The organism is Paenibacillus sp. HWE-109 (assembly GCF_022163125.1).
Taxonomy (GTDB): Bacteria; Bacillota; Bacilli; order Paenibacillales; family NBRC-103111; genus Paenibacillus_E.
Genome location: NZ_CP091881.1, coordinates 3,171,929 through 3,633,301, shown reverse-complemented (window position 1 = coordinate 3,633,301; position 461,373 = coordinate 3,171,929). Strand labels below are relative to the sequence as shown.

Below are 461,373 nucleotides of genomic sequence, written 5' to 3'. Positions count from 1 at the left end.
GTTGGATCGGCGAGAATCGCGCGGGCGATGGTGAGCAATTGTTTTTGACCATGCGATAGATTGGACGCTTCCTCATTAAGGATTGTGCTGTAGCCGTCCGGCAAGGTACGGATGAAATGATCGGCATAAGCGGCGCGAGCTGCTTGAACAATGTCCTCCTCGGTCGCACCATCGCGCCCGTAAGCAATATTTTCACGTATCGTACCGTTGAATAACCAGGTGTCCTGAAGTACCATGCCGAAAAGTCCGCGTAAATGGCTGCGAGACATCTCGCGTGAATTGATCCCGTCAATGGAAATAGTGCCACTATTCAATTCATAGAAACGCATAAGCAGATTGACGATGGTCGTCTTGCCTGCTCCGGTTGGTCCGACAATCGCGACAGTTTGACCAGGCTCAACATGGATGTTCATATTTTCGATAAGCGGTGTATCCGCTTTGTAAGAAAAGGCAACCTGGTCGAACTGAACGTGTCCGCGAACATTTGAAACCTTTTGGACATGATTGTTCTCTGCCACTTCCTCAGGCTCATCCAATAATTCGAAAATACGCTCTGCCGCGGCAATCGTAGATTGAATCACATTGGCAATATTGGCGACTTGGGTGATGGGCATCCCGAATTGGCCGGAATACTGGATGAAGGCTAAGATATCACCAATTTTAATGGCGCCATTGGTCACCATGATGCCACCGATTACACTGACCAGCACATAGCCGATATTTCCGATAAATGACATCAGGGGAAAAATCATGCCGGAGATGAACTGCGCTTTCCAGCCCGAATGATACAGGCGGTCGTTGATTTCATTGAATTGCTCCACCGATTTCTTCTCACGGCCAAAAGCTTTGACAATGGTATGTCCGGTGTACATCTCTTCTACATGACCGTTGAGTTGGCCTAGCGTTTGTTGCTGCCCTTTGAAATACTTTTGTGATCGGGAGGCGATCATCTTCGTTCCCATAATGCTCAAAGGCAACGTGACAATTGTAGCTAACGTCAGCAATGGGCTTATGGTTAACATCATAATGATGATCCCAAGCAGAGTTACGATTGACGTAATTAGTTGCGTTAAGCTTTGCTGCATCGTTGAACTGATGGTGTCCACATCATTGGTGGCACGACTCATTGTGTCTCCGTGGCTGCGTGCATCAAAGAAGGAGAGAGGTACCCGAGACAGCTTGTCGCTAATCGCTTCACGCAGATTAAAAACAATTTTCTGGGTCACGCCGACCATAATCCACTGCTGAATATAGGTGAGAACTGCGCTTAACACATAGAGCGCTGCGAGAATGAGCACGATGCGAAGGATCGCATCGAAGTCGATATGAGCTCCGGCGACACCTTTTAACTTGGCCATGGAGCCTTCATAAAGCGTAGTTGTTGCGTTGCCCATCAGTTTAGGACTAATAATGCTGAACATCGTGCTGAGCACGGAAGCGATAACTACAAGGCCGATCGGCAGCCGAAAGGGCTTCATAAAGCTGGCGAGCCGCCGTAGTGTCCCTTTGAAATCTTTGGCCTTCTGCACAGGCCGGCCCATCGCACCCATTCCGCCACGACCGAAATGAGCAGGGTTGGCTGCCGGAGGGGAAGAGGGTTGATCTTTTGGTTTCTCACTCATGCAATTTCCTCCTCTGACAGCTGTGAAGCGACAATTTCTTGATAAATGGCACAGGTTTTCATCAATTCAGCATGCGTTCCGATGCCGGCAATTCTGCCTTCATCCAGGACGATGATGCGGTTTGCATCCATGATCGTACTCACCCGTTGAGCGACGATAATCTTCGTCGCTTCCGCAGTTTCGGTTTTGAGCGCAGCACGAAGCTTGGCGTCCGTTTTGAAATCAAGCGCAGAGAAGCTGTCATCGAACACATAGATGTGCGGCTTGCGGGCCAGTGCGCGGGCAATCGCGAGTCGCTGCTTCTGACCGCCTGACAAGTTCGTTCCGCCTTGAGCGAGAACCGCTTGGTAGCCATCTTTCATCTCCGCGATAAAATCTGCCGCTTGCGCAGTAGTTGCGGCCTGATGAATTTCTTCATCTGTTGCGTTTTCACGTCCGAAACGAATGTTATCGGCAATCGTGCCTGAGAAAAGCGCCGCTTTTTGTGGAACATAGCCGATCTGCTGTCTTAAACTTTCGATTTTTAGTTTTGGCAAAGAACTGCCAGCCACAGCGATATTGCCGGAATCTACATCATAGAAGCGCAGCAACAGGTTGATGAGCGTCGTTTTGCCGGATCCTGTGCCTCCAATAATGGCAGTGACTTCACCTGACTCTGCTCGAAAAGAAATGTCGTGGATGGCGGCCTGCTCAGCACCAGGGTAACTGAAAGTTACGTGCTGAAATTCAATGGCAGCTTGGTTGGTATTTAATTCTTTCGCTTCATGACTACTATGTATGTTCGATTCTAGGGCTAGAACTTCATTGATTCGCACTGCCGAGGCTGATGCACGGGGGATCATCATGAAAATCATCGTCATCATAAACATGGAGAACATGATTTGCATCGCATATTGGATGAAAGCCATAAGATCGCCAATTTGCATTTGATTGCCGTCAATTCGAATACCGCCATACCAAAGGATGACGACGATGCCTAGATTGAAAACCAGCATCATAATGGGCATCATGGTTGCCATCAAGGTGTTGACTTTCACGGCTGTAACCGTATAGTCATGATTCGCTTTCTCGAATTTGCGTTTTTCGTGCTCTCCACGATTAAAGGCGCGAATGACGCGGATTCCGGTTAAATTTTCCCGCAGCACGAGATTAATGCCGTCAATTTTGACCTGCAGCAGTTTAAATAAAGGAAGTCCTTTGCGCATGATTACGATAATAGCCAATACAAGAATCGGAATGACTGAGATTAAGACAATAGCCAGATGTGAATCTTTGTAGGTTGCCATAATTACGCCGCCGATCAGCATGGTAGGCGCTCCGATAAACATGCGCATCATAACGATGACTTGCTGTACCTGTGCGATATCATTCGTGGTTCGTGTAATGAGGGAGGAGGTTCCGAGTTTGTCGAATTCATGCAAGGAGAAACTCTCCACATGAGTGAAAAGTATGCGGCGCAAATCTCTGCCGAACCCAGTGGCTGTCTTAGCAAGCAAGTAGCTGGCAATAATGACACACACCATAGCTCCCATGGCAACGAGCAGCATATATGCTCCGTAACGGAGAATATAGCCGATGTCTCCTTTGACTACCCCAATATCGACGATGTCGGATAGAAGCGTAGGCAGATACAGCTGTGCCAGTGACTGCAAGAGCATTAAAATAATGACAGCTGCAACTAAAAATTTGTACGGTTTCAAAAGTCGAAACAATTTGAACATAGTTTCCTCCTTGGCCGGATTGAATCGTAATTAATATGTAAATTATAACACATGCGCAAGCGCTTGCTCAAAGAGAGTTTGATAAAGGATCTTGACTTATCATGTCGAAAATGGCATAATTCTATTAATTACATAGGTACCTTTAAAAACAGTCCAGAGAGGCTGGCAAGGTAAAACGATAAGAAAAGACGGGAATGCAGCGTCGCGTACGCTGTGTTAACAAGCATCGGATGTGCGCATCCTCATGCCCCGCTCTGTATCTTTATGCACTCGTAACTCCTTGCCATGAATTGGGCAAGGAGTTTTTTGGTTTTCCGGTGGAAAACGGTGCAGTTCTTGCTAAACAAGCTTTCCGATGGAAAACAAAGCCTAATCTTGCGTTATCCGTTTTGCTGAAGCAAAACGATCAGGAGGCGAAGAGATGAACGAAGCAGCCGAACATACCCTCATTGATGAAATGGGAATTCGAAGAGCGCTGACGCGGATTGCACACGAGATACTTGAAAAGAATAAAGGGGTAGAAGATTGTACCTTGATTGGGATTCGGACCCGCGGCATTTATTTGGCCAAGCGAGTGGCAGAGCGGATTATGGAAATTGAAGGTGTTCCGATTCCGGTGGGCGAGATCGATGTCACTTCTTACCGCGATGATCGCGTAAAGGTGAAATCGGTGGAGGACGCGCGGGAAGGCGGCAAGCTCCAAATCCAGGACCGTAAAATCATCCTCTTCGATGATGTCCTCTTCACAGGGAGGACCGTAAGAGCAGCGATGGATGCCTTGATAGATTTGGGCAGACCGCAAATGATTCAACTGGCAGTCTTGGTAGACAGAGGACATCGCGAGCTGCCTATTCGCCCGGATTATGTTGGCAAGAACGTACCTACCTCCAAAAGTGAAAGCATCGAAGTGCTGTTAACGGAAATCGATGATAAAGATGGGGTCATCATACATGGGCAGAGGGGGAAACAGGAGTGAGTATAATGAGTACACAAACAAAGCATTTTTTAGGATTGAAAGGTGTTACGGCGGGGGAAATAACAAGTATTTTGGATCGGGCAGCTTACTGGGAACAATCTTCCCCTAAGGTATCGAATCAGTTGCAAGGCAAGTTCGTTTCCAACTTATTTTTTGAAAATAGTACAAGAACGCGTTTCTCTTTCGAACTGGCCCAAAAGCGATTAGGGGCTGATGTGCTGAACTTCTCCGCAGCGGAATCAAGCGTGCAAAAAGGTGAATCCATTTACGACACGGTTCGCACGCTGGAGTCCATGGGGATCGATGCCGGTGTCATTCGCTTGAAGCCAAACGGCGTGCTGCAGGAATTGGCCGAGAAAATTAAAATTCCGCTGATCAATGCGGGCGACGGCAATAATGAGCATCCAACACAAGCGCTTCTGGACTTCTACACGATGCGCAAGCAATTCGGCAGCTTCAAGGGTCTGACAGTCTCCATCGTCGGTGACATTCTGCATAGCCGAGTGGCACGCTCCAACTTGTGGGGACTTATCGCGCTGGGCGCCAAAGTTCAGTTCTGCGCGCCAGACAGCATGCAGGCTCCTGAACTCGCTGAGTTCGCTCCATATATCACTTTCGAAGAAGCGCTCAAAGCCGATGTTGTCATGATGCTGCGCGTGCAGCTGGAACGCCACGACAAGGGGATTATCCGCTCGGCTGAAGAATACCGCGAGCAGTATGGTTTGACGGCAGAACGTGCCAGCCGAATGGCGCCGCATGCGATAATCATGCATCCCGCTCCGGTGAATCGCAACGTCGAATTGGATGACGAACTGGTTGAACACGAGAAATCCAAAATTTTCACACAAATTGCTCATGGTGTGCCGATTCGTATGGCGGTCATTGAACGAGCTTTATCATAGAACAGGGGGACTTCAGCACAATGGGTATTTGGATCTTAAACGGACTTACGGTTGATGCGAATAATGCACAAGCAAAGAAGCACATTTTTATCGAGAATGACAAGATCGCACAAGTTCTGGATGCTTCGGAAAGCTCAGCTCCGCAAACAGAAGGTCATGAAGTTATCGATGCAGCAGGCAAGCTCGTAACACCTGGCTTCATTGATATGCATGTGCACTTGCGGGAACCGGGATTTGAACATAAAGAAAATATTGCGACAGGTACACGCTCCGCGGCTCGCGGCGGTTTCACAACGATTGCATGCATGCCAAACACGAGGCCGGTTATCGATACAGTCGATACGGTGAAATACATATTGGACAAAGCTGCAACAGAAGGCGTAATTCGGGTGCTTCCCTACGGAACAATTACCAAAAATCAATTAGGCCGTGAGTTAACGGATTTCGCTGCGCTGAAAGAAGCCGGCGTTATCGGTTACACCGATGACGGTGTTGGCGTACAGAGCGCGCAGATGATGAAGGATGCAATGGCTTTGGCCGCATCCATGGACATGCCAATCATCGCACACTGTGAGGATGACACGCTTGTCGTTGGAGCGCCGGTAAGTGAAGGCTCGTTCGCGAAGAAGCACGGCCTGAAAGGGATCCCGAACGAATCCGAGGCGATTCATGTAGGGCGCGATATCCTGTTGTCCGAAGCGACAGGCGTTCACTACCACGTGTGCCATGTGAGCACGGAGCAATCAGTTCGCTTGATCCGACATGCGAAGCAGTTCGGTATCAAAGTGACCGCAGAGGTATGTCCGCATCACCTCGTGCTGTCTGATGAAGACATTCCAGGGCTGGACGCCAACTGGAAGATGAACCCGCCGCTGCGCACGCCGCGCGATGTGCAGGCTGTTATCGAAGGTTTGGAAGACGGCACGATCGATATCATCGTGACGGACCACGCACCGCACACAGAAGAAGAGAAGGCCAAAGGCATGATGCTGGCGCCATTCGGTATCCTGGGATTCGAAACAGCATTCTCGCTGCTGTATACGAAATTCGTTCTAACTGGACAATGGACGCTTGGTTTCCTAGTCGATCGAATGACGCAAAAACCGGCTGATGTATTCGGTCTTCCCTACGGAACGCTGAATGTGGGCAGTGTAGCGGATATCACGATCGTAGATTTGGAAACAGAGCGTGAAGTTCTGAAAGAAGAGATCGTGTCGCGCAGCAAAAACACACCGTTCATCGGTTGGAAGCTGCAAGGTTGGCCGGTTGTGACCATCGCATCCGGTAAAGTGGTCTGGTCGTAAAATCCGCATAACACGCTGTACGAGACACGTAAAATCGTGTATATTTATACAGAAAGATCATTTTTTATGCAAGTCTATGCATTTCTTAGGAAGTTGTAGGCATGACATCTGCGGTTCGTGAGAATCGTTTGACAATAGCGAAGGAGTTGAAAGAACATGCAGGCAAGATTGTTGCTGGAAGACGGCACTCTTTTTACAGGAAAATCGTTCGGTAGTGAAGGTGAATCCGTCGGCGAGGTTGTATTCAATACAGGGATTACAGGTTATCAGGAGGTGCTTTCCGATCCTTCCTACTGCGGTCAAATCGTGACGATGACGTATCCATTGGTGGGGAACTACGGGGTGATCAGGGATGATTTTGAATCCGTACGTCCTTTCATTCATGGTTTCGTCGTGCGTGAGCACGAAGAGATTCCAAGCAACTGGAGAGCGCAGTACACACTTGGCAGCTTGCTCAAAGAATACGGCATCGTTGGCATCAGCGGCATCGACACTCGTATGTTGACTCGTAAAATTCGTCATCACGGCGTTATGAAAAGCTTATTGACAACATCCAATAAATCCGTTGCGGAATTGACTGAGATCTTGCGCGGTACTTCCCTGATGACGGACCAAGTTTCTCGTGTCTCCACCAAAAGCGTATACGGTGCACCTGGACACAAAGAGCGCATCGTGCTCGTTGATTTCGGTGCCAAAAGCGGGATCATCCGCGATCTGAGCAAACGTGACTGCGACGTTGTCGTTGTGCCTCAAGATGCAACTGCTGAACAAATTCGCCGCCTTGCGCCGGACGGTGTCTTGCTGTCCAACGGCCCTGGGGATCCGAAAGATGTTCCGCACGCGGTTGAAATGATCAAAGGATTGCTCGGCGATATTCCTTTGTTCGGAATCTGCCTTGGTCACCAACTGTTTGCACTTGCTTGCGGCGCGGACACTGATAAATTGAAATTCGGTCACCGCGGCGGCAACCATCCCGTGAAAGATTTGGCTTCCGGTCGCTGCTACATTACATCGCAAAATCATGGCTATACGGTCAAGGAAGATTCCGTGAACGGAACGGACCTTGAAGTAACGCACATTAACAATAATGACCGTACAATCGAAGGTTTGAAACACAAGAAATACCCTGCATTCTCGGTGCAATATCACCCAGAGGCAGCACCGGGGCCATTCGACTCCAGCTACTTGTTTGATGATTTCATCTCGCTGATCCGTCAGCATAAGCTTGATAACCCACAGCAGCCGCGCCAAGCGCAAATGCTTGCTCAGTGGAAAGCTTCCACGGCATCGACATCTGTGAAGGAGGAACTGCAATATGCCAAAAAATAATACACTCAAAAAGATCCTCGTTATCGGTTCCGGTCCAATCGTTATCGGTCAGGCAGCGGAATTTGACTATGCGGGCACGCAAGCTTGTCAAGCACTTAAAGAAGAAGGCATGGAAGTTATCCTGATCAACAGCAACCCGGCTACGATCATGACGGATACAAACATGGCGGATAAAGTATATATCGAGCCGATTACACTTGAATTTGTTACACAAATCATTCGTCAAGAACGTCCTGACGGCTTGCTTCCAACACTTGGAGGTCAAACAGGTTTGAACATGGCGGTTGAACTGGCTCGCGCCGGTGTACTGGAAAGCGAGAACGTGAAGCTTCTCGGAACGCAGCTGACGGCGATTGAGAAAGCGGAAGATCGCGATCTTTTCAGAGACTTGATGAGAGAATTAGAGCAGCCGGTACCGGATAGCGTTATCGTAACGACAGTTGCTCAAGCGGTTGATTTTGCTAATGAAATCGGCTTCCCGATCATCATTCGTCCAGCGTACACATTAGGTGGAACTGGTGGCGGTATCTGTAATACGATGGAAGAACTGACGGAAATCGTAGCTTCCGGAATTCGCTACAGCCCAATCGGCCAATGTCTGGTTGAGCGCAGTATTGCAGGTATGAAAGAAGTCGAGTATGAGGTAATGCGTGACGCAAATGATAACTGTATCGTTGTGTGTAACATGGAGAATTTCGATCCAGTAGGTGTACATACCGGAGATAGTATCGTTGTCGCACCAAGCCAAACACTTTCGGATCGCGAGTATCAAATGCTGCGTTCCGCATCGCTCAAAATTATTCGCGCCTTGAACATTGAAGGCGGATGTAACGTACAGTACGCCTTAGATCCACATAGCTTCCAATATTATGTCATCGAAGTTAACCCGCGTGTAAGCCGCTCCTCAGCGCTTGCGTCCAAAGCGACTGGTTACCCGATCGCCAAAATGGCAGCGAAAATTGCGATTGGCTACACGCTCGATGAGCTTGTCAATCCAGTAACAGGCCAAACCTATGCTTGCTTCGAGCCGGCACTGGATTATATCGTTTCCAAAATCCCGCGTTGGCCGTTCGATAAATTCACAGCTGCCAACCGTAAATTAGGTACACAAATGAAGGCGACTGGCGAAGTTATGGCGATCGGCCGTACGTTCGAAGAGTCCATTCACAAAGCAGTACGTTCCCTAGAGATCGGTGTACATCGCCTATTCCTTAAAGAAACGGATTTGCTTGATACAGAAACATTGGAGTTACGCTTGCAAAAACCGGACGATGAGCGCCTATTCTTATTGGCAGAAGCTTACCGCAGAGGCTACACGGTGGAGCAATTGCAGAATTTGACGAACATTGACTGGTGGTTCTTGAACAAGCTTGATGGTCTGATCAAATACGAGAAAGAAATCGCGGCAAGTGAACTGACGAATGAACTGCTTTTCGAAACGAAGCGCAAAGGCTTCACAGATCGTGCTATTGCCGAGATTCGCACATTAGCTGGATGCTCGACATTCACCAAAGAAGCTGAAATCAGAACACACCGTCTGAAACAAAACATCAAGCCTGTGTACAAAATGGTTGATACTTGCGCAGCTGAATTCGAAGCTTCAACGCCTTATTACTACTCTACTTATGAGCAAGAAGACGAAGTTACAGAAACAACCAAAGAGAAAGTCGTTGTATTAGGCTCCGGTCCGATTCGTATCGGTCAAGGGATTGAGTTCGACTACTCCACCGTTCATGCGGTATGGGCAATTCAAGCAGCTGGTTATGAAGCGGTTATCATCAATAACAACCCAGAAACGGTTTCCACGGACTTTAACACGTCGGACCGCTTGTACTTCGAGCCTTTATTCTTCGAGGATGTTATGAACGTCATCGAGCGTGAGAATCCAATCGGAGTTATCGTTCAGTTCGGTGGACAAACCGCGATTAACTTGGCAGCACCGTTGCACAAAGCAGGCGTACGCATCCTAGGATCTGATCTGGAAAGCATTGATACGGCCGAAGATCGCAAGAAATTCGAAGCTTTGTTGAGCAAGCTTTCGATTGCTCAACCTCCAGGCGGTACTGTAACATCTGTTGACCAAGCCGTAGGAACAGCAGCGAAATTCGGTTATCCGGTTATCGTTCGTCCTTCTTATGTCTTAGGCGGCCGTGCAATGGAAATCGTCTACTCCGATGAAGAATTGCTTAGCTACATGGAATATGCCGTGAAGATTAACCCTGAGCATCCGGTTCTGATTGACCGCTATATGCTTGGCAAAGAAGTTGAAGTTGACGCGATCTGTGATAGAGAAACGGTTCTGATCCCAGGTATTATGGAACATGTTGAGCGCGCAGGGGTTCACTCCGGTGACTCGATCGCCGTGTATCCACCGCAATCGCTCTCCGATGAGATCAAGCAACAAATTATTGAAATTACGACGAAAATCGGCCTGGAATTGAACGTGGTTGGTCTAGTCAACATCCAGTTCGTCATTCACAACGATCAAGTGTATGTTATCGAGGTTAACCCGCGTTCTTCCAGAACGGTGCCGTTTTTAAGTAAAGTAACGAACATTCCAATGGCGAATGTGGCGACGCGCGTAATTATGGGGCAAAAACTGACGGATATGGGATACCAAAGCGGACTATGGCCAGAAGATAAGTACGTTTCTGTTAAAGTGCCGGTATTCTCCTTCGCGAAACTGCGCCGTGTAGACACAACACTCGGACCTGAGATGAAATCAACAGGCGAGGTTATGGGACGCGATATTAACTTTGCAAAAGCTCTATACAAAGGCCTGATCGGTGCAGGCATGAAAATTCCTGCTGCTGGCTCCGTTGTTGTAACGGTTGCTGACAAAGATAAGGAAGAAGCGATCGAAATTTTGAAAGGCTTCTACCGTCTTGGTTATAAAATCATTGCAACTGGCGGTACGGCTACGGCAATTCAAGAGGCTGGACTTCCTGTAACGACCGTTCATAAGCTGAGCGAAGGTTCACCGAACATTCTGGATCTGATCCGTGGCGGCGAAGCACAGTTTGTTGTAAACACGCTGACCAAAGGGAAAGAGCCTGAGCGTGATGGTTTCCGCATCCGTCGTGAAGCCGTTGAGAATGGTGTCGTGTGCATGACTTCACTAGATACAGTCAGAGCGCTTGTGAATATGCTTGAAGCGATTAACTTCTCCTCACGTGCAATGCCCATTCATGCTTAAGGGAGAGTGAAGAATGTGTCCGTTTTAACACGTACTGAGATTGCTGGACGTATTATGGTTGCTTTGGATTATCCGAACGCGGAGAGTGCTGAAGGGCTGCTTAAGCAGCTTGAAGGCATTCCCTGCTTCGTGAAGGTAGGCATGCAGCTGTTCTATGCGGCAGGTCCCAGCTTCGTAGAGAGTCTCAAAACGCGCGGTTACAAGGTTTTCCTTGATGTGAAGATGCATGATATTCCGAACACGGTCAAAGGTGGCGCGGAGAGTGTGACGCGCCTTGGGGTTGATGTGTTTAATGTGCATGCAGCCGGAGGCAAGCAGATGATGGAAGCCGCCTTGGAAGGTGTCGACAAGGGGCTTGCAAGCGGCAGTACACGCCCGATCGTGATCGGCGTGACGCAGTTGACCAGCACGAGCCAGTCGGTGCTGAATGACGAGATTGGCCTAGCCGGTACGACCGAACAGGCCGTCATTCGCTATGCCCGCTTGGCACATGCCGCGGGGCTGCAAGGCGTTGTCGCGTCACCGCTTGAGGTGACGGCGATCAAGGCAGCATGCGGCGACGGGTTCGTCACGGTGACGCCGGGTATTCGCCCTGCGGGAGCTGATGTGGGCGACCAATCACGCATCATGACGCCGGCTGAGGCGTTCGCGCAGAAGACGGACTACGTCGTGATCGGCAGGCCGATCACTGGCGCCGCCGATCCGCGAGCGGCGATCGAAGCCATTATTGATTCAATCGTGTAAGACGAGTAGACAGGCGGGTTTGAGCCTTACAATGGAAGGGAACGGTGGAAGTATCATGAGTCAACTCGAAACCATTGCGCAGCATATCGCTGCGTCATTATTAGAGATCGAGGCGGTTGCGCTTCGACCACAGCAGCCATTCACATGGACATCGGGTCTGAAATCGCCGATTTATTGTGACAATCGTTTGACGATGTCGCATCCAGCGATTCGTGAAGCGATCGCTGACGGCTTTGTCAGCCTGATTCAAGAGAAGTTCCCTGATGCTGAAGTTGTGGCAGGTACAGCTACCGCTGGTATCCCTCATGCTGCATGGGTTGCTCAAAAGCTAGGTCTGCCAATGATCTACATTCGCGACAAAGCCAAAGGGCACGGCAAAGAGAACCTGATTGAGGGTTCCGTCAAGCCAGGTCAGAAAGTGATCGTCATTGAGGACTTGATCTCGACGGGAGGCAGCTCTTTGAAAGCTGCGATCGCCGTGAAAGAGGCTGGAGCTACAGCACTTGGCGTACTGGCGATTTTCTCCTATCAGCTGGATAAGGCAACGGAAGCTTTTGAAGCTGCAGGGATGCCGCTGCACACCCTTTCCAACTATTCTGCGCTGCTTGAAGTCGCGTTAGAGAAGGGCAAGATTCAAGCTTCCGATATGGAATTGCTTCGTTCATGGAGAGCTAATCCTGCTGCCTTTGGCGTGTAATGATAATAATGAAGAAGCTCCATCTTTGCGAAAAGATGAGCTTCTTTTTTTTGCGATTTAGATTTGATCTGTCAACAAATGGATGAACGATTGGAGCGGCTGCGACATCCACTTTTTGGGGTGCAGCAGCAGTTGGAGATCCATATGAAGATCAGCATGCGAGAAAGGCAGCTGGGCTAGTTTGCCAACTTCTACTTCACTTTGAACCGTGATTTGCGGCAGCAGGGCCACACCTAATCCATTCATAACGCAATGTTTGATTGTTTCCAGATTGCCAAGCTCGAATCCGATATGCAGCGGGATGTCGTGATCTTTTAACAGTTTCTCAAACATGCCGCGGTAGATGCAGCCATCCTCCGTCACGATAAATTCGGTTTGGTGAAGGTCTGCGAGTTCAACCTTAGTTTGTTGAGTGAGTGAATGGTTAGGCGGAGCCACCAAGACTAAGGGTTCTTCACGAACGCGAGTGCAGTCAAGGAAACTGTCAGCAGGAAATCGGTCAAGCAAGAGACCAATATCATAGTCGCCATCTTTCACTTTGCTTATCAAAGAGGACTCGCTATCCGGAAAAAGGTGGATATTCAGGGCAGGGTAGAGCTGCTTCATCCGATGTAAATAGGGCGGTAAGTAGTACGCAGCAAGGGAATTAATCGTGCCGATGGTGAGTGTTCCACTTACTTGACTGGCTATCATTTCTTTGGATTGATCGTAGAGGTCAAGCATCTGAACGACCAATTTCAACAAGCTCTCGCCAGGTGCTGTCAAACGCAGTTGACGTCCATATCGTTCAAAGAGCGGGACACCATATTCTCTTTCCAGTTTCTGAATTTGCATCGTGATACTGGATTGTGCATAACCTAATTCTTCCGCGGCTTTGGTGAAGCTTTTTCTCCGGGCGACCTCCCGAAATGTGCGAAAATACGTTAAATCCATGGGAGCCCCCTCGATTCTTTATCAAAAATTTTGATGAGTCCTATCATTTATTATAGCTAACTGTGATAGTAAGATCCATGCTAAAGTGAATGTACATCAAATAGAGACAGGGAGATGCGTCGAATGTTAAAAGCTCAGGAACTGCAAGGTGTTTATGTGCCAATCGTTACACCCTTTGATGAAGACTTTGAAGTGGATGCGGCTTCTTTTTATAATCAGGCTTATCAATTGTTTCAAGATGACATTCATGGACTTATTGTTAATGGGACTACAGGAGAATCGCCTACGATTACGCAGGAAGAACTGGGAATTTTATTTGCGACAGCGCAAGCTGCGAAAGAAGCGGCTAACTCACAAGCTTCCCTTGTGATTGGGTCAGGAACGAATGATACGCGATCGACGATTAAGAAAACGGAGGCAGCTGGAAACTTAGGCGCTGATGCAGCTTTGGTGGTTGTTCCTTATTATAATAAACCGAGTCAACAAGGCATTATTGCTCATTTTCGCCAAGCAGCCAGCGTTGGGGTGCCGATTATTTTATATGAAGTTCCACACCGCACGGGTGTGACCCTTGAACTCGAGACGGTTCGTGCGATCTTGGATATCGATGGTGTTATTGGCATGAAAGACAGTACGCCGAATACGAAGCTGGTCTCCGAGTTGACACGTCTGGGCTCCAAACCTGTTCTCTGCGGGGAAGATACCTTGTTGTTTGATGCTCTCCAAGCAGGAGCCAAAGGCGTTATGAGCGCATCTGCCAATGTAGAAACAGAGCGCTTTGTAGCCTTTTATCGGCATTTCCTGGCTGGGAATATGGAGGAGAGCAAGACGCTGTACGAAGGGCTCCTTCCGCTGATAAGGCTGCTGTTCACAGAGCCAAATCCTGCGCCTCTCAAATGGCTGCTGGAACAGCAAGGGGTTATTGCTTCAGGGGCACTGCGTTTGCCGCTTCTGTCGGTTACAGAAGGTTTGCAAGAACGATTAACAGCGTATATATAGCAAAAGGAGTGCGTGCATAATGAGTCGAACCCGCGTATTCACAGGATCACCTTGGGAGCCGCTCGTTGGTTATTGTCGAGCAATCCGGGTAGGCGACCGGATTGAAGTTGCTGGTACTACCGCCATGCAGAATGGAGAGGTAGTGGGCGTAGGAAATGCATACGAGCAGGCGAGATTCGTCCTTGCGACCATTGAGCAAGCTTTGCAGGAGCTGGGTGCTAGCCTGTCGGATGTCATTCGAACGCGCATGTATGTGACGGATATTTCTCAGTGGGAAGCGTTCGGACGCGCACATGGTGAGTTTTTTGGAACCGTGCAGCCTGTAGCGACAATGGTTGAAGTGAAGGCTTTAATCGATCCGCTTTTGATGATTGAGATAGAGGTTGAAGCGGTTGTTGTTCGCGTAAATGAATAAAGAATAAGCGCATTTCTCTCTTGGGCTAGCGTACTAGTCGTAAGAAAGCGGAGTGCGCTTTTTTTTGAAAAAGCATAAGTTTTGGGGTGGATTTAAGGGATTCACCCTTTTTAGTTTATTGGTACATTTAGAATATGAAACAGGACATCCTACACCGACTTTTCTTCGATGCACTGATCTTAAGGTGGGGCCCTATCGGTGCAAAGGGCGTTTGTGCACGACATGCTCATGCGGAGTAATGGTAGAGTGGAGTCCAGGTCTTGTCAGAGGACGTGTTTCTTGTCAACGATCGACAGGTCATCTTACAAACGAGGAAGGTGTAAGAGGTGAGTGAGGCTTGACCAAAATTTAAATGTTGGAGATTGACTCCAGTTGTCAGGCTTGGGTTGTAGGCACCCCATCCCGATGGAGTGGTTTGATGCGATGAGAACGTCACTCCTCGTTTATAGCAAGATGTGCCAGGATAGCGAGTTTGAGGGAAGTACAGTGCGCTATAATTCTGAAAAACCGCCATATTCCACGTCAGTGGGAACTACGGTCCGCTATTCCGCCATTTCTCGCTCAGAATCATCAGGTTCCGCTTAAATAGCGGATCTCAGTTCCCTTTCATGCTACGTTTCCCCCAGTTCCCGACATATAGTGGATCATAGTTCCTTTTCACACGACGCTCTCTGTCATTGCACAGTCCAAAAGGAACTAGGAACCGCTATATTGTTGAAAACCTTATGAAGACGCTCATCTCTCAGGGAGGCAAAGCCGCCTTTCTTAAATGGCAAGTGTAAGTTGGCTTTAGTCGATCCGTTTGCCGAGAATAAGAAGATCACGTTCGATGCCATCCAATTCGGCAATACCGGGTAAATGCGCCCACTTCTCGAAGCCGAATTTGTGAAAGAGATTCAAGCTTGGATCGTTATGGCCAAAGATGAAACCGAGCAAGGTTTTTAGACCCAAAGAAGGTCCTGCTTCAATGGCTTTTTCCATTAGATATCGTCCAATGCCGTAGCCGCGATAAGATTCATCCACATAGATGCTGATTTCAGCGGTTCCGTTGTAGGCCGGACGGCCATAGAAGGACTGGAAGCTGAGCCAGCCGCAGATGGCTTGATCTTTTTCCACGACCCACAGAGGACGGAAGTCATCTGAGTGCTCATGAAACCAAGCTTCACGGCTTGCTATTGTAACGGGTTCTGTATCCGCTGTAACCATACGTCCAGCAACAGTCGTATTATAGATGCGCACGATTTCTGGCAGATCTTCCAGATGAGCGTCGCGGATTTGCAAATGTTCTGTGTTCATGTTGTTGCTTCAGTCCTTTCAAGCTTTCTCGCTTCGTGCTGCTAGTTTTAACCAGAAACGACTAATCGTCTCCGTGCCTTTGCCCCAATTGATCAAATGGAAATGCTCATTCGGTGCATGGAGGTTTTCCCCGGGCAAGCCAAACCCCAGTAGAACGACAGGAGCCTTCAGCACTCGTCCAAGCACCTCTACGATAGGGATGGACCCACCGCTTCGGGTGTAGACAGGCCACACGCCGTAAGTATCTTCATAAGCTTCCGCCGCTGCCACCATAGCAGGTTCATCTATGAGGGTAATAAATGGATTGCCGCGCAGTTGACGGTCCATGGTTACTTTGACACCGGGCAGCTTCTGCGCCTGAATATGGGATTCAATCGCATCCATGATCTCTTCCGGCACTTGCGCCGCGACGAGGCGGCAGGCGATTTTGGCTGAAGCTCGGTTCGGGATAATCGGTTTAATCCCCTCCCCTTGAAAACCGCCGCTTACCGATGTGATTTCCAAGGTAGGTCTGGAAGTTGTTTGCTCATAAAAAGAAAACCCATCTTCACCATAAAGCGCGTCCACTTGCAAATCGGTACGGATCTTGTTCTCGTCAGGCTGAACTTGCTTGAATGATTCACGTTCTTTGTCCGAGAGTTGGATCACGCGATCATAGAAGCCTTGGACCGCTACTTGGCCTTGCTCATCATGAAAGGAACTGAGAAGCTTGGATAAAGCATGAATCGGATTCTGTACGGCGCCGCCAAATAACCCGGAGTGCAGATCGCTGTTCGCGCCATCCACGGTAATTTCGAAACCTGCTAGGCCGCGCAATCCATACATAAGCGCAGGTTTGCCAGGTCCATGCATCTGTGTATCCGATAGGGTAATAGCGTCTGCTTGCAATTTCTCTTTGTACGTCTCAACAAATGCAGGCAAATGTTTGCTGGCAATTTCTTCTTCGCCTTCGATGCAGAATTTCACATTCACTGGAAGACTGCCCTGTGTCCTCAGAAAAGCTTCCACGGTTTTCACATAAAGCAGCAATTGTCCTTTGTCGTCTGTGCTGCCTCGGCCAAATAGTTTGCCATCCCGGATGACGGGTTCAAAGGGCGGTGTCTGCCAAAGTTCTAAAGGTTCGGCGGGCTGTACATCATAATGCCCATAAATGAGGACAGTAGGCCTGCCAGGTGCATGCAGCCAGTCGGCATAGACTACCGGATGTCCTCCGGTTGGCATGATTTCAATATTTTCCAAACCTGCCTGCTTCAGCGATTGAGCCGTCCATTCCGCGCAGCGAATCATATCGGGTTGATGTTCGGCAACAGCACTGATACTTGGAATCCGCAGAAACTGCATTAATTCCTCTATGTGTTGATCTCTTTGCTCATCCAAATAGGTTTTGATGGTTTCAATCATGGGTGATTTCTCCTTCTTTGAAAGCACTAGTTAATGGTTCATTCTTTTAACTTCCCCAATTAGCGGTAAATTCCTGCAAATGGATGTGTCTGTTTCGCAATTTTGCAGGCGGATCGAATTTTAATTCTGAAAATAGGTCATTTGGTGCATGGATGAAACTTCCATTTAATAGTATCTTTTAATAGATTACATGAATGGGTTTAAATGTAAAAAAATTTTCAGGAAATTTTCAGTTTCATGAAACTTTTTCAAAAGCTGTATCGTCTACTTTAGCATACAGACAGTTTATCAAGGAAAGGGAGTCCCCTGAAATGGCGAGATGGTTTCGCAAAAAAAACGCATCAGAGGTCATGGTGCTAGAGGAAGAGAAGGCGTTTGACAATCACGCTACCCCCTTGAGGCAGTTGAAATCTCCCCTTTTGACTGTACATGGTGTACAGCGTTCTTTTCATGTTGGAGGGCAGAAATTAGAAGTGCTGAAAGGGATTGAGATGGAACTGATTCCGCTGCAGTTGGTCATGCTCAAAGGTCGCTCCGGCTCGGGTAAAACGACGCTGCTCAATTTAATTGGCGGGCTTGATCAACCGAACGAAGGGGAGATTTGGTTTCAGGAGCATGCTTTCCATCTCGGTTCAGATGATGAGCGGACGCTGGTTCGACGCAAAGAAATCGGATTTATTTTTCAATCCTTTGCCCTTATGCCCTTGTTGTCTGCTTGGGAGAATGTGGAACTGGCGTTGCGGATGGCTGGTATTCCGCGTTCGGAGTGGAAAGAGCGTGTGGCGCATTGTTTGGAACTGGTTGGACTGGGCAAACGCATGCATCATCGGCCTTTTGAACTTTCGGGCGGTGAACAGCAGCGTGTGGCAATAGCCAAAGCTATCGCCCACCGGCCATCGCTTATATTGGCGGATGAGCCTACTGCTGAACTGGATTCCCAGATGGGGGCGCAGATAATGTCCGTATTTCGCAGCATCATTGCGACGGAACAGATTACGATTTGTATGACCACTCATGACCCTACAATTTTGGAGGTTGCCGATCATGTTTACGAAATGGTGGACGGGAAATTCATCTCCTAACTGGACGATGAAGCCCATTGCAGCAATTTTATTAAGTTCAACCCTGATCTTGGCTTCGGGCTGTTCGCTTTTGCCCAAAGAGCAAGAGGAGGAAGCGATCCCATCGATTAATCCACCAAAGCTGTCGAAGAAGCCGGAATATGCGGTGAAAACAGAAACACTGGAGACGAAAGTTAGAGGAAGCGGACGTTTAATGGCTTTGCAGGAGGAGAAGCTGTTTTTCTCTGAAGATATGACCGGCAAGCGAATTAGCGCCATTCTTGTGAAGAATGGGGATGCCGTGGAACAAGGTCAGCCTATTGCAGAGCTTGATGTTTCTGACATGGAAAGCGATTTGAAGCGCAAAAAGCTGCAAACGCGCAAAGATGAGCTGACTATGATTGAAACGATGCGCAAGGCTGATGAGATGACACCGGAGCAAGTTGAACAGGCCAAGATTGATTTTGAATTGAAGCGTGAGGAATTGACGAAGCTTGAAACCCAAGTGAGCAAAGCGAAGCTGGTTGCGCCTTTCAGCGGAACAATCGTGACGGTTGTTTCCAAAAAAGGAGATACGGTAAAGTCTGGAGAGTCGGTTGCCACTTTGGCTGATTTGAATGAGCTTACCGTTGCGGCAAGCATCAGCGCGGACGATGCGAAGAAAGTGGCTATTGGCATGGAAGTACAGGTAGATATTAATTCTGCTGGTACGCACAAAGGCAAAGTAAAACAGCTTCCCCTTCCGCAAGCAGGCAATAACAATGGTGGCGGCTTTCCCGGCGATGGACAGGGCGGCGGGCAAGATTCGATTGACAAATATTTAGTTGTACAGCTGGATGAGTTTCCCAAAGGTTTAAACCGTGGAACACCGCTTAGCGTGAGCATCATTACGCAGCGCAAGGAAAACGCCACAACGATTCCGCTAGCAGCGCTTCGTTCCTATTCCGGCAGAAATTATGTGCAGGTGATTGACAATCAAGGGAACAAGAAGGAAGTCGATGTAGAAATCGGTCAACAGACGTCAACGGATGTGGAGATTGTCAAAGGTCTTACCGCCGGACAGAAAGTAGTGGGTCGCTAATGTCCATCCCGATGCTGCGTTTTTTATTTCGGAAAATGTGGAATACCCGCTGGCTGACATTAAGCACACTGCTTGGGCTGGTCATGGCTGTGGCTTTCACCACGAGTATTCCGATGTATGCAGACGGATCGCTGAAGCGAGTCGTTGCCAAGTCGTTGGAAGAGAAGAGCAGTGGTCTCCCGGCAGGTTCATTACTTATGCGATATCAGGCTGTTGGAACTGAACGTGCAGGACTAGACGAGCTCAAAGACGTCAATCTATACATACAGGATCAAATTCCCAAAGATCTAGCTTTTCCTGTTTCTTCATTTGCGCGTACCTATACGATTAAAGGCGCGCCTATAACGCCAGTTGATCCAACGAAGATTGACCCCAGCAAACGTCGTCAAATGACACTAACATCGTTAAGCAGCTTGAACGATCAGGTGGATTGGTCCTTAGGACAAATGGCCTCTAATCAGTTGCAAAGCGGTGTTGTCGAAGCCGTGGTACTGGAGGAAGCTTTATTTCGAAATGATCTTCATATCGGAGATGTTTTCAATTATTCCGTTTCTGGTGCGGGCGGCAGTCAACTGTTGAAAGTGAAGATTGTTGGTGCCTTTAAACCCAAGAATGAGGCTGATTCCTACTGGTTTCAAGGTTTGGAAGGTTTAGTGAATGCCCTTATTATTCCTGAAGATTTGTTCGTACAAACGCTGCTGACGGATAAAAAAATCCCGCTGCAACTTGCAAACTGGTACTATGCGTTCGATTTGCGAAATATCCAGACAAGTCAACTATCTCCGCTGGATAATCGCTTGGAGCGGCTCGATATCAACTTGTTTCAGAAACTCAAGAACACCAAAGTAGATGTCTCCTTCAAGCCGATTTTAGCTGAATTCAAAGCGCAAAGTCTGCAGATGCAAATTTTATTATTTACGTTGGCAGCACCGATGATTGCGATGGTTTTCTATTACATCGTCATGAATGCCAGGCAATCGCTGGATCGCCAGCGTGGGGTTATTGCCATTCTGCGAAGCCGTGGAGGCAGCACCAATCAAATTGTTGGCATTTACTTTCTGGAGGGACTGCTGCTCGGAATCATTGCCCTGCTGATAGGACCGTTCATAGGTTGGTTCATGGCTAAAAGCATTGGTTCTTCCAGCGGTTTTCTAACATTCGTGGATCGCAAATCGATTCCGGTCAGCTTTACACCGGAAGCGATGTTATACGGTGGAATAGCCGTCCTAATCGCGATACTTGCCAGTGTTATTCCTGCGGTTATGTTCGCTAGATCTTCCATAGTGAACTATAAACAGCAGATGGCCCGTTCGGATCGTTCGCCACTGTGGCAGCGATGGTTTCTCGACATCGTGCTGCTTGGTCTAGTAGGTTACGGATTCTATCTATTTGACCAACGTCAAATCTTATCCGTCCAAACGGGACTGACCACGGATCAGCTGCAGGTGCATCCACTGTTGTTCTTTGTACCTGCGTTATCGATATTTGCGCTGGGATTGTTCTTTCTGCGCATCTTCCCGTGGCTGTTGCGGTTCTTCGGCTGGCTGGGACGCAGATTCCTGCCCGTACCGCTTTATTTAACACTTGTCCAGCTGTCCCGATCTGCCAAAGCCTATTATCCGCTTATGCTGCTGCTGATTCTTACACTCGGGCTTGGCGTATACAATTCGTCAGCGGCACGAACAATTGATTTGAACTCGACGGAAAGAACCTTGTACCAATACGGGACTGATGTGGTCATGCAGACCGTTTGGGAAGGCTTTTCTGATGATCTCCCTAAGGATCCCAACGCTGGCAACAAAGGTGGATCGCAAGGTGGCGGGTCATCAGGTGGCGGGAACAACGGTGGCAATGGTTCTAACGGAAACGGCGGTTCTGGCGGTGGGCAAGGCGGCCAGGGCGGCCAGGGTGGGCAGAAGCCAGGTGAGGAAGTACCCACCAAAATTCGCTATGTCGAGCCGCCTTTTCAAGTATTCCGTGATCTGGAAGGTGTCAAAGCGGCTGCGAGAGTGCTCCAATCCAAAGGGAATGTCGTGATTTCCGGTAAATCTACTGGCCAAGGAATGATCATGGGTATCGATAACGTCGATTTCGCGAAAGTCGCATGGTTCCGACCCGATCTATTTCCTGCTCCACCGCATGAATATTTGAATTTACTAGGCACATATGAGCAAGCCGTCATTATTCCTTCGAATTATGCCAGTAAATATGCGCTGAAAGCGGGGGACTTGCTCTCCATTACGATTGGACAGCAGCCTGTGGAATTCGTCATTGTTGGCATTCTGCCTTATTGGCCAAGTCAATATCCGGATCAGACACCATTTTTCATTGCGAATCTGGATTACATTTATGATCAAGCCCCTTTGATTCCTTATGAAGTGTGGCTCAAAATGAATCCGGATGCCAAAGTTGCGCCTCTCGTAACAGCACTCCAAGCCAAAGGCATTGAGATTGCCTCTGTGAAAGATGTGCGCAACGAACTGATTATCCAGAAGAAACTTCCTGCCAGAGGCGGCGTTTTCGGTATTCTCAGCCTAGGTTTCCTGGTTTCCGTCACGGTATCATTGATCGGCTACATGTTGTACTGGTTCTTCAATCTATCCAGTCGTGTTGTGCAGTTCGGTGTTCTTCGCGCGATGGGACTTTCACGCAAGCAATTAACGGGCATGCTCCTGCTTGAACAAGGATTTACAGCTGGATTATCGATTGCTTTGGGAATAGGCATAGGCAAGCTAACGAGCTATTTCTTCCTGCCATTCCTGCAAACCTCGCAAAATGTGAAGACGCAAGTCCCGCCTTTCCGTGTTGTTTTTGATTCGAAGGACACGTACCAGCTGTATTTCGTAGTTGCCTTCATGATGGTAACAGGAGCGCTGCTGTTGTTCTTGCACATTCGAAGGCTGCGTGTTCATCAAGCAGTGAAGCTCGGGGAGGAGAAATAGGATGATCACTTGCGAAGGCTTAGTCAAAATTTATAAAACAGATGAGATCGAAGTTGTAGCTTTGCAAGGGCTGAACATTCAAATCGACGCCGGTGAGCTGATGGCGATCATCGGAAACAGCGGTAGCGGCAAGTCCACCTTGCTGAACATTCTGGGAGGACTTGATCGCCCTTCTGCCGGACAGGTGAAGGTCGGAGATTGGGATTTATTAAAGATTACGGACAAACAGTTAGTCGACTACAAACGACATACGGTTGGCTTTATCTGGCAAAATAATGCGCGCAATTTAGTTTCTTATTTAACGGCCCTAGAAAATGTGGAAATGCCAATGATGCTAAGCGGCAACTATGATCCAGTCTATGCGAAGCAGTTGCTGGAATGGGTCGGTTTAAGCCACCGCATGAACAACAAGCTGCAAGAATTGTCTGGCGGTGAGCAGCAGCGTGTAGCCATTGCGATATCGCTTGCGAATCGCCCGCGCTTGCTTCTCGCTGATGAGCCAACGGGTTCCGTAGATACGAAGACAGCGGATATGATTTTAGCTATTTTTCAGCGTCTGAATAAGGAACTTGGCGTGACGATTGTAATTGTCACCCATGATTTATCTATGGCAGGGAAAGTTGGCAGAGTCGTTGCCATTCGTGATGGGATGACAAGCTCGGAATTTATTGCGAGGAATTCTGCGATGACGACCGATGATGGTTCAGGAACAGGGCTTGCCGGTGATGATCATGAAGAGTATGTGGTCCTCGACCGGGCAGGAAGACTTCAGGTTCCCAAGGCTTACTTAACGGCTCTGCAAATCGATGGCAAAGCCTCGATGGAATTTGATGGCGAGAAAATAATGATTAAAGCACCCAAAGTGATAACTGCGAGTGAGGGAACAGCACCCAATTCACATACTGTTGGAGGGAAAACGAAATGAAACAGATCAACCGTAAAATGCTAGCTACAACCTTGACACTGGCTCTGGTAGTTCCATTAGCTGTAGCGTGTACAAAAGGAGATAAATCAGACGATAAGCAGGAACGTGTACTTCGTATCGCGAATTCCATGGGTTATGGCGGCGATGATGAATATTTCAGACAGCAGTTCACAGAGATTTTTGAATTTGCTAATCCGAATATCAAAATTGAATTGATCCCGACCATGGATGAAAAGTACCGGTATGGCAACATACAGCCTGGCGAGAAAATGCCCGATCCCATGGAGAAGCTGAAAGAAGTTATGCAGAGTGATAATCCGCCGGATGTGGTGATGGTTGGCTATGAGCAATTGCCAGACATGATCGAAAGTAATTTGTTGACACAGCTCGATCCACAAATAACGAAGGATAAATTCGATACGTCCGGTATCGTGCCTGCTGTCATTGATGGTATCAAAAATGCTGGCGGCGGGAAGCTTTTTGCGTTGGCGCCGACATTTACCTCATCCGCTCTCATTTATAATAAGAAGATGTTTACGGATGCGGGAACGGATTTTCCTAAGGATGGAATGACCTGGGATGAGATCTTTGACCTCTCCAAACGATTAGTGAAAGGCGAAGGCGAGAACCGTATTAATGGTTTCTCATTCTCCACGCAATCACAGGGCGATAATTTGTTCTATGGCATGCAAATGTACACGGCTCCGCTGCAACTCAAAATGTTCGACGATGCCGGGGAGAAAATGACGGTGGACACGGACCAGTGGGAAAAGGTTTGGGCGAAAATGGCTCAATTGCAAAAAGACAATGTCTTCCCTGAACTCATGGATCCGAACAAACCGATGAACCGTAAATTCGATCAGGACAATCCATTTTCTTATGACGATTTCATGTCCAACCGATTGGCTATGGGGATCATTAATTACGGGCAGCTGCAGCAAATTACGAATGCCAACAAGAGTGCGGCTAACTATAAAGGCTACACGCCAATCGATTGGGATGTCGTAACGATACCTTCCCATCCAGAAGCCAAGGGAGTCGGCGGCTCTATTTATATGAACGGGATTATGGGAATCAACGCCAAAGCGCAGAATCCAGAAGATGCATGGAAGTTCATTAAATTCATTAATGGCGAAGACTGGGCTAAGTTAAAATCACACAGTTCCTACAATCTGGTGGCTCGCTCCAAGTATTTGAAACCCAAGGACGGTTTAGAGTTTCACATGGAAGCCTTCTATAATGTCATTCCAGCACCAATGGAAAATAACATGAAAATCTATCGTGAGAATCCAAACATTTATCAAGTCCAAGAAATTGGTCGCCAACAGTTCTCAAGTGTTCTGCAAGGAAAAATAACAGCAAGAGAAGGCCTCAAGCAATGGCAAACACAAGGCGATGCGATGCTCAAGCAGATGAAGGAAAATCCGGGGCAACCCATTCCACCCACGATGATGCAAGCCGTACCTGCCGGTTAAAGCAGGTCATCTTGGCTGAGGATTAGTCAGATCGACTTTGAAGGAGGACATTTAACATCATGAAGATCAAGTTTCATCATATCCGCTTGGCGACGATTGCACTGTCAGCCACTTTATTATTAAGTGCTGTAACACCTGTTTGGGCGGATAGTGCCCCAACTGCTATCTCCGCTTCTATAGGCAAAGTGACGATTACTGGAAGCAGCTACTTCGAGTTGAAGCAGATTCATCTTTTGCCGGATCAGAATGGGAAACTGGCGACATTTACGATCAGTATTCATAATGAAGGCAACAGCGAGCTGCAGTTTATTGATTACTGGGCACGACTGAAAAGCAAATCAGGCAATCAATTTTCTGCGCGGCTATTGCCAGCTGATAAAGATAAGAACCGGGTTGCACCTGGCGCAACAACGGATTTAACGTTCTATGCGACTGTGAATGCAACTACGAACTTGCAGGATCTCGTTGTGCAATTTATTAAATGGGATTTCAGCCAATCTAATTTTGAACGTGTGCTTGGAGAAGTTGCTGTGCCTAACGATTTTACGGACGTGACGCCAACAGATTCTGCGGCTTCGATCATGGTCGGGGGAACTCAAGTCCAAGCATCGATCAAAAAATTCGTCAGCAATAAAAATGAGAAATATCACGTTCCAACGGTGTACCTTAAGTTAGAAAATGCAGGCAGTCACACGGTGACAGTTCCTTCCTACATTTTCTCCATTCGCACAGCGGAAGGACTTCTCTATCCTTTGGAAGCCAAAGGGATAAAAGATCTGAAGATCAATCCTAAGGAAAGCAAAGAGATTCAATTATCCGGCTCTATTCCAGTCGGTGTTGCGGCAGATGCGTGGCAATTGACCGTGGCAGAGACGATTGCAGATTTGAAACTCAATGTGGGCGTAGCTAATTTCCAATTGCCCCCGGTTTCCACGCAAGTAGGAGGCTCGATCGGTAAAGAGTACTCTTTCACGAGTAAATCCGGTGTCTACACCACGCAGCTCAATGGTTTGCATCGCTTGCCTTGGGAAGATCAAGATTTGCTTACCGCAGATTTAACGTTGATCAATAAGGGGCAGGAATCCCTTCCGCTTCCCAAATTATCCGGATACTTTCTGCTTGATGGAGCAGTCAAAATTGATGCTAAATTGATTCAAACAGCAAAAGTAATCGGGCTCGGCGCAGGCGCTAATGTGAATTTGCAAATTGCCGGTAAAGTACCGTATACGTACGAGTTTTCAGATGTCAAATTAGTTTTGCAGGAAAATGAGACAGGGGAACCCCCTGCGGGAACTGAGAAAGGCACTACAACAGCGACTGACGTTCTGGAGTTTTCTACCCAATCTGAGCTTCAAGCGATTCCCTTCATAAATGCTGGACAATCCTACACATCGAATGATGCGGGGCGTAAGTCCAAATATGCGATTCGGAATGTATCGACTTATGAGGACAAGACGAATATTATGTTCTCGGCGATGGTTGAAGTTACGAATCTGGAGAAGCGGTTCACTAATGTGTCCAAACTAGTTGCTAATTTCCGCGCACCAGACGGCACGGTGTTCGCCGCATCCGTTGCGGAAGTAAAGAACAAAATTAGCCCTTCTGGCAAAGGCCTATTGAATGTTTGGGCATCTGTACCCAAAGGGTACGGGACTGCAAACATGAACCTGCTTTTAGGGGAAGCCGTCACAGATGGCAAACTGTCTGAGGGTGAGAAAGCAGTTGCGGACTCCTATGTTAATCCAGTAGCTTATTGGCTGCCTGATGAAAGAAAAGAGGTTGCCAAAACGCTGAAAAATGTTGATTTGTTCCCTTACAACATCAGTATCAACAAGATTGGCACAACGATTGAAAACGGCAATTTTAACTTAAAATTCAATTACGAGTTAACGAAGGAAAAGCTAACCGAAATTAATACCGAAGGCCATAATTTATTGCTTGTTTTTGAAGATGGCGGCGGCGTGAAACGATTTGAGAAGAAGTTTGATTTCAAGGACTTTGATGTATTCAACGGCGAGTCTACAGCGGATCAAGATACTAAGATTCGACTGGGCAAAAGAGAAAACTTCTTGATTTCCATTACAGATCCAGGACTTATTTTTAATACCAAATTCCTTCAGAAGTATACGTTAAGCGTGTATGATGAATTCCAAGGGCAAAGAAAGCTGCTTGCCTCACAACAAGCGGACTGGTTTATTACAACGGACTAATATTTTGTATGGAAGCGAGGGCGCTCAGCCTTCGCTTTTTTCTTATTCAGTCATATCGAGTCATATGGCAGAGAAGATTCATATGACCATTTTATGACTGGGATATGACTTCCCTCACCTGTAATTATGGAAATGAAGAGATATAATGAATCCAGATCGTGAAAAAAACATAAAGTTTTCAACATTAGTTTATCTTTTGTTAAGAATTGCCAAGTATGATGAGAAAGTAGGCAGTAAAGGAGTACCGTATTAAAGCTGGTGATAGGGGAGAAGTGAGAATGTCCAAGTTAACTAATTTTTCAATGAAAAACATAGCAGCGGTTTTTATCATTATGCTGTTATTGGTTGTAGGAGGAACGTTTTCTACAACCACACTTAAGGTAGAAAGTATGCCTGATATTACGTTTCCTGTAGTTATTATTAGTACGACATACGTAGCACCTCCTAAGGATGTGCTGGACGAAATTACGAAACCGCTTGAGAAAGCGGTAGCTGGTTTGGACGGATTGAAAAATTTAACGTCCAGTTCACAAGATAATTACTCGCAGATAGTACTAGAGTTAGAGCAGAGCAAGAAGCCGGAAGACGTCAAGAAAGACGTCGAGAGTTTGGTCGCTAATGTAAAGATGCCGCAAGGCGCTGAGAAGCCCAAAGTATTAACAGCCGGGTTTGCATCAGACCCCGTATACTATTTGGCTGTATACGGCGGAGAGGGCATTAACCAAACCGAGTTGGATAAGAATTACAAAGATACGATTCTTCCTGGCTTTACTGGATTAAAGGGGATCGACCACGTTGACTCCGTCGGTAATCAAGATGCCGTATTGACTATCAAGTTAGAGGCGCCAGCCATCAATAACTATGGATTAACGCCTTCGGAGGTTGCGGAATTAATTAAAGCATCGCTTGTTTCCAGTCCAGCGGGTACCGTTGATTTTAACGGCAACTCCCAGATGGTTCGGGTAAAAAGTGAATTCGATACGATCTATAATTTGGATAATTTGAAAATTACAACGAAAACCGGCGACACGCTTCTGCTCAAGCAGCTTGCCAAAGTAGAGGCCATCAGCGAATCCAAGTTTATCGCCAGATTAGATGATAAACCGGCTATCGGTGTTCTGCTCTATAAAACGAAAGCAGCCAATGCCGTTGAGTTTGCGGATAGTGCTGATAAGCTCATTAAGGGATGGGAGCAATCGCTGCCTGGTGTGAAATTTCATTCTATTTACAATTCAGCCAACGACATCAAACAGTCTATTCACGGGATGGTGCAAGAAGGCGGATTGGGTGCGATACTCGCCTCTTTAATGATCTTGCTCTTCCTGCGTAATATTCGTATGACATTCATTGTACTCGTCTCTATCCCATTATCCATCCTTGTTACCTTGTTAGTCATGGGTCCTTTGGGAATTTCCTTGAACATTATGACTCTTGGAGGCATGGCGATCGCAGTCGGCCGGGTTGTGGACGATAGTATTGTTGTTATCGAGAACATTTACAGTCAACTGGAAAAAGCACAGGAACGAAATGAATCTGTGATTAAGTTGGCGACCAAGCAGGTGTCCAGTGCGATTACTTCTTCAACCATTACAACGGTTGGCGTGTTCGGGCCAATTGGGTTCGTCAGCGGAGTTGTTGGCGAAGTGTTCCGTCCATTTGCCATTACACTTGTTGTCGCTTTAATGTCTTCATTAATCGTTGCATTAACGGTTATCCCAATGCTGGCAAAGCTCATGGTACTTAAAAGCAAGAAGGTTTCGACGCATGACGAAACGCACATAGGTCCAATGGGACGGAAATATAAAAATGCCATCATTTGGTCGCTAAATAACCGCATCAAAACATTGCTCATTGCAGGGGTCGTGTTCGTTATTTCGATTATCGGCACTGTGCCTAATTTAGCGGTTTCCTTTATGCCCGCTAGCGAAACGGTTAAACAAGGGGCTATTGATATCAAAATGCCGAGGGATACCTCCATCGACATGATGAGTGAGAAAACGAAAGAAATAGAAGCGCATCTGAAGTCATTTAAGGATAAGACTGGTGAGACTTCATTTAAGTACATTGAATCGCTTATTGGCTATAACGGAACCAGCGACAGATATGCCTATAGAACAACGATGTTCTTTGAGTACAGCAAAGGGACAGATTCCGATGCAGCTACTAAAACGTATAAAGAAGAAATGTTGAAACTTTTGCCAAAAGGATCAGATGTCAATATTCAATTGTTTACTGGAGGCCCGCCGACATCAACTGGAGGAGATCTTTCATACGCACTTAAAGGCGACGATCAGCTTTATCTCAAAGTTGCAGCAGAAATGGTCAAAGAAAAAATGAAGGAGTTCCCTGAGCTTAACGATATTAAAGACAGCTTGAGTGATTCCAAAACCGAGGTCGAAATTACAGTTGATCAAAACAAAGCCAGAAGTTACGGGCTTTCTACAGCGCAAATTTTGCAAACGGTCAACAGTTGGATTGCAGAAGAGAAACTTGGCGATTTGAAATTCAATAACGTTACGTATGAGACAAAAGTTTTGCTGAATCCAGTATATAAAAATTCAGTGGATAAATTGGAAGCATTCCTGATTAAGGCGCCTACTGGCCAGACCGTTCAATTGAATGAGATAGCCAAAGTAAAACAAATTGACTCGCCGAACAGCATCAGCCGCGCAAATCAAGAGCAAATCATAAGTGTTAATGCTAAGATCTTAAGTGAGGATAAAGGAGGCGTCAGCAAAAAAGTTGTCGCTGAACTTGCGAAACTGGAACTGCCCTCAGGTGTTACCCAGGAAGTGAAAGGGGTAACAGACGATATCAACAAAAGCTTTATGGAAATGTTCATGGCTATCATTGCTTCCATATTCATCGTTTATATGGTAATGGTCATCGCCTTCGGCAATGCCAGAGCACCGCTCGCCATTCTGTTTTCTCTGCCGCTAGCGGCAATTGGAGGGCTCGTTGGGCTTCTAGTCACTCGTGAATCGGTGAACGTTACTTCTTTGATCGGGTTCTTAATGTTAATCGGTATCGTTGTAACCAACGCTATCGTACTCGTAGATCGCGTACAACAACTTAGAGAACAAAATTATGAAATCCGTGATGCGCTTATAGAAGCTGGAATAACGCGTCTTAGACCTATCATTATGACTGCTGGGGCTACGATCATGGCACTCATGCCACTCGCGCTTGGATTATCCGAGGGAACGATCATCTCCAAAGGATTGGCCGTCGTTGTTATTGGCGGGTTGACGACGTCAACGATATTGACTCTAGTGATTGTCCCTATCATTTATGAGATGCTGTTTAAGAAAAGAGATCGTCGTTGGTTCAAACGCAAAGGTAAAACATCCAGTCTACCATCCGAGCAAGCTACATCTGCTCTCCAATAATGCGAATAGGTGAAAAGGAGAAAACGAATATGAAACGTCAGTTGTTTACGATCAAACAGAGTGCCAAATTATTCGGAATCGTCGTGTTAAGCGCGGCGATTGTCGCAGGCTGTTCCGCTTCACCGGCAGCTAGCCCTGCCGCGACGACGGCAGCCGCTGAACAAGGGGTGAAAGTTGTTAAAACCGCCAAAATCGCCAAGCAAAAAATTGGGGAGCCCATTGAGCAAGTTGGAGATGTTCTGTCGTCCGTTCAATTGGATATTGTTCCTAAATCCGGCGGCGAAGTTATTGAAATTGTGAAGAAACGCGGGGATAAAGTGGAGAAGGGGGAAGTGATTTTCCGCTTGGATCCAACCGATGCACTTATACAGAAGGAATTGAATGACGTTAGCATTAAAGGCGCACAAGCTGGACTTTCAGAAGGTAAACAAAAAACGTCCAATGGCATTGCAGATGCCAAAGACGGCGTATCCAAGCTGGAGACAGCGGTGAACGATCTGGAGAAAGCCTACAATAAAGCGCACAATGATTATGATCTGGGTACAGCAACGAAAACTCAGCTGGAGCAAGCGGAAACAGCCTTAACGAACATGAAGAAGGATTTGGAAAGCGCGCGTCGTTCCTTGAAAACTTTGCAGCAGACGAACTCGCTTGCCCAAGCTGAGCAAAGTCTGGAAGCCGCTCAGGTATCTGCGCGCAGCATCGAGAGGTCATTGAACAATTTGGAAGTGAAAGCACCTGCATCTGGGATTCTTACTGATCTTAACATCACCGTTGGGCAAACCTTAACACCCGGAGGCCGCGTTGGCGAAGTGCAGCAAACGAACCCAATCAAAATTAAATCCCAGTTAACGGAAGTATCAGCGAACCTGGTACGAGGTAAAGGTGAGCTGATCTTCTATATTCCGGATGTGACAGCCAAAGCAAGTGCAAAGGTGATTTATTTATCCGATATCATTAATGGTCAAACGAAATCATATGATCTTGAACTTGAAGTTCCCAATCCAGATGGTAAGCTGAAACCCGGCTCCAAAGCGCAAATTGAACTTACCAAGGATGACGAACAGGTAGTGCCTGTTGTGCCGAGCTTGAGTATCGTTCGTGAAGGCGGAGACAACTTCGTCTACATCCTCAATGGTGAAACGGTGCAGAAACGCAAAGTGGAACTGGGTCGTTTGAATGAAACGAATCAAGAAATTATATCTGGTGTTAAAGAAGGCGAAGTGCTCGTTACTTCCGGTCAACATCAATTGAAAGATCAGGATAAAGTAAAAGTAAGCAATTAACCCACATTTTGAGGAGGAGAAGTAAGTGAAGAAGACGATGAAAAGATCGCTAGCTACCATTATTCTATCAACTGCACTTTTAACGACAGCTTCTTTGCCGGCATGGGCAGCTGAAGGATCTAGTACGACTGTAATTGCAGCATCGAATGTCATTACGAGTTATACTCTGACAGATAAAATTGAAGTGGAAATTAAAAGTATCCTGAATGAACATCAATCGGATTCCACGAAACTCGGGGCTGTCATCCGGATTAAAAATACAAGCGGTAAAGTAACGCGCGTTCCCGACTTTGAACTGCGCGTGCATACGGCAGAAGGGATCGATTACACACTTCAGCCAAGTGCCAAAAACGCCAAATCAGTTCAACCTAAGAGTCAACAGGAACTCAGCTATATGACCGTGGTGGACGGTGGAGAAGACGTTGCCCTTACGTTACTTAACTTCATCGATGTCGATTTGGAAGTATATCCGAAGAAAGAAACGACGTTACTTGCCGTAACTGTGGATGAAAACAATGTATGGAATGGCAGCGATAGCAACATAACCAAAACGTCAGCGATACTTAAATGGGGAGAAGCATTCACACTGCCTTCTCTGCGCTCGCCACTTGGTTTCATACCTGTGGATATTCATAAGGAAATCACGGCCAAAGGCGTATCTACGGTGGTTCAGATTCAAGTTGTGAATCCAACCAAGGAACGTCAAACCGTGCCTAACTTTGGCATCGACGGCAAGACAGAAGGAAGTGTCTACTCCGGCAGTCGCGCGGAATCTTCGGTGTCACTCGATCCAGGTGAGAAAAAATACATTCACGTGGTTATTCCAACCGATTTGGATACGGAGTTCACAAGCTTGAATGTCGTCACGCCTGAAGTGTTTTCTGTGGCGCTAGGTGAGGGGAAGTTCCTTGATGATTCCTACCGGGTAGGGCGCATTAATATCCTGCTGCCAACCGGAGCTGTTACGCAAGGTGTGATTCCTGCTCCTGACTATACTTTAGGTACTCCAGTTAAATTGGATACTACGAATAAATTCGTACCTGCTAATGTGGATGTATCATTAGTAGAATTGCACGTGACCAGCAACGAAGACGATGGCTTCAACACCGCTGTTGCCAAATTTAAATTGACCAACAACAGCGATCGTCCGATTCCCATTCCAGCAATTCAAACAGAATTAGTCAGCAAAGACGGATACGCCTATGGGGGGAGAAGACAGGCGCAAACAGCGCTTAGTGTCGTTCCAAAGGCTTCCTATGTCGTTAGCTACTCTTATGCGCTTCCTGCCTCTGAGACAGGCGAAGGATTGAAGATGAATCTGTACAGCCAGCAATCAAGCGGAGAAACCTCTTACAGATCACTTCTGGCAACAGCCAAAGTTCCTGTTCAGAAGAATGATTTTAAAGCAAAAGCCCTGAACGTCTATCCCTACGAAATTACGATTAAAGATTGGTCGATTACAGCTATTTTCCAAGCTACGATGATGTACGATTACAAATTGAAGCTGGATTTGGATATTAAACCAGACAAACAGGTGACAGTTGATAAATATAACAGCAGCCTTTCCTTCGAACTATTTGATAATGTTGGAAACCCGGTAGGAAAAGCGGTTCAAGCTTTGTCAGGCGAAGGCCGTTTGTACAATGGCACGAATACAATTGATTTGAATGCAAGATCCAACCAACTCGACTTTCCGATTCAAGTTAAGGTGTATGAAACCTTCGCGAATGAATACGGAGAAATCGTGAAACGTCTATTGACGACGTTCAAACAGTAAGCGGATAATAGGAAAGCTGCTTGGGCTTTGTTTGCAAAAAGCTCCCAGGTGGCTTTCTTTTTTGATATGTCATAGTCGGATGGATCATGTGGATGCTCATAAGTCAATCTAATATTGGATAAGATAGGAGTATTGATTTGAACATAACGGAGTGATGGCGATGAATTGGATATATTGGGCTAAATTATATGATTCCAAGTTTCAAGCAGGCTGCTTGGCGAAGAGAATGGAAGAAGATTGGTGGATTTATGGGTACGAATGCCCGCAGGAAGTTGAAGTGTACAAGTCCAAAAAGGGAAGATTTGGCGTTCGGTACAACACCTGATACGGAAAAATGCTCCTAAAAATTAACGCTTGACTTAGCACTCGCGCTTAGTGTATATTTATTTTTGTCGCTGTTGAGCGACTGCTAATGACGCGGGGTGGAGCAGCCCGGTAGCTCGTCGGGCTCATAACCCGAAGGCCGCAGGTTCAAATCCTGCCCCCGCAACCAATTATTCAGAAGGGCCTATAGCTCAGTTGGTTAGAGCGGTCGGCTCATAACCGATTGGTCGGGGGTTCGAGTCCCTCTGGGCCCATAGTAAGTAAACCCTTAGTTTAAGGGTTTTTGTTATTTCTGGACATAATCATGCCTTTAAGAAAGGAATATCTTATGTGCCGAAACATTAAGCCGTTGTTTAATTTTGAACCCGTGGTAACAGATGATGAAATACGCGCGGCATCGTTGCAATTTGTGCGTAAAATTTCAGGGTTTACCGAGCCTTCCAAAGCAAATGAAGAGGCTTTCCAACGTGCCGTAGAGGAAGTCGCGCTTGTAGCGCGGAAACTGATGGATTCACTGGTGACAAATGCGGAACCGCGGAATCGTGAAGTCGAGTTGGAACGTGCCCGGATCAAGAACGCCAAAAGGTTCGGTACAAAAGAATCATAATGAAGGGGCTCTTTCCATGTGGAAAGAGCCTTTTTTGTTGTAAGTAGGAGCAGAGTTCCTGCAATAAGTAGCGAGTACAGTTCTACGAGCATACAATGTATGAAACTAGTAGAAATTAGGTGATTGAAAGTGACCAAAGGTTTTGATTGTTCAACACCTTTAACGGTATCAACTGCCGCTGCTTTCGTCAAGGATGGCTACTTGTTCGTAGCTAGATATCTGGTCCCTAGTGGTTTTAAAGCGTTGACGAAGAGTGAAGCTGATGTCATCAGCAAAGCTGGGTTACAGATAGTTTCGGTCTTCGAAACAACTGCAAATCGCGCTCTAGGCGGCCGTAGCGCTGGACTGGCAGACGGCGCCACGGCTGTACAAGTTGCCAAACAGGTCGGTCAACCTGAAGGTACCTGTATTTACTTTGCCGTCGATTTTGACGTGAGCAGTGCGCAAATGGCCACGGTTATTGCTTATATCAAGGCAGCAAGCGAGGCAACGCCAGCATTTACAACAGGTGTATATGGTTCGTATTCAGTAATGGAGGCTGTGAAACAAGCCGCTGCGTGTTCCCGTTATTGGCAAACCTACGCTTGGAGCGGAGGCAAGAAATCTTCGTTTATTCAAATCTATCAATATTTGAATGATGTGATTGAGCACGGTATTGGTATTGATCATGATGAATCTTACGGAAATGAAGGCTGGTGGAACACGATATCACCTCCTGATCCTGAACCTAGCTATCCCCTGAGCCCAGAGGATGCAAATGCCATAATTCCTTTTCTTTCTGCTGGTTATGAGGCTACCATTTCGCTAGCGGCGAGAGATGAATTTCATCGTTTAGCCAATGAATTACGCAAAGCTTCAGGTCAGACTGAACAATAATTACGGAAAAAGTAAACCGAATCCTCCTTTGCTCCGTTTACTCTAAAGAGTAGATTGACAACTATAAGGAGGATTTTATTATGAAAAAAAGTTTGTTTGCGGCCGTACTGGGTATTGGATTGCTAGTAACGGGAATATTGCCAGTTTCTGCGCAGGAGCATGGGATGCGTATGGCAGCGGATATGAACATGCAATCTGATGCCCCTCAGCTGGTGAAGTCCGATATGAAGCTGATGCTGAATGGGAAACCCCTACAGGTTGATGAAGCTTATTTGGTCGATAATGCGTTGTTCGTCCCATATCGCGCATTTGCAGAAGGGATTGGTCTAAAGGTAGGCTATGAGGCAGCTACCCAAACCGTAACGGTAAGTAAAGAAGGCAAAGAAGTTAAATTGACAATCGGTTCCAGTGAAGCCCATGTCGATGGTACCCCGCATACGATGGTTGGACCAGCGCAGCTTATCAATAGCACTACATTCGTGCATTCACGCTTCCTGGCCGAAGTGTTCGGAGTAAGAGTCGCTTACGATGAGGCAACTCGGACAGTTAATCTTGTGTCTGGCGAAGCCACAGCCAAGACGTATTATGTGAACATCGAAGGCTTTGCATTTAAAGAAGGGGATCTGACGGTTGAAGCGGGATCAACCATTGTTTTCACCAATAAGGATAAAGTGAAGCATAACGCTGTTGCCGATAATGGCAGCTTCAAAACGAATCTGCTCGGCGCTGGGGAATCCGAAAGTATCACGTTGACAACCCCCGGGGAGTATACGTACTTCTGTGAACCGCATAAGAATTTTATGAAGGGTAAAATAACCGTTAAATAAACCAAAGCCCGGTCCCTCGTCTAGCGCAGAGGGACCGGGCTTTGGTTATTGCATGACCGTGCTGCGGATATACCAGCGCGCATCCAGCGAGGCTCTTTCGAGGCGAAAGAGCACGCGTCTGTTCACGACCGCGGAGGCGCGTTCCGGCGTAGCCGTCACGCTGACCGCGGTCTCGAGCTGCAGGAGCTGGCTTACGTCCAGCTCCGGGAACTTGGACAGGCGGCGCATGCTGCGCACGTGCACCGCCTGTTCTTGCCCTGTGGTGACCTGCAGCAGCTGCAGGTCACCTTGGTTCGCTGCGCTGATCCATACGTCGATCAGCGCCCAGGGCGAGAGCTTGCTGACGTAAGGGATCAGCAAGCCGGCTGCCCGGTGCACCATGACTTGGTGCGCCGGGTCCATAGAGCGGGAACCATGCGTCACGCTCCCGAGGAAGTGAATGCAGAAATGACCGTCGAAGTCATTTCCGGGAATACCATCTCCGCCATGCGGCATGCCATGCATGGAGCCAGCCAACGTGCGGCCGTTCAGCTTCACGAGGACCGCTCGGCGGTCCCAGCTCCAGGTGCCGCCGTAGATGGTTTTGAGCGTCGCAGAGTCTTCTTTGGTCAGCGGCTGAACATCCGCGTGATGGGAACCAGCACGACGCTGTCCTTCAAAGCTAAGACCGCTTTCCACATCGACAATCGTGAATTTACTATATTTCGGGAGAATTAAACTGGCTTCCTCCCAAGGCAGCAATTCGCCGTAATGTTTGGCTCTAAGATCTTGAACTTGTGCACGCAGAACTTCTTGTACATGGGCTGACAGTTCCAAAAAGGAACCAGCTGTGGGGTCCACTACTTCTCCATTCAGAGTGACGCCAAAACTTTGCGTCTGACCTTTATTGTCATAGGTAAGCGTCGTATCCAGCAGTAAGGAGTCAGAGAATGCTACCCCTAATCTGCGATCGTCAAGCTCTTTTTTTAATTTTTTATCCGTAAACATGACTTCGGTTTGATAAGCTGCACTTGCTGAAGATTTGACAATCAACCGAAAGTTGTTAGTGTCTGCTGCACTTTGATCTGTTGGCTCCATGCCCTTCACATAGGGTCTGCCAATCATAAAATTGGAAATGAACAAAATGAACAACAGCATGCAGATTACTTTGGAAAGCAAGCTGTTTGCTCGGTTGTGATACATAGGTTAACGTCCTCCTGCGTGGATTTATTTGAGCGCTGTAGTCAGTTTTTACTAAATCCTTAGAAATTATAATCATTAATCTGGTTTAGGCTGCTTTAGAATAATTGTGTTAAACTAGCAATAGCTAAGGTTGTTTTGAACAAATATGGAAAGTGAGGAAGACAGATGGGAAGCAGAGCAGGTCAATCATTCGAAATCCAACTTGAGCAGGATCGCATAGTGCGGGGGGATTGGTATACAGCGGAATCACAACCCTCGAAAGGTACCCTGATCATTTGTCATGGCTATAAAGGCTTTAAAGATTGGGGCATGTTTCCGTATTCAGCGCAATCCTTGGCAAAGGATGTCGATGTTGTCGCTATCAATTTTTCGCACAACGGAGTCGGAGCAGATTTGCTAACATTCTCAGAACTTGAGAAGTTTGCGAAAGCTACTTATTCGCGCGATCTAGAAGATTTGGAAGCCGTAGTAAATTATATTTACCAAAGAGATAAAATCGCGTCAAAGCAGCCAATTCTTCTGTTGGGACACAGCAGGGGGGCTGCGGTTTGTCTGATTTATGCCTTAGATCATCCAGCTCAAATTGCGGGTGTAATTAGTTGGAATGGCATTGCTAATGTCGATCTGTTCACCGAGGAAAATAAAGCGGAAATGCGCGAAACGGGACGCGCGTATACGTTGAATGGACGAACTAAGCAAAATATGCCGCTAGATTTGGAAATACTAGTGGATATGGAACGAAATCAGGAGCGATTGGATATCATTAGCAGAATTAGCGGTATTGCTTGCCCTGTCTCACTGGTCCAAGGCACAGAAGATGGGGAGCGAGGCATTAAGGGGTCCACTCAGTTAGTGCAGCAAAATCCTGCTATTAAGTGGCTTCGCATTCCTGCTGGAAATCATACCTTCGGATCCGTTCATCCCTTCCAAGGTGAGACGGCGCCAATGAAAGAAGCTATTCGCGTTACGCTTGAGAGCATTCGCGAAATGCTTGGATAGCTGTTTTTGTTGAATGAACTAATTAAATCGAGGAGGCGGATGTCCATGTCCCAAACTTTTTTCATATCCGACCACCATTTTGGTCATAAATTGATTATTGATTTTGAAAATCGCCCTTTCGTCGATACCGAGGAAATGAATGCAAGCATGATTGCCAAATGGAATCAAGTTGTGAACAAAGAGGACACGGTATTCCATCTGGGGGATTTCTCCTTTCTCAACAAAGAGAAGACCCAAGCAATCGTTTCGCAACTCAACGGCTACAAAATCCTCATCCTAGGCAACCATGACCGGGGAAGGTCCAGGACGTGGTGGCTCGATGCCGGTTTTGATGAAGTGAGCGATTATCCGATCATTTATAAAAACTTTTTTTTCCTGTCTCACGAACCCATGTACATGAACAAACAGATGCCATACGTCAATGTCCATGGCCACATTCACGGGCAGAAATACGAGGGACTTCATTATTATAATGTGAGTGTGGAACAACTGGATTACACACCGGTTTCTTTTGAGCAGATTCGTGATGCGGTTGTGGTGAATGAGGAGCAATAAGGAGATAGAGCAAACTGTGGCCGAATTGGCCACGTTTTTTTTGTTTGTTGAACAAAAAAACGTTAATTCACAAGGGTTTTCTAAAGCAAGATGACTGTTTTGGGATTGTCATATAGCCTAAGCTGAAGCTACTCTTTTACAGTAAGTTTTTAAGTAACTGCTACTTTAGAACTAGACATAATTAACCAATTCATGTAGACTGAAATTTAATGTTAAGCAGTTAGTGCTCGACAAGGCAAACCTATTGAAAAGTAGGGACGCAAAACTAAAGGGGCTTAGTGCAAAAGCACTGTGCTAGCCAGTTATCGAAAGCGGAGGCGACAATTTTGGCGACTAAAATCAAATATATTGCTGTGGTAGAATATAATGATCGTTTAACGAAAACTTTTAAAGAGATACCTTTTTTTTGTGATGTAGACAAAAATCCAAGCATCGGTGATTTCGTTAAATTATTTCAGGATGAGGGACTTGAAATGGAAATCGTGGATTTTGCTGATATGATTTTTCAACCAATTGATAAAGCTTCAACTAAAATTGCATTTGCAAAAATCAATAGGACATTTAAAGACTATACCCACAATGATATAAAGCGAAGAAGAAATTAAAATAAAATTCTAATATTTATGTATCTCGGACTTGTTGAAATGTAGCGCCAAAAATCTCTTTTTATTGTTTAGGAACACTTTGAATGTTTTGTAGTTATTTTTCAAATTGATCAGTGAGAAAAACCTTGAAGAAGACTTCAAGGTTTTCTTTATTATGACCTCTAATAAAAAGATATAGACCTTACATACCGACTAGTATACCAAAGGAGACTGCTGTTAATTTCGGAAAACTGCTTTTCAGTAATGAATCGAGTTAAATTTATTGCCATGTTTATAGGTCGGTTCTTGCTAGGTATTTTATAATTAAAACTAACAAAGCTAGGGAGTTGAGAAGATGGAAAATATGCAGCTTAATCGAATTGAGGAAATGTTGGGTACATTAATTAAGATGGTTGGGGAAAACAATGGCAGTTTGAAATCATTAGAGGATAAATCAGATAACGTTGAGAAAAATATTAAGGAAACCAAGGATAACGTAAAGGGACTTATTGAAGGGCAAGAAAGACAAGATCGCATTCTTGAAATGCTTTCAGTTAAATCCATTGAAACGGACTCATACATAAGAGATTTTAAACGGAAATTGCAGTGAAGCTCACTCAGCAAATTGGAGTGGGCTTTATTTATTTGCAAAGCAAAAGAAATGTGAAAACCGCTATTGATCAGAAAAATGCATTCTTGACCAAATATTGACCACGGAACCGAATTTGGCACTCATTCATGGATCAATAGTTCTCTAAACATGAAATAAACCCTTACAACGTAAGGGTTTCTCTGGATGACCTGTAGTGGGCTCGAACCACTGACCCCTACCCTGTCAACTTACGGATGGACTTCATTTGGCTCAACGCTTGTCCATTCAGTAGTCCAAACGTCAGTCCGAACACTACTAAATCAACGTATGTTGAAACGGGTGGTCAACATAACTCATCACGATCTCTTATTCGATTACTACTATTATAACCGTAGGAGCGGAATCTAACAATGTTTTTGACCCGTACCCTGCGTTAAATAGTTTCCCATTTAAGCGCGCGATTCGTTATTAACGAGTTGTCGCGCTTAATTTTTTGCGTTTTTGTGCGAGATTAATCGGAGTATTCGTACAATGCAGTATAGAAACGAAAATAAATCTTTCCCCAAAACTGTACGACATTCGATCAGCGTACATAGAGGAAGTATAAGTGGAAAACGAAGGAGGTAACGGTAACATGTCGAAGGCGGGCGTTAGTAAACGAAGTAGTAGCGTCGGGGCAATCGTTGAGGTAAAAAAGCGACGGAAACACGTTGAGTTGACTAAGTTGCTTATGTATAGAATCGCGGATAGGCAGGCGGAGGAAGTTGACGCGAAGGAGTGTACGAAGTGCTTCGTTGTGAAGGTGTTGGTGGAGTATCACGTAGCTTCACGGAATCCCACAGGGAGAAAACCTCATTGTAAGGAGTGTATCAAGGAAATAAGTCAACTTAGGTACGGCCAACGAAGGGAACAAATTCAAGAAATTAATCGTCGTTGGAGAGAGGGGAATCAAGATCGTATGAGAAAAGCACGCAAAAAATGGCGTGTAGAAAACGCGCTCTATCAGAGAGAATTATCCAATAACTGGAGGCTTAATAATTTAGAGCGATGTTCTCTCAATAAACAAAGTTGGGAGAGGCGGAACCGATTCAAATGTGCAGTGCAAAGATTGAAGTACAGAACATTAAAGAAATGTTTGACACTACAGTGGTCAGATGAAATACGCAGAGACATGAAAGATATGTTTGGTACTTTGTGCGCACTTACACAAAGAATATCTCGATTAGACGACGATCATTTTATCGCCATCGCAACCGGTCACGGGGGTACCTACTTAGGAAATATCATCCCGCTGTCGCAAAGTGTAAATTGCTCCAAAAACGACGCTAACCCCTTCGAATGGATACGCACGCGCACCGATATCGACGCCAATCGATTCGCAGACGTAGTCGCGTATCTCGCGGACTTAAACGGACTCACCTTCGATGAATATAGGCAGTTTGTCGACTGGTGTTACGCTAATTCACGCACAATTGACGAAATCAAACGCGATAATGAACGCTATGGTTACGTTGTCTCATCGCTTGAACTTTGGCGCGAATCAACGGGAATCGCGTTCCCAATTCGTATTGACTTCGGTAATCACGAACGAAAGGAGGCCGCCTCATGAGCGCTAAAGTACTCGATTTCGCCGCGTGTCCACCACGCATATTCCTCGAACTCGCCGAGCTATCACGTGGTAACGAACGCGTCCGCCGCGTTTGGCTGCGTCGATATCTGAGTTTCACCGTTTAACTTAAAGGCCGTTTACAGCGTTCAAATAACGTAAATACGCTTCATTGTACGTAATATCGTATACTTGAATGCCGTTTTAGGCGTCTCGGATGACGCTAAAAAACATATCTTATTTTGCTACTGTAGTCATACGATCCTGCTACGCACTCAATCGATTAACGCAAGCAATTCGAAAAATACCGCTATTACGTTTCGCCTTCGTTTTACCGTCAAATTAGCGCGTTTAACATTACGGATGATAAAATGTTCCAACTCGCTACCAAAACGCCTAATTTCGCGCAAATTCCACGGTAAAGTCACGGCGGGGATTCGGTGGCTACGGTAGGACTTGCGAAACTGGTGGCCCGTGCTGTCCGTTTGGTTGGGTTTTCTTACGAAACCCTTTGCGCGATAAGGTCTATGTTTAATTGATTCGCTACGGAACGGGTTTATCCGTGGCGAAACGATATGAACGTAGTGAATATCGTTAGATCTTAAGTACTTAGATCTTTATATATCTTTAAAGATCTTTATATACGCTCTTATAACGTTATTAACGTTCTCTATACGTTAACCCAACGTTAAGATCCCGCCAGCTTCCCGTGAAACCTACTCAATTTGGCTGCGGTTGATTGCGAACAAACATGTCCTATTTTGCTACTGTAATCACACAATCCTGCTGCGGCAGAAAACGAGGAGGCCCGCTATATGAAAACGTGGGAAATGTTACGCGATATTCGAGAAGGGGAAACGTACGAGGTCGCGAGTGGGCCGTTTGAAGGAAGCGCGGTTACTTTTACGGCGTACGCTAACTACGCGTCTAAAGCGTTAGTGTGGAATGATCCGCGTTTCTTCCAGGATGTTGAAACGTTCGTACCTACTACGGACATTCTCGCTAGTTACGAATGGCGCAAACGCCAGCAGCTCGTAGACTTCGCGACTGCATTCGCAGCGTACGAAAAGGGCGCGTGGATTAAATCGGAAGTAACCGGGGACCGCGGACTAAAGAAGGACGGCTGGCGAATAATATTTCGCGAAGATGAGATCCGCGGTAAATGGATAATTGAGGAGGCGCGAGCATGAGTCGGATTAAACTTTTTACACATACGGACTTAGACGGAGTAGGCTGCGCTATCGTTGCGCTCCACACATTCGGTGACCGCATAGACATTGAGTATTGCGATTATCATGACGTAAATCAGAAGATCGCGGATTTCCTGTCCGCAGGGATTACGGACAACTACGAATTTATCTACATCACGGACATAAGCGTTAACGAAGAAGTCGCGGATCGGTTATCGGAGTTTTCCGGAAAAGTGATGCTGTTAGACCACCATCCTACCGCGCTGTGGCTAAACAGATATAGCTGGGCTTTTGTTGAAACGGATTCTCCACACGGAGGCAAGCGTTCCGGTACGGAGATGTTCTTCTTCGAAACGCTTCGGTACCCATCGGAAAGGTTCGACCTCGCTTCATTTACAGAGACGGTTCGACGCTACGATACGTGGGAATGGTCCACGGTGTATAACGATGACAGCGCGAGAGAACTGAACGACCTCCTTTATATCATTGGACGCGATCGGTTTGTGCGGCGTTTTACCGATAGTTTATCGATTGAGTTTACGGACACCGAGCGTTTGCTGCTACAGTTAGATTCAGAAAAGGCTCGCGAGTATACGGAATCTAAAAAACGCGAACTCATTATACGAAAAATTGGCGGCCATTTCATCGGAATCGTATTCGCTGAGCGTTATTATAGCGAACTCAGCAATCGCCTACCGTTTGAATATCCGAACGTAGATTTTATCGCGATAATAAATCCGTCAAGGTCCGTTAGCTATCGCGGGCTCGACAAAGTGGACGTCGGATTATTCGCGAAACAGTACGAAGGAGGCGGTCATAAGAACGCTGCTGGCTCTCCGATAACCCCTGCCATGCGAGACGATATTATTGACGCAATATTTAAGGAGGCGCAATATGACGCAAACTAACGCAAACAAATCGATTGTTCTAACGCCAGACTTCCGCCTAACAACGGATGGCGATCGCAACTTTATCCTCGAACGCCGCCACACGGTTAAGCCGCCCGTTAATCCAGCGGAGGGTTACGTCTATGTTCCTCGCGATGAGTGGCGGCAGGCGGCATTCTACGGATTTACACTGGCGGGCCTTGAAGCGGTTATTCAAACGGTGGCGGTGCGGTCAGCGTGGGGTGAGTCAGAGGAGATGGCGGGCTATATTTACGCGATCATGGAAGAACGGCGGGCACTTACGGAATTGACGGCAGGGATAAGGGAAATAGTTGCATAATTATTTTTCGTAGGACTGGTGTGGGATTTTGAAGTGTTTAGCGAACGTTTGTACGTATTTATACCGAAATAAGGGTTTATATGCATTGCGGTAGGTTTATAGCGTGAATTTCTCGCGAAGACGGGCTATTAGAGACAATTTTGCGGTTTGCACAAATATAAAGGAGGACGTAAGATGAGCGACATAAAGCGCGTGACATTGCCGAATGAGGTTGCGGATGCGATCGAGACTTTCCGCGCCGGTAGTCTAAATAACGCTCAAATCATCGAACTAGCGGTTCGTGGCGGTATGGGACCGTCCGCGCTGACGCTGCGTCGTTATGTCACAGAAGAAGGCGGCACTAATTTCGATACTCTAATTTCAGCGCTAATCAACGATTATGATCGCGATCTCACGGCAGAACAACGGGTTCATGCGGAGATTAGAAGAATGTACACGGATAAATGCTATACCGCAGAACATGGGCTATTGACTGCGCAGAGAGAGTTCGATCGCGGATTTGTTGCCGGAGCGAGATTCGTCATCGACACGCTCGGTATAAAAATCGAAGGGGTGAACGCGTAATGGCGGCTAATAAAACGATTAGGAAAGCGGTATGTGACAAATGCGGACATACGACGAATAGCTGGAACGCTCGGCGTAAGCACGGCTATTACGAGGGGGATTGCGGTGGAACCTTCATCGCGACCGACGTTCCGAAGGAAGTCATTATGGGCGAATTCGTATTCGAGCGGTCCTCTGGCAATCGCGTATATTTGAAACACGTCGAGAGCGGACGTAGCGTGAATATATTTACCGTTGACTTACTAAAGGTGCTTGCAGGCCGTCCAATTGGAGCGCTAGTCCTCACGGAATCTAAACGCGGAGATCAAACGTGCTGGAAGGCGCAGGAGGTTAACGGTGAGTGACGTATATAAATTTATTTACATTTGTACGATATAAAAGTAATAATATTATTTACAAATGTAACAATTTAAATTAGCGTTTGTAAATATTGTTAAGGAGTGATATGCTAATTATGAAAAATATACCAAACTTAACCGATCGTGACCTAACCGCTGACCTGGCGATATGTGACGCGGCGACGGCGGGACCTTGGGTACATTACACTGGTCAGGATTGCCCGATATGTACGGAGGACCTGCGGACGGACGTAGTTCGTGCTGAAGGCGATGATATGTCATATTTGGATGTAAAAGAATACGACGCACGTTTTATTACCGAAGCACGCACCGGTTGGCCGCACGCAATTAAACGGGCTGTAGACGCTGAAGCGGAAGTCGACCGGTTACGAGAGGTACTTTCGGACGTATACCAAAGGGCGCGCAATGACGTAAATAGGTGGGACGGTGGACAGTGCGTAGGGACTGCCGCATTCTCCGATCGAATGTTTGCGCGTAGACTTGTGCGCGAACTAGACTTGTGCTAAATCCGCACATCGCGTCTATAGCATTGTGACAGCAAGTTATGCGAGAATTAACGTAAGATTACGATTTAGCTTGAATAAGAGAGTTAACGTCTGGATGTACTTTTGAGATGCTTTTCTGATATAAAATACTAAATAGACCTACGGATAAGTAGAGTAAATAAAGTACCTTGATGGTACTAATTAGGGTATTAATAAGGGTATGCAGAAGGGTTCACCAATAAAAGCGTAATCAGCGGATTTGGCTGTTTTTGCGGTTTCCCTAAACTTTACTAATATCGTATCGTATAAGTGTGCAGAGGAGGTGAGCGATATGCCACGTAAACAAGCAGCGCCGAAACAACCGAAGCCACCGAAAGTTAACACGTCCGACTGGCGTAATCTTCCGCACGATAAGTGGAACGTCCGCACAGTCTCTGCATATTTCGCCGACCAAAATCGCGAGCTCTACAGTGTCGAGCAATATGTACCAATGAGGAATTGGTCGTTTGAGCAGGCGGTGATCAAACGTAATTTAACGCAGTACGGCGGAGAAGTTCTGCGCGAGGTATTTGACGAGGCATTCCGCGAGTATAAGCCGACACGTGACTATCCGCAGCTAACGGCCGGCTTCGTATTATCGTACGTGGCAAGTCGGTTGTTGCCGAGGATTCTTGCGGAGAAAGAGGCGCGAGAAAGGCGTGCGGCTGCGGAGGTAAGCGGTCCGAGTGCGGGCGAAGTGGCTGCGTGGTTGTAAAAGTATTTATATATCTATTCCCAGTCTAAGTAACAGTTTTTGTAACCCTTTTTCCGAATAAGAAACATTAAACTCTCGCATTACCCAAGCGCCTATCATATCTAAGTTGTAATGTGTCGCGAGAAAACTAATATCATTCAAGTTCTTTATTAGTAATGCTGTTTGTTTTTTAGATAAAAATGAAGGCCGCCCAGATTTTAAATGTTTCTTCTCTTTAAATGATGTATCTATTTTATAATCTGAGATGTACTTATTGACTGTAACCTTTGATAGAGAGGTTATTTCTGTAATATCCGTCTGCTTAAACTTCATTAACCAAAGTAGGCATACTTGTACTCTCAGTAGAAATAAACCGTCTCTTTTATTATCCCTTATTATTTGTTTTAATCGCACTTTTTCTTTAGAGACCCATTCTATAGAGTTTAGCTGAGAAGAACTAATCATCTTAACTTTACCTCCTTAGAATTAGTTGATTTTAAAAGCCAACGTAGGAAAATTTAGGTGTAGAATTAGTATTTAATAAATTATACCAAAACGCTTGGCTTATAGTAAATGCATGAGTTAATAATAAATAGCGCCAAAGGATGGTGATCAAACGTTGTCCCATAACCACGCTAGTAAATGCATTCTACGCGAACAATGTACGTACGCCAATACGGACAAATGTAGCGCGCAATGCGGTCCTTACGTAGCTAATCACGGTTTCTCCGGCAAGGGAGGGCGCGCAGCAGCGGCTAACCTTCCGTCAGATTACCGGTTGCTAACGCTCAAGAATGCGCCGAGTCGTGATTCCATCGTTCGTATAGGCAGCGACGCGATGGCACTCGGAACATTCATCGGTTCTTATGCGGAAACATTTACTCGACAATTTGATGACGGCGCCAAACGCATCAAATCGTTGTATCTATATTCCGCGGAACCAGGCACCGGTAAGACGACGACGGCTGCCGCTCTCCTTAACGAATATCTCATCGTTAATTACATTGGATCTCTCAGGCGCAATAGGCAAGCGTCAGACAGGCCCGCATATTTTCTCGATGTGAACGAGTGGCAGACGGATTTCAACGCGTTCAATAGACCGCGCGTACCTGAAGACGTAGCAGCGCCTGCCGCCGCACGTTACTACGAGAAGCAGATTATCAGTGCACGCGTACCCTTTCTCGTTATGGATGACGTAGGTGTGCGTGATGCCAGCGAAGCTTTTCGCGCAGATCTACACGTAATAATTAACGCAAGGACTACGGACGGGCTTCCGACTATTTATACGTCGAATCTACCGATGGCGGAACTTATGCGGTTGTATGACGCGCGCCTGGCTGATCGAGTGCGTGATATGTGCGTGGAGATATCGTTCCAGGGGACGAGTAATAGGGGAATGAGAAAGTGAGCAAAACGGAGAAAATAAGAGTTTAGGCAGTATACCTCCGACGAATCCATAACTAGCGTTTGTATACAGAAAGTATGCGGTGAGTGCGTTTTTGTTTACTTTATGGGAGGTAGAGACCAGTTTTTGTATACATCGATGACTTATAAAGATGAGTTAACTCGTGTTTACAGATTGTCTCTAATAACGTATGTTCTCAAGCTATGGCTTGATGTAAACGAAGCTAGAGATATTCTGATAAAAAGTATACGTTTTGTATACATGTATACGCGTGTATACAAGATTTCCTTAAAATGAAAAATCACCGTTTTTGACAGTTTTCTGAGTTTTACGTAATGGACACGCCCAATATATAATCGGAGGTGTAAAGCACGCATGGCAAATTATGGCGAACAGTTAATATCGAAAATCGTCGACGATAACGATATAGGCGCGCTCATTCGTTACTCAATAACCGAATCGGATTTCGCAACGGACGTTGAAAAACGCGGGGTCCGTTTCGTACTACAACACGCGGATGCGAATAAAGGACAAGCGCCCTCATACGCGACTCTTGTCGGCGAGATCGACGGTTTCACGTATATTCCGGCCGTGACGGACTCATACGAATTCCTCGCGAAACGGCTGAAAGACGCGTCCGGCAAGCGGTTATTCGCGGAATGGTTCGAGTCCGGTGAGATATCGCAAAAGTTTACGGAAAAATCCGCTGAGGACTTCGGAAATTACTTGCGTGAGGTATCCGATCGTATTACAATGGGAACACAGGTCCGTGTGTTGAACTTCAAAACACTCGATACGCTCCGTCATGAGTTCCGCGCGGAGTACGAGAAGCGCAAAGACGGCCGCTCGTTCAAACTGTGGAAAACGCCGTTCGAATCGCTGAACGCGGAAATTGGCGGCCTCTATTCCGGTGACATTTACGGAGTCATGGCGGAGTCTGGCCGAGGCAAGTCGTATCTTATCGCGTGTTTGGTCGACGAGCTGCTGCGCCAAGGGGCGAAGGTTCTCGTTAAGTCTTACGAGCTCAAAGCGTATCTGTGGTTATCGCGTTTACTCTCTATAATAACGGCTCGCGAAGGTGCGCTCGACCACGATGAACTAGCGCAGAAAGTCGGTATCCCCAATAAGGCGATACTCAGCGGTCAGCTTGACGGTGAAATAGAAACGTATTTTCTTAGCGTTGTTGACGCGCTCAACGAATATTATCCTGGCGCGCTATATCTTCAAGCGAAGGGCGACCGTGATCTAACGCGAACACTGGCGGACTTAGACCGCGAGCTCCAGCAAAATCCGGAAATTGACGTATGTGTAATCGATCCTTTTTACGGACTCAGCGATATCTACGGTTCTAACGTGAATAAGACGGCGGGTGGTGCGGCCGAACAAGCTGCGCGCAAATTCGAACAGATTATCGGAGCGAACGACGTCGTCGGCATATTCGCGATACAAGCGTCATCAACGGAAAAGTCCGATGCGGACGACGAGGGGAGGCGCGAATTAAAGCTGCCGAGGCGCGATCAAGTGAAAACGACGAAGGCTGTATTAGAAATCGCGACGAACTTATTCGCGTTCGATGCTGTAGATGGTAACGGAAGAATCGGCGTTGAAAAGGGCCGTAATGGTGGCGAGGGATTCGCGATCGACTTGCTGGCGCTGATGGATTACGGCGTTTTGCGGGAGTTACCGAAAGGTACGGAGGCGGCTGCGCAATTTGTGAGTAATTTTTGAATATTAATATACAACGAAATTACGTTATTTTAAGTAACGTAAAAATGTTATTTACAACTTGGGTCTTTGGTGATAAGATTTCCACATGATGTAAATAACAATTTCGGAGGTAAAAGATCATGGAAAGCAATAACAACACAAAATCATATATCAAAGCACTTGTTAAAGAAGCAGCAATCTCTAATCAACCTCAGGATAAATTCACTATCTCGTTAGACTACGGCGATGGCAGATTATTAGAGGCTTTTGCGAAAGTTTTTGGATTGAAGAAAACAGTCTTTGCTCGCGAACTTCTATTTACAGCGTTGAAAGATGTTAATGACGAATTGCTTCCAGAAATCAGTCTATCAGCAATTAAGTTTTATGAATTTATAAACAGCACTGAGTCAATGGATAAGTTCAATCCTGAAGATTACTTCATTATAAACAATGAAGGAGTCCATCCAAAAGAAGTAATATGATAGGAATACGGAGGTGACCGCACTTGTCCGCCACACTAACGCTAAACGGACGCCGAGTCTCCGTCGACATCGAACGTGAACTCCGCGAATATGATTGGACTCGCGCGATATGGCAGGCGGACAAGTTGCTCGCTGTAAGTCCGTTCCGATACGATAAGACACCGTCCTTCTACGTTTACCTCGAGGACACGCTAACCGCGAAGGCTGGCTACTGGCAGGACAGCGGATCGGGCGAACGCGGCGGCTTCGTAAAGTTGCTCGCATTCTTACGCGGAGAGGATGAGTATTCGACCGCGGAATATTTACTCGCGGAGTACGCTTCCGAGCTCGCCGATCCGTACGCGGAGGATTACGAGTTAGAAGTGCCGAACCTAACGATAGCCGAGCGCCGCCGGCCGCTAGATAAGCGTATACTCGACGCGTACCAATTCCGCCATCCGTACCTTGAATCGCGTATGATCCCGGATGAGATTCAGGTTTTATACGGAGTAGGCTACGATAGGAAGCGCCACGCGGTCACCATGCCTTGGTACAATCCGGACGGAACGCTCGCAAACGTAAAGTACCGACGCGTTGATTCAAAAGTGTTCTGGTACGAGAAAGGCGCGCGCCCTATACGTGAGTGTGTCTATGGAATCCATATCGCGTATGAGCGTCGAATAAAACGTGCGGCACTCGTGGAAGCGGAAGTTGATGCGCAGACACTCGCAGCGGCCGGCATATTCGGAGTCGCAACGGGCGGCAGCGCGTTTAATGAAACGAAGCGCGATATCATACTGCGTTCGCCTATCGAGGAGCTCGTTATTATGGCGGACCATGACGCGGCGGGCCAAAAGCTGAAGCGCCAAATTATCGAGGCATTCCGCGGTAAATTAACGGTTAAAGTCGCCGGCTACCCGAAGCGTTGGAAAGATCCGAATGAGTTAGCGGCAAATAGCGGGCTCACCGCGGTTAGGGAATACGTAGAGGGCGCGCGAGAAGTGCGGAGTAAAATTCCGAAATTATTATAGAAGAAGATGGTGCAGGCCGATGGCGGATTCGTTATTAAATGTGTTTTTCGGCACCTTAGACTCGCTCGCGACATTAGTACTCATATATAAAATTTTCCGTTGGCCGTTTTGGCGTAGTTTCAACAAGCTAATCGTAATAGCCGTTGTCATCTCGCTTGTATCGTTCATTAACCGCACCGTCCTCGGCTTAGCGGAATTCGATACCGCGATTCAATTCGTACTTTACATAGTCGCATTACGCTTCATCATACGTGTTAGTACAGATTATGCCTTTTCGTTAACTGCGATCGGCTACGTTACGTTCTTATTGATCCAGTTTATTGTATATCCTACGCTACTTGCGTCAGGTATCGTAACAATGGATGATGCGGAAGCAATTAACGGACTCGGAACGTACATAATCCAGATAGCAACGGAACTTGTGTGCTACGCGGTCGCATTCGTCCTTTACCGATTCGGACTCGGCTTCACGTACGTTGACATCCCGCCACATGATGAATACGGAACTCAGCGGAGATCTAAGTTAGACTTATTCGCGAATATACTCGGGTCGGTCGCCGTCGCAACGTTTATGTATTGGATACTCAATTATCAAACGCATATCCTCATTATCATACCGCTGCTCGCCGTTTCGCTGGCGCTGCTATTATACATTTCAAGCCGGAAGGAGTACGGTCGCCATTGATTACGATGAAGTTATCGCATAATTTCGCGGATTTTACGTTAAAGTGGAATACTGACGAAAAGCGCAGCCGCGAATCACTCGTCACACAATATGCGGTATCAATCAACTTCATATCTATCGCGATGCTGACGGTATTGGCGGGACTCATTACCGGTAAGTTGGCGGAAACATTAATCGCCGGCCAAGCGTTCATGGCGCTCCGAATGGTGAGCGGTGGATTCCATTTGAAATCGCTCGATTTATGCGCCGTCATTACTGCAACTATCTACGCGATAATTCCGTTTATTTCCATAAGTCCTGTGGCGATTTCGTGGATAAACGCGGCCGCGTTAGTAATCGTGATATTGCTCGCGCCGACAAACTTGCGCAATACGTTTTGGACGAGCAGTAAGCGTGCGAAAGCGGTGTTCAAAACGGTAGCGATCGTAATAACGGCATCAGGCTTCGTATTTGATTCCGGGATCGTTACGCTGGGATTCGCGACACAAGCGTTGCTCTTGATTCCGCGAAGGGAGGTGGATAACTGATGAAAAACCTAGCTAAATTTATGTCCGTTGCATCGTTTACTATTGCGTTCATATTCTTTATCGTAGCGAAAGGCGGTATCGGCGATATCGACGCACCAAAAAACTTCCTGAAAAAGTGAGAACCCAACTATGCAGAACAAAATAACGCTATCATGTAGCAGAATAGTTGACGGAAAGATAATCAAAACTCACGAAAAAATACCCCTAGGTCAGATTATCCTTATTGATGCTATTGAAATATCGAAGAATGACCGCCGACTTAGAGTGCGAGCAATTGGCGGAGATTATATTTTCAACCTTAACGGAGCACTGAGCGTCTTAGAGGAAATGCTAGACAGCTTCGGATTCTGGCGCGCTGATAATTCGAATTTGATCAACATGGAAAACGTGGATAAAGTGGTAGATTCGATGTTCAAGCCGGAGGTAGTTTTCGCAAATTCGAGTATACGCGGGGAGATCGCGGGTATTAAAGTGCGAGTTCTGCGGAAATTGTTCCCGAATGTACTTATAGTAAAAGGGTAATGCATATAAGTGTTTGACTGTCAATAGCAGTGTTTACCCCCAAACACATGCATTCCAACAAGGTGGAAAACATGGTAAACTTTAGTAGAAGGTAAGATGTTTTACAAGCGAAGGGTATGCGGAAAGGGCGGCGCAGTAAGTGATAATCCACAATCGTGGATCGATCAACGGTGAGGGTCCGGATTTAACCGAACGCTCACACGCCGCCTATTCCTCCTTAACCTGAAGCCCTTCGTATAAATCGCGGGCCTCAACGCCAAGAGAGTCCGCAATTATTACCGCTGTAACTAACGGCATTTTCTTACGGGTATTCGTACAGTATGAGGAAATAGTGCTTTCGCTAATTCCCGTACGCTCTGCGAGATACTTCTGATCCCATCCTCGCGCGTTAAGGAATTCCGGAATACGGCAGCGTCCGATAGTGACTTTGCGGTCCACTGACGCTTGCCTCCGTATTTTGGGCGTATGTTACTAAGTAATAATACCAGAGATGCGCTTTAGAAAGAAGTTCCAAAAATAATTCGCGAAAAGTTGTATGACATTCTAACTACTGTACATAAGTAGAGTGTAAGCGAAAAATAAGAAACGAAGGTGATTGTTGAGTGACAAAAGAACAATTAAATAGCTTGGTAATCTCGTACAAGTTGAGACCAACAGAAGATAGTTTCCGCGCTATATACGACGAGTACGAGCCTAAGTGGTCGCGAAGTGTGTATGGGGACGCCAAACGAACATGCACCGATCAGAGTACGATGTTTGCCCTTTATGATGATGCGCTTATGAAGGCGATCGATAAATGGGACAGCAGTCTAGGAGATTTCGCCAATTACCTGGCTCGCTGGATCAACCGCGCCAGATCGAATCTACAGCGGACAAGTTTACGCAGACTGAAGCGTGAACAATCGATTATCGAACGTAAAAGCGACGAAGAAGATACGCCAATATCTGAACTCGATCGCATTGATAACGGATACCGAGTTGAAGATCACGTATATGAACGAATGCACACAAAGAAAGAAGCCGAAAAGCTTTCGCTCCTCGACTCCATTCTCGAACCGACTAAAGTTCAAAATGACTCAGCGATGACAGTAATCATCAAAGAGTTTCCGCGTTATAAGACTGTCAATGCGCTCGCCAAAGCGCTCGGTCTTCAACGCAATACTGTTGACCGCAAGTTACGCTCGCTTTCTCGCCAATTCGACGCCAATCGTTTCGGGGATATTGAGGATTACTTAGCAGTCTAATAAGAAAAACCGCAGTCCGGCGTTTAAGCATTACGTCGGATTACCGCTTCTTAATTCTAATTATAACATATTGCGCAAAGCTGTCAGTAACATTATATACAACTTGACGCTATTTTATACTTGTAAATTATGTCAACAAGTTCGTTTACAATTACGATTTTACTTAAAAAAGTCGCGATTGTCAACGTTTATTCGGTCATGCTTACATTAAGTTTACGCAAAGATACGGAGGATAACGTAATGATTAACGCAAATATACGCAAAACACATAAATCGCCCGCTAAACGCCGCCCATCCACTAAGGATAACGCCTTTCTCCAATATAACGGAAGCTGTCGCGACTACGAAGATCTCGCCGACTACTTGCCGCGTATGTCTCTGAAAGGCGCGGTGATCGCATGACGCTAATGTTAGACCCGCGTACCGGTACGCATTTTACCGGTAAGATATTTGTAACGCCGCACGCTTTAGAACGCGCAGTCGAGTATTTCGGAGTTGACCGGTCGAAAGCGCCAATGCACGTCATGGACTTATTACGTAAGTCATCGCTAATTGACGCCAATGTGATCGGGGAGGACGGCAACAGCGCGCGCCTATTCGCTTATAAGCGGACAGCCTTCGTTGTCGCGTTACATGAAGATACTGTGATTACGATGTATCCACGGGAGGATTCGCCAGTATCAGTACGCGAAAGTGTTGCGAAAGCATTGACCGGTATATTGCGCGCAGCCCAACGTAAGGAAACACGCGAATTAAAACGCCTGGAATTGCGGAAAGCAGAATTGACCGTCGAACGCGCCGAGTGCAGTTTGCGCAGATTGAAGACCGCGAGTATTAACGTTGCGAGCCAAATGGACGCCCGTATCGCGGAAATCGACGGAGAAATCAATATGATTAACGCGGAGATATTCGATGTGCGCCGCGAGAAAACAACGCTGGCAAAAGGAATCGCTGCTTACGTGTAAAAAAGTTTTCGCGAAAGTGTACGACATTCAATCGACCGTACATTAACGTAGTATAAGGCCGCGAGAGTCAAACGGTTCTTGCGTCGGCTATCGGATATTACCGAGCGAAACGCGGAAGGCATTTGACCGGACCGCAGCCGTTAACGCGGTCAGTAAGGCGTTAATATCCGATAGCGGACGCAAGAGTAAGTCCGGCGTAGCGTCGACGCTTAATGACGTAATTAAACGAAAAGGAACGTGATCGAATGAGTTTATTCACGAAAAAGGGTAACGATGCTTTAAATTCCGCAACGGCTAACGATGGTGCCGCAAAGGAAAGTCCGATTGTATCGCTTAAGACTGGCACGTCATACAAAGTCGGCATCAAATCGATTGAGGACGTAGCGGAATATTACGGTTACTCGATCTACAAAAAAGTGAACACGTTCGTGCCGAAGAATCCCGCTGATCGCAACGCGAAAGGGTTTATCACCGCTAATCCGACTGTATGGGATCGCGCAGCCGAACTGCTTTACGGAGAAGCGAACGCGGCCAAAGAAGGTGGCGCCAGTGATGCAGACGTTAAGCCGCTGACTGACGAGGCGTATCTGTACCGTGGCAAGCCGAAATTCCTACGCGCATTCTTCGATCTCGATACTGGCAAGGATATCGTTATCGACTTCTCGCCGAAACAAGAGAAAACGATTAAGGCCGTCATCCAGAAGTACGCCAATAAACTCGGCAAAATAGCGTTCGAACTTTCGAAGTCCGGCGAGTCTACAAACGCAGTCGTTGCGTTATCTCCGATTATCGATATGGACGAGGATCTGACGGATAAGCAGCGCGAGAATTACGCGAAACTTGGCGCGGCTCCGTTCGATATGGAATCGCTCGAAACGTGCCTGTACGTAGCGGACGAAGCGGAGCAGATTAAGAACCTCGTCATCGCGGGCTTTGATATCGGTCGCTTGGGCTTAACGTATGGTGGCGATACAGCAGCGGCTGCCGCAAGCGCACCGAAACAGCCGGAAGCTGACGGTGAATCAATTAAGCCGATCGATCCGAATGCGCCTGCGCCAAATCTTAACTTTTAACCGCGGTGATCGCGTTAATTAAACGAAAAGGGAGCGGATAAAAACATGTCCAAATTTACTGGTCGTATTAACCGTCTACAACGCGCAAGTGAGCGTGTAATCACAAAATTTACCGCAACGCAACGTAAGTTAGCGCAGCATAACGAAAAACTTAGCGCGGAGATTTCAACGTTAACGGATGAGCTCCTTGTCATCGAAGAGTTGCGCCAGGCAGCGATTAAGCAGCGTGCTCAAAACGCGGGCATTGCGTCGCGTATCGATCAACTAGTAAACGGTTAAGGAGCGTGCTTGTATGCGTGAGAAACTCGGCATCACATTATTTATCGCAATTATAGCGTTGCTCGTTATCGGATTTCTCGCGATTCTTGCGCTGGGCGTCACGGCCATCGTTGGATTTGCAGGCGGAAGCATTCCGTTTGGATTCGCGTTCCTGGTAGCAGCAGCGTTGATAATTGCGTTCGTAATGGTCGGCGTAAATGAATCGGAGGTTGGCGTAAAATGAACGCATTATTAGAACGTCCGGTATCAGCATCCGCAGGAGGTAACGGCAATAAACCGCCAGTTCGCGTATTAATCGCGGCCGGCGAGTGTGAAAGGGGGCGCTAACAAATCGCACATATAACGGAAGCAGTCGGCAAGCACTCGGAATTAATCGCAAGAACCGCGTTATTAGCGAACGGATTCATCGTCGCGAAGCCGGAAACGGACGAATCGTTCGACGTCGTCATGCGAGATCCCGCCAACCAAACGTGGTATACGGCGCAGATTAAAACGATCCGCCAACGTATAGACCGCGGCGGCGACCTCGTAGTCTACGCGAAGAAAGGGAATGGCGAGCCTTATACGCTATCCGAAGCTGATTACATTATTGGCGTCATGGGAGCGGAAGGTGAGAAGCCGCGCGTCTACATGTTCGAAAACCGCGGGCTTGGCGAGTACTGGGCTACGGAGGCGCGGGCGGCTGAACGGTGGTTTGAGTTGCCCATCGAAATGAATCGGGGAAGTTATGTATGTCCCGCGGATTAGATCGCTTTGAGGAACCCGCCGAGCCGATCACCGTCGCACACTGCGCATGGTGTGGGCGCGAGATTTACGTAGGAACGGAAGTAAAGCGTTTAGATGACGGAGGCGGCTTCGTACACGGCGAAGAATGCGCCAAAGATTACGCGTTTGAACGGGTATACGACGCGGAAGGCACGATTACGGCGCAATGTGACGTAGAGTAACGCTGAATAAAAATATACGCGGCATCGACCGCTAAAGGAGCAATTTATTAATGGCGAAATTAAACGGTGTAACAGCGGTATCCGAGCAAATCTCTTACAACGGTGTAAACTACGCGAAATCCTACGAGGATGCGGTTGTTGGCGATATCGTCCGCATGGATAAGGACGGCTTCTCGTTCTTACCGCAAGGGGCATTTTACGAAGTCATTACGGATTCCGACGGCGATGCATCAATTATCGATGAGGACGGCGACCCGATCACTCCGGCTGGAGAATTTACCGTATTCAAGCGCATCGAAACTACGCAAGAACCCGCTGAAGACGTAATCGTTCACGAAGGCGTGAAGTATCGCAAGGTGGCGCGCCAGGCTAACGTAGGTGATCTAGCTATCTTAGTTTCGCGAGTTGGGTCTCCGACTCACTACTTCTTAAACGTACCCGTTGTTGTGAATGTTAAGTACGTAAGCAGTTCAGACGGTGATATTGAAGCTGAAGGAATTTGCGAACGAGGTGACGTTATTACACAAACGGTATCTTCGGTAGATTACCGCGTACTTGAAGCGTTAACGGAATCGGATATCATTACGTATGAAGGTGCGCAGTATCGTAAAGTGGCACGGGCTGCGGTCGAGGGCGATCTGATTGTCGCGATTAAGCCGGATCATAATTGCGATGATTACCAAATCGGATACGTTACGAAATTGTACATTGAGGATGACGTTCTATGGTTTAAAGATTCCGCTAAAGACCGACGTCGTTTCAACGGGCATGGCAATTCGAGCAATTTCGCGGTACTCGAACCGGTTGTTCCCACACCTACGCCTCAACCGAACACACTCCCGTCATCTTACGTCATCCACGACGGCAAAGTGTACGTTAAGGAAACGCGGAAGGCTGACGTTGGGGAGACGATCATTTTAACGCAAGGCTATTTCGAATACAATAACGGCGACGTAACGAAGGTGAGCGGACTATGCGGAAGCGATATGATTTACGGAGAGAAGCGTGGACGAGATACTGTTATGCTCCCGGAACGTTATAACGTACTCGTTCCGACCGATACCGTTACGATCGGTGACACGGAGTATACGTTGGAGAAGCGTAAGGCTGCGGAAGGAGATACGGTTTTAATTGTCAAAGCTGCGGCATCTGGCGGAAGATACGGCAATGGCACGATCGGATATGACGTAAAAGTTGACGCATGGAGCGATCCGGAAATTAACGGTTCGGTTACGATTTCTTCCGAATATCTCGTTCTCGTCCCGAAAGTAGAAGCGCAACCGGCAGCCGAACCTACTTCCACATCGGACATTAAGGCAAACGTTGGTGACCGCATCCGCATTACTGGAGCGTTTGGTACAGAGGGGAAATACGCAGACGGCGACGAATTCGTAGTTAAATCCGTACGCAGAGACGGCCGTGTTTACGTAGCGGAACATGATCGCCCAATCGCGCAGAGTGAATATGAAATCATTACTCAACCGCAGTATACGGAGGTCAAACGTAAAGCCAACGTAGGTGAGCGTATTCGTATTGTTGAAGCGCGATTTACTTCCGGTCGATACTCGAACGGTGATGTGGTTACGGTAAATCGCGTAACAAGTAGTGGCGGTGCGGAGTTTACAACGCAAAAAGGCGAGGATGCCTACGCTTACCTGAGTGAATACGTCGTACTCGAGTCGACCGCAGCTAAATACGAACCGCAGCCTGGCGATAAGGTGCGCGGCAAAAGCTCAGGTAGAATTCTAACGTTAACAGAACGTAAACAAAGTTGCGACGGATATGGGAGAGGTAAGGCATGGAGATACGCTGAGAATGCATCCGATTGGATCGGCGAAAAGCAATTCGACGTTATCGAACGCGCAGCAGACGTCAAGAAACCGGAAGGTACGCGTTTGAAAGTCGGCGAGTATGCGAAGGTTCTCAATAAAGATGGCAGCGCGTGCCTAACCGGTTATGACATCGGTTCGATAGCGGAAGTAATCGAATACCGCGTCGGCCACCTGCGACCGTATCATCTGAAAAGCGTTAAAGGAACGACTGGATTCGCTGAGCAGCGTAATGTTATCCGCGCCACTGAGGCGGAGGTTTCGGAAGCTCAACGTAAAGCAGCTAAAGCGCAATTCTCCGTCGGTGATATCGTTAAACTTACGAGTGGCGGTGGCGATTGGCCGCTATGCGGGTTTAACAACGGTGAAACTTACGTAATCCACGACTTGAATCCGCGACATAGTAAATCAGGCGCCTTTAGAATCCGCGAGATCGGTAAATCAAGCGGAGGTGGCTATGCGACGCCGGAACAACTTGTTAACGTGACAAATCCTGCCGATGCTAAGACGGAGTTCTCCGTCGGCGACTTTGCGCGAGTAGTCGGAAATGAACGCGGTCACGGTGCGAATATCGGTGACATCGTTAAAATCATCCGCGATGATAACTCCGGTCTACCGTTTAAATGCACGCATGCTGACGGAAAAGAGATTTACGGCGGCGAGTGGTTCATGCCAAGTGAGCTCGTTAAACTAACGCCAGCCGAAGCGGAGCAAGAACGCAAGGCAGCGGAAGGAAAAGCGCAACAGGCTGCGCTAGAAGCCAAATGGGCCGCGATCGGACGCAAGGTAGGCGAGTTTAAGGTGGGCGACTTAGTACGTGTTCTAGATACGTTAAGTAGCAGTATGGAAATCGGCGAAATTACAACCGTCGTGAATCCAGACGGGACGAATTCTCCTGAAGTTCGTCATAAAGACGGAGACACACGCTATGCAACGGTCGAACTCATCGCGCCAGTCGAATCGCTATTCAACGCGGCGAAGTAATGCAGACACCGAAGCTGGCGTTAGCAGCATCCGTTAAACCAACGGTCGATGCCGTCAAGCAAGCAGCCGCCAAGAAGGCCGCAGCAGTACCCGAAACGGCCGCCGAAGCGTTCGACCGAATAGGCGCGATGTCATTATCGGATAAAGAACGCGCACAGTTTAACGCAGCAAAACAAGCGCATAGGAACGGGCAAATAGGCAATGTCCGTTCTGATAGCGGTAAATGGACGAAAGGTGACGTTCTATCAGCGGGTTCCCTTCTCTTGCGCCAACAGGCGGAGGGGCTCCGCGAAGAACGTATCCGCGAAGTATTAGCGTCAAAGCCCGCAAATTACCACATTCTAACGGATGACGGCGAGCTCCCCGCGTTCGTTGAACGTTTGCGCGAAGAATGCCGCTGCCAAATGACGGAGTGGCCGGATCGCTTCCGCATCCTAAGCGTTGATACGATGACTGCGGGCGACTTCGAGGGAACCGGCGTTGATACATATATCGACTTATCGATCGGATTCAGCGTTTGGCTGCCGCTTTTAGACGAAGGCTATTATCTACCGTACGGACACGTTAGCGGATTCGACGTTCCATACGCGTTCAAAGACGGCGATCCGCAGTTGACGCGTTCCAAAGTAATCGCGGCAATCTCACCGTATCTGATGCGGCCGAATCACGGTAAAACGTTCCATATGGGTTCATCGCGTTATGATCTCCACGTTGCGTATAAGGACGGCTATGAAATCGGCGGTTGCGTTTGGGATACGTTAGATGCGATGCGCCATCTAAACGAGCATGAGGCGGCATACGGTTTGAAACCATTAGTCGCGAAGTACGGACCGATGTTCGGTATCAATGGCACCGTATACACATTCGAGGATATGTTCGGAAATCGCTCGCCAGCCCCGTTCAATACTGAAATCGTCGGCATTTACGCGATTAAGGACGTTTTATACGGATGGAAACTGTTCGAATGGCAGTATGAGGCGATGGCGAACGCACCTGGCCGCCTACTCGAATGTTACGCGCAGATTGACTCGAAGCTGCCGGAAACCGACGTATTTATGACGCGATGCGGATTTGAAATCGATATTGACGGACTCAAAGCGTTAGAGGACGAGTTTACGCCGCTGCTTGATAAGGCACGTGCCGACGTTGTTAAATCGTACGGAATCAATGACGAGTTTGTCCGGAAGATGGACCGCCACATTAACGCGAAAGCAGTCGCGGAATGGATTGATAAGCAGCGTAGGAAAATCGCCAAGCATACGGAAGCCATCGCCAAACAGCGCGCCATTATTGCGGAATGTGAGGCTGCCGGCAAAACGAAGCTGAAACGTTATACGGAGGCTGTCGAAAAATTAACGCAACTTGAAGCGGAAGTATTAACGGAACCGATCGAAGCTAACGCGCCGCTTACGATAACGGAATTTACGATTACTAACGGTAACCACCTCGCGTATCTCATTTACGACGTACTCGGTATCGAAGACGTAACGGGACGATTTAAGCGCGGTAATACGCGGTCGACGGCGGCCGATGTGCTCGACGTTTATTACGAGGAAGAGCCGGCGCTCGAACCGCTGGCGACCGTGGCGGCATACGAGAAATTGCTGAATACGTACGTTACGAAGATACCGCAGGCGCTCGAAGGTGATGGACGGTTACACAGCGATATGAAGGCGGGCGGTACGGCGACGGGGCGTTATAGCAGCGCAGGGTACAACGGTAGGCCGATCGATATATTATGCGAATTCGAAACGGAGGGATAGCGTATGAAGATTACAGAAACTACACCGAAGGTTGAACGGGTGTTTACGCTAGAAATGTCAGAGATAGAGCTACGTTCTATTGTTATAGCGATGGGAATTACATGCGATGCAGATAGAGCTTTTGATGCAAGACAGAGAGGCGTCCTCATTTTGAATTCAACACCTTTTTACGATCTATACAGTAGCATTGGACGGACGTTAGATGCTCCAAGTAAATGACGCCAATTATCACGCAATCGTACGTAAACTTATCGCCGACGAGCGCAAAGTCCCGAAGGGGACGAACCTCCAGAATATGCCGTCAAAAGGCGCAGGCACTCGCGTCCGTAATTGCTTCGTTCCAAAGCGCGGATTCACGTTCGTCGGCGCGGATCTCGGACAAATCGAACCGCGTGTAATGAGCGCGATCATGTGGGACCGCTACGGCGATAACTCGCTCCGACAGATTTTCCTCGATGGCGTTGACCTCTATACGACAATGGCGATGATGACGTTTAATATCGCGGAGGAATTCTGCGTCGACAAGGCGTACGATCCGACAGGCACGTTCAAACCGCGCTCCATGATGAAGACTGGCGTACTCGCGGTCTCATACGATCAGTCGCCGCGTGCCTTCGCGAAGAAAATGAACGTTACAGACGAAGTGGCCGCGTACTTCTTCGAAAACTTTGACCGTACGTTTCCGTCGTTTAAAACGATGGTCGCCGATATTCGCGGATTCATGGCGCGGTATGGCTACGTTGAGACGCTATACGGACGGAAACGGCGGTTTCTGGATTACGCTTCAGTTGCGGCAGCGGCAGCTAAGAACGAGCAACGTTTGATTCGGTTTTACACCGAGCGTAAGCAGCTCCGCAATAAGGAAGCGCCGACTCAACGTGATATGCAGCGGTTGGTCGCGGTCCAGGACGAAATCGACGTTCTAGCGGAAAAGCGCGGTCTCATCGGCTATTGGGAACGCGCGGCATTTAACGCGGTGATACAAGGGACGGGCGCCGACATTCTGAAGATGATCGGTAACCGGAACGCGCAGGTATGTAAGGAACGTGGTTGGGAATTCAATGCGTCGATCCACGATGAGATTAAGGATTCGATTCCGAACGAGCAGCTTACGGAAGAAACGATCGCGCTAATTAACGATATCATGACGCAAACTGCGACGCTTAGCGTACCGCTCGTGACGGATATCGTAATCGAACCGCGTTGGATGCAGGAATTCAAACCGTCCGAATGGGACTTCGTAAACTGTCGTCCGAAAGCGGAGTTTGCAAATAAATATGTGTCGGAGGATGCGGAGTATGGGCGAAGAGATGCGCAAGTATAGCGATATCGCACGTTTAGGACACAAGTTGACGGCCGGCGTTGTTCGCGAAGGTGATTACGTTACGGTTTACGAAAAGCTTGACGGTGCTAATGCGTCCTTTAAGCGTGAGGGTAACGAAGTAATCGCATTCTCGCGGAATACGCAGCTTTCGCCGGAAAATAATTTACGCGGGTTTTACGAATGGACTCGCGGCATTGATCCGGAACGGCTGATGGAAGACGTAATCTACTACGGCGAGTGGCTCGTACGTCACAAAGTTGATTATGGCGCTAATGCCGGCGGGTTTTACCTTTTCGATATCTACGAGGGATCGATTGAGGATTCATACGCGCCGACCGACTTTGTTATAGCGGAAGCAGCACGCCTCGGACTTATGATCGCGCCAATTCTCTATGCAGGTCCGTACCGATCGTACGAACACCTGGCGTCATTAGTTGGAAGGTCAGCGTTGGCAACTTCCGCAAATAGCGGAGAGGGCATCGTCGTTAAAAACGTAAGTTTTCGCGACCAATACGGCAAACAGTTATTCGTCAAACTCGTATCTGACGGATTCCGAGAGATGCAGCCGCAGAAGGCTCCACGTGATCCGAACGCTCAAAGTGCGGAGTCGGCGTTCGTTAAAACGTTCCTGACGAGAGCCCGCGTAGAGAAATTACTGTATAAACTCGTTGACGAAGGTGTAATTCCGGAAAGCTTCGGACTCGAAGATATGGGCGATATCCTGCGTGAACTTGGAAGCCGCGTCTATGACGATCTTATCAAAGAAGAGGCGGACTCATTACCTCAAGATTACGAAGTAAAGGCGCTGCGTCAGTCAATTGGGAAGACGCTGCCGTACGAAGTTAAGTCGATTATTTTAGAAAAGGAGGCGATTGTATGAAAGTAGTTGAAACGCATGATATCGGATCAGGTTATGACGAGTATAGCGGTAAGGGCTCCGTTGAGATCTCGCTATATGACGCAGAGGGTAAGGGGATTGGCGGCGTAACAATCTGCGCCGGCGAGCCGGAGGATGCCGTGTTTTATCGCGACTTAGACGGCGCGTTATGTATCGAGCCGTTGTTGCGAGCAGCTTACGAAGCCGGCAAACGTGGAGAAACGTACGAATACGAGTTTATCGATGAAAATGCGGAAGAGGAGGCGGGCGAGTATGAACGTTAAACTTACGCAGAAACAACTGATTGAACTTCGGCGCTATGAGGAACTCGAATTGCCGGACGGAAAGCTAACGGTTGTTGAGGAAGGCGAATGGGACGGAGCCGGCGAGAAGTATCAGACGCTAGAATTAATTTTCACGGACGGCGAGCGCTTCTTCCGCGGCACGATTACGCGTTCAGGATCGTACTTCTCCGATTGGAGTTACGATGACTACGGCGGCGCAGATATTACGTAAGTACGTAAGGTAACGAAAACTATCGTTCGCGAAGTATGGGAGGCGGTCTAAATTAGCGTATTCACACGAATCGGCTCCGCAGCAGTAGCGGACAAGAGCCCGCAAGCCATCGCCGACCAAATCGCCGCCGAGTTCCAACAGTTCCTTGACGCGTGGCATTCCGCAGATGAAGTCTACGATAATCCGCTCGATGCGCAAATTCACGAATGGTACACGAATGCTTTGCGCGGCAAGCCGTTATTCCCTCCGCGTGACATGCCGTACTTCTCGCCGTCATCCGCGAACAGTTGTAAACGGGAACTCTACGAAAAGGTACGCGGCTCAAAGAAAGACAAGACGCCAAGGCCACCGCACCAAGGACGCTGGACCCGGATCGGAACGGCGATTGGCGACGTCATCCAACGCGATATCCTGTTCGCTGAGCGCCATTTCGAAAAGGCGACCGGTCAAGCACCGCGATTTACGTTTGAGCGTACGGATGAGGGGCGCCCAATGTTCGAGGATTTCGCGAAGAAATCCCACGTAATCGAGCGCGGCGACAAGAAGTTCGCGTTATACGGCACCTGTGATGGCATTATGCGCTACATATCGGTAGATGGCGAAGTTATCCGCGTCGGGCTCGAAGTGAAATCAAAGCAAACAACGTCGGCTCAGACCTCCGATTATTCTACGCGAAATGGTCCGAAGGAGGACCACGTTAAGCAATGCGTTTGCTACTCGATTATGTACGGGACTGCCGGCAAGCCGATCGATTATTACATTATTCTCTACGTTAACGCGTCGAAAAAATCGTGGGAAATGGACGCAGCGGATTACGCCAAGAATCCGGATACAAAAGCGTTCGGAATCGCGATTAATGACGCGGATCGAGCCGCCGTGCTCGATTACTTTGCGGATGTCTTAGAATCGGTGGCAATAGGCAAGGCACCGAGATTGGACATCGAAAAGTTTACGTTCAATAACTTCAAACGGACCTGCGCGTTATCGTTAACGGATGAGGAATACGCGGAAATCGGCCGCTATGTTAAGCGTCTGGCTTCGTCAAATCTTCCGGACTTTAAGAAGCGTGGTCCGATCGAAGCTTACGAATTGATTTCGCGAATTAGAGCGGAGGTGGTTGCGGTTGGATAACGATAAGTTACGTAAGTTTACGCTATTTGCCGCGATGAGTCTGCTATTGCAGGAGGTTACTTCGGAGTCTGAGGCTCGAGCGTTAGTGGTAGACAGCGAGCTCGGCCGTGTTGAGGAAATTGCAGAGTTACTGAGCGTTGGCGACGATATGCCGCCGGAGTTTATCCCACTAGTTAAGCAAATGTTCCGCGAAACACTCGAGAATCTTTTAGAGAAAGGAGCTAATGCTTAATGAACCCAATACTTTTGCGAAACTGGGAGACAGTAGAAAGCCTTTACGAAGATTTTGAATGCACTCGCTGGGGCACTAATGCTGCACAATTTATCGAGGGAAAAGATGATATCGAGATTATTCTCGGCTATTACTCTTACCAAGACTACTCCGGAGAGGCGTTCGTTCTCTTACGCCGTAAATCTAACGGGATTCTATACGAAGTTAACGGGAGTCACTGCTCTTGCTACGGACTTGAGGGGCAGTGGTCACCGGAAGAGGCGGACGTCGAGGTATTGCGCCACCGGTTGGTAAACGGAAGGCTCGGACGTAGTTACGACGGTTGGAACAAATATGCCGATGAATTGTCCGCGATTCTTGACTCGTTGGGGGTGCCGACGCCGTGATCTACGTTATCGAGTCTATCCGCCAGAAAGACGGAACGCCGCATGAACGTGAGGCACGCCGTATATGCCGACGCGTTGAAATCGTGAATTGCCGCGTTGGCGAATCGATGATTTGCGTTTACATTGACAACGGGGGCGCGGTTTTACATACGTCGATGGTCATTGACGTATTGACTGGCGAAGGCACGCTCGTTGTTTGGACGCAGAATACGGAGTATACGTTTGTTAAGGAGGTGATCGCTTCTGCCGCCGAATAAAACGCCCGCTCTACGTTATCTCGGACTCGACCTCTCGTTGTCACCGGGCGCCGCCGTCATCGAAGTTAGGGATCGCATCCCAACGTTAATCGCCGCCTCATCCGTTGCGACATCGACCGCCGATAACGACGCCGTCCGTTCGGTCACCGTTGAGTCCTTTATCGCGCAAATGGTCTACGCTCACCGTCCGTTCTATGCCGTAGTCCGTGAAGATTTTACTTCCGGCCGTAATAAGCGCGCGACTCAAACGATATTCAATTCGTGGGTGGCCGCCGACCGTGCGCTCCATACGTTTGGCTACGAAGTCCTCGATTTAAAGCCGCCATTATCGCCGACGTCCGTTAAGAAAATCGTAACCGGCAACGGTAAAGCGGAGAAGCCGGAAGTGGCGGCCGCCGTGCGCAATATCCTACGGTTGGGCGACGATTACAAATTCGCGACTGGTTACGATGATAGCGATGCCTGTGCGGTGGCTCTGGCGTATCTGATTTCGAAGGGTCTCATTGACGTATGAGCGCGTATCTTCAGCGTCTCCGTGATTGGTACGTATACAATTTAGCCGGCATAACGGATACGCTCGCCAGGCGGACGGAACAAGTCGAACGCTTGACCGCGCAGAAGGCAGAGTGTGAACGGAAATTAGCGGAAATTGACCAGGAGATTATCCAAATACGAGAGGACGATGCGCAATTAAAACGCAATTAAACGTAATTGATACGGAACTATTAACGGAAGAGTTTCTCGAAAAGTACCCCGATACACCGGATGAATTGAACGCGCTCGGCCAATTCGTATACCTGCGAACATACTCACGGTGGCTTCCGTCAAAAGGGCGCCGTGAAAACTGGAAGGAAACTGTCCGACGCGCAGCGGAATATAACGTTCAGCTTGCAGTTAAGCATTTGACGCACATTGGCTATCCGGTCGATTATGTGTGGCATCGTAGAGAAGCGGAGCTCCTATTCGATAATATGTTTCATTTGCGCCAGTTCCTTAGCGGTCGAACACTGTGGGTTGGCGGCGCTGAGAATGGCGTAGCTGATAAATATCCTCTCGCGAATTTCAACTGCTCATTTATTAATGTTGCGTCATGGGACGATCTCGGCGATCTCTTTTACCTGTTAATGGTCGGAACAGGCGTCGGTTTCAAAAGCACGAAAGCACTCGCTGCGGGCCTCGCGCCAATTCGCACAAATACTACGCTTATCCATTCGGAATACGATCCTGTCCCGAAGGCTGCACGCTACGAATCGACGGTGCTTCGCGATATGGATAACGGATACGCGAAGATTTATATCGGAGACTCGAAGGAAGGCTGGGTCGAAAGCCTGCGTACTTACCTCCGCATCTTAACGGAGCCGCAGTATGAACATATCCATACGGTGAAGATTTCGTATAATAGCGTACGTCCGAAAGGTGAGCGTTTGAATACGTTTGGCGGCACGGCTTCAGGTCCCGAACCTCTACGTGAAATGTTCGAAGGCATTGATCACGTGTTAAAGAACGAGATTGATCCGTCGTTAGCTCCGCTAGAGCACGTTAAGGCATACCGAGAGAAATTGGACGTTACTGTAGAGACGGCATACGCAAAAGTCCGCCCGATCCACATTCTCGACATCGGTAATCTTATCGGAGCAAACGTTGTTGTCGGCGGCGTGCGAAGAACAGCGGAAATCTTCCTGATGGACGCGGACGATTACGAGTGCATCTTCGCTAAGTACGGACTCAACGGTATTTGGGACGCGGATAAGCACGCTAAAGTGGTCGAGAAAACTCGCGCACTCGGACTCGAAAAGGAAGCGCGATTCCTCGAAGGGCTGACGCTGCATGATCCGAATGTACGACCGCTCCATCACCGCAGAATGTCGAACAATTCAATCGCGTTTGAAACGAAGCCTTCACGCGAATTCCTTAACCTCGTATTCGAGATGATGCAAGCGGAGGGTGAGCCTGGCTTCGTTAACCTCGAAGAAGCGCGCAGAAGACGTCCGAACGCGGAGGGACTGAATCCTTGTGCGGAAATATTACTCGATAGTTACGGAGTCTGCAATCTGACGACTGTTAACATGACGTCATTTACGCGTTCAATCGGCAGAGACGGTACAGTGTTCGTTTTTCAAGCGCTAGAAGAAGCACAGAGGCTATCGGCGCGTTGCGGTCTCCGCATGACGCTCGCTGAGTTAGAAATTCCGCACTGGAATGCGGTACAACAACGCGATAGGCTGCTCGGTACGTCACTAACCGGCGTAAAGGACGCGTTTGCAACAAGCGTAGGGAACTCCGATAGTGAGTCGGAAATTCTCGGTTGGCTCGGTAAAATGGCGCGCAATGAGGCGGATGACTATGCGAAACAACTTCGCGTATCCTCGCCGCTACTCGTAACAACCGTTAAGCCTGAAGGCACAATCTCGCAGGTGGCGGGCGGCGTATCGAGCGGTCTCCACTGGTCGCACTCGCCGTACTATATCCGCCGCATCCGCATTAACGCCGCCGATCCGTTGGCTCGCGCTGTGATCGACCTCGGCTGGACGGTAAATCCCGAAGTCGGAACGCCAGGCGAAACGGAAGCCGAACGTATGGCAAACGCGAGGACTTATGTTATCGATTTTCCCGTTAAATCATCCGCGACCGAAACGAAGGACGACGTCAGTGCAGCGCGCCAACTCGATACTTACTTCGCTTTTCAGCGCTATTATACCGAGCACAATTCGTCGAATACGATCACGGTCCGCCCGCATGAATGGAGCGAAGTCGAAGCGATTGTCTACGATAAATGGGACGAGTTCACGGCGGTGTCATTTTTAGCGTTAGACGGCGGTTCTTATGCGTTGGCTCCGTATGAGGCGATCGATCAAGCGACGTATGAGCGCATGGCTGCGGATATGAAGCCGTTCGATCCTGCGCTGCTGACGCGCTATGAAACGACAGGGGAGAGCGATTTAGATGGTGCAGATAGCTGTGAGGGCGGCTTTTGTCCGATACGTTAACCCGCGAAATATCCGATTGCATCCGTTATTATGTCGCGCTAGTAATATTGCGCTGATAACGGATGTGGAATCGTTATGGTTAAGTAAAAAGTTTACGGAAAGATGTGCGAAATAGAAAAACGCGGATATAGTCTCGTATAAGCTGTACGAAAACGCATCGACCGTACATTAACAGACTGTACGGAAATTAAACGGAGGTGGCGCAGGTTGAACGGTTATAAGTGTCAGAAATGCGAATGCGTGCGGTCAGCGTCAGAGTGGGACCGCGCTACAGTTTCTGTTTACGGTGATGACATTTTAACAATTGAAGATGTCTCGGCAGATGGTGCAACGTTCATTTGTCCAGTATGTCACGAAGAGATAGACGGAAAGCATATCGAGCAGGTTTCGAATGATAAGCTCACGCAGATATTCACGATGCAAAAAACACTTGACGGCCGCATCACTTCAGAGCGCGGTATCAAAAAGAGTCTCGACGAGTGGGTAATCGGTATCACTCTCGCGATGGAGTCGGAAATTGACGAAATCAGGCGTGAAGTCAATTGGAAGTGGTGGAAGAATCCGAAGCCGATCGATAGGGACGCGCTACGGGGTGAGGTCATCGACATGTGGCATTTCCTCGTCAGCCTTTCGGATAAGGTCGGACTGAGCGCGGAAGATGTTCATCGAATCTACGTTGAAAAGAACGCAGAGAATCACGCAAGGCAGGACGGAACTAGCGCGAAGGAGGGGTACGCAGTATGAGCGATATCTACGTTATCTTAATCGACGGTCGTCCGTATCTCAAAGAAAACGCGATTCGAACGTATAAAACGAGGGAGCGCGCCAATAAAGAAGCGCTAAAGCTAGTTGACTATACGAAAAAGTATAGTTCGTGGCACGGAAAACACATCACCACTGCGGTTTTTGATTTCATAATTGAAGAGGAGGCCGCCAATTGAACGTTAAGCTAATCGCGCACACTACTCTGGCGGATGTATACGTATTAGAGTTACCGCCGCAAGCTGTTCCCGCAAGTACTAACGAACGTGCGGCCGTCGCCCTAACCGCTATCCGAACGTGCTATTCACCGAACGCACCGGCCGAAATCCTTCCGCTCGAAGGCGCTAAATACTTCGGCCAATCCGCGTCAGACGGCGAAGCTGGCACGGAAGCCGACCGCTTGTTCCGCCACATTACGCGTTCCGGCCATACATCAACGCTCGAGCACATCACGTACACATTCGCCATTGAAGGCGTTTCGCGCTCGCTTCTCGCACAGTTAACGCGTCATCGCCAGTTTTCATTCAGCGTCCAATCGCAGCGCTACGTTAAATTCGGTTCTTCCGATAAATCAGGCGGATTCGATTACGTGATCCCCGAAAGCATCTCTGACGATAAATTCACGGAACGCGGAGATAATCCATACTATCGTAAAACAGCCGCAGGTACGTTTATTGAGGCGATGGAAACGTTGCAGAAAGCCTACGATGCTCTACGTGCTTGCGGAGTTCCTGCCGAAGATGCCCGCTATGTCCTACCGAACGCCGCCGCCTGCAATCTCGTCATGACCGCCAACCTACGCGCCATCCTCGAATTCTACGGAAAGCGTAACGCCAGTACGCACGCTCAGTGGGAAATCGCTGACCTGGCGGAAGCCGTCCGCAGCGAAATCGAAAAAGTGGACGCGTGGGTCGACCCGTACTTCAGCGAACGAAGCGCGTCCGTATAGGACTGTTGGTAGCGTTAATGATTGCGCTAATGACGACGGGGCGCGAACTACCGCCAGAACCAACGCAATCTGACGTAAAGTACGAAGTCACAGCGTATACTAACTCGTTTCAGTCGACGGGCAAGCGTCCAGGTGATCGAGGCTACGGTATCACGGCAAGCGGTAAGAAGACGGAGGAAGGCGTTACGGCTGCGTGTGGTCCGGATTTAGCGTTCGGAACCCGCGTTGAAATACCGGAACTTGGGCGGACTTATACGTGCCAAGATCGTGGCGGCGCAATAAAGGACGGCCACATTGACGTTTATATGACGTCAGAAAAGCGCGCCAAACAGTTCGGAAGGCAGACGTTGAGCGTTAAAATAATCCCGCCGTCGAGCGGAAAAGGAGCGTCTAAATGAGCGGACAAATTACAGTAATTGACGGGGTAAAGTATCGCGAAGTAAGTCGGAAGGCAGACGTTGGGGAGCGGATTAAAGTTACGGGAGATGGCAGCGGCTATTATAAAATCGGGGATCTAGCGGAAGTCATACGCGAAAGCTCGGTGGATGTTTACGCGAATTTACGGAGAAGTGAGACATTTCACGGAGACGGTTACTGGTATGTTAGGCACGAACACTATGTCGTCCTCGAGCCGCTAACCTGCACAGAGCCATCCGCCGATATCCGCGCTCAAATCGACGGCCTCACTCAAACAGTCGCCAGCCTTACGTTGAGAGTTACGGAGCTTGAGCGTAAGCAGTCCGCTAAATTCTCCGTATTAGCGAAGCAACTTGACGACGCTATGCGTGCTCCATTTAAGACGCGCGATGGGATCGTCGAGCAAGCGAAGAAGGACGTTGCGGAGCTGGAGCGAAGTAGCCGCGATGTCAGCGGAAAGACTATCTCCTTCTGGCCCAAAGTTATAGACGGCATAATGGACTGGATTCCGATGCAGCGCGTCGAGTACGTAATTAACCGTGAAAAACGTACAGTGGTAGCGTTGATTAAATATCTACCGAATTTCAATGATGGCGAAATATATGCACGCGGCAAAGCCCGTTGCGCACCGGACGATTGCTTCAACGCCCATATCGGTAAAGCGATCGCGCTGCGCCGTGCGCTTGGCTTAACGGTGCCGGACGAGTACATAAACGTTCCGCAGCCGGAAAGTGTATGTGTTGGGGATATCGTCGATACCTATGATGGTGACCGCGAGTTTCACATGAGGATTACCGTGAGGGGCGTAGAAACCGATTCTGACGGCGAAATCCAGTTGGATCACGCTGGCTGCGACGGAAAGGGTTACACGTATACTTCGTTTGACGTTGAGTACGGCGACCGCATTATCGACGACTCACGTGAGGAGGTGAGCGCATGATCAACGTTTACGTAATAGTCCGTAAATCCTCCAGTGAACTCGCGCATAGCCGTGCGCTGTATACGAGCGTAGGGACCGCCAAGTCCGCACTACGTCAGCAATTCGGTATTTGGTCGCACAACTACGCCGTCGCTCGTATAAGCAGCGAACCGACGGTAGTTGCTACCGCCAATGAGGACGGGACCTGGACGGCGGTGTCCGAATGAACATCGCGCTAACCGGTCGCCTGCGCAGCGGTAAGGACTCGGTCGCAGTGTACTTGGCGGAGAAGTACGGATACCAACGGTTCGCGTTCGGCGATGAGCTCAAACGTTACTATCACGAATTGTTCGGTAACTCCACCACGAAACCACGCGAAGGGTACCAGTGGTTCGGTCAGACGATGAGACAGCGCGATCCTGACGTATGGGTGTACAAGTGTTTCGATCAAATACGGGGTATGCGACAGCAGGCTGCGAAGTACCCCGTCGCAATAACGGACCTCCGCCAACCTAACGAATACGAGCGTTGCCGCGCAGAAGGTTACGTAATCATCCGCGTTAACGCTCCGGAAGGCGAACGTTTTAATCGTGCAGTAGCTTCCGCTGATACGTTTAATTACGTAGACTTACGACATGAAACGGAATCACACGTTGATACGTTCGCGGTCGATTACGAGTTTGAGAATTCGGGTTCATTGGCGGAATTACACGTGAAGATTGACGCAATTTTAACGGGGGTGAGTGGCTATGGGCGGGTATAGCTGGAGCATGCGTGTAGACGCGGTTATTGTTACGGTGTTGGTTGTGGCGGCCCTGTCGTTCGTTGCTGGACTCGTTCTGGGAGCGTGGGTATTTTGACCGAACGACTTTCCGCACTCGAAGCGTACCGCGCAGGCTATGCGGCCGGCTACTTTCGCGGAAGGGTCGCGGAAATGAACGGCGAGGTATACGATGGGCGGACGCCGATGGAACGTGAGGGCAGCGCTGAGAAAACGTACGGCGATCCGTGGGAAGACGCAGAAAAAGACGCGTAACATAAGCAATTACGCGTCCGATTCGTTCTTAATTCGTTCCTCTTCCGTCCGGCGCTGCGTGTCCCTCGCGTTTAAATACGAGCCAACCGTCAACTTTACCGTCAAATACGTACTTTATCGCTTCGAGCGGTAGTTGGTGCTTCGTCATGAACGCTCTAATATTCGCGTAATGGCGGCCTTTGTCAAAGGTTACGGTGTTTGCGTCAGACGGCTTTACAACGTCAGGCTTGCCGAGAGCGATCCGCTTGTTAGCTGCGTCAAATCCGACGAATAGCTTAATCGCGCTGTCCTTACACGATAACATAGCGACGAGGCCCGCCGACATGCGGACGCGACCGAATTTATCCGATGTGAGGAACGCTTCGCCATTGCGGCCGCCTGCGTTTGCCCATACGTCGATTACGATTTTAGGTGATGGCATACGAGTACCTCCGTTAGTGTACGAGTTTTATAACGTTATTATAAGCGTAATTTGACGCAAATTCAACGTGGAAAAGGGAGCGGATTAAATGTCAACGGGATCAATCGATATTGAAGCGAAGTCACGCAAATATACGCAATCATACGCACTCAATACCGCAAAAGGAGTCGCTGCTCTTTTACGGGATCGCCATCGTATTGCTGAGCGCCGTTATCGCGGCGATACGGCAGCCTCCGACATTATCATCGATCTCCATAGCGCGATTGAGAGCGCCGGATTAACTGAGCGCCAAGCGGAATCCATTGCGTGGGTTTATGGACGCGATTTAACGCAGGAGATGACTGCGCAAATAATCGGAGTGACACGCCAAGCGGTAAAACAGTCAGTCGATTCCGCAATTGAGCGAATCTCAGCGATCTTTCAGCGGTGGGATTACGGTGAGGTAACGGTCGAAGTGACCGCAACAGAATCGGAAGATGAAACGATTGTTATCGCGTAACCACACTACGAGGGGGAATACCGAATGAACAAGACAGAATTTACAGCCGCAGTAGACGCGTTAATCGCACGCAACATCGCCGACCGTACCGAGCGTATCGCGGCGATAGATGCACTTACGGAGTGTTGCGGTGATGAAAGGCCGGACTCTTCGCAATTAGAACGTTTAGCCGACCATATCCTGCGCGAGGAGCTGACGGATACGGACTTGTATAAAGTTCAGCGCAATGAGTACCCGTTTCTTAGTGAGCGTCAATTCACTACGCGCCATAATACCGAAGTTGGTATGAAAGTAGCGGAGGACTACGGTACGGATGGCCGTAATTATACCGTGCCGAAGCGCCGCCACCGCAATAACTACGAGAATCAATTCGTAGATTCGCGCGCCAAATCACGCAATAAAGCCCGCGCGGCTCAGTATCGCAAGGATACGGCGGCGGGCGAATTGGTTGCGTACAATCTACGCGATACAGGCGGCGAATTAGCACCGGAATTTACAGCGAGCGCAGGACTAGCGCAAAGGTGGCGCGATTCACTCAGCGCCGTCTACGAGTGTCAGTAGGCCCGTAGGTGTAACGTTGAGAAACCGTATTAACTCGTTTCTGTCAGAGTGAGAATATCCGTAATTCCTACGTTCAGCTTCTCGCAAATGATCGCAAGATTATCGAGGGGCAAACGCTGAGTTTTATTTTCGCACATTTCGTTTATAGACGGATGGCGTATGCCAGTTAGACGGCTTAGTTCGCGTTGAGACATTCCGCGTTCTGCGAGAATCTCAGCGAGTTTTATTCGCACAGTTAACGTACTCATTTGTTATCAACCTCCGCAGATAGTATATCACGATATTTGTTACGTTAAAAGTTACAAAAATCTGTTGACACGTTTTGCGTAACATGATATATTCTAAATGTGGATGTTACGTTAAACGTAACAGAAACGGAGCGGAGGTGATTCGGTGGACAAGTGGATAATGCTAATAACGGCTTTAACAAATCTAACGGTAGCGACGATTAACCTGTACCTAATCGTTAGAAAAGAAAAAGATGCTAACCGCGGCAACGGCGAGCATCCGGAGAACTAAATCAAGCGTAAAAGCGTTGGGGCGCAAGCCCCTCGCTACTACGATTATAATATACGCTCAAATAGATCGCAATATGAACGAGGAGGTTAACGTATGTTAATCGTAATCACGATCGTAATTACAGCCGCAACGCTTGCAGTCACGGGCGCATCAATCGTTATTTTGCGTAAAGGCCGGCGTTAAAAATCTGATTGAACGGGGAGCGTGCGTGAGATGATTTGCTGTAAAAAGGGCTTTCGTTTGGAACACGGAGATACAAGGAAGATGAATGGCGTTCTATTTTACTGGTGCATCTATAAGCAAGCGTGGTTACTTGAAGATACAAAATGAATAGCTAGTGTTCATCGTTTGTTATCTCTAAAATATCCCCAATTGAACAGTTGAAATATACGCAAAGCTTAGTTAGTAAATCGCGTGGGTAGCGTTCCATAGTGTTGTTGTACATGTCCTGAACCGCGCCTAGTCGGTACTCTATATCTCTTGCAACTTTTCTGACGGAAACATTTTTAGTGTCAATCAATGTTTTTAGGTTTGAATTAATACGCATGAACATCTACTCCTTTTCTCAATAATATAACTGATATGTTAAGTGTGTCAAATTATTGTTGACTCGTTAAACGTATCGTGGTAGATTAATGTTATGTGATACGTTAAACGAATCAATTTGAAGGAGCGATTAAACATGTTAAATCCAAATGGGTATACTTTTTCGGATGTGAAAAATCACTATATCGATCGGTTAATTGAAAGTGGCTATGCGGTTACTAAGAAGCAAGCCGAACAGTTACTTATTGACGCTATGTGCCGTAAAGTATCTGTCGCCAATATTTTAGAGACATGTGATTCGGTAATGCAAGAAACGGATGATAGTCTTTCGTAAGATAAGTATTCGTAAATAGAGAAGGAGTGGAGAGCCATAGAGGTTGTGCAGCCGATTAGAAGTGTAGAGAAGTTGGAGAGAATGAAGACGGTACTAAAGGGCTACTCAGATAGAGATTGGTTTCTTCTGGTGATGGGCATTAACGTGGGGCTGCGGATCGGTGACTTGCTCAAGCTGCATGTCCGAGACGTGCGGAATAAATCGCACTTACGCATAATCGAGGGAAAAACCCAGAAAAGAAAGAAATTCCCGATCAACTCTGAGCTTCGTGAAATCATCAACAATTACACCAAAGGCATGCGCGATAGCGATCCATTGTTTAAAAGCTACCGAACTAAACAGAACATCGGCCGGGTACAGGCTTACCGGATATTGAACAAAGCAGCGGCGGAAGTCGGGCTGGTCGAGATCGGAACCCACACGCTAAGGAAGACGTTTGGATACCACTTTTATAAGCGTTATAAGGATGTGGCGCTGTTACAGGAGATTTTCAACCACAGCGCACCGAGCATCACACTTAGATATATAGGAATTAATCAGGACATTATCGATGAGGCCATAGGTGGATTTCACTTATAGGTTATGAACATTCGCTGAATACTAAAGGACATGGGGTGCTGAAATGATCAAGGTCAAAGGGGATGAACCTCTAATAAAGCAGGTTGTTTTGCCTAACGGCGATGCTGCTGTTGCGGACATACTAGCAGCTTTTGAAATGGGCAACAGGAAGTACATTGTTTGTTGGTTCCCTCTAGCACAGGAAGCCGAGAGCAAGGCTGTGCCATTCCGTTTTGAGGAGGTAAATGGATTTATCAGGCTATTCGAAATCGAGTCCGAAACTGAATTTTTTGCAGTGCATGAACGCTTTGAGAATATGAACACCGTTTGAATATTATGTTGTATAACACATTCCGAGCCCGTATCCGGAGTGTGTTTTTCTTTTCCGTAAAATTCCGCTTGCATAAGCGATACGTCCTCGGTGTATAATAAACACAAACAAACGTTCTCATTTACGAGGTGATTTTATTGACGAAGGAACGGACGATATTCCTCTCGGACTGCCAATCGTTCTATGCAAGCGTCGAAAAGGCCACGCATCCTGGTCTCGATAATCTTCCGGTTGTTGTGGCCGCTCACTGTTGATAAGATGTACGGTGTTGGCTCGCGCATGACACGCCACTTCGTCGCGCTCGGCATGACTACGATCGGCCACGTCGCACAAACGCCGCTGCCCTTACTAAAGCAAAAATTCCGTGCGCGATTCGGCAAGCAATCGGATATTCAGGCGGAGGTTATGTGGCGGACGGCTAACGGTTTAGACGACAGTCCTGTTACGCCAGGCACGCTAAATGCCGCGCCAAAATCGATCGGTCACGGAATGACGTTGCCTCGCGATTATACGACGGCTGAAGAAGTTGATATCGTGCTCTTGGAGCTAACGGAAGAAGTGTGCCGCGATGCTAGAACGAAGGGGTTTACGAGTGGAACGGTCCACGTATTCTGTATGTGCTCACCGTACGACGCGCCGACCGGGTTTAGTCAGCAACGTAAAATGCCGCTAGTGACGAACAATACGCTTAAAATTTACGGGTCGGTCCGCGAGATTTTTCACCGCAATTGGAACGGTCATCCGGTGCGCAAGGTTGGCGTCACACTTGGTACACTCGCGGAAGAAGACGTCACGCAATTGGACCTTTTCGAAGATGTAACGAAAATTCGCGAACTTGACCGCGTCGTAGATCGCATTAAAGACCGTTTCGGCAATACGGCGCTCATTCGCGCGTCTAGTCTGATGAAGGCCGGTCTTGCAGCGGATCGAGCCGGCAAAATTGGCGGTCATTACCGATAATCCCACTACTTACCGCCTCTATGCGCCATGCCTTTACGGTATAATTGCGCTAGAGGTGTTTCTATGTCTACGTTTATATCTCCGATGCTGCTCGAAACCGCGCCGGAAGCCTTCGATTCTGACGATTACATCTTCGAGCCGAAAGTCGACGGTCACCGCCTTATCTATTCGCAAACAAACGGCGCCACACGCTTATTTACGCGCCATAACAACGATTGCACGCGCCAATATCCGGAACTATTAGCGTTCCCTTTTGCGGATGATATCGTGCTAGACGGCGAGGTCGCGTGCGTAGACCCGGCAACCGGCGCGATATGCTTCGAATCCGTTATGGAGCGTTTTTCCGCGAAGAAAGCCGATAAAGTCCGCAGGCTGTCCGAACAGTTGCCGGCTAATTTCGTCGTTTTCGATATTCTACGGTATAAAGGCGAAGATCTCCGCAGCTTACCGCTTGAAAAGCGCAAAGAAATACTCGCGTCAGTTTCGTTTCCACCAAACGTCCATATCGCGAAAATTCCGTACTTTACAGGCGCCGGCATTCCGCTGTTTACGAGCATAGCTGCGCAAGGTATGGAAGGAGTCGTCGCGAAACGCAGAAATAGTACTTACGTAAGCAGCCGCTCGAGTGCGTGGCTTAAGATCATTAACTGGACGTTTGTTGACGTTTATATAACGGGCTACTCAAAGGGTGACTTCGGCTGGCTCGCGTCTGTTCCTGCGGAAAATGGGCGCATGAAATCCGTCGGCGTCATTGAACTCGGTGTAACTCCGAAACAGAGAGCCGCATTTTACAGCGTTAAAGACGCACTATTTGCCGCTGAGGACGACGCTTATGTCTATTTAAGGCCACAGCTTAAAGCGCGCGTTAAGATACGTAATTGGACGCGAAAAGGGCTACTACGGTCGCCTGCGTTCGTTGATTTCATAATTTAGCGAGGAGGGTACGCTATGGAATATCACGTAATAAGTAAGGAAACTGGTGTATTAAAGACGCTGTCCCACACGGAAGTCAACGATATGGATTACGATGATGATGGACGCGTTATCGTGTATGGGACGGATCAGGTAGCGTACTATTTGATCGCGGATGAGGATTAATGTCGTACAATTTAGCGGAGTTATCCAAAATTATCGGTTTCCACCGAAAGCACCAACGCGTTCCCTCGATAAACGAAGTAGAGCGCGCGTACCAGACGGCAATTAGCGGGGATTTTGACGGGGCTTTGTGCGGTAATGGCGCGCGTTTTCGAGTGTTGCTGCGAGTTAATGAAATAACGCCAGAGTAACGGAGTGATCTCGTCAGCCTGGCGTTATTTTTACGTTAAAACGCGAAACTCGTAAAGGCTGCGCGCAAACCACGTGTTAGCAATCCTAACGTAATTCTCGCAAAATCCACGTATGATGCCAGCGTCTTCGCGTTTCCCGTCCGTACTAACAACTACACAAGCTTGCGATAAGGCGGCCGCGAATAGTTCGATATCGGTTTTTAACATTGTTTACCTCCGGAGGTTGTCGTATTTTAACCGGTGCTTCCGGATTTATCCGAATTTTACCATATACTGAGCGCCTTCGGACGTTTTTTTTTTTTCGTTATCTACCTGTTTTTTACGCGCTAGTACAGTATTACGTTATGTGGACGCCTCCTTGGCGTCTTTTTTGCGTTGTCTTTTATCCCAAACTTACGTAGAGGAGATCGATTAAATGACGTTAGAACGCGGCATCAATCCGGAAACAGGCGAGGTAGGTACATTCGTGCCTGATAACGCAGGCTACAGTATTCAATCTCAAGCTCAACGCGATTCAAATCGAAAGTATTTTGACAGTTTGCGCAATCCGACCGCAGGAGGGAAAAACGTAGACTTCACTTTTATCGCGATGGCGGTAATGGATGAGATTATTAATGCGCTAACTACTGCTCAATGCGGCTACTTGTTGCTATTACAGTGTTACGTAGGGTATGACGATGGCACGCTTACTAACGCTGATAAAACGCCGATGAAAACCGCGGACATGCTTAACGCGCTACAGCTCGGCCGCAAGCGCCAGACATTTTATGACTTCCTGCGCAAGTGCTTGGAGCACGGTATTATCGCGGAAAATGAGGCCGGCAACTATGCGGTTAACCCGCGCTACCATTTCCGCGGAGTGACTCGTAATCGCGCTGTAATTCGCTCATATACGGCGAAGGTTAAACAGGTGTATCGCGAAGTTAAAGCGGCAGATCTCGGGCTCATTTACCGTATGCTGCCGTTTGTGCACTACGGAACGAACGCACTATGCGATAATCCACTCGAGCAGAATCCGAAGGGAATACGGTGGTTTAACGGGGCAGAGTTGGCGGCTGCGATCGGAATTGATAACCGCGAACTATACAAACGACTCCCGCGCATGAAGTTCGGCGATGAGTTCGTAGTCGCGAAACTATCCGTAGGCGGAGATGATCCGCGATTTATTTTCAATCCAAACGTATTCTACCGTAAGAATTCACGGCCTGACGATACGCTAATCGCTATGTTTAACGTGAATAACAAGCCTGCGCGCCGTAGGAGACGGTAGTAAAATGTGTGCTTATTCGTACAAAACACCGCAAAAATGTGTGCTTATTCGTACAACTAAAAACGCTGAGATCACACGTGGGACTAAGTGAGTCGGCGTTTTAGGTGCGAAATTTATTCTTAGTATTACAGGATTGCATGATACGGGCGCTAAGCGGTAATTTAACGCGGCTACTTGCTTTTTACGCTCTAGTACAGTATTACGTTATGCAGAAAGAACGCGGAAATAGATAGTCGCTAGGAACGCTAGTGACGAAGCGAGCGGAGCGCTTTTCTCCGCTATTCTTTTATTACGGAGGTGAACGTTAATATGGCGAAGATACTAACCGCTGAACAAACGATAGCTATCGAATGGTTAGCGAAGCCGAAAAAAGGCGGCAAGACGTTTGAAGAGATCGCGGAAATTTGCGGCGTCCATCCGAATACGATCGGTAATTGGCGTAAGGACAAGACGTTTGATGCGGAATTAAAGCGCACTATTGTACGTGAGAACTCCGATAAGTTGCCGGAATTAGTCGCGTCATTGACGGATCTAGCTATACGCGGAGATGGGAACGCAGCTTTTGCGAAATTAGCGCTTCAAGTTAACGGAATGTTGACGGACAAACTCGAAGTGGAAACGAATGGTAACGGAGATACGGATATTGACGCGTTGAGAGCGAAATTGGCTGCGTATAAAGAGCGGAATAAGGAAGCGTAGGGAGAGCGTTATGGGTACGGACTCACAATCCGCTAGTTTTCTACGCGTATATATGAAGGGATGCGTATGAGGGCGTATGTGGAACGTTGTGATTAGCGCTATTTTACCGGGAAGAGGCGCTTTTTAGGCGCCCTAACCGGAATTTTTCGCGTATAAAAATAGCGCTTGACAACGTTGGGATTACGTGAACTACTACGCTCGCACCTACGAAATGTGACATTGCATAAATCGTGTATAAAATAAACGCTTGACACCGTATCATGTATGTGTATATGCGCTTATTTGTGCGTTATCGCGTATATTCATATGTATGCATAACGAATGTATAAAGAATAGGCGGTATAAAACGCTGAAATAGCCCGATATTACGCGATTTCGTAGGAGTGACGCGGTGTTGGACTACTGTATAAAACACGTATTTTAAACGCATGTATGACGGTCGGAATTGCATAAACGTTGCATAAAAATAGTTGTTGACAACGTGAGTGCGTTATGATTCGTGCCTATATCGCGTATAAATTAACGCTTGACAACGTAGTGAACGTATGATTCACGCAAATAAGCGTAAATATATCGCTTGACATCGGCTAAACGGTGTGAGACGGTGACCCCCAAGGCGGGTGCGTCATATCTGCGAATCAGGTGCGGAGAAAATCCGCGTATCAAAATTAACGTTTGACTTTTCATACGTGATTTTAACGTAGTATTAACGCTGAATTAGCGCTTTTAAGCGTAAAGTGATACGAATACACTATCGCTGCTTAATCGCGCTAATTCAGCGCTTAAAATCGCTCGGAAGGAGGACGCCGCCATAGCGTGGATAAGCAGTCGTTGGCACACACGTAAGGAACGCGATGAATTAATCGCTAGTTACCGCGATCTTATCGACGCAATGGTCGCGCAGCCTTCTCTTACTGCCGCGGAATTAACGGAATTTGACGAATTTCTAACGGAGAAAGAGCGCTTAGAACGCATTAATCGCGCGGAAGACGATCTACTCTACTTCGCGTACGAGTATTTTGGCGAAGTTTACAACGTGGATAATAGCGGTAACTGGATACCGGTGCCAATCGAAGAAGCGCCGGCCTTCCACGCGGAAATATGCGACATCATGAACGTTGTTTCAACGAAGGAAGTTAACGCAAAGGTGGCCGTTGCCGCACCGCGTTCTCACGCTAAGTCATCGTTTCTATCGAAGGCGTTTCCGATACATGAGCTCGTTTTTCGTAAACGTAAATACGTAATTATTATCTCCGAGACTCCGCAAGTATCGACGGGCAATATGGAGTGGCTCTCGCTTCAGCTTAAATCTAACGAGAAGCTTCGCGCCGACTTCGGTCCGCTACTCTCCGTTAAACAGCAGGAAAATCCGAAGGATAACTCGTCGGAATTTATCGCGTGGGAGCCCCGTAAAGATGGCAGCCAGCGGTTACTTTGTCGCGTAGAAGCAGCCTCAACGGGCCAGGCGCTCCGTGGACGTAACTGGAACGGTACGCGGCCGGATCTTATTATCTGCGATGATCTGGAAGGTAAAAAGAACACGAATACGGACCAGCTACGAACGGAAATGCGCGACTGGTTTACGCAAGTCGTAATACCACTCGGTGATCCGGCCGGTAAAAAGACCGCGTTTGTTTACATGGGAACGATGGTACACCACGATTCGTTGCTCCGTTACGTAATGGAAAAACGGTCGGACTTCAAAACGAAGCTATTCCGTGCGGTTATCGAATGGCCTGAGCGGATGGACTTGTGGGAAGCGTGCCGACTCGTTTATAACGATCGCGATAATCCGAAGCGCGCTGAAGAAGCGGAAGCATTATACGAAATGAATCGCGCAGAAATGGAACGGGGATCGACGGTTTTATGGCCGGATGTGCAGCCGTTATGGAAACTATTCCGTTGGAAATGGGATAACGGAAGTAAAGCGTTTAACACGGAATATATGAATAACCCGGTCGACGAAGAGAATATGGTGTTTAATCCCGAAAAGTTTACGTACTATGACGGACTTCGCGACGAGTTCCCTGTGGCCGAGTTTGACGTTTTTATGGGCGTCGATTTTGCGATGGGGAAAACGCGAGGAGATTATAGCGCTATTGTTGCGGTTGCAAAACACCGTAGCACTGGCGCTATTTTTGTTATCGATGCGTGGGGCGAGCGCGTTCATCCGGATGTGTTTTTGCGCGTCATCGTAGACAAAGTCATCCGTTATCAGCCGTCAGGAATTGCGGCGGAAGCGCAGGCGGCGCAAGAATTCTTCGTACACAAGCTGAAGGAAGCGCTAAGAATGGCGGGCTATCCGGCAAATAGTCGCGTTAAAGAGATCCATCAGCGGGCTCGTAAGGAGCTACGGATTGAAGCGATGGCGCCGGACATTGAAAACGGAACGCTCCGGTTCACGCGAAAGCACGCGTTGTTGCTCGAACAATTCGAATTGTACGGAAGCGGAACGCACGATGATTTACCGGATGCAATGGAAATGGCGGTAAGTATCGCTAAGAACGGACGAAAACGAGTTACAGACAAGCCAGCGTGGCTATAACGAAAGGAGGCGGCTAGTATCGCGCCGATAAACTGGAATCCGTTTCAGCGTAAAAATTATTCGGTCGAATCGTCAGGCAACGTAAGTGAGATCTACCAAAGCGGCGGCCTTTTCTATACCGGCGGAGTGTTTCCGCCACCTTACGATATTGAACGTTTATCAAAATATTATCGCGGAAGAAAGATATTTGACGGAAAACAATACGAAATCGTATCGCGTATGAGCGACCTCCTGAAAGATACGCCACATGCGTCGCAACTTGATAAATTATATATGGCCGTAAATATTATGGACGTGCTGCTCGCAAAACCTGCGGATATGCTCGTCGGAGAACCACCAACGTATGATTCCGGTAAGGGGCCGGATAGCGTCGAGCAGAAAGCCGTAGACAGCATCGTAGAGGAAAACGATTTAAACCAGTTGATTTACGAAGCTACGGTTGGCGCGGGTATTCGCGGGGATTCGTTCATCAAGGGTTACTACGGATATCGTCAGGACTTTACGGAGGTTCCTGGCGGCGTACCAGAAGGCACGGAAAAAGAACCGATAATCGAAGCGGTCAATCCCGTTTATGTATTTCCGGAACTCTCGCATCATTCCGCTAAGAAATTCAAAGCGGTCAATATTGCGACGGTTGAGTGGGAGTATTCGCGAGCAGACGGAGAGATTCCGTACCTTAACGTTGAGCGCCACGTCCCTGGCTACATTTTTTACGAGCGTTACAGGCTGAGCGCAAACGGCGTCGATAATTCGTTCGGTGCGCCAATACTTATGTTTATTATCGGTGATCGCGTAGAAACAGGACGCGACGAGGACACAGTAGAGACGGGCGTTCCGCAGATTCTCGTACACCACATTCCGTACAAATCAGTTGACGATAATTGGACGGGCATTTCCGGTATTGAGAAGATCGAATCTATTTTAGCGGCGATAAACGATACGCTCGTGCAGCTTGATTACATTTTACATAAGCATTCCGATCCTACCGCGTATGGTCCGGCATTAGACGGAACTGAGGTAAGGATTGGCGGAAAATACATACCGGTTGAGAAAACGGACGTCACGCCTGGTTATATGACGTTTATCTCATCGCAGCAGCTTGACGGTATCTTTAAGGAGCTCGATCTTCTTATCGGACTCGTTTTCCAAATGTCCGAAACGCCGCAATGGTTATTCGGAACGCAAATCTCCGCAGGCTCAGACGGTGGGACCGGCACATCACACTCGGACGGCGGCGCAATCAAAGCGCGTTTCATGCCGGTACTGACGAAGGTTAAGCGTATCCGATCGCATGTTGATCGCGCGGTTAGAGATGCGCTATACAATGCGCAGCTTCTCGAAAACTTCGCGAATGATGGCGTAGAGGGATTCGTAGAGTACAAGCCGGTTTACCCGAAGATCATGTGGAAAGACGGTATCCCACGTGATGAAAAAGCGGAAGCTGAGACGATGCAGATTCGGACGGGCGGTCTCGCCACAATTGACGTTAAGACAGCGATTAAGCGCATGGATTCGATTGATGAAGCGCAAGCCGACGAAATTATGACGCGAATTGATGAAGATGGAAAAGCGGCTGCCTTCGTTGATGGGACGGTATTTAACGATTCGGGCGGCGGTAAGAAATGAGCGATCCAACTTACGAAAGTGAAATCGCAGAAATAACGGCAGCCTTCCGCTCAGCTACACAAGAGATACGCGACGAACTTTCGCGAGTAGACATCGTAGATCTTTCGTACCCAAAGGCGCGGCCGCATTTAGTGCGGATCTCTACGATACTAGCGGATTTATTCGCGAAGGTGTCCGACATGGTGGCGCGTCTATTCTCGAAAGCGGCGTCTGACGGAATACAACGTGCGATGGACGCACTTGGTACGCCAGGCAAGCCTAGTATCAGCCGCATTAATTCGAACATGCTCGTAGCTGTTACGGAGGATACTCAGGCGGATTTGCTTGCGGTCACTCAAAATATTGATCGGCGTACGAAAGTAGCGGTCAGGCGTGCGGTCGCGGAATCGATGCGCGGCAATATGACGGCAGGGATTAACGGTAGAAAAACGATTAGTCGCGACATCCTTGCTCGGATTAAGAAAACGTTAGCTGAACCGACAAGTAACGGTATTGTCGACGCAGCCGGCCGCCGATGGAAACCGGAAGTTTACGCGGAAGTTGTGACACGGACAAAAGCGATGTACGCGCATATGGAAACGACCACAAACGAAGCGCTCGAACGCGGTGTCTTATATGGGCGCATATCACGACATGGGGCGACGGATGGCTGCGCTAAGTACGAAGGTAAAATCGTTAAGTTGACGCCGGACGCTCCGGGTGATTATCCGTACGTGGGCGATTTACGCGCTTCAGGTGCGATCTTTCATCCGAATTGCAGACACGTCATAACTCCGGTTAGGAATCCGGATAAGGCGGTGGGCGGTGGATAAGAGCATCGTAATCGAACCTATAAAGAACGCAATCAGCGTAGAATTGACGAAAAATAGCGTAATTACGACGCTAGTTAAGATCGAATCTATCTACGGCTTCGTCGCGCCGATCCAAGCAATAATTGAACGAAAAGAGGTGGGCTAATGGCGGCCTCCTTAAGCATAAAGCGGTATGATACGCGAACGGCCGTTAAAGCAACGTTAAAGAGTCCGAGCGGTGCTTCCGTTGATTTAACCGATGCTACCGTTAAATTCTCGATGGTTAAATACAGCACGACGATAGTTAATCGCGAGGCAGACATTATTGACGCACTTACTGGTAAAGTAGCGTTCGTGTTCGATAGAGAGGAACTTGCGGAAACTGGCACAATGAAAGCGGAGTTTCAAGTTGCATATCCGGACGGAAGCGTCGAAACGTTTCCCAATTCGGGGTATATCACGATAAATATCGAAGCAAATCTGACGTAAAGGAGGCGAAGAAGTGACGTTCGACAGCAGTAAACCGTTAAAAAGAGCGGGCGCGTATCCGGTTCCGCAATATTGGAACGATGAAACGGGAGATTGGGAAGTTGTAAAGGGATCAGCGGGCGCTTACCGTCTACAGACCACGGAAAAAGTCGCACGGGAGCCGTTCTCGGGAAATTCTACGCTGACCAAAGAGTTCTCTCAGACAATGACGGGATTTACGATTAGCAACGACGGTAACGCGGACCTAACGTTTACGATTCTCAACGGAGATGGCGCTGGAGATACGTACAGAGTATATGCAGGCGCAGTATTTGGCGAAGACATGCCGGCATTTACGCGAATTCTTATTACAACGACAGTCCCGTTCCAAGCGTACGGTAAAGTTTCGTCAGGAACGGCCAATGTCGCACCAAACCCCGTTGATACGACGGCCCCGGATAACGTAACGAATCTCGTTAGTTCCGGCATTACGCAAACATCTTTAACGCTAGGTTGGGCGGCTTCCGCTTCGTCTGATTGCGTTGGGTACGAAGTTTATCGCGGATCTACTCTCCTAGCTACCGTAAATGGAACGGCATATAACGTAACAGGATTGACGCAGGCAACGCAGTATACTTTCACAGTTAAAGCTAAAGATGCCGCAAATAACATCGCGTCGGGAACTTCCGTTACAGCGACGACGGCAACACAAGTAATCACGGATACAACACCGCCGACGATAACGGTGAGTCCCGCAGCCGGAACGTTTACGACTACGCAATCAGTAACGTTATCAGCGAATGAAACAGCGACGATCTACTATACGCTAGATGGATCAACGCCGACAACTAGCAACGCGGTTTATTCGGCACCGATCGTAATTAACGCTACAACAACGTTGAAATTTTTCGGTAGAGATAGCGCAGGCAACTTATCAACGGTGCAGACCGCTCTGTATACGATTAATCTCGCGGATACGACGCCACCTGCTGCCGTAACAAATCTCGTAGTAGGAACGCCAACCTCTAGCGCGATTCCGGTATCGTGGACGGCTTCGATTTCTACGGATACAGCGAAGTATGAAATCGCGTATTCAATGGATGGGACGAACTACACGGTGGCAAACGCAAATGTTACGGCCATGTCGTACTCAGTGGCGGGGCTTAACGCGAGCACGCAATATACAATCCGCGTTGTGGCGATTGACACGTCTGGCAATCGGTCGACTACGAATCTAACCGTTCAAGCAACGACGACAAGCGGTGGATATATCGTAGCAAGTGACACATTTAATCGCGCTGACGGTGCTCTGGGTAATTCTGAAACAGGCGGCTCTTGGAATGTTAGCTCAGGTAACGTAGCGACAATTATTAATAATCAGGCGGGATTTCTTGCAAGCTCCTCGACATATCCGAATCTGACTATCACGCAATCAGATAATGTTGACATCGAAATTGACATGGTTATGCCAACACTAGTGACAGGTAACATTTCAGGCGTTAGCTCCCGTGTTAACTCTACCAATAATCAAGGACTTATCTTCGGCGCTTTGGTTGCGGGAACTAAAGTAGGATTCCTTACTACTTTAGCAGGGGCGGCAACAGTCCCAGCTACAGCAAATTTTAGCTTCGTTGCTGGTCAGACTTATCGCATCAAGCTGGAGGTAAGGGGGAATGTGTATAAGGGTTATATCGACGGCGTACTAATCCAAACGTACACGGATTCTAATAATATCGGATTATCGAATACAAAGCATGGGTTTGTTTTCTACAGTACAGCCGTGCCGAGGGGAGATAATTTCAGAATCACGGCATATTAGAGGGGAGTCTTTGAATGTGGCAAAGGAAGCCAACTAGTAACCCAAGCGGGACGACCAGTGTACAACCAAGTTCAACAAACGGGAAAATAAAGGTTAATGGTGCGGATATTATTGTTTACGATGATACTCAAGTAAGAAACTTAATCACATCAAATAACGCTGATCCTTCTTATATGAAATATAGCGGCAAGAGGGTGTTTTGCTTTGGGGATAGCATTACTCAAAGCGTTGGGGCTGCTAATAACTACCCTACTCATCTATCTACAAAACTAAACGCAAACGTAACGAACTTCGGAAGTTCAGGTGGGGATCATAATCGTTTTAGGTGTATTGTTTGCGGCGGCACATCAAATGGGGGCTTAACATTTACTGCGCCTGACTTCACAATTGCCGATGTTGTCACATTAACGATAGGCCATAATGGCGGCGTCGGCAGTTCAACGATGAATGATATTTCAGGAATCAATGACTTTAACCTTTACCCTGATACTTACTACGGTAATTTTTGCCGAAGTATCGAATACATCCTTAATCAAAATCAGAACGTTAAGATATACCTGATGACACCAATCCAATCGCTTAACGCTTCATACATCACCAATACAGCGGCATCAACAACTGCAATCAAAATTATAGGAGCAAAATACGCGTTACCCGTGATTGATTTACAGAATACAAGCGGGTTAAATTTTAGAAATTTAAGTCTCTTTACTGGAGATGGAACACATCCCAATCCAACAGGTGCCTTAAAAATTGCAGAAGTAGTATATAGACAAATGTTGAGTTACTGAATTCTACTAAATTCGACTTAACGTTGTCCTACGTTATGACGTTAAACTGACGGTTTTGAAAACGATAGTCGACGGACTTTAAACGGAGGTAACGCAATGAAACGTAAATTCCCGTTAAGTCTCGATATACAAATGTTCTCGCAAGATCCGCCCGCTGATCCACCGCAGGACCCGCCTGCCGATCCGCCTGCTCCTCCGAAAAAGTTGGAGATGACGCAGGAGGAATTCGACGCAAAAATCGCGGAACGACTCGCACGCGAACGTAAGAAATTTGCGGATTACGACGATATCAAAACGAAGCTTTCCGATCATGAAAAGGCGGAAGAAGCCCGCAAGCTAGCGGATATGTCCGATAAGGAACGCCTGGAAGCGGAGAAAAAAGACGCGTTAGATAAGGCGCAGGCTGCCGAAGAAGCGCGCGATAGAGCACTGACAGCCGCTGACCAACGCCTCATTAAATCGGAATTCCGTGCAATCGCGCGTGAATCCGGTATTCGTGCTGACGCGCTCGACGACGCATATAAACTCGCTGACACTTCCGCGGTAAGTGTTGACGACGAAGGAAATGTGGTCGGCGTAAAGGACGTAATTGAGGCGCTTGTTAAAGATAAACCGTATCTAGCGGAGCAAGCGAAGAGAGAATCGAAGACGATCGGTAACCCATCGAATCCTAACGTTGATAATACGACGAAGACGGCGGACCAGTTGCTGAAAGAAGCCGACGAAAAGGCGCGTAGGACTGGTCGCATTGACGATCGCGTCGCTTACGCAAGGTTAAAACGAGAGTTAGGTAAATAACGCGATTCACTGAGGACGGCCTTTAACGAGGTCGTCTTTTTTATTTCCAAAATTAAAAAACCACACATTCTAGGAGGAATTATTCCATGGCAAAAGCCCCTATTTATGACGCTTCACTAATTGGTAAGAAATTTTCGATCGTAGACGAAATTATCCAGCTCAATCCACACCAAACACCGCTTCTGAATCTACTCGGATTCTCCGAAGCAGTAACGCAAACGAGCCACCAATGGTTCGAGGACGAAATCTATGCGGACGAATCGAAAGTTAACGGCGCAGTTACGAACGTTGCAACTTCCATCGTTGTCGTAGACGATTCTCCTTTCCGCGCTGGTCACGTTGTTAAAATCGGCGACGAGTTGATCCTCGTAACCGCTGTGAACTCCGGCACTAAAACGCTGACTGTTACGCGTGGATACGCTAGTACAATAGGTGCGGCAATCGCTGACCAAGCGAAGATCGAGGTGCAATTCGTAGAAGGTTCCGAAGGTGCTGACGCTCGTACAGCGCGTTACAAACCGCGTACTTCCGTTTCGAACTACACGCAAATTTTTGATGATTCCATTGAGATCTCCGGTTCCGCCGAGGCTGTAACGCAATATGGAATCAGCGATCTTTACGAGTACGAGAAGCAAAAGAAACAAGTTGAGCTAGCGCTGTCCCTTGAAAAAGCGCTAATTAACGGCCTTGGCTTCCAAAACGGTCAAATTCGCCAAATGAAAGGCGTTCGCGCGTTTATTCAATCGAACGTAACGGATGCAGCAGCGGCGGCGGTTAGTGCTACGGTCGTTAACGATAGCCTACAAGCCATTTACGAGAAAGGCGGATTTGCTTCTGGCGGTAACTATAAAATCATGGTTCCTGCAAAACAAAAACGCGCAATCTCCGCGATTGATGCTAACAAAATTCTGATCTCTCAATCCGAGAACAGCCGCGGCCAGGTCGTAGATCACTTCACGTCTGACTTCGGTCAGTTCGAAATCGTATTGAATAACAACCTTGACGCGAAAGAATTGCTGATTGTCGATACGAACCGTCTCGCTATCCGTCCGCTTGTTGGTCGCGAATTCTTCCACAAGTTCCTCGGAGACAAAGGAGATTACACAACCGGTATGCTTGTCGGTGAATATACGCTGCAATTCGAGCAAGAGAAAGCGCACGCTCGTATCAAAAACTTAGCGTAATTAAACGCAAATAAACGAGCCTGTAGCGTAATGGTTACGGGCTCTTATTTTTCGGAGGTTAACGATGACAAAGTATACGTCACGTTACGCGGAACTTTCGTTCTACGTTAACGGAGAATTACGGAAATTTTACGCAGGTGAGTATCGCACGGATATCGCTGAAGAGATTGCGGCCTTAGATACGCTATCTGACGCGGTAAAAGACTCGGAGGAAACAACGCCAAAAGCGCCATCAACGCGTAAAGCCTCCGTTAAATAATCGGGGGTGGGCTAATGGCCGCAAATGTAGGGAACGCGGATGAGTATATCGCGCAGAACTGTATCGATGTTGAGGATTGGACGGACAGTGACGAAGCTAAAAAATTACGGATTGTAAACGTAGCTAATCGGACGCTGACCACAAAATATCCGAAATACACGATACCGGACGCAGCCGTATATGAATTCGCTAACGTACTAGCAACGGTGTTTAACGATACAAATCGTTTGCAACAGCAAGGAGTTACGCAGTTCTCGCTATCTGGAGTCGCTTCGTTTCAGTTTAAGGATGCGTCAGTTAATTCGGCCGGTAGCGACGTCGCGAAGTTTATCCCGCAGGCAGCGCTCGACCTAATTGGCGCGGAAAATGGCGTTAAGCTTTCGAAACGCAGCGTAGCTTGGACGGTGGTGTGACGTGGCGTTAATCCCACTGAAGCAAAGGATTACGGTTGACCGCGCAGGCTCACTCGACTCATGGGGCGTACCAGTGACGGGCGAAACCGTTGAAATAAAGGCACGCGTTACGGAGATGACAAAAACGGTCGTTAACCGCTACGGCGAAGAGGCAACAACGACGCTTGTGATTTACGTTGATAAGTACGCGGATTTCAGCTACGACGACACGATTACGTACACGAACGAATACGGTGTGACGGTCGCGCGGAAGCCGCTGAAAATCGATGTAAAACGCATGTTATCGGGCAAGCCGGTACTAACGGAGGTGTACGTCTGATATGGCGAGTAATCGTATCGATATCGATTTAAACCGTCCAGGCTCGTTTGTACAAAACCTGATTGGAACGTTTTTCCGTGGGTATGGGCGAAGGCTTGCGGACGCTGCCGGCAACGGAGCGCGAACTGGACTGGAAGACGTAATGGACGAGTGGAAGGCGCAATCAACGGATCTCGCACCGCTCAAACACGGTACTTTAAGGCGCGGCATCCATTCGGTAGTCGACGTGGAATCCGGTAAATTAACCGGTGAGATTTCGGTTACGGCGATCGAGAGCGGCCACGGCGGTACGTTTGACTATGCGGAGTATATTCACGACGTATTTCCGCAGGTCCACGGTAAATCGTTTAAGAATCCGACGACGTCCGGCACGATTCCGGAGTTTCTCGATAAGCCTATGGAAGACAACGGAGAACGTTGGAAGCGTGAGTTAGAGGCCGCTATTCGTGACGGTATAAGGCGGAGGGGATTCTAGCGTGACGCTAATTAACGATATTACTTCGATTGATGCATTCATCGCGCAGAAATTCCCGTCGGCTCATATGTTTAAACAGACGGCGCCGCTCAAGCCCGATGCAAACACGTTCGTTACGCAGCTTCAAAATGATCGTAGAACAACGGAGACTAACGTAAGTTGGCGAACTGAGCGCGAATATCAAATCGTATACTTCGGTGCTTCAGCGCAGGACGTGCTCGCGAAGATGGACGAACTCAGTAGCGCTATTTATTCCGTGAAGGTCATCGACAAAATCTACGCAGACTCATTCGCGTATGGAATGCCGTTTAAGTCGGCGGAAGGCGTCTACGCCAGTGTCGGTATCTTGACGGCCATTACACGCGAAATGAAATCGATGGCTGCATACGAGAACGCAGATAAAATTATGCACGTAAATATACGGATTTAAGGAGGCCACAAAATGGCGGGTGGAACATGGGACCCTACGTCCCTGCCGGTTAGGCCGGGCTTATACATTAATTTCAAAAGTGCCGCAGTAGCGCAGATTAAGGGCGGAACGCGCGGTACGGTAGCGATTCCGTTGAAAGCAATCACGGGCGGAACCGCGTCAGTTAAAACGTTCTACACCGTGGAGAACGAGACGGATGCAACGGCGCTGTTCGGCGCTTCTAACATTGCGTCGATTAAATACGCGTTACAAGGCGGTGCGAGAGAGGTGCTCGTTTATACGTTGCCGGCAAGTGCGACCGCTACCGATTACCTTGACGCGCGCACAGCTTTCGACACGCGCCCATTTAACGTTCACGTTTTTGATGGCGAGGTAACAGCGCCTATTCAGGATTCCACGCTAACGTGGGTTACCGCGAATCGTGCGGCAGGCAAGCATTTCCTAGCGGTATTCGGAGCGGTAGCTGCCGCAGACGATCAAACGCCAGCAACAGGCAATGCGCGCTCAGTACGGTTACTTGATGATTACGCGGTTAACGTGACAGTAGGTACGGTAATTAACGGATCAGCGGTTTCGTCCGGAGTCTACGCGCCTTATGTCGCAGGACTTATCGCAGGCACTCCGATTAACCGTTCGATCACGTACAAAGTCGCGCCGGTGGCTGACGTGAACAAGCGTTATACAAACTCGGAAGTCGTGGCGGCATTGGCAGCGGGTTCGCTCGTGCTTACGAATGATGGCGAAAAGGTAAAGGTCGAACAGGGACTTGTAACGTCCGTTAAGAAAATCCGATCGATGCGCGCGCGACAAGCGATCAGCAACGATATTACGAAGACGGCGGCGGATTCCTATATCGGACAAATCAATAACGACGCGGACGGTCAGGCGGCGCTTATTTCTGCTGTAAAGGCGTACCTCGAAACGTTGGAGGATGCGGGCGTATTGCGCGCGATTTCCGTCGGACTTGATCCGCAATTCCAAAGCGTAGGTGATCGCGTTTATTTGCTGATTAGCTACGTCGAGATCGATAGTATGGAACGGATCTTCTTAACGATTTCCGTATAAACAACGAAGGGACGGTGTAACGATGCCAGTATTAGATCCAACGCGTTCCATTCAGGGACATTTCGGTGAAATCTGGAGAGATGGCGTTTGGCTGACGAATTTTTATAAAGCGGAAGCCAGCGTCGATATTTCCTACGAAAAAATTAAACGTAGTGGTACTCGGCGTGTGGGCAACAAGCTCGGCGCGATCGAGATGTCCGGCAGTATCGGCGGCTATAAGGTGACGACGGAGTTTGCCGAGCAAATCGCGCAAGCTATGGACGATAAACGAGGCGCTTTCGTATGTGAGCTCATCCTCGCGCTGAAAGATCCGGAAGCTTACGGCTATGAGCGCGTACGGCTTAAGGGCGTGCAGTTTACGAAAATTGACGTTATGAAATTCGAAAGTGGCTCGATCGTTGAGCAGGAATGGCCCTTCGTCTATGACGACTGGGAGTATCTCGATAAAATTTCGGCATCTTAGAGTTACGTAAGTTAACGCAGTCTGACGCTATTTAAGCGCTAGGCTGCGTTTTTAATTTCGAAAATTAACCTTAACGGAGGAATACATACATGGACGCATTACAAGCGCTATTATCCGCAAATTTAGAAATCGAACAGGACGTTTACATTAAGCGCCTCGGCGTTAATTTCCGCATTAAAGCGATTAGTACGAAGGATCTCGAAAAAGCGCGTGAGCAATGTACGCAAGTAAGTGGCAAGGGATCGCGTAAGGAATCGGTCATTGATACGGATCGCCTTAACGCTGTTCTCGCAGTGAAATTCTGCGTGAGCCCGGACTTCGGTGATAAGGCGCTGTTAGCGAAATATAACGCAGCTAATGCAGTTGAATGCGTAGGCAAAGCGTTGTTGCCAGGTGAGTTGGCGAAGATTAACGCTGCGGGTACGGAATTATCCGGTTTCGGCGATGACGAAGAGGCGGAAGAAGACGTAAAAAACTAATTTTGGCGGGCGGATATCCGTATCTCGTACACCGGATATTCCAACGCCACAACATACCGCCAGACGAATTTTACGCGAAGGATATCCGAGTTAGGCGATTCATGATCGTGTCAGAAGCGATCGAGTTGGACGAGGAAATCGCGCGAAGAAAGGAGAGATGACGTATCGCGTTCGATTTAATTGCTAGGCTACGGTTAATTGACAATATGACTGCGCCGGCCATGCGTGCGATGAATTCGATGGGCGCAATGGCTGCGAAAATTACTGGTGTGTCTGCGGCCGTCGGGCTCTTAACGAGCGGATTAGGTGTGGCAGCTATCGCGACCAAGTCGTTCAGCAAGGCGCTCGATTTTGAAGCGGAGTTGTCGACAATTAAAGCGTTAACTGGCGCAACCGCTGACGAAATGAAGCAGATGGAAGACCTCGCGCTATCAATGGGCGCTAAGACGAAGTACTCAGCACTCGAAGCTGCGTCCGGTATCGAGGAACTTCTGAAAGCGGGCCTATCGCCTGCGACCGTTAAGGCCGGCGGACTAGAGGCTGCGCTAAACCTCGCAACAGCGGGCGGGCTTGGACTAGCCGAAGCTGCGGAAACAATGAGTACGGCGCTGAACGCGTTTAAGAAAGACGGAATGACAGCGGCCCGTGCTTCGGATCTTCTCGCAGGTACAGCTAACGCCTCCGCAACAGGTGTACAGGACCTCCGCCAATCATTAGCTGCGGTTTCTTCCGTTGCGGCAGGAATTGGTATGAACTTTGAGGATACAAATATTGCGATGGGACTTTTCGCAAATAACGGGATTAAAGGTTCAGACGCAGGGACATCACTGAAAACGATGTTGCAGAACTTGCAGCCAGGAACAAAGGAACAAATCGCGCTATTCAACAAACTCGGCATAACAACGAACGGCACCGGCAATAAGTTTTTCACAGCGAGCGGTAAAATCGAATCACTAGCAAATGTGGCGGATACTTTGCGTAAGTCACTCGGAAGTATGAATGATATGCAGCGCCAAGCGGCGTTGGAAGCGATGTTCGGTACAGATGCGATTCGAGCCGGTAACATCCTTTACGAAGAAGGCGCGGATGGCGTTAGGAAGTTCTATGACGAAATGAGTAACGTAACGGCGTATAGGGTCGCAAAGGAGAAAATGGACAACGGAAGAGGAGCTATTGAGCAGTTTAAAGGCGCGATAGAGACGTTGCAGATACAGGCGGTCAAGCCGTTACTCCCCGCGATCAAGGCGACATTTAACGCGCTTGGTGATTACGTAAACGCTAAGACACCGCAGATTACAGCGGCGATGGAGCGTATGGCTGACGGGGCTAAACGTTACCTAAAGGAGCACTTTATCGATAATCAGTCGTTTCGCGATCTGGGTACGTTTCAGCAAAAGTTTGAATTCGTCATTAGCGACTTAAAAAAGACATTTGATTTCTGGTACAACAATGGCGGATCAAAACAAATCGAGAATGCAACAAGCGCACTAATCGGGTTCGTTAGCACAGCGCTATCTAACTCTAGTGAGAAGCTCGGAGCGGTTGGTGTAAACTTAGGTAAATCACTTGCGAGCGGGATGCTATCAGGACTTGAGCAATTCGCAAATGAGAATCCGAAAATGGCTGCGTTAATGACGTATATTGCAACGCCTGGTGGTCCAGCGGTAAAAGCCGCGGCTGCAATAGCGATCGGTTCTGGAAGCATCGGCGCAGTTAGACAAATTTCGAACGATATTCAATCGGATGCGGCGGTGTTTAAGGAAAAAGGCGCGTCTGCCGGAATCGAAAACTTCCTCGCTCCGCTTAATAGACTGCTCCATCCAGAAGTCATTCGCGATGAGAACGGTAAAGTGCTCGGAGGTAAAGCACTACTCGATTATAAGAAAGCAAATCCTACGCAAGGTCCGCAAGTCCCTAACGGACACGCTGGCGGATTATCGCGCGTACCTTACAACGGTTACACTGCGCGTTTACATGTAGACGAGGAAGTATTGACGAAAACTGACGCAGATAAGCGTCGAATGGGTAACGGATCGGGTAGCAGTGTCCTCGTTACAGGGAACACGTTTAATGTTCGTTCCGACAACGATATCGACGCTATTGCGAAAGCACTCGCGACTCAAGCGTGGGAAGCGAGAGGGGCGGTAGCGCGATGATAAACGAACTCCAATTTTGGCTGACGTACAATAACGGTGCTGAAATGCTACGCCTTCCGGTCAATCCCGAATCTGTCCGCATTGCTAAAACACACGGATATGATGACGTAATGACGACGCAATTAGGCGAGTTGACCGTAATCGGATCGGATCGGCTACGGGAATATTCGTTTTCTTCGTTTTTTCCGCGTGATTATAACTCGTCTTATTGCGAGTATTCCGATATTCCGAGTCCGCAAGACGCCGTTAACTTAATTGAAAGTTGGATCGAGACGCGGCGTCCTATTCGATTGACGATAACGGGTTCCGTAAACATACCAGTAACGGTGCGCTCCTTTACGTATGAGGCTCGCGCCGGCCACGTCGGAGACATATTCTACAGTATTTCGCTCAAAGCGTACCGTTTTACTGAGCTTAAGTCGGTTACGGAGAAAGCGGCGGATGGCGTTTTAATGGCCTCCGCATATGTTTCCGGACAAGAAACGCGCGTCGGAGTGGCGGTCCCATTAGTATCGTCTTATACGGTAAAGGAAGGCGACAATCTTACGAAAATCGCGCACATAGTCTATGTCGACGGAGACCGTTGGCCTGAGATTTATGACGCGAATAAAGTGACTATCGGTCGGAATCCGAATTTGATATACGCTGGGCAGGTGTTATCGATACCGTGACAATTTCCGTAATCTACGAAGATACGATTATTGACCCGCTAGTCACATCCGTTAACTGGTCCGGCGATATTACGCAAGCCTACCGTAAACTTGATATCGCGATTAAGAACACGATAGACGGAAACAGCCAAGCGTTAACGGTCGAACTCGGTAAGCAATTGCTACTTCTTTCTGATAACGTAGAGATATTCCGCGGAGTCATTTTCTCCCATTCCGTTAATGCGGGCGGCTCTATGCAGATTACAGCGTATGATGAGGCGGTCTATTTAACGAAGTCAATCGATACGCGTAAGTTCACGAATATGAAGGCTTCCGCTATTGTGCGGGAACTGTGCGATGACTTCGGCATTGATATCGGAGACATTACAGACACCGGATACGTAATTCCGAAGCTTGTTCTCCGTGATATGTCGTTGTGGGATATGATAACGACCGCATTAACTGAGACGCGGAAACAAACGGGGCGTCGGTTTTGGGTACAGTCTGCAAACGGACTCCTTAACGTTATAGAACGCGGTGAAAAAGTCGTCGGATTCATACTTGACGATTCTACGAATATACTCGACGCTTCTTACGCGTTATCTATCGAGGATATGCGCAATCAAATCAGGGTTATGGGCGGCGACGAAGAAAAAAAACCGATCGAGTTTACGGTTAAGGATGAAGCGGTCATTAAGAAATTCGGCATTATGCAGCATCTCGAACGCGCAGATTCCGATTTAACACGGTCGCAACTTGAACAATTAGCGAAGACGCTGCTCGAAGCAAAGTCCGTTATTAATGATGACGCGAATGTAACCGCGCTCGGTGACGCCAGTGTTACGTCAGGAGTGGCGGTCTATGTGCGGGAAGCACTAACGAATATCGTCGGCGCATTCTATGTTGTGACCGATTCCCATTCGTGGGAAGGCGATACTTATAAGATGACGCTAGGTATATCGGGTGACGAAGAGCTTCCGCAGCTACAGTATGAGCCGCCGGTTGTTAAAGCGAAATCATCGGACGCATACAAGTTCACGGGTGCGCTCGCGTTCTTGAATTAGGAGTTGAACGTATGGAAAATGACACGCTTCAAGGAACGGGAATCAGCCGCCTTGTCCAAGCGATAAGAGAGATCGGCCGTAACGATTATGACCGGATCGAACTCGCTACAGTAACAGTGGCGCTTCCTGCAATTGCGATTAAGATCGATAATATGGCGCTTACACTTGACGCAGGCGATATCGTTATCGCGGAGCATCTAACAGAACACACGCGCCAGGTAACGATAAACGGCGGTTCTGTAGCAGAGATGACCGTTAAATCACCGCTTGAGGCCGGTGATCGCGTCATTGTCGTAAGCATGAACGGCGGCCAATCATACGTAGTTCTGGATAAGGCGGTGGTCCTATAAATGGCACTTAGTCCGCTAAAGCCTGTAACCGACCGCGCTACCGAAGTGGCGACGGTTATTTTGCCGTCCAAAACGTACGCGATCGATTTCGACGGCGAGGAAGTATCATCCGCTAGAATTGACGGGATTGACGCGATAAAACAGTTTGTACGAAAAGCGATATTGACGGCGCGTTATCGATTCCAAGCGTACACGAATCAATACGGATGTGAGCTCGAAGATATCGTCGGCCAAGACGTTCCACAGGCGCTACTTAACGCTGAGATTCCGCGAGTTATTACGGACGCTCTGATATATGATGCGCGAATTAAGTCCGTTCATAGCTTCGGTATCAACCGCTCAATTGACGGACTTTACATTTCATTCACGGTCGACTCCATCTACGGATCGGCCACGCAGGAGGTGACGCTATAAATGTACGAAACTCAGACGAAAGCCGCCGTCCTACAACGTATGCTAGGCGCGAGCGACCAAACGCTTGATTTGCGCGAAGGCTCGGCGACGTTCGATTTACTTTCGCCGGCAGCTATCGAAATGGCACGCGCATATATGGAGTTAGATAACGTGCTGAAATTCGGATTTGCCGATACGACATACGGACCATACCTCGATATGGAAACGAGTACGCGCGGAATCTATCGTAAACTCGCGGTTAAGGCTGCCGGCTCCGTCAGATTCGGAGGGACCGACGGAACAGTTATTGCAGCGGGTACGGTGCTCTCAACTGGCGGAAACAGTCCTATTCTATTCGTGACTAAGGCTGCCGGCACTATCGCGTCGGGTTCCGTTACGGTTGCGGCTGAAGCGCAGGTTGGCGGAATTTCCGGTAACGTGGCGGCCGGTGCTATTGCGTTAGTATTCGGTAATTTGAGTGGTGTCGCTTCGGTAACGAACAGCGCCTCATTTGCCGGCGGTGTCAACGAAGAAACAGACGCGGAACTCTTAGCGCGCTTTCTGGAAGACGTCCGCAAGCCAGCAACGTCCGGCAACGCGAATCAATACCGAAAATGGGCGCTAGAAGTGAGCGGAATATCTGACGCGAAGGTGTATCCGATATGGGCCGGAGCCGGGACGGTCAAAGTCGTGCTACTCGACGGAAATAAACGGGCTCCGACGACGGGGAAAGTGACCGAAGCTACTACGTATATCGCGTCACAGCAACCGATCGGCGCAACTGCTACCGTCGTCGGCGCAACAGAGGTCGCGATTAACGTAGTCGGTACTTATACGTTAAAAAGCGGTTCAACACTCGCCGAGGCACGCGCGCAAATAGCGGCAGCACTTACAGCGTACTTGGCATCGTTGGCTTTCGTGGATTCCACCGTGCGCTATACGCAGATTGCGAATATCGTTCTCGGCGTCGATGCGGTCATCGATTACTCAAGCTTAACGGTAAATGGCGGAACATCGAATATTACAGTCGCGGATGGTAGCGTTGCGATTGCAGGGACGGTGACGTAATGGTAGCGCCATTAAATCCGCTGCGCCTATACGGTGAGATCCGCCAGTCAATGAGCGGCTATCTTCCGAATTACTACGAAGGATCGCGCATCGTTGGAAACCTGTTAAACGTTGAGGGCGCGGAAGTTGCATCATTGAACGCTAATGTCGCGGATGTTCTCGCGCAGTTCTACGTCGATACGGCAACGTGGGGGCTCGCGAATTGGGAACGTATTTGCGGCTTGCCTACGGACGGTCTTAAACCGATCGAACAGCGGCGTTCCGTTATCAAATCGAAGTTGCGCGGAGTTGGTACGGTTAATGCTGCGATGATCAAGAATGTAGCGGAGGCTTACGATAACGGCGAAGTCAGAGTAACAGAGGACAACGCGCATTATACGGTGAGCATCACGTTTATAAGCAATCACGGCGTACCGGCAAATTTGGCGGATATTCAAGCGGCGTTACGCGAGATTGTGCCGGCGCATTTAGCGATAAACTTCGCGTTTACGTATATGACATGGAGCGCGCTTGATGCTCACGCGTTTACCTGGGGGACGCTGTCGGCGAACAACTATACGTGGGCACAATTCGAATCATTAACATAACGGAGGGGAACGGATGGCAACAACTACGCCAAAACTCGGATTACCGAGGCCGGTAGCTTCGGACGCTGTTACACTCGTAAATCAGCAAGCGTTAATTGACGCAATTGAATCGGGAGTGTCTACATTCGTTCAGACAGCTACGAAGAATATAGGCGCGAGTAATGCGGACGTCGTCAAGAACAAAGCGGCATGGCTCGATAAAGATACGCGAACAACCGTAATGACATACACGTCCGGAAAGTTAACGAAGATTGAAGAGAAAGACGGAACAACCGTTATTAAAACCACGTCAATGACTTATGACGGAAGCGACCGCTTGTCTACCGTAGCGGAAGTGGCAGGCGGCGAGACAGTCACGAGTACGATATCATACGATGGCAGCGGCAATATTTCAACGATTACAAAGGCGGTGTCTTAATGACGATTGATCCGGTAACTTTATCTCAAATAGTTGACGTTAAAAGTAGAATCGGCACAAATGCGGATGCTTCAGGGACAAATACATTATTCGCGAGGCTTGCGCAAATCGCAGCATACGTGGACCAGGTCGAAGGATATACGGACACGCTCGAAACATTGCTCGGATTAACGGGCGATGCAGCAAGCGGGACGGGTTCAGTCATGGCACGATTGGCTCAGTTAAATTCCGTTCTTGGAACGGTTAACACTAACGCTAGTTCGGCCAACACTACGATAGGAACGGTAAACACGAACGTCAATACAGCGAATACTAATATCAGTTCGACAAATACGCGGATTGGTGCTAATACTGATGCAGCGGGAACATCCACTATATTTGCTAGATTGGCTCAGATTTACTCCAGTATTTCGGGTATTTCAGGAAACTATGCGATTGGCGCAAGTAATACGGCTCAAGAAAGCTATTTGCCGTTACAGACATTGGTACCGGCATCGAGTACACAAGCAACGTTGATTGCGAAGCTAGTACCAAAAGGTAAAGGTGACTTGGTAGTAGAAGCAGAAGTGAAAGCACCATCAGGGGGGAATATTATTTTAGGTGTTTTTCAAGGAATAGGGTCAAATTTGGAATTGAGCGCGAGTGGATCACTAGATTGGTCTTTACCAATTGGGACTATTCTTAACTCTGTTCCTGGGGGTCTCAACTATACGCCTAGCAGTTCCGCTTCGTTCGTAGTGGTTTCAAAGAATGTAAGGATCATCGAAAAAATGCCGATTTATGTATACGCTTGGTCTGGTACTGGTAATGCAGGCGGACAAGTTCAAAATATTAAACTGAAATATGATGTAGTGGGGTGATATTGATGTACGTTTTATTTTTAACGGATGACAATCTAATCAGGGGTTACAAGGAAACGACACAGGAAGAAACAGAGACATTTAAACTTAAATTCATTCTAGTAGACGAGCTTCCTGCGGTAATCAGAAATCAAAAACAAAACACCCTATTGAGGTGGGTGGATGGTCAAGTTATTGAGGTAAACTCACCTTCCGCAGTGTCTCCGCAAGACGCAAAACTCGCGGAACTCAACGTTGCCTGTAACGCCGCCATTCTCGCAGGCTTCACGTCAAACGCGCTTGGCTCACCACACACGTACGATTTCGACTATGATGCTCAGATTAATCTCGGCGGTATGCTCAACGCGATCACGGCCGGCATTGTAACGGGAGCTATCGTTTGGAAAGCGTCTGGCCTTCCGGAATCCCATACGGTCGCGCAATTTAAGACGGTATTCGCGGATGGACTTGCGCATAAGAACGCATTAATCGGACACTTCTGGACGCTCAAAGCCGCTGTACTAGCTGCCCAATCAACGGAAGAAATAGACGCGATTGTATGGTGAAATTCGAAGCTTGCGATGTGATTTTCGTTAAGAAACGGAAACGACCGTCCTTATTCGGATGGCTAGTTCGTTGGGTTACGAAATCACCGTACTCACACGTTGCTTACTATATTGACGGCAATGTTATCTTTGAAGCAAACGCGAATAGGACGGCAGGATTAGCGGACCTTTCGGAACTTTCGGACTATGATATTAAGCGGCTCGACCTTCCGCTAGAAACAAGGCGCGCGATACTTAAACGAATATTGGCGACTGAGGGCGCAGGCTACGGGTGGGGCGAAATTGCCGCGCTTTTTTTGCGCCTAAAATTCGGTATAAACGTGTTCTATGACGATAAGCGGCGCTTTATCTGCTCAGAGGAAATCGTAGCCGCAACGTTAGCGGAAACGGGCCTTAACATCGTTAACCAAACGACAGGTGACGTCAGTCCAGCGGACTTATGGCTGTCACCTTATTTAATTAAAGCGGTTGGTGCCGCAGAGGAGCGATCTATTAATGAAGCAAACGTTATTTAACACGGCAGCCGGCCTATTCGGTGCGTTTATCAGCTATGCATATGGGGGGTGGACGGATTTGCTCGGCTTTTTCTTACTAGCGATGGCGATCGATTACGTAACGGGGGTCGCCGCATCCATTCGCGAAGGGACCGGTTTGAAATCCGAGGTCGGCTACTGGGGCCTCTTCCGTAAAATCCTCGCGTTACTTGCGATCTTACTCGCGCATAGACTTGACGTTGTCGTCGGAACGGATCTCATTATGACTGGCGCTATTTACGCATTCCTCGCGAACGAACTACTGTCGATTACGGAAAACTACGGCCGACTCGGCTTGCCGCTGCCGCCAGTCATCACGAATGCGATCGCGGTGCTTAAAAATCGGACGGGCAGCGGAGGCGACTCGAAATGACAACGCGTAGGTATGCGTTAAAACGTGATCCAGAAGATTCGCGCGATCTCTTATTCGTAAGTAGAGCGGCGGTCCTTCCGGAGTCCGTCGATTTACGTCCGAGAGACGCGGCGGCCATATTCGAGCAAGGCGCGCTAGGTTCGTGTACGGCTAACGCAATTTGTGCGTTCCTGTCATACCTCGATAAAAACTTCGGATACCAATCCGGATTGCATTTCGAGTATTCGCGCTTGTACCTTTACTGGCACGAACGCAATCTCGAAGGCACAGTCGATTACGATTCTGGCGCGTTTCTTCGCGATGGCTTTAAGATCCTTCAGCAACGCGGTTGTGCCGGGGAAGGCGAGTTCCCCTACGTTGAATCTACGTTTAGAAATACACCTTCAGCCGAAGCGGAAGAAGCCGCAGCCTGTCACAAAATCGCATCGTACCGCAGGCTTAATGCTAACAATCCGCAGCAACTAAAAGAGTCGCTCGCGGAAGGATATCCGGTCGTTATCGGCATCGAAATCTACGAAAGTTTTGAGAGTTTGGAGGTAGCGCGGACGGGCATCGTCCCAATCCCGGATCGCACGAAGGAATATGCGCTAGGCGGTCACGCGGTCCTGGCGATGGGATATACGCAAATTAACGGAATTGAATACATTATTTGCCGCAATTCATGGGGCGCGGATTGGGGCGACGGTGGTTACTTTTATCTACCGATGGCCTACGTTGGCCGCATGATTAGCGACATGTGGACGGGGAGGGTGGCGTAATGAACCGCGCAGAATTCATCGGTATAATCGCGCCAGTCGCAACCAAACTTCGCGCTGAAGGATCGCCGATATTTCCGTCAATCCGTATCGCGCAGGCTTTGCTCGAAACTGGCGGCGCAATCAACGCGTGGAATAACCTCGTAGGCTTCAAAGTTGGCGGCGGTCAGACTAACGCATATTGGCGCGGTCGCAGCGTAAGTACGAAAACGTGGGAAGTTTATGATGGCGTTCGCTACGATAACGTCACTGCGAATTGGCGCGCGTATGATTCCGTCGAGGATTGCTTCCGCGATCAGGACTTGCTATTCGGGACTGCACGCTATGAGCGAGTAAGAAACGCGAAGAGTCCGTCGGAACAAGCGGTGGCGCTCTATGCGTCTGGATACGCGACCGATCCGTTTTATGCGGGCAAGATCGTAGCACTCGCGTCACAGTACGCGGATTACGATAAGGAGGTGGGCGGCTTGAAACTGGACCCAGGCGTTGCGCAAACGGTAATAAATACGTGGATTTCACCGGCTTGGCACGCGACCGATGACGCGAAGCAGCGAACATACCTAAATTGGCTCGCGAATGAATTACGTAAAGCGGCGGAATTACCAACGGAGTAGCGCAGCTTACAGGAATAAACGCAAACTAAAACATATAATAAAGGGGAAATCATCCAATGAAAAATATCGCGAAATTTATGTCCGTAGCTTCTTTTTCCGTAGCATTCGTATTCTTCGTAATCATGAAGGGCGGAATCGGTGACGTTGAAATGCCGGCCGACTTCCGAAAGTAATACGTAAACAACGAGCGCCATCTTCCGTTTAATCGCGGAGGGTGGCGCTTTTTTGCGTTTACAGGAAGCTCAATGTAACTTTCGGACTAGGCACAGCGTACAAAACGTTATACAATAACGGTAACATATGGAAAAGGGATGGACATCTAATGAGACTTAAAGGGGTATTGTTTTGCCTAATAGTAGTTGCCATAATTGCTTTAACAGGATGTAATCAAAATCAACCTATTACATCGCCAAGTGGCGGAGGCTTTACCGCATTTAAAAAAGAATTCGATAAGCGTACAAGTGTGCAACAAACTGAATATTTCAGTACGCTGAAAGGTACTGAAGTTACTTGGTCAGGTACGGTCCAAAATGCCTTCGTAGCTGAGTCTGAGAATAAAGCTCGACACGTCGTCATTCATGTCGGTAGTGCTGCGGATTACGCTTCATTCACACTTAGTGCCTCCGATAAAACAGACATTACTAAGTTGAATAAAGGTGATGCAATCACAATCAAAGGAACTTTGGTTGAACAAGGCGGCATCGTAACATCCTGGCTTTTAAATGATGCTACTGTAGTAAAATAAAATAAAGCGTTCAGTTAGCGGAATTTACCTCCGTTGGCTGAACGCTTTTTCTATTTTACGTACATACAACTTTAATCGTGTGCTAATCTCCGCTCTAGCTATCTCCCGCATAATTCCGAAGTTCTCTTCGTAGCCGCGAACAACGAACCGATAATATCTCGCGTTTACTTCGCGGGATCTTTTGTCGTCCTCCCATACGCGGATATCCTGTTCTTTTAGCGTTTTCTTAATCGCGCGTATGTCCGCCTCGATATCATCATGTAGCGCTTGGGTCGCCGCAAGATAGAGGCGGTTAAGCAGCGCATCCTTACCTTTACCGTTTTCCAATTCGGTTATATTGCGCGCAATGATCGGTAACAAGAACGGGAGTATAACAGATTCGCGTATAAGCGTCATTTCTTCGTTTGTTGCAGACATTTTGTAAAACCTCCGTATACGAACGTATATTCGTAATTATAACGCGCGGAGGGAACGGAAGCAAGACTCTCTTATAATAGAAGGAATATGTTAAAGCCTATTGATTTTTCGCTCACGGTTAAGTTTTCCGACAATATCGTTCATTGGTGAATACTGATCATGCTGGCGCTTGATTGACGAATCTGAAAGGTGGGTATAGCGCGTAACAATACGCAGATCTTTATGATTCAGTATCTTAGCGAGATGACGTATGTCGCCGCCATTCTCTAAAAACATTGTTGCGCCAGAGTGTCGGAAAAGGTGCGGATGCACGCGAATATCTAAGCGAGCTTTTTTAACGTGATCCTGTAACCGATGGCGAAAGTGGTTGTCTGTAAGGGGCTCACCGTAATTTGCCAAGAACAGATACTCAGAATCCATATCCTCGTTCTCTTTAATTAATGCTTTGATGAGCCGCTGTGTATTCGGCGTGATAGGGACGGAATTATCTCGCTTGCCTTTAGTATTTGGCGCTGGAAAGAATATCATTCCTAACGAAAAATCTACCTGTGACGTTTTTATCGCGAGCGTTTCTGATATGCGTGCAAAAGTATCTATCAATACGTTCATTAATACAAAATCACGAAAGCCGGCATAAGTCCGTTGATCAGGCGCATTAAGAAGCGCGCGAATTTGTTCAACGTTCATAATATCGATTTTCTTCTCTTCCTCCGTAGCGCGCTTAACGTTCTCAGTCGGGTCGATTTCGATAATACCCTCGCTCTTTAGAAATCGGAACATCGTGCGCAGTGGCTTCAGACGGATATTAACCGTTGTTGCGGAAAGCCCGGCCGTCTTAGAGCTTTCGGGCGCAAACTTACCGCACTCTTCGAAACGTATCTTATCCCGCAACATGTAGGACATATAATCGCGCAGAACATCGGGAGTGACGTTACGGATATCGCGGTATATTTTCCGTATGTCCAAAAAGCGGCAAAAGAACGCATAATTATCGCGGTAGCTTTTTAACGTTTTAATAGCTAAACCTTCGGAACTCTTGGCGTGGTAGAAGCGCTCAAACATCGCATCTAGATCATAAGCGGGGAGAAGAGCAGTCCTAACGTTCTTTACTTTACGTTTGGCTCGCGGATCAGTTACTGTAGACAAAACAAAAACGCCTCCTATCGATTGTTATCGAATAAGAGACGTATTTTTAGGCGCTACCCAAGGTACGGGTCGACCGCTACCCTGTGTATTGTCAACGTTAGTCCAATGAACAGTCAAACGTTGATATAGCGCGCTTTCGTAACGAGGATGACCTGTAGTGGGCTCGAACCACTGACCCCTACCCTGTCAAGATAGTGCTCTCCCAGCTGAGCTAACAAGTCGTTTTTTGAAGACAATTAGTAATATACCAAGGAATTGACTAATTGTCAATACAGGGGGCACATTTAAGTTTGCCAAAAATGGAATAATTTTTGCAGCAAATGTTGTGATTTGCGTTTCTTTTTTGACCTAGGCAAGTAAGGAGAATTCGTTTGTGTGCCTTGTATGCCTACATCATTTTTGGCAAGCAGGAGGGACATTTCTTCTTCCGATAGGCCTTGTGTAGTCATGTCGATGACAACCTTTCTTTAACGAGCATGACATTAATGTACCATAATTAGGTACTACTTTAATAGTGGGGCTTTCATCTTGGCGTGATTTATGGTAACTTGATGTCAATAGAGCTTGGGAGGATCAGGGAAATGACGAAACAACAACATCGATGGAATCTACGTTTGAAAAGCAGCAATGTATATTTGGGCACGGTATATCTGGGTGATCCATTGCCGGAAGTGGAAGATGTTATTATGATCGGTGAAAAGAAGTATACGATCCTTGAGCTTGGCAGCAACCGTGATGCTAGTGACGTGTTCGTTGAAGAAGTTAAAAAGAAATAACCCAAATAGCGAAGCACGTCATGATGGATCATGACGTGCTTTTTTTTGCGGTTATGTATAAGGCTTATTTGATCTGATAAAGCGAAGCCAGACAATCAACGAACATCTTGTTGTATTCCTCACGGGAGTAATCTTGGTTGCTGGTAATATCTCTGCCGAGAAATTGGAACCAGGTTATTTCTGTGGGCACTTTTTTGTAGACAAACTTTTCATGCTGGATCAGAAACGTCTCATTCTCAAAGTAGGGAACATGGTCAAATCGAAGCTCTTTTTCTCCTTTCTGTTCACTCACAAGGGTAGCTAAAAGAATGAGCATGCGATAAGGGTCTCGAAAAATTTCATATTGTTCGGTCATGAGTAACACTCCTTTTGGTGATAGCGGATAAGGCCATCATACTAGAGGTGCGGCGTGAAAAGAATAGGATTGGGCAAATTGGTGAGGAATTTGAAGGAAGATAGGATGATTTCGAAGAAAAAAGAAAAAGACTGAAGTCACTCTAAGGAGGATCGAGTGAATCAGTCTTTTTTGAGCTTGCTCCTACATCAAAGGATTAGCGTTTGAAGCTGGAAAGTTGTTGCTCAGCTATTTGCACTAACCGTTTCGTGATGTTGCCGCCAATTGCACCAGCATCACGTGTTGCCAAATTGCCGTTGTAGCCATTAGGGGAGAGAGGGACACCAATTTCCTGAGCGACTTCGTACTTCAGTTGATCCAATGCTGCCTTTGCTTGTTGTACGACTAAAGTGTTGTTTCTAGCCATTCATATCATCTCCTTTTTTTTGGTACACCAGTATTATTTGAATGTTCAGAATATTTATGCATACAGGTTTAAAATTTTTTTTATAAACGCAATAAACCCCCAACCCGGAGGGCTGAGGGGGATTTTATTTTAAAATAAAAGGATTATTCCTCTTGGGATTCTTCATTTTCTTCAGCAGCTGCAACTTCTTCAAGGGCTTCTGCTACTTCTTCCGCCGCGTCTTCGCTCACCACTTCTTCGGTGGACTCTTCGGCAATTTCTTCTTCATTTTGGGATACAACTTCTTCCTCTTGGCTCATGTATTGTCACCTCCTCTGATACGTATAGTATCATTCTAACACGTCTAAAAGACGTTACAAGTAGGTTGGAGGCGGATTTACTAGATTTAATATAATCTTAATCTGTTTGTCATTCTATGTAAGAAAGCGTTATCATCTAAAGTCGGTTTATGTGAGAAAACAGCTTGTTTTCGCCTGGATTTGGCGGGATGCATGTTTTATTTTTCTATGAATATACATGAGGCGAAACAGTTTTAATCGTTCAGTTGCAAAGCGGATGGAGGAATCCAAATGAATCGGTCAGATGTGATTTTAGAATTACAACTTGTTCCTGAATTACTAAGACAGGCAGAAGCCATATATGTGGATGCAGTATCTGAATTGTCATGGGCGAAGCACCGGCTTTTGGCGAAAGAATGTGAGGTTATTGGCGAAGGATTGGTTACAGGCAAGAATGAACTTCAGCGACAAGCGGAAATCTGGCCGCATACCAAAGATTTACAGCAGCAAGTGCTGCGAATGGAGGACGCGGTCGAGCATACGAAGGTGGAGTTTCACTTTTATAAGCGAAAATTAGAAAATTTGCAAACGATCGCGAAGCTGATGACTATTTTGTAAATAGGTGCGAAGGTCTGGAAGTCTGTAATCCGTGGATTACAGGCTTTTTTGTTATACGGGATTTAATAATGAAAATTTTTGTACATAGATATGGTTACTGAATTAGCCAGTTGTGCATCCTAAGGGTAGATTATGTAAAAAGAAAAGTTCTCGGGAGGATCTGCTAAAATGAAATCAGGCAAAATATTAATGACGGCTAGTCTAGGGGTGTTTGTAATTTCCGGTTGCCAGAGTGTTCAGCGTGTTTCTTCAAATGAAGCGGCTTCGCCACCATCCAGCTTGGAATTTTCTATGATGGGAGCAAATGGCCAATCTGTGGGGACTGCTAAGTTAAGTGCTGTTCAGGAAGGCGTTTATATTGATCTTCAAGTGAGCGGATTGACGCCAGGCGAGCATGGATTTCATATCCATGAAAAGGCAAGTTGCGAAGCTCCGACTTTCGATTCGGCAGGCGCCCATTTTAATCCGCAGCACAAGGAACATGGTATTTTGAATCCAAAAGGAGCACATGCAGGAGATCTGCCTAATTTGATTGTGGATGAAAAGGGGAACGGAAAGTTGTCCGTGATTGCCAAAGCGGTTGTGCTCCAGGCAGACAAGCCTAATTCACTGTTTAAGCCTGGAGGTACAAGCCTAGTCATTCACGAGAAGCCAGATGATCTGAAGACAGATCCTTCGGGGAATTCAGGTAAGCGAATTGCTTGCGGTGCTGTGAAATAAAGAAAGGGCGGTATTGACAACATGATCAAAACACAGGATCTCAAGCTGCAAATGGATGAATTAACGAAACAGAATGATATGGTGCTTATTGAGCTGGAGCAAGTGAAGAAGATGTTGATCAATGGCTCCCAAAACTCACAAGGTACTCAGGCACAGCAGCCATCTGCATCAGATGGTCAACAAGATCAGGATCAGACACAAGGCCAAAGACAGGGTCAAGGTCAGGGTCAAGATCAGCAATCTGCAAGTCAAGGTCAAGAGCAGAATTCAAATCAAGATTCAAATCAATCGCAACCTCAGGGACAAAGTCAATCAGGTCAATCAGGTCAATCTCAAGGTCAAGATCAAAGTCAATCCCAAGGCAAAACAAATGGTTCAAATTCACAGCAAGTCACAGATCTGGCAAATGAATTACTTAAGATTAAGGATTTGGTCGAAAAGTTAGAACAAAAAACATCCCAATATGTCAGCAGTCAATCCAATGGTACTTTAACTGAGAAAGATGCTGTTAATTTGATTTTGACGTTAATGAATGGAATGGTGGATTGGGCTAGTGAGTTTGTTTCATCTAAAGCTTCTTCCAATGGCCAATTACAATAAAAGATTTGTCATAAAAAAGACAAAAGAGCTGAACTGGCGGCCCTTTTGTCTTTTTTTGTCGAATTACCAGCGTTCAGATTAATATTTCTTTATGAATTATTGATTGATTTTTTAGGTGATTCGACAATATGTCCATATTTACAGATGTGAGTTTGACCGATAAAGTAAAGAGAGACAAAGCGAATAAGACAAACCATGGAGGGGGGGTAGGTGTTATGAGAGAGATCGATATTCTTATGGTTATGCGTCAATTAGGAATAGAACCGAGCCGTGTACATAATTGGCTTTCTGCACAAGGGCTTATTGATGAGATCGCCTGTGCTTCGTTAGAAGGTCAATCAGCAGATAAAGCTATCTCCGAGCATTTCCCGGAAACGGCAGCACAAAACCCAATTACTTAATGACCCCTATACCTTCCAGTTTCATTTTGATATTCACCTGAAACTCAAGCTCTGGATAAAGAGCTTGCCACGCTTGCCATTCCTCCTCCACTTTTCCAAAATGATGTGCGCGATAGTCCAATCCAAAACCCATGGGGTCTAAATTTTCATCTTGTAATTTTTTGAGTAATTTTACCATTAACTCCGCATGTGATTTCTCAACTGCTTCCTCGTAAGCAGGCAGCTGCTCCGCATGAAGACGACCATAGGATTCTTCAATAACTCCGCGCATTTTAACATCAATTTTGGCATAAGGCCGTTGATTAGCTGGTGTATAAACGCGGAAGTTGGAGTGAAGATCATCTACAGATACATAGAACTGGAAATCCTCGAAGGGAGCTTCAATCTCGACTTTATTGAGGTTGCCCTTCATGATGTTAATCGATCTTGTTTCGTTCATGTTCAAGGCTAATTTGGATTTTTCTTTATCGAACACAAGGGATGTATTAATTGTATAGTGTTTTTTGGCTGCTTGGATAACAGGAAGAATAGGGTCCAGTCCCCATTCTTTTTTTTTGCGGTAAAAATCGAATAAATACTCAGAAATAATATAACCCGACTCGACGCCGGTTTTACCGAAACTGAGGAGGAGGGCATCGCCAGGGAGTCTTTCATGTGCCAGTTCTGTACTTAGGACGGCCTCTGCAGAAGGTTTGCCAGCGGCTAGCCAAGCGACAAGTTGAATGTCTCTGCGGCGATTTAACCAATCGGAAGAATCATCTATATTTTCTTTTAATAGCGATTGTCCGAAAATAACGATTTTGGCATGACCGAAATCGAGTTCTTTATCTAATTTAGATTTTAGAAGACGAACACACTCAGTCATGGAATTGGCATCTTGCGAAATTAATTCGAATTTGGCAGTCCCCATATCGACATTATTGCCTGGAACAGCTAATTTGAGGGTAAGTCGATATTTCATATCTTTTTTTTCGGATTTATCAATACCTATCGCGACAACGAAGAAACGACGATCAATATCTTTGAATCCACATCCACAGCATAGGCAAATAAGGAGTAAAATGATCAGCAGCTTTTTCATCTTTTGATCCTCCTGGCTATCATGAAGACTACGAAGACTAGGAGCATTTCGGAGGCCAACCGTATATTTAGAAATAACACCCCAGTTTTGTATAAGGATTCATCGTTAAACAGGTAACTTAGTAAATAAGTGATCAAACCCATAATGCCGATAACGGCCCATGAGAAATAGCTTTTTTCTTTTTTACGTGGCATCAATGATTTAATTAATTCCAAACAGACATGCCAATGGATGAAAGAGCCGGCCAAGCTAATATTGGTGTACAAATAAATGAAAATAAATAAGACCCTCTCGACTAAGCCGAATTCTACGCGCATGGAATCTGAAGTGGATATCCATGGATACATATAGCTGTTTACGTTGATTGTTCCATGAAATCCTATGGGAATCAGAAAACTGGTTGCTAACACGCAGCTGCCAACAATAGGTATTGTCCAGAGAAATGGCATTTTCTTGGTAGTGCCCATTAACCGATTGAAGATGGCTAAATTCGTGTATCCTGTGAATATGTAAGTTCCTGCAGCAAGGCTGTCCCAGGTTGGCATGTTCCATATGTGCGTAGCGATTTCCATACAAGCATCATAATTCATAGATGGGTTGGTTACTGCTTTGTACAGCACCCAAATAATGAAGGGGACATTCATGACGATCAAGATCTCTGTGCTAAATAAAACGGTCTCCGAACGTAAACGAGCAATAAAGCCGACTAGAATGATAAAGGCAAGTACGATAATCATGGAAGAAATATCTGGGTTAATGAATTTTTTGGTAATTTCGCTAAAAGAAATTAAAGTGATCACCCCGGCAAAAAACCAGATGGTGATAAAAAAGAGCAAGGCCGGAATTCGAAACCAATTCGGTGTATGGTTTTTGAGGATTTCGGGCAAACCTAGCCCGGTAAATTTGCGGATGGATGTTACGAATACATATAAGAGGGTGAAGCCAAGCGGGATTGAGAGAACCACCGCCATCATGCTCCCCTCAAATCGATGCGAAATTAGAATTCGAGGTGCGAAGAGAATGATGTTCGCTAGCATATTCAGAAATACTAAGTAGTAAAAGTAACGATACATCGATTGATTCCCCCATTCAGGCTAGCTATGTCTCCTCTATTTCCGATAGAAGAAGATACGCAAATAAGGCACACCAAAGCTTCTTAAATTCGTTAAGTAAGAAATCATCCCGATAAGCCCAAGGACGAGACCCGTAATTCCTAGCATGGAGGCAAGCAGCACAAGCGGATATTTCATGATTCTCATCGCAAAGCTCATTGAATTAACAGGTACAACAAAGTTCGAGATGGCGACCGTTGAAACGATAATAATCATGATATTGCTAATTAATCCAGCCGATGTTGCAGCTTGTCCGAGGATAAGTCCGCCTACTGTTGTTGCTGTGGAACCAACGGATTTCGGAAGACGGATACTCGCTTCCAGCAGAAGCTCCATCAGACCCAACATTAGCAGCACTTCTACATAGGCGGGATAGGGCACTGAAGCACGACTGCCGGCAATGGAAAGCGCCAATTGAACGCGGAAGATTTCTGGGTTATAAGCGGTAAGAGCTACATAAGCCGCAGGCAGGACAAGGCTAAGGAACAAGGCGACGTAACGTAGGCATTGTAGAAAATAGCCAACTAAGGATAGTTGATAATTATCATCCATCGCAGAGTAGAAATCAAAAAAAACGGCGGGCAGGATGAGGACGAATGGCGTACCTTCCAACATGATGATGATTTTGCCCTGTGATATATTTAGAATCGCTCTATCGGGGCGTTCCGTATTGATGAATGTAGGGAAGAGTGTATATTTTTGCTTTGTCAGTAATTGATGGAGTTCAGTGACAGATTGCAGATTATCTACTTTGATATGATCCAGTTTCTTCTTTAATTGATCCAAAACTTCATGATCAACATTCATGTCATCATACAAAAGGCAGAGCTTGGAGCGGGAGAGACGGCCTATTTCACGCGATTCAACGCGTAAGGAGCTGTTTTTGTAACGAAATCGGATTAGATTCAGATTCGTGTCGATATGCTCACTGAAGGCTGTTTGGGGGCCTTGAATGGTCGCTTCAACTTGAGCATCGCTTAACGCGGCTGCTTTGATTTGTGCGGCTTGGAAAAGCAGAATATGATCTTGGAACAAGATAGCGACGAAGCCGGACATGATCTTATTGAGGGAATCAACATTCGAAGCGGGCCTGTCACAACCCGGAAAGGATAATAAATAATTTTCGAAATCAATTTCGTTATGCATTTGGAAAAAGGGTTGGATAATCTCTTCTCGGATCACCACGCTATCGCAAATGTTCGTAATAAAGAGGAGCTCAAGCGACATATGAGGAGACTTCATCGTGCGGTGTTCCAAATCATCGGAAGGGCCCAACTTATCAAGTAGCCACTGCTTATTCTGGCTGGTGAGATCCAAGGATATCCTTCCTTTCCAAGAAAAGTTTTCCTCTTAGTCTTCCTTTTAGCATCAGGATCTATCCATCTCCTTTGAAATCGTGGTTTATTACGACAAGGATGAGGGTATGCTTGAAAGGAGGAAATGGATAAGCTTGGAAATGATTAAAAGGGAGAGCTTCTTATCGATGAAAACACTCGCCATTATCCCAGCCTTCAATGAAGAAAAAAGTATCGCAAGTGTTATCCATGCCATCAAGCGAGCTCAGCCTGATATGGACATTCTCATTATTAACGATGGGTCCAAGGACAGAACGTCAGAAGTTGCGCGAGCAACTAAGCATGCTGTGGTGATTGATCTCCCAGTGAATTTGGGCATCGGAGGCGCCATGCAGACAGGATATCTCTATGCGGCAAGGCATAACTTCGAGATTGCTGTTCAAATCGATGCAGATGGCCAACATGATCCGGAAGCATTGACACAACTCATCGCACCTCTGTTAAGCGGTCAACTTGATTGTTGTATCGGCTCGCGATTTCTGATGAAAACCTCGTATAGGTCAGCATGGAACCGAAGAGTGGGCATTCTTTTTTTCACCTGGATGATTCAGTGGATGATTGGGAAGACGTTTACGGATCCTACATCAGGTTTCAGAGCCGTGAATCGGCCCATTATTGAACTCTTCGCCAATTATTATCCGGAGGATTATCCTGAGGTAGAAGCGGTGGTTTTACTGGAGAGGCAGAAATTTAGGGTGAAAGAAGTATCTGTTCTCATGCACGCGAGGAAAGCGGGGCGATCGTCCATTACGCCGCTGAAATCACTTTATTATATGGTTAAAGTTTCGTTAGCCGTGTTCATAACAAGAATCCGTAATGTGAGTTGATCCTAGTTGAATGTATATGTATTGGCTATAATCTTTTGTTTGGTGTTTATATTCATTGCTGTCGAATTGATTCGCCGGCAGAAGTTGCAGGAGCAGTATGCAATACTTTGGCTCATTCTGGGATTCGTGATGGCATTGCTCAGCTTGTTTCCCGGTCTGCTTGACCCAATATCCCATAGTCTGCATATTTACTACGCGCCATCCTTGCTTTTCCTGCTAGGTTTGTTATTTTCGCTTGCTTTTATTATGCATTTGACACTTGTGATTTCCAAACTCCACCGGAAGTTGACTAGATTAATTCAAGAAGTTGCACTGCTTCAAGAACAATTGCGTGGAAAGGAATCGAACTCATGACAATGGCGCCGCTTCTGATTGTTCTCTTGAATGTTTGTTTATTGGTTGGTGGTCAAATTGTCTGGAAAATAGCCCTGAATCGAACTCCTTTGAACGGGATAAGCGATCTCGGGCTTGTTCTGATGCAGCCGTATATTTTAATTGGGTGCCTGCTTTATGGGGTGGCTACGTTGATCTGGTTTTATGCCCTTAGCCGATTTGATCTTAGCCGCGTGTACCCTTTGCAGTCTATCGCATACGTTTTCGGGGCTTTATTCGGTTTGGTAGTGTTAAAAGAGACATTCACATCGTCACAATGGATGGGCCTGCTTCTGTTAGTGGGGGGAGCCTTTCTATTGGCAAAATAGGTCAGGAGAGAAGATCATTGAAACGTAGTATTCATTTCGGGTTGCTGCTGCTTATGGCCGCAGCTTTATTGGTACGTCTCCATTATGTACTTGAAGCTGAGTATCCACCTCTGGAATGGGATCAATTGGAATATACGAAAACAGCGGTTCAGCTTTTGGAAAAAGGGATCTATGCGTACCGGGATTCCGTGCCTAACGCATTGGTGACGCCCGGTTTTCCTTTGATCTTGGCGGCAATATTTAAGGTAACAGGACATGAATCGTTAGAATCGGCTTTAATGGCTGTCCGGCTATTGAATTGCTTTGTTTCTCTTGGCGCTATTCTTTTCATTTTTCTCATCGGAAAGCGACTCTTTCATCCGTTGACAGGGCTTATAGCGGCAGGGTTTGCAGCCGTATATCCTTCCTATGTGTGGTCAACTTCGCTTATTTTGACCGAAGTTCCATTCCTCACGGTGTTTATGGCTCTGCTCTACGTCCAAGTCCGTATGATTCAGGAGAATAAGTGGAAGGATCATGTTTGGATGGGGGCTTTGCTTGGCATCTGCGTGCTTATTCGACCCAATGTTCTTCCATTAGCCCTGCTTCCCTATGTGTTCATTTGGATAAGATCCAGACAAGTAGAAACACGGTATGCTTTCCTCGGACTAGCTTCGTTCGTCTGTGTGATGCTGCCATGGTGGATTCGCAATGGCCTGGTCTTTCATTCTTTTGTCTTCATTGCCAAAGGGGAAGCGGGAAATCCGTTCCTTGGCGGAACGGACCCTTACTTCCAGAATACGATTGATTGGGATCACATCGATAAAGATCGTCAATTTGCTGAGGGGGTGCAGCGAATTAAGGAAGGCATGATGACGGATCCGGTTCTCTGGATCAAATGGATGACAATAGGGAAATTGGCTGTCTTTTTCAAAACGATGTGGGTAGGGCCTTATCCGTTTTCCGTGCCTGCTTGGTACACGAATATCCTGACGCATCTGCATAGCTTCCTGATCGCCATTGGCAGCGTAACCATGCTCGTGATTGGCTCGCGCAAGTGGGAACTAGCATATTTAGCAGCAGCATTTCTAACGTTCTTGGGTATACATATGCTGTTCATTCCAGTTGATCGATATCTGTATGGGATGCTGCCATTTCTCATGCTGGCAAGTGCTTATGCGATTACGCAAGCCATCTTTCTGCTGCGGTATGCATGGTCTACATCTCTCCAGCAGTGGAAGGGGCTCTGAACATTTGCTTGGCGCAGTAATCGATGATTTCGCTTCTGCGCACGATCCCAATGAACTTATCCGAGTCATCAACAACGGGGACGAAGTTTTGAACTTTAGCCAAGTCTATGAGATCAACCATTTCCGCATGAATATGCACGGGTTTATTTTGAACACGAAGGGGAACCTCAGATAAGGTGTGTCGATGGGAGTGATCGAAGTCAATCCCATTGGAGTTTTTGAGAAACCACAGCAGGTCACCCTCTGTAACGGTTCCTACATAATGTCCTTGATCCGAGAGGATTGGCACAGCCGTATAACGGTGATACTCCATCCGTTCTAATGTTTGGCGCAGGGTAGCTTGCAGCGTTGTCGTAATAACTTCTGATTTGGGCAATAGGAAAAAAGCGATATTCATTTATGAACACTCCTTAGAGTTTTCCCTGGGAAAACTTTGTTCGTCGATAAGTATGATGCATGGCAGAGCAACTTCTCTATTGTATCAAAAAATGCGAATAGAATCTAAACCTGTGATGGATGCTATGCAAGAGGTGAGACAAATGAATCGAGCTTTAACGACAGCTATGATCGGAATTGGGACTGCACAGGCGATGAAAATGCCATTAACCTATGTGCAGACAGGGAAATGGGATTGGTCGCAAGTGATTCAAACAGGGGGAATGCCGAGTTCGCATTCTTCAGGTGTCAGCGCACTAGCTACTTACATAGCGATGAAGAGAGGCCTATCTGCGATTGATTTTGCTGTAAGTTCTGTATTTGGAGCCGTTGTCATGTACGACGCTATGGGCATTAGACGAGCAGCGGGGGAGATTGCGGTTGAAGTCAATGATTTGGACGAACAGGTAGAACGCTTGGCGAAGCATCACCCCGGTATTTATCATGCCCGCAGACGTAAAGCATTGAAAGAGCGATTAGGTCATCTCCCTAGAGAAGTTGCAGGGGGCGCACTTTTGGGGATTGCAGTTGGTGCACTGAGTTATTTTTTGGAGAAGAAATAGGTGGCTTAAGATCATGTGGACAACTTTTCTGGAATGAGATAAGATCAAGGGATGTTCTTAGAAAGGAAGAAGTCCACATGGAAATGATTCGCGTTACAACACAAGATCAACTTAAAAGCTGTTTCGATGTGCGTTTCAAAGTGTTTGTTGACGAACAACAAGTGCCAGCTCATTTGGAAATGGATGAGAAGGATGAATCCCCGGAGTCGTGTCATCATTTTTTGCTACTAGACGGAGAGCGTCCAGTGGCCGCAGCTCGGTGGTACGAATATCAGCCGCAAACAGCCAAATTACAGCGAGTCGCTGTATTGAAGGAATATAGAGGGCGCTCCCTTGGTAAACAGTTGATTCTCGCTATGGAAGAACAGGCTCAAGAATTGAATTGTGCGTCATCTATCCTGGATGCGCAGTGTCAAGCAGAGGGCTTTTACAGTCAGTTAGGGTATAAAGTCATTTCTGAGGAACCGTTTTATGATGCCGGCATCCTCCATGTCAGAATGAAAAAGCCGCTCAAATAAAAGCGGCTTTTTCTAATTGTACATCGTTCCCTGCAAGCGGGAACGTAAGGATGAAGCGCGTGCCGTTCCCAGGGGAACTCTCTACTTCAATCGTACCGCGGTGATCTTGAACGATTTTGTAGCAAATCGACAATCCAAGACCCGTGCCCTCTGCTTTCGTTGTATAAAAAGGATGGAAGATTTTCTCTAATTGATCACTGGGAATTCCTGGACCGCTATCTTGAATGATTATCGTAGTCAACTCAGGATTCGGAATTAATTCTACGCGAACAAGGCCATTTTCTTCCATAGCTTCACAAGCATTTTTAATGATGTTTAAAAGGACTTGGGTGATCTTATCCTGGTCCATCCATAGAAGTACAGGGTCCAAGGATTCTTTGTAGTGAATTTGATGTCCGAAACGCGTTGCCTCCGATTCCATTAAGGCGATGACTTTAAGGATACATTCATGCAAGGAATGGATTCGGAAGTCAACGCTATGAGGCTTTGAGAATTGTAGGAATTCCCCCGTTAAATCGCTCATTCGATCAATTTCATCCATAATGAGACCATACCAATTTTCAATATTGTAACCGTTTGCTTTTGAGATTTGCAGGAAGCCTTTGACCGTTGTCAATGGGTTGCGTATCTCATGAGCCATTCCTGAAGCTAGTTCGCCGATGACACGCAGCTTATCTGAGCGCAGCATGTGCTCTTCGCGCTTTAACCACGATTCACGCTTCTTAATAAATAAATTATGCTCGGCAAGTAAAATTAGATCATCTTTCGTTATACATTCGAGTGGATAGGAAGCCATTCCGTATGTAATCTGAATGCCAGTTAACTTAGGAAGCTCAGAGTCAAGTTTGAGCTTGAAGGATTCAGATGCGAGCTGATCGGATAGGAGTGGCATGACAACAGCAAATTCATCACCGCCATATCTGGAAATAAAGAAAGCTTCCTTGAACAGGATTTGAAGCAGGTCTGCCAGTTGTTTCAAAATAAAATTGCCAGCTTGAAAACCACGAGTGGTATTCATAGCTTTTAAATCGGTGCAGTCAATGAGAATCAGGACGAGCTCTTGTTTCTGAGAAATGAGTTGTTCCAATCTTCGGTGAGCTTCTTCATAATTAAACAATCCCGTCAGCGAATCCTGCTGAGCATACAGATAACGCTCCTTAGTTAATCGCTCGTTTTTCTGGATGGTTGAATAGGTTGCGCGTGTCAGGACGGCGACAGTTGTAAAATATAGTGTACATTCTAGATAGTAAATCCACAGAAAATTGTGGAAGCCCTTAATGAAATAAACATTTAGAATAAAAACAAGGATATAGGCTATCGTAAGCTGCCAAGAATTTTTGCGGTTGCCTTCTGCATATATGTCACGAATTAGCGTTAGTATGTAGAGAGGCAAACAAAGGCTTAGGTGTCCAAAGTAGTGAATGAGTCCTAGGAACAATAATCGCAGCCATGGGATGGCGACATGCTTCTTCTGAATCCTTAGACTGATGACATACAAGATAACTAGTAGTAATAATAGAGGTATATGAAGTGTTGTATGTAAAATCATCGTATATATGACGTATACTACTGCATAGGCCAAAAGAATCCAATTAATAACCACCGCATCATCTCCTGAATGTAAGTATTCACTCATTTTACACCCATCTGACATGTTCTCTGTCTATTTACCAATTCCTGCTGATGCGTAAAAAGATTAGCAAAAAAACAATTATTTTCACGAAAAAGAACCTATGGGCTGCTATCCCTAGGTTCGAGAGAAGGATTTTACTGCGGAAGTACGAGAACATCGTGCTGTTTGATGAAGGTCATTTTTCCCGTTTTACCCATATAGTTCACCATCTCGTCCCCATAGTGCATGAGATGGATTTTTTGCTGGATCTCCTCAGGCAGGGTTAGCAGTTCAGCTAAGGTTGCATGAATCGCTCCGTGCCCACCCAACTGGCAATCATGCAAAATCGTATGGCAATTTCGTTTGTTTATCACTTCGTGTATTAGTAAATCTTCATTAAATTTGGTGTCCGCGCTATAGAAAGTTTGCTCATTGATGAATAAAGAATAACTAGGCTTATGAGGAATATGGAGTGTAGAGATGAGCTCGATCGTAAAACCCGGAACAATTTCTGTGGGCTTACTTTCTTCCAACAAAACGATATCAAAATAATCTTCGATGCCATTAAAGCCATCCGAAGGGTTGTACATACCGCCTTTAAGTGTATTCTCCCACAGAATTGCGGCGATTGCTGGTGTCATGAAAAGTTTGGTTTTCTTCTGGTTAAATTCATATAATAGACGAAAGGCCATTTCTTCTAATCCGCCAATATGATCAGCATGGATATGTGAAATGATAATGCCCTCAATTTGATCTGGTTGAACCTGAATATCATCAAGCGATTTAGGGGTTGTATGACCACAATCGATTAGTATATTTTTGTTGTTAGAACGAACTAATGCGCTTGTATTATAAAGAGTTTTGGCAAACGCGCTGCCGGTTCCCAACATTTGAATTTGCAAACTCATTCAGACGCCTCCCAGAATTCGACAAAAACCATCTTTTTCTAATGTAGCATGGGAGGTTGCAGCATTTCAACCATTATCTGTTTCACAGGGGATCGGATTAATTTGTTTTCGTGCAAATGTCACAGTTTAACGACTTCGCTTCTATTTCATTTAAAAGGTGTGGATGATTCCCGTGGTGTGGTTCCTTAGTAGTTTGGCGGTAGTAATGCTGGTAGGGTTTGTGCTTGTAGGTATATCGACCTATGTGGGTTGGCAGCTCACACATCCTAAGCGCAAGCCGGTAGATGAGTCGCCAGAGACATTCGGTTTAGATGAACAAGTTGTCCAGTTCAAAAGTTTGGATGGCGGCGTTAGGCTGGACGGATGGTTTTTCAGATCGAATGCTGCTAATAGACAAGAACCGCTAACGGTTATTATGTCGCATGGTTATGCAGGGACACGATTGGAGAAAGGAGTTCCTGCCTTAGCATTAGCCAAATCCATTGTGGCTGCCGGATATCATGTGCTGATGTTTGATTTTCGGAATTCAGGTCAATCGGAAGGCCGGTTGACGACGGTAGGTTATTTGGAGAAGCAGGATGTACTTGGCGCTATCCAGTGGGTGCAGACGCATATTGGCGGTAAAATTAGCTTATTAGGTTTCTCGATGGGAGGGACGACATCCCTGTTGGCTGCAGCAGATGAACCATCCGTTCGAGGTGTCATTACGGACAGTGCCTTCAGTCAACTGCATCCTTATTTGCAAGATAATTTGCCTGTATGGTCAAAGCTTCCCAGGCTGCCGTTCACACCTTTGATTTTGACGATTCTGCCCAAACTAATTGGCATCAAACCGCGCCGTGTAGATGCTTTGGCAGCAGTTGATCGCATATATCCCAGACCGATTCTATTTATCCATAGTCAAAGCGATAACGCGATACCATGGTCCAATAGCGAAGCGATGTGGCGCAAGCATCCGGATGTTTTTGAGCTTTGGATTACCGAACAAGGGCTGCATGTGGGCTCCTATCAAAAGCAGCCTGAAGCCTATACGGAGCGTGTTCTTGCTTTTTTATCAAAATTATAAATTCATCGCAACTCTTCCAAAACTTCGGAGTATAAAGAAGCAGACACAAAGATTACTAACGAGAGCTGGAGGTAAAAAGATGAAAGTTCAGCGGATATTTGCGTTGATGCTGGTGTTTTTTGTTCTAAGCACGGCTGCAGTGGTGGCCTCATCGATATGGGGGGATTTTAAGGGATATAACATTGCGCGGTTGGTCGTGAATAACACGACATCGGAGTTTGGGGATTCAGAAGTTCCACCATTGATTGTTGAAGGCAAGACAGTTCTCCCGTTGCGCGCTGTCAGTGATGCGCTGCAAGCATTGGTGAAATGGGATAATTCGAACAAAACGGCGTACTTGTACAAACCTAACGTACACTTGTTTTTCACAACTGAGGTGCGCAAAGATTCTGCGATCGTACCATTTGGTGTTGTCGAGCGCGGCAAATCAGCCGATTTTATTGTTTTTGCACAAGTGGATAATTTGAAAACCAGCATCAGTTCTGTGCAAGTTTCGATCTACTCCCCAAGCGGCAAAAGCGTTGTGACGCCGGTTGTGAAATCAATCTCGGAGTCCAAAGAAGCATTTTGGCTGAAGGTTCCTTTGTATGGCGTCTCCTTTGATGAAGCGGGTACCTACGTCGTGAAATTTGCGATGAAGCAAGAGGGGGCCAGCGATTACTCCGTTGTTTCCGAGAAGCAGATCCAATCGGAGTAGGATAGGCCGCACAGAAAGTGGTTTGACCTCTTATTATGAAAATGTTAGGATAATGACGTAACTTATTATTCAACGAAAAGAGGTTCTGCCTGTGAGCGATGAGAAGCATGATCATGTACACGGCCCGGACTGTGACCACGATCACGAGCAAGGGGAAGATGTTTTTATCGTAACGGACGAGAACGGTGAAGAGCATGAGATGGTGATGGTCTATACCTTCCAATCTCAAGAGCAAGCGTATGCAGTATTGCTTGACCGCAATGATCCTGAAGCTGACGGTGTTATTTTCCGTGTGGAAGAAGAAGACGACGAAGCCTTCCTTGTCAACATTGAAGATGAGCAAGAATGGGAACGTGTTGTCACTATTTACAACGAAATCGTGGCTCAAGAAGGCGAAGAATAAGAGCTATACATAAGAACCCCCTAGCAGAGGACTCTGTTAGGGGGTTTCTGTTTGTCAGCTATCATTTTCTAGGATTGAAATACATGATTCTGCCGTTGAATAAATGAAGTTCGGCCTTCAGCAGCTTGCCGAGATATTTGCAGAATTCATTGCCTTTGCTCTTGTCGCCATGCGTGGCGTCATCAGGCAATACGACTTGGACATAATGGTGATCTTCCTCTTGCTTCTGCTCATTGCCGACACCAATCACTATGTATTTGTATAAGGGATTGATACCTTTGAGATAGAACCATTTGCCTTCGCCTTCCGGCTTCGTCTCAATGGTGTAGGGAAAACCGGCCTCATCGTACTCCCAGCCAAGCTGCTTGGCCGTCAAGGCGAGTTGTTCACGGTAGTGAAGCAGCCTTTCCTTGAGTTCATCCAAGGTGAGCGCGGCTACAGTGGAACCTGTTACGAATTTAATATAAGCGCTTTGAGCCATTCCTTGATCACCTCATTCGCTAAACATCAACAACATCATAGCATCATGTAAACGGTTTTACAATATCTACCTGATCCAAGGAAACGCTAGAAAATCGCTTGTGTTTCCACGATGACTTTGACATTCTGCACACTGCGATCCTCAGGCCCCTTGACAGGCAGCCCAACTTCTACATGCTCGACAATGTAGTCTATCAACTCTTGTGTGATGACTTCACCTGGCAGCAGAATAGGAATACCTGGCGGATAGACATAAATGAATTCCGCAATAATGCGGTCAGCAGAGTCTTTGAATGGCAGGATTTCCGTTTCGCCATAGAAGGCATCCCTTGGTGTCAACGTAAGTTGAGGAATAGCAGGGACTTTAATGACAACTTCTTTGACCTCAACAACGTCATCATTGATATGGGAGAGTTCGCGCAGAGCTGTTAACAGAGTTTCAATGTTCTCTGGAGTATCCCCTGGTGTAATGAGACACAATATGTTATACATATCGCTCATCTCGACTTCGATATTGTAGTGATCACGCAGCCAATTTTCAACTTCGAAGCCAGTGATGCCGAGCTTGCGGACATGCACGCATATTTTCGTAGGGTCATAGTTGAAAGTGGCTTCTTCTCCCAAAATCTCCTCGCCGAAACAGTAGAGGTTGGGAATTTCATTGATTTGTCTACGCGTATATTGTGCCAATTCAATGGTGCTTTCAGCCATACTACGTCCATTTAGGGCCAAATGTCTACGCGCAGTATCCAATGAAGCTAATAAAATATAAGAGGTTGATGTCGTTGTCAGCATCGAGATGATCGTTTGGATACGCTTCGGATTAACGCGATTTCCTTTGATGTTAAGTACGGAACTTTGCGTCATCGAACCGCCCAGTTTGTGAACACTGGTTGCCGCCATATCAGCACCGGCTTCCATAGCGGACATAGGCAGCTTGTCATGGAAATGAATCAGCACACCGTGTGCTTCATCGACCAGAACCGGCATGTTGAAGCTATGAACAAGATCAACAATTTCTTTGAGATTGGTACAAACGCCATAGTAAGTTGGATTAATGACTAATACGGCTTTGGCATCGGGATGCTTCTCCAGAGCTCTGCGCACGGAACGCGTTGGGATGCCGTGATCGATACCGAGATTCTTATCACGAGCAGGTTGAATAAATACCGGCTTAGCGCCGACGAAAATTATTGCGGCAAGCACGGACTTGTGAACATTGCGCGGAACGATAATTTTATCACCCTCGGAACATACGGTCATAATCATCGTCATGATGGCACCGCTTGTACCTTGTACGGAGAAGAAGGTATGGTCAGCGCCGTAGGCGTCCGCAGCAAGCCTCTGGGCTTCCTCGATCACGCCCATTGGTTGATGTAGGTCATCCAGGGGTGCTATATTGATGAGGTCGATGGACAGGGCATTGTCCCCAATGAAGGAACGAAATTCCGGGTCCATGCCAACTCCTTTTTTGTGGCCAGGAATATGGAACTGAATTGGATTTTTGTCCGCGTGAGCGAGTAGTGCAGTGAACAGGGGGGTACGGGTATGATCCACCTGATTATCGCTTCCCTTCTATAGTGGATTGCTTGCTGCATATTGCAACAAACAAAATGAGTATATCAAAATAGAGATATCATGCAAGTTAATTTTTAAAAAATAGTTTGTGCAGATTTAGGTAAAACTAACAGTAAGGTGTTAAAATTCGCCAAAACAAGGAGAAATCTTATGCTTTTCATGGAAAAATGGGGGAAAAATCGCTTGTTTTCCCCATTTGTGATGGAATTGTTAATTATTATGTTTGTCGTCGAATTTGTGAAGGGCGCGTTGCTTTTAACGATATTGCCGGTTTATATGAAGACATCACTCGGAGCCTCTGCGTTCATCATTGGCTGGACGCTTGCAGCACAGTATATTGGGGATAATGTTCTCCGGACACCTGTCGGCTGGATTATTGATAAATTAGGCTACCGAACAACGATGCTCACTGGGGTGTTAATGACTTTTGTTGCAGTTATTTTGATTGCGACAACTGCGCAGATCAGCTGGATGATTCTCGGCTGCGCGCTGCTTGGATTGGGAACAGCGCCATTATGGCCCTGTGTTATTACAGGCACTACGGAAGTGGCAGGCGATGACGGAAAAGCTACAATCATGAGCGTTGTTTATATGGCTTGGCTGTCGGGTGTGGGCTTGGGTCCAGTCGCGATTAATTTTATTGTGGGCGAGAATCACTACAGTTCTGCTTTTCGTCTATTAATCGGCTGCATGACGGTTGTCGTGCTTGTTGCGCTTATGCTGCCGAGAAGAGAAGCGGGATTACAGGGAAAATCAGTCACTAAGGCGGAAATTAAAAGTGTTTCTCGCACTTCTTTTTGGCAGCGTGTTTCGGTCTATTTAAGTGAAGTTCGACGTTCGATGAATGTGAGTCCCTTGTTGTTTCCCGCCATGTTCGCCCAAACTTTTGCATTAGGCATTCTGACACCCATACTTACACTGTATGCCAAGGAAGTGCTGAAACTCTCCTCTTTTCAATACAGTATGTTTTTGATTGCAGGGGGCGCTGTGACGGTTATTTGCTTAGTTCCGATGGGGAAAATAGTGGATCGAATCGGGATTCGCCCGTTTCTTGTCATTGGTTTCAGTTTGAGCGCTGCCGTGCTGCTGTGCTTCACTTTCGCTAAATCGATGTTGCTGCTATATGTGTTGGTAGCTGTCTTGGGAATTGGTTATGCCTTCATCATTCCATCTTGGAATGCGCTGATTGCTTCGGCTATTCCTCCGGAAAAAAGAGGCGCTGTATGGGGCTTTTTTCTTACTATTGAAGGCTTAGGGATGATTGTTGGGCCAATCGTTTCAGGGAAGCTGTGGGATGTGTATGGTTATCATGCTCCATTCTTGATGAGCGGTTTTGTCCTAGTTCTTCTGCTTGTTCTTCAAATGTTCATTTCCATCCCCAAAAAAGGTATGGTACGATAAGGGAAAATGACTGATTTGGAGGCCTAAAAGCAACATGAATAAACAGATTGGAATCATCATGCTGTTGTTGATGACGATATTCGTTGGTTTTGGCATTATTATCCCGATTCTTCCTGAAGTCGTGAAGGGTGCTGGATCGGAATATCATAACGCGTTGCTGTTGTCGGTGTATTCCGCGGCTTCCTTCCTAATGTCCCCTATTTGGGGGGCGCTTTCGGATCGAATTGGCCGTCGCCCGATTATCCTGATCGGGTTGTTGGGTTTTAGTGTAAGCTTTCTTATTTTTGGATTTGCTAACGACCATCTATGGATTATGTATGTATCCCGGATTATGGGCGGCTTATTCTCTGGTGCGGCTACAGCTTGCGCTGTCGCTTACGTGGCGGATATCACAACAGCTGAGAATCGGACCAAAGGCATGGGGATGGTTGGGATGTCGATCGGCCTAGGCTTCATTTTTGGGCCCGCACTTGGCGGTATATTTAGCAAGTGGGGGACGTATGTGCCGTTCTTCGTCGCATCCGCCTTGTCATTGGCTTCCTTTATTCTAGCCTTTGCGATCTTGAAGGAATCATTGACACCGGACAAGCGTACATCGGTCAAAGAGAAAGCGCCCTCCCGTTGGACGGCTTTCTCAGGAGCGTCAAAGTATCTCTACGTGCTATCCTTTTTTGTTTCTTTCACCTTGGCTGGTCTGGAAGCTACGCTTCAGTACTACCAGATGGACAAGATTGGCGCTACGCCATTCGACATCGGCATGATGTTCTTAGCGAGCGGTATCGTTGGCGCCTTAATTCAAGGCGGCGTTGTTCGCCGCTTGGTGAAGCAGGGAGCCGAGCAAGTCGTCATCGGCATCGGGCTCTTCCTGTCGGCAGCCGGCTTCTTCCTGCTGCTGTACTCAAGCAGCGTAGTAACCGCTGCAATCTATTTGTCCGTATTCGGCGCAGGTAATGCGCTCATACGCCCTTGTGTGACTTCGCTGATTACGCAGCGGACCAAAGTTGGACAAGGCGTCGCGACGGGTCTGAGCTCCTCTATGGACAGTCTGGGCCGTATTGCCGGACCACTCCTCGGAGGCGCCGTGTTCGCCATCGCGCATTCCCTGCCGTTCATCATTGGCGGCGTGCTTTGCCTAGCCGCGATACTGCTGTTGCAGCGTTTTGTGCTTGTGGATCGTCAAACCCGATCACGACAAGCTGCATAATCCCCAAAAAGAGGCTGTGCCCAAGGTTGATAACCTGGGCCAGCCTCTTTTTGATTGTTGTCTTTGGGATAAATGCTCGCATTCTTGCGCCTACATTCAATCATCCTTATTGCTAGTGAACTGCATGATGCTTATTGACCCTCAAAACGCTGCTTTGAAAATCCAATGAACTGAGTGAGCGTTAATGTGCAGCTTATAGGCGGAAAGGTGATCATTTACTTGAAATAACGTATAAGGAATTCGTTAGATTTTTTAAATGCACCATTTTGATCAAATAAAGGGTATTGGGTTCGTAAGGGGGCTTGACTCAAGTTGATTGGCTTTGGCGCTAGGCCTTCCTCAAAGTCAGCCCATTCATAATAAATTGAATGGTATGCTCAATTTCCACTTCCTCATCCCAATCGGCGTTGGGCGCTAGCAGAAACCGGGTAATCAAGAAACCCACAATGGTCGAAATAATTAATCGCATCGTTGTTGAGGCAGGCAATTCAATGATTTGACCCTCAGCCTGGAAGTGCCGAATTGCTTTATAAGCTTTTTCCAATACTAATTTGGAGAAAGTTTCCTGAAATTGTTCTCTCAGCTCGGTATGAAAGGGAATTTCATGCAGAAATATTTTCAATACGGCAAAATGTTTTCTGGCGAATTCCATCCGATTCACAATAATTGCGCGCAGGTATGGTTCCATGCTTGGATACTCAGCGTCGAGCACTTTGGTGAAATCCTTCACTGCAAAAGGTGCAATGAGCTTCGTCATAATGGGGGCCACAATGGAGAGCAGCAATTCTTTTTTGGTTTTATAGTGACGGAAAATGGTGCCTTCCGCTACGCCTGCCTTTTGCGCAATTTCACTGGTAGAAGAGCCTGCAAATCCTTTTTGGGAGAAAATTTCTACAGCCGCTTGAACAATTTTGATCTGTTTTTCGGTCATTTTCTCTTCTTCGTCATTAAGACGCAGCAGTTCTTGTAACCAGGGTTCGACTTGGGACAAGGCACTCACCTCCTGTATACCTAGCTTGTTTTCACATTTTTATATTATATCTTACGATGCTTCCTCAGTGCCAGTATATTTAGCATCATGAAGCCAACAGTGAATCCTGCCAGCACCACGACATCAATCCAAATCGTCTCCCAGCCCGCGCCGCGAATCATAATGTTTCGCAAGGCCTCTGCGCCGTATTTCAGCGGCATGATGGTGCTAATCCAGCGAAGATAGATGGACATCGTGTCCAAGCTAAATAAACCCGAGAAAAAGACCTGTGGTACGATGATAATCGGAATGAACTGAATCATTTGGAACTCGTTATTGGCAAAAGCGGAAATGAGTGTGCCCAAAGACAAAGCGGTCAAGGCGAGCAAAAGGGTGATCAGGAGGACATACCAGAATGAGCCGACGAGCATCAGACCGAGAACACTGGTTGCGAACCAAGCGATGAGCGTGGCCTGCAGTGTGGTGAAGATCCCAAAACCGAGGATATACCCGACGACGATTTCCCAACGTCTAAGCGGGGAGGCCAGAAGCCGCTCCAGGGTGCCGCCGGTTCGTTCTCTCAGGAAGGATACCCCGGAGAGCAGGAAGACGAAGAAAAAAACGAAAAATCCGATGAGGACAGGACCCAGGTTGTCAAATGCAGCCATATTAGCGGAACCGTGCAGATAGGTGATGGTTGGCACTTGTGTTCCAGCGCTTGGCAGTGCTGCGTTTTGCAGCGCTTTTTGCAGCAGGAAGAGGACCGCTTTGTTCTTGGCCGGATCACTCCCTTCCAAGGTCACCTGAGGGACGGCTCCCTGCATCACAATATAAGCATCTAAATGGCTGCCTGCTAGCTTAGATTGGGCTTCCTCGATTGTATAGGGATTCACTTCTGCGCCTAACGCAATCAGCTTCTGAATGAAAGGAGCAGGGGCATCGACCGTCCCTAATTTAGGTGCATACGTACTCCCGTTGAAAACAAGTGACATTAGGAAGAGGATGAGCATAGGCGCTACGAGCATCATCATTAATGTGCGTTTATCATGAAAAAACTGACGCAAAATACGTACAATGATAGCGCGAATTCGCATTATTTTGCACCTCCATAGTATAAAAATGCTTCTTCAATCGTGGAGGATGATGTAGCCAGCTTCAATTCCTCAGGCGTTCCGACCGCTGTAAGGTTGCCATCACGAATCATCCCTAACCGGTGGCATTTATCAGCTTCATCCATGACATGCGTTGTGACTATTATCGTTGTTCCGCGAGCGCTGAGCTTCGTGAGTTCTTCCCAAATTGATTTTCTCAAAACGGGATCGATGCCGACTGTGGGTTCATCCAGAATGAGTACTTCTGGCTCATGCAGCAAAGAGACCGCCAAGGATAATCGACGCTTCATGCCGCCCGAGTAATTCGACACTTGCTTCTTCAAATGTGCACTCAGATCGACAAGTTCCATCACTTCTTGTATCCGATTTTTGCTTTTGGTGCCTGCCAATCCGAATAAAGCCGCAAAAAAAGCTAAATTCTCTTGCGCCGTCAACTCGGCATAGAGCGCATCCGATTGCGCCATGTAACCGATACGCGATAACATGGCTAACTGAGGCATCTTCTCGTTCAACACATGCACGGTGCCGGAAGAGGGGGCGTCGATACCGGCAATCAGGCGGACGAGTGTTGTTTTACCTGACCCGGAGGGACCTAATAGTCCAAAAATCTGTGCTTTGGGAACATCTAAAGTAATGTCCTGCAAAACCGTTTTGTCTCCGAATTGTTTGGAGACATGCTGCACTTGAATCGAATATGTGTTAGCCATGCGTCAACACCTCGTTTTGTAGTGAGTAATCACTCATTATTATGATTTCATCGTACTCGATATTCCTTCTTTTGTGAAGTGAGTAATCACTCATTTTTGCGATGTGGTTTTTATTAAGTTAGCACTCAAAAAAAATACAAGGCTTCGCCCCTCTGAGAAATGAACCTCTTACAAGCGATAATCTGTTAAGGGAACTCAGAGACGCTATTTGGGCAAATAGCAGGGATGTGAGGGTCATACGGAACTACAAGGTCTCATTTCCATGAAAAAAGCCTGGATCTCCCGCCAAACAGCAAAATAGCGCCCTGTAGTTCCCTAACTTCGCTATATGGAGACTTTTGGTTGGAATAGCGCTCTGTAGTTCCTCAAGCTCGCATAAGGGTGCTTTAAAAACCTAGCCTGCGGCTAGGTTGCCGAGTCAATGTACCTTGAGACAAGCTCCTTGCGAACTCAATAACCTTTATTCGCCTAAAATCGCTCATTCTGAAAATCTAATGAATGTCAGATGCTCTATTTCAAGCAAATGATCACCATTCGGCCAAATAAGTGCCAGGTAACGCCAACGCTGTTCATTACATCTCCAAAGCAACCATTTTCCGGTCTATAAGCATCCTGCAGTTCATTAGATGCCCTTTGAGACCGAAAACCGCCGCAGCAAAGATGCCAGCGGTGGACGTCAATATGCGGTAGACGTCAAATAATAAGGGGGAAGCTTCGCTCACCCCCAACCCAAATGCATTTAAATCCTGTGTTAAAAAAGGCATCCCCAAGGGATGCCTTTTGACAATCTGCTCAAGCTTATTTTTCTTTCGCTTCTTTCTTGTGGTCAACCCACTTCTCAATGGAAGGGGTTAACTGCTCCTTGATGGACGCGACAAGCTTGTCTTTGGAGACGCCTTTGGCTTGCGCAATTTCAGCCAGCGACTTCCCCGCATGCAGCTGTGTGCGCAGCTCATCCTTGCTCAGACCAAGAGACTTCGCAAGCTTCTCGGTATCCGGCTTGAGGCCGAACTTATGCCACTTGCCATGTCCGGCATGGCTGCTGAGCAGGTTCTTCTCGTTCAGGATAAATTTGAGATGTTCGCCAAGCTTTTGCTTCATATGCTCGCCTTGCTCGGCTGTCAGCTTGCCGTCTTTCACAGCAACTTCGATTTTGCTTGTCCTAAGCTGCTGTAGTTTGGCGGTCAAGTCAGCTTCATTCATCCCTTTGTCTGCGGCTGCTTCCACAATGCTTTTGCCGCTCTTCAGAGATTTAACGAGAATATCTTTGTCGATCCCGATTACGGAAGCTGAATCTTCGATAATCGGCCATTTTCGGCTGTGGCGGCCTTGTGCTTTCTCGTCATTTTGCAGCATAGCAGCGCTATCCTCTTGGATATCGGATGGGGCTTTCGCTGCGGCTGATAGGGTAGGAAGCGCTGCGCTTCCTAGCATCAATGAGAGGGCTAGCGAGCTTACAACGAGCTTTTTCAAATAGGGCTGATTCACGTTCATTGATACCTCCTTTTCCTGTGAATTCGGAATTACAGCACTTAGTCTGTGCAGGAGGCGATCATTTTAGTTTAAAAGAACCTTAGTTTCACATAAATTTTCCGTGAAAGGGAATTACTTCACGTCAACCGCTGTTTGATATAGGGGGATTAGTTTTTCAAAGGTTTCCTTGATTAGCTTTTCCAGTTCAGCTGGGTTGACCAACACGGGATCCTGGAAGTGCAGGTTGCGGCCGATCAGAAGTTCGGCTTTTTTGACATCTCGAAAGCGTACCAAGGCTTCTTTCCAGCTGTTCGTATCCAATTGGGAGACGGGTGTCACATCTTTTTTCATATGATCAAAAGAAATAACGAAATCGGCTGGAATCTCCTTTTTCAACCGCGGGATATCTTTCAGGAAAGATTCAGCAATCTGACCCTTGGTCGGCAGTTCATAGATCAAGGCCAGCCAGATAAACAATCGGTCATCGAAGAGACCTACCTGAAAATGCGGAACCTGCTTATAGCCGCGTTTGTTTGGGCAAATGGCCATCCAGGTATCTACAGGAGGGTTGACTTTACGTCTTAAATGCTTGGCAATATGCAGGAACATTTCGGTGCCGGACAACAGCGACAAATCTTCGACTAACGAATCCCCGAGTACTTTAAATTTGGGTTGGATCCGTTCGCGAATCGCTTCCATGCGCCCGTCAAGGCCTTCTATAGCAAATGTATCGAATTCATGTTGGGCGAATCCAGTGAAACTCATGATTGTTCCTCTTTTCAAAGATGTTTTCAACTATTTTAAAGCAAATCAGGTGATCCCGCAATTGTTTGCGAGTTTCATAGGGGCAGTCATAGGAAATAGGACCTATTTTGTAGAAATAAGGAGGTAAAGCGAGGTTCTTGCCGAATATTGTTTGCAAAGCATCATAATGGATAGATAGGAGAATTCAACCTTATGCGTATGACGAAGTGGACTAAAGTTGCAGTGCTGGGCACGGTTATGGGAACTTGTTTTACAGCAGGCGTGTATGCGCAAGATGTGCTGCAGCGTGTAGACGCCTATTTGCGGAGTGATTTTAATGTGGTTGTAGACGGGCGGAAGGTGCAGCTGGCGAACCCCCCGTTAATTTATAATAATGCTAGTTACTTGCCAGTGAAAGAGCTGGGGGGCTTCCTGGGAGCTAATGTGAATTGGCAGGATAGCACGAAAACGATCTATATCAATCCACGTATTAATCAACAGCAGCCGACAGAGGGCAATGAGACGAATTACACAGAGATTGTGCTGCAGAGCCCGTATCCGCAATATTTGGACTATTTGGGAGGGACGTATCCTGTTTTAACAATTATGTCTGATCAAATTTACTATCGATTAAAGGATATAGAGCAAATGGGCGTCCCTACAGCTGGACTAAGGAAAGCCAAGGAAAAGTACACACAGGAAATCTATGTTAGTGATGAAGAGATGAAAAAGAGTTGGAAAGAAGTGCCCCCACCTTCTTATCAGTACAATGACCCTATTGTGATTACAGGGGAGAAGGATCCATTAAAGCTCAAGACCCTAAGGGAATATGTTCAAAGCTTTAGGTACTATGAAGTTAACAAAGTATCTTATTATTCCACTCCCATTATCATCGATGCTTTACCTGAATTAAATACATACAGCTACTTGCTCAACGAGAATAGGCATTTTTACCGCACAACCCTTAAGCTTACACAAACAAATGGCAATAATAATGACCCCTTTTATGTAGTCGGCAGTTATTCCAAAGAAGATATCGAAGTAACTAAAGTTAAGAATTAACGATTCGCGCCTGATTGTTGTTTCAAATAAAAAATAGCAATTTGTGTTCGATCACGGAGATTCAGCTTGCTAAGTATTTCCGTAATATAATTTTTTACCGTACCTTCGCTCAGGAATAGCTCCTGGGCGATTTCTTTATTTGAAAGGCCCTCGGAAATTTTCACGACAACCGTTTGTTCACTAGCGGTTAAGCCGAACGCGCTAAGTGCTTTAGGTACAGGTACGGATGGCATCGTGTTCGGGCTGATGAAAGTGGTCAATTTTTTGGCGATATCCGCATGAATAAGCAGATTGCCTTGCTCCACGGTTTTGATTCCTTGAATGATACGATCGGGCGAAATGTTTTTGAGCAGATACCCGCTGGCCCCGTTGCGTAAAGCTTGAACGATAAATTCATCATCGTCAAACGTTGTCAGGATTAGAACAACCACGTTCGGATAAGCTTGCTTGATCTTCAAGGTGCCCTGTACGCCGTCACAGATCGGCATCCGAATATCCATAAGGACAACGTCAACTTGGCTGCCGCTTTGGATAAAAGCCAATGCCTCGTCCCCATTCGTACAAGTGCCAACGACCTCGATATCTTCGTCTAGGCCAATGATTAATTTTAAGCTTTCCCGGATAAAAGGGTCATCATCTGTAATAAGTAAATGAATCATGCATATACAATCCTCTCTATAATCAATTCCTTTTTAGCGATAGGTAGGCAACACCGTTGTTACGGAATAATAATCCTGCAAAGTGACGAAAAGTTGGCCGCCGATGAGCTTGCTGCGTTCTTCCATGCCTTTCATCCCAATGCCTTTGGCGGAGGACGCAGCAGGTAGATGGCCATTGTTGGACACACACATGGTAATTTGCTTGGGATCATAGCTTAACTGAATATCGACCTTGCTTGCACTTCCGTGACGAATGGCATTCGTGATCGCTTCTTGCGCATTGCGGTAAAGAATGAAAGCCAGGCTGGGATACAATACATAAGGCATTCCTGTGATTTGAACTTCAATTGCAATGCCATTCTCCTTCGTCAAGTCTTCAATGAGTCTATCGAGGGAGTAGGTTTGCAAGGAATCTTCATCAGGCTTTAACCGCCGAACGGTGGTGCGAAGCATCTCCATGCTTTCGGTTAATTGGTCTTTGACAGAGGTTAGCATCTCCATACCTTTGCTTTGTTGGGTCGGAAGGATACGCAAAGAAGCTTCCATCATCATTTTGAGACGAATCAGTTTATGCCCGAGATCATCATGAATGTCCCGCGAGATACGGTTGCGTTCATCTGTTTGCGTAATGTTCTCAACCTGTTTGGCATAATCCATAAGCTGCAGACGTGCTTCATCTAGCTCATAGTGCTGTCTGCGCAGCTGATCATAAAGAAGCTCTACTTCTTCTCTATTTTGCTCAATTTGTCTCATATGAAGCAGAAGCATGGACTGAGCGATGAAAATAAGATTTGCCATGACGTAATAACTGGCAGGCTGCCCATGCAGAGAAAGATTTAATAAGAGCAACTGGATGGCGATGAAGTAGTAACAGAGATGCTTATTTACGTTATGTACATAAGACAAAAGGGTAGAGTAGAAGAGCATGAACAAGATGCCGTGATATTGGGAGCTTAGCCAAGCTCCGAAGCCAATTTCAAGCAAAAGCATCCAAGCTGATTTCAAGCGAGTGATTCTGCGTAGTTCTGCCATCCAAACCAACAAAAGAATAAAAAATACATATGTGCCATAGGCCGAATATTTCTCTAGATACATGGAAGCAATCGCTGGGACGAGTATAAGAGCATAACGGGATATCGGAAGTAATGGTGTCAAACGGTTCCCATCCTTTTAGGCAAGTAGTAAGCAAAGTATAGCATACCTCCCAAGTGGGTTTACACGCCTTTTGCAGAGATTATGACTTTTGTCACTTTGATGAATGACTAAATCTACCTGTTCGTGTGCAGAAAGCAAAGTACAATGAGTATATCAAGTTGAATGAGATAAGGGAGCGGATGATATGAGCTTTGTTCAATTAAAAAATGTTGTGAAAAAATATAACAATCAGATCTCTGTGGATCATCTTAATTTATCTATTCACGAAGGTGAAGTATTTGGACTTTTGGGACCCAATGGTGCGGGCAAAAGTACGACGATTAAAATGTTGAGCGGACTGCTGAAAATCGATCAGGGTGAAATGGTTGTGGACGGATTATCGGTTGCCAAAGATACACTGGAAGTTAAACGCAGGATTGGCCTTGTTCCCCAAGAACTGGCGATTTTCGAAAATTTGACGGCGCGTGAGAATGTCACTTTTTTTGCTAGATTATACGGTTTATCCGGCAAGCTCTTGAAGGATCGCGTGGAGGAGGCTTTAGAATTCGTAGGACTATCTGATCGTGCTCGCGATAAACCGAGTTCCTTCTCAGGCGGAATGAAACGCCGTTTGAATATTGCCTGCGCGATTATGCATCATCCCAAGCTAATCATTATGGATGAGCCAACAGTAGGCATCGATCCACAGTCTCGCAATCATATCCTCGAGTCGGTAAGAACACTTAATCGCATGGGGTCAACCATTATCTATACATCTCATTACATGGAAGAAGTCTCCGCCATCTCTTCGCGGGTCGGGATTATGGATCATGGTCATCTGATTGCCTGCGGCACGCAAGAGGAGCTTCGAAGCAAGGTAGCGCAGGATAATAAAGTGATTCTCCAAGTTGCTCATTTAAAAGAAGAAGCCATCACTGAACTCAGAGAACACCCAAGAGTTAAACAAGTGACAGCGCAAGAACAGCAGCTCGAATTGTTGGTAGGAACGTCCCATGCGTATCTTCAGGACATCTTGTTCATTTTAGCTAAACATGACGTGAAAATTCAATCGCTCACACAGGTGGAGCCGGATCTTGAAGCCTTATTCCTGTCGTTGACCGGAAGAACGTTGCGGGACTAGGAGGAGGTCAAGATGCAAATATGGACGATTGCTAGGTATGAAATACTGCGATTATTGCGTATGCGATACGTGTTTGTCATTCAGTTTTTGATGCCGCTGTTATTGATCTTCATCTTGGGCTCTGCGCTTTCCGGTGCGTTCAAAGTGGAAGATCATGCGATAAAAATGGTTAAAGTAGATCTGGTTCAGGCAGATATCGGCCCGATCAGCAAGGAGTTCACCAATTTTCTCAGTGCACCTGAGATACAACAAATGATACAACCTACACTTATTCCAACACGAGAAGAAGCGGTCGAGAGGCTTAAAATGGGAACCACGGAATTTGCTCTCATTATTCCAAGTGATTTCAGCAACCAGGTGTTAGCTGGGAAAGAAGCCCGTTGGGAAATGATACTAGGAAATGATTATGGGCAAAATTTGAGCGCACAGATGGTTCTTCGCTCCTTTTTGGATCAAGTGAATCACAGGCAAGCGGTAATGATCTCAGGAGGTTCGGATGCGGCTGTAAGGTTGCAAGACCAAGCTTCCCAAGTTTCTTCCCAAGCTGTGGCTTCCTCTCATGTGCAAGTAGGCAAGCTGACAACTTCTAATACTCAGTATACAGCCATGCAATACTACGCGGCGTCTATGTTGGTTATGTTTTTACTTTACTCCGGCATGTCGACAGCCCTGAGTTTACAGAATGAGAAAGAGAAGCACACATTAGCTAGATTAAATGCGATGCCTATGCAGGAATACAAAATTTTATTGGGAAAAGTGGTCGGAAATACGTTCATTTCCATTACGCAAGCAGCTGTCATAATAACAGCGACCATTGTTTTCTATGGCGTTGATTGGGGGCATTCGTACTCCATGCTTTTCCTGGTATGCTTCGGGATCATAGTAGCTTCCATGAGCCTAGCGGTGTTGGTCACCTTATTGACCAAGACATCGAAAGCGATCAGTACGTCTTTTCAAATGATTATTTTGGTTATGTCATTCCTAAGCGGGGGATTCACGCCATTACCCGATGGTTTACTGCAACGTTTGGGGGCATATACGCTTAATTATTGGGGAATGCAGAGCATGCTGCGAATTATGCTGGGCAGCGATTTGCGAGTTATTGGGCATCATCTCTTGGTTTTGGGCTGCTTTGGCGGGGGCTTGCTGCTTGTGTCCTTTATCGTATACCGAAAGGCGGGGTATCATGAATAGTTTATATATTGCGCTTAATATGCTGCGTCGGACGTTATTCCAGAAAAAGGGCTTCCTGATGTATTTGCTCATTCCGATTGCCGCGGTTTCACTAATTATTGGCGTATTAGGAAAGCAAACAGATCATCGTGTTGATATTGTCTATTTGAATTTGGATAAGGGAACGCTGGGAACTCATCTGCTTCGTGAGTTGTCTTCCTACCCGGATTACCGTTTGCAGGAACAAACGTCGGAGGCGGCTTTAAAGGAAGAAGTAGTTAAGCAAAAAGCGAGCGGTGCTTTTGTGATTCCTGACAATTTCAGCGAGACGCTGATGCAGGGATTACCGCCTCAAGTTGATATGTATCAACTAAACCTTAGCGAAGCCTCGATAACGCTCAAAATGACTTTGGACAGTGTGTTGACCAGGTATCAAAGCACCGCTGCTTTGACCAACATGCCGAATCTTTCGAAGGAAACTCATCTTGAAGCGATTGAGAAGACGCTGACACAAAGCGAGAAGCGTCAAGTTACATCGCAGATGACAGATTTGGGCTTGTATGTGAATCCGAATATGCATGTTGTCATTGGCTTTATGCTGATGTTCATGATGGGTGTCATTAGTAATACCGTCTCGGTTGTGATGGAGGATCGCAGAATGCGAACTTTAGCGAGAACCTTCACAGCCCCGGTTCGTTCCGTTGAAATTATGCTTGGCAACTTCCTAGGCAGTTTTTTGGTCGGAACTTTGCAGGTTGTCGTTATTTTAATTGTCACGCGGTATGTCATGCATTATGACTATGGACTTCCTTTCTTTTCGCAATTCACAATTCTCGAGTTTTTCTTGTTGGCCAGTATGGGGATTGCAAGCGCTATAGCCGGAATGGTTAAAAATGCTCAGAACATAAGCATCATTAACTCCATCATCATCACTCCAACTTGCATGCTTGGCGGCTGCTTCTGGCCGATTACGTTGATGCCCGACTGGATGCAGAAGCTCGCTAACTTCGTTCCGCAAAAGTGGGTGATCGATGCTATACAGCGCATGGCATCAGGCCAGAGTTTGTCCCAGATGTGGATGCATATGGGCGTGTTAACCTTGTTTGCCTTGATTCTGCTCGGCATTGGATCGGTGATTCTTCGTCCTGGCGACGCGGAGGCGGCCTAGCAAACCCAAAGGGCTACCTGCTTGATGCAGGGAAGCCCTTTTGTATTTGAAGGAAATCTAGATAACGAAAGCGCTAGACGATGATTTCATGAAAATATGATACAATAGGAAAATGTCATGATCCGCCTAACGATAGGCTTTGGTGACAGGTGAACAAAAGGGAGAGAAGAAGAATGTCTGTAACGGCGAATGAAGTTGCGGAGTGGATGCTGGAGGAGTTGAAATCCGCGGGCATTTTACACCAGAAAGCAGCTGTTGATCATATCCTGCGTCAATATGGGGAATCTTTTATTTATGTGAATGAAAACGGCAATCAAGCTATTTCCAAGGAAGTGAAGAAAATATTCAAAAAATTGCACGGCGGGAAAGCCGCTTGGGAACGAGATGGTTTTTTCTGGGGATGGCATTAAATCGATAAAATGCGAAGGGAATTTGCTTGTTTTTCCATATCGATTTAGGCTGGAGCCCTGATGAACGGGCTTCAGTTTTTTTTGTACGTATTTCCTTAAAAAAATGTCAATAATCCAAGTTGCTAAAACATAGAATTCATAATAAGATAAGATTAAGAACACAAGTTGTCTGAATATTTAAACAACACCAAAAGCACCATTTATGGAGGGGATTGCCGTGAGTAAGAGTCATGAAGTGGAATATTGCAACCTAGAGTTACGATTTGATCGCCGGCTAATCCGGAACTTCATTAAAGCGCTCATTCAAGAAGGATATTCGCTGTATTGGAACGAAAGCGATGTACAGTTCATCATTTCCATTCGCACAGGACGCAAGCTTATTAAGCTGAAATTCGAACGGATTGGAGAAAAGTATAAGATCGTAGGCAACTATTCCTTCAAGGATGAGAAGCTGGCTGAAATGATGGAGAAGCTGATTGGCGACACCCGCGGTCATGCTGTAGTGAAAAGATTCAAGGATCGGCAAATTCTCATTGAGAATATTATGTTCGGTGAAATTATTCGCATGGTAGAAATTAGCGGAATCGAGCATAAAGTGCTGTATCAGAAGGAGCCTGCCGTGACAGTAGAAGAAGTCATGCAAGCGCTGCGATCCAAGCGGACCGATGACCGAATTCCAATTCTTCGCATGGAGCTGGATTACGAGCTCGCTACTTTACATGATGCGATGGCCTCAGGCGATGTCAAAGCCGTTGTGGAGAGCAAGACGAAGTTAGTGGAACTAAGACAAGAAATGCTCTTATTGGAGATGTGAAAATGAATAGTGGATTTAAATAAAGAGAGAGCCTGTATCTAACCATACGGACTCTCTTTTGTGTTTACAATTGGCTTGTGCATACTAAATTTTTCGTTTATAATTAATTTATGAAAGTTAAAGCGCTTAAACTTTTGCGTGACACAGGAGATGTATGTGATGAAAGTAAGTATTTTTGATGTTGCTAAGAAGTGCGGACTCTCAGTAGTCACCGTTTCACGCGTAATTAATCAAGCAGGGACCGTGCGTGAGAGCAATCGACAGCGCGTGCTGCAGGCGATGCAAGAGCTGAACTATCATCCCAATGCTGCGGCTCGAAGTTTGGCCCGCGGGAAAACCGGGGTAATCGGGCTTGCCATTGCGACATTGAACGATTCCTTTTTCGATGCTGTGGTGAAATCAGTGAATGAGCGTCTCGCGGCCAAAGGGTATTTTTTGGCCTTATCCATATCTAACGACGTGTTTTCTTCGTTTGAAAAATCGTTATTTCAAGAAGATCGCGTTGACGGTTTGATGATGCTGTCTCCGACGAATGAAGAAGCCTATGTGAAGGAATTGCAGAAAAAGAAGATGCCCTTTGTGCTGCTGGATAATCAGCATATCGATGAGCATATCTCATCTGTCATTGTAGATAATTTCAAAGGCGGTTACGAAGCGACGAAGCATTTGATTGAGCTCGGACATACGGAAATCGCTCATATTCGCGGTTCGGAACCGTTTCTGAGCAGCAGCGAAAGGGAACGCGGTTACCGACATGCGATGCAGGAAGCGGGCTTGACGAAGCTTTGGATCGAGCAGGGGCAATTTTCCATTTCATCCGGATATGACATTGCCCAGAGATGGATTCAGGACGGCCAGCGGCCAAGTGCGGTTTTTGCTGCTGATGATTATATCGCTTTCGGGTTAATGAATGCCTTGAATCATGCAGGTCTTCAGGTTCCTCAGGATATGTCGGTCATAGGTTTTGATGATCAAATCTTCGCTGCGGAGTTCCGGCCCCAATTAACAACCGTTCGTCAGCCGGCCGATAAGCTGGGTCAAGCTGCCGTTGAGGAATTGCTGCGCCATATCGATGGTCAGGCGGAGAAGCATCTGACACTGAAGTTAGACCCTGTTATTGTAATTCGAGAAACTACGGCCAGACATGAAGCTGGAAGCTAACGCATGAAGTCATAAGGGAGTTGAAGCTATGAAGTATTATTTGGGCGTAGATGCAGGTGGAAGCAAGACTTATACCTTAGTGTCAGATGAGAATGGGAATATCATTGGGAAAGGTCATAGTGGGAATGGCAATCATCAGATCAGTGTGGATATTGCACGGGCTAACATTACAAGTTCAGTAAATATGGCCTTGGCACAAGCGCAATTAACACGGGAAGACATTACGTTTGCTTTTTTTGGTCTTGCTGGGGCGGATCGTCCTATTGATTATGAAGTGCTGAGACCGCTGATCCATAAGCTCGGATTTCCCAATTATGAGATCGACTGCGATACGATGATTGCTTTGCGGGCAGGAACGATGCAGCCTTATGGCGTTGTACTGATTTGCGGAAGCGGGACGAACAGCGCTGGGAAGAACAGGCAGGGTGACTTCTTCCAATGTGGAGGATTCACCTACAAGTTCGGTGACTTCGGTGGTGGAGGCACGCTCGCGATTGAAGCCTTCAGAGCCGTTATCCGTGCCTGGGATGGCAGAGAGCAGCCGACGCTGCTGACTGAGCTCCTGCTGCAAGAATATGGCTATAGCAAAGTGGAGGAGATGTTTGGGGACTTCTGGGATCATGAGAAGCCTGTACCGCTTTCTACTGTTCTCTTGCTGTTCAAAGCGGCCAAGCTTGGCGATGAGGTTGCCCTCCGTATTCTCCGGGTTCAAGGCGAAGAACTGGGTAAGTCTGCGACAGCTGTTATTAGACGACTTGGTATGGAACGGGAAAGCTTTGACATTGTACTGGCTGGAAGTGTTGTAACCAGAGGAGAGGGGCCTTTTATCCTGGATTATTTGGAAAAGAGTGTACATCAAGTTGCTCCGAATGCGTCAATTGTCAAATTGAAGGTAGAGCCAGTTATAGGCGCACTGTGGTTGGCAATGGAAGCTGGTGGACAGCCTCTTAGTCAGGAAGTCTATGACAAGCTTAGAACGGTATCCGATTATAAAGCAATCCCACTATAAGATCAGACAAGGATGTGAGTGCAATGAGAGAAGCTTTGAAAATAGCAATCATTGGCGGAGGTTCTTCGTACACACCAGAGATTGTTGAAGGATTCATTCTGAGTTACGATCAGTTGCCCGTAAAAGAGCTTTGGCTCGTGGACGTGGAAGCAGGTAAGCATAAGCTGGAAATCGTTGGGAATTTAGCGAAAAGAATGATAGCTAAGTCTGGTCTGCCTATAGAAGTCCACTTAACGCTGAACCGCAGGGAAGCTATTGCCAATGCAGACTTTATCAGCACGCAGATGCGTGTAGGTTTGCTTGAAGCTCGCAAATGGGATGAGCATATCCCCAATCAACACGGAATTATCGGTCAGGAAACGACTGGCCCTGGCGGGATGATGAAGGCTTTGCGCACGATCCCTGTTTTGCTGGATATCTGTAAGGATATCGAAGAGCTTAGCCCGAACGCTTGGCTTCTTAACTTTACGAACCCTGCGGGTATGGTGACAGAAGCAATTCACAAATACTCCAAGGTGAAAAGTATTGGTTTATGCAATGCGCCTATAGGTTTGCACAAATGGTTGATGAAGAAATATGAGGCGACGGCTGAGCAAATTTATACGGAATTTGTGGGCTTGAATCATCTGCACTGGGTCACGCGCGCAGAAATTAACGGCGAAGACAAATTGCATGAACTGCTTGACCGCCGAGAAGAATACAGCGGCAAAAACGTGCCAGCCAGTGAATGGGATGCCGATTTCTTGCGTTCACTAGAAGCGTTGCCATCATATTATTTAAAATATTTTTATATGACCGATGTCATGTTGGAGGAACAACTGGCTTCACTCAAGGAAAACGGTACGCGCGCTGAGGTTGTGAAACGAGTGGAAGACGAATTGTTCGAACTCTATCAGGATCCTGATTTGCAAGAGAAGCCTAAACAGCTTGAGAAACGCGGCGGCGCCTACTATTCGGAAGCGGCTGTAAATCTGATGGTATCGCTCTATAACGACAGACGAGATATCCAAACACTGAACGTTATGAACGATAACATCATCGATTTCCTTCCCAAGGATGCTTGTATCGAAGTGAACTGTTTGGTAACCGGGCAAGGCCCGATTCCTATCGGATTAACCAAAGTGCCTGAACATGTGAAGGGGCTTATGCACGCTGTCAAAACGTATGAGCGGCTTACCATCGAAGCGGCAGTTACTGGCAGCCGTGATTTGGTCCTTCAGGCGCTTGTGCATCACCCGTTGGTGCCATCCGTGAATGCCGCCAAGCAATTGATGGATGAAATGCTGGAAAAGAATAAACCGTATTTGCCTGCGTTTTTTGCATAAATTAATGGAAAGTGAAACTCCCTGAAAGGGGAGTTTTTTTGTTGCAAAAAGACTATTGTTAACGTGTGCATAAGTATGATATGCTTCTGTTAGAGGTGAATGTATGAGCGTAACCATTAAGGATATTGCCAAGCTAGCCGGTGTTTCTCATACGACGGTTTCCAGAGCGCTGAACAACAGCCCGCTTATCCAAGAGGAAACCAAAGAGCGTATTCGGGTCATCGCCGAGCAGTTGGATTACACACCTAATTACAATGCCAAGAGTCTTGTGCTGGATCGGTCATATAACTTGGGGCTGTTTTTTACAACTCTGAGCAAGGGGACTTCCGCTGGCTTCTTCTATGAAGCTATCCGCGGTGTTAACTCGGTGATTCAGGATCGCTACCAGCTCATTGTCAAAGGGATTGATGATTATACGAGCTTTCATTCGATTACGCGGAAAAGTTTCGATGGCATCATCGTTGTCAGTCAGAGTGATGACGATCAGGCGATTATCGATCATATTGCAGGCAAGGGCATCCCACTCGTCGTATTGAATCGTCCAGTGACGACAGCTGGAGTTCTTAATGTCCTCTCAGACGAAGAACAAGGGGCGTTCCTGGCAGGCAGCTACTTGATTGAACAGGGACATTCGCGCATTGCGTTGATTGAAGGCCGACAAGGTTTTAAATCCGCTCAGAATCGGAAGGATGGCTTCGAGAGAGCGATGACGCATTATCAGATTCGTGTGCCGGAAGCTTACCGAATTCCGGGATTATACGATTTGGAGAGCGGTCACAAAGCGATGCAGCAATTTTTGCTGCTGAAGGAAAGACCGACAGCCGTGTTTTGCTGTAACGATGAAATGGCACTAGGCGCTATGAAAGCGATCTCCGAAGCAGGGATGCAGGTACCAGGCGATATATCCGTTGTTGGCTTTGACGATACGGTGTTTGCCGCGTATGTCACGCCGGCGCTGACAACGGTTCGCAGACCCATCGAACAAATTAGTACAGAAGGCGCGATTCGCCTTCTTGGGAATATAGAGAATAAACAGCACGAGACGGAGCAGCTGCTCTTGAAAACAGAATTGATCGTAAGGGAATCCGTACGTTCACTGTCATCATAAAGAAAGAAGGGATCACCCGTGAGCATTCTAAGAGAATTATTAAAGGACATTCCGATTCCGCAAATGGTGAAGATTCGGCAGAAGTTTGATCGCACGATTCTGGAACATCCCGAGCTCGAACTTGTGAACAAGCTGGCAAGCAGCGGGGTCATGAACAGCATTCATCCTGGGCAGCAGGTTGCGGTTGCGGTCGGCAGCCGAGGTATCGCCAATATTGCCGGCTTTACCAAGACAACGATTGATGCGATTAAAGACAGAGGAGCGTTCCCTTTCATCGTTCCTTGCATGGGCAGCCACGGGGGAGCCACAGCAGATGGTCAAACAGAGGTTTTACAGCATTTTGGCATAACGGAAGCGACGATGGGCGCTCCGATCCGCTCTTCGATGGAAGTTGTACAGATCGACCAGCTGCCTAATGGCTTGCCTGTCTATGTGGATCGTATCGCTTCTGAAGCGGATGCGATCGTCGTGATTAACCGCGTGAAGCCGCATACAGCGTTCCGCGGACGGATTGAGAGCGGCATTATGAAAATGATCGCGATCGGTCTTGGCAAGCAAAAAGGTGCGGAAGCGTGTCACCAGCTGGGCTTCAAATATATGGCCGAGAACGTGCCGGCTATGGCGAATTTGATGATCCAGAAGCTGCCGATTGTGTTCGGTGTTGCACTTGTCGAGAATGCGTATGATGAGACCTGTCAGGTTGAAGTGCTGCCGGCAGCTGAGATTGAAGCGCGTGAAGAACTGCTTCTCATCGAAGCGAAATCGCGTCTGCCTAAGATTTTGTTTGACGAAATCGATGTTCTTGTCATTGACTACATCGGTAAAAATATTAGCGGCGACGGCATGGATCCGAACGTAACAGGACGTTACCCGACACCTTATGCGCACGGAGGGCCCGATGTTGCCAAGATGGTCGTGCTGGACTTGACCCATGAGACCAAAGGGAACGCGAATGGGGTCGGAACGGCCGATTTTACAACGCAAAGACTGGTGGACAAAACGAATTTGGAGTTTACTTATGCCAATGGCTTAACTTCAACCGTCTGTGCCCCAACGAAAATAGCGACAACTTTGGAAAATGATTTGTATGCGATCAAGGCAGCAGTGAAAACGTGTAACATCCTAGATTATACGACCTGCAAATTGGTTCGAATTCAAGACACGCTTCATCTCGGCGAGATTGAAATCTCAATTAATCTATTAGATGCGGCACGCCAGCATCCGGATATTGAAATTTTAACTGAGCCTTATGAACTTTCATTTGATGCAGAGGGGAATATTAGCAAATGACCGACCAATCAACGACCCCTTCTGGGCGTGGGACATCTGTTGAAACAGGTGCCAGCAGGCCTTACATCATCGCGGCTGACATTGGCACAACAAGCACGAAGACACTGATTATTTCTCGTGAAGGTCAAGTTTTGGCTTCACATTCCATTGAGTACCCGCTTTTCACGCCAACAGCGGATCGCGCTGAACAGGATCCCGATCAGATTTTTGAAGCTGTTGTAGAGGGGATAGGGGCTGTCGTTCGCAAACTTAGCGTTACACCTGATCAAGTGCTCTGTGTCTCCTTCAGTTCCGCTATGCATAGTTTGATCGCTGTGGATGAGAATACGAAGCCGCTAACAGCCTGTATCACTTGGGCTGACAACCGAAGTGCCAGCTATGCCGAGAAATTGAAGCGCAGCGGTCTTGGTCAGCAGATTTACTCGCGGACGGGCACACCGATTCATCCGATGTCTCCGCTTCTCAAGTTGATGTGGTTCAGGGACAACGAGCCGGAATTGATGAGAGATGCCTACAAATTTATCGGAATTAAGGAGTATGTCTTCGCGAAGCTATTTGGCCGCTATCTGATTGACCATTCGTTAGCTAGTGCTACAGGGTTATTCAACTTGGAGAATCTTGTCTGGGACGAAGATGCGCTTAATCACGCCGGCGTGAAGGAGGAGCAGCTCTCCGAGCTTGTGCCTACGACATACCGTGTTGAAGGGCTCTCAGGAGCCTACGCTGCGGCCATGGGCTTGGACGTTAACACACCTTTCGTAATCGGCGCATCTGATGGAGTGCTCGCCAATCTTGGCGTCGGCGCTTTTGAGCCGGGCGTTATCGCCGTCACGATCGGCACCAGCGGCGCGGTGCGCAGCGTGGTCAATAAACCGCAAACCGACCCCGAAGGCAAGCTGTTCTGCTATGCGCTCACCGAAAACTTCTGGGTCGTGGGTGGACCGATCAACAACGGCGGCATTGTTTTCCGGTGGGTGAGAGATCAGATCGCGACGGCCGAAGCCGAGGAAGCGCGACGTCAAGGCATCGATCCTTATGACTATTTGACGGAGCTTGCGTCACAAGTAGGCGCAGGGTCGGACGGTCTGCTTTTCCTGCCTCTGCTTTCGGGAGAACGTGCCCCTTACTGGAACGCAAACGCGCGAGGTGTGTACTTCGGTCTTTCGCTTAGCCATCAGAAGAAGCATATGATTCGCGCAGCGCTCGAAGGTGTTATGTTCTCGATCCAAGCAGTAGCAACATCGCTGGAACGCATGATGGGGCCGGCTGCTGTGATTCGGGCATCAGGCGGTTTTGCGAGATCAACCTTCTGGCGTCAAATGATGACGGATATGCTCGGTACGTCCGTTACAGTTCCGGACTCTATTGAAAGTTCCGGAATCGGGGCAGCTTTGCTCGGTTTGCTCGCGATGGGAGAGATTGATGATCTCTCTTATGCCCATCAATGGATACAGGTAGGAATGGCTCACGAGGTGAATGAAAGCGATTATCGCATTTATCAACAATTGACATCTATTTATACAAGCGTATATCATCAGTTAAAAGATCAATTCGATGCGATTACCGCCTTTCAAGGGCAGCACCTACGGAGTCCTCAAACATAAATAAGCTTAGGCTGCTTTCTACGGGATTAGCCAAGCAAACATGCAGAGGGGATGAAGACGATGAATTTATTCGATCTTACAGGGAAAACAGCAGTAGTTATTGGCGGTAACAGTACATTAGGTGGCTCGATGGCCCTTGCTTTAGCCGGTCATGGCGCGAAAGTTGCCATCGTGGGGCGCAATCAAGAGAAAAGCGATCAAGTTCGTCAAAGTATTGAAGCGATTGGCGGGGAAGCGAATACGTTCCAAGCGGATGCGACGAAACGCGAGGATTTGGAACTGGTTCTCAAAGAAGTTTTGGCCTGGTCAGGCTCTGCAGACATTCTGATGAATTGTCCCGGCAAAAATAGTGCTACGCCTTTCTTTGACATTTCCATGGAAGAATGGGATTCTATTATGGAGGTTAATTTGAAAAGCGTCGTGTTAGCCTGCCAAGTGTTTGGGAAATACATGGTTGATCGGAACGAAGGCGGAAGCATTATTAATATTTCATCCGTGTCGTCAGATCCTCCGCTTTCTCGCGTGTTCACTTATTCCGCTTCCAAAGCAGCTGTCAATAATATCACACAGAACCTTGCTCGCGAATTCGCTCCAAGTCGTGTGCGTGTGAACGCGATTATTCCTGGGTTTTTCCCGGCGGAACAGAATCGCAAGATTTTGTCTCCGGAACGGATTGAATCCATCATGCGCCATACGCCTATGAATCGATTCGGGGAAGCGTCTGAGCTCCAAGGGGCTGCTGTGTTCCTTGCATCTGAACAAGCTTCTAGTTTTGTCACAGGGTCTGTCTTAAGAGTGGATGGCGGTTTTGGCGCGATGACGATTTAAAACTTATATTTTTTTCGGAAGGGTGTATGAGAGACGTGTCTAAACAACAAATTGGTGTAGTCGGTCTAGCGGTAATGGGTAAAAACTTGGCTTTGAACATTGAGAGCAGAGGATTCACTGTATCCGTATTTAATCGTTCTGCCGAAAAAACAAAAGAGCTTCTGGAAGAAGCCCAAGGTAAACAATTAGTAGGTACATACACTGTGGAAGAATTCGTGCAATCCCTTGAAGTTCCGCGCAAAATTTTGATCATGGTCAAAGCTGGCGGTCCTACGGATGACACGATCAACCAATTGCTGCCGCATCTGGACAAAGGCGATATCCTCATTGACGGAGGCAACGCATTCTTCCCGGATACACAACGTCGTAACAAAGATTTGGAAGCACATGGCATTCGTTTCGTTGGAACAGGCGTTTCCGGCGGTGAAGAGGGCGCATTGAAAGGCCCGTCGATTATGCCAGGCGGGCAAGAAGATGCCTACAAATTGGTAGAGCCGATTCTGACGGCAATTTCCGCTAAAGTTGGCGACGACGCTTGCTGCACGTATATCGGACCTGACGGTGCCGGACACTACGTCAAAATGGTGCATAACGGGATTGAGTATGGCGACATGCAGTTGATTTGCGAAGCTTACCAATTGCTCAAAGATGTGCTGAATGTCAGCGTAGAAGAGCTTCATGAGATTTTCACGGAGTGGAATAACGGTGAGCTTGACAGCTACTTGATCGAAATTACGCGTGATATTTTCACCAAATATGATGCTGAAACAGGTAAACCAATGGTTGACGTGATTCTGGATTCCGCAGGTCAAAAGGGAACAGGAAAATGGACCAGCCAAAGTGCTCTGGACCTAGGCGTACCGCTTTCCATCATCACGGAATCCGTGTTCTCCCGTTTCATCTCCGCGATGAAAGAAGAGCGCGTCGCAGCAAGCAAAGTACTTAAAGGACCTGCTGCTCCAGCTTTCACAGGCGATCGCAAAGCGTTTATTGAGGCTGTTCGCCAAGCGCTTTACGCAAGTAAAATTTGCTCTTATGCACAAGGCTTTGCCCAAATGAGAGCTGCTTCCGAGGAATATAACTGGAATCTGAAATATGGTAGCATTGCGATGATCTTCCGCGGCGGATGTATCATTCGTGCGAGATTCCTTCAAAATATTAAGGATGCGTATGATCGCGATCCAGAATTGAAAAACTTGCTGCTGGACAACTACTTCAATGGTGTTGTTGACAACTATCAACAATCATGGAGACAAGTTATCGCAGAAGCGGTAACTCGCGGTATCGCAGTTCCATCTTTCGCATCCGCACTTGCTTACTATGACAGCTACCGGACTGAAAGACTTCCTGCTAACTTGCTGCAAGCACAGCGCGATTACTTCGGAGCTCATACGTTTCAACGTGTGGACAAAGAAGGTTCCTTCCACTTCAACTGGATGGAAAACTAAGAGAAACAGGGATTAAGCTTCGTCCTGTAAGCCGTATGCTGCCTCGCGCAGCCACATTTTCAAGCGATCGGCCTCTTGATCAAAGCCGTTCCGCCGGTGAATGAGCATTAACGAGACTTCGGCAAAATAACGGAAATTTTGTAATAATCGTGGTTGAGCAAGGCCTTGCATACGCGGGTCTTCTTCAGCCACTTTTTTCTTAATAAACTCCAAAATCCAGACAACATCATCTTTGCAAAGGATGTAACTCGGGTGTAAGATTTGCTCCAGTTTGCCTTGCGTGCGGTTGGTGTAGGCAACAATTGGGTTCAAAGCTTCATCTCTCCTTGTCAACATAAGGTCTCTCTTAAAATCTTAACGGTTGATCTGGAATTTATTCACTCTACTATATGATTTTTTGATGGATTGTATTCATGGTATGTCGGCTATGGTATGATGTTGGGAAAGTTTGTATGATCAGCATATGAGAAAAGGGGATTCATGTGACAGCAAGAAATATTGTACTTGTAGGTTTTATGGGGACTGGTAAATCTACGGTTGGGAGCCTGTTGGCGGAGCGTCTGAACTGGGAGTTCCGTGATTCTGATGCCGTTCTGGAAGAGGAGCAGCAGTCGCGTATTGCAGATTTATTTCAACAGCATGGCGAAGCTTATTTCCGTACATTGGAGAGTAAGACGCTTGCGCATATTCTGGAAGGTGAGAGGCAGGTAGTGGCGACAGGCGGGGGAGCGGTGTTGGCAGAAAGCAATAGGACCTGCATGCTGCAAAACGGCCTTGTAGTGGCGCTGACAGCTTCTGCTGAGACGATCATTGCGCGAGTGAGCAGCGATACGAACCGGCCTTTGCTGCAAGGCAATGTGGAAGAGCGCGTGAACACGTTGTTGGAACAACGGAAGTCATCCTATGATTTCGCGCACACAGTGATTGATACAACTGAGCTGTCAACGAATGAGATCGTAGAGTTTATTCTGGCGCAAGTCGTGAAATGAAAAAAGGGGACAAGCGATTAAGCTTAGTCCTCCCATTCCAGCATGCCGCCTGTCATATTTTTGAGGCCTTGGTAGCCTTGTGATTCCAGAAAGCCAAGTGCGCGTCCACTGCGTGCTCCGCTGCGGCAGACAAGAATGACTTCCTCAGTTTTAGGGATTTCTGCGAGCCGTTCAGGCAGTTGACCTAGCGGAATATGTATGGCGCTTGGAATCATGCCAGCAGCTACTTCTTCATCTTCGCGTACGTCAATGATTGTAAGCTTGTCACCGCTGCGAAGTCTTTCTTTGATTTCAGATGGTAAAATGGTATCCATATTAGAACCTCCAAGCTTTCGTATATAGGGGAATCCCCTAACAAGTAATGATAGAAATAATAAGCGGAGATGTCAAACGCATGGATAGCAAACGCAGTTACAGCACTATGCTCTATATTGGTTTAGCAGGCATATTGGGCGCGCTTGCGCGCTTCGGGTTCTCAACGATCTGGAATCCAAGCACGGAGGTCGTTTTTCCATGGGGAACTTTTTTTTGCAATTTAGCGGGCTGTTTACTGCTTGGGTTTCTTGTGTTTACAGATAAGCTGCGGATACCAGCCAAACTGCAAATGGCCATAACAACTGGCTTTATAGGCTCATTTACTACATTCTCTACTTTTAGCTATGAAACAGTTAATATGCTAAGGCAGGGTCATATGATCTTAGCTTTACTCTATGTCCTTGGGAGTTTATGGGGAGGACTTCTCATAACATGGCTGGGTATTCGCCTAGCTAAGTCCATTCAAGGGGGGAATCTCTCTTGACATTTATGTGGATATGGGCGATGTGTTTGGTGAGTTTTGGTGGATTTTTCGGTGCGATATGCCGTTTTCAACTAGGGAGTTACCTGAGCAGAAGGTTCCCAAGTTCTATTCCGTATGGTACACTGACAATAAATCTTTTGGGCAGTTTTCTGATTGGAATCCTCATGAAATACCATGCTTATGACAATTGGAAACTTTTGATCGGCACAGGTTTTATGGGCGCTTTCACGACATTTTCAACGATGAATCTAGAATGTATGAAATTGCTGCTAGCAGGTCAATGGAAGGTTTTGATGCTGTATACCTTGCTCAGTTATACCGGTGGAATTCTACTTACCTTCATCGGATATTACATATAAACACTTACGAAGGAGTTATCAACGACATGAAAGCCATCGTCAAACCAACTTCCCAGCTTCAAGGGGAAATCAATGCATTATCCTCGAAAAACTACACGACCCGTTATTTGTTAATCGGAGCACTCGCAGATGGGACAAGCACCATTTATTATCCGGCTCATAGTGAAGATAGTGATGCAATGAGACGTTGTGTCCGTGATTTAGGTGCCATTATTGAAGAAGATGATGAGAAAATCGTTATCACAGGCTTCGGCAAACATCCTAAGCATGTTTCTGAGTTAAATGTGGGAAATGCCGGCGCTGTTCTGCGGTTTTTGATGTCTACAGCTGCTTTTTGTCCGGATTTGACCTTCGTTAATACGTACCCGGAATCGCTGGGTAAACGTCCACATGATGATTTAATTGATACTTTGCAGCAAATGGGTGTGGAAGTGCAACATTCTAACGGTCGTCTGCCGATAACTATTAAAGGGGGACAACCACGCGGCGGCAAATTAACCGTTTCTGGCAATGTCAGCTCCCAATTCCTAAGTTCTCTTTTATTCATGACACCGTTGCTTGAAGAAGACAGCGAGATTGAAGTCTTGCATGACTTGAAGTCCAAAATCATTGTTGGCCAAACGCTGGAAGTTTTAGCGCAGGCGGGTATTGTCGTTCATGCAAGTGAAGACCTAATGCATTACCGCATACCGGGCAGACAGTCCTATCAAGCTAAGGAATATGTCATTCAAGGGGATTACCCTGGGTCTGCTGCCATTTTGGCCGCTGCTGCTGTGACGAATTCAGATGTCCGTGTACTTCGTCTTGAGGAGAACAGCAAACAAGGTGAGAAAGCTTGTGTGGACGTCTTGCGCGCGATGGGCGTGAACTTAACGCATGAAGAAGGTGTTGTGCATGTTCGCGGCAATCAGAAGCTGATTGCAGGGGAATTTGACGGTGATCACTTCACGGATGCGGTGCTGGCTATGGTAGCCGCAGCAGTGTTCGCGGAAGGGACTTCCCGGTTCTATAACGTCGAAAATTTAAGATATAAAGAGTGCGACCGAATTACCGATTATTTGAACGAACTGCGTAAAGCCGGTGCTGATGTGGAAGAACGCCAAAGCGAGATTATTGTGCACGGCAAACCACAAGGCGTACCAGGCGGTGTCGAAATTAATGCCCATTTCGATCATCGTGTGATTATGGCTTTAACTGTCGTTGGTCTTCGTTCCGAGCAAGGTTTGATTATTCATGATGCCCATCATGTAGCCAAATCTTACCCGCAATATTTTGACCATTTGCGTTCGATTGGTGCTCAGGTTGAACTTGTGAGTGAGTAAGAGATTCTCAATACAACGAACGGGTGAGATCAGCATGAAGATTATTTGGCAGGGATTGAAGGTGACGTTTGGCTTTTTCCTCGTTGGGGGGCTCGTGTTTGCCAGCAGTGTGTTCGCTGTTTTGCTATATGCCAAAGCGACGGGCAAGGAGCCGGCTATTTTTGCTTCCAGTCCCACCGCAATAATCGCCACACCAACAGCAGCAGTCAAAGCCGCCCAAACGGCTGCGCCGACACCAGTTGCCGAGATCAAGAAATCCGCAATGATTGATGCGCCAGTGTTTGCTCAACTCCCTGAACTTCCGGCGGGTTGTGAGATTACAAGCTTGACGATGCTGCTGAATTACGCAGGCATTGCCAAAAATAAAATGGACCTCGCGGCCGAGATGCCCAAAGACGAGACGCCGGCGACCTTGAACGCAGATGGTTCAATTGCCTCATGGGGCAATCCGAACACAGGATTTGTCGGAGATGTGACCCGGAAGACGAGAGGTTTTGGCATCTATCACTCGGGACTTTTTCCCTTGCTGAAGCACTATATGCCGCAAGCTATCGATATTACAGGTGAATCTTTTGACATGTACGAGCAGCAGATTGCCAGGGATATACCGGTTATTGCTTGGACGACCATTGATTTCAACATTCCATACAAATGGGTAACCTGGGAGACGCCAACAGGTCCGCTCAAAACAACATATGCCGAACATGCTGTATTATTGGTGGGGTATGATGAGAATAATGTATACTTAAATGATCCGCTAAGCGGCAAAAAACAGGTGCAGGTTAATAAAGCCCAGTTTATTGAGAGCTGGACCGCTATGGGGAAACAAGGTTTGACATATTTGAAAAAATAGGAGGGAAGCATATGTCTTTCGAAAATCCGTCCAGAGAGCATATCAAAGAAATATTGGCAAGCGCCGGCAATATCGCGGTCGTTGGTTTGTCTGATAAAGCGGATCGCACGTCGTATATGGTTTCCGCGGCTATGCAGAGCAGAGGATACCGGATTATTCCTGTGAATCCGAATGCCACAGAAATTCTGGGCGAGAAGTGCTATGCCACTTTATCCGACATTCCCGAGCCTGTCGACATCGTCAATGTCTTCCGCCGTGCCGATCAAGTTGTACCTGTCGCGGAAGAAGCGGTGAAGATCAAAGCCAAGGTTTTTTGGCTTCAACTGGAGATCGTGAATGAAGAGGCAGCTCGTATTGCTTCTGAAGGTGGGCTTGAAGTCATCATGGACCGCTGCATTAAAGTGGAAGATGCTATTTTGAATCCCAGAAATAACTAATGTGCGCTGTTATGGCAAAATGAAAACCGCTTTTCTTTTACCCAATCGGGTAAGAGAGAAGCGGTTTTTTATATAACAGTTTATATGTTTTGGATTGAACGTGGTTACTCCGGCTGCCTCGCGCGAAGATAAGGGAACTACGGTCCGCTAATCTAGCAAAAAGTGGCATTATCGCGGGGGTGAGGGAACTGCAGTCCGCTATTTTGCTGTTTGATTGGAAATTCAGCGCTTTTCGCGGATCTAAGACCCTGTAGTTCCGCTATGCCCCTCGCATCGCTGTTATTTGTCTAGATAGCGTACTTGAGTTCCCCTTACTGGGGTTTCCTCTAATAAGAGGTTGAATTCTCAAGAGGCAAAACGGCTTTTTAGTAATAAAGATTAGGATTTTAGTACATCATGATCTACATAGCGGGCACCATTGAGCTCACTTATCACATTAATAGCAACTTTAGCGCCGTCACCAGCAGTAATGATCGTATGCATGCTCACACCAGCAATCGTTCCTGCTGCCCAGACGCCTTTGAGGCTGCTTTGACCTTGGGCATCAGCATCAATAACCGTTTTGATACGTGGTTCTGTGCCAGGTTTCGTTTGGATACCTGCTGCTTCAGCAAGCTCGGTGGAAAGCCCTGTTGCCAGAATAATATGTGTACCTTCGTATGTACCATTATCGGTCGTTATTTGATACCCTGCATCCGTTGAGGTTAGGGTTGTAGCTTTGCCTTGTACGAATTCTGTTCCGAATTTCGTGGCTTGCTTCTTACCGATTTCCACCAAATTGGGTCCTGTGATCTCTTCAACACCGTAATGATTTTCAATCCATGCTCGTTTGGTAACGCTCTGATCATTGTCAATAACAAGTGTTTTTTTGCCTGCTTTGGATGTGAATAAGGCTGCACTAGCCCCCGCGGGACCTGCGCCAATAATAATTACATCATATGCCATTGGGGTCATTCCTCCTCGAAAAGAATACGTACAATTGGATTATGTCACACCCCAGATACATAGTCAATTTATGTGTATAGAAAGTATGTAATCCATGGACGACAATATCCCATAGGCTTCCATTAATAAAAAATCAACAACCGGAGAGAATAAAAAAGGCTCCAAAAAGAGGCGCCCAAATAATGATTTCTGAGGAGGATTTTACACATGTATAACAATAACAATAACTTTAACAGTTACGGTGCTTCATCTTATGGGAATGCTTCTCAAGGCATTCAAGGTTCCCAAGGCACACAGGGGTATCAAGCCTCGACTTCGCAATATCAAGGCAACAATACGCAGTATCAAGGTTATCAAAAACAGTTCCAACCTTCAGGTTTTGTGCAATCTTTCTACAGCCAGCAAAACCCAATCCAGCAATCAACGCAATCTTACAGCCAAGCACCATCGCCGGATGCTTTCCACACAGCTAATTATCGTGGGAATCAACCAGGTCATGATGCTTATTTGCGCAGTGACTCCTCAACACCTTCTCAACAACAACAAACGAGTTACCAAGTTGGCGGCTATGCTTCCACAAGCGGTATGAATAGCTCTTATAATTCACAGCCGACTCAACAATACGGATATGCTGCGACACAACATTCTTACGCGCCAACGCAATATGGCAATTCGATGCAATCCAACCAAACATATGGGCAAGCAAGTGTTTCTCCGAATGCTTACCATACGGCGAACTATCGCGGCAATCAACCAGGTCATGATGCTTACCTGAGAAGCGATTCGTCGACGCCATCGCAACAGTCCTTCCAATCTGGGTATGGTGCTCAACAAGCAGCGCCTCAGCAAAGCTACCAGCAACAACAAGGGATTCAATCTTTCTCTCCAACATTTAACAATTCAGGAATTGGGCAGCAATACGGATATAATTCCTCTTACTAATCGCACTTGCGATTCGTAGTTGTCCATAAGCAGGTCGATCTTCGACCTGCTTATTTTGTTTTGACAAACAAGCGAACAAGCTTTACGATTTGATATGAGAAGCTTTGGTTTACGATGTCAGTTTTGCTAAAGCAAAACGTTTAGGAGGTAGCATACGTTTGAACTGGATGGGGAACTTACAACAGCTTGGCCGCTCTTTAATGCTGCCCACCATTGCGCTTCCTATTGCTGCTGTGCTGCTTCGCCTAGGGGATTTGCCTTGGGATGTCATTCATGCATCCGGCTTCGGGGATATGCTGCTGCTAGCTGGGAATACAGTCTTTGATTATATACCGATTATATTCGCTGTTGGTGTGGCGCTTGGCCTGACGGAAAGCGCAGGGATTGCTGGACTTTCAGCCATGCTTGGCTATTTCATGTTCACGAGGCTTATCGAGCATGCGCTAGGCTCGCAATTTCAATTGGGTGTGTCAGGCGGAATACTAATTGGGTTACTAGCTGCCATTATTTATCATCGCTGCAAGGAAATTAAGCTCCCGGAGTACATACAATTTTTTGGCGGACCCCGCATGGTGCCTCTCATTATGGGACTTTCTACGTTAGTGGTTTCCTATATCATGATCGCTATAGGTCCTTACTTGGAATTGGCTATGGGGAAGCTATCCAGCTGGTTGCTTGGATTTGGCGGCTTTGGCGCTTTTGTTTATGGGATTGCTCATCGCCTGCTGGTTCCCTCAGGCTTGCATCATATTCTGAACAATTTCTTCTGGTTTCAGGTTGGTGCCTACGAGACCCCGACCGGTCATATGGCCTATGGTGATTTGCCGCGTTATTTTGCGGGAGACCCAACGGCTGGTACGTATATGGCGGGCTTATATCCAATCATGATGTTTGCGCTTCCTGCCATCGCGTTTGCCATAATTGGCGAAGCGCGGGAGGATCTCAAACCTAAGATTAAAGCCACTTTTCTGACAGCCGCACTTGCTTCTTTTTTGACGGGTGTGACGGAGCCCATTGAATTTGCCTTTCTTTTTGTCGCACCTTATTTATTTGTGATTCATGCTATTTTATCAGGTGCGGCGATGTGGTTAGCTTATGAACTGCATATTCAGCATGGTTTTTCTTATTCCGCGGGTGCCATTGACTACATCATTAATTTGCATTTATCACACAATGGCTTGCTTTTGATACCGATTGGCTTAGTCTATGGGTTACTCTATTATTTCTTGTTTCGATGGGCGATCCGGCGGTTTCAAATTCCTACACCAGGCAGGGAAGAAGGTTCTTCATTAGAAGAATGGGCGGGTGATATTCCTTATCGATCCCCCCTTATTTTGCAAGCACTCGGCGGGAAAGACAATATTAAGAAGATTGAGGCCTGCATTACCAGATTGCGACTTACACTTGTCAATGATCGTTTGATGGACATCACGGCATTACGACACTTAGGAGCAGCAGGCGTCATTCGACTTGGAGGAGGCAATGTTCAGGTCGTGTTCGGAACATTCTCAGAGTTGATTCGTGAAGAAATCATGAAAGTATTGCGCAAAGACATCCATGTTGTGCTGTTCACTTCCCCTATGCAAGGTCGCATGATCCCCATCGAGGAAGTGCCTGACCGCATTTTTGCCTCGCGCTTGGTCGGTAATGGTGTTGCTTTCATTCCTGAAAAAGGAGAGTTGGTTTCTCCTGTGGCTGGCACCATAATGCACATCTATCCGACTATGCATGCGCTCGGTATTTTGACGGAGGAAGGCCTTGAAGTCTTACTGCATATCGGGATTGATACATCCAGTTTGCCAGGCAAATGCTTCAATGCCGTTGTGAAAGAAGGGGACAAGGTAGAGGCAGGACAGCTCTTGATTAAGTTTAATTATAATAAGGTGAAGAAATTTGCCTCATCCTTGGCGACACCGATGATTGTCACGAATCCGGATCTGGTGAAGTCCTGGAGCTTTGCTCCGTTCAAAACTGTCAAAAAAGGCCAAGGTTCTGTCATGTCCGTTGTCTTAAAGCCTACTAAATCTACGGGGGGGACGAACGGATGATCAGAGGAATAGGCGCGTCATCAGGGATTGCGATGGGTCAGGCTTTTGTCATTCCTACCTGGGAGTGGGATTTTCCTGAGAAAATGATCGATGTTACCGATTTGGCTTACGAATTTGAGCGGTTATATGATGGGATTCGCTCGTCCAAAGATGAGCTTGAGCTGATCAAGCAGGAGATCAAAGAAGTCGTCGGACAGGATCAAGCGTATATATTTGATGCTCATTTAGCGATCCTGGAAGATCCTATCTTTATGAATGAGATTCAAGGCATTATAGAATTGCAGTACAAGGCGGCTGAAGTTGCTGTCAAGGAAGTCATCGACAAGTTTGTCAGTATGTTTAATATGATTGATGATGAATACATGAAAGAACGGGCGCTGGATATCAAGGATGTCGGCAACAGGCTGCTCAAGCATTTGCTAGGGGATACAAGCACAACCGTGCCTCCGATTGATCATCCTTACATATTAGTGGCCAAAGAACTTACACCATCGCAACTAGCGCATCTGGATCCAACGAAAGTACTGGGACTGCTAACGATTCTCGGTGGCACGCATTCGCATGTTTCTATTATGGCAAGAGCGATGTCCGTCCCTTATGTGCTTGGGTTGGAAGGAAAGCTGCTGAGACCCATTCAAAATGGCGATTTCTTGATCATCGATGGTCAAGAAGGTACACTTTATATTAATCCGGACAAGACGACAATTGAGCGTTATCAAGCTCGCAAAAGGAATTGGCTGGAGTTCAAGGAGAGCTTGCAGGAAATCGCCGATGTGGCGCCTGTAACCATGGACAACAGCTATGTGAATTTGCACGCCAATATTAATTCGGTTATGGAGATTGATCAGGTTTTGCGCAATGGAGCATCCGGTGTAGGTCTGTTTCGGACGGAATACTTATACATGGATCGCGACTCCCTGCCTGGCGAGGAGGAACAGTTCGAAGTGTATCGTCATGCGGCCAAGCAGCTCAAAGGCCGCCCCATCGTCATTCGTACGCTTGATATTGGCGGGGATAAGAAGCTCGATTATATGCCGCTGCCCAAAGAGGATAATCCTTTTCTAGGGTATCGTGCTATTCGAATTTCATTGGATCGCAAGGAGTTATTCGTGATCCAGCTCAAAGCAATTCTGCGGGCGAGCCATTACGGGAATGTGAAAATCATGTACCCCATGGTTACCTCCTTGGATGAGGTCCGTGAAGCCAAAGCAATTCTGGAGAAAGCCAAATCAGAATTAAGCGCGCAAGGCATTCCTTTCAATGCGAATATTGAAGTGGGATTAACGATTGAGGTGCCGGCCGCGGCGCTGATCGCCGATGTCCTGGCCAGTGAAGTGAATTTCATGAGTATTGGTACGAATGATCTTGTTCAATATGTCTTGGCGGTTGATCGAATGAATGAGAACATTGCGCATTTATACAATCCGTATCATCCAGCAGTCATCAGGCTTCTCAAACACGTCATTGATGCCGCCAAAAGTGTAGGTATTCCTGTAGGCGTGTGCGGCGAAATGGCGGGGGATATCCGCGCCTTGCCGATATGGCTGGGGTTAGGGATTGAGGAGTTGAGCATCTCTGTCCAAACGCTTCTGCAAGTCAAACACCGCCTTCTAAGCAGCGATGCCAAGAAGTGCAAACAATTGGTTAATCAAATTCTAGTATGCAAAACAAGCGATGAAATTATAGAGTTGCTTGCTCAAACCGAACAAACTGAATCGATCGTAGGAGGTAATTAGCATGGCGTTAACGGGAACGAAAGTGCTGGCTTTTGTTGATGAAGAGTTTGAAGACTTAGAAATGTGGTATCCTGTGCTGCGCTTGCGTGAATCCGGGGTTGCCGTTGACATTGTGGGGCCTAAGGCCAAAACGGTTTATCATGGCAAATATGGTGTGCCGATTACGACGGATTATGCCTTCGACGAAGTCAAATCTTCGGATTACATTGGTCTATATGTGCCAGGCGGATGGGCGCCAGACAAGCTGCGTCGCTATGCAGACGTGATTCGTCTTACACAAGAGTTTCATGCCGATGTGAAACCTATTGCTCAAATCTGCCATGCCGGTTGGGTGTTGATCTCAGCCAAAATTGTGAACGGGTATACGATGACTTCAACGCCAGGCATTCGAGACGATCTCGAAAATGCAGGTGCAACGTGGCTGGATGAAGAGGTTGTCGTCGATCGGAACATTATTTCAGGGCGCAGACCGCCAGATCTTCCTGCATTTTCCAAGCGTTTTGTGGATGAGCTTATCCAATATAACAAGGGACAGGCAAAGTAACATTTCACTTCCAGAGGTGGCAAAAACTACTACTCATAAGTCGGAAGGAAATCGACCGATATAGTAGAATATCATAGTACAAGCAACTCATGTACATGCCGCCTGCCAGTGAAGGAGTGTTAGAATGCAAAAGTATTGCAAGTGCGGACGCACGATGAACCTTCGTCTGCGTACGGTTATTTATCAAAATAAAGTCGACATTGAGAATGTACCGATTTATTCCTGTGAAGCATGTGGTCGAAGCGAGGTTGTTCCTCATGTCAAACCAGAGCTTACAAGTTTGATTGGGAAGCTGGGGAGCAAGCCTGAGAAACAGCAGCTTTTTTTCCATGAAATTTCGGAAGTCGCGTTTCTATTGCTGAAAGTGACAGAGAAAGAGCATATGAATGACTCCATGGAAAAAATAGTGGAAGAACGCATTAACGAGCTGTTGGACATTTTATTGCTGGCCCAATCACTGGGTGACGAACCATGGACCGAAGAAATTCGCAAGCGGTTGTCTCAAATCACACAGAGTGCAATTTCGACATAAGCAGCACCGGCCAATCCCATTGGGGGTTGGCTTTTATACATAATATGTCATCGTTTTGAAAACAAATTGAAATTATTTTCAAAGCATTTTCAATTTACATTGCAAGATGGATTAATTTGTCGTATCATAACTTTAATATACTAGGATCGCAGAATACTTTTGAAAATGGAGAGAGTAACCGTGACCGTAACCATTTATGATGTAGCTAGAGAAGCTGGAGTTTCCATGGCAACCGTTTCTAGGGTTGTTAATAACAATCCGAACGTGAAGCCCCAAACACGCAAGAAGGTTTTTGAAGCCATTGAACGTCTCGGTTACCGCCCTAATGCGGTGGCAAGAGGATTGGCCAGCAAGAAGACGACAACGGTTGGCGTTGTTATTCCCGATATTTCCAACTCGATCTTTGCTGAAGTAGCGCGTGGAATTGAAGATATTGCGAATATGTATCATTACAATATCATTTTGTGTAATGCCGATAAGAAAAAAGAAAAAGAGATCCGCGTTATTAACACGCTGCTCGAGAAGCAAGTCGATGGCCTGCTGTTCATGGGTGGTGTAGTCACCGAGGATCATGCGCAAGCATTCCGCACTTCCTCAGTTCCTGTAGTCCTTTGCGGGACGAAGGATGAGAACCAAGCGATGGCCTCCGTCGACATCGATCATGAGAAAGCGGCTTTCGATGCTGTGAATGTTCTAATTGCTGCGGGTCACCGTGATATCGCAATGATCTCTGGTACTTTGCAAGATCCCGCTAATGGATTTGCCCGTTATCAAGGGTACAAGAGAGCTTTGGATGAAGCTGGGATTGAGCTTCGCGATGAGTACGTTCGTATTGGGAACTACCGTTATGAATCCAGTGTGGATGCAGTAGAGTATTTCTTGGGACTTTCACCTAGACCGACTGCTATCTTCTCCGCTACAGATGAAATGGCGATTGGTGCCATTCATACGATTCAAGACAACGGGCTAAGAGTCCCGCAAGATATCGCAGTTATCAGTGTTGACAACATTCGTATGGCGTCTATGGTTAGACCGACATTAACGACTGTCGCTCAACCGATGTATGATATTGGAGCGGTGTCGATGCGTTTGCTCACGAAGTTGATGAACAAAGAGTCGACAGACAACATGCAGGTTATTTTGCCTCATGAAGTGATCTACCGGAATTCGGTTACAGAACCATCTTAATCTAACAAACCTCTAATCGTGGTCAACCCTAGGGCTGACTGCGGTGGAGGTTTTCTCATGTAAACACTAAGAAAAGAGGAATAGGGAATGACATGGACGAAGATTGCGCTCATCGGCGCTATGAATGAAGAGATTGAACGATTGGTATCCCATATGAGTGATGTGCAGGAAACTGTGAAAGCGGGCATTACGTTCCGTGAAGGCACTTATCTAGGGAAGCAGGTTGTTGTTTGCCGGACAGGAGTAGGCAAGGTTAATGCAGCTGTAACGACTCAGATTCTGATTGATACCTTCGGTATTGAAGCAATTATTTTTACAGGTGTAGCCGGTGCACTAGACCCTGAATTGAACATTGGGGATCTGGTGATTTCCAGCGAATGCATGCAGCACGATATGGATGTGACAGCGCTTGGTTTTCCGCGTGGCATCATTCCTTACGAGGCCAACTCTGTGTTCCAAGCTGATCCCGCATTAGTGGAGCTAGCAGTTGCTGCTGGCGAAAGGCTGTTTGCTGGTAAAGTCAAAAAGGGCCGGGTACTGTCCGGTGATCAGTTTATTGCCAGCAGAGAGGCTGTTGCTAATCTTCGTCAAGAGCTAGACGGCGTGTGTGTCGAAATGGAAGGAGCTTCCGTTGCGCAAGTTTGCTCGATGAATGCCGTTCCTTATGTGGTGCTGCGCTCTATGTCCGATAAAGCGGATGGCTCTGCACATGTGAATTTCGCTGAATTCACAGTCCTGGCTTCCGAGAATTCGTACAAAATGGTCGAGGAAATTGTGAAGCAGCTATAGAAATAGAAATAGCAAACTTAACAGCTTGGCAATGCTGTATATAGATCAAAAGCTCAGAACTCGCCTTATTGGCTGGTTCTGAGCTTTTGACTTTCACGCGCCTATTATTTCAAATACATCATGGCTAACTCTTTGGTATGCCGGTTCTTCTCGGCGATCGCTTCGCGCCTTGGAATCGGCGCCCAGTCCTCAACAGGGTCCAGCCATGTCGAAGGCAGCTGGACAGGACTCTTGTTCTGCCAGGCGTCCAGCCACGTCTGAGGGAGCGCCAGCTGCGGCTCCGCCTCCAGCTGGTCTAAGTGAGCCTGCTCGCTCATGACGAGCCAGAGCAGGCTCCAGGCCCGCGGTACGACGCGCCAGATGTCGTACCCGCCGCCTCCGAGCGCGACCCACCGCCCTGCGCACCATTGGTGCGCAAGGGAGTGGATCAGCTCGGGCATAGCCTTGTACACGCGCATGGAGCAGTGGACATGCGCGAGAGGGTCCAGCGCATGGGCGTCGCAGCCATGCTGCGAAATTATGATGTCCGGCTGGAAGCGGGCAATGGTCTCGGTGAGAACCTCGCTGAAGCACTCCAGCCAGGAGTCGTCCTCGGTGTATGGCTCCACCGGGATGTTGATGTTCGTGCCGAACGCGTCGCCTTCACCGCGTTCGTTCACGGCTCCTGTGCCGGGGAATAGAAATTTCCCCGTCTCATGAATGGACAGCGTGCATACCTGGGGATCGGCGTAGAAGGCCCACTGCACGCCATCCCCATGATGCACATCCGTGTCGACGTACAGCACCTTCGCGCCGTACGTCTTTTGAGCGTGCGCAATGGCCGCTGAGGCGTCATTGTACACGCAGAAGCCAGCGCCCTTGCTTTGCAGGGCGTGGTGCAAGCCGCCGCCCAGGTGGAGGGCGTGTGGGACCGCACCGGACATCACCAAGTCGACGGCGGTGATGGAACCTCCAACAACCTCAGCCGTAATGTCATGCATCCCGGCAAAATAGGGCGTGTCGTCGGTATCTAGTCCAAAGCGCGACGCTGACTGGACGAAGCGTTCCTCCGGCACGGGAGAGCTAAGTCCTTTCACAGCATCGATATAGGCTTGTGAATGAACCCGCAATAGCTCGTTGTCCGTGGCGGGACGAGGCTTCCGAATAGCGCTGTCCGGCAGAGCGCCTGCCTTGCGCAGCAGATCAACCGTCATCGTCAAACGATCTTGATTGAACGGATGGTCTTCATTGAATTTATAAGCAATTTCTTCCTCATCATAAATAAAGACTGGACTGGATGCCTTCTTGTTCATATCCCAAATTCCCCCGAATTGGCTAACAATCTCGCTTGAAGCCCTACATATCCCTTGATTGGTCAGAAACGAATATCAAAAACAAACTAATACATGAATCGTTGTTGGAAACGAATGCGATCGAATTGCTCTTGCGAAGAAATCGGCACGTGCTTGCCAATTCGCACCATCAGGCAGTTGGCCGGATGCGAGCAGATTTCAGGATCGTCTGTTGCGAACCAAATCATGTCGACGCTTTTCATTAATTTTTCCATCATCTGACGATATTCCCAGACGGTTAGCTTGCTTGTCTCCAAATCCCAATGCCAATAGTACTCGGTTGTAAAACAGATGATATTCTCCATTTGATCTCCCGCAAAGGCAAGGCGAATCATCTTTTTACCCAAGCCAACAGCTCGATAGTCATCAGCAACTTCAATAGCGCCTAATTCTATCAAATCCTGCATATGACCTTGCGACCAGCGCTCAATCTCATCCGGATAATGAAAGGTGACATAACCCACGATAGTGGAGGCATCCCTTGCAATTATTATACGTCCTTCTGGCAATTGTGCGATTTCGATTAAGGCCTCTAGCTGCTCTTTGGGTCGGCGAAAAGCGTCCAATTTGTTGTGCATGGAGAGATCCTGCAAGCGATCTGCCGAAACAGGTCCTTCAATGATGATCTCTGGTTGATCAGGAGCGGCTTGCAAGCTGTGTGAGTGGTAGATTTTGATATGCTGCATAACTTTAGCTCTCCTTTTGAAAAACAGCATGATGGATGTTTCCTTTTCCCTTAGGTCATAGTAAACTTATACCAAATTTTATGGGGGATTTAAAGTCGAATTTTTACGTATGCGAAAAATACCCAGTATGATATAATAGAATATGTCAAAAATCGATCACATTTTGCTCAAATACATCAGTAAAATGAAAGCGGTTTATCACGTGAGGAGGGTTTTTCGTACATGGAGCAAATGAAAGTAGAACTCATTGAAGCTGTATCCCCTAACCCAAACATGGAAAATTACGAACAAACACATGCATCATTTGACTGGAAAGACATCGAGAAAAGTTTTTCATGGTATGAAACTGGCAAAGTAAACATGGCTTACGAAGCAATTGACCGCCATGCGGAGTCATCCAAAAAGGATAAAGTCGCACTTTACTACAGTGATAATACGAGGGAAGAAGCCGTTACGTTTGGTCAAATGAAAGCCAAATCCAATCAATTTGGCAATGTGCTTCGCGGACTTGGCGTTGCCAAAGGCGAGCGCGTCTTCATTTTCATGCCTCGTACACCGGAACTTTATTACGCTTTACTCGGAACGTTGAAGATCGGGGCCGTCGTCGGTCCATTGTTTGAAGCTTTCATGGAAACAGCGGTAAGAGATCGTCTGGAAGATAGTGAAGCTGTCGCGATTATTACGACACCAAGCTTGCTTTCACGTGTTCCTTACAACGATCTTCCTCATTTGAAACATGTCATTGTGGTCGGCGAAGACGTTGAACTGGCGGAAGGTCAAGTTGACTTTCACAAAGAGATGGCTAATGCTTCAACGGAGTTGGACATCGAATGGTTGGATCGCGAAGATGGCTTGATCATTCATTATACGTCAGGATCAACAGGGAAACCCAAAGGCGTTTTCCACGTTCAGAATGCGATGCTTCAACATTATTATACAGGTCAAATTGTATTGGATCTTAAAGAAGACGATATTTACTGGTGTACAGCGGATCCAGGCTGGGTAACAGGAACCTCTTACGGGATCTTTGCCCCATGGCTGAATGGCGCCACGAACGTCATTCGGGGCGGACGCTTCAGTCCGCAAGACTGGTACACGACGCTTCAGAAATATAAAGTTACTGTTTGGTATAGTGCACCGACAGCCTTCCGGATGCTGATGGGGGCAGGCGATGATGTTGTTGCTGGTTACGATCTTTCTTCGCTTCGCCATGTGCTCAGCGTAGGGGAGCCGTTGAATCCAGAGGTGGTTCGTTGGGGCTTGAAAGTATACAACCAACGCATTCATGATACATGGTGGATGACCGAAACAGGGGGGCAGTTAATTTGTAACTACCCTGCTATGACGATTAAGCCTGGTTCCATGGGCCGTCCAATTCCAGGTGTTGAAGCCGCTATTATCGATGATGCTGGCAATGTACTGCCTCCTAATCGGATGGGGAATCTGGCGATCAAAACACCTTGGCCGTCCATGATGCGCAAAATCTGGAATAACCCTTCTAAATATGAAGAGTATTTCCGTTTGACGGGCTGGTACGTATCGGGTGACTCCGCTTATCAGGATGAAGAAGGTTACTTCTGGTTCCAAGGCCGCGTAGATGACGTGATTAACACAGCAGGAGAGCGTGTAGGTCCTTTTGAGGTGGAAAGCAAGCTGGTGGAGCATCCTGCAGTTGCTGAAGCAGGTGTTATTGGTAAGCCTGACCCTATGCGTGGAGAAATTATCAAAGCGTTTATCGCGCTTCGCGAAGGCTTCTCGCCGTCCGATGAGCTGAAAGCGGATATCTCCAAGTTTGTCAAAGAGGGGCTGTCTGCTCACGCGGCGCCTCGCGAAATTGAATTCAAAGACAAGCTGCCAAAAACACGCAGTGGTAAAATTATGCGCCGTGTGCTTAAAGCTTGGGAGCTCAATCTTCCGACAGGCGATCTATCGACAATTGAAGATTAAGTTAATGACATAGGAAAGCCTCCTTGCACCAGTACTTGGTGTGTGGAGGCTTTTGTCGTTTCAGAGTGATATGCCGACAGCTGGCAGTGTTTAAACCTCTATCAAACCCAATCCCAACCCCATAAACACGTATCAAAAAAAGAAGATCCAGCAACCGGATCTTCTTCCTGATTTTAATTATTAAAAGCGATGGCTGCTGATGGTTTCGATTCGCCTGCATCACTCACAGCGCTAACTTTGTAATATCCATTGTAAGCGGCCGCGTAGTAGTGAAACTCTGTTGCGTTATCGACAGAACCAAGCTTCGTGAAGGTGCCTTTTTCTTTGTCGCTAAAATAAACGTTATACTTTTTTACTTTATCCTTGGTTGGATTGGCTTTCCAGCTTAGAACAATGCCGGCGCCGTCAACTTTGGCTTTAAGACCCGATGGCGCAGTAGGAGCTTCTTTGGCTGGAGGACTTGGGCTGCTGCTGTTTCCATTTTCGTTCCCAGGACCAGTTCCTGTTCCCGTACCCGCGCCGTTTCCGGTGTTAGTTTCACCTGTACCACCGTTTGGCGGGTTGGTGCTGCCTGGAATCTCATTTCCGTCCGCAGGCGGTACGAACAAGGAGTCCAAGGAACTTCCGTCTGTATAGGAGGAACGGCTCGCTGGCGACTCTTTGCCGACGACATCGACGGCAGTAATGTAATAGCCCATTAAGCTGGAAGCTGGGATATGATCCGTAAACTTCGCTTCTTCACCAGCCATGACGACTTTGCCGCCAATGAGTTGGAACTTGCCACGATTATCGGAGCGATAGATCCGGTAGCCAACCAGATCCGCATTGGCACTTGGTGTGAAGGTGATCGTCGCGGTATCTCCAGACTTCGTCACAGCCACATTCGTTGGTGCGGTTGGCTCTTTGCCGTCGTCAACCCGTGGATCGACTTCAGATGGCGCATCGTCATCGTAATCCGTTGGCTTGTAATTATCAATGGGCTTTCTGCTCTTCTCAGGCAGTTTGCTCATTGCATCTTGGATTTCTTTCAGCAACTGACTGATTGATTTTTGGCGTTTGATGACCGTTTTTTCTTGAACGAAATCGGCTGGCGTTGCGTCTTGCGCCATGTAATTCAAACTATTATAGGAGCTGATCTTCATTTTGACCATCACATTGTCAACTTCCGTTGGGACGAACTTCTTGTTGAAAATATCGGTAACTTGATGGTCCGAACCGGATGTTAACTCGCTTGGCAGTTTCCCCGATAAGCTGGAGACGGTTGCCGAGACGATACCTTCAGGTTTGGCAAATGTTTTGTTTGGGAAGAGCTCTGGTTTTTGCTCAATTGTCCTGTTCATAATCAGCGCCCATATGTCTTTGGCGTGATACGTTTGATGCGCTTGCGTTGATTTCGTCGACGATGACAATTTATTAATGGGTTGATCGTAACCAATCCACACACCAACTGTGATGTCTGGGGTGAATCCCATGAACCAAGCATCGGCATCGTCTTGTGTAGAACCTGTTTTGCCGGAAATTTCAATTTTGCCATAGGATTTATAATTTTTCATTAGGTCAGTCGCCGTACCTTGGCTAATGACCGTTTTCATCATATCCGTAATCAGATAAGCGCTTTGTGGTGAGTAGACTTGTGCAGGCTTCTGATCATGGCTATAAATGATCTTCCCATTGGAATCTTTAATCTCACGAATCATAAAGGTTTCATTATAAACGCCTTTATTCGGAATGGATGCATAAGCGCCGGTTAATTCTTTGACCGAGGTACCGCGGCTTAAACCTCCAATTACGCCCGTTTGTGCATAGTAATCTTCTTTTTGAATCGATGTAATCCCCAGCTTTTTGGCGAAATCCCAAGCATTATTGATGCCGACTTTGTTCAGGAAGATGTCAATGGCAGGGATGTTATAAGACTGGTTCAAGGCTTTCCGAGCGGTCATAAGACCGTGGAATTTGTGATCCCAGTTCTCTGGGAGATGGAAGCCTTTGACACCATCCTTGAGAATAATTGGGATATCATCCACGATGCTTGCTGGTTGAATGACGCCTTTTTCTAAAGCAGGGATATAAGCGGCGATAGGCTTCATCGTTGATCCCGGTTGTCTATACGCCTGTGTGGCGTGATTGAGCTGTTCATCAAAGAAGTTGCGGCCTTCAATCATGCCTTTGATGGCTCCGGTTTTGGAATCAATCATAATGGCGCCTACTTGCTCGATCCCGCCTTTTTTCTCATCGGTAGGGGCAAAATTCTTCTCGTTGCTCGAAATCTCGTGCATAGAATCATAGATTGTCTTGTCGATGGTGGTATAAATTTGATAACCGCCGCGCAAGAGCTGCGTATGTATACCTTTTAATGCTTCATTATAAGCTGCTTGGTTGGTCTTGGGATCGAGCTCAGGCTTCTGGATTTTAAGCAGAATTTCCGCTGCTTCCTGCTCGGTCTCAATCATGAGATAAGGATAGGTTGTATAAGCTTTCTGAGCTGCAGGGGCCATCGAAGTTTTGAGATCGAATTTCAATGCCTCTTGGTATTGTTCATTTGTAATTTTCTTTTCTTCCAGCATTCGTTTGAGGACTAATTGTTCACGTATAACGGCTTTTTTGTAACCCTCATCATCGAATGCAGGTTTGCTGGTAAAGGCGGAGTACTGGGATGGTGACTGTGGTAGTCCAGCCAGATAAGCGGCTTGAGCGACATTCAGTTTGTCTAAGTCGTCGATGTTGAATAAGCCCTTGGCGGCGGCTTTGATGCCGTACAGATTGTATCCTGTAGCTCCGTTGCCGTATGGAATTTTGTTCAAATAGGCAAGTAGAATTTCGTCCTTGGACATCAAACGTTCCATTCGTAAGGCAAGCAGCAATTCCCTTGCTTTACGACCATCATCGCGGTCTAATGTTAGAAATACCCGTCTAGCGAGCTGCTGCGTGATGGTACTACCCCCGGTTTGCACTTCTTCATTCAGAAGCTTCTGGGTAACAGCGCGATAAAGTCCGCGGAAATCGATTCCGTGATGCGTTTTGAAGTCTTTGTCCTCAATGGACAAGACTGCATCCAAAACAACTTGCGGGATATCATTGAGCTGAGCGAGACGTCGATCTTCTTCCGTACGCAATTGGCCAATCACTGTGTCGTCATTGAAATAGGCGAAGCCTGTAACGGCATTTTCCTGAATTTGCTGACGAATGGATTCTTCGCTGCGGACAGGGTCTTTCTTGACCAACGCGCTAACATATCCGAATGCAGCGGATCCGCCTAATAGGCCTGCCAAAAAGGCGCTAATCAGGGTCCATTTTAAAGTAATCCAAGTGACTTTGAATGTGGTTCTCACCCAAGGTCGATTCCATTTCGCGAAAAAATTGCGCATAAGTTCCAATATTCCTCCTTACATGAACCCATACAGTATACCATAATTGCAGCTTTTGCGGTAATACTGGAGGGAAGAAACGATGATAGACGGTTTGACAACAATGGAAGAGTTGTGTTATAAATTGAACAAATGCATGGATGGATCAGCAGTAGGTAGCTTGTGGATGCTTTCAGAGAGCCGGTGGATGGTGCGAACCGGTACCTGCAGGTTAGTGAATTACGGTCTTGAGCAGTAGATGGGAACCTGCCGCCAATTGGGCTGCACCAGTAGTATCTGCCGATTAAACCCCGTTATAGGTTCTTGAGTGAAAACAGTCAGCTGTACACGGAACTTATCGTTATAGATGTACGTAACTGCTGTTTTAATTAGGGTGGTACCGCGAGTCAAGTCTTCTCGTCCCTTTGTGGATGAGAAGGCTTTTTTTGTATTTTTTTATGAAGAAGGAGATGGATGAACATGACAATTTTAAAAGATCTGGAGTTTCGTGGACTGCTTCACCAAATAACGGACCGCGAGGGCTTGGACAAAAAGCTAAGCGAAGAGCGAGTGGTGCTTTATTGCGGCTTCGATCCAACAGCGGATAGTTTGCACATTGGGAGTTTATTGCCGATTCTAACGCTTAGACGCTTTCAGCAGGCCGGACATATCCCGCTTGCGCTCGTTGGCGGCGGCACAGGTCTAATTGGTGATCCGAGTGGTAAAGCCAATGAGAGAACGCTGAATGGACCGGAAACCGTTGTCGCATGGTCACAAAGCATCAAAGAGCAGCTTTCCCGCTTTCTTAATTTCTCAACTGATATCGAGAATAGCGCTGAGCTAGTTAACAACTATGACTGGTTGGGTTCGTTGAACGTCATTGAATTTTTGCGGGATGTAGGCAAAAACTTTACAGTCAACTACATGCTGGCCAAAGATTCCGTGGATTCCCGGATTACGAAGGGGATTTCGTTCACCGAATTCAGCTATATGATCCTGCAATCGTACGATTTCTTGAAATTAAATGAGACCAAGAATTGTTCACTGCAGATCGGAGGCAGCGATCAATGGGGCAACATTACAGCTGGACTTGAACTTATTGGCAAAACAACAGATCAACGCGCTTACGGTGTGACCTTGCCGCTTGTAACTAAGAGTGATGGCCAAAAGTTCGGCAAAACCGAAGGCGGTGCGATTTGGCTGGATGCAAGCAAAACGTCACCGTACCAGTTCTATCAGTTCTGGCTGGGTACGGCAGATAATGATGTTATTCGTTTTCTCAAATACTTCACTTTCATATCGCATGAGGAAATCGAACGTTTGGAAGAAGAAGTGAAGTCGCAGCCTGAGAAGCGAGAGGCGCAGAAACTGCTTGCTCGTGAAGTCACGCAGTTAGTACATGGGGGAGAAGCACTGGAAAGTGCTTTAAACATCACCGCAGCTTTATTCAGCGGCAACATTCAAGATCTTTCCCGCGTGGAGATTGAAGAGGCATTTAAGGATGTTCCTTCCACAACGCTGGAGCAAGACGACATCGCGCTTGTTGACTTGCTAATCGCCGTAGGTGCTGCGCCATCCAAGCGCCAAGCACGCCAGGATATTGAAAGTGGCGCTGTGACGGTTAACGGTGTCAAGGTGACATCCCTTGAAGCGGTGGCCAAGGACCTTGGCAAACTGGGAGAAGCTTACCTTGTCGTTCGCCGCGGCAAAAAGAATTACTACCTAGTGCAGTTTGCTTAGGTACAAATGGAGAGGAGTCCTTAGGGGTTACTACTTACCTTCTTCCAAACGCGGAAAACGAAACTCCCCACGAAAAGTAACAATAAGCGTCGAGAGTACAGGTAAATTTTGTTTACGAAGGGTTGAAATGAAGCCGCGCGCGCGGGCGAACTGATGAGCCCCGTCCCAGGTACGGAATAAGCCGGAGACTTTGGCTTTGACCTTGGCCATCCGCAAGTCTCGTTCGGCGACATTGTTGTCAAAAGGAACACGGACATCTTGAATAAACCGGAGAATCGGTTCCTTGTGACGACGGAAACGTTCACCCAGATTGGCCGATTTACTTTTGCTTTGCCTGCCTTGCGGTCCGGTTTTGGCTTTGGTACGCCCTTGATTCCATTCCAGCTCGCCCTGCTGCAGGATGTCATCGTACCAATTCTCTAGCCATTTAACCGTACTCGGAGCTAAGCAGCACAAGACTTTACGGGCGGCTAGCGTGAGACGCCAGGCTACTTGTAGCAAGCGTTTCATCTGCACGGCCCACTGGTGATGATCATAATCGGCGATTCCTTGGCATTCCCGCAGTAAGTGCGCATTGCATAAGGCATGCTGGAACGTGTATTTTTCTTTAAAATACGGCCCGTTGCAGTCATGCACTAGAATGCCCGAGTAAGCCGGCAGCAGACCGATGGCATCAAAAGCGAGGGTGCCCCGGTTTTCGTGAACCGCCTGGAACGTCCAGTCCACATTAGAGAGGGTGTGCAGCCATCGCTGTTTGCCATCGACGTGAATGCCGGTTTCATCAGCGTGCAAAACATCGGCATTCAGCAGGTTTTGGCGAATTTGTTCCTCATAGGGACCTAGCTGCTTGTGCGATTTCTTCAAATGGGCGATGACCGTAGCCTCGCTCAGCGAATGCCCGGTCAGGTCCGCAAACATCTCGCTCACCCTTTTCAGTGGAATCATATGGTACGCACTCACATACACGATCCAGCCCGTAACACCAGCTCCATATTGGACAGAGGCGCTGACATGCGACGGAAAAGCAGCCTGATGAACCCCGCTACACTGCGGGCAGCAGCTCGTATGAGCGCGAAACTCGGTTGTCTGGATGCGTGGTTCAGGCAGATCGATCTGCTGACGCCGGTCGTAGCCTATACAGTTCTCCTGGTCCATTGGAGCATGACACGCAGGGCAGGTAGTTAGGCAAAAGTCGAGGATGGCATCCGGATCATCCACCATACTAAGTGTGTGTCCTTCATGACCTAGGGGTGCTCCCTTTTTGCCACCAGCGATGCGGGAGTTTGCGGGCTTACGAAACCCGTCACTTGAAGGCGGCTTGCTACTATTCTTGCTGTTAAGCCCTAGCTGGCGCTCCAACTCGGCTACTCTGTTTTCCAGTTCAGTGATCCGTTCTAGCAGTTTCGTAATGACCTTCTCGATTTGATCTGGACTACTGTGGCTAATTTGTTTGATTTCTTCGAGGCTCATTTTCATCCTGATCCCTCTTCTCCATTAAATTCGTTAAGTATTCTTAACCAATTTTTAGGGGTTTGAATAAGGGGACCTAAGTAGTAACCCTTAGGGACTCTTATTTCATGCGAGTAACCCCTTGTAACGCAAATAGAAGCTCTCAATGCAATTAGACTTAACAGTGGACACAACGAATTAGGAAAGGCTCTTATTCCTTTGAGAAGCTGCTATTTCTTGCTATTTACAACAGATAGGAGTCCCGTGGGACTCTTATTTTGCGTGGAACCCCACTTTTATCGCAAATAGAAGCTCCTAAAGACTCTTATGCCATTGTGAAACTGGGCAAAGCTGAGGGAGCCATGAAAAAAGAGGACTGTCTCCAAGTAGACGAATCTACTTGAGGACAGCCCTCGTCTTTATTTACGGCTGTAGAACTCGTTGGCGACAAAAATACCCGTTACATAAGGGCTTGCGGGTGTTGCCCAATCAATTAGCCCCAATTGTAGCCCCACTTGACCCGAAGGTCAGACTTCCACTGAATGCAGATACTGCCTTTAACTCATGAGAAGGGCTGTTGCCTGAAGTATATTTGACCAACAAATGGTTGTATAAACAATTAACTGGCGAGGAGTATTTCCAGCATAAAGCGATGAAGAAATTCCAAATCGGTGACGAACATTCTTGAATATGGAAATACATGCCGTATTAAATAAAAAAAGTTGACTCGACATGAGTCAACAAAAAAATATTAGCGTATATTTCCAATGGAATTCTTAGTTGTATCATGACGTGAAGCAGTTTCTGCAGAAGCAATGCCAGAAATTAGTGAGATGGAAATTGTGAGTAAAAATGTTATCAGAAAAGTTTTTCTAATCATTAGCGATCTCACCTCCTAATAACATGATATCACAGCTTTGTTGAAATTTCTGTGAGTTGCACCACAAATTATGAGACTTTGCTTCGAGAAATAGACATCGTCTGAATACGGAAATACATGGGGGGGCAGGCTTTGAGTAGTACTGTTATCAAAGATAAGTTTTATACAGCGCGTATAATGCACGGATGCGATGGCTGTCCAAGAAAAATCTTTCCAAGGAAAAAATATAGAAGGTTATTCGGGTCGGCCTACAGCTTCGAGAAGAAGCACGAACTCAAACTATGCTCCGAATGCACTGATATAAAAGAGGACGGGCATACAGCACTGATTCTGAACACCGGCTGAATATTGAGGAACATGAGAAATGCAAATGAAACTAATTTCGCGTACAGGTGATAAAGAAAAGATGTCGTTCACAAATGAACGACATCTCATAATAATATTAGTTAATTGCTAGTTGATAGTTATAAGGGCTAACGTTTGAACTTAGAGAATAAACGGATACTTTGTATTTAATATTAGGGTTGTAATTAATTGTATATTGTGTGAGTTGCTCAGTATCCGTGACTCTTGTTTTCTCGATATATCCACCGTTCTCATCAACTATTGTAACTCCATATTGAGGTCCACCGTAAGGAGAAACTAATGAGATCGTTGCAGTGGCACCAGGGTAAGAAGTATTTTGAGGGAAAGTTAGTAAATACCAATCAATATCATTTGGATTGCTTAGTGAGCCCACTTTATTGTATCCAAAAGGGTTGGTGGTCCCTGCTGGTGCCCCTGCTAGAAAAGCTTCTGGGGTATTAAAACTATTGTTCTGTACATCGAACTGTTCATTAATATTTGTGTTTGCAAAAGCACTTTGGGCTCCAAATGCTAATGCGGATACTGCTGCTAAAACTAGAGTGATTTTCTTGAACTTCATTTGCGTGTTTCCTCCTAAAATTTACTATATTCTCCTACGAGAGTTATAGTATAATGAATTCCAAATTAATACAACAAATAATTGTAAATGTAATTTTATTGAAATAAATGGTAATATAGTTTATCTAATTTTTACTAAATAGTAACAAAAAATTCAAATTAACGACATGAGGTATTGAAATGATCATAGTCATGGGGAAGAAACCTCTACTTCCTAACGGGCGATATTGTAGAAATCTAACATTGAACATCATAAGGAGGAATTATCAATGAAACCTATTAATGAATTAGTCTATGGCGCACATGACAATGCAGTAGCTAAAGGCTGGTGGATGGAAGATCGCTCGTTTGGTGAAATTATTGCTTTGATGCATTCCTAGCTGTCAGAAGCTTTAGAGGATTTTAGGAATGGTGATCTTCCAATCGACATCTGGTACGAGAAGAAGGTTGACGGGGAGTTGCAAGTAGAAACAACCCAGATCGATGAGGACTGGAAGCCGTGTGGCATACCATCCGAGCTTGCTGATGTTGTAATCAGGGTATTTGATGCTTGTGGTCGATATGGGATTGATCTTGAGAAAGCGATAGCTGAAAAGATGGCGTACAACGCGACAAGGCCACAACGGCATGGCGGAAAGAAATTGTAACTTTAATACTGAGGACCTTAAAGGTCTCCTTCACGGTGACGGAGAGTCTACAGTAAGCATACGGCCGCAGGCCCCGTTCGAAAGCAATACCTAGACGTCAGACGGCAGCCGTATAGCATTTTAATTATTGAGGAGTGAGTACCTATGAAGGAAGAACAGATACGCCTGCTCGAGTTCGGAGCGATGGGGACGAAGAAAAAGCTAATTGATCACATCCGAACACTACAACAGCAAAATAAGCGATTAGAACAGGAATTTGCTGATGAATGTGCATCAAATAATGAACATGTGAAAGAACTATTGGAAGCAGAGCAAAAGATACAGCAGCAGGCCGAGAAGATATTCGATCTTAATACTCGATGAAGCGGAGGTGAAAAAGGTCTCGGTCCTGTAAGTGAGAGGATAAACTCCGAAAAGGTCGCGTTTAGTACAGCATAATACTTTTTCTTGCAGCATTTATTTGACCTTCTGTTAGTGTCGGGTTTTTTATCGGAACAATTTTGTTCATTAGGTTTCCGGGGATTGAATTATCAATTAATCCTGCTTTGTTGTTGGAGTTTAATCCAGTTACATAAAGTGCATGACCTATTTCATGTGCAAGAATATAAGGATCTGATCCAATAATTGCGTCTCTTGAAAGATAAATAATAACTCCGAATTTATTTTTGTTTCCGAATGTCTGTGTACATCCTAAAGTAGGACTTGGAAAGCTTACATCTTTACCCGCTACAATAACTGTAACTACGCGGTGACCATCCGCGAAACCACCATTAAATATTAGATCTGTCAATTGGGCCATTCTCGCATTTCCAGGGCAAGATAGAGATTCTAGACAATAGGTTCCTCTCTCAGTACATCTATAGGAAGTAGAGCCGTTTCTATCTATGTTAATTCCATAGGCAGCCCAGTATGACTTGGTGAAATTGAACAACCTACCAAATGGATTTGCTATATCGTTAGTTCTTTCTTGGGCGCCGATTAGATAGTTAACACTAATGTCTAACCGATTTGAAGTAGCTGCTCGTACCTTCTTGTTTAAAAGCGGTTGGCTTCTTTTTAAAATTTGATTAGAGCTTAAATTAGCTTTTATACTTTTGAATTTCATTCAAATCTACCTCCTGCAATATAATAGTTTATTAAATGCAAAATAGATCTGCGTTGGTACAGACAAATAAACGAAATGAAGCAATTAAATTATCAAATCATCAACTGTAATGGTGGGGATGAAATGGTCTTAGTACAATCTACATTTTCACCAGGGAAGGATGAAGTGGAATGAGCATAGATAACTCACAGAAATTCAGTTCATTTGCTACGTTGAAAGCTTTTTCTGAACTATTAAATCAAGAGCAACCTACAGTTGATCAAGTAAAGGATGCCATAGAGGCACTATGTCGGTTTTATGGCGCGGAGAATGAGGAGGAACTATTAAGTAAAGCAGACGAAGAATTAAAGAAAATTTACTTAGGTGTTAAAAATGAAATCTTGAAGACTGTCAAATCAACAGAGGGTGATCATATTGAGCAACAAGAATTTAAGAACCAATAACAATTCAATGGTCGATGAATCGGAAGATAACAAGAAGATTATCCAGGTAACATTTTTTGATGAAATAACCGAAGAAGATATTCGAAAAACAAAATGGCTGCTTGGTAAATATGTTGACATGATAGACATCATCAAGAACTATGAGTTCGCACTCAAAGAGATGGAGAACGGCCTATCTGCCTATGATTTGTTATCTGCAGAAGGTAGCGCTGCAAAGCGTATTACTGGACAAGAGGTAACAGCGGATGTAACCGGTAACTCCGTTGTTCTAAAAGATAGCAGACATGCAAACTACAAATTCTATTTAGCAATTACCAATATCATAAAGAGTGTGATAAACAACATCAGAAAACCGCATGAGAAGCAAGCAGCTAAACTCTTATTCATAGATGGTATGGAGTATTTAAAAGCGCAGGGGTACATGGAGAAGGGCTATAAAAAAGAGATAGACCCGATTTCAGCCACAACTTTTGCAGAGAAAAGACGAAAAGCGATTGCTGGAATAGCAAGTAGCCTTAAAATAAACCGAACATTGGATTTTGTAGTCATCGATTACGGGCGTGGCAGAAACACTGAAGGAGAGATCGGATTAAGGCTACCGAATCAATGACGTAGATCTGCAGTGAATAAACATCATTTCAACAGAGATTACTTAATACAATGTAACTGTACCTCTATTGAGGAAGGACAATGATGGGTAATAGCCCTAGTCCGATTAAACTCTATTCCGGAGATAGCGCATTAGCGATAGGCACATCTAATAAATTACCGCTATCCATCATGGTATTAGCGAGAGGGTTACATTTTTAGACTTTGCTGACTCCCTCTTCAAAAGGAAAAGAACAAAGTTTGGTTCGCCATTAACCACATAACCGCCTGGGCGACTCGCTTTTGATCGACTGGGTAAATGGGTTGGGTAAATGGCAATTCTCACGGTGATACCATAATCAACATATAAGAAGTATAGATGGTCACACATTAGGTGTGGCCTTTTTCATTCAATGAACATTTTTTTCCTTACCTGAAGTATTCAAGAATTCGCAAACTCCCTCCTTTTAAGGTGATCTAGATCATTAAAATAAGAGATCAGAAGCGTGATCCAGCCACATACTCAAAATCTAGGGTCATTTGCAAAGGTATCTTACATAATTCTAACGAATTATATAATTTAACTTAATATGCATTGTGAGGAGAGATATGTTTGAAAAAGAAAAATGACATTTGGATTTTATGTGTTTTTTTACTAATTGTTTTTGCTTTATGGGTTTATACATGGCTTTCACTAAAAGGAGTAAATCAGGAAGAAAGAGGGATTTTTGGAGATATGTTCGGAGGAGCAAATGCATTATTTTCCGGTATGGCTTTTGCAGGGATACTTTATACAATATATCTCCAAAGGAAAGATTTAGCAATACAACATGATAACTTGGTACTCCAACAAGAAGCCCAGAAAACCCAACTAGAGGATCTAAGAATTCAATCAGAAGCATTGAAAAAGTCAGCATTCCAACTTGAAAAACAGCAACAATTAATGGATTACCAAGTAGCTCAAGAGACGGTGATAACTCTTATCTCTATTAAGGAAAAGTATGTTGAAGGATTCTGTGTCCCCGTCATCGTACCTGAGACAGGCGAAGAAGAAAAGAGGTATGGAAAAGCTGCTCTAAGTGTTATGTACCAAGCAAACAACAGAAATATTGATCCCAACCAATATGATATGACACCTGAAAACTCTGATTTCAAAAGATACTACGATATTATTTTCTATATATTAAATTTCATTCATGATTCCAATTTAAGTAAAAATCAAAAAAAGATTTTAGCGGATATTCTAAACATACAGATATCTGACAGTGAGTTGATACTAATTTGTAAAAATCATGATAGAAGTGTTGAAAAGTTGCTTTTATTACAGGTGTATGGTTTTGAAGAAAGACATGAGGATATATTTAAACAGAAAAAAGTTAGTAGAAGTCACACTTAAGAGCTTCCATTTCAAGCAGCAGTACTATAACCTTGAATTTCATTACCTTGCGTTTCCTGTTTTACCGTATAACGTTTTTCACACATTCATAGAAATAACTCATAAAATAGGGAGGTAAGACTAACGTCTTATCTCCCTATTTCATTAAAGGAAGCTTAAGTTGGTACAAGAAGGAGTTCCCTCTTACTTCGTCGAACTGGGAAGTATTGGGAGGCGAGGGAGTATGAAAGAAATAGATTTCACCAAATGTAGGAGTGCTAGTAAATATCTTAGAAAGCGAAATGAATTGGGATTAATAGGACATGGCGGAATTGACTTAGGAAAGTTATACGAGATGAAAAATGATCTTGTAATAAACCACGACATTAAACAAATGAGAAGTATTAAGTTAGGTATTAACGCTCAACTCGAAGTTTATAAACAGATCAATATCATAATACCGATATTCATTTTTATTTTAACGATGGTGTTCACGCTATCAAACACTTTTACTGGTTTTGCTTTTAAAGCTATCGACTTCGTCCCAAGAAGTGATGATAATTATCTTGAAATCATGAATGCATATAAAAATGCAGTTAAAAGTTCCTTTGATAGCAACTCAGTTTCATTGTCTTACATCGCAGCGTTTTTAATTATAGTCTTTATCTTTTACATAATGCGTTTCAGATGGATAATATTTTTAAATAACGCGGTAAACGAAGCGGTCATAGAAAAAGAAGAGTATTTGAAAGAAGAACAAAGAATAAATGAATCGAAGATCTCCAGGAATAAGGCAACCGAAGAGAAACTTAAAAATCGTTTATATAAATTTAAGGGTTAAGACACTTGTTGTCTTAGCTCTTTTTTGTTTAAATGGGACAACGTTAATGTGTTTCGGATGTTCAGGAAAATTTTCCTTAACGTAAAAAACAGGTGGTGAACAATATAATGTGTAGATAAAGAGATCAAATAGTGAGTTCTTGCACTTCTGTAACGTTACAAAACGATACAGGTTAAACCATTGTTGTAAAAGGAGTTTCAAGCAAAGATAATATGTAAGCTTGTAACGTTACAAGTGCCATGACAAGCGTTACAAAAGAGGGGTGTAACGTTACAATGGGAAAACCATCTAAAATAGATACATTTGGTTGCCAAGACATCGTATGGGCAGGCGTTAGAAACGGAAGGTCTGTTCGTGATATAGCAAAGGATTGTTCTGAATGGGCAAACGAAAGTATTTCTCATACGGCCGTGGCTAAATTTATTAAAGACAGAGAAAGCGCTGAACAAGCAACTAAAAAAGATGCCATCCTAGCAGATCGTAGAAGAGTATTAAAAACTGTTCATCAAGAACTTGATATCATCCAAACTAATCTGGATGCGACAAAAAGACTAATTGAACGTTTTGAAATGATAGATGATTTACCCAAAATGTATAAAACCGAAATGGAAGAATTGATTAGTAAATTAGTTGATCACGGAGAAGAGTGGAATTACGTCTCATACATCGAGAATTGGCAGTCGAGGTTTGAATTTGAATTGCGAAGGAAAGTTGGTGAGATATCCGTTCTAAATCGTGAAGTCCGCGAGAACATGAAGTTCGTTGTCTCACTTCGTGAAAAGGCATTTCAATTCGAGCTGGTCCAGGAATACATTCGCTTGTTTATGGAAATTTTCGAGGAAGAATCTAAGGACGGGTCTTATGATAGGTCGGTTGTACGCATTGCTGCGAATCCTAGAATGAGACAACTTGTAGAACAGCAAAAGCTATATATGGGTGGCGGTGAATGATGTGCTTTCCAAAATACATGACCAAATTAAGAAGGTAGCAGAATCAATTTCAAAGACACATAACTTTAAATTGAAACATGTCATACTTGCAGAAGAATTGGTTAATAAGATTTATATAGAGCTCGGAGAATATCCTGAAAAGATGGCTGAATTAAAGCTATCTATGGATGACTTCGAGCTTTTTTGTAAGGACAATCTTAAGATTAAGACAAAGAAAGGCGTAATGGTTCCCTTGACCTTAAACAAGGCTCAAAGGAAGCTAGCCGAAACAGTATTTGATCAAATTGAAAAAGGCAAGCCTGTACGAATTATCATCCTCAAGGCACGTCAGATGGGTTTTTCGACAACCACTGAGGCACTTATTTATTACTTATCCTCGCTGCAAGCTGCAAAAAACTCATTCATTGTTGCTCAAGACTCTGCTGCATCGGAAAACTTATACGATATGTTCCGTCTTTATTATGAAGAAGCTCCAGATCTTATCAAACCAATGCGGAAGAGAAATAACAGCAGGAGGCTAACGTTTGAAAATCCAAGCATCAAGGAAACGGAACGCAGGAAAGAGCCTGGTCTTAAATCTAAGATTACTGTGCAATCTGCTGAGAACAAAGTACTAGCTCGATCAGAGACAATCCATTACCTTCATATATCAGAGTTGGCTTTCTGGCCAGAGAGTAAAAAGAAGAAGCACCTCACATCATTGTTCGCGGCCTTCTCCAAAGAGCCGGGTACTGTTGGCATTATTGAATCTACAGCTAACGGGATTGAGATATACAAGGAATTATGGGATAGTGCTGTCTCAGGTAAGAGTGACTATATTCCACTATTCTTCCCTTGGTTTGATATGCCTGATTATAGAATGCCAGTTCCCGATGGATACATGCTTACATCAGAAGAAATTGAAATGAAAGAAAAGTTCAATGTCGATGATGAGCAGCTTGAATGGCGCCGGTATACGATCCGAAATGACTTCGACGGTGACGAAAAGGTATTCCGTCAAGAGTATCCTTCAACCCCAGAAGAAGCATTCCTCGTAACGGGACGTACGGTATTTAACCAGGACAAGCTTGCTGCAATGACTCACTATACAATTAAAGGAACTAAATACTCAGTCGTTATTCCTCCATCATTAGAAGGAGTAGGTTATGATTGGACATCAGTTAAGTTCATTGAGGACGAGCGAGGCGAGTTTGAAATATTCAGAGACTTCGATCCAGACAAAGAATACTGCATCGGAGTTGACGTAGCTGAAGGATTGGAGGGCGGCGATGGATCGGCAGCATATATCATTGATGCAGAAACAGGAGAAGATGTAGCAGTTCTCTATGGGCAAATGGATCTCGATGTCTACGCTAAACAATTGGATTACATTGGGAGGATGTACGGCGAAGCGCTGCTTGGTGTAGAAACGAACAATGTGGGACACAGTGTTATTAATAAAATTTATATCACCATGACTCTTATAACGCCGAGGCTGGTTCGAATGAAACTAAGCCAGGGTGGCCAACAACACTTGTTACTCGTCCTATTTTGGTTGATGCACTTATCGAAGGTATTCGAGAAGGTGTATGGCGAATCAACGATGCCAACTTAATCAGCGAAATGAAGACGTTTGTAAGGAATAGAACTGGTAAGCCACAGGCTATGGGAAAAGGAACATTAGGCGGGTGCAAGGATGATAGGGTGTTAGGGTACGGAATAGCTCAACAAATGAGATTACGGAGACCACCAAGCACAAAGCATATTATGTTACCTTCTATTGGAAGCTTAGCGATAAAAAGATTGTGATGTTGTAAAAATAAGGGAAAACTAGGAAATTGTCGAACTGTCAGTGAATAACTATTGACGAGGTGATTTTAGTGGGTGTTGCAGTAATAGGAAAAATAGGAAGGAATGATTCCTGTCCATGTGGAAGTGGTGAAAAATACAAAAAGTGTTGTTCAATCAAAGATGAAAAGCACCCTTTATTAGCAATTAATTACCGGGGAGAGGAAGTGAGGTTTGATCAAGAAAAGCTTAATGAATTAACGAAGCAAGTCGACCTATTCCCCTTTAAAAAGATGTTAAAAGATGTAGATCAATTCTCGAATTTGACTAGGAAAGATATCGAAAATATTGCAAGTGATAGTGTGAAAATGATTTCAATGGAAGATGGCATAGAATTGCTAGAAGAATTATACGAGTTATATAACGAATCTATAAAAGAATTAGATGGAAAAACATCTTGCCAAAAAGGATGTTCGGCTTGCTGTAACCTCTATGTTGATGTCAGCCCTATTGAAGCAGAACATATACGTAAACATGTACTCGAAAACTTTTCAGTTGAAGAAATTGAGAGGATATCTACTAAAGTTAAAATTAATAGCAGGAATTCGCCTACGCCAGAAATGATTGCAAAGGACAAGGCGCTAATCGGAGAGTATGCCCTCAAAAAAAGTCCTTGTGCTTTTTTGGGTGACTCCGGAGAATGTGAAATTTATCAAGTTAGACCATTTAACTGTCGGAAGTTTAAGGTTACGAGTAATCCATTACATTGCAGTGAACCCAATTCGAATAATGCTTTACGAATTAGTCTACAAATTGATGCTCCAGCTGATATGTCAATCAAAAAAATTAACATTGGTGTATTTGGGGATTACTTCTTAGTAAAACGCGGATTTGAAAAAGTCTTTTTCTATAAGCATCTTTCACAATGGTTTACAGACAATTTTGAACAAATCGGTTGAATGTGGTCATGAATAATTTAAAATGGAGGTAGAAATTATGAAAATACAAGGATATGAAAGGGAGACGAAACCATGAAGTATGGCCTTTTTGAAAATGGAGTGGACTCTTTTAAAGCAGCGTTTAATTCTATAAAAAAGATTAAAGCGGATCCTGAATATCATCATTATAAAGATGCAATATTATCGATTAATCACGCTAATGAGGTTTTATTTAAATACATACTTAAAGAAAAATTAGAACTTCTTATCTTTAGTGACATCAATTCTTATATAAAAGCTAAAGGTAAGCTAAAGAACTCAGGCAAAAGGAACGTCCTTGAGGTAGATAATACATTAAAAACTGTTAACATAATTGATGCAATCAATCGCTTAAAGGATCTTTGTGATGTTGAAGTGAATGAAGCGTTTCATAATTCAGTACTTTATCTCAATAATCTCAGAAATAAAATAATGCATTATGAAATTGATTTGACAGAAGAAGAAGTTAGTAAGATGCATCATAACTTACTAATTTGTTATGAATTAAGCATTGGATTCCTAAAAGAGCATATCGAAGGAATTGAAGATTCATTGGAGAACGCAAGGTACGAATTGACCGATGAGGAAATTAAAGATATGTTCTTGGATGATTTGGATTTTGAAGTTGAGGAATGGGAGACAGAAAGCTTGGAAATTGAGGATCCGCAGTAAAGAGTTGGTTCACATCGCCGCGTATATCCGTAGTTACACCGTATAACTATATTTAAATAATACTAAAAAAGCGTTGATATCTTTCAAGGATAGGCTAACGCTTTTTCCATTTTATACTGAGATTACTCAATGAAACCTGATGCACATATTTTGTTACCTTCTATTAATGGCGTAAATTTTAAGAGATGAAGTTTTGTTTTCAACAGTATTAGATAATATGTTTTAATTTAAACTATCATAAAATTTATTGGTATTTTGGATTTATTTGGATTATTATATATTGAGAAGTTATAGGAGGTATTATATGCCTAGTGAACCTAAGGTTAGTTTAAGAAGCAATAAAAAACCTGGAAATTTTAAACCCAGTGGTATTACTAAAATTTCACTTTTCGGGTATAAATCATTTTTTGAGGAGTGCAGTATAGATATACTACCCCTTACTATACTATCCGGTACTAATAGTTCTGGTAAATCAAGTATTATGCAACCGTTATTATTGATGAAACAGACTCTAGAAGAAAGTTATGATCCTGGAACATTGTTGTTGAACGGACCAAACGTGAGATTCACAGCAACTGATCAGATGCTTAGTGTTAAAGACGATAAAATCATGCAAAACTACTTTACAATTGCGATTGAAGCAAACAACCAGACTGCAAAAATAACTTTTGAAAAGCAAAAAAATAAACCTGGATTTCAACTCAATAAAATGACCGTATTGAGTAATGGATACCTTGATGAGTTTAGTCCTTCTATGAGTTTTGAAGAAATTAAAAAAAAGGCGCCTTATTCTTTTAAGAAATTAGAGAAGGAGCCTCTATACTCATCTTTTTCGAAAACGTTTGATGAGTCGACATTTAAAATTTTTAAAGAAAGATTTTTATTAAGGTTTGGAATACAAACTGAAAATTTTAGAATCGTTATGGATAATATTTCATATTTTGAATCTCATTTATTTGAAATGTTACATCTACCTGGTCTAAGAGGTAACCCAGAAAGAAATTATCCAAATACAGCAGCCACGGAGTCCGAGGTAGAGTCTAAATTGCCTGGGACATTCGAAAAGTATGTGGCTAGTATCATAACTCAATGGCAAGAAAGCAAAAGTAAAAGTAATAACAATAAATTGAAAAAATTAGTAGACGCGTTGAACACCCTTAAACTTACAAATGGAATAAAAACTAAACAGATTAACGATACTGAAGTTGGTATTTTTGTAGCAAGGTCAAATAATAGCTCAAAAGAAGATTTTGTTAGTATAGCGGACGTAGGTCTCGGAGTTTCTCAAACCCTGCCTATTCTAGTTGCCCTAATCTATGCCAAACCTGGACAAATTGTATTTATTGAACAACCTGAAATACATTTACATCCAAGAGCCCAACATAGTTTGGCGATTGTGCTTGCAGAGGCAGCAAATAGAGGAGTTAAGGTAGTGGTCGAAACACATAGTTCATTATTAATACGAGGCATTCAAACTCAAATTGCAAAAGAACAAATATCACATAATCTAGTTGCGCTTAATTGGTTTTCTAGAGACTCTGAAAGCGGATCTACTAAAGTGAGTAGGGCTATACTTGATGAATTCGGTACTTTTGGTGACTGGCCTGAGGATTTTGATGATGTTGCTCTAAATGCTGATATGGAGTACCTTGATGCAGTTGAAAAGAGGAGTTATAAAGGTGAGGCTTAAACCTAGATCTTTTGTTGTTGATGCCTGTATTGCTCGATCATCAGGTCATAATGAAAAACCAGTATCAACAAACTGCCGAGTTTTATTAGAAGTACTGTTAGATTCTCATAATATTGTTTGTTTTAATAAAGAATTATCCATGGAATGGAATACTCATCAATCTAGTTTTGCTAGAAAATGGAGAACATCGATGGTTGCACGCAGAAAAATTAAATTCATTGACAATTGTGAGAATATCCAATTGCGCGAATTATTAATCAATTATGTGACTTCAGAAAAAAATCGTCTAGCAGCAATGAAGGACATTCATTTGGTTGAAATTGCACTAATATCTGACAAAGTTGTTCTATCTAATGATGATACTGTTAGAACAATATTTTGGGATTCTATGAAAAACGTCTCTATGCTTAAAGAAATAATATGGTTCAATCCGGTTGATCAATTCAGTTTTGTTATAGAATGGATAAAAGATGGAGCGAAGATATCAAAAGAATTATTTTTTATGAATCAAGGAATTGATTTTATTAATGAAGCTGCGACTGGCAAAAGCAATTGATGTTAGACTTATTATCTTAAGGGAATGAGATTATCCGTAGTAAACCAGTAATATTCCAATGTTATTCTATAGATAGAAAAGAATGAGCGCTGACAAATGAGTCGGCGCTTTTTGTATTGATCGGGGGTGAAACATTGAAATGGTATCATAAAGCCTTATATCGCTTGGCAATGTCAGTGATACCCGTTGAGATTAGGCGGCAGATGAGTGGCGGTGGTGGGCGGATTACAGTATCCAAGAACGCGATCTCATGGAACTGGTTCAGTTGGTTGCCCGAGAAGTATCAACAGGCTCACAACATTGATCTTACTAAGTTACAGAATCGTACTGCCGAGGAATTACTTGAATACTCATATCCGTCCATCCTGACGTGTCTCATGCCATCTACACGTATCTCAGGATGGGTGATACAGAACTAAGTCTTACAGCCAAGAAGTCCACAGGTAGCGATGACAAGAGCGGACAACGGATGCTTGATGAAATTAAATCAATGCTGAATACGCCATTGCCTTCACCGGGTTATCAGCATGGCAGATCGTTAGATAAGATTGACACCGTACAACGTCTTATGGTTATGGTGCGCGGCGCATGTGCTGGTGAAGTGGTCCTGAATGAGCAGTGCAATGACGTGGTTGATGTTGTGCCAGTCGATCCAGCGTTGATTTGGTTTCGAAGAGAACCAGATACAAATCGTCTGACGCCATGGCAATACGTAAAGAATCCGCGTATGCATCAAGGCGAAGAATGGTTCGGTCAATATAAGAAGATAGATACGCCAACCTTCATTTATGAAGAACTAGATCCAATGGTCGATGATCCTTACGGACGGACACCTATTCTGCCCGTTCTGCAAGTCGTGTTCTTTCATCTTCAAGTGTTGCAGGATCTCAAGGCGGTTGTCCATAATCAAGGTTATCCGCGAATGGACATATCGATGTTGGAAGAGGTCATGATTAAAAGCATGCCGACAAACATTAAAGCGGATCCTAATAAGCTGAAAGAGTATTTGGAAGCTCGAATGAAAGAAGCACAAGGACATTTCGAGTCACTAAATCCAGACGATTCCTTATTCCATTGGGATAGCGTCAAAGTTGAATACCTTAAAGGATCGACAGGCCCGATGATTGATATCAAGAAACTTATCGACATCATCGATACTCAAATGGCTACATCGTTAAAGACGTTCATGACCATCTTATCGCGGCATCAAGGTTCTACAGAGACTTACAGCTCTGTAGACACGCAATTATATATCAAGATGGTAGAGTCCGGCAGAAGCGTAACCAAACGCTTTTGGAAACGGGCTTTTTCTATGTCTGCACGAGTCAAAGGTGTTCAGACGAATGTAGTAGTCGATTACATCCCTATTGATTTACGTTCAGAGAATGAGGTTGAGAAGGATCGAAAAGCGAAAATCAGCAATTTTGTAACTGCTGAGAGTAACTTTTACATCACACCTCAAGAAGCAGCTCAAGAGGTACGTTGGACACTCGGACTCAATTCAAAGATTCCTGTTGAGTTGATTCCGAAGCTTGAGAAGAACCATGAACCAGACCCGAACGAACAGATTCCACCGAGAGGAGGTGAATAATCACTATGGCAGCACCGACAACGGAACAACTCACAAAGATTAATCGATTAACTCTAGTACCATTAACAAATGAATAAACTTATGTTTTCGAAGCGAAAATCATTGGAACGAAGAGGATCGAGAAGTACAGGATGAAAATAACTCCTAACTTTCTTCGGAAGATGGCTGATCAAGTAAAAGAAGGTATTGCCTTGTTAGTTGACCATCCATGGATGAAGTGGGAAGCCTTATCTTTTCCGTATGGTCGCACGTTGACAGTCGCATTGTAGAAGAGAATGGTGAGCTTGAGCTATACGGCGATCATTATATGGCAAAAGGTCAAGAAATTGATGGAATTTCTACCGACCAGTTAGCAAGCGGAATCGATTCTGGAACCATATTTGACACATCAGCTGGGTTTATATCGACCAAGCATATCTGTAATATTTGTGGGAGCGATTATTATAGGTCTGGCGACTGCTCGCACGTTCGAGGACAGACATATGAAAACAAAGAATGTTTAGTCCTTGCGGATGATGGGTACATCATGGAAAACTCGGAAAACTCAATTGTATTCGATGGTGGGTATGAAGGGGCGGGCATCACGCGAAGCTCACTTTCAATAAAATCTCAAAATGCACAAAATCAAGAACCAATTGAATATGTGCTACTTTCTTTAGATGCTAAATCACTTTATGGTGATGAACGCATCTTTTATTTTTTCAGCAACAAAGGTGGAATGGCAGCTTTTGTAGCCAAACAACAAACAAATGATGAGGTCAAAACATTGGCCGAAGGAGATGGAAACATGTCAGATGCACAAAAACAAGCAGAGCTAGCTTTACAACAAGCACAATCTGCACTTGGTATTTCGAACGGCATTCTAAGTCAGATCAGAACGATTATCGGCTTATCCTCGGATGACGGCATTATCGCCAAAAATCACCGCGCTGACCGTTCAGGCGAAAGACGGTGAGACTTACAAAACGAAATTGACGGAAGAGGCATGCGGTGCCGGCGTTAGGGCAATGGGGGATGCTTTCAATGTAGAAGCTATGAAGCTTTCGCTTTCCAATCTGCCGGTTTCTGAGATCGAGAAGATTGGCTCTTCTTACGAAGCACAGGCAAAGGCTGTATTGGGTGGTGGCGGTCGACATACGCAAGACGCTGATGTGAATCTTCCTGCTAATGTGCTAGGCGGAGGCGCTCCTGATAACCCTAACACTTTATGAATGGATCAACTTATAACGGAATGCCTGGTCAAGGTGCAACAACATCGCAATATTTCAAAGAAGTTCTCGCTTCCACAGATCTACAAGCGAAGCTACCTGGAGGAGTGCTGCTTGCGTCTGGTCAAGGTGTCCTTGCGAAAGGTACAGTTCTTGGTAAAGTAACAGCAACAAGAAAATTCAAAGCCTACGCAACTGGTGCTAGTGATGGTTCGCAAACCTCTGTTTGTATCTTAGATAACGACGCAGATACAACTAGCTCTGATATTGGCGCTTCTGCATGGATTGCCGGCATTTTTGATTCAACAGCTTTAACAGGACTTGATTCAGGGGCAAAGACAGCATTAAAGCTTTGCTACTTCGTTTAGGGGGTTTTACAATTGGCTAACGTACTTGATCCGTATTTTCTTACAGAGATTGTTCAAAACTCCGCACTGATATTAATTCTTTCCGAGGTGCGCAGCTCCTTACAGGTGGCGTAGACATGAAAACAAAGAATCATTGAGATAATCTACATTGACCGTCGCGGCAAGGTATCCCAAAGGAAGATTCATGTTCGGTCTGTGAAGGAAAAATCGATTTCGGCTATGTGCATGAAGACGAACTCATTACGGACATTCTTAATCGATAACATACTCGCTGTACAGCAGATAAGGACGGTGGACAATGGCAAAGAAGCTTGAGGACAACGGATTGTGGGAATAGTCGCGGATGATATTGAATCAACATAAGGAAGCTATTATTGTTCATAGATTTTCTCAGAATCGAATCCCAAATAGAAACTTGGATGAACAGGAGATCGAGAATATTAATATGGCACTTTTGCAATCACAGGTGTACAAGAAAAGTGTTCAGTTAACAATCTATGATGAATTTAATCCGCGATCTATAAATGGTCTGTCACGACACGACAAAGAGATAAGTTTAAGTTTTTGATGGTTGATCCATTTAGTGGGGATGAGGATTACGAGTGGATTGACTTTAATAAAGTTATGAAAGCAGAGTTAAGTAAGGAATGAACAGAGGAAGAAATGATCGATCCTTGACGACACTATTAAAGCTTAATATCCCATTTCCGAAAAACGAGTGTTCGCAAAGGCCGGCTCGTAGTGAAAATCCGCGACCATCGCGCTGGTGAGGCGCTATGTTTCGTCCGCGCCGCGGCGGACTCGTCAGGCGGTTTTATTTTCACAAGCGCTTGGAAATACAAGAGCGTCTACCCGCATTATTTTTTAGCCTCAAACTAAGTCCCATTTAGCCCCAAATGGGTGTATTATTGTGCATGAATTTGCATTGTTGATTTAATAAAAAAAGCCCGAAACCGCCTATATACAAGGGGTTTCGGGCTTTTTTTCACATCAACTTGCGTCTCAGCTCTCTTAACGGCTGTAGAACTCGACGATTTGTTTCTCGTCAATTTCTTGTGGAAGCTCGGAACGTTCTGGTAAACGGATGTACTTGCCTTCTACGCTTGCGTCGTTGAACTCAAGGTATGTTGGCAGGTAGTTACGGTTAGCAAGAGCTTCTTTCACTGCGGAGAGACCTTTGCTTCTTTCGCGAAGCGCGATTACGTCACCAGTAGAAACGATGTAAGAAGCGATGTCTACTTTTTTGCCGTTCACAGTTACGTGACCGTGAGCAACTAATTGACGTGCGCCTGCACGGGAGTTGGAAAGACCAAGACGGTAAACCAAGTTGTCCAAACGGCTTTCAAGCAAGATCATGAAGTTCTCACCAGAAATACCTTTCAATTTGGAAGCTTTGTCGAACAAGTTGCGGAATTGCTTCTCGTTCAAGCCGTACATGTGACGAAGTTTTTGTTTTTCATTTAATTGAACGCCGTAACCGCTCATTTTTTTACGTTGCCCTGGGCCGTGTTGACCTGGAGGGAATGGGCGTTTCATGTCTTTTCCGTTACCGCTCAAGGAAATACCAACGCGGCGGCTTAGTTTGAATTTAGGTCCTGTATAACGTGACATTTAGGAAAAACTCCTTCTTTTTAACAAATAGTTTAGTAGATAGCAGCTAAATGTTAGGGTGAAGACAAGTGCCTGGTTTTGCTTACGAATCATAATGTGATTCCCTGACAAGAGTAGTTCAGCCGCTGTCTTGGCAGGAGCAAAAGCAGTGAGGGTGATCACAAATGGCATTCACCGAAATCATGTTGTTACTCGACTTCTAATTTTATTAAAAACAACGGCAAGTGTCAAGTGTCAATCCTGCGTGACGATTCGAAAAATTCGTGCAATCAGGAAAGAAAAATAGTATGATATATGAGGTAACATTTAGCCTGAATCAATAGGACTATAGTTTGTTAGTGAAGGAGAGCCTATGAGTGAATCGCTTCGTAGTATGAAACAACATAGTCGCGCAGAGCACTTCGAAGAGTTTCTTCGGCAAGGACTTGTTCTTTCTAGCAACTTTTCCTATGGAGAAGCCAGTTCAGGGCAGCTCTTGTTTGATGCTTCTGATTATTGGATTTTTCAATTTGGACAAGCGATGCTGCCCCGTCACACTGCCCTTTTATGGGTAAATGCTGAGCTTTCTGTTATGAATGCTTGCTCGCATGAGACAACTTTTTCTGAAAGCGTTTTGTCCCCTAATGTTTCGTGGAGCTATGCGATTCAGAACGACAATCCATTTGCACGCTGTGCAGTGAATCCCATGCTTCAAGTCATGTCAGGTAATGACATGCAAATGATTGAATTGAAATCAACGCATGCTGCTGCCGTCCCTGTCTATAATTCCCAAGGCAATCTCATTGCCTATATGGGACTATTGTCTCAGACCTATTTATCGACGGAAGAATTAATGCAATTGTTGTATACAGTGGCAATTTCTTATCAAAGCTGTGTTCAAACGGTTGATGATCGCCGCAAGTATGAGCAGTTATTTATGCAGCATCAGCAAAGAGAAATTGAATTTAAGAAGCATGATATTTTATTTGAAGCTTCGAAGAAACTGCACGCTAAGATTGATGTCGACTCTGTGTTGACAGAAGTCATTGATTGTATATATCGTTTTTATCCGAACATTCACGTCGATTTACTCTTATCTCAGGATAATGATTCTAATAACCTATATGTGAAGCCTTTGAATTTCCAAAATGCAGAAGATGATATCCGTACGCGTGCTTTTATGGAAGGGCATGTGATATTCGAGCCTACATCGGAACGCTCAGGGGCGAGTACAGGCAATGTCGCCGCGCCACTATCAGGGAAACAAGGTGTTTACGGGGTGCTGTATATGAAGTCAGAGCATGATTTGATTCATGCTTCTGATCTGCAATTCATCTCTTTGCTCGCAGATACGGCAGGGTCGGCTTTTGAAAATGCCAAACTATACGAGCAATCGAATTTGATGATTAATGAATTGCGACTTATCAATGAGATTACGAAGCAGTTGAATCAAAGTTTGCGGCTTAATGAGATTTTCAATTCGGCTTCAAGTGAGATTTTGAGCATATTCGGTGCTGATTACAGCTGTATTCTTCAGACTGACAAGGATAGTGAGAAGCTAATTGTACAAGCGACCAATCTGCCTGCCATGTTTCATGAGGCGATTTCGCTGAATCAAGGTTTTTCTGGATTGATTTATAATACCAAAGAGCCCATTATTATTTCGGACTATATGATTAATAATAAGATCAGTTCCAAACTTATGCAGTTGACCGATTCACGGTCACTCATTGGCTCGCCCATTCTGGTGAATGGACAAGTCGAAGGGGTTATTTTGGTTGTTCATAGCGATCCTAACTTCTTCTCTTATGATAATTATAAGCTGCTGCAGGTGTTATCAGGTCATATTGGTCTTGCCATGACGAATGCTTCGCTGCACGCTGAAGTTAAGCGAATGGTCATCACGGATAACCTGACTGGACTTTACGTGCGTCATTACTTGGATGAGCAGGCTAATTTGCTGCAGAAGAAGGATTTTTGCGGTTCATTAATCGTCGTTGACATTGATAATTTCAAGCGGGTGAATGATACGCATGGCCATCAAGTTGGGGACAAAATCTTGATTCAAGTGAGCCAAATCATCAAGACCAGCATTCGGGATTCGGATATCGCGGCTAGATGGGGCGGAGAAGAGTTGGCCGTCTATCTGCCGCAAGTTGCGAAGGATCAGACAATTCGTATCGCTGAACGTATTCGTTCACGCGTAATGGACGAGACGAATCCACAAGTAACGGTTTCTTGCGGTGTTTCGGATTGGAATTGGGAGGAAGACAAGATCAGTGTGGAATCGCTGTTCTATCGGGCAGATATGGCGCTCTATCAAGCTAAAAATAACGGTCGCAACCAAATTCAAATCGGTTAGCCATTATATGCAAGCACCTGTCGAAAGAAGTTGGAAACAACCTCTGGAGACAGGTGTTTTTGTTAGAATCGGCACTGGGAAGCCTGTAAAAACAAGTATGGCAAAAAGATACGCCCCGCAGTGCTGAAAGAAATCCAAAAATCTCGAGATTGTGGAAACACGAATTAAGGGTTTAAGTTGTTCGCACGTGATTGGTTCCACGATCTTAAGGTGGTGTCCTATCGGTGCAAGGGGCGTTTCTGCACGATATATTCATATGGAGAAACGGAAGAGTGGAGACGGGGCTTGTCAGGCTTGGGTTGTAGGCCATCCCAGCACGATGGAATGGTTCGATGCGGCGAGATGAGTTGAGAAGAGATGGAATGAGAAGAGAAGAGAAGAAAAGAGAAGAGAAGAGAAGAGAAGAGAAGAGAAGAGATGTAACGGATGAGATGAGAACAAGGTAGCTGTGAACGCGCTTATGTGTTCGACTGGCTGCTGGTTTGGAGGTATAAAAGCTATTTGACAGAATGAGATCCGCTAGCTTAGCTATCGCGCGGAAATAAGGAAACGTCAAGCCGCGATACTAGCAAAATGTGTCAGGATAGCGAGTTTGAGGGAACTACAGTACGCTATAGTTCTGAAAACCGCCATATTCCGCTTCAAAGGGAACTACGGTCCGCTATTCCACCATTTCTAGCTCAGAATCAGCAGGTTCCGCTTAAATAGCGGATCTCAGTTCCCTTTCATGCCACGTTTACCCCAGTTTCCGCCAGTTAGAGGATCATAGTTCCTTTTCGCACGACGCTCTCTGCCCTTGCAAAGCCCGAAGGGAACTAGGATCCGCTAGTTTGTTGAAAAGCGTTATGAAGACGCTCATCTCTTAGGGCGGCAAAGCCGCTTTTCTTATTGACATAAAACAGCTCTAACTGGGAAAACTGTTAATGAATATGCAAAAAATATCTGGATATTTCTCTTCCTTGCCCTACGCTAACATGTTACAATAGTTTGGTCTAAGGGAAGGGATGGTCGAATTTTGTCGGTATTAAATAGAAAGCGCATACTACCAATTTTACTCCTAATCGTTGTGCTCTGTGGCTTGATCTATTTTTTCTTCTATAACCCTATAGGCGTCAAGCTTACACACAGCAACATGCGGCAGCTTTCTGGGCATTTAAGGGATTTGGGTTGGCCTGGTAAAATGATTGGAATGAGCTTGGTTTTTTTTCAAACCTTTTTTCCGTTCATTCCGTTTGTTGTCGTAGCAGGGACGAATGTCGCTATTTTTGGAATCAAGGTAGGATTCCTCGTCAATTATGTGATGTCCTGCTTAGGCGCAATCGCGTCCTTTTATTTCGCCCGTTATTATGGACATGCTTGGGTAGAGAAGAAGTTGGAACGCTTTCCACTTGTCCAGCAGTTTAGCTTGCGGATGGAAAAGCGGGGTTTCTTGTATGTTTTACTAGGGAGATTAATACCGATCTTGCCTTCTTCGGCTATTAATTTCGCTGCGGGCCTTACAAGAATTAAATTTACTCATTTCTTAGCTGGCACTTTACTGGGCAAGCTGCCCATCGTTTTTCTAGAATCGATGATCGCTCATGATTTATTTCATTTTCAAAAATACAAGGGCAGATTGCTCTTGTTGCTAGGAATTCTTGTCGTTTTGATTCTCATTGGAAATGGCGTGAAGAAAGCACTTACAGCGAAGATGAAGTAATGCTTTCTTCTTGGAGAATGCAGGAAATTTTCTAGTTGCGCTTAGTCACCCTTCCAAGTTATCATATAGAAAGCAAGGCGACCAACTCATACGAAATTAATGGAGGAATGCAATATGCCAAGTGCTAATAACGCCGCAATTGTTGAAATTTCACAAACCGCTAATAAATTTAGATCCTCAATTGTTCTTCAATACGATAATAAGTATATCGATGTGAAAAGTATTCTAGGCTTGTTTACGACTTTGCTTAGCTCAAGCAAATACGATTTGCATGTTCACGGACCTGATGAAGCAGAAGCGAAGATCGCTATGGCTGAAGTATTTGCTAAGCATGATCTAGGCGTAAACGTAGTAGCAGATTAAAATGTTGCACAAAGAAGGTACTCTCAGAATCTCTGAGGGTACCTTCTCTTGTATATTGGAGCATTTTCGCTTAATATAGATCATATAAGGACGGATGACTATGCGTATAGGGGGAAGTGGGAATGTCTTCATCTGATCTATTGCTGGACATGAATCAAAAGGCGCTTAATCTTCTTCAAGAAGATGCAGATAAAATCGAGAAGCTGATCGAAGTACAAATGGAGAATTTGACGACTCGTCAATGCCCACTGTATGAGGAAGTTTTAGATACGCAAATGTACGGACTTTCTAGAGAAATTGATTTTGCTATTCGAGCGGGACTTATTTCCGAATTGCCTGGCAAACAAATTCTGAACAAACTAGAACGTAACCTTGCAGAGCTTTATGAAGCGCTAAATAATAAAAAGTAACCCTCTATGGGTTACTTTTTTTATAAGCTTCTTATTTATACAAGGAAGAAAACGACGCCTAGAATAATGTAGACTACGAGAAGCAAGAGTCCTTCATACCAGTTCGTTGAGCCGTCTTGGGTGATCGACTTGGTTATGAAGACGGCGACTCCGATTGCAGCCAGCTCGTAGGTGGTGAAGACGATGTTCATGGGAGTCCCGCCCATAAAGAAGCTGGCAATGATAAGGACCGGGGCAACGAACAGGGCGATCTGCAAAGAACTTCCGATAGCGATTTCTACGGCAGCTCCCATTTTGTTCTTCATTGCCATCATGACAGCGGCGCTATGTTCAGCTGCGTTACCAATGATAGCGATTAAGAAAGCACCTACGAACAGCTCGGATAATCCGAATTTGTGAGTCACTTCTTCCAGTGTTCCGACCAACCATTCACTTGTGAATGCGACCATCACTGTGGCTAGAACGAGAAACATAATAGACATGGATTTGGACCAAGGCGCTTCACCATGTTCAATGGCTTCTTCTGAAAGGATCTCTTTGTGAGTGACCATCGAGAATAAGAGCCAGAGCAAGTATGCCGCTACAAGCAATACAGCCACGATGATACTCATCGATGACGTTTCTTTCGTCGTCAAGCCACCTGCGAAGATAGCCGGGATGAACAACGCGATGACGCCGAGTATCATCAGGGAGGAGTTATGTGAAGCAAGCTTCACGTTAAACGATTGCTCCTTGAACTTTAGTCCGCCTGCGAAAATACTGAGCCCGAGAACGAGAAGCAGGTTTCCGATGATAGAACCGGTTAAACTGGCTTTCACGACCTCAAACATCCCGTCTTTGACCAAAAAGATGGCAATGATTAATTCAGCAGCATTCCCGAAGGTCGCATTCAGAAATCCGCCCATGCGTTCACCTGCATAATGCGCAACACTCTCCGTTGCTTTGCCGAGGAACCCGGCTACGAAGATGATCGCGATCGCTGAAATGACGAATTGCAAGGTTGCGTTTAGATGCATGTAATGAGCAACAGCACTCAGGACGAAAGTGAGAATTAAACCTACATAGAACAATTTTCCTTTCAAAGTGAACCCTCCGACTTTTTCTTTGTATTGGTACTTTTTGACTTCTTTTAATATACCTACTTTGGCTTGCAATGTAAATTCGATTTCTAGAAGAGAGCAGTTCTTGCTTTCATGTTTTGAACTTATTACAATAGATTCATACCAAGATTAGGGAGTGATCCGTATGTCCGAAGACAATCAAACCGGTTTAATTCGTATTTCTGATGATGTAGTATCGACGATCGCAGGCCTTGCGGCTCTGGAGACGGCTGGCATAGCGGGCATGTCTGGGGGCATCTCAGAGGGCCTGGCGAAGCGTTTGAGCGGTAAGAATGTACAAAGAGGCGTCTCTGTAGAGGTAGGGCAAGTAGAGGCAGCCATCGATCTACGTGTTATCGTCAATTACGGTTCCCGAATTCAGGATGTATGCAGGGATCTCCAGGAAAACGTGCGAGAAGCTGTTGAGAACATGACGGGTTTAACCGTCGTGGAAGTCAACGTGAAGGTGGAAGGCGTTGCGTTTAAGGAAGAAGAAGTGGACGACCCTCATCGCGTCAAATAAAAAAAAGACCCAATCGAATGTTTTGGCATCGATTAGGGTCTTTTTTTGGTTGGAGCCGTTTCTTTATGCGTATGTTCACGCGAGATACTAAGTAATATCCCCATGCTAATGAGTGAGACCATCATGGACGAACCCCCAGCGGATATGAAAGGCAAAGTGACACCGGTAAGTGGTATGGCATTCGTGACGCCGCCAATATTAATAAAGCTTTGGAAAGCGAACATAACCATGATACCGACGCCTGTCAGCATGCCGAACATATCGGGACTGCGAACCGCGACAAGAATTCCTCGCCAAATAAAGATAATAAAAACTAGAATAAATAGAGAGCTGCCTATAAAACCCAATTCTTCGCCGATAACGGCAAAAATAAAATCGTTATGAGCTTCAGGTAAATAGTGTAGTTTCTGGATGCCTTGCCCGAATCCTGCCCCCCACAATCCGCCGTGTCCAAAGGCATATAACGATTGAACCACTTGATGTCCGGCACCTTGCGGATCTGAGAAGGGATCCATGTAAGACGTTAAACGGCTGATCCGGTAGTTATCGGTTGCGTTCGCGCCGCCTTTGAGCAAGTAAAGCAACACGCCGATCGTGCCGATAACCGCAAAGCTCGTCCCAAGCAGGAAGATATGCTTCAAATTGGAGCCTCCCACCATGATGACGATGGCAGAGCAAACGAATAATATCATACAGGAACCAAAATCAGGCTGCAGCATAATCAGGAAACAGACGAACCCGACAACGATCAAAGCAGGGAGCAATCCTTTTTTGAAGTTGCGGAACTTCTCATCTTTGTTGCTGATCATGGAAGCCAAGTACATGATGACAATCAGTTTGGCAAACTCCGTGGGCTGGATACCGAATTTACCGAGCGTGTACCAACTGCTGGCGCCATTGGCTTTGGAAGTAAAAATAACGAAGATCAAGGCAAGTACGACAAAGAAAAAAGCAGGGATAACCAGTTTCTTGAGCTTGGAATAGTGGATATTCATGCAGAACAGCATGCCCACGGTACCAATCCCCACTGCAATCAACTGCTTTTTCGTAAAGGCCCATGGATCTCCATAATAGGCACTTGTCATAGAGCTTGCGCTGAACACCATAGCTAATCCGAAACTAACGAGTACAAAGGTTAAAAAGAGCAGCAGAAAATCCGGCGTTCCTCTTCGAGGGGGATTCATGCTGTATCCTCGCCTAGTCTGCCAATAATTGTTGCAGTTGCGCTAGTTTTTGATTGGAGATTTTGAGCACGGAATCAGGCACAGGAGAGTTGTAGTCCAAACCATGCGGGAATGTTTCTCTGCCTATGTAAGCTTCTTCTAAGTAAAGAATCGCATAGGGGGATTCCAATTTTCCGCTTTCTACACGTGCATTCACACGCAAGAAATAGACGGCTTTCGATGCTTTATCTTCCATTTTAAAATCATAAGTAGCACGTGTGTATTCCCACTGCCAACGCACAAAACCTAGTTTAGTCGTTACTTCATCCAGATGAGCCAAGTCGCTTTTTAAGCCTTTTAAGCCAGTTGCTTCAATAATCACTTTTAACGCCTCCATATTGTACGTATGCATTCTTTATTCATGATAGTATGTTTCCCATGGTTCTGCAAGTCGAGAAGTGCTGCTAATTTCTAATATTTGATGGCACTATACAGATGAAACCAGATCTTTAATTTGGTAGAATAGGTGAAAGTGCAAAGCAAATGTGCAAAGCGATAGAAACAAAGGATGGGCGGAGGATTTTCCTTATGAACGATTTTCAAGATGGCTTACAAGCGATTTATGAAGAAATGGTTGCCTGGAGGCGCTACTTGCATCAAAACCCGGAACTTTCGTTCCATGAATATCGGACGGCCGAATTTGTTCAGAACCATTTGCTTAGTTGGAATATTGAAGTGCGCAAAGGCGTTGGCGGCAACGGTGTCGTCGGCTTGTTGCGCGGAAGCGGTGAGGGTCCGACCGTAGCGTTGCGCGCGGATATGGACGCTCTGCCTATTCAAGACGAGAAGAATTGTGCGTATTCTTCCCTTACAAGCGGTGTCATGCATGCCTGTGGACATGATGCTCACACCTCAACTTTGCTTGGTATTGCCAAGATCGCCAGCCAGCATCGGGAGCAACTCAAAGGCAATCTGGTGTTCTTATTCCAGCATGCCGAAGAAATCACGCCTGGAGGCGCTGATTCCATGATCAAAGACGGTGCTCTGGAAGGCGTAGATGCTGTATTTGGTGTTCATCTCTGGACGCCATTCCCCGTTGGTCATATTTACAGTAAGGCAGGTCCTTTGATGGCAGCCCCGGACGAATTCACGATCCAGATCCAAGGGAAGGGCGGTCATGGAGGATTGCCGCATCAAACGATCGACAGCATCTATGTAGCTTCCCAATTGGTTGTGAATCTGCAATCGATTGTCAGCCGTCAAGTCGATCCGATTGAGCCGTGCGTCGTCAGCATTGGTTCCTTCCATGGCGGGTCTAGCTTTAATGTGATTGCAGAAACAAGCACGCTAAGCGGCACGGTTCGTACCTTTAATGCTGAACTTAGGCAAGATGTAAAGCAGCGTTTTGAAAGAATGGTAGCAAGTACATGTGAGATGTACCAAGCGACATATAAACTCGATTATAAATTAGGGTATCCAACCGTAGTGAATGATGATAAGGAGGCTGAACGTTTCTTCAAAGTGGGTCAAGCTCTGTTTGGTGCAGATGCTGTGCATGCGTCCCCCCTTATTATGGCCGGCGAAGACTTCTCCTATTATTTGCACCACCGGCCGGGATGCTATATGTTCGTAGGGGCTGGGAACGAAGCGGCGGGAATCATTCACCCACACCACCATCCCAAATTCGATATTGATGAAAGATCCATGCTGCACGCTGCAAATCTTTTGCTGGGCATGGCCTTGGATTATATGGCATGAATGACGTCTTTTCTTTGGAGAATGCTATGTCTGTACGTTTACTCCAAGGAGGGATTGTGTAATGGCGGCAGGCCGAACAGTGAAAGACATTATGAGTAAAGATTGCGTGACGGTAACACTCCAAGATAATGTATACGAAATTGCGGTTAAAATGAAGCAGCACGATATCGGTTTTGTAGCTGTCGTAGAAGGAAAGAAACTGATTGGTGTTGTCACAGACCGTGACCTTGTTGTGCGGGGTTATGCGGAGAAGAAGTCAGGCTCTACAGCTGTGGAAGAGGTCATTACGACCAATATTGCGACGATTGATCCAAGCATGACCATCGAAGAAGCAGCGAAAATCATGGCGAAGGATCAGATCCGCCGTCTGCCAGTTGTGGAAAATGGCGAACTTGTTGGCGTCGTGGCGATTGGCGACTTAGCCGTACGAGGAAGTTTCGAGGATGAAGCGGGCGAAGCGCTTAGCCGGATTTCATCAGACAAAACATTGGTCGGCAGCAGCAAGTAATCGTTATTTTTTATCTTAGTAAGAGCAGCTCTTTTCTATTTGGAAAGGGCTGTTTTTTTTTTTAGAGGAGGCTGGTGTCGTTGATGATATGTGTGGATGATAGCAGGAAGAAGTTCATTTTGAAGAATACATAAGAAAGATCAACCAATGGTTGACGGTAAGCGCGTACCTTTGCGATGGCCTAACCGCAAGTGTTAGCTTATCGGCTGCATGATTTGCTGGTTGTTATTCAATTGCCGGCAGCCATGTAAGGGGAAAGCATTTTGAACTGATAGAGAGTCCATTTCTGCCATAAGCCCTATGTAACTGTCAAAGTTCGCAATAAGGTAGTCAATCTGCGACAAGATGCAGTCCTGTAAATATGCTACATTGGTAACGTGTTCAATGATTGCGAATCTGACAAGAAAAAGGTGAAGTACAAGATGGACAAAGTAAGAATTGGTATTATTGGTCTGGGCAACATGGGAACTGGACATGCCAAATACTTAGTAAACAATGAAGTAAAAGGCGCTAAGTTAACAGCCATTTGTGAGTTTAGAGCGGACCGTTTGGAATGGGCGAAAGAGAATCTAGGCGAAGACGTCCAATTATTTGACAATCTGGATACTTTTCTTGCTTCGGGAACGATTGATGGTGTCCTTATCGCAACTCCGCATTATGATCACCCGGAAGTGGCTGCCAAAGCATTTCAAGCTGGCCTTCATGTGTTGTGTGAAAAACCGGCAGGTGTTTACACGAAACAGGTTCGCCAAATGAATGAAGCTGCGCAAGCTTCTGGTAAAGTTTTCAGTATGATGTACAATCAACGGACCAATCCCTTATATAAAAAGTTGAAAGACCTGGTTTCCTCGGGAGAACTCGGAGAAATTCGCAGAACCAACTGGATCATTACCAACTGGTACAGATCCCAGAGTTATTACGATTCAGGCGGCTGGCGTGCAACTTGGGCAGGTGAAGGCGGCGGTGTTCTGATCAATCAGGATCCACACCAACTTGACTTGTGGCAATGGACGATCGATATGATGCCTAAGCGTGTTCGTGCGTTCTGCTATTTCGGAAAGCATCGCAATATCGAAGTGGAAGACGATGTAACCGCATTCGTTGAATATGAAAATGGCGCTACTGGCCTATTCGTGACTACAACGGGTGAAGCTCCAGGAACCAATCGTTTCGAATTATCCGGTGATCGCGGTAAAATTGTCATTGAAGACGGGAAATTGACGTTCTGGCGTTTGCGTGTATCCGAGAGAGAGTTCAACGAGACGTTCAAGGGCGGATTTGGTCAACCCGAAGTCTGGAAATGCGAGATTCCGGTTGAAGGCCAAGAAACAGGGCACAAAGGCATTACACAAAACTGGGTAGATGCGATTCTGCACGGCACACCGCTTGTTGCTCCAGGGGAAGAAGGCATTAAAGGTTTGATGCTTTCCAATGCGATGCTGCTATCGACATGGACGGACAACTGGGTTGATCTGCCTATCGACGAAGAACTGTTCGAGCAGCATTTGCAAGATAAAATCAAAAATTCCAAAGTTAATAAAGAAGCTGGATTCAAAACGTTTGACGTATAAGTGGAGGGGTTCGGACATGCAAAAAAGCGATGGAATGAATTACGCACCAAAAGGTAAGCCGAATATTGTCGTACAAAAAGGCGAGTTCGTCTTCGCGGCAATAGCCTTGGATCATGGACATATCTACGGGATGTGCAATGGTTTGCAGGAAGCAGGCGCAGAACTGAAATGGGTGTATGACCGAGATCCAGCTAAAGTACAAGCTTTCGTTGAGAAATATCCACACGTCAAAGTAGCAACATCTGAACAGGAAATCTTCGATGATGCAGAAGTCAAGCTGGTCGCTTCAGCTGCTGTCCCTTCAGAACGGGGAGCGCTTGGCATTCGAGCTATGGAACATGGCAAGGATTATTTTACAGATAAAGCACCGTTCACTACGCTGGATCAGCTTGCTGCCGCCAAAGCGAAGGTCGCAGAAACAGGCCGTAAATTCGCTGTTTATTTCAGTGAGCGTCTACATGTGGAGAGTGCCGTATTTGCGGGTCAGTTGATTGAAGAGGGTGCCATCGGCCGCGTTGTGCAAGTGATTGGTCTTGGACCTCATCGATTGGGTGCAGCAGGTCGTCCGGATTGGTTTTTCAAAAAGGAAAACTACGGCGGTATTCTTTGTGACATCGGTAGTCACCAAATTGAACAGTTCCTGTACTATGCAGGGTGTAAGGATGCTACGATTGCCAGCAGCAAGGTGGCGAACTACCATGCTAAGGATTACCCGGAGCTGGAGGATTTTGGCGACGCGACGTTGATTGGGGACAACGGGGCAACGAATTACTTCCGTGTGGACTGGTTGACACCGAGCGGTTTGGGAACTTGGGGCGACGGTCGTACGGTGATTCTTGGAACCGAAGGGTACATCGAGCTTCGCAAGTATATCGACATCGCTCGCGATCCGCAAGGTGATCAGTTGTACCTTGTCAACCAACAAGGGGAAAAGCACTACAGCCTGCACGGGCAAGTTGGCTTTCCATTCTTTGGCCAGTTGATCTTGGATTGTCTGCATGGGACAGAGCATGCCATGACTCAGGCGCATACCTTTAAAGCAGCAGAGCTTTGTTTGCTTGCTCAAGAGAAAGCGGTTCGTGTGGAGTAGATTAGCACAATTGTGCTTGCAGTTTGGGATTTGGGCAGTTTAGCGGTACGATCGCTAGCTGCCCATTTTGTGTTTTCGGCAGCCTTCACCAACGATTCCTTTTCCGGCGTTCAGTTAATTCATTCATCTATGTTTAAATCAAGTGCTTTCCTTTCATACTAAGGGTAAAAAGGAGGTGGCACGCGATTGTCATGGGATCCTAACCTTCCTCTGATCGTACAGAGTGATTTGTCGATTTTATTGGAAACGCATCACCCTGATTTCGAAGCCGTTAGAGGCGAACTGTCCCGTTTCGCGGATTTGATCAAAAGCCCAGAGCATCTCAACATGTATCGAATCACGCCCTTATCTCTATGGAATGCAGCGGCTGCGGGTATGCCAGTCGATCAAATATCGGCCTGCTTGCAGAAGTATGCGAAGTTTGGCGTTCCGACATCTGTGCTTAGCAGTATCCGCAAATATGCCCAAAGATATGGCCTGCTGCGCATGGAGGATGTCGGAAATGAGCTCTATCTGGTCAGTGATGACACGGTAGTTCTTAAAGAAATATGTGCGTATGAATCTTTGAAAAAATATGTAGAAGATACCCGCGGTGAGCGGGCTATTGCTATTTCTCCTGTTTCCCGGGGGATTCTGAAACAGGAGCTAACGAGACTCGGGTACCCTGTTGAGGATCTGGCCGCCTATCGTCAAGGCGAGTTTCTGCCGATTGCGCTTAGAGATGATGATGAGGCTGAAACCTCTTTTCAGCTGCGGGATTATCAGAAGCAGGCGGTCGATGCGTTTCATCGTATAGATGTCGAAGGAAGCGGTGTGTTGGTATTGCCTTGCGGTGCCGGGAAAACCGTGGTGGGGATAGCGGCCATGGCGAGGTGTAAGTGCGCTACATTAATTCTTACATCCAATGTGACATCTGTGAAGCAGTGGAAACGGGAGATTCTAAGCAAAACAGGACTGGACCAGGATCAGGTTGGGGAATACTCCGGTTCGTCCAAAGAAGTAAAGCCGATTACGATCGCTACGTATCAAATTTTGACTCATCGAGGCAAGAAGGAAGACGAATTTTCACATATGGGGCTGTTCAGTCAGCGAGAATGGGGGCTCATTATTTATGATGAGGTTCATTTGCTGCCTGCTCCGGTATTCCGTGCTACTGCTGAAATTCAGGCAACGCGCAGACTCGGATTAACGGCTACCTTAATTAGGGAAGACGGCCGGGAGGAGGATGTTTTCTCACTCGTGGGTCCTAAGAAATATGACATGGCTTGGAAAGAACTTGAGTCGATGGGCTGGATTGCCAAGGTGACTTGTCAGGAAGTGCGCGTACCGCTTTCAGGCATGGATCGGGATCATTATGGTGCTTCTGGAGCTAGACAGCAGTTCAGGATTGCCGGGGAAAATACGGCCAAGTTGGATGTCATCTCTCATTTGCTCATCCGGCACGCCAATGAACCAACGCTCATTATCGGTCAATATCTCGATCAGTTAGCGCATATTGCTGCTCACACGGGAGCGCCTATGATCAGCGGCAGCATGCCCTATGATAGCAGGGAGGAGCTGTATGAGCAGTTTAAAAAGGGACAATTGCCCCTGCTTATTGTGTCCAAGGTCGCCAATTTTGCCGTGGACCTGCCTGATGCTGCGGTAGCCATTCAAGTATCGGGCAGCTATGGTTCGCGCCAAGAGGAGGCGCAGCGACTTGGTAGGATCCTCCGCCCCAAAAAGGAAGGTGCGGCGAATACGGCTGTCTTCTACTCGTTAATCAGCGAAGACACGAAGGAACAGGATTTTGCCTTGAAGCGGCAGCTTTTTTTGGTCGAGCAAGGGTACGAATACGCGATTACCTATTGGGGTCAAGGAACGAAAGGTCAGGAAGGGATACATACATATCATGAGATATGAACAAATAGAGTTGAAAATGCCCCCAGCCCTAAGGGAACTTATTATGTCTCAGCCATGGTGCGCCTCGTTCAACAGCCAAGACATTGCACTGCCCGAGCTGCTAACGGGCGCAACTTATTTGAACACGTTGGCAGAGCACTTATCTTCGGATGAAAGGCGAACGCTTAGACTGATTATCTCCACATTTGGCTGTGAGCCGTTTACCCGCGAAGCGCTTGAGAAGCAAGCTATTGTTCGGATGGCTGGCGCCCAAGTAGCAGTAGGATTGATTGGTCTGCGCAGGCTTGGTGTAGTTGCCGCTTTTCGCAAAGCGTGGGGGGAGCAGCTTTTTGTGCTCCCGGAAGATGCCTTTGCCGCTTGGCAGCAGTTGCTGTTTCCGGCAGTTCAGCTGCGTGCAAACAGCGAGACGGAGCCTCAAATGGACATTCTTGGGCCTGGTGCAGAACTGGAACAAACGGAACTTGAGGCTCACCCGAGAGGTTTATCGCAGCAGTTGTTTCACTTCTTGGCGGCTTGCAGCCAGCAGGCTGCTCTCCCATTGACGAATAAGGGAACTTTACACAAAAAACAGTTGTTAAAGCTCACGCAGTATGTGAAACTACCGCCGGACATTCTCCGCTCGGCTGGACTGTCTTATGCGTTCAGGGAGATTTATGACGATCGGGCGGCTCTCATGCTGGAGTTGGCTATCCAACTAGGCTGTCTAGCCTCCGATGGAAATCACTATCTATTTCAAAAGGATGCGACTCTCTCCTGGCTGCAAGGTCCCTACGAGCATCAGCAGAAGCGGCTCTATCTGATTTGGCGTCAGTTAATGACGCCTGCTCCGGTTTGGCTGCAGCATACGCTGGCTTTGATGGAAAGAGCCGATTTAAAGCAGTGGTGCGAGATCGATGCGCTTATTCAAGGCGTTAGATCGATTTGTACGCAAAGCGCTCAGATCAAGGATTCGAGTTCACTTCGTGAAGCGATCTTCTCCTTGTGGCTGAATCCGCTTCGCTTGTTTGGTTTTGTTGAGATTGGCTCCGATCAGGATGATGAACTGTGGTTTCGATGGCTGTTGCCGCCGGGCGCAGAAGCTGCCCGGGAAGGCAGCGGCGAAGAGGTTCCACTTAATGGGAGAACGACTGATAAGGTGCCATCGATGTATGTGCAGCCTGATTTTGAGCTGCTGCTTCCGCCGGATGTGCCGCTGCGCACCGAATGGACGATTGCGGCTTTGGCCGAACTTCGCACGACAGAGTTGGTTCGCACGTATCATTTAACGAAGGAAAGTGTGTTCAGAGCCTGGGAATTGGGGATGGATGGCGAAGAGATCGTGCGGATTTTGGAGACATACGCTTATCATGAGGTGCCTGCTCCTATTTCTGTAACTTTGCGGCAATGGGCAGATCAAGTCGGGAAACTGTATCTGGAAGAAGTTACGCTGCTTCGTTGTCGCTCGAGCGACGTAGCTGATGCTCTTATGCGCAACGAGAAATGCGCTTCTTTCCTAGGGCAGAGAATCGGCGAATCTGATTTTATTATAGTCGCTAAGCATTTGCCGCTGCTAACTAAATGCCTGGAGCAAATGGGCTTTACTCCTAAGAGCAGCAGAAAAGATGCCTCGTCTGATGCATCCTTGTCTGAGTCAATTTCCGATTTGCGAACGAACGGTTTGTGTTATTCCAAAGATGTGATTCTGCTGTATGACATGGATGCTCACATTCCTCAGCAAGGTGATGTGTATCCGGACATGCAGGGGATCCCCGCAAGCTGGTTGCAAGAGTTCGGGGCTTATCACAGCTCTACACGCAAGGATATGATTCGCAAAGCGATCGAATGGAAGAGTGTTATTCAGCTTCGCAAAGAAGGGCAGAGCCGCGTTATTATTCCGCGTCATCTGCGGGAAGAACGCACAGGCTGGATCATGGAAGGTCTTGAGGAATATCAGGAGATCGCGCTTACAGGGGAAGATTGGGAAGAAATGAAATTAATTTTACCAGGCATCAACGATGAAGGCGTATACAGATAAACATCGTTCAGGAACGTTGGAGATGGACAAGGGAATTTGATGCAGAGAGAAAAGGAAGAAACTCTTGGGGAACTGTGGTATAGTAGAGTGGTTAGTTACTCTTTGAGAGGAAGGATTTGATGGCAAGTATGTTACAAACAATGGAAGCAGATACGATAGATATGTCGGCCGTTCTTATGCAGGCTTACGACATGGGTGACATGATTAATTCCTCTGCAGAAGTGGCAGATTATTTATATTGGAAGAACGCGGTTGAAAGCAGTGAAGAAGTAAAGGGACTTAAGGCTATTTTTGCCAGAAAGAAAGACGCCTTCGAAGAGTGTGAGCGGTTTGGGCATTACCACCCAAGCTATCACCAAGCTTTGGCAGCTGTGAACGAGATTCAGGACAAGCTTCAAGAAGTTGAAGCTGTTCGCAAATTCAAGGAAGCCGAGGATCGCCTGGACGATTTATTGTTTACGGTATCCACGACGATTGCTCACGCTGTTTCGGATACGATTAAAGTGCCCAGCAATAATCCGCTGCCAACCGGCAAAGGCTGCAGTTCCGGTGGGAGCTGCAGCGGCAATTGCGGTTAAGTTTTAAAGCTTGAAATCAGGGCGGATGATACCGACCTCGGTACCTTGCCAGTTATGAACGGTTGGGGTATGAAAGAAACGAAGTTCGCTGACTTCCGATTCCGAGAGCAGGCTTAGCTGCTTTAAGGCTTCAACGACAGCCGGATATAAGGCGCGTTGATTGCCGTCCTCGATTTTCAGGACGAAGCCTAAGCCCTTCTCCGGGATCGTTAGCGCGAATATGCCTTCGGCTCCCATTTTACCGATGATTCGGCCTTTGGTAACCTCGATTAATCGCGTATCGAAGCGATCGCTTCCCGCGAGGAATTGAGGATATTTTCGCACCGCGGCGACAATTCTTTGGCAAGCGTTTGCACGTGCTTCAGCTAGCGCATCAGGGCTCCCTAGCCTTGCAAAAGCTAGAGCCAGATGCTGAATCGGCATGCCGAATACCGGCACTCCGCAGCCATCAACGCCTAGCTGCATTTGTGCTTTGGGCATCTCGGACATCGCACACACGGCTTCCAGCATGAGCTGTTGGACGGGATGCTCCAAGCTCATGTACGTATCCGGCGAAGCATCCAGATGGGCGCAAAGCGTTAGCATGCCCGAATGTTTGCCTGAGCAATTGTTGTGCAAGGTGGTAGGGGCTTCGCCCCGCTCGCGCATCGCTTGCGCGGTAGGCGCGTGGAAAGGCTCATGCGCACCGCACTGCAGGTGCGTATGCAGGAACCCGAGCTTGCCCAGTATGCCTTGGGCCGTGCTCACATGCTCAGCTTCCCCGTTGTGGGAAGCGCAGCACAAGGCAATTTCGGCTTCATCCAAGCCGAAATGATCAGCCGCGCCGGATTCAATGACCGGCAGCGCTTGAATGAGCTTCGCCGTGGAACGGGCGAAGGTGAGGAACTGAGGATCGCCAGCTTCATGCAGCAGCGTTCCTTGGGCGTTCACGACCGCGAGATGGACGCGGTGAATACTTTCTGTTATACTTCCGCGATATACGCGGACGATGGTGTTAGAAGGCTTCATGCTGAGGGATCACTCCATATTAGGATTATTGAAAAGAGGTAGCAATCATGATGATTGAGCGCAGCGGACTTATCATTTGGGTGAACGATATTAAAGCCGCCAGAAATTTGGAACGGTTCGGTTCGCTTCACTACATTTCAAAGAAAATGAATTATGCAGTTCTTTATATACATGCGAGTAAAGTAGATGAGACGACACGGAACCTTTTGAAGCTTCCTTACGTCAAAAAGGTAGAGAAGTCTTACCGCAATGAAATAAAAACCGAATACAGTAGTGATGTGCCGGACAAAACTAGATTTTACACCCTTTGAGGCTGCAGTGCAAAACGAAAAGCTTCGAAAGAAGCTTTTTTTATTTTTTGAATTTTTAGAAAATAAGCATTTTTTCATGATTTCACAAATAGTTATTAATAATTTTATATATTCTTACATGGAAAAATTAGTTATAATCAAGTAAAGTATAACTTACATGCCGCTATGGAATAGGTACACGGTCTCATTTTAGTAGGAAAGGGGTTGTGATCATGAAAGACAAGGTGATGGGAAGATGGAGTACTTATGAACCATTTTTCGTGCAGCTGGGGGATAAGAAAGTGGCGGATGTCGTGATCACGAATCATGCGAAGCTGAGATGGACAGATCGTGTTTCAAGTAGCAACAATTCACTTGAGGAAATTTGTGCTTTTCTCTGGGAAAAGCTTAAAAACGATAGCATTGTCCCTTATTATCGAAATGAAGAAGATGTCTATCTCATTGATGATGATCTTGTTGTCGTTGCGGAGTTCTCTCATTTGGAACATGAAACGGATCTGGTGGGCAACCCGCTTCACAAAATGATCATTGTGACATTTCTGGGAAAGATGTCAGAAACGATGGAGCTTCGCGATTTGAAGTCTTACTACTCTTGGCTGCGCCATTCTCGTCGGATGACGTTGATCAAGAACAGCCGCAAACGTCGATAATCACATAGCTGGATGCCCAAGAGTATGTCGTTGCCGACATGCTCTTTTGTGCCTTGTTGGACGATAGACGTTCTATTTCATATAATGAATACAAAGAGAGGCGGGTAGTTATGGCACTTAATTTTCATCAATTACATATTTTTTATACGGTGGCGGAGAAAGGCAGTTTCTCGCATGCCGCCGGAGCTTTACATATGACACAGCCTGCTGTGACCATGCAGGTGCAATCGCTAGAGGACTATTTTGGCGTGAAGCTTTTCCACCGCAGCACGAAGAAAATTGAGCTGTCCGAAGCGGGACGAGCTCTGATTCCTTTTGCCAAGAACAGTATCGAGCTTATTCGTGAAACCGATGTTGCGATGTCCAAATTTACGAAGATGATTGAAGGGCGGTTGCAGCTTGGCGCCAGCTTAACCATGGGGGAATATATCCTGCCGAGGCTGCTGGGACCATTCAGCAAAGATTATCCGAACATCTCGGTTTCGATGAAAGTGATGAACACGACGCAGATTTTGGATGAGGTGCTCGGTCATCAACTTAATTTCGGACTTGTTGAAGCGCCGATTCATCATCCGGATGTCCATACGGAGGCTATTCTCAGCGATGAGCTCAAGCTGATTGTGCCAGCGGATCATCCGTTAGCCGACATGGAAGTCGTTACGCTGGAAGAGTTGTTGAAATATCCGTTCGTGCTGCGTGAGCAGGGATCTGGGACGAGAAGGGTGATGGAAGAGGAGTTCGCACGCTGTCAGATGGACTGCTCCTCGATGAAGATCGTTATGGAACTTGGCAGCACCGGAGCTATCAAATCAGCGGTGGAAGCCGGCCTAGGCATTTCGATTCTCTCGCAATCATCGGTGAAGCATGAAGTGACTTTGGGCCTTTTTAAAGTGAAATCGATTGAAAATATTACTTTTGAGCGCAGTTTCTATGCGATTTATTTGAACTCTACCCTGCTGCCGATATCGGCAGTCAGCTTCATGACCTTCCTGCGTCAAGAAGATTTAAGCCGTTTTCTTTAATGTTTTACACAAATAGGCAGCTCGCTTAATGCTCTGTTTATAGATGGGAATTAGGATGTAGAGAGGGGTAAACAATGTCAACGAGACTAGAAGCAGATTTACATACACATACAACCGCATCAGATGGGACGCAGCGTCCTGCGGTGAACGTTCAGATGGCTTTTGACGCAGGATTAGGCGCAATAGCTATCACGGATCATGATACCGTATCGGGCGTGGCTGAAGCGCTGGAGGAAGGGCGGAGATTGGGCATTGAAGTCGTTCCCGGTGTTGAGATTTCAACCGTGGCGGGCGGGCAGGACATTCATGTGCTTGGCTACTATATTCAAATTGAGGATGCTCTGTTTCTGCAAAGGTTATCGTCGCTGCGAGACACCCGTGATATCCGCAATCAGATGATCATCGATCGTTTGCAGCAGCTGGGTTTTGCGATTACCATGGGCGAAGTATTGAAGGAAGTTGAACATATTAAAAGCAAGGGTGATACGGTCGGCAGACCTCATATTGCGGCTGTTCTGCTGAACAAAGGCTATGTGTCTTCCATCAGCGAAGCTTTTGACAAATATCTGGGTACAGGAGCTGCGGCATACGCCAATCCGCCAAGGATTGAGCCTGCGACGGCCATTGCCTGGATTCATGAGGCCGGAGGGAAGGCGGTTCTTGCGCACCCAGGTATTTATCACAATGATGACCTCGTTGAGGCTATAACCCAGCAGGGTCTGGATGGTATTGAAGTCTACCACTCCGATCATACTGCGGAAGATGAGGCGAAATATCTTCTTCTTGCTGAGCGCTGCGGCCTTCTTATTACAGCGGGTTCAGATTTTCACGGGGAACGGGGCGGTGTCGTGTTTCATGCGCCGATTGGCTCGAAACGAATAGGCATCGAGATCCTCTCCAGCCTACAACCCGAGAAGGAGCAGCATTCATGAAAAAGATTCGCAAAGCCATCATTCCGGCAGCTGGTTTAGGGACACGGTTCTTGCCAGCGACCAAAGCGCAGCCCAAAGAAATGCTGCCTATCGTCGATAAACCAGCGATTCAATATATCGTGGAAGAAGCCATTGAATCAGGCATTGAAGATATTATCATTGTGACAGGGCGCAACAAGCGGGCGATTGAGGATCATTTTGACAAATCCGTTGAACTCGAGATGATGCTTGCAGAAAAGGGCAATACCAAGCTGCTGGAAATTGTACAGTCCGTCTCCAATCTGGCAGATGTACATTATATTCGTCAAAAGCAGCCCCTTGGACTCGGTCATGCGATCCTTTGCGCGCGCAAATTCATCGGTGACGAACCGTTTGCCGTACTCCTCGGGGATGATATTCTGCAATCCTCGCCCCCTGGCCTGAAACAAATGATGAATATTTATGAGCAAACGGAATCGTCCGTCATTGCGGTGCAGGAAGTCCCTTGGGCTGATGTGAGTAAATACGGTATCGTCTCACCGGCGGCAGCCCGGGAAAACTATCAGTTGATCGCAGATCTGGTGGAGAAGCCGGAACGAGATCAGGCGCCTTCGAACTTAGCTGTCATTGGCCGTTATATCATCATGCCAGAAATTTTCGGCATCTTGGAGCGCCAAGAGCCTGGCCGCGGCGGCGAAATTCAATTGACGGACGCATTGCGCGTGCTGAACAGAGAACAGCAGATGGCCGCTTATCTCATGCAGGCGGAGCGTTACGATGTCGGGGACAAGATGGGATACATCGAAGCCACGATCGAGCTCGCCTTGCAGCGTCCGGATTTACAGGACCAAGTGAAATCTTATTTATTATCCCTGATGAAACGTTGGGATTCCGAATAGACTTGAATTAAACTTGGGAGGTTGCATAGATGGGAGAGGCAGCGCGGATTACGGTGATTGGAACGGGTTATGTAGGTTTGGTATCAGGAGCTTGTTTGGCGGAAATGGGACATCAAGTGATTTGCGCCGATCAAGCGGAATGGAAAGTTGCTCGTTTGCAGCAAGGTGAAATACCGATCTATGAGCCTGGACTCAAGGAACTGGTCGCATCCAATGTTTCTGCCAATCGACTATCGTTTACCTCGCATATCGGTAGGGCTGTCCGCAGCTCTGATATTATTATCATTGCTGTTGGAACCCCCACACAGGACAATGGCGACGTGGATATGTCCCAAGTGAACAACGTGCTTACCTGTATTGCCGCCAATGCTGTAACCTCCAAGACCATTGTCATGAAAAGCACCGTCCCTGTGGGGTCCGGCAGCCTGGCTGAACAACATCTCCGATTGCTGGCAGCCTCCCACATTCACTTGCCCGTTGTTTCCAACCCTGAATTTCTGCGAGAAGGTTCGGCGATTTGGGATACCTTTCATCCGGATCGTATAGTGATAGGGGCCAAGGATCCAGAAGCGGGAATTCGCATTGCGCGACTGCATGCTTCTTTGCGTGCTGAAGTACTCCATACTGACCGCGAAAGTGCTGAACTTATTAAATATGCGTCCAATGCCTTCCTGGCGACGAAGATTTCATTCATTAATGAAATGGCCAATGTCTGTGAAAAAGTGGGCGCCAACATTAGTCTTGTTGCCAAAGGCATGGGATTAGACCGCCGAATCGGTCCGCATTTCTTGCAGGCGGGTGTTGGGTACGGAGGTTCCTGCTTCCCCAAAGACACGAAGGCGCAGCTCAAGCTTGCGCAGAATGTGGATTATGACTTCCAAATCCTGCGCGCTGTTATTGATGTGAATCGCTTGCAGCGGGAACGTTTTGTAACCAAAATCGAGCGGGAAGTCGGTTGTTTAAGCGGCAAACGCATTGCCGTTCTGGGCCTTGCCTTTAAGCCGAATACAGACGATTTGCGGGATGCGCCGGCGCTCGATATTATCGCCGCCTTGCAGCAGCAGGGTGCTCTCATTCAGGCCTATGACCCTGCGGCAGCGGAACTAATCACGGAGAGGATGCCGGATTTGCCCGTCTTCACCGATCCTTATGAGGCGCTTGACGAGGCAGATGCGATCGTGATAACGACGGAATGGGAGGCCATTCGCAGCTTGAATTGGCGACTCGTTCGCAGCTTGGTGAAGGTGCCGCTCATTGTGGATGGACGCAACATGTTCGAACCACTGGAGATGAGTCAACTTGGCTTTACCTATGTGTCCGTCGGCCGCGAGACGGCTGTGTTGGCGGAGCTGGTTGTTTAAACGTATTGGGCATAAATACAGAGAGCCTAGCCGCGGCCGCGGGCTAGGTCTTTTTTTTAGGATGTCGGTATGCTTGCTTGCAGCTGCGTGCTGTTAGCTCAAGAGGAATAAGAGTCTTTGTGAGCTTCTATTTGCGATAAAAGGGAGTTTTGGTGTGGGATATGAGCCTTTGGAGACTCTTATGTGTGGCAGATAGGTGAGAAAAAGCAGCTACTCAAAGGAATAAGAGCCTTTGTGAGCTGCTATTTACGATAAAAGGGAGTTTTGGTGTGGAATAAGAGCCTTTGGAGGTTACTATGCATTTAGACTTAACAGTGGACACAACGAATTGGGAAATTAGATAATAGACATATCTAAATGACGAGGTGTCCGAGATGAATGAATTCCGCCAACGGTACAATCAAAAGTTCAAAGAAGAAACGGTTAAGTACATTCAACAACATAGTAAATCGATTCCGGATATTGCAAACGAACTGAACATTCCAGCGAAAACATTGAGCAGTTGGGTCAGTAAATATCGCCAATTTCCAGATGAGCCCTTCGTAGGAAGTGGCAATCTACGTAGCCATGACCGGATCATGAAAGACTTGGAACAACGCAACAAAGACCTAGAGGAAGAACTAGCTATCTTAAAAAAGGCGCTGCACATCTTCAGCAAAGACCCGAAGTGAGATTCAAGTTCATTGATGACCACCGTTCAACATTTCGAGTTGAGAAGATGTGCAGCGTACTAGGTGTATCCAAGAGCGGCTATTATAAATGGCGAACCACACCCCCAAGTGAGCGGAAAAAGCACCGCGAAGCGTTGGCTAAAGAGGTGGAAAAGGAGTACTTGGAATCGGATCGGAATTACGGGAGTCCGAAAATCACAAAGGAACTGAGAAAAAAAGGTTTCAAAGTCGCTGTCAAAACGGTTGGACGCATCATGAAAAAGAAGGGCTTACGCTCACAAGCTATAGGGAAATTCAAGGTACAAACAACGGATTCCAATCACAGCCACCCGATTGCGCCAAATTGGTTAAATCAGCATTTTGATGTGTGTACAAGACCGAATCAAGTATGGGTTACCGACATCACGTACATCCATACACGTCAAGGAAACCTTTATTTAGCAAGCGTTCTTGACTTGTTTACCCGCAAAATCGTTGGCTGGCAGCTGGGCAATCGCATGACCGTGGAACTGACGCTAGACGCCTTAAATCAAGCATACGAAGCCAAAAGGCCGCCTAAAGGCCTTATCCATCATTCAGACCGGGGATCGCAGTATGCATCTAATGAGTACCGTAAACAACTGAAAGAATACCATATGATTCGTAGTATGAGCCGTAAAGGCAATTGCTACGATAACGCTTGTATAGAGGCTTTTCACAGCATTCTCAAGCGGGAATTGGTGTACAGATATAAATTTCAAAGCCGCCAAGAAGCACACCAACGAATCTACTGGTACATTGAGTTTTTCTACAACAGGAAACGTACGCACAGCAAGCTTGGCTATTTGTCTCCAGACAAGTTTGAATCCCAATACTACAAGCAAATAAAACTAACTTCTTAGCTCTTTTTTTGTGTCCACTCTATTGACTTAGATACACTACTTACCTTCTTCCAAACGCGGAAAACGAAACTCCCCACGAAAAGTAACAATAAGCGTCGAGAGTACAGGTAAATTTTGTTTACGAAGGGTTGAAATGAAGCCGCGCGCGCGGGCGAACTGATGAGCCCCGTCCCAGGTACGGAATAAGCCGGAGACTTTGGCTTTGACCTTGGCCATCCGCAAGTCTCGTTCGGCGACATTGTTGTCAAAAGGAACACGGACATCTTGAATAAACCGGAGAATCGGTTCCTTGTGACGACGGAAACGTTCACCCAGATTGGCCGATTTACTTTTGCTTTGCCTGCCTTGCGGTCCGGTTTTGGCTTTGGTACGCCCTTGATTCCATTCCAGCTCGCCCTGCTGCAGGATGTCATCGTACCAATTCTCTAGCCATTTAACCGTACTCGGAGCTAAGCAGCACAAGACTTTACGGGCGGCTAGCGTGAGACGCCAGGCTACTTGTAGCAAGCGTTTCATCTGCACGGCCCACTGGTGATGATCATAATCGGCGATTCCTTGGCATTCCCGCAGTAAGTGCGCATTGCATAAGGCATGCTGGAACGTGTATTTTTCTTTAAAATACGGCCCGTTGCAGTCATGCACTAGAATGCCCGAGTAAGCCGGCAGCAGACCGATGGCATCAAAAGCGAGGGTGCCCCGGTTTTCGTGAACCGCCTGGAACGTCCAGTCCACATTAGAGAGGGTGTGCAGCCATCGCTGTTTGCCATCGACGTGAATGCCGGTTTCATCAGCGTGCAAAACATCGGCATTCAGCAGGTTTTGGCGAATTTGTTCCTCATAGGGACCTAGCTGCTTGTGCGATTTCTTCAAATGGGCGATGACCGTAGCCTCGCTCAGCGAATGCCCGGTCAGGTCCGCAAACATCTCGCTCACCCTTTTCAGTGGAATCATATGGTACGCACTCACATACACGATCCAGCCCGTAACACCAGCTCCATATTGGACAGAGGCGCTGACATGCGACGGAAAAGCAGCCTGATGAACCCCGCTACACTGCGGGCAGCAGCTCGTATGAGCGCGAAACTCGGTTGTCTGGATGCGTGGTTCAGGCAGATCGATCTGCTGACGCCGGTCGTAGCCTATACAGTTCTCCTGGTCCATTGGAGCATGACACGCAGGGCAGGTAGTTAGGCAAAAGTCGAGGATGGCATCCGGATCATCCACCATACTAAGTGTGTGTCCTTCATGACCTAGGGGTGCTCCCTTTTTGCCACCAGCGATGCGGGAGTTTGCGGGCTTACGAAACCCGTCACTTGAAGGCGGCTTGCTACTATTCTTGCTGTTAAGCCCTAGCTGGCGCTCCAACTCGGCTACTCTGTTTTCCAGTTCAGTGATCCGTTCTAGCAGTTTCGTAATGACCTTCTCGATTTGATCTGGACTACTGTGGCTAATTTGTTTGATTTCTTCGAGGCTCATTTTCATCCTGATCCCTCTTCTCCATTAAATTCGTTAAGTATTCTTAACCAATTTTTAGGGGTTTGAATAAGGGGACCTAAGTAGTAACCTTTGGAGACTCTTATGTGTGGCAGATAGGTGAGAAAAAGCAGCTACTCAAAGGAATAAGAGCCTTTGTGAGCTGCTATTTACGATAAAAGGGAGTTTTGGTGTGGAATAAGAGCCTTTGGAGACTCTTATGTGTGGCAGCTCTCATGTGTTCGTTATTTGATGGTGACTTTCATTTGTTTAATCTGATTTTCATCGGGTGTCACGAACAGCGTTTTTTGATTGACGTAGATGACGAATCCGGGCTTGGAACCGTTTGGTTTATGAACATGTTTGATGACCGTATAGTCAACTGGGACTTGGCTGGAATGTTTGGCTTGACTGAAATATGCGGCCAATTGCGCGGCTTCTGTCAGTGTGGCTTCGGAGAAACTGTCACCTCGTATGACAACGTGAGAGCCGGGAATATCTTTGGTATGCAGCCAGGTATCCATGGAAGAAGCCAATCGATTCGTTAAATACTCATTCTGGGTATTATTTTTACCTACATATATCGGAATGCCCTCACTGGATAAATAGCTGGCCAATGCAGGTTTATCTTTTTTCTTCTTTTTACGCTGCTTTTTGTTGCGGTCTCTTACGTAACCTTGCTCCATAAGTTCATCGCGGATTTCTTCGATATCGCTTAGGGAGGCAACGCTTAGCTGCTGCAACAGAGAGCCGAGGTAGGCGATCTCCTGGTGGGTATGTTCAATTTGTTCCTCGACAATCGCTGTGCTGTTTTTCATTTTGGTATATTTTTTAAAATAACGTTGAGCGTTCTCGGATGGCTGGAGGAGCGGGTCCAGCGTTATTTTGATCAAGGCTTGATCTTCATCGTAATAGTTGACCGTTTCAACCTCTTTATCTCCTCGTTTGATCATGTGCAGCGATGCAGTAAGCAATTCACCAAGAATCCGATATTTATCGGCATCTTTGGAATCTTCCACGGTTTCCTGAAGTTTTTCCAGTTTCTTTACATTTTTATTGGATTCATTGTGTAAAAAACGCAGCAGATCCGCGACACGCTGTTTGACGGTATCCCGCTCCGCTTTATCGCCATAAAAATGCTCTAAACACGCACTAGGCGTTGGATAGGTTGTAGAAAGACCTGCAATATGGGTAAGCGGCGTCATCGCAAAAAATAATTTGCCTGAGTTTTCTTGCTCTACGATCACAGGCTCATAGTGATGATTGCGTACAGCCGTCATGATTTTTTCGAACGCCTGCCATAGGGAGGCCGTATCTGTTTCTTCCTGATTGCCCGCGCTTTGTTTGCTGCGGAAGACGATCTCCTTGGCAATTAAAGGGCTCAACCCGCTGAAGGCTGCGACAAGCCGCTGTTCAGGCTTCTTTTGATCTGGCGCAGCATCCTCGGCCAGTTCCTGCTCCATCGCTTCGCGGAACGCGGCAGCATCGGTGTCGAGCGGATTTTGTTTATCCTGCGCCGGGGGTGTGACATAGGTGCTTCCGGGCATGACAATCCGATAAGAACTGATTGCCGGGGTTACATGGTGAATACCGTCCAGGATCGCTCCGGTTGCTGGATCCAAAAGAATAATATTGCTGTGTCGTCCCATGATTTCCACAAGGATATGTTTGACGCTCATATCGCCTAATTCATCGCGATGGCGGATTTGGAAGCGAATAACCCGCTCCATGCCAATTTGTTCCACCGTTTCAATTATACCGTTCTCACAGTGTTTGCGAAGGAGCATACAGAACATGGGAGCATCCATAGGATTGATCTGTGATTGTTCCGTAAGCTGTACCCTTGGGTAGGTGGGGTTGGCTGATAGCAGCAGCTTGAGATTCTGCCCTTGGGCGCGAATGTGCATGAGGATATCATTCTCGCTGGGTTGATGAATTTTATTAATGCGGCCTCCTACGCACGCCTGCAGTTCGTGAACGATTGCATGAAGGACTAGTCCGTCTAAAGCCATGATACTTACAACTCCATTCTAGGGAGCTAATGGCGATATGCGATGACATCCCCATTAGCTCCGTGGTTGAAAACTTTTGCTAACCTCTATGATGCCATACTTTTCACAAAAAATTAAGTGCTGGCCAGCGGGAAAGATGATTTCAGGGATATTTTCCGGCTTGTCTGAATACATTTACGTATGAGTGATTGGCTTGAACAAGTGGGAAGTGGGAGGGAGAAGGGCGGATGAGTCAGAATAAGTGGTACCAGTTGACGTCGGAGGAAGTCCTGCAGTCGCAGCAGGTGAATGCGCAGCAAGGATTGCCCTGGGAAGAAGCTTGGAAGCGGCAGGCGGAGGTAGGTCGTAATGAACTATCGGAAGGACATCGCATTTCTCCGATTACGCTGCTTTTAAATCAATTCAAAGATTTCATGGTGCTGGTCCTATTGGGGGCAACCCTGATTTCAGGTTTGCTAGGCGAATATCTAGATGCAATTACTATTGTTGTCATCATTGTTATGAATGCTGTTCTGGGATTTACCCAAGAATTTCGTGCAGAACGCTCTCTACGTGCACTCAAAGAACTCTCAGCCCCGAATGCCAATGTATGGAGGGAAGGGGCGGTTCATCAAATACCTGCTCGTGATCTGGTGCCGGGCGACATCATTCTACTAGAAAGCGGCGACCGTGTGCCGGCGGATGTTCGCTTCTTGGAATCGAACGGTGTGTACATCGAAGAGTCGGCGCTTACCGGGGAATCAGTCGCTGTCGGTAAAGTAACTTCAGCCATTCCTCATGAGGAGGTTCCTTTGGGGGATCAACGTAATCTGGGTTTCATGGGTACCATGGTCTCGCGAGGAACGGCGAAAGCAGTCGTTGTTCGAATCGGGATGAGCACGGAAATGGGCAAAATTGCTGATTTGATTCAAAATACGGAATCGATGGAAACACCGCTGCAGCACCGTTTGGAGCAGCTGGGGAAAATTCTGATCATCGTAGCGATCGCGCTAACGATTCTCGTTGTTGTAGCAGGCATTATGCATGGACAGCCGCCTTATGCGATGTTTCTTGCAGGCGTCAGCTTAGCCGTTGCAGCGATTCCGGAAGGACTCCCGGCGATTGTAACGATCGCACTTGCTCTTGGCGTTCAGCGGATGATCAAACGCAAAGCGATTGTCAGGAAGCTGCCTTCCGTAGAAACGCTTGGATGCGCTTCGGTGATTTGCTCTGATAAGACGGGCACCTTGACGCAAAACAAAATGACCGTTACCCATTTATGGGTAGGCGGCGATGTGATGGAAGTGACGGGGGATGGCTACACACCGGTCGGAAGCATTCAATTTGGCGGTCAAAATGCAGATGTTGCGAAGCATGTTTCACTAAGCAAATTGCTGCAAGTGTCCGTGCTGTGCAACAATGCGACGCTGGTGGAAGAGAAGCAGGAGCAGAAGCGGAAGAAAGGGAAAGACGAAGATGCCGCTTCCGTTTGGAATATCAAAGGGGACCCGACAGAAGGAGCCTTGGTCGTGTTAAGCGCCAAAAGCGGCATCACGCAGCAGTCGCTCAGCGAAACGTACAAGCGTATCGCCGAATTCCCATTCGACTCTGATCGCAAGCGGATGTCCGTGCTTGTAAGCTCTGATCATGGACGGATGGCTTGTACGAAAGGGGCGCCAGATGTTCTGCTGCAGCACTGCAGCTACATTCTGTGGGAGGGGAAAGTCATTCCGTTCACTCCGACACTCAAGCAAAAAGTGATTGCAGCCAATGAAGGCATGGCCAAATCAGCGCTGCGGGTGCTGGGGATTGCCTACAAAGAGTTGAAAAGCAGCGATCGCTATGAGGATCATGAGGACGTGGAGAACAGTCTGATCTTTGTCGGGCTCACCGGTATGATCGATCCTCCGCGCAAAGAAGTGCGTGAAGCCATTTCCAAATGCCGCAAGGCAGGTATCAAAACGGTGATGATCACAGGCGATCATCAGACCACGGCAGAAGCTATCGCGAAGCAGCTTGGGATGATTCCAGCAAACGGGGTTAGCATGAGCGGGCAGCAGATTGCCCTGCTGTCGGAAGATGAGCTGGATGCCAAAGTTAATGATACTTATGTGTATGCAAGGGTATCGCCGGAACATAAGCTGCGGATCGTCAAAGCTTTGCAGCGTAATGGACATGTCGTCGCGATGACGGGCGATGGGGTGAATGATGCACCTGCGATCAAAGCGGCGGATATCGGTATCGCTATGGGCATTACGGGCACGGATGTATCGAAGGAAGCCTCTTCCTTAATTCTGAGTGATGACAACTTCTCTACCATTGTGGCAGCGATTGAAGAAGGACGAGGTATTTACGAAAATATCCGCAAATTCATTCGTTACCTGCTCGCTTCCAATGTGGGGGAGATTATGACAATGTTTATCGCCATGATGGCGGGACTTCCGCTGCCGCTTGTCCCGATCCAAATTCTGTGGGTGAATTTGGTGACCGATGGACTTCCGGCTATGGCCCTTGGCGTTGATCAGGCGGAGAAAGATTTGATGCAGCATAAGCCGCGCTCCGCGAAGGAAAACATTTTCGCCAGACGCTTGGGCTGGAAAATTATTTCCCGGGGTCTGCTCATCGGCGTTTGTACGCTAGGCGCTTTCTGGCTCGTACTGCGCGTAAATCCGACGGATGCCGAAACGTTGTTGAAGGCGCAAAGCGTCGCTTTTGCCACACTCGTTATGGCGCAGCTGATTCACGTGTTCGACTGCCGCAGCTCCCGCTCCATTTTTCACCGTAATCCCTTGCAAAATCGTTATCTGGTTCTGGCCGTCTTATCATCGCTCGTGCTGATGCTGGCCGTGATGTATGTGGAGGCTCTGCAACCGATCTTCAAAACCGTTCCACTCGGCTGGAAAGATTGGATTCTCGTACTGATTGCGGCCGGCATTCCAACTTTCTTGATGGGGCTGGGCAGCGTGCTGTCGCCCAAACGCAACAAAGGCTCACGGGCTGTTCCTTATAAAACTTCGAAACCGAGTTTTCGATAATCGTTTGAAAGCCGCCGATTGGCGGCTTTTTTGTCAGTGCAGGCTTCTTTGTTACGGCGGTTTTCAGTCTCAAAGGGATCCTAATGAACTGTGTGATGCTTATAGGTGGGAAAATGGCTGCTTCGGCGATTTAATGAACTGAGTTGGCGTTATCGAGCATTTTATCGGCGAAATGTTGATCATTTGCTTGCAATAGCGCATCAGGAATTCGTTAGATTTTCAGAGGGAGCAATTTGGATCGAATAAAGGGTATGGAGTTCGTAAGGCCCAGGAGGAGGAAGGTTACCGCGACAAACAGGGGAAAGGGCTATGCATTTGCTTGTTTTTACGCTATGATAATGGCTAAAACACACGCTTGGAGTGCTGAAAACAATGAATTTCTCTAAATTGCATGGACTAGGCAATGATTTTATCGTAATCGCCGGTCATCACGAATTGCCGACAGATGTGGATCAGCTTGCGATCCGCCTTTGCAATCGTTTTTTCGGCATTGGCGCTGACGGTTTAGTGTATATACTTCCTTCTGAACAAGCTGATTTCAAAATGCGCATTATTAACTCGGACGGCACAGAAGCCGAACAATGCGGCAACGCGATTCGGTGCGTGTCTAAATATGTATATGATCACGGGCTGATCGACCGTACGGAGATTACCGTGGAGACCCTTGGTGCAGGTGTGCAGCAGGTGCAGCTTAATTTGAAAGACGGGAAAGTGTCAACGGTTCGCGTCGATATGGGGCAGCCTATTTTGAACGGTCTGCAGGTTCCGACAACCGTTGATGAAGCTCAGGTTGTTCATCATCCGATTGAAGTGGATGGTCGAGAGTTCCATTTTACAGCGGTTTCTATGGGCAATCCGCACTGTGTCATTTATGTCGAAGATGCAGTGAATTTCGATTTGGCCGCCTGGGGGCCTAAGCTGGAAGTTCACCCGATGTTCCCGCGCAAAGTCAATGTTGAGTTTGTGACAGTCAGAGATCGTGCCTACACGGATATGCGTGTCTGGGAAAGAGGCGCTGGGCCGACGCTGGCTTGTGGAACAGGTGCTTGCGCAACCCTTGTTTCCTCTGTGTTGAATGGCTTGACGGACCGCGAGGCGACCGTATCGTTAAAAGGCGGGGATCTGTTTATTGAATGGAATGAGGCTGACAATCACGTCTATATGACAGGACCGGCTGAAGAAGTCTACACGGGTACGATTGTGAAATAAGTTGACAAGCATCATAAGGGTTCTTACGTATCAGAATTATTGATAAACGTTTTTCTTAATATCTCCCTTATTTTGTGATACAGTATAACTACATTTTTTAGTAAATGGGGAGATTATCATGAAATTGGATCTTCGCACGGCGCTGCAGCAGGAAATATTGACTGGTGACGGCGCTATGGGGACTTATTTATATCAGATGGGGTTTCCGGTCGGCATTTCTTATGAAGAATTGAATTTGCTCAGACCGGAAACGGTTGCTGACGTGCACCGCCGTTATTTCGAGGCAGGTGCTCGTCTTATTGAAACGAATACGTTTTCGGCGAACCGCGAGAAATTATCCAAATACGGACTTGAAGGCGATGTAGAAGCTATCAATCGTGCTGGTGTCGAATTAGCCAGAAAAGCTGTCGGGAATGACGCTTATGTCGTAGGGGCAATCGGTTCTATACGTGCAGGGAAACGCAAAAATGTCCGCACCGTTGATGTCGAAGATTCGCTTCGTGAGCAAATTAGCGTTCTGCTGGATTCGCCAGTCGATGGTTTGCTGCTGGAAACTTTCTATGACCTAGAGGAGCTTCAGCTTGCGCTGCGCATTATCCGCAGCATGAGCAGTTTGCCTGTTATTTGCCAATTCGCGAATGAAGGTACAGGCAGCACACAGGATGGCGTGCCGCTGCATGAAGCGTTCCTGCGGCTGCAGGACGATGGCGCCGATGTCATCGGCTTTAACTGCCGCGTGGGCCCGAACGGGATTCTCCGCTCTCTGGAGAAGCTGGCTCCGATCGCGGGCGTGCCGTTCTCCGCGTTCCCGAACGCGGGGCTGCCCGACTATGTCGACGGGCAGTATACGTATGCGGCGACGCCGCAGTACTTCGCCGAAAGCGCACTGCGCTTCGCCGACCTTGGCGCGCGCATCATCGGCGGGTGCTGCGGCACCACGCCGGAGCACATCGCCGCTGTCGCGAAGGCGCTGCAAGGCTACGTGCCGGCAGCGCCCGGCACGACCGTCCCCGCGCAGGGCGTGCGCGTGATCGAGCCTGCGCCGGCGATGCCTGCGCCGCCGGCCAGCAAACCATCGCTGCTGGAAATCGTCAAGCAGCGCAAAACTGTCATTGTCGAGCTGGATCCCCCGCGGGATCTCGACATCGAGAAATTTATGCAGGGCTCGAAGGCCCTGCAGGATGCCCATGTCGACGCCATCACGATGGCCGACAATTCACTGGCCGTGACGCGCATGAGCAACCTGGCCCTCGGCTACCTCGTGCAGGATAAACTGGGTGCGCGTCCGCTCATCCACATCGCGTGCCGCGACCGCAACATGATTGGGACGCAGTCCCATCTGATGGGTCTTCACGCGCTTGGCATTGACCACGTGCTGGCCGTGACCGGCGATCCCGCCAAATTCGGCGATCTCCCCGGCTCCAGCTCGGTGTACGATCTGACCTCATTCGAGATCATTCGGATGATCAAGCAGTTGAATGAAGGCATCGCTTTCTCCGGGAAGCCGCTCAAACAGAAAGCTAATTTCGTTGTTGGCGCTGCGTTTAACCCGAATGTGAAGCATCTGGATAAAGCGGTTCAGCGTTTGGAACGCAAAATCGAAGCGGGTGCCGACTACATCATGACACAGCCGGTTTACGATGCTAAGCTGATTGAACAAATTTATGAAGCGACCCAGCACTTGAATGTTCCCATTTTTATTGGGATTGCACCGCTTGCCAGCGGAGGGAACGCTGAATATTTGCATAATGAAGTTCCGGGTATCCGGTTATCGGACGAAGTCAGAGCGCGCATGGATGGTCTGAAGGGTCCTGAAGGGCGGGCAATTGGTGTTGAGATTGCCAAAGAGCTGCTGGATGCGGCTATGCCTTACTTCAACGGGATCTACTTGATGACACCTTTTCTGGCCTATGAGATGTGCGTAGATCTGACGAAATACGTATGGGAAAAGTCGAATCGTCATGATTCCCACTTGTACCCACTTTCAAAATGAATTAAAATAGGGTAATGGATGTGATTAGAATGATTTGCAGTATGACCGGATTCGGACAAGCGAATCGTTCTTTTGCGGGATACAACGTGTTTATCGATGTGAAATCGGTCAATCATAGGTATAGTGAAGTGTCGATTCGATTACCCAAAGAATGGGCTGTCTTCGAAGACGCTTTGAAGAAAACGGTGCTGCAAGCTGTGAAGAGAGGGCGTGTCGACGTCTTCGTTACGGCGGAACGTGAGGCGGCGTCCCAGAAAAGCGTAACGGTTGACTTTGCATTGGCAGATGCCTATTTGCAAGCTGCGGCTCAGTTGAAGGAACGCTATGGGTATGTCGAGCAGGTCGGACTCAAAGAGTTATTGAGGCTGCCGGATCTCATTCTGATGAAGGAGTCGCGGAAGGAACCTGATAAGGAGATTGAACAGGAATTGTGCGCCTGCTTGCAGGAGGCCGTTTCCAGGTTATCCGATATGCGGCTTCGTGAGGGAGCATTTCTGGAGCAGGATATTCGTGAACGTTTAGCAGAGCTCAAGCGGATTCATGGGGAATTGGAAGTCTTGGCGCCTCAAGTGGTTGAGGATTATGCCGCTAAGATGACTAGCAGACTCCAGTCTCTGCTGCAGGATCAAACCCCTGTAGATGAGCAGCGCTTAGCGATGGAAATCGCGATATTCGCAGATCGTTCGAATGTGGATGAAGAATTGACGAGGCTTAAAAGCCATTTTGGGCAATGTGATCAATTGCTCACAGAACAAGAGCCTGTTGGACGCAAATTGGATTTCTTGATTCAGGAGATGAACCGGGAAGTCAATACAATTGGCTCCAAATCGAATCACTCCGAGCCCACGGCCAGGGTCATTACGATGAAAGCAGAGCTTGAGAAAATGCGGGAACAAATACAGAATATCGAGTGAAGCGTGAGTGTTGCTTCACGAGGAGGAAGCTCTAATGGCTATCAAATTAATTAATATCGGTTTCGGCAACATTGTATCGGCGAACCGTATTATCTCGATCGTGAGTCCGGAATCGGCTCCGATTAAGCGGATCATTCAAGAAGCGCGTGATCGTCACATGCTGATTGACGCTACATATGGTAGAAGAACCCGTGCCGTCATTATTACAGACAGTGATCATGTCATTCTGTCGGCCGTACAACCAGAGACGGTAGCACATAGACTTTCTAACAAGGACGATGATCATGACGAGTAATACGAACACCCTTGAGCGTGAGAGAGGCATTCTGATTGTACTGTCTGGACCTTCCGGCGTTGGTAAAGGTACGGTATGTGCAGCTTTGCGCAAGATTTCTCCTGACATTGTTTACTCGGTATCAGCAACGACCCGTTCGCCTAGGCAAGGAGAAGTGGACGGTGTCAATTATTTCTTCAAAACGAAAGAGCAGTTCCAACAGCTCATCGATACGGATGAAGTGTTGGAATGGGCGGAATATGTAGATAATTTCTACGGCACGCCTAGACGGTTTGTCGAAGATACACTTCGCTCTGGCCAAGATGTGATTCTGGAGATTGAAGTGCAGGGGGCATTGCAAGTCAAACAAAAGTTTGATGAAGGTGTTTTCATCTTCTTATTGCCGCCTTCTCTCGATGAGCTTGAGAACCGCATCGTGACACGTGGGACCGAAACCGATGAAGTGATTCGCAGCCGCATGTCGGTCGCGATTGACGAGATCCGTTTAATGGAACACTATGATTATGCCATTGTGAATGATCATGTAGAAACAGCTTGTGCCAAAATACAAGCGATTCTGGCGGCAGAACATTGCAGAAAAGAACGGATGTATCCAAAAATCGTACAATGGATGGATGAGGTGAATTGAATGTTATATCCTTCAATTGATAAACTGCTTGATATCGTGGATAGCAAGTATTCGCTAGTGGTTGCTGCTTCCAAAAGAGCAAGATCGCTGCGCGACGGAGCAAAATCAGATTTGAAAAATCAAAAGGCTCACAAGCATGTTGGTGTTGCGTTGGAAGAACTTTATGGACACTACATTGGCTATGAGAAAATCGAGACAACAGAGACAGAGAAGTATCAGAAGAAATAGTTGCTTCACCCAACAACCCTCGTGGTTGTTATTTTTTTCTCATATGACGCTAAGGAAGGGGATATCCATGAGTGTACTGCAGGGTAAAACGATTGTGCTCGGCGTGTGCGGAGGCATTGCCGCTTATAAGGCCGCTGCTTTAACAAGTAAATTGACGCAGGCCGGAGCCACGGTTCGTGTGATTATGACCGCATCCGCTGTTCAATTCGTAGCGCCGTTAACGTTCCAAACGTTGTCGCGTCATCATGTCTTTGTGGATACCTTCGATGAAAAGGATCCATCCGTCGTTTCGCACATTAACTTGGCGGATAGTGCTGATTTGGTGCTGATTGCGCCTGCTACGGCCAATACGATCGGTAAACTGGCGTTGGGTCTAGGCGATGATATGCTGAGCACCACGCTTCTTGCAACGACTGCGCCTATTTGGGTCGCACCGGCCATGAATGTGCATATGTATGCGAATCCGGCTGTGCAGCAGAATATGCAGACGCTGCTAAGCCGCGGCGTGCGATTTATTGAACCTGGCGAAGGGCAGCTTGCCTGCGGATATGTGGGGAAAGGACGGCTTGCGGAGCCTGAAGAAATTATGGCAGCCGTGGAGCGTCATTTTCAGGGAGAGCCTGGTCGATTGAAAGCTCAACGTGTCCTTGTGACAGCCGGAGGCACCTTGGAACGGATTGATCCAGTCCGTTATATCACGAACGATTCATCGGGTAAAATGGGCTATGCCATCGCTGAGGAAGCCGTTCGCATGGGGGCTGCCGTTACTTTGGTGTCAGGACCATCGGCGCTGCCTGCTCCTAACGGGGTAGAACTGGTTCGCGTTCAATCCGCACTGGACATGCGGGAGGCTGTTTTGTCGCGATTGGATGCCAGTGATCTGGTTATTAAAGCGGCGGCTGTCGCTGATTACCGTCCTGCTGTTGTAGCTGAGCAAAAGATAAAAAAGAAAGCTGATTCCCTCACCTTGGAGTTAATTAAAAACCCCGATATTCTGCAAGAAATCGGTGCTCTTAAAAAGCATCAGTTTGTCATCGGGTTTGCTGCCGAAACAGAGCGTCTGGACGAGCATGCCTTGGACAAGCTGAATCGTAAAAATTGCGATCTGATTGTTGGCAATAACGTGTCCCAAGCGGGGGCAGGTTTTAGTGGCGACACGAATGTGGTGAGCATCTATGATCGTAACGGGCTGGTCGAAGCCCTGCCTATACAGAGCAAGAAAGATGTGGCGCGAAAGCTGCTTGAATTGGCAGCGGATCGTATGCCAACCATAGCGGGGAATTCGGATGTACGCTAAGGTCATTGTAGATGTTCCTGCCAAGCAAACGAATCGTGCTTTTGATTATGAAGTGCCTGCATCTTTGACCAAATGGGTGGAAGTCGGCAGTCGGGTTGGCGTGCCTTTCGGTCCCCGGGTGCTGCAGGGCTTTGTTGTTGAATTGCATGAGGAGACGCAGGTGGATGTTAAACGCATCAAACCGATCATCAATGTCCTTGATTTGGTGCCACCTCTGACAGGTGAGCTGGTCCTGCTGGGCAGATGGATCAGCCGCATGTATTTGTGTCATGAAGTGACGGCGCTTCAAGCCATGCTGCCTGCTGCTCTGAAAGCGAAGTATGAGCGATCCATTGCGGTTGGCGAGGAATCTGCCGAGCATTCGCTGCTGGACATGTCTGATCTTCAAGAAATTGTTGATTTTGTGAAAGCCAAAGGATCCGTTTCGATGGACGTTTTGATGGAGCGTTTCGCCAGCGACGGCCCGCTAATTAAACAATTGCTGAGTACAGGCATCCTTACCGAAGAACAGAAAGTCAAGGATCGCATGAACACCAAGAAGGCGTTAACCGTATTTCCCCCGGCAGGGGGAACCGGCTTGGAAGAGGCGTTGGCGGAGCTTCCAGCCAGGGCGAATAAACAGCAGGATGTGCTGCGCTATTTGATCGAGCACCCGCATGCGATTCGGCTCACAGCCTTGATGGAAACGAGCGAAGTCGGGGCCAGCACGGTCAAAAGTTTGGCAGACCGCGGCTGGATTGAACTGCGCGAAGTTGAGGTTATGCGCGATCCTTATGCGGGTCGTGCTTTTGCGCGGACGAAGCCGCTTCCGTTAACGGAAGAGCAGAGCAGTGTCTTTACCGAAATTCGCGATGCTGTCGCCGCTGAAAGAAACGAAGTATTCCTGCTTCATGGTGTTACGGGAAGCGGGAAAACGGAAGTCTATCTGCAATCGATTCAGCAATGTTTGGATATGGGCAAAGAAGCCATCGTGCTCGTGCCCGAGATTTCGCTGACTCCCCAAATGGTAGAGCGCTTCAAAGGGCGCTTCGGGGATTTGGTCGCTGTGCTGCACAGCCGTCTGTCGGGTGGCGAACGTTATGACGAATGGCGTAAAATAACGCGGAAACAAGTGAAAGTGGTCATCGGCGCTCGCTCCGCGATATTTGCTCCTTTTACCCAAATTGGACTTATTATCATTGATGAAGAACATGAGTCCTCCTATAAGCAGGAGGAAAGCCCCAAATATCATACCCGTGACGTCGCGGTGCAAAGAGCGAAGCAGCAAAATGCGGTTGTCGTGCTGGGTTCTGCAACGCCTTCGCTGGAGAGTATTGAGCTGACAAGACGCCGACGAGATCGGGAGAAACCGCCATTCCGGCTGTTGACGATGCGGGAGCGCGTAGCCAGCAGGCCGATGCCGCCGGTCGCAATTGTCGATATGCGCGAGGAACTAAAGAACGGCAATCGCTCGATGTTTAGCAGGTCCTTGTATAAAGCGATCGAAGATCGGTTACAAAAGAAGGAACAGACGGTTTTGCTCCTGAATCGCCGCGGCTATGCGACATTCGTGATGTGTCGTACGTGCGGCTTCGTCTCGACATGCCCGCACTGTGATATTTCGCTGACGTATCATCAAAGCTCGCGGATGCTGCGCTGTCATTACTGCGGCTACGCAGAGCGCGAGGTTACGCAGTGTCCCAGCTGCCAATCGGAGCATATCCGCCATTTTGGAACGGGAACACAGCGTGTGGAAGAGGAATTAAGTAAAATATTTCCCGGTATTCGTGTTATTCGGATGGATGTGGACACGACAACGGAAAAGGGATCCCATGAGAAATGGCTGACGATGTTTCGAGATAAGCAGGCTGACGTTCTTCTGGGTACGCAGATGGTGGCCAAAGGCCTCGATTTCCCTGATGTCACCTTGGTTGGTGTCATCGCAGCGGATACGGTGCTGAATATACCGGATTTCCGCTCTGCTGAGCGGACTTTTCAACTGTTGACGCAAGTAGCTGGTCGAGCCGGCCGTCATGAGAAGCAAGGGGAAGTGTTCGTTCAGACGTACACACCCGAACATTACAGCGTGCAATATGCCAGTGAGCATGATTATATTGCTTTTGCGAATCATGAGTTGGATATTCGGGCGAATTTGGGCTACCCGCCTTATCAGCGGTTGATTTTGGTCACTTTTTCGCATGAGCAGGTCCCCCTGCTGGTACGTTCGGCGGAAGCCTTCGTGACGCGGTTGAAAGAGATTGCCCTGGAGTATTCAACGAAACAGGTGGATTTATTTACAAGCACCGACATGACGGATCAATCGTTCCACATGGACGTGCTGGGACCCGTGGCGTCGCCTATTTCCCGAATCAAGGATAGATATCGATTCCAATGCGTGGTAAAATATCGGGGGGAAGATCAGGCTGCAGACATCGTTGGACGAACGGTAGCGTGGTTTGAAGAGCGCTCAGCCAAGGAAAAGCTGCAGATTAGCGTGGATGTTGATCCGCAATATTTGATGTAAGGAACCCCAAATAGCGAAGACTTTTAAAGGTAGGTGCACATTATGGCTATTCGTATTATTGTCAAAGATCCAGATCCTGTGCTGCGCGAGAAAGCGATCACAGTTACGAAATTTAATTCCAACTTGCACAAATTGCTCGATGACATGGCAGATACGATGTATGAAGCGGAAGGCGTAGGTCTGGCTGCTCCCCAAATCGGTATTCTCAAACGTGTTATTGTGATGGATTGCGGTGAAGAACACGGCGGGCTTATTGAAATGGTCAATCCCGAAGTTGTGACTTCCAGTGGCGAGCAAATGGGTGCAGAAGGCTGTTTAAGCATACCTGGCCTTCGTGGTGACGTTACCAGAGCGCTGAATGTGACGGCTAAAGGGCAGGATCGCAATGGGAATCCGATTGAAGTAACGGGTACAGAGCTTCTGGCACGCTGTATTTTTCATGAAATCGACCATTTGAACGGTATTCTGTTTACGGATCTTGCTACGAAAACCTATACCAGCGATGAAGAGGAAGATTCTGAGTGAACATTATTTTTATGGGTACCCCGGATTTCGCTGTTCCTTCCCTGCAAGCGCTCCTTGAGGAAGGTTATAACGTTACGACGGTTGTTACGCAGCCGGATCGGCCGAAGGGACGCAAACGCGTCCTGACGCCGACACCGGTGAAGGTTGAAGCGGCTAAGCATGGCATTCCCGTGCTTCAGCCCGTGAAGCTGCGTCAAGCGGATTCCGTTGAACTCCTGCGGGAATTAAAGCCGGATTTAATTGTAACAGCGGCTTATGGACAGATTCTGCCCAAAGCGGTGCTCGATTTGCCACAATATGGCTGTATTAACATCCATGCCTCCTTGCTGCCCAAATATCGTGGCGGTGCGCCGATTCATCATGCCGTTTTGCGGGGCGAGTTTGTTACTGGCGTAACGATTATGTACATGGCGGTCGGTTTGGATACAGGCGATATGATTTCCAAAGTTGAGCTTCCGATTGAAGATACGGATACGACGGGGTCGTTGTTCGAGAAGCTAAGTATCGCTGGCGCTGATTTGCTTAAGCGGACATTGCCTGATTTATTGGCAGGGCGTATACAGGCTGTTGCACAGAATGAAGCAGACGCGATCTATTCGCCGAATATCCGCAGGGAGGACGAGCTGATCAATTGGTCTCGTTCTGCCGTGGAGTTATGGAATCAAGTTCGCGGCTTACATCCTGCTCCCGGCGCGTATACACTGTGGAATGGCGAAGTGATGAAGGTATGGGCCAGCGCGAATCCTAAGAGTGCTTCGGAACCGAAAAGCCGGAATTTTGCGGCAGGCGCCGATAACCCGGTACCAGGGACTGTCCTGGGCAGCAGCCAGCTTGGTATTGAAGTTATGACAGGCGAAGGCACACTCTGGCTGACGGAAATTCAACCTGCCGGCAAGAAAGCGATGCCTGTTTCCGAATTTATTCGGGGCGTTCAAATCGCTGCGGGTACGGTATTGGGCGGCGGCAACGAATAGCTGCAAGGACTTAAATTCATTATTACTTAACAAAAAATGAGGTAGTTGATTTGTCAACGGAAAAACCAACACGTCCGAAACAAGGACATCAGAAATCGCCGGGGGCTGGCAAGCCCTCTGCATCACAATCATCCTCAGGCGCTGCGAAGAGCAGCGCTGTTAAGCATTCCGCCCGAGAGGCGGCGCTGGATGTGCTGATCCGGGTTGAAGAGAATCACTCGTACAGCAATTTACTTCTGAATCAAATTTTGCAGAAGCATGCGCTGGAACGAGCCGATGCAGGCTTGGCGACGGAACTGGTTTATGGGACGATCGGACGGAGAAATACGATTGATTTCTTTTTGGAGCGTTTTGTGAGCAAAGGGCTGGCGAAGCTGGAGCCCTGGGTTAGATGCTTGCTGCGGCTGAGTTTCTATCAGCTGCATTATTTGGACCGCATTCCCGACCATGCGGTCGTGAGCGAAGCGGTCAATATCGCGAAGCGCCGAGGCCATCAAGGCATCTCGGGCATGGTCAATGGCGTGCTGCGCGCGATCATTCGCAGCAAAGCTGAACTCACATTGCCGGCTGCGCTCGGCGATGTGAAGCGCATAGCGCTGGGCCACTCCCATCCGGAGTGGCTCGTGCGCCGCTGGATTCGTCAGCTCGGCGCTGAGCTGACGGAACAGATCTGTGCGGCGAACAATGAGCCGCCGCATGTGAGCATTCGCGCGAACGCGAGGCGCCGCAGCCGCCTGGAGCTGCTGGAACAGCTCCAGGGCAGCGGCCTCAGCGCGGAAGCGTCAGAGCTGGCCCCGGCCGGCATCCTTGTGCAGGGGGCCGGGAACATGGCTCTGTCCCCCGGCTTCCAGCAAGGGGACTTCTCGATTCAAGACGAGAGCTCGATGCTCGTCGCCGAGGCTCTGGATCCGCGTCCAGGCATGATGGTGCTGGACTGCTGCGCCGCCCCTGGCGGCAAGACCGCGCACATCGCCGAGAAGATGGACGATGTGGGCAAGATCTGGGCTTGTGATCTGCATGAGCACAAGCAGAAGCTGATCGCCGATCAGGCGGAGCGACTGGGGCTGTCGTCTATTCAGACGCTGGTGATGGATGCGGCGAAGCTGGATGAGCACTTTGCGGCGGAGTCATTCGACCGCATCCTGCTGGATGCACCCTGTTCAGGACTCGGGGTCATTCGCCGCAAGCCGGATCTCAAGTGGGCGAAGCAGGAAGCGGAGATCGATGCGATCAGTGAGCTGCAGCACGGTATCTTAAGTCGCGTGCACCGGCTGCTGAAGCCGGGCGGTGTGCTGGTTTACAGCACGTGCACCATCGAGCACGCCGAAAACGCAGGCATGGTCGAGCGATTCCTCGCCGAGCATAGCGAATTCGAACTCGATCCGCTTCCTGCGGATCGTTTCGCGAGCATAGATCCGGCGGCTGCCGCAACCGGCATGGTGCAGATTTTGCCGCAGCAGTTCCACTCGGATGGTTTTTTCATCGCCCGGCTGCGTAAGCGAGCTTAGCCGGGGGAGTTCATTTCCAGCGGAACCACAGACAGGCGGGACAGACGAATTAGGCTGCCAAAGGCATCTCCGGCAGATGAGGATGTGTGTTCGTGCCCGCTTTGTGATAAAATACATGAGATTAGTAAAAAAATAGTCCAAATAACAACAGGTTGTGATAAATATGATTAGTAAAGCAAGTGAGAATGCGAAACCGTTTGTGTATGATTTGAATTGGGATGAGTGGCAGGTTTGGGTGAAGGAGAATGGGGAATCCGCGTTTCGGGCGGGTCAAATTTTTGATTGGCTGTATATCAAACGGGTATTCAGCTTTGATGAGATGTCTAATTTGCCGAAAACGCTGCGCGACAAGCTTAAGGATCAGTTTGAATTCGTTACGCTGACCGAGATTGCCAAATATCAATCCCAAGATGGTACGGTTAAGTTTTTATTTGAGTTGGAAGACAAGAATGCGATTGAAACGGTTGTCATGAAGCACAACTACGGCAACAGTATCTGCGTTACTACGCAGGTGGGTTGTCGTGTAGGCTGCACATTTTGCGCCTCCACGCTGGGTGGTCTCAAAAGGGATCTGAAGCCCGGAGAGATCGTCGCTCAAGTAGTCAAAGCGCAGAAACTGCTGGACGAGACGCAGGAGCGGATTTCTTCCATCGTTATTATGGGGATTGGCGAGCCTTTTGAGAATTATGAAGCTACGATGAATTTCTTGCGCGTCATGATTCACCCTAAGGGATTGAACATTGGACAGCGTCATATTACGGTATCGACAAGCGGGATTGTGCCGAATATTTACAAATTTGCTGATGAAAACTTGCAAGTAAATTTGGCGATTTCGATTCATGCGCCGAACGATAAGCTTCGTTCCAAGCTGATGCCAGTCAACCGTAGATTTCCGTTCGTCGATTTGATCGAGGCTTGTAAGTATTACATTGCCAAAACAGGCAGACGGATTACGTTTGAATATGCCCTCATGGGGGAAGTGAATGACCAACCTGAACATGCTGAGGAGCTTGCGCTGGTATTGAAGGATATGCCGCTTAGCCACGTAAACCTGATTCCGGTGAATTTCGTAGCTGAACGGGATTTCAAACGTACGCCCAGGGATGATATTTTCACCTTCCAGCGTATTCTTGAGAAGGGCAAAATTAATGCCACCATACGCCGCGAACAAGGCAGTGATATTGCAGCTGCTTGCGGACAATTGCGCGCGAAGCATATGGAGAGCAAGTAATGAGGTGAAATCCGGATGAAGATGGTAAGCCGTACGGATATCGGTAAAGTCCGTTTAGTGAATGAGGATCGCGCTACGATACAACATGAGCTCAGTGGCCTTTCTTTGGCTATTGTTGCCGATGGTATGGGGGGACATCAAGCTGGCGATATCGCTAGCCAAATGGCTATCGATATGATTCAAGCTCAGCTGCAGTCGATCCATTGGGGAATGCCCGTTGAAGCTTGCAAGCAGGTGCTAAAGGAAGCCATCGAGCATGCAAATGAGAAGATTTACGAATTTGCCTCGGGGCAAGAAAATTATCACGGGATGGGAACGACAGTCGTTGCTGTTATTGCTTCGCAGGAGCTTATTATTATCGGGCACATCGGCGACAGCCGAGCTTACAAAATAACGGATGACGCGATCACGCAGCTGACGGAAGATCATTCTTTGGTGTATGAGCTTGTGAAGAACGGGCAGATTACGATGGAAGAGGCGGACCATCATCCTAGGCGGAATTGGATTACCCGAGCACTGGGTACAGAACCCGGTGTGGAGGTAGATCTCTATGAATACGCCTGGCGGCCGGGAGAAACTATTCTGATTTGCAGCGATGGTCTGAGCGGTTTGGTCGATGCCAATGAGATTCAGCGAATCGTCAAATCTCATGCCAACTTGGAAGAGGCGGCAGAACATTTGATTCAAAGTGCATTGGATGAAGGCGGAGACGACAATGTAACGGTTGTTTTACTTGCGCATGATCAAGATTCGGACGAAAAAAGGGGTGATGAGAATTGATCGGTAGAAAGCTTGGAGGCCGCTATGAGATCTTGGAGCGCATCGGCGGAGGCGGCATGGCTTTGGTCTACAAAGGGCATGATTTGCTATTAAATCGCAAAGTGGCTGTGAAGGTGCTGCGCCAGCAGTATGTGCATGACGAAGAGTTTATTCGTCGTTTTCGCAGAGAAGCTCAAGCAGCCGCTTCCCTTTCTCATCCTAATGTCGTCAGTATTTATGATGTGGGACAAGAAGAAGACGTGCATTACATTGTGATGGAATACATAGAAGGCAAAACTTTAAATGATTTAATTAAGGAAAAAGCTCCGCTTCAGGTGGAAGACGCTGTTCATTTCGCGAGTCAAATCGCAGATGCGCTTGACCACGCCCACCATAATGAAATCATTCACCGGGATATTAAGCCGCACAATATTCTGATCGGCAAAAACGGCCGCGTGAAGGTGACTGACTTCGGTATCGCCCGCGCTGCTACATCTTCCACCATTACACAAACTGGATCGGTTGTCGGTTCTGTGCATTATTTCTCGCCGGAGCATGCCAAAGGGACGAATACGGGGGAGAAATCCGACTTGTATTCGCTCGGGATTGTGATGTATCAAATGTTGACGGCCAAGCTGCCTTTTCTCGGGGAAAGTCCGATATCGGTAGCGCTCAAGCATTTGCAAGAAGATGTGGAAGAGCCGCGCAAGGTGAACCCGCTCATCCCGCAAAGCGTCGAGAACATTATTCTCAAGGCGATGCGCAAAAAGCCCGAAGAACGCTACCGATCCGCGAAACTCATGATGGAGGATCTGGATACCTGTTTGAATCCGGATCGCCGCAATGAGGCGAAGGTCGCTTTCTGGGATGCCTATGGGATGGACGAAGAGCGCACGCTGGTGATGCCGGCTATTCGCGCCGATCAGTTGGTCCAGTCGTTCGATGATGATGAACCGGAGAAGCCGGAGAAGCCATCCTGGCGTGAAGAGCCAGTTCCTGCCAAAGGCAAAGGCTGGGTTAAGCCGTTAATTTGGATCGTCGTCCTGCTCATGGTGCTTGGCGCGATGTGGTACATGGTAGGGTATGTCAAAGGAATGTTCGCGGTAGAAACCGTCGAAGTGCCGAACGTGATTAACAAACCGCTGATTCAGGCGCAGGCGGAACTAACGGCGGTCAGGCTTGGTTCCACTGTTGAGTATGACACTGACAGCAAACTCGCCAAAGATATTGTGATTCGTCAAGAGCCTAGCGGCATGAAAATGAACGTAGGCACGAAGGTAACCCTCTACGTCAGCAAAGGCGTTCCCAAAATCAAGATGGAGAACTACGCCGGGCAGCCGCTCAAGGATGCTAAGTTGAAACTGAAGGCTCTGGGGATCAATGATGATCAGATTACGATCACCCAAGAGACGACCGAGGATGCTCCAGGTACAATTTTGAAACAAACGCCGCTTGTCGGGGAAGAATTTGAACTGGAGAAAGCAGCCATTACATTTGTCGTCAGCAAAGCCAAGGAAACGTTCAAGATGCCTGATCTTATCGGCATGACGGAAGCGGAAGCGAAGGCGCAGATTGCGAAGCTGAATCTTAAGCTCCCTGTGAATGGCATTACGCGCGAGAAAAGCTATAAAGTCGCCAAAGGCAAGGTCATTCAACAGTTTCCTTTTACCAAAAATCAGGATGTCTCTGTCGGTGCCGAAATTTCTCTGGTGATCAGCGATGGTTTGCCGGAAGATGCCGGTCAATTAACAGTTAGCATTCCTGTGAAGCCGACGACAGAAGGCAAGGATTCCGAGTTCAAAATTGTCGTCAGTGACGCTCAGTATGAGAATTTCGAATACAAAACAGAAAAAGTGTCCAAAGCGCAAAATCTGGACGTGAAAGTCATTGTTTCTCCAGATAAGAAAGCCGTTATCTTGATCAAAGAAGGCGATAGTCTGGTGAACTCTATCACGCGCACATATCAAGATTATTTGGATCAAAAGAGTGGGAAAACGGCATCGCCGAGCCCTACGGTATCGCCTTCCGCCTCGCCCAAACAAAATAATAGCGGGCCGGCAATCCCGGTTGGCAACAATGGAAATGGGCAAGGTCAAGCAGGCGGTACTGCCTCTAAACCACCTACTGGAGGCACAAATTAATGCCGCAAGGAACGATTACCAAAGCTTTGAGCGGTTACTACTATGTTCTGCCCGAAGGGGCGGAACTGGTAGCAGCCAATACGATTACTTGCCGCGGCCGAGGCGTTTTCAAGAACCGAAACATCACTCCGCTTGTAGGAGATCGCGTGTCGTATGAAGAGACAGAGAATGGGGAAGGCACCGTTACGGAAATCCATCCCCGTACTTCGGAATTGATTCGTCCTCCGATTGCCAATGTGAATCTGGTTGTGCTCGTTTTTTCGGTGACAGAGCCCGTCCTGAATTTGCAATTGCTGGACAAGTTTCTTGTTCACATTGAGAATACGGGGATTGACGTGTTGTTGTGTTTTACCAAAAGCGATCTATTGACTGCGGATCCCGACGCTTCCGGCGCCAAGGAGATGACGGTTGCGGAATTAGAACGGATTACCACGCTGTATGAGGGAATTGGCTACACGGTACAAAAGACGAGTTCGAAGCTGCAAGAGGGCGTGGAATCGATTCTGCAGCATCTCGATGGCGCGGTCAGCGTGTTTGCCGGTCAGTCGGGTGTTGGCAAGTCTTCGTTGTTAAATGAGATGATCAGCGGCCTGAATTTGGAGACGAATGCGATTTCTCAGCGATTGGGTCGAGGCAAGCATACAACAAGGCATGTGGAACTGCTCCCTTTAACCAATGGAGGCCTTGTCGCGGATACGCCGGGATTCAGCCAACTGGATTTCATGGAAGTGGAAGCGGATGGCCTGGGGGATTGCTTCAGAGAATTCGCCGCAATCGCCGAAGGCTGCAGATTTAGAGGCTGCATGCATCTGCATGAGCCGGATTGCAAGGTTCGTGATGCGGTAGCCGAAGGAACGATTGCTGCTTCTCGTTATGATCATTACTTATTATTTTTAACAGAAATTAAGGATCGGAAGAGGAGGTATTAGGACGAATGGTTTATGTAGCACCTTCTATTTTATCAGCTGATTTCGCTAAGCTCGGGGCCGAGATTCAAGATGCGGAGCGGGGCGGGGCTGATTGGATTCATGTCGATGTCATGGATGGCCATTTTGTACCGAATATTACGATTGGTCCATTGGTTGTCGATGCGATACGTCCGATTACGAAGCTGCCGCTTGACGTGCATTTGATGATCGAGCAGCCGGATCGCTATATTCCGGATTTCGTTAAAGCGGGTGCCGATTTGATCTCGGTTCATGTGGAAGCTTGCACGCATCTGCACCGGACTCTTCATCTCATCAAGCAAAGCGGCGTGAAGGCTGGAGTTGTATTGAATCCGGCTACGCCGATTTCGCTGATTGAACACGTGCTTGATGAAGAGTTGGATCTGGTTCTGATTATGACGGTGAATCCAGGTTTCGGGGGACAAGCGTTCATCCCGGGGATGCTGAATAAAATTCGTGCGTTGCGAGAACAAGCGAATGCTAAGGGGCTGCACAAGCTTCATATCGAAGTGGACGGCGGGATTAATGAAGTAACAGCCCGCCAGGTGACGGAGGCTGGAGCGGATGTGCTGGTCGCTGGCAATGCGGTGTTCGGGCAAACAGATCGTGCCGATGCTATCCGGCGAATTCGCGGGTAGAGGGGAGCGGAGACGATGAGATTTCTCTGGTTAGTCATGTACAGCGTACTTTGCGCTATTCTGTTGACTTGTTTTTCGAATATCCAATCGGTCACGAAGTATATCTTCTCGCTCGGTACCTTGTATGTGGGGATACGTTTTTTTCGCCAGTTTGAACAAATAGGATTTCGGATCTGGTTTATCGTTCTGACGATACTTTTATATTTTATTTTCAGTTTATGTGTTGCCCTTTACACACAGCTGGGCATAACGCCATCTTAGATGCATACATATAGTTACAAGAGTGAAGCACTCTTGTAGCTTTTTTTGCTTTCTGGAAGCGAATTTAAGGGAGAAAGTAAATTAGAGGGTACTTTTTTACGACCCTGGCATATACTGTTGTAACGATGCTAAGGAGCAGTCATGCAAACAGTGTAGCTTACAAGGCAAGATTTTTCCGAAAAGCGCTAGATCCATGCTCACGAAGTCAGTTTTCTGACGAAAACGCTTAGCCAATGCTCACCATGTCAGTTTTCTGACGAAAACTCTAAGGAGGGGTAGAGAATGAAGTTCTACACAATCAAGCTACCAAGATTTTTGGGTGGATTCGTGAAGGCCGTACTAAATACGTTCAGTAAAAATTAGCAGCCCATACTTAGGTATTCCCCCAGAAAAGCAAAAAAAGCACCGATAAGGTGCTTTTTGTCTTTGTCGAAAGTGTAAGTATCAGAAGCTTGCAATTAAACGCGAGCGACTTTACCGGATTTCAACGCACGAGTACTTACGTAAACTCGTTTTGGTTTACCATCAACGAGGATGCGAACCTTTTGAACGTTAACTCCCCAAGTACGCTTGTTTTTATTGTTAGCGTGGGACACGTGATTACCTGAACCTGGACTTTTACCTGTAATGAAACATTTGCGGGACATGTTTGACACCTCCTTCGGCAGTATACAAAGCAGCCTGGGTGGCAAGCCTAAGCTTGACATGACAGCTTTCCTCAAATTTAGACTTTGCTTCTTGTAATTCATGTTATAATCAGCAAAAACACACTTAGATATAATAGCATAGCAAAAGGAGGCTAGTCAACGAATTACCTGCTTTTTTGCCGTTTATTTATTAAGTATGTTATAGTACAATGAAGATTAGTCCACATTCCTTATACATAGTTGAGGCAGATTTGTTCGTGCAAGGCGGGAATGGGAGTTACAAAAGTTAATCTTGCTTAATGGGAAATTTGAAGGAGTTGTTTAGATGATGCCAATTGAACTCACAACCGAGTATGGAAAAGTGTACATTACCAATGAAGTGATTTCAACCCTGGCGGGTTCCGCTGCGCTAGACTGTTATGGACTTGTAGGCATGGCAACTAGAAAGCAATTGAAAGACGGGATAGCCGAGCTGCTGGGCCGGGACAATTTAAGCCGCGGTGTCGAAGTTCGTCGTGATAATGGACGACTTGAGATTGACCTTTATATTATTGTCAGCTATGGAACCAAAATATCCGTAGTTGCAGGTAACGTCCAAACGAAAGTTAAATATATTTTGAATGAAGTCGTAGGGCTTCATGTGGACGATGTGAATATTTTTGTTCAAGGCGTTCGAGTAGCTAAATAAAAGCCCGTAACCAGGAAGGGGAATCACTTTGAGTAAGCGCTTTATTTCAATAAATGGAAATGACTTCACTGCCATGGTCTTGGCGGGTGCAGATAACCTGCGCAGAAATGTAGACAAGGTTAATGGACTGAACGTTTTCCCTGTACCCGATGGAGATACCGGCACCAACATGAACTTAACCCTCACGGCAGGTTGTGAGGAACTGAAAAAGAAGCCATCCTCTCATATTGGGAAAGCAGCTGATGCATTGTCCAAAGGGTTACTGATGGGCGCCAGAGGCAACTCGGGGGTTATTCTATCACAGTTGTTTCGCGGATTTGCGAAGCACGTGCATGATCTTGAGCATGTAAATGTACAGCAATTTGCAGCCGCGCTGCAGCAAGGTGTAGAAACAGCCTACAAAGCGGTTGTCAAACCGGTAGAAGGCACGATTTTGACCGTATCCAAAGAAGCAGCTAAGCACGCTGTGCTGTATCGCCGCGGAGGCGATATTCTGGATCTTATGCAAGAGGTTCTGAGCAAAGCGAAGGAAGCACTTGCCAGAACGCCTGAGCAGCTTGCTGTGCTCAAACAAGTGGGTGTGGTAGATGCAGGCGGTCAGGGACTTGTATGCGTCTATGAAGGCTTTGTGGCGTCGCTGAGCGGCGGTCTGGTTCAGGTAGAGGATGACTATGCAACGATGGATACACGATTGGACGCTGTTTCCCTCGTTCCAGGCATGAATTTGGCCAAGGAAGTGCATGCGCATCTTCCTGCGCAAGCTCATTTGGCTACGGAAGATATCGAATTCGGCTATTGTACGGAATTCATGCTGACGATTACGCCAGGCAAGGTCAAAGGGATGACCTTCCATGAAGGGACTTTCCGCGATCAACTGAGCAAGCTGGGAGATTCGCTGCTCGTTGTTGCCGATGATGAGTTGGTGAAGGTGCATATTCACGCCGAATATCCAGGTGAAGTCATGAACCAAGCGATGAATTACGGCGCTCTGAGCCGTATCAAAATTGAAAATATGCGCGATCAGCATTCACATATATTGGAAGATTTAGCAGACGGGTACGAGGCGCCGCCTTCGGTGGCTGTCGAAACGCTAGGAGCGTCTACGCCAAGAAAAGCGTATGGCTTCGTTGCGGTAGCTCTGGGGGACGGGATTACGGATATTCTGTCCAGCGTTGGTGTCGATGTGGTGTTGTCCGGCGGGCAAACCATGAATCCGAGTACAGAGGATATTGTGAATGCCGTGAACAGCATTGATGCAGAAACCATCTATGTGCTGCCGAACAATTCGAATATTATATTGGCGGCGCAGCAGGCTGTGGAGTTGGTGGACAACAAGACACTGGTTGTGATCCCGTCCAAATCGATTCCGCAAGGTTTGGCCGCGATTCTGGCTTTCCAAGAGAAGGCGGACGCCCATACGAATACGGCAGCAATGAACGATTCACTCAGACGTGTCAAATCGGGCCAAGTTACGTATGCCGTGCGGGATACGAACATGGATGGCATTGAGATTAAGCAGGGGCATTTTATCGGCATCCAAGATGGCCGGATTGTGTCGTCCCAGCCGAGTCTGATGGACGCTTGCAAAAAGCTGTTGGAAGAAATGATTGAAGAAGGCAGCGAAATTGTTACTATCCTCACGGGAGAAGATGCCAAGGAGGAAGAAACCGAGGAACTTGAAGCGTTCATCCAGGCCATGTACCCAGATATCGAAGTTGAGCTTCATCCAGGTGGACAGCCTTTGTACGCGTACCTGTTCTCCGTTGAGTAACGATTGCATAGGCAGTGGACCAAATGCGAGAAATGGAGTGAGCCCGGTTGACTAACATTCGTATCGTAACGGACAGTACAGCGGACATCCCTTCGGCACTGAGGCAGGAGCTTCAGATTGCGATGGTGCCGCTTAAGATTCATTTTGGCGATGAGCAATATTTGGATACGGTGACGCTGCAGTCGGAGGAATTTTATCCTAAGCTGGTTTCGTCGCCTCATTTTCCTCGAACATCACAGCCCTCCCCGGCCGAGTTTCTGACTGTTTATCAAAGCTTGCTGGAGGAGCCGGATACGGAGATTATCTCGATCCATCTGGCTTCGGTCCTGAGTGGAACGTACCAGTCCGCTTTGCTGGCCTCCACGATGCTGGAGGATACACCTGGCAAGGTGCATGTGGTGGATTCCCGTTCTGCTTCCTATGGAATCGGTGCGCTGGTCGTAGCTGCTGCAAGGGCGGCTAGAGAAGGGAAAAGTGCAGCGGAAATTTTGGCGCTTGTCCAAACGATGAGAGAGAACTTTTACATTTATTTTCTTGTGGATACGCTGGAATTTCTGCAAAAAGGCGGCCGAATCGGCAAAGCCTCTGCACTGTTCGGTTCCTTATTAAATATTAAGCCGATCCTTTCCTTGGATCGCGAGGGTGAAGTAGCGGCCATTGATAAGGTGCGCGGTCACAAAAAAGCAATTGCACGCATTCTGGAGCTGCTGGCTGCTGATATTCCGAGCCGCAGCATTCGCAGCATGCACATTGCTCATGCCAACAATAGGGAAGGCGCGGAGCTGCTGCGAGAAGCGATTATGCAGCAATTCGCTGTGGAGCATGTGGACTATATTACTTTAGGTCCGGTGATTGGCGCACATGCAGGTCCAGGCACTATCGCAGCCTTCGTCAGTACGGTGTAAGCCTATGGATTTAAATCAAATTGCAGTACGCGAAGTCCATGGTGTTGGCGCTCAGAAGGCACTTGAGCTAAACGCCATGGGCGTTTTTACGGTTATGGATTTATTGGAATATGTGCCGTTCCGGTATGAGGATTACACGGTCCGTGATTTGGCGAGCGTGAAGGACGGCGACCGCGTCACCGTGAAGGGGTATATCATCGGCGAGCCGGTGCTGCAGCGTTACAGCGGCAAGTCCCGATTATCCTGCAAGGTGATGGTGGATGAGTTCCTGCTGACGGCGGTGTGGTTCAACCGCCACTTCTTGAAGGACCGCTTGCGGCCGCAGCAGGAGATTATCCTCACTGGCAAGTGGGACGGCAAGCGCAGGCAAATGAGCGTGTCCGATTCAGAGTTTCCCGGACAAGGGGATTCGAATACCGGCACGATCCAGCCGGTTTATTCGGTTGCGGGCTCGATTACACAGAAGTGGATGCGCAAGGTCATTGCGCAGGCGCTGACACAGTACAGCGCCATGATCAGTGAAGTGCTGCCGGAGAGCCTGACCGGCAGGTACGGCTTCATGCCGCGCAGCAAGGCGCTGGCGGTCATCCACACGCCGAGTGGCGTGGAGGAAGGCAAGCAGGCGCGCAGGCGCATGGTCTATGAGGAGCTGTTCCTGTTCCAGCTCAAACTGCAGGCTTACCGCGCCGTGACGCGCAACCGGGCGGACGGGCTTAAGCAGCAGGTGGACTTGCCTGCTGTCCGCGCGTTCGTGCGCGCGCTGCCCTTCCAGCTGACGGAGTCGCAGAAGAAGGTCGTCGCTGAGCTCCTGCACGACATGCAGGAGCCTTACAGCATGAACCGACTGCTGCAGGGCGATGTCGGTGCGGGCAAGACGATCGTTGCGGCCATAGGCCTCTACGCGACGGTGAAGGCTGGCTACCAAGGCGCGCTGATGGTGCCGACGGAGATCCTGGCCGAGCAGCACAATCGCTCGCTGACCAGCTTGTTCGAGCCCTACGGGCTTCAGGTGGCGCTGCTGACCGGCAGCTCGACCGATCGCCAGCGGCGGGATCTGCTGGCTTCCTTGCAGATGGGCCTGATCGACGTGCTCGTCGGCACGCACGCGCTCATCCAAGAGGATGTCCTCTTCCGCCAGCTGGGACTGGTTGTGACGGATGAACAGCATCGCTTCGGGGTGAACCAACGCAGCATTCTGCGGCGCAAGGGGATGCAGCCCGATGTGCTGACGATGACGGCGACGCCGATTCCGCGCACGCTGGCGATTACCGCCTTTGGCGACATGGATGTGTCGACGCTGCGCGAGCTGCCGAAGGGGCGCAAGCCGATCAAGACGTACGCGGTTCAGCATGCGATGCTGGAACGCGTGCTCGGCTTCATTCAGCGCGAGGTGGCCGCAGGCCGGCAGGCGTATGTGATTTGTCCGCTCATTGAAGAGTCGGACAAGCTCGACGTGCAGAATGCGATCGACGTCCACATTCAGCTGCAGCAGCACTTCCCGCAGATGCGGATCGGCCTGCTGCACGGGCGGATGAGCGCGCAGGAGAAGGAAGCGATCATGCGCGCGTTCAAGGAAGGGACCGTGGAGGCGCTCGTCTCCACCACGGTCATCGAGGTTGGCGTGGACGTGCCGAACGCCACGCTGATGGTTATCTACGACGCCGACCGCTTCGGCCTGTCGCAGCTGCACCAGCTGCGCGGGCGGGTTGGCCGCGGCGAGCACCAGTCCTTCTGCGTGCTCATCGCCGACCCGAAGACGGAGGTCGGCAAGGAGCGCATGAAGGCGATGACGGAGACGACGGACGGCTTCGAGATAGCCCGCCGCGATCTGGAGCTGCGCGGGCCGGGGGACTTCTTCGGCACGAAGCAAAGCGGGCTGCCGGAGTTCCGTATCGCCGACATGATGGCGGATTTCGAAGTTATGGAAGAGGCGCGCGATGATGCGGCGGAGCTGGTGGGCGACTCGTCCTTCTGGACCGGGGCGTCTTTCCTGGGGCTGAGAGCCTACTTGGAGCGTTCGCATATTTTTGATAGCGAAGTGCTGGATTAGCAGCGAGGGTTTTGCAGCGTTTTGCGGGTAGTCATTGCCGGTCCTGATTTTTGCGTGTTAGCCGTAGATATTGACCGCATGCGCGTTCGCTTTTAAGATAGATAGTAGAATCTACTATTTTTTGAAATGAAGGTGTCCCGCATTTGACTTATTTTCTTGTTTATTTATTGCTGATGAATATCATTACGTTTATAGAAATGGGACATGACAAAGGACAGGCCAAAAAAGGCGGTCGCCGCGTGCCGGAGAAACGGCTGTTTACCTTGGCTGCGCTCGGTGGCGGAATCGGCGGTTGGCTGGGGATGCGCGTATGGCGTCATAAAACCAAACATACCTCGTTTGTGATTGGTATTCCGTTGCTCGTTGTACTCAATTGTATCTGTGTTATTCTTATTGCCATTTATATGTAAAATGTGAGAGGTTGTCTCCAAAGGTGAAAAAACCGGCGAGCAGCCTCTTGTTTTTTGGATAGAGATTCCCTGTCTGCTGCTGCATCGACCAAGATTAGCTGCTTACCCTGTATCAATGCTGGCCTAGGAAGGCTATCTGTGTCTATCTTGGAGATATTCGCTTCCTACACTGGATTTATCCAATGGATTTCACCATTTGCGATGAAAATGTCAAGTTCCATTGGACAAATCCAGTGGAAATCTCAGAAATAGCCTGGATTGGGCGATTCCAAGGCAATCGATTGGATATATCCAACGGATCGACCATGCAACCTCGCTAAAACTGATTTTGATTGGATAAAATCCATTCTTTCGAAGGTTTCTGATTCGAGTCAAGTTCGCCTCGCTGCATTCATATGCTAGTAGCAGGACAGCTGATCGGAGGTGGGAACATGAGCTATCAACAGTATGGCATCGATCCCGCGCTCGTGGAGCGTGTGAAGTTCAAAATGAAGAACCCAGAGATCAAGGAACGTATCAAAATGCTGCTGCAGGGCGTCACCAAGGCTGATTTGCAAAACCATGCGAAAGTTACACGCTTAATCGGGCTTGCTGCCAATATCTTAGGCGAGAAGCTGAACGGCAACCAGACGACGCAAGTCTTGGAGTTTATTATTGCGCAAAAGATTGATCCTTCCAACACCTTTCACTTAATCCGACTGTGGGCGATGTTTCGTTAAGCGAAGCAGCATGCACGATGTACATGAACTATGCGCCATGCCCCTTGCACTACGCACTGTACACCATGTATCCGAGCTGAGTCGCTCTGGTGCATGGTGTATTTAATGAGAGGTTGAGAATGGCAGAGAAAGGGTGATTCCAATAGATAAGGAAATTTGTAAGGCAGTGGAAACGGGTGTTAATGATCCAATTTCTTGGTCCTACCCAGACACACTTCACAGTGATCTGCTTGCCGCCAAGAGATTGGTCTATAACTTGTGCGGATATGAGTGTTCTCAACCACTCTCCGAAGCCCAAAATGCTGAATATGGAGCCTATTTGTTCAAAGCAAACTCACACTTTATCCGATTTCGTGTTGCTAAAATTACTCCCACGAAAGTCGGACAATTTGTAACGCTATGGCAAAGAATAGGGGCTGGAAAGCCACAACCGTATGATGTATCAGAACCAGTGGAATTTTTCGTTATCAGCACACGGGATGGCAATAAATTTGGTCAATTTGTGTTTCCCAAAAATGTTCTGTTACATCGCAATATCATATCCAATAAAGGTGAAGGTGGGAAACGTGGCATGCGTGTCTACCCGTCTTGGGACAAGCCTACAAGCCTTCAGGCTCAAAAAACTCAGACATGGCAGTTAGCATATTTTCTTGAAATACCAGCAAACGAACCGATAAATTGTGTTCATGCTAGAATGCTTTACAGCCAAAACAAATAAGCTCAACTCTAATGCCGCGTATATCGCGGTTTTTTTGTTTTATGGGATATATTCGCTCAGATGTTGAATTCCAGCCCCTTCGCTAATGATTACCCTGACTCGCTGAGGATTACTTCACTCATTTCTCCCTAACTCGCTCGGTAATGATTGTAGACGGTTATTGGCAGGAGGGGCTAAGCTCAAGCTAATCAGTCGCAACCACCCATTGCGACCGGATGATAGCAGCACAATATGTCATAGGAGGAAGCGCGCTATGAGCTTCGATAAATACGAGGATTCAATCCGAGCTAAACGTCAATTTGAGGGAGATCGCGATAACCGCTACTCGCCCTACTGCGACCTGATTTATTATCCTTCTTCTAGAGATCCGCAGCTTAGGTTGGCAATGCGAGTCTTAAAACCGCATAAGCCTTCGCGCATTCTAGTGACGACTCATGGTTGGCACATGAGTATACCGCCATTCGAATATAAGAATACGGCTTACAATGTCGGGTATCTTACGATTGAAGTGGATATGCGGGGGAGGGCTTTCTCAGATGGCAATCCAGACTGTAATGGTTGGGAGCTGCTGGATGTCATCGATGCCGTGAATTATGTGCGCAAACATTATCAGGACTGCATTATAGATCCCGATGTGGTGTATTTTGAGGGCGGAAGCGGCGGGGGCGGAAACGCCTATGCGATTGTCGGCAAGTTTCCAGATTTTTTTGCAGCGGCTACGGCGATGTGCGGAATTACGGATTACGCCGTTTGGTATGACAATGATGCCATTGGAGAATTCCAAGATGAATTGGATGTATGGATAGGCTTTCCCCCGCAGGCTGATCCAGAAGCCTACAGGTCTCGGAGCGGCATAACGCTGGCGGAGAATCTGCGCACGCCATTATTTATCGCTCATGGCGAAACGGATATTCGAGTTCCGGTAGAACACGCGAGAATGTATATGAATCGTGTCCGACAGCTGGCATTTAACGAACGAGTAAGCTATCTGGAGCTAGAGGGGGTAGGGACGCGGGAGCATTGGGGGAATGCGTCTGAAGAGCAGATGGGACGGATGATGGAACTAAGCGAAAGGAATCGGCTTCGCAACGCCAGTCCCATTGATATTCCTGATCAAGGTTCCTTTATTGTGGCAGGCTATCTCATCACGAAGAAATTCGCCGTTGTGCTTGATTCTTTGGATAAAGTAGCTAGCGTGCACTATGATCTGAACAAAAATGAATTTATCGTGACCGGAGATCGCGTCGGAGGCTATTCGATTCATCGATGGGAATGATCGTCGGTGAAAGCTAAAACAGCCAGGCGAGCTTCGAGCCGTCAAAGATAACACTGGAGGATAAACCCATGGAAATAACTGCTTATACGATGCTTGTCTGTGAGCCTATTACCCAAAAGATCGCTGGGCTGGAAGAGAATCCTTCCATAAGAGAGTCCGCATGAGGGGGATGGCGATGAAGATTGTTCTCCGCGACCGCTGGCTGTATCTCATGCTCTTGCCGGGCATTGTGTATTTCTTGCTGTTTAAATATTTGCCGATGTGGGGTGTATTGATCGCTTTCCAGAATTACCAGCCTTTTCTTGGCTTTTGGCATAGTGATTGGGTGGGAATGAAGCATTTTATCCGGTTTTTTAATGAGCCAACGTTCTGGATGCTGTTTCGCAATACAGTTATGCTGGCGCTGTATAACCTGATTTTTTTCTTTCCGCTGCCGATTGCAATCGCTTTGATGCTCAATGAGGTTCGCAAGGAATTTCTGAAACGATTCGTTCAGACGATGATTTATATCCCGCATTTCTTCTCGTGGGTCGTTGTTGTCGGTATTTTCTATCTGCTCTTTACAGTGGAAGGAGGTGTGGTGAACGAGGCGATTGTAAGGTTGGGCGGGGAAAAGGCGAACTTCCTCATCAGTGCGGATTGGTTCCGAACGTTAATTATGACCGAGGTGATCTGGAAGGAGACTGGTTGGGGTACGATCATTTTCCTTGCCGCCTTGGCTGGCGTGGATCCTGGCTTGTATGAAGCTGCCAAAATCGATGGGGCGGGACGCTGGCGTCAGCTCTGGCACATTACATTGCCGGCGATTCGCAACACGATTGTGATCTTATTGATTTTACGGTTGGGTCACTTCCTGGATACGGGCTTCGAACAGATTATCCTGATGCTCAATGCGATGAATCGCGAGGTTGGCGAAGTTTTTGATACGTATGTGTATTCCGTGGGGATCAATCAGGCGCAATTCAGCTACAGTACGGCCGTTGGTCTGTTCAAATCGCTGGTTGGCTTGATTCTGGTGCTGGCAACGAACGCACTGGCCAAGAAGTCTGGAGATGAAGGAATTTATTAATAGGAGGAGAGCCTGATGAAAGACCGCACGTGGGGTGGACGGTTATTTGACATAACGAACATTTCCTTATTAATTTTGTTCTCAGCGCTGACTGTGCTTCCGTTTCTCTACATGGTGCTGGGCTCATTTGCGTCATCGGAGGAATTTGCCAAGCGAGGTATGGTTCTGATACCGACCAAGTTTTCACTGGAGGCTTACACCTATATTTTCTCGACGAAGACGATTGTCCGCAGTTTATTTAATACGATTTTCATAACCGTGGTGGGGACGTTCATCAATTTACTTTTTACGGTGCTGATGGCGTATCCGCTTGCCCGCAAGGAACTGCTCTGGCGCAAGCCGATTATGCTGATGATCATCTTCTCCATGCTGTTCAGCGGGGGAATGATTCCGACCTTTCTTGTGGTCAAAATGCTGGGCTTAATGAATTCGCTCTGGTCCCTGCTGATTCCAGGGGCGATTAGCGCCTTCAATCTGATTATCCTGAAAAATTTCTTTCAGCAGATGCCCGAAGGCATCGAGGAGTCAGCCAAAATCGACGGCAGTAATGATGTCGGTATTTTATTCAAAATTGTACTGCCCTTATCATTACCGGCAATTGCCACCTTTTCGCTATTTTATGCAGTAGGACATTGGAACTCCTTTTTCTCTGCAATTCTGTATATCAATGATACGACGAAATGGCCAATTCAGGTCATTTTGCGTCAAGTCGTCATTATGGCCGAGGGGGGAATCGGCGATTCCAGTCAAGTGAACGACGCGTTCGTCATTCCTCCGCAATCGATCAAGATGGCTGTTATTACGGTATCGACGCTGCCGATTTTGATTGTGTATCCATTTTTACAAAAGCATTTCGCTAAAGGGGTTTTATTGGGTTCGGTTAAAGGATGACGCAGGACGGGTTATCTTTTAATATAAAACTGAGGGAAGTATAGGGAGGCTTACAGAAATGACAGAACGCAGTGGACGACAAGCAAGTGGTTGGAGTGTTGCCGGAGCAATTGTACTTGCGGCAGGGTTACTTGCAGGATGCAGTCAAGGCGGGGATGAATCGGCGAATGCTTCGGCGTCTCCGCAAGGCACGGTAGGGTCGGCGAAGCCTATGGAACCGCTTAAGCTGTCCATGATGAACATGTATTACTCGGCTGAACCACCGAAAGCGGATAACGAAGCGGTCAAAATGATTGAGGAATATACAGGGACCAAGCTTGATATCACCTGGGTGCCGAATTCCGCTTATAATGACAAAATCAATGCTACGATTGCCGCAGGCGAGCTTCCCCAGATTATGATGATTGCCAGCAATAAGAGCCAAAGTATTGTCAACGCAGTAAAGTCCGGCATGTTCTGGGAAGTGGGTCCTTATCTGAAGGAGTATCCCAATTTAAGCAAGCTGAACCCTCTTGTTCTGAACAATATTGCTGTTGACGGCAAGACGTACGGCATCTTCCGCAGCCGTCCGGTTGCACGGGAAGGAATCATTTTACGCAAGGACTGGCTAGAGTCGGTAGGGCTGAGCGAGCCTAAGACAATCGACGATTTCTATGGTGTAATTAAAGCGTTCAGCACGAAGGACCCGGATAAGAACGGGAAGAATGATACGTTTGGCATGTATGAAGGAAGAGGGATGAATGGCTTCCAAACGATTCTGGGCTGGTATGGGGGTCCCAATCTATATGGCGTGCAAGACGATAAGATTGTACCTGACTTTATGAGCAAGGAATATGTGGATGCGCTCAAGTTCTATAAACGTCTGTATGATGAAAAGCTGATCAATCAGGACTTCGCCGTTGTACCGGGAACGAAGCGCCAAGAAGCAATCAATCAGGGCAATGCCGGATTAATCATCAGCACACTGGACGATGTAAACGCTGGATTCAATGATCTGGCCAAAGCGAATCCCAAAGCTGAACTTGATGTAGCCAGTAGAATCAAGGGCCCCAAAGGTGAGAGATTGATGCTGTTCAACGGCGGATACGTGGGCACATATATGTTCCCGAAAACGAGTGTCAAAACCGAGAAAGATCTCAAAAATATATTAGGTTTCTTGGATAAATTGGCTGATGCCAAGATGCAAAATCTATTCGAATGGGGCGTAGAAGGCAAACATTATAAGGTGGAAAATGGAAAGCCAGCAAGGACAGATGGCAAAGCTTACGAAACCGATATTAATGCCATATACCAACTCCGGTTTGATGATGGCGCTTTAGTTACAGCTGGAGAAGACGCTTCAATCGTCAAAAAGTATAAGCAAATGTTCAAAGATAATGCGGCTATCGCTGTCCCCAATCCGGCAGAGTCGTTCCAATCCGCTACACTCGCGGAAAAAGGCTCCGAGTTAACCAAAATCATTCAAGATGCCAGAATTAAATTCATTATGGGCAACATTGACGAGGCGGGCTGGAATCTGGCTCTGGAGCAGTGGCGCAAAGGCGGTGGGGATAAAATTATCGAGGAATACACCACACAGTATAAGGCGTTCAAAAAATAAAGCGGGGTTTAGCTGGCTGTGCGCGGATGGCTGAATTACAATGAGAGAAAGGAATTCACGCTGCGTGCGGCAGTGAGTTCCTTCGTATTTCGAAACCATGGAGGTTTGGCCCATCATGAGAATCCGTCCACCCAAATTCTTGTTTCGGTTGTTTCTATTCAGCATGCTGCTGGGAACACTTCCGGTACTTGTACTAGGCGTGCTGTCCTATCAGAAATCCTCTGAGATCATTCAGGATAAAGTCGCGAAGGGAAACATGCTGAATCTCGAGCAAACCCAGCAACGGGTGGAGCAGATTCTGAAGACAGCGGACAAATCGGCGGTGCAATTCATCAGTGCCTCCTTGGTGAGTTCAGCCATGAATATGCAGCTAACCCCGGACCAATTCGAAACGGTCAATGGCTTGCTGCAGGGACTGCATCAGCTGCAAAGTTTCGATCTGGGCATCTATGATGTGCTGCTGGTCAGCTTGAATCAGGGTTGGGCGATTAACAACAGCACCGAAGTATTCAGACTGGATAGCTTCGCGCAAGCGGAGATGGTGAGGAATTACGCCAAATATGGCAAGACCAGCTTCTGGACGATTGCAGAAGCAGAGGGGCAGGTGCATATGGTTAAAAAGCTTCCTCTGCATTCGCTTGTTCCTTCGGGGTTAATGATTATGAAGTTCCAAAGCAAAGAGCTGAATAAACTGCTCGCCAACAATAGCGACCTTGGTGAAGTGATGATTCTCAATGAGGAGGGGGTGGTGCTTGCGCACAGCAATCCGGCCTATATTGGGAAAGATTTCAGCCATGCTGCTGAGCTGCAGTCTCTTCTGCAGGGGACAGATGCGATCGGCACCTATCATACGAGTGTGAGTGGCGATGTCGGCGTAACCTTCCGCAAGTCCCCTTACAATGGGTGGACCTATGTTTCCATATCGTCAGTTGATCTCATAACGAAGGATTCCAAAGTGATTGAATGGTATACCTATACAGCATGCTTGCTGATTCTTGCCGTCACGATGCTGCTATCCTGGTTAGGTTCGAGGAGAATGTACGGCCCAATCAGCCGATTGTACCGCTCTCTTCAGGCGGAGCCAGAGCAGGCGGCTTATCATAATCGCGACGAGCTTCAATATATTGGGAGTCAAGTTCATGAGATGCTGCATACCAAACATCGCTTGACCGGTATTATCGAAGGACAGCAGCGGCAGGTGGAGGAGCTGTTCATGATCAAGCTTTATCAAGGGGAGGTGAGAGCCAAGGAGATTAAGGAAAGGTTGGGCGTATTTACGGATAAGGAAGCCTGGAAACAGGTATGTGTTATGGCCGTCCAAATTGATACGCTTGAAGACACTCGGTATGCGGAGATGGATAAAGACCTGCTGCTGTTTGCGATTAATAATATGGTTGGAGAAATCGTGCCATCGTCTGCAAGGCTGAAACCGACGGTTATTCATCATACACAGGTTACGCTGATCGGCAGAACGGGATTGTCCGAGGATTCGTATAAGAAGCAGATCAACGATTGGGCGGCTGAGATTAGACAGAAGGTGGAACAATTTCTGGAATTAGGAGTTAGTGTGGGCATTAGCCGGTTTTACCCTACGGTTGAGTCCGCCCAGATGGCCTATCAGGATGCAACAGAAGCGCTGAAATATACGATTCGCACAGGACCGGGTTCTGTCATTCATATTGTCGATGTAGAGCCGGAGGGGACGATTCTGTCCCGTTTTCCCCATCGGATTGAGCAGGAGCTGCTGGATGCTGTGAAGTTGGCGGATTTCGCGCAAGCGGATCTGCTGTTGGACGATTATTTGCAAGAGGTCTTTCAGGAAAAAGTAGGGCATCGGGAATATTTTGTTCCACTGACGGCATTCTTGATGGATTTGATTCGAATGGCGCAGCATCTGGGTGAGCCGATAGAGTCGTTGTATGACGGGGAGAAATCGCTGATCGATCAATTGTACCGATTGAAGACGATCATGGAGATTGGACAATGGTTCCGGTTAACGCTTATCTATCCGATGATGGAATTGTTGGAAAAGAAACGTAAACACCAGTACGCCAAAATCTCCGATCAGATGTTGGCGATGATTCATCAGGAGGCGGAGACAGATCTATCACTCGATCTATGCGCATCCAGGCTGGGCTATCATCCAGATTATATCCGGGGGGTGTTCCGTAAAGAGGTAGGCGTGAATTTCAGCGATTATGTCTCGAGCTTCCGCTTGCAGCTGGCCAAGACGATGCTGGTGGACACGGAGCTGAAGATTGCCGAGATTGCCGAGAGATTGCATTATAACAATTCCCAGAATTTTATTCGTTATTTTCGCAAGCAAGAAGGAATTACACCCGGACAATACCGGGAAAAATACCTTTCCAGGGAGTGATGATCGTGATCCTGTTGAAAAAATGGACGGCCGCTGCTATGGCGACTCTGCTGCTCTTGCCTTACGCAGTTATTGGTAAACCGCAGGAAGCCGCTGCTAGCGCAAATCGTGCGGTGATCCGCGAAGGATCCACTTATTTGCTTGATTTTGAATCCGGTACGATGCAAAACAGCACATATCATGACGGGAACAGCAATGCTTTCAAATTTTCCGGGGATACGGGGCATGTATCTTTGAATGGCGGACAAATGGTGCTGGGACCGTTCAATGGTTCAACGATTGGGGTGTTTGATTACGGATTCGCCAGTAATCCTACGAATAAATTCGAAGACTTCGAGCTGTCATTTGATATGACGATGACACATCGGGAGCTGAATAAGCAAGCGGGGATACAATTCCAGAAGAATGCCTGGAACGATGGTTGGGATGCCCAGTTCAAGACGCATGTCACGTATGATGGTAAAATGAACTTTTTTGAAGGAGCAACGTCAATTGCCAATATGGATGGGGGGAAATATCGGGGGATTAAGGAGTACGGGGTACCCGGATTAAACAGGGATATCATGCCGTGGGAGACGTTCCGCGTGAAACAAGTTGTTGACGGGAAGCGCGTTCGCACATACGTGAACGGATCGACGACTCCGATTGTTGATGTGCTGAGGGCTTCAGAGGTTGGAGCAGGTTTCGTGGGGGTATTTGCCAATGGGAATGCCGGCTTCAAGATGGATAACTTCTTGTTGAACAAGCTGAAGCCGGAGAACGAGCGGGATGATTTTGGCTTGGCGGGAGATATTGACGGTTTCTATGTCTATATTCCAGTTTTAAATGAAAGCGTTTCCAATTTCAATATCCACTATCGTAACACGACGGACAACACCAACGAGCAGATCTTTAAATACTCGGGCACGAGGGATAAGTATGTACGTATCGATGGTTTAACGCCAAACAAGGACTACAAGGTGGAGCTGTATCCAGTGTATAAGAGCGACAGAACCCAGATTGAAACGGATATGACCATGTATCGCAGCAAAACGGTTCATGTCGGGCAGTCTTTGCAAACCCAGCTGACGGTAACGGAAGGAGAAACCTTCTATGGCGGTTCCAAGCAAATTGACATCTCCGTCATTGGGGCAGAACAAATCAGGTACACGCTGGATGGCTCTGAACCCACCATATCCCATGGGTACCCGCTGAGTGGCGATTTCATTTTCGGGGATTCCCTTGTCGTAGATAAAACTACGAATTTCAAGGCCATTGCCCTATTGCACGGCGAGATCAAGGCGCAGAGGGAAGAAACGTACGTTGCGGGTGTCAATCCAGTCTCTTTGACGAACGCTGCTATCTTTCATGTGAGCCAGCCTGTTGTGATGCAATCGGTCTATGCGGATTCACTCCTATACACGACAGATGGAACGAATCCGCTTTATGACGCGGTGACCGATACGGCAGCGAACGGAACGATTGTGCATGCGCCGACCGTATCGCTTACCGTTACGGAGACGACTTATTTGAAAGCGATGGCGGTACGGGGCGGACTTGCAGGTGCAATCGCTTCTGCTAAGTACACCAAAGTTCCACTTGGCAACACGTTGGTTACGGATTGGAATTTTACAAGCCCTACGGTTATTCTGGCTCAAGAGCAAGATGATTTGTACGGCAAAACGTCAGCTCCATGGTCGAATCTATTGGGCTGGGACGCCAATTCGGACAAAGGTGTCTGGGCTAATCATATCGAGACTGATAATGTTTATCGGGACTCAGAAGGCGTTCATCTGTTTACGACGTCCGCGCCTATCGAGGCTTCCACCTCCAATCCGAATTTCTATCTGGATCTGCACGATGCTGGCTTTCCCAACATCCCTGCCGATTACCGCTATTTGAGCATTTGGATGAAGGTGAATCATACGGCCAATGCAGCCATTTATTTCGGGACAGATGCAGGAGCCGATACGAATAAGCTCAGCGAATCACGGAAGGTTGCGTTCCGCAATACGGCGGTTGAAGTGCCGGAATTTCAGCATTACATCATCGATATGGGCGAGCATGCCGGCTGGACGGGGAATATCACGAAGCTGCGAATCGACCCGATGGCGACCTATCCCAGCATGAAGGATGGGATTGCACTCATCGTCAAGGGTATTAGCCTGCTTAGAAAGCAGGATCTTCCAGCCGAGATCCGATTGACCCAATTCGAGACCTCTCCCCAAGAGATCGTATCGCCTGGCGACAGCTTCGTTATCAAAGCTAAGCTGGAAAACATAGGGGCCGGCGCGACAGGATTGTCTGTTCAATTGGATGCCCCTGATTTCCTTGAGATCACGCCAGTCGGGGGCGCGTCAGTCACTCAACTGGCTTCTGGTGAAAGCGTAACCTTAACGTATAATGCCACTGTGCAGGGCACGGGAGCAGGGGCTATCGTTTTCTCGGTAAAAGGCCTTGGTATCCCGGCGACAAGGGGGGTATCGCGCATTTTTAGTGTGAACACGGCCCTCCCGGCCAGCGGTCAGCCCGATGACGTGGTGATCGGGAATGAGGAGGAGCGGTTGGTCTATCCTTCACCTGAAACTACAGGACTAGAAGGTTATGGTTTTGCATGGGTGGAAGCTATGAGAAGCGGCGCATGGAGCCGAATCGCCGTTATGCCGTCTCTGGGAAGCGTACAGGAAATTGTCGGTCAGGACCAATTGACTGTAAAGGAATTGTATGCGGCGGCACCGTCATCCCTAGCTCCGCGAGATTTCGAGATCTCTTTCCAGGCTCCAGATGGCGCTGAATGGTCGGGAGCCGTTCGCGTCACTGACAGTGTATACGGCAACCTGGAATTGAAGCATTCGCTGCAAGCAGACAGGATAAGAAATGTTGCCGCCATTGTCGGACCGACGATGCTGTTGGGGGAAGCTGGGATCCCTGCGCTTGATTCGCAGCATAAAGTAATTCGTTCTACGACAGATCTGCAGGGGGATTATATCAACGAGGCGCTATTCCCCGGCTTGGAATGGCTCGATGCGATGGAGAAGAACAATCGATCCTCGGACACGAATGCGGTCGTAGACACCGTTGATGCCTATCGCTATGTCCCTCATCCACGCAAAATTACCGTGCCCTTAATGGCTATAAGGAAAGGGGATCTGCTCTTTGGGCTGATGTGGGATGCTCGTCAGAAATGGGACGGGGTACATGACCAGCCTTCGGCATTTTTTGGTCTGCCGAATCGTCTAGAGCGCGGGAATGAGACCGTATCTACGAAGCTCAGTTTGTTTATCCCCTCGATCCTGAATGGGATGAATGAAAATACTACCTTCGCAACCGGGATACCGGCATTTTACGATACAACCTTGGCCAATGCCAATAATGAGAATCCGATTCGGGAGCCTTTTAACTTGGCGGCTGACCAGGTATGGACGCTCAAGTCCCAACTGTTTGTCAAGCGAAGCACAGAGATTGCAAGCGCTGTTCATACTTGGACGGACGAGTACGGGCTTCCGGAGCCGCTTGCTTATGCGCATGGAACGATGCAGCAGGAAAGTGAAGCGATCTTGACCAGCTTTGAGAATTTGTGGAGCGCTGCAGACAATAAATGGATGAACCGAATCGGTCCCGCAGCTACGCCAACAATTACCTCAGCATTTGTTATGCCTTATGCTGTCTTGGGTAAATATGGCGAATATGACGAGGTTGCGAAACAGCGAATATCGTCTGCTATGACGGGGGTAGGAAGCACTTATTCCACATATGGTTATATTCTGCCCTATTACTTGGAAGGAATCGCAGCAAGGACGATGGAATCCTTGCAATCTGTGAACGTAGACACTTTGGTTGCTGCAGCAAAGCTGGTGAATCCATCCAGCGTAACAGAGGGTGTGTATTGGGACTATCAGACATTTATCGCCCGCAAAGGATTCCAAACAAGTCCCTACATGGGGCAGTTAACCGATGTGACTGCAGGCTCGAATGCTGAATTTCTCTTTAAAATGCTGAGGCAAGCCCGATTGACGGGCAACGCTGTCGCAACGACCTACGGTCTCGCAGGCCTGAACTATATGAATGAGAGCTTTAGGATGCCAAGAGGCTCACAATCATGGGAGCTTAGAAACATGATTCCCGAACTGGAGACGGCAGCTGTGGCCGTAAGAGCTAACGTCGAAGCGTACTCTTTGACAGGTTCAACCACCTATTTGGATGCCGCCAAATTATGGGCTAACCGCGGATTCCCTTTTATCTACCTATGGGATGACGGAAGCTATGGGGTAGATAAAGCGGATGGGCAAGGCAGTTCCTTTGGCAGCCATACGTTCATGCGTTACGGAGCTATTGCAGCTTTTGGGCAGTCCATCTACCGAGCAGATGGCAAACCCTTGCCGGGAACCTGGTTCGGCCGTTCAGTCCAATGGTCCGGTCATGACTACGGCATTGCTCTCATGGAACTGTACGAAGCGATGGACGGAGCTGGCTTGTGGACAAATTACCTAAACGGCGGCGGGATTGATTATCGTAAGATCAGTGAGGGATTATCCGTCAGCGGTTCACGGCAAACAACCGCAGCAGATAACCGCTATCCGACGCACCTTTACGATGCAGCAAGCTTGCTTAAGTGGGAAACATCGGACTACCTGTATCCGAATTATCAGGGAGCCGAGCTGCTCGGTTTGTTGTTGGGAGAGCGAACGAACCCGATCACGCAGAAAATCACAGTAGGCGCGAAGGAACTTCGCATTAGTGCGCCAGTTGTTTTTGACGTATTGAATATACAGACGAATCAGTTCAGTTTGAGACTTAACTTCTTGAGGCCGGGCGAATACACGATCTTTCTGCAAGGGATCGCAGCGATTGGTCAGGCTCAGCTTGTTGGCACGGATCAAGGTTTAGGAGCGGAGCTCACATCGTATGCTGTCCGTTCAAGCAGCGGCTTTGCCGAGGTGCATCTTAAGGTCACGGCGGAAGGAGCATCGCAAGCAGAGATAGCATTAACTTCGGTTGTTTTGAAGTAATGTAAGGTTATGAAAAAACCAGCAAACCATTGAGGTTTCTGGTTTTTTTTGGCTGCAATGTCAATTTTCCTTCCTAATTTAAGCCTTAAAATGACAGTATTTTATTTCCATTTAAAATCACTTGCATAACGAATACATGTTCGGTATATAATAAGTAACACGAATACATGTTCGCGTATGGTGGTGGAGATAATGAAGGTCAGTTCAAGAATTGAGACAGAAGAGGATGTTCAAATTATCAAGGAGTATACGCTGTTACCCATTTTACTCGATATGCTGGCAAGGGATATGGAGGAACTCAAGATTTACAAGGACAAAATCGTGTATAATCATGTGCTCTTTTATCTGAGAGAGGTCGAGAATGCCATTTACCCGCAATTGCAGCAGCTCAAAAGCAGCATGAAGCAAAGAGATATTAAAGTTATTCAGACTGAAATGAATGCCTTGGGGATTCACGTTGAATACAAGGTCCGCGGTTACATTCACCATTTCACGATGCTTCGCAGTTTAGTCAAGGCAGAGCTTATGACCACGCTTATGAATATGCGAGGGGGATTACGGTGAGCAAAGGAAAGGAACGCACTATATTTCTGGCGGATTGCGAAAGTTTCTATGCGAGCGTTGAGAAAGCGGATCATCCGGGCTTCAAGGACAAACCCGTTGCGGTTGCAGGCGATCCAGCCTTGCGTTCCGGCATCATTCTGGCTGCCTGTCCCGTTGCCAAACAGTACGGTGTTTCGACCGCAGAGCGACTGGGTGAGGCGCTTAAGAAGTGCCCGGAACTGGTCGTGATGCGCCCGCGCATGCAGCATTATATTGATATTTCTCTTATGATTACCAAGATCTACGAAGAATTTACCGATCTGGTTGAAGTTTTTAGTATTGATGAACAGTTTCTTGACGTCACGGCCAGCTTGCCGCTCTTCGGAGATCCCTTAACTATTGCGGAAGCCATCCAGCGCAAAGTGCTTCGGCAAACGGGCGTGAGGGTGCGAATTGGGATTAGCTCCAATAAAATTCTGGCGAAGATGGCCACAAGACTATCAAAAATTCATGTACATAATAGAATAATTTAATAAAACCCTTATATATCAAGGGAATTTTTAGTAATGACTCATGTACATAATTGCGAAACGCAATTTTGATTTATAAACAAGAAAAATAATCGAAAATAAATTTTGTTAAGGTTAATAAATGCAGAGAATGGCATACAATAAAAGCGAACATATGTTTTCTATTTGGGTGGTGTGACTATGAAATCAGAACGAGCTATTATGCTCGTGGACTGTCAGAGCTTTTATGCCAGTGTGGAGAAAGCGGCGCACCCAGAGCTTTGTAATAAACCCATAGCGGTTGGTGACCCTGCCCGTAAGAGCGGTATTGTACTAGCTGCTTGTCCCATTGCGAAATCTTATGGTGTATCAACTGCGATGCGAAATTTTGAAGCTCTTGCTGCTTGCCCAGATCTTACTATAGTCCGACCAAGAATGAAGACGTACATTGATGTCTCTACACTCATTACGGAAATTTATGAAACCTTCACCGACTTGGTTGAGCCGTGGAGCATTGACGAGCAATTTGTTGATGTAACAGGTTCAACGTCGCTTTTCGGATCACCAGTAGAAATTGCACGCCAGATGCAAACAAAAGTTATGCTTTCTACGGGAGTTTGGATTCGTGCTGGCATTTCTTCAAACAAAGTGATCGCGAAAATGGCCACTGACCACTTCGCGAAGAAGAGCGAAAGTGGCGTGTTTGAATTGCCAGTAGATCAGATCGAGTCCATACTATGGCCGTTACCTGTCTCACAAATGTACATGGTAGGGTCTCGGATGACTGCTCACTTTGTAAAAATGGGATTGAATACTATCGGTGATATAGCACGGTTAGAGCTTGCAGAATTCAAAAGGCGCATGCGAATTAGGATGGGACGACAAAGCGATATTAAAGCCGAATATTATTGGCAAACAGCGCGCGGGATTGATCCCAGCCCAGTCGTTGCAAGAGCTTTTGCGAAGCCGCAATCTATTACTCGAGGCAGAACTGTACAGTCAACGAAATACCAGACAATGGAGGATATCGAGCCGCTAATGATTGAATTAGTGATTGAAGTATGCCGAACAAGCAGACGAAACAAGAGCATGGGGCGTGTAGTGACAGTTAGCGCCGGAACGATGACGAGAGGATTTTCGAGGCAGATGACCATACCTTCGCCGACTTGTCTAGAGCACCATGTTGTTACAGCAGCGCGTGAATTGTTCAAGAAAAATTGGAACGGAGATCCCATCACGCATTTAGCTGTAGATCTGTCTCAATTGACAGATGACAGCACGCATCAGCTCGATCTATTTGAGGATATCGAAAGAAATCTTAGGCTCGCCAAAGCTCAAGATAGTATTAAAGACAGATTTGGCGGTGCAGCAATTATTAGAGCTTCTTCACTGCTAGAAACTGCACAAGCCAAAGAAAGAGCGATTATGATAGGGGGACATTATGCTTGAGCAAACTACTTGACGGAAACGGTAGATGGAGCACGAGGTTCATGTCACCAGAACATAGTGCGGCACTTCAGCAGAGACACGAACAGCAAACTCAAACTACAATGCCTACGAAAGAGGAATTGGAGGCGATCCGGGATTTCGTTTTACTCCCGATGTTACTTTCAATTGTTGAAAAGAATAAACAGGAAATTGAAAGAACTTCCTACTCGATGAGAACGGTCTTTGTTAAAGCAGCAAATATCATTCAAAATCTCATGACAAACGACCTTCAAGCGGTACGGAAGCTATTGAAAGAACGAAATATAAAGGTGTTTGAAGATGAGATGATAGACTCGAATCTGCGGTACAAATACATCTGCCGCGGCTACGAGGACAAATTTGTTTTGATTAGAGATGTTGCTCGAGCAGAGCTTATGAAACGTTTAGGGAAGTATTCGGAGCTTCTAAAATAAGTTATTGAGAACATATTTAAAAGAAAAACGAGTGATCTCTAGGACCGTACAAGTCCGGAGTTGCACTCGTTTTTTGCTTCATTGGTTAATTTTTAGCCTCTGAAATTACAACTTCAACCAATTTTTTAATTAAAGTTAGTTCTTTGTCTGAGCATTGTTCAATTAAAAGATGCGTAGAATCCAATAGTTTCGATCTCTCATACTGTGAATTAGTAAGGTCGTAGCCACTAAATAAATTGCTAGGATCTACCCTAAGAGTCCTAACAATCCTTTCGAGGGTTTCTAAGGAAATATTTTTTTCACCGCGCTCAATACCACCAATGTAGGACTGAGGGAGATCAACGAGCTCACCTAGCTGTTCCTGGGTTAGTCCTCTATTTTTGCGAAGATTTCTAATTTTTATTCCTACGTGCTTTGAGAGTTTGGACAACAGGACTCACCTCTATTTCAGACTAGGGGAGTCTGTGTTTAATTTACAGACACTCATAACATATATAACCATTTGATTTTAGATCTTATAAGAACTATTATGGCTTTATATACTAATATCAAGGAGCCAAAAGAATGAGTAATCTTCCACAGCAGTATGTTATTGAAAATGTACTCCAGTGCAAGATGCGAGGCAGGGTTGCATATCAAAGCTACTTTCCTGCATCTGTTGGAATTAATTTAATTTATGTAAAACCATATGATCACCCTTCTGGGAAGGGATATCAGCGCCCAGTCGATGCCAAAAGATGTGCGGATTTTGCGTATTACTTATCTAAAGGGGAAGATGCCCTTTTTACTCCGATTTTATTAAACGCTGCAGCTAATTGGGAATTTGTTTGCTATGATAAACAACGCCCTTCATATGGCAGATTGCTTTGCAAAGGTAGGGCTTCTCTAATGGATGGGCAGCACCGTGTTGGAGGAATAGAAAAGTATGTGCGTGAAACAAATTCAGATATAAATATTCCGTTTTTAGCTTTCCATAGTTTAGATGAAGATGAGGAAATTAAACTATTTGATACTATAAATACGAAAGCAAAAGGAATAGGTACATCTCTAAGTAAATTTCTCCGACGCGATTCTGACGATATCAGTTGGATAGCCACAGAAATGATGACTAGAAAAGATAGCCCCTTCAATTCGATTGGAAGTATCATTGGGAAACGTACAAAAGGAAGACATGTTACCCTTCAGAATTTATATAGAACACTGACATATTTGATGAAGAATGAAAATATTAGTACTTTGCCAAAAGAAGAAAAAATTTATATGGCCCTTACTTATTACAATGCGCTTCGAGATAAATTTCTTTTTGAATGGAAAGATTATAAGGGTTATCGAATAACTCATATTGTTTCTATAGATGCTTTATCTATTGCCGGGAGTGCTGTTTTAAGCGCATCACTAAAAGAAAACAAAAAGCAAGTCGACTTATCGGCTGTCATGAAATATGTAAATAAATTATCAGTGGAGTGGTCATCGGATGGTCCGCTAAAGTATGTAAAAGGATTAAGTGGATCGAAGAAATTAGCTGAGGAGTTAAAAGATCAGATGATGGCTTGATTCAAGGGAAGATAGTGTAGAAAAAGTTAACAGCGGCTGAGAAGGACTTGAAAAATAAGTCTTTCTCAGCCGCTGTTGTCATGCTACTCTTTACCTTTTTTCTTGCTTCGAAATAGGCAAGAAGCCTTCGGGTAACCATGTACTACTGTTTTTTAAATTTTGATCACAAAGTTTGCTCCAAACAGACAAATCTTTTTTCAACACCTTCACATCCCATAGTCCACCACTATGTTTGCTAACATATTTGAAATAGTAAGCATCATCGCTATGCCCCTTGTAACTAATACAGTCGGTTTCGAACTTGAATTTATCCCATAGTCGTTTATCTACCTCAAATATGTTCATAAACATCACCTCAAATTATGACTTTTATAAAGATATATGTGCTAATTCAAAAATTATTTTTCACAGTTGTTCGGTGAAAATATAGTTGTAGATAAAATAAAGTTGTAGACTGACGATGCATCATTAACGTACAGTAATTATAAATGGATAAGCAAGAATTGGTTAATATTCAAGATTAGAAGTGGTAGATTAGAATAGGGGTTGATTATAATGATGAATGAGCTCAAATACATCTTTTCCAATGTAAACGAATGGCTTAAATTTTCGGAGGCAAAAAATATTGCACTATTAACTGTGAATGGAGCAAGCTTCTTTGTAGTTTTGCAAGTTCTTAATAGTGAATTAAAACTATCGGTAAGTATTGTAAAATGTCTTTGGTTATTGTCATTTCTTCTGATTATCAGCATGTACTTTCACTTTTGGGCGCTCATACCAAACATAAAAACCCCTCGATCTAAAAGAGGAACAAATGGAGCAGATCAAAGCAATTTATATTTTTTTGGCGATATTTCAAAATACACAGCCCCTAATTATCTTACTGCAATTAGGCAAAAGTATTTAAACGAAACCGTTACTTCTTTTCAAGCTGATGAAATAGACCTAGCAAATCAAATAATAGTGAACTCCCAAATTACATATTGGAAAAATGTTAGATGCAAGTATGGTTTGTATGTCACTTTGACAGGCTTCATTATTTTAGCAATAACAATCCTTGTAAATTTAATCCTAGATGTGACAGGCTGGTGAGTTGAATTGAACCATAAAGATTTGAAACAGTCATTAGATTTAGAAGTTGAAGATATTTTAAATAGTGATTTTGATATATTAATTAAATCAGTGGATGTTGTACCCGACAGGAATGACGCAGATATTACCTTTCCAAACACTGATAGTATGGTACAGAGAGTCAAAATGATTGAGACTTGTGTCTTATATATAGATATTAGAAAATCAACAGAAATGAATTTATATCATAAGCCGAAAACGTTAGCGAAATTGTATTCATCTTTTGTTCGATCAATGGCCCGTGGGAGCGAATTTTATGGCGGTAAAGTAAGAAATATCATTGGAGATCGTTTGATGGTAGTTTTCAATAAAGAAAACTGTTACTTAAATTCAATCAAAACAGCAATACTGTTAAACTCTATAGCCCAATATACGATTGACAAGAAATTTGTACATAATGAATTCAAATGTGGCATCGGTATTGACTATGGAAAAATGCTTGTTACAAAAGCCGGTATAATTAAATATGGGCATGAAAATGAGAACTATAAGTCACTCGTCTGGCTAGGGAGACCAGCTAACATTGCATCTAAGTTAACAGATCTTGCAAATAAAACTCATAGTGAAAAAATTATTGAAGTTGCAACTACTGGAAATGCAAATGGTAATTGGTCATGGCATAAGGAAAGTATATTGGAATTTGTAAAAAATCTCGAAAAGGATGTTTTTACTAAAAGAATGAATCACAAACATCCGGATTTTCAATCTTTCATAATAAGCGAAGATGAGCAGTATACCCCGACTATTCTTATTACTGAAAGCGTTTATAATGGCTTAATTAAAGACCACCCTAGTAATTCAATGGTTATTAATAAACAGTGGAATGAAGTTAAATTTCTAAAAGTAGCAGGTTACTCAGGTAAGATATATGGTGCTGATCTTCATTGGCCGGACTATAAGAATGGTTAGTTAATTTTTATAAACGCTAGCAGGTGCTATTAGGAAACTCATAAACCCTGCTCCCCAATAATTACTCATTGTCATAAAATGATTTTAGCTTGATCATTAATTCTTGCTCTAATTTTCCTGCTAACTCATTAAGTCTACGCAACTCAAATTCTATATCAACTACTTTTTTCGTTTAGTCTTTGATTAAGCGAGAGAAGTATTGAGAAACGAGGGAAAACTTCATGATATATGATGGGTTTGCATTCTTTTCAGAAAACCGTAGCATTCCTTTACACTATGAAAATGGTTTTTTGAAACTATACTTGGATGGCTCACATTTCACCTTTGAAAATAATACTAGAATTGTATACGGACAAAAACGAGGTGAAATGGTCGGGGGCGGGCTTCTTTTTCATTTCGCTCTGCCTCTTGAAAATTATGGAGTATGTCAAACAATGGATGAAACAGGGGCAACCATAGAAGTCCCGATATCCTTTGGGACAGTTAAACAACAAGTAGACTTTTTCATTGACGATTATGTGGAGAATGCTAGTTATACAAAAATGATATTCTCATTTGAAGAACTCAATTATTTTATCCCTTCATCCTCAATGTGCAAATATTCCCCTAAAGATAGACATGTCGAGTTTTCGGGAAGTTCAGATATCATTACGAGTTTTCCGTTCAAATATAAAGGAAGAACCGTAACATTCTCACTAAAATTATCCAGCTCCTATCAATTCAGCAACAGGTGCCTCGCTGAAACGGTGTCTCATTTAACACTCGAGTTTGATGAAACCGATGATCTAGAATTCATTCAGTCACTATATTATCTCGTTCAAAACCTCTTTAGCTTTTTATCTAATCGCAAAAACATATCCATTAACAACGCTGTTTTGGTGGGGAAACGTCTGCGAATAGGATGTGTAGATCCCCAAGGCAATGTAATATTTGCTGATAGGGAAGTTCCTGTAACATCCACCTTTTACGTTTTCGATAAATATCAAGAGGAACCTGAAGAATCGAAGGAGATCTCAAAGACCATTCAGTATGGATCTTTGGCGCCTGCTTTTGAGAACTTGCTCTCTTTATTCCTTGATAATAAGGTTTCCTCCCAAAGTATTCATTCATCCAGCGCTGCCAGAAGGCTGCTTGATCTTAAGCAATGTCTGCAAATAACAGCAGCTTTTGAATATTACCAGAGGACTTTTCTCCCCGAAATCTCATCTTTGGAAACAATACAAGTCTATGATGAGGTAAGAGCATTGATTGATAACTACATCACTGAGCAAAAAGGTGAGAAGAAGAAGAAAGCGAAACGCCTACGCGACTCGCTTAGACCGACCGTATCCCTACAAGATAAAATCTGCAAGGTATATAACGGTTATAACAACTGGTCAGGACTGAAATTTATCTTGTCTGAATATTTTGGGGATGACGTAACAAAGCTAGCTAGTATAGCTAATCAGTGGCGTAATGAACTCGCTCACGAGAAGAGAGAACACGAACCAGATCAAGATGTAATTTCCTCGGTACGTTTAGTGGAGCACCTCAACTACTGCATTGTTTTAAGGCTTGCTGAATATTCCGACCAAGAAATTAAGGCGATTATAGACAAAATTTTATCAAGGTAAATACTAAAATCTTGTTGTAGTTAAAATGTTATTTTCAAAGCAAAGACCTATCCACTTAATTTTAAAGGGGATAGGTCTTTTGTAATGTGATTATCTTTTTACTCATTGTTACGGCATTTATGGGGCAGCAAGAGCCTCCTCACGGGAATCTTAAGGCAATACTTGAGGATGGGCCACCATCAACGTGGTTTACGTTTATAAGTGGTCATGATGTCAGTAATGGAGAAGACTTTGAAATAGTTCTAAATGTAATAAGTATAGTTCTTGCAGTCATTGGAGTTTCAGTGATGATTGGAGGATTGTTCTGGTTTTGGAGGAAACAAAAGCCTGTGTATTCTATTGCAACAGCAATGTTTTTTGTTATTTGTGGGTATTTGGCTTTGATGTTTTCGATTGGATGAAGAATAAATGAAACTAGTCCAAAACCTGAGCTTAAATAGAAAAAAGCGGAGAATGTACAAGACAATCCCCGCTTTCTGTTTGTAATGCAAGAACTACAAACCAGGTCAAGGCCAAAAAGGTACAGAAAGTCATACATGTTGTTTTTATAAATAAGTCAAGTTAGCAAAAAAATGCTAAGGGTCTAAATTAATAGTTTAAATAATTTTTCGTGTGCCTCACATTGAGGCTGTCTAATACTAAAAATCGGACGCATGCTTTTTACCAATTTCTCAGCGTCCTCTATGTTTTCGCTCTTACTTAAAGTGATTAAGGTGCCAATTGCAACAGCCCAGAACGACCTTTTCCACCACCTAAATGGAATCCAACCTTTTAACCGCTCTTATAAGCCCCTACAATGTGGTTTATAGCTTGTTGGAATGGTTTGTCTTTGGAACTTTCTCGCATTGTCACCAAGTGGTACCTGCACCCATTCTAGGCTGTCTGATGGATGAGTTGTCCGTTGAAAATAAAGTTTTAGACTGGAATCGTTCATTTATCGCGGCTTTAGAATTGACAAAGCGTCAGCTTTTGAAAAATAAGTTTTAGACTATCCCATAAAAAAGAAACAGCGGCTGACCAAGACTTGAAAATAAAGTCTTAGACTGCCGCTGTCATTATTGAACTAACGTTACCCGTTAGATCATACCGAGGGAGTTTAGTTCCACGAGTATTTGTCTGGCATAAGATTCCCAGTCTGCTGCATCTGTGTTTATTTCTAACGTAGGAATCAATGACTGTTTCGCAACCATGCGTAGTTTTTCCTGTTCCTCCAAAAATTTTTGGCATGCTTCTGATTCCGAAGCATGGTTTTCTAGAACATAAGATTCCCAAGCTACGCCACGACTCTTAATGAATCGCGGCCCAACAGCTTCTTTAGACAACGTTAAGAGTAAACAGCGTGCATTCAATTTTAATAGTTGATTTTCCAACTGACTGATTTCTAATGAATCTTGAAATGCTGCACGATGGTTCACATGGAATCGCTCTAAAACAAAGAAAATACCGTGAGACGATTTCATTTGACCCAATGAATCGATCCAATTGGATTGCTGTTCTAAGTAATCAACATGACGACGTAGTAGCTGAATATGTTCCTCCTTCTTCATCGTCTCTAAAACTCCGTGATTAGAATGAAGAACTTGTGAATAGTGTTCGCTTATTGTAAGTAACGTTCGTACACCATTGTCTAATTGATTATGTAGTTTCTTTAGTGCCTTGAATACTGAAGTTTTTCCTGCGGTAGACATTCCCTCTACAATTACACCTCGGATCATGCTTCACCTCATCGTTCTCTCTTCTTTCTGCCACTAGTTCAAAACAGCCGGATGATCGCGCTAACAGTCGGGTTGCCATTCTCTTAGATCGAACTCAACCAATATTTCTAAATGAAGTTCCTTTGATAATATAGCGGCTGTTTGAAGAGCTCTTGGGTAAGGAGAAGAGACAATAATATCAGCCTCTTTTAAACGCACATCTTTCGCTGTCAAATAGACTTGGTTAACTCCTTTATTCGTAAGAGGTACGAGATCCCGACCATGCCCCTTTAACTTATACTGTTCATTTATGTCCCATTGAGGTTCACCGTGGCGAATAAGATAAAATTGCGTCATTACAATCCCCGAATATCCAATAATTGTATTAAACTATTCGCCATACTACTACGCAATCCTGCCCTTTAGTTGAGCGGATCTCACAGAAACGAAAACAAGCGATGGGTTGGTTCCACCGCTGTGCTATAGTTCCTACGTTAGTTGAACTCCTGGGAATCACTACCGTAGAGACTGCAGCAGCAGCATGACTCCCTATGCCAGCCAAACCGGTCACAATCAAGCAGGATGCAGCATGGTATTTGTTCATTTGTAATCTCCTTTGCGCAAAAGAGGTCTTTATCCCCTTAGACGTTGCAAACCGAAAGAAGCTGCTAGTTGCTCGCGAGAATCGACTGCATATCAACGGAGTGGTTTGGAAAGCAGCTCGGGTAGCAAATAAGCGCAATTCCACGAAACAAGAAGACGACCTCGTCGCACGGATGCGAACAGTTTCGGATCCGAATACATTAAAGGCAAATCACTGGTGACGGCTGAATTTGGCCAAATACCAGGTTTGCATTCTTTTTGGCGAAAAATCAATGTTACACGTCTGGTATTTCACCGAATTCAAACCTTGCTTTCCTTGCCATAATTGCTGCTTTTGCTAATTCTTCCTCGTTGACGTTTGGAATAACCCATAATCCAAGAAAAAACCTTGAATAATATTCTGTTTGAATAAGGTCGTCTGGTGCTAATATGCGATAATTGTCCGGATATTTTTTTGAAGGCCATTCCCACACATACTCTTTAATTCCAAAAAATCTATCGATTTTCAATGCGTCAGGGGCTCCAATTAAAATGGAGAACTTGATATTTTCATTATCTTTTCTACGGCAGAATTCTTCACATTTTTTTATTTCTGCTACATTTAATGGCTTACCTTTTACTTCAAACCATCGGTCAAGACTGGGAATATAAAAGTCAGGTAAATATCTAAGACTACCCATTTCATAGCCTTCAATTTCATATTGATATTCAATTCCTAATGCATTAAAGAAGACAGCCCATCTCGCTTCAAGTCTGCTTCGGAATCTATAACCATCATATTTAGTTTCGATTGCCTTGATTGACGTTTCATCCATAATATCACTTACCGCCTTATCGTTAAAATACGGCTAATTACAACGATTGCGTACCTCTCCTTATGCCGTTTGCACCCAGCCTTTTTGCAAATGTACCCACCCAGACGGGTTTTGCACCCAGCACAGAGGTCGATGTACCCACCTTGAACGCCGAAAAATATAATCGTTAAATTGTATCAAAATCACTTGATTATTTCGTAAATCCGCATCCCTTCCTCTGGTTTAATCAGCTTGACGATCAGTTCAACGACTTTGGTCGGTGTATAAAATTTTCCACCCTTTTTCCCAGCATCGTCGGCAAACTTACAGGAAGCCCGACCTAACATATCTGGTTCTGATAAATCAGCGTTCGATAAGTCGATGGACGAGTAATGCTGAATCAATTGCAGAATGACTTTATCAGGCAATACCCGTTAAATCGTCCAACGAGTAAAATGTTCTGTTCTTCTGTTCTTTTGTTCATTTATTTTAGTCTTATTCACCAACCATGCCGTCACCATCACGATCATCCATATATTTGTACAACCAATGTTATATTTAGGTTAGGAAGGTGAAACTGTTGACACTAAAAGGACCGCACATACTAGACATATCTAATATGTGCTAAAGACGCAAACATTTATTGTTTTGGCTATGTTAACCCTGCCCGTTAACTCAATGAAACGGGGAGCAGTTCCACCACGACACTCTCCCTGTATTCGTTGAACTATCGTTCCTACGTTAGTGCAATAATTCCCCATATTAATAAAGTGAAATTTCCCAATCCTCAAACTCTGGCTCAACACGATAACTACTGTCAACATAGTTTCGAATAAACTGTGCAGCTCTCTTTTCTGCATACTTTGCATTTAAAACAGTACCTTTTTCATCCATCGCTATCACATTTGCAAAGATCGCATATGCCCTCTCTAATGCGCTTGGCTCTTCAAATATACAAGTATAATCAATATCTTTAAGTAGTGGCATCCCCACAGTACCGTTTGCTAACCAAAAGGAAAATGTTCGCAGCGCTCCGCTGAAAGAATGGCTTAGCTTTTGCATTTTAGGTCCTCCAATATCTAGAATGATGTTGTCTTATTTTAACACATATTGGAAGTATCCTGCCCGTTAGCTTAATGACCGCGGCCAGTCTACAACTTTATTTTTCAGTCTAGGACTTTATTTTCAATAAACATGAGTACCTTAGTGACTTCTCCTCGTAAATCCATAATACCTCAATGTTCTCGTTTTTAACTATGTCTTCTACGTCCGATGCTTCGCCGAAAAAATATTTTATATTCAACCAATGCTTGAAAATTTTTCTGCATAATGAACTCCTTATATGGTGTGAATTTAATTGTTACTGGCGAAGAAGGTGCAGAGGGTGGGGCACAACATAGGAAATATCACTCAAGATTTTGGACCAAACATCTCAAACTGTTTTATTAAGTCAGCCGTGATTTTATCTTCATTTTTTCTGTCTCCCTTTTTAAATTCAAGTATATTTTTCAAATCTGAATCAGGAAAAGAAGAGGTTACAGCTATATCACGATATGCTTGACTGAAATGGTTAACTTGCTCTTGCAATAACTTAATTGTTTCTTTTTTATTCTTTAATTCTTCATTTTGGCTCTTTAGTTGCATTTTTAGGGTTTCAATCTCTTGCTCCAATTGAGGAACACTTTTTGCTTGGACATAGAGCTTCTGAACACTGTTATTAACCTGCTGTAGCACTTGAATAAGTTTTTGCTGATTACCGTAATTCGTCCTAACTAGTTCGGCCATGTTTGGAAGGGGAAGGAGCTGTTCGTGCTCTGCGTCATTAATTGTTAAAGGACGATTAAGGGCTTCGATTTTTCCCTTCATATTACGAACCCAAGTATTTCGTCCCACTCCAGTTTGCCTTTCAAGATCTATATAAGTAATTGTTTTTGTAGGGTTATCTTCAATATATTTTAGTAGTAAAGTCTCTAGGTGGGGAATTGTGTGTTGTTTTGGTTTACCTACCTTCTTCTTAGTCATGTGTGCCCCTTTCGTGGTATATCGTGTTAAGTTTGGCATCGGTCCGTGCTTTTTGTCCCCTGAGTTTACTAGAATTGGTAGCCAAATAGCTCAATTCAGCCTGGGCAAGGGGATCATGCTCAAAAGTGGAATAATTATAAGTCATATTACGAGTAAGATTTTTCATTAGTTCAAGTTGTTCATTTATTATGCTTTTGAGACGCTCCGATTCATCAACAAGCCAGGCAATCACTGAATTATTAAATTCACTTTCGGGAATGTATAAGTGAGGACAATGCCTACAGTCGCCTACGGGACATTTTTCAGGATCGAAAGTGCAATATCCAAATTCCATAGGAGCAAATGCCTGCATCTCCTCTTCAGTAAAACTTCTTAAAATGGACTTAGCCCGTAAAGCCCTCTCATTAACTCCCAACGAAGAGTTCATACTGTTTATGGTACCAAATTTGATGTGTTGGTCTGCTAAGTACTGAACAGCAGATTGACTTAATTGTTCTAAATGACTAAAGTAATGCATTTGTGCATCAAGGGATTTATGCCCCCCAATGCGGGCAATCGACAACATATTAAAGCCTTGCAGCATCATATTACAAAATGCGAAGTGACGGGTATCCATTGGATTAGCTCTCTCTAAGCCTGAATAACCGTACTTACTTTCGACTATTTCATCATAAAAATATGTTATCAGTAATTTTAATTGATGAGGCTTGAATGTTTCTAAATTCCTCTTTTTTTTGCGAGCACTACCATGACTTTGTTTAACTCTGGGAGACTCGCAATATGCGTCGTAGGATAACAGGAAAGAAGTCCTTTTAAACTCAGATGTTATATCTTTGTATTGTAAAATTAACGCAGCTAAGTCCTCATTGATTTCGAGGACATCAACAATATCAACTTCATTATTCTTTTTAGCACGAACCTTTTTTCTAGGTATTTTTAGAAATAATTTAGAGGAATCTGCAATAATACAATCATATTCGATGGAGCAGAACTCCGAGACTCGCATAGGAATAACTAAGGTAATGTGCCACCAAAGGACAATCGGAAAAAAAATTAGCCTTTCGGTAAGTGTCCATTTTTTTTGGAAATCATGGATAATGGAATCAAATATCAAAGTATCTTTGAAATTAGGCAGACTTCGAATCCCTCTCTGAGAAGAACTAAACTGATCAACTATATCTAGAAGTTCATCGTTAAATATAAAATTAGAAAAGCAAAGAAACTGCTGTATTGCTGGGCAAAGTTTAGTTAATGTAGGTCTAGGTTTAGACATGAGCCAGCTTTCGAAATGAACAAGCACTTCATCAACAGGACATCTAAAGCCTTGGCACGATAAAATCCCCTCAACCAGATGCTTGATTCTAAATTGCGTATATTTATGGTCATGTCTTTCAATTAAACCAAGCAAAGTAAAACACTTAAGTGACAATTTCATTTCGGAGTAAACATCTATATCGAAAATAATTGCTGTTTGAACATCATTAGCACTTAATATCCATTCATCATCTTCGAACTCACAGTTTATAATTCTTTGACTTGATTTAAACTCCAAGAAAGCCTCTTTGTAGTAACTTATATCTTGGGAATCAAAGATTATATTATCTGAAGCTTGGGCGAAATGTAAGAATCCGATATCTGAGATGTATTCCGATCGCTTAAAACCAAGAGTACTTGCCAAAGAATAACACTCCTAACCATGTTCTACTAAAGATTGTTGATTTTGAAGAGCCGCGGCAACATTCGATAATAGATTCTCGTAATCAACGAATGCTCTTGTATACTCGATTCCATATGTATTAGTAGTTTCTTGTAATAATGACAATATTTTGTATATCCAAGCTCGTTCTCTAGAAGCAACACCAGAATTTTTTGCCATACTCAGAATGGAAATCCTTTTTCGTAGCTCGATATCGATGCTAATTAACAAATAGTTTTTAGGTATTACATTAGGACAACCAATACAAGATGTTGCTGTAGGGTGAATACACTTCGGATAAACAAAACATTGGGTATGCTCTGTATGTCCAGGCATCTTGTCCATATAAATATTATTTACCAAGGTCAGTGCTGCTTCTCTCGGCAATAAAGATACTCTAATAGCCAGAGATTCCTTTTCTTCGACTTGATTCTTTAGAAACTCACCAAAGTTCTCTAGTTCCAACGGAGTTGTGAATAATGTTCTATATTCTTGAATTTTTAAGGATCGTTTAGTAACTGTATCCTTGTTCTCTAATTCGGTAAGAGCGTGTGCTCTTTCGATTAACATATTATAAAGATAACCAAAATGCCCCCGGTTACATAAATTCACGGTTACATTCCCTAAAGATCCATCTTTGTTTGTTGATTGAATATAAACTGTTGAGGATTCCTTTTTTCTGTGACGACGAGTTTGTTTGATCATATCTAATGCGACACCGAGTGATTCTGTGTTTTCGGTAGCTTCGTGAAATAAATAGGTCATAAAAGAGCGATTCATTTTCATGCTTCCAAATCGTAGGGGATCAGGCAAAAAGACATCGACTTTCGTTCTAATTAAGCTATAGATGGTATTTCCTCTTGTTAGAAGGAATTGGGCGTTTTCTTTTCGACGATGCAATTCACAAACGACAACCATTGTTGCTATAGGAACAAGCATGTCCAAATTGATAAGAAATCGATTGAGCACACCAGTTTTCGATACATTTAGACGGGCGTGAGCATATTGATTTATTATGCGTTGTGACTGCTCGATTGAAAGTCTATTTCCATCGAAAAACCATTGAAAAGCATGGATATCAATCAATGAAATATCTACTGAAGGTAACCTCAAAAAGTCCGATGATCTCCATGCATTACACATATGAAGAGAACAATATAACCAAGCAGCTGCATAACATCTATCGTTAATGGCTTCAAGAATATGAAATTCAACATTTTTTAAATAGTGGTTAATCTCAATGAATTCCTCGAGTGAGTAAATCTCTTTACTTCGCGTTCCAGTTTGTCTAGTTGTAACAAGGTATTTTTCCTGAAATTGTGTGGGGATTCGTTCTTGTAAGAATGATAAAAACGAAATAAAATTTTTTTTGAGGTTTGTACTAGTGGTTGTTCTTAAATACCATTTGATTTCATGATCAGACAAATTAGTGATTTCTTCTTCGAAGTTCATTAACGCTTGGTATAAGAATACAAATTCTCTTGCCTGCATTCGTTGTACTTGTTTACTGGCGCGAGAAGTGTTTTGTCTCAAACTAACATATTCCAGGAATAATGCCTTCGTTTGAAGAAGGTGAGCTGGAGCAGAAATACTTAATATTGCATCATTAAATATGAAATGGGGATCCTCAGGCTTGTCAACTCTATATTTGTCAAATGAGGCATAAAACGCTACAAACTCTTTGATAAGTATTACTCTTTCGGCCTGGCGGTTAAGAACCAACCATTTAACTTTATCTGATAACTGATTTGCCATAAGTACATCAACAAAACGGCGAGAGACGTTATATTTGTCTGCGATCTGGTTGACGGTATAGTAGTAAAGTGGAATCTCATCTATAAAATTTTTAAATGTATGTACATCTCTTTTAAGTAAATAGTATGTATTTTTGAATTTATACTTAACTCCAGTAAGTTCAATTTTGGGATTTCGAATCATTGTGTGTATTGAACTGGTGCTGCATTCTAGAATATTAGCGGCTTCACCGATTGAATAGTAATCATTAATATTCTCTATTTTAAAATACTTTTGCTTATATTCTTCAAACGCTTCCCTTGGAACGTAGTGATGGCCCCCTAAAGTTTGAAACCATCCTACTATGTGGTTATTATGAATGGCATCTAAAACAGTGCTTCTATCTATTTTTAGTTCGTTCATGATTTCTCTAGTGCTCATACAGTTCGTTAAATCGATCCGTAAATTTTGGAGAGGGAGTATGTCTTCCTTATGAATATAATTAGTACCCAAAACTTTCTTAACCCTAATAGTATTTAATCGGTTGCTTACCCAAGTCTTCATGATGGAATGTTCCCATCCTAAAAAGTTAGCTGCCTGTTTAATTGTGAGATACGTATTTATGAATTCCTCATATTTTTCCAAGACAATCTCAGGAATCATCCTTCTACCATTAATCCTATCAAGTTTTATTTCGGAAACTTCTTCAAGAGGATTTGAGGTAGTATAAAACCACGATTCTAGCTTAACTATACTCATCTTTAAACGATCAGCTGCTTGATTAATTGTAAAGTAGTTCACAACTCCCACCTCAATTATTTTGATATAGGTTATTAATCAGCTCTTCTATTGATTTTTTCATTTCTTCGGTGTCAGACATATAGGTTAAAGACGAAGTGATGTTTTTATCTCCACGAGGTAATGCGAGATCGTAGGGATTCTTTGCTTTTTTTGAAAGAAGATTTGTAAATGTGCCTCTTCCGATATGGAAAGACCATTTCGTTGATTGTAGATGAATTGCGGTAATAATGTCATCGGGATTTGGGGATGAGTGAAGTTCAAATAGAAAATTTTTCTTCACTTTTGCAAATGCGTCGCGAAGGCTTTTCCCCGTAAGAGCTTTACCATCACGGTTAATAAAAAGTGGTGAGTCCATTTCTGGATATTTACCAAGTTTTCTATGTATTTCTGTAAGATGATTTCTGAAAAGTAAGGGAAGTAGGTCTTTTACGGGATAAACAAACTGTCTTCTATCACGTTTAACTCTTGAAGTGCCTGAGATATCTTTAATATCCGTTCTTAAATTCCTTGTCTTGAGGAGAAGCATTAGTCCATCTTTTCCATTTTGATCTCCATAAGGTGTAATATCACTAATTTTTATGTTGACGATCTCCCCAGCCCTTAACCCTCCAAAAATAGAAAAGTAAATAGCAAGTGCAATTGTCGGTGAGACTGAAACTGCAGTTCTAAGGAACATTAATAGGAGTCTGGGAGGTAACGTGTGTTCAATGGCAACTTTCCCTCTTTCAGGATCATAAGCAAACTCCTTTGAATACATAGGATTAAAAGGGGTTACATCTGGATTGGTATCTTCTGAATTTTGTAGGTTTCCTTTTTGGATAAGAAAAGAATAGAAGTGCTTTAAAGTTCGTTCAACATTTTTAACACTTAAATTTGAATTTCCTTTGGACAAAAGAAAATTTAAAAAGTGAGTTCCATGAATAATAGTAAGATCAGATAATGATGTTAATTTGAATTTCTTTCTATTATCTATTAATAGATAATTTAAAAATTGAGCTAAATGAGTTCCTTGTAATCGTTGAGTATTATATTCCTTGTATTTCCATCTCCATTGAATAAAAGCAGTCAGCGGGTGGACGATGGATGTATTGTTTTTTCTATTTTTAAGCATCAGGACTGCATGCTTTCTTACCTGTTGTATCCCTTTCACTTTATATTTTACGAAACTAACGTCTAAGTAAAAAGAAAAATCCATTTGGACATAATTGACATTGACCAATCTTGTAATGATACTCAAATGGGTTATTACCTCCAAAATATGCCATAATTCGACTATAATATTTAGAGATTATGTGCGCAAGAAAAATGTAATAAAACAATTATGTACATAGAGATCTTTCGGGATATCAGATGAATCCTTGTTTTAACCAAGTAATTTCTAGGAAATAGGCACTAAAATTGTGCAACAGAATAATGTACATAATTAGTTTGTCTAAGCGACCGATATTTGGGCGAAAAAGAATCTGAGCGGCGTCTACACGCTGGACCCGTCCAAACTTGCAGAAACTTTATGGGAACAGCCGGTCAGCAAGATGTTTGGTGTCGGCTCGCGGATGACAGCGCATTTCGCCAAGCTGGGGATGTACACCGTTGGCAATGTGGCCCAAACGCCGCTGCCGCAGCTCAAGAACAAATTCTGTGCCCGCTTCGGGAAGCAGTCCGATATTCACGCTGAAGTGATGTGGCGAACGGCTAATGGCTTGGATGACAGCCCGGTGACGCCGACGACTTTTGACACGGCTCCGAAGTCTATCGGTCATATGATGACACTGCCAAGGGATTATGAGGAGTCTTCAGAAGTGAATACGATACTTTTGGAGCTTACGGAGGAGGTTTGTCGTGATTGCCGCCGCAAGGGGTACATGGCTTCGATTGTGACCGTGAGCTGTATGTGCAGCCCGTTCGATGCACCAACCGGCTTTTCGCGTCAAATGAAGATGCCTGATCCGACGAATCATACCCGCACTGTTTTCGAAGCGGTTAAGCGGCTTTTCTATAAATTCTGGGATACGATGCCTGTTCGCCGCGCCGGTGTTATGTTGAGCCAATTTGTCGAAGATCACACGTATCAGCTGACGCTTTTTGAGGATCAGATCAAGGAGCGAGCATTGGAAAAGGTGACGGACAGCATCAAGGATCGCTATGGCAACGCAGCGATTGTGCGTGCTTCCTCCATGACGACAGCCGGTCAAGCACAGACCCGCGCGCTGAAAATTGGGGGGCATTATAAATGAGCAAAAAGCTAGAAAAGAACGGCCTCTGGGAATCCAGCCGCATGATGCTGCCGCAGCACAGGGAGGCCTTACAGAACCAGCGCAGCAATCAGCCTGCTCCGAGCAATCGGCCCACGGCGGAAGATATTGGCGTGATGCGCGACTATGTGCTGCTGCCGCTGATGCACGGGATGATTAAGCGCAAAGCAGGCGATATCGAAAAATCTACCGAAACGTTGCGTACGCTCTATGCTCGTGTGGCTCACGCGCTTGCGGCGCAGATTCTGGCTGATCTCACCGAAACGAAAACCAAGATGATGCAGCGGAGCATTCAGCTATTCGAGGAGCACAAGGATGACCGGGCGATTCACTACCGTTACATTTGCCGGGGGCATGAGGATACGTTGGTGATTGCCAAAGACTACATGCGCGCGGAGATCAGCGTCCGAACGGCCCGCTATATTGAACAATTTGTTGCCCTTGTGAACAACGCGCGGAAGATCGATGAACGGCAGATTAGATCATAGAGTCCCACAGCAGCCCGATAGAGAATCCTCTGTCGGGTAATTTATCCAATTGCCAGCATGTTCATAAGCGAGGGGATCGTATATAATGAGGATATAACTTGAGAGTGGTTTAAAAGGGAGAACACGATGAATGCTACACTACACGGATCTATTGGCTTTTGGTTAAAAAAGAACTTTCGGAACGCTTGCAACTATTTGGACCAGCGACTTGAAGAGCAAGGAGTCACCAACTCACAATTGGGAGTCCTTATTATTCTATGGGAACAAGAGGGACTCACCCAAAAAGAGATGGTTCACATTCTGGGCATTCAACCGGCTTCCATGACTTTTCTGCTTCGTGGTTTGGAACAAAAAGGAATGATTCGCCGTTTGCAAGACAAGGTAGATACCCGCATTAATCGCATTTATGTGACAGACAAGGGCCTGTCGATTAAGCAGGCTTGTTTGGCCATTGTCGAAGAAGGCGAGCAGATGATTCGCCAAGGATTTTCAGATCAGGAAATTGCTTTAATGCTGCATTGGATGAGGCGCGTAGATGCTAATTTTCAAGATTAGGTCATTGGTTGAATGTAAGTTTTTTTGGGCGTATAGTTAGATGTCTAATTAAAAAGGAGCTAAGCGGCTTGTACATGCTCAGCTCCTTTGTTTTTGGCGTCCACCGCCGAACCTCCGGGTCGCCCTTCCCTGCGCAATCAAGCTGTCATTGTGGCGAGCCGCGGTATAATCAAGCTGCGATTCTAATGAACTGCAGGATGCTTATAGACGAGAAAATGGCTTGTTTGGCGATCTAATGAACTCAAATGGCGTTATCGAGTCGTTTATAGGCGGAATGGTGATCATTTGCAGGGAATAACACACCGGGAATTCGTTAGATTTTCAAAATGAGTGATTTTGATCAAATAAAGGTTATTGAGTTCGCAAGGGGGGGCTTGCCCCAGGCTGTGATAGTTGGGGACAGTCCCTGTACGAATTGACGGGAGTACTTCTTTTTCACATAATGGAGGGAGAGTATGGAGGCAAAGGAAGGGTGTACGGAATGTGTGGACGTTACACGATTACTGTGACATTAGAGGAGCTAATGCTTCGTTATGATACTTATTACCAGTATCCGGCAAGATACAGCCCCAAGTACAATGTAGCCCCGGGACAGCAAGTGATGGCCATCGTCCATGACGGGGAGAAGAATAAGCTCGGCGAGCTGCGCTGGGGGCTTATTCCGGAGTGGGCGAAGGATGAGAAGATCGGCTACCAGATGCTCAATGCCAGGAGCGAAACGCTCGCCGAGAAACCTGCTTTCCGCAAGCCGTTCGAGCGCAAGCGGTGTCTGATTCCGGCGGATTCCTTCTACGACTGGAAGGGAACAGGCAAGCATAAGCAGCCTATGCGGATCATGCTGCGGAGTCAAGAGATTTTCAGCATGGCAGGGCTGTATGACACATGGATGTCTCCGGATGGGACACGCCTGTCCACTTGCACCGTTATTACGACGGAGTCGAATGAGATGATGTCCGAGATTCATGACCGCATGCCCGTTATTTTACCGCGAGAGCTGGAGTCTGCTTGGTTGGATCGCAATGTCACGAGCCCCGATAAGCTGCGCCCGCTGCTGAAGTCGTATCCATCGGACCAAATGATGGCGTACCCCGTGTCCACACGCGTAGGCAACGTCCGCAACGATGATGAATTATGTATAGAGCCATTAAGCCTGCTGCTGTAGAAGCAGGATGGGAAGAACAGAATGGGAGAGTTTACGACATGAAAATGCGCACGGTCATCAGCATCTTATTGGTGCTCGCAATTATTTTTGGTTTGAACGGCTACATAGGTTGGCATGCGAAAGTGTTCTTGGCCGACCAGCTCGGCACCTGGTTTCATCCCGGCATTTACTGGATCGTTTTCTGGCTTGTCGCTTTGTCTTACCTGTTGGCATGGATAGGCTCGCGTGTGCTGCCTGGGGGCGTGTCCAGGGTGCTAAAAGTAATCGGATCCTATTGGTTTGCCATGATGCAGTTTGGTTTTCTGCTGCTGCCTTTGACGGACTTAGCCATCGGCGTGCTCCATCTGGCTTCCGTTTCATCAGAAACGTACATACCGATTCTCGGATGGCTCGATACAGCGATTGTGCTCATCTTGATGCTTCGCGGCTCTTATAATGCACGCACCCCTGTGATCCGCAAATATGACATCACCATTCCCAAGCAAGCCGGAGACTGGGATCAGCTTCGCATCGCTGTCGCTTCGGACATTCATCTAGGCTCCATTGTCGGCAACCGTCATTTGCGTAAACTTGTTACGCGGGTGAATGAGATGAAGCCGGATTTAATCCTTTTACCCGGGGATGTCATCGACGATGATATTAAGCCTTTTATCCGATATGATATGGGAACAACCATGCGGCAACTGCAAGCCCCGCTGGGCATTTACGCCGTGCTTGGCAACCACGAGTACATTGGCGGACATATTCCGGCTTTCGTGGAACAAATGCAGAAGATCGGCATTCACGTGCTCATGGACGAAACGGTCCATCTCCTGGATCGTTTGTACATCGTAGGCCGCAAGGACAAGGCTGCGGAACGTACAGCTGAAGGTCGGAAAGCACTCGCTGCTTTGCTGGAGGGAGCCGATCACGCACAACCGATTATCGTGCTGGATCACCAGCCGTACCACTTGGATAAAGCGGCTGACGCCGGAGCTGATGTGATGCTGTCCGGTCACACGCATAGAGGTCAAATGGCACCGAATCATCTGATTACAGGCAGACTCTTTGAACTGGACTGGGGCTATCTGCGAAAAGGAAACCTTCACGCTATCGTTTCTTCAGGCTTTGGCACATGGGGACCTCCGATCCGACTGGGCAGTCGTTCTGAGATTATTGAGTTAACGGTTCATTTTAAAAAGTAACGAGAGCAGAGGGATTATATCGATGCAAGAGATGGATAAAAAGCAGATCACACCGACAGAGTTAGCTGCCGCGATGATGCAGTTTACGATGAGAAGCATAGAAAACAGTTGGGATACACTGAAACCGGTCGCAGCCGCTTATTTGGAAGATGCTATTTTAACGGAAGCCAAAGAAGATGAGCTTTTGAGAGAAATTTACATAGCTGCGCTAGCGCTTGAAATTTATTGCATTCCGTACGCCTTTGACGTAGAGACAGCCAATTTGGTCAGCTTGGGGATGGGGGAAATCATGGCTTCCGATGCGTTAGCCGAGCACCGACTTTCGGAATCGCTGCGTGAAATTTACCTTCCGCGCCTAGATGCCGTTAATCAGACGGCTCCCGAGGATCTGGCGTTAGCACTTGCCGAAGAAGCGGCACGTATCCTCTACGACCGCTTAGCGCTTCCGCTCAAGCCATCCGATCCTGCCAATAGCCTGCTGTGGGTCAAATTGTTTCCTTTTCTTGTGCAGCTTATTGGCAAATGGCCGATTCTTTCGGCAAAATTCGAGATTCAGGTCGACCCCCTCTTGACTTAAAGGTAATAATTACGAATAATAGAAGTGCAAGGCTTATTATTCCTAATGCATGATAGCACCATTGATGATGCTAGCTAGGTGGAGGTACAAACGAGGATGTCACAAAAAAGAGTTACTGTCTATATCTTATCCGGATTCCTGGGCAGCGGCAAAACAACGCTGTTAACCAAGGCGATCGATTATTTTACAGAAGCAGGCCGCAAGCCTGCGGTCATCATGAACGAAATTGGGGAGGTTAACCTCGATGGGCAGTTGGTGGCCAGTGAAGTGCCGATGTCCGAACTGCTTGGCGGCTGTATTTGCTGCTCGAGTCGAGGTGATTTAGGGTTGGCGCTTAAAGATTTAGTTACCGATGAGCAGCCTGACCTCATCTTCATTGAGTCGACCGGGATCGCTAATCCAATGGAAATTATTGATGAAGTGACCGATGCTTCGTTGCTTCTTCCGGTGGAGCTTAAAGCGGTTATCACGGTCGTAGATGCTCCGCAGCTCTTAGAGTTAAGCCGGACAAGCCGTGGCAAAACGTACAGGCTTATGCAGGAGCAAATCCGCTGTGCGAATTTACTGCTGCTGAACAAAACGGATTTGCTTCAAACAGAAGCCCTGCAGGAAGTAGACGCACTTGTGCGGGATTGGAATTCCTATGCCTCTGTTCATTACACGGTCTTCAGTCAAATTGACATGAGTCTTATTGAGAGCTTAGACGCAGAGGACGAGCGGCGGCCGTCTGCGGTTGGCGGGCACGAGGAGGCCCATCACGATCACGATCATGACCACGAGCATGATCACGACCACGAGCATGAGCATGATCATGGTCACGGTGCCGACGGTGAGCACCATCACGGGCATGGTCGCGAGGAGCAGCATGGCCACCATCATTCTCACAGTCATGTTATGGCTTATACGCACTTTTTTGAGCGGGCAGTGGACAGCCATGCCTTCGAGGAGTTTGTAAGCAAGCTCCCGCAGGAGGTGTACCGCGCCAAGGGGATTCTTAGTTTCTCCGACACGTCGAGCCGTTTCTTGTTCCAATATGCGTACAGGGAAATGGATTTTGTGAAAATCACCCCTAAAGGCGTAGTGCCGGACGTGGCGGTGTTCATTGGAGAGAATTTCTCCAAAGATGTGGTCCGCACGGCGCTGCTGAAATTAGAAGCAGTGACTGCGGTCAACACAGTCTCCGCAGAATAACCAAGAGAATAACAAGGGAAAGAATCCAAGCTGCGTGCTTGGGTTCTTTTTTTGAAATATAAGAGTTTATTTGTTTTGGGGTGAGCGCGGAGTGACTCCAGCCGCCTTGTGCGAACAGAGGGAGGGAACTACAGTCCGCTATTCTAGCCAAAAGTATCCATATTTGCGGGGGTGAGGGAACTACAATCCGCTATTTTTCTGTATCAAGGCAAATTCAGCGTTTTTCGTGGAAATAAGACCCTGTAGTTCCGCTAATACCCTAGCATCCCTGCTATTTGCCTATATAGCGTCCTCTAGTTCCCTTAACAGGTTTTGTCGCTACTAAGAGGTTGATCTCTCAGGGCGGCGAACCCCTTTTTCTTTGCATCTATCGCGTCATACCTTGCAGCAGATGTGATTGAATCGGAGAACTGCCCTGTGCACAATACGCACTCCAACTAGCTAGTTATTGCAATTTGAGCGATAGAGGAGGATGGGAGAGAGTTGCTATGTGCGGCAAGTAAGAAATGAGTGGGAGAGCTGGGGGTTAGATGCCATGTATTGAAAAAATCTATTAGACAATAAGAAGAGGCGGATGGTAAATTTAGGCTTATATTCACTTAACCAATGGGAATAGTCGTGATAAAAAGGCGGCTCAAGTGAAGCATTCAATCGGAAGAAAGGCTGTGGCAGCATGGAGATTTACTGGAAACGCAACCTCTATATGCTGTGGCTGGGTTTGTTTTTTAACCATATGGCCTATACGCTTTCGGTGCCGTTTTTTCCTATTTTTTTGCAAAATGATCTGGGGTTGCGAAGCGGGTTGGAGCTTTGGGCTGGGATATCGATTTCGATCAGCTTTTTGATCAGCGGCTTGTGCGCGCCTTTCTGGGGCTCGCTTGCTGATAGTTATGGCCGCAAGCCTATGCTGATTCGCTCTGGTGTTGGATTAGCGTTAGCGCATTTTGCTAACTTTTTTGTGTATGATCTTTTTTCATTCCTACTTGTGCGGATCTTCCAGGGGGTTATGGCGGGTTTCAGTCCAGCTTCCATTGCCCTTGTAGGTACGAATACGCCAGAGAAGCATGTCGGCTATGCACTCGGTGTAATCTCCACATCAACGGCTGCCGGAGGCATCATTGGTCCTCTTGCTGGGGGCGTGCTCAGTCAATGGCTGGGTTTGCGGGAGTGTTTCATCGCATCAGGCGTCATTACGCTCATATCGGCTTTGATTGTCCTCGTTGGCGTGAAAGAAGTGCACGAGCGACAGGTTGGGGTCCGTTCCAGTGTCATTCAGGACCTCAAGCATGCTGCGGGAAATCCACAACTGATGCGATTGTTCGGGTTAACTTTGCTCATCTCGACCTCGGTCTTGATTCTCGAACCCTTGCTGACTCTCTATGTGGTACAAATTGGGGGAAGTCTGGACAAGGCCTCGCTTAGCTCGGGCATTGTTTTCTCGGCAGTGGGCGTAGCAACGGTGATCATGGGGCCTAGATGGGGCATTATCGGTGGTCGAATCGGCTATGAGAAAATCCTGTTTGTGGGGCTGATCGGCGGCGCAATTGGCAACTTATTGCAGCTCGGTGTCCACAATCTGATCGGCTTTGGTATTCTGCGCTTCAGTTACGGGCTGTTTTTCGCAGCGGTGTATCCAGCTTTGAACGCTCTGATCGTGAAACATGTAGCATCCGATTTCCGCGGGAGGGCGGTTAGCTTGAACCAATCCGCCAGCCAGTTCGGGATTGTCGCTGGCCCGTTGCTTGGGGGGATTCTAGGCGGTTGGATAGGCATTCAGTTCGTATTTCTGACAACTGGCGCTGCGCTGTTAGGCGCAGCATTGGCGATGAAGATGAAGAGTTCTAAGCAAGCCCAGCGGAAGTTGGCTGGATAACAGGGGACACGAAAAAACGTTAAGGAATTCTAGTTTCCTTAACGTTTTTTGGCTATTCCTTGAGTTCCTTGAGCGGTTCGAAATTCGGATACACATAGGGGGATTCGGGCTTTTCAATTTTAGCAATCTGCGTTGCCTTGATCGTGAAAATGTCGTTGCCGTTATAGCTGCCATTCTGGATGGTGCCGGTTACTTTCACCCACATATCCTTGGGGTAGGTTTGGGCTGTCGGAAATTCGATCATGACTCCATAGGGGGTAGCATCGGCGGAGCAGCAGCTGACCGCAAAGCGTCCGACAACGAATTGGCTGTTGGTCATGTTTTCTTCCCGATAAACGAAACCTGTCAGTTCAATTTTTTTACCGATAAAATTGTTTTTGAACAGATCGATGGAGGAGAGAATCTCCATATAAATTTCCGGCTTAACGACGATCGTGTCTTTTTGATAAAGGATCATACCGATTTTGGAGAAGTCCTCATCCCATTCGTTGTCCGCATGAAATAAAGCCTTCAGCTCAGCTTCGGAAGTTGCCTGGGAAGTTGCGCCGGAGGTCAATGTAGTCTCAGAGCTTGCCAGCGGAGCCGCAGGGGCATTCGATGGAGTTGGCTGTGAAACGGCAAGATCTTTGGAGGCATCCGCGCTTTTGGCAAGGCTGGATTTGGCAGCTGAAAGATTCATCCCTTTGGCAGCGACCATGGCGCTGCTTAGCGCTGTGTCAGGCAGCAAGAAGCCGGCCAAGAGCGGCAAAACGAGCAAGCCGTAAGCAACTGTGTTGCGTATCGCTGAGCGAGAAGCGGGCTGCTCGCAGTCACAGGCGACGGGTTTTCCCCAATAAGCGCGCAGGGCCATGTAGCCTTGAAAGCAGGCGATGATGTAAAGGGCCACGGATGCCACTTTGACATAAATCATCATGCGCGGTGCGATGTAATATTGCAGGGCGTCGCTCTTGGTCAGGATGACGATGTAGCTGGAAAACCCAAGTAAAATCAGTGTGCGGAAAAAATAATGATAACTCATAGCGCGAGCAGTGGTCATTTCCAATTCCTCCTCGTAATTAGGATTAGATAAAACGTTCCAAAAGCAGTGAACAAGCCAGCACGGTTACAGCGATTAGCGCGGAGAGCGCGAGTACAAACTTGGATTTGAAAACGGAGAGCAGCATAAGCGTGCTTTTGAAATCAAGCATAGGTCCGAATACGAGGAACGTTAGCAGTGAGCCGGAAGTGAATGAGGTTTGGAAAGAGGAGGCGACGAACGCGTCCGATGTCGAGCAAAGCGACAGGATGTAGGCAAAACCCATCATGAACAAATGGGAACTGAGCGGGCCTTGACCGATGGCTAGCAAACTTTCGCGCTGCATAAAGATTTGAATCAGTGCGGTGAGCAAAGAGCCGAATACGAGATATTTGCCCATTTCAAAAAACTCATCGGAGGCATGGGCGAAAAAGGTCGTCAATTTGCCGGAAAAGCCGCTGCCTGAATGCTGATGCCCTTCCACAGCGTCCCCCCCGGAGAAATGAGCTCGGCTGATGCGCAGCGGGCTGCTTGTAATAAACCGATATAAAATCAATCCAATGATGACAGCTACCGCGAAAGCAAGTCCCATACGGGAGTAGGCGATGGCCGGGTGATTGCGGAAAGCCATGAAGGTGGCGGCGAACACGATAGGGTTAATGATGGGCCCGGTGATAATGAACACGACGGCAATATACACGGGCATTCCTTTGAGAATCAGCCTGCGAACCACAGGAATCATCCCGCATTCGCACATGGGGAACAGGATGCCTAAGAGGCATGCGAATACGATGCCAAGCAGCGGATTCTTAGGAATGAAACGGCGAATGGTTTGCTCGGATACAAACGTCTGAAGCAGGGAAGAGAGGATGACGCCTAGCAGGATGAACGGAATAGCTTCCAGTAAAATGCTGATGAACATCGTTTTAAAAGCTTGAATGCGTTCTATTGTGAGCAGAGATACTGTAGGCATTAGCGTATGACTCCTTCGTGATAATTAGGACAATTTTCTAGAGCGTGCAGGTTCATCTACTTGACGTAATAGGTCTATTTGCTGCACTATGTTAGTAGAACATTTTACGATAGAGGGGTAATGCACGTGGGCACTCATAAGCATACGATCGACGAGATGCTAAGAGCCATGGCTCAGAAAGGCTGGCGTATTACAGAACAGCGCAGGAGCTTGGCAACGTTGTTTGCGGAATCAGGAAGTTATTTATCGCCGAAAGACGTTTATGAATACATGAAAGTGAAATACCCAGGCGTCAGCTTTGATACGGTCTATCGCAATCTGCGCTTGTTAAGCGAGATGGGCGTTTTGGAGCAATTTCATTTGACCGATGGTTTGAAATTCAAAGCTAGCTGTCTGTCTCACCATCACCATCATATGATCTGTGTCAGCTGTGAGAAGACGGTGACATTCGAATTCTGTCCGATGAAGCTTGTGGAGGATTTGCCCGAAAGTTTTGAAATTCAAAGCCATCGTTTTGAGATATTCGGTTATTGTGCGGATTGTAAATCGGCTGCGCCCTCGACGTTGGTTGAGCATTAGAAACCGTGGAACTTGGTTCCATGGTTTTTTTTATTTTGAAAAGAGATCGCTTTGGAAATTCTTAGAAAAGTAATTGTCAAATTTTGTTGAAAATTGTATATTGGTAATAGTAAACAAACGTTTACAATGAACATGATAAGTAAAATTACATAATCATAGGAGTTTTGCAGATGAGCAGCTACATAGGGAGAAAGGTTAAACAAGATGTAGTTAATTCTGTCGGCCTAGTCCTAATTCCCGCTAAAGCAATTATCGGAAATGAAGAACTTGAGCTTATTCGGATGCATCGTGTCGATATGTCCATGATTATGTGGGATACGCCGGTCAAAACCGTGACGGAATCCTGTGAAATGCGTATGCAGATGACGGTCAAGCAAGCCAAACAATTATTTCAATCGATTCAGGCGGATCGTAAAGTTCCCGTCCATCAATTCCGTGAAGAAGTGATTCCAGCGGTACAGCAAATGGCTGATCACCCGAATATTTTCGAATTATTTGAAACGGTTCGGGCCAAGGATGACTATACCCATGAGCATAATATCGGTGTGGGAGTCCTTTCAACATTAATCGGCAAATGGATGAATTTGAGCAGCACTGAGTTGGCGACCCTCAGTTTGGCGGCAACGCTGCATGATGTCGGCAAGGTGAAGATCCCGATTGAAATCCTCAACAAGCCTGGAAAGCTAACGAAAGAAGAGTACGCGATGATTAAGCAGCACACCATATTCGGATATGAGCTGCTGCGAGATACGGTCGGTGTCGGACATCGTGTCGCATCCGTTGCGATTCAGCATCATGAACGCGAAGATGGCAGAGGATATCCCTTCGGGCTAAAAAAGGATCAAATTGATATCTTCAGTAAAGTAGTCGCGATTGCAGATATCTTTCACGCGATGTCTTCCAAACGGCCTTATCATGAGCCAATGCCATTTTATGAAATTATTAAGCAAATGCGAGAAGGCACGTTCGGTGAATTCGAACCCGAAATCATCTCTGTCTTCTTAACGAATATCACGGCGCACTTGATCGGTAACGATGTGCTGCTGTCCGATGGTCGCCGCGGAGAGGTCGTCTACATCAACCCCCACGACATCGGGAGTCCGCTTATTAAGGTGGGAAGCGATTTTGTAGATTTGAGCAAGGAAAGAAATATTCAAATTCAATCGATTTTTGCTTGATCTATCGAAAGCAGCCGGCAGATGAACTTTGCGGACTGCTTTTTTGTTTGTTCTTAACGAAGATATTCGGCGAGCCGCTGCTTCCAATCCGCAATAAGCACGTCAGCATCAAGATCCAGGCCAATGAGAACCAGGTAAGGCGAGCCTGCAAAAGATGAGGACTGCCAGTTTATACGTTTGCCGGCAAATTGCATGAGGGAAGGCTCGCTTTGAGAACCGATGCGTAAATACCCTTTGGCCCTAAGTAAAGACGAGCCCCATTTGGCTAAATAACGTTCCACGATGCTCTGTGTGAGGGGAAACCCTTCTTCAATAGGCAGCGTAACGGTATGTATGCGAGAATAAGAGACAGCAGGAGACGGGGCGGAATTGGGCTGCTGAACGGCTTTTACAGCTTGGATCTGGAACTTGTTATTGAAAGAAAGAGCCTGCGAAGGCACTTGCTTCTGTGGCAGCAGGGAACCGAATACAAGTGCCAAATCAAAGTGGCTATGTGTCGTTGGCAGCAACAAAGAGCGGTCATTGTATTTGCGGATCGTTTTTTCAATGGTAACTAATTTTTTGGCAGAAACGAAGTCGATTTTGTTCAAAAGCAGGAGATCGGCTACTTCGATCTGTCTGCGCAGCGTGTGGACCAGTTCCCGGTCGGCAGCAAAGATGCTGTTATAGTCCAGCACGTTCTCCGCGTCAAGCAGGGTAATGACCTGATGAAGCTTTACATAGGGCAGCAAAGCAGGCTCAGTCAGCGCATCGACGATTTCTTCCGGATTGGCAACACCGGTTAATTCAATAAGAATGACGCTCGGTTTGCGCAAGAGCAGTTGTTTGACAGCGCCGCTGATATCACTCTTTTTACTGCAGCAGATGCAGCCATCGAGCAGTTTAGTCATCGGTAAATCAGGTGAAGCTGCTTGCAGCAGATGGCCGTCGACATCCTGTTTACCCAGTTCATTCATCAGAACAGCCGGTGTGAGCTGGAAGGAGTCAGCTTCTTGAAGCATGCGTAGGAGCAAGGTGGTTTTGCCGCTGCCTAGAAATCCGCTCAATACGATAACGGGAACTTTGCTCAAAAGGAGGACTCCTTTATATATCTATTTATAAGTAATTATTACGAATTAAATTGTAGTATAAAAAGCGCAATGCCGCAAGACTCAAATCAGATTAAGTTAGTAAAGGGGAACATCGGAGCTGCACAATAAAAAAAACAAGCCGGTGCGCACCTATATTGGCGCGCTTCGGCTTATTTGCTTTTGGTGACGTGAAGCAGCTCAGGTACGGTTACAAAGGTGTAGCCGGCTGCTTTAAGTTTAATGATCAAAGGTTCGAGCGCTTGCACCGTTCCTGAAAGGTCTTGGCTGTCAGCCCCTCCGGAATGCTGCAGGATAATGGACCCCGGCTTCGTCTGCTGCATAATATTGCTCAGCACCTGATCCGCGCTCAGCGATTTCCAGTCAAGCGAATCAACATTCCAGTTCACGATTAAATAATGGTGATCGGCGACCCATCTAACCTGTTCTTCATTAATCGCCCCGTAAGGCGGGCGAATCAGCTTAGGCGCATAGCCGATCAAGCCTTGAAGAACACTCTCTGTACTCATGATCTGATTCTGGAATTTGTCTACGGTCAGCTTGGGTAGATTAGCGTGGCTGTAGGAGTGATTACCAATCACGTGGCCTTCGTTGACCATTCGCCTGATCACATCAGGATGCGAGCTTGCCTTGACGCCAAGCACGAAAAATGTGGCTTTGACATGGTTCGCCTTCAGCGTATCGAGAACCTTGGGCGTGAATCGGGTGTCAGGTCCATCATCGAAAGTGAGCGCTACTTTCTTTTCCTGCGAAGAGCCGCGCAGCTTGAATGTGTCCGGATACTTCACAGCCAACTGGGAGAGTGTAAGCTTTTTCTGCGAAATTCGGACATGACCTTGATTTTTCTGCACAGCCACAGAGGGTTTCTTGGAAACCTCGGGTTGCGCGGCCTTTTTTGCGCTTGTTTTGGGTGATGGACTAGGAATGGCTACTGTTGGCGTAGTTTGGGGCTGATCTGTTGCTTTGGGCGCTTCTGAAGGCGCCTGCGTAGGCTTTATGCTGGAACTAGCCAAAGGCTTACTATCCATCCTGCTGCTGTCGACGCTGGGCTCATCTGCAAGGGCGACTTCATCCACATGAGAATTCTGTGCTGATCGTTGATCGTGATAAGGCTTGTTATTGGACACACCGCAGCCTGCTGTCAACAGGCAAACGATGGCGACGGGCCAAACCCATTTGGTCATGGCAATCCCCTCCGAGCTTTATGACTATGCTTTAGGTTTTGTTAGGATGAGGTATCTTATCCAGTGAAAATAAAGGAAGTCATAATCGGCTAGGTCTGTAAACCAATGGCTATTCACAGTGGGAGGAAGGCGCGGACATGAACTATTTAGGAACATAGAGCGTCATTACATATACCTAAGCTAAGCAGAAGAAGGTGTCCAAAGGAAGGGAGTGAGGCTATGTTAGCCCTGATGAACAACAAAATTTTTGTGCTTTTCATCATATTGCTGCTGTGCGCCGGTTGTCTGTACGAGAAAACCTCAACAACGGCTCCTAACCTGCGGACTCCGCTGCAAGCTAATTTCGGCGCTATGTTAACCATTGGGGAACCCATTCGTGTGGATACGCAAAGTGATCCTCCACAGCTAATTCCTAGCAGAGCGCTTACGTTCATTGATGAGCTTCGGGGATACGGACTAGCTGACAATGGCAAGGAACTGCAACTTATCCAAACCAGTGACGGGGGAGTCACTTGGCAAGCTAAAAATAAAATCACCAATCAGACTGCGCCTAGCACAATCTCTTTTCTGGATACTGAAACAGGCTGGTTGTTTGCAAAAGAGCGGGGAACTAACAAGTCGGAACTGCGGCTAACTTCAGATGGCGGACAATCTTGGGAGGTTATTGCACAGAACCTGCCGGGACTTGAAGGCACCCAAGGGACGCCTTATTTTCAGTTTTTTGATCGGCAAAAGGGGCTGCTGGCTGCTCAGAGTTATACCGATTTACAGCTGTTGCGCACACAGGATGGCGGCTTAACCTGGTCGGTCTCCAACCGAATTCCCCTGCCTGCCAAAGCAGCTGGCGCCTTTACATTCCAGTCGCAGACAACAGGTTGGTTCATTGGACCTGGATCTGGCAAGAGGGAGAAAGATCGTTTGACACTTTACCAAATGAAGGATGGGGAAACGTGGCTTGAAACAAGCAAATTGCCGAATTCAGGAAATCCCGTGGCGATTGCCTTTGCCGATGCCCAGCATGGTTATATTCTGATAGAAATGAGGACGCAAAGTACGGAGCAGGAAATCAGATGGCAGTGGCTCCGAACTGTGGACGGAGGAAAGACCTGGAGTCAGCATGCGTTTCCCAGTACCTTTCAGCCGCTAGAAGCGAGCGTACAAATGAGTTTTGCGACTGCGACTAGTGGCTGGTTGAGGGATACCAAAGATATTTGGCGTACAACAGATGAAGGGCTGAACTGGAGTTTAGTGACACCCTAAACCTTAACTGATGATCTTCTGATAAGTGACTATATCCAAGAATTTTCCCCATTTGAAGCCAACCTCGCGGAAATGTGCACACTGTGCATACCCGTTTTTCGTAAATGAGCGAATACTGGGCGTATTATCCGAGCAGATGGTAGAAATTAAAGAGTGGAAGCCGCGTTCTTTGGCGACTGCTTCAATATGTTGGATGGCAGCGGAACCGACACCTCGTCCAACGCAATCCGGGTGCAAATAAATAGTGATTTCCGCCGTCGTATCATACGCTTGTTTTTTCTTGTGCGGCATGATTTGTACGTATCCTTGCAGGATGCCGCCTAACCAAATCACATCCGTTTGGTACCGTGGGTTCGGGTGGATAACGCTTGCTGTAAATTCCGAAATATCCACGGGCTCTGTGTGAAAAGAAACAGTCGTATGCACGACAAAATGGTTGTAAATAGCCATTAATAAGGGAATATCGGATTCTTCTAAAGGTTTAAACAAAAGCGTAGACATGGGCAGTACTCCTTCTGACTGAATTTCGGCGTCATGTTTCTTACTAAACATAGATTCTACAACGGAAGCTAAACTCCTTTTTCAAATAGACAACAGCCTATATTCCATGTATCTTAGATATAATGTCTTATGTACAATAGAAACTAAGTAGATGCATCGGAAATAGGGGGAATCACATGTCGGGCAATTTAAACTACATTCTCGTGATCATTATCGGCGTCATCGTTCTTGCAGGTCTAACCTACATGAATCTTCGCAAAATTAGCAAATCCACCGCGGACCTGACGCAGCTCAAAAAAAGAACACTGCTATGGAGCGAAATATCGCTGGCGCTGTTCGTTCTCCAATTATTTTTCCGGGATCGTCAAGGCGGATTTCTCTTGTTTTTTGGGATCCTCACCTTGTTTACAGGAGCGCATTACCTGGGCGTTTTGTATTATTCGAAAAAAAGAGGCAAATAAAGCAAAGAGGCTCCTGCGTAGTCACCTACTGTAGAGAAGCCTCTTTTTTATGGTATTGATATTGTTTAGCGACGTTAGCGTTATTCGTTCCAACTTGTTGGCTGTGTCTTAGTAGGGGTTTTCAACTTCTGATACCATTTCTTCTTTTTCTTCTGTTCCATCAACGTTCTTAATTGCAGCATTACCAGTTTAGCCCTGTCTTCATCAGCATACTTGTCACGCATCTGTTCAAAAATTGTGTGATCTTGCATAGCATTACCTTCTTTTCTAACGGTTAGATGAGTTTGTTGAGAATGTATGTTCGTGAGACCAGTATAACACAAGAAATAGGCAGGATGGAACAAACCATTTGCAAAAAAACTTTCTACTATTAAAGAATCATCCCGCCGCTGTATGTTAATTCATACATTTTCACATCGTTGGCTTGAATACTTTCATAGCCAGTGAAGCGTTCAAAAGTTCCGCTAACTTCATTTTGATACAAATAAGCATTGGCTTGGAATGATTGTGGACCCCGATAAGGAGACTCGCCATCAACGGCTCTCAAAGCATCCCGCAGAAAAGAATACAGGTGGACCGTAGTTTCCCGGGAAGCATTGGGCACGGTGATGCCGCCGGAGTAAACCATCGACCAGATAGGCCGATCTTGGTATTCAATCATTTCCTGGCCGGCGAAGAAAGAGAAACCAAAGTAAATATCCCGATATAAATAGTCACCGGAACGAATCTCTAATTGTTTGGATCCATTGAGAAAAGAACGAACGACAGCCTCGTCGCCATGTGAAGCGTAGGTTTGTTTCTTGGATTTTATAAGAAAATCAGTTAGAGCTGCAAATTCGATGGACATGTGGACCCCTTCTATAAAACAGGATAAGAACGTATGATCTGTTTTATATTCTAACGGACGCAGCGGATATTGGCAATCAAGAAGTTTAGAGGACTTTATAACGTTGTGAAGAATAAGTATATAGGAAAATTGTTCCATCTAGGAGGTTGCTCAAATGAGTTTTATCTTTCTCGTTATCATTGCGATCGTAATTTTCAGTATCGTGGGTGCCTTGAAGAACAATGGCAAACGAACAGGAACTTCCAACCATGACCATCAGGATAGCTCGAGTTTCTTCCTAAATGATACGGCGGATGATAACAATCGAAGTCACCACCAGCACAACCATCATCATGGCCACGGTTCAGGCGGTCATCATCACCACCATCATGACACTTCTTCGAGCAGCGGCGGGAGCGATAGCGGAGGTGGTGGAGGTGATAGTGGGGGAGGCGGTGGCGGCGGAGATTAAACAAGAATAAATGATTGACCCAAGATAGGATCATGTGGTATTATTAACGAACTGTGAAGTACAGGTTCGTAGCTCAATGGCAGAGCAACCGGCTCTTAACCGGTAGGTTGTGGGTTCGACCCCCACCGAGCCTATAAAAAAATCCTCACTTGCCTTATGGCAAGTGGGGATTTTTCTGTTTAGTCTTTTTCAACGATTAACGAGCCTTTTGCTTCCGCTGAAATACTTGTTGTGTTGTGGATCGATAATCATCGGTCGTGTTATTCCTGCCAACGAGATCAGTTAGAGCTTTAACAAGAATCACAACAAAATATAAGATGATAAATGAGCCGAAATAGTTCCAGTGATCTAGGTGATAAATATCTAGAGCCACGAAGATAGGCTCAGCAATGAAGGCGTTAAATAAACAAACGAACAAACTTGCGACAAGGAATATCCGCCAAGATGTAAACATTTGGTACGTCAAAGCAAATATGCTCGGGATAGCTAGAAAGTCTACAGCATTGTAATTTTCGGTGAAAGCAATGAATTCGTGAGCGTAGCTCCATAACTCAAAATACTGACCAATCTGATCAAAAGTTCCTAAAATGACAAAGCTAAGCATAAAAGCCAACATGATTCTTAGCGCTCTGCCTTTATCGAGCAAAAATAGAAGTGCCAAAAAAAACAGGACATTCACCACAACAATAAACCACCACTGAAAAGTGAATATATCATGATGGAACCAATAAGACATTTCCATTTGATGAAGCTGCTTCGTTAAGTTTTCTATTTCATTAAGCATGACAGCATGCACTCCTTACGTTTCAGTTCATGGCAGGAAGTTTCCGCCAATCCATTTTACGTCAGTAGTATGCCATTATTTCTACAAGCTATGCAGCCGGGCACAATAGAAAAAAGAAGAGGAAGGCCTCTTCTTTGTGATAGGAATCAGGATAGGATGTCGATTTTACTTGAAGCGATGGTGGATACAATGTCACATGAAACATCGGTTTTGACATCGTCAACATGCAGCCGCGCTGAATGTTCGTCCAGACCTAGTGTTTGCGTGAAATAAACAAACATGTGCTCAAAAATGGAAGCGCTTACCAGTAATTCGTTAGGGTGCTCTTTCAGGTACTCACGATGCTGATTTACAAGCTTTTCCGTAGCGGGCTTCAATGGTGTTTCCTCCAAATAGGTTATATGATCAATTTAACATATTTAGTGGAGGATGTGTGAAAAATTCGTGTCTTTTAAGGGAGAAAAAGTGGTTGGACTAGGGGGAAATCAAGCCATAGCTTCTAAGGCAAGTAATGCTACAAATCCTAAGATGAAGATGAACAGAATGCTTAACAGAAAATAGGAGAAGAAGCTGAGAAGTTTTCTGAGAATAAAGGGTTGATTGTCGTTGTTGAATTGAAAAAAGGAGCAGTTAACAGCTAACTGAATAATTGAAACTACTGTACAAACACCGCCGAGTGTTGTGACAGCAAGGCCTAAAATCCCCCACCCCAAATTACTGAACCCTTCTCCAGGTTTCTTAGTTGCATAACTCCAAAGCAGTATCCCGAAAACATATAACAGAATGCTAAAAGTAATTTTTAATTTATGATTCAAAATGGCACCATCCTTTTAACGAATCATAGCATCGGTAAAGATTGTAAAGAAGTACTAAATTTGAATAGTACTAGAGCGCACGTTGCTATCAAAGAAATTATCGGGATCAAAACTTTTGGAGAAATTTTTCGATAAAGGGAAATATGGAAAAATTAGGTTTGTAATGTTAATATGGGTAAGAGAGGAGTGTTCTAAATGTCTAAATGGAAAAAGGCAGCCGCCATAGTGGCTTTAAATGTGTTGTTAAGTACAACCGTTTATGCGGATTCAGTTTCAAACTGGGATAATCCGTCTAGTACAGTCATGGAAGCAGAAAGGGTCGAAAATCAGCTGCTAATGACAAAAAGTACGATAAAATGGGATGATCAAAAATTAAAGATGTTTCAAAGCGATGATATATTTCAGCAATTTATCCCTGCGTTAGCGTACAAAGTGGAAGATTCCGATGAATTAAGATCAAAGCTAATGTTCACTAATGTGCCAGGGGCAAAATTTACTAGGAAGCTTGCCACCTATACAGAGGGAGAAGAAATCAAACTATCCGTTACGGACACGTCTCGTTTGAGAAGTGAAACGCCTTACGTGTTCTATACAGCGTGGCTCCATACTGTAGAAAAAGATTCGCGAATATCGTTTCGTTCCTTGCAAAGATATTTACAACCCAATGGAACTTTAAACGATTTATACAAAACAGATGATGAACTTGCGACCATTACGTTCGATACCGCAGAAAAATTAGACAAAAAATTTAGGGACTATAACTTTTCAGAATCCTTCAATAGTCCATTCAAGCAATATGCATGGCAAGAAGAAGTTGATAAGGCTAAGGTGAAGAGCTATGTTTTGATTGATTCCGCTGAGAAGCTCGAAACCTACAAGCAAGAGTCAGCAAAGCGATTAAAAGATGCTCAAAAGGGCGGAAATAGAGTCCGATTTGCCGTTACATTTAAAAACAAAGGAATTTACCCAAGAATAGATGGGCTAGTAGATAACTATAACTTAAATATTTCTCAAATTTATGGGGCCGGCATTAAGAAAAGTGGAGAAGAGTACACGTTTAGCTGGTATGATCCTGGATTGGAAGTAATGCCACTAACGGGTCTTAATCAATCGGGGTTTATGTCATTCGAGATTACAGAACTTGAGGGTACCGCATATTTAGAAGACTTGGAGAGAATGAGCCAGCTATCGGATGTTGATCTGATTGATTTCGAAAGCTATGGGCAGATCCCTACGGGAGTTCATTGGTTGAATGTACTTTATGGGAAAAAATAATTTCTGGAAATATTTTAATTAGTAAAATAGCCAAAATCACTAGAAGGTGTAGTAAAGCAGAAATCAACAGATGTGGAGCTGCAGCGGCAATTCAGGCAGAAGAAATTATACGAAATGCTGCCACAGCAGCTCTTCCAGCTGGTATTCCAGCAGCTGAAAGAGCAGGTTTAGGAGCGATACCTTTAGTAGTTAAAAGTGCTTACGAAACATTTTGAAAATGGTCCCAATCTTTGTAATTATCGGTGGAAAACCTAATCAAGAAATTAGATGTATTGTCCGTTAGTTAAGAAAGTTAAGGCTGCTTCATCGTACTCTGGATACGTATATCCGAGACTTACTGCCACAGCTTCAGCATATTTTCTAAATAACTCATGACAAGTAAATAGAGACTGCCACATATTGGGGTAGCTATTCTCAGAATAAGTTGATAGTAATGCTACCCAATCTTCATTTGGAAGATAACGATCTATAAATTTATAATTTTTTCCTAAGCTAAAGGAATAACCTTGTTCTGAGCCGATTTGCCAAGCCATCATTCGCAGCAAATTAGGCCTCGCATTCTCGTTTAAATGGTCAATAGCAAACAGGATTTCTTTTCTCGCTAATCCTTTTACTACATAAGTTGAAACCATCCAGAATTCATTACAACAATCATCAAATTCTCTTGCCGTAGGCTTTTTAATCCAGTATTGACTGTCGTCAGCGATCACTTCATTCTCGATACGAGTATCCTTATCAAGCAGGACTTCAACCAAACCGTCGCTCTTGGTAAAGTAATCCACTACCTCGTTAATTGGAATAAGTGTCAGATCTAATTTATGCCCATCTTCAAAAAGAATGATATAGGAAAACCAATCACCTAATTCCGACGGAAAAAGCTCCATATCCTCTGGTTTTTGCATCATCGTACGATTCCCGAAAGTACCTAGCCATTGATCATTTTCCTTAAAAGAATCCATATCTGTCACAAAATAAGAAATATCAAAATCTTGGAAGGCATCGCGGGGAATATTTTTGTTTGTACGTGACCCTTCCAAAGTTACCAATCGGATTCTACTATCCTTCATAGCAAAATCCAAAAGCATACTCATCATTTCTTGTTCACTTCTCAATGTAGTAGTCCTCCATTCTGATTTTAAACTTTATATGAAAATAGAGTGTCTACAGCCAGATCACTACTACTAACTAACGGAATCAAACTAGGGGAAGCTCTAATTAAGTTTAAAAATGAGATTCATAAATTGTTGCGAAAGCTTCCTCGTAGAACAATAGTTGAATTAACCGCAACGGAACACTCCTGGTGAGATTATGATTGTCGTGGAACGATTATACGAACGCATGAGCTCGCAACTATTCTAAGGGATGTTAGGACTATTCGCAATTGAAAGTTGAAAATACGAACGAAGAAAAAGAAGAACTGCTATTCAACATGAAACTCGCCATGATCTAAGGAATACTTGAATCATCATTTTGAATAGAGTTAAGTAGAGGTGAATTCAGTCTAATATGGATATGGCGATTTTTCATAAGAATTTAGAGATGATCAAATTACTTTTGGAAAATGGAGCAGATGCCAATCATAGAATAGGATCACCTAAATCGGATTTGACTGAGCTAAATTCAGCTATCTATGGTAAGAACCCTGAAATTGTACAAATATTAATAGATTATGGTGCAGATGTAAACAGGATAAATCGAGAAGGAAACACCCCACTTGAACTTGCAAAGAAGTTACATGATAAAGAGAAATATTTGTCTGACAAGGTAAACCTGGAAAAAATTATTGATATCATTGAAGCAGCGAAGAAAATCAAAAAGAGCTAGCAGATATTAATAAACATAATAACAAAAAAGATAATGGGGAGTTTTATTACTTGAAATTGAGAACATATAAGTCAATGGTTATCTTTACTTTACTGCTATTCTTAATTGCTCCAAGCGTGCACGCTGAGACTTCTCAGCCTACTATTACTGTTTTTATTAATGATGAACAAGTAAATTTTGACCAAAGTCCACTTTTAGTTAATGGGAATACTTTGGTTCAATTCAGACCCATATTTGAAAAGCTAGGCTATTCAGTAAAATGGGACCAAGCAACTCAAAGTATCACAGCTCAACGTCATGGAAATGAGATCAGGATGGTAATAGGAGGCAGAAGTGCTTATGCAAATCACATCTCCTATTTTCTTAATGAATCTGCACAAATTATTGATGGTGTTTCACTTGTACCACTCAGATTTGTTGCAGAAGTCTCTGGTGCAGTAGTTAGTTGGGATGAAGATACACGCAAAGTAAATATTAAAATCGATAAAGACGAAGCTCCTGAGTTGAAAATTAATAGGTTAATTGAAGGTTATGCTTTTTCAAGTAGTGCTCACGAGTTTGTAAAAGCCATAACAAGAAGTAACGGGTCGAAGTGTAATGGATATGAAGTTAATGAAATCTTATTCAATAACGACAAAAAGCAAGCTATAATTAATTACAATTTAGAATTTTGGGTATGGCATCCCAGATTAATAAATAGTGAAGCTATTATAAAAGAAAGCATGGATATAACTGTTGAGATAAAGCAACAAGCTATAAAAGATGAAGATGGGAATTGGTATCTTTCTTCGGTAATTAAAGACAGGGAGTATCACGTTGTACTAAAATAATGTTGGAAGACATTCTAAACTCATGCTCACTTTTATAGAAATATAGATAAACCAACAGCTACTTTAGTTACGCTGTTGGTTTATTATTTGGATGAATAGTTTTTTGATTTTAAAAGACAACTTTTTGATTAACCCCTTTACAATTGTGTTTTTTCTCCTGTTTTTTTTAGTTATTTGATGAGAAATTGTTTTTGTGATAAGAGAAAAAACAGTTAAATATAAACACAATTGTATAGCGATATTAAGACTCCACCATTCCGGAATTACATTCCAACGTTGGTAATTATTCCAAACGGAAAAATAAAGAATAAAAAGACTAGTCCAAACAAAGAAGTTGATTGTATTCTGAACAAAATTGACTAATTCAAATATTGCTATCAAAAAGGGGTTCTTATTGAATAAATTTTTAAATTTCAAATGATCTTCGTAAATGATTTCATGCGCTTCCCAAAATTCTTCATTCATCATTGAATTGAATAAATTGAATTTCTGGAAAAGTTCATTCTCATTTGTTCTAGTTTGATTTGTTTCATGTTTTTTATAAGCAAGTTCAAACTCATAATAATATTCTAATTTCGTACCTGTGCCAATAAATCTTACTTTTGATTCGGGACCACTAAATTTCTGGAAAAACTCATCTAAGAGTAGTAACTGTGTAGCTTTTTCTTCAGTTGCTTTTATGTTTCTCAAAAGCTCATACATTGGAAAGTACACTTCGTTATAGCTGATTGAGATTTCCTTTAGAAAAACTTCTCTTCTTTTTGCTCTAAAATTAAACTGATATCCGATGAAAGCAGTTATAGCTGCAATAATTATTAAAGGTAGCTGAATTCCGTAAAAAGTCATATTTCACTCCAAATTAAGTATTATACAATCCTAAACTCACAATTCTTCTTCAAAAAATATCCTCCAGCTATAGTCACTGATGTCTCGAATTGAGATTCAATGACTCCACCTTCGAATAAAGGTTCCATTTTCCCTTTAGTATTTCTTTGATAAACTAGGATCTATTGTGCACTGCAGCATCGATATGTGCATTGGTAGAAAGAATAAAGCCTGCTTTAAACATAGAGGGCCTCCTAAATTAATGCAATGTTTTATCCTGTGGATTTTCATACAACTCTGCTGCTCCTTGAATCTGTTCTGCCAGTTCTTTATCAGTGACAAATTCTAAACCGATAAGTGAGCTAGGCAGCCTGTAAACAATAATCGTAAATCCAGTAAGCTCTCCGTTATAGAAAATATTTAAATGCATTTCTTGTTCATCACTTTTTCTGAGTTCCCTAATCATTGAAGTGACAGTGAAAATTTCTGTATCCTCGAAACCACTTTCAATTAATGATCTTATATTATTTAGGAATAATTCTACTTCATCGATTTCTAATCGGATTGTTGCAACCCAATTTTCGTCAAACGTATTATGGTCTCCTGGGAGTGTCTTGATATTCTGTTTAAGTGATGAAAGCTTGAAGTATATCTTGCTAAAGAGTCTGATAAACAAAATTGTTCTCCTTTAATCATTCTGAGTTGATATGAAATGAATAACTCCAACTAGAACCAAAAAGATAATAAGGCCTATTATAATCCACAGAACAGCTTTTCCCAGGCTTTTAAATACCGGTGAACTTGTACTTGTGTTATCTTCATGCGATAAATCTATTCGAGACTCATGCTTTTCTTTCATTCGTTTATAAGTATCCAAAGAAACTACGTAGCTCCTGGCAGCAAAGTCGTGGCCTGCCCGTTTTTTGTTATTGAATGCAACAGTAAGACATTCAATGAAAGTTATAACTCCAATAAAATTCCCGATTGATGAAATTATTCCTTTATGAGTACTTAAGAAGTGACTAATATCATGTGAATTGACTTTTAAATCAATTCCTTCTTTTAGTTTGAGTACCATAATGATCGAATAAAGAAAAAAGAGCAGATATCTAATTGCGGCACTACCAATATGAAGAAAGTTTCCGTCTTTGTCTACAATTCTAGCTTTACTAAGTAATTTTCCTGGGGTACCACCAAACTTGACCGCCATTAACACGTAGAAAGCACAAAAAAGCAACCAATAAATAACGAAAGGGAAGACTGAGCCGATTTTTACTGAAGTATTTAGTGAGAATCTGTACAACAGAACGGCGGGAATGCCAATAATTAATAAGTCCAAGATATGCATCTGAACTCGCTTCCAAAATCCAATGTATTGAATCTCTGTATTGACTTGATTCTCATCTTCCATTAATGATGTTCCTCCGTTTTCGATATTAAATATATAGTAATTAACCTCTTTATATAGTAATGTCTCCCATAAATTATAGCATCGTCCTAGTTCTAAAGATACAAAAAATGTCTATTCAGGTCGAATGTGGTGTGGTAAAATTATGGGAATATATTCAATTTATAGGGGGTAGTGAACTTTTAATGTCAGTAAAAATAGAAATGTTTCCTGCAAAAGAAGGCGATTCCTTTTTGATTACGTTAGGTGAAAATCCCAAATTTAACATTTTAATTGATGGAGGACTTGAAGATACATATACAGATTATTTGGAGAAAAGATTGATTGAATTATCTGGAAATAATGAACAAATTGATCTATTGGTAGTTAGCCATATAGATGAGGACCATATCCTAGGTATTTTAGAGTTATTGAAAAAAAATGGAAACTCAAATAATCCTCAAATTATCAAAATCGCTGAAGTTTGGTATAACAGTTACAGACATCTTGAAATGGAGAGATCTAAAAATAGTATCTCAGAAGAAGAACGTATAATTTTAAAATCTATGATTACAACAATGAGCTCTAGTAGAGAGAATGAAAATAATGAAAGTAAAGATATTAGTGGTAGGCAAGGTTCTACATTGGCAGCGTTATTATATAGCGGGGCATACAGCTGGAATACTCATCTAGATATGAAAGCTGTTAATGTAGACTGTAAAGATATTGTTCAAGTTAATGAAAAAATAAAAATTAGAATACTTTCACCAAATGCAAAAAAACTATCGAGATTACGAACGGTATGGAAAAACCAACTAAATTCTTATAAATTAGGTTTTAAATTAACTGATGACAAAATTTTTGATGATGCATTTGAATTTTATATGCTTTCTCGACCTGAAATAGATAGCATAGATGAAAATAGAGATATATCAAGTAAAAAAGTAGTATCAGATTTAGAAATTCTTTCTAAAACTAATTTGGAAAAAGATAGATCTCCAACAAATGGTTCATCGATATCATTTATAATTGAATATTTAAACTTTAAATTATTATTTTTAGCTGACTCTCATTCGGATATTATTATTGAGAAAATTAAAGAACTAATAGAAAAAGAAGATTATTTGCCGAATTTTGATGTTATAAAGGTTCCACATCATGGCAGTGGTAGGAATAATCCATCAGAATTATACGAATTGATTGATTCAGAAAATTACTTAGTATCTACTGATGGAATGAAGAATGAACATCCAGATATGGCAACACTCGCGAAGATTGTAACGAGGGATACCTTATATACAAGAAAGATATATTTAAATTATCCCAATCCAATTTTAAGCAAAATTAATGATGAAGAGTCTAAATTAAAATATAAATATGATTTGAAAATTCCAAGTAGCGGTGAATCTACAATAATTACTTTAGGAGAAACTAATGAGTATTAATACTATTGAGATAGAAAGAGCAGTTGCTAGATTATTTTGTGGCGAAGAGGAAGAGGATGAAAAGGCTACTGCCTTTCTTGTCTCCAATGATAAAGTAGTTACAGCAACACACTCAATAGCAAATTATTTTGATGAAAATTTAACAATAAGATTACAGTTTCTGAATATTATGAATGTACCAATAGAAAGAACGGCTGTCCCTATTGGGAATAGGGATGAATTAGGTCCGATTTCAATATTGCAATTAAATGAAAGTATCGATTCTGTAAATTTATGTTTTGTTGATTTTGATCCAAAAAAAGATCATCAATTTTCTACTTATGGTTATCCACTTGTTAAATGGAGCACAAGTAATTGGTGTGATGGACATATCAGTAGGAAAGTTGAACCGGATATGACTAATTTTTTTGAGTGGGATCTCGTTCTAGATATTGGGAATTCAAGGATTGATGATTTTTCTGGTCTATCAGGTGCTCCTTTATTTGTAGAAAATAGATTAGCCGGGGTAGTAATAACTCAATCTCTTGCAGGAAAAAAAGCTATTTCTTTGTCCGCGATTAGTATTTCAAAAATAAGGGCGATATTAGAGGGAAAAGGACTTGAGATAAAAGAGGATATTCATATTCAGAATAATGTTAATCAAGTATTATTAAATAATGAAGAAAAAATATTCATTAAGCAACCACTGACATTCTATGAAGAAGATATTAAAGATCTAATCTTATTTTTCGCTGAAGAGTGTGAAGATATTAAAAGCAGTTTGGATAACTTTGATTTGGATGGACCTGAAATAGAGATAAAAAATGTTATCAATAATTTATCAGATGAGTATTTTAAACACATTCGTGATAAGCATTTAAGTTATTTCTCGAAAATTAAAAATTTTTTGGCAGATCCGAGAAATCGTAAGTTCCTAAAAATGTACACATCAACAACCGATGAATTGCAATTTAAAATCACTTCTAAAAGAAGTGACTTTAATAAATTTGAAGAGATTTTAATATATTTAGTAGATTATATTTTATTAAGGAATATTGATAAATTAAGATCCGATAGAAATCTAATATGGGTATTTATACATTTTATGTATTGGAATTGTGATATAGGAGACAAATATGATAAAGCCACATAAATATTTTAATTTAGATAATTCTGTGTTGACGATAAGTGGTCTAATTTTAAAAGTACTTAATGAACAAAAAGTAATTAAATATGACGAGTTGTACAATAAAATTTTAACACAGAAGGGTGATATAATAAGTTATGGTTTTTTGCCATCTTTGAATTTTTTGTATTTATTGGGAAAATTGGATTATCATCAAGATACGGATTCGTTGGAGTTGATAGAATATGAAAATTATGAAAATATACTCAAATAAAAAGAGTTTTAAAGTCTCTAGGTTTTCTGAGGGGTTAAATATTATATTAGGCAAAGTTACTAAAAGTTACGATCGTGATAAAGACACTCATAATTTAGGGAAAACTACATTAATTACTATTATTGACTTTTTGTTGCTTAAGAGTATTAATAAAGAACATATATTTGTGAAGCATAAAAAGAAATTTAATGATTATGTTTTCTTTTTAGAAATAAAATTAAATGATGGAAATTACATAACTGTTAAGAGATCGGTTGGAAATCCAAGCAAAATATCAATTGAAAAACATCAAGAAAAAGATCAGGACTTCGTCGATCTTTTAAATTGGGATTATAAAGATCTGCCCCTTAAAAGCAAATTTCCAGATAAAAACCCAAAAATTATACTCGACAAGTTACTTGATTTTAATGTTTTACAGTCTTACGATTATAGGCAGACAGTTAATTACTTTTTGAGAACGCAAGAAGATTATAATAAGGTTTTTCATTTAAGTAAATTTGCTGGTAAAGATATTGATTGGAAGCCATTTTTATTTAATTTATTAGGATTTAATGATGAATGTGTGATAAATAAATACAAGCTTCATGACGAGGCAAATGAGCAGGAAAAAATGATTAATAGATTAGAAAATGAATTTTCTATTAATACTGAGGCAGTTGATAAAATTAATGGTCTTATTAAAATAAAAGAGGAAGAACGAAATGAGTTATCTTTACATGTAGATAATTTTGACTTTTATCAAAAAGAATCTGATATTAATAAATCACTAATTGAAGATTTAGAATCGATAATTTCAAAGTATAATTCAGAAAAATATTCACTTAATTTTGAAATTGATAAAATTAAAGAGTCATTGAGGATTAAATCATCATTTGATCTTGAGGAAGTCGAACAAATCTTTTCAGAGTCAAAGATATATTTTTCAGAACAATTAAAGAGGGACTATCAAAGTCTAATAAAATTTAATGAAAGAGTGACAGCAGAAAGAAATAAGCATTTATTTGATATCCTTGTATCCAAAGAAATCCAGTTAGTTGATGTAAATGTAGAATTAGAGAACTTAAATAATAAAAGATCAGAACTTTTATCTTTTTTGAAAGAGAAGGATACATTTCAAAAATTCAAAAATTATCAATCTCAGCTTATAGGTGTAGAAAAAGAAATAGAAAGATTTAAGTTTCAGTTACAAAACATCGATCTAATAAAAAATGCCAATGATAAATTAAAAGATTTGAGAGATGATATCTTAGAAGCTAATGATGAAATTATTAAGGAAGTATCTAAGGAAAACAATTTATATACTAATATCAGACTTACTTTTAATAGTCTAATGAAACAAATAATAAATCAGCCTGGAATACTATCTATAGGAATTAATACAGTTGGAAATATCGATTTCAAAGCAGAAATAGCAAATTTAAATAATGAAGAAACTACATCTAAAGACAAAGGACATACTTATAAAAAAATACTTTGTGTTTGTTTTGATATTGCCCTACTTATTAATTATAACAAACATTCTTTTTATAGATTTGTATACCATGATGGAAGTCTTGAAAGTCTGGATAGAAGAAAGAAATTACAATACCTAGAAGTAATTAATGAGGTTTGTAAGAAATATGATATCCAATACATTCTCACAGTAATTGAAGATGATATCCCTTTAGACGATATGGGAAATGCATTTCAATTTACAGATACTAATATAGCTTTAGTCTTGGATGATAGTGATGATAATAAAGGAAGATTATTTGAAGATACATTCTAATAAAAGAAAGAGATACCTCATCTAAATGGAGTATTATTATTTTGATATGCAAAGATAGCAAGAAGACCGAATAAAGCGCCTGTTAACAGGGAGGCTTTATTCGGTCTTTTTGCATGTTTTATAGGCAAGTTTTCTGAGACAGATATTTGTTATTTCTTTTTGTTCAAACCCTTCCTATAAGCCTCAACTGCAGCCTGCGCCGCGGCGCGGGCAATCTCCAGTTCATCCTCGGTGTACTGGTCGGCGCCACCGAAGAAGGCGCGGTCAATCGAGTTACTTCCACTTTGTTTTACATCCTGGCCAGTTAGCCAATCGACTGAAACTTCATAAAGCGATGCAAGTGTTTTTAAAGTAGAAATGTCTGGCTCACTACCACCATTTTCATATCTACTCAGAGTTTTATTGTTAATTTTTGTACGCTCATATACCTGGATTTGATTTAAATTTTTACGTTCTCTAGCTTGTTTCAATCGATCTCCAAGAGAAGACATCATCTTCCCTCCTTCTGAGAAAATAATAACATAATACTCATTTTCAGAGAAAATATTCTCATATTTAGAGAAAAAAATCTTGACTTCTCATTAAATGAGAATTAATATTGAGATAGGAGTTCTCATAAAATGAGAAAGGGGTGAATCATATGTCTGTAGTGGAACAGATTAGAAAATATATCGATTCCAATGGTTTGAGAATGAACTTTGTTGCAAGTCGTTCCGAAATTAAACCAAAGAGATTTTATAGAATTATCAATGGAATCGCCTTAATGAGCATCGAAGAGTATGTTTTGGTTTGTACTAAAGGATTATCTTTAAATCCAAGCTATTTTTTTGTGGAAAAATTCTCAGAAAATGAGAATGAGACAATTTCAGCGTAACTATAAAGGAGGTGATCAAATGGACCAACAAGTCGTACGTAAGACACTAACAGTCGACGAAATCGCATCTTACTTAGGAGTTCATCGCGATTCCATCTACACAATGGTTCGCAAGAAAGAAATCCCACACTTCAAAGTCGGCGCACGCATCCTTTTCCGAATGGAAACCATCGAGAGCTGGATGAAACAGCAAGAAAGCCAGAATCATCGTATCGCTCAATAAAAATCCGCTGACGGAGAAAGTTGTCAGCGGCTGCGGGGAGAGGAGATGATGCAACGATCATCCGTTAATTTCATCTTAAGTTGCTTCTGTGTCACAAATCTATAGTGGTCTTGTGCTAATTTGTCACATTAATTGGAGAGGTGGTGAAAAATATCGCAATTGGACAAGCCATTCAAGCGTTTCGAAGAGAAAAGAACTTAACTCAAGAAGAACTTGCAAATCGAATTCCAATTGATCGTACAGCTCTTGCTCGGATTGAGAGCGGAGAGCGCCCATTACCGAGTGGTTTTGACTCTGTCGTATCTAGTCTATCTTGGAAGCTTGCACTTGAGATTGCTGATGCGCGAACAGGTGGATACATCTCCAACATTCTAGAGGATGTACCAAATCTGGATTTACATCCTGCAGCACTAAAAGACTTATTACTCAAACAACTTGCCGAAGCAGGGACAGCATTAGAGAGGCTATCGATGTCAAAACACATTTCCCCTGAAAAACGAAAGGAAAGTGCTAAAAAAGTTTGGCAAGAAATCAGAGACGTCATTGAGACGGGCAATGTCATGCAAGGAGTTCTTGAAGATGAGTTCGGTTTAGAGAGAAAATGAAATAATTCCAATTGAGTTACGGAGGAACCTTGGGGTAGAAATTAAATATCCAATTGAGATCTTTACGAATGAAGACAGCATCGTTTTGAAGAAGTACGCACCGGGTTGCGTGCTGTATTCCAATATCGAAAACGTGAAGCCAGGTCCTGACGGTAAGTTAATTTGCGCACAACGTGAACTGAAGAGCCGAGATGGTGTTCAGGAGAACGTTAGATACCATGATCGGTGAGTGGAAGTCTGAGCGGCCATATGAAACGTTTATGGTGGGGAGCAGTTCCACGTCGAAGATGCCATTCGGTTTGCTCCGCTGAACTATTAACACAACGCGACGGCAGTGAAGTTGAATGGCTGACGATTGATGAGGGATTGGGTTCCTAGGATGCTTAAACACCGTGGACTCGCTTTGGAATCCATTAAGGCGGTTGCAGATCGCTTCAAGAAAGTCTTGGTTATTACACATATTGAAGAAGCTCAGGCTCTTTTTAAACAAAAAATTTACTTCGATAATACAGACGTCGGCATTGATGTTAAAGTGGCATGAATGAGCTCGATGGTGGTGCGCCACTTATTAAGTCTGGAGTAAATATACGAATTAGAAGTTGTTTGATACGGATCCACTTGATTTTACGAAACAGATTATTGCGTATTTTCCCACTGCTTATCCGGGATTTACGGTTGTACGGGCAAAATGTCCAATTAATTATTTGAGAGACGATCGGAGGCAAACGTTATGAAGAATGGAAAAAAGCCAACAAGTCAGCAAAAAATAGTTGCGATTATCGCATCCAATTTAGATCCTAAAGAGTGGTTGATTATGAAAAGCTTATCGACTGAATTACACATACTTCATCGAAATAACAAGGACTTGAAAGTAATTTCTGCTTAGGGTGGAGAGAGCTATGCCAACTCCATTTAAAATCGATGAATTTCTGTGTGACGAGGTTCCTATCCAGAGTTGCATTTGTTGTGAGAAGGTCATTGAAACAAATATCTATTTTCACTGGAGAAAAGCTGGGCTTAGTCTTTGCGCTACATGTATTGAGATGCTTCATAAAGCAGCCTTTACTAAGTTTGAACGCTCGGCGGAGTAACATGCCCCTAAGACCTAGTTTAGCAAACGCTATTGCAGAGGGGGAGAATGCCCAATCAAACCATTGTTCAAAAGCTAGAGAAGCTACTAATTCAAATTGAACTTATAGGTGGATGAGCAATACGGCCCTGCAGGAATTGTGATCCTATTGGCCCTGGCTGATCGACGAATTATTAATGAGATGGTTGCTGATTGTGAATGGACGATTGAGCGGCGGAGATTTTAGATTGAAGATGCGTTGTCCATGCTTAGCGATCGAGAGCGAGAATGCTATGCACTGTCGTATGGAGAGTGCTTTCCGTTTAGTGAGATAGCCGGCATGCTAGGGGTGAGTAAAGGAAGTATGGAGGTTTGTGTGACAAGGGCTCAGAAGAAAATATCGAAAGACTCGCAGAATAGCTTATTCCTTGTGGAATAGGTTTTTGTATTTGGAATTGATGGAAGAAATTATAAAATTTCAATTAAATTAAAGGGGAATAAAAGTTCGGGTTGAATAACTAGATAATCATAAAATAAAAGGACGATGAATTTGAAACTCAAAAAAATTGCTATTGTATCTTCTATTACTTTTGCATTTGTACTTGGAGGCTCGCTTGGAGTTAAGGCAGACTCAGTATTAGAATCGATTTCCGCATATCTAGATCATAGCGTCAAAATAAAATTGTACGGAACAGATTTTGCATTAAAGGATTCAGAAGGAAACAAATTAGAGGCGATAAACTATAATGGAAGCACATATCTACCTCTACGTTCAGTGGCAGAAGCGACAGGGATGAAAGTAAAGTGGGACGAGGAGAAAAGAATAGCATCATTAGAAAAGGATTCAATTGTACTTGCTAATTCTACAGATACAAGCGGAATTAAAATTAATGTCGATGGATTATGGAGCCCAACTTATATTACTAATGTTAAGAAAATTTATAGCAACTGGTATATGGGTGTTTTATTTGAGACTACAGCAATTGACAATAAAAATTTCAAGGATATTATTTCAATGAAAGCCAAAGAAATTAAACAGTATTCAAAAATTATAGAAATTAAGGAGATGAATGTAGGAGATTTAAAAGGCACTTATATTGACTATGAAGAACCGGATTCTCGCACTAAGGTAGCTTTCTTAGAAAGCAACAATTCAAAAGAGTACTTCACGATAGAAGTATTTATTGCAAAAAATAAATACAGTGATGACAATAAAGACGCTTTCGATCAAGTCATTTCAACATTTGGTAAATATAGATAGTGAATTTTATTTCTTAAGGCAGACTTGCTCTGCTTGCAATAGCTCAGATAACAAAATAACGTAGCCTATTCCTTATAGGATTGCTTAAGATTAAGGAGGGTGCGAAGTGAGTGCATGGAGAAGAAAGGCGTTAGAATTATTTTATGACATAAGACATAGTTTCACACATGGTGATGAGAATATTTATTCAGTAATATTTGAATTGAGAGAAAGAGTAATTATTTCACATAAGAATAATAACTCAGAAGATCTTGATAAAATCTATGATTACGCTGAATGGTGTTTTAATCAATACAGACGAAGTCATTACTTACATAATGCTATTTGTGTGGGGTTCTATGAGCATTTAGTCGATGATGAAATTACTTTAAAAGCCATTCCCTATAGAGTCAAACCGTATATATTCGAAGACGTTAAAACCTTATTTGAGTGGATGTTACGAAAAAAGGACGGGGTCTATAAACAATTAGTTGAAGAATATAATAATATAAATAAAACTAATTTTATAAACTAATTAGAAAAAGCCGGAGAAGTGCTCGTGTGTACTTCAAGTTGCCTAAGCACCCTAACAGGTGCTTTTCTTTTACCTGAAATCTGACATATCACAAGAGGGAAATTTATTTGAAAATCGAAACAATACAAATAGAACTAGTAAAACCTAATGGCTGGAATCCTCTAAATGTGATGGACGATCATATCTATCGTTCTTTGGTAGGAAGTATCAGTTAACACGGCGTGTTGCAGCCGATCCTGGTCTGAGGGGACATGACAATCGTTAAAGCGATGTTACAAAATATGTTCATACTTCGCAGAAAGTGCTGGAGCTATTAGCGAGCAAATGGATCATTAAGAAGCGTTTTTATGGATGATGAAAAAAATCGGGGGTTGGGTACATGGCTTTAGATGGTCATATGTTTGATAGTAATAATATTATGATAGACTTTTTTCCTATTAATGATGATTTGCATAAGGCTATATTTTATCAAAAAGAAAATAGATACAGAAGTTTTCTCTATTTAAGTAGACTTTGTGATTACTATGAAGATGTGTTATTTGATGGGGATGAACTAAGGAAATTAGCGGATGACCTTTTAAATTATAAAGTAAATGTAGCTATGGTTTATCATGGATTAATCAATGAGTTACATGATAAATTGTCTAACACTTCAATAGTTAAAGTTGTTTTCTATGCTGATTAATTTTGTTAGGCTTCCTCGTAGAACAATAGTTAGATAAAGCCTTTTTATTAGGCGTTATTTTATTTGAGAACGTAAAATCATTCAGGCCGGCATTGCACGCGGATCTAAAGAAGCTAATAAAGGAGGATATCTGAACTATATGCAGAATTTGTCATATAGGAAATTATAACCATAAAAGGAGAAGTGAAATGCATACTTTTTTAAAAAGCAAAAAAGTAATGTTTCTAGGAGCACTACTTATTTTTACGTTGGGAAATGTGTCTGGGGTCTCAGCGAGTACAACCCTGAAGGAAATCACTGCTTATTTGGATAATGGAATTAGGTTAATTGTGAACGGAGTTCCATTCAATGCAAAGGATGAAAAAGGGAAAGTGCTGACCCCAATTAACTACGAAGGAAATACTTATCTACCTTTGAGAAGTGTTGTGGAAGCTACAGGTTTAAATGTTAAATGGGATGACAGCACAAGAACTGCGACCATAGGCTCAAAAAATGAAATGAATGCAGGAGATTTTTTGGTTGTATCCAAAGATAAAAAATTCCAAATATCATTACCATCAACTTGGACTAGGAATGATAGTTTTATTGCCAAAATTAACCCATTATTCAAAGTCGGTGCTGTTAATAATACAACTGATCCGATGCAGTTTTTTGGTATAATGTCCGAATCGAAAACGGGGTTTTCTGATAAATTCACCGTCTTAGACTACAGTGAATTATTAATAGGGCAAATGAATGACGAGAAAATAATTGATAATTTAAAAGTAGTTTCAAAAACTGATCTAATTATAGATGGTCACAAAGCTAAACAATTAGAAATTACTGGTGTAGTCAATCATATTAATGCCGCATATTTACTGACATTTGTTGAAACAGAAAACTATTTCTATCAGATGACTTTCTGGTCTGCAGCTAAGAGTATTGAGAATTCCAGAGCGGATCTAACTAAAATAACAGCTACTTTTAAAGAACTTTCTGATTAAAGTTAGAACACTGAGGCTGAATCGATTAAGTACGCAAGGCAATAAAGTGCTGAAGTATGAGGAAGGAAATTTCTTTTAATTCTCTTGGGTTAATATGTTAATATGGTTTTGCTAGTTTGTTAAATTTGGAGGAGAGCACATGGGGGCACAGAACAAGGTTATTGCAGGAGAGTACACGGGGAAATATGTTATTTCTACTGTCAGTTATATTGGTATAATTTTAGGATTTACTAAGAAAATTATTATCGATAAAGATACTGTAGAAGATTATGAAGTCATAAATGAAGACATAACTAAAAGTGCTATTAGTGCTGTGGGCAGAGGACTTATCGGCAATTTTCTTGTCGGACCAGTTGGTTTACTAGCAGGACTATCGGCAAAGAACAAAGGGGCTTATACAATTGCCATTCAGTTCAAAGATGGTACGAGAAGCTTAATCGAAGTTGATGATAAAATTTATAAAGGAATTATCAAGGAGCTATTCTAAAGGACTTTTAGATTTTTATGTACTTGTTAAATTTTTGAAACTCCAAAAGCCTTGAAGGGAAATCCCTCTCAAGGCTTTTATTACTATTATAAGGGTTTTAAACAAACTACCATTAAATAATTACGACGGCCCTTTTACAGGCCGTCTCATGGGAGAGGAGAAACCGGACGAAGAACTTATGGGGAAACGTAAGTCTTCTCCGCGGTTGTCTACGACATTCTCTGATGTCGATAGTTCAAGGATGACCGTTTTACAGGAAATTTATACATTATGCGTATAATTTTTTTGTGTCGGATTAGAGCTTGTGGTACGATAGCAAAAGAATGAGCCAGCTAGAAAGGGAAGTACGTTAGATGAGAGTAATTTCAGGCACTGCCAAAGGCAGGTCGTTAAAAGCTGTACCTGGTACAAGCACACGGCCAACAACGGATAAAGTGAAAGAGGCCATCTTCAGTATGATCGGTCCTTATTTTGATGGAGGACAAGTACTTGATCTATTCGCCGGCACCGGTGGACTAGGGATCGAGGCGCTTAGCCGCGGGATGGATAAGGGTGTGTTTATCGACATCGAGAAGAAGAGCATCGACACGATCCAACACAATCTACAGACAGCAGGTCTGAAGGACCAGGCTGAGATTTATCGAACAGATGCCACTCGGGCACTGAAAGCTTTAGCGAAGCGGGAACAGCGGTTTGCGCTGGTTTTCCTTGATCCTCCGTACAAAATGAAGTTTATTGCGGATCTCATTAGCACGATGGAGGAGCAGGCTATTGCGGAAGCCAATGCGACGATCGTGGTGGAACACGATGCCAAGGATGTCTTGCAAGCTGACATCGGCAGTTTCAAACTAATGCGGCGAGCAGACTACGGAGACACGGCGGTAACGATTTACACACGATCCATCGAGGGATAAGAAGAAAGAGGAGTTGACAGCATGATGAAGCAAGAACACGGAAGAACGATAGCCGTTTATCCAGGCAGTTTCGATCCGGTTACGCATGGGCATCTTGATATCATACATAGAGCAGCAAAAGTTTTTGATAAGTTAATCGTAGCGGTTCTCAACAACACGTCCAAGAACCCCTTATTCACGCTGGAGGAGCGGATGGACCTCATTCGCCAAGTGACCAAGGATTTGCCCAATGTAGAGGTGGATGGGTTTAGAGATTTGATGGTCAATTATATGAAAGCACGCAATGTGCGTTTGATTGTACGTGGGCTTAGGGCGGTTTCGGATTTTGAATATGAGCTGCAAATGGCATCTACGAATCATAAGTTGAACTCGGATGTTGAGACTTTTTTTATGACGTCTAAGCCTAAGTTTTCTTATTTGAGCTCAAGTATTGTAAAGGAAATTGCTCGATTTCATGGACCCGTTGAAGATTTAGTCCCTGTGGAAGTGGAAGAGGCACTCAAGTTGAAATTTCCTAAAGATAATTAAATGAAGTGTTGTAGTTATAGGGCTTTCTTACGGAAAGCTCTTATGACTGTTGAAATGGCAAGCATGATGAGGAACAAAAGAATAAATTGAGCCAGCATAGGTCCCCAGAGACTCCAGGCCGATTCTCCGTTAAGCGGGAAGGTGGACGCGGTGGAGTGGGCTGCTGTTGTGTTCAACCAAAGAAAGCTAGGTTCTGTGTCTGTAAAAAGCAGTTGCAATGGTTTCCATAACAGAAGTGTAAGTGTGAAGGCTAGCACAGCATGAAGGATACGGGATTGCAAAAAGAAGCTATAGCGAGCGTCTGTTTGTTGGTGCAACCCAGCAACCTGCGCATGGGCAGAGAGACCGCCCCAACCCAGAAATGCGCTAATTAGCGCTATTTGTGCTAGCAGGGAGAGACCATGGGTTTGGCTCCATGCATAGGCGCCGAGATGAATCTCAAGAACGCTTGTAACCCACTGCGGTGTGGTGTCTGTATGGATATTGATCAATTGAAGCATGGCTTGAGTGACAGGGCGCAGCGCAGCTGTGAGCTGAGAAATATGAATGACATTGATCAGGACTGAGAAAATCATCATGTAGCCGCCGATGAGCATTAAAGTTTGCACGGAGGCGGTCACGGCATCTCCAAGCAGTTTGCCTAAGGCGCGTCCATCATGCAAATAGGCGTGACGCATCGTGAAGAGGGCTTGTTTCATAACTGGGGTCGACCGATTGGCGAATTTCGATTCTGCCGGTTCAAGCTCAGCAGACTCGGTAGTAAGAGAGCCCGTTTTCCGGAATAATCTCATTGCAATACCGGTTAGAAGGGCTGACCCGTAATGGATAACGGCAAGCACGATGCCAAGTTTGGCGCTGTTGAGGAACCCGACCCCTACGACGATAATGAGGAAGAGCGGACTGCATAGGTGGGACAAAGCTGTTAAACGTTCGCTTTCGGTCCGTGTGATGAGATTTTTTTCCCGCAAGGAAGCTGTAATTTTGGCTCCTGTAGGAAAACCTACAATAAGTCCGGAGGCTAAAGCCCAACCGCTTACACCTGGCAGCCGAAAGATAGTTTTTGTTAGCGGCTCTAACAGAACGCCTGCCCCTTGGATAACGCCGAAACCGATTAACAGTTCAGTCATAATTAGAAAAGGCATCATCGCCGGAAACACGAGCTTCCACCATATCGTTAGTCCTTCAAGGGAGGATTGGAAGGCCTTGTCCGGGAATAGAATAACAGACACAACCGTTAGGGCAGCCAAAGACCCTAATACCAGTGTCGTAAGTTTAGAATTGGATCTTGTATTCATAGGCTGCATAGAATCACCTCATCCTTCAAATATGCTTTCATTTGTACGCGGAAAGTTGAGGGTTTAGACCAAGCTTTGCTTGCCAACGGGTCAGAAGAGGCCAAAGATTAGTCATCGAGAGAGAGGAACTTGCATGGAAAATGAAGATGAGAGTGTACGCACTTGGTCGAATGATTCCTACCGTTATCCACGAGTATCAGCGACTAGAAGGTACTTACTTTCAGCGATTGTTGGCGTAGTAATCGTTTATTTGTTGTTTTTTGTAAGGCTGCCATTTTTTATTTTTATGCCGGGAACAGCAGAAGAAATAAAGCCCATGGTTACTGTAGCGAAAGGATCGGATACCGAGAAAGGGACACTGATGCTGACCACGGTGCGCGTCGCCGACGCCAATGTGGTTAATTATATAGTAGGTCTTCTACATCCTTATGAGGAGATTCAGCCTAAACGAAGTGTATTGAAACAAGGAGAGTCCGAGCAGGAATACACCCAGCGTCAAGAATATGTCATGCTAACTTCACAGGCGAATGCTATTCAAGCCGCGTATACGCATGCCAAGGTTCCCTTCCATATCAGCCACGAGGGTGTCTTGGTGCTTCAGACATTGCCTGGCCTAGCGGGCGAAAAGGTTCTCAAACCAGGGGATGTGCTGTTGAAATCGGGTGATAAAGAAGTGAAGGTCGCTCAAGATTTGCTGGACTCGCTCAAAGGTAAAAAACCAGGGGATTCCGTTGCAATCACTTATAAGAGGCAGAAAGTGGAGCAGCAAGCCACCTTAGTCTTAGGCACACTCCCACAGCAAGAAGGGGATAAGGGCGAGGCGAGAGCGGGCCTAGGTGTTGTTCCGGCAGATATGCAGTCTGTGAAAGCCGATCAAGCCGATCAGCAAGTGACGATTAAGGCTGGAGAGATTGGCGGTCCATCGGCAGGTTTGATGTTTTCCTTGGAAATTTACAATCAACTTTTGCCAGAGGATATTACCAAAGGATACAGGATCGCTGGGACTGGGACGATTGAAACGGATGGCACCGTAGGTCCAATTGGCGGAATTGAGCATAAAATTATTGCGGCAGATCGTGAAAAAGCCGATTATTTCTTCGCGCCCAAAGATGTGACCTATAAAGATGGGACTAAGGTTAATAATTACTCGGATGCCGTTCACAGAGCTGAGCAAATTAAGACGAAGATGAAAATCGTTGAAATTGGCACGATGGATGATGCTCTGAAATTTCTAGCGGATCTGCCTTCTAAATAGGTTTTATAAACTAAAAATAAAATTTTTGAATTGACAAGCAGCTTCGCGACTGGATATAATAATCTTTGTTTGTTTGGGGTGATAATAACATGCAAATTCGATTTAGAGAGCTTGCTCTTAAAGGGCAGCCCGTGCATATGACGGAATCAATGAACTTAACGACCCCTTTTGAAGGGCGTCACGATGTCCTTGGTTATGGTCCTGTACGTGTCGATCTTCAAGCTACGCATGAAGATGGATTAGCAAAAGTTAACGGTACGTTAACGCTAGACTTGGAGTTAAGTTGTTCACGATGCTTATCGCACACCAATCAAACAATCGAGCTTCCTTTTGAGGAAGTCTTCATGCAGAAGCCAGAAGAGGAAGATCCTGATCTTGATGAGGATATCCATTTGGTAGTTGGAGATAAAGTCGATTTGGAACCTTACGTTGTAGAAAATGTAGTGGTTGGTTTACCGTACATACCACTTTGTGACGAAGCGTGCAAAGGTCTCTGTCCCGTGTGCGGAGAGAATCGCAATCTACGTGATTGCGGCTGTAAGCAGGAGAAAATTGATCCTCGGCTTGCAGGTCTCGCGGACTTTTTTAACAAAGAATAAGGCAACGCCGGAAATTCGTATAAGGAGGTGTTTTGAATATGGCAGTACCTCAAAGGAGAACGTCCAAAACCCGTCGCGACAAGCGCCGTACTCACTTTAAATTGGAAGTTCCAGGCATGGTGAAATGTGAACAATGTGGAGAGCTTAAGCTGGCTCACCGCGTTTGCAAATCTTGCGGAACTTACAAAGGCAGAGAGATCGTAAAAGCATAAGAATGGACATAGTACTTCATCTTAAAAGTGAAGTGCTATTTTTTTTGCTTTCTTTTTGGTTGTAAATTTAATATACTACAGTTTAGTATCTGGTAATAAGATGAGATCTCACGAGATAAGGTGGTGCTCACCATCGAACGCCTTCCTAAACGACAAAGGCAGCAGCAATTGCTTCAAGCGATTGAAGACAATCCTTTTATGACAGACGAAGAACTGATGCGTACGTTTGGCGTCAGTATCCAGACCGTCCGATTAGATCGATTGGAGTTAGGTATTCCTGAGCTGCGGGAACGAATGAAGCATATGGCGGTCAAGACGCATGACCAAGTTCGATCATTATCCATTGATGAAGTTATTGGAGAAGTTATCGATATACAGCTGGACCAAAGCGGTATTTCGATTTTTGAAATTAAAGAAGATCATGTTTTCTCAAGAACCAAAATAGCAAGAGGACATCATATATTCTCACAAGCGAACTCTTTGGCCGTTGCTGTCATCGACGATCCGATAGCTCTGACTGCTTCAGCAGACATTCGTTTTATACGATCTGTGAAGCTCGGAGAGAAATGCATTGCTAAAGCTTATGTGCGCTCTGTATCCAAGGGAAAAGCAAGAGTTGAAGTGTCTTCTTATGTTGGGGATGAGGCTGTTTTTCGAGGCAATTTTGTGATCTTTCATTCGAAGAAAGAGCATCTAGATAGGGAGGACAAGCTGCATGCGGATCGCGATTGATGCAATGGGCGGCGATAATGCTCCTAAGATCGTAGTGGAAGGTGCACTCGCAGCGGCCAAGGAATGGAAGGATGTACATATCATCTTGGTCGGCAACAGCGCCGCGATTGAGGCTCACCTCACAGAGCGGCCGGCGAATCTAACGATCCGTCACACCGAAGAAGTTATTGAAGCGGAAGATGAGCCTGTGAAAGCTGTTCGCCGCAAAAAGGATTCTTCCATGGTAGTGGCTGGAAGGCTGGTACGCGAGAAAGAAGCGGAGGCGATGATTTCCGCAGGCAATACGGGAGCTTTAATGACGACAGGTCTACTTGTCGTAGGACGCATTCCTGGTATTGAACGTCCGGCGTTAGCGCCAATGATTCCTACCATGGATGGAAGTGGCGTGCTCGCGCTGGATTTGGGCGCAAACATGGATGCCACACCGGAACAACTCGTGCAATATGCCATAATGGGCAGTATTTACCGAGCCAAAGTTCATGGTATTAACAAGCCACGCGTAGGTCTGCTGAATGTGGGGACAGAAGCCGCCAAAGGGAATGAATTAACGAAAACAGCATATCCTTTAATGGAACAAGCGCCTATTCATTTCGTTGGAAATGTGGAATCTTCACAAGTCCTGCGAGCCAAATGCGATGTTATCGTATGTGATGGATTTGCCGGAAATATCATGCTGAAAACCTTAGAAGGCGCGGCTTCAGCTATTTTCTCAGCACTTAAACAAGAATTTACCAAATCGCTATTTACCAAACTGGCTGCGGCTGTTCTGAAACCAGGACTTACCCAATTCCGCAAAAAATTAGACTATAACGAGCATGGAGCGGCCCCGTTTCTGGGGATTGATGGACTAGTCCTGAAAAGTCATGGTTCCTCCGATGCGAATGCCATTAAGAATGCTGTTCGTCAAGCGAGAATAGCCTTGCAGAATGATTTGGTTGGCACCATATCTGCCGAAATTAGCCATGGGAAGAGAGATATAACAACATGAATCTAATACCAGTTGGGGTCCTCGGAACGGGGAAATACGTACCAGAGCGTATATTAACAAATCAAGAACTTGAAACCATGGTCGAAACGAATGATGAATGGATCGTCAGCCGAACAGGGATTCGCGAAAGAAGAATTGCAGCAGAAGGACAAGCTACTTCTGATCTATGCTACGAGGCTTCCCTCATTGCGATGGCTAGCGCAGGCATTACCGCGGATCAACTTGATTTGATCATCGTCGCAACAATTACGCCAGACATGTCTTTCCCGTCTACAGCTTGTGTGCTGCAAGAGAAGCTGGGCGCCAAGAAAGCAGCAGCTTTTGATCTTTCTGCCGCTTGCTCGGGTTTCGTCTATGGCCTAGCGAATGCTTCGAATTTCATCGCAACGGGAACTTATAAATATGCGCTCGTGATTGGAGCAGATTGCTTATCCCGGATTACAGACTATACGGATCGTAACACCTGCATTCTTTTTGGGGATGGAGCGGGAGCCGTTGTCATTGGTGAAGTGCCTGAGGAGAGAGGCTTCAAATCCTTCGAGCTGGGCGCAGATGGTACGGGAGGTCCTCTTCTGAAAATTGAAGGTGGAGGTTCACGTAATCCGGCTACGCAATCTTCGATTGACCAACGTCTGCATTACATCTATATGGCCGGTGCTGAGGTTTTCAAATTTGCCGTGCGAATTATGGGCAATGCGGCAGATGAAGCTTTGCGTAAAGCAGGTTGGGAAAAAGCGGACATCGATTTGCTAGTTCCGCATCAAGCCAATATGAGAATTATTCAAGCCTCCTTGAATCGTTTGGAATTAACGGATGACAAATGTATGATCAATTTAGACAAATACGGCAACATGTCCGCAGCTTCCATTCCTGTAGCGCTGGCAGAAGCAGCTGAGCAGGGTAGATTAAATGAGGGCGACCGCATCGTGTTGGTTGGCTTCGGCGGCGGCTTGACGTGGGGCGCATCTGCGCTGGTTTGGTAGTCACGAACATTCCATAGTCCTTATAAACTTCATCTTAAAATTTAACGCCAAAGGGGATTTTTTTCTCGTATGGGTAAAATAGCATTTGTTTTTCCTGGTCAAGGTTCGCAGTCTGTCGGGATGGGGCAGGATTTGTACGCGAATCATCCTGCGGCCAAAGCGTATTATGACCGCGCGAATGAAGCGCTCGGCTTCTCTTTATCGGATCTGATCTTCGAGGGTCCGGAGGACCAGTTGAAGATCACGTATCACACGCAGCCTGCGCTGCTGACAACAAGCATCGCTTGTCTGGAAGCGTTCAAGGCAGCGGGCATTACACCAGACTATGTCGCTGGACATAGTCTGGGCGAGTACAGCGCGCTCGTCGCAGCCGGCGTGCTCGGGTTCGAAGACGCGGTCCGCACCGTGCGGGCCCGCGGCGAGTTCATGGAGCAGGCCGTCCCAGGCGGCCTGGGTGCCATGGCAGCCGTGCTGGGAGCCGAGCGCGCAGCGCTGGCGGAGCTATGCTCGGCTATCACAAGCGGCGGCTCCGTCGTGGAGCTCGCCAATGTGAACTGCCCGGGACAGATCGTCGTCTCGGGCAGCAAAGAGGGCGTTGCAGCAGTTGTCGAACGCTGCAAAGAAGCCGGCGCGAAACGCGCCATACCGCTCGAGGTGAGCGGGCCCTTTCACTCTTCGCTCATGAAACCAGCTTCGGAGCGCCTCGCTGAGGTGCTCGCGTCCATTGAGATGAGCGATGCAGCCGTACCCGTTGTGGCCAACGTAACGGCTCGCCCTGTTACGCAGCCCGGCGATATTCGCGGTCTGCTTGTTGAACAAGTGTCTTCCCCTGTATTATGGGAAGACACCATTGCTTACTTGATCGGCCAAGGCGTCGACACGTTCGTTGAGCTTGGCTCGGGGACTGTGCTCGCAGGTCTTATCAAGAAGGTCGACAAAACGGTGAAAACCGTGTCCATTGGAAGCCAAGAAGCTTTGGAGAAGTACATGAAGGAGACTGATGACAAACATGCTAACGGGTAAAGTGGCGCTGGTAACAGGGGCATCTCGAGGTATTGGACGGGCTATTGCTCTGCATTTAGCTGAGCATGGCGCGGATGTTGCCGTGAACTATGCCGGAAGCGAGGCTGCTGCCGGCGAAGTCGTAGCGGCTATTGAAGCAATGGGCCGCAAGGCAGTCAAATTGCGCGCTGATGTCAGCAGTTTTCAAGAAGCCGATGATTTAGTCAAGCAAACGGTAGAGATTTTTGGTAAAATTGATATTCTTGTGAATAATGCTGGCATAACAAGAGACAATTTAATCATGCGAATGAAGGAAGAAGAGTTCGATCAAGTCATCGCTACGAATCTGAAAGGCGTATTTAACTGTGTGAAAGCCGTTACCCGTCCTATGATGAAGCAGCGATTCGGTCGAATTATTAATATATCTTCTGTAGTTGGCGTGCTCGGCAACCCGGGTCAGGCCAATTATGTAGCAGCCAAAGCAGGCGTCATTGGTTTAACCAAAGCGACTGCTAGGGAACTTTCTTCTCGAGGCATTACCGTGAATGCGGTGGCTCCAGGTTTTATTGAAACCGATATGACCGACAAATTGTCGGCCGAGATGCGAGAACATATGTTGAAGCAGATTCCACTGGAACGTCTGGGTCAGCCTGAGGAAATTGCAAAGGTGGTTCGCTTCTTAGCGTCCGACGATGCGTCCTATATGACAGGCCAAACGCTTCATGTAGATGGTGGCATGTACATGTAAGATTTGCCAGAAAGAGAATCTAGAAATTGCCTACTGGCAATCTGTCAAAGATTCTCGTATAATACCAAAGAGGAGGTGAACCGGATGTCCGACGTATTGGATCGTGTTAAACGAATTGTAGTCGATCGTCTAGGGGTTGATGAAGCTGAAGTCACCCTCGAAGCATCTTTCAAAGAAGATCTTGGTGCTGATTCTCTCGATGTAGTTGAATTAGTAATGGAATTAGAAGATGAGTTCGATCTAGAAATTTCAGATGAAGATGCTGAGAAGATTACGACAGTAGGAGAAGTTACGAATTACATAAAATCTCATACGTAATAGTCTACCGAGTCCCGTTTCTAATCAAGACGGGACTTTCTCTCCATTTTGAACAACAAAAAATTAAGTTTCTCTACATAGAAGGTGGTACATATGAACAGAGTTGTGATTACAGGTATGGGCGTAGTTACTGCCCTTGGTCAAGATTTAGAAACGTTTTGGGGAAATCTGACTTCCGGTAAATCCGGGGTTAGTTTAATTGAGAATTTTGATGTAAGCGAATACCCTACACGTATTGCGGCAGAAGTGAAAGATTTCAATATTGAGAACTATGTGGATCGTAAAGAATCCCGCCGGATGGACCGCTTTGTTCAATTCGCAGTTGCTGGAGCTATCAATGCGCTCAAGGATGCGAATCTAGATGTGAAGGAAGATACGGATCCCGAACGGGTTGGCGTTTCCGTGGGTTCAGGTATTGGCGGTCTGAATACGTGGGAAGAGCAGCATCGCATCCTTTTGGAAAAAGGGCCTAAGCGTGTTTCTCCATTCTTTATCCCTATGATGATTGCCAATATGGCATCGGGTCACATCTCGATGGTGACTGGAGCCAAAGGACCTAATTCCACAGCTGTAACCGCTTGTGCAACGGGGACACACTCCATTGGTGATTCCTTCAAAATGATTCAACGCGGCGATGCCGACGTGATGATTTGCGGTGGGGCTGAAGCGACGATTACGCCGATTGGGGTTGCGGGCTTCTGCGCGCTGCGCGCGATGTCTACACGCAACGAAGAGCCGCACCTGGCAAGCCGTCCATTCGATACGGATCGCGACGGGTTTGTGATGGGGGAAGGCGCAGGCGTCATGATTCTGGAATCACTAGAGCATGCACAGCAGCGCGGAGCTCGTATTTATGCGGAAGTAATCGGGTATGGGATGAGCGGTGACGCTTATCATATGACAGATCCGGATCCGGATGGGGCAGCACGTTGTATGACCAAAGCGATTAAGGACGCAGGGATTGCGCCAGAATCCATCACTTATATCAATGCTCATGGAACTTCTACATCGGTAGGAGATAAATCCGAGACGACGGCGATTAAGAAAGCACTAGGTGAACATGCGTACAAAGTAGCGGTGAGCTCGACGAAGTCCATGACAGGCCATTTGCTTGGCGCTGCTGGTGGGGTAGAAGCCGTAATATGCGGATTGACAATTTCCAATAATTTGATTGCTCCGACAATTAATCTGGTCAACCAAGATCCTGAGTGTGATTTGGATTATGTACCGAATGTAGCTCGTGAAGCGAAGGTTGATATTGCGATGTCGAACTCATTCGGTTTTGGCGGACACAATGCAACCATTATCTTGAAAAGGTTTGAAGCATAATTTGCCTTCCTACGAAGAAAGATAACGGAATATCATTCTCTCTGGGCGGTGAGTTAAGCAATGAATCGTGATATCAAAGTACTGCAGAAGCAAATCGGCATCACTTTTAGGAAGACGGAATTGCTGAAGCAAGCATTTACCCATTCCTCTTATGTGAATGAACACCGTATTGCTGGACACAAAGATAACGAGCGGCTGGAGTTTCTAGGCGATGCTGTCCTTGAGCTAACGGTTTCAGAATTTTTATATGATTCTTATCCAGGGCGTTCGGAAGGCGAATTAACGAAGCTTAGAGCCTCGATTGTTTGTGAGCCGTCCTTAGTTACTTTTGCTGAAGATTTGGATTTTGGCGCATTTGTTTTGCTTGGCAAAGGTGAGGAATTGACGGGCGGGCGATCCCGTCCGGCTCTCCTTGCCGATGTATTTGAATCCTTCGTAGGCGCCTTATACCTCGATCAAGGGATCGAGGTTGTCAAAGGATTTCTCCATAAACATGTGTTCACCAAAATCTCCAGCGAAGGCAAGCTTCTTGTGATCGATTACAAGACACAACTGCAAGAACATACACAGCATCATAATATGGGTTCATTGGAATACCGGATTGTCAATGAACGTGGACCTGCTCATGAGCGTGAGTTCGTTGCAGAGGTGTATATGGATGTTGATCTGCTGGGAACCGGCGCAGGACGTTCGAAGAAAGAGGCGGAACAGCAAGCAGCAGCTCAAGCTTTGTTGAAATTGAATGTCACCGTTCAGCGATAACGAATATAGCTAGGGAGGCAGCTGCGGCTGCCTTTTTTGGTTTTTATCTCTCTTATTTTTAGAAGGGATATGTTACAATAATTTTTGAGGTGAGACCATGTTTTTGAAACGGATTGAATTATCCGGGTTTAAGTCTTTCGCAGACCGGACGGAGTTGGAATTTGTACGCGGTATCACCGCAGTTGTAGGTCCGAATGGTAGCGGAAAAAGCAATATTTCAGACGGTATCCGCTGGGTGCTGGGTGAACAAAGTGCCAAATCTCTGCGTGGCGGCAAGATGGAAGATGTTATTTTTGCCGGAAGTGATTCACGCCGTGCGGTTAACTATGGGGAAGTGTCACTGACGCTGGACAATACGTCACAGTCGCTGCCGCTTGATTTTAATGAAGTAACGGTAACTCGCCGTGTGCATCGCAGCGGAGAGAGCGAGTATTTAATTAATAAACAGCCCTGCCGTCTGAAAGATATCACCGAATTGTTCATGGATACAGGAATTGGGAAAGAAGCGTATTCGATTATTGGACAAGGACGTATTGAAGAGATTTTGAGTACAAAATCCGAAGATCGTCGGGGGATCTTTGAGGAAGCCTCGGGGATTGTTAAATATAAATCACGCAAACGGGAAGCAGAGAAGAAATTAGGGGAAACCGAGCAGAATTTGCTGCGGATTCACGATCTTGTTTCCGAGCTTGAGGACCAAATTGAACCGCTTCGCGAGCAGTCGGAGAAGGCAATTCGCTATAAGGAGCTTCGCGAGACGCTCAAGAGCAGTGAGATTGCCATGTATGTCCATCAAATCGATCAGATTTATCTTTCGTGGAATGAAGCTTCGCAAAAGTTGGAAAAGCTGACGAAAGAGCAAACAGAGCTTTCCACAATTGTGAATCAGCATGATGCCCATCTGGAGAAGCATCGCTGGGAAACGCGCCGACTGGAAGAAGAGTTGGAAAAATTGCAAGAAAGCCTGCTTGGGCTGAGCGAGGATTTCGAGAAGTGTGAAGGACATGGCGAAGTTCTCAAAGAACGTAAGAAAAACTATGTCGGGAACCATCAGCAGTTAAGCACAACGATTGCGGTTCAAGAGCAGCGGAAGCTGGATAAAGAAGCCGAACTGAGTGAGCAGCGGGAGAAAATCATCCAAATTGGCGCACAGTTATTTGAGTTTCAGGCCAAGCTGACGGCTGAGGAGCAGCGTTTGCTGGGTGTTAATGGCGGGATCAGTTCATCGCCGGAAGATCAATTAAAAGGGGAGTTGTTGGAAACCCTTAACCGGATGGCCCAGGCGCGCAATGAAATTAGGTATGCGGAGCAGCAGACAGAGAGCCTTGCACGCCGTTTGGAGAGATTGGATGAAGAACGCCAAAAGTGGTCCGAACAGCGGGAGAAAATCACACTGCGCAAACAGGAATTAACGGTTAAGCTGGATGAGACCGTCCAAGAAATTGAAGATGTTAGGCAACAGTATGTGCAGCTAACCCAAAGCTTGAAAAATAAACAAAGCTTATTGGATGAAGCGCAGGGAATGGTCCGCAAATGGGAGCAAAAGCTGGATGCCTTAACCTCCCGCCGTGATACCATGAAGGAAATGGCTAATGACTATGATGGCTTTATGCAAGGGGTTAAGGAAGTCCTTAAAGCGAAAACCCGCAAAGATTTGAAGGGAATTCGCGGCGCGATTGCCGAACTGGTCAAAGTGCCAGCGGATGTGGAAGTAGCGATAGAGACAGCGCTCGGCGGTGCCTTGCAAAATATCGTAGTTGAAACGGAAGCCGATGGTCGTGAAGCCATTGCCTTTTTGAAACGCCGCCAAATGGGGCGGGCTACCTTCCTGCCGATGAATGTCATTCGGGGCCGTTCAATTGGCGATCATGAGCTAAGCTCGTTGAAGTCTGCCAAAGGCTTTATCGGACTTGCGGTTGATCTCGTTTCTTTTGATGCCACGTATACGAATATTTTCTCAAGCTTATTAGGGAATGTCGTAGTTGCCCAGAGCTTGGAGGATGCCAATCATATTGCAGCCAAAGCACAATACCGCTACCGTGTTGTCACGTTGGAAGGTGACGTTGTCAATCCCGGCGGTTCGATGACGGGCGGAAGCTTGCAGAAGAAATCAACGAATCTGCTAGGTCGCCAACGTCAGATCGAGGAATTGGATCAAGAAATCAAGAGCTCTGAGCAGCAGCTTAGCGGTTTGCGCAGCCAATCCGGTGTGATGAAGCGTGAGATTACTGATGATATGATGACGATTGAGCAGCTTCGCCAGCTAGGGGAACAGAAACGGATTACCGAGCAGCAAGTTCGTGCAGAATTGAACCCGTTGGAATCCGAAAGCCGGACAGTCGAAGATCAGCTTTCCCAGGATAGTCAAGACCGAGGTTCATTATTGGCAGAGAAGGCTGATTTGGCTCGCAAGAAAACCGAGGCCGAAGCTATGTTGGCTGAACTTCAGCAGGAGGAGGCTTCTTTGCAGCAGGCTATTCGTGAAGCTGAAAACTCCAGAAAAGCCAGTGAATCCGAAAAAGAAGAGCTCCAAAGCCAATTGACAGATTTGAAAGTTAAAGTGGCATCGATTTCTCAAGAGAAGCAATCTCTGCAAGACCAACAGCGGCGTCTGCAGCAGGATCTTGGAGAGGTTGAGCGGGAGATGGAGATGAACCGGGGGCTTCTTGTTCAACTGGAACAAGATATGGCTTTACTGGAGCAGGAGACCGTGCTGCAAGTTGAATTGCTTAACGATCTTAAGCTCAAAAAGCAGCAATGTACGGAAAGTATCGATTTCAAACGGGCTGAACGTACGGAATGGCTACATAAGCTTGAACAGGAAGAGAATGAAACTCGCGCCCAGCGTACGCAACTAAAACAGGTTGAAGAGAGTTTGCACCAAACGGAAGTTCGTGTAACTCGTCTGGATGTCGAGCTCGAGAATATGCTGAAAAAGCTGGCCGAAGACTATGAACTTAGCTATGAGCTAGCCAAAGATCGCTACCCGGTGCCGGAAGATATTCAAGGGACCCAAAGTAAAGTACGTGAGCTCAAACGTGAAATTGCTTCCTTAGGAGAAGTTAACCTGGGCGCAATTGAAGAATACGCGCGTGTGTCTGAACGTTTTGAGTTTCTAGATTCGCAAAAAAATGATTTGATCGAAGCGAAAACAACGTTGTATCAAGTCATTCGTGAAATGGATATAGAGATGTCGAAGCGATTTAAGACGACTTTTGATGCGATTCGGTCGCATTTCGGTGTTGTGTTTGCCAAATTGTTCGGTGGCGGTCGAGCGGATTTGATTTTGTCGGAACCAGAGAATATGCTGGATACGGGCATTGAAATCGTAGCTCAGCCGCCTGGCAAGAAGCTGCAAAATCTACAGCTGCTTTCCGGTGGAGAGCGAGCACTCACGGCGATTGCGCTATTATTTTCGATTATTTGTGTAAAGCCAGTGCCATTCTGCGTCTTGGACGAAGTTGAAGCGGCTCTGGATGAAGCGAATGTGTCTCGTTTTGCTGAATATTTGCGTGAATTCTCGGAAATGACGCAATTTATCGTCGTTACACACCGCAAAGGAACGATGGAAGAGGCCGATGTGCTCTACGGCGTAACCATGCAAGAAGGCGGAGTTTCCAAGCTGGTTTCAGTGCGTTTGGAGGATGAGGAAGCTGTTGTTTCTGCGTCATAATCTGTTGACAAGTTAATTTCCTAGGAGGAACCATGAGCTTTTTTAAACGACTAAAAGATAGTATTTCCAGCAAGGCCGAAGCTGTTACGAATAAATTTAAAGAAGGACTAACCAAAACGAGGGACGCCTTCGTTGATCGCGTAGATGACTTATTTAGTCGCCGTAAGAAGATTGACGAAGATTTCTATGAAGAGCTTGAGGAAATTCTAATCGGCGCCGATGTAGGTGTGAATACGGTTTTGAAGTTGATTAATGAGCTTCGTGCTGAAGTGAAAAAGCGTAAAATCGAGAATCCGGCGGAACTTCAACCGATTCTTTCTGAGAAGCTTGTTGAGCTGTTGAAAGGGGATGCGGATGCAGGATTAAATCTGAATCCGAACGGGTTGTCCGTGATTTTGTTCGTAGGGGTTAATGGTGTAGGCAAAACAACGACAATTGGCAAAATGGCTCACATGTTCAAATCACAAGGCAAAAAAGTGCTGATGGCTGCCGGAGATACGTTTCGTGCCGGGGCTATAGAACAATTGGAGACTTGGGGAGAACGTGTCGGTGTTGATGTCATCAAACAACAGTCTGGCGCAGATCCCGCCGCGGTGATGTTCGATGCTGTGCAAGCAGCCAAAACACGAGGAGTCGACATCCTGTTATGCGATACTGCGGGCCGCTTGCAGAACAAAGTGAATCTGATGGAGGAACTGAACAAGATTTATCGCGTTATTCAGCGGGAAGTACCGGATGCTCCTCATGAGGTTATTCTTGTTTTGGATGCGACAACGGGGCAAAATGCGCTTAGCCAGGCCAAATTGTTCGGCGACAAAACGGGTCTTACAGGATTGGTTTTATCCAAGCTGGATGGCACAGCGAAAGGCGGTATTGTTGTAGCGATTCGTCAGGAACTGTCTTTACCGGTGAAATTCGTAGGACTTGGAGAGAAAATGGATGATCTCCAGCCATTTGATTCAGAGCAATTTGTTCATGCTTTGTTTGGCAAATGGATTGGCGAGCAAAAGGAAGAAACCGATATTTAATTCTGGTATTCTTGTTATGGAACTCAAAATTCGTCTCAACCGCACGGCGGTTTGAGGTGAATTTTTTGTTTTTTAAACTGACAAGGTCAAATGCTTGACATTCATCTCGGAATTCAGTATGATAGGTTCTGTTGTGCTGGTGTCAAGTGCGCAACCTTTACGGAGGTGGAGTTATGACGCTCGATCAGATCGATCAGATGCTGGAGAAGACGAATCGCATTAACTTGCTGTTTGATTTCTATGAAGCGCTGTTGACCGATAAACAGAGAACATTCCTCCAATTGTATTTTCACGATGATTACTCCTTGGGAGAAATCGCTGAGAACTTTGAAATAAGCCGCCAAGCGGTCTATGAGCATATTAAACGAGCAGAGTTAACCTTGCAGGATTATGAAGGCAAGCTGCAGCTAGTACATAAACATGAACAGCGCATGAAGCTGCGTACAGAACTGATTCAAGTGATGGATCAATGCGATCCTGAGCTAAAGAGGAAAACGACGGAGCTTTTTGATACAATAGTAGGGATAGATTAAATAAAGTCCAGAGGCAGGAGGTGAAGCGCATGGCATTTGAAGGATTAGCAAACCGATTGCAGAACGTATTCGGCAAGCTGAGAAGCAAAGGTAAGCTGACTGAAGAAGATGTAGGCGAAGCGCTTCGCGAGGTTCGATTGGCTCTGCTCGAAGCGGACGTTAACTTTAAAGTGGTGAAAGACTTTATTGCTAAGGTGAAGGAACAGGCAATTGGACAAGATGTATTGAAGTCCTTCACACCTGGCATGGTTGTTATCGATATTGTTAACAAAGAGCTTACCTCTCTTATGGGAGGCACACAAAGTAAACTGGCACGCTCGAATCGACCGCCGACGATCATTATGATGGCAGGCTTGCAAGGGGCAGGGAAAACAACAACCTCTGGTAAATTAGCCAAAATGCTGCTCAAGCAGAACCACAGACCGCTTCTCGTAGCTTGTGATATATACCGTCCAGCCGCGATCAAGCAGCTTCAGGTTCTGGGAGAACAATTGCAAGTGCCTGTATTCGCGCTTGGTGATCAAGTGAACCCGGTCGACATTGCCAAAGCCGGACTTCAGCATGCCAAAGATAATGGTAATGATTACGTCATTATCGATACCGCCGGTCGTCTCCACATCGATGAGAATTTGATGGACGAGCTGAAGAATGTACGAACTGCCGTAGAACCTGATGAGATTTTGCTTGTTGTCGATGCGATGACAGGTCAGGATGCTGTCAATGTGGCAGAAAGCTTTCACAAGCAGCTTGAGCTGACAGGTGTTGTATTAACGAAGCTGGATGGCGATACCCGCGGTGGTGCTGCGTTGTCCGTCAAAGCTGTAACAGGCTGTCCGATCAAGTTTGTGGCTAGCGGCGAGAAGATGGATGCATTGGAACCTTTCTTCCCGGATCGTATGGCTTCAAGAATATTGGGCATGGGCGATATGCTTACTCTGATTGAGAAGGCGCAAGCCGGAATTGATATGGATAAGGCGAAAGAGATGGAGCGCAAAATGCGCAACGCCGAGTTCACCTTTGAAGATTTCCTTGATCAGATGGAGCAAGTTAAGAAAATGGGCCCTTTGGATCAAATTTTGGATATGCTGCCTGGTGCGAACAAGATCAAAGGCATGAAGGATATGAAGGTTGACGATAAACAAATGGCACGTGTTGAGGCTATTGTGAAGTCGATGACCACGGAAGAAAAGCGCAAGCCTGAGCTCCTCAATGCAAATCGCCGCAAGCGGATTGCTATGGGAAGCGGCAACTCCGTTCAGGAAGTTAACCGTTTCATCAAACAGTTCGACGATATGCGTAAGATGATGAAGCAATTCTCTGGTATGATGGGTCCTAAAGGCGGCAAAGGTATGAAAAAGCTCGGCAAGGGATTTAAATTTCCCTTTTAAATAAGCTATTTATTCTAAGTAGGAGGTGATTTTTCATGGCAGTACGTATTCGTCTTAAACGTGTAGGCGCTCATAAAGCTCCTTTTTACCGTGTAGTGGTTTCGGATTCCCGTTCCCCACGTGATGGTCGTTTTATTGAAGAAATCGGTACTTATAACCCGATTGCAGAACCAGCAGCAGTTTCTCTTGATGAGGAAAAAGCGCTGAAATGGCTTCAAACTGGCGCTCAACCGTCCGATACAGTTCGCAGCCTGTTCTCAAAAGCAGGTTTGATGACTAAATTTCACGAGCTGAAATTACAGAAGTAATCTGTTATCTTTCGGAGGGTGAGTTCATGAAGGATCTTATCACGGTAATTGCTAAGGCACTTGTCGATCATCCGGAAGAAGTACGTGTCACTGTGGTGGAGAAAGATGACAAGATTGAGTTCAGGCTGTCTGTTCACCCCGACGATGTCGGTAAAGTGATTGGCAAGCAAGGCAAGATTGCGAAATCGCTCCGCACAGTGGTCACGTCGGCAGCTGTGAAAGAAACGAAGCGGGTAGCCGTCGAAATCGTTTCATAAGAAAGTAGGTTAGGATTTAGTTCCTAGCCTTTTTCTTGTATGGTTTGGAAGGTAAATTAATGTGGAGGTTGGGCAAGCGAATATGAGCGAAAAACTGGTCACCATTGGTAAAGTTGTAAACAGCCACGGGATTCGTGGAGAACTAAAAATAGTTCCAGAAACAGATTTCCCAGAACGTTTTGATAAAGGCAATTCGCTGATTATTGTAGATTCTCAAAATAAGCAAACGCCGGTGACGGTGCTATCGTCCCGCTTACATAAAAATGTGTTTATCATCCAATTCGCAGGATTCACAGACATCAATGAGGTAGAGAAATTTAAAGGCTCGCTTCTCAAAATCGAAAGCACCCAGCAGCAACCGCTCGATGAGGGAGAGTATTACTATCACGAAATTATCGGGTGCAACGTGATAACGGAAGATGGCCAAGAATTAGGCTTAGTGTCGGAAGTATTAACACCCGGTGCTAATGATGTGTGGGTCGTAGCTTTGGCGAAAGGAAAGCAACTATTACTGCCTGTCATTGATGATGTAATCCTTGATGTCGATGTCGCTAACAAAATAATCCGCATCCACCTGATGGAAGGGTTGCTAGAATGAGAATCGATGTGTTGACGCTCTTTCCTGAGATGTTTGATGGCGTTTTTTCGTCCAGCATATTGGGGAAAGCGCGTGATAAAGGAATCGTTTCGTTGAATACAGTAAATTTTCGTGATTATGCGAATAATAAGCATAATACAGTCGATGACTATCCTTACGGCGGCGGCGGCGGAATGGTTTTGAAGCCTGAGCCGATTTTTGCCGCGGTTGAAGCTCTGCCCGTTCATGAACAACCGGGAGAAGAGCAGGTAAAGCCGCGTGTGATTCTGATGTGTCCGCAAGGTACGCCTTTTACGCAAAAGAAAGCGGAGGAACTATCGAGCGAACAACATCTTGTGTTTATTTGTGGTCATTACGAAGGCTACGATGAGCGGATTCGGCAATATCTAGTGACGGACGAGCTCTCCATCGGAGATTATGTATTAACAGGCGGTGAATTACCCGCTATGGTTGTTATAGACAGCGTAGTGAGGCTCCTGCCTGGTGTGCTGGGCAATGAAATGTCCGCTGTGACGGATTCATTCTCAACAGGTCTATTGGAGTATCCGCATTATACGCGGCCAGCTAAGTTCAGAGAGTGGGAAGTACCTGAAATGCTGATGTCCGGCCATCACGAGAATGTAAGGAAATGGCGCAGGAAAGAATCATTGTTCCGTACATTGGAACGACGCCCGGATTTGCTTGTAGATAGAGAGTTATCCAAAGAAGAGAAGGCATGGGTTGCCGAATGGCATGCCCAGCAGCAAAAGGTTGAATAGCCAAAAACTTCTCTATTGATATTATTATTTATCTATGATAATATATATTCTGTTGTGATTTTTTCAACAGTTCGAGTCTGGTGGTCCTCTACGCATAACAACTACGATCTACTTTGTGAATGAGCGGAATGAACACCTGTGTGGAAGGAGGGAGTCAACTATGAATCTTATTCAAGAGATTACGAAAGAGCAACTCCGTACGGATATTCCTAATTTCCGTCCAGGAGACACACTTAAAGTACACGTAAAAGTTATCGAGGGTACACGTGAGCGTATTCAGCTGTTCGAAGGTGTTGTTATTAAACGCCACGGCGGTGGAATCAGCGAAACGTTTACAGTTCGTAAAATTTCTTACGGTGTGGGTGTGGAAAGAACTTTCCCATTCCATTCTCCGAAGATTGACAAGATTGAAGTGGCTCGCCGTGGTAAAGTTCGTCGTGCGAAACTTTATTATCTGCGTGGTCTTCGTGGTAAAGCTGCAAGAATCAAAGAAATTCGATAAGAAAAACGGGGGGCTTGTTCAGGCAAGTCTCCTTTTCATTTTCATTGTGCATACTAGATCTAACGACATAAACCAAAACTGGAAAAGAGGCAATCAGTGATGGAACAAAAGAACCAGGATCAGCCTTACATAGAGCAGGACTCAGCGGCAGCTGCTGCGCCTGCAAAATCAGCTAAAAATGAGACATGGGAATGGATTAAAGCTTTGGTTATTGCGGGCGTGCTTGTGATTATCATTCGCTGGTTCTTGTTCTCGCCGTTCATCGTCGATGGAGATTCCATGCGCCCGAATTTCTCTACCGGTGAAAGACTTATCGTGAATAAAATTGTGTATGATATTCGCTCGCCGAAACGGGGAGAGGTTATCGTCTTCCACGCTCCGGAAGGTAAGGATTACATCAAACGCGTCATCGGGCTCCCAGGTGAGACAGTGAAAGTGACGGGCGACAAAGTCTTCATTAATGGACAAGAGATTGATCAGCCTTTCATCAAAGAAGCGATTGAACAAGCTAATAAAGATGGACATCCCTACAATACATTGTCCGATTACCCGGAAACCAAAATTCCGGATAACGAGATATTCGCTATGGGAGATAATCGTCCGAATTCCAAAGATAGCCGTGCAAAGAGTGTAGGTTTCGTACCCTACGACAAAATTGTTGGCCGTGCAGAAGTCATTTTCTGGCCAGTGAGCAAAATTAGTTTCATACATTTTTGAGGTGAAGAAGAATGACCATTCAATGGTTTCCCGGTCACATGACCAAGGCGCGAAGACAGATTGAAGAAAAGCTTAAGCTGATTGATGTCGTCATTGAGCTCTTGGATGCCCGCATACCACTCTCCAGCCGGAACCCGATGGTTGATGAGATTTTAAAGGATAAACCGCGCTTGGTCTTGCTGAATAAGAATGATTTGGCGGACCCGCAAGTCACTGCGGAATGGGTCAAATATTTTGCCGAGCAAGGTCTTCCGGCGTTACCGATTGATGCTGCCAACGGAACTCATCTGAAAGAAATCTTACCGCGAGTTAAGCAGCTTTGGGCTCACAAGATTGAGAGTCAGCTTCGCAAGGGGATTAACCCTCGTGCGGTAAGAGCGCTTATTGTTGGGATTCCAAATGTGGGCAAATCGACGCTTATTAATCAGCTTGCAGGCAAGAAAATTGCCGCGACTGGAGATAAGCCAGGGGTTACCAAGGGGCAGCAGTGGATTAAAGTCGGCACTGAGATGGATTTGTTGGATACACCGGGGATTTTGTGGCCCAAATTCGAAGATCAAATGGTTGGCATGAGATTGGCGGCTACAGGGGCGATCAAAGAAGAATTGCTTCATTTGGATGAAATCGCGCTTTTCGTTGTTAAATACATGGTTCAGCATTATGGAACTGGTATTCAGGAGCGATATGCCATTCAAGAGCTACCCGAGGATATGGATAATATTCATGAGGTCATTAAGGTTATGGAAGCGATAGGCCGGAAACGCGGAGCAATTGTAAGCGGTGGTAAGGTCGATTTGGACAAGGCTTCCTTGATTATTATTCGTGAACTTCGAGCAGGTAAAATGGGGCGTATTTCTTTGGAAAAGCCTTTGCGTTAATCAAAATCGATTGAATGAAAGTCATTTTGGAGTTCCGCTGTGATAGCGGGCTCCAAGATGGCTTTTTTTTTTGGCAAGATGCAAGCAAAAAATGGTATGGCTTGACGTGGCGTCAATCCTTTATAATGAAGAGATGGAAAGGGGCGAAAGCCGTTGCTAGAGTACGAAAAACAAATATGGGAGCAAGGCTTCAGCCTTGTTGCTGGCATAGATGAAGTAGGAAGAGGCTGTCTATTCGGCGATGTCGTGGCGGCTGCGGTTATTCTTCCCAAGGGGTTTCTGCTGGAGGGAGTCGATGATTCCAAAAAGCTTTCTGAGAAGAAAAGGGAGCTGTTATTCGACCAAATTATGAGCGAAGCGCTTGCAGTGGGTGTAGGCATTGTGGATGTTGATGCGATTGAAGCCTTAAATATTAAACAAGCTGCTAGACAGGCTATGAAGCAAGCTGTGGAACAATTGAAGATCGTGCCAGACTATCTGCTGGTAGATGCTGAAGTTGTAAGTGTGGACATCGAACAGACAGCGATTATTCATGGTGATGCGCTAAGTCAATCGATTGCCGCCGCTTCCATTATTGCCAAGGTCACACGTGACCGTATGTGCATAGAATGGGACAAGCAATATCCTGAATATGGCCTTGCTGTACATAAAGGTTATGCAACGAAGCACCATAGAGAGATGCTTTTGCGCTATGGACCTACCGCGCTTCATCGAAAGTTATTTATTCGCAAGGTTATGGCTCAATTGGAATTGAAGGAATCTGCCTCTCAGACAGAGCAGCTTGAATTGGATCTTATTTAACTTAAACGTGTAAAGATATGTTTGGAAAACGCCGATACTATACATAGGGTGACAGGAAGACTCGAGGTGATCAATGTGAATATTAGCGGACTGATTCGTAATTTGGTCGGAGAATTAACCGCATCGGATAGCAAGGTGCTTGAATTAAAGGTGGGGCAGATTGTCAAAGGTGTTGTGCTTCAACTGCTTAGTGATCAAGAAGCATTATTGAATATTGGTGGTGTACAAGTTCGTGCCAAGCTGGAAACTCCGCTTAAACAGGGAGAGGTGACGATGCTGCAAGTGCAACCGGAATCTTCCAGCGGCGGTCAAGTTTTGTTGAAACCACTCACTGCATCGGATGTGCAGATTGCGGATGATTCGCTTGGTGATCTGCTCAAGGCTTTCAATGTAAAGGATACTGCCAGTAATCGGCAAATGGTTCAGCAGATGCAGCAAGATGGTGTTCCTGTATCGAAGGAAAATGTTAAAGCATTTGATCAATTAATGCGTAGTCTGCCTGAAGGGGCAAATAAGGAAGAGTGGGCCCAGGCAGCCATACTTGCTCACAAAAAGGGATTGCCGCTCACGATGGAGACGGTAGGGGCCTTGAAGCAGGTGACAACGGGTCCGCCTGTAGGCAAAGTTCTGGAGCAGGTCGAGCAGCAGGCTAATGCGCTGCTTGAGCAAGATCCAGCTCATCCAGCGGCTGATACCGCCAAGCAGGTTGTCGCGCTGCTCAAGGAGCTGCGGGCTTCTGCCGCAGCGACATGGCCTGCGCGGCCGCCAGAGGCCCCGGCGGCCGATGACGCTGCTGCGCCAGCTGCTTCGCAGGCTGGCGCTGGGAAGACGGCGGCTCCTGCAGGGGCGCCGCAGGTGAGTACCGGCAGCCCGCCTGCGGCTGCTGCCGGTCCAGCTCCGCCCGCTGCTAGCGCAGCAGCGGGGCTGGAAGAGCCCGCCGCGGCTGCGCCGCGCGCGGAGAAGGCCGCCGGCGAAGCCCCGGCGGCGGGACAGCCGGCCGCCCGCACAGCGGGGGCGGCCGAGCAGGCTCAGGCGCGGAGCGCTGAGCCTGTACGCGAAGGCGAACCGCCTAAGGCGGGTTCGCCGGCAGAGCCCCAGCCGTCTGCGAAGCAGAAGGCGGCGGCTCCGGCAGAGGCGCAGGCGCGAAGCGCTGCGCCGGACGCGCCAGCGGCTGAGAGTGAGACTAACTGGATCAGTCGGATGCTCAAAGCTGTGGGCGTGGAACATGAAGCTCATCTAGCCGCTAAGCTGGATGAGCGTGTAGATCCGATGCTACGCGGACGGACACAAACAGATGACCTGCAGCCGAATCTAATCGCTGCTGGCAATCAGCAGGATGACATGGTTAAGCCTGCGGCTGACACGCTCAAAAGTCTGCTGCTGCAGCTAACCGCATCCGATGACACGCCAGCGCCGCTCAAAGAGGCGGCGCAGCAAGCCATAGGGCAAATTACCGGCCAACAGCTCATGCTGACTGGTGACAAAAGTGCAATGTTTGCCCATATGACGCTATTCGTCCCTTTCATGGATGGGACAGGCCAACAGTCGGCCGCCATTCACATCCAATCCCGCAAAGGCAAACGCGGAGAAGTAGATGCAAGCAATTGCCGACTTCTTTTTGATCTGCAAATGAAAGTTATGGGCAACACGCTGTTGGATGTGCAAGTTGTGAATAAAATTGTTTCATTGAATATCCATAATGATCATCCTGCCTTAGCACCTTTAATGGAGGAATCCAAAGAAGAAATAACAGCAGCCATGCAGAAAGCTGGATATCAATTTATATCGTTGAAGTGTTCCCCATACCCTTTGCCTCCTGTGATGAAAGAAAATGAATCAGAGAAGCAAGGGATTTCAGATGGCAGAGCTGATCTAAGGGCGCTATTTCAGCCGAAAACGTACAAGGGAGTGGATTTCCGAGCATGAACAAGCATAGGAATCCATCCGAGGCACCGGCATCGACACCACTCAAAAAAGCTGTAGCGCTTCGATATTCACCGGAAACACAAAAGGCTCCAACCCTTATCGCCAAAGGCAGTGGGCATATGGCAGAAGCTATTTTGCAGAAAGCCAAAGATAATGGAATCCCTATCCAAGAGGACTCCTCACTTGTGGAAGTATTGTCAAAATTAGATTTGGATCAAGAAATTCCTCCCGAATTATACCAACTGGTTGCTGAGGTGCTTAGCTTTATTTATCGTTCAGATAATCGGATGAGACCTAAGAGGAATGACGAATGACCGAAATGCGCAATGATTCAAGGAAACAATTAGGGAAATTCGGCGAAGATACAGCTGAGAGCTATTTAATTGAGATGAACTACCGGATTGTAGCGCGGAATTGGCGATGCCGGACAGGAGAACTCGATATCATTGCTGAAAAAGCAGGCGTATTAATCTTTATTGAGGTCCGAACAAGAAAACCCTCCCTGCATTTTGGGACCGCTAAAGAATCGATTGATTTTAGAAAGCAGTTAAAGGTCAGAGAGACAGCACAATTTTATTTGCATCGTTTTCAACAGTATGAGAGACCAGTTCGCTTTGATGTTATCACGATAGAAGTAATTTTAGGTGTAGAAGCACCCCGCATCGAACATATAGAAGGAGCCTTTTGATACGGCTGTCGTGGGACAGACGCCTCAAAAGGCTTTTTTTACACGAGTTTAACTGCGTTTGGAATTCACATCCTTCCTCCTCATGCACAAAGGGCATCTAATGAACTGTAGGCGGTAAAGGTGATCATTTGCTTGAAATAGCGAGTCTGGCATTCATTAGATGTTCAGAATGAGCGAAATTGAGCGAAGGTATCATTATTTTCGCTTTCCGAACATAAATATTACTTACAGACTTGCTAGGAGAGTGGAGACATGCCTATTTATCCACCCATATTAAAACGTGGTGACACAATAGGAATTGTTACATTAGGAAGTCCACTTGCCCAGGACACCATACATACTGGTATTTCAGTATTGCAAAGCATGGGATTTCAGGTTATTTTAGGTGACTATGTGTATGCAGTAAATGGTTTTCTTGCTGGAACAGATGAACAAAGAGCGATCGATCTCATGAATATGTTTGCTAATCCAAAAGTTAATATGATTCTTCCTACAAGAGGAGGAGTAGGCGTAGCGGGAATTCTCCCGCATTTGGACTACGAATTAATTTCAGCAAATCCCAAAATACTCACAGGATACAGCGATGCTTCTGTTTTATTAAATACCTTATATCAATTTTCCGACTTAGTGACTTTTTCTAGTCTGCTGCTTATCGATTTTAGGGCGTCTACTCCTGCTTTTAATTTCAATCAATTCTTTGAGGCGGTTTCTACTGTAAAATCTCCAAGGCGAATCCAAAATCCTCCAGGTAAGGTCCTAACAAGTAAAGTGGTTGGCAATGTGACTGCACCTATGGTCGGAGGCAACCTGTCTTCAATTACGGATACTTTGGGTACCTCGTTCGAAATTGAGACTAGAGGAAAAATTCTATTCCTTGAAGAAATTCATGAACCTATAAACAAGGTGTATAGAATGATCAAGCATCTAATATTGGCAGGTAAGTTGTATGATTGTGTTGGAATTGTAATGGGGGAGTGTTCAGGCTGCCCAGATGCCTACGGCAAATCGTACAATGATCTGATCAATGAACTATTAGTACCTTTAGGGAAGCCGCTAATGACTAATTTGGCAGCCGCTCATGGCATATATAAGGTTGCTGTACCGATTGGCGCATTGGTAAATCTCAACACGTATACTAGTGTTTTGACTGTGCTTGAACCAACTGTTAGTACAGTTACCTAAGCGCTAAATGAGTAACAGAAGTAAGGTTGAACACATCGAGGGAGCCTTTGAGGCGTTGGTCATTGACCCGACGTACTAGAAGGCTTTTTTTATCGTTAAATCTAACAAAGGTAATATTTGTATTGCCTTCCATCGTTCGACACATGTAAAATAGTCTTTGCGCGATATGTCATTAGATCAATTCTGTGCACTCAAACTAGTAGATTCATCCAACATTCATCCTAATACAGAAAGAAGCTAACTGTCTTATGCTGCACAATGAACAAGTTATGAGGTTTATCTATGTGTTAAAACTAGATAGTGGTCATTATTATATTGGACAGACAGACAATCTTGAGAGACGTATCGCTAAACATGGAACAAGTAAAGGTGCGACTTGGACAGAAATCTATAAACCAATTTCTATGATCGAAACATTGGCTGTTGGTATATGTAATTATTTTGAAGCTCTGAAAACGGAGAATGAAATTACTTTAGATTATATGCGGAAGTATGGCTGGCAGCGAGTGAGAGGTGGGGATTTTTCTAGCTCTGACGAGAAAGCTATCTATGATAAATTAATAAAATTGAAAAGCAGAAATTTAATACATTTTGAAATCAATGAGCCCATCTACAAGGAGAAACATCACCCAGAGAATTACAGTGGTAAACATAAGATTAAAGATAAACCTGCTGTTTTTCTAAATTTAAATAGTAGTATAAGAAATACAGTTCTAAATTCAATTCATGTTGAATTTAAAAAGCAAATAAGTAATACAACTCTTGACGAGATCGAGCAACTTGACATTTTTGCCTTAAGAGATAAGTGGTTTAGAACAACTGAAGGCAGATTTCCTAAAGTGGATGAAGATGAAGTGCTATTGCAACTAGAGAGTCTGAAAACAAACAGGATTAAAATAGAGAAGGCGAAGAGCAATTAAATCAATGTAAGTGGAGATTTTAAACGTGGATGTTTTATTTTCTTCTAGATGATCTCCTAACATTAATAAACAAAGCTGCGAGCCCAAGCAATGTGCAGATGAGAATGATGGGGACTACATTTCTTTTTTTGAATTTTTTTACACTTTTCTCGCTAAACTCTCTTTCACCCAATAAGGACATCTTTTGTTGAATTTCTTTCAATCTATCCCCATGTAGTGGCTCAAAAAAAGCCGCTTTAATTCCTGTCATAAAGCCTATTGCCAACCAACTTAAAATAACGATTAGAACCCAATTCATTTAGGCCACCAACTTTCGCATAGATGATTTCAACTATAAATATATTGTAGCGGATATCAAAGTTATTCTACAAAATAAAACTCTAAATAGGTATCTTTCAAATAGAGGGAAGCTTTCGAGGCGTTGACATTGGTCCGACGCATTAGAAGGCTCTTTTGTTATTGTTATATTTCAATTTCTTCGATCCGCTGCTTTTTATCCAATTTCCGATACTGAATGGCTTCAGCCAGATGCTGAGGCAGAATCTCATTGCTGCCATCCAAATCCGCAATGGTTAAGGCCAAGCGCAAAATACGGTCATGAGCTCTAGCGCTAAGGCCTAATGCCTCAAAAGAGGCATGAAGCAATTGTTCGCCGTCGGGTGTTAACTGACAGATTTCTCTCATTAGATTTCCGCTTAATTCGTTGTTGTAATGAATGCTGGTTCCCGCGTACCGGTTTTGCTGTCGATGATGGGCAAGCATGACCTGTGATAACATTTCTCGCGAAGATAAATGATGCTTGCGCTCTTTTAGTTGCAAGTAGCTTGGTTTAGGTACTTCGACATGAAGATCGATACGATCAAGCAAAGGACCGGATATTTTGGAGCGATAGTTCACTATTTTGGCAGGGCTGCAAATGCAAATATTGGTTTCTGTTTCTGCACCGTAGAAGCCGCAAGGGCATGGGTTCATAGCAGCAGCTAAAATAAATTGCGAAGGGAACGTATAGACAGCCCTCGCTCTGGCGATGGTCACGTAACGATCTTCAAGCGGTTGCCTAAGCACCTCTAAGGCATTTCGCGAGAACTCGGGCAATTCATCCAAGAACAGAATGCCCCTATGCGACAAGCTCACTTCGCCTGGTTTAGGAATACTGCCGCCGCCAACAAGACCAGCGGGAGATATCGTATGATGGGGTGCTCGAAAGGACCTGATTCGCATCAATGATGAACGATCAATGAGCTTGCCTGACGCGCTATATATCTTCGTAACTTCCAAGGCTTCTAGATCGGACATCGGAGGGAGGATGGATGGCATACGCTTAACCAACATTGTTTTTCCTGTTCCCGGAGGTCCAATGAGGAGGATATTATGCATTCCCGCTGCTGCGATCATCATCGCGCGCTTAACTTGGTAATGACCGTTGACGTCCGCGTAATCTTCGACAAAATGTGAAGTTTTCGAATAATTTGTCGAAGATTCGCTATCTTTATTATTAATGACATTAAATATATGAAAAGACTCGGAGTCTTTGTTCCAAAGTTTGAAATCAGCTAAATTCGTAATGCCACATACCTCTATTCCGGCGATCAACGCTGCTTCAGAGGCATTTGCCAGAGGCAGGCAAACACGCCTCATTCCTAGCAACTTCGCAGCATGTGTCATCGACAAAACGCCAGGAATGGGGCGGAGTGAGCCATCGAGCGCGAGTTCTCCCAGGAATAAAGTTTGCTGGAAGCAATCCGCAGGGATTTGTCCAGTTGTAATTAAAATGGCAACCGCAATAGCGAGGTCGAACGAGGAGCCCTCCTTGCGCAAATCAGCGGGTGCTAAATTTACTGTTATGCGATCCATAGGAAAGCTGAACCCGCTATTTTTAATGGAAGAACGAACCCTTTCAACGGATTCTCTGACAGCGGGGTCGGGGAGTCCTACCAAATTAATCTGCGGCAACCCGCTTGATATATCGACTTCAACTTCGATGGGTTGTCCTTCGATTCCCTGCAAACATGCGCTTACTACTTTACCGTACATCAAAAAGCACCTTCCTCTCTTAGGTTACGCAGTATGAAGCATACTGTCATAAAGTTGGATAAAAGGTGCTTCCTTATCGATCCTTGTATTTGTATTGTAAGCGAATATGGTAAAATTACGCAATTCCTAAAATGTCAGAAAGGCGTTTTAAATGGCGCCTCTATGCACATACTGGAACTAGAGGTGATGATATGCAGGAGAAACCCTATTTTTGCCCCAATTGTCGTTCCAACCGAGTAAAATTCAGTGTAATTACCAGTTATGCGCAATCGTTTCAGAAGGATGCCCTTTCCGGCAGTATAACGGAATTTAAAGATCCTGATGCGATAGCAGAGAGTGAGCCGACGATTCAATGCTTAATTTGTCATTTCACGGGCAATGAGCTTAGGTTCATCAAACAAGCGGAACGCGAACCGCGAATGAATACGCCAACAACACCGCTTTACTAGGCAATTCAAGCTAGACGTATTTTTCAGATGATGGAAAATACGTCTTTTTTATGTGCAAAGTGATAGCTAAAGTTTTTCAGCGTGAAAGGAAACTTTGAATGGATTAACGAAAAAAATAAGGAAACTGTCGAAAATAAGTGATACAATGGTTAGGGCTTGTGAAGAAGTGTGATACTAATTCCGGCAGCAAGAATTATTTCGTGCAGAACGCAATCAGGAAATTACACTTTTCCCCTGTATAGCACGTATAGAAAGTCCACACTGATAGGAGGATTTTAGGAAATGAATATCCATGAGTATCAAGGCAAAGAAGTCCTGAGACAGTACGGAGTCAGCGTTCCTAACGGAAAAGTTGCTTTTACCGTTGATGAGGCTGTTGAAGCAGCAAAAGAACTCGGAACATCCGTCGTCGTAGTTAAGGCGCAAATTCATGCCGGAGGTCGCGGTAAGGCAGGCGGCGTTAAGGTAGCTAAAAGCCTCGACGAAGTTCGTACATATGCTAGCGAGATTCTTGGTAAAGTGCTTGTCACTCACCAAACAGGTCCAGAAGGTAAAGAAGTAAAACGCCTTTTGATCGAAGAGGGCTGTGACATTAAAAAAGAATATTATGTCGGTGTAGTTGTTGACCGTGCTACAGGCAGCGTCGTTTTGATGGCTTCTGAAGAAGGCGGTACGGAGATTGAAGAAGTAGCTGAGCATTCTCCTGAGAAAATTTTCAAAGAGGTTGTAGATCCAGCAATCGGTCTTCAAGCTTTCCAAGCACGTAGACTTGCTTACGCGATCAACATTCCTAATGAGCTTGTCAACAAAGCAGTTAAATTCATGCTTGCTCTCTATAAAGCATTCGTTGAGAAAGACGCATCTATTGCCGAAATCAACCCTTTGGTTGTAACAGGCTCTGGTGACGTTATGGCTCTCGATGCCAAATTGAACTTCGATTCCAACGCGCTTTTCCGTCACAAAGACATCGTAGATCTTCGTGATCTTGAAGAAGAAGACGCGAAAGAAATTCAAGCTTCCAAGTACGACCTGAGCTACATCGCTCTTGATGGAAACATCGGTTGTATGGTTAACGGCGCAGGACTTGCAATGGCCACTATGGACATTATCAAGCACTACGGCGGAGACCCGGCTAACTTCCTAGACGTAGGGGGCGGTGCTACGAAAGAGAAAGTTACTGAAGCATTCAAAATCATCTTGTCCGATGAGCAAGTTAAAGGGATTTTCGTTAACATTTTCGGTGGGATTATGCGTTGTGACGTTATTGCTGATGGCGTTGTCGCTGCTGCAAGAGAGCTTGGACTTTCCCGTCCGCTCGTTGTTCGTCTAGAAGGAACTAACGTTGAACTTGGCAAAAAGATTCTTAATGAATCCGGCTTGAACATCGTTGCGGCTGACTCCATGGCAGACGGCGCACAAAAAATCGTTGCACTTGTGAAATAATCTAAACCCGAGTGGTTTTAACTAATATAGGGGATGTGAACAAAAGATCATGAGTATTTTGGTCAATAAAGATACAAAAGTCATTACTCAAGGGATTACCGGCGCTACGGGTTTGTTTCATACCAAAGGCGGACTGGAATATGGCACACAAATGGTTGGTGGCGTAACGCCTGGTAAAGGCGGTACGAAAGTAGATATCACATTGGAAAACGGTGAGCTTGTTCAGCTTCCGGTTTTTAACACAGTTATCGATGCCAAGAATGCAACAGGAGCTACAGCATCGGTTATTTATGTACCACCTGCTTTCGCAGCGGAGTCCATTATTGAAGCTATTGAAGCTGAGCTTGAGCTTGTTATCTGTATCACGGAAGGTATTCCGGTTCTTGATATGGTAAAAGTGAAACGTTACCTGGAAGGTAAGAAAACGGTTCTTATCGGACCTAACTGCCCAGGCGTTATCACACCAGGTGAGTGTAAAATTGGTATTATGCCAGGATACATTCATACACCAGGCCATGTAGGCGTTGTTTCCCGTTCCGGGACTTTGACTTACGAAGCTGTTCATCAATTGACTACACGTGGAATCGGTCAATCCTCCGCTGTTGGTATCGGTGGAGATCCGGTTAAAGGTTCTGAGTTCATTGATATCCTCAAACGTTTCAATGAAGATCCAGACACCTATGCGGTTATCATGATCGGTGAGATCGGTGGTACGGCTGAAGAAGAAGCGGCTGAGTGGGTTGCTGCTAACATGACGAAGCCAGTTGTTGGCTTTATCGGTGGTAAAACGGCGCCTCCAGGAAAACGTATGGGACATGCTGGCGCCATTATTTCCGGTGGTAAAGGTACTGCTGCTGAGAAAGTTGCAACAATGGAAAGATGCGGAATCCGCGTAGCTGCAACACCTTCTGAAATGGGCTCTACGCTTGTAAGTGTCCTTGAAGAAAAAGGCATGCTGGATAAAGTTATCACAAAAAAATAGTCTTCTTATGAAGAAGGTAGGCAACCTTCCATATCCCTGACATAGGGATTTGGGAGGTTTTTTGTTTTTCTACAAAGGCAGGTATTTGTCATTCGAGTGGGGAGTGTATATACTTATGGATAATCGATTGATTTTAATTGGACTTCATGAGCTTGAAGGTGTTGGCTGGAAAACGATTCTTCATTTACTAAACCATTTTCCGGAGCCGGAACGTTTATTAACGTTGTCAACAGCTGAACTAACTGCCAAAGGGATTCGAGCATCCGTCGCTGCCCAAATCGCCACACAGTTTAGCCCATCTTTTATTGAAGAAAAACTTCTCTTATATAGGAAGCAATCGATTCAAATCATTACGATTTGGGATGATGAATACCCGCCAATACTCAAAGAAATTGCACAACCACCGTGGGTGCTGTATGTTAAAGGGAATCTTTCTTTGTTAAAAAGGCCAATCCTAGGTATAGTTGGGACAAGAACGCCTACACTGTATGGTAAGAGGATTGCTGAGGAATGGGCAGAAGCACTTTCCAGAACTGGATTCAGCATAGTGAGTGGACTTGCCAGAGGCATAGACAGTAAAGCTCATATCGGGGCTCTAAAAGGCAAATCGAAGACAGTTGCTGTCCTCGGCTGTGCTATCAATCACATTTATCCGCGTGAAAACGCACTATTATATAAGCGTATTGAACAAGAAGGCGTCATCATCTCCGAATATCCGATTGGTACAGGGATGAGACCCGGGATGTTTCCCCAGCGGAATCGGATTATTGCCGGTCTATCGCTTGGTGTTACCGTTGTGGAAGCAGCAGCTGATAGTGGGTCATTAATAACGGTTGATTTTGCCCTCGAAGAATCACGTGATGTATTTGCTGTTCCAGGTCCTATTGACTCCAAACAAAGCGTTGGCGCTCTCAAACTTCTTAAAGATGGCGCCAAATTAGTGACTCAAGTCGAGGAGATTCTGGAGGAGTATAAACATATCATCCGTATGGAGGAACTAGGCGCAAGTAAGAAACAATCACAGCTGTTTACACTAACGGTTGAGGAAGACGAAATTTTCCGGAAAATGTCGAATCAACCAGTCTCAATTGACAGCTTGTTAGAGGATGGTCAATTTACGTTTGGACATTTGCATGCAGTTCTGTTATCTTTGGTAATGAAAAAGGCGATTAAACAGCTTCCAGGTTCTACTTACATCTTAGCATAGGCTAATTAAGAAGTTTTTCTTCTCGCCAATAGACGTTACCTTGAAACCAAGAGGGGAGGAAGGACGATCCATGGCGGATTCTTTAGTCATAGTGGAGTCACCGGCAAAAGCCAAAACCATTGGCAAATATTTAGGCAGTAAATTTATTGTAAAAGCCTCGATGGGTCATATTCGCGACCTTCCGAAGAGCCAAATTGGCGTAGAAGTGGATCGTAACTTTGAGCCTAAATACATAACTATCCGTGGTAAAGGTTCTATCCTTAAAGAATTAAAAGATGCCAGCAAAAAAGTTAAAAAAATATATCTGGCGGCGGATCCGGATCGTGAAGGTGAAGCAATTGCCTGGCACTTAGCGCACTATTTGGACGTGGGTGCCGACGAGCTCTGTCGCGTAGTATTTAACGAAATTACGAAAGACGCGGTTAAAGATGCGTTCAAAACGCCTCGCCGAATCAATCAAGATCTTGTTAATGCGCAGCAAGCCAGACGGATCTTGGATCGACTTGTTGGTTATAAAATCAGCCCTTTACTTTGGAAAAAAGTAAAAAAAGGACTTTCTGCAGGCCGTGTACAATCAGTCGCAGTTAAATTAATTCAAGATCGCGAAAATGAAATCAAAGCCTTCGAACCGGAAGAGTACTGGTCCATCACCGTAGTACTTGATGCTGGGAAGACGGTGTTCGAAGCCAAGTATCACAGCATTAATGGAGAGAAGAAAGAACTCCATTCGAATGAGGACGTTGAACAGATTTTAGCTGCGATGGGCAGCGATGCTTTTACGGTGAAAGAAGTGAAAGAGAAAGAGCGAGCTCGTAATCCTTCCCCACCATTCATCACGAGCTCCATGCAGCAGGAAGCTGCGAGAAAGCTTAATTTCAGAGCTTCCAAGACAATGTCTGTAGCCCAACAATTATATGAAGGAATAGATTTGGGGAAAGAAGGTACGGTTGGTCTTATCACTTACATGCGTACCGATTCGACACGGATTTCACCAATCGCACAAGAAGAAGCCAAAGATTTTATCATTCATAAATATGGTCCGACATTTTATCCTGAAACACCCCGTATGTACACGAAAAAGAACGCGAATGCACAGGATGCGCATGAAGGCATTCGTCCTACTTCCGTGCTGAGGGAACCGGATCAAATGAAGGAGTATCTCAGCAAAGATCAATATCGGCTGTATAAGTTGGTTTGGGATCGCTTTGTAGCGAGTCAGATGTCCTCGGCAGTCTTAGATACAATGACGATTGATTTGACAGCAGGGGAAACGATATTCCGTGCGAACGGCTCCAAAATGAAATTTGCTGGTTTTATGAAAGTTTATGTCGAGAGCAACGATGATGGTACGACAGAAGAGGATAAATTGCTGCCTCCTCTGACGAAGGGAGATACCCTCCAGAAACAAAGCATCGATCCGAAGCAGCATTTTACTCAACCGCCACCACGGTATACGGAAGCGCGTTTGGTGCGAGCGCTGGAGGAAATGGGTATTGGTCGTCCAAGTACATATGCGCCAACGTTGGAGACGATTCAAAAGCGTGGCTATGTGGCGATTGAAGAGAAGAAATTCGTGCCCACGGAACTCGGTGAGCTTGTGATTCAATTAATGCAGGAATTCTTCCCGGAAATCCTAGATGTTGAATTCACAGCTCATATGGAAGAAGAACTCGATTTTGTTGAAGAGGGCAAGGAAGATTGGGTACGGGTTTTGGATTCCTTTTACAAATCCTTCGAGAAGCGACTTGAATTCGCTGAAGAGGAAATGAAAGAAATTGAAATTCAAGACGAAGTTTCCGATGAAATTTGCGAGAAGTGCGGCAAGCATCTGGTTTATAAAATGGGGCGTTTCGGCAAGTTTCTGGCTTGCTCGGGTTTCCCGGATTGCCGTAATACGAAGCCAATTATCAAAGATATTGGCGTTACATGCCCAACGTGCAAGACGGGCAAGATCGTAGAGCGCAGAAGTAAAAAAGGACGTGTATTCTATGGCTGTGACCAATATCCAGCTTGTGATTTCGTTTCCTGGGATAAGCCGGTCAATAAGCCATGTCCCGCTTGCAGCTCAATGATGATCGAGAAAAGAAGCAAGAACGGCGTAATGATTCAGTGTACGCAGTGTGATCATAAAGAAGAAGCAAGTGACGATTCATCCGACGATATGAAAGATTAGAGGTGTCTGATTTTGCCAGAATATCCAAGAGTAACAGTCATCGGTGCAGGATTGGCTGGAAGTGAAGCCGCCTGGCAGATTGCCCGTCAAGGTGTGCCTGTTACTTTATATGAAATGCGTAATGTTCGTAAAACACCAGCTCATATTACCGATCAATTCGCTGAGCTCGTGTGCAGCAACTCGCTTCGTTCCAATGGCCTGACCAATGCGGTAGGTGTTTTGAAGGAAGAAATGAGAAAGCTGGATTCACTCATTCTGTCTTGCGCAGATCAGCATGCTGTACCTGCAGGAGGGGCATTAGCGGTTGACCGCGATGGTTTCTCGCAAGCTGTAACCTCAACTCTGCGCAACCATCCGCTTATTGAGGTTCGCAATGAGGAAGTTGAAACTCTGCCAGATGGCATTGTTGTAGTCGCATCTGGTCCTTTAACTTCACCAGCATTGTCTGCGGATCTCAAACAATTGATGGGAGAAGAATACCTCTACTTCTATGATGCTGCAGCTCCTATCGTAGAGAAGGATTCTATCGATATGAACAAGGTGTATCTGGCTTCCCGATACGATAAAGGGGAAGCAGCTTATCTCAACTGTCCAATGACGGAAGAGGAGTTTAATGTTTTCTATGAAGCATTGATCACAGCAGAGGTAGCAGAACTCAAGGAATTCGAGAAAGAAATCTATTTCGAAGGATGTATGCCGCTTGAAGTTATGGCTAAACGCGGCAAACAAACGGTTTTATTCGGGCCAATGAAACCTGTTGGATTAGTAAATCCACATACAGGCAAATTGCCGCACGCTGTCGTTCAACTTCGTCAAGATAACGCAGCCGGAACTTTATTTAATTTGGTAGGCTTCCAAACCCATCTGAAATGGGGGGAGCAGAAACGTGTTTTATCATTGATTCCTGGGCTTGAGCAAGCCGAGTTTGTACGTTACGGTGTTATGCATCGGAATACGTTCATCAACTCGCCTAGGCTGCTTAATCCGACGTATCAATACAAAAACAGGGAAAATCTTTTCTTTGCTGGTCAAATGACTGGTGTTGAAGGATATGTAGAGTCGGCCGCTTCGGGACTAATTGCTGGTATGAACGCTGGTCGTTTGGCAAAAGGTGAGGCATGCGTGACTCTGCCTGCTGAAACAACGTTAGGAAGTATGGCTAACTATATTACCGAAGCGGACGTGAAGCACTTCCAACCGATGAATGCAAATTTCGGATTACTTCCACAATTGCCGGAACGAATTCGCAATAAAAAAGAAAAATACGAGAAGTTGGCTAACCGTGCGTTAGAAAGTATTCAGAATTTTTCGAAAACACTTGCTGAATAAGTTGTAATCGTACTATTTCTTGTGGTACTATAATTATGTTTTGTGGTATTTTTCATTTGTTTCCTCATACATTTACCTCTAGATGCGGTCTTTTTTCGAAACGACCTCGCTAGGGGTTTATCTCTTTTATGAGACCGAAACCAAGAAAAATTGTTTTTAATGTGATGTATGATTCCATTTGAGAGGTGATAAGGGATGGATTCCAATCAAGCAACGTTTCATGCAACAACTATTTTTGCTATTCGTCATCAAGGTAAAGGGGCTATTGCCGGAGATGGGCAAGTGACATTTGGCAACAGCATGATTATGAAAAGCAGTGCCAAAAAAGTACGGCGTTTACATAGAGGGAAAGTTATCGCTGGATTTGCCGGCTCTGTTGCCGATGCTATTACGCTTTTTGAGAAGTTTGAAGGTAAGCTGGAGGAACATCACGGGAACTTGCAGCGTGCCGCGGTTGAGCTTACCAAGGATTGGCGGCAGGATCGTGTGCTGCGCAGACTGGAAGCTATGATGATTGTGATGGATGCTTCGGGGTTGCTGCTTCTCTCCGGGAATGGAGAGGTCATCGAACCTGATGATGGTATTTTGGCTATTGGATCTGGAGGCAGTTTCGCTTTAGCTGCTGGAAGAGCGCTGCATAGGCATGCATCTACACTGAGTGCCAAAGAAATTGCTCATGCTGCTTTAACGACAGCTGCTGAGATTTGTGTGTTCACCAACCACAATATAATTGTCGAAGAGATCGAATAACGTATCTGAAGGTAAATCTTTGAGGAGGGTATCCTAGATGGCCAACAGCTCCCTTACACCTAAACAAATTGTTCAAGAATTGGATCGCTATATAGTAGGTCAGAAAAAAGCAAAAAAATCAGTGGCTATTGCCCTGCGGAATCGTTATCGGAGAAACCTGGTCGACGAAGCCATGAGGGATGAAATTGTTCCGAAGAACATTCTGATGATTGGCCCAACTGGTGTAGGCAAAACGGAAATTGCCCGCAGACTTGCCAAATTGGTCGGTGCTCCATTCATTAAGGTAGAGGCTACGAAATTCACCGAAGTCGGTTACGTGGGACGAGATGTGGAGTCCATGGTTCGCGATTTAACGGAAACGGCTGTCCGTATGGTGAAGGCTGAACGTATGGAGAAAGTTAAAGATAGAGCAGAGAAATTGGCCAATGAGCGCTTAGTTACCTTGTTAGTGCCAAGTGCTACACGCGCCAAAACGCAGCGTAATCCGTTTGAAATGCTGTTCGGTGGTCAGAACCAACCAGAGCAGGAAGAAGCTCCAGACCCTACGCTATCCACTAAGCGGGCAGATATTGCTGAACAATTGACACACGGTAAATTAGAGAATGAGCTTGTTGAGATTGAGGTTGAAGATTCTTCTCCTTCCATGATGGATATGCTCGCAGGTCAAGGCAATGAGCAAGCTGGTATGAACATGCAAGAAATGTTTGGCAACTTGCTGCCTAAGAAAATGAAAAAGCGAAAGCTGCCTGTCAAAGAAGCTAGAAAAGTTCTGACCCAAGAAGAGGCACAACGCTTGATCGATATGGATGAAGTCATCCAGGAATCGATTCATCGTGCTGAACAGTCCGGCATTATTTTTATTGATGAAATAGATAAAATAGCGAGCAACAGCCGCGGCGGAAGCGGTCCGGATATTTCTCGAGAAGGCGTGCAACGAGACATTTTGCCAATTGTTGAGGGCTCAACGGTTGTGACTAAATATGGTCCTGTGAAGACGGATTACGTCTTATTTATTGGCGCTGGCGCTTTCCACATAGCGAAGCCATCTGATTTGATTCCAGAGCTGCAAGGGAGATTCCCGATCCGGGTTGAATTGAATGATTTAACGCTGGAGGATTTCGTTTCTATTTTGAAAGAGCCCAAAAATGCACTAACCAAACAATATACAGCTTTATTGCAAACTGAAGGTATAACGGTCGAGTTTGCGGAAGAAGCTATTTATGAAATCGCGCGAATTGCTGTGGAAGTGAACCAGAATACGGAAAATATCGGGGCAAGAAGATTGCATACGATTTTGGAGAAGCTGCTAGAGGATCTGTCCTATGAAGCGCCAGAGATAACACTTGAATCGATCGTTATTAATCCGGAATATGTTCGTGATAAGCTTGGGGATATTGTTCAAAACCGAGATTTAAGTCAGTATATTTTATAAATGTATGTGTGCACGGTAATGTAAGTAGGAGGCAGTTAAATGAGTTTACTAAACAAAACAAGAAGGCTGAATCGATTGCTGCAAAAGGAAGCAGGCAATGCGGTTAGCTTTATGGATATGGCAGAAGTGTTAAGGGATATTGTCATTGCCAATATCTATGTGGTAAGTCGTAAAGGCAAAATCCTTGGTTATGCCACGACAAATGATCCGGTTTCGTTGGAGATGAATCAATCCATTCTCATCGAACGCAGGTTTCCGACAGAGTCCAATAATCTTCTTTTGAAGATCGAGGAAACATCGGCAATCGCTGAACAAGACAGCCCCTATTTCTATTATACAGAGCAGATGAAAGACATGTTTCCATATATCCATACGACTTTAGTACCAATTATTGGGGGAGGGAGTCGTCTAGGGACGCTGATATTAAGTCGGAATGAAGGCACCTTCATTGATGATGATTTGGTTTTGGCGGAGTACGGATCAACTGTAATCGCGATGGAGATTCTCAGAGAACGTGCTGAAGAGATCGAAGAAGAAGCTAGAAGCAAAGCAGTTGTTCAAGTGGCAATCGGCTCTTTATCATTTAGTGAAATGGAAGCTGTCGAGCACATTTTTGAGGAATTAGATGGCAAGGAAGGGCTTCTAGTAGCTAGTAAAATTGCGGATCGAGTCGGCATTACACGTTCAGTGATTGTTAATGCGCTCCGTAAACTGGAGAGTGCGGGAGTCATCGAAACGCGTTCTCTGGGTATGAAGGGCACTTATATCCGTATATTAAATGAACAATTAATGCAAAGTATCGAACAGATTAAGACGAAGCTATAGCAAACATAAGGAAAAGCCCTGTCTTGTAAAAAGATAGGGCTTTTTTCTTATTGTAAGTTAGGCTAATATCTTAGATGATAAGAAATGTAACAAGGAGTTTTACATATTTCTACATTATGGAACTAATTTGAATTAATTTAATAAAAATAATGTCGAAATAAGAAGGAATCATTCAATCTATTGTTGAAGTACTAAAGGAAAATGCTATAGAAAGGAGGGTAACGTCTATGTCTTTGTTAGACAAACCAAGTTGGAACTTAATGGAGCGATCGCTTGATGCATCGACCTTGAGACAAAAGGTGGTAGCGAATAACGTTGCCAATGTTGATACACCCTACTTTAAGCGTTCAGATGTGCAATTTGAAGATCTTCTGCAAAATCAAATGAGTTCATCGACACCCTCTATAGAAGGTTATCGGACAGACAGTAGGCATTTCTTTATAGGTAAAACTTCAAATTTGCCAAATACAGAAATAAAAACCGATGAATCGACAGCAATCAACAATAATATGAACAATGTGGATATGGATTATGAAATGTCTTTGATGGCTAAGAACCAACTTAAATACAACACGATGATTCAGCAAATGAACAGTGAATTCAAAAAGATGCGTACAGTGTTAGGAGGGAAGTAATAACCTATGAGACTTACAAATGGATTTGATATTAGTTCTTCTGCACTGACAGCACAGCGGTTAAGGATGGACGTTGTTTCCTCTAACATAGCGAATGCGGATACGACACGCGCGAAATTTGTAGATGGCAAATGGGTTCCCTATACAAGGAAATTAGTTTCATTCGAAACAAAGTCGCAACCAAGCTTTGCTCAATCGCTTCAATCAGCCATGGCTGACGGAACGGGAGAAGGTGTAAGGGTAAATAAAATCTTTGAAGATAACTCTCCATTGAAACAAGTCTACAATCCGACACATCCGGATGCAGACGGAAATGGCTTTGTGTATATGCCAAACGTCGATGTTCTCAAAGAGATGGTTGATATGATGTCTGCTACACGATCATATGAAGCAAACGTAACCGCATTAAATGCAAGCAAAGCAATGATTACGAAGGCTTTAGAGATTGGAAGATAAAGTAGATAAACTACAGGAGGTTGCATCATGATTGACAAAATCAGTTACAGTCCGCTCAATATCATGAGCTCCGTTCAACCCAAGAGTGATGCCGGCGAAGGGGCCGCTGACCTCGGTAAAAGATTTGGATCTTTTCTGAATGATGCTATTACAAACTTGAATACGCAACAACAGCAAGTGGACCAGTTGAATCAGAGTTTCATTAAAGGTGAACTTTCCGATGTGCATCAACTGACAATTGCCTCCGAGAAAGCATCGTTGGGACTTGAACTGACCGTACAAGTCAGAAATAAAGTTCTAGAAGCTTACCAAGAAATGATGAGAATGCAGCTGTGATTTTAATAAATGCTGCTAAACTTTGGTTCGATGAGGTGAAAGTGTGAACGAGAACCTGCTCCAGTACTGGGAAAAGGTGAAGCAATATTGGAATCGATACAGTAAGACGACAAAAATCACTTTCATAGCAACCGTGTTCTTATTGATTCTAACTGCCGCAATTATAAGTATTAATTTATCCAAGACTGATTATTCATTGGCTTTTACAGAACTACAGCCAAGCGATGCTTCCGCTATTAAAGGTTATCTGGATACAGCTAAGATTCCTTATAAACTTAGTGCTGATGGTAAAAGTATCGAAGTTCCTACCAGTGAAGTAGCAAATGTGAAACTTGGGGTAGAATCACAAGGTTTAAATAAAAATGGGTCATTAGGCTTCGGTGCTTTTAGCAACAGCAGTTCATTTGGTATCACAGATAACGAATTTAAAGTGAAATATTTGAATGCAATTCAAGGGGAATTGCAGCAGCTGATTAATTCGAATCAAGCGATCGGCAGTTCAAAGGTTTTGATTTCACTGCCGGAACAAGGTCCGTTCTTACAACAGCAGCAAGAGAAAGCGACAGCATCTGTCGTCTTGCAAATGAAGCAAGGCTATTCATTAGATCAAGCCAAGATTGATACGATTTATAATTTAGTCTCTCACAGTGTCAAGAATCTTCCCGTGGAGAATATCACCATCTCTAACCAATATGGGGAAAGCCTAGTGTCTTCTACGGCAGGTGGAACTTCTTCATCAAGTCTGGTTTCGAATCAATCAGATATTAACAATCAATTCCGAAATGATTTGCAGAAAAACATCAATAATATGCTTGGAACTATGTTTGGTCGCGATAAAGTGAATGTTAGTGTCTTCTCGACGATGAATTTCGATCAAAAGAAGAGTAAAGAGCAGCTTGTCAGCGCACCAAATCAAGTGGATCAAAAAGGTTTGGAAATCTCTTTGCAAGAAGCTACTGAGTCTTATGTTAATAAAGGCGCTGATGCAGCAAGCGGAGTTCCAGGCACAGGGTCGACGGATGTACCAGGATATCCGGGTTCTAGCGCCTCAGGTAATTCCAATTCCGAGAAAAATAGCAAGACCGTTAATTATGAAGTAAATAGAATTACGAACGATATTATTTCTACTCCTTATGTTGTCAAAGATTTAAGCATTAATGTCGGTATTGAACCACCTGTTGCAGATGATCCTAACTCTTTGACGGCTGAAACCAAGACTGCGGTTCAAAATGCATTAGTGAACATTGTTAGAACGGCATTAGCGGATAACAAGGTTACTTATACAGACGAAGACTTGCAGAAAAAAGTTACGGTGTTTGCACATTCTTTTGCGAAACCGAAAGATACGCTTGCTTCCAAAACTACGCAGTATTTGATGTATGGTGGTCTTGCACTAGCGGCGCTTGCAATTGGACTTATTGCTGGACTCGCGATCAGAAAGCGGAGACGTGCAGCAGCGCAATTGGAACAAGATATGAACTTGGCAGCGAGCAAAGCTGAGCTTCCTACCGTGGATATTGAAAATGTAACTAATGACAACCAAGTACGTAAGCAACTGGAAGCTCTTGCGAAAAAGCGCCCAGAAGACTTTGTTAACTTACTTCGTACTTGGTTAGTAGACGAATAGAGGTGCACTTGTATGGCCAGAGCTGCTCTGCAAGGGTTAACCGGACGACAAAAGGCAGCCATTCTTTTGATCAGTTTAGGCCCTGAGGTGTCTGCACAAATATTTAAACACTTGCGAGAAGAAGAAATCGAACAATTGACGCTTGAAATTGCGAATGTCAGAAAAGTAGACTCTTTGGAAAAAGAAGCGATCTTATCTGAATTCCATCAAATTTGTTTAGCGCAAGAGTTTATCTCGCAGGGGGGTATTGCGTACGCCAAGGATATTTTGGAAAAGGCGTTGGGTACTCAGAAAGCATTTGATATCATTAATCGTTTGACGGCAACGTTGCAAGTTAGACCTTTTGATTTTGCAAGAAAAGCGGACCCGGCTCAAATTCTGAATTTTATTCAGAATGAAAATTCTCAAACAATCGCTTTGGTGTTGTCCTATTTACAGGCAGAACAAGCTTCCATTATTTTGTCTTCCTTGCCACAAGAAAAGCAAGCGGATGTTGCGAAACGCATCGCACTTATGGATAGTACTTCGCCTGAAGTGATAAGCCAAGTAGAACGTGTGCTGGAGCAGAAGCTTTCTTCTACCGTTACGCAAGATTATACAAATGCAGGTGGTATTGCTTCTATCGTCCAAATTTTGAATGGTGTTGACCGCGGAACAGAGCGTACAATTCTCGACTCCCTAGAAATTCAGGATCCAGAGTTGGCCGAAGAAATCAAAAAACGGATGTTTGTATTCGAAGATATTGTCAATATCGACAATCGTTCTATTCAGCGTATTATTCGTGATATTGAGAATGCCGATTTGCAGCTCGCACTCAAAGTTGCAAGCGAGGAAGTACGCGATGTATTGTTCAAAAACATGTCCAAACGTATGGCCGAGACGTTCAAGGAAGAAATGGAATTCATGGGTCCTGTTCGTTTGCGTGATGTGGAAGAAGCTCAAACTAGAATCGTTGCCACTATTCGCCGTCTAGAGGAATCAGGTGAAATCATCATTGCACGTGGTGGAGGAGACGATATTATTGTCTAATATCATTAAATCATTTGCTTATTTCCCTTTAGATGATAAGAAGTTAGTCGAAACCATTTCTCCTCTTCCGTTCATGCAAGAACAAGATTCTAATGAACTGACATTTGAGCAGCAACAGGAAATTGCAGAAGCAACATCGATGAAAGATCAGATCCTTCAAGATGCTGAAGCATTCGCAAATGAACAAATTCATCAGGCCATGCAGGAAACTACTGCACTTCGTGAACAAGCAAATGAAGAAATTAACCATTGGTGGGAAGCACGCCGTTCTCAAGATGAAGAACTTATTGCCAGTTCGAAGCAAGCTGGTTATGAAGAAGGTTACCAATTAGGAATGGTCCAAGCAGAAGATGTACTCAGACAAGAGCACGGAGAAATGCTGGCAGAAGCTCAAGCCATTTTGGAACAATCTTATAAGCTTAAACAACAAATCATACAGGAATCAGAACCTTTTCTGATTGAACTCAGTACCTCTATCGCGGAGAAAGTTATTGGTCGACAATTAACACTTCAGCCGGAATGGGTTATTGATTTAATTCAGTCTGTACTTTCGCGCAGACGTGAGAAGGGGATTATCGCTCTCTGCGTGGCACCTTCACAATTCGCCTATATTCAAGACGCGAGGGAAGAACTGCTTACATCGATTGACTCACAAGCAGAACTGCAAATCATTCCCGATTCCACTGTACAAGATCGGGGATGTGTAATCCGTTCGTCATTTGGGAGCATTGATGCAAGGATTGATACTCAGTTAAAAGAGATCAAGTCCGCCCTTCAACAACTGGCGACTCAAAGCGAGGGAATCTAATCATGAGTCATTCTTCGCCAAAAGCGGATAAATACAAAGAGCACTTGCACACCATTGATCCAATCCGAGTCAACGGTAAAGTGACCCAAGTCATTGGGTTAACGGTTGAATCTGAAGGGCCAGACGTAAGTATTGGTGACCTTTGTTACATTTATCCACATAAATCGAATAAGCCGTTAAAAGCTGAAGTTGTTGGTTTTCGCAGCAATAAAGTTATTCTTATGCCTTTGGGCGATTTAGATGCGATTGGTCCAGGATGTGATGTTGTCGGTACTGGAAAACCATTAACGGTTCAAGTGGGACACGAGTTGCTTGGTAAAGTATTAGACGGTTTAGGACAGCCTTTGGATGGTTCCTTCTTACCTTCAAGAATGGCGCAGTACTCGACCAATAATGTGCCAGGCAATCCACTCACGCGGCCTCGTGTGCTTCATCCAATTTCAGTTGGCGTTCGCTGTATTGACGGACTGCTGACTATTGGTAAGGGACAACGTGTCGGTATTTTCGCTGGTTCTGGTGTCGGAAAAAGTACATTGATGGGCATGATTGCCCGGAATACCTCAGCGGATGTCAATGTAATTGCTCTAATCGGAGAGCGTGGACGTGAGGTTCTGGACTTTATTGAAAGAGATTTAGGGCCTGAAGGGCTTGCGAGATCAGTTGTCATCGTTGCAACGTCGGATCAACCAGCTCTTATTCGAATTAAAGGCGCGATGATTGCTACCAGTATTGCTGAATACTTCCGAGATCGCGGTCTAAATGTCATGATGATGATGGATTCTGTTACCCGTTTTGCCATGGCACAACGTGAAGTCGGTCTTGCCGTCGGTGAACCTCCTGCTACACGGGGTTACACCCCTTCGGTTTTCGCCATGCTGCCACGTCTCTTGGAGCGTTCAGGGACCGGTCCCAAAGGATCTATTACAGCATTCTACACGGTTCTTGTTGACGGAGATGACATGAATGAGCCAATCGCTGATGCGGTGCGAGGTATTCTTGATGGTCATATCGTCTTGAACCGCAATATTGCCAACAGAGGACATTATCCAGCGATTGACGTGTTATCCAGTGTAAGTCGTGTTATGAAAGAAATTGTTCCCTCTGAACATATGGAAGCTGCCGATCAGTTGAAGCGACTTCTCTCTATATATAAAGATTCGGAAGACCTTATCAATATAGGGGCATACCAAAAAGGTTCTAATCCAAATATTGATTTGGCAATGGACAATATTGAGGCCATATGGGATTTCACCAAACAAAAGACGAGTGAAAAGTTAACTTATGAAGAAGCTCAAGAACGTTTGATTCATGAATTCTATAAGGGATGAGGGTCCTGAATGAACTTTCGCTATTCTTTCCAACAAATTGTCAACTTGAAAAACAATGAGAGAACACAGGCAGAGTGGATTTTGTCGGAGGCAATGGGTCAATTACGGACTGAAGAAACGAATTTATATGGATTATTTGAGCAAAAAGAAAATCTTCAGAATGAAATGGCGGATGAATCTAGTCATTCCGTATCCATTTCAAAAATGATGATGATGCAAAGCTACATGAATCATGTCGACCAACAAATTGCAAGAAAACATCAAGATGTGCAGCAAGCTCAACATATTGTACACAAAAAGCGAGAGCACCTCTCTGAAAGAATGGTTGACGAAAAGGTTTGGTCCAAAGCTAGAGAAAAAGCGTTCAACCAATTTCAAGCGTTCGTTGCCAAAAAAGAGCAGGATACGCTGGATGAAATGGCGACAAATCGTTTCAAGCGATTAACGTATTGAGGATGTAAAGGAGGGAAGAGGAGATGGCCGATACCAACATTGAGGGTGCATCCTATAGTGCACTGGAACGATTTCTGATATGGTTTGTCATCCCCTTTGTGTTCACGGCGGTTTTGCTCTTCGTGCTGTTATCTATCTTTGATTATGATATCAAGAGCAGTATTCAGAAGGCACTGCACAATACACCAGTCATAGGGACGATTGTTCCTGCTCCTAAGGAGAAAACCGTTGTGAACGGCACTGCTAAACCACAAACGGCTGAACAAAGCGTGAAAGTCAAAGATGATGAAATCACTAAGTTGAATGGAAGAGTTGCTGAATTGCAAGCAGCCCTTCAGAAAGCAGAGTCGACTTCAGAACAAAAAGATCTATCTATCAAAGATGCCCAGTCGAAATTGACCGAGCTCGAAGAAAAGTTGAAAGACAAAACGCAAACACAAGAAGAATACAATAATCAGATTACACAACTAGCTAATATGTACGCAAAAATGACGCCAAGCAAAGCGGCGCCAATCATCGAAGCCTTGACGCCGAAAGAAATGGTACTTATCTTCTCTATGATGAAATCCGACAGTCGAGGAGCGATTCTTGAAAAAATGGATGCAGCCAAGGCTGCTGAAGCTTCCATTGGACTCAAAGACGTTGTTCCTGTTCGGGACAAAGAAATTGCTGCTTTACAAGAAAGATTATCAACGAATGGTTCCAAAGATACGACAAAAGCAACTACAACCGTTAGTAAATCGGATCTCGGTCAAACATTTGCGAATATGACGCCAAAAAGCGCTTCAGCTGTTTTATTGGAAATGAATAAATCAAATCCAGAAAAGGTATTGGCAATTCTAAGTGGGATGGACAATGCCTCACGCTCAAAAGTCATGTCATCACTTTCAGATGCGAATAAGGAAATCGCTGCTGCCATTTCAGTCAAACTTGTTCAATAAGAAATGTGGATGTCATGAAGGGAGGTGAATAAAATGGATGTTCAAATAGCTAAAGTTCCAACTGCGAACACAACTTCCACAGCAACTGCTGGTAAAACAGCGTCCACGGATGCTGCATCCAAAGATGCTTTTAACCAAGTATTGGGAGGACAACTATCGCAGGAGTCAACTGCAGGGGAACAAAGTGCAACGGATCCCGCAATTTCACTGAATATGCTGCTGCAGATGCTGCAAAGTTTGGTTTTACCCATACAAGGAGCAGTTGCACAACCTAATCAAGGAACAGAGGACCAACCTCTTCCTGAGATGCTGCTTGAAGCGATGAATAGCAATCCAGCATTAGCAGAGCAATTGTTGCAAGACCCTAAAGTTGGCCAATGGTTTGCAGATGCTAAGCTGCTATTGCAAACGCTTGGTGACGGTCAAGCTAGCGGAGCCTTTCCTATATCGAATGGATTGAACTTGCAACCTGCAGATACGTTAAATTTAGATGCACAGAACACGTTGCTCGCGCTTGCTACTTTAACAAAACAACAACCGGACAACCCGATTGTGAAGTTTCTTAATCAAGACTTGCAGAACACGATTCAACCTTTGCTTCCTGAACTGATGGCGAATCTGAAAGGACCAGCTATATCCTCGAAACCAGCAACACCAGTTGTAGAAGCAGCAGAAGGATCAGTAGATGGAAACAAAGAAGAATTAGTTCATGTAGACAAAGCTAGTCATCATAAGCGTACAAGTAATCTGGTTTTGCCACAGAAACTGGATGGTGATTCATTCACACTTGTGCAACAACCTAAGTCCAGATTAGAACTGCTTGCGGCAAAAAATGTTTTTATTTCGTCAACGCTCGAGTCACAAACAGATTCCAAAGAATCTTTCGTTGACCTTGTGGATTTGCCAACGGAATCCAATCTGTCCACGAATACTGTTGTAACGATTGCAGATCTTCAGAAAGCACAGATCGCTAATACAGCTGTAGTTAAAGCTCCAGCAACTATTAACGCAGGTAATTTTGCTGAAGAAATGACAGAACATGTTCTGAAAAACATGAAGATTACAGTAGCTGGCTCATTCTCTGAAGCGAAACTTTCCTTGTTTCCCAAAAACCTGGGTCAAGTCGATGTTAGAATTTCCATGCATGACGGTCAATTGATCGCGCAATTCGCAGCGGATACTTTAGCCGGCAAGCAGATGTTAGAAAGTCAGCTTCCATCGCTAAGACAAGCACTTCAGGTTCAAGGTTTACAAGTCGAGAAACTGGAAGTTACGCAGAACCAGAATATGCAATCAAGTATGTTCCAGGATCAACGTCAACAACAGACCTTTGGTCAATCACAGCAGCAAAACAAGAATCGTACTGGCAATTTTCAAGAAGATTCTCTTGATTTTAATCAAGAAGTCGACAACATTGCTCAAGTTCGCACCGCTGTGAATGGAAACTCCTTCGATGTCATTGCCTAGATGAATACATATGAAGCAGTTGGAGGTGAAAGTATGGCTTCAAACCCGGTTGTAGGAAATGTGTCAGATTTAATTAATGCAGGCAATAATGCCAAGACGAAACAAAAAGACAACAATACATTAGGCAAAGATGATTTTCTCAAGATTTTGATCACACAGCTTCAAAATCAAGACCCGACTCAGCCTTTGCAAGATAAAGAGTTTATTGCTCAAATGGCACAGTTCACATCCGTTGAGCAATTGACGAATATGGCTGGCGAAATGAAGTTGATGCGCCAATCTCTTGGTTTCGTGTCAGGGTTAATTGGTAAATCGGTGACGTGGACGGATATAGATTCATCGGGTGCTTCCTCTGAAAAAACAGGTATTGTAGATTCCATTACATTTAAAGAAGGCAATCAGTATGCCTCTGTGAAGGGAGTGGAAATTTCTCTCGACAAGCTCAAAAAAATTGAGAATGTTGGAGAAACAAAATGACAGAGAGAATATCCATTGGACAGCTTTATCCTAATGCGGTTTCTCCGGCGTCTACGAGACGAACACCTGTACAGCAACCGGTATCTACACCCGGTATTCCCAAGTTTCAACAACTTCTTCAGGACCAATTTGTTCGTTTCAGTCATCATGCAGAGGTTAGACTTAAGGAGAGAGGCATTCAACTAAAGCCCGAGCAATTGGATAAACTTAGTCAAGCAATCGATAAGGTGGCCGCTAAAGGTGCCAAAGATGCGCTAATGATCCTGGGTGGCAATGCTTTGATTGTTAATGTTCCTAACCGAACCGTCGTGACGGCGCTTGATGGAACCTCTATGAATGAACATGTATTTACTCAAATCGACAGTGCCATTGTTATCGCATAAGAATCAGGCTCGACCGTGCAGGAAGCCTGGGGCTGTGGAACGAATGAAGCAGCTCATGATTTTAAAAACCGATTGGAGGCCCAAATAGATGTTAAGATCTTTATACTCAGGCGTTTCAGGTATGCGTGGTTTTCAAACTAAATTAGATGTTATCGGTAATAACATTGCCAACGTTAATACAATTGGTTTCAAAGGCAGCCGTGTTATGTTCAAAGACATTCTTAGCCAAACTGTTTCCGGTGTGAGTGCTCCCGATGACAACCGCGGTGGTGTGAATGCACAGCAAGTTGGTCTAGGAGTTAGTTTAGCTGCAATCGATACAATTCATACACCGGGTAGTGCAATGACTACTAATGTAACAACGGATTTACGTATTAATGGTGATGGATTTTTTGCAGTAGGGACTGCGGAGCAAACAGATGCGCCTTATCTTACAAGATCGGGGAATTTCACGCTAGATCCTACTCGCAACTTAGTTAATGCTGAAGGACTTCATGTGATGGGGGCTGAAGGTGCTGGCCCAATCGTTATTCCTGAGGACATTGTTTCTTTCTCAATCGCGCAAAATGGAGATATTATTGGTATCGACTCCACAGGTGCAACGGTTACAACAGGACAAAAAGTTGGTGTTGTTAAAGTCATCAATCCATCAGGACTTGAGAAAATTGGTGGGAATTTGTACCGTATGACAGCCAACGCGAATCCAGAAGGTGCTTTAACTATTGATGTGCCAGGCAATACAGCAACAGGTACGGGCACCCTGATCTCAGGTCAATTGGAAATGTCCAATGTTGATTTGACTGGTGAATTTACGGAGATGATCATCGCTCAACGTGGTTTCCAAGCGAATTCACGCATTATTACAACTTCCGATGAAGTGCTGCAAGAAGTCGTAAATCTTAAACGTTAATTTTCAGTAATGTGAAGTGAGGGGAGCTTGCCTCCCCTTATCCTGATACAGGAGGAGAAACATGATTTCTCTCACACGTTTAAACGGCAAGCCTATTTTTCTGAATGCCTTATTGATTGAACAGATTGAAGAGACTCCTGATACCATGATTAGTTTAACAACAGGAAAGAAAATCACAGTTCTCGAAAAGGCAGAGGTTGTGGTAAGCTTAGTGCGGACCTACATGCAGGAGATTGGCTCAGTTCGAGCGACTATTAAGTCCAAGGATGCGGAGGGTTCGTAAGTGTTTAAGAACAAAATTTTCATACTCATTGTCTCCATTCTAATTGCGATTACACTGATTTTGACAGCGGCCTTTGTATTATGGAACTTTATGGAGAAAAATAACGAATCCAAAGATCCTGCCGCCAAAGCACAAGATGCTGTTGCTAGTGTAAAACCGACCAAAGCACCTTCTGCTGAGGCAGTCAAAGCTAACACAGCCATTATCAAAGATATTTTAACAAACTTATCCGGCAGTCAGAATTTCATTAAAATTAGCTTCGCTTTTGAATTAGAAAATGCTAAGGGTAAAGCAGAGTTTGATAGTTTATTGGACTCCGCGGTCAAAGGAACAATTGTACAAGCTTTAGGTGATTTGACGAAAGATCAGATTGAAGGCAGCAAAGGTTCTGATAGTTTAACTTCAACTTTAATGAATAAACTAAACCCATTGTTACACGAAGGAAAAATCAAGCAAATTTGGATAACCGATAAAGTACTTCAATAACTCGCTTTTGATTTTGCTTAAAGGAGGTGACTCGAATGGTTGATGTTCTATCGCAAAATGAGATCGATGCTTTGCTAGCTGCTTTGTCCTCTGGCGAAATGGATGCGGATGAACTTAAAAAAGAGGATACGCAGAAGAAGGTAAGGGCGTATGACTTTAAGAGAGCCGTGCGCTTCTCCAAGGATCATATTCGAAGCTTAACTCGGATTCACGAAAATTTTGCGCGATTCTTAACTACGTATTTTTCAGCACAACTTCGTACGTTTGTACAAATTAGTGTTGTCCAAGTGGAGCAGCTGCCCTACGACGAATTTATTCGTTCGATCCCGAAAATGACCATTTTGAACATCTTTGAAGCGGAGCCTTTAGAGGGTCGAATGGTACTTGAGGTTCATCCCAATGTTGCGTTCGCTATGTTGGATCGATTATTGGGTGGAGCAGGCACGACCCCTACGAAAATTAATGCCTTAACTGAAATTGAAACGATTGTGATGGAACGTATTTTTAGTAGAGCCTTCGATAGTTTGCAAGAAGCTTGGAAGACCGTTATCGACATTCAGCCAAGATTAGAGGCACTTGAAACGAATCCGCAATTTATGCAAATTGTTTCTCCGAATGAAACGATTGCACTGATCTCGCTTAGTACCAAAATCGGTGATACCACGGGGATGATCAATCTTTGTATTCCTCATGTGGTTATTGAGCCGATCATGCCTCGTCTATCCGTGCATCATTGGTTTGTTTCCCAGAAAAAGACGAGAGCTCCTGAAGAAGTGGAAGCACTTCAATCGCGCTTGGAAAAAACCAAGTTGCCACTCATTGCAGAACTGGGTTCGTCTGAAATTAACATACGTGACTTCCTTGGTTTAACAATTGGCGATGTTATCCCACTGCATAAATCCGTCGAAGATTCGCTTCAAGTCAAAGTGGGCGAGAAGCTGAAATATCTCGGAAGCCCTGGTACCTTAAAAGGGAAGATGGCTGTACAAATTACAGAAATCGTAAACGAAGGAGAAGAAGATTATGACGAATAACAGAGATTATCTGTCCCAAGAAGAGATCGACGCTTTGTTGAGACAGTCCTCGGACGATAGTCCAGCCTCTTCTTATCAAGGGCCTCCTAAAGTTGAAGACTATTTATCTTCGTTAGAGCAGGATGCACTCGGTGAAATTGGTAATATTACATTTGGCAGTGCAGCCACAGCTCTTTCGACATTGCTGGGTAAGAAAGTCGATATTACAACACCTCGTGTGTCAATAATCGGCAAAGAGGAATTGGAACAAGAGTTTCCTAAACCACATGTAGCGGTTCATGTTAATTATGTCGATGGTTTTGATGGTATTAATTTACTTGTCATCAAAACAAGTGACGCGCAAGTGATCGCTGATCTTATGATGGGTGGAGACGGTACTGGTGGAGATGAAAATCTCAGTGAAATTCACATCAGCGCTGTTCAAGAAGCAATGAATCAGATGATGGGTTCATCCGCAACTTCGATGTCTACCATCTTTAATCGATTTGTCAATATCTCACCGCCTGGAATCGACATATTAAATTTGTCGAAAGGAGAAGGAAAATTACCTGACGAGGACGTATTTATTAAGATATCGTTCCGACTCATCATTGGCGATCTTATTGATTCCAACATCATGCAGTTACTTCCTGTTCCTTTCGCCAAAGAAATGGTATCGATCCTAATGGGTGGTGGTTCAGAGTCTGAGATGGAAGCTGCCCCGGCTGCACAAGCACCTGCTCCTTCCGCACCTAAGCAAGAAGTTCATACACCTCCTCCTGCAGCAGCTCAGCCTGTTTATGAGCAGCCTATGTACCAGCAGCAGCAGCAGCCTATGTATGAGCAACCGATGTATCAACAACCACCGATGGGACAACCCATGTATCCACCTCAACAGCCTATGTATCAGCAGCCACCTGCAGCCGCATATGGTGGGATGCCGAATCGCAATGTAAATGTGCAACCCGTTCAGTTTGGTAATTTACAAAATGGTTCGTACTCTCATGCGGAAGATACAAATCTTGATCTGCTTTTGGATATTCCTCTGAAAGTAACGGTAGAGTTAGGCAGAACCCACAAGGTGATCAAAGATATTTTGGAATTGTCACAAGGATCTATTATTGAATTGGATAAATTAGCAGGTGAGCCTGTGGACATCTTAGTTAATAATAAGTTAATCGCCAAAGGCGAAGTCGTGGTTATCGATGAAAACTTTGGGGTTCGTGTTACGGACATTGTTAATCAATGGGAACGAATTCAAAAGCTACAATAATTTAATTCTAGGGGGACTTTATTCATGGCTAACCGTATTCTTATTGTTGATGATGCTGCTTTTATGAGAATGATGATTCGTGATATTCTATCTAAAAATGGGTATGAGGTTTGTGGCGAAGCGAATGATGGCGCACAAGCTATTGAGAAATACAAAGAATTGAAACCAGATCTGATTACAATGGATATCACAATGCCTGAGATGGATGGGATTCAAGCTTTGAAAGAAATCAAGAAGATTGAGCCAAATGCGAAAGTTATCATGTGTTCCGCGATGGGGCAACAAGCGATGGTTATCGACGCGATTCAAGCTGGTGCTAAAGACTTTATCGTTAAGCCGTTCCAGGCAGACCGTGTTATCGAAGCAATTAAAAAGACTCTAGGGTAAGCCCCTTAATTCGGTTGAGTCTTACATAAACCAAGAGGGATGCGACTATGAGAAGACTCCAATCGAAGCGACTATTAACTACGTTACTTAGTGTAGCCGCGATGTTGTACACGACGTCAATAAGCTTTGCCGAAACAGAGCCAGGACAAGGTCTGCCAACATCTGATTTTCCGACTACAGACTCCTTTGATTCGTTTGGTATGGTTGTCAAGGTCATTTTCTTTCTCGTTTTAATCATTCTGTTGTTCTTTGTACTCATCAAGTATATAGCTAAGAGAAATAAAGGCACCATGTTTGGGAACTCGATTCGATCTTTAGGTGGAGTTCCCCTTGGGCAAAATAAGTCAATCCAGATTGTAGAAATTGGTCATTCGCTCTTCGTGGTTGGCGTCGGTGAGAATATTCAGTTATTGGATAAGATTAATGACGCCGATGAAGTAGCATATATTACTGATTTACTGACTTCCTCTCAGGATGACAGAGTCGGTTTTGGGGCATTGACGAAGTGGATTGGCAAGCTGCCGCTTAAAAAGAAAGATATTGAAGAGGAAGTTGAAATCACTTCTTCCTTTCAACAAGTATTTCATGACAAACTTCAACGAGTTTCAAATCGGAATAAAAATGTGGAAGATTGGCTTTCAGATCAAAAACCAACAGATCGGTTGAATGATGAATGAAGAGAAATAAACGAATTCTTGCCCTATTAATCGTGTTCATTTCCGTCTTTCTAATCTCTCTGACAGCTTCAGCTGCCGAGACAGATCCGAACAATCCGATTCCTGGATTAAATGTAAATATTGGTACCGGAGGCGCTGCCGCTGGTTCCTCTAATACGGTAACCTTATTGCTATTGTTAACTGTTTTGAGCCTTGCTCCATCATTTCTAATTTTGATGACCAGCTTTACGCGTATCGTCATTGTACTAGGTTTCGTAAGAACGTCACTGGGAACACAGCAGATGCCACCCAATCAGGTTTTAATCGGACTCGCTCTGTTTTTAACCTTTTTTATTATGTCTCCAACTTTGGGGGAAGTTAATCAGACGGCACTTCAACCCTACTTGAAGGGGGAAATTAATCAAACCCAGGCTTTTGAGAAAGCTTCACTGCCGATGAAGAAGTTTATGTTCAAACATACCAGGCAGAAGGATTTAAAGCTATTTCTAGATTACACCAAAGCTAAAGCGCCTACTGGTGTTGAAGATATTCCTATTACTTCTTTAGTACCGGCTTATGCGATTAGTGAACTGAAATCAGCCTTCCAGATGGGATTTATGATATTTATTCCGTTTCTGGTCATCGATATGGTTGTTTCTAGTACCTTAATGGCGATGGGGATGATGATGTTGCCGCCTGTTATGATTTCATTGCCTTTCAAGATCCTGCTGTTTATTTTAGTAGATGGTTGGTACCTTGTTGTGAGATCATTACTCCTTAGCTATGGTTGAGGATCAAAATATCGGAGGATTACTAAATGGGTTCGGAATTTGTCATTCGTATTGCCGGTGAAGCTGTTTATACCGTACTGAAAGCCAGTGCCCCCATGTTGATTATTGGGCTTGTTGTTGGCTTGATCATCAGTATTTTCCAAGCAACTACGCAGATTCAAGAGCAGACGTTAGCTTTTGTTCCCAAAATTGTTGCAGTACTGCTTTCTATTTTAATTTTTGGGCCATGGATTATGAATACATTGGTAGACTTTACGTTTAATTTACTCAACAACCTTTACAAATTCGTTGGTTAGGTTGTGAGCGATATGACAAACATATTTTTTCAGGCAATCCCTATTTTTTTGCTTATCTTTTGTCGAATTACATCATTCTTTGTCGTGGTTCCGGTGCTTTCCTCGCGAAATGTGCCGATGATGTTCAAAATCGGTCTTTCTGTATTCATCTCTTTCCTTATTTTTGCAAGTATGGGTCTTGACAAGCCTATACCATTGGATGGTGAATACATCCTCTTGATCATTCGTGAAATGCTGATTGGCATTTTACTTGGTTTCCTGGCCTATATTTTCTTTACAGTTGTGCAAACAGCCGGTTCATTTATGGATATGCAAATCGGTTATAGTATGGCTAGTGTCATTGATCCTTTAACAGGGGTATCATCCCCGATGTTAGGTAATCTCAAGTATATGGTCGCCATCTTGCTTTTTTTAACTTTTGATGGACATCACTTTTTGATTAGAGCGATTATTGATAGTTATAAATGGGTTCCATTGGATAATCAATTGTTCGCCCATATTTACAATGGTGAGATATCGGATTTTCTTGTTAAATCATTGTCGAAAATGTTTTATCTTTCGTTCCAACTTGCTGCTCCTATTATTGCAGCCCTTTTTTTAACAGATTTAGGATTAGGGCTGTTGACAAGGGTAGCTCCGCAATTCAATATTTTTGTCATCGGCGCACCATTGAAAATGATTCTGGGCCTTTTCTTGCTAGTTGTGCTTTTCCCAGAATTGATTTCACAATTTCAAAATTTATTTGCAACGATATTTGATTACATGGAGAAGTTGCTTCAACTAGTTAGTGGTACACAGCAACCCTCTCCCTGAGTAGGAGGAAACCGTGTCCCAGCCATATCGCTTGCAGCTTGATTTACAATGGTTTGCAGGAGAAAAGACGGAACCTGCGACAGCGAAGAAGAGGCAGGATGCCCGTAAAAAGGGGCAGGTTGCCAAGAGCATGGACTTGCCAGCAGCGCTAATCCTCCTCTTTTCATTCTTGTCGTTCCTCTTGTTTGGAAGCTACATGAAAGTAAGAATCATCAGTATGTTCAAAAACGTATACAATAATCAACTCAATATGGATATTACGATGGGGAATGTTCAAGTCTTATTCACAAATTTGGTAACACAAGGCTTAATCATTCTGGCACCCATCTTCATTCTTGTTGTCTTGATCGCTTTCATTGGGAATTACGCGCAGATTGGCTTTATGTTTATCGGCGATCCCTTGATGATGAAATTCAGTAAAATTAATCCGCTTGAAGGGTTCAAAAAAATCTTCTCCTTGCGCACGGTGATGGATTTTTTGAAATCCACCATGAAGATGCTGATTATCGGTTACGTTGTGTACACCACTTTAATGGGGGAGAAGGCTAAGTTATTAGGGTTAGGCCATTCGCCACTAGAAAGCACCTTTTCATTTATTGCTTCACTTACTTTAAAACTTGGCATTAAAATTGGTGCTATTCTTATTGTGCTTGCGGTATTTGACTATATCTATCAGAAGTACGAGTATGAGAAGAGTCTCAAAATGTCCAAGCAGGATATCAAAGATGAGTATAAGAAAAGTGAAGGAGATCCGCTGATTAAAGGAAAGATTCGTGCGAAGCAGCGTCAAATGGCTATGCAGCGGATGATGCAAGAAGTTCCCAAAGCGGATGTTATTATCACGAACCCGACTCACTTTGCTGTTGCTTTGAAATATGATTCCTCTAACATGCAGGCGCCTACGGTTATTGCCAAGGGTGCTGACTATGTAGCTCTCAAAATTAAAGAAGTGGCCAAGAAGAATGGTGTTGTGACGATGGAAAACAAGCCATTAGCACGTGCTATATTTGCCCAAGTGGAAATCGGTGAAGCCATTCCAGCTGATTTATTCCAAGCAGTCGCTGAAGTGTTAGCTTACGTCTATAAAATTAAGGGCAAAACGAATTAACGAAGAGGGAGGTACAATCTGTTGAAAATCAAAGATTTAGTGGTTCTGGTAGGCATTATTTGTATTGTCTTAATGATGATTGTACCGGTACCAATCCCTTTACTGGATTTTCTGCTGATTATCAATATATCAGTTGCTTTAATGATTATCTTAGTAGCTATGAATACACAAGAAGCCCTGCAGTTCTCCATCTTTCCTTCCTTACTTTTGATTACGACCTTGTTCCGGTTGGCGCTTAACGTATCAACGACCCGGAACATTTTGTCGCATGCAGAAGCAGGCGACGTGGTCAGAACTTTTGGTTCTTTCGTGGCACAAGGCAATATCGTCGTGGGATTCGTCGTGTTTCTCATTCTGGTCTTGGTACAGTTCATCGTAATTACCAAAGGTTCTGAGCGCGTTGCCGAGGTTGCAGCGAGATTTACGCTCGATGCGATGCCGGGCAAACAGATGAGTATTGATGCTGATTTAAACGCTGGTTTAATTAATGAAGTTCAAGCTCGTGAACGAAGAAAGAAAATTGAAAGTGAAGCAGATTTCTATGGAGCAATGGATGGTGCCAGCAAATTCGTTAAAGGGGACGCCATTGCGGGTATTATCATTCTTGTTATCAATTTAATCGGTGGTTTCATCATTGGAATGACGATGAAAGGGATGTCTTTCAGTAAAGCTCTTGAAACCTTTTCTATTCTCACAATTGGTGATGGCCTCGTTAGTCAGATTCCTGCATTATTGATTTCTACTGCTGCTGGTATTATCGTAACCCGCGCTTCCTCAGAAGGGAACCTCGGACAGGATATTACTAAGCAGCTTACCGCGCAGCCGAAACTTTTGTACATTGTTGCTGCTACGTTAGTTGTTCTTGGATTATTCACGCCAATTCATTGGTTTACTACATTCCCGATTGCAGGATTGCTAGTTTATGCTGCTTTCAAGATGCAGAAGAATTTGGAACGGGAAGCGATCAAGGAAGAGCAGTTGGTTGAAGAGCAGCAAATTGAGGAAGTTCGCAGTCCAGAAAGTGTCATCTCCTTGCTTCAAGTGGATCCGATTGAATTTGAATTTGGCTACGGCTTAATACCTCTGGCGGATACACAGCAGGGGGGGGATTTATTGGATCGAATTATCTTGATTCGTAGACAATGTGCGCTTGAACTCGGAGTTGTCGTGCCTGTAATTCGTATTCGTGATAACATCCAATTACGACCTAATGAGTATATCATCAAAATTAAAGGCAATACCGTAGCACGCGGCGAACTACTTCTTAATCACTACTTAGCGATGAGTCCTGGAATTGAAGATGATTCAATTTCTGGTATTGAAACAACTGAACCTGCTTTCGGTTTGCCTGCGATTTGGATTGATGAGGTGACCAAAGAAAGAGCGGAATTATCAGGCTATACGGTAGTAGATCCGCCTTCTGTCGTTGCCACACATCTTACAGAAATTATCAAGAAACATACGCATGAACTTCTGGGTCGTCAGGAAACGAAAGCTCTTATCGATAATGTTCGTGAAGCGTACCCAGCACTTGTTGACGATCTTATACCTTCCGTTTTGTCGATTGGTGATGTGCAAAAGGTATTAGCTAAGTTATTGCGTGAGAAAATATCGGTACGTGATTTGGTTACAATTCTGGAGACTTTAGCGGATTACGGGACGTACACCAAAGATCCTGAGATTTTAACTGAATATGTTAGACAGTCCTTGTCCAGACAAATTACACAACAGTTCACCTCTTTGGGCGATTCGCTTAAAGTCATTACGGTAGGCCCTTCAGTCGAGAAGAAAATAGCCGAATCTGTTCAACAGTCAGATCAAGGCAGCTACTTAGCTTTGGATCCTTCTTCCTCACAAATTATTTATCATCGTGTCAGCGAACAGGTTTCCAAATTGATTCAATCTGGTCAACAGCCCGTTATTCTAACTTCTCCGACGATTCGGATGTATTTAAGACAACTACTAGAAAGAACTCTGCAAGACATTCCTGTCTTGTCCTACAGCGAATTAGAGCCAAGCGTTGAAATCCAGAGCATGGGGGTAGTCAATTTATGAGAGTAAAAAGATATGTTGTCGATTCCATGCCGGATGCTTTGCAGAAAATTCGCACTGATCTGGGCAAGGATGCTGTTATTTTGAATACCAAAGAAATTCGTACTGGTGGCTTTCTCGGTTTATTTGGCAAAAAAAAGATTGAAGTTATTGCAGCAATCGATGCTTCGAACGCTGCTGCCAATGCGGCTAGCCAACAGCGTGTAGCAGCACCTCAAATGCAGCAGCCGCGGGTGCAGGCATCGGCAAACAATCTTCAAGCTGTTAAGCAGCAAACACATATGTCTGATTTTCCTGATGTGCCTGATGTTTTCGCTCCCGTGAGCGCAGCCAGAGAACCCGTAGCTGTCAAAACTGCTCACGAGGCGCCTGCAGCTCCGCTCTACGCTGCGCAACAATCGTACTCGCCTGTTTCTGTGAATGCACCTAACAGGCCAAATGCTAAGGATGAGCACTTGCTTGAGGAACTCAAGCAAATGAAGGAAATGATGCACAAGCTGACGAAAGCAGCTGACGTTTCCAATCTTCCGGAACCATTGCAAGTGATTGAACAACGACTTTACGATCAAGAAGTAGATGCTTTACTTGTTCGCCAAATCATTGACGAGACCTTAGCTGATTTCGAATTGGCTGATGAACCCGTGACGGAAGAAGCCGCCAAACAAATTGTTAAGTCCAAACTTGGCCAAGTTTTTCAATCAGATAAGAGCAAACAAATCTCACTGAATACTCGCGTTGTTCATTTCGTGGGGCCAACCGGGGTTGGCAAAACAACGACAATTGCCAAGTTGGCTGCTGAACAAGTCCTAAAGTATCAACGAAAAGTTGGATTCATCACTTCGGATACGTACCGTATTGCAGCAATTGAGCAGTTGAAAACGTACGCTACAATTTTGAATGTGCCGCTGGAAGTAGTCTTCTCGCCGCAAGATCTGTCGAAAGCTTTTCATAATCTAGCGGATTGCGATATTATTTTCATGGATACGGCCGGCCGGAATTTTAGGAATGAAATGTATGTTTCTGAACTGAACTCACTTCTCAAGACACAGGGGAATAGTGAAACCATTCTCGTCTTGAGTTTAACAACCAAATATCGCGATATGAGAGCTATTACCAATAATTTCAATAAGTTTAAATTGGACAAAGTGATTTTTACGAAAATGGACGAAACGGATTCTTATGGAGCAATTGTGAATATTGTTCATGAATTTACTCTTCAAATTTCCTATGTCGCGAATGGACAAAATGTCCCTGATGATATTACGGAGATGAATGAGTGGCAAATCATTGATTTGTTGTTGGAGGAGCCTAAAGCATGAAGGATCAAGCAGAAGCGTTGCGGAACCTGGTACAGATTCAGAATGATAAAGGCACAAGAGCAACCAGGATTATTACCGTGACTAGCGGAAAGGGCGGCGTTGGAAAGTCAAATTTCACGCTGAACTTTGCATTGACGCTTCAGTCTCAAGGTTATAAAGTGCTTGTTTTTGATGCTGATATCGGGCTAGCGAATATTGATGTGCTTATGGGTGTGTCCTCTAAATACAATTTGTATCATCTTTTGAAAAAAGAAAAAACAATTTGGGAAATTATCCAAAAAGGCTATAACAATCTAGATTTTATTGCAGGTGGTTCAGGATTCAATGATCTGCTCCGCTTAACAGAGGAAGAATTGGATTACTTTGCAGAACAAGTTACGCAGCTCAATGGATATGTGGATTTTATCATATTTGACACCGGTGCTGGTTTATCCAAAGAAACACTTAAATTTATTTTAGCTGCCGAAGAAACGTTTGTTGTCACAACACCAGAACCAACATCCATCACTGACGCTTATGCAATAATTAAAATGGTGAATTCCATGGGACATGACGTCTCATTTAAATTAGTCATTAACCGCGTTACAGATTTGAAAGAAGGAAAGCAAACAGCGGATAAAATCGCATTGGTTGCTAAGCAATTTCTAGATATCCATATTCCAACACTTGGTTTTGTAGACGATGATGCAACAGTTTCAAAAGCAGTAAAAAAACAAATACCGTTTACAGTCGCTTTCCCACATTCAGCAGCATCAAGAAGCTTAAACACATTAACCGAAAATTATATCAAAGGTTATCGAGTCATAGATACGCCATCTTCAGGCGTAAAAGGATTTTTAAATAAAATGATGAAACTTTTGAAATAGGATTTTCGCAAATCATGTCGAATAAGCACATAAAGGGAGGGGAACAGCATGGCACCTTATAACATTCTAGTCGTAGACGACTCTGTCTTTATGCGAAAAATTATTAGCGATTTGATTTCTGAAAATCCCCAGTATCAAATCATTGGTACGGCTAAAAATGGTCAAGAAGCCATCGAACAAGTTAAACTTCTTCGTCCTGATGCCGTCACGATGGATATCGAAATGCCCGTCATGAACGGGCTGGATGCTCTTCAACGGATAATGGCTGAACACCCTACTCCGATTATCATGTTAAGTTCTTTAACCGAAGAAGGGGCATCTGAAACGATTAAAGCGCTTGAATGGGGAGCTGTCGACTTTATTCGAAAGCCTTCTGGCTCGATTTCCCTTGACTTATACAAAGTAAAACAACTACTTCATGAAAAACTTCATATGGCAGTAAGAACCAAAATGAGAAGCTTCCAGCCTGTTCAGCAGAAACCATTGTTATCTCGTTTGAATACAACACCGACTCCACCGATAATTGAGAAAAGCAAAGCATCTGTTTTGAAACCTCCTGATGTGAAAGCGGGAGCGGCTGAGGGTTCGACGCACTTCAATCATCTTGTTGCGATAGGTACTTCAACAGGGGGGCCTAGAGCTTTACATCAAGTCATCTCGAATATCCCTGCTGGTTTTCCAGCTCCGATTCTTATTGTTCAACATATGCCGCCTAACTTTACCAAGTCATTAGCACAACGTTTGAATGACATTTCGCAAATTAAAGTTGTTGAGGCAGCGGAGGGGGATGTTCTCCAAACCGCAACAGCTTACGTGGCTCCTGGCGGCTGGCATATGATCGCATATAAAGATTCGAACAAAACGTACAAAATCCGATTAACCAAAGAAGATCCTCGTTCTGGCCACCGCCCCTCGGTGGATGTCATGTTTGAGTCCTTGCTTGGTATGAGTGAGTTGAAACGGCACATCGTACTGATGACAGGGATGGGAAGCGATGGCGCCAAAGGGATGCTGTCACTGAAGCAATCCGGTGTAGCGACAACCATTGCTGAGTCTGAAGAAACATGCGTCGTATATGGCATGCCTCGGGCTGCTGTAGAGATGCAAGCTGCGATGCACGTGCTGCCACAGCAAGATATTGCCGTTAGACTAGCTCAATGCGTACTTAATTAGTTGAACGTTAGCAAGCAAATTGAATAATGATTCTATTGGAGGTGTGTGGTTTTGGAACTTAGTCAATATTTATCCATGTTTATCGATGAATCGAAAGAGCATTTGCAATCTTTGAATGAGAACTTACTAAGTTTAGAAAGCAGCCCTCAGGATATTAGTATTGTACATAATATTTTCCGCTCTGCTCACACGTTGAAAGGCATGTCCGCAACGATGGGCTTCGAGGACATAGCAGCCCTTACGCATGAGATGGAAAACGTCTTAGATCTAGTTCGCAATAGTAAAATTGAAATGAATCCTTTCATTTTTGATTGTATTTTCAAAAGTTTGGATTCTTTGGAATCCATGGTGGAAGACATTATTCAAGGCGGTACTGGTAAAGCAGATGTATCCCCGATTGTTGTTTCACTTCGCTCTATTGTGACGGGTGAGTACAAGACAGCAGTAGTCCCGGCAGCTGTTACTGCCGTGAAAGAGCCAACAAAAGGAATTGAAGTTGATGAGTTCCAATTTTCCATTTTGCAACAGTCCATCGATTCAGGTTTCCTAGTTTTTTATGTCGAAGTGACAGTGAACGAGAACTGCGTTCTAAAAGCGGCGCGTGCTTATATGGTCTTTGATGCTTTAGAAAGAATGGGAGAGATCGTGAAAGCGACGCCTTCTGTTCAAGAAATTGAACAAGAGAAATTCGATCGCTCTTTCTCCTTATACTTTATTTCGAAAGTGGATCAAGGAACGCTTGAAAAAGAGATTTTGAATGTTTCAGAGATTCAATCTGCGATTATCATTACAGTCGATACAGAATCCTTGGATGAGCTTTCTCGTCCGCGAACTGAAGTTGAGGCAGCAAGACAAGAAATCGCCGCTGCAGTGGCTGCGGCTGTTGTGCCTGTGCAGACTCCAACGATTGAAGTAGCAGCACCAAAAGTAGAAGCAGCTGCGGCTGTTGTCGCTAAACCTGCTGCTGGCGGAGCTCCCGTAGCGAGCCGTACGATTCGTGTAGATATTGAACGACTAGATGCACTTATGAATTTATTTAGTGAATTGTTAATCGATCGCGTGCGACTGGAACAACTCGCTACGGAAGTTAAACGGAATGATTTGACTGAAACCGTTGAACATATGTCCAGAGTCAGCAGTGATTTGCAGAATATCGTCTTGAAGCTCCGCATGGTGCCTGTAGATTCTGTTTTCAATAGATTTCCTCGTATGATCAGAGACTTAGCTAAATCATTGGATAAGAAAGTAGATCTTGTGATTACTGGCGCTGAAACGGAATTAGATCGTACCGTTATTGATGAAATTGGTGATCCGCTCGTTCATTTGCTTCGCAACGCGGTGGATCACGGGATTGAATCTATTAGCGACAGACTTGCAGCAGGCAAGAGTGAGCAGGGTACCATTCAGCTTCGCGCATTTCATAGCGGTAATCATGTCTTTATTGAAATCGAAGAAGACGGCAAAGGAATTTATCGCGATAAAGTGTTGAAAACCGCACTCAAGAATGGTCTCGTAACGGCTGAACAAGCTGCGAAATTGTCAGATATCGAAGTCTATAATTTGCTATTCGCATCTGGGTTCAGTACAGCTGAGAAAATTTCTGACATTTCAGGTCGTGGGGTTGGTCTTGATGTCGTTAAGACGAAGATCCAAATGCTAGGCGGACACGTGCAAGTTGATTCCAGACCAGGTTTGGGCAGTAAATTTTCCGTGCAACTTCCATTGACGTTGTCCATCATCTCAGCGATGCTTGTTCGTTTGGGCAGTGAGAAATACGCCATTCCATTGTCTTCCATCGTTGAAACTTCTGCTATTCAAAAGAAACAAATTCGCAACATCCATGGCAACAAAATGGTGGATTACCGCAATTCGGTTATTCCGTTGGTATCACTCAGTACGTTGTTCAGTGTTCCAGATTTCAATGAGGATCTGGAAGATGAAACCGAAATTGTCGTTGTTCGCAAAGGGGACAAGCAAGTTGCTTTAATGGTGGATGAATTTATTGGCCAGCAAGAAATTGTCCTCAAAACATTGGGCAAATACTTATCTGGATTGTTTGCTATTTCAGGCGCAACGATTCTCGGGGATGGACAAGTAGCTTTGATTATTGACCCTAATGCATTGATTAAATAATTATTTAAATCTAAGGAGGCGTTCACAATGGGAGAAGAAAAAAAGGTTATCGTCTTTGCACTTGGAACTGAAGAATATGGTGTGGAAGTTGAGAAAGTCAGAACAATTGAAAGAATGCAACCGATGACCCGTGTTCCGAAAGCGCCGGAATTTATCAAAGGTGTGATTAATCTTCGGGGTGTCGTGATTCCGATTATTGATCTTCGTTCCCGCTTTGGACTCGATGAACTGCCGACTACGGATGCTACACGCATTATCATTGTCTCTGCAGGGGATTTCGAGGTTGGTTTGATTGTTGATTCGGCTAATGACGTTATAGATCTGGATACAGATAATATAGATAATCCTCCTGAAATTGTTGGCGGGATTAAAGCCAAGTATCTGGATGGCATTGCCCGTGTCGGAGAACAAAGATTATTAGTTTTGCTCAACTTGGAGCAGGTATTGGACCGCAACGAACTCCAACAGTTGGAAAGAGTAGAGGATTAAGTTGTGGATGTGTTTAGTCAGTTAGCAGATTTCCAAATGGATGTTTTGAAAGAAGTAGGGAACATAGGTGCGGGGCACGCAGCGACCGCCCTATCTACTTTATTAGATAAGCCAATTGATATGCTTGTTCCCAAAGTACGCATGCTGCCTTTTGAAGAAATTTGCGAAAGTGTCGGTGGAGCCGAGACTGTAGTTCTAGCTATTTTCTTGCGAGTGGATGGCGATGCTCCTGGTAATATGTTTTTTATTCTCAATTTAGATGCTGCCAAAAATATGTTGAGAGATCTGATTGGGATGAACATACAGGATCAAGAAGAATATTCTGAACTTGAATTGTCGGCGCTGAATGAAATAGGCAATATTCTAGCCGGGTCCTATTTATCCTCACTTGCAGATTTCACGAATTTAAACATGCAACCTACCGTTCCGGCGTTAGCGATTGATATGGCAGGAGCTATCTTAAGTTATGGCTTATTGCAATTTGGTCAAATGGGAGATCAAGCCCTTCTCATTGATACCAAATTTTTGGAAGGGGATAATGAAGTACAAGGACATTTCTTCCTCATTCCTGATCCGGAATCGTTTGGCAAAATATTTTCCGCATTGGGAGTAGAGTCTTCATGATCCAAGACAATTTGATTAAAGTAGGAATGGCTGACCTGAATGTAGCTCACCAAATAGGTGTGCTAAAGACAACAGGGCTGGGTTCGTGTGTAGGTGTCACTTTGTATGATAGCCGCGTTAAAGTGGCCGGTATGGCACATGTTATGCTGCCTTCATCAGAGATTGCACGTGAGGGATCGCTGAACATTGCTAAATACGCGGATACAGCTATTCCTGAGTTAATCTCAAGAATGGAATTGCTTGGCGCAGCTGTGAGCAGATTAGAAGCCAAACTCGCTGGTGGTGCACAGATGTTTGCTTTTGCGGGAAATAATGATACGATGAGAATTGGGCCTAGAAATGTAGAATCTTGTAAAGAAATGTTGATTAAATATCGAATTCCAATTCGCGCTGAGGATACAGGTGCCAACTACGGCCGCACCATTGAATTTAATAGTGAGACAGGCATACTGGTAATTCGAAGTGTCCAATTAGGAGTGAAGGAAATTTAATGATTGGAACAATGCGGATTAATGTTATTGTAGCAGCCATTGCGGGAGTATTTACATTTGCCTTATCGATTGGCAATAATTTATTTCTTTCCACTTGTCTCAAGAGTTTGTATAGCTTTCTTATCTTATTTGTTCTGACATTTGGCTTCAGATGGGTGCTAGGTGTCATGATCGGAGCAGAGCAAGCAGGTGGAACCTTCCCAAGTAATCCAGTAGAGGATTCAGCAGTTGGTCAATCACTCGATATGACGACGCCTGATTTGGATGAAGAAACCCGAGAATTGATGAAAGCTAACCTGAGTGATAACAACTCTTTATCTTCTGCGGATATGCAATTTTCACCACTCAATCCACCTAAGCTAGTCACCAAGAATAATTTGGACCCTGAACAACTGGCGGGTGCCTTAAGGCGAATGTCTGAAGATTAAGGATGGTGAAACATAAATCATGATTGAACAAAAGCAATCACAACTAGCAAATATTGAGTTATGGAAACAGTGGAAGGAAGAAGGCTGGGTGCCTGCGAAACAATCCCTTATTGAGAGTTACTTGCCTTTAGTCGACTACGTTTCCAGCCGACTTGCAATTGGACTTCCGAAGAGTGTTTCCAAAGAGGATTTATCCAGTTTTGGTGTCATGGGACTTATAGATGCTGTGGAGAAATTCGATTATGCACGTGGGTTGCAATTTGAAACGTATGCTTCTTGGAGAATAAGAGGATCAATCATTGATGGATTGAGACAAGGTGATTGGGTACCCCGTTCTGTACGTGAGAAGGCCAAAAAGGTTGAAGATGCTTATCAGAAGCTGGAACAGCAGTATCTTCGCTCAGTTACTGATGCGGAGATAAGTGCTTATTTGCAAGTGTCAGAATCCGATTTCCAACAGATGCTGCAAGATATTTCCATTACAACCATATGTTCAATCGATGATCCGATTCGTGAGGAAGACTCTGAAACCAGGTTATCCTTACTCGTGGATGAGAAGGCTAAGAACCCTGAGTTTCAGGTGAATGAGTTTTATTTGAAAGATTCTTTGGCCAAAGCGATTGAGCGTTTAACGGAGAAAGAAAGAACCGTCGTTTCTTTATTTTATTTCGAAGAGCTTTCATTGAGTGAAATTGCGGAAGTTATGTGCTTGTCGCCTTCACGCATTTCACAGCTGCATTCCAAGGCGATTCTTCGGTTAAAAGGTGTACTTGGAAGATTCAAGAATCAATTATTTCAGGATTCATAACCTAAATTCGATCGTGAAAGGTGGTATTCCATGCTTGAGAGGAACATGCCTTTAGATTACTATATTAATATTTCTGTTTCGGACAACAAATTGTCTGCAAGCTTGTTGATCACAAACGCAGAAGCTGATTTCAAAGTTACGACAGGTGAATTGGAAGACCTTATTCAAAAAAATCATATTGTTCATGGATTAAATATACCTTTACTTGCTCAAATTGCAGCGGATCCCAAGTCGTTTTATCATCAAAAAGTCGTAATTGCGACAGGTACTAAGCCTGTAGATGGACAGAATGGCTCTATTAAATATATTTTTGCTTTTGATGAAGATGAAAAAAAACCACTCGAGCTGGATGACGGCAGGGTGAATTATAAAGAAGTTGTAACCCTTCACAATGTGCGGAAAGGCCAACTGATCGGCCAGCGTTCATTAGCGACAGAGGGCACGCCAGGGAGAGCTGTTACAGGCGAAACGCAGTTTGCTAAAGCAGGTAAAGAAGCTCGATTTAAATTGGGCAAGAATGTGATTGCTGATGCCGAACAAAGAGCGCTGTATTCGGCTATTGACGGCATGGTTGTACGTACAGATCGGGATAAAATTAATGTGTTCCCTGTCTATGAAGTGAATGGAGATGTGGACTACAACATAGGTAATATCGATTTCATCGGTACGGTTGTTATTCGCGGCAATGTACTCCCTGGCTTCAGAATTCGAGCAGCAGGCGACATTCGTGTTACTGGCGGCGTCGAAGCAGCTGAACTAGAAGCAGAAGGTTCCGTTGAGATTAACGCTGGGATTGTTGGACAAAATAAAGCACATATTAAAGCTGGAAAGAATGTCAAAAGTTCTTTCATTCAAGATGCTACTATAGAAGTTGCCGGTGAGCTGCTAGTTAGCCAGAGTATCATGCATTCTACGATCAGAGCTGGAAAAGCTGTTGTTTGCAGTGGTTCCAAGGGACTTATTGTTGGAGGTACGATTCAGGCTGGTGAACGTGTAACGGCCAGGACTATCGGGAATACGATGTCAACCGCAACGGTCGTTGAAGTCGGTGTATTGCCGGAGCTTCGCAATGAAATGATTACTTTGCGCAATCAACTTAGAGTGTATATGGAAAATATGGATAAGACCGATAAAGCGCTTACTTTACTAGATTCTTTAGCCGCTGCAGGTCAGCTTACACCTGATAAAGTGGCCATGCGCATCAAACTGAATCACACGAAAAAACAGGCAATTGAAGAACAAAATGCGGTTAAAGACCGGATTTTTGAAATTGAGAAGTCTTTGGAAGACTCCGAGAAAGCGAAAGTGGAGGTTCTGTCTACCGTATATGGGGGAACCAAAATCGTAATAGGGCGCTATACGAAATTCATCAAGGATCCAACGAATCGGATGACGTTCCGTCTAAGTGATGGTGATATTACGATGAGTGCCTATGTGTAAGTGAAGGGGTGGCTGGACAATGAGTTTTAAAGCCATTGATTTACAACTGGCCGTTCACAAAAATGATGAGGCGGGTATACGCCAGAATCAACTCATGCAAAAACCACGTCAAGACGAAACCATTCTAGAGAATCAATCGCTTCAGAATACAGAAAGAGATCGTCATCGCAGCAGTAGGCTGGAAGAAAGCGCAAGGGCAGATATCAAAGATCAGTCCGGACAGAATCAACAAACGTCTAAAGGGAATTCAAAGAGGAAAAGGAAAGCAGATGGGAATTCGTCAGCTGTCCCTCATGAGCCAGAACACCCGTATAAAGGGCATCATATTGATTTATCTCTATAACCAGCTATCTTACATATAGAAAAAGGTGAACCCAATGGCTATGCAGCCGTGGATGTATGTTGTTCTTCTGGGCTTTGTCCTTATTGTTTACGCACGGTTCCTACCCAAAGATCAGGCTGCTTTGTCAACCAAGACAAACGTAGTGCAAGAAATTGAGGAAACGATCGAGCACTTTGCGGCTGAAATGGATGAGCAAAATCAGTCCCTGCTCAATCTCTTCTCCAAAACGAAACAAGACTATGAAGTCGAATTAGCAAAGCTTGCAGGCAGACTAGAATCGCTTGAGAAGCAAAAATATGAGCTTTCCCAGGAATTGACGAAAGTTCATGTGAATCAATCTGCAGCGATTTCGGGCATGACTGCAGTTCCAGATCAACTTCCGATCTCTGACATGACTGTCGTATCTATTCACACACCATCAGCTCCTATACTAGCATCTAGTGCAGATGCCCATCATGAAGAACTTGTCGCAGAAGAACCTGTATACTCGGGATTAAGTATGAAGAGCAGATATGCAGAGTTGTTTGCTTTGCACGATCAAGGAAAAGGTGTTGAAGCCATCGCTAAGAAATTAGGAATGAATAAAGGCGAAGTCAGTCTAATCCTGCAGCTTTCGAGACAGGAGGAGATGACTCGTGCTTAAAAATCGTTCGATGATGTTAGGAATCGGGATTGGGATTATTATGGGTGCCTTGCTTTTGCAAATTATGTCCGTTCGGACGAGCGCGCCTGGTCAGACAAACTTAGCTCTGGACGAGTTGGATCCGCAAAAGCTAAAAGATGAATCCGCGAAATATTATCAAGTGTTCGATAAAAACACAAAAGTATATACGCAAGCCGAACTGGATACCATTGTACAGACGAAGGTGAAAGAAGAAAGCGATAAGTTAGCCGCGGCTAAACCTAAGGATCAACCTAAAGCTTCGCCACCTGAAGGAAGCCAGAAAACTATTCTATATGTACAGCCTAATCTCGATGCTACTGCAGTTGCTGATTTATTAATGAAATCGGGCATTATTGCGGATCGTAAAGCCTTCACGACGGAGCTTGAGAAGCAAGGCGGCAACACGAAGATTCAAGTAGGCTTTCATTCCTTTGAAGGTGTTTTGGACATGCAGAAAATCGTTGCAAATTTACTTGCAGCTCAATAGCTTAACTTACAAATGGATCTTTCTTACGGAGGTCTTTTTTGTTCGTTTACTCCCGGAGACTCTTTATTTACAGTATCAAAAAACGCTGTCGACAAAAGGTTGCATAGGGATTTGAGTTGTGGTATATTTATTCTCGGTGTTAAAAACTCACGCCCGTCAATTTGCATAATGGTGCTTACTTTGGTAAGTTTTATGCAAAGATGCGATAGGCGGCGGATACCAAATAAACCATTTTAGAGGAGGGATTGGGGATGGCAGTTATCTCCATGAAACAGCTTTTAGAAGCTGGCGTACATTTCGGTCACCAAACACGTCGTTGGAATCCGAAAATGGACAAGTACATCTTTACAGAAAGAAACGGTATTTACATTATCGATCTACAAAAAACGGTTAAAAAAGTTGAAGAAGCTTACAACTTTGTTAAATCCGTTTCGGAAGATAATGGTACAATCCTTTTCGTTGGAACTAAGAAACAAGCGCAAGATTCCGTTGCTGAAGAAGCAGAACGTTGTGGCATGTACTTCATCAACCAACGTTGGTTGGGTGGTACATTAACTAACTTCCAAACCATTCAAAAACGTATCGACCGTTTGAAAACTCTTGAAAGATGGGAAGAGGACGGTACTTTCCAAGTTCTTCCTAAGAAAGAAGTTATCATTCTTCGCAAAGAAAGAGATCGTCTTGAGAAATTCTTGGGCGGTATCAAGAACATGAAGGGTCTGCCTAGTGCACTTTTCATTATCGATCCACGTAAAGAGCGTATTGCTGTTGCAGAAGCTCGCAAATTGGGTATCCCAATCGTTGGTATCGTTGATACAAACTGTGATCCAGACGAAATCGACTACGTGATCCCAGGTAACGATGATGCGATTCGTGCGGTTAAATTGTTGACAGCGAAAATTGCTGACGCAGTTATCGAAGCACACCAAGGCGAACAAACAACAGCTTAATCTATAGGCACGTGAAAAGGGTGGTTGGAAGGTGTAACAGCCTGTCACCACCCTTTTTTTAAAGAAGAATTCATGGTATGTTACATATTATACTAACAAACAACGGGAGGTTTCTTTCAATGGCAGTTACAGCAGCACAAGTGAAAGAATTACGTGAAAAAACAGGCGCAGGTATGTTGGATTGCAAGAAAGCACTTGAAGAAGCAAACGGCGATATCACGAAAGCTGGCGAATTGCTTCGCGAAAAAGGTCTTTCCGCGGCAGCTAACAAAGCTGGACGTATCGCTACAGAAGGCGCAGTAGAGTCTTACATCCACGCTGGCGGTAAAGTAGGCGTTCTTGTTGAGATCAACTGTGAAACTGACTTTGTTGGTAAAACAGATCAATTCAGAACGTTCTGCAAAGACATCGCAATGCACATCGCAGCAGCGAACCCAACTTATGTGCGTCGTGAAGAAGTACCAACAGAAGCTTTGGAAAAAGAAAAAGAAATTCTTCGCAACCAAGCTTTAAATGAAGGCAAGCCTGAGAAAATCATTGACAAAATGGTTGAAGGCCGCATCGGCAAATACTACGAAGAGTTCTGTTTGATGGAACAACAATTCGTTAAAGATCCAGACAAAACGATCGACCAATTGTTGAATGAGAAAATCGCTGCTATCGGTGAGAATATCTCCATTCGTCGTTTCGTACGTTTCGGTCTTGGTGAAGGTCTAGAGAAAAAACAAGAGAACTTTGCGGAAGAAGTTATGTCCCAAGTTAACCTATAATAGCTTTCAAAAAAGTTGGAACACTTGGTGTTCCTTCTTTTTTAGCCAATAAGAGATGTTGGTTCATGCAATGAAACGGGGGTAAACAAGTTGGGTCAACCTTTTTACAAAAGAGTAGTGCTAAAATTAAGCGGCGAAGCTTTGGCTGGTCAGCAGGGCTACGGCATTGATTCGGAAGTCATTACGTCCATTGCCCAACAGGTCAAAGATGTTGTGGAATTGAATGTAGAAGTAGCCATCGTCGTAGGTGGCGGAAACATCTGGCGTGGGATAGCTGGAAGCGAGAAGGGGATGGACCGAGCTACTGCTGATTACATGGGCATGTTGGCTACGGTGATGAACTCATTGGCGCTGCAGGACGCTTTGGAGAATATTGAAGTCCCTACACGCGTGCAGTCCTCGATAACCATGCAACAGGTTGCAGAACCGTACATCCGGAGAAGAGCCATGCGTCACCTTGAGAAAGGTCGAGTTGTTATCTTCGCCGCAGGAACTGGTAATCCTTACTTCTCAACGGATACGACAGCAGCTTTGAGAGCAGCTGAAATTGAAGCGGAAGTTATTCTCATGGCCAAAAACAAAGTGGATGGCGTCTATTCCGCTGATCCATTCAAAGATCCAACAGCTAAGAAGTATGAGACGTTAACCTATATGGAAGTCATCAGTAATAATCTTGGTGTCATGGATTCCACCGCATCTTCCCTTTGTATGGATAACAACATCCCGTTAGTGGTGTTCAACATTACAGAAAAAGGGAATATCAAACGAGTGGTCCTTGGCGAGAAAATTGGGACTACAGTTAAAGGGAGTGTCTAACCATGCCACAAGCAGTGAAAAAAAATGCGGAAGATCGGATGGACAAAGCGATTGGTTCTTTGAAAAGAGACTTGACTTCGCTTCGTGCTGGTCGTGCGACCCCATCTTTATTAGATCGTATTCAAGTTGAATATTACGGTGCAATGACACCTGTTAATCAACTTGCTAATTTAACTACACCGGATTCACGTACTTTACTCATTCAACCATGGGACAAAAGTTCAATGTCGGCGATTGAAAAAGCAATCATGAAGTCTGATATAGGATTAACTCCGTCCAATGACGGGACGATTATTCGTATTGTCATTCCGGCTTTAACGGAAGAGCGTCGTGCTGATCTCGTGAAAATGACGAAGAAGTTCGGCGAAGAAGCGAAGATTGCTATTCGTAACATCCGCCGCGATGCGAACGACGAAATTAAGAAACTTGAAAAAGCTGGGATTTCTGAAGATGAGTCCCGCAAACATCAAGAAGATATCCAGAAATTTACGGATAAATTCGTGGCTGAAGTTGAGAAAGTTTTGGCTGCTAAAGAAAAAGAAATCATGGAAGTATAAGATAGATATGCCCCCGGGTATTCGCTGGGGGTTTTTCATCTTTCCCTAGTTGGGAGGAACAACAGTGGTGTTCAAGCTAGTTAAGGAATGGTTAGGAAGAAGTAAACCAGTTAAGGCCGAATTACAAGACATCGAATTAGACAAAGTACCTGCACATGTCGCTATTATTATGGATGGCAACGGAAGGTGGGCCAAACAAAGAGGATTGCCTCGCGTAGCTGGTCACCATTCAGGTATGAAAAATGTGAAGAAAATTACGATGGCTGCAAATCAAATTGGTGTCAAAGTGTTGACGATGTATGCTTTTTCGACCGAAAATTGGAAGAGGCCTAAGGAAGAAGTGGATTTCTTAATGAAGCTTCCTCAAGAGTTTTTCCCTTTGGAGATTGAAGAGTTGATCGAGAATAATGTCCGCATTCGTATGACAGGATGGCGCGAAGGTTTGCCTGAATACACGCTGAAAGCGATTGAAGGTGCTATCGAACGGACAAAGGATAACACTGGACTCATATTGAATTTTGCCTTGAATTATGGCGGGCGTAAAGAAATGATTGCTGGTGTTCAAGAAATGATTCGTGATGTTCAAAGCGGTAAATTACAAGTTGAGGAATTGGATGAGAACCGGTTTTCTTCCTATATGCTTACTTCCGATTTGCCAGATCCGGATTTGTTAATTCGCACTAGCGGTGAATTAAGACTCAGTAATTTTTTACTTTGGCAGATAGCCTACTCGGAGCTTTGGTTTACGGAGGCTTACTGGCCGGAATTCACGGAATCGTTATTCTTACAAGCCATTGCGGAATACCAGCGCCGCGGAAGAAGATATGGGGGCGTTTAGTCAACAGCTCCTCTCTTTCTGCGTTAGTAGGGAAGCGTAACCTGGCGTAACGATTGAAAGTTGTTCATCTAGGGGGATTCAACTTGAAGCAGAGAATTGTCACGGGAGTCATCGCTGGCTTCTTATTTATCACTCTATTAGTTTTGGGTGGTTATTGGTATGCAGGTTTAATTGTATTGGTATCTATTTTGGGATATCGCGAGTACTTGCAAATGAATGGCTATTCTAAATTTAAATTAACAAGCGCAGTGGGACTAATTGCACTCTTATATATAACGATTCCTTGGGAGTGGGTGGGTATCTCAATACCTCTCACTTCGACTGCCGTCATATGGCTTCTCATGTTTTTACTGCTTTTCATAACGGTAGCGACCAAAAACAAAATTACGATTGATCAAGTCTCGGTTATGTTGCTTGGTGTTGTCTATATAGGTTTTGGCTTTTATTATATGATTTCTTCACGGCTTGCTGAACATGGCTTGTTTTGGACGATCCTTGTCTTTGTTTGTATCTGGGCATCGGATTCAGGCGCTTATTTTGTAGGCTCGAAGCTCGGGAAAAATCTCCTTTGGCCACAAATTAGTCCGAAAAAATCAGTTGAAGGGGCAGTCGGCGGGGTTGTGATCGCAATGATTATCGCCCTGGTATTTGCCTGCTACGCGCCAGATTTGCTCGGCTATGGACGAGCTCTGTTTCTTGGGCTAGTCATTGCTGTTGTGGGACAAGTCGGCGATTTGATTCAATCTGCCTATAAGCGAGTGAAAGGTATTAAAGATACAGGAACATTACTCCCCGGTCATGGTGGTGTACTGGATCGAATGGATAGCTGGTTAATCGTCTTCCCATTTATTCATTTGCTTGGAATGATTCCTCACTAATTGTCAGCTACGAGGTGGAAATTGATGAAACGGATTGCCATTTTGGGATCAACGGGGTCCATTGGGACTCAAACGCTGGACATTGTTGCACACGCGCCTGAGAAATTTCAAGTGGAAGCTCTAGCGGGTGGATATAACAGTCAGTTGTTAATCGAACAGATTCAAGCTTTTCAACCTAAGATCGTATCCGTGGCAACCAAAGAATTGGCGGATGAAGTTTCGAAGCAAATAACATCTACGACCAAGGTTCTATACGGAGAAGAAGGTTTGATGGAAGTTGCTGCTTCAAGTGAGGCAGATCTTGTGGTGACAGCCATGGTAGGGAGTCAGGGTTTGAAGCCCACGATGGCTGCCATCGAGGCAGGCAAGCATATCGGTTTAGCTAACAAGGAGACACTCGTAAGCGCTGGACACATTGTGACAGATGCTGCACGCAGGAAAGGTGTTAGCTTGCTGCCTATCGATAGTGAGCATTCCGCCATATTTCAATGTTTGAATGGCGAGAATCGTTCGCAAATTGCCAAGATTACACTGACAGCTTCTGGAGGTTCATTTCGTGATCGCTCGCGAGCTGAATTAGAGGGAGTAACAGTTGAGCAAGCTTTGCAGCATCCCAATTGGTCCATGGGTGCCAAGATTACGATTGATTCTGCGACGATGGTGAACAAAGGACTTGAAGTCATCGAGGCCCATTGGTTGTTCAATCTTCGCTATGATCAAATCGATGTACTCATTCACCCGGAGAGCGTTATTCATTCCTACGTTGAATTTGAAGACAATAGTGTTATTGCGCAATTAGGCAATCCGGATATGCGGGTGCCGATTCAATATGCTTTAACGTATCCTGATCGTTATCCAACGCCAACCAAGCGATTGGATTTAGCTGCAATCGGCAAACTGCATTTTCGTGAAATGGATTTCAATCGCTTTCCATGTCTCAAGATGGCTTTCGAGAGCGGTATTCAGGGTGGAACGACACCGACAGTCTATAATGCAGCGAATGAAGTTGCGGTTGCACGCTTTCTCAAAGGTGAAATTGCTTTCTTGCAAATTGAACATATTATTGAATCTGTATTATTAAAGCATGAGTCGATTTCAAATCCACCTCTTGAAGTTATTCATGAGCAGGATTTGTGGGCAAGAGCCTTCGCGACAAATGTCCAATTCTAAGATGAGCAAGGGAGCTGCAGTCAGAGCGTTTGGCTCGGCTCTTTTTTTAATCAGCGGCTTGCATGCTGAGGGAGTAAAGTCTAATTCAATCTTCTTATTCGTATACTGTGCTAAACGGGCATAGCTTGTATTCAGCGGTTCAATAATGGTAATCTAAGAACATGCTGTCGACGAATGGATGCTTAAAGGCAGGTTTCCAACGAAAACAATATGGTTTTTCATACATAGGATAGTTTTCTGGAGAAAACTTGAAGGAGGAATTACGACTTGTCAACCATAGAAGTGGGATTGAAGGTTATTTTGTTGTTTTTCGTTCTAGTAACGATACATGAATGGGGTCATTTTTACTTTGCCAAACGTGCAGGGATCTTAGTTAGAGAGTTTGCCATTGGTTTTGGACCCAAGATTTTCTCATATAAAAAAGGGGAAACACGCTATACACTGCGTATTCTGCCGATCGGCGGATTTGTGCGGATGGCGGGTGAAGATCCGGAAATTGTTCAGGTAAATCCCGGACAAACGGTTGCGATTAAATTAAACAAACAAAATCAAGTGACATCTCTGTATCTGGACCAACTGGACCGTCGTTCCAATGTTATTATTGGTGTGGTGGAACACATTGATCTGGAGAGGGCGCTTCAAGTTTCGCTGGATGTGGATGGAGAAAAAGTCACTTATCCGATGGATCCGCAGGCCATGATGGTCACGAAGGGAACCGAAACCCAAATTGCCCCATATGACAGGCAGTTCGGCTCCAAAACCGTGGGGCAAAGAGCTTTGGCGATCGTAATGGGACCCGTTATGAATTTTATTTTGGCGATCGTTTTGTTTTTCATTGTGGTTGTGATATCTGGTGTGTTTACGAATGTAAAACTGGATTCCGTGCTTGCGGGTAAAGCTGGAGAAAAAGCCGGTTTGCACAAAGGTGATGTGATCATCTCCATTGATAATCAACCGATTGGTACGGATCGCGAGAAGTTAGTAACATCGATTCAAGCATCAGCTGGGAAGCCGATGACTTGGGTCATCGATCGTGCAGGTAACCCATTAACGGTTCAAGTTACGCCTGAGATGGATGCAGGTTCCGGCAAGTTAGGTGTTGTCATTTCTGGTGATCGCAGGAGCGCAAACTTCAGTGAAGTCTTAACGGGTACTTACGATCAGGTCGTTGGTACGACGATCGGAATCGTAACAGGGCTGCAAAAGCTCGTCACGCTTCAATTTAAACTCGATGATTTAGGCGGTCCTGTAAGAACCGCTCAAGTATCGGCCCAATTTGCTCAAATGGGAATAGCGGTTTTCCTCTCTTGGACAGCTACTTTGAGCTTATACTTAGGGATTTTTAACCTTCTGCCGATTCCAGCTTTGGATGGAAGTCGACTTCTATTTATGGGATTGGAAGCACTGCGCGGCAAGCCGCTTGATCCGAACCGAGAAAGCATGGTTCATTTTGTTGGGTTTGCACTGCTTATGCTGCTGATGGTGGCTGTAACGTATAATGATATTTTGCGCTTGATTAAGGGATAGTTCTAATGATCTGGGAGGGTTTATGTCAAACGATAAGCAGTTTGTAAAAGAGATTACACCACAAGGAGAAGATTTCTCCCGTTGGTATATAGATGTCATTAAGAAAGCTGATTTAATGAGTTATTCTCCTGTACGGGGCTGTATCGTTTTTAAACCGGATGGTTATGAAATTTGGGAAAACATCCAACGTGAGCTGGACAGCAAGTTTAAAGAAACCGGGCATCGCAATGCATACTTCCCGCTATTCATTCCTGAGAGCTTTTTCCAAAAGGAAAAAGAGCACGTGGAGGGTTTTAATCCTGAACTTCCTTGGGTAACGGAAGCTGGCGGCGAGAAACTGGAAGAACGTTTGGCAATTCGTCCAACTTCGGAAACAATGATTGGCCATATGTACTCGGAGTGGATCAACTCCTACCGTGATCTGCCGCTTTTGATCAACCAATGGGCGAATGTCGTTCGTTGGGAGAAGCGTACATTGCCGTTCCTGCGCACAACAGAATTCTTGTGGCAAGAAGGCCATACCGCACATGAAGATGAGCAGGATGCGCGCCGGGAAACGATGCAGATGCTTGAAGTTTACCGTCAGTTCGCGGAAGATTTCTTAGCGATACCTGTTATCGTGGGGCAAAAAACACCGTCCGAGAAGTTTGCAGGTGCGATAGATACCTTCTCCATCGAAGCGATGATGAAAGACGGCAAAGCAGTACAAGCCGGTACTTCTCATTATCTTGGAACGAATTTTGCAGTAGCTTTTGATATTAAATTCTTGGATCGTGAGAATCAGCATCAGTTTGCACATACAACTTCATGGGGCGTGAGCACGCGTTTGATCGGCGCGCTGATTATGGTTCATGGTGATGATCGTGGCTTGGTGCTGCCTCCAAAAGTAGCCCCTACCCAAGTCATTATGATTCCGATCGGGCCTCCCAAAACGAGAGAGCAAGTCATCGGCCGCGTGGATGAGTTGTTCGCTGAACTGAAGAAAGCTGGCGTACGTGTCAAAGTAGATGATCGTGCTGACCAAAGTCCAGGATGGAAATTCAATGAATATGAAATGCGCGGCGTACCGATTCGCGTTGAATTAGGACCTCGTGATATGGAAAATGGTCAAGTTGTTCTTGTATCCCGCGTTAGCGGCGAGAAGAAAACAGTACAGCAAGCTGACTTCGTGCAAGAGGTGCAAAATTTACTTGCTGAGATTCATCAGCAGATGTATGATAAAGCCAAGCAGTTCCGCGATGAGCATTATATTGCTGTCGATTCGATCGAGGAGTTCAAGAGCTTCCTGGAAACGAAACGCGGTTTTGCATTAGCAGGTTGGTGTGGCTCAACGGCATGCGAAGAGCATGTGAAGCAAGAAACGGGTGCAACAAGCCGCAATATCCCTTTCACACCTTCAGAAACGAAATCAACGTGTCTGGTTTGCGGCGAAGCTGCTAAACATACGGTCGTATTTGGCCGAAGCTATTAATTACAATCCTAAGGGCAAATGGAGGCAACAATTCCATTGCCCTTCGTATTTTTATGGGGAGGCTGTTCATGAGTAATTTGGCTGATAAACGGAATCGCTTTGAGCTTTTGATGCAGCAAGCCGAGATTCCAGCCGATGTTGTGCGATCATTTTTTGCGGAAGGCTATATTGATCAAGTGGAAATCAGTCGCAAGAATAGGGACTGGACTTTTTATTTGGTGAAAAATGACTTGGTGCCTCTGAACGTTTATCGCTCATTTTGTAAAATGATTCAAGAAAAGTTTGCGCAAATAGCGAAGATTCGTTTCATTTGGAAATACGAGCAAGTAGAACCGGCAGTTTTGGTAGATGAATATTGGAGTTTATTCCTGGAGTGGCTGCAGCGCGAGGTTGCCTCGATTAATGGTTGGATGACGAAGGCCAAAGTGGATGTTCAAGGTCATTCATTAACCCTTATCATGCTCGATCAAATAGGGCTTGAACTGGCGAAGAAGAAAAACATGGATATGTTTATCCGCAATTTTTTTCATAACTTTTTTCAAACCGAGCTAACGATCAAGTATGCCATTAGTGATTCAACCGAAATCGAAGCCGAGTACGAGAAATTTGCCAAGATGAGGGAACAAGGCGAGAAGTCATTCACGCAAGAAATCATGATGTCGATCGATATGGAGGAAGAAGAATCCTCCTTGCCGGATGATCTCAAGCTCGTTATGGGCTACGAAATTAAAGAAGTGCCTGTACCGCTCAAAAACATTCAAGAAGAAGAGAAGAAAATTACAGTACAAGGGACGGTATTTGGTTTAGATGTCAAGGAATTGAGAAATGGCAATACCTTGTTCACGTTTAACTTGACGGATTTTTCGGATTCTTTGGCTATGAAAGTATTTGCGAAGACCAAGGATGATGTGAAAATTCTTAGTTTGCTTGCCAATGGGACCTGGATTCGTGCCCGAGGCAAGGTGGAATATGATCGTTTCATGCAAATTCCGGAATTGGTTATGATTCCCAATGATTTGACCGAAGTCATGCCTCCTAGAGATCGTATGGATGATGCGGCAGAAAAGCGCGTTGAATTCCATCTACATACGAATATGAGCACGATGGATGCGCTAACCCCCGTAGATCAATATGTGAAAATGGCAGCGAAATGGGGACATAAAGCGATTGCCATTACGGATCACGCCAACATTCAATGTTACCCCGATGCAGGCAAAGCAGCCAAGAAGCATGGCATCAAAGTGATATTTGGCTTAGAAGCGAATGTTGTTAATGATTCGGTGCCCATTGTTATGAACAGTCGTGATTTGGATCTCAAACAAGCAACTTATGTAATATTTGACGTCGAGACAACGGGTCTTTCTGTAACGAACAATCGGATTATTGAGTTAGCCGGCGTGAAAATGCAGGATGGAAAAGAAATCGATCGTTTTGCAACATTCATCAATCCGCACGAGAAGATACCCTATAATATCCAGCAATTAACGAATATTACTGATGATATGGTAGTTGATGCGCCAGACATTGAGGATGAACTGCCTAAGTTCGTAGAGTTTATTGGTGATTCTGTATTGGTCGCCCACAATGCGAGATTTGATATGGGTTTCCTCCAAACGAATCTGAAACGGATGAACTTGCCTGAAGTGACCAATACCGTACTAGATACGCTTGAACTTGCGAGATTTCTCTTTCCTTCTATGAAAAATCATCGACTGAACACCTTATCCGACAAGTTTAAAGTGGGCTTGGATAACCATCACCGAGCGATTGACGATTCCATTGCCCTTGGTTTTGTAATGTATCATTTAATTAACGAGGCGAATGATCGACAAATTACGAGTCTCGCGAAATTAAACGATTTCGTCGGTAAAGATTTGTCGAATCAGCGACCGTTTCATTGTTGTATTTATGCACTTAATGCGACTGGCAAGAAGAACTTATTCAGACTTATTTCATTATCGCATACCCAATATTTGCAGCGTGCCGCAACAATCCCGAAGAGCATATTAGTTGAGCACCGAGAAGGTCTCCTGATTACATCGGGTTGCGAGAAAGGTGAATTTTTTGAAGCCGTACTCAATAAATCGATGGAGGAAGCCGAACAAGTTGCAGAATTTTATGATATTCTCGAGATTCAACCTGTTAGCTACAACATGCATCTTGTTGAAAAAGGGCTTGTCGGCAGTGTAGAGGCGTTAGAAGACGCGGTACGCCGAGTGTGCGAAATCGGTTATAAAACAGGGAAACCAGTCATAGCTACTGGCAACGTTCATTACCTGAATCCTCGCGAGAAAGTATGCCGAGACATTACTATTCAAGGGATTACAGGTTTCAGTCCGCTCAAAGCGATGAAGAAGCCGGATGCGCATTTCCGGACCACCAAAGAAATGTTGGAAGAATTTAAATTTCTAGGCGAAGAGAAAGCGTTTGAGGTCGTTATTCGCAGCACCAATGATCTGGCCGATCGCTTTGAAATGATTGACCTTTTCCCGGATAAATTGTTTACCCCGATTATTGAAGGAGCAGACGAAGAAATTCGAGAAACCTGCTATACGACTGCTAAGAACATGTACGGTGAGGAATTGCCTGAAGTTATTGTCGCTCGTTTGGAGAAAGAGCTGGTACCGATTATTAAGTTCGGTTTCTCTGCCAACTACTTGATCTCAGAACGTCTTGTCAAAAAGTCTAATGAAGACGGCTACCTCGTTGGGTCACGGGGATCTGTAGGCTCCTCTGTTGTTGCCATGATGTTGGGAATTTCTGAGGTTAATCCTCTGCCTCCTCATTACCTTTGTGCAGCTTGCCAGCATAGTGAATGGTTCCTGGATGGCAGTGTTCCGAGTGGATTCGATCTCCCGAATAAAATTTGCCCGAATTGCGGAGGAGCGCTCAAAGGGGATGGACATGATATTCCGTTCGAAACGTTCCTTGGTTTTAAAGGGGATAAAGTTCCCGATATCGATTTGAACTTCTCCGGGGAATATCAACCGGTTGCGCATAACTATACCAAAGAACTGTTCGGTGAAAAAAGTGTTTTCCGTGCTGGAACGATCGGTACGGTCGCAGAAAAAACAGCCTTCGGGTTTGTTAAGAAATATGAAGAAGAACAAGGCGCCAAATGGCGAGGAGCCGAGATTAGCCGGTTAGCATCCGGTTGTACGGGCGTAAAGCGAAGTACAGGGCAGCATCCAGGCGGTATCGTTGTTGTGCCGGATTACATGGAAGTTGACGATATCACACCTGTGCAATTCCCTGCTGATGATAAGAATTCGGAGTGGATGACGACACACTTCGATTACCATGCATTTGATGCTAACTTGCTCAAGCTTGATATTCTTGGGCACGACGATCCGACGATGATGCGGATGCTGCAAGATCTCACCGACATTGATCCAACGACGATCCCCATGAATGATGCCAAGGCCATGAGTATCTTTAATTCAACGGAAGCCATCGGCGTTAGACCGGATCAAATTCGTTCACCGGTCGCAACGTATGGCGTTCCGGAGATGGGAACCAAATTTGTTCGGCAAATGCTTCAAGAAACACAGCCAAGCTCTTTCGCTGACTTATTGCAGATTTCCGGACTGTCGCATGGAACAGGTGTTTGGTTAGGGAATGCTCAGGAACTGATCAAGAAAGGGATCTGCAACATTAAAACCGTAATCGGTTGTCGCGATGATATCATGCTTTTCTTGATTTACAAGGCTGGCATGGATGCAGGTCTAGCTTTCAAAATTACAGAGAGCGTCCGTAAAGGGAAAGGTTTGACAGATGAGTGGAAGGAGGAGATGAAGCGCTGCAATGTACCGGCTTGGTATATTGAATCCTGCGAGCGGATTGAGTACATGTTTCCAAAAGCGCATGCTGCGGCCTATGTCATCTCTGCTGTTCGTACCGCTTATTTCAAAGTCTATCACCCGATTGCCTACTATGCGACCTATTTTAGTGTGCGTGCAGCCGACTTTGATCTTGAACTATTATGTCAAGGTTATGATGCTATTCTCAAAAAGCTGATTGAAATTGAAGAAAAGGGCTTCCAAGCGCTGCCGAAAGAGAAGGCGATGGTGTCCATTTTGGAGATGTCCTTGGAAATGACTTCACGCGGTTTCAGCTTCAAGCCCATTGATATCTACCGCTCGCATGCGACGAAGTTTATTATCGACGGGACTTCGCTCATTCCGCCATTCGCGGCAATGTCCGGGATCGGGGAGAATGCAGCGAAGAATATCGCGGCAGCCAAAGAAGAGGGAGACTTCCTTTCTATCGAAGATTTCCAGAATCGCTCCAAGGCTTCCAAAACAGTCATCGAGATGCTTGCTTCGATGGGCTGTTTCCGCGGATTGCCGGAGTCTAACCAACTTTCATTATTTTAATTGACTGTTTTTCTAGCCCGTTTTCGAGAGTTCAGCTCAAGCTGTCAAGTGAAAATGATTAACAAGTTTGCTATTGTAATGCAAAGAATGGTTATGGTATAATTTTTATTGGCAATAATGAGGATATCATCTTGTGATTAAAGAGTGGGGAAACCCACTCTTTACATTTTGATATAGGACTTTTCGGTTTACGACAAAGGAAAGTCAATTTAGGAGGTACATGTATTCGTGGTTACACAAGCACAAATCAAATCCGTCATTGAGGACATGCTGAAAGATTTTTTTGAACAAAATGGATTTGAACTCGTGGATATTGAATATGTCAAAGAGGGCAGCAATTGGTTCCTTCGTGTCTATGCAGACAAGGAAGGCGGAATTGATATAGATGATTGCGGCCGTATCAGTGAGTACTTAAGTGTTCAACTGGATGAGAAAGATCCAATCGCTGATGCCTACTTCTTGGAAGTTTCTTCACCTGGAGCGGAACGTCCGCTCAAGAAAACTCAAGATTATCACAAGGCAGTGAACAGTCACGTATTTGTTACCACTTATGAACCAATTGATGGTTCCAAGGAATTTGAAGGTTTACTGCTTTCATTTGACGAAGAAGAACTCGTTGTTGAAATCGGTAAAAAGAAAATCATCATTCCGTTTGCTAAAGTAGCAAGTGCTCGTCTTGCTATCGTTTTCTAGTAATCGTTACTTATTGAAAGGGGGGACTCAGTTCAAATGAACACGGATTTTATCGAAGCGCTGTCGGAAATTGAACGTGAGAAGGGTATCTCGAAGGAGTTACTTATCGATGCAATTGAAGCAGCGATGATTTCCAGTTATAAACGTAATTTCAACACCGCACAAAATGTGCGCGTCGATATCAATCGCCATACAGGCCTCATTAAAGTATATGCCCGTAAAACGGTAACTGAGGAAGTACTAGATCCAAGATTGGAAATTTCAGTACATGCATCACGTGAAATTAATCCGAACTATCAATTGGATGATATTGTTGAAATTGAAGTGACACCTCGCGATTTTGGCCGAATTGCTGCACAAACCGCTAAACAAGTGGTTACTCAGCGTATTCGCGAAGCGGAACGTGGCTTGATTTATAACGCATTTATCGATAAAGAGGAAGATATCGTTACGGGTATCCTTCAACGTCAGGATCAACGTAATATCTACGTGGATTTGGGCAAAGTAGAGGCTGTATTGCCGCTTACAGAGCTCATGCCGACAGATAAGTTCAAGCAAGGCGACCGGATCAAAGCGTATATCACGAAAGTAGAGAATACGACCAAAGGTCCTCAAATCATCTTGTCACGAACACATCCTGGATTGTTAAAGCGTCTTTTCGAGCTGGAAGTTCCAGAAATCTTTGATGGCGTTGTGGAGATCCGTTCGGTGGCTCGTGAAGCTGGCTTCCGTTCCAAAATCGCTGTTCATTCCCGTAACAATGAAGTTGACCCAGTCGGATCTTGCGTTGGTCCCAAAGGACTTCGCGTTCAAACGATTGTTGGTGAGCTGCGCGGCGAGAAAATTGACATCGTAAGATGGATGGAAAGCGTGGAAGAGTATGTCGCTAATGCGCTTAGTCCTTCCAAGGTTCTTGAAGTGCAAATTCATGAAAATGAAAAGATGGCACGTGTCATTGTGCCTGATTATCAACTTTCTTTGGCCATTGGGATTAAAGGGCAAAATGCCCGTTTAGCTGCCAAATTGACCGGATGGAAAATTGACATAAAGAGTGAAACACAGGCAGAACAAGAGTTTGGCAGAGTGAAAACTTATACAGAAGAAATGCACCAAGACTCCGTCAGTATCGACTAGGTTTTGGTTTGAAGCAAGGGGTGATCGGAATGAAGCAGAGAAAAATCCCTCTGAGAAAATGCGTGGCCTGCCAGGAAATGATGCCTAAGAGGGACTTGATCCGCGTCGTCAAAACGCCTGAAGATGACATTCTCATTGATCTCAAAGGAAAAAAGTCTGGGCGCGGTGCCTACCTGTGCGGTAAAGTTTCTTGTTTTAAATTGGCCAAAAAAAGCAAAGCCCTGGATAGAGCACTCAAGCATGCCGTAGCCGCTGATATTTATGATCAACTAGAGCAAGATTTCATTCGTGTTGAAGATGAATTCCTCTCTTCCAAGGAGGATGAACCTCAAGATGAATCCTAAATTTCTGTCTCAATTGGGCTTGGCGATGCGGGCAGGGAAGCTTGTAACCGGCGATGAAGGTGTGTTTAAAGCGATTCGCGGGGGAGAAGCCAAACTTGTCATTATGGCGGAAGATGCCTCGGCTAATACACGTAAGAAATTTCAAGATAAATGCCAATTTTATGGAGTCAAACTTTTGGAAATTGGTACGAAGTATGAATTGGGCCGCAGCATAGGGAAAGAAATGCGTGTCACCATAGGTGTATTGGACGGAGGCTTCGCGCAGATGCTGCAGAAGAGTCAAGAAAATCCTGCGGAGGTGGAACATATTGACCAATAAACAAGACAATAAAGACAAAACCCGCGTATATGAATACGCGAAGACGCTCAATATGAGTAGCAAAGAGATTATTACAATTCTCAAACGGTTAAACATTCCCGTTAACAACCATATGAGTGTAATGGAAAATGATGCAGTAAGCAGTGTAGAAAAGTTTTTTCGTGATATTAAAGCCAATGCGGCTGCCAAACGAGCAGCTACGGACGGAGGAAATGTGAGTTCATCTACGACGAATCAGAATCCTGCATCGCAGGCTCCAGCACAAGAGAATAAAGGTGCAGCAGCTCCGGCTTCAAAGCCAGCTGTTTCAGAACAAGCAAGCAGCACACCAGCCAATGGTGCAGTGACACCAACTTCCCAGCAAGGACAGTCTACGTCTTCCAACACGACGAGTCGTCCTTCCCAACCGCAACGTGACCACCGTCCAAGCGGTCAAGGTTCTTCACAAGGCGGACAACGCCCAAGCAGTCAAGGTGGACAACGCACAGGGTATCAAGGTTCTAACCCTGGCGGCCAACGTCCAAGCGGCCAAGGCTCTAGCCAAGGCGGACAACGCACTGGTTATCAAGGTTCCAATCCAGGCGGACAGCGTCCAAGTGGTCAAGGCTCTAGCCAAGGCCAAGGACAACGTACAGGCTATCAAGGTTCCAACACCGGTGGACAGCGTCCTGCCGGTTCTACTGGCGGCTACAACAGCCAACGTCCAAGTGGCGGCCAAGGATACAGCCAAGGAGGCCAAGGTCAAGGCGGAGCTCCACGCAGCAACAGCAATTATGCGGGATCACGTCCAAGCCAAGGCACGGGTGGTCCGGGTGCAGGTGGTGGACAAAGCGCTAACAGCAGCCGTCCACAAAATGCAGGGCCGAACCGCAGCGCAGGTCCTAATCGTCAATCCAAACCGTTTGACAACCGCAACAACAACCAAAGCGGAAGACCTGTTGTTCAAGAAGCTAAACCACAATTCCATGTTGGCGCAACGGCAGCCGAGTTGGATGATGCAGCAGCGAAAGCTGGCGTTATTACAACGAAGAAGTCCAAACCAACACCTAAACGGTTTGATGATAATCGTTCAGGCGGAAATCGGGGACCTGGTGGACAAAACAGAGGGAACCAACGCGGCAACAACAGAGGCCGATATCAGCAAGATACAGTTAAGAAAGAAAAAATCGACAACACACCTAAGAAGATCATCGTTCGTGGCAGCATGACCGTTGGTGAAACGGCGAAATTGCTTCACAAAGATGCTTCTGAAGTGATCAAGAAGCTGTTATTCTTGGGAACAATGGCAACGATCAATCAAGAGTTGGATTTGGAAGCTATTCAATTGATCGCGTCGGAGTTCGGTGTTGAAGTTGAAATTAAAATTAAAGTTGAAGAAGACAACTTCGAGACTTTTGAAGAAATCGATGATGAAGCAGATTTGCTTGAACGTCCTCCTGTCGTTACGATTATGGGACACGTCGATCACGGTAAAACGACATTGCTTGATGCCATTCGTAAAACTAGCGTAACCGAAGGCGAAGCCGGCGGTATTACGCAGCATATCGGTGCATACCAAGTTGAAGTTAACCATAAGAAAATTACGTTCCTCGATACACCTGGTCACGAAGCGTTTACAACAATGCGTGCCCGCGGTGCGCAGGTAACGGATATTACGATCATCGTTGTTGCGGCAGATGACGGCGTTATGCCACAAACGGTTGAAGCGATCAACCATGCCAAAGCAGCTGGTGTTCCTATTATCGTTGCTGTGAACAAGATTGATAAAGAAGGCGCAAATCCCGATCAAATCAAGCAAGCTCTTACCGCTTATGAATTGGTTCCGGAGGAGTGGGGCGGCGATACGATCTTCTGCGAAATTTCCGCAAAACAACGGATCGGTCTTGAGAATCTCTTAGAGATGATCTTGCTGGTTGCAGAAGTTCAGGAGTACAAAGCTAACCCGAACAAACGGGCAAGAGCAACAGTCATTGAGGCTGAGTTGGATAAAGGTAGAGGCCCTGTTGCCCGTATTCTTATTCAACACGGAACTCTCAAAGTTGGAGACAGCTTCGTTGCAGGCGTGTGCTTTGGCCGCGTAAGAGCGATGGTGAACGATAAAGGCAAGCGTTTGAAAGAAGCAGGCCCGTCAACACCTGTTGAAATTACAGGTCTTACGGAAGTTCCGCAAGCAGGAGATCCATTCCTTGCTTATGAAGATGAACGCAAAGCAAGAGACATCGCTGAACGTCGTGCAGTTGCACTTCGTCAATCGGAGATGACGGCTAACTCCCGTGTAACGTTGGATGACCTCTTCAAACACATTAAAGATGGCGAAATCAAAGATCTGAATGTGATTATCAAAGGTGACGTTCAAGGTTCGGTTGAAGCACTGAAGAGCTCCCTTGAGAAAATTGAAGTCGAAGGCGTCCGCGTGAAAATCCTTCACAACGGTGTTGGGGCGATAACGGAATCAGATATTATTCTGGCTTCTGCGTCCAATGCGATTATTATCGGATTCAACGTTCGTCCTGAAGTTGCTGCGAAAGCAACAGCTGATCAAGAAAAAGTTGATATTCGTCTGCATAACATCATCTACAACGTAATTGAAGAAATCGAGCAAGCCATGAAAGGTATGCTGGATCCAATCTTTAAAGAAGTTGTACTTGGTCAAGCTGAAGTTCGTAACGTATTCAAAATTACGGGTTCAGGTACAATTGCTGGTTGTATGATTACATCAGGCAAAATTGCTCGTAACGCGCAAACGCGCTTGATCCGCAGCGGCATTGTTGTTCACGAAGGTAAAATTGACTCCTTGAAACGATTTAAGGATGATCAAAAAGAAGTGGCACAAGGGTACGAATGTGGTATATCTCTGGAGCGTTATCATGATATTAAAGAGGGCGACATTATTGAAGCCTTCATCATGGAGTCCGTTGAGAGGTGATGACAAATGGCTAGAGTTCGTGTAGGTCGAGTTGGCGAGCAAATTAAAAAAGAATTAAGCCAAATCGTACAGTCCGAATTGAAAGATCCGCGTATTGGTTTCATTACAGTGACCGCGGTAGATGTAACGAATGATTTATCATTAGCAAAAGTGTTTCTAAGTGTGATGGGAACAGAAGAACAGAAAGAAGCGACATTGAAGGCACTTTCCGTGGGTACGGGATATATTCGTTCCGAACTAGGCAAACGAATTCGTTTGCGCAAGATCCCGGAATTGCAATTCAAGTTCGATGCTTCGATCGACTACGGAAGTCATATCGACAACTTATTGCACAAGCTGAACCATGAAGGGAATCCAAACGTATGAGCAGCGGAATGAACCATGCACCCGAATACAGCCAGCAGCTGGCAGCAGCCGCTGCGTTTATCGAGCAGCATGATGAATTCCTGGTGGTATCTCACATCCAACCAGATGGAGATGCCGCCAGTTCTACGTATGCCATGGGCTGGATTTTGACTCAACGAGGCAAATCCTTCTCCATGATCAATGAGGGCGCTATGCCCTCCAAATTTTCCTATCTATGGGGCAGTGATCAGGTTCTTGATTACAGCCAAGCAAAACCCAATAAAATGTTTCAAACCATAATAAGTGTAGATTGTGCTGATTTCTCCAGAATAGGTAGGATCAGCACTCTTTTTGACGACCAAGCGCAGTTGCTCAATATTGACCATCATCCGACGAACGATAACTTTGGATCATGTCATTTGATCAAGCATGATGCAGCGGCGACCGTTCAAATTTTGTATGATTTAGCGATATATATGGGATTGCAGCCTGATTTGACCTTTGGTGATTGCATCTATACGGGTTTGCTAACGGACACAGGCGGTTTTCGTTATTCCAATACGTCTCCTGAAGTTATGCAGATGGGGGCAACGCTGTTAGCTCTTGGTGTGCGAGGTGCCGAGATTGCTGAGCAAGTGTTGGAAAGAGTCACCTATTCCCAAATCGTACTTCTGCAAAAGGCGTTATCAACGCTTTCATTTGCCAATGATCGCAAACTTGCCTGGCTTGCTGTCTCTTTGTCGGATTTGGAGCAAACAGGAGCCTCTAGTGATGATTTGGATGGGTTAGTTAACTATCCGCGCAATGTAGAAGGTGTCGAAGTTGGGATGTTGTTTAAAGAGAAGTCGGTCGGCGTCATTAAGGTCAGCCTTCGCTCTTCAGGACTTGTTGACGTTGCGGCCATTGCGCAATCACTTGGTGGAGGCGGTCATGTTCGCGCATCAGGCTGCACAATCCATGGGACATTGGATGAAGCCGTTGCCAAAATGGTCCAGGAAGTAGGGAGTAAGCTGATATGACGTTAGAAGGCGTTCTACCTGTATGGAAACCTGCTGGCTTCACATCTCACGATGTTGTTGCCAAAGTTAGAGGAATATTAGGGATTAAGCGGATTGGCCATACGGGAACATTAGATCCACAAGTTACTGGAGTTCTGCCTTTATGCATTGGCAGAGCAACGCGGATGGTAGAATATATTCAAGATCTTCCCAAGGAATATGAGGCTGTACTTCGAATCGGTCTGTCAACAGATACGGAAGATATGACGGGTACGATCACGGAGGAAGTTTCCGAGGTTCGTCTAGAAGAAGCGAATGTTCGTTCGATTCTTGAATCTTTCGTCGGCGAAATCGAGCAAGTTCCTCCGATGTACTCCGCTGTTAAGATAGATGGGAAACGTCTCTACGAATTAGCCCGAGAAGGCAAAGAAGTGGAACGGAAATCACGCAAAGTGACGATCTATCGTTTGGACATCCTGCGCATTGATTTACAGCAGAAGCACCCGGAAATCCATTTCCGCGCCCTGTGCTCCAAAGGAACTTACATAAGAACCTTATGCGTAGATATCGGTAAAGCGTTGGGTTATCCGGCAGTTATGCAGAGTTTGATTCGAACTTCAACGGGCAGCATTCGTCAAGAGAAATGTTTGACCTTTGAGCAAATTGCTCAACTGAAAGCGCAAAATGACCTGCAAGCGCAGATGATTCCAATGGATGAAGCGATTGCGCATATTCCATCTGTTGTACTAACAGCTCAAGAAGCTGCGAATGCCCTGCAAGGGAAGAAGATTGTGAGGACCGTTACCCCAGTGATTCGCGGGGATATCGAGCATTCTCAAAGCATCGTCCGCGCGTATTCGCCGGATCAACGTTTTCTGGGTCTATTTGAATGGAAAAGTGCTAGCCAAGCCCTGGTCCCAGTCAAAGTTTTTCTTTAATACAAATGTCTAGGGACAGGTTGAAATGGGTAGGTGAATGAAAACATATGCAAGTGATTCCAATCTCATATCCCATTGATTTGGATGGTTCGCCCCTTTTTGTTGGCGAGCAAGTTGTGGCAATCGGTGATTTTGATGGCGTTCATTTGGGACACCAGGAAGTCATTGGACGAGCTTTGCGAACAGGGAAGAAGCTTGGGCTGCCAACGGCCATTATGACCTTTTCTCCTCATCCGAGAGCGGTTATGGGCAAAGATAAATACTTTGAACTGCTTACACCGATGAGAAAGAAAATGGAAATGTTTGCGTCCTTAGGTGTGAGTCATACGTACATTGTCACGTTTGATGCTTCTTTAATGAGGTTAACACCGGAGCAGTTTGTGGATCAAGTCTTGCACTTGCTCGGGGTGAACAGTGTCATATGCGGGTTTGATTTTACTTTTGGTTATCAAGGCAAAGGAACCCCTGATTCACTTTGTGAGTTGAGTCACGGGAAATTTTCAGTAGAAGTGGTGAGACCCTTTCATATGGATGGCGAAAAAGTTAGCAGCACACTCATTCGTGAATCATTGCACCAAGGGGATATTGACACAGTTACGAGACTACTTGGGCGTCCCTATAGTATAAGCGGTATCGTTGTGGATGGAGAGAAGCGGGGAAGAACGATCGGGTTTCCAACAGCTAACCTGCAATTGGATGAATCTTATGTCGTCCCCACGAACGGCGTTTATGCGATTAAAGCTTCGGTTAACGGGCAAACTTATAACGGTGTGATGAATATCGGCGTTAAGCCAACATTCACAACCGGAGAGTTAAAACCATCGTTTGAAGCCCATTTATTCGAATTTTCCGAGCAAATTTATGGCGAGCATATGAATGTCGAACTTATTGCATTCCTTCGTCCCGAGCGTAAATTCTCATCGATCGACGAGTTGATCACTCAAATCAAACTGGATGCGGAAGCAGCCAAGATGAAATTATAACGTTCTAGTCGAACAGGCATTTGCTTCTACTAGACGTTTGTGATATACTGATTAACGTTGCCCAGAGGAGCAGTTCTTTGTGACATGAACCTTAGCTTGGATTGGCGCTATCATCGGCGATTTCTAGGCTAGCGGGGATACAATAGAATTTAGGAGATGAACAATCATGGCATTAACTCAAGAACGCAAAACACAACTGATTCAAACTCACAAAGTACATGATACTGACACTGGGTCACCAGAGGTACAAGTAGCAATTCTTACTGAGAACATTGTTAACCTGACTAACCACTTGCGGACACACAAGAAAGATCATCACTCCCGTCGTGGCTTGCTCAAAATGGTAGGACAACGCCGTAAATTGCTAGCATACGTGAAGAACAAAGATGTGAGCCGTTACAGTGCTTTGATCGAGAAGCTTGGTTTGCGTCGATAAAACCGACAATGAGAAGCAACCTGTTGCTCCTTTGCTGGGCTTGATAAAGCTTCAGCAGAGAGTGACAACAAGGTTGCTTTTTCTTGTATTTTTAAAACGGAAAAAGAAGGAAATACTAGACAGTATGCAGAAATAGAGGATGACTCCATCGTGAGTTCATGATGAATACATACGGAGTATGGAGATACGAGGTTTGTGGACCTTTTTTCTGTGCATGCAGTCAAACACATATGGAATGCAATAATTCCTTAGGAGGATTTTATGGAGAAAAGGGTACAAATGGAACTTGGCGGAAAACCGTTCATTCTTGAAACGGGAAGACTGGCCAAACAAGCCAATGCAGCTGTTACCGTGCGTTACGGGGATACGGTTGTACTAAGTACAGTTACAGCATCCAGCGGACCGAAAGACTTGGATTTCTTTCCGCTAACGGTTAATTATGAAGAAAGACTTTATTCGGTTGGTAAAATCCCGGGTGGATTTATTAAACGGGAAGGACGTCCAAGCGAGAAAGCAATTCTTTCGAGTCGTTTAACGGATCGTCCGATTCGTCCATTATTTCCTGAAGGGTTCCGTAATGATGTTCAAATCGTTTCCATCGTTATGAGCGTGGATCAAGAGTGCCCGCCTGAAATCGCGGCAATGATCGGGACATCAGCTGCGCTTGCAATCTCCGATGTGCCCTTCAACGGACCTGTTGGTGGCGTAATTGTGGGACGAGTTGATGGCCAATTCGTAATTAATCCAACGGGTGAGATCGCTGAGAAAAGTGATATTCACTTGACGGTTGCCGGAACCAAAGACGCAATTATGATGGTAGAAGCAGGAGCGAATGAAGTTTCTGAGGAAGTTGTCTTGGAAGCGATTATGTTCGGTCATGATGAAATCCGTAAAATTGTCGCGGTTATCGAGGAGTTAGTTGCACAAGCTGGTAAACCGAAAATGGAAGTGAAGCTTCATGCGGTTGATGCAGAAGTAAATAGCGCTGTTCGCGCATTTGCACAAGCCAGATTAGTGGAAGCTATCAAAATCCCAGAGAAGCATGCAAGACAAGAAGCAATTGATGTGGTTAACGCCGAAGCTGTGGAACATTTCACTGCCCTATATGAAGCAACGCCAGGTCTATTAGGTGATGTGAAAGAAACACTGTATGATATCGTCAAAGAAGAAGTTCGTCGCTTAATTACGCATGATAAAGTAAGACCTGACGGTCGTAAACCTGAGGAAATTCGTGCAATCGATTGTGATATTGATCTATTGCCGCGTACGCATGGTTCCGGTCTGTTCACACGTGGACAAACGCAAGCACTTAGTATTTGTACATTAGGCGCACTTGGCGATGTTCAAATCTTGGATGGATTGGATTTGACAGAGACCAAACGTTTCATGCATCACTATAATTTCCCGCCATTCTCCGTTGGTGAAGCAAGACCGCTTCGTCCTCCAGGGCGTCGTGAAATCGGACATGGTGCTTTAGGTGAGCGAGCGCTTGAGCCTATCATCCCTAATGAAGTTGAATTCCCTTACACAATACGTCTTGTATCTGAAGTGTTGGAATCGAATGGTTCAACGTCTCAAGCAAGTATCTGCGCTAGTACATTAGCTCTTATGGACGCTGGTGTACCGATTAAAGCACCAGTTGCCGGGATTGCCATGGGTCTGATCAAAGACGGCGATCACTTCTCCATTTTGTCTGATATTCAAGGAATGGAAGACCATCTTGGTGATATGGACTTTAAAGTTGCGGGAACAGCTGAAGGGATTACAGCTCTGCAAATGGATATCAAGATTGATGGTATCGATCGCAGTATTCTGCAACAATCTTTACAACAAGCCAAAGAAGGTCGTTTACACATTCTAGGCAAAATGGTATCTCGCATTGCTGAGCCGAAAAAAGTGCTTTCGAAATATGCGCCTAAAATTTTGACAATGAACATTAATCCGGACAAAATCCGTGATGTCATTGGTGCAGGCGGTAAAATTATCAACAAAATTATCGAAGAAACAGGCGTGAAAATCGATATCGAGCAAGACGGTCGTGTATTCATCGCTTCATCCAACCAAGAGATGAACGAAAAAGCGCGTTCCATTATCGAAGGCATCGTACGTGAAGTCATTGTGGGTGAAACGTACCTTGGCACAGTTAAGCGTGTTGAGAAATTCGGAGCCTTTGTTGAAATTTTGCCGGGTAAAGAAGGTCTGGTTCATATTTCACAAATCTCCACAGAGCGTGTTGCCAAAGTGGAAGATGTCGTGAATATTGGCGACCAAATTACCGTCAAAGTAACTGAAATTGACCAGCAAGGAAGAGTAAATCTTTCTCGCAAAGCGACGCTAACTTCGCAAGTCCCGGCTCAGACCTAAGCCGCGTGACTTGTGAAGTCTCTCTTCATAGATTTTGAACAAAGAGTCAGATCAATCTGTCTCTTTTTTGCTTTTCCGTGAGCATGGACACGCCTCGTTCTACTCTTGTCCTGACCTGCATACAATCAGGACATAAGGATGGGGGGACCTGTACATGTACGTGAGAAAATGGCTTCTACTTGGAAGTTTCTTTGCTGTGGTTATGCTCACCATTCAGGCAATACCGGATGTAGGAACATATATTCAAGCTGTGAAAAACATACAAATGCCTTATGTGAATCAGAGCGATTGGCAGAATGAAGAGACACTCCCTGTTTTTGCATCTGAATCAACGAGAGCAATCCAGCAAACTAAACTAAGCCCGTCCCAACTAACTGAAATCATCCAAAATGAATCGATAAAACGGAATATTGCCCCTATAAATGCAAGGATTGATCCTGTATGGAAGGCAATACCAGGGTATAATGGCTTGGCAGTGGATGTCGATGAGACGCTTAAATTATCTGCACATAACCTTACATCTGGGAAAATTAATTATGTTATGAAGGAAGTCGAGCCCAGCATTCAACTGAATGATTTGGGACCGATTCCCGTATATAAGGGAAACCCCAAGAAGCCAATGGCCTCTTTAATGATTAATGTGGCTTGGGGGAATGAATATTTACCTAGTATTTTAGAGACACTTCGTAATGAAAACGTTCATGCTACTTTTTTTCTGGATGGCTCTTGGTTAAAGAAGAATGTTGAAATGGCCAAAAAGATCCAAAGCGAGGGGCATGAAATGTCTAATCATGCTTATTCGCACAAAGATATGAGAAATATAAATCGCAGCAAAGCGGTAGAAGAAATCGCCAAGACGGAAGATCTTTTGAAGCAGCAGCTCGGTGTTAAAAATACTCTTTTTGCGCCGCCTTCGGGCTATTTCAGCCAAGAGACGATTCAAGTGGCCTCTGAATTTAAATTGCAAACGGTGCTGTGGACCTTTGATACAATCGATTGGAAAAATCCTGGAGCAGATCGCATTATTCAGCGGCTAACGACGAGTATTGAACCAGGCATGCTAATCCTGATGCACCCCACACCATCTTCCAAAGATGCGCTGCAAGGGATGATTCGACTCATTAAGAATAAAGGGCTAACTCTGGGAACTGTATCCGAGTTGATATCCTCCAAACGGATCCCAGATGGGGGGCAAATGTCGAACTAAGTGAGCTGCCCGGCACAAAGTTGAGTCATAGACACATTTTTGTTAGACTAAGTAAGTATAATTGGGGAATAGGATTTCAGGTGCTACACTTTGAGGAGGAACCTTGGTGATCAAATATCGCTTACATAATGGCTTGAGAGTCGTCATGGAACAAATCCCTACTTTTCGATCGGTGACATTCGGAATATGGGTAAAAACAGGCTCGCGTAATGAATCTCAAGAAATGAACGGCGTATCGCACTTCATTGAACACATGCTGTTTAAGGGGACGGATCGCCATTCAGCAAAAGATATCGCTGAGATATTTGATGGAATTGGTGGGAATGTCAACGCATTCACATCCAAGGAGTATACTTGTTATTACGCCAAAGTACTCGACGAGCATCTGCCGCTTGCGATGGATGTCTTATCCGATATGTTTTTCCATTCATCCTTTGATGAAGGCGAATTGGAGAAAGAGAAGAAAGTCATTTACGAGGAAATCTCCATGTACGAAGATACGCCGGATGATTTGGTCCATGACTTATTAGCGAAAGCTTCGTATGGCTCGCATCCGCTAGGCTATACGATTCTCGGAACTGAAGATAACTTGTCCAAAATGAAATCAGATGATCTTCGCAACTATATGAAGCAGCATTATAATACCGAGAATACGGTGTTAAGCATTGCTGGGAATATTGATGATAGCGTGCGTGAGCTAATCGAGAAGCATTTTGGCGAGTTTGCAACAACAGGGATAGAAACCAGCTATGATGCGCCTGATTTTCTTGGCGATTTGATTTTCCATGCCAAAAAAACGGAACAAAATCATATTTGTCTCTCGCTGCCTGGACTGTCGCTGCAAGAAGAGAACTTGTATCCAATGGTACTTCTCAACAACGCCATAGGCGGAGGCATGAGCTCTAGACTGTTTCAAGAAATTCGTGAGAAACGGGGACTTGCTTATTCGGTATACTCGTACCACTCTTCCCACATCGATAGCGGGATGTTCACGATTTATACGGGAACTGCGCCTAAGCAGACACTGGAAGTGCTCGAAGTTACGATGGAGCTTTTACAAGATATCGCTATCAAAGGAATGACGGACTCGGAATTAAAGAAAGGGAAAGAGCAGCTGAAAGGCAGCTTAATTCTTAGTTTGGAGAGCACAAGCAGCCGCATGAACCGATTCGGCAAGAATGAGTTGATGACGGGGAAACATTATAGTCTTGATGAAATGATCCAACGAATTGAAAGCGTTCAGATGGATCATATTCGCGCATTGATCAAGTCCTTGTTCGCTACCCCATTTGCTTTATCCATGGTTGGTAATTCGGATGATGTAATTAATGGCTTCAGGAGGGATCAGCTTGTCACTCTCTAGTTTTGAAGTTCAAATTAAACGCCTTGCTGGTCATGAGGATATCAAGCTGCCGCAGAAAATGTCCGAGCTAGCCAGTGGCTTTGATCTGCATGCCGCGGTTAGCGAGCCGATCATTCTGAGCCCAGGCCAACGGGAGCTTATCCCGACAGGATTTGCGCTTAGTATGCCGCCAGAGCTCGAAGCTCAAATTCGACCGCGAAGCGGGCTTGCTTATAAGCATGGCATTACTTCACTGAACTCGCCTGGAACGATTGATGCAGATTATCGAGGTGAAGTGAAAGTGCTCTTAATTAACCATGGACAAGAGCCATTTACGATTCAGCGAAATGAGCGGATTGCTCAAATGGTGTTTCAATTAGTTCCGCAAATTAATCTTGTCGAAGTAACGGAACTAACGGAGACAGATCGCGGTTCCGGCGGTTTCGGTCATACGGGCCGTTGAGTAGAAATAATAAGGTTATGGACCGTCTTCCCCGTGAAGACGGTCTTTTTTTGTTTCCCCTTGTGCGGTAGAAAAGGAATTGCACCCATCATTAGGCGAACGCATACTATAACGTATCGAAACGGACTGAGAAAGGGGTGTAGGCAAGAATGCTTACTGGGATTTCGGTTGCATTTATGGGCGGGGACGCCCGGCAACTAGAAGTAATTCAGAAATTTACCGAGTTAGATGCAACTGTGACATTAATCGGTTTTGATAATCTCGGAAGGCAGTTCAGCGGTGTTTCTACGGCTAAACTTGACCCTGTATTACTCCAAACCGTGGACGCACTTATATTACCTGCGGTGGGAACGGATGATGCAGGACAGGTGGAATCTGTGTTCTCCAATGAAGAAATGAGATTGACCGACGAACACATGGCTGCGCTGCCCAAACATGCCAAAGTGTACACAGGGATGGCTAAGAGTTTTCTTAAAAAGCTCTGCGCTGCCCATGACATTGAAGTCATTGAGTTATTCGAGCGGGATGATATTGCCATCTACAATTCTATTCCGACTGCAGAGGGCGCGCTCATGATGGCGATCCAGAACACAGATATCACGATTCATGGGTCTGTTTGTATGGTTTTAGGTTTTGGACGCACAGGCTTTACAATGGCCAAAACGTTGCAAGGATTAGGGGCGGCCGTCAAGGTTGGCGTAAGGAAGCCAGAGCATTTTGCGAGAGCGTGGGAGATGGGTTTTCAGCCTTTTTATACGAAGGACTTGTACCCGGAAGTGGGGAATATTGACTTGCTTTTTAACACAATTCCGACTATGATAGTCACAGCGCAAGTTATTACCAATATCCCACATCGCGCGCTCATCATCGATTTGGCTTCTAAACCTGGCGGAACGGACTTCCGATTCGCTGAGAAAAGAGGCATTAAAGCGATGCTCGCGCCCGGTCTACCTGGCATCGTCGCCCCCAAAACAGCTGGCCGCATCATGGCTAACACATTAAGTCAGCTGATCGAGGAAGACTTCAAAGACAGGAGCGATGTGGAATGAATTGGCAAGGGAAAACGGTCGGTTATGCATTAACCGGTTCTCACTGTACGCTGGAAGAAGTCATGCCTCAGATTAAGAGATTTGTAGATGCAGGTGCACGTGTGATTCCGATTGTATCCAATTCGGTGATGACTACGGACACTCGATTTGGCAACTCTGCGGATTGGCAGCAGCAATTAAAGGATATTACAGGCAATCAGATTATCTCTTCGATTGTAGATGCGGAACCACTAGGTCCATCCAAGTTGCTTGACGTGATGGTTATTGCGCCTTGTACAGGGAATACGACTAGTAAACTAGCAAATGCAATGACTGAAAGTCCTGTACTTATGGCGGCCAAGGCCCAAATGAGGAATTTGCGTCCGTTGGTTCTAGCTATTTCTACCAATGACGGCCTCGGTTTGAATGCGATGAACATCGCTAAACTTTTAATCACCAAGAACATTTATTTTGTTCCTTATGGTCAAGACGCCCCCGGAGCCAAACCAAATTCGTTGGTAGCTCGGATGGACTTGATTATGGAAGCCTGTGAAGCTGCACTGGAAGGTAAACAATTGCAGCCGATGATTATTGAGAGATTTCAATACTAATTTATATATAATCCTTGAAGGGGAGAAACCAGCATAATGTCGAACCAGAAGCTTTTTAATGTTGCAGTTGTAGGCGCTACAGGCGCAGTAGGAGAACAAATCATCCGTCTATTAGAAGAACGGAATTTCCCCATTAAGGAATTAATATTGCTTTCTTCCGCCCGTTCAGCAGGGGTAAAGCTTCCTTTTAAAGGTCAAGATGTGGTTGTTCAAGAAGCGACACCAGAGAGTTTTCAAGGTGTTGATATTGCATTGTTTAGTGCAGGCGGGGATGTTACCAAAGCATTAGCTCCTCATGCTGTTCAAGCGGGCACGATTTGTATTGATAACACAAGCGCATACCGTATGGATCCAGAAACGCCATTAGTTGTACCAGAAGTTAATGTTGAGAAAATCAACGAACATAAAGGCATTATTGCGAATCCGAACTGTTCCACAATCCAAATGGTTGCTACACTTAAGCCATTATATGATCGATATGGGATTTCCCGCGTTATCGTATCTACGTACCAAGCCGTTTCCGGAGCGGGCGCCAAAGCGATTAACGAAATGTTGAGACAGTCCAAAGAAGTTCTTGAAGGCAATGATGCAAAACCAGATATTTTGCCAGTAGGTTCTCTGCCGGTCAAACATCAAATCGCCTTTAATGCGATTCCACAAATCGACAAATTCCATGAAAATGGTTTTACGAATGAAGAAATGAAAATGATTCTAGAAACGAAAAAAATCATGGGCGACGAGTCCATTGAAGTTACAGCAACTTGTGTACGCATTCCGGTTGTTTACGGGCATTCTGAGTCCGTCTACGTGGAATTGAAAGAGGATTTTGACATTGAAGAAGTCAAAACGTTGCTGGCCAATGCTCCTGGCATTGTGCTAGTCGACAATCCGAAAGAGCAGCAATATCCACTGGCAACAGATGCAGCAGGCAAATTAGAAACTTTCGTGGGACGTGTACGTCGTGATTTGAGCAATCCGAGAGCATTAAACATGTGGATCGTTTCGGATAACCTGCTGAAAGGCGCAGCTTGGAATGCTGTGCAAATTGCTGAATATATTGCTATAGAACAATAATCAGCGCTACTGCGATTAGCAACATGCAGTGACTATGGGGGAAACTCATGCGAATCCTTGTGCAGAAATTCGGAGGTACTTCGCTTTCCACCGCTTCAGCTAGAGAACACGTTATCGGACATATTCAAGATGCACTCAATCATCCTTATCAATTAGTTGTAGTGGTATCTGCGATGGGTAGAAAAGGGGAACCTTATGCGACGGATACGCTCCTTGAGCTCGTTCGAAAGAACGGAGAGGGGCTGCCGGCGCGGGAACGCGACATGCTAATGGGCTGCGGAGAGTTAATCTCTGCAGTGCATTTGTGCAGCTTGCTGCAAGCAAGAGGTATTCGTTCTACCGTTTTGACAGGTGGGCAAGCTGGCATTCATACAAATGACGAGCACGGCAACGCGAAGATACTAGCATTGCAGCCAAACCGAATCCTCGATTTATTGGCACAGGATTTGGTTGTCATTGTGACCGGATTTCAAGGGAAATCAAGTCAGGATGAATTGACCACACTTGGTCGAGGTGGCAGTGATACGTCCGCAACAGCGCTTGGAGCAGCATTAAAAGCCGAGATCGTCGATATATTCACCGATGTGAATGGTATCATGACAGCGGATCCAAGAATTGTAGAAGATGCGAAACCGCTAGTTCGTGTTAGCTTTGCTGAGATCTGTAATATGGCTCACAATGGTGCGAAGGTCATTCATCCTCGTGCTGTTGAAGTTGCTATGCAGGCGAATATCCCAATTCGCGTGCGTTCTACGTTTTCGAAGGAAGAGGGAACATTGGTTACAGCTTCTGACAGTATGCCGAAGGAACGCAGCCACGTAAGAGATTGCTTCGTTACCGGAATTGCTCATTTTACGAATATTACACAGATTCAAGTTGCGGCGGTAGAAGGGCAATTTGACCTTCAACTTCGTGTGTTCAAGACGATGGCGCAGCATCAGATCAGTGTTGATTTTATTAATGTAAATCCGTCAGCGGTTGTCTATACAGTGTTTGATCATGAGGCGGAGCGAGCTGTCAAACTCCTTAGAGATCAAGGTTACGAGCCTAAGGCTCTAAGCGGGTGCGCCAAAGTTTCCGTCATCGGCGGGGGAATTAACGGTGTTCCAGGGATCATGGCACATATTGTTGAAGCCTTGACCGAAGAAGACATTCGGATCCTTCAATCAGCTGACTCGAATACAACAATTTGGGTACTTGTTCAAGGTGAAGATATGATTAAATCTGTCAAAGCCTTGCATCATAAATTTAATTTATCGAAATGAAAATAGGAAATTCAGGAGGTGCAAACGGTGGATTTCGGAAGAGTAGTCACAGCTATGGTCACTCCGTTTGACGATCAATTACAAGTCAATTGGGATCAAGTAGAACCACTTATTAATTATTTAATTGAGGAGCAACAGTCGGATAGTCTTGTTATTTGCGGAACAACCGGTGAAGCGCCCACCTTAACGGATGATGAGAAACTTAAGCTTATTGAGTTATCTGTTCGCTATTCACGTGGACGCTGCAAGATTATTGCAGGCACTGGCAGTAATGATACCTCACATACGATTCACTTTTCCCAAAAGGTTGAGAAACTCGGGGTAGACGGTTTATTAATCGTAGCTCCTTACTATAACCGTCCTTCGCAAGAAGGGTTGTTTCAGCATTTCAAAGCGGTAGCTGAATCTGTTCAGACTGCGGTAATTCTGTATAACGTTCCAGGACGTACAGGCGTTAATCTAGATGCGGATACAACGGTTCGTCTTTCCCATATTTCGAATATCGTAGCGACAAAAGACTGCGCGAATACGGATCAATTGACTCGTATTTTGAATGAAGCAGCGCCTGGATTCCTTGTTTACAGCGGGGATGACAGCAACGCTTTGCCTGCTTTAGCCGTGGGTTGCCAAGGAATTATCAGTGTAGCCAGTCATGTGATTGGAAAAGAAATGCAATCTATGATAAAGTATTATCTAGAAGGCAACATTCAGCAAGCTGCTGAACTTCATCGTAAGCTTCACCCTGTTTTTACCGGCATTTTCCGTGTACCGAGTCCTGCGCCTATCAAGCATGCGCTCGCACTGAAAGGGATGGAAACAGGAGGAGTAAGACTTCCGCTAGTTCGTGTATCCGAGCAAGAAGGACAATTCATCCAATCACTTTTTGTATGATAACGCCTAATGAATCGGTGCTTCCGGCATCGGTTTTCTTTTTTTGGGGAAACTAATGTAATCGGTATTAACTTGTATTTGTAGTTTTTTTTCATGTATAATGGTTGCAAGTGACTAGTTCGGTTTTTTCATTTAAAATTCGTCGTCCAATCTTAGAAGGAGGTATATTCTTGTCCAAAAAAAATATTGATAAACTTTTGATCTTCGCTCTTGGCGGCGTGGGCGAAATCGGAAAAAATATGTATTGCGTTCAGTATGCGAACGATATCATCGTCATTGATAGTGGATTGAAATTTCCAGAGGAGGACATGCTGGGAATCGACATTGTCATTCCGGATATCGGCTACTTAACAGAGAATCGGGATAAAGTACGCGGAATTATTATCACGCACGGCCATGAAGATCACATCGGCGGCTTACCTTATGTGCTTAAGCACCTTAATGTTCCATTATATGCAACTAAGCTAACAATGGGGCTTATCGAAGCTAAGCTGAAAGAGGCGAATTTGCTCGGAACTACGAACAGAATCGTTATTAATGCAGAAACTGTTCTTTCCTTAGGTGTTCTTACGGCTTCGTTCTTCAAAACAAATCACAGCATTCCTGATTCTGTTGGTGTCGCTTTGGACACACCAGAAGGCGTAGTTGTTCACACAGGAGATTTCAAATTTGATCAAACACCTGTGAATGACCAATATGCGGACTTGCACCGTATGGCAGAAATCGGGAAGAAAGGCGTTCTTGCCTTGCTTTCGGATAGTACGAATGCAGAACGTCCAGGCTACACTGGCTCTGAGCGCAGCGTTGGAATTGAAATTGAAGAAGTTTTCCGTAAAGCTAAGCAAAGAGTTGTTATCGCGACATTCGCTTCGAACATTCACCGTGTACAACAGGTGTTCGATGCAGCCGCGGCAACAAATCGTAAAGTAACGGTAATCGGTCGCAGTATGGTGAACGTAGTTTCGATTGCTAGCGAGTTAGGGTACTTGCACATTCCGGACGGCATGCTTATTGAGCCTGAAGAAGTGAACAAGCTTGCTGCTGACCGTGTGGTTATTCTTTCAACAGGAAGCCAAGGCGAGCCGATGTCTGCGTTAACAAGAATGGCACGTTCCACTCATCGTAAAATCGATATTTTACCGGGTGATACGGTTATTATTGCAGCGACGCCAATTCCGGGCAATGAGCGTTATGTAGGGCGTACCGTTGATGAGCTATTCCGAATTGGTGCAAATGTCATTTACGGACCAGGTTCTGTAACTGGTGTCCACGTATCTGGTCACGGCAGCCAAGAAGAATTGAAGTTAATGCTCAATCTGATCAAGCCTAAATATTTTATTCCGATTCATGGCGAATATCGCATGCTGCGTCAACATGCCATCCTTGCCGAATCTGTCGGCATTCCTAAAGAAGATATTTTTATGTGCGATATCGGCGACACAGTAGAAGTTCAGCACGGAGTTGCACGCAAAGGCTCTAAAGTTCAAAGCGGCAACATTCTGATTGATGGACTCGGTGTAGGAGATGTAGGCAACATTGTGTTGCGCGACCGTAAGCTGCTGTCTCAAGACGGTATTCTGGTGGTTGTCGTTACACTTAGCAAACAAGATGGCAAAATCTTATCCGGACCGGATATTATCTCTCGCGGATTCGTCTATGTACGTGAATCCGAGGGTCTCTTGGAAGAAGCCAATCGTATCGTAACAAATACATTAACGAAATTAATGAACGAAAATGTAAATGAATGGGCATCTTTAAAAACAAACGTGAAAGATGTTCTCGGACGTTTTTTATATGAACAAACCAGAAGAAGACCAATGATCCTTCCTATTATCATGGAAGTCTAGGCTCGAACAGTCACTTGAACCTATGCAAATAGTAAAGCTCTCTCCGAATTCGGAGGGGGCTTTTTTCATTGTCGAGGGAACGATTTCCGATGCATGAAAGAACGCAAATTTATTCATACTATGGGAGATTATGATCCGTACATGCATAGCCGTCCAATTGGGCTAGAGCAGTACGACAAGGGGGAATTCCAGTGGCAGCACCAACAGGACCGAAACAGCAAGAGCCGGAAACAGAGGAAGGGAAAAAGAACCCCGTCCTCGAGAATATTCAACAGTTGGGCCAAACCAATACACTTTCAGGCGAATCTAATATTTTCTGCCTTACGATTATTGGACAAGTGGAAGGGCATATCGTACTCCCACCTCAAAATAAGACGACAAAATATGAGCATTTAATTCCACAACTCGTGGCAGCTGAGCAAAATCCGAAAATTGAAGGCGTCATGATTATCCTCAATACGGTGGGAGGAGACGTTGAAGCAGGGTTAGCCATTGCAGAGATGGTAGCGACGCTGTCCAAACCGACTATTGCCCTCGTGTTAGGCGGGGGACATAGCATTGGGGTTCCAATTGCCGTCTCAGCGAATTATTCCATTATCGCGGAAACGGCGACGATGACGATCCATCCGATCCGATTGAATGGGTTAATTATCGGTGTGCCTCAAACGTTTGAGTACTTGGACAAAATGCAGGAACGTGTCGTTCGATTTGTAACGAAGCATTCCAATGTGACGGAAGATAAATTTAAAGAGCTAATGTTCAAAACGGGGGAGCTTACGAGAGATATCGGGACTACCGTTATTGGGGTTGATGCTGTTAAATATGGTCTAATTGATCAAGTAGGCGGTATCGGAGATGCAATTCGAGAGCTGAATAAGCGGATTGATGCTAAGAAAGCATCTTCGAATGGAGGCTTGGTGCAATGATTCATTATTCTGTGCTGCCAATGGAAGTGATATTTGAAGGGATTGAGACATATGAGCCTAAGTATCTGGAGATCGAGCAAGACGGCATATCGATGCAGATAGAACCTATTAGCGGCTTTCAAGCACGCATAGTAAGACTTTACAGTTGTAATCCTCAAGACTATTTAAATCGTCAATATGCCCCTGGAACTATTATTTCCTATAGTCCTTTTCCTGAGGCTACTTCATCTATTTAAAGCGCTGTTCCTGTATCATCACGCAAGTCCAATATGGTATAATGTGGACTTGGGGGTGACAAGCGTGGCGAAACGCAAGAAAAAAGGCAAGGCAATAAAAACGAGCTTGTTATTCGAGTTGTACGGTATTCTAATCCTGATTTTTTCCGTCATTGCACTTGCGCATCAAGGGCATGTTGGGAATTCTTTGGTGTATCTTTTTCGATTTTTCGTGGGAACGTGGTATTCGCTAATACCGCTGATTTTCATATATGTGGCATTGTATGCCATGATCAAGAGAGCTTGGCCGGAAATGATAACACCCAAGAAAGCAGGCATTTTGCTGTTTATTCTGGGACTTTTGATTAAAAATCAAATCGACTTGTTTGCTCAATTATATCCGGACGGCGGGTTTACCTCTGGTAAAGTTATTTCGTCGACTTGGACGGCTATGTTGGAAGGATTGCATCCAACAGAGGCAGGAAAAGCAGCGCTCGAGTATGGTATCGGCGGCGGGATGATTGGCGCATTCTTGTATAGTATTTTGTATTTCTTGTTCGACTATTTGGGAGCTAGGCTAATCCAGTATGCGTTATTTGTGATTGGCTTTATCTTAGCCACGGGCATTTCTTATATAGATATGGGGAATGTCATTCGAGGCAGATTCAGTAATGTGGGCCAGAATTTCAAAGACAGAATGAAAGAATGGCTGGAGGATCGTGAATCGGGTCAGCCCCAAACGGCAACCGCAGGAGTTAGTGAGCGGAAGACTAAGAAGCCTACTTATGTACCGGTCGATGATGAATTTGATGAAGAGGTTTTCCAGCCAGTCAAGAAGGCTAAGAAATCTCCTTTATTCATGGAACTGCTTCGACCTATCAAAGAGGGACGCAAAAAAGCTGCTGTTCGTGAGAGCGATGTGAGTGACGATAACGAGTTGAATGATCTGGATTCCACTGAGACCGCGGAGAAGGTCGTGTATAAGTCTAACGAAGCGAGAGCTGAGTCTGTACCAATGGATGAGGATGTACCAGTTACACCGATTATTCGTGATTTTCAGGAGCAGGTATTCCAAGAAGCTCAACAAGCAGTTGCCCAGCCGGCTGCGATTCCGATAACGCCTTCACCGTCTGTTAAGCCTCAACCTGCTGCTGGAACAGGAGATTCAGAGGATGAACCAGTGACGCTGGAATTCCAAGACGCCGTACCTGTTGTCCAAACGCGACCGTATGAAATGCCATCGCTTGATTTGCTTGCCAAACCCGCTGTAGGCAAAGGCAGTGAAATGTCAGACTACAAAGCGAATGCAAGGAAGCTGGAGGCAACGCTAGAGAGCTTTGGTGTTCGTGCCAAAGTGCTTGAGGTAGTCAGAGGACCGGCAGTAACTCGTTACGAGATACAGCCTGATGTCGGGGTTAAAGTCAGTCGAATCGTTTCTTTGACCGATGATATTGCCTTAGCGCTAGCGGCCAAAGATATTCGAATGGAAGCACCGATTCCCGGCAAAGCCGCGATCGGAATTGAGGTGCCGAATTTAGAAGTTTCTGTCGTGACTATGCGTGAAGTCATGGAAACGTCCGCTTTTCAGGAATCTAGTTCACGATTATCTGTCGTTTTGGGACGGGATATTTCTGGACAACCTATTGTGGGAAATCTGGCAAGAATGCCTCATCTACTCGTAGCGGGGGCAACAGGTTCAGGGAAATCCGTATGTATTAACGGGATTATTACGAGTATTCTATATAAAGCCAAACCGAATGAAGTCAAGTTTCTTATGATTGACCCTAAGATGGTTGAATTAAATGTGTATAATGGGATACCACATCTGCTTGCACCCGTGGTAACAGATCCTCGTAGAGCATCGCTGGCGCTCAAAAAAGTCGTTGTTGAGATGGAGAAGCGCTATGAGCTGTTCTCGAAGAGTGGAACGCGCAATATTGAGGGCTACAATGCCATGCTCGTAGAAAGCGGTACTGCACCGCCGCTTCCTTACTATGTCGTCATCGTAGATGAGTTAGCGGACTTGATGATGGTCGCTGCGAACGATGTGGAGGATTCGATCTGTCGGCTAGCCCAAATGGCCCGTGCGGCGGGAATACATTTAATTATTGCCACGCAGAGGCCATCTGTTGACGTTATTACAGGGGTCATTAAAGCCAACATTCCTTCCCGTATTGCTTTTGGCGTATCGTCTCAAGTGGATTCACGTACAATCTTGGATATGGTTGGCGCGGAGAAATTGTTGGGCCGAGGAGACATGCTTTACTTGCCAGTAGGTGCTTCCAAGCCAGTTCGTGTGCAGGGGGCCTTTTTATCGGATCAAGAGGTTGAACATGTTGTAGGCTTTGTACGTACACAAGAACAAGCTAATTATCAAGAAGAGATGGTTCCGCACGTAGAAGAAATGCCGGAACAGCAGAATGAGTTCGAGGATGAACTTTATGATCAAGCTGTTCAAATCGTTCTGGAAGCCAAACAAGCATCCGTGTCGCTGCTGCAGCGCCGGATGAGAGTCGGTTATACCCGTGCCGCGAGGTTGGTTGATTCGATGGAAGCCAAAGGCGTCGTAGGTCCCTATGAGGGAAGTAAGCCTCGTGAGGTGCTAATGTCCATAGAACAATATCAACATAATCGGATAAGTTCTTAACAAGAATAAGGAATTGAACAAACACTCTCCTCAGGAGAGTGTTTTTATTTGTATAAACAGCGACTCCCTTTCTCATAATAAGCAAGAAAAGGCTGTAATTTGAAAAGTGAGGTTGAGAAGGGGAATGAATAAACGACTAATCGTACTTACCTTTTGTATTGTTTTCGTACTTGTTGTCGCTTTTCAGTTAAAAGGAAAGTTTAGTCCGCCTGCCGAAGAAACGTTCAGTAAAAATGAAATCCGTTATGGTGCCACTGGATCCGATGTCAACGAACTGCAAGGTCGATTGAAGTTCATTGGCTTTTATAATGGCAGTATAGACGGAGATTATGGGTATAAGACGTTGACGGCGGTCAAACGATTCCAAGGCGAATTTGGGATGACAGTGGATGGCATTGTTGGAGCCAAAACAAAACTCAGGTTATGGGAAGCGACGAAGAATTGGAAGCCTACCGCTCCTCCAGCAACCGGTGGTTCTGGGAATAACGAAAGTGAGAAAGTCACCACGGATCAAAAGCCAGCGAATTTGACCCCCTCGAACAACCTGGGACTTTCGGAACAAGATATTAATCTCATGGCTAATGCAGTCAATGGCGAGGCGCGCGGAGAACCTTATGTGGGACAAGTTGCGGTAGCTGCGGTTATCCTGAATCGGGTAAAATCGGCCAGTTTTCCCAATACGGTATCCGGTGTTATCTTTCAACCCGGCGCTTTCACTGCCGTGGCAGATGGACAAATCTGGCTAACACCCAGTGAATCAACGAAGAAGGCCGTTAAGGATGCTTTGAACGGATGGGATCCAACCGGAGGTTGTATCTACTATTTTAATCCAGCAACGGCCACTTCGAAATGGATTTGGAGCAGACCGCAGGTGAAGAATATCGGAAAGCACATCTTTTGCAAATAATTTAGAAGCGGACAAGGAGAAGGAACCAGCTTTGGTTGCTTCTCCTCTTCGTATAGGAATATAATGGATGATATCACGGACATAGAAGGGAGACAGACCTTTGGAGCATATACAATTTGAGCGTCGTACTTGGAATCATATTCGATTGCATGTACTTCCCACAGATCGATTCAAGACATTTGCAATTTCAGTGTACATAGGCCGTCCCTTAGGGGAAGAGACAGTTACGAATACGGCTTTGACACCGTTTGTCTTGCGCAGAGGAACTGCGCTGCGCCCGGAAACGAAGCAATTTCGCGAGCATTTGGATGATCTCTACGGAGCTGGTTTTGGCTTTGATATTTATAAGCGAGGCGATTATCAAATCGTGCAGCTGCGCATGGATATTATCAACGATCGATTCGTGAAGTCTGCGCAGTCCTTATTACAGCAAGGCTTGGACTTTGTCGGGGAAACATTAACGAAACCAGCCACGGAAAATGGTCATTTTCGCCAGAAGTATGTTGATTCAGAGAAACAGACGCTCCAAAAGCGAATTGAATCGGTCATTAATGATAAAATTCGTTATGCGGCAGAGCGCTGTATGGAAGAAATGTGCGCTGATGAGCCGTACCGCCTTCATCCGCTCGGGAAAATTTCTGACCTCGACCGCATTAATTCGGAGCAGATCTACGAACAATATAGAGTATGGCTGCAAACCGCTCCGATCGATATCTATGTCGTGGGAAATACAACCTTGACCGAGGTAGAAGATATTGTAAAAGGGGCATTCGCCATTGACCGTAAGGAAGATGTCAGTTATCTCACTTCAGAACCACGCGGTGCAAGCGGTGAGGTGAAGACAATTGTCGAACGTCTGGATGTCAATCAAGGTAAATTGAACTTGGGTTTACGTACAAATCTTTCCTATCGGGATGATAAATATCCGGTTGCGCTTATGTATAACGGTGTTTTGGGCGGTTATCCGCACTCCAAACTGTTTATAAATGTTCGTGAAAAGGCGAGTCTTGCTTATTATGCTTCTTCACGTTTTGATGGCCATAAAGGTATTTTGACTATTCAATCCGGGATTGAAATGGCCAACTATGAGAAAGCGGTTGATATTATCCGTAAACAGCTTTCCGCCATGGAGCAAGGTGAAATTAATGATATTGAAATGAGTCAAACTAAAGCGATGATTTCCAATCAGCTGCGTGAAATTCAAGACTCCGCTTTTGAACTTATTTCATTTGATTTCAATGCGATTTTATCCGGAAAAGAGCGTTCGGTTTCTGGACTGATCGAAGCTGTGGAGCAGGTTGATGTGCCGGCAATTGCTGAAGCTGCCAAACGTGTTCAGTTGGACACGATTTACTTTTTGCGGGACCAGAAGGGAGAGTAGACCATGCAGGTAATTCCTTATCCACACTTGGGTGAAACGATATATCACGAAAAGCTTGATAACGGGCTACATGTGTTTGTTCTTCCTAAGGAAGGCTTTCAGAAAATATATGCCACATTCACGACCCAATACGGTTCGATCGATAATTATTTCCAAGTTACTGGCAAAGATGCGGTTCGAGTACCGGATGGCATCGCTCATTTCCTGGAGCACAAAATGTTTGAAGAACCAGAAGGTGATATTTTCGCTACCTTTGCTTCCAATGGGGCTTCAGCGAATGCTTTTACAAGTTTTGATCGAACAGCGTATTTGTTCTCGTCCACCGATCATTATTTGGAAAACTTAACGACATTAATTAATTTTGTTCAAAACCCTTATTTTACAGATGAAAATGTGGAAAAAGAAAAGGGAATCATCGGTCAGGAAATCAAGATGTACGAGGATAATGCGGACTGGAGAAGCTATTACGGTTTGATCGAATCTCTCTACGCGAAACATCCCATTCATATTGATATTGCTGGAACTGTAGCATCGATAGCCGAAATCACCAAAGAAACGCTGTATGAGTGTTATCACACCTTTTATCATCCGAGCAATATGAGTTTGTTTGTTGTAGGCGGGGTGGACGCTCAGGAAGTTCTCACCCTAGTCAAAACCAATCAAGCTGCCAAAAGCTTTCCGCCTCAAGGAAGTATCGAACGGTTTTTTCCTGATGAACCGCTTGACGTGAACGAAGCCCGCAGAATTATCAACTTGCCTGTATCGATGCCTAAGTGTCTAATGGGCTTCAAGGAAGCTGCTCCTGCCGTAATAGGCAAGGAACTTTTGGTCAGAGAGCTTACAACGAAGCTCATGCTGGACGTACTTTTCAGTTCTAGTTCGGAGATCTATCAGGCATTGTATGATGAACAATTGATTTCAGATAATTTCGGTCATGAATTTAACTGTAGTGAAGGTTACGCGTTCTCCATACTTGGCGGTGATACCAAAGATCCAGAGGGGCTCGTTACACGAATTCGCGAAGAAATCGAGAAGCGCAAAGATGTCGGCTTGGATCAGGTTACCTTTGAGCGGAGCCGCAAAAAGAAAATCGGTAATTTCCTGCGGATGATGAACTCTCCGGAATCGATTGCCAATGAATTTACAAAATATCGGTTCAAAGACATCGATTTATTTGATATTTTGCCGGTCTACGAGCAGATTACATTGGCTGATGTGAATCAGCGCTTCCGCGATCATTTTGACTGGAGCAAACTAGCTGTTTCTATCGTAAAAAGTCGTGATTTGACGTGATCTTAACACCCAGTAAACCCTTTAGTGAACAAACGGTTCTAGTGACTGGCGCAAGCAGAGGGATCGGTGCTGCAATTGCTGAACGCTTCGCCGCGGTAGGTATGAATGTCGTCATTCACTATCGTGAATCGCATGAAGCGGCGAATGAAGTAGCAAGATCCTGTATGAAACACGGCGCTAAAGTAATGACCGTTTCCGCAGATGTGAAATCACGGGATCAAATTTATAAAATGCAGGAAAAACTTGAGCAAAAAAGCATGATCCCTGATATTGTTGTGAACAATGCGGGAATTTCCTTATATGGTATGTTGGCTGACGTAACCGAAGAGGACTGGGACACCGTTATGGGTGTGAATCTCAAAGGTGCTTTTCTGTGTACGCAAACCTTTATGGGCGCTATGGTGAAGCAAAAGTATGGCCGGATTATCAATGTATCATCCATTTGGGGCATTTCTGGCGCTTCCTGTGAGGTTGTTTATTCAACAGCCAAAGGAGGACTCAACGCCTTTACCAAAGCTTTAGCGAAGGAGTTAGCACCGTCAGGCGTTACAGTGAATGCCGTAGCGCCTGGTGCCGTGCATACCGAAATGATGGCTGGTTTTCAACCTGAGGAGCGGGAAGCCATTGAGAATGAAATTCCTGTGGGTCGGTTTGCATTGCCAGATGAAGTAGCTTCTCTTGTCTATTTCTTGGCACTGCCTGAGTCTGGTTATATTACTGGACAAATTATCAGTCCAAATGGTGGGTGGCTAACCTAAGTTTACGCGAAGAAGCCTTGTGCATAATTTTTGAGCGGGAAGCGAATATTACGTATGTAATGACCATTTCTCATAACTCAAAGGAGGCTTCTTACAATGGCTACAGTTCTTAAAGTATTTGATAAGTGGAAAGAGTTTCTTGCGGAACGTGTGAGTCAAGCGGGGCATGCAGGGATGAGTGAGGAAACAATTTCCAAGCTCGCTTTTCAAATCGGTGAATTCTTAGCTGATAAAGTAGATCCTGAAAATGAGCAAGAACGAGTGCTCAAGGAGCTATGGGATGCAGGGGATGAACAAGAAAAACGGACGATTGCCCGACTCATGGTAAAATTAGTAGACAAAGGTTAATAACCGTTTTACAATTCAATAAGGTACTATGTGAAAGCCTCCTCTTTCGGAGGCTTTTGCATGCTTTCAAAGGTAGAAAGGAAACGAATGGCATGCTTAACAAAAGGTTTATGGTCTTGTTCATACTTTTCATATTGATCGTTACAGGTTGTGGAAATCGTGGGATTCCTGTCATTAAGCAGGACGTTATGGACAAGAAAGTGTCCGTCTTAATGCTCTCCAGCTCCAGTTTGTCGGATGCAGCCAAGCAGTCAATTGGCCAAGCACTGCTTAATTGGAGAGGTGAACACTTTATCGCTTTTGATTGGATCAAAGATGTGAACAGCCTAGATGATAGTGTTGGCGCCAAGCTGAAAGCAAACACATATGATTACATATATGTCATTGGGAATGAACTAATCGGGCCAGCCAATGGGTTGATCGCTCAAGGTCTAACAACAGGGAAATGGACATTGTTACAAAGTCAGCTAGACAGCAATGGAAGCGTAAGCACTGTAAGTGACCAAGCCTCCACATGGCAAATTGATGCACAGCAAGTTGAGAATTTGAAATCCAAGCGAATTCAAGAACTGTTGGCGCAGAGAGCAACCGTTGAGTGGGTGACACGCAGTGATCGTCCCATACCGTCCGTGTGGGCACCTTCTGAGGAAGCGGATCATATTGTGCTGCTGGACAACAATGACCAGTGGTTTCAGCAATTATCCTTTCAGACGAAGCAGCATTTCGCCAATTGGGTTATTTTTTACACACCTGTAACAGAAGCCCAAGTGCAAAAAGCGAAAACATTAGGTGTGTCTGTCTTGGATATTTCGAACGCTTTATCGGCTGAGCTCAATTGGACTGAAATTTTGAACAACCGGTTAGCGATGATGACGAATCATGGGTGGCAGAAAGGCAGCTTTCCTTACAATGAGAAAGAGCTTTTAGAACTAAAAATCAAATAATTTTGTGATTTGCATGAGTCTTTAGAAGGATTTTGACGAAAATTGTAGAAATTATATAACATGGGTAACATAGATTTGTTACAGATATGGTGATGAGGTGGAACGATTGGACGTTAAAGAGTGGTATATGGAGTACAAGATTCATAAGAACCGTCCTGGTTTACTAGGGGACATTGCTTCCTTAATGGGGATGCTGGATATTAATATCGTGACAATCAATGGGGTGGAAGATCGGACCCGTGGCATGTTGCTTCAAACTAATGATGAAGAAAAAATTGACTTAATGGGTAAAATGTTGAGAAAAGTAGATAATATTACTATTACAGCATTAAGACCGCCTAAGTTGGTTGATATTTTGGCAGTTCGTCATGGTCGATATATTGAACGTGATTCCGATGATCGCAAAACGTTTCGTTTTACAAGGGATGAATTGGGGCTGCTCGTAGATTTCTTAGGTGAAATTTTCAAACGGGAAGGCAACCAAGTAGTCGGTCTCAGAGGGATGCCGCGTGTAGGTAAAACCGAGTCCATTATTGCTGGAAGTGTCTGCGCCAACAAGCGCTGGACGTTCGTGTCTTCAACGTTATTGAGGCAAACCGTCCGCAGTCAGCTGTCCGAGGATGAAATGACCCCTAACAATGTCTATATCATCGATGGCATCGTCTCGACCATTCGTTCCAATGAGAAGCATTATAGCCTATTGCAGGATATCATGGGCATGCCATCTACGAAGGTGATCGAGCATCCAGATATATTCATCCGTGAATCTGAATACACATATAATCACTTTGATTATATTATTGAATTGCGAAATAGTCCGGATGAGGAAATTAATTACGACTCATTTACGTATACGTCCGAACCTTTTTAAGATTATAAACGTCATTAACTAATATAAACCTACGGGGAGGTGACCATATGTCTGATCTAGGATTCATTTTACGCAAAACACGCTTGGAAAAAAAGATATCGCTCGACGATCTTCAAGAAGTCACAAAAATTCGCAAACGGTACTTAGAAGCTATTGAAGAAGGAAACTACAAGGTACTGCCCGGCAGCTTTTATGTGCGAGCTTTTATTAAGAGCTATGCGGAAGCAGTAGGTCTTGATCCGACCGAAGTGCTGAACATGTATCAATCGACGAACCCATCCCCGGTAACAGAGAAGCCTGTAGTAGAAAATATACGCAAGAACAGAACGAGCGTTCGTAATACGGAGAAATTAAGCCGTTGGGCCTCTAGCGTCATGTTTATCTGCTTCATTCTGTTAATTTTTGGGATCGTCTACTATTATACATATAAGAATTATAAAGGGACGCCTGCGGACGAAAAGCCTGCCCAAACGCAGTCTTCCAAAATAACAAACTCAACAAGTCCTGCGGCAGGCACGAACTCTACGAATTCTACAACTGCATCCAGTGATGGTAAAGTGGCACCTCTTTCGACTGCAACACCGTCTCCAGCGCCCACTCCGACTCCACCTGCCGTACAAGTGAAGTTCAGCAGTAGTGAGAAGGGTGTAGACAATTACATCATTACGGGCACTGCAAATTTGAATATTCAATTGAAGATTACCGGATCTTGTTGGATTCGTGTCGATTCCTTGACAGAAGGCGGCAAAGAAATGCTTAGACAGAAACTTTATAAAGCCGGGGATACCGATACATTTGACATCGCAACTTCAGCGTATCTGAATGTAGGTGCAGCTAGCGCTGTGGAGCTTAGCGTGAATGGCACGGTTGTACCTGTCGGTGACACGCCAAACCCTAAACGCGTCCAGCTCAATTTGCAAAAAAACTAGCATTTTGGCGCTTCCTGCGCTTTCCCGGGTAATGATTACCCAACAATGACATCCTAGGCCAAGGGCTGCAGGATGTTTCTTTTTTTTTGGCTTCTTGCTATAATGCTAATGTAATTTGATGGAAAGGATGTTTGTCTACGATGAGTACAGAAAGTTCGTTTGATATTGTTTCCAAGGTGGATATGCAGGAACTAACCAACGCGATTCAGCAGGCGGAGAAAGAAATTCTTACCCGTTTTGATTTTAAAGGCAGCAAGAGCAGCATTAAGCTGGATAAAGATCAGTTGGTAGTCACTTCCGATGATGAGTTTAAACTGCAGAATGTCCTCGATATTATGCATGCCAAAATGACGAAGCGCGGAATTTCGATCAAAAATCTGGAATACAGCAAAGTTGAGCCGGCAGCTGGCCAAACGGTTAGGCAGAAAATTAGTATGAAACAGGGTGTAGATCAGGATAATTCCAAAAAGATAAACATCTTGATTCGCGATTCCAAATTAAAGGTCAAAACACAAATTCAAGGGGATCAAATTCGTGTAACAGGGAAGAGTCGTGACGATTTGCAAGCCGTTATTGCGCTGTTACGCAAAGCGGACATCCCTCTTGATTTACAATTTGTTAATATGAAATAAGCGTACATATGAGCGGCAATTGTTTAAAACCCCCTAGTTATAGGGGGTTTTTACATTTTGACACCCCATAGGGCTTGTATTATACTGGTAAGGAGCGTTTTTTAGGACTATTGGAGGTTGTTTCATTCATGACAGAAAAGGTTAAAGTAGTAACCCTCGGATGCGAAAAGAATATGGTTGATTCCGAGATTATGGCTGGATTAATACATGGACGTGGTTTTCAACTTGTGGACAACAAGGAAGACGCTACCGTCATTATCGTGAACACTTGCGGGTTCATTGATGCAGCAAAAGAAGAATCCGTAAATACAATTTTGGATATGGCAGAACTGAAACAAACCGCAAATCTCAAAGCGCTTATCGTTTCAGGCTGTTTAACTCAGCGCTATAAGAAGCAGCTAATGGACGAAATGCCAGAAATTGATGGCATTGTTGGTACTGGAGATTTTGATAAAATCAATCATATCGTAGATGAAGCTCTACGTGGCAAGAAACCGGTTCTAGTGGGGAATCCGGTATTTAATTATGATGCGGATCTGCCAAGACTTGTGGCAACCCCCCGCTATACAGCCTATGTGAAAATCGCAGAAGGCTGCGACAATGCGTGTACGTTTTGCAGTATTCCGATTATGCGCGGTGCATTCAAAAGCAGAAGCATGGAGTCTGTCGTTGCAGAAGTGGCTAATTTGGCTGCACAAGGCGTTAAGGAAATTAGCCTTATTGCACAAGATTCCACGAATTACGGTACCGATCTTTATGATAGCTTTATGCTGCCTACCTTATTGAACAAAGTTAGCGAAGTAGAAGGTATTGAGTGGGTAAGGCTGCATTATGCGTATCCAGGATTCTTTAGCGATGAGCTGATCGAAGTGATGGCGTCTAATCCCAAGATCTGCAAGTATATCGATATGCCTCTGCAACATAGTGAAGATTCGATCCTTAAGCGGATGAGAAGACCAGGTCGCCAGAAAGATACGCGCGAGTTGGTTCGCAAAATCCGTGAGGCTATTCCTGATGTCGCGCTGCGCACATCTCTTATAGTTGGTTTCCCTGGGGAAACGGAGGAAGATTTCGAAAACTTAAAGAAATTCGTAAGCGACGTACAATTCGATCGTCTGGGTGTTTTTGCTTACTCCAAGGAAGATGATACGCCAGCAGCACGTTTGCCGGATCAAGTTCCAGACGATGTAAAAGAATATCGGGCGAATGCCATTATGGAAATTCAACGTGAAATTTCGAATATACGCGGCGGACGCCGTATCGGTCAAGAAATTGATGTGCTGATTGAAAGATACGATGGCAGAAGCGATGTCTATATTGGCCGCTCCCAGTTTGACGCTCCCGAGATTGATGGCGAAGTATTCGTATCTAATGGGAAGTTGAATATTGGCGAGATGGCAAAAGTTCGCATTACCCACTCCTATGAGTTTGATTTATCAGGGGAGGTTATTGCATGAACCTAGCCAATCGCATCACCGTGGCGAGGATTTTATTAGTACCTATCATCATGTTTTTCTTGTTGATCAAGGTAAAATTTCCACATATACGGATTGAGGAGTTCAGTATTACGTACAATCAAATTATTGCTGCCTTAATTTTCATTATTGCAGCGAGTACCGATAGTTTAGACGGTTACATAGCCAGAAAACGTAATCTTGTAACTAACTTAGGCAAGCTGTTAGATCCGCTCGCGGATAAGCTGCTTGTTACAGCTGTACTCGTTTCTTTAGTTGAAATGGATAAAGTAGATGCTTGGATTGTCATTGTGATTATCAGTAGAGAATGGGCAGTTACCGGACTTCGCCAAATTGCTCTATTGGAAGGCACAGTCATGGCTGCGAGCAAATGGGGAAAGGCAAAGACGGCTGCACAGATTACGGCCATCATTGCACTGCTTATCAATAATTTTCCGTTTACGTTTCTGCACTTCCCCTTTGATGTTATAGCTAGTTGGGCAGCAGCGATTATTACGGTCTACTCAGGAATTGAGTACTTTGTGAAGAATAAACACGTCATAGACTTTTCAGAAAAAGCATAATAGGGCAACCTGTTGGCGATAAAACCTACCTCTACATGCGGTCGCTCTTCATTGAACAGCCGCAATAGAGGTTTTCTTATTTAAAGGAGGAGTTTGAGATGAAAGCTGAAATTGTCGCTATTGGAACAGAACTATTGCTTGGTCAAATCGTGAACACGAATGCACAATTCCTATCACGTGAATGCGCTGCGATCGGTGTCGACGTGTATTTCCAAACCGTTGTCGGTGATAATGAACAGAGATTGCTTGAAACCTTCAAATTAGCGGCTTCCAGAGCGGACGTCGTCATTTGTACGGGCGGGCTTGGCCCAACCCAGGATGACTTGACCAAAGACGTGCTGGCTGGGTTCGCAGGCCGTGAATTGATCATCCATGAACCATCGATGACAGCAATAACCGATATGTTCCAAACCCGCGGCATTCATATGGTGGACAGCAATCGAAGACAAGCATTGATGTTGGCGGACAGTGATCCTTTGCATAACGAAACGGGGCTAGCCGTTGGAATCGCTTTTACATACGAAGGGACCCATTTTATTCTATTGCCAGGTCCTCCCAAGGAAATGAAGCCTATGTTCTCAAAACATGCAGTTCCCTGGCTACAGACTAAGATGACTGACGAAGTACCCCTGTATTCCAAGATGCTTAAATTTGCCGGCATCGGCGAATCCAATCTGGAACATCAATTGCTTGATTTGATTGCAGCCCAAACCGATCCAACCATTGCTCCTTACGCCAAAGAGGGCGAGGTGACAATTCGTATTACGACACGCGCACAATCCGCTGATGAAGGCGAGAAAAAGCTGCAATCCACGGAACAAGCGATTAGAAGTCGATTGTCTGAACATCTCTATGCGGAACAAGACGTCCCTATTGAAGCCGTCGTTGTGCAATTGTTGGCGGCTAAGAAACTAACACTTGCCGTTGCGGAAAGCTGTACAGGCGGTTTGTTGAGTGATCTGATAACTTCAATTCCAGGCAGCTCGCAGCCATTTCTTGGAGGCGTAATCTGTTATACTAATGCGCTCAAACATCAGCTTCTTTCCGTTCCGATGGAAGTTCTTGAAGGCGAGGGAGCTCCCGGTGCGGTAAGCAGTGAAACAGCTGTTCTGCTAGCTGAACATATAAGCGGGAAGACCGGAAGTGACTTTGGCATCTCGGTTACCGGCGTAGCGGGTCCAAGTCCTTCAGAAGGCAAGCCGGTGGGGCTGGTATATATTGGATTCGCGCAAAAAAATAAGCCAACCCAAGTGATTGAGCTGCAGCTTTCAGGCAATCGGGAATCAATCAAACATAGAGCAGCCAAAAGTGCGCTCTATCAATTATGGAAACAGTTGAAAGATCAATAATGTTCGCTTATAATAAGAGTAAGTGTTAACGGAAGGACCGTAACAAAGCGATAACTTTGTTGCGGTTTTTTGTTTGTTCGCTAAAAAGTCGAATGTATGTTCGAAAAAATGCTTGGCAAACACTCTAAAACAGGTTATCATATACCTATAATGATAGAAGAAGGAAGTGATTGTTTTGACAGATCGTCGCGCAGCACTTGATAATGCACTACGTCAAATTGAAAAACAGTTCGGTAAAGGCTCCATCATGAAACTTGGAGAGTCTACGCATATGCAAGTTGAAACGATTTCAACTGGAGCGCTTGCGCTTGATATTGCACTAGGTATAGGTGGATTCCCACGCGGAAGAATTATTGAAGTTTACGGTCCGGAATCTTCAGGTAAAACGACGGTAGCCCTTCACGCGATTGCAGAAGTACAGAGAGTTGGCGGACAAGCTGCCTTTATTGATGCTGAACATGCCTTGGATCCTTCTTACGCAAGTAAACTTGGTATTAACATAGATGAGCTTCTATTATCCCAACCAGACACGGGTGAGCAAGCTTTAGAGATCGCTGAAGCGCTTGTACGCAGTGGCGCAGTGGATATCATCGTCATCGACTCGGTTGCTGCGCTTGTTCCGAAAGCGGAAATTGAAGGCGAGATGGGCGATTCACACGTTGGTTTGCAGGCTCGTTTGATGTCTCAAGCTCTTCGTAAACTTTCAGGTGCAATTAACAAGTCCAAAGTTATTGCGATCTTCATCAACCAACTGCGTGAAAAAGTTGGCGTCATGTTTGGTAACCCAGAGACAACGCCTGGTGGTCGCGCATTGAAGTTTTACTCCTCTGTACGACTTGATGTTCGTCGTATTGAAACGATCAAACAAGGAAATGACATGGTCGGTAACCGTACAAGAATTAAGGTCGTTAAGAATAAAGTAGCGCCTCCATTCAAACAAGCGGAAGTTGATATTATGTATGGCGAGGGTATTTCCCGCGAAGGCAGTATTATTGATATCGGTACAGAGATGGATATCGTTAATAAGAGCGGAGCTTGGTACTCGTATGAAGGCGAGCGACTGGGTCAAGGTCGTGAGAATGCGAAGCAATTCTTGAAAGACAACAAAGCTATTTCCGAAACGATAGAGCTGAAAATTCGTGAAAACAGCAACTTAATCAAAGCTGTTGGTCTAAACGAAGATGAGGACGAAGATGAATTGGAAGTTGCTTTCGAATAACATTTAAATCATAGAGGAAAGCACCTTTAACCTTGGGTTAAGGTGCTTTTCATTTTAGGGGAGTTGGCTGGATATGAGCGATGAAGAGCACACATTGTCAATAATTACGCTGGTTGAGAAACAAAAAAAAGGCAGGCATCGCTATAATATTTTTATCAATGAGGAGTACGCATTCTCGGTTCATGAAGATATTTTGATCAAGCATCGATTAGTTAAGGGAGAAATTATTAATCAACAGGATGTTGAGAAAATTACGATAGATGAAGAACGTAATAGTGCCTACCTAAAAGCGATACGTATTATCGGGCGTCGCCCTCATTCGGCAATCGAAGTTAAACGCAAGCTGAAAGAAGCGGGGTACGAAGCTGCAGTCATCGATTGGGCATGTGAGAAGATGGCTGAACAGAATTATCTCAATGATGAAGAGTTTGCGAAAATGTGGACAGACAGTCGGATTATTACGCAACGCAAAGGTCGGAACTTGGTTCGTCAGGAACTTCAACAAAAAGGCATCGATAAGGAATTGGTAAAAAATGCAATGGAAACGATCAATCCTGATGATGAATTTGCGGGAGCTATGAAACTGGCTCAAACAAAATGGAAACAAACCTCAGGAAAAACGATGGATCGCAAAAGAAAAACAGGCGCCTTTTTGATGCGCCGGGGGTATACAGGATCTATTGTTACCAAGGTTTTGGCCCAAGTCAGCAGCGAACCTAACGACGAAGAGTTTGATTTCATCGATGATGCTTTCGATAGTTAATGTCGTTAATTAAAAAGATGTTTAGTTAATGTCATTAACCATAGTTTGGGACTCTTGTGAGTGAATCCATGACATTCGCTTGACAAGCTTCTTCGACAAAAGATAAAATAACAGTGTATATTTTCATAATTTGTTCAAAATCATACTTCTATCATTGATTTTGAGGGAACAGATGTAGAAACCGCCAATTTTTACACTGTTGATTATGGATTATTAGCACTATAGTGCCTCTAACGCACAGTGCGCATTCATTTAAAAGCCATACTCTTTTTCATCAATAGGGTATGTATGACTAGCCAAACAATTAAAAATCGGATTAAAAAACCGAACGGAATCCCAGGCTAACACCTTGGAGAAACCAACGAGGAGGTGAACAAGATGATGTCTTTCATCTGGGTCGCGATCATTCTCATTGTTGGAGCTGCATGCTTAGGGATTGGTTATTTTATCCGTAAATCTCTTGCAGAAGCGAAAATTTCCAGTGCTGAAACAGCCGCTGAACAGATTAGAGAATCTGCCAAGAAGGAAGCAGAAGCACTGAAAAAAGAAACGGTTCTGGAAGCAAAGGACGAAGTGCATAAGCTAAGGTCCGAAGCTGAAAAAGACATTCGTGAACGTCGGAATGAAATACAACGACAAGAAAGACGATTGTTGCAAAAAGAGGAATCGCTGGATAAAAAATTAGAATCTCTCGAGCGTAAAGAAGAGCAAGTTGCCAACAAAGAGAAGCGGATCGAGGATACACAAACACAAATTGATCAGCTGTATAAGAGCCAAGTTTCGGAGTTAGAGCGGATTTCCGGTCTTACAATGGAGGAAGCGAAAAGCATCATCCTCACCAACGTAGAACAGGAAGTACGTCACGAAACGGCACAGTTGATTAAAGAAATTGAACAACAAGCCAAAGAAGAAGGCGATAAGAAAGCTCGTGAGATCATCACGCTCGCTATTCAACGATGCGCGGCAGATCACGTTGCTGAGACGACGGTTTCCGTTGTTTCATTGCCTAATGAAGAAATGAAAGGCCGCATTATCGGTCGTGAAGGACGTAATATTCGTGCACTTGAAACATTAACGGGTATCGACCTCATCATTGATGATACGCCAGAAGCTGTTATTTTATCTGGATTTGATCCCATCCGACGCGAAATCGCTCGTACCTCTTTGGAGAAACTGGTTGCTGATGGACGTATTCATCCAGCGCGGATCGAAGAAATGGTTGAGAAATCCCGCAAGGAAGTGGACGAGCGTATCCGCGAATACGGAGAGCAAGCCACTTTCGAGGTTGGTGTACATGGTTTGCATCCTGATTTGATCAAAATTTTGGGACGTCTGAAATTTAGAACAAGTTACGGTCAGAACGTGTTGAAACATTCCATGGAAGTAGCTTATCTGGCTGGTCTGATGGCCGGGGAGCTCGGGGTAGACGTAACTTTGGCGAAACGTGCCGGGCTGCTTCATGACATCGGTAAGGCACTTGACCACGAGGTCGAAGGATCACACGTGGAAATCGGTGTTGAGATTGGCAAGAAGTACAAGGAGCATCCAGTCGTTATTAACAGTATTGCTTCACATCACGGTGACGTGGAAGCAACGTCTGTTATCGCAATGCTAGTTGGGGCTGCTGATGCTTTATCCGCAGCAAGACCGGGAGCACGCAGAGAGACTCTAGAAACGTACATTAAACGTCTGGAGAAACTTGAAGAAATTTCTGAATCCTTTGAGGGTGTAGAGAAGTCTTACGCCATTCAAGCGGGTCGTGAAGTGCGCGTTATGGTTCAACCTGAGAAAGTGGATGATACCGAAGCGTTCCGTCTAGCCCGTGATATTACCAAGAAAATCGAGGGTGAACTCGATTATCCAGGACATATTAAGGTTACGGTCATTCGTGAAACCAGAGCAGTGGAGTACGCTAAATAAGAAAAAATGTGAAAAGTGGCTGATATAGCCACTTTTCCTTATTTTTAAGGCAAATGCTTGAAATCATCATCGCGGGACTATGCAGGGTTTGAAAAGGAGCTATATAGAAGTTATGAAAATTGTGTTTATTGGAGATATCGTTGGATCCGTAGGTAGGAAAGCACTAAAGAACATTATGCCAAGATTAAAGCAAGCACATCCTCACGCTGTCTTTATTGCCAATGGGGAGAACGCGGCAGCTGGGAAGGGCATTACCTCAGCTATTGCCAAAGAAATCTATGAGATGGGCATTCAGGCCCTTACAATGGGCAATCATACATGGGATCAGAAAGAAATATTCGATTTTATCGATCGTGATGAGAAAATGATTAGACCTGCTAACTTTCCGCCGGGTACACCGGGGAGAGGACATACGGTCATTAAAGTGAAAGACCAAGAGCTATTAATTATCAATTTGCAAGGCCGGACGTTCTTGCCGCCGATCGATTGCCCGTTCCGCAAAGTGGATGAGATTCTTGAAGCTGATAAGAAAAAGCATAAATTCGTTTTCGTCGATTTTCACGCAGAAGCGACCTCGGAGAAAATTGCCATGGGTTGGCATTTGGACGGAAAGGCCTCAGCTGTCGTAGGGACGCATACGCATGTTCAAACGAATGATAATCGTGTTTTGCCGCAAGGAACTGCTTATGTAACTGATGTGGGGATGGTTGGACCACGCGATGGCATTCTAGGCGTAGAACGCAATGCGGTGCTGCAGAAATTTAAAACACAGTTGCCAGTGCGTTTCGTCACGGATGAAGGGAAATGGCATTTCCATGCTGTGGTGATTGAGCTCAACGATCAGACGGGATTAGCCAAAAGCATTAATCTCATACGTTATGATGAAGATCAAGTGTTTATGGATTAGCGCCACAGGTCAGAAAATTTCGAATTTTCAATTTTAGTGAACTGACATGTTTAGCCGGCCTGGGGAATATGATGGTTAATGGAATCTATCCATCATTCCCGAGGAGGTACTATTCATGGATGTATTGAAAGTTTCAGCAAAGTCCAATCCAAACTCCGTAGCAGGTGCATTGGCAGGTGTTTTGCGTGAGCGTGGAGCCGCTGAGCTCCAAGCTATTGGTGCAGGAGCCCTTAACCAAGCCATCAAAGCAGTAGCTATCGCAAGAGGATTTGTGGCGCCTAGTGGAGTTGACCTCATTTGTGTACCAGCCTTCACAGATATTGTGATTGACGGGGAAGATCGGACGGCCATTAAATTAATTGTTGAGCCGCGCTAGATTACGGCAATATACATACAGCACGACGCCTGTTTACTTTGTAGACAGGTTTTTTCTCATTTCTTGTGCGATAAGACCTCTATGATAGAGGTTTTTGTTTTGTTTGGATCTAAACAGAGGAGGCAGGTTGGATGAAAATCAAAATCATGGATGGTCATTGCGATGCGCTCACGAAACTGTATATGAATCCTAAGCTTCAATTCGGCATAGAAGAGCAGGAACTTGATGTCAGTTATCCAAGACTCAAACAGGCAGGAGTCAAGGTGCAATGCTTCGCCATCTATCTGTCGGATTCTATTCAACAACCTACCTTTGATCACATACTGCAAATGGTCGATGTGTTTCATCGGCAAATCGTTCAACATCCAGGCATGCATTTTATTCAGCGCGAGGCTGACTGGCGCATTGTTGAAGCGGGGGACCTGATTGGGGCTATTTTAACACTTGAAGGGGTAGATGCTCTCGCTGGGAATATGACGCATTTGCGAATCCTGCAGTACTTGGGAGTTAGAAGCATCGGCTTGACTTGGAACTATGCCAATTGGGCAGCAGACGGCGTCATGGAGCCTAGAAAAGGCGGATTCACAAGAAAAGGTAAACTGATGTTAAAAGAATTAGAAACTATGGGTATAATAGTAGATGTGTCACACTTGTCTACAGCGGCTTTCTGGGAACTGATTGAAATGTACAGCAAACCTTTTATCGCTTCCCATTCCAATGCTCAGAAAGTATGTCCCCATCCAAGAAATTTATCAGACGATCAAATTAAAGCTATCATTCAATGTAAGGGCAACATCGGAATCACGTTCGTACCTTACTTTGTAGATAGCGCTGTTATGACTGTCCCGATCGCAGCTTTGTTGAAACATATCGACTATGTTTGTGCCTTAGGAGGGGAGCGGCATATTGGGTTTGGTTCTGATTTTGATGGCATTGAACAGTGGATCAAAGGTTTACGACATGCCGGACAATACGGAAATATAATAGAGGCTTTATGTAAAAACTATAGGGAATCACAAGTTGAGGCTTTTTTGTATGGCAATTGGCGCAATTTCATGCTTCAGAACCTTCCGAAATGAATTTTCATAATCAATCTAATATTGATATGGATTCAATCTAAAAACTCTATCTTTTAGAATCGTTTGTACCCCTTGCAATTTGATCCATAAAGGCATAGAATTTGGTTGACAAGTGAAAGAAAATTTTTATTGAATCATCTTCATTTACTAAACAATTAGCTTATTAATGTCTTCATGCAGCTACAATCAAAAGGAGTGGACGTACGGTGATTAGTCAGTTATCTTGGAAAATCGGAGGTCAGCAGGGTGAAGGGGTCGAAAGTACAGACCGCATTTTCTCTACTGCATTGAACCGTCTCGGTTACTATTTGTATGGGTACCGTCATTTCTCTTCACGGATTAAGGGGGGACATACGAATAACAAGATTCGCATCAGCACTAAACCGATTCGCGCAATTTCAGACGATTTGGACATTTTGGTTGCTTTTGACCAAGAAAGTATTGATTTCAATGCTCACGAGCTTCGTGACAATGGGGTTATCGTAGCAGACGCTAAATTTAATCCTGTATTACCTGAAGGCATCAAAGCACGTCTGTTTCCAGTTCCGATTACTGCAATCGCAGAAGAACTAGGGACATCCCTATTTAAGAACATGGCCGCATCAGGTGCTTCTTGGGCACTGCTCGGTTTGCCGCTTGATGTGTTTAATAAAGCTGTTGAAGAAGAGTTTGGCCGTAAAGGCGCAGCTGTTGTTGAGAAGAACATCGAAGCTGTTCGTAAAGGTGCTGAATCCGTTCTGGAACTTGCAGGCGGTCCTATCCTTGATTTTCAATTGGAACCTGCCGACGGCGAACAAAAATTGTTTATGATCGGAAATGATGCAATCGCTCTTGGAGCGGTAGCAGCAGGTTGCCGCTTTATGCCGGCTTACCCAATTACACCAGCATCCGAAGTTATGGAGTACTTAATTAAAGCACTTCCTAAATTCGGTGGTACAGTGATCCAAACGGAGGACGAAATCGCAGCATGTACAATGGCAATTGGCGCTAACTACGCTGGTGCTCGTGCATTGACAGCTTCTGCCGGTCCTGGTCTGTCCTTGATGATGGAAGCAATTGGCCTTGCAGGTATGACAGAAACACCAGTTGTTATCGTAGATACTCAGCGCGGTGGTCCAAGTACAGGTCTTCCAACGAAACAGGAACAGTCCGACTTGAACGCAATGGTTTATGGAACTCACGGTGAGATTCCCAAAATCGTGTTGTCCCCAAGTACGATTGAAGAGTGCTTCTACGATACAATTGAAGCGTTCAACCTTGCTGAGAAATATCAAGTTCCAGTTATCTTGATGACAGATCTTCAGCTTTCCCTAGGTAAACAATCCGCAGAAATGCTGGATTACAACCGTATCGTGATTGACCGCGGAGCATTGGTAACTGAAGCTCCTGAGCAAGAAGCAAACCAATTGTTCAAGCGTTACGAGTTCACAGAAAACGGTGTATCACCACGTATCATTCCAGGCGTCAAAAATGGTATTCACCATGTTACTGGGGTTGAGCATGACCAAACGGGTCGTCCATCCGAGAGCACGGAGAACCGTCAACGCATGATGGATAAACGTCTTGAGAAGTTGAAACACATCCAAGTGACGGACGCTATCAAAGTGGATGCTACGCACGAAAACCCAGATCTTCTAATTATCGGTATGGGTTCAACGGGTGGAACCATTGACGAAGCTCGCCGCCGCGTTGAGTTGGAAGGCATCAAAACGAACCATGCAACAGTTCGCTTGATTCATCCGTTCCCAGCTGAGCAATTGCGTCCATACATTGAAAAAGCCAAAACGGTTATCGTTGTTGAAAACAATGCAACTGGCCAATTAGCTGATCAAATTAAACTGCATGTAGGTCATGCGGATAAAATTAAAAATGTGCTTAAATACAACGGAAATCCGTTCTTACCAGCAGAAATTGAACAAAAATGTAAGGAGTTGACTTTAGCATGGCAACATTAAAAGATTTTCGCAACAATGTTAAGCCAAACTGGTGTCCAGGATGCGGAGATTTCTCCGTACAAGCGGCTATTCAGCGTGCAGCTGCTAATGTTGGTTTAGAGCCTGAAGGTTTAGCAATTGTTTCCGGTATCGGTTGTTCCGGACGTATCTCCGGATACATCAATGCTTATGGTTTCCATACGATTCATGGTAGATCATTGCCAATCGCACAAGGTGTGAAAATGGCTAACCGTGATTTGACAGTTATCGCATCCGGCGGTGATGGTGACGGCTTCGCAATCGGTATGGGACATACTGTTCATGCGATTCGTCGTAACATCGATGTTACTTACATCGTAATGGATAACCAAATCTACGGTTTGACGAAAGGGCAAGCATCCCCACGTAGTGCGGAAGGCTTCAAAACGAAAAGCACACCACTAGGTACAATCGAGTCGGCGATTTCTCCGTTAGAAGTAGCTATGGCTGCAGGTGCAACTTTCGTTGCTCAATCTTTCTCCAGCAACTTGAAACAGTTAACAGCTGTTATCGAAGCTGGTTTGAACCACAAAGGTTTCTCCCTAATCAACGTATTCAGTCCGTGTGTAACTTTCAACAAAGTAAACACTTATGACTGGTTCAAAGAGAACATCGTAGATCTGGATGAAATTCCTGACTATGATTACACGAACCGCGTTATGGCAATGACCAAAATCATGGAAACAAACTCCATGTTGACTGGTATCATTTACCAAAACAAAGACAAAAAAAGCTACGAAGATTCCATTCCTACTTTTGCTAAAGAAGGACTTTCGAAACAAAATCTTCAGATTTCAGAAGCGGATTTCAACAAAATGCTTACTGAGTTTAAATAATACGTTTTCTAACTTGAGGGCATATGGAGAAACTCCGTATGCCCTTTTTGCTGAGCGGCAATACTGACAACTATATCAACGATAAAGGATGAACAACAATGAAGACTATTCCAGTAGGCGTATCAGCTCGACATATACATGTATCTCCAGATCACATCGAAACTTTATTTGGCGAAGGCTACGAACTCACGCATTTCAAGGATCTTTCCCAACCAGGACAATTCGCGGCAGAAGAGACGGTAACGATCGTCGGACCCAAAGGTAAATTTGAGAAAGTGCGGATTCTCGGTCCTGCCCGCCCCCATACGCAAATTGAAATTTCCCGGACGGATTCCTTTTCACTCGGCATCAAACCCCCAGTTAGGGAATCAGGATACATAGAAGATACACCTGGACTTCGCGTGATTGGTCCAAAAGGTGAGGTAGAGTTGGAGAGAGGGGTTATTGTTGCAGCTCGGCATATTCACTTCCATACCTCCGATGCAGACAAATGGGGTATTAAGGATAAACAAATGCTGCGTGTTAGAATGAATGGGGAGCGCCCATTAGTATTTGAGAATGTTATTGCACGAGTATCAGATCAATATGCCTTGGACATGCATATTGATACAGACGAGGGAAATGCAGCAGGTGTAAAGACAGGAGATCTAGCCGAGCTGCTTGATTAGTCCTCGGATACCACGTTTTCAGTCAGATGGTAATTTCCTTTTGTGCTAAGTAGGCTTGAGATGCTATAATTAAAGTTGCGTATTTATTTGTAAATAAAGCAAGTTTTCACAAGCAAAACTCTTAGGAGGAACGAAAGTGGCTAACCAAGTGAAATCCGATAAGGATTATTCCCAATATTTTCAGCCTCCTTCACTGACAGATGCTAAGAAGCGCGGAAAAGAAGAGATCGCCGTTCATTATGATTTCATGATTCCTGAGGAGATGCAGGAGTTCGGCAAAGATAAATATTATTTAATTCGCACTTACGGATGCCAGATGAATGAGCACGATACAGAAGTGATGAAGGGCCTGCTTGAGCAAATGGGCTATCAAACGACTGAGGATAAAAATCAAGCAGATGTGATCTTGTTGAACACATGCGCGATTCGGGAAAATGCAGAAGATAAGGTGTTCGGTGAACTAGGACACTTGAAGGCTTTGAAAGCTCAGAAACCAGGATTGGTGCTTGGTGTTTGCGGTTGCATGTCGCAAGAAGAAGCTGTTGTTAATCGGATTATGCAAAAGCATGCTTTTGTTGATTTGATCTTTGGTACGCACAATATTCATCGATTGCCTGCTTTGTTGAAGGATGCCTTCTTTAACAAAGAAATGGTTGTAGAGGTATGGTCCAAAGAAGGCGACATCGTGGAGAACTTACCTAAGAAGCGGGAAGGAATACGCGCTTGGGTCAATATTATGTACGGCTGTGATAAGTTCTGTACCTACTGTATTGTGCCGTATACACGCGGTAAAGAGAGAAGCCGCAGACCGCAGGACGTACTGGCTGAAGTTAGAGACTTGGCTCGCCAAGGGTTTCAAGAAATCACCTTACTTGGACAGAATGTCAATGCCTATGGCAAAGACTTTGAAGATATTACGTATTCTTTCGCTCAACTGATGGACGATATTCGCAAAATTGATGTTCCGCGCATTCGATTCACGACTTCGCATCCACGTGATTTCGACGATCAGCTGATCGAAGTTTTAGGAAAACGCGGGAATTTGGTCGAACATATTCATTTGCCAGTACAAGCTGGAAGTAGTGAAGTGCTTAAACGGATGAGCCGCAAGTACTCCAGAGATCATTACTTAACTCTTGCTCGCAAAATTAAAGAAACGCTGCCAGACGTTGTTCTGACAACAGATATTATCGTTGGTTTCCCAGGGGAAACAGACGAGCAGTTTGATGAAACCATGTCGCTGTATGAGGAAGTAGGTTTCGATTTCGCCTTTACGTTCATTTACTCCCCTCGGGAAGGAACACCTGCGGCTGGCATGGAAGACAATGTGCCGATGGAAGTTAAGAAACAACGGTTGTATCGCCTGAATGAGTTAGTGAACGCGCATAGTAAAGCGAGCAATGACAAGTTGCTGGGCCAAACCGTAGAAGTTCTCGTTGAAGGTGAAAGCAAGAACAACCCAGATGTCTTGGCAGGTCGGACACGGACGAATAAATTGATCCATTTCACGGGTTCAAGTGAACTCATTGGTCGCATGGTTGAGGTCAATGTGACACATGCGCAAACGTGGATTCTTAAAGGTGAGATTGTCAGCACACCTTTGAAAATGTCTATTTAATAGCAAGTTAAACGAACAGGAGTGTGCTCAGATGTCTCAATGTGACCATGATCATCATGATAATCAACCTCATGCTTTCAAAGTTGAGGAGTTTACAAATACAGAAATGATTGTACGCGAAGATATTTTGTCCAAAGCTAAGGAACTAGCGAATTTGTTAACAACTTCAAACGAAGTTCAGTTCTATCAAAAAGCGGAGAAACAAATCGCCACCAATCCTGATATTCAAGTATTGATTAGTGCTATTAAGAAGAAACAGAAAGAAATCGTTGCTTTCCAAACGTTCCAAAATGCAAAAATGGTTGAAAAGATTGAAACTGAGATTGAAGTTCTGCAAGATGAGTTGGATGGCATTCCAATCGTCAATGAATTCAAACAAACGCAAGATGATATCAATTATCTATTGCAACTGGTCATGTCCGTGATCCGGGATACCATTTCCGATAAGATCAATGTTGAAGCAGGTACAGAAGAACCGCCGACTTCTTGTGACTAAGAAAGTTTTGGTAGAATATGCCTACTCGAAGGAGACATGGTCATGCTTACAGTCCGTAATTTAAGTAAAGTATATCCACCAGATATTCAGGTCCTTTCACAGGTCAGCTTTCAAGTGGATGAAGGCGAATTTATTGCGGTCATCGGAAGCAGCGGGAGTGGGAAAACGACCTTACTGCGCTGTATAAGTCATCAAGAAAAGTGGACAAGCGGACAATTAATTTATAAATCCAATGATATTTCCAAGCCTGGGCCTCTAGAACGATTCAAATTAGGCAAAGATTTCGCTTATCTTGAGGAAAAGCCATCTTTAAACCGGAATAAGAGCGCGATCAAGAATGTCATGATGGGCAAGATCTACAAAGCTCCTTTGCGGATTCTGACAGGAATGACGTCGCGGGATGAACATGTAGTTGGCATGGATTACTTGGAGAAGGTCGGTCTGCTGGATAAAGGCGACAAGAAGGTGGGTCAATTAAGCGGAGGTGAGCAGCAGCGTGTTGCGATTGCCAAAGCACTGATTCTAGGGCCCAAGGTGCTGGTTGCTGATGAGCCTGTGTCCGGGTTGGATCCCAAATCCACGGAGTATATCATTCAGGATTTAAAATCCTTGTGCAAAGATCGCAATATGAGTGTAATTGCAACACTGCATCAGGTCGAGCTGGCAGAGCGATATGCCACACGCATTTGGGGGCTTGCTGAAGGAAGAATTGTGCTTGATATTCCTGCGAGATCTCTGACCCTTCGTGAGAAAATGCTCATATTTGGTGAAGTATGATACAGGTCTTATTCGTTTGTTTAGGAAATATATGTCGGTCGCCTATGGCTGAAGCTATTTTTCGTCACCAAGTGACGAAGGCGAAGCTTGATTCGAAGATTACGATAGACTCGGCTGGAACAGGTGATTGGCATATTGGTCATCCGCCGCATCAAGGGACGAGAGATATACTGGATCAATACCAGATTGATCATGAGGGTCTCAGAGCGAGGCAAGTCAAGCCCTCAGACTTTATTGCGTATACATATATCATTGCAATGGATGAGAGTAATGTACACAACCTGGCCTCATTTGCTCCTGAACGTGTAGAAGGCGAGCAGCGAGCTTCCATTCATAAATTGCTGGATTTCGCTCCTGATCGGGTCATCAAAGATGTGCCAGATCCTTATTATACGGGGAACTTTCAAGAAGTCTATGAAATGGTTGAAGAAAGTTGTGAACGTTTGCTTGTTTATTTGAAGGACAAAGAGAACTTATAAAAAAAGCAATGGTGAGAGAGTACTGATCTCTTTCACCGTTGCTTTTTTGCTGTTGAGGTAGATTAGACTATAGTAAGTCCATTCTGTTGCAGACATTCTGCTATCGTGTTCAGCATGGTGGGATGGATAGGAATAATGACATCGGTAGGTCCCAATTCGAATAATCCACTTCGGTTGTGAATCGTTGCAGCTTGAACATAAATGCGATAGTGCTCTGAACCGATAGCCATATGAACAGCTTCTTGATTACCAGAGCTTTTATTAATAAATGTGATTGATTTGAGCGCCGAACTATCATAAGGAACAATGCTCACGATGTGTTCCAATTTGAAATAATAGTTAATGTGGGGTTTGTGAAGTATCAACTCTTTCGTTGAGACGGTTAATCCGAGACCGCGCTTCTTGTGCGACATCTTCAAGTCGCCTTCCAGTGATTTAATCTGGATGAAATCTGAATTCATAGCAAAAACCCTCCTTCACTTGTGTTGATGATCGCTTGTCTTATCAGAATAACACAGATCAACAGACTTGTTAAAGGAAGGCTATAGGAGTTTATGATTGCTGAAAGAGAATCGAGCATTGAGTGCCTTTGTTCAAATGACTCGAGAAGGAGATCTTGCCATTCATCATTTTGATAATACTCATAACGACGACGAGTCCAAGACCTGTACCTTGCTCTTTGGTTGTGTAGAAGGGCATGCCTAACGAATTGAGCTGCATCTTGCTCATGCCAATGCCAGTGTCTGTAATGGATATTTGAACGGCATTCGTTGGCTTGCTGGTCGTCAGTGAAATTGTACCCCCGTCAGGCATAGATTCAATCGCATTTTTGATCAGATTCATCAGACATTGCCTTAACTTTTTGGATTCTCCCAGAATGAATAAGGGGGCTTCGTTCTCGTGTGCGATCTCAATAACGACATGATGATCAGTTGCAAAAGGTGTGATGAAGCGAAGAACGGCTGCAATTTCCTCTTTGATTTCTAATTGTTCTTGAAAGCCAGTCGAAGGTTTGGCATAGTTCAGGTAATCATTAATTATCGTATTTGCTTGGTCTACACCAGATAAAGCTAGATCGATATAACGTTTATGATCGTGAATGGATAGCTCTTTTTGGTCCAAAAGTTGAATGAAGCCGCGGGTAGATGTTAGTGGATTTCTGATCTCATGCGAAATGGTGGCAGCTAATTGTCCAACCATGCGATCTTTTTCAAGCGCCGTAAGCCGTTGTTTGTGGATTTCGTGTTTCTTCACATAAAAGAGTAAAAAAGTAATCAATGCTAAGGAAAGGAAAGTGAAAAACCAGACGTAAAGCACATAGGTAGAAATGTTTGATCGTATGTAAGATGACATTATCGCATAGAATACTTCGTACACAACCAATAAGCCAGCAGCGTAAACAAAATTTGTCTTGAGACTATGGGTGTTTACTTTATTGCGTGCATAGTAGCTGAAAATAAGCAATAATGTGCTGCTTGCTAAAGCAGGCTGCCAATAGTAATCGAGCACGATCAAACAGCCAATATTAAAACAGAACCATGTCATAAAGGAGGGGATGAAACCAACGAACAAGATGGCAGAAATTAAACAAATCGGGAAAAAATGAAGAGAGTAGATCAGTGGATCAATTTCTTCGTACCGCCAGTACAACATCATTAATGCCATTAAAATAAAGGCGAATAGAAACTTACGCTGTTGATCTTTGTAGATGAATATTGGTGCAAGAACTAAATGGATTAAGATCGCAGTAATGAGGTAGAAAAGGCTATGAAGTTCATAAGAAACGACTGAATGGAGCAAAGGAATTCCGTCCTTTCCAAAGATTACGACAGAATCTGTATTATTTCTACATTATCTCATAAAATTGGACCTTATCAATAGAAATGGTACATTTTGAATGCTAAAGATTTGATAAAGACTTATAGCGTTATGGCTGCATGCGGCTGTATAATGAATAAGAATTAGAGTGCAAACGTTTACAAATTCATTGGGTTTGAAAACGAGGAGAGATGAGGATGAAGGCGTGCTCACAGGTTTGCGGTGTTTTCTTTAATCCGCTTGACGAAGATTATGTAAACGTATGTGAGGATTGTGAAGACGCCATCAAAGAGGATCCAGCCAGTGAGGAGAGTAAGGGAACATCCAGTTATTATTTGGGCAGCTGTGGGCTTATTATTGATTATTTGCTTTGAGGACAAGGACAAAAAAAGGTTGATAACCAGAGATTTCTTGTTACAATGAAAGTAGATTTACTATTCATACTATTCATTCTTTATGCTGTTCATTTTCGAAAGGAGACCTTGCATGGTAACTTTACCTAAATTGAACGATCTCGGCTTTTTCGAGATTAGACTGGAATCCATTGGCGGACTCGGCGCAAATCTAGCGGGAAAGATGCTAGCTGAAGCAGGTGTTGTCGGAGTGGGTTTGAACGGGGTTAGCTTTTCTTCTTATGGTTCAGAGAAGAAAGGGTCAGCAGTGAAGGCACATATCAGGTTCTGTGACATGGATACGAGAATACGGGATACTTCGCCCGTAGAACGACCGCACGTTGTTGGTGTATTTCACGAATCGCTTTCCAAAACTGTAAACGTTATCAGTGGCATCTACGAAGATAGTACCGTATTAGTAAATTCAACGAAAACGCCAGATGAGCTCAAGGAAAAAATGAAGCTCCGTGGCGGTACCATTGCGGTTATTGATGCGATTGGTATTTCACTAGAGGAAAAGAATCGCGTTAACATGGCGATGCTTGGCGCGTTGTTCCGGTTATGTGATTTTCTTGATCCGGAGGTGATGCGAGGTGTTATCCGCAAGTCTTTGGAGAAGAAATATCCGCTTGCCGTAGCGCCTGCCTTGCGAACATTTGACCGGGGATACGATGAAGTCGTGTTCCAAACGTATGCGCTTCCAGCAGGGGAGACAATGCCTGATTTTGTACGTTTTGATACACCTGTTCTGGGGTATGAAACTCAGTCCATTGGCGGAGTGATTACGAATCCCGGCAATAGTGTTTTGAAGGATCTCAGTATTTCACGCGCGGGGATGATGCCCCATTTTCATGAAGATAAATGTATTCACTGTGCCTCTTGCGATAATGTGTGTCCGGACTTCTGCTTCGTATGGGATGAACTTCCTGACAAAAAAGGTCGTCCACAGATGTTCTTGCAAGGCATTGATTATCAATACTGCAAAGGCTGCCTTAAATGTGTACAGGCTTGTCCGACGGATGCGCTCGCTAGTGAGCGGGAAGAAGATGGATATGCCGATAGTCATCGAATGCCGCATCGTTTCAATCTAGCTATAAACTCTTAGAGAGTATTTATGGGAGAAGGGTGGAACTACTCGCATGTCCATTGATATCAAGAAGGAATTAGGGCAAGCCAAAGTGGAGCAGCGCATTGTCTACGAGTCAGGCAACGAGATGGCAGCCTATGCAGCTCATCAAATCAATTATCATATCATGGGGTATTTCCCTATTTCCCCATCTACAGAAGTCGCGCAATTCCTCGATCTCATGAAGTCCAATGGGCAGCATGATATCGTTCTCATCCCCGCAGACGGGGAACATGGTTCTGCAGGCATATGCTATGGTGCTTCAACCGCTGGCGGCCGCGTCTTCAACGCGACCAGTGCTAACGGCTATTTGTACATGCTGGAACAGATGCCGGTTCAATCCGGGACACGGTTTCCGATGGTTATGAATCTGGTCTGCCGCTCCGTATCTGGTCCGCTCAATATTCATGGCGATCACTCTGATTTGTATTATGCTTTGAATACAGGTTGGCCAATTGTTATGTGTCGTGACCCGCAGGCTGTCTATGATATGAATATCATCGCTTTGCGGCTAGCCGAAGATCCAGCCGTGCGTTTACCCGTATTGGTTGCCTCCGATGGCTATTTCACATCGCATCAGAAGCGAAGGGTACAAACGTTCGCGCATCGAGAAGATGTGCATGCCTTTATTGGCGAGCAGCCGCAAGGCTTTCCGGATACGTTAGATCGTAATAATCCGATTACGGTTGGACCTTACATGAATGAACCGGATTATATCAATAATTGTTATCAACAATCCATGGCTATGTACAATGCCGGTGAGGTTTACGATCGCATTCGGCAAGAATATGCCGATTTGACGGGCCGTGACTATCCGATTCTGGAGCTCTATCGGATGGAGGACGCGGAAGTCGCGGTGTTCCTGATGAATTCGGCATCCGAAATCATCAAGGACGTCGTCGACCAGCTCCGCGAGAAAGGCATTAAAGCCGGATCCATCGCGCCGAACATGATCCGTCCTTTCCCTGCCAAGCAGATCGCAGAAGCTTTGCAGCATGTGAAGGCGATCACGGTTGGCGATCGCGCAGATTCTTACGGCGGCCATGGCGGCAATATGGTCAATGAAATTAAGGCGGCCTTGTTCACGCATGGGAACAAGGACACGCTTGTCATAAGCCGAATCTACGGCTTAGGTGGCAAGGACTTTTATGCCGAGGATGGGCATAATCTGTTCCAGTTTGCCATTGACGCTGTACAAAGCGGCAAAGTGGATGTGCCTTTCGATTACTATGGGCACACGCCTGGTGATCCATCCAAAGCGCCTAAGCGGGTGCTGACACCGATGAAGTATGAGGACCTGAATACAGGCCTCATAACCGTAACACCGGATGAAGCTACAGGTAAGCTGAATGTAAGAATTCCGCCTCTGCGCGCGCTGACGAAGAAGCCCAAGCGAATTGCGCCAGGTCATGGCGCTTGTCCGGGCTGTGGCATTTTCTCTGGTTTAGAGCTGTTCTTCAAAGGCATTGAAGGCGATATTGTTTCGATATTCCATACGGGATGTGCCATGGTTGTAACGACTGGCTACCCGTATTCGGCTCATAAAGCTACGTATATTCATAATCTCTTCCAGAACGGCGCAGCAACGCTCTCAGGCGTTGTAGAGATGTTCTGGGAGCGTAAGCGTCGAGGTGAACTGGATCATCTTGGCTTGCAGGATGATTTCACGTTCGTCATGATTACCGGCGATGGCGGTATGGACATTGGGATGGGACCAGCCATAGGAGCTGCGCTGCGGAATCATAAAATGATCATTCTCGAGTACGATAACGAAGGCTATATGAATACGGGAGCCCAATTATCTTATTCGACGCCAATGGGTCACCGCACTTCAACTTCCAACGTAGGGAAACACCAAGGCGGTAAAGTATTTCATCATAAGGATACGGCGCAAATTATGGCAGCTACACATATTCCTTATGTCTTTACGGGATCAGAAGCATATCCGCAGGATCTGGTGAAAAAAGCTGCCAAGGCCCAGTGGTATGCGCAGCATGAGGGACTGGTCTATGGTAAAATCCTAATCGCCTGTCCGCTGAACTGGTTATCTGACGATCAGGAAGGCTCCAATATCGTTGGAGCGGCCGTTGATTCGTGTTTCTTTCCGCTGTATGAGGTGGAGCATGGCGTTACGACGATCACCTATAATCCGGAGGACAAGAGCAAGAAGATTCCGTTATCCGATTGGCTCAAGACGATGGGCAAAACGAAGCATATGACGAAGCCGGAGTACGAGGGTTCTTTGAAATCCTTCGAAACGGAAGTCGAGCGTCGTTGGAACCGGTTGAAAGCCAAGCATGAGAATGCTTATTTATAAGTTGACACTATAACAGGAAGGCACATTCACCCGAGTGGTGAACGTGCCTTTTTATCGGAGGTTGAAAGGTATGCCCTATGTCTTGCAGCACAAAGTGAGTGAACAATTGTTCACTTGCCGATTAGTAAATCATTATGGATTAGCTTATTATGGCGTCAAATTTTGGCTCGAACAAGATGAAGCTGTTGAGCAATTTGCATCTTTGGTAGAGGAGCGTTTGGAGCAAGCATCGCATGAATGGCAAGTGGTAGAGATTGAAGAAAGGGAGATGAAACTCTGTAATGTGAAGCTGAAAAATGATCCGAATTTGCTCGTTTTTTGGCCACATACACGAAAACCGGAGGTTCGTAAACTGGAAAATTAAGGCGGTTAGTCAATAGGCAGCAAGCCTCTGTGGTTTCGACAATAAACGCAACTTTGCGCCTATATTCGATATTCACCCCCGCAAATTATAATTAGGCTACGAAAGAAAAAATTCACATCACAACGAAGTGGCAAACCGAGCGAAAGCTTGGGACGCAAAGCTATAGGGGCTCTCGTGTTGCGACACAGTGCTAGCCAGCTGCCGAATGCGATGGGACCTTCCTACCAGGAAAGGATAACCCAGCTGAGGCTATGGGGTTATCCTTTTTGCTATCTTTCGGTGTCGAAAGTTGCGGAAAGCGGATCTAATTACTCATATCGTCAGATCGGCTTTACAAAGCTAACTCACAGCTAGACAAACACATTCTTTGGAGGTAGAGACGATGAGAAAATGGACGATGGTTTTGGGAATGTTCGTGATGGCACTTGCTTTTGCACTTCCTGCTGCGACGATGGCAGATGAAGGGATCACGACGAAGGCGCAAATTGTTTCAGGTGTGAGTTTCCGTGATCAAGCGAGTACTTCCAGCAATGTGATTCGCATGTTGAAAACGAATGAAATTGTTACCTTGACTGATTATGTTACTGTCAATTGGTACAAAATTAAAGATGCTCAAGGCGTAAGCGGATATGTTTCAACGAATAGCAAATACATAAAAGTGATCAGTAATGCGAAAATCATTTATGGCGTTAACTTTCGCACTCAACCGACATCAGACAGCAGTTCGAAGGTCATTCGCATGCTCAGCAAAGGGGAAGAGGTTCTGGTTACGGATAAAGTGAATGACAGTTGGTACAAGATTCAGGATGGTAGTAGTGTAAGCGGATATGTAAGCACCAGCAGTAAATACATAAGCACTGATTTTTCAGTTAGCATACCTAATTTACCCGTGGCAGATGAAATTGAAGCTGTGATCGCTGCAGGCAATGTTTACTTAGGGACGCCATATGAATTTGGATCTGTTCGTGGAGATACTTCCACTTTTGATTGTTCCGATTTCATCCAAACGATATTCTGGGATGCACTTAGATTCTCTGTTCCGGGTGAGTCCAGAGATCAGGGTGATTTCGTTAAATCTCTCGGAGCTGTAAACAAAGATTGGACAAGTTTGAAACGTGGCGATCTGATGTTTTTCAGCAATTACAAAGGAAGCAAAGCTTCAGATTATCAAAATGTAAACCCGCTGACGGAACCAATTACACATGTTGGGATTTACTTAGGCAATGGAAGCCTGCTTCATACGTATTCGATTGAATCTGGCGGTGTTCGTGTGGATACGATCGATGGCAAGCAATGGGAGAATCGCTTTTTGTTCGGCGGCAGTGTTATTCGATAACAGATGGTTCGATCTAGGGAACTTTGCCATATACTATAGATAGAGGCGAATGCTGGCTTCAGCATTCGCCTCTTCTTCAATCTAAGGAGAAAGGAAGAACCCTATCTTTGAAACCTTCGACGACAAGCCATCCCATGGAGTTTCGGAACACGACGGAAAGAGGACTTGACCTTGATACGGTACACGAACGTATTCTACACTTTATACGACTTGATCCCGCGGCTGCTTATAAGTTCATTATCGGAACGGATTGTCAAGTACATTCCGGTCATACGAAGTTCATTACCGGTGTTGTTATTCAACGGTTAGGAAAAGGAGCGTGGGCGTGTTATCGGCAAGTCATCGTTCACAGAGCTTTGCATTCGATTAGAGAGAAGCTTTCTATGGAAACGGCGCTTAGTGAAGAGATTGCTATGTACTTTGACGAGACGAAGAGACAGGATATGGAAGATATTGTGCTTCCTCACCTCTACCAAGGTGCATCCTTCGACATGTATATTCATATTGATGCCGGGGATGATGAGAATAAGAACCGGACAGCCAAATTTGTCCAAGAGATGGTCCGGCGTGTTGAATCCGTCGGTATGGTACCTGTAATAAAACCAGATTGTTATGT

At 45.3% G+C, this 461,373-nt stretch carries 484 protein-coding genes, 4 tRNA genes, 5 pseudogenes, 2 riboswitches and 1 other annotated feature (2 of these 496 only partly in view); of the genes and pseudogenes, 412 read left to right on the top strand and 81 right to left on the bottom strand.

Translation table 11 applies throughout. The features are described 5' to 3' along the window. Both LOZ80_RS15455 and LOZ80_RS15450 read right to left on the bottom strand, forming a co-directional pair. Positions 1 to 1,622 carry the 5' portion of an ABC transporter ATP-binding protein gene (locus LOZ80_RS15455; protein ID WP_443147034.1) on the bottom strand. 262 nt of this gene lie to the left of the window's left edge, so only the first 1,622 of its 1,884 coding nucleotides appear in the window; its start codon is at positions 1,620 to 1,622; its stop codon lies off the left edge, out of view. After that, positions 1,619 to 3,343, bottom strand: a complete 1,725-nt coding sequence (locus tag LOZ80_RS15450; RefSeq protein WP_238172230.1) for an ABC transporter ATP-binding protein — start codon at positions 3,341 to 3,343, stop codon at positions 1,619 to 1,621. Before LOZ80_RS15450 ends, LOZ80_RS15455 begins: the two co-directional genes overlap by 4 nt. A gap of 421 nt (positions 3,344 to 3,764) precedes the next feature. Here LOZ80_RS15450 and pyrR point away from each other — a divergent pair, with 421 nt between their 5' ends. The 7 genes from pyrR to pyrE all read left to right on the top strand — a co-directional run bounded on the left by pyrR (position 3,765) and on the right by pyrE (position 12,491). Further along, positions 3,765 to 4,319 (top strand): bifunctional pyr operon transcriptional regulator/uracil phosphoribosyltransferase PyrR, encoded by a 555-nt coding sequence (gene pyrR, locus LOZ80_RS15445; RefSeq protein WP_189006146.1) that lies wholly within the window; start codon positions 3,765 to 3,767, stop codon positions 4,317 to 4,319. A gap of 5 nt (positions 4,320 to 4,324) precedes the next feature. After that, positions 4,325 to 5,221 (top strand): aspartate carbamoyltransferase catalytic subunit, encoded by an 897-nt coding sequence (locus tag LOZ80_RS15440; protein WP_238172229.1) that lies wholly within the window; start codon positions 4,325 to 4,327, stop codon positions 5,219 to 5,221. 20 nt (positions 5,222 to 5,241) lie between these two features. After that, a complete protein-coding gene (locus LOZ80_RS15435; protein WP_238172228.1) occupies positions 5,242 to 6,525 on the top strand; it encodes a dihydroorotase in 1,284 nt (427 codons plus the stop codon). A gap of 156 nt (positions 6,526 to 6,681) precedes the next feature. Continuing rightward, positions 6,682 to 7,854, top strand: a complete 1,173-nt coding sequence (carA, locus tag LOZ80_RS15430; protein WP_238172227.1) for a glutamine-hydrolyzing carbamoyl-phosphate synthase small subunit — start codon at positions 6,682 to 6,684, stop codon at positions 7,852 to 7,854. Beyond that, positions 7,841 to 11,050: a carbamoyl-phosphate synthase large subunit gene (carB, locus tag LOZ80_RS15425; protein WP_238172226.1), complete on the top strand. Its 3,210-nt coding sequence runs from the start codon at positions 7,841 to 7,843 to the stop codon at positions 11,048 to 11,050. The genes carA and carB overlap by 14 nt, the downstream gene beginning before the upstream one ends. A 54-nt stretch (positions 11,051 to 11,104) precedes the next feature. Further along, positions 11,105 to 11,794 (top strand): orotidine-5'-phosphate decarboxylase, encoded by a 690-nt coding sequence (gene pyrF, locus LOZ80_RS15420; RefSeq protein WP_283214789.1) that lies wholly within the window; start codon positions 11,105 to 11,107, stop codon positions 11,792 to 11,794. 55 nt (positions 11,795 to 11,849) lie between these two features. Further along, positions 11,850 to 12,491 carry an orotate phosphoribosyltransferase gene (gene pyrE, locus LOZ80_RS15415; RefSeq protein WP_238172225.1) on the top strand — a complete coding sequence of 214 codons (642 nt, stop codon included), beginning with the start codon at positions 11,850 to 11,852 and terminating at the stop codon, positions 12,489 to 12,491. Positions 12,492 to 12,548: 57 nt separating this feature from the next. Here pyrE and LOZ80_RS15410 read toward each other — a convergent pair whose 3' ends face one another. Beyond that, complete coding sequence (locus tag LOZ80_RS15410) at positions 12,549 to 13,424, bottom strand: LysR family transcriptional regulator (protein WP_238172224.1); 876 nt, start codon at positions 13,422 to 13,424, stop codon at positions 12,549 to 12,551. A 123-nt stretch (positions 13,425 to 13,547) separates the two neighbouring features. On the opposite strand from LOZ80_RS15410, the gene dapA (LOZ80_RS15405) reads away from it, so the two are divergent. From dapA (LOZ80_RS15405) to LOZ80_RS39515, 3 genes and pseudogenes are all read left to right on the top strand, one after another. Next, positions 13,548 to 14,423 carry a 4-hydroxy-tetrahydrodipicolinate synthase gene (gene dapA / locus LOZ80_RS15405; RefSeq protein WP_238172223.1) on the top strand — a complete coding sequence of 292 codons (876 nt, stop codon included), beginning with the start codon at positions 13,548 to 13,550 and terminating at the stop codon, positions 14,421 to 14,423. Positions 14,424 to 14,442: 19 nt separating this feature from the next. Further along, positions 14,443 to 14,838, top strand: a complete 396-nt coding sequence (locus LOZ80_RS15400) for a RidA family protein (RefSeq protein ID WP_238172222.1) — start codon at positions 14,443 to 14,445, stop codon at positions 14,836 to 14,838. Positions 14,839 to 15,007: 169 nt separating this feature from the next. Next, a pseudogene (locus LOZ80_RS39515) lies at positions 15,008 to 15,140 on the top strand (IS91 family transposase); the annotation flags it as partial. A 487-nt stretch (positions 15,141 to 15,627) separates the two neighbouring features. On the opposite strand, the gene LOZ80_RS15395 reads toward LOZ80_RS39515, so the two are convergent. Together LOZ80_RS15395 and LOZ80_RS15390 are read right to left on the bottom strand one after the other, a co-directional pair. Next, positions 15,628 to 16,134 carry a GNAT family N-acetyltransferase gene (locus LOZ80_RS15395; protein WP_238172221.1) on the bottom strand — a complete coding sequence of 169 codons (507 nt, stop codon included), beginning with the start codon at positions 16,132 to 16,134 and terminating at the stop codon, positions 15,628 to 15,630. Between the two features lie 18 nt (positions 16,135 to 16,152). Beyond that, positions 16,153 to 17,535 (bottom strand): dipeptidase, encoded by a 1,383-nt coding sequence (locus LOZ80_RS15390; RefSeq protein WP_238172220.1) that lies wholly within the window; start codon positions 17,533 to 17,535, stop codon positions 16,153 to 16,155. 350 nt (positions 17,536 to 17,885) lie between these two features. On the opposite strand from LOZ80_RS15390, the gene LOZ80_RS15385 reads away from it, so the two are divergent. The 15 genes from LOZ80_RS15385 to LOZ80_RS15315 all read left to right on the top strand — a co-directional run bounded on the left by LOZ80_RS15385 (position 17,886) and on the right by LOZ80_RS15315 (position 36,315). After that, positions 17,886 to 18,617, top strand: coding sequence for an ABC transporter ATP-binding protein (locus LOZ80_RS15385; RefSeq protein ID WP_238172994.1), 732 nt, complete (start codon positions 17,886 to 17,888; stop codon positions 18,615 to 18,617). Further along, positions 18,580 to 19,677, top strand: a complete 1,098-nt coding sequence (locus LOZ80_RS15380) for an efflux RND transporter periplasmic adaptor subunit (RefSeq protein ID WP_238172219.1) — start codon at positions 18,580 to 18,582, stop codon at positions 19,675 to 19,677. Before LOZ80_RS15385 ends, LOZ80_RS15380 begins: the two co-directional genes overlap by 38 nt. Beyond that, on the top strand, positions 19,677 to 22,619 hold the full coding sequence (locus LOZ80_RS15375) for an ABC transporter permease (protein WP_238172218.1): 2,943 nt from the start codon (positions 19,677 to 19,679) through the stop codon (positions 22,617 to 22,619). Before LOZ80_RS15380 ends, LOZ80_RS15375 begins: the two co-directional genes overlap by 1 nt. Position 22,620: 1 nt before the next feature. Then, positions 22,621 to 23,544, top strand: a complete 924-nt coding sequence (locus LOZ80_RS15370; RefSeq protein WP_238172217.1) for an ABC transporter ATP-binding protein — start codon at positions 22,621 to 22,623, stop codon at positions 23,542 to 23,544. Beyond that, on the top strand, positions 23,541 to 25,019 hold the full coding sequence (locus tag LOZ80_RS15365) for an ABC transporter substrate-binding protein (RefSeq protein ID WP_238172216.1): 1,479 nt from the start codon (positions 23,541 to 23,543) through the stop codon (positions 25,017 to 25,019). The genes LOZ80_RS15370 and LOZ80_RS15365 overlap by 4 nt, the downstream gene beginning before the upstream one ends. A gap of 59 nt (positions 25,020 to 25,078) precedes the next feature. Next, positions 25,079 to 27,229, top strand: a complete 2,151-nt coding sequence (locus tag LOZ80_RS15360) for a COG1470 family protein (RefSeq protein WP_238172215.1) — start codon at positions 25,079 to 25,081, stop codon at positions 27,227 to 27,229. 278 nt (positions 27,230 to 27,507) lie between these two features. Next, complete coding sequence (locus LOZ80_RS15355; protein ID WP_238172214.1) at positions 27,508 to 30,618, top strand: efflux RND transporter permease subunit; 3,111 nt, start codon at positions 27,508 to 27,510, stop codon at positions 30,616 to 30,618. 29 nt (positions 30,619 to 30,647) lie between these two features. Then, positions 30,648 to 31,904, top strand: coding sequence for an efflux RND transporter periplasmic adaptor subunit (locus tag LOZ80_RS15350; RefSeq protein ID WP_238172213.1), 1,257 nt, complete (start codon positions 30,648 to 30,650; stop codon positions 31,902 to 31,904). A gap of 25 nt (positions 31,905 to 31,929) precedes the next feature. Next, positions 31,930 to 33,681, top strand: coding sequence for a hypothetical protein (locus LOZ80_RS15345; protein ID WP_238172212.1), 1,752 nt, complete (start codon positions 31,930 to 31,932; stop codon positions 33,679 to 33,681). Positions 33,682 to 33,841: 160 nt separating this feature from the next. After that, on the top strand, positions 33,842 to 34,006 hold the full coding sequence (locus LOZ80_RS15340) for a hypothetical protein (RefSeq protein WP_167356966.1): 165 nt from the start codon (positions 33,842 to 33,844) through the stop codon (positions 34,004 to 34,006). Positions 34,007 to 34,097: 91 nt separating this feature from the next. Further along, positions 34,098 to 34,174 (top strand) — tRNA-Met (locus LOZ80_RS15335). An 11-nt stretch (positions 34,175 to 34,185) separates the two neighbouring features. Next, positions 34,186 to 34,259 (top strand) — tRNA-Ile (locus LOZ80_RS15330). Between the two features lie 74 nt (positions 34,260 to 34,333). Then, positions 34,334 to 34,612, top strand: a complete 279-nt coding sequence (locus LOZ80_RS15325; RefSeq protein WP_238172211.1) for a DUF2277 domain-containing protein — start codon at positions 34,334 to 34,336, stop codon at positions 34,610 to 34,612. A 129-nt stretch (positions 34,613 to 34,741) separates the two neighbouring features. After that, positions 34,742 to 35,488: a DUF1906 domain-containing protein gene (locus tag LOZ80_RS15320; protein WP_238172210.1), complete on the top strand. Its 747-nt coding sequence runs from the start codon at positions 34,742 to 34,744 to the stop codon at positions 35,486 to 35,488. An 80-nt stretch (positions 35,489 to 35,568) separates the two neighbouring features. Further along, positions 35,569 to 36,315 (top strand): stalk domain-containing protein, encoded by a 747-nt coding sequence (locus tag LOZ80_RS15315; RefSeq protein WP_238172209.1) that lies wholly within the window; start codon positions 35,569 to 35,571, stop codon positions 36,313 to 36,315. Between the two features lie 45 nt (positions 36,316 to 36,360). On the opposite strand, the gene LOZ80_RS15310 is transcribed toward LOZ80_RS15315, so the two are convergent. Continuing rightward, positions 36,361 to 37,497: a hypothetical protein gene (locus LOZ80_RS15310; RefSeq protein WP_238172208.1), complete on the bottom strand. Its 1,137-nt coding sequence runs from the start codon at positions 37,495 to 37,497 to the stop codon at positions 36,361 to 36,363. A gap of 165 nt (positions 37,498 to 37,662) precedes the next feature. Between LOZ80_RS15310 and LOZ80_RS15305 the strand changes: the two genes are divergently transcribed. The 11 genes from LOZ80_RS15305 to LOZ80_RS15255 all read left to right on the top strand — a co-directional run bounded on the left by LOZ80_RS15305 (position 37,663) and on the right by LOZ80_RS15255 (position 46,412). Beyond that, on the top strand, positions 37,663 to 38,496 hold the full coding sequence (locus LOZ80_RS15305) for an alpha/beta hydrolase family protein (RefSeq protein ID WP_238172207.1): 834 nt from the start codon (positions 37,663 to 37,665) through the stop codon (positions 38,494 to 38,496). A 45-nt stretch (positions 38,497 to 38,541) separates the two neighbouring features. After that, entirely contained in the window at positions 38,542 to 39,051 is a 510-nt protein-coding gene (locus LOZ80_RS15300) for a phosphoesterase (protein ID WP_238172206.1), read from the top strand. A 224-nt stretch (positions 39,052 to 39,275) separates the two neighbouring features. Further along, positions 39,276 to 39,361, top strand: a riboswitch (cyclic di-GMP riboswitch). A gap of 16 nt (positions 39,362 to 39,377) precedes the next feature. After that, positions 39,378 to 39,656 (top strand): hypothetical protein, encoded by a 279-nt coding sequence (locus LOZ80_RS15295; RefSeq protein WP_238172205.1) that lies wholly within the window; start codon positions 39,378 to 39,380, stop codon positions 39,654 to 39,656. Positions 39,657 to 39,990: 334 nt separating this feature from the next. Beyond that, positions 39,991 to 40,245 carry a hypothetical protein gene (locus LOZ80_RS15290; protein WP_238172204.1) on the top strand — a complete coding sequence of 85 codons (255 nt, stop codon included), beginning with the start codon at positions 39,991 to 39,993 and terminating at the stop codon, positions 40,243 to 40,245. 1,090 nt (positions 40,246 to 41,335) lie between these two features. Continuing rightward, on the top strand, positions 41,336 to 41,836 hold the full coding sequence (locus tag LOZ80_RS15285) for a hypothetical protein (protein WP_238172203.1): 501 nt from the start codon (positions 41,336 to 41,338) through the stop codon (positions 41,834 to 41,836). 812 nt (positions 41,837 to 42,648) lie between these two features. Then, positions 42,649 to 43,023 (top strand): hypothetical protein, encoded by a 375-nt coding sequence (locus tag LOZ80_RS15280; RefSeq protein WP_238172202.1) that lies wholly within the window; start codon positions 42,649 to 42,651, stop codon positions 43,021 to 43,023. Further along, positions 43,020 to 43,931, top strand: coding sequence for a DHH family phosphoesterase (locus LOZ80_RS15275; RefSeq protein WP_238172201.1), 912 nt, complete (start codon positions 43,020 to 43,022; stop codon positions 43,929 to 43,931). Before LOZ80_RS15280 ends, LOZ80_RS15275 begins: the two co-directional genes overlap by 4 nt. Continuing rightward, a complete protein-coding gene (locus tag LOZ80_RS15270) occupies positions 43,918 to 44,250 on the top strand; it encodes a hypothetical protein (protein WP_238172200.1) in 333 nt (110 codons plus the stop codon). The genes LOZ80_RS15275 and LOZ80_RS15270 overlap by 14 nt, the downstream gene beginning before the upstream one ends. 174 nt (positions 44,251 to 44,424) lie before the next feature. After that, positions 44,425 to 44,814 carry a hypothetical protein gene (locus LOZ80_RS15265; RefSeq protein WP_238172199.1) on the top strand — a complete coding sequence of 130 codons (390 nt, stop codon included), beginning with the start codon at positions 44,425 to 44,427 and terminating at the stop codon, positions 44,812 to 44,814. Continuing rightward, positions 44,814 to 45,158, top strand: a complete 345-nt coding sequence (locus LOZ80_RS15260; protein WP_238172198.1) for a hypothetical protein — start codon at positions 44,814 to 44,816, stop codon at positions 45,156 to 45,158. The genes LOZ80_RS15265 and LOZ80_RS15260 overlap by 1 nt, the downstream gene beginning before the upstream one ends. A 990-nt stretch (positions 45,159 to 46,148) precedes the next feature. After that, complete coding sequence (locus tag LOZ80_RS15255; RefSeq protein ID WP_238172197.1) at positions 46,149 to 46,412, top strand: hypothetical protein; 264 nt, start codon at positions 46,149 to 46,151, stop codon at positions 46,410 to 46,412. Positions 46,413 to 46,418: 6 nt separating this feature from the next. Here LOZ80_RS15255 and LOZ80_RS15250 read toward each other — a convergent pair whose 3' ends face one another. Further along, the gene (locus tag LOZ80_RS15250) at positions 46,419 to 46,856 is read right to left on the bottom strand and encodes a helix-turn-helix domain-containing protein (protein ID WP_238172196.1); all 438 of its coding nucleotides are present in this window, start codon (positions 46,854 to 46,856) and stop codon (positions 46,419 to 46,421) included. Between the two features lie 154 nt (positions 46,857 to 47,010). On the opposite strand from LOZ80_RS15250, the gene LOZ80_RS15245 reads away from it, so the two are divergent. From LOZ80_RS15245 to LOZ80_RS39510, 7 genes are all read left to right on the top strand, one after another. Further along, positions 47,011 to 47,799: a P-loop NTPase family protein gene (locus LOZ80_RS15245; RefSeq protein WP_238172195.1), complete on the top strand. Its 789-nt coding sequence runs from the start codon at positions 47,011 to 47,013 to the stop codon at positions 47,797 to 47,799. Positions 47,800 to 48,171: 372 nt separating this feature from the next. Further along, positions 48,172 to 49,524, top strand: a complete 1,353-nt coding sequence (locus tag LOZ80_RS15240; protein ID WP_238172194.1) for a DnaB-like helicase C-terminal domain-containing protein — start codon at positions 48,172 to 48,174, stop codon at positions 49,522 to 49,524. Positions 49,525 to 49,643: 119 nt separating this feature from the next. Then, positions 49,644 to 49,985, top strand: a complete 342-nt coding sequence (locus LOZ80_RS15235) for a hypothetical protein (RefSeq protein WP_238172193.1) — start codon at positions 49,644 to 49,646, stop codon at positions 49,983 to 49,985. A 23-nt stretch (positions 49,986 to 50,008) separates the two neighbouring features. Continuing rightward, positions 50,009 to 50,995 carry a toprim domain-containing protein gene (locus tag LOZ80_RS15230; protein ID WP_238172192.1) on the top strand — a complete coding sequence of 329 codons (987 nt, stop codon included), beginning with the start codon at positions 50,009 to 50,011 and terminating at the stop codon, positions 50,993 to 50,995. 19 nt (positions 50,996 to 51,014) lie between these two features. Next, positions 51,015 to 51,680 (top strand): hypothetical protein, encoded by a 666-nt coding sequence (locus LOZ80_RS15225; protein ID WP_238172191.1) that lies wholly within the window; start codon positions 51,015 to 51,017, stop codon positions 51,678 to 51,680. A 5-nt stretch (positions 51,681 to 51,685) separates the two neighbouring features. Next, complete coding sequence (locus LOZ80_RS15220) at positions 51,686 to 52,207, top strand: accessory gene regulator B family protein (protein WP_238172993.1); 522 nt, start codon at positions 51,686 to 51,688, stop codon at positions 52,205 to 52,207. A 129-nt stretch (positions 52,208 to 52,336) separates the two neighbouring features. Next, on the top strand, positions 52,337 to 52,729 hold the full coding sequence (locus LOZ80_RS39510) for a LytTR family transcriptional regulator DNA-binding domain-containing protein (protein WP_443147033.1): 393 nt from the start codon (positions 52,337 to 52,339) through the stop codon (positions 52,727 to 52,729). Positions 52,730 to 52,936: 207 nt separating this feature from the next. Here LOZ80_RS39510 and LOZ80_RS15215 read toward each other — a convergent pair whose 3' ends face one another. Beyond that, positions 52,937 to 53,167 carry a helix-turn-helix transcriptional regulator gene (locus LOZ80_RS15215; protein WP_238172190.1) on the bottom strand — a complete coding sequence of 77 codons (231 nt, stop codon included), beginning with the start codon at positions 53,165 to 53,167 and terminating at the stop codon, positions 52,937 to 52,939. A gap of 164 nt (positions 53,168 to 53,331) precedes the next feature. Here LOZ80_RS15215 and LOZ80_RS15210 point away from each other — a divergent pair, with 164 nt between their 5' ends. The 6 genes from LOZ80_RS15210 to LOZ80_RS15185 all read left to right on the top strand — a co-directional run bounded on the left by LOZ80_RS15210 (position 53,332) and on the right by LOZ80_RS15185 (position 56,513). After that, positions 53,332 to 53,973, top strand: coding sequence for a sigma-70 RNA polymerase sigma factor region 4 domain-containing protein (locus LOZ80_RS15210; protein WP_238172189.1), 642 nt, complete (start codon positions 53,332 to 53,334; stop codon positions 53,971 to 53,973). Between the two features lie 240 nt (positions 53,974 to 54,213). Continuing rightward, on the top strand, positions 54,214 to 54,375 hold the full coding sequence (locus LOZ80_RS15205; protein WP_238172188.1) for a hypothetical protein: 162 nt from the start codon (positions 54,214 to 54,216) through the stop codon (positions 54,373 to 54,375). Positions 54,376 to 54,497: 122 nt separating this feature from the next. Further along, the gene (locus LOZ80_RS15200) at positions 54,498 to 54,938 is read left to right on the top strand and encodes a hypothetical protein (RefSeq protein WP_238172187.1); all 441 of its coding nucleotides are present in this window, start codon (positions 54,498 to 54,500) and stop codon (positions 54,936 to 54,938) included. Between the two features lie 245 nt (positions 54,939 to 55,183). Then, positions 55,184 to 56,011 (top strand): hypothetical protein, encoded by an 828-nt coding sequence (locus tag LOZ80_RS15195; protein WP_238172186.1) that lies wholly within the window; start codon positions 55,184 to 55,186, stop codon positions 56,009 to 56,011. Positions 56,012 to 56,056: 45 nt separating this feature from the next. Next, positions 56,057 to 56,290, top strand: a complete 234-nt coding sequence (locus tag LOZ80_RS15190) for a hypothetical protein (protein WP_238172185.1) — start codon at positions 56,057 to 56,059, stop codon at positions 56,288 to 56,290. 13 nt (positions 56,291 to 56,303) lie between these two features. Continuing rightward, positions 56,304 to 56,513 (top strand): hypothetical protein, encoded by a 210-nt coding sequence (locus LOZ80_RS15185; RefSeq protein WP_238172184.1) that lies wholly within the window; start codon positions 56,304 to 56,306, stop codon positions 56,511 to 56,513. Between the two features lie 100 nt (positions 56,514 to 56,613). On the opposite strand, the gene LOZ80_RS39175 is transcribed toward LOZ80_RS15185, so the two are convergent. Then, a complete protein-coding gene (locus LOZ80_RS39175) occupies positions 56,614 to 56,739 on the bottom strand; it encodes a hypothetical protein (protein ID WP_283214764.1) in 126 nt (41 codons plus the stop codon). Between LOZ80_RS39175 and LOZ80_RS15180 the strand changes: the two genes are divergently transcribed. The 22 genes from LOZ80_RS15180 to LOZ80_RS15075 all read left to right on the top strand — a co-directional run bounded on the left by LOZ80_RS15180 (position 56,738) and on the right by LOZ80_RS15075 (position 73,333). Continuing rightward, positions 56,738 to 57,037, top strand: coding sequence for a hypothetical protein (locus LOZ80_RS15180; protein WP_238172183.1), 300 nt, complete (start codon positions 56,738 to 56,740; stop codon positions 57,035 to 57,037). The two genes, LOZ80_RS39175 and LOZ80_RS15180, sit on opposite strands and share 2 nt — an antisense overlap. Next, positions 57,022 to 57,237 carry a hypothetical protein gene (locus LOZ80_RS15175; RefSeq protein ID WP_238172182.1) on the top strand — a complete coding sequence of 72 codons (216 nt, stop codon included), beginning with the start codon at positions 57,022 to 57,024 and terminating at the stop codon, positions 57,235 to 57,237. The genes LOZ80_RS15180 and LOZ80_RS15175 overlap by 16 nt, the downstream gene beginning before the upstream one ends. Before the next feature lie 50 nt (positions 57,238 to 57,287). Beyond that, the gene (locus LOZ80_RS15170; RefSeq protein WP_238172181.1) at positions 57,288 to 60,050 is read left to right on the top strand and encodes a hypothetical protein; all 2,763 of its coding nucleotides are present in this window, start codon (positions 57,288 to 57,290) and stop codon (positions 60,048 to 60,050) included. Continuing rightward, positions 60,050 to 61,813 (top strand): DNA polymerase, encoded by a 1,764-nt coding sequence (locus LOZ80_RS15165; protein ID WP_238172180.1) that lies wholly within the window; start codon positions 60,050 to 60,052, stop codon positions 61,811 to 61,813. The genes LOZ80_RS15170 and LOZ80_RS15165 overlap by 1 nt, the downstream gene beginning before the upstream one ends. 3 nt (positions 61,814 to 61,816) lie before the next feature. Continuing rightward, positions 61,817 to 62,032, top strand: a complete 216-nt coding sequence (locus LOZ80_RS15160) for a hypothetical protein (RefSeq protein WP_238172179.1) — start codon at positions 61,817 to 61,819, stop codon at positions 62,030 to 62,032. Further along, positions 62,016 to 63,137, top strand: a complete 1,122-nt coding sequence (locus tag LOZ80_RS15155) for a DNA polymerase (RefSeq protein ID WP_238172178.1) — start codon at positions 62,016 to 62,018, stop codon at positions 63,135 to 63,137. Before LOZ80_RS15160 ends, LOZ80_RS15155 begins: the two co-directional genes overlap by 17 nt. Continuing rightward, positions 63,112 to 64,017, top strand: a complete 906-nt coding sequence (locus tag LOZ80_RS15150) for an RNA ligase family protein (RefSeq protein WP_238172177.1) — start codon at positions 63,112 to 63,114, stop codon at positions 64,015 to 64,017. The genes LOZ80_RS15155 and LOZ80_RS15150 overlap by 26 nt, the downstream gene beginning before the upstream one ends. Beyond that, a complete protein-coding gene (locus LOZ80_RS15145) occupies positions 64,014 to 64,298 on the top strand; it encodes a hypothetical protein (protein WP_238172176.1) in 285 nt (94 codons plus the stop codon). Before LOZ80_RS15150 ends, LOZ80_RS15145 begins: the two co-directional genes overlap by 4 nt. Then, the gene (locus LOZ80_RS15140) at positions 64,288 to 64,530 is read left to right on the top strand and encodes a hypothetical protein (protein WP_238172175.1); all 243 of its coding nucleotides are present in this window, start codon (positions 64,288 to 64,290) and stop codon (positions 64,528 to 64,530) included. Before LOZ80_RS15145 ends, LOZ80_RS15140 begins: the two co-directional genes overlap by 11 nt. A gap of 222 nt (positions 64,531 to 64,752) precedes the next feature. Continuing rightward, positions 64,753 to 65,661 (top strand): hypothetical protein, encoded by a 909-nt coding sequence (locus LOZ80_RS15135; protein ID WP_238172174.1) that lies wholly within the window; start codon positions 64,753 to 64,755, stop codon positions 65,659 to 65,661. After that, positions 65,654 to 65,893: a hypothetical protein gene (locus tag LOZ80_RS15130; protein ID WP_238172173.1), complete on the top strand. Its 240-nt coding sequence runs from the start codon at positions 65,654 to 65,656 to the stop codon at positions 65,891 to 65,893. Before LOZ80_RS15135 ends, LOZ80_RS15130 begins: the two co-directional genes overlap by 8 nt. Further along, complete coding sequence (locus tag LOZ80_RS15125) at positions 65,893 to 66,279, top strand: hypothetical protein (protein WP_238172172.1); 387 nt, start codon at positions 65,893 to 65,895, stop codon at positions 66,277 to 66,279. The genes LOZ80_RS15130 and LOZ80_RS15125 overlap by 1 nt, the downstream gene beginning before the upstream one ends. Beyond that, positions 66,276 to 66,536: a hypothetical protein gene (locus tag LOZ80_RS15120; RefSeq protein ID WP_238172171.1), complete on the top strand. Its 261-nt coding sequence runs from the start codon at positions 66,276 to 66,278 to the stop codon at positions 66,534 to 66,536. Before LOZ80_RS15125 ends, LOZ80_RS15120 begins: the two co-directional genes overlap by 4 nt. Positions 66,537 to 66,573: 37 nt before the next feature. Then, entirely contained in the window at positions 66,574 to 67,050 is a 477-nt protein-coding gene (locus LOZ80_RS15115) for a crossover junction endodeoxyribonuclease RuvC (protein ID WP_238172170.1), read from the top strand. Beyond that, positions 67,047 to 67,241: a hypothetical protein gene (locus LOZ80_RS15110; protein ID WP_238172169.1), complete on the top strand. Its 195-nt coding sequence runs from the start codon at positions 67,047 to 67,049 to the stop codon at positions 67,239 to 67,241. Before LOZ80_RS15115 ends, LOZ80_RS15110 begins: the two co-directional genes overlap by 4 nt. Before the next feature lie 5 nt (positions 67,242 to 67,246). Next, entirely contained in the window at positions 67,247 to 69,523 is a 2,277-nt protein-coding gene (gene nrdJ, locus LOZ80_RS15105) for a ribonucleoside-triphosphate reductase, adenosylcobalamin-dependent (protein ID WP_238172992.1), read from the top strand. Between the two features lie 240 nt (positions 69,524 to 69,763). Next, positions 69,764 to 70,267, top strand: a complete 504-nt coding sequence (locus LOZ80_RS15100; RefSeq protein WP_238172168.1) for a dUTPase — start codon at positions 69,764 to 69,766, stop codon at positions 70,265 to 70,267. Further along, positions 70,264 to 70,464: a hypothetical protein gene (locus LOZ80_RS15095; RefSeq protein WP_238172167.1), complete on the top strand. Its 201-nt coding sequence runs from the start codon at positions 70,264 to 70,266 to the stop codon at positions 70,462 to 70,464. The genes LOZ80_RS15100 and LOZ80_RS15095 overlap by 4 nt, the downstream gene beginning before the upstream one ends. Next, positions 70,461 to 71,234: an FAD-dependent thymidylate synthase gene (gene thyX / locus LOZ80_RS15090; protein WP_238172166.1), complete on the top strand. Its 774-nt coding sequence runs from the start codon at positions 70,461 to 70,463 to the stop codon at positions 71,232 to 71,234. The genes LOZ80_RS15095 and thyX overlap by 4 nt, the downstream gene beginning before the upstream one ends. Then, entirely contained in the window at positions 71,192 to 71,632 is a 441-nt protein-coding gene (locus LOZ80_RS15085) for a 3D domain-containing protein (protein WP_238172165.1), read from the top strand. The genes thyX and LOZ80_RS15085 overlap by 43 nt, the downstream gene beginning before the upstream one ends. Beyond that, positions 71,629 to 72,591: a hypothetical protein gene (locus LOZ80_RS15080; protein WP_238172164.1), complete on the top strand. Its 963-nt coding sequence runs from the start codon at positions 71,629 to 71,631 to the stop codon at positions 72,589 to 72,591. Before LOZ80_RS15085 ends, LOZ80_RS15080 begins: the two co-directional genes overlap by 4 nt. 253 nt (positions 72,592 to 72,844) lie before the next feature. Beyond that, entirely contained in the window at positions 72,845 to 73,333 is a 489-nt protein-coding gene (locus tag LOZ80_RS15075; protein WP_238172163.1) for a nucleoside/nucleotide kinase family protein, read from the top strand. 301 nt (positions 73,334 to 73,634) lie between these two features. On the opposite strand, the gene LOZ80_RS15070 is transcribed toward LOZ80_RS15075, so the two are convergent. Continuing rightward, a complete protein-coding gene (locus LOZ80_RS15070) occupies positions 73,635 to 74,027 on the bottom strand; it encodes a hypothetical protein (protein ID WP_238172162.1) in 393 nt (130 codons plus the stop codon). Positions 74,028 to 74,115: 88 nt separating this feature from the next. Here LOZ80_RS15070 and LOZ80_RS15065 point away from each other — a divergent pair, with 88 nt between their 5' ends. Together LOZ80_RS15065 and LOZ80_RS15060 are read left to right on the top strand one after the other, a co-directional pair. Continuing rightward, on the top strand, positions 74,116 to 74,526 hold the full coding sequence (locus tag LOZ80_RS15065) for a sigma factor-like helix-turn-helix DNA-binding protein (protein WP_238172161.1): 411 nt from the start codon (positions 74,116 to 74,118) through the stop codon (positions 74,524 to 74,526). A gap of 24 nt (positions 74,527 to 74,550) precedes the next feature. Next, positions 74,551 to 75,087, top strand: a complete 537-nt coding sequence (locus LOZ80_RS15060) for a hypothetical protein (protein ID WP_238172160.1) — start codon at positions 74,551 to 74,553, stop codon at positions 75,085 to 75,087. A gap of 29 nt (positions 75,088 to 75,116) precedes the next feature. Here the strand turns inward: LOZ80_RS15060 and LOZ80_RS15055 are convergent, their stop codons facing one another. After that, positions 75,117 to 75,335, bottom strand: a complete 219-nt coding sequence (locus LOZ80_RS15055; RefSeq protein WP_238172159.1) for a helix-turn-helix domain-containing protein — start codon at positions 75,333 to 75,335, stop codon at positions 75,117 to 75,119. 145 nt (positions 75,336 to 75,480) lie between these two features. Here LOZ80_RS15055 and LOZ80_RS39170 point away from each other — a divergent pair, with 145 nt between their 5' ends. Beyond that, entirely contained in the window at positions 75,481 to 75,606 is a 126-nt protein-coding gene (locus LOZ80_RS39170; protein WP_283214763.1) for a hypothetical protein, read from the top strand. A gap of 334 nt (positions 75,607 to 75,940) precedes the next feature. Here LOZ80_RS39170 and LOZ80_RS15050 read toward each other — a convergent pair whose 3' ends face one another. Further along, on the bottom strand, positions 75,941 to 76,153 hold the full coding sequence (locus LOZ80_RS15050; protein WP_238172158.1) for a helix-turn-helix domain-containing protein: 213 nt from the start codon (positions 76,151 to 76,153) through the stop codon (positions 75,941 to 75,943). Positions 76,154 to 76,288: 135 nt separating this feature from the next. Between LOZ80_RS15050 and LOZ80_RS15045 the strand changes: the two genes are divergently transcribed. The 8 genes from LOZ80_RS15045 to LOZ80_RS15015 all read left to right on the top strand — a co-directional run bounded on the left by LOZ80_RS15045 (position 76,289) and on the right by LOZ80_RS15015 (position 79,621). Then, the gene (locus tag LOZ80_RS15045) at positions 76,289 to 76,486 is read left to right on the top strand and encodes a hypothetical protein (RefSeq protein WP_238172157.1); all 198 of its coding nucleotides are present in this window, start codon (positions 76,289 to 76,291) and stop codon (positions 76,484 to 76,486) included. A gap of 36 nt (positions 76,487 to 76,522) precedes the next feature. Next, positions 76,523 to 77,065 (top strand): site-specific integrase, encoded by a 543-nt coding sequence (locus LOZ80_RS15040; protein WP_238172991.1) that lies wholly within the window; start codon positions 76,523 to 76,525, stop codon positions 77,063 to 77,065. Positions 77,066 to 77,108: 43 nt separating this feature from the next. Continuing rightward, complete coding sequence (locus LOZ80_RS15035) at positions 77,109 to 77,375, top strand: DUF1292 domain-containing protein (RefSeq protein ID WP_238167400.1); 267 nt, start codon at positions 77,109 to 77,111, stop codon at positions 77,373 to 77,375. 128 nt (positions 77,376 to 77,503) lie between these two features. After that, positions 77,504 to 77,629, top strand: a complete 126-nt coding sequence (locus LOZ80_RS39505) for a Y-family DNA polymerase (protein ID WP_443147032.1) — start codon at positions 77,504 to 77,506, stop codon at positions 77,627 to 77,629. Between the two features lie 25 nt (positions 77,630 to 77,654). Beyond that, positions 77,655 to 78,335 carry a DinB/UmuC family translesion DNA polymerase gene (locus tag LOZ80_RS15030; protein ID WP_238172156.1) on the top strand — a complete coding sequence of 227 codons (681 nt, stop codon included), beginning with the start codon at positions 77,655 to 77,657 and terminating at the stop codon, positions 78,333 to 78,335. Between the two features lie 63 nt (positions 78,336 to 78,398). Then, positions 78,399 to 79,268: an ATP-dependent DNA ligase gene (locus LOZ80_RS15025; RefSeq protein ID WP_238172155.1), complete on the top strand. Its 870-nt coding sequence runs from the start codon at positions 78,399 to 78,401 to the stop codon at positions 79,266 to 79,268. A 15-nt stretch (positions 79,269 to 79,283) separates the two neighbouring features. Continuing rightward, positions 79,284 to 79,433 carry a hypothetical protein gene (locus LOZ80_RS15020; protein ID WP_238172154.1) on the top strand — a complete coding sequence of 50 codons (150 nt, stop codon included), beginning with the start codon at positions 79,284 to 79,286 and terminating at the stop codon, positions 79,431 to 79,433. After that, complete coding sequence (locus LOZ80_RS15015; RefSeq protein ID WP_238172153.1) at positions 79,433 to 79,621, top strand: hypothetical protein; 189 nt, start codon at positions 79,433 to 79,435, stop codon at positions 79,619 to 79,621. Before LOZ80_RS15020 ends, LOZ80_RS15015 begins: the two co-directional genes overlap by 1 nt. A gap of 30 nt (positions 79,622 to 79,651) precedes the next feature. On the opposite strand, the gene LOZ80_RS15010 is transcribed toward LOZ80_RS15015, so the two are convergent. Then, complete coding sequence (locus LOZ80_RS15010; RefSeq protein WP_238172152.1) at positions 79,652 to 79,828, bottom strand: hypothetical protein; 177 nt, start codon at positions 79,826 to 79,828, stop codon at positions 79,652 to 79,654. Between the two features lie 208 nt (positions 79,829 to 80,036). Between LOZ80_RS15010 and LOZ80_RS15005 the strand changes: the two genes are divergently transcribed. From LOZ80_RS15005 to LOZ80_RS14840, 34 genes are all read left to right on the top strand, one after another. Next, positions 80,037 to 80,891: a hypothetical protein gene (locus tag LOZ80_RS15005; protein ID WP_238172151.1), complete on the top strand. Its 855-nt coding sequence runs from the start codon at positions 80,037 to 80,039 to the stop codon at positions 80,889 to 80,891. A gap of 309 nt (positions 80,892 to 81,200) precedes the next feature. Then, complete coding sequence (locus LOZ80_RS15000) at positions 81,201 to 81,590, top strand: phBC6A51 family helix-turn-helix protein (RefSeq protein ID WP_238172150.1); 390 nt, start codon at positions 81,201 to 81,203, stop codon at positions 81,588 to 81,590. Between the two features lie 892 nt (positions 81,591 to 82,482). Beyond that, on the top strand, positions 82,483 to 84,135 hold the full coding sequence (terL, locus tag LOZ80_RS14995; RefSeq protein WP_238172149.1) for a phage terminase large subunit: 1,653 nt from the start codon (positions 82,483 to 82,485) through the stop codon (positions 84,133 to 84,135). 219 nt (positions 84,136 to 84,354) lie between these two features. Continuing rightward, positions 84,355 to 85,761, top strand: a complete 1,407-nt coding sequence (locus LOZ80_RS14990) for a portal protein (protein WP_238172148.1) — start codon at positions 84,355 to 84,357, stop codon at positions 85,759 to 85,761. Next, positions 85,758 to 86,573 carry a phage minor capsid protein gene (locus LOZ80_RS14985; protein ID WP_238172147.1) on the top strand — a complete coding sequence of 272 codons (816 nt, stop codon included), beginning with the start codon at positions 85,758 to 85,760 and terminating at the stop codon, positions 86,571 to 86,573. The genes LOZ80_RS14990 and LOZ80_RS14985 overlap by 4 nt, the downstream gene beginning before the upstream one ends. Continuing rightward, positions 86,566 to 86,718: a hypothetical protein gene (locus LOZ80_RS14980; protein ID WP_238172146.1), complete on the top strand. Its 153-nt coding sequence runs from the start codon at positions 86,566 to 86,568 to the stop codon at positions 86,716 to 86,718. The genes LOZ80_RS14985 and LOZ80_RS14980 overlap by 8 nt, the downstream gene beginning before the upstream one ends. Further along, the gene (locus tag LOZ80_RS14975) at positions 86,718 to 87,041 is read left to right on the top strand and encodes a BppU family phage baseplate upper protein (RefSeq protein WP_238172145.1); all 324 of its coding nucleotides are present in this window, start codon (positions 86,718 to 86,720) and stop codon (positions 87,039 to 87,041) included. Before LOZ80_RS14980 ends, LOZ80_RS14975 begins: the two co-directional genes overlap by 1 nt. Positions 87,042 to 87,054: 13 nt before the next feature. Continuing rightward, complete coding sequence (locus LOZ80_RS14970; protein WP_238172144.1) at positions 87,055 to 88,839, top strand: chitobiase/beta-hexosaminidase C-terminal domain-containing protein; 1,785 nt, start codon at positions 87,055 to 87,057, stop codon at positions 88,837 to 88,839. A gap of 14 nt (positions 88,840 to 88,853) precedes the next feature. After that, positions 88,854 to 89,630: an SGNH/GDSL hydrolase family protein gene (locus tag LOZ80_RS14965; protein WP_238172143.1), complete on the top strand. Its 777-nt coding sequence runs from the start codon at positions 88,854 to 88,856 to the stop codon at positions 89,628 to 89,630. A gap of 96 nt (positions 89,631 to 89,726) precedes the next feature. Then, entirely contained in the window at positions 89,727 to 90,428 is a 702-nt protein-coding gene (locus LOZ80_RS14960) for a phage scaffolding protein (RefSeq protein ID WP_238172142.1), read from the top strand. An 86-nt stretch (positions 90,429 to 90,514) separates the two neighbouring features. Next, positions 90,515 to 91,612 carry an SU10 major capsid protein gene (locus LOZ80_RS14955; RefSeq protein WP_238172141.1) on the top strand — a complete coding sequence of 366 codons (1,098 nt, stop codon included), beginning with the start codon at positions 90,515 to 90,517 and terminating at the stop codon, positions 91,610 to 91,612. Between the two features lie 64 nt (positions 91,613 to 91,676). Then, positions 91,677 to 91,871, top strand: coding sequence for a hypothetical protein (locus LOZ80_RS14950; protein ID WP_238172140.1), 195 nt, complete (start codon positions 91,677 to 91,679; stop codon positions 91,869 to 91,871). A gap of 14 nt (positions 91,872 to 91,885) precedes the next feature. Continuing rightward, positions 91,886 to 92,284, top strand: a complete 399-nt coding sequence (locus tag LOZ80_RS14945) for a hypothetical protein (RefSeq protein WP_238172139.1) — start codon at positions 91,886 to 91,888, stop codon at positions 92,282 to 92,284. A gap of 1 nt (position 92,285) precedes the next feature. Then, positions 92,286 to 92,603 carry a hypothetical protein gene (locus tag LOZ80_RS14940; RefSeq protein WP_238172138.1) on the top strand — a complete coding sequence of 106 codons (318 nt, stop codon included), beginning with the start codon at positions 92,286 to 92,288 and terminating at the stop codon, positions 92,601 to 92,603. Position 92,604: 1 nt separating this feature from the next. Continuing rightward, positions 92,605 to 93,078, top strand: coding sequence for an HK97 gp10 family phage protein (locus tag LOZ80_RS14935; RefSeq protein WP_238172137.1), 474 nt, complete (start codon positions 92,605 to 92,607; stop codon positions 93,076 to 93,078). Between the two features lies 1 nt (position 93,079). After that, positions 93,080 to 93,508, top strand: coding sequence for a hypothetical protein (locus tag LOZ80_RS14930; protein WP_238172136.1), 429 nt, complete (start codon positions 93,080 to 93,082; stop codon positions 93,506 to 93,508). A gap of 12 nt (positions 93,509 to 93,520) precedes the next feature. Next, positions 93,521 to 94,573 (top strand): phage tail sheath subtilisin-like domain-containing protein, encoded by a 1,053-nt coding sequence (locus tag LOZ80_RS14925; protein ID WP_238172135.1) that lies wholly within the window; start codon positions 93,521 to 93,523, stop codon positions 94,571 to 94,573. Between the two features lie 22 nt (positions 94,574 to 94,595). Next, positions 94,596 to 95,036 (top strand): phage tail tube protein, encoded by a 441-nt coding sequence (locus LOZ80_RS14920; RefSeq protein WP_238172134.1) that lies wholly within the window; start codon positions 94,596 to 94,598, stop codon positions 95,034 to 95,036. 89 nt (positions 95,037 to 95,125) lie between these two features. Further along, positions 95,126 to 95,515, top strand: coding sequence for a phage tail assembly chaperone (locus LOZ80_RS14915; protein WP_238172133.1), 390 nt, complete (start codon positions 95,126 to 95,128; stop codon positions 95,513 to 95,515). Between the two features lie 221 nt (positions 95,516 to 95,736). Further along, complete coding sequence (locus tag LOZ80_RS14910; RefSeq protein WP_238172132.1) at positions 95,737 to 97,671, top strand: phage tail tape measure protein; 1,935 nt, start codon at positions 95,737 to 95,739, stop codon at positions 97,669 to 97,671. Beyond that, the gene (locus LOZ80_RS14905; protein WP_238172131.1) at positions 97,668 to 98,342 is read left to right on the top strand and encodes a LysM peptidoglycan-binding domain-containing protein; all 675 of its coding nucleotides are present in this window, start codon (positions 97,668 to 97,670) and stop codon (positions 98,340 to 98,342) included. The genes LOZ80_RS14910 and LOZ80_RS14905 overlap by 4 nt, the downstream gene beginning before the upstream one ends. Further along, positions 98,339 to 99,385, top strand: coding sequence for an XkdQ/YqbQ family protein (locus LOZ80_RS14900; RefSeq protein ID WP_238172130.1), 1,047 nt, complete (start codon positions 98,339 to 98,341; stop codon positions 99,383 to 99,385). Before LOZ80_RS14905 ends, LOZ80_RS14900 begins: the two co-directional genes overlap by 4 nt. 11 nt (positions 99,386 to 99,396) lie before the next feature. Further along, a complete protein-coding gene (locus tag LOZ80_RS14895) occupies positions 99,397 to 99,735 on the top strand; it encodes a DUF2577 domain-containing protein (RefSeq protein WP_238172129.1) in 339 nt (112 codons plus the stop codon). Further along, positions 99,736 to 100,149 (top strand): DUF2634 domain-containing protein, encoded by a 414-nt coding sequence (locus LOZ80_RS14890; RefSeq protein WP_238172128.1) that lies wholly within the window; start codon positions 99,736 to 99,738, stop codon positions 100,147 to 100,149. It begins immediately after the preceding gene. Continuing rightward, positions 100,150 to 101,196, top strand: coding sequence for a baseplate J/gp47 family protein (locus LOZ80_RS14885; protein ID WP_238172127.1), 1,047 nt, complete (start codon positions 100,150 to 100,152; stop codon positions 101,194 to 101,196). Further along, positions 101,196 to 101,783, top strand: coding sequence for a YmfQ family protein (locus LOZ80_RS14880; RefSeq protein WP_238172126.1), 588 nt, complete (start codon positions 101,196 to 101,198; stop codon positions 101,781 to 101,783). Before LOZ80_RS14885 ends, LOZ80_RS14880 begins: the two co-directional genes overlap by 1 nt. Before the next feature lie 13 nt (positions 101,784 to 101,796). Next, positions 101,797 to 102,201 carry a hypothetical protein gene (locus LOZ80_RS14875; protein WP_238172125.1) on the top strand — a complete coding sequence of 135 codons (405 nt, stop codon included), beginning with the start codon at positions 101,797 to 101,799 and terminating at the stop codon, positions 102,199 to 102,201. Continuing rightward, positions 102,201 to 103,061, top strand: coding sequence for a hypothetical protein (locus LOZ80_RS14870; protein ID WP_238172124.1), 861 nt, complete (start codon positions 102,201 to 102,203; stop codon positions 103,059 to 103,061). The genes LOZ80_RS14875 and LOZ80_RS14870 overlap by 1 nt, the downstream gene beginning before the upstream one ends. A 5-nt stretch (positions 103,062 to 103,066) precedes the next feature. Further along, entirely contained in the window at positions 103,067 to 103,606 is a 540-nt protein-coding gene (locus LOZ80_RS14865; RefSeq protein WP_238172123.1) for a DUF4376 domain-containing protein, read from the top strand. Further along, positions 103,600 to 104,121 (top strand): hypothetical protein, encoded by a 522-nt coding sequence (locus LOZ80_RS14860; protein ID WP_238172122.1) that lies wholly within the window; start codon positions 103,600 to 103,602, stop codon positions 104,119 to 104,121. The genes LOZ80_RS14865 and LOZ80_RS14860 overlap by 7 nt, the downstream gene beginning before the upstream one ends. Beyond that, on the top strand, positions 104,102 to 104,512 hold the full coding sequence (locus LOZ80_RS14855; RefSeq protein WP_238172121.1) for a phage holin family protein: 411 nt from the start codon (positions 104,102 to 104,104) through the stop codon (positions 104,510 to 104,512). The genes LOZ80_RS14860 and LOZ80_RS14855 overlap by 20 nt, the downstream gene beginning before the upstream one ends. After that, positions 104,509 to 105,270, top strand: a complete 762-nt coding sequence (locus LOZ80_RS14850; protein WP_238172120.1) for a C1 family peptidase — start codon at positions 104,509 to 104,511, stop codon at positions 105,268 to 105,270. Before LOZ80_RS14855 ends, LOZ80_RS14850 begins: the two co-directional genes overlap by 4 nt. Continuing rightward, a complete protein-coding gene (locus tag LOZ80_RS14845) occupies positions 105,270 to 105,881 on the top strand; it encodes a glycoside hydrolase family 73 protein (protein ID WP_238172119.1) in 612 nt (203 codons plus the stop codon). The genes LOZ80_RS14850 and LOZ80_RS14845 overlap by 1 nt, the downstream gene beginning before the upstream one ends. Before the next feature lie 322 nt (positions 105,882 to 106,203). Next, positions 106,204 to 106,626, top strand: coding sequence for a hypothetical protein (locus LOZ80_RS14840; RefSeq protein ID WP_238172118.1), 423 nt, complete (start codon positions 106,204 to 106,206; stop codon positions 106,624 to 106,626). Between the two features lie 24 nt (positions 106,627 to 106,650). On the opposite strand, the gene LOZ80_RS14835 is transcribed toward LOZ80_RS14840, so the two are convergent. The 3 genes from LOZ80_RS14835 to LOZ80_RS14825 all read right to left on the bottom strand — a co-directional run bounded on the left by LOZ80_RS14835 (position 106,651) and on the right by LOZ80_RS14825 (position 108,410). Then, on the bottom strand, positions 106,651 to 107,043 hold the full coding sequence (locus tag LOZ80_RS14835; RefSeq protein WP_238172117.1) for a YhjD family protein: 393 nt from the start codon (positions 107,041 to 107,043) through the stop codon (positions 106,651 to 106,653). Between the two features lie 90 nt (positions 107,044 to 107,133). Next, a complete protein-coding gene (locus LOZ80_RS14830; RefSeq protein WP_238172116.1) occupies positions 107,134 to 108,189 on the bottom strand; it encodes a tyrosine-type recombinase/integrase in 1,056 nt (351 codons plus the stop codon). A 148-nt stretch (positions 108,190 to 108,337) separates the two neighbouring features. Next, positions 108,338 to 108,410: transfer RNA gene (locus LOZ80_RS14825), tRNA-Val, on the bottom strand. 360 nt (positions 108,411 to 108,770) lie between these two features. On the opposite strand from LOZ80_RS14825, the gene LOZ80_RS14820 reads away from it, so the two are divergent. Continuing rightward, positions 108,771 to 108,965: a hypothetical protein gene (locus tag LOZ80_RS14820; RefSeq protein WP_029196081.1), complete on the top strand. Its 195-nt coding sequence runs from the start codon at positions 108,771 to 108,773 to the stop codon at positions 108,963 to 108,965. Between the two features lie 64 nt (positions 108,966 to 109,029). On the opposite strand, the gene LOZ80_RS14815 is transcribed toward LOZ80_RS14820, so the two are convergent. From LOZ80_RS14815 to LOZ80_RS14805, 3 genes are all read right to left on the bottom strand, one after another. Then, a complete protein-coding gene (locus tag LOZ80_RS14815) occupies positions 109,030 to 109,320 on the bottom strand; it encodes a hypothetical protein (RefSeq protein WP_238172115.1) in 291 nt (96 codons plus the stop codon). A 196-nt stretch (positions 109,321 to 109,516) separates the two neighbouring features. Continuing rightward, positions 109,517 to 109,726: an alpha/beta-type small acid-soluble spore protein gene (locus tag LOZ80_RS14810; protein ID WP_057302991.1), complete on the bottom strand. Its 210-nt coding sequence runs from the start codon at positions 109,724 to 109,726 to the stop codon at positions 109,517 to 109,519. Between the two features lie 143 nt (positions 109,727 to 109,869). Further along, a complete protein-coding gene (locus tag LOZ80_RS14805; RefSeq protein WP_238172114.1) occupies positions 109,870 to 110,025 on the bottom strand; it encodes a hypothetical protein in 156 nt (51 codons plus the stop codon). Positions 110,026 to 110,295: 270 nt separating this feature from the next. On the opposite strand from LOZ80_RS14805, the gene LOZ80_RS14800 reads away from it, so the two are divergent. From LOZ80_RS14800 to LOZ80_RS14785, 4 genes are all read left to right on the top strand, one after another. Next, complete coding sequence (locus tag LOZ80_RS14800) at positions 110,296 to 110,622, top strand: hypothetical protein (protein ID WP_238172113.1); 327 nt, start codon at positions 110,296 to 110,298, stop codon at positions 110,620 to 110,622. A 168-nt stretch (positions 110,623 to 110,790) separates the two neighbouring features. Beyond that, entirely contained in the window at positions 110,791 to 111,342 is a 552-nt protein-coding gene (locus LOZ80_RS14795; protein ID WP_238172112.1) for a superoxide dismutase family protein, read from the top strand. A 21-nt stretch (positions 111,343 to 111,363) separates the two neighbouring features. Continuing rightward, positions 111,364 to 111,942, top strand: coding sequence for a hypothetical protein (locus tag LOZ80_RS14790; protein WP_238172111.1), 579 nt, complete (start codon positions 111,364 to 111,366; stop codon positions 111,940 to 111,942). Between the two features lie 215 nt (positions 111,943 to 112,157). Continuing rightward, a complete protein-coding gene (locus tag LOZ80_RS14785; protein WP_238172110.1) occupies positions 112,158 to 112,343 on the top strand; it encodes a hypothetical protein in 186 nt (61 codons plus the stop codon). Here LOZ80_RS14785 and LOZ80_RS14780 read toward each other — a convergent pair. The 3 genes from LOZ80_RS14780 to LOZ80_RS14770 are packed head-to-tail and all read right to left on the bottom strand — an operon-like array spanning position 112,336 to position 115,853. After that, positions 112,336 to 113,424, bottom strand: a complete 1,089-nt coding sequence (locus LOZ80_RS14780; protein WP_238172109.1) for a Ger(x)C family spore germination protein — start codon at positions 113,422 to 113,424, stop codon at positions 112,336 to 112,338. The two genes, LOZ80_RS14785 and LOZ80_RS14780, sit on opposite strands and share 8 nt — an antisense overlap. After that, complete coding sequence (locus LOZ80_RS14775) at positions 113,421 to 114,497, bottom strand: hypothetical protein (protein WP_238172108.1); 1,077 nt, start codon at positions 114,495 to 114,497, stop codon at positions 113,421 to 113,423. Before LOZ80_RS14775 ends, LOZ80_RS14780 begins: the two co-directional genes overlap by 4 nt. Before the next feature lie 36 nt (positions 114,498 to 114,533). Next, positions 114,534 to 115,853: a spore germination protein gene (locus LOZ80_RS14770; RefSeq protein WP_238172107.1), complete on the bottom strand. Its 1,320-nt coding sequence runs from the start codon at positions 115,851 to 115,853 to the stop codon at positions 114,534 to 114,536. Positions 115,854 to 115,992: 139 nt separating this feature from the next. Between LOZ80_RS14770 and LOZ80_RS14765 the strand changes: the two genes are divergently transcribed. The 4 genes from LOZ80_RS14765 to LOZ80_RS14750 are packed head-to-tail and all read left to right on the top strand — an operon-like array spanning position 115,993 to position 118,648. Further along, complete coding sequence (locus LOZ80_RS14765; RefSeq protein WP_238172990.1) at positions 115,993 to 116,718, top strand: glycosyltransferase family 2 protein; 726 nt, start codon at positions 115,993 to 115,995, stop codon at positions 116,716 to 116,718. A gap of 6 nt (positions 116,719 to 116,724) precedes the next feature. Continuing rightward, complete coding sequence (locus tag LOZ80_RS14760) at positions 116,725 to 117,072, top strand: DUF2304 domain-containing protein (protein ID WP_238172106.1); 348 nt, start codon at positions 116,725 to 116,727, stop codon at positions 117,070 to 117,072. Next, positions 117,069 to 117,419, top strand: coding sequence for an EamA family transporter (locus LOZ80_RS14755; protein ID WP_238172105.1), 351 nt, complete (start codon positions 117,069 to 117,071; stop codon positions 117,417 to 117,419). Before LOZ80_RS14760 ends, LOZ80_RS14755 begins: the two co-directional genes overlap by 4 nt. A gap of 17 nt (positions 117,420 to 117,436) precedes the next feature. Beyond that, entirely contained in the window at positions 117,437 to 118,648 is a 1,212-nt protein-coding gene (locus tag LOZ80_RS14750) for an ArnT family glycosyltransferase (RefSeq protein WP_238172104.1), read from the top strand. Here the strand turns inward: LOZ80_RS14750 and LOZ80_RS14745 are convergent. After that, positions 118,617 to 119,045, bottom strand: coding sequence for a CBS domain-containing protein (locus LOZ80_RS14745; RefSeq protein WP_238172103.1), 429 nt, complete (start codon positions 119,043 to 119,045; stop codon positions 118,617 to 118,619). The two genes, LOZ80_RS14750 and LOZ80_RS14745, sit on opposite strands and share 32 nt — an antisense overlap. A gap of 142 nt (positions 119,046 to 119,187) precedes the next feature. Here LOZ80_RS14745 and LOZ80_RS14740 point away from each other — a divergent pair, with 142 nt between their 5' ends. Beyond that, positions 119,188 to 119,646 carry a divergent PAP2 family protein gene (locus LOZ80_RS14740; RefSeq protein ID WP_238172102.1) on the top strand — a complete coding sequence of 153 codons (459 nt, stop codon included), beginning with the start codon at positions 119,188 to 119,190 and terminating at the stop codon, positions 119,644 to 119,646. A 77-nt stretch (positions 119,647 to 119,723) separates the two neighbouring features. Continuing rightward, positions 119,724 to 120,164: a GNAT family N-acetyltransferase gene (locus LOZ80_RS14735; protein WP_238172101.1), complete on the top strand. Its 441-nt coding sequence runs from the start codon at positions 119,724 to 119,726 to the stop codon at positions 120,162 to 120,164. Here LOZ80_RS14735 and LOZ80_RS14730 read toward each other — a convergent pair. Together LOZ80_RS14730 and LOZ80_RS14725 are read right to left on the bottom strand one after the other, a co-directional pair. Continuing rightward, on the bottom strand, positions 120,157 to 121,767 hold the full coding sequence (locus tag LOZ80_RS14730) for a sensor histidine kinase (protein WP_238172100.1): 1,611 nt from the start codon (positions 121,765 to 121,767) through the stop codon (positions 120,157 to 120,159). The two genes, LOZ80_RS14735 and LOZ80_RS14730, sit on opposite strands and share 8 nt — an antisense overlap. Positions 121,768 to 121,931: 164 nt before the next feature. Further along, positions 121,932 to 122,684, bottom strand: a complete 753-nt coding sequence (locus LOZ80_RS14725) for an MBL fold metallo-hydrolase (protein ID WP_238172099.1) — start codon at positions 122,682 to 122,684, stop codon at positions 121,932 to 121,934. Between the two features lie 205 nt (positions 122,685 to 122,889). Between LOZ80_RS14725 and LOZ80_RS14720 the strand changes: the two genes are divergently transcribed. The 3 genes from LOZ80_RS14720 (at position 122,890) to LOZ80_RS14710 (ending at position 124,850) form a co-directional block, all read left to right on the top strand. Further along, positions 122,890 to 123,750 (top strand): alpha/beta hydrolase, encoded by an 861-nt coding sequence (locus tag LOZ80_RS14720; RefSeq protein WP_238172098.1) that lies wholly within the window; start codon positions 122,890 to 122,892, stop codon positions 123,748 to 123,750. A gap of 79 nt (positions 123,751 to 123,829) precedes the next feature. Continuing rightward, positions 123,830 to 124,447 (top strand): stalk domain-containing protein, encoded by a 618-nt coding sequence (locus LOZ80_RS14715; RefSeq protein WP_189006035.1) that lies wholly within the window; start codon positions 123,830 to 123,832, stop codon positions 124,445 to 124,447. A 91-nt stretch (positions 124,448 to 124,538) separates the two neighbouring features. Next, entirely contained in the window at positions 124,539 to 124,850 is a 312-nt protein-coding gene (locus tag LOZ80_RS14710) for a DUF1292 domain-containing protein (protein WP_173216786.1), read from the top strand. Between the two features lie 61 nt (positions 124,851 to 124,911). Here the strand turns inward: LOZ80_RS14710 and LOZ80_RS14705 are convergent, their stop codons facing one another. Together LOZ80_RS14705 and LOZ80_RS14700 are read right to left on the bottom strand one after the other, a co-directional pair. Next, positions 124,912 to 125,331, bottom strand: a complete 420-nt coding sequence (locus LOZ80_RS14705) for a DUF1885 family protein (RefSeq protein ID WP_189006033.1) — start codon at positions 125,329 to 125,331, stop codon at positions 124,912 to 124,914. Between the two features lie 86 nt (positions 125,332 to 125,417). Then, the gene (locus LOZ80_RS14700) at positions 125,418 to 126,887 is read right to left on the bottom strand and encodes an aminotransferase class I/II-fold pyridoxal phosphate-dependent enzyme (protein ID WP_238172097.1); all 1,470 of its coding nucleotides are present in this window, start codon (positions 126,885 to 126,887) and stop codon (positions 125,418 to 125,420) included. Between the two features lie 171 nt (positions 126,888 to 127,058). On the opposite strand from LOZ80_RS14700, the gene LOZ80_RS14695 reads away from it, so the two are divergent. Both LOZ80_RS14695 and LOZ80_RS14690 read left to right on the top strand, forming a co-directional pair. Continuing rightward, positions 127,059 to 128,309: an MFS transporter gene (locus LOZ80_RS14695; RefSeq protein WP_238172096.1), complete on the top strand. Its 1,251-nt coding sequence runs from the start codon at positions 127,059 to 127,061 to the stop codon at positions 128,307 to 128,309. Between the two features lie 34 nt (positions 128,310 to 128,343). After that, positions 128,344 to 129,513, top strand: coding sequence for an MFS transporter (locus LOZ80_RS14690; protein WP_238172095.1), 1,170 nt, complete (start codon positions 128,344 to 128,346; stop codon positions 129,511 to 129,513). Between the two features lie 328 nt (positions 129,514 to 129,841). Here LOZ80_RS14690 and LOZ80_RS14685 read toward each other — a convergent pair whose 3' ends face one another. The 5 genes from LOZ80_RS14685 to LOZ80_RS14665 all read right to left on the bottom strand — a co-directional run bounded on the left by LOZ80_RS14685 (position 129,842) and on the right by LOZ80_RS14665 (position 134,540). Continuing rightward, positions 129,842 to 130,504: a TetR/AcrR family transcriptional regulator gene (locus LOZ80_RS14685; protein ID WP_443147031.1), complete on the bottom strand. Its 663-nt coding sequence runs from the start codon at positions 130,502 to 130,504 to the stop codon at positions 129,842 to 129,844. Between the two features lie 44 nt (positions 130,505 to 130,548). Then, positions 130,549 to 131,577, bottom strand: coding sequence for an ABC transporter permease (locus LOZ80_RS14680; RefSeq protein ID WP_238172094.1), 1,029 nt, complete (start codon positions 131,575 to 131,577; stop codon positions 130,549 to 130,551). After that, positions 131,577 to 132,302, bottom strand: coding sequence for an ABC transporter ATP-binding protein (locus LOZ80_RS14675; protein ID WP_238172093.1), 726 nt, complete (start codon positions 132,300 to 132,302; stop codon positions 131,577 to 131,579). Before LOZ80_RS14675 ends, LOZ80_RS14680 begins: the two co-directional genes overlap by 1 nt. A 798-nt stretch (positions 132,303 to 133,100) precedes the next feature. Next, a complete protein-coding gene (locus tag LOZ80_RS14670) occupies positions 133,101 to 133,796 on the bottom strand; it encodes a hypothetical protein (protein WP_238172092.1) in 696 nt (231 codons plus the stop codon). 111 nt (positions 133,797 to 133,907) lie between these two features. Further along, positions 133,908 to 134,540 carry a YktB family protein gene (locus tag LOZ80_RS14665; protein ID WP_238172091.1) on the bottom strand — a complete coding sequence of 211 codons (633 nt, stop codon included), beginning with the start codon at positions 134,538 to 134,540 and terminating at the stop codon, positions 133,908 to 133,910. Between the two features lie 192 nt (positions 134,541 to 134,732). Between LOZ80_RS14665 and LOZ80_RS14660 the strand changes: the two genes are divergently transcribed. Further along, positions 134,733 to 135,581, top strand: a complete 849-nt coding sequence (locus tag LOZ80_RS14660) for a stalk domain-containing protein (RefSeq protein WP_238172090.1) — start codon at positions 134,733 to 134,735, stop codon at positions 135,579 to 135,581. On the opposite strand, the gene LOZ80_RS14655 is transcribed toward LOZ80_RS14660, so the two are convergent. Continuing rightward, positions 135,578 to 136,240 (bottom strand): response regulator transcription factor, encoded by a 663-nt coding sequence (locus LOZ80_RS14655; protein ID WP_238172089.1) that lies wholly within the window; start codon positions 136,238 to 136,240, stop codon positions 135,578 to 135,580. The genes LOZ80_RS14660 and LOZ80_RS14655 overlap by 4 nt on opposite strands. A gap of 33 nt (positions 136,241 to 136,273) precedes the next feature. Continuing rightward, positions 136,274 to 137,395 (bottom strand): sensor histidine kinase, encoded by a 1,122-nt coding sequence (locus LOZ80_RS14650; protein ID WP_238172088.1) that lies wholly within the window; start codon positions 137,393 to 137,395, stop codon positions 136,274 to 136,276. Positions 137,396 to 137,579: 184 nt separating this feature from the next. Between LOZ80_RS14650 and LOZ80_RS14645 the strand changes: the two genes are divergently transcribed. The 13 genes from LOZ80_RS14645 (at position 137,580) to gndA (ending at position 151,853) form a co-directional block, all read left to right on the top strand. After that, positions 137,580 to 138,515: an ABC transporter ATP-binding protein gene (locus tag LOZ80_RS14645; RefSeq protein WP_238172087.1), complete on the top strand. Its 936-nt coding sequence runs from the start codon at positions 137,580 to 137,582 to the stop codon at positions 138,513 to 138,515. A gap of 12 nt (positions 138,516 to 138,527) precedes the next feature. Next, positions 138,528 to 139,709, top strand: a complete 1,182-nt coding sequence (locus LOZ80_RS14640; RefSeq protein WP_238172086.1) for an ABC transporter permease — start codon at positions 138,528 to 138,530, stop codon at positions 139,707 to 139,709. Continuing rightward, positions 139,702 to 140,856 carry an ABC transporter permease gene (locus LOZ80_RS14635; RefSeq protein WP_238172085.1) on the top strand — a complete coding sequence of 385 codons (1,155 nt, stop codon included), beginning with the start codon at positions 139,702 to 139,704 and terminating at the stop codon, positions 140,854 to 140,856. The genes LOZ80_RS14640 and LOZ80_RS14635 overlap by 8 nt, the downstream gene beginning before the upstream one ends. 173 nt (positions 140,857 to 141,029) lie before the next feature. Next, positions 141,030 to 141,266, top strand: coding sequence for a DUF6953 family protein (locus LOZ80_RS14630; RefSeq protein ID WP_238172084.1), 237 nt, complete (start codon positions 141,030 to 141,032; stop codon positions 141,264 to 141,266). 217 nt (positions 141,267 to 141,483) lie between these two features. Continuing rightward, a complete protein-coding gene (locus LOZ80_RS14625) occupies positions 141,484 to 142,080 on the top strand; it encodes a hypothetical protein (protein ID WP_189005990.1) in 597 nt (198 codons plus the stop codon). A gap of 159 nt (positions 142,081 to 142,239) precedes the next feature. Beyond that, a complete protein-coding gene (locus LOZ80_RS14620; protein ID WP_238172083.1) occupies positions 142,240 to 143,241 on the top strand; it encodes a LacI family DNA-binding transcriptional regulator in 1,002 nt (333 codons plus the stop codon). A gap of 28 nt (positions 143,242 to 143,269) precedes the next feature. Continuing rightward, complete coding sequence (locus tag LOZ80_RS14615) at positions 143,270 to 144,250, top strand: N-acetylglucosamine kinase (protein ID WP_238172082.1); 981 nt, start codon at positions 143,270 to 143,272, stop codon at positions 144,248 to 144,250. 23 nt (positions 144,251 to 144,273) lie between these two features. Next, on the top strand, positions 144,274 to 145,575 hold the full coding sequence (locus tag LOZ80_RS14610) for a 6-phospho-beta-glucosidase (protein ID WP_238172081.1): 1,302 nt from the start codon (positions 144,274 to 144,276) through the stop codon (positions 145,573 to 145,575). Positions 145,576 to 145,678: 103 nt separating this feature from the next. Next, complete coding sequence (locus LOZ80_RS14605) at positions 145,679 to 146,683, top strand: LacI family DNA-binding transcriptional regulator (protein WP_238172080.1); 1,005 nt, start codon at positions 145,679 to 145,681, stop codon at positions 146,681 to 146,683. Positions 146,684 to 146,701: 18 nt separating this feature from the next. Continuing rightward, positions 146,702 to 147,973: a nickel pincer cofactor-dependent isomerase, group 22 gene (locus LOZ80_RS14600; RefSeq protein ID WP_238172079.1), complete on the top strand. Its 1,272-nt coding sequence runs from the start codon at positions 146,702 to 146,704 to the stop codon at positions 147,971 to 147,973. After that, complete coding sequence (gene gntK / locus LOZ80_RS14595; RefSeq protein WP_443147030.1) at positions 147,970 to 149,577, top strand: gluconokinase; 1,608 nt, start codon at positions 147,970 to 147,972, stop codon at positions 149,575 to 149,577. Before LOZ80_RS14600 ends, gntK begins: the two co-directional genes overlap by 4 nt. A 60-nt stretch (positions 149,578 to 149,637) precedes the next feature. Further along, entirely contained in the window at positions 149,638 to 150,405 is a 768-nt protein-coding gene (locus tag LOZ80_RS14590; protein WP_238172078.1) for an SDR family oxidoreductase, read from the top strand. 35 nt (positions 150,406 to 150,440) lie between these two features. Continuing rightward, positions 150,441 to 151,853, top strand: a complete 1,413-nt coding sequence (gene gndA / locus LOZ80_RS14585; RefSeq protein WP_238172077.1) for an NADP-dependent phosphogluconate dehydrogenase — start codon at positions 150,441 to 150,443, stop codon at positions 151,851 to 151,853. 12 nt (positions 151,854 to 151,865) lie between these two features. Here gndA and LOZ80_RS14580 read toward each other — a convergent pair whose 3' ends face one another. After that, positions 151,866 to 152,165, bottom strand: coding sequence for a hypothetical protein (locus tag LOZ80_RS14580; protein WP_189005963.1), 300 nt, complete (start codon positions 152,163 to 152,165; stop codon positions 151,866 to 151,868). A 170-nt stretch (positions 152,166 to 152,335) separates the two neighbouring features. Here LOZ80_RS14580 and LOZ80_RS14575 point away from each other — a divergent pair, with 170 nt between their 5' ends. After that, positions 152,336 to 152,842, top strand: a complete 507-nt coding sequence (locus LOZ80_RS14575) for a shikimate kinase (RefSeq protein ID WP_238172076.1) — start codon at positions 152,336 to 152,338, stop codon at positions 152,840 to 152,842. A gap of 23 nt (positions 152,843 to 152,865) precedes the next feature. On the opposite strand, the gene LOZ80_RS14570 is transcribed toward LOZ80_RS14575, so the two are convergent. Then, positions 152,866 to 153,156 carry a rhodanese-like domain-containing protein gene (locus tag LOZ80_RS14570; protein WP_238172075.1) on the bottom strand — a complete coding sequence of 97 codons (291 nt, stop codon included), beginning with the start codon at positions 153,154 to 153,156 and terminating at the stop codon, positions 152,866 to 152,868. Between the two features lie 80 nt (positions 153,157 to 153,236). On the opposite strand from LOZ80_RS14570, the gene crcB (LOZ80_RS14565) reads away from it, so the two are divergent. Genes crcB (LOZ80_RS14565) through LOZ80_RS14545 form a run of 5 tightly spaced genes read left to right on the top strand, consistent with a single transcriptional unit; the run spans position 153,237 to position 156,612 of the window. Next, positions 153,237 to 153,641 carry a fluoride efflux transporter CrcB gene (gene crcB / locus LOZ80_RS14565; protein WP_238172074.1) on the top strand — a complete coding sequence of 135 codons (405 nt, stop codon included), beginning with the start codon at positions 153,237 to 153,239 and terminating at the stop codon, positions 153,639 to 153,641. A gap of 5 nt (positions 153,642 to 153,646) precedes the next feature. Next, positions 153,647 to 154,000 (top strand): fluoride efflux transporter CrcB, encoded by a 354-nt coding sequence (gene crcB / locus LOZ80_RS14560; protein WP_238172987.1) that lies wholly within the window; start codon positions 153,647 to 153,649, stop codon positions 153,998 to 154,000. Between the two features lie 26 nt (positions 154,001 to 154,026). Further along, positions 154,027 to 155,322 (top strand): 3-phosphoshikimate 1-carboxyvinyltransferase, encoded by a 1,296-nt coding sequence (aroA, locus tag LOZ80_RS14555; protein ID WP_238172073.1) that lies wholly within the window; start codon positions 154,027 to 154,029, stop codon positions 155,320 to 155,322. A 34-nt stretch (positions 155,323 to 155,356) separates the two neighbouring features. Continuing rightward, complete coding sequence (locus LOZ80_RS14550; protein ID WP_238172072.1) at positions 155,357 to 156,175, top strand: C39 family peptidase; 819 nt, start codon at positions 155,357 to 155,359, stop codon at positions 156,173 to 156,175. Between the two features lie 11 nt (positions 156,176 to 156,186). After that, positions 156,187 to 156,612 (top strand): CoA-binding protein, encoded by a 426-nt coding sequence (locus tag LOZ80_RS14545; protein ID WP_238172071.1) that lies wholly within the window; start codon positions 156,187 to 156,189, stop codon positions 156,610 to 156,612. Positions 156,613 to 156,990: 378 nt separating this feature from the next. Here the strand turns inward: LOZ80_RS14545 and LOZ80_RS14540 are convergent, their stop codons facing one another. After that, entirely contained in the window at positions 156,991 to 157,557 is a 567-nt protein-coding gene (locus LOZ80_RS14540) for an FAD-dependent oxidoreductase (RefSeq protein ID WP_238172070.1), read from the bottom strand. 207 nt (positions 157,558 to 157,764) lie between these two features. Between LOZ80_RS14540 and LOZ80_RS14535 the strand changes: the two genes are divergently transcribed. From LOZ80_RS14535 to LOZ80_RS14505, 7 genes are all read left to right on the top strand, one after another. Further along, positions 157,765 to 158,499, top strand: a complete 735-nt coding sequence (locus LOZ80_RS14535; protein ID WP_238172069.1) for a hypothetical protein — start codon at positions 157,765 to 157,767, stop codon at positions 158,497 to 158,499. A gap of 158 nt (positions 158,500 to 158,657) precedes the next feature. Continuing rightward, the gene (locus LOZ80_RS14530) at positions 158,658 to 160,547 is read left to right on the top strand and encodes a glucose PTS transporter subunit IIA (RefSeq protein ID WP_238172068.1); all 1,890 of its coding nucleotides are present in this window, start codon (positions 158,658 to 158,660) and stop codon (positions 160,545 to 160,547) included. Next, on the top strand, positions 160,544 to 162,283 hold the full coding sequence (gene ptsP, locus LOZ80_RS14525; protein WP_238172067.1) for a phosphoenolpyruvate--protein phosphotransferase: 1,740 nt from the start codon (positions 160,544 to 160,546) through the stop codon (positions 162,281 to 162,283). Before LOZ80_RS14530 ends, ptsP begins: the two co-directional genes overlap by 4 nt. A 1-nt stretch (position 162,284) precedes the next feature. Beyond that, on the top strand, positions 162,285 to 162,827 hold the full coding sequence (locus tag LOZ80_RS14520) for a type 1 glutamine amidotransferase domain-containing protein (RefSeq protein WP_238172066.1): 543 nt from the start codon (positions 162,285 to 162,287) through the stop codon (positions 162,825 to 162,827). Between the two features lie 124 nt (positions 162,828 to 162,951). Continuing rightward, the gene (locus LOZ80_RS14515; RefSeq protein ID WP_189005934.1) at positions 162,952 to 163,359 is read left to right on the top strand and encodes a hypothetical protein; all 408 of its coding nucleotides are present in this window, start codon (positions 162,952 to 162,954) and stop codon (positions 163,357 to 163,359) included. 180 nt (positions 163,360 to 163,539) lie between these two features. After that, the gene (gene ccpA, locus LOZ80_RS14510; RefSeq protein WP_238172065.1) at positions 163,540 to 164,547 is read left to right on the top strand and encodes a catabolite control protein A; all 1,008 of its coding nucleotides are present in this window, start codon (positions 163,540 to 163,542) and stop codon (positions 164,545 to 164,547) included. 87 nt (positions 164,548 to 164,634) lie between these two features. Continuing rightward, positions 164,635 to 165,336 (top strand): 5'-methylthioadenosine/adenosylhomocysteine nucleosidase, encoded by a 702-nt coding sequence (locus tag LOZ80_RS14505; RefSeq protein ID WP_238172064.1) that lies wholly within the window; start codon positions 164,635 to 164,637, stop codon positions 165,334 to 165,336. Positions 165,337 to 165,440: 104 nt separating this feature from the next. Here the strand turns inward: LOZ80_RS14505 and LOZ80_RS14500 are convergent, their stop codons facing one another. Continuing rightward, entirely contained in the window at positions 165,441 to 166,628 is a 1,188-nt protein-coding gene (locus LOZ80_RS14500; RefSeq protein WP_238172063.1) for an acetoin utilization protein AcuC, read from the bottom strand. 86 nt (positions 166,629 to 166,714) lie between these two features. Continuing rightward, the gene (locus LOZ80_RS14495) at positions 166,715 to 167,353 is read right to left on the bottom strand and encodes a GNAT family N-acetyltransferase (protein ID WP_238172062.1); all 639 of its coding nucleotides are present in this window, start codon (positions 167,351 to 167,353) and stop codon (positions 166,715 to 166,717) included. Positions 167,354 to 167,575: 222 nt separating this feature from the next. On the opposite strand from LOZ80_RS14495, the gene acsA reads away from it, so the two are divergent. Then, the gene (gene acsA / locus LOZ80_RS14490; RefSeq protein ID WP_238172061.1) at positions 167,576 to 169,300 is read left to right on the top strand and encodes an acetate--CoA ligase; all 1,725 of its coding nucleotides are present in this window, start codon (positions 167,576 to 167,578) and stop codon (positions 169,298 to 169,300) included. A 173-nt stretch (positions 169,301 to 169,473) separates the two neighbouring features. Here acsA and LOZ80_RS14485 read toward each other — a convergent pair whose 3' ends face one another. Continuing rightward, positions 169,474 to 172,665, bottom strand: coding sequence for a transglycosylase domain-containing protein (locus tag LOZ80_RS14485; RefSeq protein WP_238172060.1), 3,192 nt, complete (start codon positions 172,663 to 172,665; stop codon positions 169,474 to 169,476). Between the two features lie 128 nt (positions 172,666 to 172,793). Then, positions 172,794 to 173,072, top strand: a binding site (T-box leader). Positions 173,073 to 173,124: 52 nt separating this feature from the next. On the opposite strand from LOZ80_RS14485, the gene tyrS reads away from it, so the two are divergent. After that, on the top strand, positions 173,125 to 174,384 hold the full coding sequence (gene tyrS, locus LOZ80_RS14480) for a tyrosine--tRNA ligase (protein ID WP_238172059.1): 1,260 nt from the start codon (positions 173,125 to 173,127) through the stop codon (positions 174,382 to 174,384). Positions 174,385 to 174,414: 30 nt separating this feature from the next. Here the strand turns inward: tyrS and tnpC (LOZ80_RS14475) are convergent, their stop codons facing one another. Both tnpC (LOZ80_RS14475) and LOZ80_RS14470 read right to left on the bottom strand, forming a co-directional pair. Continuing rightward, positions 174,415 to 175,860 carry an IS66 family transposase gene (gene tnpC / locus LOZ80_RS14475; RefSeq protein ID WP_238166678.1) on the bottom strand — a complete coding sequence of 482 codons (1,446 nt, stop codon included), beginning with the start codon at positions 175,858 to 175,860 and terminating at the stop codon, positions 174,415 to 174,417. Positions 175,861 to 177,155: 1,295 nt separating this feature from the next. Beyond that, positions 177,156 to 177,638 (bottom strand): hypothetical protein, encoded by a 483-nt coding sequence (locus LOZ80_RS14470; RefSeq protein ID WP_238172058.1) that lies wholly within the window; start codon positions 177,636 to 177,638, stop codon positions 177,156 to 177,158. Between the two features lie 457 nt (positions 177,639 to 178,095). On the opposite strand from LOZ80_RS14470, the gene LOZ80_RS14465 reads away from it, so the two are divergent. Both LOZ80_RS14465 and LOZ80_RS14460 read left to right on the top strand, forming a co-directional pair. Next, positions 178,096 to 178,284, top strand: a complete 189-nt coding sequence (locus tag LOZ80_RS14465) for a nucleoside triphosphate pyrophosphohydrolase family protein (protein WP_238172057.1) — start codon at positions 178,096 to 178,098, stop codon at positions 178,282 to 178,284. A gap of 144 nt (positions 178,285 to 178,428) precedes the next feature. Further along, on the top strand, positions 178,429 to 178,647 hold the full coding sequence (locus tag LOZ80_RS14460) for a hypothetical protein (protein WP_238172056.1): 219 nt from the start codon (positions 178,429 to 178,431) through the stop codon (positions 178,645 to 178,647). Between the two features lie 61 nt (positions 178,648 to 178,708). Here the strand turns inward: LOZ80_RS14460 and LOZ80_RS14455 are convergent, their stop codons facing one another. Next, positions 178,709 to 179,389, bottom strand: a complete 681-nt coding sequence (locus LOZ80_RS14455) for a hypothetical protein (RefSeq protein ID WP_238172055.1) — start codon at positions 179,387 to 179,389, stop codon at positions 178,709 to 178,711. Positions 179,390 to 179,559: 170 nt separating this feature from the next. Here LOZ80_RS14455 and LOZ80_RS14450 point away from each other — a divergent pair, with 170 nt between their 5' ends. The 15 genes from LOZ80_RS14450 (at position 179,560) to LOZ80_RS39500 (ending at position 192,983) form a co-directional block, all read left to right on the top strand. Then, positions 179,560 to 179,832, top strand: a complete 273-nt coding sequence (locus LOZ80_RS14450) for a hypothetical protein (protein ID WP_238172054.1) — start codon at positions 179,560 to 179,562, stop codon at positions 179,830 to 179,832. Next, positions 179,777 to 180,442, top strand: a complete 666-nt coding sequence (locus LOZ80_RS14445) for a hypothetical protein (protein WP_443147066.1) — start codon at positions 179,777 to 179,779, stop codon at positions 180,440 to 180,442. Before LOZ80_RS14450 ends, LOZ80_RS14445 begins: the two co-directional genes overlap by 56 nt. A 591-nt stretch (positions 180,443 to 181,033) precedes the next feature. Then, the gene (locus LOZ80_RS14440) at positions 181,034 to 181,816 is read left to right on the top strand and encodes a putative phage abortive infection protein (protein WP_238172053.1); all 783 of its coding nucleotides are present in this window, start codon (positions 181,034 to 181,036) and stop codon (positions 181,814 to 181,816) included. A 223-nt stretch (positions 181,817 to 182,039) separates the two neighbouring features. Next, positions 182,040 to 182,636, top strand: coding sequence for a hypothetical protein (locus LOZ80_RS14435; RefSeq protein WP_238172052.1), 597 nt, complete (start codon positions 182,040 to 182,042; stop codon positions 182,634 to 182,636). A gap of 275 nt (positions 182,637 to 182,911) precedes the next feature. Beyond that, entirely contained in the window at positions 182,912 to 183,586 is a 675-nt protein-coding gene (locus tag LOZ80_RS14430) for a hypothetical protein (RefSeq protein WP_238172051.1), read from the top strand. Between the two features lies 1 nt (position 183,587). Next, on the top strand, positions 183,588 to 185,180 hold the full coding sequence (locus tag LOZ80_RS14425; protein ID WP_238172050.1) for a terminase large subunit: 1,593 nt from the start codon (positions 183,588 to 183,590) through the stop codon (positions 185,178 to 185,180). 265 nt (positions 185,181 to 185,445) lie between these two features. After that, on the top strand, positions 185,446 to 186,312 hold the full coding sequence (locus LOZ80_RS14420) for a YkgJ family cysteine cluster protein (RefSeq protein WP_238172049.1): 867 nt from the start codon (positions 185,446 to 185,448) through the stop codon (positions 186,310 to 186,312). A gap of 72 nt (positions 186,313 to 186,384) precedes the next feature. Next, complete coding sequence (locus LOZ80_RS14415) at positions 186,385 to 187,002, top strand: hypothetical protein (protein WP_238172048.1); 618 nt, start codon at positions 186,385 to 186,387, stop codon at positions 187,000 to 187,002. 304 nt (positions 187,003 to 187,306) lie between these two features. Further along, positions 187,307 to 188,692, top strand: coding sequence for an AAA family ATPase (locus LOZ80_RS14410; protein ID WP_238172047.1), 1,386 nt, complete (start codon positions 187,307 to 187,309; stop codon positions 188,690 to 188,692). After that, entirely contained in the window at positions 188,682 to 189,248 is a 567-nt protein-coding gene (locus LOZ80_RS14405; protein ID WP_238172046.1) for a hypothetical protein, read from the top strand. The genes LOZ80_RS14410 and LOZ80_RS14405 overlap by 11 nt, the downstream gene beginning before the upstream one ends. Before the next feature lie 400 nt (positions 189,249 to 189,648). Further along, entirely contained in the window at positions 189,649 to 190,839 is a 1,191-nt protein-coding gene (locus LOZ80_RS14400) for a hypothetical protein (RefSeq protein WP_238172045.1), read from the top strand. Between the two features lie 208 nt (positions 190,840 to 191,047). Continuing rightward, complete coding sequence (locus tag LOZ80_RS14395; protein ID WP_238172044.1) at positions 191,048 to 191,794, top strand: hypothetical protein; 747 nt, start codon at positions 191,048 to 191,050, stop codon at positions 191,792 to 191,794. After that, a complete protein-coding gene (locus LOZ80_RS14390) occupies positions 191,739 to 192,050 on the top strand; it encodes a hypothetical protein (protein WP_238172043.1) in 312 nt (103 codons plus the stop codon). The genes LOZ80_RS14395 and LOZ80_RS14390 overlap by 56 nt, the downstream gene beginning before the upstream one ends. 20 nt (positions 192,051 to 192,070) lie before the next feature. After that, positions 192,071 to 192,415, top strand: coding sequence for a head decoration protein (locus LOZ80_RS14385; RefSeq protein WP_238172042.1), 345 nt, complete (start codon positions 192,071 to 192,073; stop codon positions 192,413 to 192,415). A gap of 343 nt (positions 192,416 to 192,758) precedes the next feature. Further along, positions 192,759 to 192,983: a YolD-like family protein gene (locus LOZ80_RS39500; protein WP_443147029.1), complete on the top strand. Its 225-nt coding sequence runs from the start codon at positions 192,759 to 192,761 to the stop codon at positions 192,981 to 192,983. A 443-nt stretch (positions 192,984 to 193,426) separates the two neighbouring features. Here LOZ80_RS39500 and rpsD read toward each other — a convergent pair whose 3' ends face one another. Then, the gene (gene rpsD / locus LOZ80_RS14380) at positions 193,427 to 194,026 is read right to left on the bottom strand and encodes a 30S ribosomal protein S4 (RefSeq protein WP_079416295.1); all 600 of its coding nucleotides are present in this window, start codon (positions 194,024 to 194,026) and stop codon (positions 193,427 to 193,429) included. Between the two features lie 352 nt (positions 194,027 to 194,378). On the opposite strand from rpsD, the gene LOZ80_RS14375 reads away from it, so the two are divergent. The 4 genes from LOZ80_RS14375 to LOZ80_RS14360 all read left to right on the top strand — a co-directional run bounded on the left by LOZ80_RS14375 (position 194,379) and on the right by LOZ80_RS14360 (position 198,839). Then, entirely contained in the window at positions 194,379 to 196,367 is a 1,989-nt protein-coding gene (locus LOZ80_RS14375; protein ID WP_238172041.1) for a sensor domain-containing diguanylate cyclase, read from the top strand. A 1,015-nt stretch (positions 196,368 to 197,382) separates the two neighbouring features. Then, positions 197,383 to 198,066, top strand: a complete 684-nt coding sequence (locus tag LOZ80_RS14370; protein ID WP_238172040.1) for a TVP38/TMEM64 family protein — start codon at positions 197,383 to 197,385, stop codon at positions 198,064 to 198,066. Positions 198,067 to 198,180: 114 nt separating this feature from the next. Continuing rightward, entirely contained in the window at positions 198,181 to 198,429 is a 249-nt protein-coding gene (locus LOZ80_RS14365; protein WP_189005913.1) for an HPr family phosphocarrier protein, read from the top strand. A gap of 122 nt (positions 198,430 to 198,551) precedes the next feature. Further along, entirely contained in the window at positions 198,552 to 198,839 is a 288-nt protein-coding gene (locus tag LOZ80_RS14360) for an Fpa/YlaN family protein (RefSeq protein WP_189005910.1), read from the top strand. 35 nt (positions 198,840 to 198,874) lie between these two features. On the opposite strand, the gene cax is transcribed toward LOZ80_RS14360, so the two are convergent. After that, entirely contained in the window at positions 198,875 to 199,921 is a 1,047-nt protein-coding gene (gene cax, locus LOZ80_RS14355; RefSeq protein WP_238172039.1) for a calcium/proton exchanger, read from the bottom strand. 163 nt (positions 199,922 to 200,084) lie between these two features. Between cax and LOZ80_RS14350 the strand changes: the two genes are divergently transcribed. After that, on the top strand, positions 200,085 to 200,462 hold the full coding sequence (locus LOZ80_RS14350; protein ID WP_189005904.1) for an Asp23/Gls24 family envelope stress response protein: 378 nt from the start codon (positions 200,085 to 200,087) through the stop codon (positions 200,460 to 200,462). Between the two features lie 32 nt (positions 200,463 to 200,494). On the opposite strand, the gene ftsW is transcribed toward LOZ80_RS14350, so the two are convergent. Continuing rightward, the gene (gene ftsW, locus LOZ80_RS14345; RefSeq protein WP_238172038.1) at positions 200,495 to 201,646 is read right to left on the bottom strand and encodes a putative lipid II flippase FtsW; all 1,152 of its coding nucleotides are present in this window, start codon (positions 201,644 to 201,646) and stop codon (positions 200,495 to 200,497) included. Between the two features lie 13 nt (positions 201,647 to 201,659). Beyond that, positions 201,660 to 202,007 carry a YugN family protein gene (locus LOZ80_RS14340; RefSeq protein ID WP_189005898.1) on the bottom strand — a complete coding sequence of 116 codons (348 nt, stop codon included), beginning with the start codon at positions 202,005 to 202,007 and terminating at the stop codon, positions 201,660 to 201,662. Positions 202,008 to 202,213: 206 nt separating this feature from the next. On the opposite strand from LOZ80_RS14340, the gene LOZ80_RS14335 reads away from it, so the two are divergent. The 7 genes from LOZ80_RS14335 to LOZ80_RS14305 all read left to right on the top strand — a co-directional run bounded on the left by LOZ80_RS14335 (position 202,214) and on the right by LOZ80_RS14305 (position 211,046). Then, complete coding sequence (locus LOZ80_RS14335; RefSeq protein WP_238172037.1) at positions 202,214 to 203,383, top strand: M20 family metallopeptidase; 1,170 nt, start codon at positions 202,214 to 202,216, stop codon at positions 203,381 to 203,383. A gap of 61 nt (positions 203,384 to 203,444) precedes the next feature. Further along, complete coding sequence (locus LOZ80_RS14330; protein ID WP_238172036.1) at positions 203,445 to 203,891, top strand: CBS domain-containing protein; 447 nt, start codon at positions 203,445 to 203,447, stop codon at positions 203,889 to 203,891. 422 nt (positions 203,892 to 204,313) lie between these two features. After that, entirely contained in the window at positions 204,314 to 205,462 is a 1,149-nt protein-coding gene (locus LOZ80_RS14325) for a Gfo/Idh/MocA family protein (RefSeq protein WP_238172035.1), read from the top strand. A gap of 16 nt (positions 205,463 to 205,478) precedes the next feature. Next, positions 205,479 to 206,552 carry a Gfo/Idh/MocA family protein gene (locus LOZ80_RS14320; protein ID WP_238172034.1) on the top strand — a complete coding sequence of 358 codons (1,074 nt, stop codon included), beginning with the start codon at positions 205,479 to 205,481 and terminating at the stop codon, positions 206,550 to 206,552. Positions 206,553 to 206,738: 186 nt separating this feature from the next. After that, positions 206,739 to 208,454 carry a DNA repair helicase XPB gene (locus tag LOZ80_RS14315; protein ID WP_238172033.1) on the top strand — a complete coding sequence of 572 codons (1,716 nt, stop codon included), beginning with the start codon at positions 206,739 to 206,741 and terminating at the stop codon, positions 208,452 to 208,454. Then, a complete protein-coding gene (locus LOZ80_RS14310) occupies positions 208,444 to 210,468 on the top strand; it encodes a helicase-associated domain-containing protein (protein ID WP_238172032.1) in 2,025 nt (674 codons plus the stop codon). Before LOZ80_RS14315 ends, LOZ80_RS14310 begins: the two co-directional genes overlap by 11 nt. Positions 210,469 to 210,587: 119 nt before the next feature. Continuing rightward, a complete protein-coding gene (locus LOZ80_RS14305; RefSeq protein WP_238172031.1) occupies positions 210,588 to 211,046 on the top strand; it encodes a YlbF/YmcA family competence regulator in 459 nt (152 codons plus the stop codon). Positions 211,047 to 211,049: 3 nt separating this feature from the next. Here LOZ80_RS14305 and LOZ80_RS14300 read toward each other — a convergent pair whose 3' ends face one another. Beyond that, positions 211,050 to 212,054: an asparaginase gene (locus LOZ80_RS14300; RefSeq protein WP_238172030.1), complete on the bottom strand. Its 1,005-nt coding sequence runs from the start codon at positions 212,052 to 212,054 to the stop codon at positions 211,050 to 211,052. 47 nt (positions 212,055 to 212,101) lie between these two features. Between LOZ80_RS14300 and LOZ80_RS14295 the strand changes: the two genes are divergently transcribed. From LOZ80_RS14295 to LOZ80_RS14260, 7 genes and pseudogenes are all read left to right on the top strand, one after another. Continuing rightward, positions 212,102 to 212,365, top strand: a complete 264-nt coding sequence (locus tag LOZ80_RS14295; RefSeq protein WP_029195610.1) for a YlbG family protein — start codon at positions 212,102 to 212,104, stop codon at positions 212,363 to 212,365. A 212-nt stretch (positions 212,366 to 212,577) separates the two neighbouring features. Further along, positions 212,578 to 213,015 carry a hypothetical protein gene (locus LOZ80_RS14290; RefSeq protein ID WP_238172029.1) on the top strand — a complete coding sequence of 146 codons (438 nt, stop codon included), beginning with the start codon at positions 212,578 to 212,580 and terminating at the stop codon, positions 213,013 to 213,015. A gap of 110 nt (positions 213,016 to 213,125) precedes the next feature. Further along, positions 213,126 to 214,037, top strand: a complete 912-nt coding sequence (locus LOZ80_RS14285) for a selenium metabolism-associated LysR family transcriptional regulator (RefSeq protein WP_189019361.1) — start codon at positions 213,126 to 213,128, stop codon at positions 214,035 to 214,037. Positions 214,038 to 214,111: 74 nt separating this feature from the next. Beyond that, positions 214,112 to 214,969 carry a PHP domain-containing protein gene (locus LOZ80_RS14280; RefSeq protein ID WP_238172028.1) on the top strand — a complete coding sequence of 286 codons (858 nt, stop codon included), beginning with the start codon at positions 214,112 to 214,114 and terminating at the stop codon, positions 214,967 to 214,969. Then, positions 214,966 to 215,847: a UTP--glucose-1-phosphate uridylyltransferase GalU gene (gene galU / locus LOZ80_RS14275; RefSeq protein ID WP_238172027.1), complete on the top strand. Its 882-nt coding sequence runs from the start codon at positions 214,966 to 214,968 to the stop codon at positions 215,845 to 215,847. The genes LOZ80_RS14280 and galU overlap by 4 nt, the downstream gene beginning before the upstream one ends. Positions 215,848 to 215,876: 29 nt before the next feature. Beyond that, entirely contained in the window at positions 215,877 to 217,208 is a 1,332-nt protein-coding gene (locus LOZ80_RS14270; RefSeq protein ID WP_238172026.1) for a UDP-glucose dehydrogenase family protein, read from the top strand. A gap of 374 nt (positions 217,209 to 217,582) precedes the next feature. Beyond that, positions 217,583 to 218,760, top strand: a pseudogene (locus tag LOZ80_RS14260) (IS3 family transposase). Positions 218,761 to 218,796: 36 nt separating this feature from the next. On the opposite strand, the gene tnpC (LOZ80_RS14255) reads toward LOZ80_RS14260, so the two are convergent. Together tnpC (LOZ80_RS14255) and LOZ80_RS14250 are read right to left on the bottom strand one after the other, a co-directional pair. Continuing rightward, the gene (tnpC, locus tag LOZ80_RS14255; RefSeq protein WP_238166678.1) at positions 218,797 to 220,242 is read right to left on the bottom strand and encodes an IS66 family transposase; all 1,446 of its coding nucleotides are present in this window, start codon (positions 220,240 to 220,242) and stop codon (positions 218,797 to 218,799) included. A 236-nt stretch (positions 220,243 to 220,478) separates the two neighbouring features. Beyond that, positions 220,479 to 222,245 (bottom strand): Rqc2 family fibronectin-binding protein, encoded by a 1,767-nt coding sequence (locus LOZ80_RS14250; RefSeq protein ID WP_238172025.1) that lies wholly within the window; start codon positions 222,243 to 222,245, stop codon positions 220,479 to 220,481. Between the two features lie 227 nt (positions 222,246 to 222,472). On the opposite strand from LOZ80_RS14250, the gene LOZ80_RS14245 reads away from it, so the two are divergent. The 19 genes from LOZ80_RS14245 to spoVM all read left to right on the top strand — a co-directional run bounded on the left by LOZ80_RS14245 (position 222,473) and on the right by spoVM (position 243,673). Beyond that, complete coding sequence (locus LOZ80_RS14245) at positions 222,473 to 225,259, top strand: calcium-translocating P-type ATPase, SERCA-type (RefSeq protein ID WP_238172024.1); 2,787 nt, start codon at positions 222,473 to 222,475, stop codon at positions 225,257 to 225,259. A gap of 372 nt (positions 225,260 to 225,631) precedes the next feature. Beyond that, entirely contained in the window at positions 225,632 to 226,468 is an 837-nt protein-coding gene (gene dapF / locus LOZ80_RS14240) for a diaminopimelate epimerase (protein ID WP_238172023.1), read from the top strand. A 118-nt stretch (positions 226,469 to 226,586) separates the two neighbouring features. Continuing rightward, positions 226,587 to 228,461 carry a bifunctional homocysteine S-methyltransferase/methylenetetrahydrofolate reductase gene (locus LOZ80_RS14235; RefSeq protein ID WP_238172022.1) on the top strand — a complete coding sequence of 625 codons (1,875 nt, stop codon included), beginning with the start codon at positions 226,587 to 226,589 and terminating at the stop codon, positions 228,459 to 228,461. A gap of 29 nt (positions 228,462 to 228,490) precedes the next feature. Next, complete coding sequence (locus LOZ80_RS14230; RefSeq protein ID WP_238172021.1) at positions 228,491 to 229,375, top strand: YicC/YloC family endoribonuclease; 885 nt, start codon at positions 228,491 to 228,493, stop codon at positions 229,373 to 229,375. 34 nt (positions 229,376 to 229,409) lie between these two features. After that, complete coding sequence (gene remA, locus LOZ80_RS14225) at positions 229,410 to 229,670, top strand: extracellular matrix/biofilm regulator RemA (RefSeq protein WP_009672664.1); 261 nt, start codon at positions 229,410 to 229,412, stop codon at positions 229,668 to 229,670. Beyond that, positions 229,660 to 230,298, top strand: coding sequence for a guanylate kinase (gene gmk, locus LOZ80_RS14220; RefSeq protein WP_238172020.1), 639 nt, complete (start codon positions 229,660 to 229,662; stop codon positions 230,296 to 230,298). The genes remA and gmk overlap by 11 nt, the downstream gene beginning before the upstream one ends. Next, positions 230,299 to 230,526: a DNA-directed RNA polymerase subunit omega gene (gene rpoZ, locus LOZ80_RS14215; RefSeq protein ID WP_189019343.1), complete on the top strand. Its 228-nt coding sequence runs from the start codon at positions 230,299 to 230,301 to the stop codon at positions 230,524 to 230,526. 67 nt (positions 230,527 to 230,593) lie between these two features. Then, positions 230,594 to 231,823: a bifunctional phosphopantothenoylcysteine decarboxylase/phosphopantothenate--cysteine ligase CoaBC gene (coaBC, locus tag LOZ80_RS14210; protein WP_238172019.1), complete on the top strand. Its 1,230-nt coding sequence runs from the start codon at positions 230,594 to 230,596 to the stop codon at positions 231,821 to 231,823. Next, on the top strand, positions 231,813 to 234,326 hold the full coding sequence (gene priA, locus LOZ80_RS14205) for a primosomal protein N' (RefSeq protein ID WP_238172018.1): 2,514 nt from the start codon (positions 231,813 to 231,815) through the stop codon (positions 234,324 to 234,326). Before coaBC ends, priA begins: the two co-directional genes overlap by 11 nt. Before the next feature lie 42 nt (positions 234,327 to 234,368). Next, positions 234,369 to 234,851, top strand: a complete 483-nt coding sequence (def, locus tag LOZ80_RS14200; protein WP_189019337.1) for a peptide deformylase — start codon at positions 234,369 to 234,371, stop codon at positions 234,849 to 234,851. 11 nt (positions 234,852 to 234,862) lie between these two features. Beyond that, the gene (fmt, locus tag LOZ80_RS14195; protein WP_238172985.1) at positions 234,863 to 235,825 is read left to right on the top strand and encodes a methionyl-tRNA formyltransferase; all 963 of its coding nucleotides are present in this window, start codon (positions 234,863 to 234,865) and stop codon (positions 235,823 to 235,825) included. Positions 235,826 to 235,875: 50 nt separating this feature from the next. Then, positions 235,876 to 237,333: a 16S rRNA (cytosine(967)-C(5))-methyltransferase RsmB gene (rsmB, locus tag LOZ80_RS14190; RefSeq protein WP_238172017.1), complete on the top strand. Its 1,458-nt coding sequence runs from the start codon at positions 235,876 to 235,878 to the stop codon at positions 237,331 to 237,333. Between the two features lie 163 nt (positions 237,334 to 237,496). Beyond that, a complete protein-coding gene (gene rlmN / locus LOZ80_RS14185) occupies positions 237,497 to 238,564 on the top strand; it encodes a dual-specificity RNA methyltransferase RlmN (protein ID WP_238172016.1) in 1,068 nt (355 codons plus the stop codon). 15 nt (positions 238,565 to 238,579) lie between these two features. After that, positions 238,580 to 239,344 carry a Stp1/IreP family PP2C-type Ser/Thr phosphatase gene (locus tag LOZ80_RS14180; RefSeq protein ID WP_238172015.1) on the top strand — a complete coding sequence of 255 codons (765 nt, stop codon included), beginning with the start codon at positions 238,580 to 238,582 and terminating at the stop codon, positions 239,342 to 239,344. After that, a complete protein-coding gene (pknB, locus tag LOZ80_RS14175) occupies positions 239,341 to 241,464 on the top strand; it encodes a Stk1 family PASTA domain-containing Ser/Thr kinase (protein WP_238172014.1) in 2,124 nt (707 codons plus the stop codon). Before LOZ80_RS14180 ends, pknB begins: the two co-directional genes overlap by 4 nt. Beyond that, a complete protein-coding gene (rsgA, locus tag LOZ80_RS14170; RefSeq protein WP_238172013.1) occupies positions 241,464 to 242,393 on the top strand; it encodes a ribosome small subunit-dependent GTPase A in 930 nt (309 codons plus the stop codon). Before pknB ends, rsgA begins: the two co-directional genes overlap by 1 nt. A 5-nt stretch (positions 242,394 to 242,398) precedes the next feature. Then, positions 242,399 to 243,049: a ribulose-phosphate 3-epimerase gene (gene rpe / locus LOZ80_RS14165; RefSeq protein WP_238172012.1), complete on the top strand. Its 651-nt coding sequence runs from the start codon at positions 242,399 to 242,401 to the stop codon at positions 243,047 to 243,049. Positions 243,050 to 243,064: 15 nt separating this feature from the next. Further along, positions 243,065 to 243,310 carry a hypothetical protein gene (locus LOZ80_RS14160; RefSeq protein ID WP_238172011.1) on the top strand — a complete coding sequence of 82 codons (246 nt, stop codon included), beginning with the start codon at positions 243,065 to 243,067 and terminating at the stop codon, positions 243,308 to 243,310. A gap of 282 nt (positions 243,311 to 243,592) precedes the next feature. Next, on the top strand, positions 243,593 to 243,673 hold the full coding sequence (gene spoVM, locus LOZ80_RS14155) for a stage V sporulation protein SpoVM (RefSeq protein WP_036634233.1): 81 nt from the start codon (positions 243,593 to 243,595) through the stop codon (positions 243,671 to 243,673). A 95-nt stretch (positions 243,674 to 243,768) separates the two neighbouring features. Here the strand turns inward: spoVM and rpmB are convergent, their stop codons facing one another. Next, complete coding sequence (gene rpmB, locus LOZ80_RS14150) at positions 243,769 to 243,957, bottom strand: 50S ribosomal protein L28 (protein WP_090816405.1); 189 nt, start codon at positions 243,955 to 243,957, stop codon at positions 243,769 to 243,771. A gap of 328 nt (positions 243,958 to 244,285) precedes the next feature. Here rpmB and LOZ80_RS14145 point away from each other — a divergent pair, with 328 nt between their 5' ends. From LOZ80_RS14145 to LOZ80_RS14065, 17 genes and pseudogenes are all read left to right on the top strand, one after another. Next, entirely contained in the window at positions 244,286 to 244,645 is a 360-nt protein-coding gene (locus LOZ80_RS14145; RefSeq protein ID WP_238172984.1) for an Asp23/Gls24 family envelope stress response protein, read from the top strand. Positions 244,646 to 244,673: 28 nt separating this feature from the next. Further along, positions 244,674 to 246,416: a DAK2 domain-containing protein gene (locus LOZ80_RS14140; RefSeq protein WP_238172010.1), complete on the top strand. Its 1,743-nt coding sequence runs from the start codon at positions 244,674 to 244,676 to the stop codon at positions 246,414 to 246,416. Between the two features lie 47 nt (positions 246,417 to 246,463). Beyond that, positions 246,464 to 247,321 (top strand): DegV family protein, encoded by an 858-nt coding sequence (locus LOZ80_RS14135; RefSeq protein ID WP_238172009.1) that lies wholly within the window; start codon positions 246,464 to 246,466, stop codon positions 247,319 to 247,321. A 4-nt stretch (positions 247,322 to 247,325) separates the two neighbouring features. Further along, positions 247,326 to 249,371 carry an ATP-dependent DNA helicase RecG gene (gene recG / locus LOZ80_RS14130; RefSeq protein WP_238172008.1) on the top strand — a complete coding sequence of 682 codons (2,046 nt, stop codon included), beginning with the start codon at positions 247,326 to 247,328 and terminating at the stop codon, positions 249,369 to 249,371. Positions 249,372 to 249,514: 143 nt separating this feature from the next. Further along, complete coding sequence (locus LOZ80_RS14125) at positions 249,515 to 249,781, top strand: DUF1294 domain-containing protein (RefSeq protein ID WP_238172007.1); 267 nt, start codon at positions 249,515 to 249,517, stop codon at positions 249,779 to 249,781. Between the two features lie 431 nt (positions 249,782 to 250,212). After that, positions 250,213 to 250,500 (top strand): stage VI sporulation protein F, encoded by a 288-nt coding sequence (locus tag LOZ80_RS14120; protein WP_189019316.1) that lies wholly within the window; start codon positions 250,213 to 250,215, stop codon positions 250,498 to 250,500. A 166-nt stretch (positions 250,501 to 250,666) separates the two neighbouring features. Further along, a complete protein-coding gene (locus LOZ80_RS14115) occupies positions 250,667 to 251,218 on the top strand; it encodes a MepB family protein (RefSeq protein WP_238172006.1) in 552 nt (183 codons plus the stop codon). A gap of 253 nt (positions 251,219 to 251,471) precedes the next feature. Then, positions 251,472 to 252,494 (top strand): alpha/beta hydrolase family protein, encoded by a 1,023-nt coding sequence (locus tag LOZ80_RS14110; protein WP_238172005.1) that lies wholly within the window; start codon positions 251,472 to 251,474, stop codon positions 252,492 to 252,494. 169 nt (positions 252,495 to 252,663) lie between these two features. Beyond that, positions 252,664 to 253,563, top strand: coding sequence for an ABC transporter permease (locus LOZ80_RS14105; RefSeq protein WP_443147028.1), 900 nt, complete (start codon positions 252,664 to 252,666; stop codon positions 253,561 to 253,563). 12 nt (positions 253,564 to 253,575) lie between these two features. Beyond that, on the top strand, positions 253,576 to 254,454 hold the full coding sequence (locus LOZ80_RS14100; protein WP_238172983.1) for a carbohydrate ABC transporter permease: 879 nt from the start codon (positions 253,576 to 253,578) through the stop codon (positions 254,452 to 254,454). 58 nt (positions 254,455 to 254,512) lie between these two features. Beyond that, on the top strand, positions 254,513 to 256,054 hold the full coding sequence (locus LOZ80_RS14095) for an extracellular solute-binding protein (protein WP_238172003.1): 1,542 nt from the start codon (positions 254,513 to 254,515) through the stop codon (positions 256,052 to 256,054). Between the two features lie 115 nt (positions 256,055 to 256,169). After that, a complete protein-coding gene (locus LOZ80_RS14090; protein WP_238172002.1) occupies positions 256,170 to 258,431 on the top strand; it encodes an AraC family transcriptional regulator in 2,262 nt (753 codons plus the stop codon). Between the two features lie 5 nt (positions 258,432 to 258,436). Continuing rightward, the gene (locus tag LOZ80_RS14085; RefSeq protein ID WP_238172001.1) at positions 258,437 to 263,419 is read left to right on the top strand and encodes an FN3 associated domain-containing protein; all 4,983 of its coding nucleotides are present in this window, start codon (positions 258,437 to 258,439) and stop codon (positions 263,417 to 263,419) included. A gap of 192 nt (positions 263,420 to 263,611) precedes the next feature. Further along, positions 263,612 to 263,983, top strand: a complete 372-nt coding sequence (locus LOZ80_RS14080; protein WP_189020131.1) for a YhjD family protein — start codon at positions 263,612 to 263,614, stop codon at positions 263,981 to 263,983. After that, positions 263,980 to 264,456: pseudogene (locus LOZ80_RS14075) on the top strand (Y-family DNA polymerase); the annotation flags it as partial. The gene LOZ80_RS14080 and the pseudogene LOZ80_RS14075, both read left to right, overlap by 4 nt. 216 nt (positions 264,457 to 264,672) lie before the next feature. After that, positions 264,673 to 265,920, top strand: a complete 1,248-nt coding sequence (locus LOZ80_RS14070) for a DNA polymerase IV (protein WP_238172000.1) — start codon at positions 264,673 to 264,675, stop codon at positions 265,918 to 265,920. Beyond that, on the top strand, positions 265,917 to 266,372 hold the full coding sequence (locus tag LOZ80_RS14065) for a YhjD family protein (RefSeq protein ID WP_238171999.1): 456 nt from the start codon (positions 265,917 to 265,919) through the stop codon (positions 266,370 to 266,372). The genes LOZ80_RS14070 and LOZ80_RS14065 overlap by 4 nt, the downstream gene beginning before the upstream one ends. An 85-nt stretch (positions 266,373 to 266,457) precedes the next feature. Here the strand turns inward: LOZ80_RS14065 and LOZ80_RS14060 are convergent, their stop codons facing one another. Beyond that, a complete protein-coding gene (locus LOZ80_RS14060; protein ID WP_238171998.1) occupies positions 266,458 to 266,802 on the bottom strand; it encodes a helix-turn-helix domain-containing protein in 345 nt (114 codons plus the stop codon). Between the two features lie 134 nt (positions 266,803 to 266,936). Here LOZ80_RS14060 and LOZ80_RS14055 point away from each other — a divergent pair, with 134 nt between their 5' ends. The 5 genes from LOZ80_RS14055 (at position 266,937) to LOZ80_RS14035 (ending at position 271,980) form a co-directional block, all read left to right on the top strand. Beyond that, entirely contained in the window at positions 266,937 to 267,926 is a 990-nt protein-coding gene (locus LOZ80_RS14055) for a DGQHR domain-containing protein (RefSeq protein WP_238171997.1), read from the top strand. A 555-nt stretch (positions 267,927 to 268,481) separates the two neighbouring features. Then, complete coding sequence (locus LOZ80_RS14050) at positions 268,482 to 269,018, top strand: Pycsar system effector family protein (RefSeq protein ID WP_238171996.1); 537 nt, start codon at positions 268,482 to 268,484, stop codon at positions 269,016 to 269,018. 6 nt (positions 269,019 to 269,024) lie between these two features. Beyond that, positions 269,025 to 269,966, top strand: a complete 942-nt coding sequence (locus LOZ80_RS14045) for an adenylate/guanylate cyclase domain-containing protein (RefSeq protein ID WP_238171995.1) — start codon at positions 269,025 to 269,027, stop codon at positions 269,964 to 269,966. Between the two features lie 221 nt (positions 269,967 to 270,187). After that, entirely contained in the window at positions 270,188 to 271,579 is a 1,392-nt protein-coding gene (locus LOZ80_RS14040) for a HEPN domain-containing protein (protein WP_238171994.1), read from the top strand. Between the two features lie 86 nt (positions 271,580 to 271,665). Next, positions 271,666 to 271,980, top strand: coding sequence for a hypothetical protein (locus LOZ80_RS14035; RefSeq protein ID WP_238171993.1), 315 nt, complete (start codon positions 271,666 to 271,668; stop codon positions 271,978 to 271,980). A 675-nt stretch (positions 271,981 to 272,655) separates the two neighbouring features. On the opposite strand, the gene LOZ80_RS14030 is transcribed toward LOZ80_RS14035, so the two are convergent. Then, positions 272,656 to 273,294 carry a hypothetical protein gene (locus LOZ80_RS14030; protein ID WP_238171992.1) on the bottom strand — a complete coding sequence of 213 codons (639 nt, stop codon included), beginning with the start codon at positions 273,292 to 273,294 and terminating at the stop codon, positions 272,656 to 272,658. Between the two features lie 60 nt (positions 273,295 to 273,354). Then, positions 273,355 to 273,630, bottom strand: coding sequence for a histidine phosphatase family protein (locus LOZ80_RS14025; protein WP_238171991.1), 276 nt, complete (start codon positions 273,628 to 273,630; stop codon positions 273,355 to 273,357). A 194-nt stretch (positions 273,631 to 273,824) separates the two neighbouring features. Between LOZ80_RS14025 and LOZ80_RS14020 the strand changes: the two genes are divergently transcribed. Beyond that, a complete protein-coding gene (locus LOZ80_RS14020) occupies positions 273,825 to 274,097 on the top strand; it encodes a hypothetical protein (RefSeq protein ID WP_238171990.1) in 273 nt (90 codons plus the stop codon). 54 nt (positions 274,098 to 274,151) lie between these two features. On the opposite strand, the gene LOZ80_RS14015 is transcribed toward LOZ80_RS14020, so the two are convergent. From LOZ80_RS14015 to LOZ80_RS13985, 7 genes and pseudogenes are all read right to left on the bottom strand, one after another. Beyond that, entirely contained in the window at positions 274,152 to 274,691 is a 540-nt protein-coding gene (locus LOZ80_RS14015; RefSeq protein WP_238171989.1) for a PDDEXK family nuclease, read from the bottom strand. Between the two features lie 200 nt (positions 274,692 to 274,891). Next, positions 274,892 to 275,098 (bottom strand): annotated as a pseudogene (locus tag LOZ80_RS14010) (N-6 DNA methylase); the annotation flags it as partial. 334 nt (positions 275,099 to 275,432) lie between these two features. Beyond that, positions 275,433 to 275,732: a DUF7677 family protein gene (locus LOZ80_RS14005; RefSeq protein ID WP_238171988.1), complete on the bottom strand. Its 300-nt coding sequence runs from the start codon at positions 275,730 to 275,732 to the stop codon at positions 275,433 to 275,435. A gap of 348 nt (positions 275,733 to 276,080) precedes the next feature. Next, the gene (locus tag LOZ80_RS14000; protein WP_238171987.1) at positions 276,081 to 276,692 is read right to left on the bottom strand and encodes a hypothetical protein; all 612 of its coding nucleotides are present in this window, start codon (positions 276,690 to 276,692) and stop codon (positions 276,081 to 276,083) included. Continuing rightward, on the bottom strand, positions 276,685 to 278,370 hold the full coding sequence (locus tag LOZ80_RS13995) for a site-specific integrase (protein WP_238171986.1): 1,686 nt from the start codon (positions 278,368 to 278,370) through the stop codon (positions 276,685 to 276,687). Before LOZ80_RS13995 ends, LOZ80_RS14000 begins: the two co-directional genes overlap by 8 nt. Positions 278,371 to 278,382: 12 nt before the next feature. Beyond that, positions 278,383 to 280,923 (bottom strand): MerR family transcriptional regulator, encoded by a 2,541-nt coding sequence (locus LOZ80_RS13990; RefSeq protein ID WP_238171985.1) that lies wholly within the window; start codon positions 280,921 to 280,923, stop codon positions 278,383 to 278,385. 10 nt (positions 280,924 to 280,933) lie between these two features. Next, positions 280,934 to 282,160: a tyrosine-type recombinase/integrase gene (locus LOZ80_RS13985; RefSeq protein WP_238171984.1), complete on the bottom strand. Its 1,227-nt coding sequence runs from the start codon at positions 282,158 to 282,160 to the stop codon at positions 280,934 to 280,936. Positions 282,161 to 282,359: 199 nt separating this feature from the next. On the opposite strand from LOZ80_RS13985, the pseudogene LOZ80_RS13980 reads away from it, so the two are divergent. The 8 genes and pseudogenes from LOZ80_RS13980 to LOZ80_RS13945 all read left to right on the top strand — a co-directional run. Further along, positions 282,360 to 283,157: pseudogene (locus LOZ80_RS13980) on the top strand (DinB/UmuC family translesion DNA polymerase); the annotation flags it as partial. After that, the gene (locus LOZ80_RS13975; RefSeq protein ID WP_238171983.1) at positions 283,154 to 283,663 is read left to right on the top strand and encodes a YhjD family protein; all 510 of its coding nucleotides are present in this window, start codon (positions 283,154 to 283,156) and stop codon (positions 283,661 to 283,663) included. The pseudogene LOZ80_RS13980 and the gene LOZ80_RS13975, both read left to right, overlap by 4 nt. 126 nt (positions 283,664 to 283,789) lie before the next feature. Beyond that, on the top strand, positions 283,790 to 284,218 hold the full coding sequence (locus LOZ80_RS13970; protein WP_238171982.1) for a MarR family winged helix-turn-helix transcriptional regulator: 429 nt from the start codon (positions 283,790 to 283,792) through the stop codon (positions 284,216 to 284,218). Positions 284,219 to 284,699: 481 nt separating this feature from the next. Next, positions 284,700 to 285,380, top strand: a complete 681-nt coding sequence (locus tag LOZ80_RS13965) for an SOS response-associated peptidase (protein WP_238172982.1) — start codon at positions 284,700 to 284,702, stop codon at positions 285,378 to 285,380. A gap of 38 nt (positions 285,381 to 285,418) precedes the next feature. Next, positions 285,419 to 286,564 (top strand): metallophosphoesterase, encoded by a 1,146-nt coding sequence (locus LOZ80_RS13960; RefSeq protein WP_238171981.1) that lies wholly within the window; start codon positions 285,419 to 285,421, stop codon positions 286,562 to 286,564. A 22-nt stretch (positions 286,565 to 286,586) separates the two neighbouring features. Beyond that, positions 286,587 to 287,141 carry a hypothetical protein gene (locus LOZ80_RS13955; RefSeq protein WP_238171980.1) on the top strand — a complete coding sequence of 185 codons (555 nt, stop codon included), beginning with the start codon at positions 286,587 to 286,589 and terminating at the stop codon, positions 287,139 to 287,141. Between the two features lie 96 nt (positions 287,142 to 287,237). Then, a complete protein-coding gene (locus LOZ80_RS13950; RefSeq protein WP_238171979.1) occupies positions 287,238 to 288,332 on the top strand; it encodes a CobW family GTP-binding protein in 1,095 nt (364 codons plus the stop codon). Between the two features lie 673 nt (positions 288,333 to 289,005). Further along, positions 289,006 to 290,205: an MFS transporter gene (locus LOZ80_RS13945; RefSeq protein ID WP_238171978.1), complete on the top strand. Its 1,200-nt coding sequence runs from the start codon at positions 289,006 to 289,008 to the stop codon at positions 290,203 to 290,205. 52 nt (positions 290,206 to 290,257) lie between these two features. Here LOZ80_RS13945 and LOZ80_RS13940 read toward each other — a convergent pair whose 3' ends face one another. Then, positions 290,258 to 291,241, bottom strand: a complete 984-nt coding sequence (locus LOZ80_RS13940; protein WP_238171977.1) for a TIGR03943 family putative permease subunit — start codon at positions 291,239 to 291,241, stop codon at positions 290,258 to 290,260. A gap of 25 nt (positions 291,242 to 291,266) precedes the next feature. Next, a complete protein-coding gene (locus tag LOZ80_RS13935; RefSeq protein WP_238171976.1) occupies positions 291,267 to 292,193 on the bottom strand; it encodes a permease in 927 nt (308 codons plus the stop codon). 120 nt (positions 292,194 to 292,313) lie between these two features. Between LOZ80_RS13935 and LOZ80_RS13930 the strand changes: the two genes are divergently transcribed. Beyond that, entirely contained in the window at positions 292,314 to 292,772 is a 459-nt protein-coding gene (locus tag LOZ80_RS13930; RefSeq protein ID WP_443147027.1) for a Fur family transcriptional regulator, read from the top strand. Between the two features lie 170 nt (positions 292,773 to 292,942). Beyond that, the gene (locus LOZ80_RS13925) at positions 292,943 to 293,950 is read left to right on the top strand and encodes an HD-GYP domain-containing protein (protein ID WP_238171975.1); all 1,008 of its coding nucleotides are present in this window, start codon (positions 292,943 to 292,945) and stop codon (positions 293,948 to 293,950) included. A gap of 53 nt (positions 293,951 to 294,003) precedes the next feature. Here the strand turns inward: LOZ80_RS13925 and LOZ80_RS13920 are convergent, their stop codons facing one another. Both LOZ80_RS13920 and LOZ80_RS13915 read right to left on the bottom strand, forming a co-directional pair. Next, the gene (locus tag LOZ80_RS13920; RefSeq protein WP_238171974.1) at positions 294,004 to 295,020 is read right to left on the bottom strand and encodes a CobW family GTP-binding protein; all 1,017 of its coding nucleotides are present in this window, start codon (positions 295,018 to 295,020) and stop codon (positions 294,004 to 294,006) included. A gap of 170 nt (positions 295,021 to 295,190) precedes the next feature. After that, complete coding sequence (locus tag LOZ80_RS13915; RefSeq protein WP_238171973.1) at positions 295,191 to 296,222, bottom strand: polysaccharide deacetylase family protein; 1,032 nt, start codon at positions 296,220 to 296,222, stop codon at positions 295,191 to 295,193. 219 nt (positions 296,223 to 296,441) lie between these two features. Here LOZ80_RS13915 and LOZ80_RS13910 point away from each other — a divergent pair, with 219 nt between their 5' ends. Next, positions 296,442 to 297,482 carry a WD40/YVTN/BNR-like repeat-containing protein gene (locus LOZ80_RS13910; protein ID WP_238171972.1) on the top strand — a complete coding sequence of 347 codons (1,041 nt, stop codon included), beginning with the start codon at positions 296,442 to 296,444 and terminating at the stop codon, positions 297,480 to 297,482. A 3-nt stretch (positions 297,483 to 297,485) separates the two neighbouring features. Here the strand turns inward: LOZ80_RS13910 and LOZ80_RS13905 are convergent, their stop codons facing one another. Beyond that, complete coding sequence (locus LOZ80_RS13905; protein WP_238171971.1) at positions 297,486 to 297,983, bottom strand: GNAT family N-acetyltransferase; 498 nt, start codon at positions 297,981 to 297,983, stop codon at positions 297,486 to 297,488. 176 nt (positions 297,984 to 298,159) lie between these two features. On the opposite strand from LOZ80_RS13905, the gene LOZ80_RS13900 reads away from it, so the two are divergent. Further along, positions 298,160 to 298,444 carry a hypothetical protein gene (locus LOZ80_RS13900; protein ID WP_189020162.1) on the top strand — a complete coding sequence of 95 codons (285 nt, stop codon included), beginning with the start codon at positions 298,160 to 298,162 and terminating at the stop codon, positions 298,442 to 298,444. Positions 298,445 to 298,524: 80 nt separating this feature from the next. On the opposite strand, the gene LOZ80_RS13895 is transcribed toward LOZ80_RS13900, so the two are convergent. Next, positions 298,525 to 298,695, bottom strand: a complete 171-nt coding sequence (locus LOZ80_RS13895) for a hypothetical protein (RefSeq protein ID WP_189020164.1) — start codon at positions 298,693 to 298,695, stop codon at positions 298,525 to 298,527. Between the two features lie 119 nt (positions 298,696 to 298,814). Beyond that, entirely contained in the window at positions 298,815 to 299,291 is a 477-nt protein-coding gene (locus tag LOZ80_RS13890) for a DUF5680 domain-containing protein (RefSeq protein ID WP_238171970.1), read from the bottom strand. Positions 299,292 to 299,445: 154 nt separating this feature from the next. On the opposite strand from LOZ80_RS13890, the gene LOZ80_RS13885 reads away from it, so the two are divergent. Together LOZ80_RS13885 and LOZ80_RS13880 are read left to right on the top strand one after the other, a co-directional pair. Continuing rightward, entirely contained in the window at positions 299,446 to 299,742 is a 297-nt protein-coding gene (locus LOZ80_RS13885; protein ID WP_238171969.1) for a hypothetical protein, read from the top strand. A gap of 62 nt (positions 299,743 to 299,804) precedes the next feature. After that, positions 299,805 to 299,876: transfer RNA gene (locus LOZ80_RS13880), tRNA-Lys, on the top strand. 62 nt (positions 299,877 to 299,938) lie between these two features. Here the strand turns inward: LOZ80_RS13880 and LOZ80_RS13875 are convergent. The 3 genes from LOZ80_RS13875 to LOZ80_RS13865 form a co-directional block, all read right to left on the bottom strand. Continuing rightward, positions 299,939 to 300,526, bottom strand: coding sequence for a CBO0543 family protein (locus tag LOZ80_RS13875; RefSeq protein ID WP_238171968.1), 588 nt, complete (start codon positions 300,524 to 300,526; stop codon positions 299,939 to 299,941). A gap of 146 nt (positions 300,527 to 300,672) precedes the next feature. Next, positions 300,673 to 300,903, bottom strand: a complete 231-nt coding sequence (locus LOZ80_RS13870; protein ID WP_238171967.1) for a hypothetical protein — start codon at positions 300,901 to 300,903, stop codon at positions 300,673 to 300,675. Between the two features lie 108 nt (positions 300,904 to 301,011). Next, on the bottom strand, positions 301,012 to 301,341 hold the full coding sequence (locus LOZ80_RS13865) for a hypothetical protein (protein WP_238171966.1): 330 nt from the start codon (positions 301,339 to 301,341) through the stop codon (positions 301,012 to 301,014). A 195-nt stretch (positions 301,342 to 301,536) separates the two neighbouring features. Between LOZ80_RS13865 and LOZ80_RS13860 the strand changes: the two genes are divergently transcribed. Together LOZ80_RS13860 and LOZ80_RS13855 are read left to right on the top strand one after the other, a co-directional pair. Continuing rightward, the gene (locus LOZ80_RS13860) at positions 301,537 to 302,616 is read left to right on the top strand and encodes a hypothetical protein (RefSeq protein WP_238171965.1); all 1,080 of its coding nucleotides are present in this window, start codon (positions 301,537 to 301,539) and stop codon (positions 302,614 to 302,616) included. After that, positions 302,586 to 302,831, top strand: a complete 246-nt coding sequence (locus LOZ80_RS13855; protein WP_238171964.1) for a hypothetical protein — start codon at positions 302,586 to 302,588, stop codon at positions 302,829 to 302,831. The genes LOZ80_RS13860 and LOZ80_RS13855 overlap by 31 nt, the downstream gene beginning before the upstream one ends. 48 nt (positions 302,832 to 302,879) lie before the next feature. Here LOZ80_RS13855 and ant(6) read toward each other — a convergent pair whose 3' ends face one another. Next, positions 302,880 to 303,728, bottom strand: a complete 849-nt coding sequence (gene ant(6) / locus LOZ80_RS13850; protein WP_238171963.1) for an aminoglycoside 6-adenylyltransferase — start codon at positions 303,726 to 303,728, stop codon at positions 302,880 to 302,882. 394 nt (positions 303,729 to 304,122) lie between these two features. Between ant(6) and LOZ80_RS13845 the strand changes: the two genes are divergently transcribed. Together LOZ80_RS13845 and LOZ80_RS13840 are read left to right on the top strand one after the other, a co-directional pair. Beyond that, positions 304,123 to 304,440 (top strand): ankyrin repeat domain-containing protein, encoded by a 318-nt coding sequence (locus LOZ80_RS13845; RefSeq protein WP_238171962.1) that lies wholly within the window; start codon positions 304,123 to 304,125, stop codon positions 304,438 to 304,440. Between the two features lie 50 nt (positions 304,441 to 304,490). Then, positions 304,491 to 305,270: a copper amine oxidase N-terminal domain-containing protein gene (locus tag LOZ80_RS13840; RefSeq protein WP_238171961.1), complete on the top strand. Its 780-nt coding sequence runs from the start codon at positions 304,491 to 304,493 to the stop codon at positions 305,268 to 305,270. 63 nt (positions 305,271 to 305,333) lie between these two features. Here LOZ80_RS13840 and LOZ80_RS13835 read toward each other — a convergent pair whose 3' ends face one another. From LOZ80_RS13835 to LOZ80_RS13825, 3 genes are all read right to left on the bottom strand, one after another. Beyond that, positions 305,334 to 306,116, bottom strand: a complete 783-nt coding sequence (locus LOZ80_RS13835) for a hypothetical protein (RefSeq protein WP_238171960.1) — start codon at positions 306,114 to 306,116, stop codon at positions 305,334 to 305,336. Between the two features lie 238 nt (positions 306,117 to 306,354). After that, a complete protein-coding gene (locus LOZ80_RS13830) occupies positions 306,355 to 306,771 on the bottom strand; it encodes a hypothetical protein (protein ID WP_238171959.1) in 417 nt (138 codons plus the stop codon). A 12-nt stretch (positions 306,772 to 306,783) separates the two neighbouring features. Beyond that, positions 306,784 to 307,506 carry an RDD family protein gene (locus LOZ80_RS13825; protein ID WP_238171958.1) on the bottom strand — a complete coding sequence of 241 codons (723 nt, stop codon included), beginning with the start codon at positions 307,504 to 307,506 and terminating at the stop codon, positions 306,784 to 306,786. A 131-nt stretch (positions 307,507 to 307,637) separates the two neighbouring features. Here LOZ80_RS13825 and avs1a point away from each other — a divergent pair, with 131 nt between their 5' ends. The 4 genes from avs1a to LOZ80_RS13810 are packed head-to-tail and all read left to right on the top strand — an operon-like array spanning position 307,638 to position 312,074. Further along, on the top strand, positions 307,638 to 308,927 hold the full coding sequence (avs1a, locus tag LOZ80_RS13820; protein WP_238171957.1) for an AVAST type 1 anti-phage system MBL fold metallo-hydrolase Avs1a: 1,290 nt from the start codon (positions 307,638 to 307,640) through the stop codon (positions 308,925 to 308,927). Then, entirely contained in the window at positions 308,917 to 310,059 is a 1,143-nt protein-coding gene (locus LOZ80_RS13815; protein ID WP_238171956.1) for an ABC-three component system protein, read from the top strand. The genes avs1a and LOZ80_RS13815 overlap by 11 nt, the downstream gene beginning before the upstream one ends. After that, positions 310,043 to 310,306 (top strand): ABC-three component system middle component 8, encoded by a 264-nt coding sequence (locus LOZ80_RS39495; RefSeq protein ID WP_443147026.1) that lies wholly within the window; start codon positions 310,043 to 310,045, stop codon positions 310,304 to 310,306. The genes LOZ80_RS13815 and LOZ80_RS39495 overlap by 17 nt, the downstream gene beginning before the upstream one ends. Then, positions 310,278 to 312,074, top strand: coding sequence for a DUF2326 domain-containing protein (locus LOZ80_RS13810; RefSeq protein ID WP_238171955.1), 1,797 nt, complete (start codon positions 310,278 to 310,280; stop codon positions 312,072 to 312,074). Before LOZ80_RS39495 ends, LOZ80_RS13810 begins: the two co-directional genes overlap by 29 nt. 149 nt (positions 312,075 to 312,223) lie before the next feature. On the opposite strand, the gene LOZ80_RS13805 is transcribed toward LOZ80_RS13810, so the two are convergent. After that, positions 312,224 to 312,568 (bottom strand): helix-turn-helix domain-containing protein, encoded by a 345-nt coding sequence (locus tag LOZ80_RS13805; protein ID WP_238171954.1) that lies wholly within the window; start codon positions 312,566 to 312,568, stop codon positions 312,224 to 312,226. Positions 312,569 to 312,714: 146 nt separating this feature from the next. Between LOZ80_RS13805 and LOZ80_RS13800 the strand changes: the two genes are divergently transcribed. From LOZ80_RS13800 to coaD, 13 genes are all read left to right on the top strand, one after another. Further along, positions 312,715 to 312,948 (top strand): hypothetical protein, encoded by a 234-nt coding sequence (locus tag LOZ80_RS13800; RefSeq protein WP_238171953.1) that lies wholly within the window; start codon positions 312,715 to 312,717, stop codon positions 312,946 to 312,948. Positions 312,949 to 312,967: 19 nt separating this feature from the next. Then, on the top strand, positions 312,968 to 313,171 hold the full coding sequence (locus LOZ80_RS13795) for a helix-turn-helix domain-containing protein (RefSeq protein WP_238171952.1): 204 nt from the start codon (positions 312,968 to 312,970) through the stop codon (positions 313,169 to 313,171). 143 nt (positions 313,172 to 313,314) lie between these two features. After that, the gene (locus LOZ80_RS13790; RefSeq protein ID WP_238171951.1) at positions 313,315 to 313,776 is read left to right on the top strand and encodes a helix-turn-helix transcriptional regulator; all 462 of its coding nucleotides are present in this window, start codon (positions 313,315 to 313,317) and stop codon (positions 313,774 to 313,776) included. Between the two features lie 379 nt (positions 313,777 to 314,155). Beyond that, complete coding sequence (locus LOZ80_RS13785; RefSeq protein WP_238171950.1) at positions 314,156 to 314,317, top strand: hypothetical protein; 162 nt, start codon at positions 314,156 to 314,158, stop codon at positions 314,315 to 314,317. 189 nt (positions 314,318 to 314,506) lie between these two features. Beyond that, the gene (locus LOZ80_RS13780; RefSeq protein ID WP_238171949.1) at positions 314,507 to 314,662 is read left to right on the top strand and encodes a DUF6906 family protein; all 156 of its coding nucleotides are present in this window, start codon (positions 314,507 to 314,509) and stop codon (positions 314,660 to 314,662) included. A gap of 442 nt (positions 314,663 to 315,104) precedes the next feature. After that, positions 315,105 to 315,284, top strand: a complete 180-nt coding sequence (locus LOZ80_RS13775) for a sigma factor-like helix-turn-helix DNA-binding protein (protein WP_337951019.1) — start codon at positions 315,105 to 315,107, stop codon at positions 315,282 to 315,284. A gap of 111 nt (positions 315,285 to 315,395) precedes the next feature. Further along, a complete protein-coding gene (locus LOZ80_RS13770; RefSeq protein WP_238171947.1) occupies positions 315,396 to 316,106 on the top strand; it encodes a stalk domain-containing protein in 711 nt (236 codons plus the stop codon). A 106-nt stretch (positions 316,107 to 316,212) separates the two neighbouring features. Then, complete coding sequence (locus LOZ80_RS13765; protein WP_238171946.1) at positions 316,213 to 316,620, top strand: DUF7674 family protein; 408 nt, start codon at positions 316,213 to 316,215, stop codon at positions 316,618 to 316,620. 379 nt (positions 316,621 to 316,999) lie between these two features. Beyond that, positions 317,000 to 317,305, top strand: a complete 306-nt coding sequence (locus LOZ80_RS13760; protein ID WP_238171945.1) for a hypothetical protein — start codon at positions 317,000 to 317,002, stop codon at positions 317,303 to 317,305. Between the two features lie 188 nt (positions 317,306 to 317,493). Beyond that, positions 317,494 to 318,288, top strand: coding sequence for a stalk domain-containing protein (locus tag LOZ80_RS13755; protein ID WP_238171944.1), 795 nt, complete (start codon positions 317,494 to 317,496; stop codon positions 318,286 to 318,288). A gap of 139 nt (positions 318,289 to 318,427) precedes the next feature. Beyond that, on the top strand, positions 318,428 to 318,775 hold the full coding sequence (locus tag LOZ80_RS13750; protein ID WP_238171943.1) for a hypothetical protein: 348 nt from the start codon (positions 318,428 to 318,430) through the stop codon (positions 318,773 to 318,775). A 353-nt stretch (positions 318,776 to 319,128) separates the two neighbouring features. Next, positions 319,129 to 319,689, top strand: a complete 561-nt coding sequence (rsmD, locus tag LOZ80_RS13745) for a 16S rRNA (guanine(966)-N(2))-methyltransferase RsmD (protein ID WP_238171942.1) — start codon at positions 319,129 to 319,131, stop codon at positions 319,687 to 319,689. Positions 319,690 to 319,713: 24 nt separating this feature from the next. Then, positions 319,714 to 320,217, top strand: coding sequence for a pantetheine-phosphate adenylyltransferase (gene coaD / locus LOZ80_RS13740; RefSeq protein ID WP_443147065.1), 504 nt, complete (start codon positions 319,714 to 319,716; stop codon positions 320,215 to 320,217). Between the two features lie 14 nt (positions 320,218 to 320,231). Here the strand turns inward: coaD and LOZ80_RS13735 are convergent, their stop codons facing one another. Further along, positions 320,232 to 321,521: a nucleoside recognition domain-containing protein gene (locus LOZ80_RS13735; RefSeq protein ID WP_238171940.1), complete on the bottom strand. Its 1,290-nt coding sequence runs from the start codon at positions 321,519 to 321,521 to the stop codon at positions 320,232 to 320,234. A gap of 124 nt (positions 321,522 to 321,645) precedes the next feature. Between LOZ80_RS13735 and LOZ80_RS13730 the strand changes: the two genes are divergently transcribed. The 28 genes from LOZ80_RS13730 to LOZ80_RS13595 all read left to right on the top strand — a co-directional run bounded on the left by LOZ80_RS13730 (position 321,646) and on the right by LOZ80_RS13595 (position 346,597). Then, the gene (locus LOZ80_RS13730; protein WP_238171939.1) at positions 321,646 to 322,767 is read left to right on the top strand and encodes a SepM family pheromone-processing serine protease; all 1,122 of its coding nucleotides are present in this window, start codon (positions 321,646 to 321,648) and stop codon (positions 322,765 to 322,767) included. Between the two features lie 89 nt (positions 322,768 to 322,856). Next, positions 322,857 to 323,366 carry a YceD family protein gene (locus LOZ80_RS13725; RefSeq protein WP_238171938.1) on the top strand — a complete coding sequence of 170 codons (510 nt, stop codon included), beginning with the start codon at positions 322,857 to 322,859 and terminating at the stop codon, positions 323,364 to 323,366. A 38-nt stretch (positions 323,367 to 323,404) separates the two neighbouring features. After that, positions 323,405 to 323,578 (top strand): 50S ribosomal protein L32, encoded by a 174-nt coding sequence (gene rpmF, locus LOZ80_RS13720; RefSeq protein ID WP_029195321.1) that lies wholly within the window; start codon positions 323,405 to 323,407, stop codon positions 323,576 to 323,578. 120 nt (positions 323,579 to 323,698) lie between these two features. Then, on the top strand, positions 323,699 to 324,310 hold the full coding sequence (gene fapR / locus LOZ80_RS13715) for a transcription factor FapR (RefSeq protein ID WP_238171937.1): 612 nt from the start codon (positions 323,699 to 323,701) through the stop codon (positions 324,308 to 324,310). Next, positions 324,294 to 325,298 (top strand): phosphate acyltransferase PlsX, encoded by a 1,005-nt coding sequence (gene plsX / locus LOZ80_RS13710; RefSeq protein WP_238171936.1) that lies wholly within the window; start codon positions 324,294 to 324,296, stop codon positions 325,296 to 325,298. Before fapR ends, plsX begins: the two co-directional genes overlap by 17 nt. Then, on the top strand, positions 325,295 to 326,281 hold the full coding sequence (locus LOZ80_RS13705; protein ID WP_283214762.1) for a beta-ketoacyl-ACP synthase III: 987 nt from the start codon (positions 325,295 to 325,297) through the stop codon (positions 326,279 to 326,281). Before plsX ends, LOZ80_RS13705 begins: the two co-directional genes overlap by 4 nt. A 69-nt stretch (positions 326,282 to 326,350) precedes the next feature. After that, the gene (gene fabD, locus LOZ80_RS13700; protein ID WP_238171935.1) at positions 326,351 to 327,304 is read left to right on the top strand and encodes an ACP S-malonyltransferase; all 954 of its coding nucleotides are present in this window, start codon (positions 326,351 to 326,353) and stop codon (positions 327,302 to 327,304) included. Then, entirely contained in the window at positions 327,291 to 328,031 is a 741-nt protein-coding gene (fabG, locus tag LOZ80_RS13695; RefSeq protein WP_238172979.1) for a 3-oxoacyl-[acyl-carrier-protein] reductase, read from the top strand. The genes fabD and fabG overlap by 14 nt, the downstream gene beginning before the upstream one ends. 84 nt (positions 328,032 to 328,115) lie before the next feature. Then, positions 328,116 to 328,349 (top strand): acyl carrier protein, encoded by a 234-nt coding sequence (gene acpP, locus LOZ80_RS13690; protein ID WP_028558238.1) that lies wholly within the window; start codon positions 328,116 to 328,118, stop codon positions 328,347 to 328,349. Positions 328,350 to 328,442: 93 nt separating this feature from the next. Further along, a complete protein-coding gene (gene fabF / locus LOZ80_RS13685; RefSeq protein WP_238171934.1) occupies positions 328,443 to 329,678 on the top strand; it encodes a beta-ketoacyl-ACP synthase II in 1,236 nt (411 codons plus the stop codon). Between the two features lie 60 nt (positions 329,679 to 329,738). After that, positions 329,739 to 330,440, top strand: a complete 702-nt coding sequence (rnc, locus tag LOZ80_RS13680) for a ribonuclease III (protein WP_238171933.1) — start codon at positions 329,739 to 329,741, stop codon at positions 330,438 to 330,440. A gap of 97 nt (positions 330,441 to 330,537) precedes the next feature. Next, on the top strand, positions 330,538 to 334,113 hold the full coding sequence (smc, locus tag LOZ80_RS13675) for a chromosome segregation protein SMC (RefSeq protein ID WP_238171932.1): 3,576 nt from the start codon (positions 330,538 to 330,540) through the stop codon (positions 334,111 to 334,113). 32 nt (positions 334,114 to 334,145) lie between these two features. After that, on the top strand, positions 334,146 to 335,141 hold the full coding sequence (gene ftsY, locus LOZ80_RS13670; protein ID WP_238171931.1) for a signal recognition particle-docking protein FtsY: 996 nt from the start codon (positions 334,146 to 334,148) through the stop codon (positions 335,139 to 335,141). Positions 335,142 to 335,314: 173 nt separating this feature from the next. Then, complete coding sequence (locus LOZ80_RS13665) at positions 335,315 to 335,674, top strand: putative DNA-binding protein (protein WP_238171930.1); 360 nt, start codon at positions 335,315 to 335,317, stop codon at positions 335,672 to 335,674. A 29-nt stretch (positions 335,675 to 335,703) separates the two neighbouring features. Further along, the gene (gene ffh, locus LOZ80_RS13660; protein ID WP_189012839.1) at positions 335,704 to 337,062 is read left to right on the top strand and encodes a signal recognition particle protein; all 1,359 of its coding nucleotides are present in this window, start codon (positions 335,704 to 335,706) and stop codon (positions 337,060 to 337,062) included. 35 nt (positions 337,063 to 337,097) lie between these two features. Further along, positions 337,098 to 337,370 carry a 30S ribosomal protein S16 gene (gene rpsP / locus LOZ80_RS13655; protein ID WP_238171929.1) on the top strand — a complete coding sequence of 91 codons (273 nt, stop codon included), beginning with the start codon at positions 337,098 to 337,100 and terminating at the stop codon, positions 337,368 to 337,370. 26 nt (positions 337,371 to 337,396) lie between these two features. After that, positions 337,397 to 337,627 (top strand): KH domain-containing protein, encoded by a 231-nt coding sequence (locus LOZ80_RS13650; RefSeq protein ID WP_079408680.1) that lies wholly within the window; start codon positions 337,397 to 337,399, stop codon positions 337,625 to 337,627. 82 nt (positions 337,628 to 337,709) lie between these two features. Then, entirely contained in the window at positions 337,710 to 338,225 is a 516-nt protein-coding gene (gene rimM, locus LOZ80_RS13645; protein ID WP_238171928.1) for a ribosome maturation factor RimM, read from the top strand. Next, on the top strand, positions 338,222 to 338,983 hold the full coding sequence (gene trmD, locus LOZ80_RS13640) for a tRNA (guanosine(37)-N1)-methyltransferase TrmD (protein ID WP_238171927.1): 762 nt from the start codon (positions 338,222 to 338,224) through the stop codon (positions 338,981 to 338,983). The genes rimM and trmD overlap by 4 nt, the downstream gene beginning before the upstream one ends. A gap of 160 nt (positions 338,984 to 339,143) precedes the next feature. Beyond that, a complete protein-coding gene (rplS, locus tag LOZ80_RS13635; RefSeq protein WP_028558249.1) occupies positions 339,144 to 339,485 on the top strand; it encodes a 50S ribosomal protein L19 in 342 nt (113 codons plus the stop codon). 99 nt (positions 339,486 to 339,584) lie between these two features. Further along, positions 339,585 to 340,202, top strand: coding sequence for a signal peptidase I (gene lepB / locus LOZ80_RS13630; RefSeq protein WP_443147025.1), 618 nt, complete (start codon positions 339,585 to 339,587; stop codon positions 340,200 to 340,202). An 11-nt stretch (positions 340,203 to 340,213) separates the two neighbouring features. Next, a complete protein-coding gene (gene ylqF / locus LOZ80_RS13625; RefSeq protein WP_189012847.1) occupies positions 340,214 to 341,080 on the top strand; it encodes a ribosome biogenesis GTPase YlqF in 867 nt (288 codons plus the stop codon). Between the two features lie 153 nt (positions 341,081 to 341,233). After that, a complete protein-coding gene (locus tag LOZ80_RS13620; protein WP_238171925.1) occupies positions 341,234 to 341,881 on the top strand; it encodes a ribonuclease HII in 648 nt (215 codons plus the stop codon). 66 nt (positions 341,882 to 341,947) lie between these two features. Beyond that, positions 341,948 to 343,807 carry a hypothetical protein gene (locus LOZ80_RS13615; RefSeq protein WP_238171924.1) on the top strand — a complete coding sequence of 620 codons (1,860 nt, stop codon included), beginning with the start codon at positions 341,948 to 341,950 and terminating at the stop codon, positions 343,805 to 343,807. Continuing rightward, positions 343,804 to 344,121: an EscU/YscU/HrcU family type III secretion system export apparatus switch protein gene (locus LOZ80_RS13610; RefSeq protein ID WP_238171923.1), complete on the top strand. Its 318-nt coding sequence runs from the start codon at positions 343,804 to 343,806 to the stop codon at positions 344,119 to 344,121. The genes LOZ80_RS13615 and LOZ80_RS13610 overlap by 4 nt, the downstream gene beginning before the upstream one ends. Further along, positions 344,118 to 344,495: a YraN family protein gene (locus LOZ80_RS13605; protein ID WP_238171922.1), complete on the top strand. Its 378-nt coding sequence runs from the start codon at positions 344,118 to 344,120 to the stop codon at positions 344,493 to 344,495. The genes LOZ80_RS13610 and LOZ80_RS13605 overlap by 4 nt, the downstream gene beginning before the upstream one ends. A gap of 252 nt (positions 344,496 to 344,747) precedes the next feature. Further along, positions 344,748 to 345,677: a S66 peptidase family protein gene (locus LOZ80_RS13600; RefSeq protein WP_238171921.1), complete on the top strand. Its 930-nt coding sequence runs from the start codon at positions 344,748 to 344,750 to the stop codon at positions 345,675 to 345,677. Positions 345,678 to 345,961: 284 nt separating this feature from the next. Continuing rightward, positions 345,962 to 346,597, top strand: a complete 636-nt coding sequence (locus LOZ80_RS13595) for a GIY-YIG nuclease family protein (RefSeq protein WP_238171920.1) — start codon at positions 345,962 to 345,964, stop codon at positions 346,595 to 346,597. 34 nt (positions 346,598 to 346,631) lie between these two features. Here LOZ80_RS13595 and LOZ80_RS13590 read toward each other — a convergent pair whose 3' ends face one another. Beyond that, positions 346,632 to 346,895, bottom strand: coding sequence for a hypothetical protein (locus tag LOZ80_RS13590; protein ID WP_238171919.1), 264 nt, complete (start codon positions 346,893 to 346,895; stop codon positions 346,632 to 346,634). Between the two features lie 164 nt (positions 346,896 to 347,059). Then, positions 347,060 to 348,631, bottom strand: coding sequence for a YifB family Mg chelatase-like AAA ATPase (locus tag LOZ80_RS13585; RefSeq protein WP_238171918.1), 1,572 nt, complete (start codon positions 348,629 to 348,631; stop codon positions 347,060 to 347,062). A gap of 191 nt (positions 348,632 to 348,822) precedes the next feature. Here LOZ80_RS13585 and LOZ80_RS13580 point away from each other — a divergent pair, with 191 nt between their 5' ends. The 104 genes from LOZ80_RS13580 (at position 348,823) to LOZ80_RS13065 (ending at position 453,404) form a co-directional block, all read left to right on the top strand. Further along, a complete protein-coding gene (locus LOZ80_RS13580) occupies positions 348,823 to 349,080 on the top strand; it encodes a hypothetical protein (protein ID WP_238171917.1) in 258 nt (85 codons plus the stop codon). 282 nt (positions 349,081 to 349,362) lie between these two features. After that, positions 349,363 to 350,523 carry an ADP-forming succinate--CoA ligase subunit beta gene (gene sucC / locus LOZ80_RS13575; protein ID WP_238171916.1) on the top strand — a complete coding sequence of 387 codons (1,161 nt, stop codon included), beginning with the start codon at positions 349,363 to 349,365 and terminating at the stop codon, positions 350,521 to 350,523. Between the two features lie 49 nt (positions 350,524 to 350,572). Beyond that, on the top strand, positions 350,573 to 351,505 hold the full coding sequence (gene sucD / locus LOZ80_RS13570; protein ID WP_238171915.1) for a succinate--CoA ligase subunit alpha: 933 nt from the start codon (positions 350,573 to 350,575) through the stop codon (positions 351,503 to 351,505). Between the two features lie 115 nt (positions 351,506 to 351,620). Then, complete coding sequence (gene dprA, locus LOZ80_RS13565; protein WP_238171914.1) at positions 351,621 to 352,712, top strand: DNA-processing protein DprA; 1,092 nt, start codon at positions 351,621 to 351,623, stop codon at positions 352,710 to 352,712. 70 nt (positions 352,713 to 352,782) lie between these two features. Further along, positions 352,783 to 354,885: a type I DNA topoisomerase gene (gene topA, locus LOZ80_RS13560; RefSeq protein ID WP_189012868.1), complete on the top strand. Its 2,103-nt coding sequence runs from the start codon at positions 352,783 to 352,785 to the stop codon at positions 354,883 to 354,885. A 12-nt stretch (positions 354,886 to 354,897) separates the two neighbouring features. After that, positions 354,898 to 356,214 carry an FADH(2)-oxidizing methylenetetrahydrofolate--tRNA-(uracil(54)-C(5))-methyltransferase TrmFO gene (trmFO, locus tag LOZ80_RS13555; protein WP_238171913.1) on the top strand — a complete coding sequence of 439 codons (1,317 nt, stop codon included), beginning with the start codon at positions 354,898 to 354,900 and terminating at the stop codon, positions 356,212 to 356,214. 195 nt (positions 356,215 to 356,409) lie between these two features. Further along, positions 356,410 to 356,964 carry an ATP-dependent protease subunit HslV gene (hslV, locus tag LOZ80_RS13550; protein ID WP_189012870.1) on the top strand — a complete coding sequence of 185 codons (555 nt, stop codon included), beginning with the start codon at positions 356,410 to 356,412 and terminating at the stop codon, positions 356,962 to 356,964. 37 nt (positions 356,965 to 357,001) lie between these two features. Continuing rightward, complete coding sequence (gene hslU, locus LOZ80_RS13545) at positions 357,002 to 358,396, top strand: ATP-dependent protease ATPase subunit HslU (protein ID WP_238171912.1); 1,395 nt, start codon at positions 357,002 to 357,004, stop codon at positions 358,394 to 358,396. A 39-nt stretch (positions 358,397 to 358,435) separates the two neighbouring features. Then, complete coding sequence (codY, locus tag LOZ80_RS13540; RefSeq protein WP_238171911.1) at positions 358,436 to 359,221, top strand: GTP-sensing pleiotropic transcriptional regulator CodY; 786 nt, start codon at positions 358,436 to 358,438, stop codon at positions 359,219 to 359,221. Between the two features lie 227 nt (positions 359,222 to 359,448). Further along, a complete protein-coding gene (flgB, locus tag LOZ80_RS13535; protein WP_238171910.1) occupies positions 359,449 to 359,856 on the top strand; it encodes a flagellar basal body rod protein FlgB in 408 nt (135 codons plus the stop codon). Positions 359,857 to 359,862: 6 nt separating this feature from the next. Next, a complete protein-coding gene (gene flgC / locus LOZ80_RS13530) occupies positions 359,863 to 360,312 on the top strand; it encodes a flagellar basal body rod protein FlgC (RefSeq protein ID WP_238171909.1) in 450 nt (149 codons plus the stop codon). Between the two features lie 27 nt (positions 360,313 to 360,339). Beyond that, complete coding sequence (gene fliE, locus LOZ80_RS13525; protein ID WP_189012882.1) at positions 360,340 to 360,648, top strand: flagellar hook-basal body complex protein FliE; 309 nt, start codon at positions 360,340 to 360,342, stop codon at positions 360,646 to 360,648. A 43-nt stretch (positions 360,649 to 360,691) separates the two neighbouring features. Beyond that, complete coding sequence (gene fliF, locus LOZ80_RS13520) at positions 360,692 to 362,275, top strand: flagellar basal-body MS-ring/collar protein FliF (protein WP_238171908.1); 1,584 nt, start codon at positions 360,692 to 360,694, stop codon at positions 362,273 to 362,275. Between the two features lie 12 nt (positions 362,276 to 362,287). After that, the gene (gene fliG / locus LOZ80_RS13515; protein ID WP_189012884.1) at positions 362,288 to 363,304 is read left to right on the top strand and encodes a flagellar motor switch protein FliG; all 1,017 of its coding nucleotides are present in this window, start codon (positions 362,288 to 362,290) and stop codon (positions 363,302 to 363,304) included. Further along, positions 363,297 to 364,112: a FliH/SctL family protein gene (locus LOZ80_RS13510; protein ID WP_238171907.1), complete on the top strand. Its 816-nt coding sequence runs from the start codon at positions 363,297 to 363,299 to the stop codon at positions 364,110 to 364,112. Before fliG ends, LOZ80_RS13510 begins: the two co-directional genes overlap by 8 nt. Before the next feature lie 2 nt (positions 364,113 to 364,114). Beyond that, positions 364,115 to 365,440: a flagellar protein export ATPase FliI gene (fliI, locus tag LOZ80_RS13505; RefSeq protein WP_189012886.1), complete on the top strand. Its 1,326-nt coding sequence runs from the start codon at positions 364,115 to 364,117 to the stop codon at positions 365,438 to 365,440. A gap of 9 nt (positions 365,441 to 365,449) precedes the next feature. Continuing rightward, positions 365,450 to 365,893, top strand: a complete 444-nt coding sequence (fliJ, locus tag LOZ80_RS13500) for a flagellar export protein FliJ (RefSeq protein ID WP_238171906.1) — start codon at positions 365,450 to 365,452, stop codon at positions 365,891 to 365,893. A gap of 23 nt (positions 365,894 to 365,916) precedes the next feature. Continuing rightward, the gene (locus LOZ80_RS13495) at positions 365,917 to 366,834 is read left to right on the top strand and encodes a MotE family protein (protein ID WP_238171905.1); all 918 of its coding nucleotides are present in this window, start codon (positions 365,917 to 365,919) and stop codon (positions 366,832 to 366,834) included. A 33-nt stretch (positions 366,835 to 366,867) separates the two neighbouring features. After that, the gene (locus tag LOZ80_RS13490) at positions 366,868 to 368,301 is read left to right on the top strand and encodes a flagellar hook-length control protein FliK (RefSeq protein WP_238171904.1); all 1,434 of its coding nucleotides are present in this window, start codon (positions 366,868 to 366,870) and stop codon (positions 368,299 to 368,301) included. Positions 368,302 to 368,334: 33 nt separating this feature from the next. Further along, a complete protein-coding gene (locus LOZ80_RS13485) occupies positions 368,335 to 368,778 on the top strand; it encodes a flagellar hook capping FlgD N-terminal domain-containing protein (protein WP_238171903.1) in 444 nt (147 codons plus the stop codon). Beyond that, positions 368,775 to 369,161 carry a TIGR02530 family flagellar biosynthesis protein gene (locus LOZ80_RS13480; RefSeq protein ID WP_238171902.1) on the top strand — a complete coding sequence of 129 codons (387 nt, stop codon included), beginning with the start codon at positions 368,775 to 368,777 and terminating at the stop codon, positions 369,159 to 369,161. The genes LOZ80_RS13485 and LOZ80_RS13480 overlap by 4 nt, the downstream gene beginning before the upstream one ends. A gap of 88 nt (positions 369,162 to 369,249) precedes the next feature. Continuing rightward, the gene (gene flgG / locus LOZ80_RS13475) at positions 369,250 to 370,071 is read left to right on the top strand and encodes a flagellar basal body rod protein FlgG (protein ID WP_238171901.1); all 822 of its coding nucleotides are present in this window, start codon (positions 369,250 to 369,252) and stop codon (positions 370,069 to 370,071) included. 61 nt (positions 370,072 to 370,132) lie between these two features. Then, complete coding sequence (locus LOZ80_RS13470) at positions 370,133 to 370,354, top strand: flagellar FlbD family protein (protein ID WP_189012901.1); 222 nt, start codon at positions 370,133 to 370,135, stop codon at positions 370,352 to 370,354. After that, positions 370,355 to 370,840 carry a flagellar basal body-associated FliL family protein gene (locus LOZ80_RS13465; RefSeq protein WP_189012902.1) on the top strand — a complete coding sequence of 162 codons (486 nt, stop codon included), beginning with the start codon at positions 370,355 to 370,357 and terminating at the stop codon, positions 370,838 to 370,840. A 35-nt stretch (positions 370,841 to 370,875) separates the two neighbouring features. Then, positions 370,876 to 371,874, top strand: a complete 999-nt coding sequence (fliM, locus tag LOZ80_RS13460; protein WP_238171900.1) for a flagellar motor switch protein FliM — start codon at positions 370,876 to 370,878, stop codon at positions 371,872 to 371,874. Further along, complete coding sequence (fliY, locus tag LOZ80_RS13455; RefSeq protein WP_238171899.1) at positions 371,864 to 373,126, top strand: flagellar motor switch phosphatase FliY; 1,263 nt, start codon at positions 371,864 to 371,866, stop codon at positions 373,124 to 373,126. Before fliM ends, fliY begins: the two co-directional genes overlap by 11 nt. Before the next feature lie 24 nt (positions 373,127 to 373,150). After that, complete coding sequence (locus LOZ80_RS13450; protein ID WP_028558282.1) at positions 373,151 to 373,513, top strand: response regulator; 363 nt, start codon at positions 373,151 to 373,153, stop codon at positions 373,511 to 373,513. Positions 373,514 to 373,560: 47 nt separating this feature from the next. Next, positions 373,561 to 374,190, top strand: coding sequence for a flagellar biosynthetic protein FliO (locus tag LOZ80_RS13445; protein WP_238171898.1), 630 nt, complete (start codon positions 373,561 to 373,563; stop codon positions 374,188 to 374,190). Further along, positions 374,187 to 374,960, top strand: coding sequence for a flagellar type III secretion system pore protein FliP (gene fliP, locus LOZ80_RS13440; protein ID WP_189012910.1), 774 nt, complete (start codon positions 374,187 to 374,189; stop codon positions 374,958 to 374,960). The genes LOZ80_RS13445 and fliP overlap by 4 nt, the downstream gene beginning before the upstream one ends. Before the next feature lie 26 nt (positions 374,961 to 374,986). Next, positions 374,987 to 375,256, top strand: a complete 270-nt coding sequence (gene fliQ / locus LOZ80_RS13435; protein ID WP_029195371.1) for a flagellar biosynthesis protein FliQ — start codon at positions 374,987 to 374,989, stop codon at positions 375,254 to 375,256. Between the two features lie 12 nt (positions 375,257 to 375,268). Then, positions 375,269 to 376,069, top strand: a complete 801-nt coding sequence (gene fliR / locus LOZ80_RS13430) for a flagellar biosynthetic protein FliR (RefSeq protein ID WP_238171897.1) — start codon at positions 375,269 to 375,271, stop codon at positions 376,067 to 376,069. 13 nt (positions 376,070 to 376,082) lie between these two features. After that, on the top strand, positions 376,083 to 377,177 hold the full coding sequence (gene flhB / locus LOZ80_RS13425; protein WP_238171896.1) for a flagellar biosynthesis protein FlhB: 1,095 nt from the start codon (positions 376,083 to 376,085) through the stop codon (positions 377,175 to 377,177). A 21-nt stretch (positions 377,178 to 377,198) separates the two neighbouring features. Then, the gene (gene flhA / locus LOZ80_RS13420) at positions 377,199 to 379,232 is read left to right on the top strand and encodes a flagellar biosynthesis protein FlhA (RefSeq protein WP_238171895.1); all 2,034 of its coding nucleotides are present in this window, start codon (positions 377,199 to 377,201) and stop codon (positions 379,230 to 379,232) included. Next, entirely contained in the window at positions 379,229 to 380,548 is a 1,320-nt protein-coding gene (gene flhF / locus LOZ80_RS13415) for a flagellar biosynthesis GTPase FlhF (protein ID WP_238171894.1), read from the top strand. Before flhA ends, flhF begins: the two co-directional genes overlap by 4 nt. Next, positions 380,545 to 381,414, top strand: a complete 870-nt coding sequence (locus LOZ80_RS13410; RefSeq protein ID WP_238171893.1) for a MinD/ParA family protein — start codon at positions 380,545 to 380,547, stop codon at positions 381,412 to 381,414. The genes flhF and LOZ80_RS13410 overlap by 4 nt, the downstream gene beginning before the upstream one ends. A gap of 48 nt (positions 381,415 to 381,462) precedes the next feature. Beyond that, on the top strand, positions 381,463 to 382,587 hold the full coding sequence (locus LOZ80_RS13405; RefSeq protein ID WP_238171892.1) for a protein-glutamate methylesterase/protein-glutamine glutaminase: 1,125 nt from the start codon (positions 381,463 to 381,465) through the stop codon (positions 382,585 to 382,587). A 51-nt stretch (positions 382,588 to 382,638) separates the two neighbouring features. After that, positions 382,639 to 384,720 carry a chemotaxis protein CheA gene (locus LOZ80_RS13400; RefSeq protein WP_238171891.1) on the top strand — a complete coding sequence of 694 codons (2,082 nt, stop codon included), beginning with the start codon at positions 382,639 to 382,641 and terminating at the stop codon, positions 384,718 to 384,720. A 27-nt stretch (positions 384,721 to 384,747) separates the two neighbouring features. Further along, the gene (locus LOZ80_RS13395; RefSeq protein WP_189012924.1) at positions 384,748 to 385,209 is read left to right on the top strand and encodes a chemotaxis protein CheW; all 462 of its coding nucleotides are present in this window, start codon (positions 384,748 to 384,750) and stop codon (positions 385,207 to 385,209) included. A 36-nt stretch (positions 385,210 to 385,245) separates the two neighbouring features. Then, entirely contained in the window at positions 385,246 to 385,833 is a 588-nt protein-coding gene (locus LOZ80_RS13390; RefSeq protein WP_373291261.1) for a chemotaxis protein CheC, read from the top strand. Continuing rightward, positions 385,830 to 386,324, top strand: a complete 495-nt coding sequence (locus tag LOZ80_RS13385) for a chemotaxis protein CheD (protein WP_189012926.1) — start codon at positions 385,830 to 385,832, stop codon at positions 386,322 to 386,324. Before LOZ80_RS13390 ends, LOZ80_RS13385 begins: the two co-directional genes overlap by 4 nt. Next, positions 386,324 to 386,752 carry a hypothetical protein gene (locus tag LOZ80_RS13380; protein ID WP_238171890.1) on the top strand — a complete coding sequence of 143 codons (429 nt, stop codon included), beginning with the start codon at positions 386,324 to 386,326 and terminating at the stop codon, positions 386,750 to 386,752. Before LOZ80_RS13385 ends, LOZ80_RS13380 begins: the two co-directional genes overlap by 1 nt. Positions 386,753 to 386,771: 19 nt before the next feature. Continuing rightward, entirely contained in the window at positions 386,772 to 387,560 is a 789-nt protein-coding gene (locus LOZ80_RS13375; protein ID WP_238171889.1) for a FliA/WhiG family RNA polymerase sigma factor, read from the top strand. A 30-nt stretch (positions 387,561 to 387,590) separates the two neighbouring features. Beyond that, positions 387,591 to 389,000 (top strand): flagellar assembly protein A, encoded by a 1,410-nt coding sequence (locus LOZ80_RS13370; protein WP_238171888.1) that lies wholly within the window; start codon positions 387,591 to 387,593, stop codon positions 388,998 to 389,000. Between the two features lie 19 nt (positions 389,001 to 389,019). Next, positions 389,020 to 389,343 carry a hypothetical protein gene (locus LOZ80_RS13365; protein WP_238171887.1) on the top strand — a complete coding sequence of 108 codons (324 nt, stop codon included), beginning with the start codon at positions 389,020 to 389,022 and terminating at the stop codon, positions 389,341 to 389,343. Positions 389,344 to 389,377: 34 nt separating this feature from the next. Beyond that, positions 389,378 to 389,986, top strand: coding sequence for a hypothetical protein (locus tag LOZ80_RS13360; RefSeq protein WP_238171886.1), 609 nt, complete (start codon positions 389,378 to 389,380; stop codon positions 389,984 to 389,986). Then, positions 389,979 to 390,494, top strand: coding sequence for a hypothetical protein (locus LOZ80_RS13355; RefSeq protein WP_238171885.1), 516 nt, complete (start codon positions 389,979 to 389,981; stop codon positions 390,492 to 390,494). The genes LOZ80_RS13360 and LOZ80_RS13355 overlap by 8 nt, the downstream gene beginning before the upstream one ends. Positions 390,495 to 390,745: 251 nt before the next feature. Further along, entirely contained in the window at positions 390,746 to 391,444 is a 699-nt protein-coding gene (rpsB, locus tag LOZ80_RS13350) for a 30S ribosomal protein S2 (RefSeq protein ID WP_189012936.1), read from the top strand. A 119-nt stretch (positions 391,445 to 391,563) separates the two neighbouring features. Next, complete coding sequence (gene tsf, locus LOZ80_RS13345) at positions 391,564 to 392,214, top strand: translation elongation factor Ts (protein WP_079408958.1); 651 nt, start codon at positions 391,564 to 391,566, stop codon at positions 392,212 to 392,214. A gap of 90 nt (positions 392,215 to 392,304) precedes the next feature. Beyond that, a complete protein-coding gene (pyrH, locus tag LOZ80_RS13340) occupies positions 392,305 to 393,030 on the top strand; it encodes a UMP kinase (protein ID WP_079408959.1) in 726 nt (241 codons plus the stop codon). 2 nt (positions 393,031 to 393,032) lie between these two features. Continuing rightward, positions 393,033 to 393,587 (top strand): ribosome recycling factor, encoded by a 555-nt coding sequence (frr, locus tag LOZ80_RS13335; RefSeq protein ID WP_238171884.1) that lies wholly within the window; start codon positions 393,033 to 393,035, stop codon positions 393,585 to 393,587. Between the two features lie 67 nt (positions 393,588 to 393,654). Beyond that, positions 393,655 to 394,425 carry an undecaprenyl pyrophosphate synthase gene (locus tag LOZ80_RS13330; protein ID WP_238172978.1) on the top strand — a complete coding sequence of 257 codons (771 nt, stop codon included), beginning with the start codon at positions 393,655 to 393,657 and terminating at the stop codon, positions 394,423 to 394,425. A gap of 83 nt (positions 394,426 to 394,508) precedes the next feature. Continuing rightward, positions 394,509 to 395,303 (top strand): phosphatidate cytidylyltransferase, encoded by a 795-nt coding sequence (locus LOZ80_RS13325; protein ID WP_238171883.1) that lies wholly within the window; start codon positions 394,509 to 394,511, stop codon positions 395,301 to 395,303. A 24-nt stretch (positions 395,304 to 395,327) separates the two neighbouring features. Beyond that, a complete protein-coding gene (locus tag LOZ80_RS13320; protein WP_238171882.1) occupies positions 395,328 to 396,473 on the top strand; it encodes a 1-deoxy-D-xylulose-5-phosphate reductoisomerase in 1,146 nt (381 codons plus the stop codon). A 267-nt stretch (positions 396,474 to 396,740) separates the two neighbouring features. After that, positions 396,741 to 398,000 carry an RIP metalloprotease RseP gene (gene rseP, locus LOZ80_RS13315; RefSeq protein ID WP_238171881.1) on the top strand — a complete coding sequence of 420 codons (1,260 nt, stop codon included), beginning with the start codon at positions 396,741 to 396,743 and terminating at the stop codon, positions 397,998 to 398,000. Between the two features lie 22 nt (positions 398,001 to 398,022). Further along, positions 398,023 to 399,471, top strand: a complete 1,449-nt coding sequence (proS, locus tag LOZ80_RS13310; protein WP_189012945.1) for a proline--tRNA ligase — start codon at positions 398,023 to 398,025, stop codon at positions 399,469 to 399,471. A 68-nt stretch (positions 399,472 to 399,539) separates the two neighbouring features. After that, positions 399,540 to 403,847 (top strand): PolC-type DNA polymerase III, encoded by a 4,308-nt coding sequence (locus tag LOZ80_RS13305; protein ID WP_238171880.1) that lies wholly within the window; start codon positions 399,540 to 399,542, stop codon positions 403,845 to 403,847. A 228-nt stretch (positions 403,848 to 404,075) separates the two neighbouring features. After that, the gene (rimP, locus tag LOZ80_RS13300; RefSeq protein ID WP_268240135.1) at positions 404,076 to 404,540 is read left to right on the top strand and encodes a ribosome maturation factor RimP; all 465 of its coding nucleotides are present in this window, start codon (positions 404,076 to 404,078) and stop codon (positions 404,538 to 404,540) included. 36 nt (positions 404,541 to 404,576) lie between these two features. Further along, positions 404,577 to 405,674, top strand: a complete 1,098-nt coding sequence (gene nusA, locus LOZ80_RS13295; RefSeq protein ID WP_238171879.1) for a transcription termination factor NusA — start codon at positions 404,577 to 404,579, stop codon at positions 405,672 to 405,674. A gap of 29 nt (positions 405,675 to 405,703) precedes the next feature. After that, positions 405,704 to 406,018, top strand: a complete 315-nt coding sequence (rnpM, locus tag LOZ80_RS13290; RefSeq protein WP_189012951.1) for an RNase P modulator RnpM — start codon at positions 405,704 to 405,706, stop codon at positions 406,016 to 406,018. Next, the gene (locus LOZ80_RS13285) at positions 406,008 to 406,337 is read left to right on the top strand and encodes a L7Ae/L30e/S12e/Gadd45 family ribosomal protein (RefSeq protein ID WP_238171878.1); all 330 of its coding nucleotides are present in this window, start codon (positions 406,008 to 406,010) and stop codon (positions 406,335 to 406,337) included. Before rnpM ends, LOZ80_RS13285 begins: the two co-directional genes overlap by 11 nt. Then, complete coding sequence (infB, locus tag LOZ80_RS13280; protein WP_238171877.1) at positions 406,327 to 409,263, top strand: translation initiation factor IF-2; 2,937 nt, start codon at positions 406,327 to 406,329, stop codon at positions 409,261 to 409,263. Before LOZ80_RS13285 ends, infB begins: the two co-directional genes overlap by 11 nt. A 6-nt stretch (positions 409,264 to 409,269) precedes the next feature. Further along, positions 409,270 to 409,629 (top strand): 30S ribosome-binding factor RbfA, encoded by a 360-nt coding sequence (gene rbfA, locus LOZ80_RS13275; RefSeq protein ID WP_189012955.1) that lies wholly within the window; start codon positions 409,270 to 409,272, stop codon positions 409,627 to 409,629. Next, positions 409,626 to 410,627, top strand: coding sequence for a DHH family phosphoesterase (locus LOZ80_RS13270; RefSeq protein WP_238171876.1), 1,002 nt, complete (start codon positions 409,626 to 409,628; stop codon positions 410,625 to 410,627). The genes rbfA and LOZ80_RS13270 overlap by 4 nt, the downstream gene beginning before the upstream one ends. Beyond that, a complete protein-coding gene (gene truB, locus LOZ80_RS13265) occupies positions 410,624 to 411,544 on the top strand; it encodes a tRNA pseudouridine(55) synthase TruB (RefSeq protein WP_238171875.1) in 921 nt (306 codons plus the stop codon). The genes LOZ80_RS13270 and truB overlap by 4 nt, the downstream gene beginning before the upstream one ends. A 47-nt stretch (positions 411,545 to 411,591) precedes the next feature. Next, entirely contained in the window at positions 411,592 to 412,527 is a 936-nt protein-coding gene (locus LOZ80_RS13260) for a bifunctional riboflavin kinase/FAD synthetase (RefSeq protein ID WP_238171874.1), read from the top strand. Positions 412,528 to 412,693: 166 nt separating this feature from the next. Continuing rightward, positions 412,694 to 412,963 (top strand): 30S ribosomal protein S15, encoded by a 270-nt coding sequence (gene rpsO, locus LOZ80_RS13255; RefSeq protein WP_029195252.1) that lies wholly within the window; start codon positions 412,694 to 412,696, stop codon positions 412,961 to 412,963. Between the two features lie 261 nt (positions 412,964 to 413,224). After that, on the top strand, positions 413,225 to 415,327 hold the full coding sequence (locus LOZ80_RS13250) for a polyribonucleotide nucleotidyltransferase (RefSeq protein WP_238171873.1): 2,103 nt from the start codon (positions 413,225 to 413,227) through the stop codon (positions 415,325 to 415,327). A gap of 154 nt (positions 415,328 to 415,481) precedes the next feature. Beyond that, on the top strand, positions 415,482 to 416,534 hold the full coding sequence (locus LOZ80_RS13245; protein ID WP_238171872.1) for a polysaccharide deacetylase family protein: 1,053 nt from the start codon (positions 415,482 to 415,484) through the stop codon (positions 416,532 to 416,534). 106 nt (positions 416,535 to 416,640) lie between these two features. Beyond that, positions 416,641 to 417,897, top strand: coding sequence for a M16 family metallopeptidase (locus LOZ80_RS13240; RefSeq protein WP_238171871.1), 1,257 nt, complete (start codon positions 416,641 to 416,643; stop codon positions 417,895 to 417,897). After that, positions 417,884 to 418,339: a dUTP diphosphatase gene (gene dut, locus LOZ80_RS13235; protein ID WP_283214761.1), complete on the top strand. Its 456-nt coding sequence runs from the start codon at positions 417,884 to 417,886 to the stop codon at positions 418,337 to 418,339. The genes LOZ80_RS13240 and dut overlap by 14 nt, the downstream gene beginning before the upstream one ends. A 149-nt stretch (positions 418,340 to 418,488) precedes the next feature. Further along, positions 418,489 to 419,388 carry a dipicolinate synthase subunit DpsA gene (gene dpsA, locus LOZ80_RS13230; protein ID WP_238171870.1) on the top strand — a complete coding sequence of 300 codons (900 nt, stop codon included), beginning with the start codon at positions 418,489 to 418,491 and terminating at the stop codon, positions 419,386 to 419,388. Continuing rightward, entirely contained in the window at positions 419,385 to 419,978 is a 594-nt protein-coding gene (locus tag LOZ80_RS13225; protein WP_189012962.1) for a dipicolinate synthase subunit B, read from the top strand. The genes dpsA and LOZ80_RS13225 overlap by 4 nt, the downstream gene beginning before the upstream one ends. Positions 419,979 to 420,014: 36 nt before the next feature. Next, a complete protein-coding gene (locus LOZ80_RS13220; protein ID WP_238171869.1) occupies positions 420,015 to 421,052 on the top strand; it encodes an aspartate-semialdehyde dehydrogenase in 1,038 nt (345 codons plus the stop codon). A 47-nt stretch (positions 421,053 to 421,099) separates the two neighbouring features. Then, on the top strand, positions 421,100 to 422,317 hold the full coding sequence (gene dapG / locus LOZ80_RS13215) for an aspartate kinase (protein ID WP_238171868.1): 1,218 nt from the start codon (positions 421,100 to 421,102) through the stop codon (positions 422,315 to 422,317). Positions 422,318 to 422,344: 27 nt separating this feature from the next. Beyond that, a complete protein-coding gene (gene dapA / locus LOZ80_RS13210; RefSeq protein ID WP_238171867.1) occupies positions 422,345 to 423,208 on the top strand; it encodes a 4-hydroxy-tetrahydrodipicolinate synthase in 864 nt (287 codons plus the stop codon). A 170-nt stretch (positions 423,209 to 423,378) separates the two neighbouring features. Continuing rightward, positions 423,379 to 425,055, top strand: a complete 1,677-nt coding sequence (locus LOZ80_RS13205) for a ribonuclease J (protein ID WP_238171866.1) — start codon at positions 423,379 to 423,381, stop codon at positions 425,053 to 425,055. Between the two features lie 191 nt (positions 425,056 to 425,246). Beyond that, positions 425,247 to 425,981, top strand: a complete 735-nt coding sequence (locus LOZ80_RS13200; RefSeq protein WP_238171865.1) for a ClpP family protease — start codon at positions 425,247 to 425,249, stop codon at positions 425,979 to 425,981. Further along, on the top strand, positions 425,978 to 426,217 hold the full coding sequence (locus LOZ80_RS13195; RefSeq protein ID WP_238171864.1) for a YlzJ-like family protein: 240 nt from the start codon (positions 425,978 to 425,980) through the stop codon (positions 426,215 to 426,217). Before LOZ80_RS13200 ends, LOZ80_RS13195 begins: the two co-directional genes overlap by 4 nt. A gap of 64 nt (positions 426,218 to 426,281) precedes the next feature. Next, positions 426,282 to 428,843 carry an FtsK/SpoIIIE family DNA translocase gene (locus tag LOZ80_RS13190; RefSeq protein WP_238171863.1) on the top strand — a complete coding sequence of 854 codons (2,562 nt, stop codon included), beginning with the start codon at positions 426,282 to 426,284 and terminating at the stop codon, positions 428,841 to 428,843. A gap of 124 nt (positions 428,844 to 428,967) precedes the next feature. Further along, complete coding sequence (gene sleB, locus LOZ80_RS13185; RefSeq protein ID WP_238171862.1) at positions 428,968 to 429,750, top strand: spore cortex-lytic enzyme; 783 nt, start codon at positions 428,968 to 428,970, stop codon at positions 429,748 to 429,750. A gap of 100 nt (positions 429,751 to 429,850) precedes the next feature. Further along, positions 429,851 to 431,131, top strand: a complete 1,281-nt coding sequence (gene yfmF, locus LOZ80_RS13180; protein ID WP_238171861.1) for an EF-P 5-aminopentanol modification-associated protein YfmF — start codon at positions 429,851 to 429,853, stop codon at positions 431,129 to 431,131. 3 nt (positions 431,132 to 431,134) lie between these two features. Beyond that, positions 431,135 to 432,424, top strand: a complete 1,290-nt coding sequence (gene yfmH, locus LOZ80_RS13175) for an EF-P 5-aminopentanol modification-associated protein YfmH (protein ID WP_238171860.1) — start codon at positions 431,135 to 431,137, stop codon at positions 432,422 to 432,424. Further along, on the top strand, positions 432,421 to 433,182 hold the full coding sequence (gene ymfI / locus LOZ80_RS13170; RefSeq protein ID WP_238171859.1) for an elongation factor P 5-aminopentanone reductase: 762 nt from the start codon (positions 432,421 to 432,423) through the stop codon (positions 433,180 to 433,182). Before yfmH ends, ymfI begins: the two co-directional genes overlap by 4 nt. Before the next feature lie 96 nt (positions 433,183 to 433,278). Then, a complete protein-coding gene (locus LOZ80_RS13165) occupies positions 433,279 to 433,530 on the top strand; it encodes a DUF3243 domain-containing protein (RefSeq protein ID WP_238171858.1) in 252 nt (83 codons plus the stop codon). 92 nt (positions 433,531 to 433,622) lie between these two features. Further along, a complete protein-coding gene (locus LOZ80_RS13160) occupies positions 433,623 to 434,474 on the top strand; it encodes a hypothetical protein (RefSeq protein ID WP_238171857.1) in 852 nt (283 codons plus the stop codon). Positions 434,475 to 434,601: 127 nt separating this feature from the next. Then, positions 434,602 to 435,345 carry a DUF3388 domain-containing protein gene (locus LOZ80_RS13155; protein WP_373291262.1) on the top strand — a complete coding sequence of 248 codons (744 nt, stop codon included), beginning with the start codon at positions 434,602 to 434,604 and terminating at the stop codon, positions 435,343 to 435,345. 47 nt (positions 435,346 to 435,392) lie between these two features. Further along, positions 435,393 to 436,274 carry a helix-turn-helix domain-containing protein gene (locus LOZ80_RS13150; protein ID WP_238171856.1) on the top strand — a complete coding sequence of 294 codons (882 nt, stop codon included), beginning with the start codon at positions 435,393 to 435,395 and terminating at the stop codon, positions 436,272 to 436,274. A gap of 140 nt (positions 436,275 to 436,414) precedes the next feature. Further along, positions 436,415 to 436,906 (top strand): YajQ family cyclic di-GMP-binding protein, encoded by a 492-nt coding sequence (locus LOZ80_RS13145; protein WP_238171855.1) that lies wholly within the window; start codon positions 436,415 to 436,417, stop codon positions 436,904 to 436,906. Positions 436,907 to 437,034: 128 nt separating this feature from the next. After that, positions 437,035 to 438,363 carry a 30S ribosomal protein S12 methylthiotransferase RimO gene (gene rimO / locus LOZ80_RS13140; RefSeq protein ID WP_238171854.1) on the top strand — a complete coding sequence of 443 codons (1,329 nt, stop codon included), beginning with the start codon at positions 437,035 to 437,037 and terminating at the stop codon, positions 438,361 to 438,363. Then, complete coding sequence (gene pgsA / locus LOZ80_RS13135; RefSeq protein ID WP_189013003.1) at positions 438,360 to 438,944, top strand: CDP-diacylglycerol--glycerol-3-phosphate 3-phosphatidyltransferase; 585 nt, start codon at positions 438,360 to 438,362, stop codon at positions 438,942 to 438,944. Before rimO ends, pgsA begins: the two co-directional genes overlap by 4 nt. A 98-nt stretch (positions 438,945 to 439,042) precedes the next feature. Next, positions 439,043 to 440,293, top strand: a complete 1,251-nt coding sequence (locus LOZ80_RS13130) for a competence/damage-inducible protein A (protein WP_238171853.1) — start codon at positions 439,043 to 439,045, stop codon at positions 440,291 to 440,293. Between the two features lie 175 nt (positions 440,294 to 440,468). Next, on the top strand, positions 440,469 to 441,512 hold the full coding sequence (recA, locus tag LOZ80_RS13125; RefSeq protein WP_283214760.1) for a recombinase RecA: 1,044 nt from the start codon (positions 440,469 to 440,471) through the stop codon (positions 441,510 to 441,512). Between the two features lie 73 nt (positions 441,513 to 441,585). Beyond that, on the top strand, positions 441,586 to 442,275 hold the full coding sequence (locus tag LOZ80_RS13120) for a regulatory protein RecX (protein ID WP_238171852.1): 690 nt from the start codon (positions 441,586 to 441,588) through the stop codon (positions 442,273 to 442,275). Between the two features lie 378 nt (positions 442,276 to 442,653). Then, a complete protein-coding gene (gene rny, locus LOZ80_RS13115) occupies positions 442,654 to 444,195 on the top strand; it encodes a ribonuclease Y (RefSeq protein WP_189013011.1) in 1,542 nt (513 codons plus the stop codon). A gap of 112 nt (positions 444,196 to 444,307) precedes the next feature. Next, entirely contained in the window at positions 444,308 to 445,102 is a 795-nt protein-coding gene (locus LOZ80_RS13110) for a TIGR00282 family metallophosphoesterase (protein ID WP_238171851.1), read from the top strand. Between the two features lie 115 nt (positions 445,103 to 445,217). Next, a complete protein-coding gene (locus LOZ80_RS13105; RefSeq protein WP_028558349.1) occupies positions 445,218 to 445,478 on the top strand; it encodes a stage V sporulation protein S in 261 nt (86 codons plus the stop codon). A gap of 131 nt (positions 445,479 to 445,609) precedes the next feature. After that, positions 445,610 to 446,557: a dipeptidase gene (locus LOZ80_RS13100; protein ID WP_238171850.1), complete on the top strand. Its 948-nt coding sequence runs from the start codon at positions 445,610 to 445,612 to the stop codon at positions 446,555 to 446,557. A 206-nt stretch (positions 446,558 to 446,763) separates the two neighbouring features. Then, a complete protein-coding gene (locus tag LOZ80_RS13095; protein WP_238171849.1) occupies positions 446,764 to 448,512 on the top strand; it encodes a 2-oxoacid:acceptor oxidoreductase subunit alpha in 1,749 nt (582 codons plus the stop codon). Continuing rightward, positions 448,500 to 449,366 (top strand): 2-oxoacid:ferredoxin oxidoreductase subunit beta, encoded by an 867-nt coding sequence (locus LOZ80_RS13090; protein ID WP_189013019.1) that lies wholly within the window; start codon positions 448,500 to 448,502, stop codon positions 449,364 to 449,366. Before LOZ80_RS13095 ends, LOZ80_RS13090 begins: the two co-directional genes overlap by 13 nt. Before the next feature lie 98 nt (positions 449,367 to 449,464). Further along, positions 449,465 to 450,034, top strand: a complete 570-nt coding sequence (pduL, locus tag LOZ80_RS13085; protein ID WP_238171848.1) for a phosphate propanoyltransferase — start codon at positions 449,465 to 449,467, stop codon at positions 450,032 to 450,034. Between the two features lie 136 nt (positions 450,035 to 450,170). Beyond that, on the top strand, positions 450,171 to 451,652 hold the full coding sequence (miaB, locus tag LOZ80_RS13080; RefSeq protein WP_238171847.1) for a tRNA (N6-isopentenyl adenosine(37)-C2)-methylthiotransferase MiaB: 1,482 nt from the start codon (positions 450,171 to 450,173) through the stop codon (positions 451,650 to 451,652). Positions 451,653 to 451,683: 31 nt separating this feature from the next. Continuing rightward, positions 451,684 to 452,148 carry a YlbF/YmcA family competence regulator gene (locus tag LOZ80_RS13075; protein WP_238171846.1) on the top strand — a complete coding sequence of 155 codons (465 nt, stop codon included), beginning with the start codon at positions 451,684 to 451,686 and terminating at the stop codon, positions 452,146 to 452,148. A gap of 42 nt (positions 452,149 to 452,190) precedes the next feature. Beyond that, positions 452,191 to 452,925, top strand: coding sequence for a phosphonate ABC transporter ATP-binding protein (locus LOZ80_RS13070; protein ID WP_238171845.1), 735 nt, complete (start codon positions 452,191 to 452,193; stop codon positions 452,923 to 452,925). Then, positions 452,922 to 453,404, top strand: a complete 483-nt coding sequence (locus LOZ80_RS13065; protein WP_238171844.1) for a low molecular weight protein-tyrosine-phosphatase — start codon at positions 452,922 to 452,924, stop codon at positions 453,402 to 453,404. The genes LOZ80_RS13070 and LOZ80_RS13065 overlap by 4 nt, the downstream gene beginning before the upstream one ends. Before the next feature lie 62 nt (positions 453,405 to 453,466). On the opposite strand, the gene LOZ80_RS13060 is transcribed toward LOZ80_RS13065, so the two are convergent. Then, complete coding sequence (locus LOZ80_RS13060; protein WP_238171843.1) at positions 453,467 to 453,865, bottom strand: hypothetical protein; 399 nt, start codon at positions 453,863 to 453,865, stop codon at positions 453,467 to 453,469. A 91-nt stretch (positions 453,866 to 453,956) separates the two neighbouring features. Next, positions 453,957 to 455,204: an ATP-binding protein gene (locus tag LOZ80_RS13055; RefSeq protein WP_238171842.1), complete on the bottom strand. Its 1,248-nt coding sequence runs from the start codon at positions 455,202 to 455,204 to the stop codon at positions 453,957 to 453,959. A 215-nt stretch (positions 455,205 to 455,419) separates the two neighbouring features. Between LOZ80_RS13055 and LOZ80_RS13050 the strand changes: the two genes are divergently transcribed. The 6 genes from LOZ80_RS13050 to LOZ80_RS13025 all read left to right on the top strand — a co-directional run. After that, entirely contained in the window at positions 455,420 to 455,596 is a 177-nt protein-coding gene (locus LOZ80_RS13050; RefSeq protein WP_238171841.1) for a hypothetical protein, read from the top strand. A gap of 112 nt (positions 455,597 to 455,708) precedes the next feature. Continuing rightward, on the top strand, positions 455,709 to 456,719 hold the full coding sequence (locus LOZ80_RS13045; RefSeq protein WP_238171840.1) for a 2-oxoacid:acceptor oxidoreductase family protein: 1,011 nt from the start codon (positions 455,709 to 455,711) through the stop codon (positions 456,717 to 456,719). A gap of 34 nt (positions 456,720 to 456,753) precedes the next feature. Continuing rightward, positions 456,754 to 459,057 (top strand): thiamine pyrophosphate-dependent enzyme, encoded by a 2,304-nt coding sequence (locus LOZ80_RS13040; RefSeq protein ID WP_238171839.1) that lies wholly within the window; start codon positions 456,754 to 456,756, stop codon positions 459,055 to 459,057. A 70-nt stretch (positions 459,058 to 459,127) separates the two neighbouring features. After that, entirely contained in the window at positions 459,128 to 459,421 is a 294-nt protein-coding gene (locus tag LOZ80_RS13035; protein WP_238171838.1) for a hypothetical protein, read from the top strand. Positions 459,422 to 459,540: 119 nt separating this feature from the next. After that, positions 459,541 to 459,627: riboswitch (cyclic di-GMP riboswitch) on the top strand. Between the two features lie 176 nt (positions 459,628 to 459,803). Then, positions 459,804 to 460,757 carry a C40 family peptidase gene (locus LOZ80_RS13030; RefSeq protein WP_238171837.1) on the top strand — a complete coding sequence of 318 codons (954 nt, stop codon included), beginning with the start codon at positions 459,804 to 459,806 and terminating at the stop codon, positions 460,755 to 460,757. A 107-nt stretch (positions 460,758 to 460,864) separates the two neighbouring features. Then, positions 460,865 to 461,373, top strand: partial view of a ribonuclease H-like YkuK family protein gene (locus tag LOZ80_RS13025; protein WP_238171836.1) — the 5' portion only. It continues 85 nt past the right edge of the window; only the first 509 of its 594 coding nucleotides appear in the window; the start codon lies at positions 460,865 to 460,867; its stop codon lies off the right edge, out of view.

Bases quoted from the DNA above. Each gene is read 5' to 3' on its own strand.
- rpsO (WP_029195252.1), top strand. From the start codon at position 412,694: ATGGCATTAACTCAAGAACGCAAAACACAACTGATTCAAACTCACAAA.
- LOZ80_RS14935 (WP_238172137.1), top strand. From the start codon at position 92,605: ATGGCGAGTAATCGTATCGATATCGATTTAAACCGTCCAGGCTCGTTT.
- LOZ80_RS15435 (WP_238172228.1), top strand. From the start codon at position 5,242: ATGGGTATTTGGATCTTAAACGGACTTACGGTTGATGCGAATAATGCA.
- LOZ80_RS13050 (WP_238171841.1), top strand. From the start codon at position 455,420: ATGAAGGCGTGCTCACAGGTTTGCGGTGTTTTCTTTAATCCGCTTGAC.
- LOZ80_RS15315 (WP_238172209.1), top strand. From the start codon at position 35,569: ATGAAAAAAAGTTTGTTTGCGGCCGTACTGGGTATTGGATTGCTAGTA.
- LOZ80_RS14605 (WP_238172080.1), top strand. From the start codon at position 145,679: ATGAGCGTAACCATTAAGGATATTGCCAAGCTAGCCGGTGTTTCTCAT.
- LOZ80_RS14845 (WP_238172119.1), top strand. From the start codon at position 105,270: ATGAACCGCGCAGAATTCATCGGTATAATCGCGCCAGTCGCAACCAAA.
- LOZ80_RS14790 (WP_238172111.1), top strand. From the start codon at position 111,364: ATGATCAAAACACAGGATCTCAAGCTGCAAATGGATGAATTAACGAAA.
- coaBC (WP_238172019.1), top strand. From the start codon at position 230,594: ATGAGTGTACTGCAGGGTAAAACGATTGTGCTCGGCGTGTGCGGAGGC.
- spoVM (WP_036634233.1), top strand. From the start codon at position 243,593: ATGAAGTTCTACACAATCAAGCTACCAAGATTTTTGGGTGGATTCGTG.
- LOZ80_RS14875 (WP_238172125.1), top strand. From the start codon at position 101,797: ATGGCAACAACTACGCCAAAACTCGGATTACCGAGGCCGGTAGCTTCG.
- LOZ80_RS13935 (WP_238171976.1), bottom strand. From the start codon at position 292,193: ATGCCTACAGTATCTCTGCTCACAATAGAACGCATTCAAGCTTTTAAA.
- LOZ80_RS14975 (WP_238172145.1), top strand. From the start codon at position 86,718: ATGGCGGCCTCCTTAAGCATAAAGCGGTATGATACGCGAACGGCCGTT.
- ffh (WP_189012839.1), top strand. From the start codon at position 335,704: ATGGCATTTGAAGGATTAGCAAACCGATTGCAGAACGTATTCGGCAAG.
- fliY (WP_238171899.1), top strand. From the start codon at position 371,864: ATGACGAATAACAGAGATTATCTGTCCCAAGAAGAGATCGACGCTTTG.
- LOZ80_RS14905 (WP_238172131.1), top strand. From the start codon at position 97,668: ATGATAAACGAACTCCAATTTTGGCTGACGTACAATAACGGTGCTGAA.
- LOZ80_RS15155 (WP_238172178.1), top strand. From the start codon at position 62,016: ATGCTCCAAGTAAATGACGCCAATTATCACGCAATCGTACGTAAACTT.
- LOZ80_RS13600 (WP_238171921.1), top strand. From the start codon at position 344,748: ATGCCTATTTATCCACCCATATTAAAACGTGGTGACACAATAGGAATT.
- tsf (WP_079408958.1), top strand. From the start codon at position 391,564: ATGGCAGTTACAGCAGCACAAGTGAAAGAATTACGTGAAAAAACAGGC.
- LOZ80_RS14390 (WP_238172043.1), top strand. From the start codon at position 191,739: ATGACGGCATTATCGCCAAAAATCACCGCGCTGACCGTTCAGGCGAAA.
- tyrS (WP_238172059.1), top strand. From the start codon at position 173,125: ATGACAATTTTAAAAGATCTGGAGTTTCGTGGACTGCTTCACCAAATA.
- LOZ80_RS14070 (WP_238172000.1), top strand. From the start codon at position 264,673: ATGAAATCAGAACGAGCTATTATGCTCGTGGACTGTCAGAGCTTTTAT.
- LOZ80_RS14910 (WP_238172132.1), top strand. From the start codon at position 95,737: ATGCGTGCGATGAATTCGATGGGCGCAATGGCTGCGAAAATTACTGGT.
- rlmN (WP_238172016.1), top strand. From the start codon at position 237,497: ATGATTAGTAAAGCAAGTGAGAATGCGAAACCGTTTGTGTATGATTTG.
- LOZ80_RS13605 (WP_238171922.1), top strand. From the start codon at position 344,118: ATGACCGAAATGCGCAATGATTCAAGGAAACAATTAGGGAAATTCGGC.
- LOZ80_RS14055 (WP_238171997.1), top strand. From the start codon at position 266,937: ATGAGTAATCTTCCACAGCAGTATGTTATTGAAAATGTACTCCAGTGC.
- LOZ80_RS13905 (WP_238171971.1), bottom strand. From the start codon at position 297,983: ATGTCTACGCTTTTGTTTAAACCTTTAGAAGAATCCGATATTCCCTTA.
- LOZ80_RS13390 (WP_373291261.1), top strand. From the start codon at position 385,246: ATGGATGTTTTGAAAGAAGTAGGGAACATAGGTGCGGGGCACGCAGCG.
- pyrR (WP_189006146.1), top strand. From the start codon at position 3,765: ATGAACGAAGCAGCCGAACATACCCTCATTGATGAAATGGGAATTCGA.
- gmk (WP_238172020.1), top strand. From the start codon at position 229,660: ATGACGAGTAATACGAACACCCTTGAGCGTGAGAGAGGCATTCTGATT.
- fabF (WP_238171934.1), top strand. From the start codon at position 328,443: ATGAACAGAGTTGTGATTACAGGTATGGGCGTAGTTACTGCCCTTGGT.
- LOZ80_RS15300 (WP_238172206.1), top strand. From the start codon at position 38,542: ATGTCCCAAACTTTTTTCATATCCGACCACCATTTTGGTCATAAATTG.
- LOZ80_RS13105 (WP_028558349.1), top strand. From the start codon at position 445,218: ATGGATGTATTGAAAGTTTCAGCAAAGTCCAATCCAAACTCCGTAGCA.
- LOZ80_RS14775 (WP_238172108.1), bottom strand. From the start codon at position 114,497: ATGTATCGTTACTTTTACTACTTAGTATTTCTGAATATGCTAGCGAAC.
- LOZ80_RS14880 (WP_238172126.1), top strand. From the start codon at position 101,196: ATGGTAGCGCCATTAAATCCGCTGCGCCTATACGGTGAGATCCGCCAG.
- LOZ80_RS14985 (WP_238172147.1), top strand. From the start codon at position 85,758: ATGAGCGATCCAACTTACGAAAGTGAAATCGCAGAAATAACGGCAGCC.
- LOZ80_RS14105 (WP_443147028.1), top strand. From the start codon at position 252,664: ATGGCGATGAAGATTGTTCTCCGCGACCGCTGGCTGTATCTCATGCTC.
- LOZ80_RS14395 (WP_238172044.1), top strand. From the start codon at position 191,048: ATGGATGAAGTGGGAAGCCTTATCTTTTCCGTATGGTCGCACGTTGAC.
- LOZ80_RS14735 (WP_238172101.1), top strand. From the start codon at position 119,724: ATGGAAATGATTCGCGTTACAACACAAGATCAACTTAAAAGCTGTTTC.
- LOZ80_RS14500 (WP_238172063.1), bottom strand. From the start codon at position 166,628: ATGAACAAGAAGGCATCCAGTCCAGTCTTTATTTATGATGAGGAAGAA.
- LOZ80_RS13975 (WP_238171983.1), top strand. From the start codon at position 283,154: ATGAGCAAAAAGCTAGAAAAGAACGGCCTCTGGGAATCCAGCCGCATG.
- LOZ80_RS13480 (WP_238171902.1), top strand. From the start codon at position 368,775: ATGACAGAGAGAATATCCATTGGACAGCTTTATCCTAATGCGGTTTCT.
- LOZ80_RS14840 (WP_238172118.1), top strand. From the start codon at position 106,204: ATGAGACTTAAAGGGGTATTGTTTTGCCTAATAGTAGTTGCCATAATT.
- LOZ80_RS13580 (WP_238171917.1), top strand. From the start codon at position 348,823: ATGCAGGAGAAACCCTATTTTTGCCCCAATTGTCGTTCCAACCGAGTA.
- sucD (WP_238171915.1), top strand. From the start codon at position 350,573: ATGAGTATTTTGGTCAATAAAGATACAAAAGTCATTACTCAAGGGATT.
- proS (WP_189012945.1), top strand. From the start codon at position 398,023: ATGTCAAACGATAAGCAGTTTGTAAAAGAGATTACACCACAAGGAGAA.
- LOZ80_RS15045 (WP_238172157.1), top strand. From the start codon at position 76,289: ATGTTAAATCCAAATGGGTATACTTTTTCGGATGTGAAAAATCACTAT.
- LOZ80_RS14375 (WP_238172041.1), top strand. From the start codon at position 194,379: ATGAGTGAATCGCTTCGTAGTATGAAACAACATAGTCGCGCAGAGCAC.
- LOZ80_RS13410 (WP_238171893.1), top strand. From the start codon at position 380,545: ATGAAGGATCAAGCAGAAGCGTTGCGGAACCTGGTACAGATTCAGAAT.
- flhF (WP_238171894.1), top strand. From the start codon at position 379,229: ATGAGAGTAAAAAGATATGTTGTCGATTCCATGCCGGATGCTTTGCAG.
- LOZ80_RS14160 (WP_238172011.1), top strand. From the start codon at position 243,065: ATGAGATTTCTCTGGTTAGTCATGTACAGCGTACTTTGCGCTATTCTG.
- LOZ80_RS13040 (WP_238171839.1), top strand. From the start codon at position 456,754: ATGTCCATTGATATCAAGAAGGAATTAGGGCAAGCCAAAGTGGAGCAG.
- dprA (WP_238171914.1), top strand. From the start codon at position 351,621: ATGGATAATCGATTGATTTTAATTGGACTTCATGAGCTTGAAGGTGTT.
- rpmF (WP_029195321.1), top strand. From the start codon at position 323,405: ATGGCAGTACCTCAAAGGAGAACGTCCAAAACCCGTCGCGACAAGCGC.
- rpe (WP_238172012.1), top strand. From the start codon at position 242,399: ATGGTTTATGTAGCACCTTCTATTTTATCAGCTGATTTCGCTAAGCTC.
- LOZ80_RS13365 (WP_238171887.1), top strand. From the start codon at position 389,020: ATGAGTTTTAAAGCCATTGATTTACAACTGGCCGTTCACAAAAATGAT.
- LOZ80_RS15175 (WP_238172182.1), top strand. From the start codon at position 57,022: ATGTCCCGCGGATTAGATCGCTTTGAGGAACCCGCCGAGCCGATCACC.
- LOZ80_RS14400 (WP_238172045.1), top strand. From the start codon at position 189,649: ATGGGTGATACAGAACTAAGTCTTACAGCCAAGAAGTCCACAGGTAGC.
- LOZ80_RS15290 (WP_238172204.1), top strand. From the start codon at position 39,991: ATGGAAAATATGCAGCTTAATCGAATTGAGGAAATGTTGGGTACATTA.
- crcB (WP_238172987.1), top strand. From the start codon at position 153,647: ATGTGGATATGGGCGATGTGTTTGGTGAGTTTTGGTGGATTTTTCGGT.
- LOZ80_RS15145 (WP_238172176.1), top strand. From the start codon at position 64,014: ATGAAAGTAGTTGAAACGCATGATATCGGATCAGGTTATGACGAGTAT.
- LOZ80_RS15450 (WP_238172230.1), bottom strand. From the start codon at position 3,343: ATGTTCAAATTGTTTCGACTTTTGAAACCGTACAAATTTTTAGTTGCA.
- LOZ80_RS39510 (WP_443147033.1), top strand. From the start codon at position 52,337: ATGCAGAACAAAATAACGCTATCATGTAGCAGAATAGTTGACGGAAAG.
- LOZ80_RS15180 (WP_238172183.1), top strand. From the start codon at position 56,738: ATGCGAGATCCCGCCAACCAAACGTGGTATACGGCGCAGATTAAAACG.
- LOZ80_RS13165 (WP_238171858.1), top strand. From the start codon at position 433,279: ATGGCTACAGTTCTTAAAGTATTTGATAAGTGGAAAGAGTTTCTTGCG.
- LOZ80_RS14365 (WP_189005913.1), top strand. From the start codon at position 198,181: ATGCCAAGTGCTAATAACGCCGCAATTGTTGAAATTTCACAAACCGCT.
- LOZ80_RS14000 (WP_238171987.1), bottom strand. From the start codon at position 276,692: ATGACTAAGAAGAAGGTAGGTAAACCAAAACAACACACAATTCCCCAC.
- LOZ80_RS13925 (WP_238171975.1), top strand. From the start codon at position 292,943: ATGAGCAGCTACATAGGGAGAAAGGTTAAACAAGATGTAGTTAATTCT.
- LOZ80_RS13120 (WP_238171852.1), top strand. From the start codon at position 441,586: ATGAGCGATGAAGAGCACACATTGTCAATAATTACGCTGGTTGAGAAA.
- LOZ80_RS13590 (WP_238171919.1), bottom strand. From the start codon at position 346,895: ATGAATTGGGTTCTAATCGTTATTTTAAGTTGGTTGGCAATAGGCTTT.
- LOZ80_RS14955 (WP_238172141.1), top strand. From the start codon at position 90,515: ATGGCAAAAGCCCCTATTTATGACGCTTCACTAATTGGTAAGAAATTT.
- LOZ80_RS15395 (WP_238172221.1), bottom strand. From the start codon at position 16,134: ATGAACACAGAACATTTGCAAATCCGCGACGCTCATCTGGAAGATCTG.
- LOZ80_RS14410 (WP_238172047.1), top strand. From the start codon at position 187,307: ATGCCTAGTGAACCTAAGGTTAGTTTAAGAAGCAATAAAAAACCTGGA.
- LOZ80_RS14895 (WP_238172129.1), top strand. From the start codon at position 99,397: ATGGAAAATGACACGCTTCAAGGAACGGGAATCAGCCGCCTTGTCCAA.
- LOZ80_RS15365 (WP_238172216.1), top strand. From the start codon at position 23,541: ATGAAACAGATCAACCGTAAAATGCTAGCTACAACCTTGACACTGGCT.
- rplS (WP_028558249.1), top strand. From the start codon at position 339,144: ATGAATCTTATTCAAGAGATTACGAAAGAGCAACTCCGTACGGATATT.
- LOZ80_RS39500 (WP_443147029.1), top strand. From the start codon at position 192,759: ATGATATTGAATCAACATAAGGAAGCTATTATTGTTCATAGATTTTCT.
- LOZ80_RS14005 (WP_238171988.1), bottom strand. From the start codon at position 275,732: ATGCAAAAGCTAAGCCATTCTTTCAGCGGAGCGCTGCGAACATTTTCC.
- LOZ80_RS14515 (WP_189005934.1), top strand. From the start codon at position 162,952: ATGCAAAAGTATTGCAAGTGCGGACGCACGATGAACCTTCGTCTGCGT.
- LOZ80_RS14310 (WP_238172032.1), top strand. From the start codon at position 208,444: ATGAGATATGAACAAATAGAGTTGAAAATGCCCCCAGCCCTAAGGGAA.
- LOZ80_RS14180 (WP_238172015.1), top strand. From the start codon at position 238,580: ATGAAGATGGTAAGCCGTACGGATATCGGTAAAGTCCGTTTAGTGAAT.
- fliG (WP_189012884.1), top strand. From the start codon at position 362,288: ATGGCCAGAGCTGCTCTGCAAGGGTTAACCGGACGACAAAAGGCAGCC.
- LOZ80_RS14550 (WP_238172072.1), top strand. From the start codon at position 155,357: ATGAAGATTATTTGGCAGGGATTGAAGGTGACGTTTGGCTTTTTCCTC.
- sucC (WP_238171916.1), top strand. From the start codon at position 349,363: ATGAATATCCATGAGTATCAAGGCAAAGAAGTCCTGAGACAGTACGGA.
- LOZ80_RS13970 (WP_238171982.1), top strand. From the start codon at position 283,790: ATGAATGCTACACTACACGGATCTATTGGCTTTTGGTTAAAAAAGAAC.
- LOZ80_RS15030 (WP_238172156.1), top strand. From the start codon at position 77,655: ATGACACGCCACTTCGTCGCGCTCGGCATGACTACGATCGGCCACGTC.
- LOZ80_RS13250 (WP_238171873.1), top strand. From the start codon at position 413,225: ATGGAGAAAAGGGTACAAATGGAACTTGGCGGAAAACCGTTCATTCTT.
- tnpC (WP_238166678.1), bottom strand. From the start codon at position 220,242: ATGAAAATGAGCCTCGAAGAAATCAAACAAATTAGCCACAGTAGTCCA.
- fliI (WP_189012886.1), top strand. From the start codon at position 364,115: ATGAGTCATTCTTCGCCAAAAGCGGATAAATACAAAGAGCACTTGCAC.
- rimM (WP_238171928.1), top strand. From the start codon at position 337,710: ATGAGCGAAAAACTGGTCACCATTGGTAAAGTTGTAAACAGCCACGGG.
- LOZ80_RS13375 (WP_238171889.1), top strand. From the start codon at position 386,772: ATGATTGAACAAAAGCAATCACAACTAGCAAATATTGAGTTATGGAAA.
- LOZ80_RS15275 (WP_238172201.1), top strand. From the start codon at position 43,020: ATGAGTCGGATTAAACTTTTTACACATACGGACTTAGACGGAGTAGGC.
- pduL (WP_238171848.1), top strand. From the start codon at position 449,465: ATGAAGACTATTCCAGTAGGCGTATCAGCTCGACATATACATGTATCT.
- fabD (WP_238171935.1), top strand. From the start codon at position 326,351: ATGGGTAAAATAGCATTTGTTTTTCCTGGTCAAGGTTCGCAGTCTGTC.
- rsmD (WP_238171942.1), top strand. From the start codon at position 319,129: ATGAGAGTAATTTCAGGCACTGCCAAAGGCAGGTCGTTAAAAGCTGTA.
- LOZ80_RS14670 (WP_238172092.1), bottom strand. From the start codon at position 133,796: ATGAACGTGAATCAGCCCTATTTGAAAAAGCTCGTTGTAAGCTCGCTA.
- LOZ80_RS14280 (WP_238172028.1), top strand. From the start codon at position 214,112: ATGTCAACGAGACTAGAAGCAGATTTACATACACATACAACCGCATCA.
- LOZ80_RS15380 (WP_238172219.1), top strand. From the start codon at position 18,580: ATGTTTACGAAATGGTGGACGGGAAATTCATCTCCTAACTGGACGATG.
- LOZ80_RS13260 (WP_238171874.1), top strand. From the start codon at position 411,592: ATGCAAGTGATTCCAATCTCATATCCCATTGATTTGGATGGTTCGCCC.
- LOZ80_RS14640 (WP_238172086.1), top strand. From the start codon at position 138,528: ATGCAAATATGGACGATTGCTAGGTATGAAATACTGCGATTATTGCGT.
- LOZ80_RS13965 (WP_238172982.1), top strand. From the start codon at position 284,700: ATGTGTGGACGTTACACGATTACTGTGACATTAGAGGAGCTAATGCTT.
- LOZ80_RS14635 (WP_238172085.1), top strand. From the start codon at position 139,702: ATGAATAGTTTATATATTGCGCTTAATATGCTGCGTCGGACGTTATTC.
- LOZ80_RS14655 (WP_238172089.1), bottom strand. From the start codon at position 136,240: ATGATTCATTTACTTATTACAGATGATGACCCTTTTATCCGGGAAAGC.
- acsA (WP_238172061.1), top strand. From the start codon at position 167,576: ATGGAGCAAATGAAAGTAGAACTCATTGAAGCTGTATCCCCTAACCCA.
- LOZ80_RS14120 (WP_189019316.1), top strand. From the start codon at position 250,213: ATGAGCTATCAACAGTATGGCATCGATCCCGCGCTCGTGGAGCGTGTG.
- lepB (WP_443147025.1), top strand. From the start codon at position 339,585: ATGGAACAAAAGAACCAGGATCAGCCTTACATAGAGCAGGACTCAGCG.
- LOZ80_RS14435 (WP_238172052.1), top strand. From the start codon at position 182,040: ATGAAAGAAATAGATTTCACCAAATGTAGGAGTGCTAGTAAATATCTT.
- LOZ80_RS15280 (WP_238172202.1), top strand. From the start codon at position 42,649: ATGAAAACGTGGGAAATGTTACGCGATATTCGAGAAGGGGAAACGTAC.
- LOZ80_RS14965 (WP_238172143.1), top strand. From the start codon at position 88,854: ATGTGGCAAAGGAAGCCAACTAGTAACCCAAGCGGGACGACCAGTGTA.
- coaD (WP_443147065.1), top strand. From the start codon at position 319,714: ATGAAGCAAGAACACGGAAGAACGATAGCCGTTTATCCAGGCAGTTTC.
- LOZ80_RS14810 (WP_057302991.1), bottom strand. From the start codon at position 109,726: ATGGCTAGAAACAACACTTTAGTCGTACAACAAGCAAAGGCAGCATTG.
- smc (WP_238171932.1), top strand. From the start codon at position 330,538: ATGTTTTTGAAACGGATTGAATTATCCGGGTTTAAGTCTTTCGCAGAC.
- LOZ80_RS14675 (WP_238172093.1), bottom strand. From the start codon at position 132,302: ATGGCTAACACATATTCGATTCAAGTGCAGCATGTCTCCAAACAATTC.
- LOZ80_RS14050 (WP_238171996.1), top strand. From the start codon at position 268,482: ATGATGAATGAGCTCAAATACATCTTTTCCAATGTAAACGAATGGCTT.
- LOZ80_RS14335 (WP_238172037.1), top strand. From the start codon at position 202,214: ATGAACGATTTTCAAGATGGCTTACAAGCGATTTATGAAGAAATGGTT.
- LOZ80_RS14040 (WP_238171994.1), top strand. From the start codon at position 270,188: ATGATATATGATGGGTTTGCATTCTTTTCAGAAAACCGTAGCATTCCT.
- LOZ80_RS14990 (WP_238172148.1), top strand. From the start codon at position 84,355: ATGAGCGACCTCCTGAAAGATACGCCACATGCGTCGCAACTTGATAAA.
- LOZ80_RS13610 (WP_238171923.1), top strand. From the start codon at position 343,804: ATGAACAAGCATAGGAATCCATCCGAGGCACCGGCATCGACACCACTC.
- LOZ80_RS13145 (WP_238171855.1), top strand. From the start codon at position 436,415: ATGAGTACAGAAAGTTCGTTTGATATTGTTTCCAAGGTGGATATGCAG.
- LOZ80_RS14695 (WP_238172096.1), top strand. From the start codon at position 127,059: ATGCTTTTCATGGAAAAATGGGGGAAAAATCGCTTGTTTTCCCCATTT.
- LOZ80_RS14020 (WP_238171990.1), top strand. From the start codon at position 273,825: ATGCCAGCCAAACCGGTCACAATCAAGCAGGATGCAGCATGGTATTTG.
- rpsB (WP_189012936.1), top strand. From the start codon at position 390,746: ATGGCAGTTATCTCCATGAAACAGCTTTTAGAAGCTGGCGTACATTTC.
- LOZ80_RS14095 (WP_238172003.1), top strand. From the start codon at position 254,513: ATGACAGAACGCAGTGGACGACAAGCAAGTGGTTGGAGTGTTGCCGGA.
- LOZ80_RS15010 (WP_238172152.1), bottom strand. From the start codon at position 79,828: ATGTTAAAAACCGATATCGAACTATTCGCGGCCGCCTTATCGCAAGCT.
- LOZ80_RS14620 (WP_238172083.1), top strand. From the start codon at position 142,240: ATGAAAGTAAGTATTTTTGATGTTGCTAAGAAGTGCGGACTCTCAGTA.
- LOZ80_RS13030 (WP_238171837.1), top strand. From the start codon at position 459,804: ATGAGAAAATGGACGATGGTTTTGGGAATGTTCGTGATGGCACTTGCT.
- flgG (WP_238171901.1), top strand. From the start codon at position 369,250: ATGTTAAGATCTTTATACTCAGGCGTTTCAGGTATGCGTGGTTTTCAA.
- LOZ80_RS13725 (WP_238171938.1), top strand. From the start codon at position 322,857: ATGCAAATTCGATTTAGAGAGCTTGCTCTTAAAGGGCAGCCCGTGCAT.
- LOZ80_RS13160 (WP_238171857.1), top strand. From the start codon at position 433,623: ATGCTTAACAAAAGGTTTATGGTCTTGTTCATACTTTTCATATTGATC.
- LOZ80_RS14570 (WP_238172075.1), bottom strand. From the start codon at position 153,156: ATGGATACCATTTTACCATCTGAAATCAAAGAAAGACTTCGCAGCGGT.
- fliE (WP_189012882.1), top strand. From the start codon at position 360,340: ATGATTGACAAAATCAGTTACAGTCCGCTCAATATCATGAGCTCCGTT.
- LOZ80_RS14230 (WP_238172021.1), top strand. From the start codon at position 228,491: ATGATTTGCAGTATGACCGGATTCGGACAAGCGAATCGTTCTTTTGCG.
- LOZ80_RS14885 (WP_238172127.1), top strand. From the start codon at position 100,150: ATGTACGAAACTCAGACGAAAGCCGCCGTCCTACAACGTATGCTAGGC.
- LOZ80_RS15095 (WP_238172167.1), top strand. From the start codon at position 70,264: ATGAGCGATATCTACGTTATCTTAATCGACGGTCGTCCGTATCTCAAA.
- LOZ80_RS15125 (WP_238172172.1), top strand. From the start codon at position 65,893: ATGAACCCAATACTTTTGCGAAACTGGGAGACAGTAGAAAGCCTTTAC.
- LOZ80_RS13285 (WP_238171878.1), top strand. From the start codon at position 406,008: ATGAATCCTAAATTTCTGTCTCAATTGGGCTTGGCGATGCGGGCAGGG.
- LOZ80_RS15050 (WP_238172158.1), bottom strand. From the start codon at position 76,153: ATGCGTATTAATTCAAACCTAAAAACATTGATTGACACTAAAAATGTT.
- LOZ80_RS15025 (WP_238172155.1), top strand. From the start codon at position 78,399: ATGTCTACGTTTATATCTCCGATGCTGCTCGAAACCGCGCCGGAAGCC.
- LOZ80_RS14785 (WP_238172110.1), top strand. From the start codon at position 112,158: ATGAGAGAGATCGATATTCTTATGGTTATGCGTCAATTAGGAATAGAA.
- LOZ80_RS14610 (WP_238172081.1), top strand. From the start codon at position 144,274: ATGAGAGAAGCTTTGAAAATAGCAATCATTGGCGGAGGTTCTTCGTAC.
- LOZ80_RS15060 (WP_238172160.1), top strand. From the start codon at position 74,551: ATGAACAAGACAGAATTTACAGCCGCAGTAGACGCGTTAATCGCACGC.
- LOZ80_RS13900 (WP_189020162.1), top strand. From the start codon at position 298,160: ATGTCGGGCAATTTAAACTACATTCTCGTGATCATTATCGGCGTCATC.
- LOZ80_RS13825 (WP_238171958.1), bottom strand. From the start codon at position 307,506: ATGGAAGATGAGAATCAAGTCAATACAGAGATTCAATACATTGGATTT.
- remA (WP_009672664.1), top strand. From the start codon at position 229,410: ATGGCTATCAAATTAATTAATATCGGTTTCGGCAACATTGTATCGGCG.
- LOZ80_RS14485 (WP_238172060.1), bottom strand. From the start codon at position 172,665: ATGCGCAATTTTTTCGCGAAATGGAATCGACCTTGGGTGAGAACCACA.
- flgB (WP_238171910.1), top strand. From the start codon at position 359,449: ATGTCTTTGTTAGACAAACCAAGTTGGAACTTAATGGAGCGATCGCTT.
- LOZ80_RS14715 (WP_189006035.1), top strand. From the start codon at position 123,830: ATGAAAGTTCAGCGGATATTTGCGTTGATGCTGGTGTTTTTTGTTCTA.
- LOZ80_RS14300 (WP_238172030.1), bottom strand. From the start codon at position 212,054: ATGAAGCCTTCTAACACCATCGTCCGCGTATATCGCGGAAGTATAACA.
- LOZ80_RS14630 (WP_238172084.1), top strand. From the start codon at position 141,030: ATGTCTGTAACGGCGAATGAAGTTGCGGAGTGGATGCTGGAGGAGTTG.
- LOZ80_RS15385 (WP_238172994.1), top strand. From the start codon at position 17,886: ATGGTGCTAGAGGAAGAGAAGGCGTTTGACAATCACGCTACCCCCTTG.
- LOZ80_RS15340 (WP_167356966.1), top strand. From the start codon at position 33,842: ATGAATTGGATATATTGGGCTAAATTATATGATTCCAAGTTTCAAGCA.
- LOZ80_RS13245 (WP_238171872.1), top strand. From the start codon at position 415,482: ATGTACGTGAGAAAATGGCTTCTACTTGGAAGTTTCTTTGCTGTGGTT.
- pyrF (WP_283214789.1), top strand. From the start codon at position 11,105: ATGGTTGCTTTGGATTATCCGAACGCGGAGAGTGCTGAAGGGCTGCTT.
- LOZ80_RS13110 (WP_238171851.1), top strand. From the start codon at position 444,308: ATGAAAATTGTGTTTATTGGAGATATCGTTGGATCCGTAGGTAGGAAA.
- fmt (WP_238172985.1), top strand. From the start codon at position 234,863: ATGGGTACCCCGGATTTCGCTGTTCCTTCCCTGCAAGCGCTCCTTGAG.
- rnpM (WP_189012951.1), top strand. From the start codon at position 405,704: ATGAAGCAGAGAAAAATCCCTCTGAGAAAATGCGTGGCCTGCCAGGAA.
- LOZ80_RS15260 (WP_238172198.1), top strand. From the start codon at position 44,814: ATGGCGGCTAATAAAACGATTAGGAAAGCGGTATGTGACAAATGCGGA.
- fliJ (WP_238171906.1), top strand. From the start codon at position 365,450: ATGAACTTTCGCTATTCTTTCCAACAAATTGTCAACTTGAAAAACAAT.
- LOZ80_RS15240 (WP_238172194.1), top strand. From the start codon at position 48,172: ATGGCAAATTATGGCGAACAGTTAATATCGAAAATCGTCGACGATAAC.
- truB (WP_238171875.1), top strand. From the start codon at position 410,624: ATGACGTTAGAAGGCGTTCTACCTGTATGGAAACCTGCTGGCTTCACA.
- LOZ80_RS13800 (WP_238171953.1), top strand. From the start codon at position 312,715: ATGTCTGTAGTGGAACAGATTAGAAAATATATCGATTCCAATGGTTTG.
- LOZ80_RS14295 (WP_029195610.1), top strand. From the start codon at position 212,102: ATGATGATTGAGCGCAGCGGACTTATCATTTGGGTGAACGATATTAAA.
- LOZ80_RS15205 (WP_238172188.1), top strand. From the start codon at position 54,214: ATGATTAACGCAAATATACGCAAAACACATAAATCGCCCGCTAAACGC.
- LOZ80_RS13450 (WP_028558282.1), top strand. From the start codon at position 373,151: ATGGCTAACCGTATTCTTATTGTTGATGATGCTGCTTTTATGAGAATG.
- LOZ80_RS15310 (WP_238172208.1), bottom strand. From the start codon at position 37,497: ATGTATCACAACCGAGCAAACAGCTTGCTTTCCAAAGTAATCTGCATG.
- LOZ80_RS13370 (WP_238171888.1), top strand. From the start codon at position 387,591: ATGCTTGAGAGGAACATGCCTTTAGATTACTATATTAATATTTCTGTT.
- LOZ80_RS15020 (WP_238172154.1), top strand. From the start codon at position 79,284: ATGGAATATCACGTAATAAGTAAGGAAACTGGTGTATTAAAGACGCTG.
- yfmH (WP_238171860.1), top strand. From the start codon at position 431,135: ATGCAGGTAATTCCTTATCCACACTTGGGTGAAACGATATATCACGAA.
- LOZ80_RS13470 (WP_189012901.1), top strand. From the start codon at position 370,133: ATGATTTCTCTCACACGTTTAAACGGCAAGCCTATTTTTCTGAATGCC.
- LOZ80_RS15080 (WP_238172164.1), top strand. From the start codon at position 71,629: ATGAGCGGACAAATTACAGTAATTGACGGGGTAAAGTATCGCGAAGTA.
- LOZ80_RS14455 (WP_238172055.1), bottom strand. From the start codon at position 179,389: ATGAAATTCAAAAGTATAAAAGCTAATTTAAGCTCTAATCAAATTTTA.
- LOZ80_RS14285 (WP_189019361.1), top strand. From the start codon at position 213,126: ATGGCACTTAATTTTCATCAATTACATATTTTTTATACGGTGGCGGAG.
- LOZ80_RS15190 (WP_238172185.1), top strand. From the start codon at position 56,057: ATGTCCAAATTTACTGGTCGTATTAACCGTCTACAACGCGCAAGTGAG.
- pgsA (WP_189013003.1), top strand. From the start codon at position 438,360: ATGAACCTAGCCAATCGCATCACCGTGGCGAGGATTTTATTAGTACCT.
- LOZ80_RS13155 (WP_373291262.1), top strand. From the start codon at position 434,602: ATGGAGTACAAGATTCATAAGAACCGTCCTGGTTTACTAGGGGACATT.
- LOZ80_RS15255 (WP_238172197.1), top strand. From the start codon at position 46,149: ATGAGGAATTGGTCGTTTGAGCAGGCGGTGATCAAACGTAATTTAACG.
- LOZ80_RS14740 (WP_238172102.1), top strand. From the start codon at position 119,188: ATGAATCGAGCTTTAACGACAGCTATGATCGGAATTGGGACTGCACAG.
- LOZ80_RS13780 (WP_238171949.1), top strand. From the start codon at position 314,507: ATGAAGAATGGAAAAAAGCCAACAAGTCAGCAAAAAATAGTTGCGATT.
- LOZ80_RS14430 (WP_238172051.1), top strand. From the start codon at position 182,912: ATGGGAAAACCATCTAAAATAGATACATTTGGTTGCCAAGACATCGTA.
- LOZ80_RS14800 (WP_238172113.1), top strand. From the start codon at position 110,296: ATGAATCGGTCAGATGTGATTTTAGAATTACAACTTGTTCCTGAATTA.
- sleB (WP_238171862.1), top strand. From the start codon at position 428,968: ATGAATAAACGACTAATCGTACTTACCTTTTGTATTGTTTTCGTACTT.
- LOZ80_RS14520 (WP_238172066.1), top strand. From the start codon at position 162,285: ATGGCGTTAACGGGAACGAAAGTGCTGGCTTTTGTTGATGAAGAGTTT.
- LOZ80_RS14755 (WP_238172105.1), top strand. From the start codon at position 117,069: ATGACAATGGCGCCGCTTCTGATTGTTCTCTTGAATGTTTGTTTATTG.
- LOZ80_RS14090 (WP_238172002.1), top strand. From the start codon at position 256,170: ATGAGAATCCGTCCACCCAAATTCTTGTTTCGGTTGTTTCTATTCAGC.
- LOZ80_RS15235 (WP_238172193.1), top strand. From the start codon at position 49,644: ATGGAAAGCAATAACAACACAAAATCATATATCAAAGCACTTGTTAAA.
- LOZ80_RS13940 (WP_238171977.1), bottom strand. From the start codon at position 291,241: ATGACCACTGCTCGCGCTATGAGTTATCATTATTTTTTCCGCACACTG.
- LOZ80_RS13485 (WP_238171903.1), top strand. From the start codon at position 368,335: ATGGCTTCAAACCCGGTTGTAGGAAATGTGTCAGATTTAATTAATGCA.
- LOZ80_RS14360 (WP_189005910.1), top strand. From the start codon at position 198,552: ATGTCTTCATCTGATCTATTGCTGGACATGAATCAAAAGGCGCTTAAT.
- LOZ80_RS13305 (WP_238171880.1), top strand. From the start codon at position 399,540: ATGAGTAATTTGGCTGATAAACGGAATCGCTTTGAGCTTTTGATGCAG.
- LOZ80_RS14805 (WP_238172114.1), bottom strand. From the start codon at position 110,025: ATGAGCCAAGAGGAAGAAGTTGTATCCCAAAATGAAGAAGAAATTGCC.
- LOZ80_RS13445 (WP_238171898.1), top strand. From the start codon at position 373,561: ATGAGAAGACTCCAATCGAAGCGACTATTAACTACGTTACTTAGTGTA.
- LOZ80_RS39175 (WP_283214764.1), bottom strand. From the start codon at position 56,739: ATGACGACGTCGAACGATTCGTCCGTTTCCGGCTTCGCGACGATGAAT.
- ftsW (WP_238172038.1), bottom strand. From the start codon at position 201,646: ATGAATCCCCCTCGAAGAGGAACGCCGGATTTTCTGCTGCTCTTTTTA.
- LOZ80_RS13960 (WP_238171981.1), top strand. From the start codon at position 285,419: ATGAAAATGCGCACGGTCATCAGCATCTTATTGGTGCTCGCAATTATT.
- LOZ80_RS14925 (WP_238172135.1), top strand. From the start codon at position 93,521: ATGGCGGGTGGAACATGGGACCCTACGTCCCTGCCGGTTAGGCCGGGC.
- LOZ80_RS14690 (WP_238172095.1), top strand. From the start codon at position 128,344: ATGAATAAACAGATTGGAATCATCATGCTGTTGTTGATGACGATATTC.
- LOZ80_RS14350 (WP_189005904.1), top strand. From the start codon at position 200,085: ATGTCCGAAGACAATCAAACCGGTTTAATTCGTATTTCTGATGATGTA.
- LOZ80_RS14850 (WP_238172120.1), top strand. From the start codon at position 104,509: ATGACAACGCGTAGGTATGCGTTAAAACGTGATCCAGAAGATTCGCGC.
- LOZ80_RS15185 (WP_238172184.1), top strand. From the start codon at position 56,304: ATGCGTGAGAAACTCGGCATCACATTATTTATCGCAATTATAGCGTTG.
- LOZ80_RS14950 (WP_238172140.1), top strand. From the start codon at position 91,677: ATGACAAAGTATACGTCACGTTACGCGGAACTTTCGTTCTACGTTAAC.
- LOZ80_RS14305 (WP_238172031.1), top strand. From the start codon at position 210,588: ATGGCAAGTATGTTACAAACAATGGAAGCAGATACGATAGATATGTCG.
- LOZ80_RS14505 (WP_238172064.1), top strand. From the start codon at position 164,635: ATGACATGGACGAAGATTGCGCTCATCGGCGCTATGAATGAAGAGATT.
- LOZ80_RS13225 (WP_189012962.1), top strand. From the start codon at position 419,385: ATGAATTGGCAAGGGAAAACGGTCGGTTATGCATTAACCGGTTCTCAC.
- LOZ80_RS14815 (WP_238172115.1), bottom strand. From the start codon at position 109,320: ATGACCGAACAATATGAAATTTTTCGAGACCCTTATCGCATGCTCATT.
- LOZ80_RS13380 (WP_238171890.1), top strand. From the start codon at position 386,324: ATGATTGGAACAATGCGGATTAATGTTATTGTAGCAGCCATTGCGGGA.
- LOZ80_RS13860 (WP_238171965.1), top strand. From the start codon at position 301,537: ATGTCTAAATGGAAAAAGGCAGCCGCCATAGTGGCTTTAAATGTGTTG.
- dapF (WP_238172023.1), top strand. From the start codon at position 225,632: ATGAATTTCTCTAAATTGCATGGACTAGGCAATGATTTTATCGTAATC.
- LOZ80_RS14245 (WP_238172024.1), top strand. From the start codon at position 222,473: ATGAGTCAGAATAAGTGGTACCAGTTGACGTCGGAGGAAGTCCTGCAG.
- LOZ80_RS14540 (WP_238172070.1), bottom strand. From the start codon at position 157,557: ATGGCATATGATGTAATTATTATTGGCGCAGGTCCCGCGGGGGCTAGT.
- LOZ80_RS14025 (WP_238171991.1), bottom strand. From the start codon at position 273,630: ATGACGCAATTTTATCTTATTCGCCACGGTGAACCTCAATGGGACATA.
- recG (WP_238172008.1), top strand. From the start codon at position 247,326: ATGGATTTAAATCAAATTGCAGTACGCGAAGTCCATGGTGTTGGCGCT.
- LOZ80_RS14545 (WP_238172071.1), top strand. From the start codon at position 156,187: ATGTCTTTCGAAAATCCGTCCAGAGAGCATATCAAAGAAATATTGGCA.
- LOZ80_RS14110 (WP_238172005.1), top strand. From the start codon at position 251,472: ATGAGCTTCGATAAATACGAGGATTCAATCCGAGCTAAACGTCAATTT.
- topA (WP_189012868.1), top strand. From the start codon at position 352,783: ATGGCGGATTCTTTAGTCATAGTGGAGTCACCGGCAAAAGCCAAAACC.
- LOZ80_RS13945 (WP_238171978.1), top strand. From the start codon at position 289,006: ATGGAGATTTACTGGAAACGCAACCTCTATATGCTGTGGCTGGGTTTG.
- LOZ80_RS14250 (WP_238172025.1), bottom strand. From the start codon at position 222,245: ATGGCTTTAGACGGACTAGTCCTTCATGCAATCGTTCACGAACTGCAG.
- LOZ80_RS15140 (WP_238172175.1), top strand. From the start codon at position 64,288: ATGAACGTTAAACTTACGCAGAAACAACTGATTGAACTTCGGCGCTAT.
- LOZ80_RS14450 (WP_238172054.1), top strand. From the start codon at position 179,560: ATGAGCATAGATAACTCACAGAAATTCAGTTCATTTGCTACGTTGAAA.
- ylqF (WP_189012847.1), top strand. From the start codon at position 340,214: ATGACCATTCAATGGTTTCCCGGTCACATGACCAAGGCGCGAAGACAG.
- LOZ80_RS15265 (WP_238172199.1), top strand. From the start codon at position 44,425: ATGAGCGACATAAAGCGCGTGACATTGCCGAATGAGGTTGCGGATGCG.
- LOZ80_RS13220 (WP_238171869.1), top strand. From the start codon at position 420,015: ATGTCGAACCAGAAGCTTTTTAATGTTGCAGTTGTAGGCGCTACAGGC.
- LOZ80_RS15350 (WP_238172213.1), top strand. From the start codon at position 30,648: ATGAAACGTCAGTTGTTTACGATCAAACAGAGTGCCAAATTATTCGGA.
- LOZ80_RS14080 (WP_189020131.1), top strand. From the start codon at position 263,612: ATGAAGGTCAGTTCAAGAATTGAGACAGAAGAGGATGTTCAAATTATC.
- tnpC (WP_238166678.1), bottom strand. From the start codon at position 175,860: ATGAAAATGAGCCTCGAAGAAATCAAACAAATTAGCCACAGTAGTCCA.
- LOZ80_RS14385 (WP_238172042.1), top strand. From the start codon at position 192,071: ATGCCTGGTCAAGGTGCAACAACATCGCAATATTTCAAAGAAGTTCTC.
- LOZ80_RS15110 (WP_238172169.1), top strand. From the start codon at position 67,047: ATGAGCGCGTATCTTCAGCGTCTCCGTGATTGGTACGTATACAATTTA.
- LOZ80_RS13075 (WP_238171846.1), top strand. From the start codon at position 451,684: ATGTCTCAATGTGACCATGATCATCATGATAATCAACCTCATGCTTTC.
- LOZ80_RS15035 (WP_238167400.1), top strand. From the start codon at position 77,109: ATGATCAAGGTCAAAGGGGATGAACCTCTAATAAAGCAGGTTGTTTTG.
- LOZ80_RS14535 (WP_238172069.1), top strand. From the start codon at position 157,765: ATGTATAACAATAACAATAACTTTAACAGTTACGGTGCTTCATCTTAT.
- LOZ80_RS13405 (WP_238171892.1), top strand. From the start codon at position 381,463: ATGGCACCTTATAACATTCTAGTCGTAGACGACTCTGTCTTTATGCGA.
- LOZ80_RS13385 (WP_189012926.1), top strand. From the start codon at position 385,830: ATGATCCAAGACAATTTGATTAAAGTAGGAATGGCTGACCTGAATGTA.
- LOZ80_RS13760 (WP_238171945.1), top strand. From the start codon at position 317,000: ATGGCTTTAGATGGTCATATGTTTGATAGTAATAATATTATGATAGAC.
- LOZ80_RS15170 (WP_238172181.1), top strand. From the start codon at position 57,288: ATGGCGAAATTAAACGGTGTAACAGCGGTATCCGAGCAAATCTCTTAC.
- LOZ80_RS39495 (WP_443147026.1), top strand. From the start codon at position 310,043: ATGATAAAGCCACATAAATATTTTAATTTAGATAATTCTGTGTTGACG.
- LOZ80_RS15065 (WP_238172161.1), top strand. From the start codon at position 74,116: ATGTCAACGGGATCAATCGATATTGAAGCGAAGTCACGCAAATATACG.
- LOZ80_RS15160 (WP_238172179.1), top strand. From the start codon at position 61,817: ATGAAGATTACAGAAACTACACCGAAGGTTGAACGGGTGTTTACGCTA.
- LOZ80_RS14460 (WP_238172056.1), top strand. From the start codon at position 178,429: ATGAAGGAAGAACAGATACGCCTGCTCGAGTTCGGAGCGATGGGGACG.
- hslU (WP_238171912.1), top strand. From the start codon at position 357,002: ATGGCCAACAGCTCCCTTACACCTAAACAAATTGTTCAAGAATTGGAT.
- LOZ80_RS13495 (WP_238171905.1), top strand. From the start codon at position 365,917: ATGGCCGATACCAACATTGAGGGTGCATCCTATAGTGCACTGGAACGA.
- flgC (WP_238171909.1), top strand. From the start codon at position 359,863: ATGAGACTTACAAATGGATTTGATATTAGTTCTTCTGCACTGACAGCA.
- LOZ80_RS15410 (WP_238172224.1), bottom strand. From the start codon at position 13,424: ATGGATTTAACGTATTTTCGCACATTTCGGGAGGTCGCCCGGAGAAAA.
- rimO (WP_238171854.1), top strand. From the start codon at position 437,035: ATGACAGAAAAGGTTAAAGTAGTAACCCTCGGATGCGAAAAGAATATG.
- LOZ80_RS15165 (WP_238172180.1), top strand. From the start codon at position 60,050: ATGCAGACACCGAAGCTGGCGTTAGCAGCATCCGTTAAACCAACGGTC.
- LOZ80_RS14960 (WP_238172142.1), top strand. From the start codon at position 89,727: ATGAAACGTAAATTCCCGTTAAGTCTCGATATACAAATGTTCTCGCAA.
- LOZ80_RS15440 (WP_238172229.1), top strand. From the start codon at position 4,325: ATGAGTACACAAACAAAGCATTTTTTAGGATTGAAAGGTGTTACGGCG.
- LOZ80_RS14235 (WP_238172022.1), top strand. From the start codon at position 226,587: ATGAAATTGGATCTTCGCACGGCGCTGCAGCAGGAAATATTGACTGGT.
- LOZ80_RS13070 (WP_238171845.1), top strand. From the start codon at position 452,191: ATGCTTACAGTCCGTAATTTAAGTAAAGTATATCCACCAGATATTCAG.
- LOZ80_RS13035 (WP_238171838.1), top strand. From the start codon at position 459,128: ATGCCCTATGTCTTGCAGCACAAAGTGAGTGAACAATTGTTCACTTGC.
- rsgA (WP_238172013.1), top strand. From the start codon at position 241,464: ATGCCGCAAGGAACGATTACCAAAGCTTTGAGCGGTTACTACTATGTT.
- fliP (WP_189012910.1), top strand. From the start codon at position 374,187: ATGAAGAGAAATAAACGAATTCTTGCCCTATTAATCGTGTTCATTTCC.
- crcB (WP_238172074.1), top strand. From the start codon at position 153,237: ATGGATAGCAAACGCAGTTACAGCACTATGCTCTATATTGGTTTAGCA.
- LOZ80_RS14890 (WP_238172128.1), top strand. From the start codon at position 99,736: ATGGCACTTAGTCCGCTAAAGCCTGTAACCGACCGCGCTACCGAAGTG.
- LOZ80_RS15070 (WP_238172162.1), bottom strand. From the start codon at position 74,027: ATGCCATCACCTAAAATCGTAATCGACGTATGGGCAAACGCAGGCGGC.
- LOZ80_RS13045 (WP_238171840.1), top strand. From the start codon at position 455,709: ATGGTAACTTTACCTAAATTGAACGATCTCGGCTTTTTCGAGATTAGA.
- rpsP (WP_238171929.1), top strand. From the start codon at position 337,098: ATGGCAGTACGTATTCGTCTTAAACGTGTAGGCGCTCATAAAGCTCCT.
- galU (WP_238172027.1), top strand. From the start codon at position 214,966: ATGAAAAAGATTCGCAAAGCCATCATTCCGGCAGCTGGTTTAGGGACA.
- LOZ80_RS14645 (WP_238172087.1), top strand. From the start codon at position 137,580: ATGAGCTTTGTTCAATTAAAAAATGTTGTGAAAAAATATAACAATCAG.
- LOZ80_RS13875 (WP_238171968.1), bottom strand. From the start codon at position 300,526: ATGCTTAATGAAATAGAAAACTTAACGAAGCAGCTTCATCAAATGGAA.
- LOZ80_RS13150 (WP_238171856.1), top strand. From the start codon at position 435,393: ATGTCTGATCTAGGATTCATTTTACGCAAAACACGCTTGGAAAAAAAG.
- LOZ80_RS14870 (WP_238172124.1), top strand. From the start codon at position 102,201: ATGACGATTGATCCGGTAACTTTATCTCAAATAGTTGACGTTAAAAGT.
- LOZ80_RS13845 (WP_238171962.1), top strand. From the start codon at position 304,123: ATGGATATGGCGATTTTTCATAAGAATTTAGAGATGATCAAATTACTT.
- frr (WP_238171884.1), top strand. From the start codon at position 393,033: ATGCCACAAGCAGTGAAAAAAAATGCGGAAGATCGGATGGACAAAGCG.
- LOZ80_RS13805 (WP_238171954.1), bottom strand. From the start codon at position 312,568: ATGATGTCTTCTCTTGGAGATCGATTGAAACAAGCTAGAGAACGTAAA.
- LOZ80_RS14290 (WP_238172029.1), top strand. From the start codon at position 212,578: ATGAAAGACAAGGTGATGGGAAGATGGAGTACTTATGAACCATTTTTC.
- LOZ80_RS13785 (WP_238171950.1), top strand. From the start codon at position 314,156: ATGCTTAAACACCGTGGACTCGCTTTGGAATCCATTAAGGCGGTTGCA.
- fabG (WP_238172979.1), top strand. From the start codon at position 327,291: ATGCTAACGGGTAAAGTGGCGCTGGTAACAGGGGCATCTCGAGGTATT.
- plsX (WP_238171936.1), top strand. From the start codon at position 324,294: ATGCGGATCGCGATTGATGCAATGGGCGGCGATAATGCTCCTAAGATC.
- LOZ80_RS15270 (WP_238172200.1), top strand. From the start codon at position 43,918: ATGACGCAAACTAACGCAAACAAATCGATTGTTCTAACGCCAGACTTC.
- LOZ80_RS14860 (WP_238172122.1), top strand. From the start codon at position 103,600: ATGGTGAAATTCGAAGCTTGCGATGTGATTTTCGTTAAGAAACGGAAA.
- LOZ80_RS13735 (WP_238171940.1), bottom strand. From the start codon at position 321,521: ATGCAGCCTATGAATACAAGATCCAATTCTAAACTTACGACACTGGTA.
- LOZ80_RS13665 (WP_238171930.1), top strand. From the start codon at position 335,315: ATGACGCTCGATCAGATCGATCAGATGCTGGAGAAGACGAATCGCATT.
- gntK (WP_443147030.1), top strand. From the start codon at position 147,970: ATGACCGACCAATCAACGACCCCTTCTGGGCGTGGGACATCTGTTGAA.
- LOZ80_RS13065 (WP_238171844.1), top strand. From the start codon at position 452,922: ATGATACAGGTCTTATTCGTTTGTTTAGGAAATATATGTCGGTCGCCT.
- LOZ80_RS13750 (WP_238171943.1), top strand. From the start codon at position 318,428: ATGGGGGCACAGAACAAGGTTATTGCAGGAGAGTACACGGGGAAATAT.
- LOZ80_RS14030 (WP_238171992.1), bottom strand. From the start codon at position 273,294: ATGATCCGAGGTGTAATTGTAGAGGGAATGTCTACCGCAGGAAAAACT.
- LOZ80_RS13585 (WP_238171918.1), bottom strand. From the start codon at position 348,631: ATGTACGGTAAAGTAGTAAGCGCATGTTTGCAGGGAATCGAAGGACAA.
- LOZ80_RS13060 (WP_238171843.1), bottom strand. From the start codon at position 453,865: ATGAATTCAGATTTCATCCAGATTAAATCACTGGAAGGCGACTTGAAG.
- rny (WP_189013011.1), top strand. From the start codon at position 442,654: ATGATGTCTTTCATCTGGGTCGCGATCATTCTCATTGTTGGAGCTGCA.
- LOZ80_RS14590 (WP_238172078.1), top strand. From the start codon at position 149,638: ATGAATTTATTCGATCTTACAGGGAAAACAGCAGTAGTTATTGGCGGT.
- LOZ80_RS13895 (WP_189020164.1), bottom strand. From the start codon at position 298,695: ATGCAAGATCACACAATTTTTGAACAGATGCGTGACAAGTATGCTGAT.
- LOZ80_RS14915 (WP_238172133.1), top strand. From the start codon at position 95,126: ATGGACGCATTACAAGCGCTATTATCCGCAAATTTAGAAATCGAACAG.
- LOZ80_RS13950 (WP_238171979.1), top strand. From the start codon at position 287,238: ATGTCACAAAAAAGAGTTACTGTCTATATCTTATCCGGATTCCTGGGC.
- LOZ80_RS14705 (WP_189006033.1), bottom strand. From the start codon at position 125,331: ATGGCTCAAAGCGCTTATATTAAATTCGTAACAGGTTCCACTGTAGCC.
- LOZ80_RS13890 (WP_238171970.1), bottom strand. From the start codon at position 299,291: ATGTCCATCGAATTTGCAGCTCTAACTGATTTTCTTATAAAATCCAAG.
- LOZ80_RS14330 (WP_238172036.1), top strand. From the start codon at position 203,445: ATGGCGGCAGGCCGAACAGTGAAAGACATTATGAGTAAAGATTGCGTG.
- codY (WP_238171911.1), top strand. From the start codon at position 358,436: ATGAGTTTACTAAACAAAACAAGAAGGCTGAATCGATTGCTGCAAAAG.
- rpmB (WP_090816405.1), bottom strand. From the start codon at position 243,957: ATGTCCCGCAAATGTTTCATTACAGGTAAAAGTCCAGGTTCAGGTAAT.
- rpoZ (WP_189019343.1), top strand. From the start codon at position 230,299: ATGTTATATCCTTCAATTGATAAACTGCTTGATATCGTGGATAGCAAG.
- LOZ80_RS13650 (WP_079408680.1), top strand. From the start codon at position 337,397: ATGAAGGATCTTATCACGGTAATTGCTAAGGCACTTGTCGATCATCCG.
- LOZ80_RS13705 (WP_283214762.1), top strand. From the start codon at position 325,295: ATGAATCTAATACCAGTTGGGGTCCTCGGAACGGGGAAATACGTACCA.
- LOZ80_RS14820 (WP_029196081.1), top strand. From the start codon at position 108,771: ATGACGAAACAACAACATCGATGGAATCTACGTTTGAAAAGCAGCAAT.
- LOZ80_RS15325 (WP_238172211.1), top strand. From the start codon at position 34,334: ATGTGCCGAAACATTAAGCCGTTGTTTAATTTTGAACCCGTGGTAACA.
- LOZ80_RS13885 (WP_238171969.1), top strand. From the start codon at position 299,446: ATGAGTTTTATCTTTCTCGTTATCATTGCGATCGTAATTTTCAGTATC.
- LOZ80_RS13360 (WP_238171886.1), top strand. From the start codon at position 389,378: ATGGCTATGCAGCCGTGGATGTATGTTGTTCTTCTGGGCTTTGTCCTT.
- LOZ80_RS13090 (WP_189013019.1), top strand. From the start codon at position 448,500: ATGGCAACATTAAAAGATTTTCGCAACAATGTTAAGCCAAACTGGTGT.
- LOZ80_RS14725 (WP_238172099.1), bottom strand. From the start codon at position 122,684: ATGAGTTTGCAAATTCAAATGTTGGGAACCGGCAGCGCGTTTGCCAAA.
- LOZ80_RS15355 (WP_238172214.1), top strand. From the start codon at position 27,508: ATGTCCAAGTTAACTAATTTTTCAATGAAAAACATAGCAGCGGTTTTT.
- acpP (WP_028558238.1), top strand. From the start codon at position 328,116: ATGTCCGACGTATTGGATCGTGTTAAACGAATTGTAGTCGATCGTCTA.
- LOZ80_RS14660 (WP_238172090.1), top strand. From the start codon at position 134,733: ATGCGTATGACGAAGTGGACTAAAGTTGCAGTGCTGGGCACGGTTATG.
- LOZ80_RS13815 (WP_238171956.1), top strand. From the start codon at position 308,917: ATGAGTATTAATACTATTGAGATAGAAAGAGCAGTTGCTAGATTATTT.
- carB (WP_238172226.1), top strand. From the start codon at position 7,841: ATGCCAAAAAATAATACACTCAAAAAGATCCTCGTTATCGGTTCCGGT.
- LOZ80_RS15225 (WP_238172191.1), top strand. From the start codon at position 51,015: ATGGCGGATTCGTTATTAAATGTGTTTTTCGGCACCTTAGACTCGCTC.
- LOZ80_RS14865 (WP_238172123.1), top strand. From the start codon at position 103,067: ATGTACGTTTTATTTTTAACGGATGACAATCTAATCAGGGGTTACAAG.
- LOZ80_RS15150 (WP_238172177.1), top strand. From the start codon at position 63,112: ATGGGCGAAGAGATGCGCAAGTATAGCGATATCGCACGTTTAGGACAC.
- LOZ80_RS14745 (WP_238172103.1), bottom strand. From the start codon at position 119,045: ATGAATATCGCTTTTTTCCTATTGCCCAAATCAGAAGTTATTACGACA.
- LOZ80_RS14665 (WP_238172091.1), bottom strand. From the start codon at position 134,540: ATGAGTTTCACTGGATTCGCCCAACATGAATTCGATACATTTGCTATA.
- rpsD (WP_079416295.1), bottom strand. From the start codon at position 194,026: ATGTCACGTTATACAGGACCTAAATTCAAACTAAGCCGCCGCGTTGGT.
- LOZ80_RS15200 (WP_238172187.1), top strand. From the start codon at position 54,498: ATGGACTTATTACGTAAGTCATCGCTAATTGACGCCAATGTGATCGGG.
- hslV (WP_189012870.1), top strand. From the start codon at position 356,410: ATGGATTCCAATCAAGCAACGTTTCATGCAACAACTATTTTTGCTATT.
- LOZ80_RS15015 (WP_238172153.1), top strand. From the start codon at position 79,433: ATGTCGTACAATTTAGCGGAGTTATCCAAAATTATCGGTTTCCACCGA.
- LOZ80_RS13915 (WP_238171973.1), bottom strand. From the start codon at position 296,222: ATGACCAAATGGGTTTGGCCCGTCGCCATCGTTTGCCTGTTGACAGCA.
- LOZ80_RS13490 (WP_238171904.1), top strand. From the start codon at position 366,868: ATGGATGTTCAAATAGCTAAAGTTCCAACTGCGAACACAACTTCCACA.
- dapA (WP_238172223.1), top strand. From the start codon at position 13,548: ATGTTAAAAGCTCAGGAACTGCAAGGTGTTTATGTGCCAATCGTTACA.
- LOZ80_RS15250 (WP_238172196.1), bottom strand. From the start codon at position 46,856: ATGATTAGTTCTTCTCAGCTAAACTCTATAGAATGGGTCTCTAAAGAA.
- LOZ80_RS14015 (WP_238171989.1), bottom strand. From the start codon at position 274,691: ATGGATGAAACGTCAATCAAGGCAATCGAAACTAAATATGATGGTTAT.
- pyrE (WP_238172225.1), top strand. From the start codon at position 11,850: ATGAGTCAACTCGAAACCATTGCGCAGCATATCGCTGCGTCATTATTA.
- rbfA (WP_189012955.1), top strand. From the start codon at position 409,270: ATGGCTAGAGTTCGTGTAGGTCGAGTTGGCGAGCAAATTAAAAAAGAA.
- carA (WP_238172227.1), top strand. From the start codon at position 6,682: ATGCAGGCAAGATTGTTGCTGGAAGACGGCACTCTTTTTACAGGAAAA.
- priA (WP_238172018.1), top strand. From the start codon at position 231,813: ATGTACGCTAAGGTCATTGTAGATGTTCCTGCCAAGCAAACGAATCGT.
- LOZ80_RS15370 (WP_238172217.1), top strand. From the start codon at position 22,621: ATGATCACTTGCGAAGGCTTAGTCAAAATTTATAAAACAGATGAGATC.
- LOZ80_RS14780 (WP_238172109.1), bottom strand. From the start codon at position 113,424: ATGAAAAAGCTGCTGATCATTTTACTCCTTATTTGCCTATGCTGTGGA.
- LOZ80_RS15360 (WP_238172215.1), top strand. From the start codon at position 25,079: ATGAAGATCAAGTTTCATCATATCCGCTTGGCGACGATTGCACTGTCA.
- LOZ80_RS15000 (WP_238172150.1), top strand. From the start codon at position 81,201: ATGGCGAAGATACTAACCGCTGAACAAACGATAGCTATCGAATGGTTA.
- ptsP (WP_238172067.1), top strand. From the start codon at position 160,544: ATGATCAGAGGAATAGGCGCGTCATCAGGGATTGCGATGGGTCAGGCT.
- nusA (WP_238171879.1), top strand. From the start codon at position 404,577: ATGAACACGGATTTTATCGAAGCGCTGTCGGAAATTGAACGTGAGAAG.
- LOZ80_RS14795 (WP_238172112.1), top strand. From the start codon at position 110,791: ATGAAATCAGGCAAAATATTAATGACGGCTAGTCTAGGGGTGTTTGTA.
- aroA (WP_238172073.1), top strand. From the start codon at position 154,027: ATGAAAGCCATCGTCAAACCAACTTCCCAGCTTCAAGGGGAAATCAAT.
- LOZ80_RS15390 (WP_238172220.1), bottom strand. From the start codon at position 17,535: ATGATTGAAACCATCAAAACCTATTTGGATGAGCAAAGAGATCAACAC.
- LOZ80_RS14470 (WP_238172058.1), bottom strand. From the start codon at position 177,638: ATGAAGTTCAAGAAAATCACTCTAGTTTTAGCAGCAGTATCCGCATTA.
- LOZ80_RS13270 (WP_238171876.1), top strand. From the start codon at position 409,626: ATGAGCAGCGGAATGAACCATGCACCCGAATACAGCCAGCAGCTGGCA.
- terL (WP_238172149.1), top strand. From the start codon at position 82,483: ATGGTCGCGCAGCCTTCTCTTACTGCCGCGGAATTAACGGAATTTGAC.
- LOZ80_RS13910 (WP_238171972.1), top strand. From the start codon at position 296,442: ATGTTAGCCCTGATGAACAACAAAATTTTTGTGCTTTTCATCATATTG.
- LOZ80_RS15220 (WP_238172993.1), top strand. From the start codon at position 51,686: ATGAAGTTATCGCATAATTTCGCGGATTTTACGTTAAAGTGGAATACT.
- LOZ80_RS13795 (WP_238171952.1), top strand. From the start codon at position 312,968: ATGGACCAACAAGTCGTACGTAAGACACTAACAGTCGACGAAATCGCA.
- LOZ80_RS13130 (WP_238171853.1), top strand. From the start codon at position 439,043: ATGAAAGCTGAAATTGTCGCTATTGGAACAGAACTATTGCTTGGTCAA.
- LOZ80_RS13835 (WP_238171960.1), bottom strand. From the start codon at position 306,116: ATGACTTTTTACGGAATTCAGCTACCTTTAATAATTATTGCAGCTATA.
- LOZ80_RS13755 (WP_238171944.1), top strand. From the start codon at position 317,494: ATGCATACTTTTTTAAAAAGCAAAAAAGTAATGTTTCTAGGAGCACTA.
- dpsA (WP_238171870.1), top strand. From the start codon at position 418,489: ATGCTTACTGGGATTTCGGTTGCATTTATGGGCGGGGACGCCCGGCAA.
- LOZ80_RS13730 (WP_238171939.1), top strand. From the start codon at position 321,646: ATGGAAAATGAAGATGAGAGTGTACGCACTTGGTCGAATGATTCCTAC.
- LOZ80_RS14415 (WP_238172048.1), top strand. From the start codon at position 186,385: ATGAAGTATGGCCTTTTTGAAAATGGAGTGGACTCTTTTAAAGCAGCG.
- fliQ (WP_029195371.1), top strand. From the start codon at position 374,987: ATGGGTTCGGAATTTGTCATTCGTATTGCCGGTGAAGCTGTTTATACC.
- LOZ80_RS13320 (WP_238171882.1), top strand. From the start codon at position 395,328: ATGAAACGGATTGCCATTTTGGGATCAACGGGGTCCATTGGGACTCAA.
- LOZ80_RS14855 (WP_238172121.1), top strand. From the start codon at position 104,102: ATGAAGCAAACGTTATTTAACACGGCAGCCGGCCTATTCGGTGCGTTT.
- LOZ80_RS14680 (WP_238172094.1), bottom strand. From the start codon at position 131,577: ATGCGAATTCGCGCTATCATTGTACGTATTTTGCGTCAGTTTTTTCAT.
- LOZ80_RS15055 (WP_238172159.1), bottom strand. From the start codon at position 75,335: ATGAGTACGTTAACTGTGCGAATAAAACTCGCTGAGATTCTCGCAGAA.
- LOZ80_RS14615 (WP_238172082.1), top strand. From the start codon at position 143,270: ATGAAGTATTATTTGGGCGTAGATGCAGGTGGAAGCAAGACTTATACC.
- LOZ80_RS14495 (WP_238172062.1), bottom strand. From the start codon at position 167,353: ATGCAGCATATCAAAATCTACCACTCACACAGCTTGCAAGCCGCTCCT.
- LOZ80_RS14835 (WP_238172117.1), bottom strand. From the start codon at position 107,043: ATGTCTGCAACAAACGAAGAAATGACGCTTATACGCGAATCTGTTATA.
- LOZ80_RS15400 (WP_238172222.1), top strand. From the start codon at position 14,443: ATGAGTCGAACCCGCGTATTCACAGGATCACCTTGGGAGCCGCTCGTT.
- LOZ80_RS14145 (WP_238172984.1), top strand. From the start codon at position 244,286: ATGCCAATTGAACTCACAACCGAGTATGGAAAAGTGTACATTACCAAT.
- LOZ80_RS14320 (WP_238172034.1), top strand. From the start codon at position 205,479: ATGCAAAAAAGCGATGGAATGAATTACGCACCAAAAGGTAAGCCGAAT.
- fliR (WP_238171897.1), top strand. From the start codon at position 375,269: ATGACAAACATATTTTTTCAGGCAATCCCTATTTTTTTGCTTATCTTT.
- LOZ80_RS13100 (WP_238171850.1), top strand. From the start codon at position 445,610: ATGAAAATCAAAATCATGGATGGTCATTGCGATGCGCTCACGAAACTG.
- dapG (WP_238171868.1), top strand. From the start codon at position 421,100: ATGCGAATCCTTGTGCAGAAATTCGGAGGTACTTCGCTTTCCACCGCT.
- trmD (WP_238171927.1), top strand. From the start codon at position 338,222: ATGAGAATCGATGTGTTGACGCTCTTTCCTGAGATGTTTGATGGCGTT.
- ftsY (WP_238171931.1), top strand. From the start codon at position 334,146: ATGAGCTTTTTTAAACGACTAAAAGATAGTATTTCCAGCAAGGCCGAA.
- fliM (WP_238171900.1), top strand. From the start codon at position 370,876: ATGGTTGATGTTCTATCGCAAAATGAGATCGATGCTTTGCTAGCTGCT.
- LOZ80_RS14720 (WP_238172098.1), top strand. From the start codon at position 122,890: ATGCTGGTAGGGTTTGTGCTTGTAGGTATATCGACCTATGTGGGTTGG.
- LOZ80_RS15305 (WP_238172207.1), top strand. From the start codon at position 37,663: ATGGGAAGCAGAGCAGGTCAATCATTCGAAATCCAACTTGAGCAGGAT.
- LOZ80_RS13955 (WP_238171980.1), top strand. From the start codon at position 286,587: ATGCAAGAGATGGATAAAAAGCAGATCACACCGACAGAGTTAGCTGCC.
- LOZ80_RS14270 (WP_238172026.1), top strand. From the start codon at position 215,877: ATGGGAGAGGCAGCGCGGATTACGGTGATTGGAACGGGTTATGTAGGT.
- LOZ80_RS15005 (WP_238172151.1), top strand. From the start codon at position 80,037: ATGACGTTAGAACGCGGCATCAATCCGGAAACAGGCGAGGTAGGTACA.
- LOZ80_RS13195 (WP_238171864.1), top strand. From the start codon at position 425,978: ATGATTCATTATTCTGTGCTGCCAATGGAAGTGATATTTGAAGGGATT.
- LOZ80_RS15375 (WP_238172218.1), top strand. From the start codon at position 19,677: ATGTCCATCCCGATGCTGCGTTTTTTATTTCGGAAAATGTGGAATACC.
- rnc (WP_238171933.1), top strand. From the start codon at position 329,739: ATGAATCGTGATATCAAAGTACTGCAGAAGCAAATCGGCATCACTTTT.
- LOZ80_RS13810 (WP_238171955.1), top strand. From the start codon at position 310,278: ATGAAAATTATGAAAATATACTCAAATAAAAAGAGTTTTAAAGTCTCT.
- LOZ80_RS14945 (WP_238172139.1), top strand. From the start codon at position 91,886: ATGGCCGCAAATGTAGGGAACGCGGATGAGTATATCGCGCAGAACTGT.
- LOZ80_RS14765 (WP_238172990.1), top strand. From the start codon at position 115,993: ATGATTAAAAGGGAGAGCTTCTTATCGATGAAAACACTCGCCATTATC.
- LOZ80_RS13930 (WP_443147027.1), top strand. From the start codon at position 292,314: ATGCACGTGGGCACTCATAAGCATACGATCGACGAGATGCTAAGAGCC.
- LOZ80_RS14325 (WP_238172035.1), top strand. From the start codon at position 204,314: ATGGACAAAGTAAGAATTGGTATTATTGGTCTGGGCAACATGGGAACT.
- LOZ80_RS13395 (WP_189012924.1), top strand. From the start codon at position 384,748: ATGGGAGAAGAAAAAAAGGTTATCGTCTTTGCACTTGGAACTGAAGAA.
- LOZ80_RS15195 (WP_238172186.1), top strand. From the start codon at position 55,184: ATGAGTTTATTCACGAAAAAGGGTAACGATGCTTTAAATTCCGCAACG.
- def (WP_189019337.1), top strand. From the start codon at position 234,369: ATGGCTATTCGTATTATTGTCAAAGATCCAGATCCTGTGCTGCGCGAG.
- LOZ80_RS14920 (WP_238172134.1), top strand. From the start codon at position 94,596: ATGCCAGTATTAGATCCAACGCGTTCCATTCAGGGACATTTCGGTGAA.